This is a genomic window from Sphingopyxis sp. P8 (genome assembly GCF_020622175.1).
Lineage (GTDB): Bacteria > Pseudomonadota > Alphaproteobacteria > Sphingomonadales > Sphingomonadaceae > Sphingopyxis > Sphingopyxis jiangsuensis.
Map to the genome: position 1 here is coordinate 1,071,907 of NZ_JACNMK010000002.1, position 335,475 is coordinate 1,407,381.

Here is a 335,475-nt window from a genome sequence, read left to right on the forward strand (position 1 = left end):
TCAGCCGCTGGCTCAAGAAAATCTCCCCGCCACCTAATGCCGCCGCACATCATTATGCGCCACCTCTTCGCGTCGTTGGCTTGGGGCGAGGTCTGATGCTCCGCGCGCTCCGCACTTCCTCCCGAAAATCCGCTTTCCTACATTATCCCGCCGTGCCACCCTCGGTCCATGGCTCCCCATCCGCTCTCCCGTCTGCGGCGGCTGCAATCGCGGCTGCGGCGTGCTCTGCTCGCACGGCCGACGCCGCAGGTCCGCAAACGGCAAAATAATATAATCGCGAGTGAAGTTGCGCAGTTTTCCGCCATTTCACGCCTCGCGCCTTGCGCCGCGCGACGGCGGGTCGTGGCTCCGCCTCTGGCAACCGAAAAAAACGCGATTGCGAGTAAAGTTACGCAGTTTTCCGCGCCTTTTCGCATCTTGTCCGCGGGCTGCTGCGCGCTGCTGCTGACAGCGCCGCAAACCCCTGCTAACGGCGCCCGATGACGACTCCCCTTTCGCACATCCGCAATTTTTCGATCATCGCGCATATCGACCATGGCAAGTCGACGCTCGCCGACCGGCTGATCCAGTTCACCGGCGGGCTGACCGAGCGCGAAATGTCGGCGCAGGTGCTCGACAATATGGATATCGAGAAGGAGCGCGGCATCACCATCAAGGCGCAGACGGTGCGCCTCAACTATACCGCGAAGGACGGCGAAACCTATCAGCTCAACCTGATGGACACGCCGGGGCACGTCGACTTCGCCTATGAAGTGTCGCGGTCGCTGGCGGCGTGCGAGGGCGCGCTGCTCGTCGTCGACGCGGCGCAGGGGGTCGAGGCGCAGACGCTCGCCAACGTCTATCAGTCGATCGAGCATGACCATGAAATCGTGCCGGTGATCAACAAGATCGACCTGCCCGCCGCCGACGTCGACAAGGTGAAGGCAGAGATAGAGGATATCATCGGTCTTCCCGCCGACGACGCGGTGCTCGCGAGCGCCAAGTCGGGAATCGGGATCGAGGAGGCCTTGGAAGCCATCGTCGCGCGCATCCCGCCGCCCAAGGGCGACGCCGCCGCGCCGCTCGTCGCGATGCTCGTCGACAGCTGGTACGACCCTTATCTGGGCGTCGTCATCCTGATCCGCGTGATCGACGGCACCTTGAAAAAGGGCCAGCAGATCAAGTTCATGCAGGCGGGCACCACCCACCTCATCGACCGCGTCGGCTGTTTCACCCCCAAGCGCACCGACCTCGTCGAAATCGGACCGGGCGAGATCGGCTTCATCACCGCGCAGATCAAGGACGTCGCGCAGGCGCGCGTCGGCGACACCGTCACCGACGCCAAAAAGCCTGCCGCGGCGCCGCTCGCGGGGTTCAAGGAAGTCCAGCCCGTCGTCTTCTGCGGCCTGTTTCCGACCGACGCGAACGACTTCGAGAAACTGCGCGAGAGCATCCAGAAGCTGCGGCTCAATGACGCGAGCTTCTCGTTCGAGATGGAGAGCTCGGCGGCGCTCGGTTTCGGCTTCCGCTGCGGCTTTTTGGGGCTGTTGCATCTCGAGATCATCCAGGAGCGGCTGACCCGCGAATATGACCTCGACCTCATCACCACCGCGCCGTCGGTCGTGTACAAGCTCAAGCTGGGTCACACCAAGAACGAGGCGGCGAAGGAGATCGAGCTCCACAACCCCGCCGACATGCCCGACCCCAACCGCATCGACGAGATCGAGGAGCCGTGGATCGAGGCGGTGATCTATGTCCCCGACGATTATCTCGGCCCGATTCTGAAGCTCTGCCAGGACCGGCGCGGGGTGCAAAAGAACCTCACTTACGTGGGCGGCCGCGCGCAGATCACCTATGAACTGCCGCTCAACGAGGTGGTGTTCGACTTCTACGACCGGCTCAAGAGCATTTCGCGTGGCTATGCGTCGTTCGACTATCACCAGATCGGCCACCGTCCGGGCGACCTTGTGAAGATGAGCATCCTCGTCAACAACGAGCCGGTCGATGCGCTGTCGATGATCGTCCACCGCGGCTCGGCCGAATCACGCGGGCGCGGCATGTGCGAGCGGCTGAAGGACCTGATCCCGCGCCACATGTTCAAGATCCCGATCCAGGCGGCGATCGGCGGCAAGGTCATCGCGCGCGAAACCATCGCCGCGCTGCGCAAGGACGTCACCGCCAAATGCTACGGCGGCGACGCGACGCGCAAGAAAAAGCTTCTGGAAAAGCAGAAGGAAGGCAAGAAACGAATGCGCGAATACGGCAACGTCAACATCCCGCAAGAGGCCTTTATTGCCGCGCTGCGGATGGGCGACGACGCCTGATTGCTGGATTAACAATCACCGCAATTGTCGTTCAGCTTCGGTTCGGAAGAGAAAGCAGAAGAGCGCGTCGTCACCAATAAACATACCAGGGACGACCAATGATAAGAAAAGCTCTCTTCCTTTCATCCTTCGCGCTGCTCGCAGGCTGCGCGTCCATCAAACCCGCCGAGATGCGCTTGCCCGCGGGGCTTGCGGCCGACGCGGCGCCGATGACGATCAACGGCATCGGCGGCGGCCGCCACGGGCGCTTCACCGTCGGCGACTATCGCGGCGGCTTCGAACGCTCCGAGGAACGGCTCGCGATTTTCGACGCCTTTGTGAAGAATTACGGCCATGTCGCCTACACGATCGAAGGGCCCGAGATCAGCGACTATATCGACGCGCGCTGCCGGATGCGCGAGCGCGAGATCGACCTAGGGATCATCGAGTTCAAGCCGAAGAAAATGGCCTTCCGCTGCGAATTCCTTGCCGCCGGCCATCCCTTCCCGGCGCGCTTCGAACTGCAGGAGGTCAATCGCGGCCTCGGCGGGGCGCTGAGCCGCGAAGAGCGGCGCGGCGAGATCGCGCTCGGCGGCGAGATCGTTCAGATGCGCTCGGTCCACAAGATCGAGGGGTCGGGCCTCGCGGTCGCGAGCCCCATCGGTTATGTCTTCGAGCAGGACGGCCGCGCGGTCGGCGCGGTCGAACTCAACGGCAAGGCGCGCCTCTTCATCCCGCAAGGCACCGATCCGGGCCTTGCCCGCACGCTGACGATCGCCGGCGTTACGCTCGCGGTCTTCTGGGACCCCGCGAACAGCGCGCTCGACGACTGATCCGGCGCTCCGGATTGTCATTGGGCGGGCGGCGCGTTAGCGTTGCGTCGGCCGCCCATCGACCGACGGGGATGATATGACCGGCACCACGGCAACGCGGATGTGCGATATCAGGATCGACAGCGCGCTCAACGACGGCACGCGCGTCCAGCTACGCTGCATCACGCCCGCCGACGAACCGCGCATCCGCGCCGCGATCGCCGAACTTTCGGCGCAGTCGCGCTACCTTCGTTTCTTCACCCCGACCCCCGAATTGCCGAGTGCGGTCACCCGGCGTCTCGCGGCGGTCGACGGGCACGATCATATCGGCTGGGGCGCAATCTGCGTCGATTGCGACGATTGGCCGGCGATCGGCGCAGTCCATGCGGTGCGCCACGCCGATGGTGCGTGCGACGGCGAATTTTCGGTTGCGGTCGTCGATGCGTTTCACGGCAAGGGCGTCGCCCGGATGCTGACGGCTGCGCTATTGATCCAATGTCTTGCCGAGGACCTTGTTTCGCTCGACGTCCACATGCTTTCGGAAAATGATGCGGCGCGGCGCCTCGTCAAATCGCTCGGCGCGACATGGAAAAGCGAATCGGCAGGCGTCGCCGAATATCGGCTCGATGTCGCGAGCGGGCTGGCGTCGCTTCGCAGCGATCCTGGCGCGGGCGGGGTAGAGGATGTCTTTGCGGCACTCGCGGCCTTGTGACGATCGATAGCGATTGGTCCCTCCCGCCGCCGTGGGTCGCTGACGGCGGCGGGAAGGTGAGTCCAAAGGTTCGTTTCCGAATGCTCCCTGTCCTCGCCATCCTGAATAACGGTGACGTCATGACCGCACTGTGATCGCTGTCACAGACCGACATTTCGTTCATTGCGCCCACGACAAAGGGCGCCGCGACAATGTCCCGGCGCCCTTCACCCTGCCCTTTAGGGAAGGCAGCCCTATTGTGTGTCGCCAACGCCGCTTTCGGACGGGGCGATTTCGCCATTGTCGTCCATGGCATTGGCCTTTTCTTCGCCCATTTCCTCGACGCGATCGGCTTTCTCTTCCATCGCTTCCTTGGCCGGGCCTTCGGGCATTGCATCGGCCTGATCGTCGATGGCTTCGGCCTGGGCCTCCGCCTGATCTTCGACACGGTCGGCTTCGGGGCTTTGGCACGCACCGAGCGCGAGCGCCGATGCGGCCGTGAGAGTGATAGCAAACTTGCGCATTATGAGTGTCTCCCTTGCTTACTCCGGACCTAAACGCCGGGGGAGGCGGCTGGTTGCAAGAAAAGTGGTATGTCGCTTGGAACGCGCGTGTTTTTAATTGTGCATGTCCAAGATTCAAAAAAAGAGGGCGCCGAAGCGCCCTCTCTCGAACCCATTGTTCGCGAACTCAGTCAGAAGCGCTGCTGGCGCTCGTAAAGGTCGCGATAATGCTGAATTCGCGTCACGCGCAGGCCGGGCATGCCGCTGCGATCGATCGACCTCTGCCAACCTGCGAACTCCTCGAGGGTGAGGCCATAGCGTTCGCACGCCTCGTCGACCGTCAACAGCCCGCCATTCACGGCAGCGACGACTTCGGCCTTGCGGCGCACAACCCATCGCGTCGTGTTCGGCGGCGGCAGCGAATCCAGCGTGAGCGGTTCGCCGAGCGGACCAATGACCTGGGCGGGCCGGATCTTTTGATTCTCAATCATGTTCATTCCATCGTTTCGACGTCGGGGGGATCGGTGTGACCGACGTCGTTGTCGGTAATCCAAAGGGGCTCAACATCGCCTGAAACCCTCTGGTAAACAGGCCGTTCATAGTTTCGGGAATGCGCTTTTCTTCGTCCGGCAGTTCGAGAAAGCGGACGAGCCGAGCAAGGTCCTTCGCGCCGCGTCCGGTAGCTGCGCAATCGGTGCGCCGACAGAATATGTGGGTTAGTGCGCGGGTTCGTTCTCGACGTGCCGTATGCATCGCCTGCACCTTCAGCAATTGCACCGTCGGCAAAGACGCCTGCCGCGCGTTCGACACGGCTAGCAGAATGTCGAAGCCCGGCTCCGGCACGCTGATGCCATCTTCGAGGCGGGGAAATTTCGAGGGACTCGCGTTCATTCCGTCGGTCTAGGGCAAAGCGCCTAAGGTCCCGTAAATGCCCGTTTCATGCGTTGTTAGCGTTGCTTAACCGCCGTCAACATTTTGACACCAGTCGCGGAAAAGCTGGCATTTCGATGCGCCAATCCCTAGATGCCGCGGGCCATGGCGACATTGCTTTCCCCTGCCGGCCTTGCCGGCGCCGACTTTCAACTGGCTGAACCCTTGAAGGATCGGCGAGTCGTCGTTGCAATGTCGGGCGGCGTCGATTCGAGCGTCGTGGCGGCGCTCGCCGCGCGATCGGGCGCGGAAGTGATCGGCGTGACGCTGCAGTTATACGACCACGGCGCCAAAGCGAAGCGCGTCGGGGCCTGCTGCGCCGGGCAGGATATCCGCGATGCGCGTGCGGTCGCCGACCGATTGGGCTTCGTCCATCATGTATACGATCACGAAAGCCGGTTTCGCGACACGGTGATCGACCAGTTCGCCGACGAATATCTCGCCGGACGCACGCCGATCCCTTGCGTGCGTTGCAACATGGGCGTGAAATTCACCGATCTGTTCCAGCTGGCCCGCGAGCTTGGCGCCGATTGCCTCGCGACCGGTCATTATGTCCGGCGCGTGATGGGGCCAGAGGGTGCCGAACTCCACCGTGCCATCGATCCGGCGCGCGACCAGAGCTATTTCCTGTTCGCGACCACGCAGGAACAACTCGATTTCCTGCGCTTTCCCTTGGGCGGCCTCGAAAAATCGGTGGTTCGCGAAATTGCCCGCGACCTGGGTTTAGGCGTCGCGGCCAAGCCCGACAGTCAGGACATCTGCTTCGTTCCCGATGGCGACTATGCTTCGCTCGTCCGCAAGCTCCGCCCCGATGCCGACGATCAGGGCGAAATCGTCCACGTCGACGGAACGCCGCTGGGCACGCACAAGGGGCTGATCCACTATACGGTTGGCCAGCGCCGCGGCATCGAGGTCGGCGGGCAGGCCGAGCCGCTCTATGTGGTACGGCTCGACGCCGCGACCAAGCAGGTCGTCGTCGGCCCGCGGCGCGCGCTTGCGGTTTCGGGCGCGCGAATCGTCGAGGCCAACTGGCTTGCGCGTGTCGAGGGGCGGCCGCTGCTTGCCAAGGTACGGAGCATGGCCAAGCCCGTTCCCGCACGCGTCGAAGGCGACCGGCTGCTCTTTGCGGCGCCCGAATATGGCGTGGCTCCGGGACAGGCGGCCGTATTCTATGCCGCCGACAATGAAACGCGTGTGCTCGGCGGCGGTTGGATCGACGCGACCTTCTCTGCAGAATAGATTGTTTTTTTCCCGGCGTTGGCGCAGCCTTTCCGCCGAGGGAGAAATGCCATGGTTCATTGGGTTTTGCGCGGCGCCGTTCTGCTATGGGCGCTGTTCTTTGCCATTGTCGGCGTGCAGGGGGTGCTAAGCCCCGCGTCCTACACCGATACCTTTTCGATCATTGTCGACGGGTTTGCAGCGAATACGATCCGTGCCGACCTGTCGGCCTTTTTTCTGGTTTCGGCGGGGAGTGCAGCGATCGGCGCATTGATCCCGGGATGGACGCGGGCGCTGCTTGTTCCCGCAGCGCTTTACGGAACGGCGTTGATCGGGCGCTTGCTGGGGGCAGGGATGGGGGACGCGATCAACAGCGGCATCGTGCAGGCGATGATTGTCGAGGCGCTGTCGGTGGCCTTGATGACCGCGAGTTGGTGGCTGCTCTCGCGGCCGGACGCGCCCGACGCGGTCGGAACCGAAGGCGCCGGAGCAGCGTGACAAGCCTTGTTATCCGTGAAGTAAGCAGGCTTGTTTTATTCCGGATTATATGAGCTAATACAAAAAAGAGGTCGCTTCGTTTCCTGTATTCATGGAGGAAGCTTATGGCAGCCGACGACAAGCGGAACAATAAGGACCGCCGCACCGAGGAAAGGCGTGTAACCGACGATCCCGACCAAAGCGACGCTGAACGTCGTAAGGCCGATCGGCGGTCGGGGAAGGATCGACGCTCGCCCTGATGCGCACGGCGTCGCGGCGGCCTTCAGAAGAGAGGATGAAGCGTGGCCGATGCACGCAATCCGCGCCTTTCGATCGATATTGTCTCCGATGTCATGTGCCCTTGGTGCATCATCGGCTGGCTGAAATTCGAACAGGTGATGGCGCATTTTTCGGGCCGGATCGATTTCCGGGTCCAGTGGCATCCGTTCGAACTCAATCCCGATATGCCGCCCGAAGGCGAGGATGCCGGGGAGCATGTGGTTCGGAAATATGGGATTAGTGCGGAACAAAGCCGGGCAAACAGCGCCCGTTTGGCTGCGATTGCCGCCGAACTGGGTTTCGTCTTTAACCGCAGTCCGGGCTTTCGCATGCGTAACAGCTTTGACGCCCACCGCCTGCTGACCTGGGCGGGCGCGCTCGAGGAGGCGGAGCAGGTGGAGGCGACGGGCGTCCAGACCGCGCTGAAACTGGCGCTGTTCCGCGCGCATTTCACCGACAATCGCGATGTCAGCGACCATGCGGTGCTCGCCGATGTCGCGGCGTCGGTCGGACTTGACCGCACACGCGCCGCCGCGATCCTGACCAGCGACGATTATGCCGAGATGGTCCGCGTCGAGGAAGCTTATTGGGCCGACCGGAATGTCACCGGCGTCCCGGCCTTCATCCTGGACGGACGGATGATGGTCCCGGGCGCGCAGGACCCCGAGGTCTTTATCCGCGTTATCGAGAATAGGGTGCTCGCGGCCGCCCGCTGAGGAACTGCCGCCAATCGCCATGCGTTCCATCGCCATTGTCCCGCTCGCAAATGGCGAGCCGCATGACGACGGAGCGATGGATGAGCAAGCAACCCGAAAATCAAAGGCCTTTGGCCCCCGAGGCCGTCAACCGCGAGCAGCAGGACGCCGACAGCCAGGCGCAAACGGTCGCCGATGAGGCACGCCGCGCGCGCCCGCTCGGCGACAGCGACAGGACGCCGGTTGACAAGCCCACCGACGATGCACAGGATCTGGTCGATCATATGCGGCAAATGACGCATTCGGGCCGCATCGACACCGATGCCTATCGCGGCGAGCGGAGCGACGGCGACGAGGAGGGCGAATTGGGGCCCGGCGGCGTTGACTGATGCCGTTGCGCGCCGCGCCGCTCCCTGACGCGCTGCGGTTCCCGGCGCGCATGTGCCACATTTCGTCGGCTTCCATGGACCCCAGAGCGACCTTCGCGCGTAGTCCCGGTGCGTCCCCGACCGCCGGGACGAATAGGAGGCACAAGATGACCGAGCACGACCATAGCGCGATCAAGGAACATATGACCGTCATCGGCGCCGACGGCGTCCATGTCGGCACCGTCGATCACCTCGACGGCGAACGCATCAAGCTGACCAAGGCCGACAGCGGCGACGGCAAGCATCATTATCTGCCCGCCGGTCTCGTCGCGGCGGTCGAAGGCGACACGGTGCGGCTGTCGGCGAATGCGGCGAACGCCGTCGACCTGTTCGAAGAGGCCGAATAACCGGCCCCTGACCCCCGGATAAACAGAGGGCCGCGCGGCGCAATCCGGCGCCCCGGCACTGAAACTGGCCCGTCCCCGACGCTCCCGGACGGGCCATTTTCTTTTGCGGTGCCCCCGGCGATGCAGTCGAGACGTTCGGCCTTTTTCAACGCGACGCCGTTAAGCAGGCGCGATGACCAGGGCGACGAACAGAAAAGGCGCGATGCTGGCGCGCACAATGGTGGCGCTGCTGCTGTTCGCGGCCGGATATGGAATCGCGAATCGCCATCAGCTGACGCACGACGTTGCCTATCGGCTCGCGGTCGGTGATTGGCGGAGCGCCGCGGCTGCCTTTTTCTTTCTGGCAGTGCAGGCGGCCGCGCTGTTCGCCGCGCTGTGGCTGATGCCGCGGCGATGGGCGGCGGCGGTACTGACGCTGGCGGGCGCGTCCATCCTGGTCAACATCGGTTATAGCGACCTGGTGCCCGAGCCCGTCGACGGAGCTATCCTGGCGTGGATGTTCGCCGAGGCGCGGCAGGCAGGCGCCGCGCTCGGCGCCTTTGGCGCACAGATCGCGGGGTCGGCGATGCAGGCGGCACTCGCCGTCGCGCTGTTCGCGGGAGCGAGGATCGCGATGCGGCGGACGAGCGCGCCGCGCTGGACGAGGCGGAACGCCCTTGCCGCCGCCGCGCTGCTCGTGGCGCCCAGCCTGATTTACCGCACGGCGCCGCTATGGCCCGAGGGGGCCGAGCGGAACATCTATGGCCTGGCATGGGATCTTGCGACCGCGCCGCCGCCGCCCGCGCGCGCCGCGCCGGATATTGCGCTCGATGCGGCACAGCCGCGGCCCGACCATATTATCTGGCTGGTCGACGAAAGCGTCGCGGCCGAACCATTCGCACGCCTGATTTCGCCGCAGCTTAAGGACGTTCGCCACATCGATTTCGGTGTTGCTGCAGCGATGGGGCATTGCAGCGCACCCGCGCAGGTCGCGCTGCGGTCGGGCGTCGATGTTCGCCGCGTCGATGCCGACACCGACCTGCGGCGCACGCCGTCGATCTGGGGCTATGCGCGCGGTGCGGGCTATCGCACCGCGTTGATCGACGGGCAGACGAGCGGCGCGCCGCAGAATCTGCTGCTCGCGCCCGAGCTGGCGCTGATCGAAGATAATCGCGCGATGGCGGCGGGGATCGACACCGATCGCGCGATTGCCGACGCGTTGAACCATCGGATGCGCGGGGAAGGGCGGAGCTTTACGCTCGCAGTGCTGCGCGGCGTACATTTCCAGTATCGCGATCATTATCCGGCGGGTGCGCTGCCCGCCGATGCGCCGCTGACCGAACAATATGCGACGGCGCTGCGCTGGTCGAAACGCGACTTCTTCGCGCGGCTGCTGGATGGCGTCGACCGGGAACGCGTGGCGATTGTCTATACGTCCGATCACGGGCAGAATCTGCGCGAGGGCGCGTTGCCGCATTGCAGCCGCGCGCCGGTTGCCGACGAGTTTCGCGTGCCGCTGATCGCCTTTTTGCCCGACGCGCTTGCCGCGCGCTACGCGGTCGCAGACCCGCGCGGCGGGCGGTCGGCGAGCCAGATCTTTCCCGCGACGCTCGGCTGGATGGGATATGACGCGAATGCAGCGGCGGCGCGCTATGACAATGACCTGACCATGCCGACGGCGCGCTATGTCCGGTTCGGCCGTTCGGTGATCCCCCAGGGCGACAGCGCAACGATCCGCGTCATCGCGAGCGATGCCTTTCCCGGAAGCGATACCGCCGCGCCATAGAAACGGAGCCGGGGATCGCTCCCCGGCTCCGTCCTTTGACCGTCATTTGCGACCCACAAATGAACGGCGTCGCATTGGCCGGGTCAACGGGGCTCGACCTCGGCGTCGGCCTCGGCGCTGGCGCTCGCGCCCACCGCTACGGGCGGAACCTTCGATACCAGCGCGCCGGCGCGGTCCGAGGCATTGCGATAGAGTTCCGACAGCGGAACATTATAGAGCTTGCCGCCATCGACGATCACCGCGGTGTCGCCCTGCACGCTCTGCAACGTGCCGATGCTGTTGCCGTTCATGTCGGTGATGGTCGCGCCGGCGCGCACATCTTCGCGCGCGGCAACGGTCAGCTTCGTCGCATCGATCGTGCCGTTCAGCGTCGTGTCGGCGCGGTCGACGACGTCGCCGACGGGCTTCGTCACCTCGCCCACTGTGTTGCCGATGTTGCCGGTGGTTGCGCCCACGGTCGCGTCGGCGGCGCCGCCGACGTTGAGCTGGGCCAAGGCCGGGGCAGCGAACAGCGCCGCGCCCGCGGCGAGCATGGTCATGCTGGGTTTCATAATTATCTCCTGTCGGTTGGCCCGCCAGGGGCCTTGCCGGTCGGAAACCGACAGGAGACGCTGTTGTTGCACTGCACGCGGCGAAATGTCGCTGCGTTGCGACGGGGCGTGCCCGCCGCGCCGGTCAGTGCGGTTTTGGCTTGGCAATCAAGCGGTTGAGCGTCGCAATACGGCGGCGCGCCGCGGTCCAGTCGCGCTCGGGATGCGCCTGGATCCGGTCGAGGAGGACGCGAACCTCCTTGCGGCGGTCGCCTTCGGTAACGGCCTGCATGGTCTGTCTCCTTTCGCGGTCACCATAGCATGAGAGCCCGCGCGGGCCAAAATGACGCCGCGACGAACCGCGCGGAAGCGGCGCCGATCCGCTGCGCGTCATCCCTGCGCGGTCAGCCCTTGCGTTCCTCCGCCGCGCGATGCTCCTGCTCGCGCCGGATGCGCGTCGCCTCTTCGGTCAGTTCCTTTTCGGCGCGCGAGCGGCGGTTGTGCAGCATCGCCCAGGCGATCACCGCGGCGAGCAAGATCGGCCCGACGATAGTGAGAATGCCCCATTCCATGATCTGTCCTTTCATTGCTTGTCACCCGATCAACGGGCGGCGCGGCGAAAAGCTGCACGGGTGGCGCCGCGCGCCGCGGCTGCTAAAGGGGGGCGATGAAGCATCGGGACCGTCCCATCATGGTGATCGCGCGGCTGAAGGCGAAGCCGCTGATCGTCTGGCAACTCGCGTGCGCGGGCGCGCTCGCGGCGCTGATCGCGCGGCAGGCGGAGGGGTATAGCGCGCTGTCGATCGTCGGGAACATATTGTTCGGAAACCTGGTCGTCACCGCCGCCATCGTCGCGGCGGCGTGGGGCCTCAACCATTTCCACCGCATGTGGCGCCAGCGCGGCAGCTATGTCTTTCACGACGGCGCGCGGCTCTATCGCGGCAGCGACGCGTCGTGGCCGCTCGCGTCGATCCGCGACGCGGTGGTCGAGCGGAGCGACATCGGCATCGCCTCGCTGCGCCTCGTCATCGACGACGACAGCGAGGTGACGCGCGCGCTGGTCCCGCTCTACCTGCTCGACGACGCGCCCGAGGCGGTGCGCGGCGCGGTGCTGTTCGCGGCGTCGGGGGTGCGGGGATTCCCGACGGGATCGGTGATGAACTGAGGCGTCGGGCAACCGCGGGCTCCGGCACCCCGTGATAGGCGGCGGGATCATGCCCGTGTGCGTCGCGCGCGTTGGCGGTTTCGGGGGCGGGCGAAGGGGCCGCGTTTCCCGTGAGGACGATGATAAATTCCGGGCTGGTGCAACGGTGTCTCACACAAAGACACAAAGAGGGCGGCGCTCTCCTCCTTCGTCATGCCGGACTTGATCCGGCATCTATGGTGGCGTCGTCGAGGCAGGATCGGGGGTCAAGTAAACTGTCACCGTGATCCCAAGGACACGAAGGCACGAAGGGCGGCAGACTCCCCCTCGTTCGTCACCCCGGACCCTTCGGCAGGCTCAGGACAGGCTTGATCCGGGGCCCATGCGGCGCCGGTGGAATGGATGCCGGATCAAGTCCGGCATGACGAATTGGGGGAAGCGGCGGGACGACGAAGTGGGGCAAGGGCGTCACCCATCCAGCGGCGGCAACCCCGGTTCCTCGGCCAGGTCGCGCCAGTCGGGGTGCGACGCCGCGATCAGCTCGACCTTCCACTTGCGCTGCCGGTTCTTGAGCTGCTTTTCGCGCGCGGTGGCATGCTCCATCGTCCCGGCGAGTTCGAACCAGACGAGCATCTTGACGCCATATCGTTTGGTGAAGCCGTCGAATGTTCCTTCGCGATGCTGGACGATCCGCTGGATCAGGTGCGAGGTGACGCCGGTGTAAAGCGTCCCGTTCCGCGCGCTCGCCATGATATAGGTGCATGGCTGGAAGTCGCGGTGCATGGGGTGGAGGCCTGGGCGGCGATGGACCCCGGATCAAGGCAAACGAGCCACGGGCCTCGTTCGCGGGTGACGAGTCCAAGCCAAACCGGATGCTTCCCCGCGCTTTGTCATGCCGGATTGGATCCGGTATCCATGCAGCGTGGCGGGGCAGTAGAATTCCGCGTATCTAAGGTGTCACTGCAGGTCCCGTGGCCTTATCAAAGAGCTGATAGGAAATATGCCTTAAATTTTTCAAATATCGTATTACTAAAAATTCCGATCGCAATCGTCGATAAAACACCCGCGGCAGCAAGAGCCGTCTTTACGAACATCGATTTTCGTACAGATGATCTATTGTTGTGACGATCCTTGTCTCCGGTAGTCACAAGAAGAAACGTCAAAGGCTTAAGATTTGCTGCATTTCTAAAAAATAGAACAATTAGGTTAAAAGACATGGCCTCAATTAGCCTACCAAAGGCCAAGGAAAAAATCCCGATTGCTATGGCGACAGGTAAATTTTCTACTCTTGATGCTGCTATCGCGCCTATGCTGATTGTAAGAAAAGATAGCGATATAGGTATAAAACTTTGAATTACCGACTCGTTCTTTTGCAAAAATTTGTAGAATGAATTCGGTTTTCTTGTCGGGAGTGAATCGATCCAACCGTCAATGGTAGATTGAATGCTGTGAGATACCGAAAAATCAGAGTATTCTATGCTAACATTAACATTTTTTCCAAAAAAAATGCCTCTCATAAAGGCGGGATAGTCTAAATTTGGATCCTCAGGAAAATCTTGATCAAATCGTATGTTTACTTTGAATCTCTGGGCTACTTCTTTTGCCTCTTCTACTTCGGCCGGAAGAATTATCAGAAAATCAAGTTCATAGTTAATTCTCGCCGTGCAGCTTCTAGTTGAACCGTCAAACAGGCAAAATTTTTCAAATGAACTATGATCTACCGAAGTATCATCTTTTAGTTCATGTGTTATTTGGCAACGAGAAGATTTGACGTTAAATTGCCTCAAAATTTGAGAAAGTCGTTCGTGGAGATTTTTAATATCTCCGAAATTTATATCATATGCGTCAGTATATACCTTCTGCCTAATCTCGACTTTTCGGGTCATTTTGTGGTAAATGGCTTGATAGGCGCCAAAAGGAATGTCGTCGCCACTGATGACAAGTTGTGAGCCAGGCTGACTCAGCGCCGGTCTGCTATCTCGGATTTCCATCTACAACCGCCCCTAAATTCGCGGGAACGTTATTTTCCCGTCGTTGCTCTGTATCAGCTCTTATTCTAATCGCGCTGAAATTGTCTGAGTTTGGATCACATCAAACCGAAAACCCGCCCGCGTTCCGCCGGTTCGAGTTCGCCGCCAGCACCTTCTTGCCCTGCGGGGTCAGTGTCCATTTGGCGCCCTGCTGCGCCACCAGTCCCAGCGTGACGAGTTCGTCGCGGATGGGGTCGGTGGGGAGTTGGGGGCGGCGGTTGGCGAGGCCCTCCAGCGTCGCGCGTTGCGGCTGGCTGAGGTGAAGGAGCTTCAGTTTTTTCTTTTCGGTCATTTTGGTCTTTGGTTTTCTTTTTGTTGGTCGCTGTGGGGCGTGAGCCCCCACCCCGCTTCGCTAAGCCAGCAAGCTGGCAAGCTTCGCTGCCCAGTTTCAGGTAAACAGTCCCCCGGACTGTTTAGGTCATGCCGGGGGCATGACCGACCTGAAACTCCTGAAGGGGAGGGGTTTTGAGGTGTTTTACTCCGCGGCGATGCCCGCCTGTTTGAACATGTCGTCGCCGTCGTCGCCTTCGGGGGCGGCTTCGTCGTTGGCTTTCGCTTTCTTGCGGCTGTCGAAGCTGGTCCACACGGTGTTCCAGTCGCCGCGCGTCGCGGCCTTGCTGTATTCGGTCGCGCGGGTTTCGAAGAAGTTGGCGTGCTCGACGCCGTTGAGCAGCGGGGCGAGCCATGGCAGCGGGTGTTCGTCGATCATGTAGATCGGCTGGAAGCCGAGCTGGCCGAGGCGCCAGTCGGCGATGTAGCGGATGTAGCGCTTGATCTCCTTGGGCGTCATGCCGGGGACGGGGCCCTGTTCGAACGCGAGGTCGATGAACGCATCCTCGAGCCGCACCGTTTTCTGGCAGCAGTCGATGATGTCTTCCTTCACCGCCTTGGTCAGGCAGTCGCGTTCCTTGACGAAAGCGTGGAACAGGCGCGTGATGCCCTCGCAGTGCAGGCTTTCGTCGCGCACCGACCAGCTGACGATCTGGCCCATGCCCTTCATCTTGTTGAAGCGCGGGAAGTTCATCAGCATCGCGAAGCTCGCGAAAAGCTGGAGGCCCTCGGTAAAGCCGCCGAACATCGCGAGCGTGCGCGCGATATCCTCGTCGCTGTCGACGCCGAAGGTGCCGAGATAGTCGTGCTTCGCGCGCATCTCGTCATATTCGAGGAACATGCCATATTCGCTTTCGGGCATGCCGATGGTGTCGAGCAAATGGCTGTAGGCGGCGATGTGGACCGTTTCCATGTTGCTGAACGCGGTCAGCATCATCTTGATCTCGGTCGGCTTGAACACGCGGCCATATTTGTCGTGATAGCAATCCTGCACCTCGACATCGGCCTGGGTGAAGAAGCGGAAGATCTGCGTGAGCAGATTGCGTTCATGGTCGCTGATCTTCTGCGCCCAGTCGCGGCAATCCTCGCCCAGCGGCACTTCCTCGGGCATCCAGTGGATCTGCTGCTGGCGCTTCCAGAAATCATAGGCCCAAGGATATTCGAAGGGCTTGTAGGTTTTGCGGGCTTCTAGAAGGGGCATCTCATCGGTCTCCGGACTGGCGTATCTTTACTCCTCTCCCACCGGGAGAGGAAGGGGCCCAAGGCGTTAGCCTTGGGAAGGTGAGGGTGTTCGTCGGTTGGCTGCGGACGGCGATGGGTCGCCGTCACCCTTCCGCGACTGCGTCGCTCCTTCCCTCTCCCGGAGGGAAAGGGAGATTTGTTCCATGACGCCCCGTGTGTTCTTTAGGACGTCGTCGTTCCAGAAGCGGAGGACGGTGAGGCCTTGCTGCCGGAGAAATATGGTGCGGCGGGCGTCGTAGGATGCCGCCTCCGCATGCTGGCCGCCATCGATCTCGATCACCAGCTTGGCGGCGAAGCTGAAAAAGTCGGCGAAATAGGGGCCGATCGGAACCTGCCGCCGCCATTTAAGAGCAGGGAAGGTTTCGCGCAGCGCGCGCCACATCCGCTTTTCGGCGTCGGTGGCGTCTTTGCGCAGAGTGCGGGCGCGCGCGACGGTGCCGGAGGGTTGATTGCGATAGGTTCGCATGGGGGTCGTCACCCTCACCCTTCCGGCGCTGCGCGCCTCCCTCCCTCTCCCGGTGGGAGAGGGATTCATCACTGGCAATATGGGACGGTCGCTGCGTAAACACACTGCCGAAGGCATTGATTTTTCTTCATTTTCTTCGAAATTTCAACAGCGATTTGAGACAAATCGTAAACTTTTATCATGTCACCCCCCGTACCAACGTCCGTTCGGACTGCTACCTTTGCATTGTCGTTTATGCTATCCGAAATGACGTGGCGTTGCTATGCGGAAACGATCAGCTGAGCAAAAAAATCGTCTCCCTCTGCACTAGATGTTGCGGATTCCGGCGATTGCACATGCCATATATCGGTTTTCGGCGAACTGACGTTGAAGTCTCGAGAGTTGAGGTGGAGATGGCGGTAACTGCCGAAACTGCGCCCGAAAAATTTATTGGGCGTATCGGCGAGTTGCAAAGCGCTACTGCACTTTGCAACTCGCCGATGCGCAACGCCGTAGGCGCTTGAAGCCGTGCACAGATCGAGCCAAGGTAGGCGTAAGCTAGCTCGCTGTGACGGTTGGCCCTAGATAAGCTCGAAGCGCTGCAGGACGTGGGGCGTAGCGACCCGCGCATCGTTTCGCCGCAGCAACCTTGTTCTTTGATTTTCGTCCGGCTTTATTGCTGTCTGCATTGCGCCTGGAGTCAGACGTTACGCTCCAGATCAAGTCCAGCTGAAAGCCGCCGTAGAGATGCCGGTAACCGGCCGGCGATCTAGCGAATGCTTCCGATCGCTTTGGCCGGGATATCCGCGGGCTTTAAGCCTGCATCCGCGCCAGGTAGGCCACCTTCCGCACGAACTGAGCTTGGAATCCCAAGGCGCAGCAGAGCTTCCGCAATTCTCTTGAGGGTTGTGTACGGAGCGCAGCTCCCGCCGTAAGCTAGCTTAAAGCACTCCCAGTTCTCAATCAGCGCTTGCATTAGTGCGTCTTCACGGCCGGGAGGTATGGTCTGCAACGCAATCACGCAATCCGACAGGACAGCCTCGCCATCGGGGAAAAGAACTATCTTTTCCCGAGAGGGACGCCCGACCCGAGGTACTAATACCGCCGGCCCTTGAACTTTCCGTCGAACTGGTGATGCCTTCCGACTAAGCTTTCCCAGCTTGCCATTTCGCATATCGGTGGTGTGAATATAGCTGGGCCCCGATTTTGTAGCGACGTAATCGTGCACCGACAGGCACCCGCGGGACATCTCTACCGAATAGGAACGCAGATCCATGCGTGCGCTCGCAGCGGAGTCTCCAGGTGGCCGCGAAGATTCTCCCGTCATCGCTCTTGACCCTGTAGTAGCTACAGAGTGTAGATAGCCTTCCGACTCGAACATTATCGAGAGGGATCCAATGTCCGATGGCCGTCCAGCAACGCAGCCAAAAGCAGACGCCACTGGCGCAGGCGTTGGCGTGCGAAAGGCGATTGCGACGGAACTGGCACTTTATCGTCGCGCCCGGGAGGCTTGCGACATCGGTGCCGCCTGGCACCATCTGGAACGCGCCCATATCCTTTCCCAGCCACTGATGTGGTTTCACCTGTCGTCGCATGTCGAGATGCTGAAATTCGCTATCTCTCGTGGAGATATTCGTGAGACCTTCGGGCAGTTGTTCCGGATCGGCCTCGTCCCTTTCGGCGCGCTCATGGGTCGCCTGCCCATAGGAAATACGGGCCGTGCGCGTGTGAGTGCCTTCGCTCCCATGCCTGTTCCAGAGGATCTGCAGCGATATATGCAGGCGGATGCGCCATGATCTCCAGCTTGCCTGTGTCTCGCCCGGCTGCTAACCGGCGGGTGATGCGAAATGGCCTCATCCAGTTTATGTTGCTCATTGCGGCGCTGTTGGCGGGCGTAGATATGCCTGCCATGGCCTTCGACAATGTGCCGGCGACGCTGGTGGAGGCGCACCATCAGACGTGTGTCGAGGTCTCGAATGACGGCGCGCCGGACGATAATTCCCCGACCGGCAGCGGCAGCGAGCTGCTCCATCATCATCACTGCCCGGCCGGCCTGATCGTGGAAGACTCCGCGCTGGCCGCCTCGGCTGTGCTCGCGCGCGACAGCCATTTGTCACGCGCCTCTGCGGCGCTCGCGTCGCGCGTGATCGCGCCACCAACACAGCCTCCAGCCGCCTGATCACTGCTTCGCGCAGGCTTTTGCCTGCGTCGTTTTGCGTTGATCAGGAGTATTTATGTCCAAATCATTTGGCACCCTGCTGTTCGCAGGGATGCTGGCCATGGCAGGTCAACCGGCATTCGCCGAGCCTGTCTCCCTGTCCGATGCGCTCGCGCGCGGGCAGGACGTCTCCCCTCGAATTGCCAAAGCCAAAGCCGAGCTGAAGGCCGCCGAAGGCCGCGCGCTGCAAGCAGGCGTGCGCCCCAACCCCACCGTGTCCGCCGAAGTCGAGAATTTCAGCGGAACCGGCCCCTATCGGACCTTCCGCCAGACCGAGACAACCGTCGCGGTGTCGCAACCGTTCGAACTCGGCGGCAAAAGAAGGGCCCGAAAGGAAGTTGCGGCCGCCGAACGCGAGTTTGCGCAGATCGCCCTGCGGAGGGCCGAAGCGGACCTCGCCTACGACATCATCGTGTCGCATGCCGAGCTCCGCGCCGCTGAAGACCGCGCCGTTTTGGCGCGCAACGTCCTGACACGAGCGGTCGAACTGGCGCGAATCGCCGAGACGCTGGTGGACGTGGGCCGCGATCCGCCGCTGACCAAGCTGCGCGCTGACGCCTTGCTCGCCGAGGCGAGAGCGGAAAGCCTACGGGCCGATGCTCAATTGCTCTCGGCGCGGCAGGAGCTTGCGCTGCTGATCGGGAGCGACGATCCCGACTTGTCGGCGGTCGCGCAGAACCTTCCGGTACCGCCGGCGCTTCCGGCTGACGTACAGAGCCTCGACGAACGGCTTGCGTCGGCGGAGCGCGATGCGGCTTCGGCGCGCGTGCGCCTGGCTCAGGCGGAGGGCGTTCCCGACATCACGGCGTCGGGGGGTGTGCGGAATTTCCGCGAAAGCAAGGACACCGCCTTCATCGTCGGCGTCTCGATCCCGCTGCCAGTGTTCAACCGCAATCGTGGCAACATCTACGCAGCGCGCGCCAATGGCGAAGCGGCCGAAGCACAGCTCGCGCAGACGCGCCTTGATACGCGTCTCTCGCGACGCGATGCGGAGTTGATGCTCTCTGCCGCCACCGAACGGGTGTTGGCCTTGTCGGGAGCAGGCCTGTTCCAGGCGAACGAGGCCGCGCGCGTCGCCGAGATTGGCTACCAGCAAGGCAAGTTCACGCTCATCGAATTGATCGACGCCCAGGAGGCGCTGACCAGCGCCAACCTCAAACTCATCGAAGCCGAGCTCGATCGCGCCCGCGCCGTTGCGGCGCTGGGCCGCGCGAACGCGCAATAGGGGACTGAACATCATGCAATTTTTCGAGAACAAGAATCGCCTCATGGCCGCCGTCGCGGTCGGGGCGCTCGTGCTGGGCGGCGGCGGGATATTGATCGGACGATCGATGTCCGCGCCCGAGGCGGCCGCACCTCCAGCGGCACCCGCCGAAGAAGAAGAAGGTCATGTCGAGGGCCAGATCCTGATGGACGAGGCGCGCGCCAAGGGCGCGGGCATCGTCACCGAGACGATCCAGGCTGGTGGGCTCGGATCTGAGATATTGGCGCAGGGCGTCGTGGCATCGACGCCCGAGGGCGAGGCCGTGCTGACGGCGCGCGCCGATGGCGCGATCACCCGCATCAACAGGCGGCTTGGTGATTATGTTCAAGTGGGTGACACTGTGGCGGTGATGGAAAGCCGCGACGCAGCAGCGATCGCGTCGGAACGCAGTTCGGCAACGGCTCGGCTGGCGCTCGCGCGCTCGACATACGCGCGCGAGAAGAAGCTATTCGATGCGCGTATCACGGCAAAACAGGATCTCGAGGCCGCCGCGGCGGCGCTCGCCGAGGCCGAGGCAGAAGCGCGGCGGTCGCAATCGGCTGCGTCGGCTGCAAAAGTCTCCGGCGATGGCCGCACTCTGGCGGTGACCAGCCTGATCTCGGGGCGGATTACCAAATCGGATGCCAAGCTCGGTTCCTATGTGCTCGCCGGCACCGAATTGTTCCGCGTCTCCGACCCCCGTCGTATCCAAATTAACGCCTCGGTGCTCGCCGCCGATGCACGCCGGATCAATCCCGGAGATACGGCGGTGATCGAATTGCTCGGAGGAGAAACCGCGAATGCGACCGTTCGTTCGGCAACCCCGAGCCTCGATCCCGAGAGCAAGACCGCGACAATCGTTCTGATACCCGAAGGCATCGGTGGCCTGACGCCCGGTCAAGGTCTGCGGGCGCGGATCAAACCGCGCGGTGCAGCCGGTTCGACGCTGATCGCCTTGCCCGAAGAGGCGGTGCAAACCGTCGAGGGACGCGAAGTGGTGTTCGTCAAGACCGCAAAGGGCTTCCAAGCGACCACCGTAGTTACAGGCAAGCGTGGCGGCGGCCGTATCGAGATCGTCGATGGCGTGAAACCGGGCGCGGTGATCGCGACCAAGGGCGCTTTCCTGCTCAAGGCCGAAATCGGCAAGGGCGAGGCGGAGCATTGAGATGATCGAAAAACTCCTCGATGCGTCGATACGCTTTCGCTGGGGCGTGGTTCTCCTCACCCTCATCATTTCCGCTTACGGCCTGACGCAGCTCCTCAAGCTGCCGATCGACGCCGTTCCCGACATCACCAACAAGCAAGTCCAGATCAATACCGTCGAGCCCAATCTCGGTCCGCTCGATATGGAACGATTGGTCACTTTCCCCGTCGAAACCGCGATGGCGGGGATCCCGGGCCTCGAAAGCTCGCGCTCGATTTCGCGCAACGGGTTCAGCCAGGTCACGGTAATCTTCGAAGATCACACCGACCTCTATTTCGCGCGCCAACAAGTCGCCGAACGCCTAAACCAGGCAAAGGGAACCTTGCCCGACGGGGCCGAGCCGCAAATGGGCCCGGTGTCGACGGGACTTGGCGAAGTGCTGATGTACACTGTCGATTTCGATCGCAGCGCGAAGGCCAAGCCGGCGGTCCCCGGAAAGCCCGGGCTTCAGCCCGATGGCTCCTATATAACGCCAACCGGCGAGATTTTGACCGACGACGTGGCCAAGCTCGGCTATCTGCGGACCGTGCAGGACTGGGTGATCCGCCCGCAACTGCGATCGGTATCCGGCGTGGCCGGCATCGATTCGATTGGCGGCTATGAAAAGCAATTCGTCGTCCAGCCCGACGCGACCAAATTGGCAAGCTACGGCATCAGCTTCTCGGAACTCGCCGAAGCGCTCGAACGAGCGAATATCTCCGTCGGGGCGAATTTTGTCGAACGCGGCGGCGAGGCGTTTCTCGTGCGCGCCGACGGCCGCATCCGCACGCTCGACGAGATCGGTCGCGCGACCGTGGCGAGCCGCGGCGGCGTTCCGGTCATGGTGCGTGACGTCGCGACTGTTCAGATCGGCGGGGAACTGCGCACCGGGTCCGCCTCGGAAAATGGCAAGGAACTTGTCGTCGGCACCGTCTTGATGCTCGCGAACGGCAATAGCCGGATCGTTGCCTCGGCCGCAGCCGAACGTCTCAAGGAGGTTGCCAAATCAATGCCCGCGGGCATCGTCGTCAAGCCGGTGCTCGACCGTTCACAGCTTGTCGACGCCACCATCGGCACAGTGGAGAAGAATCTCGCCGAAGGCGCGTTGCTCGTGGCAGCCGTCCTGTTCTGGTTGCTCGGAAACTTCCGTGCCGCGATCATCGCGACACTGGTCATCCCCATCTCGTTCCTCATCATGGGAACAGGGATGAACATCACCGGCACGTCGGGGAATCTGATGAGCCTAGGTGCGCTCGATTTCGGGCTTATCGTCGACGGCTCGATCATCATCATCGAAAACTGCCTGAGGCGCCTTGCCGAAAGACAGCATCACGAAGGCAGGCTGCTCTCGCTGAGTGAAAGGTTGCACGAGGTGTTCGAAGCCTCGCGCGAAATGGTGAAGCCGACGATCTACGGGCAGGCAATCATCTTCCTCGTGTTCGTGCCGTTGCTCACCTTCACGGGTGTTGAGGGCAAGACCTTCTCGCCTATGGCAATCACGGTTCTGCTGGCACTGGCCGGTGCTTTCATTGCATCGCTGACCTTCGTCCCCGCGATGGTGGCATTGCTTCTTCGCGGCAAGGTGGCCGAGAAGGAAGTGCGCGCGATCGCGTGGGTGAAGACCCGCTACGAGCCCGTGCTCAAGCGCGTGATCGCGCGGCCTTGGCCTTGGATCGGTGCCGGTGGTGGTACCTTCGCCGCTGCTATCCTGGTGTTCGGCATGCTCGGCAGCGAGTTCATCCCGGTGCTGGGCGAGGGCAATCTCGCGATGCAGGCGCTCCGAATCCCGTCGACATCGTTGAACAAATCTCAGGCGATGCAATTGCAGGTGGAAAGAGCCGTGTCCTCGCTTCCCGAGGTGGCCTTCATCTATTCGAAAACCGGTACGGCGGAGGTCGCCAGCGATCCGATGCCGCCAAACGCATCGGATACCTTCATCATCCTGAAGCCGCGCGATGCTTGGCCCGAAGGGGTGAAGACCAAGGATGATGTGATCGAACGCGTCGAGAAGAAGCTCGAACCGCTCGTGGGCAACGCCTTTGAAATAAGCCAGCCGATCCAGCTTCGCTTCAACGAGCTGATCGCCGGCGTGCGCGGCGACATCGCGATCAAGCTCTATGGGGACGATCTCGATGAAATGGGCCGCGCGGCGCAGCAGGTGGCAGCGATCCTGAACACAGTCCCGGGCGCCGCCGACGTCAAGGTTGAACAGACGGCAGGTTTCCCCGTGCTTGACGTCCAGTTCGATCGCGATGCCATCGCCCGTTACGGTCTGACGTTGCAGGATGTCAGCGATACGGTCGCTGCGGCGCTCGGTGGGCGCGAGGCCGGGATCGTATTCGAAGGCGACCGGCGATACGACATCGTCGTCCGTCTCGACCGCGCGACGCGCGACGATCTCGACGCGGTAGGAGCGCTTCCTGTGCTTCTTCCCGGTGAGGGCGGCGCGCGGGCATCGGTGCCACTCAGCGAACTGGCCAAGTTCGGCTTCTCCGAAGGCTTGAACCAGGTCAGCCGTGAAAACGGCAAGCGACGTGTCGTGGTGCAAGCCAATGTCCGCGGCAACGATCTCGGATCCTTCGTCGCCGAAGCACAGGAGAAGGTGAATGCGCAGGTCAAACTTCCCACTGGAAGCTTCATTGAGTGGGGCGGGCAGTTTGAAAATCTGCAAGCCGCCTCGGCAAGGCTGTCGATCGTCATCCCGATCATCTTTGCTGCCATCTTCGGCATCCTGTTCATGGCATTAGGCGGCGTGCGGCAGGCGATTGCGGTTTATTCCGCAATCCCTCTCGCGCTGGCCGGCGGTGTCTTTTCGCTGTTGCTGACCGGGCTGCCCTTCTCGGTATCGGCGGCGGTCGGCTTCATCGTGCTCTCGGGTGTGACGGTGCTCAATGGGCTCGTCGTGATGTCGAGCATCAACCAGCGCATCGACGAAGGAAAACCGGTCGATGTCGCGATCGGGGAAGGCGTCATGGAACGCGTCCGCGCAGTGCTGATGACGGGCATTGTGCCCGCGATCGGCTTCGTTCCGATGGCGCTCGCCACCGGCACCGGCGCCGAAGTCCAGAAGCCGCTCGCCATCGTGGTGATCGGCGGGTTGATCACCTCGACGCTGCTGACCTTGTTCGTCCTCCCTGCGATCAGCCATCTGCTGCTTCGCGGACGGCATAACAAGCATGTCGCGGGCGACTATACCGACGTGACGGCTCTTGGCGAACGGGTGTTCCTGCCCGGCGACGACACGGGCGGCAAACCGGCATGAGCGAGCATAAGGCTCCTCATGTCACGCTGGACGAAACCGATGGCGGCTCGCCGCCGCCATCGGATTGTTCGGGAGGAAGAGTGATGAAGACCTCCATATTGCTGGTCGGGCTTTTGCTTGCGGCCTGCTCATCCGGGAAGCCGAGCGCCAACGCGGACAGCGCCGTACACGGCGATATGCAGCATGCGGCTGCAGCCTCGTCGACGCCGGCGGCCAAGGCATTCGAGACGGCCGCGGACAAGATGCACAGGGATATGGCGGTCGTTCTCACAGGCGATGCCGATACCGACTTCATGCGTTCGATGATCCCGCATCATGAGGGCGCCGTGGCAATGGCCAAGGTCGCGCTCGAACATGGCAAGGATCCCGAAGTCCGCGAGATTGCCAGATCCGTGGTCGCAGCGCAGGAGAAGGAAATCACCATCATGCGAGATTGGCTGGCTCGGCGCGAGAAGGTGGTGCCGCAAAGCCCGCCCAAGACGAACTGACATGGCCGGGGCTACCCATCGTGCCGCCGCCGGGGGCGGTGCCGATGACCCGGAAGAACGCCGGACGCTATGGATCGTTCTCCTGCTTAATGCAGCGATCGCCGGTGGATTCTTTGTCAGCGGCTTTTTCGCAGACTCCAGCGCGCTGGTAGCGAACGGGGTCGATAATAGCGCCGATGTCGCTGTTTACGCGATCAGCCTCGCGGCGCTCGGTCGCGGCGACCAGTGGAAGACGCGGGCGGCAAAGGCGTCGGGCGCGATGCTCCTGCTGTTTGCCGTCGCAATCCTTGTTGACGTCGCCCGCCGCTATCTCCAGGGGAGCGAACCCATCGGCGCGACGATGATGATCATGTCCGCCATTGCCGCGGTCGTGAATTATATCTGCCTGCGCTTGCTGCAACGGTTGGAGAAACCCGACGTAAACCTCCGCGCAGCGACGACGTTCAGTTTCAACGACTTCGTGTCGAACGGCGGCATTCTTGTCGCAGGTGCACTCGTCTTGTGGCTCGGCAGCAACTGGCCCGATCTGCTCGTTGGCCTCGCGACCGCAGGGATCGCGATCAAGGGCGGCATCGAAATCCTGCGCGACGCGCGCAGCGAGGAAAAAACCGCAACAGGCGGGCCGACCTAGATGGAAAGTTCGGCGATATCGGCAGTAACGCAGCAAAGGCGATGGGATCGATTGTGTCTGCATTCCCGGTTCCTTTCCGCTCTGGCACCGATGCATCTGCCGAAAAGCGTCACGATATCCGGAGTTGACCGGCACGTTGCCCGTTTTCACCGCGGCGCAGGTCCACGGCCTGCGTCGCGGACCATCTTGCCGGGGCGAGGAGCTCGCCGATGTTCTCGGTAGGAACCTCGCTCCGTATGGAGATTCCGATCGGGCGAGTCTGGCGCTTGCTCGTCGATATCGAGCGCTACGCCGACTGGCACCCGACGCTGCGCTTCACCGATCGCCCGGGGGACGAGGAGCGAGTGAACTATATCTATTCGCCGCGCGGCACACGCGGGCCCGAGCTGGCTGCCGAGGGAAGGATTACTGGGCTCGACTGGCTCAAAAGCTTCTCCTGGCAAACGGGGATCCCCGGTATCCTCGTCATCGAGGAAAGTCACCGCCTCGAGAAATTGGGACAAGGCGTCGAAGTGACGCATCGGCTCGTCTGCCGTGGCTTCTTCTCCTGGCTCGGATACCCTTTTTTGCTGCGCGCTTGCCGCGTCTTCCTGACTCGCTCGAACAACGCGCTGGAACAGCATTTCCGTCGCTCGACGGTACGATCCCGATACGCCCGGCCAAGCGGACGGCGCGCATGAAGGATGATCAGATCTTGGCCGCCAAGGGTCCCTGGCTTCTTGCCCCCGCCACCCGGGTCGAGGGCTACTGGCGGTCAAGGAGGTGCGGGAGCGGGTCGCGCGCCAAGGCTCCCGCACCTCATCCTGTCGAGAGGGCCGTGTGTCGCGCCGAATCTCTCGACCTTGGCAAAAGAAAAGGACGGCATCATGAGTGACCAGTTGCGGCTCGATATTCCGCTTCTCCTCCCCGAAGTCGCCGATACCGCTGACCGCTGCGTCGCGCGTCTCATGAGCGAACTCGAAGGACGCGACGGCGTCGACAAGGTTCATGTCGTCCGCTCCAGCGATGGCTCGCCGCCGCAGCTGTGCATTCATTATCGGCCGGATATTCTGCCGCTCGAACGGGTGCGGCAGCTGGCGCGCAGCGCCGGCGCCGAGCTCACCGGCCAGTATCAACATCTCTTCTGGGACGATCTCGAAGGCGTCGGCCACGCCAGGCGTGCCCGCACGATCGGCCTGCGACTTCGCGGAATACCGGGCGTGATCGAAGCCGAAGTCGGTGTAGCGGGAACGCTGCGCGCCGAGTTCCAGCGTTCCGAAACCTCCATCGAAACGATCAGAAAGATACTCTCGGATATTGGTGTCACCCAGAAATCGGTCGCCGTCGCGTCGAATGTTCCGGCAGAAGCCGCGCATGAACACGGCGAGGACGGGCACGATCATGGGCCGGGGCACGCGCATGGGCCTGACCACAAACATGGTCACAAAGGCGAGGATGGCCACGACCATGGTCATGATCATGGCGGCATCTTCGGCGAACGGACCGAGTTGATCTTCGCGCTGCTTTGCGGTCTCGTCCTCGGCATCGGCTTCGCGATTGAAAAGCTTGCCGCGGTGCCGGAATGGGTGCCGATCGCATTCTATATCGCAGCCTATGGTTTCGGCGGCTGGTTTACCGTCCGCGAGGCGATCGAAAATCTGAAGCTCAAGCGCTTTGAGATCGACACGCTGATGCTCGTCGCCGCAGCGGGCGCGGCGGCGCTCGGCGCGTGGGCAGAGGGCGCGTTGCTCCTCTTCCTTTTCAGCCTCGGTCACGCGCTCGAACATTATGCCATGGGCCGTGCCAAGCGCGCGATCGAGGCGCTCGCCGAACTGGCGCCGCAGACAGCAGTCGTGAAAGCCGCGGACGGCAGCAGCCGCGAGGTCTCGGTCGAGCTTTTGCAGATCGGCGACACGGTCGTGGTCAAGCCCAATGAGCGGCTGCCCGCCGACGGTTTCGTCGTCGTCGGGCGCTCGGCGGTCAATCAGGCCCCGGTGACTGGCGAGAGCGTCCCGGTCGACAAGGAGCCCGTGCCCGATCGCGCGGCCGCCGCCGCGAAGCCTGATGCGCTCGACGCGAAATATCGCGTCTTCGCGGGCACGATCAACGGCCAGGGTGCGATCGAGATCGCGGTAACCCGCCTTGCGGCCGACACCACGCTCGCCAAGGTCGTTAAAATGGTGAGCGGGGCGGAAACCCAGAAGTCGCCGACCCAGCGCTTCACCGATCGCTTCGAACGGATCTTTGTGCCGAGCGTCCTCGCGCTGGTCTTCGTCCTGCTCTTCGCCTGGGTGGTCGTCGATGAGCCCTTCCGCGATAGCTTCTACCGCGCCATGGCCGTGCTCGTCGCGGCGAGCCCCTGCGCGCTCGCAATCGCGACGCCGAGCGCCGTGCTTTCGGGCGTCGCGCGCGCTGCGCGCGGAGGAGTGCTCGTGAAGGGCGGCGGTCCATTGGAGAATCTGGGATCGCTGACTGCGCTCGCGTTCGACAAGACCGGCACACTGACCGAGGGCAAGCCGCGTATCACCGACGTCATTCCAGCCACAGGCGTTCCCAAGGAGGAATTGTTGCGGATCGCTGTGGCGGTTGAGCGGCTCAGCGACCATCCGCTCGCTGCGGCCATCGCCCGCGATGGCGAGGAGATGCTGACCTCGACGCCCGTTCCGACCGCCGACGATCTCAACAGCCTGACCGGGCGCGGGGTCACCGCGAAGGTCGAAGGCGAGACTGTCCTGATCGGAAAGGCGGAAATGTTCGGCACCGACGGGGTTGCCCCAATCGGCGCGGAGGTCGCCGCGGCGATCTCCGGGCTTCGCGACCAGGGACGAACGACCATGGTGGTCCGTATGGGCGATCGCGACCTCGGGGCAATCGGCCTGATGGACACGCCGCGCGAGTCTGCGCGAACTGCGATTGCGAAACTTCGCGATCTTGGCATCCGCCGGATGATCATGATCTCGGGCGATCACCAGAAGGTAGCCGAATCGATCGCAGCCGAAGTGGGGATCGGCGAGGCCTGGGGCGATCTGATGCCTGACCAGAAGGTCGACGCCATTCGCGACCTCAAGGCCCAGCAGCCCGTCGCGATGGTCGGTGACGGCGTCAATGACGCGCCGGCCATGGCGACCGCTACCGTAGGCATTGCGATGGGAGCGGCGGGTTCCGATGTGGCGCTCGAGACTGCCGACGTCGCGCTCATGGCCGATGATCTTGCCCATCTGCCGTTCGCGATCGGCCTCAGCCGCCAGACGCGGCGGATCATTCGCCAGAATCTGGTCGTCAGCCTCGGTGTGGTCGTGGTCCTCGTGCCGGCGACGATTTTCGGGCTGGGGATCGGCCCTGCGGTCGCCGCGCACGAAGGCTCAACCCTTGTCGTCGTCGCCAACGCGCTTCGTTTGCTGGCTTACCGTGACCGTGGCGCCGTTTGAGCGAGTCCAAGCGTGCCGCCCGGTCTTACGTAAAGGAGAAAGGCTGTGATCGAGTTCGAGAGCGACCATTTTCTGCCCTATACGCCAGCTCAGATCTGGGCGATCCTCGGCGATTTCGACACTCACGGAATATGGAATCCCTATGTCCGGATCGAGCGATTGGCCGGGGACCCTATCGCGATCCGCTATTCGATACGCATGGATCCGAGCAGGCCCAAGTTTCTTGAAGTTCCCGCAACAATTATCTCCGCGCGCGACGGAGAAGAGCTGATACTCGACGTGCGGCCGAGCTTCGTCCTTCATTTCGAGGAGAGTTATGTCCTGACGCCGACGCCGGAAGGGACGAAGTTTGCCCACCGCTATCGGTCCCGTGGGCCATTTGCCTGGCTTCGACTTCCCGGCATCCGCACGAGCTTTGAAAGAATGCTCTCTTCGATCGACGGAATTCTTCTCAGCTATCTAAAGTCCAAATATGGCAAGCAGCAATCGCCACCGGGACGGCCGAAGCCCAAGTTTCGAACGGGTCGGCGATGACAAGCTTTCCCCGTCTTTCCGCCCAGAAATGGCGCCCGCTTGGCGCGGCTTGGGCGATCGCACTCGTATCGAGCCTCGCCGTCCTCTTCATTGGCGAGGTCATGGGCCAGGCGCCCTGTGATCTCTGCTGGTTTCAGCGCGCCTTCATGTTCCCGCTCGCGATCATTCTCGGGATTGCAGCGTTCAAGTCGGACCGCGCCGTGGTTCCTTATGGGCTGGCGCTCGGAGCGGGCGGTGGTCTCGTCGCCCTCTATCATAGCCTTCTCTACGTCGGTGTCATTCCGGCCCCGATCGTCCCATGTACCGGTGGCCCCTCATGCTCGGGAGAGAGCATGGCAATCGGAGGCGTGCCGCTGCCCCTCCTGTCGCTGGCCGCATTCGCGCTCATCCTTACCCTCTTGCTCAACTTCCAAAGGAGACTGAAATCATGAACCGACGTATCGGAGTGGTGGCCACGCTTGTCCTATCGGCGCTCGCCTTTACCGGTGGCGCGATGCTCTACAGCGGGAGCGCCGAGGGAGAACCCACGAAGAAGGTCGTGGCGGGACCCGTCGACAGCCTCATTCGCCCGCACTCGCCGATCATTGGGCCGAAAAATGCCCCGGTCACGATCGTCGAATTCTTCGACCCGTCGTGCGAGGCCTGCCGCGCCTTCTATCCGACGGTGAAGGGCATCGTCGCTAAATATCCCAAGGATGTGCGTCTCGTGATGCGCTACCTCCCACTGCACCCCGGCTCGGCCGAAGCGATCGTGATCCTCGAAGCCGCGCGGGTGCAGGGCAAGCTCGAGCCTGTAACGGCGGCGCTGCTCGAGGCGCAGCCCGACTGGCACGACGGCAAGATGGACGGCGCCTGGGCCGCCGCCGAGAAGGCCGGCCTCAATGTCGCGAAGGCGCGCGCGATGCCGACCGCCGATGCGATGGCGTGGATGGAGCAGGACATCGCCGACGCGAGGGCGGTCGGCGTCAAGGGCACCCCGACCTTCTTCGTTAATGGCGAGATGCTCATCCAGCCGAGTCCCGAACAGGTCGAGGCCAAGGTCCAGGCCGCGGTCGCGGCAAAGGGCAAATGAGGGTCGGACCCGTCCCCTTCGTCCACGCGGGGCGGGTGCTCATCCTGCAGCACGATCCGGCTCCGCCCTTGATCGGCCTGTCGCATGGAGACGCCGGGCCACCGTCCGATCGGCGGCATCGGGGCCAATATTCACTGCGCATTCAAGCATGAAGGAGGATTTTGAACGCCACGAAAAGGAGAGACTGACATGCGAAAACTGATGACGATCGCGGCCGCTATGCTCGCCTTCGCGGTCCCCGGCACGGCCCTTGCCCAGCACCATGGCGATCGCGGGGGATATAGCCGAGGACATGACGCGCCACGTGGTCATGACCGCGACTATCGTTCCTCGCGCCACGGCGTGCCCAACTATGGCTATGACCGCGGCTATCGTGGCTACGATCCCTACTACCGCGGCTATGATCGCCGGTATGAACGGCGAGACCGCTACGAGCGGCGTTATCAGAAGCGCCGGATGCACCACCACCACCGCGGGCGTCACTGGCGCGGCTAGCCGGGGCCGCGCGGGCCGGGCGAGAAACTACCGCTTCGCCCCATAGATTGAAATCGAGCCGGTCGGCGTCGGGATGACTTTCATCTCTTCGACCGCCTCGAAGCCCGCGGCTGTAAGGATCTCCGGGACGCAGCCCTTCGCGTTGGGTTCGGTATATTCGAACCCGTCGAGCAGCTGGATCTGTCGAAAAAGCATGCGCATCAGCAGCGAGCGCTGCTCGCCATAGTCGGCTATGAAGAGAGTCCCGCCCGGCCTCAGGAGCCTGAACATCTGCGCGGCAATCGCTTCCTTCACGGCCATCGGGCACTGGTGAAGGACGAGGCTCGATACGATCTTGTCGCATTGCCGGAGTGCGGCGATGCCGTCCAGCTCGTCGCCCATGGCCTCAAACCATCGAATCTCGGCATCGGCAACCTCAGCCTTGGCGCGCGCGATTTCCAGCACGGCAGGGTCGGGATCGACCGCCAGAACGATGCTCTCCGGCGCCGCCTGCTTGAGGGCGATTGCAAATGTTCCCGTGCCGCACCCGATATCGACGATCCGCTCGCCCGGCCGCGGTTCGGCGAAGCGCAGCAAGTCGCTTCGCCATCTTTTCTCTCTGGTCATGAGGGCTATGGCGGCATCGTAGCGGTCGAGCGATCCGCTCTTGCCGAGTGCCGGGACGAAGTCTCTGTGTGCGTCTGACATGATGCCCCTCTACTAGGCGCCATCACGCACCGGCTTGAACGGAGAGGCTATGATTCGATGAAAAGGTCGCTTGCCCGAATACCGAACATCGCCTTGATCGTGCGGGCGAAATGCGCGCTGTCGCTGAAGCCGGCCATATGTGCGGCCTCGGTGGCGCTGCGGCGCATTCCCAATTCGTCGAAGGCAATAATCAACCGTCGCCAGAGCACAAAGCGCTGGAAGGGCATGCCGATCTCGGCGGCAAAGAGATGCCGGAAGCGGCCGAGCGAAAGGCGGCTCTCTTCCGCCACATCCGCGAGACGGACAGAGCCCATGGGGATCAGGCGGTCAATCGAGGCGGCGGCGCGGGTGATGCGCGGATCGAGCGGGGGGCGGGTGCCTCGCATGAGCCAGTTTTTCCAGAAGGACCGCTGTCCCGGCGTCTCGACATGAATCGGATCGGAGCAGATCAGCCGGTTTTTCAGTTCTACCGGCGGACCGAAGCCCACTGTCGGCTCGACGAACCATAATTCCGCTGCGGGAGCGGGGAGCAGCCGGTGCACGGTATCGGGTTCGATGAGCAAGCAACGCCCCGACAGGCGCGCGCCATCAGCATCGACCACCGTAAGCGGCTCGGCACAAAACACCGCCTGCGCCGCAAAATGGCGGTGCGCGGCGGCATCGCCAACCGAACCCGACCAGAGAGCATGATAGTCGCCGAGGCTAAGTCGGCCGTTCCAGTTGGACGTGTCGGGCATCGGGTCTCGATAGCAGGCCTAACTCATGTGCGTAACGGGCGCCGGGTAAGCTCTCTGGCTCGGAGGCTCCTTTCGGAAGCCCCAGCACAGCCTTGGGAGGAGCGCGCGGACCCCCTTGATGATTACCCTCATCGACCGGGCGCTGTCTCGATCCGGCGATGTTGCCGACTGTTGTAGCGATAGCCGATCCAGAGAATTGCAAGCGCGAGAAGCTGGAGCAACAAAGGTTCGAGCGAAGGAAATATCCCCATCGCCGGGAAGCGGGGAAAATGAGCGAGCGGTGTGATGCCAAGGAGGCCGGCTTCCTGTAGCGCGCCCGCGCCCTTGCCAGCCAGGACAACCGCAAGGATGGCGATCAGCGCGGAGCTGTAGGCGAAAAATTTTCCGATCGGCAGGACCCGGCTGTAACGAAGCATGACCCATGCGATTGCTGCAAGGATCACCACTGCAGTTCCGGCTCCGACGGCGATCGCGCTGCGGCTTCCTTGCGCGGCGAGGGCTGCGAAAAACAGGATGGTCTCGAAGACTTCCCGATAGACCACGAGGAAAGCGAGCCCGAACAGGAACCAGGCCGAGCGACGCGAAAGCGCCTTGCCCATCGCTTCGCGGATATAGCGCTGCCAGCTCTCCGCGTGCGACTTTCCGTGCATCCAGATGCCGACCCAGACGAGCACGACTGCGGCGAAAAGCGAGCCAAAGCCCTCTGTCAACTCGCGGCTCGCTCCGCTGATCGAGATTGCATACGTCGCGACTGCCCACGTTGCGCCGCCGGCAGCCAAGGCGGCGATCCAGCCGCCATGGACATAGGGTAGGACTTCAGGCCGTTCGGCCTTTCGCAAGAAGGCGATCATCGCCACGATGATCAGAAGGGCTTCGAGACCCTCGCGCAGCAAGATGGTCAGCGCCCCGACAAAGGTCGATGCGTCGCTCGCTGCATCGGGAGAAAGTGCAGCTTCGGCATCGGCGAACAGGGCTTCGACGGCGGCGGCTTTACCCGCGACCGCATCGACCGGCGCACCTCGCGCGATGGAAACGCGGTAATCGGACATCGCGGATTCGATTTGCGCCATAAGGGCGGAATCGCGCGTCGTCAGAATCGGCTCAATCGGTTCGAAACCGTCGAGATAGGCGGACAGCGCCAGGCGCTCTGCCTCGCTCCGATTGCCCTTGCGGTACGCGGCAAGGCTTTGCGCCAATTTGTCACGCGCAACCGCAAGCGTCGCGGGCGAAGCGGTTGTCAATGCCTGGGGATCGGAACGCAAATAGGCGGTGAGCGCGTCGGCCTGCTCCGATCCCAGCCCACGGCCAAGCGCTTCGGGGCTGAGACTTGTAAAGGCTTGCAGGTCGGGGACCAGATCGCGCGCCGTAGGGGTCTGGTTCCAGATACGCCGGCCGGATGCGACGTCGCGAAAGGCAAATCCACCGGCATAGGCTGCTACCGCCCAGCGGTCGTCGGACGGCAAATGGGCAAAACTGGGCATGGACGTGCCTTCGAGCCCCTGTCCTATGACCTGGTAGAGTGCGAACAGACTGCGCTTGCGAGCGCGTCCGGCGTCGGTGAAATCAATAGGCGCCGGGTCGAGCCCCTTGGCCTGAGGCCCATTGCCATCGCCGCGCACGCCGTGACAGCTGGCGCAATTTTCCAGATAGACTTGGGCTCCGCGCCGGGGATCTGGAGCGTTGCGCGGCGCGAGGGGCACAGGGTAAGCGGCGAGCAGGTCCGCCGCGAGTCCGCGCGCCTGGCCAGCCACCTTGCCGGGGTCCGCCTTCGACGCGATTGCCGCTTGGAGTTGTCCCGCTTCGCCAACAAGGCGAGCGCGCGCCGGGGATACCGGAAGCGCTTCGATCCCCTTGCGAACGGTGGCAGAAAACTCGGTCATCTCGGCATATTCGACCGTGCTCGTCACCGCTCCATTCGCGACGGCACCACCATAGTCGACCGCAACATAGTCCAGCAGACGCCAGATGGTCTGGACCTCGTCGGCATCAGTGCGGGCCTGTGCCGTCGGCACGACGAGGCAGCCGATAGCGGCAAGCGCGATCAGCAGAGAGAGAAAGCGGAGGGCGGAGGGCATTGGCCCTATTGTCCGGCCACAGTCGACAGTTCGCGCAATTCGCTCCGCGCGCTGCGAAGAATCTCATAGGCCGAATGCAGGAAGAGCGCGGCGATGATGGCGGCGACCGCCAAGTCGGGCCAGGCCTGGCCAGTCCATGCCACGAGGCCGGCGGCGATGATCACCGCCACATTGGCGATCGCGTCGTTGCGGCTGAACAGCCACACCGCGCGGACATTGGCGTCGCCGTCGCGGAAGCGCGAGAGGACGGCGGCCGAGGTGAGGTTGACGAGGAGGGCGGCGACGCCAATACCGCCCATCAGCTCGGCTTCGGGCGGCACCGCGGTCAGCGCGCGCCACAGCGCGACACCGATGACGCCAATGCCCAGCGACAGCAGGAACAGGCCTTGGGCTAAGGCGATACGCGTGCGGGCGAGCGCGGTCCAGCCGATCGCGACGAGGCCGGCCAGCGTGATCGTGCCGTCGCCGATGAAGTCCAGCGAGTCGGCTTTCAGCGCCTGGCTGTTGGCGATGAACCCGCCGACGATCTCGATCGCGCCGAAGCCAAGGTTGAGGAGCACGACGATCCAGAGCGCGCGGCGGTAGGCCGGGTCCTTTTCCGCGCGCACCGGGTCTCCCGTGCAGCCACAGCCATCGCCGCTTTCCGAACTTGCCGTCATCGCCTCATCGTCCCTTTGCCGCCTTCAACTCCGGACAAGGCCAGCCTATACATCCTCCAGTCACTGGAGGATCAAGCGCAATATGACGAAGCGGCTCGCGATCGGCGACCTTGCCCGAGAGACCGGCACCAAGGTCAACACCATCCGCTTCTATGAAGAGATCGGACTGTTGCCCGAGGCGCTGCGCACCGCTTCCGGACGGCGAAGCTATGATCCGGCCGACCTCCGGCGGCTCGCCTTCATCCGCCATGGCCGCCAGCTCGGTTTTTCGATCCCCGAGATCCGCTCGCTGCTGGCGCTTTCGGACCAGCCCGATCGCGATTGCGGCGAGGCTGCGGCGATCGCGCGGGCGCATCTCGCCGATATCGGCATACGCATCGCGCGGCTCGAAACCTTGCAGAGGGCGCTAACCGAGGTCGCGACCTCCTGCGAGGGCGGGCGGGCCGCCGAATGCCGGGTGATAGAGGCGATCGCGGGTACCGACCTCGCGCTCTAGGCACGGGATGGGGTTCGAAACAGCGCACCGGTCGCGATCGGGCGCGGGCGCGATGCGCGTAAAGCAGACGCCGGGAATCCGGCGCCTGCTCCTTTTCACGCCTTAATGGGCGGCATGGTCCTTATGCTCGCCCTGGGTTCCATCGGCCGCCTTCTTCTTGTCGCAGCAGCAACAGTCTTTGGCGTCGCCTTCCATTTTTGCGCAGCATTCGCATTTCGGCTTTTCCGCGGTTGCGGGAGCCTCGGCAGCGAAGGCAGGCACGGCAAGAGCGAGCGCGAGCGCGCTCACGAAGGCACGATTCAACATGATGTTTTCCTTGAATAAAAGTGATTGATGAAGCGGTTTACGCCAAGCGCGGCGGCGGCGTGGCGGGCGGTGCATCGATCCCGGTGAAGTGGGAGAGGGGTGCCGCGTGCCACACCGCGAGCATCATCGGTTGATCGGAAAGGCGCGGGAGGGGCGCCGCGAACGCTGGCCCATGGCACTTGCGTGCGCAATCATCGGTCCCGTCGGAACCAGGAAGCTTTTGGCCGGGATGTTGTTGTTGCGACGAGGCAACAGGGTCTTGGTCTGCCATCGTCATGTCCGCGCATGGAATGGCCGCGGTCGCCAATTCCGCGGCCGCCGCATTGGCGCAGGTGCCAATCCCGGTTGCCCCAAGCGCCACGATGACAAGAAGCAGGAGGAACTGGCGTGCAACGGAATGCATGTTGCGAGACATAGCGTCATCGAATGGCGCGACAAGCGGGGAATTGCGCAGTCACTTTGGGGCGACCCATCCTCGCCGTCCGTGCTGTAACGTAGGTCCTGAATGTCGAAAGCGTCGAACAATTGTCGGGCTGGCGCGATTGAGCCATCCGGCAATCGGGATATAAATCGGCAATGACCCGGGCCAATCAGAGCGCGATTCCCTTTCGCATCGTCATCGAGCAACCGGTGGTGGGCGTGCTCCATAGCCTGCAGGATAAGCGCAATCATCCGCTCGACCCCAAGTCTTCGGCGGCCGGGGAGCCGCTGACGTTCGATTTCATCATCCGCGTCGGTCCGGGACCAAAATTCTTCGGTGATCTCGTTCGGCGCGAAGGTCCGGAGCGCCGGTTCGTCTATATTTGCGTCGGTCAGATGGCGGGCGACCCGAGTTCGCCTTGGAGCCGGCGGATGAAGATCGACATCCACGACATCGAGCAGCGATTGCTCGATGAGGCGCCAGTCGGCTCGGGCCGAATTGAAATCTCGATCATCGGCACGGGGAAAGACGGCACGCCGGCATGCGCTACCGTGCAGCCCATGAGGCGGCGGATGGCGTAGCGATTTTCATTTTCGCGTAGGCGTTCGGGGCGGTACTTGCCATCATTGTGGCAAGCTTTCTGTTCACCGCCTCAGATGAATCCTCTGCTATTGTGTCCACAGCGCCGAAAAGCTGAATGGCAGCAAGCGCCAAAGGCTCGGTCTGCAATGGGTCCACGGCTCGGCCAAAACTCGATTTTTCTCATCTCTCGGTTAATCGAACAAGCGTTAGATCGTCAAAAATGTGGGGGTGAGTGTGGGGGTGGTGCCTCAAATCGACAATAAAAATATAATAAAAACAATAATATAATATCCATGTTCGATACAAGCCCTGCCACCAGGGGGTGTTCCCCACACGATCAGAGGCATCCAGAGAAAGCCACGGTGTGGTTCTCGATTGGGCTTTTTCAAAAGGATATCGCGAGACCGAGATTTCCATGAAGTCCGTCACGCGCGGCCTTCCGCGGCAACCGAAGAACAGCCAGCACTATGCCGCGATGCCCTATTCGGATGTTGCTGCTTTCCTGATGATGCTCCGCGAGAAGGAGACGATGGGCCGGCTCGCTCTCGAATTCCCGATCGCGACGGCCGTTCGATCGGGAGAGGCGAGGGGCGCGGTCTGGGATGAGATCGACCTTGAGAACCGCCTATGGACCGGCCTTGGCGCATGCAGTGAAGGATAAAACAGAGGCGGCTTATCGGCGCGGCGCACTGCTGGAGAAGCGGCGCCATCTCATGTCGGCGTGGAGCCACTACTGCACAAAAGGTACGAAATAGCGGAACTGCGGTGCTGGTTAGCAGAAGGTGAGTTCGCCGCTGCTACTTAATGTTGGATACTGCGACCGCTTCGCGCCCGAGATCGGCCGTTCAGCACGGCGATCGCTGTTATTGAAAGCCGACGTTCGATTACGTCGGGTCTCGGGTTACACTGGCGGAACTGGGAATGAAGTTTCAGGGCGGTAGATCGGCGGAAAAGGCACTTCTTGCCGACAAATAGTAAGCGGTGCCTGAGCCACTTGAGACGGCGGGCCGAAACGAGCAGATGCTGCCGGTTATGCCGAGCGTAGCGAAGCGAGTAATCTTGGCCGCGATCCCGAAATTGACCGACAGTCGCTAAAGGATCTTGCCAAATGCGTTGAGGATCTATTCAAGGGTCGCCGGGCATCGGACCGGGAGACGGTATGGCGAAAAAAGCAAAGGCTGTAAGAGCAATCGACCTCTACTCGGGAGTCGGCGGCTGGTCCCTCGGTCTACGACTGGCCGGCGTCGAAGTCGTCGCTTCCTATGAGCTGTGGGGGCCCGCGAACGAGACCAATTTCAAGAACAATTCCCATCAAGCCCAGACCGTCGATATCCGCCGATTGGCGGTCGAAGATCTTCCGAGCGACATCGACATCGTCGTCGGCAGCCCTCCCTGTACGCAATTCTCTTACAGCAATCGGGGCGGTGGCGGCGATCTCGCGGATGGGTTAAAGGACATCATCCGCTTCCTGACGATCGTCGATCATCTGAAGCCGCGGATGTGGGCGATGGAGAACGTCCCTCGGGTCGCTAAGATTATCCAGAAGGAACTTGAGCCAGGCGGCGTCTTGGCCGATTTCGCACATCTCGGTTGCGCCACGCATGTCGTGGACATGGCCGAATATGGTATTCCGCAGCGCCGGCACCGGTGTATCGCGGGAAACTTCGACGTCGAATTGCTGAAATCGTTCAAGTCCACAGCGCATGCTCCGACACTTGGCGCGGTGGTCACCGCGCTAGCCGAAAGTCCTGTCGTCGATCCGCTCTACGGCCTATCGATTCCGCGGTCGGACTTGATCGATCACGTCGAAGAGGATTTGCTGAGCGCGGAAGAGGTCCGGATCAACCGGGCGAACAAAATGACGCATACTGTCTACAATTCAATGCCGTTCCCTGATCCTATGGATCGCACCGTTCGGACGATCACTGCCACATGCACGCGGGTATCACGCGAGAGTATCGTCATCGCCGTCCCAGGGCGAAGCGAAGCCTACAGGCGGCTCACGCTGCGCGAGCGAGCGTGCTTGCAGGGATTCCCGGTCACCTTCCAATTCTATGGCGCCAACTATGGCCAAAAGTTGCGGATGATCGGCAATGCGGTCCCTCCTGCCTTCTCATATCTGATGGGCTATGTGCTCCAAGGGCGACAAGTCAAAGATGCACCTTCGCTTTATCGTGCGGCTAGAAATCTCAAGCGCCCGAAGCCGATCCCGCGTGAGACGCCGCCGGATCGAGCTGGCGCACGCTATCCCGCGAACAGGACATTCAAATTCGCCGTGCCCAGTCTGCAGTTGAAGAGCGGTGTCCGGTTCGAACTCGCCAATGACTGCACCAGCGACATCGTCACTTGGAAGATGGCTTTCTATTTCGGAACCTCCAAGGCGATTCATTCCATCCCGTTGAGCGAGGAGACAGCGGGCTATCTCGACCTAGCTGCCTCGCCGGCGATTAAATCCGCCGTCGCCCCCTCTCTCGAGCGGATCAGGCGGTTCGTCGAGAATGCCGACATCGCTAACATGCAGGCCGTCTGGACGCACCGGAGACCGGGAGGGACGCGCGCGTTCATGCTGCTAGATAAGCTGGACGAGATCGGTTCTGCGACGGCGCATGCGATCGCGCCCCATTCCGGGGAGGCATGGCGGTTGATCGAGGCAATCATCCAACATCATCATGGCGCATCGGCGGCGGCGTTGCCGGGCCTAGCCAAGCTCGCCAGGAATTCAGCGAGGATATTGGCGGGCCTACTTATCGGCTCGACTGTCAATCCGTTGCTTTTCGCCCGCACGCATAGCGGGCACGCCCGGAAACGCCGGACCTCGCTATGAACGAGCTTTCTACACTCTCCATCCCCATATCGAGTAGACGGTTGATCGTCTTACGCCTCGACAGCGCAGCGCGGTTACCCGTTGGGAATGCGGGCTGAACGACAAAGCTGATCTGATCGACGAGTTGGTCGATTTCCTTGGTCCAATGAGAGAAAACGTCTGATAGGTATCCATTGCTCCCGCACACCTCGTCGGGAGGGGGTGCGGATGATGACTTTGCTTGAAGACCCGAACGACGAGACAGCTCGCTACCGTGCGGCCGAGCGCTTCGTGGCGTGGCTCGAACGGCGCGTGAAGATCGAAGCGCGTGGCGACGAAGAGGAAGTATCGCAAGTCGATCCTTCCGGCCGGTTCTGGCTCGGTCGCCTGGGGCCAAAGGATTTCGTCACTCGGCCGGACGAACGTCAGGACCGATTGGAGCCCTGTGCCATCGGTCTCCGGATCAGGCCCGCGACAGCGTTCCCACTCTCCTTCGAGGTGCGGATTCGCTGTCGTCTGTGGAAGCGGCGGCGGTCAGACGATGGGGCAGGCCTTCGCTGGGCTTGGGACAAGGTGGAGGCCGTGGGCGTCAGCCTGCCTATCGTAGTCGAGGACCGGCAAGGCGATCAGATTTTCGGCGCTGACGTGATCACCGACGCGCTTTCCACGATCGGGACATCGGGCCTCAGCGGGGATGTGCGCGTCCGCATAACCGGGCGCACACCTTCATCCCGGGCACTCGAGGTCACGTTCGTGAACACGAGCCAAGAGGTCGCCGATTACGCGGAGGGCCGCTTCTTCGAGGCCAAGCTCGAGGTGGTAGGACTTCAACGCCTGCCCTTCGAACTGGAGACCCTGCCGGACTCATTCCGCTACGATCGGATGGTCCAGGCGTATGGGATCAATTGCGGTTTCACGATCGAGAACGACGGCACGATCCGGACCAGCGACGGCCCTGCGCACACCCGGGAGCGTCCGACGTTCTGGCCCTCACCCGAGCAGAAGCCTGATCTGACCTTCGCTGGTTTGGCGGAAGACCCGGTCAAGAGCTCCCGGGCCCTGCTTCGATCCTTCGAGACCTGGTCCTCTGAAGTCTGGTCTGACGAGGCGCTCGCCCAACGTGCGCGCTCCGAAAGCTGGTCCGAGGGCATGCGTCAGGAGGCCAGCGAGGCCCAAGAGGATTTCCAGTCGGAACTGGATCGCATCAGATCAGGAGTCCATTCGCTGGAGACCGACGAGATTCTGCGGTCGTCATTCCAGCTCATGAATCGGGCGATGCGCATATCGGCTGCGGGAAAATATGATGAGTGGCGGCCCTTCCAGATCGCGTTCCTGCTCGCGAACCTTCAATGCCTGGTCAATCCGCGCCCAGAGGCCGAGATCGTGGACATCGTCTGGTTCGCGACAGGTGGCGGGAAGACCGAGACCTATCTCGGACTCCTTCTGACCGCCGCGTTCTTGGACAGGAAACGCGGCAAAATCTCTGGCATCACCGCTTGGTCGCGGTTTCCGTTGCGGTTGTTGTCCCTTCAGCAGACCCAACGTTTCGCCAACGCGCTCGCCGCCGCCGAGATTGTGCGCCGCGATATCGGTCTCAAGGGCGATCCCTTCTCGCTCGGATTTCTCGTCGGTGGGGCCGCGACGCCCAACCGGATTCTGAAGGAAGCTTCGCCTCGCGGTGTCGACGCTGATACGGTCGAGGAGAAACAGGACCCATATCTGCTGCTCGATCGCTGTCCGTTCTGCCGCCAGCGGACGGTGGGCACTGAGTTTGACCGCCTGTTGTGGCGCCTCGATCACATCTGCTCGAACGCTTCGTGTCCGACGGCGGGACAGCCGTTGCCGATCCATGTGATCGATGACGAGATTTGGCGTTTCCTTCCGACGATCGTCATCGGGACCTTGGACAAGGCTGCCAACATCTCCCGCCAGACCGGGATGCGAGGATTGGTCGCTAGCCCTCACGGGCGGTGCAGGATCGAGGGCCACGGTTATACCTACGCAACACGGAGCACCTTCCCGAACGGCTGCTTCGTCCCCGATTGTCCGGGCGGAGCGCCTGGTCCGCTCCCAATGGCGGCCACCCTCTATCCGGTGAGTTTCCGCCTCCAGGACGAATTGCATTTGTTGCGCGACAGCCTCGGGGCGGTCGACGCGCATTACGAATGCGCGCTCGACGGCATCCAGGAGCAGCTCACCGGGCAAAAACCGAAGATACTCGCTTCGTCTGCCACGCTCTCCGGTTACACCAAACAGGTGGACGTGCTCTATCGACGCAAGGCGAGGGTGTTCCCGCAGCCGCCGCCGATTGACGGGCAAGGATTTTGGGCCGCAGACTCCGGCCAGGTGATGCGGCGCTACGTCGCCTTCGCGCCCCGTCGCTTGACGGTGGAATTCGTGGTGGATCGTCTGATCGTCACGCTCCAGCGCTCCATCCGTCGGCTTTTCACTGATCCTGAACAGCTGTGCGAAGAGCTTTCGATCAATGTCGGCTTCGCGCCATTCCTCGTCGATCTCTACGGCACCAACGTCATCTACGGGAATACACTGCAAGATATCGATGCCGTTCTCCGGTCATCCGAGACACAATACGCCGAACTCGAGCCGCCGCCGAACGTCGCGACGTTGACCGGAAGGGTCGGTTTCGACGAGGTCAAACGGACACTTGATCGCCTGGAGACCGCCGAGCCGCGCTACGAAGATCGGCTGCATCTGATCGCAGCGTCATCGATGATGTCGCATGGCGTCGATATCGATCGCCTCAATGTGATGATCATGCTGGCCTTCCCGCTCGGCGTAGCGGAATTCATCCAAGCTACTGCCCGTGTGGGTCGTAAATGGCCGGCGCTCGTTGTGGTCGTTCCGAAGATGACGCGGGAGCGCGATGCGAGCGTCTATCGGGCTTTTCCCGAATTCGTGTCGCATGGTGATCGTTTCGTCGAGCCGATCCCGATCACTCGTAAGAGTCGGAGGGTGCTGGAAAGGACAGTCTCCGGTCTCGAGATGGCGCGGATCAATCTTATCCACGAACCCGCCTCCAAGGCCCGCATCACTATGATCAGGGATCTGAACCGGTATTCCCAGGCCAACCCCGACATGCTCGCCGACGACGAGCGGTCGATCGCCGCGGACATCGGGATCGATGAACATGACGAGTTCATGCGCGCGCAATTACATGACTGGTTTGATGGCTTCGCGCGCAATCTGCGCGAACCCCCAGCTGATGCCCGGTTCCCTTCGGACGCGTCACCGACCGGTGCACCGATGACCTCGCTGCGCGACGTGGAGGAACAGGCACCCTTGAAAGGGAACAGCACCCTATGAAGGAGTATAGGAGCGGATCGCAGATACTGTTCGGTCACCTTCCCGAGCAGACGGTCGACGCCGGCGGCGGCGTCTGGAAAGTCAAGCGATGGAACGATCCGAAGACGGTGAATGCAATCGACACGGGCGCGCTTCGCGAGGAGCTGATCCGCGCAGCCTATCCATGGAAGGAAGCGAGTCCAAGTCAGGATGGTGGCTTCGTCGATGATCTGTTGGCTCATCGGCCCGTCCGCGTACACGCGCTGAACCGCGAAGAAGGCGTTTACTGCGAACCTTTTCCCCGGCTCTTCATGTGCCAGCGCTGTAAACGCCTGCACGATGACGCGATGGGCAGATGCAAGTGCGGCGCGACCGCGCGCCGTGGTCAGTTGCCTTTTGTGGGTTACCACGAGGCCTGCGGAGCGATCAAAACGCCTTACGTCGCCAAGTGTCCGCAGCACAAGCAACGGGCGGTCCGTTTCCCTGGCACAGCATCAGCCGCCGAACTTGTGTTCTATTGTCCGGAATGCCCGCCAGGGACATTCATCAACCGAGGGTTTGGAGCATCTTGCGACTGTGCGCTCGGCGGGGCTCTATCGTTCACGGTCCATCGTTCCGGCAACGTGTTCAAGCCGCGCGGGATCAGCATGATCAATCCTCCTCGCCGGGAAATCCTCATCCGCATCGAGCAAGCAGGCGGGGGAGAGCGCGCGCTTGAATGGATGCTTGAAGGCATGGTTGGAAGGAGGCTGACGGAGTCGGCTGCCGCACAGAACCCTGCTTCGATCCGAAAGCTGCTTGAGGATCGCGGGTTCGACGACGCGACGATATCCGCGATGATATCCGCGATGCCCGACACATCCGAGTCCGGGAAGAGCACGCTGGCACTCGACCCCGAGTTGCGCGCAGATGCAGAACGCCAAGCTAAACAGGTAGCGCTGGCTACGTTCGAGAGTCGGATCACGATCGCAGACCTTCTCGCACGGTCGACCTCCGAGATGCTCCGCGACCAATACCGGGCTGAATATCCACGCGCCTTACGACGCGCTGGGATCGAGCGGATCGAACTGATCGACAAGTTTCCGGTACTCACCGCTCAGTTCGGTTACACCCGTGGCAAACCGAACCCTGGCGACAGCAGGCTGCGCACCTATAGGGAGAAGACAGGTGAGTACATCGTCTATGGGGATTTAGCGCAGACGGAAGCGCTGTTGGTAAAACTAGACCCGGTCATGGTCCTGAGTTGGTTGCTCCGAAAGGGTTTCGCGCTACCAAACGCCTCCGGAAACCGGGAAGCGGCGGAGACGATCCTGGCGGCCATGGGCCCTGCAGACAGGCCTAACGACCTAACGGAAGCTGTGATCGAACTCGTGCATTCAATCTCGCATGCGTTCATCAAGAGAGCGGCGGTCTACGCCGGGATCGAGCGGAGCGCCCTCTCAGAAGTCGTATTACCGACGGCGTTTTCGTTCTTCGTCTATGCCGCCGCACGTGGCGACTTCGTGCTCGGGGGACTCCAAGCGCTTTTCGAGTCCGATCTTCATCTCCTGCTGGACGGGATGGTCGATGATGAACATCGATGCGCCCTCGACCCGGGTTGTGAGGACACCGGCGGGGCCTGTGCTGTCTGCCTGCATCTCGGCGAACCGTCCTGCCGCATGTTCAATACCCGGCTCTCCCGCAAGGCTCTAGCCGGCGGCCTCGGTTATTTCGACGTCACGACGTCTGCCAGCTGAGCTCGGACATGTCCGCTGTGTCGCCGACAACGACAAGTACACTACGGGCGCGGCTTATCCCGACATATGCGGAGACGTGTCCGTCCGCCGCGAACGGGCCATCCAGGGCGAGGATGATCGCCTGGGACTCAAGGCCTTTGAACCGGGCAATGGTCTCCACCGGTAGTCCGCGGCTCCCCCAGAGTCCGAAAGAGAATGGCCCGATCGAGCGCTCCCGTAGCCTCTCAGCCATCCGGGAAGAGCCGCATAGGACGACCAAATTAGTCGGGCCAAACCCTTCGTCCAGAAGGTCTTCGACCGCGCTGACGATATCCCGCTCCTTGGCCGGGCCTTCGGATGTCCGCCAGATCGGATCGGGGCCCGGGATACCACGCCCCTGTGCGTCACCACCTACGATCGCGGCGACACGCTTCGCGATCGGCAGGGTGTTACGCATGTTACGTGTGAGTTCCCAGACAAACGGATATGCCGCGTCAAGATCCCAACCGCGCCTCCACAGGTCCTGGCGGGGGTCTGCGAACACGAAGAACGGCGCTGCCTCAACGCCCCGGGTCACGCAACGGAGCGCGTCGAGCCAAATCGGAGAGAAGTCCTGACCCTCATCGACCACGATCGCATCGTAGATCGTCTCATTGCAAGAGCACGCGTCGATCAGGACTGACGGTGCCTCATCTTCCCACCACGCCTGATCGCGCTTGTTTGAGACAGGGATGCCGGCCCGATGAGCTTCCCGGAGGCATATCGAATGGAACGTGCCAGCGGTGAGATCCGGTCCATTTCCGACGCGTTCGGCTAGCTCGGCCCCGAGCAGCTCGTTGAAGCAGACGAGCAGCGTCCTGAACCCGTCTTTAGCCAGCTGTTGCGCGCGCGCTATTGCGAGAACGGTCTTTCCTGTCCCGGCTCCTCCGAGGATCAATCCACCGCGATGGGCCCGCAATCGGGAAAACGCTTCGATCTGCTCCGCTGTGAAAACGATCAGGTTAGCCTCAGCGTCACCACTTGCGCTGGCCAAAGTAGGTGACACGGACACGGTTGGCGCAAGCAAGGAAATCACCTTCTCTACGTCTTTCGGAGGAAGGTTCGCTTCGAGCGACCAGTGAGCCAAGCAGCGCGCTATGGCGCCGCCGATGTCCAAAAGGTCCGTCTTGGAGATGGTGATTTGTGAGGGTGCAACCGGACCGACCGATGGAACAGCGTCCATGTGTGGGAAGACCACCGCATGGCCGACGCGCACGCGTGCACCCAGACCATGGTCGCGGAGCCATCCGACCAGCGCATGCTTCGAAGCTGTCGCCTGTTCATAAGGATTCTTGATGTCATGGCGTTTCCCGAAGCGATCTGTGGTGATCCAACGGCCGCGATCGACGTCGATGCCACCTCCCTTCACTTCAAGAACGATCACGCCTTTGCGGGGGTGGAGGACGATGAAATCCGCCTCGCCGTCGCCTTGGCGGCCGCCGCGCTTCGATTGCCAGCTGACGTGATGCAATACGACCCACCCGTCGGGGAGCCGGCGCAAAGCCTCCGCGACCCTGCGTTCGGAATCCTCGATGGGTTCGTCAGAGCCGAGGCCGATATACCGCGCCATTCAGCTGTCCAAGAACCCGCGGAGGCGCGTGCTCCGAACGAAATGGCGTAGTTTGCCAAGCGCTTTCGCTTCGATCTGACGAATCCGTTCCCGTGTGACGCTATACTCTTGTCCGACGCTCTCAAGGGTATGGTCTCGGTCCAAGCCTATGCCGAAGCGCATCCGCAACACCCGCTCCTCGCGGGGGGTCAGCGTCGTCAGGATGTCACTGAAGCGTTCTTGCAGTTCCCGATAGGAGACAATGTCGAAAGCCGATTCTGCGGGGTCGGCCGCGAGAGCGAGCAGGGTTGTGTCTTCGCCGATCGGTGCGTCCCCTTCGATGCAGTCCGTCGCCTGCACTCGCCAAAGCAGCTTCATCAAGCGTTCGGAGTCTATCCCTATCGCTGTCGCAAGCTCATCTGATGTCGGAGATTTTCCGTTGGCCAGAGTCAATCTGGCCTCGGCGCGCCTGATCCTGGTCATCTTCTCCTGAAGATGAACGGGAAGCCGCACCAATCGGTCACCATCCGCTATCGCCCGGCGGATTCGCTGCTCGATCCACCACGTCGCATAAGTCTTGAAACGGAACCCGCGTTCTGGATCATACAAGTCTGTTGCTCGCATCAGACCGATGACGCCCTCTTGGACGAGATCCTCGAGCGAAAGGTGCTTCTTTTGGCCCCGACGGCGCGCGAGCATTTCGACATACCGAAGGTTCCCAGCGACGAACGTCGCTCTCGCCTTATCAGCATCCGCGCGCACGCGCGTAACATAGGCCGCGTCAAGGCCGGCCGTATCTTCTGGCAGTTGAAGCGACAGTTGTATCCGACGACCGAGCTCCCGCTCTTCGACCTCATTCAGATAGCGATACTTCCGCCGGCCTTTTTCGGGACCTTCGCTTCCCTGATCTAATGCTTCCTCTTCCTCTTCGACGATGGGATAGCCAGCCGAGGCCAAAAGGGTCTCGATCTCGACACACTCGGCGATCGACAGCTTCCGGCGTAGGTAGGTGCGGTTCACATCGCTACGCGCAAGCGATCCTCCCCCTCTCTGCGCGTCGGCAGAAAGGGCCTTGAACGCCTTCGCGACGAAATCCGGTCGAACGATCTTCGCGAAGTCGTCCGAATCTACCTCATCTCCTTCGGAGAGAAGCTCGATCAGGTCGTCGTCGTCTTCTTCCGCGACGCGGTCGACGTCTAACCCGTCTCCTGCGCCCAATTCCGCATTTTCCACGTGCCCCCCTTTGGCCCGGCGAGCAGGCCGCGCGACACAATCGCCTACCGCGTAGGCGGCGACAGCATCACAGAGGGGAGACGGTATCACAACAAAAGATAAAGGTCCGGTCGGATTAACGCCCCAAAGGAATCTGAACAAAGGTCGGATTTCACTGGTAATACCCAAAAGCTGCCAGTCCGACATCGGCCAAGGCTGGGGTGCACTAGGACTGCAAAAACCCACTGGCTGGCATCCGACATTCTGTACCAGTTCCTGATTGCTCCGTTTCGGAAGCGTTTTTTTGAGGGCTGAAAGGCGCTGCGCGCGACATCGCCTTTATCAATCGCCAGTCTGACCCTATATGTCGATTGCCGCGCAGCGAAGATTGTGGGCACATAAGGGGGAGGGGCATGACCGACAGCAGTGAGGGCGCGCGGCCCAGGATTTCATCTCTTGCCGATCAACCGGCCGAGGCGGACGCCTTCGGATCGCATTCGCGTGTCGCTGGCGCTGTTTCGCGCGTGATCCGCGAGGCCGACAACATCAATGTGGTTGGCCTGCTTGGAGGATGGGGTACGGGGAAGAGTACCGTCGTCCACGCCATTCGGGAAGAGCTCGAGCCGTCGGCCGGCGAAGGCCCCATCCATGTCTTTACCTATGATGCCTGGCTTCACCAGAACGATCCGCCGCGCCGTGCCTTCCTCGAAGAGCTGATTGCCGATCTCGAGACAATCCCCGGAGTGATCGATCGCGACCATTGGAATGTCCGGTTGGCGGAGCTCGCCGGGCGTTCGGAGGAGACGGTGACCGACACGACGCGGCACCTCTCTCCGACCGGGAAATGGCTGTTTTCGTCGCTCGCCTTGGTGCCCGTCGGCCTTGCGCTGCTCGATTTCGACCTCGTGGACAAGGTCTTTGGCACAAAACCCGAAGCCATGGCTTGGAAGGTGCTGCTGCTCGCAATATTGTGCGTCGCGGCTCCCATGTTCGTGGCGATTGCCTTCTATATCTGCTGGCGCCCCTGGCGCCATAGCTTGAAGGTTCGCGACGGGCGCCGGTTCATCCGGCACAAGCTTTTCTGGACCCGCCATCGAAGCCCGCATCGGAAAGAATCGATACTATCGCTCTTCACCAATCATTCGGTGGAAAATGCCGTTAATGTGACCAAGATCAGCCCGGACCCGACCGCGATCGAGTTCCGCGAGGCATTCAACGAATTGCTGGCAGCCTGCAAGTCGGCGGAACGTCGCCTCGTCGTCGTGATCGACAATCTCGATCGTCTCGGCGAGGATGATGCGATTTTGCTCTGGGGGACCATCCGAAGCCTCTTCCTCGGCAACAATGCGGCATTCAAGGCCGACGGGCTGCGCGCGCCGACGGTCGTCGTTCCGATCGACAGTGCTGCGATCGAGCGCATGATCGCCAAGTCGCACGAGAAAGAGGCCGGCGAGCTTGCGGATGCGTTTATCGACAAGACGTTCGATATCACCTTCCAGGTGAGCGAGCCGGTTCGGTCGGACTGGCGCGAGTTTCTGGCCGCAAGGATGCGCGAGGCGCTCGATACGCTCGCCAGTGATCCGAATATCTACTGGACCACCAAGATCCTCGAGCGGGCGAATGCAGCTAAGCCAGACGGAGATGACGTCGCCGCGCGTGGATGGGCATGGCGCCGTATGACGCCGCGCAAGCTCGTGAAATATGTGAATATGGTCGCCGCGATCGCGGTACAGTGGCCGGGCGGCGAAATTCATCTTCTGTCGATGAGTCTGTTCGCGGCGCATCGCGACGACATTGCGCACGATCCAGTCGCCTTCATCAAGCTGGAGTTTCCCGATCTTGATGCGCACGGTGTCGACTGGCAACGCCAATTGCTCGCGATCCACTATGGCGTCGAGCCAGGCAAGGCGTTTCAGGCGGCGCTCGGCGAACCGCTGGTGGCCGCAATCCATGCGCTCGACCAGGAAGAATTCGACAGGCTCGTGACGAGCCCCGGCGCCCCCGCTGTCGCCGAGGAACTAATGCTTGCTCCGCCGCGCGATGTCGGCGGCGAGGCGCTCGACGGTGCCTATATTGCCAATGCGGCGCTGCTTTTGTCGCGCAGCCCGGTCGCTGACCAATATTGGGCGGCGGATACGCTCGGGCAGTTGCAAATGATGTGGCCGGAGGCGCGGCCTGTTGCACAGTGGCGCCCGGATTTTCCGGATGTCTTTGCGGCTCTCACACCGCAGGCGGCAAGCGGCAACGCTTTTCTGGCTAGCGCTGCGGCGCAGCTCTACGATGCGATAGGCGCGAGCCCGGTCCATTCCGAACGCGCGCGCGAATTCTCGGAAGCCATGCAGGCGCTGGCCAGGGCGGCGGAGGCACAAGGCCGCCCGATGCCCGAGGTGGCACTGCCCACCGAGGGCAATGAGTTCTTCCAGTTGATCATGGCCCTCCCGGCCGCGCTACGGCCGCATATCCGAAGCGATTTCGGTGCGGCGTCCATCGCGGAATGGATCACCAAAGCGCTGCAATCCGAACATCTGGCCGACGATGTCCCTCTTGTCGTAAAGGCGCTCTCTGCGCCCGAGACGATCCGGATGAACGCCAATGGCAAGATCGACTGGGACGGCGTCGCGGACTTCGCCTGCGGGATCGTCGAGCAAAACTCGCTCGAGCATTTTTCCTCTATGGCGGCCATTGAAATCCTAGGCTCGCTCTTTGCCGTGGCGCCGGGAGGGGCCGGCTTCATCCAGCGCGCTTTCGATGGCGGAAACCTAGCGCGCCTGCTGGCCGAAGCGAAGGCGCAAGCGGCTGTCCCGGCTATGGGCCAGCTCCTAGCGCTCATGTTGCTGCGCGAGCAGGACTTCGGTGCCCCCGACGGCGAAGCCTGGGACGATATTATCGCGCGTCATCCGGGCCTTCCCCAAGAACTCGGCGAGCCGCTTGCACGCTATCTTCCCGCGTCACCGCTCGGATGGCTGCTCGATGCTCGCGAAAGCTTTCCCTCGCTCGAGAGGCTGGTCGATGCCGCCGTGCGCTTCGATATCGAACAGAGAGCCAGCCAGGGTTTCGATACCGACTGGCTTCTGCTCCGCGCCGACGCGCTGGAGGCGCTGGTCGGTACGGAGATGCTCGCCCGCAGCATTGGCGATGCCGCAGGACGACCGGGATTCTGGCAGGAATTCGGCAAGCTCGATCTCGGCTCCACCTATCTGCTTGTGGCGTCGATCCTGGCGCGCTCCGATGCGGTCGACCGTGTCCGGCTGAAGGCGGCGTTGGAAGCGCAGCTGATGGCTGTCGATGCGCATGGTTGGACAGCCGCAGTGCGCGATCGGGGGCCCGCCGCTCGCCTCGCCGTCCTCTTCCGATCGAGCTTCGGCGAAGCGATCGAGATCGGCGAGCCGCTGCACGAAGCTCTGGCCGAGCCGGTCGTCGCGCTCGCAGGGATCGACGCCGAATGGTTTGCGCTCGGCGAATTCCTGACCCCGGCGCAGCGCAGCATGTTGCTCCGCCGCCTTCGCGATCGGTTGCTTTCGGTCGATGAAGCCGATGGGTTGCTCGGCATTCTCAGTGCGGGTGGTCAGGCCATGCTCGACCTTGGAGCATTTGGCGAGGAAGCGGACCGGCTTGTGCGATATGTCGTCATGCGCCTTCTTCCATCAGCCGAGGGTCGGGCTTGGCTTGTCACACGTTCGGCCTTCCTCGCCCCGGCCATCGCGAAGGCGCCGGCGCCGACACGCGCGGCTCTGGCCGAGCAGCTCGACGCCGACGCAAAGGTCGACGGCATGTCGAAGGAGATCGATGCACTGCGAACGCAGCTCGGCGTTGCCAAAACGCAGCGGCCGCGCGGTTGATTGGAACATACACCTCGAAATGCACGAAATCATATGGTTCGATTTGGGGTGATGCCGCGAACCTGCCCGCGTCTCCAAGGAGCAAAAGGCCGCTCTTGCTGTTCGACGTCGTGAAGCCGTCAGTCCGCAACTGATGTCGTGGACGGCTCTCCATCCCCCTGCGGTATGCTCCGTGGGTTGAGCTGGAAGGAGAGTCACGATGGAGAAGATTGCGACGATCGGGCTGGATATCGCGAAGTCGGTGTTTCAGGTCCACGGTATTGATGCCGCAGGCGAGGTCGTCGTGCGCAAGCGCCTGAGCCGAGCGCGGGTGGTTCCATTCTTCGCCAAGCTGCCGCGTTGCCTGGTCGGTATCGAGGCTTGCAACACCTCGCATCACTGGGCTCGCGAGCTGATCGCGCTGGGGCACGACGTCCGTTTGATGCCGGCGCAATATGTGAAGCCCTATGTAAAGCGCGGAAAGAACGACGCTGCCGACGCCGAGGCGATCTGTGAGGCGGTGACGCGGCCGACAATGCGGTTCGTCGCGGTGAAGACGCCGGAGCAGCAGAGCGTGATGATGCTTCACCGGGTTCGGCTGATGCTCAACCGTCAGCGCACTCAGCTGTCGAACGCGATGCGGGCGCATATGTCGGAGTTCGGGATCGTGGCGCCGGTCGGGCGCATGGGCCTTGAACGACTGCTAGCGATCATCGCCGATAGAGATGACGAGAGCATCCCCGGCGATGCTCGGCTGTGCCTGGAGATGCTCGGCGCGCAGTTGGCGGTCGTGAAGGAGCAGGTGCTCGAGAACGACCGGCGCATCCGCGCGAGCGCCCGCGAGACGGAAGTCGGGCGCCGCCTGATGGAGATCCCCGGCGTAGGCCCACTGCTTGCGAGCGCGTTCGTTGCCAGCGTCGCTGATCCGCGCATGTTCAAGACGGGCCGCGACCTCGCCGCGTGGATCGGCTTGGTCCCGCGACAGAACTCCAGTGGCGGCAAGGAGCGGCTCGGCGGCATATCGCGCGCGGGGAACCGATATCTGCGTCAGATGCTCGTGGTCGGCGCGATGGCCGTCATACGCCATGCCGAACGACACGGCAGCAAACGAGCCTGGCTCATCGAGCTGATGAAGAGGCGTGCGAAGAAGGTTGCCGCTGTGGCTTTGGCGAACAAGACCGCGCGCATGGTCTGGGCCATGATGACGAGCGGCGAGCACTACCGCGAACCGCAGGTCGCGCACGCATAGGAGATCAGGCGCCGGGCAAGGCGTCGCCGAGGTTGGGAAGGGCGGACAGGAGCTGATGCACAAAGCCGGTTGAAACCGCCGGATCAGGAAAACCCATTTTGGCCGGTGCACCTCGAGTGCGAGCAATTGGTCGGGACCCGATCCGCGCGAAAGGCATCATGGCCAGCGGCGCATGACAAGGCCGCATCACAGGCCGGACACATGGCTGCACCAACCAGCAAAACGCATCGTTCCAGAAACCGCTTGCCAACGGAGGGCCGTCCACACACGGCCAGAATGAGACTCCCGTGGTTCGGTTGACTGGGCGCCTCGGCGCGGGGCATGGGCGGCTATGACCGACGCCCATGCTTCCGTGCCGCTCAAGCTGTTCAACAGCCTGACGCGCAGCCTCGAAACATTCGAGCCCGTCCACCCCGGCGAGGCGCGGGTCTATAGCTGCGGCCCGACGGTCTACAACTATCCGCATATCGGCAATATGCGCGCCTATGTCTTTGCCGACACGCTCGGGCGGACGTTGTCGTACAAGGGCTACAAGCTCACCCACGTCATCAACATCACCGACGTCGGCCATTTGACCGACGACGCCGATGCGGGCGAGGACAAGCTGGAAAAGGCCGCGGCCGAACGCGCCCAATCGATCTGGGACATCGCGCGCCATTATACCGAGGCCTATTGGGCCGACGTGAAGGCGCTCAACATCCGCCAGCCCGCGCACTGGTCGATCGCCACCGACTACGTCCCGGCGATGATCGACTTTGCGAAGGCGATCGCCGACAAGCATTGCTACGAGCTCGACGGCGGCCTCTATTTCGACACCACCAGCGTCACCGACTACGGCCGCCTCGCGCGCCATGGCACCGACGAGGGCGAGAGCCGCATCGACCCCGTCGACGGCAAGCGTCACCCCGCCGACTTCGCGATCTGGCGCAAGACGCCCGCGGGCGAGACGCGGCAGATGGAATGGGATTCGCCCTGGGGCCGCGGCGCGCCGGGCTGGCATCTCGAATGCTCGGTGATGTCCGAAGCGCTGCTCGGCTTCCCGTTCGATATCCACACCGGCGGCATCGATCATCGCGAGATCCACCATCCGAACGAGATCGCGCAGAACCAGGCGCACAGCTGCAGCGACGCCAGCGGCGCGCGCATCTGGATGCACAATAATTTCCTCGTCGACCGCAGCGGCAAGATGTCGAAATCGAGCGGCGAGTTCCTCCGCGTGCAGCTGCTGGTCGACAAGGGCTACCACCCTCTCGCCTATCGCTTGATGTGCCTGCAGGCGCATTATCGCAGCGAGCTGGAATTCAGCTGGGACGGCCTTGGTGCGGCGCTAACGCGCCTCAAACGGCTGGTGATGGCCGCCGCGCCGGTAAACGACGCGACACCGTCCGAAGCGACCGACCGGCGCCTTATAGACCTGTTGGCGAAGTTCGACGCAGCGATGTCCGACGACCTCAACACGCCCGTCGCGCTCACGCTGCTCGAAGAAGCAGCGGCGATGAAGAAGATCGACGCGGGCCAGAAGCGGGCAGCGCTCGCCGCAATGGATGTCGTGCTCGGCCTCGACCTGTTGACGATCAACCGTTCCGACCTACGCGTACGTCCGAAGGCGGCAACCATCGACGAGGACGAAATCGAGGCAACGCTCGCGCGCCGCAAAGACGCGCGAGCTGCCAAGGATTTCGCAGCTTCCGATACGCTGCGCGACGAACTCATCGCCGCGGGCGTCGACGTGATGGACGGCGACCCGCTCGGCTGGGATTGGCGCTCATACGTCGATTAGAAACGACCAGAATGTAGGCTCAAGTCCCTGTCGCCCACATGTCGCTTTCGCCAAAAGCTCGTTGAACATTTTCTGGCAACTATCGAACGACGCGATAAAAAAGACGCCCGCCCGATTGCTACCGAGCGGGCGTCAGATGAAGATCTCGGGTTTCCTGAAAGGAAGAGCTCTCCTGGGTCGCAAGGCGCGGATAGCTTCGCGAACAGATCGATGATTGTACGGCAGCGCCAAAAGATTCTTAGTCGGATGGAGTAGCGCGTTACCTTCTGCGGATCATCGAAGGCTGCGAAACGTGATCGACCAGCGTGGGGTGGGCATTGCCGCAATGCTGTGTTCCCACTCGTCGCGAATCTCGCCCTGCATATGATAGATCGAGCGTGGCGCGAGTTCGGCCGTGCGGCGCTCGAACCGGTCGGCGCATCGACGACGATAGCGCATGTTAGCCGTCGATCCGAGTGAGACGCCAATCACATGCTCGAATACCGGGCGATCTTTGTGCCAGCCGATCCCGGCACCGATCCCGTATTGGATGAGGAGTGCTTGTTCGAGAGCGGTGTTTGGGAGACCGGCGAAGTCTGCGGCGCGTTCGCGGAGCGGCTCGAGCCACGCGGGAATGAGGTCGCCCGGCGCAAAGAGGCCCGTCTGGAAATCGTAGGTCCAGCCGAACGAGCGGGTAAGCCGCTTTCCTTCCCATTGTTGGAACTGGAACGGGGCAAGATTTGCCGCTTCGACAAGAGTGATCAGACTTTGCTCCTCACCGGGAGCGACGAAATCATTGCAGTAGCTAAGACCGGCAGGAAGCGACGTGCCGAACAGATCGGATTGGCGCCCGAGCATAGTGCGATCCAAGCTTTGCGTTGTCACAATGGCAGATCGGCTTGCGCGAGAAGAGGCTCGACGAAAAACGTGTGGCGCGGCGGCTCTTCGAACAGCACCTCGTTGGGCAGCGTACCGTCGAGCCAGTGCATGACGTTGCGCCGCTCGACGATAACGCCATGCCGTGTCTGGTAGGGGATCACGTCAGCCCCGGCCGGGATGGTGAGTATCCGATAGGACAGCGGCCAGTCGGCGAGCGGGGGATCCCAGACGGCGGCGAGATAGAAGAAATTACCGCTGTCGAGCGTGACCCTGTACCGCTGGTCGCCGGTGCCCATGCGGAACTCGGACGCGGGGATCAGACAGCGGCGCTTCGGAAAGGCGCGGCCTTCGGAGCGGACGAAACGGAAATTGACGCCGTCCGAGAAACGCGGATCGCTTCCCCAGACCGCCTCGACCATTTCGACCTCGTTTTCATCCTCGGGATTGCGCCTTATGAGCGCACGGCGTCCGCCGTCCGGGGCATCGGGATCGAAAGGGGTTGGCGCCATTCCCATATGTGGAACATAATGGGAACGAAGATGAGTCGCAAGGGGCAGGGAACGACCGCGAATGTGCAACGATTACAGGCTGGAAGTCGACATCGCCTCGATCGCCGAGGATTTCGACGACCTCCAGATCAAGATCAAGATGCCCGAGGGCGCGCCGAACGTCCCGGCGCGCGAGGATGTCCGAATCACCGACATGGCCCCGATCGTGAAGGCGAGCGACGGCGATGCGGTCGGCGAGCTCGTTAATCGGCGCTGGAGCTGGCCGGGGCAGGGGAACAAGCCCGTCTACAATATCCGCTCCGAAGGGCGCGATCTTGGCGCGCAGCGCTGCCTCGTCCTGTGCGACGGCTTCTATGAATTCACCGACCCGACCGACAAATCGCAAAAGCGCCTCGATAAGTGGCTCTTCACGATAAAGGATCATCGCTGGTTCTGCATGGCGGGGATCTGGCGCGATGCCTTTGTCGGTGAGGCCTTCAGCCTGCTCACGATGGACGCCGGTCCCGATATCGCACCCTATCATCATCGTCAGATCATTCCGCTGCCGCGCGATCGGTGGGCGGCCTGGCTCGATCCGCGCGTGCCCGCCGCCGATATTCTGCAATGGCTTCCCGAAGGCAGCCTCGAGGTTCGCCAGGTCTATGGCAAACCGCCGGCGCAGGGAGCGCTTGCCTTGTGAGCGATTATGACGCGCTCCAGCGCTTCGCCGAGGCGCAGGCGGAGTTTTACCCGCGCGCCCTTGGCGAGATCGGGCGCGGCAAGAAGCGCTCGCACTGGATGTGGTTCATCTTCCCGCAGCTCGCCGGGCTCGGGCGGAGCGCCATGGCGCAGCGTTATGCGATCGCCGATCTCGGCGAGGCGCGCGCCTATCTCGCGCACCCGCTGCTCGGTGGCCGCTACTGGGAAAGCGTTGAGGCGCTCCAGGATCTCACGCTCAGCGATCCCGTCGCCGTGTTCGGCGAGGTCGACGCGATGAAACTGCGCTCCTCGCTCACCCTGTTCGAGGCGGCGAGCGATCGCCCCTTGTTCGCAGCGGCGCTCGATCGCTGGTTCGGTGGGGTCCGCGACGAGCGGACGCTGGCGCGATTGAAGCGCGCCGCCGCTCGCTAGGCCGCCGGGTCCGAAGCCTTGGGGGTCAGGATCAATGTCCGGCCTTCGACGCGCCAGGACCGCAGCTGTGAGAGGAAGTTCATGCCGAGGACGTCGGTGTCGGCGAGCCCCGGCGAGATCACGATCTTCAGCTTATGCGCTTCGATGCCGCCGATCTCGAGCCGGTCGACGGTGCCGGCATCCGCCCGCACGGTGCCGTTCGCGGTTTTCATGAGCAGCGGCACGAGCGTGGCATCGGCCTTCACGCCCGCGGCCGTAGCGGTCGCCTCGGACAGCGCGGTGATCGTGGCCCCGCTGTCGACCAGCATGCGCCGCTTTGTTCCGTTCAGTTCGACCTCGGCCCAGAAATGCCCGTCGCGGCTCATCGGAATGCGGACTTCGTCGCCGACGATCTCTTGGCTGTCGAGACCGAGGTTCGCGGTGATTCGCGAGAGATTGGGGTCGAAGGGCGCCTGCTGAAGCACGAGGAAAATGCCGAAAGCGAGCAGCGCGAAGGAGAAAAGCGCGCGAAGGACGCGCCCGACATAGGGAATCTTGAACAGGATGACGAGAATCAGCGCGGCGCCGACGGCGTAGATCGCGAGCTCATTCCAGGGAAGATCGGTGGTGATCGGCATGAATTTATCCGCCCGATTACAGCGGCGAAGGTGTCGCGTCACTGAATGATCCACAGCTGCCCGCCGCAGGTCGCTTGACGTCGGTTCCGGCAGAGTGGAACATATAGGGAACATTTGAGTCGGACCAGATATGACCGCACCGCCTTTCACGCAGCCCCGGCCAAGCGCCGAGGAGCTTCAATCGCTTCGCGATGCGGTGGCACGCGCCCAGTCGGTGCGCGGGCCGGTGCTGCCGTTCGACGTCGGCCCGCTCGACCATCTTCTCGGCGGCGGCGGGCTCGATGGCGCTGGACTCCATGAGGTTGCGGCCGCCTCGGCGAGCTGGGGCGACGATGCGGCGGCGACCTTGTTCGCCGCCGGGATCGCCGCGCGTTTCGCGGCGCCTGGCCTGTCGGCGCTCTGGGCGCTGACCCGCTTCGATCTTTATGCCCCGGGGCTCGAACAGGCCGGGCTCGGGCCTGAGCGGGTGCTTTATGCGCAGGGGAAGACCGACAAGGAACTGCTTGCGATGTGCGAGGATGCGCTTCGCGATGGCGCGCTCGCGTGCGTGGTGGCCGAAGTGAAGGCGGCCGACCAGACCGCGACGCGCCGGCTGCAGCTCGCGGCCTCCGAAGGCAAGACACCGATGCTGCTTTATCGCCGCTACCGGCGTTACGGCCAATGCCCGCTCACCGATCTCTCGCTGGCCTGCACGCGCTGGCGGATCGGAAGCCTTGCTTCGTCGCCGCTGTCGATGCCCGGCGTCGGGCGCGGGCGCTGGTCGGTCGAGCTTGTCCGCCAGCGCGGCGGGCCGCCTTTTTCCCTCGAACTGGAGGCGTGCGATGACCAGGGTCGCCTCGCTCTTCCTGCCGCAACTCGCGATCGAGCGATTGCGGCGGGCGGCGCCGATCTCGCGCTCGGGCACGCCGCCTGAGTTCGCGCGGGTCGCACCGCGCCTACCCGAGCCCATCGACGATAACCCCGGAGCCTGTTCGGTGCCGCGCGGCGGCGGTTGGCGACCGGGCGCGCGCTGGGCGCAGGAAACGTCGGCGCATGCACGGCCCGACCGGGCCGCGATCGACGCGATGCCAGCGCACCAGCGGCCGCCGATGCGCGAGCTTGGACGGCGGAGCGAGGCCGCGGCGCCGATCTTTCGCATGTCGCGCAGCGACGATGGAAATCCGGCGATAGGTGCCGCGCTTACAATGCCTGTTCAGTGGGGCGCGCGCCCGACGATCCTCGTCGCGCGCACCGGCCAGCGCGATATCGTCACCGCAGCTTGCCCGCTCGCGCTCGACCTCGGCCTTTCGCCCGGCATGGCGGCAGCGCATGCACGAGCGCTCGTGACCGATCTCGAGGTGCTCGATGCGGCTCCCGAGGCCGATGCGGCGTGGCTGGACCGCCTGGCTCTCCATGCGGTGCGGCACTGGACGCCGACCGCGGCGGTGTCGGGATGCGACGGGCTCTGGCTCGACCTTACCGGCACGACGCATCTCTTCGGCGGCGAGGCGCGCTTCGCCTCGCGGCTTGTGTCGTTCCTGCGCCGACTCGGTTTCACCGCGCGTGTCGCGATCGCCGGAACCCCCGGCGCCGCGCACGCGCTCGCGCGCTTTGGCGACGCGGCGGCACTGGTTCTGCCGGAAAGGGAGGAAGCGGAGGCGCTTGCGCCGTTGCCGCTTCGTGCGCTCCGGCTCGCGCCGGAGGCGCTGGCCGCGGCGGCGCGCTTCGGGATTGAGCGCATCGCAGACCTTTATCCCATGCCGCGCGGACCGCTCGCGCGCCGGCTCGGGCGCGGCACCGTCGAGCGGCTCGACCAGGCTCGAGGCCATGTGCCCGAGCCGATCGTCCCCGTCGTGCCGTTCGAGATGCCTCTTGTCTCGCGGCGGCTCGTCGAGCCGATCGCGACCGCCGAAGCGATCGAGCAGGTGATCGCCGATCTCGTCGGCGATCTTGTCGCCGATCTGCACGAACGCGGTCTTGGCGTGCGCACGCTGGTGCTCAGCTGCGAGCGGGTCGATGCGCGCGAGCAGCGCGTCGCGGTCGGGACGGCGCGGGCGACGCGCAACGCCAAGCATTTGCTACGCCTCTTCAAGCTCCGCATCGACCGGATCGAGCCCGGGCTCGGGATCGAGAGGATGGAGCTTGCCGCGCCGCAGGTCGATGCACTGGCGCCCGAGGCGATCGGCGCGGGGCTTACGGACGAGTCGCGCGCGCCCGATATTGCGCCGCTCGTCGACCAGCTAGCGGGCCGCGCTGGCGAGGCGGCGCTGTTTCGGCTCTCGGGACACGAAAGCGATGTGCCCGAGCGCGCGATCGGCCGCGTCGGCCCGCTGGCCAAGCCTGTCGGCTGGCCCGGCTGGCCGCGCCCGATCCGGATGCTGGGCCGGCCCGAGGCGCTCTCGGGGGTCGTCGCGCTGCTCCCCGACCATCCGCCGCGGCGCTTCGCGTGGCGCGGACGGAGTTACCGCGTCGTCGCCGGCGACGGGCCCGAGCGCATCCATGGCGAATGGTGGCGGCGCGCCGGCGAGATGTGGGCGGTCCGCGACTATTTCCGGGTCGAGGCCGAAAGCGGCGAGCGCTTCTGGCTGTTCCGCCGCGGTGACGCGATCACTGACAATACCGGCGATTTGAGCTGGTACATGCACGGCGTCTTCGGATGACAGCGCAGCTCACCACCTATGTCGAACTGCAGACGACGAGCCATTTCTCCTTTCTGCGGGGAGCCTCTTCGCCCGAAGAATTGTTCGCGAGCGCGGCGCTGCTCGGCCATTCGGCGCTCGGGCTTTGCGATCGCGGCAGTGTCGCCGGCATGGTCCGCGGCCTCTCGGGGCAGGAAGCGACGGGTGTGCGGCTGATTCCCGGCTCGCGTGTCGATCTTCGCGATGGCCGTTCGCTCCTCCTCTATCCGAAAGACCGCGCCGCTTGGTCGCGGCTCACGCGCCTCCTGTCGCTCGGTAAGGCGCGCGGCGGCAAAGGTAATTGCTGGCTCGACTGGGCTGATGTCGCTTCATGGTCCGATGGCCTCGTCGCGGTCCTCGTCCCCGACATGGCCGATGAGCGGACGCGGCTCGACCTAGACGAACTCCGCGAGACGTTCGGCCACGACGCCTATCTGGCGCTGTCGCTCCGGCGCCGGCCCGGGGATTTCGCGCGGCTGCGCGCGCTCGACGCATTGGGACGCGACGCGGGCGTGCGCCGCGTGGCTTGTGGCGACATCCTCTACCATGCGCCCGAACGCCGCCCGCTGCAGGATGTGCTGACAGCGATCCGCGAGAAGACCACCGTCGATGCCCTGGGGTTCAAGCGCGAGCGCTTCATGGACCGCGCCTTGAAGTCTCCCGCCGAGATGGAGCGGCGTTTCATGCTCTTTCCTGACGCGATCCAGGCGAGCGCCGATATCGCGGCGGCATGCCGCTTCGACCTTGCCGAGATCCGCTACCAATATCCCTATGAGGAAGTGATGGCGGGGCGCAGCGCGCAGGAAGCGCTCGCAGCGCTCACCGAGGAGGGCGCCGCGCGCATGTTTCCGGGCGGCGTGCCGTCGGCCTATCGGAAACAGATCGATCATGAGCTGCGGCTGATCGGCGAGCTGGGCTACGCGCCCTATTTCCTGACGGTCAATTCGATCGTCGCGGAGAGCCGACGGCGCGGGATCCTGTGCCAGGGTCGGGGGAGCGCGGCGAACAGCTGCGTCTGTTTCCTCCTCGGTGTCACCTCGATCGATCCGATCAAGCATGAGCTGCTCTTCGAGCGCTTCGTGTCGGGCGAACGCAAGGAGCCGCCCGATATCGACGTCGACTTCGAGCATGAGCGGCGCGAGGAAATCATCCAGTGGATCTACGAGACCTACGGCCGTCATCGCTCCGCGCTGACCGCCGTTGTCACGCGCTACCGGACGCGCGGCGCCGTGGCCGAGGTGGGGAAGGCGCTCGGACTGCCGCGCGACCTCACCAAGATGCTCACCGGCCTCGTATGGGGCTGGTCGGTAGACGGCATTCCCGACAAACAGATTGCGAGCCTCAATTTGAATGCCGACGATCATCGGCTCAGACTAACTCTCGATCTCGCACGCCAACTGATTGGAACACCGCGCCAATTGTCGCAGCATCCGGGCGGTTTCGTGCTAACCGAAGAGCGGCTCGACGATCTCGTTCCGATCGAGCCCGCGCGCATGGAAGACCGGCAGATCATCGAATGGGACAAGGACGATATCGACGTCCTCAAGTTCATGAAGGTCGACGTGCTGGGGCTCGGCATGCTCGGCTGCATGAACCGTGCTTTCAACCTGCTGCGCGAGCATAAGGGCGTCGATGTCGGCATGGCCGACCTGCAGGATGACGATCCTGCCGTTTATGCAATGATCCAGAAGGCCGATACGCTGGGCGTCTTCCAGATCGAGAGCCGGGCGCAAATGTCGATGCTCCCGCGCATCAAACCCAAATGCTTCTACGACCTGGTGATCGAGGTCGCGATTGTCCGCCCCGGCCCGATCCAGGGCGATATGGTCCATCCCTATCTTCGCCGCCGCGAGGGCAAGGAGAAGCCCGAATATCCGAAGCCCGAGCTTCGCGCGGTGCTCGAGAAGACGCTCGGCGTCCCGCTCTTCCAGGAACAGGCGATGAAGGTCGCGATCGTCGGCGCGGGCTTCACCCCGGCCGAGGCCGATCAATTGCGGCGGGCGATGGCGACCTTCAAACTGACCGGCGGCGTATCGCATTTCTACGACAAGCTCGTCGGCGGCATGGTCGAACGCGGCTACCCCAAGGATTTTGCCGAGCGCACCTTCAAGCAGATCGAGGGCTTCGGCTCCTACGGCTTTCCAGAGAGCCATGCCGCGTCCTTCGCCAAGATCGCCTATGCGTCCTGCTGGATGAAGCATCATCATCCCGACGTCTTCTGTGCCGCCCTGCTCAATGCGCAGCCGATGGGCTTCTATGCGCCCGCGCAGATTGTGCGCGATGCCCGCAATCATGGTGTCGAGGTGCGCCCGGTCTCGATCAACGACAGCCATTGGGATTGCACGCTGGAGGAGATCGGCGGGCGCTATCTCGCGGTGCGCCTCGGCTTTCGCCAAGTGCGCTCGCTCGCCAATATCCATGGCGCTGCGATCGTCGGGGCGAGGGGGGATTTGCCCTACGACTGCGTCGAGGATGTCTGGCGACGCGCGGGCGTGCCGCGCGCCGCGATCGAACGGATCGCCGAGGCCGACGGCTTCGCCTGCCTATCCGAGGACAGGCGGCAGGGCTTGTGGAAGGTACGGGGGCTGGACGAAGCGCCGCTGCCGCTCTTCGCGGCGGCGGATGCCCGCGAGGCCTGCTTCTCGCCCGAGGGGCTCGAACCCGCGACCGCGCTCCGGCCGATGACCGAGGGGCGCGAGGTGGTGGAGGATTATCGCACGCTGCAGCTATCGCTGCGCGCGCATCCGCTGAGCTTTCTGCGCGACGAGCTTGATGCCATGGGGATCATCCGCTGCGCGGACCTCCCGCATATTCGCGACGGGCGGAATATCGAGGTCGCGGGCGTCATCCTTGTCCGCCAGCGTCCCGGCTCGGCCAAGGGCGTGCTCTTCGTGACGATCGAGGACGAAACGGGCATCGCGAACGGCATCCTCTGGCCCGATCGTTTCGATATCTATCGCCGCGCGGTGATGTCGGCCTCGATGATCGCGATGCGCGGACGGCTGCAGAAGGAAGGCGAGGTCATTCACATCATCTGCGACCGGATCATCGACCATGACGCGATGCTGCGCGCGATCGCGCAGGGCGATGTATCGATAGCGCCGGGACGCGGCGATGGCGCGCGGAACGGGGGAAGGCCGGACTCGCGAGACGTGCCGCTTCGCATCCGAAGCCATGATTTCCATTGAACGATCGAAAAATGTGCCTCGACCAACCCCACTTCACCTGATTGAGATCGGCCACGGGATCGGCCATTCTTGAACAGGTTCGGCAGTTTTCATACGCAAATCACGGAGTTTATCGCCAAGGGAAACCGGCCAAAGTGGGCAATATTCGCTTAAACTCGAGCGTTGACGTCGATCTGCGAATGCCACATTCTAGTCGCAGGAGACCGGGAAATGCCGTCCGCGAAAGATCGCCGCGATGAGATCGTTAGCCTTGCTGCAGGTGTTCTCGGCAGTGAGAACGCAGCCAAGGATTGGATGCGTCAACCCGCAATTGGACTTAATGGACAAATCCCCGCGAAGCTTGTCCGAACGATTGCAGGCACTCGCCTAGTCGAAGAATATTTGATGCAGATGGAACATGGCGTTTACGTGTGAATGCATGCGCTGGGTCGCTCGGGACGGGGCGTGCCGATCATAACAGAGTCGGCCTTTGCACTAGGTAATACCGAAGAGAATATGTTAAGCAGCAAGAACTAAGGAGAGGCAGATGGCACTAAATGAGGATGTCCCTGGCGGTTAAGCTGGGAATTCGAAGCCACTTCACCATCGGCCATAAATCTGGCCCAAAAGGTAGCTGACGACCTTGCGAAGGTCGTCGAAATCGCCGTTGGTCATTTTCGTCAAAGCACTGCTACCTTGGAACAACGCATTCGCGTTCGGAGCGCGCAGCCAGTCGCTGGTTCGCTCCTCGGGAAAGAGCGTTACGAGCGAAGCGTAGATCGACAGTACGCAACCGATCCGTTCTATTACGTCCATTGGGATCGCCACGGCATCGTGGGCTTGCGCGCGAACTCTCCAGTCATTGAAGACAGCGAGATCTTGGATGCCGAGCAGAGCCATCTGCTCCTCCAAGTCCAACGTCCAAAGCTCGGCGATGTTGAGGAAGGTACGCAGGCCCGCCGGTCCATGTCGACCAGGGTCGATCTTCGTCGTGGGATACATCGAGTTCCACCCCAAGATGAAATCCTAGATTGCGGGAGGCGGCAGTAAGTCGGCGCCCAAGCTAGTTTGGCACTGGAGAGCCAAGCGCCCCATCACGGTTTTTCAGTCGGACCGAGTTCACCGAACGGCGGGTATTCCTGGCGACGCACGTTGAAAGGCAGTCCCAACCGCTGGGTTATTCGGCGCAATGAGGAGAATGCCGTCTTTCGCTTACGGGGCGGAATTTTCATCGCTCATCCCTTTAATGACAGTGGCTCAATCGCCGGTGCGGCTCTTTCGCCCAAGTCGCCTCTTACGATTGCTTGGAAGGTATTCCGATTAGTCATCGCTGTCAGCGCGATCTCGTTCGCGAGCGGACCTCGGCTGAGATTTTGTCGGTTTAGGGCTCGCCAAACGACTTTCGAAATGAACCGCAGTAGTCGGGACATCGGAGCCTCTCCATCGGAGTTCATAAGGCTCGCCGCATAGTGTTGGATGCACAACCACAACCATGCCCGATATGGTGTCGTACCCGTCGTCGGCCACGAGGCGAGCGAAGGACAGCAGTTCCGCTTCGAGCTCCGCTATCGGAATGGGTTTGTAGAATAAATATCGAAGCATGCCGGTCCTCCATGTTTGGGGCGGACCGGCAAAGCCGGGTGTTGGAAACCTGCTGTGACACAGGCGCATACGCCTTTACCGTCGCCGGCTGGACATGCGCGCATGCCACCCGGCCGATAAACATCGGCCAGGTGTCACAGAAGGGGTTTCCACGCCCCACCGCCGGGACAGACCAGCGGTGGCACAGTGGTCGCAGAACCGGGAAGCGAGCGCAAGACACTCTCGAAAATTTCCCAAGAATGGCTGATTTTATTCTTCAGGTAGCCATTTTGTCCCATTTGATCGGACGCGATCGGTTTTTCTACAACTTGTTGTTATAAATGATATTATTTGAGATTTTCAAATGCGAACGGGGCATCTCGGGGCCGAATTAGGCCGAATTGATCTACGGATGCGCCGCTATCGTGATCTAATTCGGGGATCGTTTCGAACGGGCGATTTGGGACCCAAATATGGTCCAGCGGAGATAGGACGATAATGACCGTTATCGTTCTACCGCTTGCGCCTCCTAGATGTCCGAAGATGCAATACAGGCGACATGCATGACGCGCTGTAAGCGGTCCCCGGAGCTAAAGCTTTGGATTGGTTCCTTCAGTAGGGTATCTTTTTCTCCGCGGGAGCACGCGGATCGACGAGGGGGGCATCTAACTGCGAGAGCTTCAAACGATGTCGTTCAGCATTGAATTGCCAACGCTGAAATTGTTCGAGCAGCTCGTTATTGAGCGCCTTGCTCGCTCGGAGTTCTTCGCGCGTCTCGTCAAGTTTTCGCCGTAGTGCGCCCACGGCCGAGCTTCCGTAGCGCTTTTCGCCAGCGTCTTTCGTATCATCCGCCAGACGCGCTCGCGCAATATTCCACGCGTCTTTGATGCGCGGCTGTTTGAGCATGGCGACCTTGCTGTAGACATGGCCGTGCGGCAGTTCCATCGCCAGGATAACAAGATAGGCCCGCCACGTTAGCTTGCCGGTCCAGCCACTAAGAAGCTCGATCGCCTTGTCGATGTCGCTGTCGGTCAATCGCGGTGCGCTAGACATTACAGCTCTGCCTCGTCGGACCATAGCTGATCAAAGGTCGCTAGGAGCTCGTCGCTGGAGCCGTCGACCTCGTCCGGTCGAAATTCGGCCTCGCGCACGGCGGCTGCCAAACCGGACCGAGTCTGAGGGTTGAGGACGGCCGGCAAGGTGATCAAAGTGCCATCGTCGATCTGCGGGTCGGTCAGATGTTGGAGCGCCAGCCGCCAGCGATTGGCTTTTTCCTCGTGGAGGGTCACCCAGCGCTGCGCGCCAAATCGGCCGGCATCCAGCGCGGCCCGGGCTTGCTCTGCAGCTTTCGTCGAGATCGAGAGCTGAAGCTGCGCTTCTTCGACATGCTTCGAACTGCCCTTGATGAACGTATTTTCTCCGCAGCGGATACAGTCTTTGTCCTTGGGGCAGGGCATGAGCGAATAATCGTGACGACAAAGGCCGAAGCGGGTCGTGATCGTGGAGCCGACTTCGAGTTTCAATGCCGTTTCGCGCGTTATCGACTCCTTGCGGACGCGATCGTCGATCTTGTCTGCGAGCGGACCCACGACTTTCAGGTTGGTCGGTGCAGCCTCATCGAGAAACACGAAGGCCTCGATATAGGTCTCCTGCGGTACATGATTATAGGAGGCATTCTGACTGACGCTCTTGCGCCCCGACCAAAAGGCGATGAGTTCCTGCGACAGATGCTTGGATTGGGCCAGCGTGTTCAGGAGATGGCGCGGCTGATGGGTGTTGAGGCGCCAAGGCTCGCCGGTTTCCGGATTGAAGAGATTGTTGCGCGAAAAGATCGTTTTCCCTGTCGGCTTCGACCCCAGCTCGTGCTTGATCTGTGCATAGGTAAGATAGCGCGGAATATAGTGCTGGGGCTCGGCCGCGCCCCGCATAATCTCATCCGGCATGCAGAAAAGGGCCCGGCTCCCCGGCAGTGCATTGCGAGGATCAATGTAAGGGAAGGTCGGCGGAAGCGCGCCGATCACATAGCGCTCCAGCGACTCGAAGGTGATGAGGACAGAATATTGACCGGCCTGGCGGTCGGGGCGTCCGCGCGAAACGTCCCGCGTCGTACCGCATCGCTCGAGCGCTTTATCGATGGCTTGCCCCTGCGTGATCGGCTTCGTTCGCCCGATAATCTGTGCGGCCTCCCATTGGGTGATCGGTTCGCCGCGCAGATGTTCGAAGCCGGGCGGGAGGTAGAGCTGTCCGGCGTTTTCTTCGTACCATTTGTGCGCGATGCGAGATTTCTCGCCAATAGCCAGCAGTTTGCGGATGGCGAGTTTCGCGATTTCGGCGTTGTCGTCGCTGGCCGCGAATTTCGTCATCGCGTCGCCGCCTTTGAGCGGTCGCCAACTCAGCCCATAGCGGCCGTCCATCTCCGTTTCGCAGTCAATGGGTAGACCCAAAATCTCGGTCACGCGCGACGGGGCAAACATCGCTAGCGCGAACCAGCTACTGGCGATCACGTCTGGGACATAGCTGCTGTTATGGAATACGCCCGCCAACTCGAAGATCGCGTGGATATTGGGCAACTTTGCCGAATTGCCGCGGGCGCCTTCCTGATTGACCCGGTCGTTGCGTGCCGGCGCCCGGTACTGAATGGAAGTGCGCCAGACAATCTGGATTTCCGCGATCCGCGCTTGGTTGACATAATCGAGTGCGATCCGCTCAAGCAGGCGCCCATATTTCCAGCCGTCTTGGTAGGTCTCGACAATGATCTCCTGGGCTCTGTCCAGTATGGACGCCGTGAGATGGCGGATGTCAGGATGCCTGCCGAGGTCGCGAAATGCCTTTTCGATCGTGCGAAGCGTCGCGACTACTCCGCTTGCACTATTCTCACCGGACGTGCGCAGAAAGTCGGTCGTGAGGGCCTTCGCAGCACTCAGGAAGGGCTCTTCGAGGTCAATGGCCTCCTTCGAGCGAGGCCCTCTTCGCGTCGTTTCCAGATTGGTGAAATGCGCGGCGAGGCCAGCAGACGTCGACGATGCCTTGATGAAAAAAGGGCGCAGGTCCCAGCTGTTGTCGTCCCAATCTACAGCATGAGCTCCGTGGAAGAAGCGATAGCTACGCGCATGTTCGATATAGGCCGCTAAATTCTGGCACGCATTGATTTCCGCGCGGCCGATGTAGGGGACGATCATTGCTGTCACAGCGCCATCCTTGCGGACATGGCGTCGCGCTCGGTTACGATGCTGTCGATGGCGTCGATCTGCTCTTGCGTGATGTTCTTGATTCGCTCGGCGGTCTCGCTGTCTCGATCTGCGATCAAAACGGCGCGCAATTCCTCCCATGGCGCTTCACGGAATGGTTCGAATCGGTCGCAGGTGAGGCAACTCCTCGGCGCGTCTTGATAACATTTGGCGTGCGTTCCGCAGGCTCCGAGATCTGCGCCATTGAGATGTTCATAGGCAGTTATCAGCGCGCTGTCGTCGTTCTTGCGCGTCGCGTCGCGAAGACTGTCGATCAACCGGCCTTTGAAGGCTTGGGCGAATACGCGCATTTCATCACCGATCAATTCCCGGATCGGGTCTTGGAGCGACGGCATGGCTGCGCGGTAGTAGCGGACACAATGGAGAGACGTATGCGTGAGAAGACGCGCTACTTCTTCGTCTCTAGCACCCAGAGCGATCGCGCGCGTTCCCATCGTATAACGGAAACGGTAAGGGAAAAGCGGAATTGGACCGCCCAGTCGATCGGAATATGTTTCCAGCGCATTGAAGATTGCGGTCAAGCGCTGTGACACCACTTGCGAGCTGTTGAAGAATAGGGGAGTAAGTGGCGAGGCGCCCTTCATCTTTGGTGTTTGCAGATATTTCTGTAGCACCTCGGCTAGCTGGGTCTGGCATTTTCGTCGCCACCGCGTTTCCTTTTTTGCTTCGCGGGTTTTCGCAATGGTAATCAGCAACGTGAGTTCCTTGCCTTCGGGGCCTGTCGTTTCAATAATGTCCCCTCTGGTCGCGCGAGCAATTTGTACGGGCCGGACGCCTGTGCCCAGCAGGAAGGATGCGAGAGCCCAATCCTTCGTACTGATTTGCCCTTGGGCATAGGCTTTGTTCAGAGCGCCATAAACGTTACGCAATTCCTGTTCGGTGAGCGATCCACGCTTGGGGTCATTGGCCACAAGCGCAAAATATTGGCCATTCCCCTTCTCTTCCCATTTTTCCGGCTGCTGCAGAAAGTTTCCAATTTTGGGTTCTAGTCCCGGCAGACCTCGATCCACCCACTGGCCGAGGATTGCTTGGACGAAGGGCCAGCCCGATATAGGTTGATGTTCGGGAAAGTCTTCGAGGTCTTGCAGCGTCAAGATGGCCGGCGGGGCCAGCAAATTGAGTCTCTCAGCCAAAACGCCGAAAAAGTGAGCGCAATTATGCGCATAGACAGGGGAATGCGTCGAAAGTAGCCCCACCAGAATTTCAACTGCCGAATTGTGCCAAATGACGCCGACGCGCCGCCACGAAAAATCGAGGCAGCATGATCGTATGTCGCTGCTGATTTTGGTCTGGCCGTAAAGATCCGCAGTAACCCAGCGTCCATCTAAGAGTCGGATTTCACGAAAGCGATCAGATTCTAGATCGAGGCGACTGGCCATTTACCTACCTTGTTGAAGAGTTTGCGCGCGGACCCAGCGTGATGATTTCTTGCAATGGGGTTTCATTCGAAATGCGCAATCCTATTGCTAAGACGTTGCCGCGAGTGTGATGCCTTGCTCGGTTTACTGATCATTTCGGCTTTCCTCCGAAAGGACGCCGTTTGGATTAATTTCGTCCATCATTTCTTGGGCGATCCGGTCGGCGCTCTCGCGAATATGGCGGCGGTTATATCGGGCAGGTTGGCGGGAGTTCTCGGACCACCCCATAAGGCGTATGCGCATCTGCGCCTCCTTTTCAGCGGAAAAACGCTGATCCTTGGGTAGGCGATCAAGCTTAAGGCTCAAAATGTGATTCCAGGCACGGCGCATCGTATGTGGAGTTAGCTGCCATGGCTGTGAGCCGAGCATCGGGCGAACTGTCAGGAAGATGCGGTTCAGAAACTTGCCGCTTGTGAGCGGGCTCCCTGCCTTGTCGGTGAAAAGGGCTCCCGTACGATGCGCTTCGCAGCCGCTCGGCATGTTCAGCCAGTAGGTCATGAAGAAATGATCGAACACATCCGCCGTCTTTTTGATGATCGGGACGGTGCGCGCGATGGTCTTCGACTCGCGGATCTGAAAACGATTCTTCGCTCCAATCACGCTATCTGTGGCGGCTGTCGTAACTTCGCTCCGACGCGCTCCCGTATCGAACAGCAAGCGCCAAGCGAGATAGTTTCGCCACTGGACGAATTCCGATCGAAACGGATTCGTGCTAGAACCCGGGGTGAGAATTTCGTCAATGTGCTGCAGGACATCCGGATCGGGTGCCTCGAGCAGTTCGTCATCATGCCAGCGCGAATGGTTGCCGGGCGCCTTGCCTTTTAAATTGCTCACCAAGTTGTGTGCGGACGCGTTAAGTTGGGTTTCGGCTTCGGCTAGGTCTCGGCCGTCGAAGCGGCGGCCGCGATGCCACTCAATATAGTTCGCTACCCAACGGATGCGATTGCCGACTTCGGCTGTGGGGACCGCGCCATAGGGAGTGTCGCTCTGATCCTCTTTGTTCCGTCTCGCCGCGAACGACACGACTTTAGATTCGGGCTTGGCTGATTCACGCTCGACATGCTGGTCTGCGGCATTGAGGCTCAGAAATCGCACTAGGTCGAGCGCATCGGATCCGTCCAAGAACGAACCGGCCGTCAGGTCTTGGTCGAGGTCGCGTCCGCGCATCTCGGCCCATGATTTGGCCATGCCGATCGCTCTTAGCACTTTTTCAATGGTGTGGGCCGATCTCCCGACCTGGCGGTATTCGGAAACCGCATAGAGATTCGGATGATAATGCGGCGCAGGGGACCCATGAAGGTCGGTGAGGACGATCACGTCCTCACCCTTACGGCCTCTCGATTGACCCTTGAAGCGGCGCACCCGAAACGACAACATGTTTACGCTTTTCCCGCCGTCCAAATAACAACGGGTGCGCTAAATAGGGTGATTTACGTCGCTTGCAACGAATATATTTCACCAAGCCTATGATTTCCCTATCTTTTCATGTCTCTCGATAAGAGTATGTTTACGCTTCTGTGTAGCGTCCTGCTACTGGCAGGCCAGGCATTCGTCGTAATCGGTCGTCTGCAGCTCGTATTTCGGCGCCTCCGACGTGTTGTCGGCTTCGACCCCGCCCGCAAAGCCGGCGCGCTGGACCGACTTGCTGCGCAGGTAATAGAGCGATTTGATGCCGAGTTCCCACGCGCGATAATGGAGCATGAGCAGGTCCCATTTCTCGACGTCCGCGGGGATGAACAGGTTCAGCGATGCGGCCTGATCGATGTACGGCGTGCGGTCGGCGGCGAGTTCGAGCAGCCAGCGCTGATCGATCTCGAAGCTGGTCTTGAAGCAATCCTTCTCGTCCTGCGTCAGGAAGTCGAGGTGCTGGACGCTGCCGCCGCGTTCGAGGATCGAGTTCCACACCGCGTCGCTGTTCTTCGCCTTGTCGACGAGCAGGGCTTCCAAGTGCGGGTTGCGGATCGAGAAGCTGCCCGAGAGCGTCTTGTGCGTATAGATATTCGCCGGGATCGGCTCGATGCACGCGCTGGTGCCGCCGCAGATGATCGAAATCGACGCGGTCGGCGCGATCGCCATCTTGCAGCTGAAACGCTCCATCACCCCCTGATCGGCGGCGTCGGGGCAGGGGCCGCGCTCCTTGGCGAGCAGCATCGACGCCTGATCGACCTGCGCGCGGATATGCTTGAAGACGCGCAGGTTCGACGATTTCGCCATCGCCCCCTCGAACGGCAGGCCGCGCGCCTGCAGGAAGCTGTGGAAGCCCATGACGCCGAGGCCGACGCTGCGCTCGCGGCTCGCGCTGTACTTGGCGCGCGCCATTTCGGGCGGGGCGCGGTCGATATAATCCTGCAGGACATTGTCGAGCATGCGCATGACGTCTTCGATGAAGCGCTTGTCGCCGTTCCACTCGTCCCAGGTTTCGAGATTGAGGCTCGAGAGGCAGCAGACCGCGGTGCGGTCATTGCCCAGATGGTCGCGACCGGTGGGCAGCGTGATTTCGGAGCAGAGGTTCGAGGTCGTGACCTTGAGCCCGAGATCGCGATGATGCTTGGGCATCATGCGGTTCACCTGGTCGATGAAGATGATGTAGGGCTCGCCGGTCGCGAGGCGCGTTTCGACGAGCTTCTGGAACAGGCTGCGCGCGTCGACCGTGCTGCGGACGCTGCCGTCCTTTGGCGATTTGAGGTTGAATTCGGTGCCGTCGCGCACCGCTTCCATGAACTCGTCGGTGATGAGCACGCCGTGGTGGAGGTTGAGCGCCTTGCGGTTGAAATCGCCCGACGGCTTGCGCACCTCGAGAAACTCCTCGATCTCCGGGTGCGAGATGTCGAGGTAGCAGGCGGCCGAACCGCGGCGCAGGCTGCCCTGGCTGATCGCGAGGGTCAGGCTGTCCATCACGCGGACGAAGGGGATGATGCCGCTCGTCTTGCCGTTGAGGCCGACGGGTTCGCCGATGCCGCGCACCGCACCCCAATAGGTGCCGATGCCGCCGCCGCGGCTGGCGAGCCAGACATTCTCGTTCCACGTGCCGACGATGCCCTCGAGGCTGTCGTCGACCGAGTTCAGATAGCAGCTGATCGGCAGGCCGCGGCCGGTGCCGCCGTTCGACAGCACGGGCGTCGCGGGCATGAACCACAGCTTCGAGATATAATCATAGAGGCGCTGTGCGTGATCCTGGTCGTCGGCATAGGCCGCGGCGACGCGCGCAAAGAGATCCTGGTACGATTCGCCGGGCAGGAGGTAGCGGTCCTGCAGCGTTTCCTTGCCGAATTCGGTGAGCAGCGCGTCGCGGCTCGCGTCGGTCACGACGTCGAATCGGCGCGCGTGAACCTTGGCCTCGCCGCTGTCGTTGAGCTTCGCTGGCGCAGGCGAATCGCTTCGGGCCGCATCCGCCGATTCGGTTGCCGCCGGAGCGTCATTCTTCGTCAATTCCACCGTCGCCACGTCGTTTGTCTCCACCCGGTCCGTCTCGCGAAAATCCATCTAACTCGCCCCCGTTTTCACACGCGCCGTACGGCGCTTTGTTCCCGTCCTGTTCGACTCGGGGCGAAGCCCCAGTCTTAGCATCATCAGCCGCTCGGCGGGGATATTATTTTGGACGCAAAGGGGTTTTCCCGTGCCCATATGCGATGGGCGACGGAAATCCGCCACTTGCAGCCAAATACTAATTATTGGGGTCCCCCGTCGGTCCGCCCACCATCTATAGTGCCACGTCGGCGCAGCGATGCAAGAGCGTAAATGACAAAATAGCGACTCGACTCGTCGCCATTTTGATTCGACTCGTCGCGCAGCGCGAGGGGGGCGGCAGCTCAGGCCGCGCCTTTCTGCGGGATTGGGGACGATCTGTGCCAGCGGCGCGCGGGATCAAAAAAAACTTGGGTCGCCCGGATAGGCGCTCACAGACCAGAGGGTTGCAATCGAGGCGCCCGGCAAAGCCATCGAACCACGCCTGGCGCGTCACAGCGGTTCCGGCTCGGCCCAAAAAGAAAGGGCCCCGGCAATGCCGAGGCCCGATCTAAAACTCGAGTTCAGGTTAGGCCGAACCGCCACCGTTGCCGGTGCCGCCGCCACCAAGGAATTTCCAGAACCAACCCATATCAAATCTCCTGTTGGCACTGCTCACGCGGAACAGTTAACAGGCTGTATACCTTAATTAGTAAGGTAAATCGAGTCTTAACTATAAGCATTGAAACCAGAATGGAAGTTATGCCGAGCGGGTATGAGAGGCGTCGGAAAGCGTGTCGATCAACTCGGAAAATAGCTGTGGCTTTCCAAGGTGATAGCCTTGTCCCACATCGCACCCCAAATCCTCGAGAAGGGTTAAAGTTGCAGCATCTTCAATGCCTTCTGCGACGGCCACAGCGCCAAGACGGTGCGCGAGGTCGATGGTCGATTTGACCACTTCGAAGTTTCGTTGCGAATCGCGCATCGTCATCACGAATCGTTTGTCGATCTTGATCTCGTCGGCTTCGATCTCGGTCAGATATTCGAGGTTGGACTGGCCAGTGCCATAATCGTCGATCGACAGACGGATGCCCGCACGACGGATTTGCGCGAGCGTCTGGCGCGCCTGCCGGCTATTTTCGATCTGCGCGGTTTCGGTGATTTCGATCGTCAGATATTCGGCTGGCAGGTGATGTGCGGTCAACATGACGCGGATCGTTCCGACGAGATCATTGTGATCGAGTAGGGTGGCGGACAGGTTGACCGACATGTTGGTGCGGATGCCGCGGCTGTAGAGCTGCGCTGCCGAGCGGATCGCATGATCCATCACGAACAGCGTGAGGCGATATATGTCCTGGCTTTTTTCGGCTTGAACGATGAACTCGTCGGGGGGGATCGGGCCGCGCGTCGGATGGGTCCAGCGCACCAGCGCCTCGACGCCGACGAGCTCGCCCGACGATATTTCGAACTGAGGCTGGAACGCGACCCAGATATCGCCGCCGGCGAGGGCATCCTCCAGTTGCGAGTGAAAGCTGAGTTGCCAGCCTGCGTCTTCTTTTTGGCGCGAGGTATATTTGGTCCAGAGCGACCGCGTCCGGATCGCGCGTTCGGCCGCGACAAGTGCAGCAGCCAGGCGCTGCGCGTTCGATCCCTCGAACTCATCATTCACGCCGAAGGCGATTGCGACGTCCACGCGCAGATCACCTATTGTCAGCGGCGCATTGAACAATGCCGCGAGACCGGCAAGCTGTCCCTCGATCTGGCTGTGCTGATAATAGGGAACGAGCCATGCGAACGTGCCATCGAGATCGTGGTGCAGCGATGTGCCCTGCGACGCGAGTTGGAGGCGGCGCGTGACCTGTTCGACGAGCTTGCCAATCCCGTCCCCCGGAATGAAGGCAGCCAGATCTTCGAAATTGACGACCTTTGCGGCGACCACCGTCGCGCTGCCAAACGGAGCTTGCGACCGCAGGGCTTCGAAGTTCGGCAGACCCGAGATCGGATTTTCGCGCTGTGCCGATTGTCGGCGGCTTTTGCGTGACACATTGGCGGCAATCGCCGCGATCAGAAATATCGCAGCGCCAACGGTGCTGCTGACCAACATCGTCATCAATATAAGCTTGGCGATGATCAACACGCCGATCGTGGTCAAGGCGACCGCTGCAAACCGTCGCCCGCGTCGAAAATAGGCGCCTGCCAGCAATGTGAGGGCGGCGAACGTCACGCCCGGTAACCAACCGATATCGACGGGTATGCCGCGCTTGAGCGTTTCGGCGCCGATAAGGTGAATGAAGGCACCCGGAACGCGATTGTTGCCGGGCAGATAATGGGTATCCTGAAACGTCACCGACGTCGGCGCAAAAATGACGTCTTTTCCCTTCAGTTCCCGGGCGCCGACTTCGCCGGACAGGACGTCGGACACGCTATATGTTTGGATCGAGTCAATGTCGTATGAGTAATCGAGCGCATAGACGCCCGGCTTGTCGCTAAAGCGGTTAGCGAGGAGCGACGAAAAGCTGGGTATCAGCCTACCGCCCACGTCGAGGGTGATCGGGACACGCCAGACCTGCCACAGCTCATATTCCCATCCGATGCATGCGAGCAATGCATCGGTTCCGAATGCCGGCCCCGGCAGGCGCGTGAGTTCGGCCTTGCCGCCCTGTGTCTCCTTGGCCGCGGCGGCAAGGACGACCCGATCCTTCATGCGCTTTACCGCGCTGGTCAACCTGGGCAACTGACTGTCATTCTGTCGCCGTTCATAGGTGAAGTCGATAAAAAGGCGCTTGGCCCCAGCTTCGTTGATCGCATCGACGACGCGGCCGTGCTGCGTCATCGAAAAGTCGCCGCGCGCTGTTTCCTCAATCGTCCGGTCATCGAGGGCGACCACCACGATGTCGCCGGAAACGGGTCGCCACGCCAGACGGCCCACCGCCGCTTCGATGATGCGGTCGATCGGTTCGGCGACGGAAGCCAGCCCGACAATCGCGCTGAGGAGCAGCGAGAGGCCGATGGACCGCCAACCAATAATCAGGCTCTTGACCTTTTGGGGCACGCACGTCTCCGGAAGATTGCCGGATGTGCCTAGTCTCTGTTGGTTAGCATCGCGTTAATCATCATCCCAATTCCGCCGCCGAACCTGCGGATTTCCGGGGCGCTCAGCTGGCCGAAGCGATGGGCGGCAGAGCCGCGTCGCCTGCGAGGATCGATGCCGCCAGTCCGCGCGCCGCGGGGACGATCTGTTGCAGGTAAAAGCGCGTCGAGGCGATCTTCGCCTCGAGGAAGGCGTCGTGGCCGTCCCCCGTATCGAGCGCCGCGCGTGCGCCCTGATGCTGCAGGGCCATCAGCCAGCCGCACGTCGCGGTCGCGAGCATCGTCAGATAGGGGTAGCTGCCCGCCAGCCGGTCGGGCATGTCGGCCTGTTCGAGCCAGTCGGTGACGGCGGCGCACGCCTCGGCCAGATCGGCGAGTTCGGGGAAGTCGCCCGCGCCGTGTGCGATGTCCGCGATCAGGCTGCGCACGCCTTCGCCGCCCGCCATGCCGAGCTTGCGGCCGACGAGATCGGCGGCCTGGATGCCGTTGGTGCCTTCGTAAATCGGCGCGATGCGCGCGTCGCGATAATGCTGTGCGGCGCCCGTTTCCTCGATAAAGCCCATGCCGCCGTGTACCTGGATGCCGACGCTCGCGACCTCGCAGCCGATGTCGGTCGCATGCGCCTTGGCGAGCGGAATGAGGATTTCCGCACGCAGCGCTGCGGCTTCATCGCCGAGTTTGCCGAAATCGGTCTGCGCCGCGGCGTAGTAGATCAGCGCACGCGCTGCTTCGGTCTGCGCGCGCATCCGCCACAGCATGCGCTTGACGTCGGGGTGGCGGTCGATGGTGACGGGGGTGCGGTCGGCGCTGCCCGCGAGCGCCGACTGGACGCGCTCGGCGGCGAAGGTCTGTGCCTGTTGCGTCGCGCGTTCGGCGATCTGGACGCCCTGGCAACCGACCATCAGCCGCGCATTGTTCATCATCACGAACATCGCACGCATCCCGCCCATTTCCTCGCCGACAATCTCGCCGAGGCAGTCTTCGTCCTCGCCATAGATCATGACCGCGGTCGGCGATCCGTGTATGCCGAGCTTATGCTCGATCGAGGCGCAGCGCACGCCGTTCGAAATCGTCGGCTTGCCGTTGGCGTCGAGGCGATATTTGGGGACAAGGAAGAGCGAGATGCCGCGCGTTCCCTCGGGCGCGCCGGGGGTGCGCGCGAGGACGAGATGGACGATATTGTCGGTGAGGTCGTGCTCGCCGAAGGTGATGAAAATCTTTTGCCCTTTAATGCGATAGAGGCCGGAATTGGGACCGTCCGTAACCTTCTCGGCGGTCGAACGGAGCGCGCCGACGTCGCTGCCCGCCGCGGGCTCGGTCAGGTTCATCGTGCCGTTCCATTCGCCGGTGACGAGTTTGGGCAGCCAGCGCTGCCGCTGCTCCTCGGTGCCATAGGCCATCAGCGCGTGGATCGCGCCGGGGGTGAGGATGTTGCAGAGGGTGAAGCCCATGTCGGCGCTGCCGAGCGCCTCGATCACCACCGTCGCGAGCGTGAAGGGCAGGCCCTGGCCGCCATATTCGACCGGGCCGTCGATGGTTCCCCAGCCGGCGTCGACGAACTGCTTATACGCTTCCCTGAAGCCCGGCGGCATGGTGACGCGGCCGTCCTCCCATTTCGGATTGTCGGTATCGCCGATGCGGTTGAGCGGCGCATACACCTCCGACGCAAAATCGCCGATGCCGGTGACAATCGCCTCGACCATGTCGGGGGTTGCGGCGGCAAAGCGCTCATACTGTGCCATCGCGTCGATGCGCGCGATATGGTTGAGTACGAAAAGCTGTTCGGTGGTCGGCGCGATATAGGTCATGGGGCATCCCGACTTTACTGGTGATTCCTTGGGCAGCGGCGCTATAGCGCGGCATGGCCGAGGGTCCAAATGAGCGCATGATCACCGAAATCTGCCCCTACGGCGAGCGGGCGATCGCGCGTGCCGCGTCGCTGGTCGCGGCCGGACAGCCCGTCGCGGTGCCGACCGAGACGGTGTACGGGCTTGCCGCCGACGCGCGCGATTCGCAGGCGGTGGCGCGCATCTATGCCGCGAAGGGGCGCCCCGATTTCAACCCGCTGATCGTCCATGCGCCGGACCTGCGCGCCGCCGAGGCGCTCGGCCTGTTCGGTGCGGCGGAACGCGCGCTGGCGGAGCGTTTCTGGCCGGGGCCGCTGACGCTTGTCGTGCCGCGGCGCGAGGACTGCGCCGTCGCGAGCATCGCGACCGCGGGGCTGAGCACGATCGCGCTCCGCGTTCCGGGGCATCGCGCGATGCAGGCACTTCTCGCCGCGACCGGCGCGCCGCTCGCGGCGCCTAGCGCCAATGCCAGCGGGCGGGTGAGCCCGACGCGGGCCGAGCATGTGCGCGCGAGCCTCGACGGGCGGGTCGCGCTCGTGATCGACGATGGGGCGACGAGCGCGGGGGTGGAATCGACGATTGCGCGCGTGGCGGACGACAGGATCGAGATATTGCGGCCAGGACCCGTGACGGCCGAAATGCTGTCAGAATCGATTGGTTTGCGGGTTACTTCTCATGTGAGTTCAGAGGTCGTGGCGCCGGGAATGCTCGCGAGCCATTATGCGCCGGGCAAGCCTGTGCGCCTCGGCGCGACGGGTTTTGCGGTGAGCGAATTCGGCATCGGCTTCGGCGATCTGGCGGGCGACTATAACCTGAGCGCGGGCGGCGACCTTGTCGAAGCGGCGGCCAATTTGTTCGACGCGCTGCACGCCGCGGCGGCGAGCGTGAAGGCCGAAATTGCGGTCGCGGCGATCCCGGACGAGGGACTGGGCGCGGCGATCAACGACCGGCTTGCTCGGGCGGCGGTATAACCGTCTGTTGACTTCCTTTCGTGTCGAGCGAAGTCGAGCCACTCGTGGCATCCGCTCCTGCTCCTGGCATTTCGACTTCGATCGATGCGAACGGAATTCAGGAACTTAGGCCGCCGCCGGTTCGATCGGGTCGAGCTGCGGCGTCTTGCGCGCGACGATCAGGCAGGCGGCGACGATCAGCAGTGCGCCGGCGATGGTCGGCAAGGTCACCGGCTCGGCGTAGAAGACCCAGCCGAACAGCATCGCCCACAGGAAGCCGGTATATTCGGTCGTCGCGAGGATCTGCGCCTCGGCGCGGGCATAGGCCCAGCTCAGCAACAGCAGCGACAGTGTCGCGAGCAGCGCGGCGCCGACGATGGGCGGCGCGCTCGCGGTGCCGGGCAGGTGAAGGAACCACGGTGCGCCGAGTGCGAGGATCAGCGTCACGAACAGATTCTGGTAGAAGGCGATCTCCATCGGCTCGGCCATCTTCGCCTGCCGCCGTGCGAGGATGAGATTATAGGCATAGAGCAAGGCCGAGACGAAGACCGCGCCGACCGCCCACAGCGCCTCCGCCGAATAATCGCCGCGCCCGATCTTGCCCGCGACGATCACGAGTACACCGACGAGCCCGAGCATCGACGCGGCGATCGAGCGCGGCCCGATTTTCTCGCCGAGGAACACCGCCGCCAGATAGAGCGTCATCAGCGGCGCGACAAAGGCGATGGCGATCGCTTCCGCCATCGGCAGCCGCGCGAGGGCCCAGAAGAAGCTGAGCGCCATCCCCGCGACGAACAGCGACCGCCACGCATGGATCCGCAGCGTAGCGTGCGCCGGCCGCACGGGGCGGCTGGCGAAATAGGCGAGCCCCATGAGCAGCGTTCCCGCGCCGGTGCGCCAAAGCACGGCATTATAAGCGCCAAGCTCGATCGACAGCCCCTTCATCAGCACGTCCATCGCCGAAAAGGTCGCGATCCCCGCGCAGGCGATCAGGAAGGGGACGACTGGCGAGGGCGAATCGGGACGCATCGGCTGGCTCTAGCCGAGGGTTCCGGATTTGCACACCGATGCAATCGCGTGCAGGATGGCAGGGGGTTTCCGGAGGGAGTGGGGCCATGACGAAACCGAGCAAATTCGCGCATGTCGTCTATATGACGCGGCGCTACGACGAGATGATCGCCTGGTACAAAAAGGTCTTTCAGGCCGATGTCGTGCATCAGGACCCGGCGCTCGCCTTTCTGACCTATGACGACGAGCATCATCGCTTTGCCTTCGCCAATCTCGACCTGTTGAAACCCGGCGGCGACGGCGGGCGGGGCGATATCGGGGTCAATCATGTCGCCTATACCTTCGCGAGCGCCGCCGATTTGCTCGCGACCTACAAGCGGCTGAAGGCGGAAGGAATCACGCCCTATTGGCCGATCCATCACGGCATCGCACTGTCGATGTATTACCGGGACCCCGACGGCAACCGGATGGAGTTTCAGGTCGACCATGGCAGTGCGGAGGATGCCATTGCCTATATGAAGAGCGACAAGTTCGGCCGGAATGCAGTCGGCGTCGATTATGATCCCGACGAATTGCTCGCCCGCTATGAAGCCGGGGCCAGCGAGGCCGAACTGATGGCCATGCCCGAAGGGCCGCCCGCGGATATCCCGATCGAGCACGGGATAAGCTGAGCCTAGCGGAAGCTGGCCAATCCAGCGCCGTCGATATTGAGCTTCTGTCCCGAGCAATATGGGTTCGCGTCCGAGACGAACCAGAGCACCGCCGCGGCGACATCGCCGGGGGTGGGCACGCGGCCGAAGGGGAATTTGGCGTCGAGGTGGTGGATGTCCTCCTCGCCCGTCACTGCGCGCGCAAGGCGCTCGCCCATATCGCTGACGGTGAGCGACGGGGCGACGATGTTGACGCGGACGCCGTTCTTCATCTCTTCCTTCGCCAAGGTAAGTGCGAGTGCCTCTCCGGCAGCTTTTGCCATATTATAGGGGGCGCCGTTCGACGCATTGTGGAGCGTCGCGATGCTCGAAATGACGACAATGTCGCTCCGCGCGTGGCGGCGCAACTGGGGGAGAGCGAGGCGCGACAGCCGATGGGCGCCGACGGCATGGACGGCGAGCAGCTTTTCGACCTCGGCCGCTTCGGTATCGGCGACAGCTTTTCCGCGGCTGGCGATGCCCGCGTTGTTGATCAGGATCGATATCGGCCCGAAATCGCGCTCGATCGCGGCCATCATCGCCGCCGATGCCTCCTCGTCGGCGACCGAAGCCTGATAGACCTGTGCCTTGCGGCCTTTTGCAGCGATGGCCGCGACGGTTTCGACGGCGGCGTCCGTGTCGCGCGTGTAATTGACCGCGATGTCTGCGCCTGCGTCGGCGAGCGCCAGCGCGATGCCGCGCCCGATGCCGCGCGAGGCGCCGGTGACGAGCGCCGTCCGCCCTTCTAATTTCCGGTCAGTCATTGGCCGTTCCCCATTTCTCGAAATAGTCGAAGATGTCGTCCTCGCTGCGGCTGGCGGCGTTTCGCCAGCCGGGCGCGTCGGTCAGGTTAAGCGGCGTTCCCTTTGCGTCGGTGATGACGACGGTGGGTGTGCCGACGATCGGAGCGACGCCGAAACGTGCCGCCAAGTCGGCGTTCAATGTGCGGTCGGCGCCGACATCGATCCAGACGATTTCATAGCGCGGTTCGAGCATCGCGGCGAAGCGCGGCGTTTCGAACCAGCCCGCGAGCCCGCGGCTGTCGTGGCAGGCGTCGAGCCCGAACATGAGGATGACGCGCTTGTTCGCCGCCGCCGCGCGCGCGAGCGCCGCGTCGACCGATGCCGCAGCGGACGGAGCTGCCGCAAAGGGGCGGGCTTGGGGATGCGGCGGTGTCGTCGCCGAAGTGCAGGCGGACAAGGACAAGAGCAGCACGGCTGGGACAAGGTGACGGATCATCGCACCACGATAGGTTTTGCATGACGTTTCCGTCAACGTCAGTTAGCCTCGCCGCCATGAGCTGGAAAAAGGAAGTCGACGAACTCGCCGCGCGGCGGGCGATGGCCGAGAAGATGGGCGGCGCCGAAAAGGTCGCGCGCCAGCACGGCCGCGGCAAGATGGACGCGCGCGCGCGGCTGGCGGCGCTGGTCGATCCGGGCAGCTTTCGCGAGATCGGCAAGATTGCGGGGCGTGGCAGCTATGGACCCGATGGCGAACTGGAAGATCTGGCGGCGTCGAACTTCATCTTCGGCCGCGCCAATATCGACAGGCGGCCGGTCGTCGCGAGCGCCGACGATTTCACCGTGCGCGGCGGCGCGGCCGATGCGGCGTTGCACCGCAAGTTCGTCCAGTGCGAGGCGATGGCGCATGAATATCGGCTGCCGCTGATCCGGATGATCGACGGCACCGGCGGCGGCGGGTCGGTCAAGACGCTCGAGGATATGGGCTATACCTATATCCCCCATGTTCCGGGCTGGGACCAGATCATTGCGAACCTCGACACGGTGCCGGTGGTCGCGCTTGCGCTCGGGCCGACTGCCGGTCTTGGCGCGGCGCGCGTCGTGGCGAGCCACTACAGCATCATGGTGCGCGGGCTGTCGCAGCTTTTTGCGGCGGGGCCGGCAGTCGCGGCGGCGATCGGCGACACGCTCGACCGCGAGGAGCTGGGCGGCAGCGATGTCCATACGCGCAACGGGGTGGTCGATGACGAGGTCGCGAGCGAGGCCGAAGCCTTTGCGGCGGCGCGGCGCTTCCTCTCTTATCTGCCGTCCTCGATCCACGAACGCGCTGCGCGCACGCCGTGCAGCGATCCGGCGGATCGCCGCGACGAGGCGCTGCTTTCCACCGTCCCGCGCGAGGCGAAGCAAGTCTATTCGATGCGGCGCATCGCCGACGCGGTGTTCGATGCAGGGAGTTTTTTCGAGATGGGCGCACGCTGGGGGCGGGCGGTCATTACCGCCTTTGCGCGGCTTGACGGCTGGCCGGTCGCGGTGCTCGCGAGCGATCCATCCTACCTCGGCGGATCGTGGGACGCGAAGACGAGCGAAAAGGCCGAGCGCTTCGTGAAGCTCGCCGACCAGTTCCGCTTGCCGATCGTCCACCTCGTCGACAATCCTGGCTTCATGATCGGCGGTGAGGCCGAGCGGACGGGGACGATCCGATATGGCGTGCAGGCGATGAACGCCATTTATCGCGCGACGGTGCCGCTCGCGTCGGTGGTCGTGCGGCGCGCCTATGGCATTGCGGGAAGCGCGATGTCGAATGCCGAGCGCTTTCAATATCGTTTCGCATGGCCATCGGGCGACTGGGGCAGCCTGCCGATCGAGGGCGGGGTCGAGGTCGCCTATAAAAGCGAGTTGGAGGCGGCGGAGGACCCGGCGGCGCATCTGGAAGCGATCCGCGAGCGGCTCAACCGCGTGCGCTCGCCCTTCCGCACCGCCGAGAAATTCGGGGTCGAGGACATCATCGACCCGCGCGATACGCGGCCGCTGCTGTGCGAATTCGCCGAGCTGGCCTGGCGGGTGGTGACGTAACGCGCTGCTTTTCGTCATCCCGGACTTGATCCGGGATCCATTCGCGCGATGGTGCCTGGATCCCGGATCAAGTCCGGGATGACAAGGGAGGGGATGAGTTTGCGCATGACCACGCGCCACCTTGGCATGGATTGGCTGCGGATCGGGGCGTTCGGGCTGCTGATCCTCTATCATATCGGCATGTATTTCGTGCCGTGGGGCTGGCACGTCAAAATCGACCCGGTGATCGACTGGGTCGCGATCCCGATGCGGGCGACGAACAGTTGGCGGCTGCCGCTGCTGTTCCTCGTGTCGGGCTATGCAAGCGCGGCGCTGTTCGCGAAGCTTGGAGGCGGCGGCGCGTTCGTGCGGTCGCGTAGCGCGCGATTGCTGATCCCGCTCGCCTTCGGCATCGTCGTCGTGATCCCTCCGCAGCCGTGGATCGAATTGATGGTTCAGCACGGCTATCGCGGCGGTTTCGTGCATTTTTGGACGCAAGATTATTTCCGCTTTGGCGCGCTCGACGGTATTATACTGCCGACGTGGCAGCATCTGTGGTTCGTCGTCTATCTCTGGGTCTATACGCTGCTCGCGGCGGGGGTGATGGTATGGTTCCCCGAAACGCTGCGCGCGCGGCTCGCCGACGGCGCGGCGCGTCTGCTCAAGGGATGGCGCATGTTGACGGTGCCGCTTGCGGGGTGGCTGCTGATCTATGCGCTCTTCCCCGAACATGACGAAACGCACGCGCTGGTCGACGACGGGCCGTCGCATCTTCATTATCTGATACCGTTCGCCATCGGTTGGCTGCTCCGCGTCCGGCCGGAGCTGTTTGCCGCGGTCGCGCGCTGCTGGCGGGCGGGGCTGGCAATCGCGATCGCGGCCTTTGCCTTTGTGAGCTGGGTCGAATGGAACTGGCCCGGCAAAATTCCCGCACCCGACTGGGTCGGCATCCCCTTCGACGTCGCGCGGCTGGTGCAGGGCTGGGCAATGATCGTCGCGCTCGTCGGCATCGCCGATCGCTTCTGGAACCGCGAGCATCGCTGGCGCACCACGCTGGCCGAGGCGGTCTTTCCCTTTTACATCGTCCACCAGACGATCATCGTCGTGGCAGGCTGGCTATTGCTGCGGGCGGAGGTGACGGCGCTGCCCTCCTTCCTGACCCTCGTTTCGGTCACCGTTGCGGGATGCTGGCTTTTTTACGCGATCGGGCGCAGCATCGGATGGCTGCGCCCGCTGATCGGGCTGCAACGCAGATAGGGGGAGGGAGATGATGGGCGTGGTCAAAGGGTTGATGGCGGTCGTCGGGATTGCCGCGATCATGATGGGAGCGCTGTGGATATTGCAGGGGCTCGATATCGTGCGCTGGCCGTCGAGCAGCTTCATGCTGGGCGATCTGACATGGACGCGCAACGGAACGGTGCTGGCCCTGATCGGCGTTGCGCTCGTCTGGTTCGCGCGCAAGCGGTGAGCAGTATCGACTACAATCGTAGTTGACGTGTATTGGTGAAATGATACACCTCCTGGCGAACCGGGGTTTGTTTGGAGGATTTCATGATTCGTACCGCGCTTCTCGCGTCCGGCCTTTTCGTCGGTGCCGGACTTGCCACGCTTCCCATAGTCGCGCCGCCCGCGGCGTTGGCGGCCGAAACCGTTTCCCCGGATCAGATCGCCGAAAATTACGCGAAGCTGCTCGAGGACGATTATGTCTATGCCGATATCGGCAAACGCTATGCCGACGCGTTGCGCGCAGGGATTGCGTCAGGACGTTTTGCGAAGCTGACCGGCGAAGAACTTGCCCGGGCGCTTGAAACGACGGTGCAGTCGGTTTCGCCCGACGGGCATATCCGCGTGCGCGCGGGGGTCACTGCGCCGCCGCCGGGCGCGGGCAGCGCGCCGCCGATGCCTGCACCGATCGAGCAGGCTGGCTGGATCGCGCCGGGCATCGCCTATATCCGCTTCAATGGCTTCCCTCACGACGACGCGACGACCGCGGCTGCGGCAAAGTTCATGGCCGACCATGCCGATGCGAAGGCGATCATTTACGATATCCGGACCCACAATGGCGGCGGCATGGCGCAGATGGACGCGATGTTTCCGTGGCTGTTCGACAAGCCGACGCGGCTCGTCACGATGGCGGTGCGCGCCTCGGTCGATGCCAAGGGCTTCATGCTCGGCGACGGCCCGACGTTGCGCCGCGTCAAGGGCGATCCGGCGATGGTGACGCGCGAACATTGGGTGATGCCGAATGAAGACAAAAGGCTGCGCGATGCCGAGGTCTATCTGCTCACCTCGGGCGCATCGCGGTCGGCGGCGGAGCATTTCGCCCTGTCGATGAAACATACGGGACGCGCCAAACTGATCGGCGCTGCGACGGGCGGCGCAAACCATTTCGGCGGCGGGCAGGAACTCGGCGGAGATTTCGGCGCCTTCATCCCGGTCGGGCGCACCTATGATCCGGTGACGGGCAAGGATTGGGAAGGCGACGGCGTCCAGCCCGACGTCGACGTCGCGCCCGAACGCGCGCTCGAAGTCGCGCTCACCGACCTCGGCATCGCGGCGGACGAAGCAAAACGCCTGTCCGACGCCCATATGCCGACGCGGTCGATGGAGCGACGCAAGCCGAAGGTCGCGACCACAGCCAAATGAAATGACCTCCCCCGGTCCGCGATTGCGGGCCGGGGAGCGTCGTCCTATTTGTCCAGCGAGAAGCTCGTCGAGGACAGGAATTTCCAGTTGCTGCCGCTGCGCACCAGCGTTTCGACGATTGCTTCCTTGGACCAGTCGGGCTTTTCGGTGCCACGCTGCGTCACGATCGTCAGCGCATAGGTGACGACCGCTGTGTTGCCGCTGAGCGAAATCGACTGCGGGCTCAGCTCATATTGCAGCGTCTTGCCCTGGCCGTTCTGGAACTTGGTCCAGCGGATCGCCGAATCCTTGCCGCGCGGCCCGGCATATTCGGACGACCAGACGACCATTTGCGGGTCGGCGTAGTCGGCGGGCCATTTGCCATTCTGTGCGACATCGTCGACCCAGCTTTGTTCGATGACTTTCCATGCTGCGGCCTGTTCGGCCGACCATGTCGGCATCTGGGCGTGTGCGACCTGCGCCGCGCCCATAAGGAAAAGCGCCGCCGAAGCGGTCAAAAACTTGGTCTGCATTATGTGTCCCCGTCAATGCCGGTCCCCGTGTCGGGTGACCGGACCGCTCGCGTTGGGCGAGCATCCATGCGGCCCCGGGCGCATCAGACCATGTTTTCGACGTGGCGGCAAATATCGCGTCTTGGCGATTGGAATGCCGCTATTTTTCCGACAGGTCACCCAGCCGGGACGGCGAACCGCGCCAGCGCGTCGCCATCGACTCGCATTACCGTCCATTCGTCCATCATCCGCGCGCCGAGGCTTTTGTAGAAACCGATCGCCGGTTCGTTCCAGTCGAGCACCGACCATTCGAGCCGCGCGCAGTCGCGTTCGATGCACAATCTTGCCAGATGGGCGAGGAGTGCCTTGCCAAGCCCCGACCCGCGCGCTTCGGGACGGACGAACAGGTCTTCGAGGTAGATGCCGGGACGCCCCTCGAAGGTCGAGAAATTGTGGAAGAAGAGCGCGAAGCCCTGCGGCGACCCGTCGATCTCTCCGATGATCACTTCGGCATAGGGGCGTGGGCCGAAGAGGTTTTCGCCGAGCTTTGCCTCGTCGAAACGGACTTCGTGCGACAGCTTTTCATAATCGGCGAGGTCGCGGATGAACCCAGCGATCAGCGGCAGGTCGGCGGCGGTGGCGAGGCGGATGGTCAGGGTCATCAGTTCGGATCTTGGCGTTCGTGAATTCGAGTAGCGTCAATCATTCGTTCAAGCAGGCCTATCATCACTTCCATAAGCTCATCTTCCGCCTTGAAAGCCTTTTCCTGATGTTCTTGAGCCTTCTTTTCGTTACCTCTCCTGTACAGGTCTTGTGATCGATTCAGATGTACGCGTTGCCGAAACGAGCTTTCCAAGGCAACACCGATCGAATCCGATACTGATTTTGGAAAAATGAGCTGTGCTTGCTGGAAAGCGAGAATAAGTTCCTGCCATTCCTCGTCTTCGATGCGTGCGTCGCGTGACCAAGCGGATGAAACTCTTCTTATTATTGCTATGCATTCAAGGCGACGATCAAGAAGTTCATTTCTGAACGCCTGTTCCCTTAGTCCAAAATCTCGAGATGTTTGGGCCTCGTGGAATCGCTGATTTTGTTCCTGAATCTTTAGCTGTCGATGACCTATGCTCCAAGCAGCGATAACGGCAGCCAAACCAGTCAGGAGGGTGGCAAAAGCCTCCCATGAAAATGCTGACCAGTATATTGTCACGCCGCCTTGCCGTGCGCGACGTCCATGCTCACCGAATGGCCCGCGTCGATCTCGGCCGCCTTGGCCTCGACCAGCTTGACGATATGGCCGATCATGTCGGCGTCGGCGACATGGTGGTCGGTGACGCCCGAGAGATAGACCATATGCTTGCCGTTGCCGCCTCCGGTGATGCCGATGTCGGTTTCGCGCGCTTCGCCGGGGCCGTTGACGACGCAGCCCAATACCGAGAGGCTCATCGGGGTCTTGATGTGGCCGAGCGCGTCTTCGAGCGCTTGCACGGTGCGGATCACGTCGAAGCCCTGCCGCGCGCAGCTGGGGCAGGAGACGACGCGGACGCCGCGGGTGCGCAGGCCGAGGCTTTTGAGGATTTCATAGCCGACGCGCACTTCCTCTTCGGGCTCGGCCGACAGGCTGACGCGGATCGTGTCGCCGATGCCGGCCCAGAGGAGGTTGCCGATGCCGAGTGCGCTTTTGACGGTGCCGCCGATCAGGCCGCCCGCTTCGGTAATGCCAAGGTGGAGCGGGCAATCGACCGCGTCGGCGAGCTGCATATAGGCGGCAACCGCGAGGAAGACGTCGCTTGCCTTCACCGCGACCTTATAATCGTGGAAGTCGTGATCCTGGAGCAGCTTGATATGGTCGAGCGCGCTTTCGACGAGCGCCTCGGGGCACGGCTCGCCATATTTTTCGAGCAGATCCTTTTCGAGGCTGCCCGCATTGACGCCGATGCGGATTGCGCAGCCGTTCGCCTTGGCAGCGCGGACGACTTCGCCGACGCGCTCGCTGCTGCCGATATTGCCGGGGTTGATGCGCAGGCAGGCGGCGCCGGCGTCGGCGGCTTCGAGCGCGCGCTTATAATGGAAATGGATGTCGGCGATAATCGGGATGCGCGCCGCACGCACGATCTGGCCGAGCGCCGCCGTGCTGTCGGTGTCGGGGCAGGAGACGCGGATCAGGTCGGCACCCGCCTCCTCGCAGCGGCGGATCTGGTCGATCGTCGCGACCGCATCGCTCGTCAGCGTGTTGGTCATCGTCTGCACCGTGATCGGCGCGCCGCCGCCGACGGGGACGTTGCCGACCATGATCTGGCGGCAGTCGCGCCGCGCAATGTCGCGCCAGGGGCGCAGGCCGGGATTGTGATCGCTCATAGGGCTGCTCGAAACATGGGGTTGCGCTGCTCTTTAGCCTTGCGCGCCACGAATGGCAAAGCCGCAACGCGCCGAGGCGCCTTGTGGCGTGGAAGCCACAATCGCGCGTTCTTCTTTGCCTGTTGTGAAATTTTAATTGTACGCGGCGAGCAAATGAGCAATTTTCCGCGCGTCCGGGTCACAAGCCCCACGAGAGAGGCGAGGGCACGGACCGCAGGATTGGACATCCGGATCATCAATAAGGGGGTAAACCCAATGAAATTTGTTACCAAGACCTGCTTCGGGATTCTTCTTGCCGCGTCTGCCATGTCGACGCCGGCGCTTGCCCAGGATGCGCCGTCCGGGCCCCTCTCGCTTTCGGGCGGGATTGATGTCGTGTCGGATTATCGCTTTCGCGGAATTTCGCTGTCGAACGAAAAGGTTGCCGTCCAGCCCAGTCTGACGCTGAGCCACGAGAGCGGTTTATATGTCAGCACCTGGGGATCGTCGCTTCCCGACAGCCCGCTCTACGGCAAGTTCGAGCTCGACCTGATCGCCGGATTCTCGACCGAACTCGCACCCGGAACGTCGGTCGACCTCAATGCCACTTATTACACCTATCCGGGCAATCGCGACTGGGCGGGGCCGAGCGACTATGTCGAGTTCATCGGTTCGCTTTCGCACGACATCGGGCCGGTGTCGGCATCGGGCACCGTGGCCTATGCGCCCAAGCAGAGCTCGCTTGGAGACAACGACAATATCTACCTCAACTTCGGCCTTTCGTCGGGCATTCCCGACACGCCGGTCACGCTGTCGGCGAACCTCGGTTATACCGACGGCTCACTCGGCGGCGTTTCGGCCGACGGCAATTATCTCGATTGGTCGCTCGGCGCATCCTTCGCCGCCGACATTTTCACCTTCTCGGTGAATTATATCGACACCGACGTGAAGAAGACGGGGGTGAAGGCCGTCGACACGCTGTACGATCCGACCGTCGTATTCACCCTGGGCGTCGCTTTCTGACGAGGCGCGACCCGGTCGCCGAATGATCCCGGACCGCTCGCGGCCCATTTGGACGCGAGCGGCCGCATTTCGGTGACGCAATTTTGTTTCGACAGAAACCATTATCGCGTAATTCTTTGTTGCAGAAATGTCACATTGAGATTTTTAACGCCTGATATTTGGCTTTCGGGGTTGTGCGCTGCAGCATAATTCTCGACACAGGGGGCACGCGAGGTTGACCGGCCCGATAGAGGCTGACTGCTCGCAGCAGGTAGGGACGATCCTTTCGACCTTTTAAGGGGATCAACCCATGAAGACTCTCTCCCGCGCATGCCTCGGCATGCTTCTCGCCGCTTCGGCGCTTCCCGCAACGGCTTATGCCCAAGAGGAATCGAGCGACGGCATTTCCGTTTCGGGCAATGCGACCGTCGTCAGCGATTACCGCTTCCGCGGCTTCAGCCAATCGAACGAAGAGGCTGCCATTCAGGGCGGCTTCGACATCGCGCACGACAGCGGCCTCTATGTCGGTACCTGGGGGTCGAGCATCGGCTTTGCCAACGGCACCGAAATCGACGTCTATGGCGGTTTCGCCACCGAAGTGACACCGGGGCTGACCGCCGATATCGGTGCGACGCTCTATCTCTATCCCGGCGGCGGCGGCGATACGTCGATCATCGAACCTTATTTCTCGCTGTCGGGCGACGTCGGCCCGGCATCGCTCAAGACGGGTATCGCCTGGGCGCCCGGCGGGCAGGATTCGCTCGGCGATGCCAGCGCCGTCTATGTCTATGGCGACGTCGGCGTCGGGATTCCCGACACCCCGTTCACGCTGACGGGCCACCTCGGCTATGCCAAGAGCGACAGCTTCCTCGGCGGCCTCGACGGCGAAGTCGTCGATTATTCGATCGGCATCGAGGCGAGCTGGAAAATCCTGACGCTGGGTGTTGCCTATGTGAACACCGACGAAACCAAGGCCGGTGGCTGGAAGGAAGGCATCGGCGCTGACGGAGCCGTAGTCTTTTCGCTCGGCGCGTCTTTCTGACGCCCGGCGATGGGGCGGCCTCTGGGGGGAGGCCGCCCCTTTCCCTATCGCCAGCGAAGATTGTGGGGGCCGAGATCCGCGAGGGTCTTGGCCCCCATCAATTTCATGCCCCTTTCGATCTCGGCGCGCAGCAGCGCCAGCGCCCGCGCGACACCGGCCTCGCCCGCCGCGGCGAGCGCATAGAGGTAGAGGCGCCCGCCCGAACAGGCTTTGGCGCCCACCGACAGCGCTTTCAGCACATGCGTGCCGCGCGTGATGCCGCCGTCGCAGATCACCTCGACCCTGTCGCCGACCGCATCGACGATTTCGGCGAGCGCGTCGAAGGGCGCGATGCTGCCGTCGAGCTGGCGTCCGCCATGGTTCGACACCATGATCGCCGTCGCGCCGATGTCGGCCGCGCGGCGCGCATCTTCGACCGCGACGATGCCCTTCAGGCAAAAGGGGCCGTCCCACGCCTTGCGGATCGCCTCGGCGCGCTTCCAGTCGAGGCTCTGGTCGAGCATCGAGGTGAAATAATCGGCGACCGATTTGGGGACGCTCGATCCTTCGGACACATGGGTGGCGAGGTTCGGTAGGCTGAATTTTTCGCGGAGCAGATAGTTGAGCCCCCATCCGGGCTTGGCGGCATAGCTCAGCATGTTGCGCGGCGTGAAGCGCGGCGGCGAGGTGAAGCCCGAGCGCAGGCAGCGCTCGCGATTGCCGCCGACGATCGTATCGACGGTGAGCGCGACGGCGTCGAACTTCGCGTCGCGTGCTGCCTCCAGCATCGCATGGTTCAGCCCCTCATCCTTGTGGACATAGAGCTGGAACATCTTCGGCCCGGCGGTCAGCGCACCCGCTTCGGCAAGACCGACGGTCGCAAGGCTCGATATGCCCGCCATCGTCCCCGCATCGGCCGCGGCGCGCAGCACCGCGCGCTCGCCCTGCCAGTGAAAAAGGCGCTGGAGCGCGGTGGGGGACAGGAACAGCGGCATCGCCATCTCGCGCCCGAACAAGGTCGTGCGCATGTCGACGCTCGCGACCCCAGCGAGCACGCGCGGGACGAGGTCGCAACTGTCAAACGCGTCGCGATTGCGCCGCCGCGTCACTTCGTCGTCGGCGGCGCCGTCGATATAGTCGAACACCGGCCACGGCAGACGCCGCTTCGCGAGCGTGCGGAAATCGTCGATATTGTGGCAGTCGGTGAGTTTCATTCTGGCCCCGATTTTTTTCTCGTCATTGCGAGCGTAGCGAAGCAATCTCCAGCCCTCAATGTTGAGCGGGGCCGAGGGCTGGAGATTGCGTCGTCGCTTCGCTCCTCGCAATGACGCGAGTCTCAGAAAACCGTCCGCCCAGCCACGGTGCCCTTGCTCGCAAAGCTGAAGCGCGGCTCGATCGCGAGGTCCTTGTCCAATATATGCGCCGCGACGCGCTTGCCGACCGCGGGGCCGTTCTTGAACCCGTGCCCCGATCCGCCGCCGACGAGCCACACGCGTTCCTGCCCCGGAAAGCGGTCGATCAGATAGTCGCCGTTCGAGCTATTTTCATATTGGCAGACGCGCCCGCCGATCAGCGGTGCGTCGGCGAGGCCGGGGAAGCGGCGCGCGACATAGGCGCGTGCTGCCGCGATGCCCGCCGGTGTCAGGCTGCGGTCCATCGTATCGGGGTCGACGACGGGACCATGCGTATCGAACGCGATCTTGAAGCCGGCGCCTTCGATATCGGGGATGCCGTACACGATGCGGCCGTTGTTGAAATCGGCCCAGACGGGGAGCTCGGGCGGCGCGAAGCGCGTGTCGCCCTGCGGCGCGCCGAAATGGTAGACCTCCTGCCGCGTCGCGACGATCCGTCCCATCAATTGCTGCGGGAAAAGTTCGGCGATCCAGGGGCCGCAGGCATAGACGAGATGGTCGGCGGTGCCGCCGTCGGGCAGCGTGTGGCGCTTGATGCGTTTCGAAAAGAGCGGAGCGGGCATCACCACACGCTCGACCTCGATCCGCGCATCGGCGATCACCTCCTGCACGCCGCGCCCGGCGATCAGCGCGCCGCTCTCGGTTTCGAGCAGCCCGGTTTCGCCCTGATAAAATTGGATCTGGCGGTATTTTTCCTGGAGCCAGCGAACGTCGCCGACCTGATGCGGAACATCGTTCGCGTGAAGCCATGCGCGCGATTGCGCGGTATAGCGGTCGCCTTCGGGCGCGAACCACAGCACGCCGGTCTTGTGAAAGATCGGGGCGCTCGCGCTGTCGGAGAGGTCTTTCCAATATTCGAGCGAGTCGCGCGCCATCTGTGAATAGATGGCGTCGGCGCCATAGCCCATGCGGATGACGCGGCTCTCGCCCCCCGACGAGGCGCGCCAGTGGCCTGCGCCATAGGCGTCGAACAGCCGCACCGACTTGCCCGCGCGGACAAGGTGCCATGCCGTCCACGCGCCGAACACGCCCGCGCCGATGACCGCAACATCGACATGCTGCACCTTCGGCCGCGCGGGCTTGCGCCTCTTTGAGCGGCGCTCGCTGCGCTCGGCCGCCGCAGCACTCGCCGCCACCGGCAGCGCGGCGAGGCCGGTCAAAAGCGCGCGGCGCGTAGGGACGTTATCGGCCACCAGTCCCCGCTTCGTTCTTCTTGTAATAGCGATAACCCCCGATCCAGGTTTCGAGCGGCGCCATGCGGCGGATTTCGTCGGGGCTCGCGAGCATCGGGTCGCTGTCGAGGATCAGGAAATCGGCGCGCATACCGGGCATCAGCGTCCCGATGCGGTCCTCGGCATAGCCCGCGAAGGCGGCGGTGCGCGTAAAGCCGTCGAGCGCGGTCTCGCGGCTTACCGTCTCCTCGGGCCGCCAGCCGCCGAAGGGCTGGCCCGCCGCGTCGGTGCGCGAAATGGCGACCGCGAGCCCCGCGAAGGGGTTGGCGCTTTCGACCGGCACGTCGGACCCGAAGGCGAGCCGTGCGCCCGCTTTCTCGAGGCTGCGCCACGCATAGGCGCCGGTCAGCCGCGCGGGGCCGAGCCGCGCTTCGGCCATCGTCCGGTCGCTCGTCTGGTGGACCGGCTGCATCGAGGCGACGACCTTGAGGCTTGCGAAGCGCGCGATGTCGGCGGGGTCGATCACCTGCGCATGTTCGATCCGCCAGCGGCGCTCGCCGGGGAGGTCGGTCGTGAGGTCGGCGATCGCGTCGAGCGCCTCGGCATTGGCGGCGTCGCCGATGGCATGGATCGCGACCTGGAACTTGTCCATCGACGCGCGCACCATCTTGTTGCGCAGCTGCGCGGGGGTGAGGAGCGGCAGGCCTTTCTGCCCCGGCGCATCGGCATAGGGCGCCTTCAACCACGCGCCGCGCGAACCGAGCGCACCGTCGAGATAGAGTTTCACCCCAACCATACGGAGCCGGTCGTCATAGAGCCACGGCGTCGGTTCGGGACCGGCGATCATCGCCATATTGTCGATGTCGCCGCCATAGGAGAGGATGCGAACCGCAAGCTGCTTCTTGTCGCCCGCACGGCGATAGGCCTGCCAATCCTCGATCGTCGTCCCCATGTCGGCAATCGCGGTGACGCCCTGTTCGATGAGCTTCGCCTGCGCGAGGAGCAGCGCGCGGTCGAGATCGCGCGCGAGCGGTTTGGGCTTGGCACCGTCGATCAGGCTCATCGCCGCGTCGACGAAGACGCCGCTCGGCTTGCCGCCCTCCATCTCGATGCGCCCGCCCTCGGGCGACTTGCTTGCGGTGCTGATCTTTGCAGCCGCCATCGCGGCGCTGTTCGCCCAGCCGGCGTGGCCGTCGATCCGTTCGAGCCAGACAGGGCGGTTCGGCACTGCGGCGTCGAGGTCGGCGGCGGTCGGGAAGCGGCCGAGCCCCCATTTCTCCTGGTTCCAGCCCCGCCCGATGATCCACGGCATTTCAGGATTTTCGGCGGCATATTGGCGGATCGCCGCCTGCGCCTCGGCAAGGCTGCGCGTCTCCGAAAGGTCGAGCAGCATGAGCTGAAACCCCAGTCCCATGACATGACCGTGCGCATCGATCAGTCCGGGGATGAGCGTGCGGCCCTTGCCATCCTCCTTGAAGTCGGGGCGTTCGGGGCGCTTGTCCTTGCGGTCGAGCAGTTCCTTGACCTTGCCGTCCTCGTCGATGACGAGGCCGGTGAAACGCACGAGCCTGCCATTCTGGTCGAGCGTGATGCCGTTGACATTGTCGACGAGCGTGTCGGCCTGCGCGGGGGCGGTGAGGGCGAAGGCGAGCGCGGCGATAGCCATGATCCCCGCCTTCCCCTTCAGGGGAGGGCAGCGAGACTTGCGAACTTGTTCGCTAGTCGCAGCGGGTGGGGGGCATCGATCTTGCGCAAGGCCGATGGACCCCACCCCAACCCCTCCCCTGAAGGGGAGGGGCTTTAGGTTCTTCAACCCCCTCACTTCGGCAACCGCGTCACGAGCGAGCTCGTGTCCTTGCGGCCGCCGCCCGCCTTTTGCACATCGGCGTAGAATTGATCGACGAGCGCCGCGACGGGGATCGTCGCGCCGTTCGAGCGTGCCTCTTCGAGCGCGAGGCCCAGATCCTTGCGCATCCAGTCGACCGCAAAGCCGAAGTCGAACTCGTCCTTCGCCATCGTCCCCCAGCGATTGAGCATCTGCCAGCTCGCCGCGGCCCCCCCCGAGACGGCCTCGAACACCTTGTCGGTATCGAGCTTTGACGCCTGCGCGAAACGCAGTGCTTCGGACAGGCCCTGGATGACGCCGGCAATCGCGATCTGGTTGACCATCTTTGTCGTCTGCCCCGCGCCCGGGCCGCCGATATGGACGATGCGCCCTGCATAGGCGCGCATCACCGGCTCGGCCGCCGCGAAAGCGGCTTCGGTGCCGCCGCACATGATCGACAGCGTGCCCGCTTGCGCGCCCGATTCGCCGCCCGAGACGGGGGCGTCGACGCAGCGAATGCCGTGGCTCTGCCCTTCGACCGACAGCTGGCGCGCGAGACGCGCCGATACCGTCGTATGGTCGACGAACAGCGCGCCCTTGGCCATCGCGGCAAAGGCGCCGTCGCGGCCGAGCGTCACCTGCGCGAGATCGTCGTCGTTGCCGACGCAGCTTAGCACCACATCGGCGTCCTGCGCGGCCTCGGCGGGTGTGGCAACCGCGGTTCCGCCGTGGCGTTCGGCCCAGGCGTCGGCCTTTGCGCGGGTGCGATTATAGACGGTGACGGTATGGCCCGCCTTGACGAGATGGCCCGCCATCGGTCCGCCCATGACGCCGGTGCCGATGAAGCCTATGCGCAATTTTCGTTCGCTCATGGGGTGGTCCATAGCATTGTTTGCTTCGTGCGCCAGATGGGCTAGGGCCAGCCGCGCTATGACCGATCAGCTCGCCCCGACCGCCGCCGCCGATTTTCCGGCGATCGCCCTCGACGATGTGCGCGCGGCGGCGGCGCGAATTAATGGCGCGGTCGTGCGCACCCCGACGCTGAAGTCGCAGACGCTGTCCGAACTTGTCGGTGCCGAAGTCTGGCTGAAGTTCGAGAATCTGCAGTTCACGGCGGCGTATAAGGAGCGCGGTGCGCTGAACGCGCTGCTGCTGCTCGACGACGAAGCAAGGGCGCGCGGCGCAATCGCGGCATCGGCGGGCAATCACGCGCAGGGCCTTGCCTATCACGGTAAAAGGCTCGGCGTCCCGGTGACGATCGTGATGCCAAAGACGACGCCGCAGGTGAAGGTGTCGCAGACCGCGAGCCATGGCGCGACGATCGTGCTTCACGGCGAAACTTTCGACGATGCCTATGCCCATGCGCGCCAGCTCGAGGTCGAGCGCGGGCTGACCTTCGTTCACCCCTTCGACCATCCGCACGTCGCGGCGGGGCAGGGGACGGTCGCGCTCGAAATGCTCGAGGATGTGCCCGAACTCGATACGCTGATCGTTCCGATCGGCGGCGGCGGGCTGCTTGCGGGCATGGGCACCGCGGCGCGCGGGATCAAGAATGACATGCGGCTGGTCGGCGTGCAGGCGGAGCTTTATCCGTCGATGTATGCCGAGCTCAACGGCGTCGACATGGCGTGCGAGGGCGACACGCTCGCCGAAGGCATCGCGGTCAAGGCGCCGGGTTCGTACACCCGCAAGCTTGTCGCCGAACTCAACGACGACATCGTGCTCGTCGCCGAACGCCATCTCGAGCGCGCGGTCAGCCTGCTCCTCCAGATCGAAAAGACGGTGGTCGAGGGCGCAGGCGCGGCGGGGCTCGCGGCGATGCTCGCGCACCCCGAGGAATTTGCCGGGCGCAAGGTCGGACTTGTCCTGACCGGCGGCAACATCGACACGCGCCTGCTCGCGAACGTCCTGCTGCGCGACCTTGCGCGCTCGGGCCGCATCGCGCGGCTGCGCATCCGGTTGCAGGATCGGCCCGGCGCGCTGTTCAAGGTGATGAAGCTGTTCGACGAGAAGCAGGTCAATATCATCGAAATCTATCACCAGCGCATCTTCACGACGCTCCCCGCCAAGGGGCTGATCACCGACATCGAATGCGAAGCGCGCGACCGCGAGCATCTCGACAGCCTGGTCGAGGCGCTGCGCGCTGCGGGCTATATGGTAACGACGGTCGAGTTGGCTTAGCCCGCTATCGTCATTGCGAGGAGCGAAGCGACACGGCAATCTACAGCTATCGGGCTAGCGTGATCGCGATGGCTGGAGATTGCTTCGCTCCGCTCGCAATGACGTCTTCTCTGGTCATCCGGTTTGTGCGCTAGGAACGACGCATGAAAGATTTCTCTCTCCCCCTCACCGCCACCCCCGACAGCATCGACGAACTCGGCCATGTCAACAATGCCGTGTGGGTCCAGTGGATCCAGCAGGTCGCGACCGGCCATTGGGCGGCCGCGGCGCCGCAAGCGCACAAGGATGCCTATATCTGGGTGATCGTGCGGCACGAGATCGATTACCTCCGCCCGCTCGGCCCCGGTGAGACAGTGACCGGGCGGACGTGGGTCGCCGACAAGCCGCACGGGGCGAAATTCGATCGCTTCGTCGAGTTTACCGGCGAGGACGGCAAGGTGCATGTCCGCGCCCGCACGGTATGGGCGATGCTCGACAAGGCGAGCGGACGGCCCGTGCGGATCACCGACGAAATTGCCGCGCCTTTTCTGGGTTAGGTCGGTTCCCAACGCGTCGCGCGGCGGAAACATCGACGTCGGTCGTCAGGCATATGCGACCCAGCCTCGCCAGGTAAAAGCCGCATAAAATTGTTCGATACCCGTGAAGCCTGCCGCGCGCAGCACCGCTTCATCTTCTTCGGGGCTCAGCATTGCGACATGCGTGGCGACCGCCTGCCGTCCCTTGGCCACCTGTTCCGGGTCGCCGCCCGAGGCGATGGCGTAGGATGCGTAACGGTCGAGCCAGCGGTCGCGTTCGCCGATGCCTTGCGGAAAGCTGCCATGCGCTGCAACAAAAGGCGCTCCGGGTTTGAGGCGGCGGCGGATTTCGGCGCCGGTGCGGATGCGCTCCGATCGATCGAGGAAGTGCAGAGTGAGCAGGCACACGGCTCCATCGAACGGCCCGGCGGGTGCATCGTTGATGATGCCTTCGATCAGCTCGGCGCGCGGCGCATCCGCGCCCATGACCCGCGCCGCAAGGTCGAGCATCGGCCCTGCGGGATCGACGCCGACAAACCGCCAGCCGGGATAGGCTTCGGCCATCGCCTTCATTTCGCTGCCGCCGCCTGCACCAAGCACAAGGATGTGCGCGTCTTTGGGTACGCGCTCGGCGAGCAGGAGTCCGGTCATGCGGTGGAGCCCGTCGAGGCCGGGGACGAAGCGCCGGGGCCCCTCGGTATAGCGCGCGACCGCGGCAGGGTCTTTGAAGCTGTCGAGGAAATGCTGGGCGCCTTCAGCCATGATGTTGCTCCGGTGCTTTGGGGGATCGCGCGGCCATGCGTTCATGAAAATCAGCAGCGAGCTGCGCGAGGGTAACCTCGGTGAAACGGGCAAGCAGCAGCGCTTCGGCATCGTGAAAGCTCGCGTCGAGCGCCGCGTTGACCGCCTGTTCGACCATACAGCCGGGCGCTTCGGTGCGGTTGCTCATCGCCATCAGGGTGGGCTGCCCGATCGCGTCATAGACGTCGCGCATCGTGATGTCGGCGAGATCACCCGCGATCATCCAGCCGCCGCCATGGCCCTTTTCGCTATGCACGAATCCCGCGTCGCGCAGTCCGCCAAGGATACGGCGGATCACGACTGGGTGCGTCTGCATCGCCTTCGCCAGCTGCTCCGACGTCATCGGCGCGCCTTGCTCGGCCATATGGAGGAGGACGTGGAGCACGCCTGAGAGTCGACTGTCGCGCTTCATGTAACTTTAAATAGTGCGTGAAATCATTCCGTCAATCCATAGATGGCGAGATATGCAGATTCGTTCCGCCACGCCCGCCGATGCCGCCGCGATCTGGGCGATCATCGGCCCGACGATCCGCGCGGGCGAAACCTATACGCTCGACCGTGACATGAGCGAGGCGGAAGCGCTCGCCTATTGGTTCGGGGCGGGCAAGGCGGTGTTTGTCGCCGAAGCCGATGGCGCGATCCTGGGCACTTATTATCTGCGCGCCAATCAGGCGGGCGGCGGCGCGCATGTCGCGAACGCCGGCTATGTCACCGGCGCGCAGGCAAGTGGGCGCGGGGTGGCGCGCGCGATGTGTCTGCATTCGCTGGAACAGGCGAAGATGCGCGGATTTCAGGCCATGCAGTTCAACTTCGTCGTGAGCAGCAATGTCCGCGCCGTGGGCCTGTGGGAGTCGATGGGCTTTGAAATCGTCGGCCGGCTTCCCGCGGCTTTCGAACACCCGGTCGAGGGCCGGGTCGATGCGCTCGTGATGTACCGGACGCTCTAGCCGACTAGCGTGCGACCACTGCGATGCGGTGGCGGTGGACCCATCCCGATGCGCAGGTCGATGCGAGGCGTCGGTCGAGGCCGCCCGTCGTGCCGCGGCACGAATGGCGCCCGTCGGCATAATGGACCTGGAACCATTCGGCATTGCCGGCACAGACGAACACCGGCGATCCTGCCTTGATCTTTGCCGTCTTGCGCGCGCCCATCGACGGCGAGCGATAGACCCAGACGCTGCGGTCGCGGCGCGATCCGGCGACGACCGCATAGTTGCACAGCGCGGGCGCGCTCGCAGCTTGCAGCGTCATCGCCAGCGCGGTCATCGTCGTCAGCATCGGCCCTTGTCCTTCGCCATCAGGGTGAACGTGCCGTTTAACAGCCTATTCTATGTCTTCGGTTAACGCCTTGACGATCGCGGCGACCGAGGTGGGGGCATAGGCGAAGCCCATATGGCCGCAGTCAACCTCGACCTGCCGGTCGCTTTCGTGCGGCGTGCCGCGCGCGCTGTTCACTGCGACCACGCCGTCATATTTGGACCAGAGCGCAAAGGTCGGCATTTCGGGGCGCGGTGCGGGGTGAAAGTCGATCGGCGGATTGTCGACCGGATGCCGCGCAATCAAGTGATAAAGCCGCCACGCCCGGTTGGCGCGGCGGCTGCCCGAAAAGGGCGAGCCGAGCGTGACGACGCGCGCGACCTTGCCCGGATGGTGCTTGGCATATTCGCGTGCATAAATGCCGCCGAGGCTCCACCCGACGAGTGCCGGGACGTGACCGGTGCGGTCGATGATCCATTGCACGCGGGTGTCGATACGCTCGATGATGTCGGGGGTCGCGCCGCGGTTAAAGCCTAGCCCCCAAGCATAGCAGCGAAAGCCCGCGCGGCGCAGGTCGGCGCGCAGCGCCTTGGTCGCCCAGTCTCCCGACAGAAAGCCGGGGAGCACCATCACCGGCGGATGCTCGCTGTCGGGGTTCGGCTCCGCCGGCATAGGGCGCACACGTCCACCGATGGCGCGCATCAGCGATCCGATCTCGCGCCACAGCAGCTTGAGCGGCGGCGGTGCGTCGGGATCGGGGATGCGCGCGGGCCATTCGGCGCGGCGGGAGAGAAACGAACGGATCATTGCGTCGGCGCTATTCAACCTTTGGGCACGAGTTGCACCAGCTTGCCCTCGTCACCGTCGGTAAGCAGCCAGATCGTGCCGTCCTCGCGCACTTCGACCTCGCGCACGCGCGTCCCCAAATCCCAACGGTCGCTCTTGTGAAGCGTATCACCTTCGATTGCGAGGCGGATCAGCCCCTGACCCGACAGCGCCCCCGTCAGCAGGCTGTTCTTCCAGCCCGGATAGCGATCGCCGCCGTACCAGACGAGTCCCGCGGGCGAGATCGACGGGTTCCACCAGAGCTTGGGGGCAGCAAATTCGGGGCGCGTCGGATGGTCGGGAATGTCGCCGCCATTATAATGATCGCCGTTCGAAACGACCGGATAACCGTAATTGGCGCCGCGTTCGACAAGATTGACCTCGTCGCCGCCGCGCGGGCCCATCTCATGATTCCACAGCCGTCCTTCGCCGTCGAACACGATGCCAAGGACATTGCGGTGGCCGAGCGACCAGATTTGCGCCGCCACACCGCCTTGCGAAGCAAAGGGGTTGTCGGCGGGCACGCTGCCGTCGGGGTTCAGGCGGACGATCTTGCCGAGGTTGGCGTTCATATCCTGCGCCGGATCGAACTTTTGCCGTTCGCCCGACCCGATGAAGAGATATTGGCCATCGGGGGAGAAGGCGAGGCGGTGCGAATAATGGCCGCGCCCCGTGACCTTCGGGCTCTGCTTCCAGATAATCTCCAGCCCCTCGAGCCGGGGCGCCTCGCCCTGCACCAGCTTGGCGCGTCCGACGACCGCGCCATAAGTGCCGCCGTCGCCCGCCTCCGCCCAGCTGAGGTAAACCATGCCGCTGGACGCGAAATCGGGGGCCAGCACGACGTCGCCGAAGCCCCCTTGTCCGCCATAGGCGACGGTGGGAACACCCGCGACGTCGAGCGTTGCGCCGCCCTCTTGCCAGAGTTTCAGTTTCCCGGCTTTTTCGGTGACCAGCGCGAGGCGCGTTCCGGGCAGGAAGGTCATCGCCCAGGGTTCGTCGAAGCTCGCGACCTCACGCAGCGTGAACGGGGCTTCGGCGACCGGTGCTGCGGGGTGCGCGCCGGACGCGTCGCGCGCGCTCGAATCGCCGGAAGCGGCGCTCGTCGCGGGGCCTGCCGAGCACGCGGCCACGATCAATGCGGTGGAAAGAGCAAGGGTGGGTCGTCGGGTCATTCTCGATCTCGCTTTCGCTTCGCTGGGGATGCTCCAGACTGGCGTGTCGGAGCCGCAAAGTCGAGTGGATCTCAGCGGTTTCCGGAGCCGCGGCGCGTGGCGATTTCGTCGACGCTGTCCATGATCGCGTCGATCGCTTCGCTCGCTGGGGGGGCTTCGGCGCGTTTCTGGGAAAATTGCCCGCGCCGCATAATTTCCTCGAGCGCGGTTCGCGCCCGCGACACGCGGCTCTTCATCGTGCCGAGCGCGCAGTCGCAGATGTTGGCCGCTTCCTCATAGGACATGCCACCCGCACCGACGAGGATCAGCGCCTCGCGCTGATCCTGCGGCAATTCCATCAACGCGCGCTGCAGGTCGGCCATCTCGCCCGAATCTTCCTGTGCAGCAGGAGTGGCCAGCGTGCGCTCGACGGCATTTTCGTCATAATCGCCGCGAAACTTGTTGCGCCGCATCTGCGACAGGAAAGTGTTGCGCAGGATCACGAAGGTCCATGCCTTGATCGAGGTTCCGCGCTCGAAACGGTCTCGCGACGCCCACGCCTTGACCATCGTGTCCTGGGTCAGATCGTCGGCGAGGTCGGGGTTGCCCGACAGGCTGCGGCCATAGGCGCGCAAGTGCGGGATGACCCCGGCGAGCAACGCCTTGAACTCGCTGTCCGACAGGCCCTTGTCGTCCTGCGATCGTGAATGGTGCCGAAACCGGGCAGCGCGGGACGGAAGCATTATCGCTTCGAACTCTTCAGGTCGATCTGCGACAACAGGTCGAGCATGGAATCGGGCAGTTTTTCCGCGACAATATTTCCATAGATCATGCGCAGCTTGGCGCTGACCGGTTCGGGCGATTGCCGGCCCGTCAGCGCGCGATGCCACTGATCGCTCCCGGTGCCGGGGAAGCTGCCGGTGGACTGACGCGGCTCTTCGTCGCGCATCGGTTCGCGCGGTCGATCGCCATTCATCCGGTTGTTGCCGTGGGTCGCCATGTCGATTGAACGAGAGAAGTGCGCTGGGGTTCCCCGCAGGTTGTTTTTTGCGACGAATGCGTTGCCAGGGTGCAACACTGTGCCTAGGTTCCGGGTCAGTTGAGGGGGGCGGGGCGCTTGATTTCGGTTATATATGTGAGCGTCGCCGATCCGATGATCGGCGAAGGCGAGATCGCCGATATCGTGAAAACGGCCCAGCGAAACAACGCCCGCGACGATATAACGGGCGCGCTCATCTACAATGGCCAGAACTTCATGCAGCTGCTCGAAGGGCCCGCCTCGAAAGTCGACGCATGTCTTGCCGCGATCCGCGACGACCGGCGGCATAGCGGGATGGTCGAGATACGGCGGCGCGCCATCGATTGCCGTGATTTTGCGCAATGGTCGATGCTGTACGAGCCGCGATTCGATGGCGATCCCGACCGTATTTCCAGGCTGGGCATGAAGGGCCGGATCGACACCGGCGACGAGCGCATCCTCTCCAACTTTCTTGCGCTCGGAAGGCGCCGGTGACGTAGCGGTGTCCTGCCGGCTTTTGCGCATGATTGTCGGTTCCGGTTTGCATCGCCGCCGCGAGGCGCTAAGCCTGTTGCGGGGTTCCACCGGGGGCGCCCCCGAACAAAGGTCATATTATCAGCGAGATAGTTCCTCAACCGCTCGATGACGCCAGTTTCAAGAACGAGCTGGCGGCGATGCTTCCGCATTTGCGCGCCTTTGGACGCAGTCTGTGCGGTAATCCCGACATGGCCGACGATCTGGTGCAGGAAACCATGATGAAGGCGTGGAAGGCGCGCGCAAGCTATATCCCGGGGCCTTCGACGATGAAGAGCTGGGCCTTTGTTATCCTGCGCAATTGCTTTCTGTCGCAGATGCGGCGCAAGAAATTCACCGCCGAATATGACGAACTTGCCGCCGAGCGATTGCTGGTCGCACCGGACGATCAGAACGACAGCCTGCATCTTGCCGATGTCCAGCGCGCGCTGTTGATGTTGCCGGTCGATCAGCGCGAGGCGCTGGTACTGATCGGCGCCGGCCAATTATCCTATGAAGAGGGCGCGGCGATTTGCGGCTGCGCGGTCGGTACGATGAAGAGCCGCGTGTCGCGCGCGCGCACGGCGCTGCAGGCGATCCTCGACGGCAACGATCTGGCGCCGCGTAGCGAGGGGGACACGGTGCCGAGCGAAGCGTTCGCGACGATCATGGCAACAGTCGACGAATTGTCCGCAGGCGGCGGCGCGACGGACTAGCGGCGCGACCCTATGCCGCGAGTTGCGGCGTGAAAAGCAGGCTCTGGCTGATCGCCGCGCGCACCGTATTGTCGCGAAACGGCTTGGAAATCAGGAAGGTCGGTTCGACGCAGTGCCCGGTGAGCAGCCGTTCCGGAAAGGCTGTGACAAAGATTGTCGGCACCGGAGCAATCGCCAATATGTCTTGGACCGCATCGATTCCCGACGAACCGTCGGCGAGTTGGATGTCGGCAAGGACAAGCCCCGCTTCGCTGTTTTCGAACGCGGCGACCGCATCGCTGTGCGTCGTGGCGATGCCCGCGACCTCGTGGCCGAGTTCGCGAACGATCTGCTCAAGTTCCATAGCGATGAGCGGCTCGTCCTCGATGATGAGGACCGATGTGCGCGCTTCGCGGTCGATGTCGGCAATGGCTTCGGTCAAGAGGCTTTCGACGGTGGCATCGTCGGTGCCGGTTATCGTCGCGGTTTCCTCGACCGAAAAGCCTTCGAGCGCGGTCAGCAGCAGCATTTGCCGACCGAGCGGCGTGATGCGCGCAAGGCGCTGGCCGGCCGCGCGAATGATGGGATCTTGCTCATCGTCGCCCTCGCCATCCTCGATGAAGGCGCTTTCCCAGATACGGTGGAAATTGCGGTACAGGTCGACGCGCGTATCGTTGCCGGCGTGAAATTCGTCGGGCGCTGCGACGATCACCTCGAGCGTCGTGTGAACGAAATTGTCGCCATGCTGCTGACTTCCCGTCAGCGCGCGCGCGTAGCGGCGCAGGAACGGAAGATGTCCGCGAATTTCATCGCCAAGACTCATGATGTGACCTCCCACTTGAACGGCTCATACGCACCCCGCGCGATCCGGTTCCAATGCGGGCAACGCGGTCCGTTGATATTTCCTGCAACTTGTATGAAGGCCACGCGTAGAGTCTGCCGGGGCGCGCTGAAAGCCGAGTGCAACTGGATGGAAACGCGCCGCTTTTCGCGGGGGCGCGGAGCACGCTTTTTCGGGACGGAGAATCATGGCAGAGCGGCCTGGGGCCAAATCGACGGCAGGCCCATTTTGGAGCAGGGGGCGGAACTTGGCAGATAGCGAGGGGGGCGACGAGCGGCTGAGCGAGGAACGACGGCTCGACACCCTGCGCGAATATCGATTGCTCGATACCGATCCCGAAGTTGCATTCGACCGTTTGACCAAGCTCGTCGCCGATCTCTTCGACGTCCCGATCGCGCTGATCTCGTTGGTCGACGAATGCCGCCAGTGGTTCAAGTCGGCGCACGGTCTCGACATCGACCAGACCCCGCGCGACATCAGCTTTTGCCGCCATGTCGTTGCCGACGATTCCCCTCTGGTAGTGACCGACACGCGGACTGATACGCGGTTTGCGGAAAATCCGCTTGTCGTCGGCGAACCCTTCATCCGATTTTATGCGGGCGTTCCGCTGCGTGCCTACAATGGCGCGGTTCTTGGAACATTGTGCATCATCGACAGCGAAGTGCGCGCAGCGCCGTCGCCGCGCGAAATGGAGCGGCTCGAAGATTTCGCCGCGATCATCATGGCCGAAGCCGAATTGCGACGCACCGCGGCCGAGCGCGACGAGGTGCGCCGCATGCTCGAGCGCGCGCTCGATTTTTCGACAACGGCGATCTGGCAACTCGACGCGCGCACCGACGCGCTGCGCTGGCAGGGTGCGACGGCCGAGCTGTGGGGCGCCGATTTCGAAACCGCGCTCAATACCGGCGAGGGTTTTTTCAATCGCGTTCATCCCGACGACCGTGACGGCGTGCGTGCGGTGCTCGACGAGGCGATTGCGAGTGGCACGCCCTATGCCAAGGAGTACCGTATCGTTCATCCCGAACGCGGCGTGCGCTGGATTTCGGCGCGCGGCGACTGGGACGTCGAGGTCGACGATGTGAAGCTGACCGGGATCAGCATCGATATTACCGAGCAGAAGAGCCGGCAGGAGAATACAAACCTGCTGATGCGCGAGCTGCATCACCGGATGCGCAACCTGTTCGCGACCGTCAGCGCGATCATTTCGCTCACCCGCCACGCCGCGACCGGCGTCGATGATTATGTCGAGCGGATCACGAGCAGGCTCGACGCGCTCAACCGCGCGCAGAACGTCCTGCTCGGTGCCAATTTCATGACGGGGTCGATGCACGCGCTGATGCGCGAAGTGCAGGCCGCCTTTCCGCGCATCCGCTGGTCGGGACCCGACCTGCTCCTCCCCGAGAACGCGCTGGTCGCCATGGCGCTCGTCTTCAACGAACTTGCGACCAACGCCGTCAAGCATGGCGCGCTCTCGGTTGCCGACGGCCGCGTCGACGTCAACTGGAGCCAGGACCCGGACGACGATGCCGACCGTCGTTTCCATCTCACCTGGTCCGAAAGTGGTGGAACGGGCGAAGTCGTCGCCCCCGATCGCACGAGTTTCGGAACGTTGCTGATGGAACGCAGCGTGCGCAACAATCTGGGTGGCACGATTGATCGGCGATGGGAGGCTGCGGGACTGGTCGTTAAAATCGCGCTGCCTGCGCGGTGGCACGAGGTGTGATGATCGAAAGGGCTTTGTTCTTTTTTCGTTCTTCATGCTAATGTCGGCGCATGACCGGATCGGCCGCCTCAGCAGTTGAGGGATGAGGGTGTTGCCAAAACCTTGGCTCGAACCGCATCCACACGGGCTTTATGTGAAGCCGGCCGACCTGTGGATCGACCCGTCGCGCCCGGTCGAACGCGCTGCGGTGACGCACGGCCACGCCGATCATGCGCGCAGCGGGCACACATCGGTGTTCGCGACCCCCGAAACGCTTGCCATCATGGCGCTGCGCTATGGCGTCGATGTCGCGGCGCGCGAGAACCGCGCCTTTGCCTATGGCGACGGCTTCGAGCGGGGCGGGGTGCGCTTCAGCTTTCATCCGGCGGGACATGTGCTCGGCAGCGCGCAGATTTTGATGGAATATGCGGGCGAGCGGATCGTCGTCACCGGCGATTACAAGCGCCGCGCCGATCCGACCTGCGCGCGGTTCGAGGTCGTCCCGTGCGAGATCTTCATCACCGAGGCGACCTTTGGCCTGCCGGTCTTCCGCCACCCGCCGACGCACGACGAAATCGGCAAGCTGATCGCCGCGGTGCGCGCCGAGCCGGACCGGTCGGTGCTCGTCGGCGCCTATGCGCTCGGCAAGGCGCAGCGCGTCATCGCCGAATTGCGCGGCGCTGGGTGGAACGCGCCGGTCTTCATCCACGGTGCGCTCGAACGCATGTGCGCGCTCTATGCCGACCATGGCGTCGACCTAGGGCCGCTGCGCCTCGTGAGCGAGGCCGAAAAGAACGAAATGGCGGGGCAGATCGTGCTAGCGCCGCCTTCGGCCCTCAACGACCGCTGGTCGCGGCGGCTGCCCAACCCCGTCACCGCAATGGCGTCGGGCTGGATGCGCGTTCGCCAGCGCGCGCGACAGCGTATGGTCGAACTGCCGCTCGTCATTTCTGACCATGCCGACTGGGACGAACTCACCACGACGATCGAAGAGGTGAACCCGAAGGAAAGCTGGATCACCCATGGCAGCGAAGATGGCCTTTTGCGCTGGTGCGAACTCCACCAGCGCAAGGCGCGCGCGCTGCATTTCGTCGGGCGCGATATGGAGGAAGAGGCGTGAAGGCCTTTGCCGCGCTCATCGACCGCCTTATTTATACGCGCTCGCGCAATTCGAAGCTCGCGCTGATCGTCGATTACCTCCGCCACACCCCCGATCCCGATCGCGGCTGGGCGCTCGCCGCGCTCACCGAAGCGCTCGATTTCCCCGCGGTGAAGGCGGGGACGGTACGCGCGCTGCTCGCGACGCGCGTGGACGAGGAATTGTTCCGCCTGTCGCGGCATTTTGTCGGCGATACCGCGGAAACGGCGGCGCTGCTGTGGCCTGAAAAGCCCCTCCCCTTCAGGGGAAGGGTTGGGGTGGGGGCCGCCGGACTTGAGCAAGGGGGCGGACCCCCACCCGCTGCGACTAAGGAGCGGAACTCCCAAGTCTCGCCGCCCTCCCCTGAAGGGAAGGGCGGATTGAGCGTCTCCGGCGCTGTCGCCACCCTCTCCGCCGCCACGCGCAGCGATGCGCCGGCGGTGCTGACCGGATTGCTCGACCGTCTGGACGCCGACGGGCGCTACGCACTGCTCAAGATGGCGCTCGGCGGGATGCGCGTCGGCGTGTCGGCGCGGCTTGCGAAACAGGCATTTGCGCAGGCATTCGACGTCGGGATCGACGATGTGGAGGAGTTGTGGCACGCGATCCCGCCGCCCTATGAAGCGCTCTTCGCCTGGGGTGAGGGGCGCGCCGCGCGGCCCGACCTTGCCGACGTCGCCTTTTTCCGCCCCTTCATGCTTGCGCATCCGCTCGAAGGCGAAAGCATCGACCTTGCCGACTATGCCGCCGAGTGGAAATGGGACGGCATCCGCGTTCAGATCGCGCATGGTGGCGGCGAAACGCGCATCTACAGCCGCGGCGGCGAGGAAATCAGCGCTGCCTTCCCCGAACTCGTCGGGGCGTTCGATCAGGATGCGGTGATCGACGGCGAATTGCTCGTGCGCGGCGAGGTGCAGGGGGGTGAGGCCGCAAGCTTCAACGCGCTGCAGCAGCGCCTCGGGCGCAAGACGGTGACGAAGAAAATGCTCGCCGACTTTCCCGCCTTCGTGCGCGTTTACGATCTGCTTGCGGTCGATGGCGAAGATTTGCGCGGCCTGCCGTGGACGGGGCGGCGGCGGCAGCTTGAGGCCTTTGTTCCGCGCCTTGCCGCGAGCCATTTCGACCTGTCGCCCCTGATCGAGGCCGCCGACTTTGCCGAACTCGCGGCGCTGCGTGCCGGTGCGCGCGACGCGGCGATCGAGGGGGTGATGCTCAAACGCCGCGACGCGCCCTATGTCGCGGGGCGCCGCGCCGGGCTCTGGTACAAATGGAAGCGCGACCCGCTCACCGCCGATTGCGTGATGATGTACGCGCAGCGCGGCAACGGCCGCCGTGCGAGCTTTTATTCGGATTATACTTTCGGCTGCTGGAGCGAGGCGGGCGAGTTGTTGCCCGTTGGCAAGGCCTATTCAGGCTTCACCGACGACGAGCTCAAATGGCTCGACAAATTCGTCCGCACTAACACCGTCGACCGCTTCGGCCCGGTGCGCGAGGTTGAAAAGACGCTGGTGCTCGAAGTCGCCTTCGATTCGATCCACGCGTCGAAGCGGCACAAGTCGGGCCTCGCGATGCGCTTCCCCCGCATTTCGCGCATCCGCCGCGACAAGCCCGCCGAAGAGGCCGACCGGATCGCGACGTTGCAGGCGATGGTGACGTGACGATTAAACCCCTCCCGTTCAGGGGAGGGGCGGGGTGGGGCTGTCGATGTAGCCAAGGCCGCCGACCCCCACCCGCTGCGACTAGCGAACAAGTTCGCAAGTCTCGCTGCCCTCCCCTGAAGGAGAGGGCGTAGATACGAAAATTCCCCGTCATGGGGTTGCAACCGCAGCCCCCGATACCGAGTTAGCCAAGCGACAGCAAAAAAAGGAGACTGCCATGACGATCGCTCACCCCCCGCTCCCCTATGCCCACGACGCGCTCGCGCCGCACATCTCGGCGGAGACGCTGCAGACCCATCATGGCAAGCATCACAAAACCTATGTCGACAAGGTCAACGCCGCGATCGAGGGCACCGATCTTGCCGACAAGAGCCTCGAGGAAATCATCCACCACGCCGAGGGCGCCGGCAACAAGGGGCTGTTCAACAACAGCGCCCAGTCGTGGAACCATGCCTTTTACTGGAACAGCATGGCGCCGGCGAAGACGGCGCCCGAGGGCGATCTCGCCGCCGCGATCGACCGCGACTTCGGTTCGCTCGACGAGCTCAAGAAGAAGCTGAAGGATACGGCGATCAATCATTTTGCGTCGGGCTGGGCCTGGCTGATCGCCAAGGACGGCAAGCTGTCGGTCACCGACACGCACGATGCCGGGACCGAACTGGCGGCGGGTATCAAGCCGCTGCTCGTCGTCGATGTGTGGGAACATGCCTATTATATCGACCGCAAGAATGTCCGCCCCGACTATGTGAATGCGGTGGTTGATGAACTGCTCAACTGGGACTTCGCTGCGGAGAATTTCGCGCGCGACGGGGCGTGGACCTATCCGGCGTAAACCAATGACCCTCCCTGTGCCGTAGGCATGGGGAGGTGGCAGCGCGAAGCGCTGACGGAGGGGCAATGGCGCGATGTTGCCGCCCCTCCACCACCTTTGGCGGTCCCCCTCCCCATCGCTTCGCGACAGGGGGGAATTTTATTGTAATCCGTAACGAAAATTGGCTCGCACCGCCTATCCCGACGATCGTAATCCGCCTATAGGCGCGCCATGACGATCAGCCTGTTCGAACTCTTCAAGATCGGCGTCGGACCCTCAAGCTCGCACACCGTCGGCCCGATGGTCGCGGCGCGGCGTTTTGCGCTCTGGCTCGACGAGCATGGCCTGCTCGGCCGGACGGCGCATGTCGAGGCCGACCTGTACGGCTCGCTCGCGCTGACGGGGAAGGGGCACGCCGCCGACACCGCGGTCGTCGCGGGGCTTGCGGGCGAAATCCCGGCCTCGACCAGCCTTGCCGCGATCAAGGCGCATTGGGACCGCGCCGAAGGCGAGGGGTTCCTCTACCTGCTCGGCCGCCAGCGCGTGCGTTTCCAGCCCTCGCGCGACCTGCATTTCCAGATGCGCCAGCGCCAGCCCTTTCACAGCAACGCCTTGAGCTTCACCGCGCGCGACAATGACGGCGAAGTGCTCGCGAAGCGCATGTATTTCTCGATCGGCGGTGGCTTCGTCGTCGACGAGGAGGAGGCGGGGCGCAACAGCCGCGGCGGCGAGGATGAAGTCGATCTGCCCTATCCCTTCACCTCGGGCGCCGACCTGCTTGAAATGGGCGCGGCGTCGGGCAAGAGCTTCGCCGAGATGATGCTCGAAAACGAGCTTGTCCATCGCAGCATCGAGGAGGTCGAGGCGGGGCTCGATGAAATCGCCGCGGCGATGGACGCATCGATCGACGCGGGCTGCTGCAGCACCGGGACGCTCCCCGGCGGGCTCAAGGTCAAGCGCCGCGCGCCGCAAATCGCCGCCGACATCCGCGAACGGCACGAATCGAACCTTTGCGACCCGATGCAGATGATGGACTGGATCAACCTGTGGGCGATGGCGGTGAATGAAGAAAACGCCGCCGGCGGCAAGGTCGTCACCGCGCCGACCAACGGCGCGGCGGGGATCATCCCCGCGGTGATCCGCTATTACCGCCGCAGCTATCGCGGCGATGCAAAGGGCGTGCGCACCTTCCTGCTCGCCGCGGGCGCGGTCGGTGCGCTCTACAAGCGCAACGCCAGCATCTCGGGCGCCGAGGTCGGCTGCCAGGGCGAGGTCGGCGTCGCCTGCTCGATGGCGGCGGCGGGGCTGACCGCCGCGCTCGGCGGCACCAACGCGCAGGTCGAGAATGCCGCCGAGATCGGCATGGAGCATAATCTCGGCCTCACCTGCGATCCCATCGGCGGGCTGGTGCAGATTCCGTGCATCGAACGCAACGCGATGGGCGCGATCAAAGCGATCGACGCGAGCCGCATCGCGATGATAGGCGACGGCACGCATGTCGTCAGCCTCGACACGGTGATCGCGACGATGCTGCAGACGGGGCGGGATATGCGCGACAAATATAAGGAAACGTCGAAGGGCGGGCTGGCGGTCAGCGTGGTTGAGTGTTGATCGCCCCCGTTTCCTCCATCGTCATTCCGGACTTGATCCGGGGTCTATGACTTCGTCGCCGTAATGGACCCCGGATCAAGTCCGGCGTGACGATATCAGGGGCACCGACCTCAATCCTCCCTGTCGCGGAGCGATGGGGAGGGGGACCGCGCCCGCAGGGCGTGGTGGAGGGGCGGCGACGGTTGCGCCATCGCCGCTCCGTCAGCGCTTCGCGGTGCCACGTCCTCATGGCTGCGCCACAGGGAGGACGATGAGCGTCTTGCATTGCCGCCCCATTTGCCTGATTGGAGCGCCCGAGAAGGAGACCGCCCCATGAAGACCCGCGCCGCCGTCGCATTCGAAGCGAAGAAGCCGCTCGAAATCGTCGAACTCGACCTCGAAGGCCCGAAGGCGGGCGAGGTGCTGGTCGAGATCATGGCGACAGGGATTTGCCACACCGATGCCTATACGCTCGACGGTCTCGACAGCGAGGGCATCTTTCCGAGCGTGCTGGGGCATGAGGGCGCAGGCGTCGTGCGCGAGGTCGGCGCGGGCGTCACCAGCGTCGTTCCCGGCGACCATGTCATCCCGCTCTACACCCCCGAGTGCCGCCAGTGCAAAAGCTGCCTGTCGGGCAAGACCAACCTCTGCACCGCGATCCGCGCGACGCAGGGCAAGGGGCTGATGCCCGACGGCACGACGCGCTTTTCGTACAAGGGCCAGCCGATCTATCATTATATGGGCTGTTCGACCTTTTCGAACTTCACGGTGCTGCCCGAGATTGCGGTCGCGAAAATCCGCGAGGACGCGCCCTTCCAGACGAGCTGCTACATCGGTTGCGGCGTGACAACCGGCGTCGGCGCGGTGATCAACACCGCGAAGGTGCAGGTCGGCGACAATGTTGTCGTCTTCGGGCTGGGCGGCATCGGGCTCAACGTGATTCAGGGTGCGCGACTTGCGGGTGCGAACCAGATCATCGGCGTCGACATCAACCCCGACCGCGAGGAATGGGGCCGCAAGTTCGGCATGACCGACTTCCTGAATTCGAAGGGCATGAGCCGCGAGGATGTAGTCGCGGCGATCGTCACGATGACCGATGGCGGCGCCGATTATACCTTCGACGCGACGGGCAATACCGAAGTGATGCGGATCGCATTGGAAGCCTGTCACCGCGGCTGGGGCACCAGTATCATCATCGGCGTCGCCGAGGCGGGCAAGGAAATCGCGACGCGGCCGTTTCAGCTCGTCACCGGGCGCAACTGGCGCGGCACCGCGTTCGGCGGCGCCAAGGGGCGCACCGATGTGCCGAAGATCGTCGATATGTACATGACCGGCAAGATCGAGATCGACCCGATGATCACCCACGTCATGGGGCTGGAAGACATCAACAAGGGCTTCGACCTGATGCACGCGGGCGAGAGCATCCGCAGCGTTGTCGTTTATTGATTGCGAAAGAGGAAGCTATGTTCAGCCATGTGACGCTCGGGTCGAACGATATCGAGGCGAGCCAGACCTTCTATGACGCGATCCTCGGCGCGCTCGGCATCCCCGCGGGGCGGATCGACGAGCGTGGGCGCCTCATCTACATGCACGCCGGTGGGCGGCTCGTCATCACGCGGCCGGTCGACGGCAGGCTTGCCGCGTGCGGCAACGGTCATACGCTCGGCTTCCTCGCCGCCTCGCCCGAAGCGGTCGACGCCTGGCATGCCGCAGGGGTCGAAAATGGCGGCACCACCGCAGAAGATCCGCCGGGCGTTCGCCACGCGACCGAGGGGCGCACCGTCTATCTCGCCTATCTGCGCGATCCCGACGGCAACAAGCTGTGCGCGTCGCACAAGATTTCGGGCTGACATGGGCGCGGACAGCGGTGCTTCCTATGTGCTGACCTTCAGCTGCGTCGATACCGTCGGGATCGTCGCGGCGGTGACGGGACTGCTCGCGGAGCGCGACGGCTTCATCCTCGACAGCCAGCAATATGCCGACCTCGATTCGGGGCGATTCTTCATGCGCGTCGAGTTTCGAGGCGCCGGACCGCGCTTTCCCGACACGCTTTCGGGAGTCGAAGCGGCGTTCGCGCCGGTCACGCAGCGTTTTCAGATGGACGCGCGGATCAGCGATGCGAGCGCCAAGCCGCGTTTCGTTATCGCGGTGTCGCAGGGCAGCCATTGCCTCAACGACCTGCTCCACCGCTGGTCGACCGGCAACCTCGCCATCGACATTGTCGGCGTCGTATCGAACCACGAGGCGCAGCGGCGGCTGTCCGAATGGCATGGTGTGCCCTTTCACTATCTGCCCGTCAGCGACGCAAACCGCGCCGAGCAGGAGGAGGCGATCCTCGACATCATGGCACGCGGCGGTGCCGACTATCTGGTGCTTGCGCGCTATATGCAGGTTCTGTCGGCAGATCTGTCGGCAAAGCTCGCCGGGCGCTGCATCAACATCCACCACAGTTTTCTGCCCGGCTTCAAGGGCGCGAAACCCTATCACCGCGCGCATGAGCGCGGGGTGAAGCTGATCGGCGCGACCGCGCATTTCGTGACGAGCGACCTCGACGAGGGGCCGATTATCGAGCAGGCGGTCGAGCGCGTCGACCATCGCGACTCGATCGACGATCTGATCCGAACCGGCCGCGATATCGAGGCACAGGTGCTTGCGCGGGCGGTGCGCTGGGTCGCCGAACAGCGCGTGCTGATCGACGGGCGCAAGACAGTTGTCTTCCGCTGAACCGAGGCTCAGGATAAGTCGCTAATCGCAACGAATCAGCAGGAGTGGGAAGGATGTACAGCCACAATATGGTCGGGTCGAACGACCTCGAAGCATCGAAGAAATTCTATGACGCGACCTTCCAGGCGATCGGCGGCAAGCCGGGGATCGTCGATGACAAGGGACGCCTCGTTTACATGCACAACGGCGGCTTGTTCCTGGTGACCGCGCCGATCGACGGCGAGCCTGCCACGGCCGGCAACGGCTGCACCATCGGTTTTGCGATGGACGGTCCCGAGCAGGCCGACGCATGGCACAAGGCGGGCGTCGAAAATGGCGGGACGGCAATCGAGGACCCGCCGGGCGTTCGCGAGGGCGGCTTCGGTCAGCTCTATCTCGCCTATTTGCGCGACCCGTCGGGGAACAAGCTCTGCGCGCTCCACCGCGTCGTTTGAGCGGGGGACTTGATGCGCGGTGAAGCGGGCTTGCTGGCCGACCTTGAAACGCTGGCGATCCCTTTCACCGCGCACGAACATATTGCGGTGTTCACCGTCGCCGAAAGCGATGCGGTGAACGCCGATATCCCCGGCGCGCACACGAAAAACCTGTTCCTCAAGGACGCTGGCGGTGCCTTCTGGCTCGTTACCGTCCCGTCCGAGACGCGCGTCGATTTGAAGGCGCTGCCGGCGGCAATCGGCTGCAAGCGCGTGAGCTTTGGCAAGGCCGAGGATATGCAGCGCCTGCTCGGCATCGCGCCGGGGTCGGTGACCCCGCTCGCTGCGATCAACGCCCCGCCGGGAAGTATCACTGTGGTGCTCGATGCGGCGCTGGCGACCGTCGACCGGGTCAACGTCCATCCCTTGCGCAACACAGCGACGCTCGGGCTGGCGGGGGCAATGATCCTCGACCTGCTTCGTCATTGGGGGCATGCACCAGTAGTGGCAGCGATCCCGGTGCAGGCGGGCTAGCGCTCGCCGAACAGCTCGGGATTCCGGAACGCCTTGGCCAGGTGATCGATCCACGCCCGCACCAGTGGCGGCAAGCCGGTGCGCGTGGTGAAGACGAGATGGACGATCCCGTTCTCGCTCCGCCATTCGGGCAGGACCCGGACGAGCGTGCCCGCGCGCAACTCGACGGCGCAGGCGTGGTCAGGGAGGAGCGCGACACCAAGCCCGGCGAGCGCGGCGGCGCGAACGGCGCTGAAATCGTCGCAGCGCAGGCGGGGGCGGTGCCGGATGCTGTCGATGGTCCCATCGCGGTGCTCGAGCCGCCAGATCACGTCCGCGCCATCGCTTGCCGAGCTTAATGTCGGCATCTGCTTGAGCGCCGCGAGGTCGCTGCCCCCGACCAGGTTGGCGAGCGCCGGGCTAGCGATCAATATGCGGCGGCTGTGCGCGAGCGTCCGCATTGTCAGCGCCGCATCGGTGTCGAGCCGCGTGCGGACGCGCAACGCGACGTCGATCCGCTCGGCGATGACGTCGGCGGGGCGGTCGGCGGCGAGTATCTCGATATTGCCCTTGGGATAGAGCGTCAGAAACTCGGGCAGCATGTCGGAAATCATTGGCACCAGACCGCTCGGGCATGACATGCGCACAGTGCCGCGCGGTTCGGACAGGCTCGCCTCGACCAGCGCCTCGGCGCGATCGGCGGCGGCGACCGCAAGCTGGCATTGCGCGTGAAAGGCAAGACCGATGTCGGTGACACGGAAACGCCGCGACGATCGCTCGATCAACCGCGCGCCAAGCCGATTCTCTAGCGCCGCGATGCGTCGGCTCAGCTTCGATTTGGGAACATGCAGCGCGCGTCCGGCGGGTGCGAAGCCGCCATTGGTCACCACCGCGTCGAAAAAGCGCAGATCGTTGAGGTCCTGCATATGATCGTTCTATCAATGGAACGATAAGTGTCAATATATCCCCCTACAGCAGGTATCGTTGCGGATTTACCTCCTTCTTATCGGACGGCGAACGGTTCGCCGCTCACGAAAAGGAGAATGACAATGACCTATGATCTGACCAACAAAGTCGCCGTCGTCACCGGTGGGAACAGCGGCATCGGCCTCGGAATCGCGCAGGAACTCGCCGAACAGGGCGCGAAGGTTTTCGTGACCGGGCGTCGTCAGGAAGAACTCGATGCCGCCGTCAAGCTGATCGGCCATGGCGCGGTCGGCGTTCAGGGCGACGTCACCAGCTTCGCCGATCTCGATCATCTCTATGATGTTGTCCAGCAGCATGGCGCGCCGATCGACATCCTCGTCGCCAACGCCGGCGGCGGCGCATTCCAGCCGCTCGGTGAAATCACCGAGGAGGAATTCGACCGCACCTTCGGCCTGAACGTCAAAGCGACATTGTTTACCGTGCAAAAGGCGCTGCCGCTGCTTCGCGATGGTGCGTCGATCATCCTGACCGGCTCGACGACTTCGACGCGTTCGGAACCGGCGTTCAGTGTTTACGGCGCGACCAAGGCTGCGATCCGCAATTTCGCCCGCAGCTGGATTCTCGACCTCCGCGATCGCAAGCTCCGCGTTAACGTGATCGCGCCGGGTGCGACGACCACCCCTGGGCTCAAGGGTCTCGCCTCGACCGATGAGCAATGGAATGCGCTCGAAGGCGAGTTTGCCGCCCGGGTTCCGCTCGGCCGGCTCGCCGACCCGCGCGAAATCGGCAAGGTCGCGGCTTTCCTCGCCTCCGACGCGGCAAGCTATGTCAACGGCGTCGAACTCTTCGTCGACGGCGGTTTCGCCCAGATCTGATCGTCACCGAATTTCGCCCGACCCCGTTGTCCGCAAGGACGGCGGGGTTGCGCGTGCGGGGCGTGCGCGGCACAAGGCGCCATGACCCTCGAAACCCTCTCCACCGTTCGCAGCCACGGCGGCACGCAAGGCGTGTACAAGCATGCGAGCACGACGACGGGCACCGACATGACCTTCGCGGTCTTTGTCCCCGACCACGAGCCCGGCGCAAAGCTGCCCGTACTCTGGTATCTGTCAGGGCTGACCTGCACCCATGCCAATGTGATGGAAAAGGGCGAATATCGCGCCGCGTGCGCCGAGTATGGCGTGATCTTTGTCGCGCCTGACACCAGCCCGCGCGGCGAGGGCGTGCCTGACGATCCCGAGGGCGCGTGGGATTTCGGGCTGGGAGCGGGCTTTTATGTCGATGCAACCGAGGAGCCGTGGGCCAAGCATTACCGGATGCGCTCCTATGTCGAGGATGAACTGCCCTCGCTGATCCTGCGCAATTTCGCGAGCGCCGACCTGACGCGGCAGGCGATCAGCGGCCATTCGATGGGCGGGCATGGCGCGCTGACGATCGGGCTACGCAACCAGGATCGTTTCCGTTCGGTGTCGGCCTTTTCGCCGATCGTCTCGCCACTCCACTGCCCGTGGGGCGAAAAGGCGCTCGGCCATCATCTGGGCGACGACCGCGAGGAATGGCGCGCCTATGACGCTTGCGCGCTGCTCGATGACGGGCTGCGCGTTCCCGACCTGCTCGTCGATCAGGGCGATGCCGACAATTTCCTGACCGAACAGCTGAAGACCGAGCTGCTCGTCGCGGCGTGCGAACGGAACGGCCAGAAAGCCGAAATCCGGATGCAGCCGGGGTACGACCACAGCTATTATTTCATCTCGACCTTCATGGCCGAGCATGTTGCGTGGCATGCCGAGCGGTTGAAGGCTTGAGACAAATGAAAGGCTCCCGTCTCTGCGGGAGCACGCACGAGCTTGTCGGTCAGGGCCGCAACAGCGTCGAACCCGTCGTCCGCCCGGCCGCGAGGTCGGCGTGCGCGCGGGCGGCATCCTGGAGGCCATAGCGCTGCCCGATCGTGACCGTCACCGCACCGCTGCCGATCATCTCGAACACGCGCGCGGCGCCCGCCGCCCGCTCGCCGGGGTCGAGATAATAGTCGAACAGCGTCGGCCGCGTCACGAACTGCGAGCCATGCTGCGCGAGAATGCCCAGGTTGACGCCTGTCACCGGTCCGCCTGCATTGCCATAGCTGACGATCAGCCCGCGCCGGGCGGTAGCTTTCAGCGAGACCTCCCAAGTCGCCATACCGATGCCATCGAAGGTCACGGGCACGCCCTGGCCATCGGTGATCTCGCGGACATGCGCCGCGACATCGTCCTGCTTGTAGCGAATGACATGGTCGGCACCCGCTTCGCGCGCCGCATGTTCCTTGGCTTCGGTGCTGACGGTGCCGATGACCGTCGCGCCGATCGCCTTGAGCCACTGGACGAGGATCAGCCCGACGCCGCCCGCCGCGGCGTGGACGAGGACGGGCCAGCCCGCCTCGACCTTTGCGCAGCGCTCGACGAGCGCCTCGACGGTGCAGGCCTTGAGCAAAGCGGCGGCGGCAATATCGTCGTCGATGGCCGAGGGCAGCTTGAACAGCGACGACGCCTTGACGAGCCGCGCGCTCGCATAGGCGCTGCGTTCGGGGCCGAAGGTCGCGACGCGGTCGCCAGGCTTGAAGCCGTGGACGCCTTCGCCGACGGCAACGACCTCGCCCGCCGCCTCGAGCCCCAGCCCGCCGGGAAGGTCGATCGGATAGGTGCCGTCGCGGTGATAAATGTCGATATAGTTGAGCCCGACCGCAGTCTGACGGACGAGCAGTTGTCCGGGGCCGGGATTGTCGAGCGTCACCTCGCGCCACTCTATGACTTCGGGACCGCCCTGGGTCTCTATGAAGGCTTCGATGGCTTTCATGGCGCGCGCTCCTGCTGTCCGGCCCATCTGGTGGGCCGAACCGGGGAACGCAAGTGTCGTGCGACCGCGCCATGCGTCATTGCGAGGAACCGAAGGCGAGAATTGCTTCGCCACGCTCGCAATGACGAGGTTTCAGATAATGGCCTGCGGTCTATTTCGCCGGGCGCCGCGGGCTGCGCTGGCCATAAGGCTTGGGCTTGTAACGGTCGGTATTGTCGCCGGGGCCACGCGGACCGCGCGGTCCCGCACGGTCGCGGTCGCCGCCGGGCGCGCGACCCAGTGTCGGGCGCTGTGCACGCCCGCGCGGGGCTTTGTCGCGACGCGGCGGATAGGTCGGACCGTCGGGTGCGGGCATGATCGAAACGCCGCTGTCGTCCTCGCCATCGGCATTGGCGCTGCGCTGCACCGCCTCGGCGAAGCGATCGGCGATCGCCCGGGGAATGTTGAACATCGTTTCCTTGGGGCCGATGCGGATCGCGCCGATCTCTCCCTTGGTCACATGGCCGCGGCGGCACAGCAAGGGCAGGATCCAGCGCGGGTCGGCATTCTGGTGGCGTCCGATGTTGAGCTTGAACCAGACGCTGTCCTCGAACCCTTCGCGGCGGTCGGCGCTGCCGCGTTCGGGGCGCTCGAACCGCTCGCCGCGTTCGGGACGGCCGGCGCCGTCGCGGCCGCGCGGACCGGTGTCGATCAGATCCTCGGGCGGGGGCATCAGCGCACGGTGCGCGCGCACGAGGCTCGCGGCGATGTCCTCGGGCGTACGCTCGGCCATCAGCCGCTGCGCGAGTTCGATATCCTCGGGCTCGTGCTCGACGGGGGCCAGCAATTTTTCGATCAACCGCTCCTGATCGCGCTTGCGCACGTCGGCGGCCGTGGGAGCGTCCATCCATTCGGCCTGGATGCGCGCGCCGCGCAGCATGCCGTCGACGCGTCGGCGGCGCGGATAGGGGACGATGATGACCGCCGTGCCCTTCTTGCCTGCGCGCCCGGTGCGGCCCGAACGATGCTGGAGCGCCTCGGCATCGCGCGGAATTTCGACATGGATGACAAGGCTGAGGGTCGGCAGATCGATCCCGCGCGCCGCGACGTCGGTTGCGACGCAGACCTTCGCACGGCGATCGCGCAGCGCCTGCAATGCCGAATTGCGTTCGTTCTGGCTATGCTCGCCCGACAGCGCGACCGCAGCAAAGCCACGTTCGACAAGGCTGGCATGCAGGCGCCGGACATTGTCGCGGGTTGCACAGAACAGCATCGCGGTTTCGGCGTCGTGCAGGCGCAGCAGGTTGATCACCGCGCCTTCGATATCGGCGGGGGCAACGGTGACCGCCTGATAGGCGATGTCGCCGTGGCCGCGATCCTCGCCGACGGTCGAGATGCGCAGCGCGTTCTGCTGGTAACGCTTCGCGAGCTGAACGATCGGCTTCGGAATCGTTGCCGAGAACAAGAGGGTGCGGCGCGTTTCGGGCGTGGCGTCGAGAATTTCCTCAAGATCGTCGCGAAACCCCATGTCGAGCATTTCGTCGGCTTCGTCGAGCACCGCGACGCGCAGTGCCGACAAGTCGAGCGCCCCGCGTTCGAGGTGGTCGCGCAAGCGTCCCGGCGTCCCGACGACGATCTGCACTCCCTGGTTCAGGGCGCGGCGTTCCTTGCTCGCGTCCATGCCGCCGACGCAAGTGGCGATTCGCGCGCCGGCCTTGGCATAGAGCCAGCCGAGTTCGCGGCTGACCTGAAGCGCAAGTTCGCGCGTCGGAGCGACGATCAACGCGAGCGGCGAGGTCGCGAAGGGCAGGCGTTCGCCTTCGACAAGCTGGCCGGCCATCGCAAGGCCGAAGGCAACGGTCTTGCCCGACCCGGTCTGGGCGGAGACCAGCAGGTCGCGGTCCTGTGCTTCGGGTTCGAGCACGGCCGTCTGCACGGGGGTGAACTCGCTATATCCGCGCGCGCTGAGGGCGTCCGCGAGGACGGGGGGAAGATTTTCAAAAGACATTATATTCTCAATAGAAAGGCGGTCACCGGTGCGATGACGAGCCGACGTGAAAGGGGCTCAATGGGCTCAAATCACCTTGCCGGCGGCAACACCGCTGGCCCATGCCCATTGAAAATTATAGCCGCCTAACCACCCTGTGACATCTACGGCCTCGCCGACCGCATAGAGGTTTGCGACGCTTTTGGCCATCATTGTTTGCGACGACAGGCCGGCGGTCGAAATGCCGCCCGCGGTTACCTCGGCTTTCGCAAAGCCTTCGGTGCCGTTGGGGCGAAAGCTCCAACGCCGAAGGCGCGCTTCGGCATCGGCGAGGTTGCGGTCTGTCTGTGCGGCAAGTTCGCCCGGCAGTGCGATCCGGTCGGCCAAAGTCTCGGCCAAACGGTCGGGCAGTATCGCGCCCAAGGCAGCGCGAAGGGTCGCGCGCGGGCGATCGCGTTTGGCTGCGAGCAACCAGCCGGGTGCCGCGTCGGGCTGGAAATCGATCGCAAGCGGCTCGCCGTGGCGCCAATAGCTGCTGATCTGGAGGATCGCTGGGCCCGACAACCCCTTGTGCGTGAAGAGCGCCGCCTCGCGAAACGCTGCCTTGCCTGCTCGCGCCTCGACCGGGGTGGCGACGCCCGACAATTCGCGGAACAGCACATCGTCGCCGCCGAGCGTCAGCGGTACGAGCGCGGGACGCGGCTCAACGACTTTCAGTCCGAACTGACGCGCGAGGTCATAGGCAAATCCGCTCGCGCCCATTTTCGGAATCGACGGGCCGCCGGTCGCGATGACGAGATTGGGTGCGGCAAAGTCGGCGCTGCCAAAGCGCACACGGAATCGTCCGTCGCCATGTTCCACCGCGCCGACGGGCTGTCCGCAGCGGACGTCGACGCCCCCTTTGGCGCATTCGTCGAGCAACATCGCGACGATCTGTTTGGCCGACCCGTCGCAGAAAAGCTGGCCCAGCGTCTTCTCGTGATAGGCGATGCCATATCTTTCGACGAGCGCGATGAAATCGGCGGGGGTGTAACGCGCGAGCGCCGATTTGGCGAAATGCGGGTTGGCCGACAGGAAGCGGTCGGGTGCGGTGTGGATATTGGTAAAGTTGCAGCGCCCGCCGCCCGAGATCAGGATCTTCTTCCCCACCTGGTCGGCATGATCGAGCAGCAGCACGCGCCGCCCGCGCTGCCCGGCGACCGCGGCGCACATCATCCCGGCCGCGCCGGCGCCCAGCACGATGGCGTCAAATTCGGTGGCGGGCATCGCGGATCAGTGCAGCTTGGCGATCGAGAGGCCGTCGGCCTTGGCGCGCGTCTTCACCGATTCTTCGCTGCGCGTCAGCGCCTTGGCGATCGCCTTGAGCGCCATGCCTTTTTTGGCGAGCGTGTGCAGCTTGTCGATCTCCGATGCGGTCCACGGCTGCTTGTGACGTTCGAACCGGTCTTTCATGCCTGCACCTTTGTGTCCGACGTCGCGGCGAGCACCATGATTGCGTCATCAACGCCCTGGAAGGCGACCATCTCCCCGACTTCCGCGCCCATCAGCGCGCGACCGATTGGCGCGGAAAAGGCGATCAGACCGGCGGCCGGATCGGCCTCGTCATGTCCGACGATGGTGATCTTCTTTTCCACGCCATGCAGCCGATAGTGCACGCAGCTGCCGACCCCGACCATGCCGTCGGCCGGCGGCGGCTGTACATCGGCGGTCGATTTTCGCGTGCCGAAATAGCGTAGCTGGCGCTGCAGCTTCTTGCGCGCCGCTTCGTCGGATTCGGCGGCCACCGCAGCCTCGAGCCGCGCGACTTCGTCGCGGAGCAGGCGTAACCCGCGCGGCGTAACGAGGTTCGCTCCGAGCGGGATCGGAAGCTCAAATTCGGGCTCTTTATGTTCGTCGTCGCTCTCGCGGCGAAACGCTACGCTCATCTCTGTCATCCAGATTCCGGAAGAATAAACGCTTTGCTCCGCGAAGGTGGCGACAAGATGGCGCACATCCGGGCGGTGTAACCATTGCCCCCGCAGCCACGAACCGGAAGGCGATGCCATCCCTCGCATCATCCATCATTCAAGGGAGTATTCGCTATGACCAACACACTCAAACTGTCGCTCGCCGCTTCGGCCGTTCTTGCGATGGCCGCAGGCGCTGCCACCGTTCCGGCCGCCGCCGCCGATGGCGCCAAGGAAAAATGCTATGGCGTGTCGCTGAAGGGCAAGAATGACTGCGCCGCGGGTCCGGGCACGAGCTGCGCCGGCACCTCGACCGTCGACTATCAGGGCAACGCCTGGAAATATGTGAAGAAGGGCGAGTGCACGAAGATGGGCGGTACGCTGACCGCGCACAAGGGCAACGCCAAGCCGGTGCCGCAAAAGGCCAAGTAAGGCCGCAACGCTTGTCGTCGTTCCGTTCCCCCGCGCTGCCCCTGCGTTCCGGCATAGGGCTGAAACCCCGGCACTATCCCGATGTGCTGGCCGCGGTCGAGCGGGGCGACGCGCCCGCCTGGGCCGAAATTCACCCCCAAAATTATTTCGGCGCAGGCGGGCCTCCGCATCGCTGGTTGACGGCGATTGCCGCGCATCTGCCGCTGAGTTTTCATTCGGTCGGGCTGTCGTTGGGATCTGCGGCAGGCACCGACCCGGACGAACTCGAAGCGCTCGCGGCGCTGTGCGCGCGATACGCGCCCGCGATGGTGTCCGACCATCTGAGCTGGAGCAACGGACCGGAGGACAAGTTTCCCGACCTGCTCCCCATCCCCTATACCCACGCCGCGCTCGACCATTTCGCGCGCGAGGTCGGCCGAGTGCAGGACCGGCTGGGGCGAACGATGCTGGTCGAAAACCCTTCGCGCTACCTGGCCTATGCCGAAAGCGATTGGAGCGAGGTCGATTTCCTGCACGAGCTGTGCCGCCGCAGCGGTTGCGGCCTTCTCCTCGACATCAACAATATTGAGGTGTCGGCATTCAACCTCGGGCTCGACCCCGTGTCGTGGCTCGATGCCTTCGATCCCGCGTTCGTCGGCGAAATCCATGTCGCGGGTCACGCCGTCAAGGACGACGATATGGGCGGCAGAATCGCGATCGACGATCATGGTTCGGCGGTGCGGCCGAGCTGCTGGGCGTTGCTCGAGCGCTTCATTGCGCGCGCGGGGCCGAAGCCGGTGCTCGTCGAGTGGGATACCGATGTCCCCGAATTTTCCGTGCTGATGGCCGAGGCGCGCGCCGCCGACAGGGTGCTGGCCCGCGAGGCGCTCGATGCTTGACCGCGATCAGGCGGCGATTGCGGCGACGCTGCTGCACGGCCCCGACCATCTGCCGGATGGTTTGTTCGCGGGGGATGAGGCGGCGGTCCTGCGCGGCTTGCGCGTCCATGCGACAACGATCTTTCATGCGCGGCTCGTCGCGCTGGAGGAGAGTTTCCCGCGCACGCGCGAATTGCTGGGCGACGCCGAGTTCAACCGCCTGTCGCGGCTGTTCGTCGAAGACGGCGGCGCGATCGGGCGGTCGCTGACCGACATCGGCGATGGCTTTGCCGAACGACTGACGAACCGCGACGCCGCCGATCTTGCGCGTGCCGAATGGCTGTGGCTGCAGAGCTATCACGCCGCCGAGGCGCCCGCGCTGCAATTGGCCGATCTTGCCGGACTCGACGAAGCGACGCTGCTCGACCGCCCGACGCGGCGCCACCCGGCGGCCCGCTGCCTGGCGTTGGACAGCAATATTGCGCCGCTGCTCGATCCCGCCTTGCCGCCGGAAGCGCGCACCTTGCTGTTCGTCCGGCCGGGCGCCGACGTCCGGATCGTTGCAATCGATGCTTCGGTCGCCGCCGTGCTGGCCGACGCCGAAGAAATTTTGCCGCTCGGTAACCTGATCGCCAGTCTCGACGAAGCGCATCCTGACGGCGGCGCTGCGATTGCGGCGCTTATCGACGCAGGGGCATTTGAAAAGGTTTAGGGCATGAACAGCATCCTGACATTATACGACCGCGGTGTCGCGCTGGCGTCGAGCCGCGTGGTCGAGGGGTTTGCGCTCTTTCTGTTGCGCCTCGCGCTCGCCGGCGTTTTCTGGCGCTCGGGCCAGACCAAGGTCGTCGAAGGCAGTTTCTTCGAAATCAACCCGATCACCTATGACATTTTCGAGAATGAATTTTCGGGCCTGCCGCTCGATCCGGCGATTGCCGTCCCGCTGACGACCTTTGCCGAGCATTTCTTTCCGATCCTGCTGCTTTCCGGCTTTGCAACGCGCATCTCGGCGGGGGCGCTGCTCGTGATGACGCTCGTCATCCAGATATTCGTTTTTCCCGATGCGTGGTGGCCGGTCCATTCGCTGTGGGCGGCGATGGCGGCGATCCTGATCGTGCGCGGCGGCGGGCTGTTCTCGCTCGACGCGCTCGGTGCTAGACTGCGCGCGAAATGAGCATCGACGAACCTTCGCTCGCGCGCCTGATGGCGGCATCGCAGCGGGGGGATCGTGCGGCCTATCGATCGCTGCTTGCCGATTGCCGTCGCTGGCTCGAACGCTATTACGCGCGCCGGATCGCCCCGCATCATGTCGACGATCTGGTGCAGGAAACGCTCGTGTCGATGCACCGCAAGCTTGCGACCTGGGACAGCAGCCGCCCGTTCCTGCCGTGGCTCGCGGCGATCGCACGCTATCGCTGGATCGATATGCTCCGCCGCCAGCGCGACGTAGCCGAACTCGGCGACAATGACGCAGCGGTCGGCGCCGAGGACGAGGCGGTGCACGCCCGCCTCAGCATCGACCGACTGCTCCAGTTCTTGCCGCCGGGGCAGGCGCAGGCCATCACGCTGGTCAAGATCGAAGGCGCCTCGATTGCCGAGGCGTCGCGCATCTGCGGCCAGAGCGAGTCGCTCGTAAAAGTGAATATCCACCGCGGACTCAAGAAGCTCGCGCTCATGATTGAAAGCGAATGACAATGAAGCACGCATCGATCGAAGACCTGATCGACGGCCTTGCCGGTGAACTGGAACCGGTCCGCCCGCGTCGCGTTCTGCGCGGCTCGATCTGGGCGGCATCGGGCTGGGCGGTGGGCGCTGCGGCTTTATTGTGGCTGCTTGGTATGCGGAGCGACATTGCCAGCATGCCGCCGCTGTCGCTCCTTTCCTTTTGGCTGATCGCGTCGGCGGGCATTGCGGCGACATGGAGCGCTGTGCGCATGGGGCTGCCCGGTGTTGGTCGCGATTATAGCGGTTGGCGCTGGGCAGGGCTTGCGGCGCTTTCGCTGCCGCTCGCTGCTGTTCTGGCGGGCCTTGGCGATAGCCACGCTGCGACCGAGGCGATCCATCGGGGAGAAGGGCTCCGCTGCACGATTCAAGGTCTGGTCGCGGGTATCGGCGTTGGTGCCGCGTTGTTTGCTTGGCTGAAAGGCGGCGCGCCGACTTCGCCCACGCGAGCGGGCTGGGTCGTCGGCATCGCGGCGGGCTCCGCAGGGGCGACGATCGTCGCGTTGCATTGTCCGATCGACAATCTGATGCACATCTCTCTGTGGCACGGCCTGGCCGTCGCGGGCGCTGCTGTTGCCGGGCGCATCATCCTGCCGCCGCTGCTGCGCTGGTAACAACTGGACATCGCCTTCCTACGTGTGTTAGCCATGCAATACACGTAGGAGATTGTTGATGCGCAGATTGACCTTGGCCGCCCTGCCGCTGGCACTGGGCCTGATGGTTTCCGGCTGTACCGCGAAGGAATCCGAGCGGGGAAGGACCGGCGAATCGGGCGCGACCGATTCGGGGCCGCAAACGACGCGCGACTATGCACTGTCAGACTTCAGCGCAGTCAGCGTGACCGGACCCGACGATGTTCGGATCACGATGGGTGAGGGCTTTTCGGTCAGCGCCAGCGGGCCGCAGGCTGAAATCGACGAGCTGGAGATCGAGCGCGATGGTGACCGGTTGTCGATCGGGCGCCGCAAGAATGACTCGCTTTTCGGCGGCCGCAATCATGTCGGCGTGAAGATTGCGGTCACCATACCGCGACTCACCGCCGTGCGCCTGACGGGATCGGGCGAGGTCGAGGCCGACGCGATGGAGGGCGATGCCGTCGAGGCGGTCGTCACCGGGTCGGGCGATCTGAAAGTCGCCAGGCTGACCGCGAAAAGCGTGTCGATGGCGATTTCGGGATCGGGCGACATCGACGTCGACAGCGGAACCGTCGACAGCGGCGAATATCGCGTTACCGGATCGGGCAATATCGAGGCCGAGGGGCTCGCCGCCCGGTCGCTCGACATTTCGATCGCCGGATCGGGCGATGTCGACGCGCGCGCGACCGAAACGGCCAGCGTGTCGATCATGGGATCGGGCGACGCGTCGATCGCCGGCGGGGCGAAATGTTCGTCGCGGACGCTGGGCTCGGGCGAGGTGCGCTGCCGCTGAGCGAGTGGTGGCGCGCGCGCCGCAAAGGCGATAGGACCGCAGGATGAACCCTGCGATGCACTGGGCCGCGACTGCGGCTGTCGCCCTTGTCCTGTCCGTCCCCGCGGCGGCCGCCGAAAAGCGCTATGGCCTCACAAGTTTCGAGGCGATCGAAATCAACGCCGACGTCGAGGTCGAGGTTGTCGATCGTGCGCCGGTGAGCGCCGTCGCGACGGGGCCACAAGCGTCGCTCGACCGGTTGGAGCTCGAAACGCGCGACGGACGCCTTATCATCGGCCAGCGCAAATTTGCAGGCGACGAGGAGCGCAGGGCGCCGCACGGCGCAGTGGTCATCCGAATCAACGCCGCAAACCTCCGCTCGGCGACGCTCGCGGGCGCGGGTTCGCTGACGATCGATCGGCTCAAAGGGACGCGCGTGTCGATCGGGCTGCGCGGGCCGGGACGACTGGTCGTTGAGGACATCGCGACCGACCGGCTGCAGGTTGCGATGATCGGCAATGGCAGCATCACGCTGAACGGTAAGGCGAAGCAGGCGCAGATGACGTTATCGGGCGCGGGAATGGTCGATGCCGGTGGCTTGACCATCGACGAACTGGTGAGCGACAGCGAGGGCGCGGGCGATCATGTGATGCGCGCGGTCAAAAGCGCCACAATCACGTCGCGCGGCGTAGGGAAGACGATCGTCTATGGCCGCCCGACCTGCACCGTGCGCGCGCTGGGGAGCGGGACCGTGACTTGCGGGACGACGAAATAGGCCCGGCAGGAGCCGAAGCCCCCCGTCAATCGCAGGCGCGGTGGAGTTTCACCGCCAGCCACGCCGAAATCAGGCACATCACCGCGCTCATCAACAACTGGTCGACGACGCCGACGCCGATCATGCTCAGGCCGAGCGCGAGCAGCGATCCGACGACCATTGCGCCCGAATTGACGATATTGTTCGCCGCAACGGTGCGCGCCGTCTGGTCCTTGGGCACGGTGGTGGTGAGAAAGGCATAGAGCGGGACGACGAACATGCCGCCGCTGATCGCAATGCCGAGCAGCGCGGCGAGCAGCGGAATGACGTCGGCGTGCCCGAGGAAGCCGCCGATACCGTACATTGCGCCTGAGGGGTCATGCTCCCAATTGCGGCAAACCCAATAAAAGGCGACGACAAAGACCCCCATCACGATGACGCTCGCGGGGCTGTAGCGCGCCGACACCTGCCCCTTGAGCAGGCGGTTCACCGCGACCGAGCCGATCGCGATGCCGATCGAGAAAATGGCGAGGAACAGGCTGGCGACGCTCTTGTCGGCGTGGAGGATATTTTTGACGAGCGGCGGGAACTGGATGAACAGCACCGCGCCGATGGTCCAGAAAAAGCTGATCGAGAGGATCGCGAGGAACAGACGAGGGATGTGCAGGGTCGCGCTGACCAGCGTGATCGACGAGCGGATGATGTGCCAATCGATCCCGCGTTCTTCATGCTCGGGCGGGGCAGGGGGCACCTTGCGCCCGGTCCAATATCCAATCGCGGCGACCAGGACGACGCCAAGCGCGGCCCATTCGACGTCGATGATGCCGGCAAGGATCGTTCCCGCCAGGATCGCAATATATGTCCCCGCCTCGACGAGGCCGGTGCCGGCTAGCACCTCGTCCTTTTCAAGGTGCTGCGGCAGGATCGCATATTTGATCGGCCCGAAGAAGGTCGAGTGGACGCCCATCGCAAACAGCGCGAGCATCATCAGCGGAATGGCGATCAGGTGAACCGCAAAGCCCATCCACGCGAGGAAGAGGCCCGCGCCCCCGACGAGCATGATCAATATCTCGCAGAACTTGACGATGCGTATGATGCGCGCCTTGTCGCGCGTGTCGGCAAGCTGCCCGGCCAGCGCAGAGAGCAGGAAGAAGGGCAGGATGAACACGCCCGTCGCCACCGCGCTGAACAATGTTTCGGACGCTTCGTCGTTGAACACGCCGTAAACGACGAACAGCACCATCGCATTCTTGAACAGATTGTCGTTGAACGCGCCGAGAAGCTGGGTGACGAACAGCGGGAGGAACCGGCGTTGCTTCAGCAACGAAAAGGAGCCGGTCATGCAGGGTCCATTCTTTTCAGCATCCTAGTTGTGGCCCGGGGGGCTTATCGGTTAGGGATGAAGGGGTCAAAGCCCATTTTGGGTCTTGCGAGCGCTGTGTCGGAACAGGGGTCATGCTGAGTCTTCCCAATATCCTGACCCTTTCGCGTATCCTTGCGGTTCCGATCCTCTTATTCCTCCTTTGGCCCGGCGTCCGGGTCGGGTCGCACCAGCCGCTGGCGATCGATTATGCGCTCGCCTTTGGGCTTTATTGCCTGATGGGCATTACCGATTATTTTGACGGTTATGTTGCGCGCTCGCGCGGCACCGTGTCGCGGCTCGGCGCCTTCCTCGACCCCATCGCGGACAAGATCATGATTGCGGCGGTCATCCTGCTGCTGGTGTTCACGCGCGATATCGACGGCTATCATGTCATCGCCGCACTGGTCATCCTGCTGCGCGAGATTATCGTGTCGGGGCTGCGCGAATTCCTCGCAACCTTGCAGGTGTCGATGCCGGTGACGCAGCTCGCCAAATGGAAGACGACCTTCCAGCTCGTTGCCTTTGGCGCGCTGATCCTTGCCGGGGCATTGCCCGCGATGGCGTGGATCAAGACGGTCGGGCTCGCATCGCTATGGGGCGCCGCGGTGCTGACTCTCATAACGGGGTGGGATTATCTCCGCGTCGGCCTGAAGCATATGGATTGATTGCATGCGAATTGCTTATTTTGCCTGGGTGCGCGAGCGAATGGGCATCGCCGACGAAAGCGTCGATCTGCCCGCGAATATCGCGAATGTGGCGGCGCTCGTCGGTTGGCTGGCGGCGCGCGATGCGCGGGGCGCGCATGCCTTTGCCGACCCCGCGCGCGTTCGCGCCGCGGTCGATGGCGTGATGGGCGGTCCCGATGCGGCGATCGGCTCGGCTGAGGAGGTTGCGCTCTTCCCGCCGGTGACGGGCGGATGATCCGCGTCGCCGTCCAGTCGGGACCGATCGACGTCCCCGCCGAGCTCGACATCCACGATGGCGGCGGACATGGCGCAAGCGCGAGTTTCGTCGGGCGGGTGCGCGGCGAGGACGATCTTGTCGAACTGTTCCTCGACCATCATCCGGTGCTGACCGAAAAGGGGCTTGCCGAGCTGGCGCATTCGGCGACGGACCGCTGGAAGCTTTCGGCGTTGACGGTGATCCACCGCGTCGGCGCGATGGCGGTGGGCGATACGATCGTGCTCGTCCTCGCGAGCAGCCCGCACCGCGCCGAGGCGCTTGCGGCGACCGAATTTCTGATCGATCGGCTCAAGACCGACGTGATGCTGTGGAAGCGGCAGACATTCGCCGACGGCCGCGTCGAATGGGTCGAGGCGCGCGGCAGCGACCGGAAGCGGTCGGAGCGTTGGGACGAGGGGTTGAGGTAACCTTGTCCGACTGGATGTTTTGCGGCGGGGAACGGCTACTCGCCTTTCCGTCATCCCGGACTTGATCCGGGATCCACGACCGCGCTGAAGTCATGGACCCCCGGGGTCAAGCCCGGGGTGACGACGAACCGTGATTACGACTTGGTCGTTTCGGGACGTTCATTATTACAGGCCCGACGCAGGGCCCAGCCTCGCGCTTCGGCAATGCTCGCTCAACGGCGTCATGGCGTCCGCCTAATTCGCCTGATGCTTGCGGAAAATATCGGCGAGCAGCTTGAATTCGTCGGCGCGCGGGCTGCCCTTGCGCCAGACGAGGGCGATGGTGCGCCAGTCATGGTCGGAATCGAGCGGGCGCGTGTCGATGTCGGTGTGGTCTAGGATGCCGGCGGTGATCGCCATTTGCGGCAGCATCGTGATGCCGAGCCCGTTGTCGACCATCTGCACCAGCGTGTGGAGCGAAGTCCCCATCATGCGCGCGCCGGCGCGCAGTTCGGGGCGGTTGCATGCGGCGAGCGCGTGGTCCTTGAGGCAGTGCCCGTCCTCGAGCATCAGCATCTGCGCGGGGTCGATCTGGTCGGCGCTGACGACGGCGGGGAGTTGTTCGGCCTGCTCGCCCGGAAAGGCGACGAATAGCGCGTCGTCGAACAGCTTCTCGCTCTCGACGTCGCCGCAAGCGTAGGGGAGGGCGAGGAGCACGCAGTCGACGACGCCGTGGTGCAGCGACTCGCACGCCTGCGCGCTCGGCTCCTCGCGCAGGAACAGCTTGAGCGATGGGCGCTCCTTGCGCAGCCGCGGGAGCAGTCCGGGGAGGAGGAAGGGCGCGATGGTCGGAATAACGCTCATGCGGAGTTCGCCGACCAGCGGCGCCGCGGCGGCTGCGGCCATGTCGGCCAGTTCTTCCGCCTCGCGCAGAACGCGGTGCGCCTTTTCGACGATCGCATTGCCGAGCGTGGTGAAGCGCACGACGCGGCGTGTGCGCTCGACCAGCGTCTGGCCGAGCAGCGTTTCGAGCTCGCGAATCCCCGCCGAAAGCGTCGATTGCGTGACGTTGCACGCATCGGCGGCGCGGCCGAAATGACCATGCTCGTGCAGCGCGACGAGATATTGCATCTGCTTGAGCGAGGGCAGGTAGTTGTGCATTAATCGAATATAGCAATCGCTGCGGAAAGTTTAAACAATCCGGACGATTGAAATTTTGCGGCCATTATGGCGGCGTCGGTTGCGGCGCGCCGATCCCGCGATAGATTGCCCGTCCGGGTTGGGCGAGGGCGAGCGATGGCGGTTTCGCGATTTCTGGTCGGTGGCTTGGCGAGCGCCTTGCTGCTGACCGGTGGGGTGTTCCTGTGGAAAGGCCATAGTCAGGGCGGCGATGAGGCGGTCGTGCCTGCGCCGCCACCGGCGCTGCCGGCGATTCCTGTCGCTGGAGCCGATGCGCCTACCCGCGGTCCGGCCCCGCCCGAACTTCCCGCCGCGAAGGAGGCATCGCGCGAGGAGCGGCGCTTCAATCGTTACGATCGCAACCGCGACGAACGAATCAGCCGAGTCGAGATGCTGTCGACGCGCACCGCCGCGTTCCGCAAGCTCGACAAGGACGGAAACAATCTGCTGACCTTCGAGGAGTGGGCGGCGGCGACCAGCGAGCGTTTCGCGGGCGCGGACGCCGACAAGTCGGGCGACCTGACCCGCGCCGAGTTCGCGACGACCGCGCCGAAGCGAGCGGCGAAGCCGAAGTGTCGTTGCTGAAGAAGTAGAGACAGGGCGGACTGTCCGAAAAGGACCAAAAGTCGCAATCGCGGTTCGTCGTCACCCCGGGCTTGACGCGGGGTCCATGACTTCAGCGCGGCCGTGGATCCCGGATCAAGTCCGGGATGACGAAACTAAGTGAGCAAGTCCGCTTTCCACCCCGTTTTCTCCATTCGCTCCCGATCTGGTCGCAATGACGTGAATCGACTAAAAAGTGACATTCACAGTATCGTCACCCCGGACTTGATCCGGGGTCCCGCTTCTATGGCGCCGCTGAGCGGGACCCCGGGTCAAGCCGGGGTGACGAGGGTATTATTGAACGCCCGCTCCCCACCCCAAAACCGCCGTTCTGACGCCCCATCCCAGCCGTGTTCGGTTAAGCCGCCACGCCCTCCGCGAGCTTCATCCATTCCGCCAGCGCCTTGCCTGCCCGCTGCGTGTAACCGAGTTTGCGGTCCTTCTTGCGGACGTCCTCGGCGAGCGGGGGGAAGAGGCCAAAGTTGACGTTCATTGGCTGGTAGCTCGCCGCATCGGCGCCGCCGGTGATGTGGCCGAGAAGTGCGCCCAGTGCGGTCTCGGGCGGCGGCGGCGGTAGCGTGCGGCCCGCGAGTTCGGCGGCAGCGAAGCGCGCGGCGACAAGGCCGATGGCGGCGCTTTCGACATAGCCTTCGCAGCCGGTGATCTGTCCCGCAAAGCGAATATGCGGCGCCGATTTCAGGCGAAGCTGGTCGTCGAGCAGTTCGGGCGAACGAATGAAGCTGTTGCGGTGCAGCCCGCCCAGCCGCGCGAACTCGGCCTTTTCGAGGCCGGGGATGGTGCGGAACAGTTCGACCTGCGCGCCATGCTTGAGCTTGGTCTGGAAACCGACCATGTTCCACAGCGTGCCGAGCGCATTGTCCTGCCGCAGCTGGACGACGGCATAGGGCCAGCGCCCGGTGCGCGGATTGTCGAGGCCGACGCCCTTCATCGGGCCGAAGCGCAAGGTTTCGACGCCGCGTTCGGCCATTACCTCGATCGGCATGCAGCCTTCGAAATAGGGCGTGTCCTTTTCCCACTCCTTGAACTCGGTCTTGTCGCCGTCGATCAGGCCCTGGACGAAGGCGTGATATTGCTCCTTGTCCATCGGGCAGTTGATATAGTCCTTGCCGTCGCCGATCGGCCCGACCTTGTCCCAGCGGCTCGCCATCCACGCGACGTCCATGTCGATGCTGTCGCGATAGACGATCGGCGCGATGGCGTCGAAAAAGGCGAGCGCATCCCTGCCCGTCGCGGCGCCGATGCTCTCCGCCAGGCTCGCGGCGGTGAGCGGTCCCGTCGCGACGATCGTCAGGCCCTCGGCAGGCAGCGTGTCGACGCGTTCGCGGACGATGGTGACGTTCGGATGCTCGGACAGCGCGCGCGTGACGCCGCCCGAAAACAGGTCACGGTCGACCGCAAGCGCCGATCCGGCTGGCACCTTGGTCGCGTCGGCCTCGCGCATGATGATCGAGCCGAGCGCGCGCATTTCGCGGTGGAGGAGGCCGACGGCGTTGCTGTCGCCATCGTCGCTGCGAAAGCTGTTCGAGCAGACCATCTCGGCCAGCGTGTCGCCCTGATGCGCCGGGGTCATGTCGCCGCCACCGCGCATTTCGGAGAGGCGGACGCGGAAACCCGCTTCGGCGAGCTGCCACGCCGCTTCGGAGCCCGCGAGGCCGCCGCCGATGATGTGAATATCGTGACCCATTTACCGTGTCCGTTGACTTGCACTTCGTTCGCCGCGCACTAGGCCGGTTGGGACCAAGATGCAAAGGGGCGGGAATGAGCGGGGAATCGAGCTGGGATCGCGCACGCTGGCTGTGGCTCGCCGCGCTGCTGGGCAGCGCAAGCTATTTCGGCGCGGTGCTGGCCGGTTGGGACGGTCCGGCGGTTCATTTGTGGAAGGCGTCGGGTGTCGGTTTGCTCGCGGTCTGGGCCTGGGCCAACGCGCGCGATGGCGGCGGACGGATGATCGCCGCGGCGCTCGCATTCGGTGCGCTCGGCGACTGGCTGCTCGACGCGGTCGGGATGCTTGAGGGCGCGGCGGCTTTCGCTGTCGGCCATTTGATCGCGATCACGCTCTACCTGCGGAATCGACGCCGCGCGCTCTCACCGTCGCAGCGTCTGCTCGTCTGGGTGCTCGTCCCGATGTCGCTGCTGATTGCCTGGTCGCTGACGCGCGAGGCGCCGTTGCTGCAGATGGGGGCGGCGATCGCCTATACCGGCGGCGTAGCGGTGATGGCGGCAGCCGCCTGGGCGAGCCGTTTCCCGCGCTATCGCACAGGCACCGGCGCGATGATGTTCCTGGCGAGCGACCTGTTCATCTTTGCCGGGGCGAGCGGCAATTTGTCGAAATCGGTGACGGTCTGGCTTGTCTGGCCGCTCTATTTTGCGGGGCAGGCCTTGATCGGATGGGGTGTGGTCGGCACTCTGGCGCGCGAACGGGTCATCGATAACCGCTCACCGAATTCCGACTGACCGGGCGTATCAATGCGGGGTGGACACCGCGCCGAGGCCGTCGATCTTTTTCGACTGTTTGGCGATCAGCCCGGGGAACCAGCGCGACAGGCGCGCGAGGCGTTTGGCGAGTTTGCCGACCGGGACATGGACGCGGTTGCCGTGGACTGCCTCCCACGCCGCTTCGGCAACGCGTTCGACCGGGGAGATTTCGAAACCTCCTTCGGCGAGCCGCGTGCGTGCGGGCTCGTTGCTGTCGGCGCTGACCTGATCGAGCAGGGGCGTGTCGATGAACCCGGGCATCAGCGAGCGCACCTTGACGCCATATTTGGCGAACTCGATTTCCAGCCCCTCGGTCAGGCCGCGTACCGCGAATTTGGTTGCCGAATAGACGGCAAGCCCCGCGACGCCGTAAAATCCCGACGCCGATCCGGTGTTGAGGATCGTCGCCCCCGGCGTCGCGCGGAGCAGCGGCATCGCGGCATAGATGCCGTTGACGACCCCGCCGAAGTTGATTGCGATCAGCCGGTCGGCCTCCTCGGGCGGCATGTCGAGGAACTGGCCGCCCGAACCGATGCCGGCGTTGTTGAACAGCACATCGAGCCGCCCGCCCGACGCGGCGGCGAATTCGTCGAGCGCGGCGCGCCACTGGTCGCGGTCGCGCACGTCCATCACGTGGCGCGACGACGCGCCTTCGGGAAGAAGTGCAGCGGTCTCGTCGATCCCCGTGCGGTTGACGTCGGCGATGCCGACGAACCAGCCTTGCGCGGCAAAGTGGCGCGCGACCGCGCGGCCGATGCCCGATCCGCCACCGGTAATGAAAATCGCCTTGCGCCCCATCCTGTCCCTCCTGACATCGGTGTAAGTCCGAATTGATGCGAGCGCGTGGCAAAGGTCAAGCAGCAATCGCCGCTTGGCATCGTGGGCGCGGGATTGTTAGGAGGGCGGCGATGCTTCGCGGCCTGCGCCTGATCCTGTTGAGCTTGCTTGTCTTTTGTGCGGGCGCATCGCTTCCGGCGCGCGCCGATGTCGTGGTCAGCTTTTACAGCCATGATTTCGGCGACCGCTTTCCCCATGCCTTCATCGTGATGAAGGGTCGCCTCGACGCGTCGGGCGAAGCGGTCGATGCAAGCTATGGCTTCACGGCGACGTCGGTCAGTCCGGCGATCCTTTTCGGATCGGTCAAGGGACATGTCGAATCGTCGAATCCCGACTATATCGCGAAGAGCGACCGCCAGTTCAGCGTAACGGTCGACGATGCGACCCATGCGCGACTGGTCGCCAAGGTTCGCGAATGGAGCGAGCGCAAGCAGCCGAGCCATAATCTGGGCAAACGCAACTGCGTCCATTTCGTGATGGAACTCGCCGAAATCGTCGGGCTGAAGGTCAATCGGAACAGCAAATATTTCAAGAAGCCCAGGAGTTTCCTGGGCGAGGTTCGCGCGTTGAACCCGCAATTGGGATGAGGGTCGCTTTTGTTCCTCATGCGCGTCTTCTTTTCCTCGTCATCCCGGCGAAGGCCGGGATCTCACCCTCTCGGTTTTACGCACCGGCGCGGTCGCGGCCTTCGCCGGGATGACGGAAAGATCAGTGTTCGCGCCTAGGCCCAAATCGAACGACTCGCTCCCCTAGACTGAGCACTGCTTTCACCCTATGTTCAGGCTCTGGCGCGCAAAGCGCGTCGGCTGGACGTAATGAGGGGCCTGTCCTTGCGTTTGTTGTTGACCCTTTTGGCGCTGCTGACCGGTCTGGCGACTGCCGACCGTGCCGTTGCCGCACCCGCCGCACCCGCGGCGATGGGGTCGCTCGTCCTGATTACCGAAGCGGCGAACAAGGCTGAGGCGGACAACGCCAATCGGCGCCCCGCCGCGACGCCCGCGACCCGGCGCAGCTCGGACATGCCGTGCACCCGGCCGCGCAAGTCCGCACCGCCGCACACTCCCGGACTTTTGACGCGCAGCGACCGCGCGCTCGAATAGCAGGAAGCGCGCCGTTGGCGCGCTGACCGTCCCGTCCGCGCGGGACCCATCTCTATTTGCGGCCTCAGCGTCGCTTTCCCAAATTGAAATCCAAGGATAATTTGATGTTTTCTGGCATTGCCAAAAGCCTGTTCGGCTCGTCGAACGACCGTTATGTCGCGTCGATCCGCAAGATCGTCGACAAGATCAACGCCTTCGAACCCACGCTCGAAGCCTATGACGACGATATGCTGAAGGCGCAGACGCAGAAGTTCCGCGACCGGCTCGCTTCCGGTGAAACGCTCGACGATATATTGCCCGAAGCCTTCGCGACCGTCCGCGAGGCGTCGAAGCGCACGCTCGGCATGCGCCACTTTGACGTCCAGATGATCGGTGGCGTCGTCCTCCACCGCGGCGAAATCGCCGAAATGGCGACGGGCGAGGGCAAGACGCTGATGGCGACGCTTCCCTGCTACCTCAACGCGCTTGAAGGCAAGGGTGTACATGTCGTCACCGTCAACGACTATCTCGCCCGCCGCGATGCCGAATGGATGAGCGCGGTCTATGGCTTCCTCGGTCTGACGACCGGCGTCATCGTTCCCAACCTCAATGAAATGCAGCGGCGCGATGCGTATAACAGCGACATCACCTATGCGACGAACAACGAGCTGGGGTTCGATTATCTGCGCGACAATATGAAGTTCGACCGCGCGCAGATGGTCCACCGTGCGTTCAATTTCGGCATCGTCGACGAGGTCGATTCGATCCTGATCGACGAAGCGCGAACGCCGCTGATCATCTCCGGCCCGACCGACGACAAGTCGGAAATGTATGTCCGCGTCAACGAGGTCGTCCACCAGCTTACCGACGATGATTATGAAAAGGACGAAAAGTCCAAGTCGATCAACCTGACCGAAGACGGCACCGAGCATGTCGAGCGATTGCTCGAAGCCGCGGGGCTGCTTCAGGGCAGCAACCTCTATGACATCGAGAACACGCAGGTCGTCCATCACGTCAATCAGGCGCTGAAGGCGATCGTGATGTTCAAGCTGGACACCGACTATATCGTCAAGGACGGCAAGGTCGTCATCATCGACGAATTCACCGGGCGCATGATGGACGGCCGCCGCTGGTCCGACGGCCTGCACCAGGCGGTCGAGGCGAAGGAGGGCGTCAAGATCGAGCCCGAGAACCAGACGCTCGCGTCGATCACCTTCCAGAATTATTTTCGCATGTATCCCAAGCTTTCGGGCATGACCGGCACCGCCGCGACCGAGGCGGCCGAATTCTTCGACATCTACAAGATGAACGTCGTCACGATCCCGACCAACCGTCCGATCGCGCGGATCGACGAGGAAGACGAGTTCTACAAGAATATCACCGACAAGTTCGGCGCCATCGCGCGCACGATCCGCGAGGCGCAGGAGCGCGGCCAGCCGGTTCTCGTCGGCACGGTGTCGATCGAAAAGTCCGAGCTGCTGTCGTCGTTCCTTGAAAAGGAAGGCGTCGCGCACAGCGTTCTCAACGCCCGCTTCCACGAAAGCGAAGCGCACATCGTCGCGCAGGCGGGCCGTTCGGGCGCGGTGACGATCGCTACCAACATGGCGGGCCGCGGGACCGACATCAAACTCGGCGGCAACGAGGAATTCCGCATCGAGGACGAACTGAAGGACATGCCCGCCGGTCCGGAGCGCGATGCCGCCGAGGCGCGCATCCGCGAAGAGGTCGCCGCCGAGCGCGAGGCGGTGAAGGCTGCGGGTGGCCTGTTCGTGCTCGCAACCGAGCGGCACGAAAGCCGCCGTATCGATAACCAGCTACGCGGCCGTTCGGGACGCCAGGGCGACCCCGGCCTGTCGAAATTCTACCTCTGCCTCGACGATGATCTGCTGCGCATCTTCGGTCCCGACACTTTGTTCGCCAAGATGATGAACAAGAATCTGGAGGATGGCGAGGCGATCGGGTCGAAATGGCTGTCGAAGGCGATCGAGACCGCGCAGAAGAAGGTCGAGGCGCGCAATTACGACATCCGCAAGCAGGTCGTCGAATATGACAACGTCATGAACGACCAGCGCAAGGTCATCTATGAACAGCGCGGCGAGATCATCGACAGCGAGACCGTCGACGATGTGATGGTCGATATGCGCGCCGAGACGGTGAACGCCATTGTCGCCGACGCCTGCCCGCCGGGAAGCTATCCCGAACAGTGGGACATTGCCCAAATGAAGGAGCGCGTCGCCAATATCCTCGACCTCCACCCGCCGATCGACGAGTGGATGCAGGAAGATGCGGTCGATCCCGAGGTGTTCGAGGAGCGGCTGCGCGAAATGGCCGATGCGACCGCTGCCGAAAAGGCCGGACAGGTCGAACAGGAAACGTGGCGCGGGATCGAAAAGTCGATCCTGCTCCAGACGCTCGACCATCATTGGAAGGAGCATCTGGCGACGCTCGACGCGCTGCGGCAGGTCGTGTTCCTGCGCGCCTATGCGCAGAAGCAGCCGATCAATGAGTATAAGCAAGAGGCCTTTGCGCTGTTCGAGCGCATGCTGTCGAACATCCGCGAGGATGTGACACGCACCGTTGCGCGGATCGATTTCCAGTTCCAGGAACCCGAACCGATGCCGCTCCCTGAACTGCCCGATTTCCTGACGACGCACATCGACCCCTTCACGGGCGAGGACAACAGCGCCGACCATGATGCCGGATCGCTCGGCGTCATCGCGAATACGCTGCCGCCGATGCAGGTGCCCAAGCACGACATCGCAAGGGGTGAAAATCCCTATGCGGCGCTCGAAATCAGCCGCAATGCGCCGTGTCCGTGCGGGTCAGGCCGCAAATACAAGCATTGCCACGGGGCGATTTGACGCAATCATGCCCTCCCCTTCAGGGGAGGGCAGCGAGACTTGCGAGCTTGCTCGCTTAGTCGCAGCGGGTGGGGACCATCGGCCTTGCGCAAGGCCGATGGTCCCCACCCCAACCCAGTGTCAGGTAAACCGTCCCTCGGACGGTTTAGGTCATGCCGGGGGCATGACCGGCCTGACACTCCTAAAGGGGAGGGGCTTAATGCGAGCAAACCCCTGATCCTGGCATATCAATCGGCGCCATGAGACCGCTTGCCAAAGCGCGGACGCCTGATTAGCATCCCTTTCATAAGCTCGACGGCCACGTAGCCGGAAAGCGCCCTGCAGCTGGAACAATGGGTGCCGCGTGCCGCGCGCCGCGCGGCCTGTCGATGGCATGCTGCGTAGAAAGGGCCGGCGCATTTCCTTCTTCGACGAAATGACGGGCCATGGGGGCGACACGAGGCCGCCTTATCGCGACTTTTGCGACTGGTTCGCGGCCGAGGATGTCGCTCGCATCCAGCGCAAGGCGCAGCAGGCCGAGGCCTTTTTCCGTACCACCGGCATCACCTTCAACGTCTATGGCGCCGACGACGCCGATGAGCGGCTGATCCCCTTTGACGTCGTGCCGCGCATCATCGCCGCGAGCGAGTGGCGGCGCCTGTCGCGCGGAATCGAGCAGCGCGTGCGTGCGCTCAACGCCTTTCTTCATGACATTTATCACCGGCAAGAGATTTTGCGCGCGGGGCGCGTCCCCGTCGAACTGATCGCACGCAATGAGGCTTTCCTGCCGATGATGATGGGAATGGACCCGCCGGGTGGTGTTTACACCCATATCAGCGGCATCGACATCGTCCGCACCGGTGCCAACGAATTTTATGTGCTGGAGGATAATGCGCGCACCCCGTCGGGCGTCTCCTACATGCTCGAAAACCGCGAAACGATGCTCCAGATGTTTCCCGAACTGTTCGCGAAAATCGACATTTGCGAGGTCAGCGATTATCCGCTCAACCTGTTGAAGTCGCTGGCGGCCTGCGCGCCCCCCGCATGCGGTGGCACGCCGACGGTCGCGGTGCTGACCCCCGGCATCCACAACAGCGCTTATTTCGAACATAGTTTTCTGGCCGACCAGATGGGGGCGGAACTGGTCGAGGGGCATGATCTGCGCGTCGTTGCCGGGCGCGTCGCGATGCGCACGACGCGGGGCTATACGCCGATCGACGTCCTCTATCGCCGCGTTGACGACGACTTCCTCGATCCGCTCAATTTCCGGCCCGACTCCATGCTCGGCGTGCCGGGTATATGGGACGTCTACCGCGCCGGGGGCATCACCATCGCCAATGCTCCGGGGACGGGCATCGCCGACGACAAGGCGCTGTACAGTTACATGCCCGACATCATCGAATTTTATACGGGCGAAAAGGCGCTGCTTTCCAATGTGCCGACGTGGCGTTGTTCGGACCCCGAGCATCTGCGCGAGGTACTCGACAAGCTGCCCGAGCTGGTGGTGAAGGAGGTTCACGGGTCGGGCGGATATGGCATGCTCGTCGGCCCGGCGGCGAGCAAGAAGGACATTGCAGCATTCCGCAAGAAGCTGGAGGCGAACCCCGGCAATTATATCGCGCAGCCGACGCTGTCGCTGTCGACCGTTCCTATCTTTACCAAAGCGGGGCTCGCGCCGCGGCACGTCGATTTGCGCCCGTTCGTGCTGATGTCGCCGCAAGGTATCCGCATCACCCCCGGCGGCCTGACGCGTGTCGCGATGACCAAGGGGTCGCTGGTCGTCAATTCGAGTCAGGGCGGCGGGACCAAGGATACGTGGGTGCTGGAGGATTGATGCTGGATTCCATCTTGCCTCTTCGTTTCTCAGCCCCCTCTTCTGAAGGGGAGGGGTTATAAGATGCTGGGCAAGACCGCCGGATCGCTCTTCTGGATGGCGCGCTATCTTGAGCGGAGCGAGAATAATGCGCGGTTGATCGATGCAGGTTTCCGCATCGCGCTGACGCGGTCGAGCACCGCGCAGGCCGAATGGCGGTCGGTGCTCGTCACGGCGGGGCAGGATCAGCTTTTCCGCGACGCGCATGGTGAGGATTACAGCTCGTCGCGGGTCGTCGATTTCATGCTGCGCGACCCTGCGAACCCGTCGAGCATCCTCTCGGTGGTCAAGCACGCACGCGACAATGCACGCACCGCGCGCACCTATTTAACCCGCGAGGTTTGGGAGGCGGTCAATACGAGCTGGATGACGCTGTGCGCCGACCTCAAACGGCAGGTGCGCGAGGATGATCTGCCCGACACGCTCACCGCGATCCGGCAACAGAGCGCGCAAGTGCGCGGTGCATTTGCGGGCACGATGCTGCGCAACGACGGCTACAATTTCGCGCGGCTCGGGACGTTCCTCGAACGCGCCGACAACACCGCGCGCATCCTTGACGTCAAATATTATCTGCTGCTTCCCTCGGTCGCGCATATCGGCACGTCGATCGACAATGTGCAGTGGGAGACGATCCTGCGGTCGGTGTCGGCGCACCGCGCCTATCGCTGGCTGTACGGCGCAGAGATCAGCGCGCTCAAGATCGCCGAATTTCTGATCCTCTATCGCCAGTTACCGCGCAGCCTCGCCTTTTGCTGCGACAAGATGAACAGCAATCTCGGCTGGCTGCACCGCAGCTATGACGAGGAGCCGGAGGCGGCGCGGATGGCATCGTCGATGTGCCGCGACCGGCTTTCGCGGCCGATCCAGGCGATCTTCGACGCGGGACTCCATGAATATATCACCGAGTTCCTCTCCGCCAACGCCGCGCTCGCCCGCCAGATCGAGCGCGATTTCCGGTTCGTCGAATGAGCGAGGCAGTGAAATGCGCCTGAAGGTCGAACATGTCACCCATTATCAATATGATGTGCCGGTCTCCTATGCGCTGCAGCAGGTCAAGCTGACCGCCAAGGATCGCCCCGACCAGCAGGTCGTTCACGATTGGCAGATCGCGATCGAAGGTGGCGAGCACCAGCTTCATTACACCGACCATCATGGCAATGGCGTCGACCTGATCGCGGTCGACGGCGGCTCGCAAGAGCTCGTGATCCGCTGCACCGGCGATGTCGAGTTGTTGACGATCGACGGGGTGATCGGTCCACATCGCGGACCGATGCCGCTGTGGAGCTTTTTACGCTCGACGCCGCGGACGCGCGCGGGGCGCGGCGTGCGGGCGCTGACAGCGCAGCTCGGCCGCGATTTCGCATCGGGCATCGAACGCGCGCACGCACTGTCGGAGATGGTGATCGAGGCGCTGCCCTATCGTATCGGGATCACGACAGCCGAGACGACCGCCGAACAGGCGCTCGCGGGCGAGGGCGGCGTCTGTCAGGACCATGCCCATATCTTCATCGCGGCGATGCGCCACCTCGGCCATCCGGCACGCTATGTTTCGGGCTATCTGATGATGGACGACCGGACGCATCAGGACGCGACGCACGCCTGGGCCGAAGCGCATTTCGACCATATCGGCTGGGTGGGTTTCGACATCAGCAATGGCCACTCGCCCGACCAGCGGTACATCCGCGTCGCGACCGGGTTCGATTATCATGACGCGGCGCCGGTGCGCGGCATGCGCTATGGCGTCGCCGAGGAAAATCTGGTTGTCCAATTGCAGGTCCAGCAATAAGCGGACCGGACGACCGGATTGGCGGGGCTGGGAAACAGGACAAGATGACCTATTGCGTGGGGATGCGGCTGAACAAGGGGTTGGTGTTCATGTCGGACACCCGCACCAACGCCGGCGTCGACGATATTTCGCAGGTCCGCAAGATGCGCAGCTGGCACGTGCCCGGCGAGCGCGTCATCACGTTGATGTCGGCGGGCAACCTCGCGACGACGCAGGCCGTGGTCGCGTTGCTCGACGAGCGCACCAAGGCGCCCGAGGAGCGCCATCCTTCGATCCTCGAAGCGCCGTCGATGTTCCAGGTCGCGACGATCGTCGGCGAAACGCTTCGCCAGATCGTCAAGCGGCATACCGACGAGGGGCCCGAAGCCGAGTCGCTGTTCCGCGCTTCGCTGATCGTCGGCGGGCAGATCAAGGGCGCCGAGCCGCGGCTGTTCCTCGTCTATCCCGAAGGCAATTTCATCGAGGCGGGCGAGGACAATCCCTTTTTCCAGATCGGGGAAACCAAATATGGCCGTCCGATCATCGTCCGCACCTATGACCCCGCCATGTCGTTCGAGGATGCGGTAAAGCTGCTCTGCGTCTCGTTCGATTCGACGATCCGCGCCAATGCGGGGGTCGACTTGCCGATCGACCTCAAGATCCACGAGCGCGACGATTTTGTCGGCGTGCTTGAGCGCCGCTTTGAGCGCGACGACCCCTATTTCCGCCGCGTGTCCGAAGCTTGGGCAGAAGCGCTGGGGATCGCGCTGGCCGAGCTTCCCGACTTTCGTTTTTGATGCGGCGCGCGGTCAGCCGTTGCGGCTGCCGCCGGTGGAGTTCTTGGTCGACCCGCCTTGAACGACATGTGCGAGCTCGTGCGCCGAGGCGCCGTCGCCATTGACATCGCCGGTCGCGACATAGACACCGCCGGTGAAACCGCCGCCCACCGCCGCTTCGAGATCGGTGTCGCTCAACTCGGCGGGCTTCTTTTCGGTCTTCTTGCTCATTCCACATTCCCTTCCATACCGTCGCCTGTTGCGCGCATGATGGCGGAATCGAACCCCTGCCGCTGTGCTCTATAGCACAGAAGCGCAGAATCGGACATTTCAGCGGTTCTTCCGCCCCGCGATCAGCCCGTCGACAAGAGTGGGATCGGCGAGCGTTGAGGTGTCGCCGAGCGACCCGAAGTCATTTTCCGCAATCTTGCGCAGGATGCGGCGCATGATCTTGCCCGAACGCGTCTTGGGAAGCGCGGGGGTGAAGTGGATATGGTCGGGCGTCGCGATCGGCCCGATTTCGGTCCGCACCTGCTGCCTCAGCTCGGCAAGCAGCGCGTCGCTTGGCTCGATCCCGGCGTTGAGCGTCACATAGGCGTAGATGCCTTGCCCCTTGATGTCGTGCGGGAAGCCGACGACCGCGGCTTCGGCGACCTTGTCGTGGAGCACGAGCGCGCTTTCGACCTCGGCGGTTCCCATGCGATGTCCCGACACGTTAATGACGTCGTCGACGCGCCCGGTGATGCGCCAATAGCCGTCGGTATCGCGGCGGCAGCCGTCGCCGGTGAAATATTTGCCGCGATAGGTCGAGAAATAGGTCTGGATGAAGCGATCATGGTCGCCATAGACAGTGCGCGCCTGCCCCGGCCAGCTGTGGGTGATGCAGAGATTGCCCTCCGCCGCGCCGCCCGTCTGCTCGCACACCAATGTCTTGCCCTCGGCATCGACGAGCTCGGGACGGATGCCGAAAAAGGGCTTGCCCGCGCTGCCCGGTTGCATCGGATGCGCGCCCGGAAGCGTCGTAATCATGATCCCGCCGGTCTCGGTCTGCCACCAGGTGTCGATGACGGGGACGCGGCCCTTGCCGACAATCTGGTGATACCAGCGCCACGCCTCGGGATTGATCGGTTCGCCGACGCTGCCGAGCAGGCGAATCGAGGAGAGGTCGTAGCGCGTCACATAATCGTCGCCCTCGCGCATCAGCGCGCGGATCGCGGTCGGCGCGGTGTAGAGGATGTTGACGCGATGCTTGTCAACCACCTGCCAGAAGCGGTCATGGTCGGGGTAGTTGGGAACCCCCTCGAACATCAAGGTCGTCGCGCCATTCTGAAGCGGGCCATAGACGACGTAGCTGTGTCCGGTGACCCAGCCGATGTCGGCGGTGCACCAGAAAATCTCCCCCGGACGATAGTCGAAGCCATAATAGAAGGTGCTGGCGGTCCAGACGCTGTAGCCGCCGACGGTATGGAGCACGCCCTTCGGTTTGCCGGTCGATCCCGATGTGTAGAGGATGAACAGCGGGTCCTCGGCGTTCATCGGCTCGCACGGGCATTCGTCGCCGACATCGGCCGACAGCGCATCATACCAGTGGTCGCGACCCTCCTTCATCATGATGTCGCCGCCCGTGTGCGCGATCACGAGCACGGCTTTGACATCGACGCGCTCGAGCGCCTTGTCGACATTGGCCTTGAGCGGCACGGTCTTGCCGCCGCGCAGCCCTTCGTCGGCGCAGATCACCCAGTCGCTGCCGCAATCCTCGATGCGGCCGTGGATCGCCTCGGGCGAGAAGCCGCCAAACACGACGCTGTGCACCGCACCGATGCGCGCGCAGGCGAGCATCGCGACCGCGCCTTCGGGGATCATCGGCATATAGATGGTGACGCGGTCGCCCTTTTGGACACCCATTTTCTTGAGCGTGTTGGCGAAGCGGATGACGTCGGCGAGCAGCGCGGCGTAGCTGATATGCCGCGTCTCGCCGTTGGGCGCGTCGGGTTCGAAGATGATCGCGATGCGGTCGCCGTGACCCGCGGCGACATGGCGGTCGACGGCGTTGTGGCAGAGGTTGAGGACGCCATCCTCATACCATTTGATTTCGACGGGGTCGAAGGTCCAGCCCGCAATCTTTGTCGGCGTTTTGATCCAGTCGACACGCTTCGACTGTTCGGCCCAGAAGGTGTCAGGATCGGTGACGCTTTGCGCGTAGAGTTTCTCGTACTCGACAGCGGTGCAATGCGTGCGGGCTGCAGCGTCGGCGGGAACGGGAACCAACGGCTCGGAGGGGGGAAGGTCGGTCACGGCAGCTCTCCTGTATTTTCGACCATCCCCTTAGCCGTTCGCAGCGCGCGAAGTCGAGATGCCCTTATGCGTGCGTGCTGAGGCGCAGCCTGACGACACTCGACACGTGCAGGGGGAGGGGGTTAGAGGCAGCGCGCTGTCAAGATGAAAGGATAAGCCATGGTCGGGATCGGAGAAGAAACCGGACAATTGCTCGACGCTTTGGGCGTCGATCGCGTCCTGTGGACCGACGGTCCTATGCTAGCGCTCTCCCCCCTGACAGGCGAGCAGATCGCAAAGGTTCGTGTTGCCGCTCTCGTCGACATCGACGCAGCGTTCGACGCCGCGACTCGCGCCTTTGCCGCATGGCGCCATGTCCCTGCGCCGCGACGCGGCGAACTCGTGCGGCTGTTCGGCGAGGAGTTGCGTGCTGCAAAAGACGATCTCGCGCGGCTCGTGACGATCGAGGCGGGCAAAATCCCGTCCGAGGCCGCGGGCGAGGTGCAGGAGATGATCGACATCTGCGACTTCGCTGTCGGCCTTTCGCGCCAGCTCTATGGCCTGACGATTGCCACCGAGCGGCCGGAGCACCGGATGATGGAGGTGTGGCATCCGCTGGGCGTCGTCGGCGTGATTTCGGCGTTCAACTTCCCGGTCGCGGTATGGGCGTGGAACGCGGCGCTTGCGCTCGTCTGCGGTAACAGCGTGGTTTGGAAACCTTCCGAAAAGACGCCGCTTACCGCCTTGGCAACGCAGGCAATTTTCGAGCGCGCAGTTGCGCGTTTCGGCGATGCACCCGAAGGCTTGTCGCAGTTGCTGATCGGCGGCCGCGAGGCGGGCGAGGCGCTGGTCGACGATGCGCGCGTCGCGCTCGTCTCGGCGACCGGATCGACGCGCATGGGTCGCGCGGTCGCGCCACGCCTGGCGGCGCGGTTCGCGCGCGCGATCCTTGAACTCGGCGGAAACAATGGCGTGATCGTCGCGCCCTCGGCCGACCAGGACCTCGCCCTGCGCGGCGTGGCATTCGGGGCGATGGGAACGGCGGGGCAGCGCTGTACGACGACGCGGCGGCTGTTCGTCCATGATAGCATCTATGACGGCTTCGTCGCGCGGCTGAAGGCCGCCTATGCGAGCGTCGCGGTTGGCAATCCGCTCGAGCGCGACGTGCTCGTCGGCCCGCTGATCGACCGTGCGGCCTATGACGCGATGCAGGCGGCGCTATCGGCGGCGCGCGACGCGGGCGGCAGCGTCCACGGCGGCGAACGGATGGGCGAGGGCGACGCCTATTATGTCCGCCCAGCGCTCGTCGAAATGCCGGGACAAATAGGGCCGGTGTTCGAAGAGACGTTCGCGCCGATCCTCTATGTCATGCGCTACGACGATCTGGACGCGGCGTTGATCCAGCACAATGCCGTCGCGCCGGGGCTGTCGTCGGCGATCTTCACCACCGACATGCGCGAGGCCGAGCGTTTCCTCGCGGCGAGCGACTGCGGCATCGCCAACGTCAATCTTGGGACGAGCGGCGCCGAAATCGGCGGGGCGTTCGGCGGCGAAAAGGAAACCGGCGGCGGGCGCGAGAGCGGGTCGGATTCGTGGCGCCAATATATGCGCCGTGCGACGAACACCGTGAATTATTCGGACACACTGCCGCTGGCGCAAGGGGTGAGTTTCGAGATCTGATCTCAACCCTCGTCATTGCGAGGAGCCGAAGGCGACGCGACAATCTCCAGTGCTCGGCCCTGCGCCGGGTTGTTAGCTGGAGATTGCTTCGCTTCGCTCGCAATGACGACGGCCGTTAAGCCTTCCGCCAACCATAACCATCCCCGATCGCCACGACCCGCCCTTCGCTCCCGACCGGTTCCGCCATTCCATCGGTCAGAAACCCCAGCATCGCTGCATCGCTCACATCGACATGCGCCAATGTCCGCTTTCCCTCGGGCGTGCGCGCGACGATCGCGCCGGCGCGCGGGCTGCCGTCGCGGCGGTAGAAGACGGTGTAGCTCTCGATCGTCGCCACCCCCGCATAATCCTCGACGAGGTCGGGCACCGGGCCACGCTTCGCTTCGGCTTCGGCCTGATAGTCGAAATCCTGCGGAAAGCTTGCAGCGGCGATCGGTGTTTTGCCCAGCACTATGCAATGATTGTCCGTAGCGAACCCCCCGTTGGCGAAGAGGAAGCCATAGCGGCCCTCCTTGCGAAGCCTTTCGACCATCGAGACGATCGCGTGGCTCATATAATTGGCGATCGGCCCGCCGCCGAAGGTGAGGCCGCCGAACACGCTCGCGGGGCGATCCCACGGCCAGCCGAGGATGCGCCGTGCCATTTTGGGGACGCAGGGAAAGCAGCTGTAAAGCTCGACGCAATCGAAATCGTCGGCCGCCATGCCGTTGAGGTCGAGCGTGCGGTCAATCGACACCTCCATGCTGACGCTATGGTCATAGCGGTCGCGGCGGAGGATGCTCGGCGGCTCTTTCGCTGCCGCGCCCATGCCCACGTAAATGAGCCTGTCCTCGGCAATGCCGCGCCGCCGCGCTTCGGCGAGGCTCGCGACGAGGAAGCCGGCGCCCTGGTTCACCGACGAATTGGCGACCATCAGCTTTGAGTAGGGAAAGGCGATCCGGCGGTTGCGTTCGTCGACGCGGAGGATGTCGGCAGGGGTGGCGGTCGTCCTGATCCACGCGCTGTCGTTTGCGGCAGCGACTTCGGAAAAGCGCGACCAGATCTCGGCGCTCTCGAACTGCGCTTCGGCAAGGCTTTGTCCCCAGGCGGCGCGCGTCGCATTTTCATAGAGCGGATAGACATCGACCGGCGCGGCGAGCCCGTGTTTCTGCGCATAGTCGGGTTCGCGCCGCGTCGCGACCTTGCGGATTGCGTTATAGCTTTTGTCCTCGCCGGTCGCGGCCTTGGCGGCGCGGCCCGCTGCGGTGCGCAGCGCTTCGCCGCCAACGATCGCGGCGAGTTTGACCTCGCCTGCGCCGATGCGGTTCGCGGCCTCGTTGAGCAGGCGAACCGGCGTGTCGCCGTGCGGCGCGGCGGACTGATAGTTGATCGCGGGCGCCGCGCCGATCGCAGCGGCTAGCGGTTCGCACAGCTTGCCGAGATGATGGAAGCTGATCTGGTCGACGATCGCAAGGCTGTCGATGGCGGACAGCGGCACGCCTGCGTCGTCAGCCGCCACGTTCAGCGCCGCGACCATCAGGCCGAGCGAGTCGAGCCCTTCGTCGGGGTCGTCGGGGCGGTCGTTGACCTGCCCGACACCGATAATCACCGGGATGCGTTCGGCGTCGGTCATCCAATTTCTCCGTTCGTGTCGAGCGAAGTCGAAACACCCTGAGGGCAGGCGCCAAGTCGATGCGCGTCTCGACTTCGCTCTACGCGAACCGAAATGGCATCAACCGTCATTGTGTCAGCGCGCTTTCCATTCGGGCTTGCGCTTCTCCGCAAAGGCGCGCGGGCCTTCGCGCGCGTCTTCGCTGCGCATCAGCGCGCTCCGTTCGAGCGTGTTATGCTCCCAATAGGGCGCGTCCGCGGCGATGCGGCCGTCCTGGATGCCGAGCGCGACGCGCTTGGTCGCCTGAACCGACAAGGGCGCATTGGCGGCTATTTTTTCGGCAATCGCGAGCGCGGCGGGCATGAGTTCGGCGAGCGGGACGACATGGTTGACGAGGCCATAGTGCGCGGCGCGCTGCGCGCTGATCGGATCGCCGGTGAGCATATGTTCCATCGCCAGTTTGCGTGGGAGTTGCTGGGCAAGGCGAAAGGCGCCGCCCGCCGCGGCAAACAGCCCGACCTTCACCTCGGGCAAGCCGAACTGGGCATGATCGGCGGCGACGATGATGTCGCTCATCAGCGCAATCTCGCACCCGCCGCCAAAGGCGAAACCGTTGACCGCCGCGATGACCGGCTTTGAGATCGGATGCGCGACCATGCCGGCAAAGCCCCACGCCTGCTGCGCGGGATCATCGGGGTAGAGCCTTTCGCCGCGCGACAGCGCAACCAGATCGGCGCCCGCGCAAAAGGCCTTGTCGCCCGCGCCGGTGATGACGACTGCGCGGATTTCGGGGTCGGTCTCGGCCTCTTCGAGCGCGGAACCGATGCCAATATGCACGGCGGCATTGACCGCGTTGCGCGCCTCTGGCCGGTTGATCGTGACGATCAATATGTGGCCGCGGCGCTCGGTAAGGATGGTGGTGTCGGACATCGCGAATCTCTCCCTTTCGGGCGAGTATCGCGGGTGGTTGACGTTTACGTCAACTGGAAAGGTCGGCGTTACCCCTCCAGTTTTCGTCATTCCGGCGAAAGCCGGAATCTCGACGTCGAATATTGATGCACTGGCGAGACCCCGGCTTTCGCCGGGGTGACGACTGGATGATGGAGCGAAAGCCTCAGATCGATTGGCCGGTCTTTGCCCAATCCGCAAGGAAGCCCTCGATGCCCTTTTCGGTCAGGACATGCTTGAACAGCCCCTTGATCACTGCGGGCGGCGCGGTCATCACGTCGGCGCCGATCTTGGCGGCTTCGAGCACATGGATGCCGTGGCGGACGCTCGCGACGAGGATTTCGGTGCCATAATCATAATTGTCGTAAATCAGGCGGATGTCGGCGATCAGCTGCATGCCGTCGAAGCCATTGTCGTCATGGCGACCGACGAAGGGCGAGACGAAAGTCGCGCCGGCCTTGGCCGCGAGCAGCGCCTGGTTCGCCGAAAAACAGAGCGTGACATTGACCATCGTGCCGTCACTCGTCAGCTTCTTGCAGGTCTTGAGCCCGTCGATCGTCAGCGGCACCTTGATGCAGACATTGTCGGCGATTTTGCGGAGGACTTCGGCTTCCTTCATCATCGTTTCATGGTCGAGCGCGACGACTTCTGCCGAGACGGGACCGTCGACGAGCGCGCAGATTTCCTTGGTCACTTCCTTGAAATCGCGCCCCGATTTGGCGATCAGCGACGGGTTGGTGGTGACGCCGTCGAGCAGGCCGGTCGCGGCGAGTTCCTGAATGGCTTCGATTTCGGCGGTGTCGGCAAAGAATTTCATAGGAGTGTCAGGGTTCCTGCTGGGCCACGCGAGGGCGGCGACGAATCGGTTTTGCTGCTATAACGTGAAAGCGGCGTCTTTGGGTGGTAGAATAGGACTTCAACTGTGTCGTTACGCACAGCGGTGCGTTGCGAATCGTGACAGACGGCCTGCGTCACGGAGCCGACCACATTGGCGCTCCAGATACGAAGAGGATGAACGTCATGGGAAAGAAGGAAATTAAATCAGCGCCAACCGCCATAAGCGAAACCGATCTGGACGCGGTTCAGGGCGGTGCGATCCAAAAGGTGCGCGCGGCAGCGTCGACAATAAAATGTGGTGTTACCGACGCCCCCGTCGATGGCGGGATGGCAGCGATGGGCGATGGCTCGGTCAGATCCATTTCGTCGAACATTTCGACCAACGGCGGCTGACAGCCACAATCGGCCGCCCATTGCGGTAAAGAGGCTAGCGTTCCGCCTTTGTTCCCGTTAAGCGGGGGCATGGCCAAAGCGAAACGCCAATATGTCTGCCAAAATTGCGGGTCGGCGACCTATCGCTGGCAGGGGCAATGCGCCGATTGCGGTGAGTGGAACACGCTGGTCGAGGAGGCCGCGGAAACGGCCTTTTCGGCGAAGCATGACCTGAGCAAGGGCGGACGGACGATCGCGCTCGAAACGCTCGATGCCGCGAGCCCGATGCCCGAACGGATGCTGTGCGGGATCGCCGAATTCGACCGCGCGCTGGGCGGCGGCTTTGTTGCGGGATCGGCAACCTTGATCGGCGGCGATCCGGGAATCGGCAAATCGACGTTGCTGCTGCAGGCCGCGGGACGGCTCGCGAAGGCGGGCAAGTCGGTGGTCTATATCAGCGGCGAGGAGGCGGCGGCGCAGGTGCGACTGCGCGCGCAGCGGCTGGGACTGGGCGATGCGCCGGTCGCGCTCGCGAGCGCGACGTCGGTGCGCGACATCCTCGCGACGCTCGACCGGCAGACCGCCGATTTCGTCGTCATCGATTCGATCCAGACGATGCACAGCGACCTTATCGACAGCGCGCCGGGGACGGTCAGCCAGGTCCGCGCAAGCGCGCAGGAGTTGATCCGCGACGCCAAGGACAGCGGCGCCGCGCTCGTGCTCGTCGGCCATGTGACAAAGGACGGGACGATCGCCGGTCCGCGCGTGCTCGAACATATGGTCGACACGGTGCTCGCCTTCGAGGGCGAGCGCAGCCACCAATATCGCATCCTGCGCGCGGTCAAGAACCGCTTTGGCGGGACCGACGAGATCGGTGTGTTCGCGATGGGCGATGAGGGGCTGGGCGAGGTCGCCAACCCGTCCAGCCTGTTCTTGACCGACCGCAGCGGTGACGTTCCGGGGTCGGTGGTCTTTCCTGCGCTGGAAGGCACACGCCCCGTGCTCGTCGAGGTGCAGGCACTCACCGTTCGCCTAGCGAGCGGCGCAACGCCGCGGCGCGCGGTCGTCGGCTGGGACAGCGGGCGGCTCGCGATGGTTCTCGCGGTGCTCGAGGCGCGCTGCGGGCTGCAGATGGGCGGCGCCGAAGTCTATCTGAATATTGCGGGTGGCTATCGGCTCACCGATCCGGCGGCGGACCTCGCGGTCGCTGCGGCGCTTATCTCGGCGTTCAGCGAGCGGCCGGTGCCATCGGACGCGATCGTCTTTGGCGAATTGTCGCTGTCGGGCGAAGTGCGCCCCGTCGCGCACGATGCTCTGCGCCTGCGCGAGGCAGCAAAGCTCGGCTTTTCAAGAGGATGGGGGCCAAAGGGAATGAAGGGTGTGAACGGGATCGGCGTCACCGGCTTCGGTCGGCTCGGCGAACTCGTTGACCTGATGCTCGGGCGCGACTAGCCCCCCGAACATGGGTAGTCTGACCGCTCTCGATATCATCGTGCTCATGCTCGTCGGCGGTAGCGCCATCCTCGGTTTTTCGCGCGGACTGGTGCAGGAGGTGACGAGCCTTCTCGCCTGGGTGCTCGCGATTGCTGCGGTGCGCTTCTTGCATCCGCCCGTCACCGGCTGGCTTGTCGATTGGGTGGGAACCGATGGCGGCGCGGCGGTGCTCGCCTTCGTGCTTTTGTTCGGCGGGGTGTTCGCGATAGCCAAATGGGGTTCGCGCGCGATGGGCCAGCGCAGTCGCGCGTCGCTTGTCGGCGGGTTCGACCGTGGGCTGGGTGCGGGTTTCGGTGCGGTCAAGGGGCTGATGATCGCGACGATCGGCTTCATGCTCGTCTCGCTCCTCTATGACATCGGCTATGGCAATGCGCAGCGCCCGGCGTGGCTGACCGAAAGCCGCAGCTTTCCGGCGCTCAACGCCACAAGCGCGGCGCTCAGCCGCGTCATCGCCGAGCGCCGTGCCGAAGCGCGCGAGGCGGCCGAGGAGCAGGCCGCTCCCGTCGGGGACGACGCATGAGCGCGCTCTATAACCGCGACATTTTGTCGCTGGCGGTCGCGACCGCCGAATATCCCCCGATACCGGCGGCGCGCCACCATGCGAGCGCCCGCGCACCACTGTGCGGCAGTGCAATCATCGTCGACATCGACAGCGACGCCGATGGACGCGTCGCGCGCGTCGGGCTGCATGTCGAAGCGTGCGCGCTGGGGCAGGCGTCGGCGGCTTTGCTCGCGCGCCACGCGCCGGGCCGCGCAATCGTCGATCTGCGCGCCGCGCGCGACGGCATCGCCGCCTGGTTTGCGGGTGAGGGCGACTGCCCCGACTGGCCGGGATTCGATCTGCTGGCGCCTGCGCGCGATTATCCTGCCCGCCACGGTGCCATCCTGCTGCCCTTCGATGCAGCGCTCGTCGCGCTCGAAGGCGTCGGGGCAGCGGCGTGACGCCGCTGGTTCTCGCAACCGCGACCGCCGCCGCCGGATCGGCGACCGACACGATGCTGTTCGAAGGGGCGATCCTGCTGGGCGTCGCGACCTTGTTCGTGCTCATATTTCGTCGGCTCGGCCTTGGTGCCGTGCTCGGCTATCTGATAGCCGGAGCGCTGGTGGGGCCGCATGGGTTCGGTCTCGTCGGCGGTGCCGAATCGAAACTTGCGATTGCCGAAATCGGGATCGCCTTCCTGCTTTTCCTTGTCGGACTCGAATTGCATCCGCGCCGTTTGTGGCAGCTGCGCCGCGCAATTTTCGGCCTTGGCATGGCGCAGGTCGCGATCACCGGCCTGATCCTGACCGGGCTGATTTTCCTGACGCAGGGGTTCAGCCTTGCCGCCGCGATCGCGCTCGGGCTTCCGCTTGCGCTGTCGTCGACCGCGCAGGTTCTGCCAGGGCTCAAAAGTTCGGGGCGCATTAACTCGCCCTTCGGCGAAAAGGCCTTTTCGATCCTGTTGTTTCAGGATCTCGCCATCGTTCCGTTGATCACCATCGTCGCGGCGCTGTCGCGCGCGCCTGCCGATCCGTCGGCGCCTCCGGGCGGGACGCTTGCTCTCTATACGGTTGGTGCGATTATCGGACTCGTCCTCGCCGGGCGTTTCATTCTGAACCCCCTGCTCAAGCTCATCGGACGCTATGGCGAGCGCGAGCTGTTCGTGGTGGTCGGGCTGCTCGCGGTGCTGGCGAGTGCGGCGTTGATGCACAGCCTGCACCTGTCGACCGCGCTCGGGGCCTTTGTTGCAGGCGTCATGCTCGCCGACTCGCCCTATCGGCACGAGATAGAGGCCGATGTCGAACCTTTCCGCCTGATCCTCCTCGGCCTCTTTTTCCTCGCGGTCGGGATGGTGCTCGACATCAATGTCGTGCTCGCCGATCCGTTGCGCGTCGTCGGGCTCGCAGCGGCTCTCGTCGTCGTGAAACTCACCGTGCTGACCTTGCTCGTTCGCATTTACGGCAAGTCGTGGAAGACCGCGCTCGGGCTCGGGCTGTTGCTCAGCCAGGGCGGCGAGTTCGGTTTCCTGCTCTTCACGCAGGCGCAGCAGGCCTTGCTCATCGCGCCCGAGGCCGCGAGCCTGTTCAGCGCCGTCGTCACCCTGTCGATGATTTCGACCCCCTTCCTGATGCTGTTCGCCCGCAACCTCGAATTTGCACCCGACCGCGACGGGCCGGCGATGGACGGACCGGAGGAGGCTCCGCGCGGCTCGGCGCTCGTCATCGGCTACGGCCGTTTCGGCCAGACGGTCGCGCAGATGCTCCACGCGGTCGATTGTTCGGTAACGCTAATCGACAAAAAGCCAAGCCAGATCGAGCGGTCGGGACGGTTCGATACCAAAGTCTATTATGGCGACGGCTTGCGGCTCGACCTGCTGCGGCGTGCGGGCGCCGACGAGGCGAAGCTCATCATCTATTGCATCGACGACGCCGCTTTCGACGCCGCGACGCTGAAGCCGGTGGTCGAGGCTTTTCCGCACGCAAAGGTGCTCGCGCGCGTGTTCGACCGCCGTCAGCTGATTGCGATCGACGGCGCGGGGACGAGCGGCGCCGTGCGCGAGGTATTCGAAAGCTCGGTGGCGCTCGGCCTGATGGCGCTCGAGCAGCTCGACATCGATCCGCGCGAAATCGCCGATGTCGAAACCGCGCTGCGCCAGCTCGACGCAACGCGGCTCGCGGCGCAGATGGACGAGGGCAATTTGTCGGCGGGAATGGACCACCGCTTCAAGCCCGGCGGCGGGCGCGAGTCGGCGAGTGTGCTCGAAAAGCTGCGCCAGCGGCGACAGGCCGCAAAGACTGCGCATCATGGCGAAGAGGCGGAGCAGGCCGCCGACCCCGCACCGTCAGCCGGCTGAGCGTTCCGCGTCAAGAAAATCGGCGACGATATCGAGGCCATAATCTTCGGTAACGAACGAGCGACCGATGCCGCGCGTCAGGATGAGCGGCAGTTTACCCCCGCGCACCTTCTTGTCGTGCGCCATATGCGCGGCGAGCGTCTTGCCATCGGCCTTGATCCCCGCGCTCGCGAGGCCGTGCGGCAGGCCGACATCAGCGAGGTGCGCGGCAACACGGTCGGCATCGGCGGCTGGGCACAAGCCCTGCGCCGCCGAAAAGCGATGCGCGAGCGCCATGCCGGCAGCAACCGCTTCGCCGTGGAGCAGCTTGTCCGAATAACCCGTCTCCGCCTCGAGGGCGTGGCCGAAGCTGTGGCCGAGGTTGAGGAGTGCGCGCACATCGAGCGTTTCGCGTTCGTCCGCCGCAACGATGCGCGCCTTGGCCGCCACGCTGTGCGCGATCGCGCGCGTTCGGGCTTCGCTGTCGCCCGCTAGCAGCGCCGCACCATTTGCCTCGCACCAGCCGAAAAAGTCGGCCTCGTCGATGAGGCCATATTTGACGACCTCTGCATAGCCCGCGGCGAGTTCACGACGCGGCAAGGTGGCAAGCGTTTCGGGATCGATGACAACCAGCGAGGGCTGATGGAAGGCTCCCACCAGATTCTTGCCCGCGGCAACGTTTATCGCGGTCTTGCCGCCGACGCTGCTGTCGACTTGTGCGAGCAGCGTCGTCGGAACCTGGATGAAATTGCACCCGCGCTTGACGATCGAGCAGGCGAAGCCGACCAGATCGCCGATCACGCCGCCGCCGAGCGCGATGACATGGTCGCCGCGCTCCACCCCTTCGGCAATCAGCCACTCGGTGACGCGGGAGAGTCCCGCCCAGCTCTTGCTCGCTTCGCCCGGATCGACCACGAGCGAGGAAAAGGAAATGCTCTCGGCCGCCAGCCCGAGCCCGAGCGCGGCGAGATAGTGGTCGGCGACGTGGCTGTCGGTGACGATCATCGTTCGCGGGCGCCTCAGCAACGGCGCGACGTGCTCGCCGATCGACCGGATCAGGCCGTCGCCGATCAGGATGGGGTAGCTGCGCGAGCCGAGTTCGACGGTCAGGCTTTCCATGTTCCAAGTGCCTCCATGATATCGCGGACCGTATATTCGTGCGGGCTCGACGCCGAACTGACGCGCAGATGCGCCTCGGCATAGACGGGGTTGCGCACCGCGGCGAGCTCGCGCAGCACTTCGCCCGCATCGCGTCCTTTGAGGAGCGGACGGTGGCTGCGCCGCGCCACGCGTTCGACGAGCGTCGCAATGTCGGCGTCGAGCCAGATCGACAGCGCGTTGCGCTGGATCAGGCCGCGCGTTTCGTCGTTCATGAAAGCGCCGCCGCCGGTCGCGAGCACGAGCGGCTTGCCCGACAACAGGCGCGCGATCACCCGCCGCTCGCCGTCACGGAAATGCGCCTCGCCGAACCGGGCGAAAATATCGGCGATGGTCATGCCCGCCGCGCGCTCGATCTCGTCATCGGCATCGGCGAACGGCATGCCAAGCCGCTGCGCGAGCCGCCGACCGATCGTCGACTTGCCCGATCCCATCAGTCCGACAAGCACGATCGGCCGCGCACGGATCGACGCGGGGATCGCCTTTGCGCTCAGCGGCGTGGGGCTTTTCGGGTTTCGCGACATGGTGGGCGCGGCTATACCGCCCGAGCCGCGCGGGACAATGGTTTTCGCGGGTTTGAAAATCGGACGAACTGCAGGCACGGGATATTGCGCGACGGGGGCAGATCGGGAAAGAGCCGGTGGATCACACGGGGCATCGTGTTGATTCTGACGCTGCTGGCCCTTTGGCTCTTTCTGCTTTTCATGGGGCGGCCGATCGAATCCCGGACGATAGAGGTGGACGTGACCGACGTTTTGGCCGAAAGCGCGGCGCAATGACGAAGAAATTGCTGACGCTGACATTGGGCCTCTCCGGCTCGGCGATTGCCGCGGCGCTCGTGCTTCCGGCGATTGCGCAGGAATCGCTGCTTCCCGAGGGTTTTGGCAGCCCGCCCGAAACCCCCGCGCCGCGTCCCGCACCGGCACCGACCGCGACGCCGACGCCTTCGCAGGGCACGCCGCCCGCCTCCGGAAGCGTCGCGCCGCCCGCCGTCACTCCCACCGTTCAGGCCGGCGACAGCGATGACGGCGAAGACGAGGAAGAGGTCGAATCCGGGACGCTCAAATACGACCTTCCGCCGGGCACGCGCCGCAAGCTGACGCGCGTTGGTCCGCTGACGCCCGACACGGGCGGACTAGTGCCCGATGCCCTCGGCGTGCGCGGACAATATGCCGCAGCGATCATGCGCCACACCAACGGGAATCTGGCGTCGCGCTGGGGTCAGATATTGTTGCGCCGCGCGCTCGCGTCGGCGCTCGACACGCCGTCGACGATCAACGGCGCCGATCTTGCCGCCGATCGCGCCGCGCTGTTGCTGCGCATGGGGGAATCGATCGCCGCGCGGATGGTCGTCCAGTCGGTCGATTATGACCGCGCGTCGCCGCGGCTCGTGCAGGTCGCGCAGCAAAGCTATCTCGCGACCGCCGATCCGGCGGGAATGTGTCCCTATGTCCCCGCCGGCCTGGCGCATGGCGACGAACATACTTGGCGGCTCGCCTCCGGTATCTGTGCAGGGTTGTCGGGGGAGGCGGGACCTGCCGGCTGGGCGATTTCACGCGTCCGGTCGAGCGGGCGGATCAAGAATTTCGACGTCCTCATCGCCGAACGCGTCCTCGGCGCAACGGGAGCCGGGCGTCGCTCGACGACCATCGAATGGACGAACATCGACCGCCTGACGAGTTGGCGATTCGGCATGGCGACCGCGACCGCGGTCGAGGTGCCCGCCGAGCTTCGCGCCGCGGCTCCCGATTATATGCGCAGCTGGACCGTCCTCGCGCCGATGAGCGAGATGGCCGACCGCGTCGCCGCCGCGCCGACCGCCGCTGCGCGGGGCGTGCTGTCGAGCGATGCCTATGTGTCGTTGCTCAGCGCTGCATCGGAGGTGGCCGAGCCGTCGGCCGAACTCGCCGACCAAGTCGCGTTGCTGCGCACCGCCCATGCGGGCGAAACGGGTGCCGACCGCTATGCCGCGATGGAAAGCCTGTGGAGCGGTGCAACCGGGGCCGCGCAAAGCTATGCCGCGCTCGTCGCGACAGCGCGGGCAGCGGCGGGTGTGCCGACATCGGCCGACGTTGACGACGATCCGTGGCAACTTTTGGGCTCGATGCTCGCGGGCGGCTATGATCGCAACGCCGCAGCCTGGGCGCCGAAACTCGCGGCAGGATCGCGCGCGTGGGGCGTCCTGGCCGTTGGCGCGCCGCGTCCGCTTGGCGGCACCGATGCGGGTGCAATCGGAAATTTCGCGGGCGATGACGACAGCGCCGATTCGCTGCGCTCGAAGTTCCTGCTTGCTGGCCTGTCGGGGCTCGGGCGGATCGATGCGGGAGAGGCCGCGTCGGCGGCGCGCAGCCTGAACGCCGACCTCGGCAAGCAGACGCGCTGGACGCGTGCGATCATGGCAGCGGCCGAGCGCCGCGAACCCGCTATGGTCGCGCTGATCGCTGCGGCGGGGATGCAGGGCGAATGGGCCAAGGTGCCGCCTTATCATCTCTATTACATCGTACGTGCGCTGCGCGAGGTTGGGCTGGAAGCCGAAGCCCGCATGATTGCGGCCGAGGCGCTCGTCCGTGTTTGAGCGGCGCGCGGCGCTGAGGAACAATGGCTGACGGGTCGCTGATCGACCGTTTTCTCGAGATGATGGCCGCCGAGCGCGGGGCATCGCGCAACACGCTCGTCGCCTATCGCCGCGACCTTGAACAAGCCGCCGAGTTGGTGCGCGGGACGCTGGGCAACGCCGACCAGGCGGCGCTGCGCGCTTTGATGGCGGCCTATTCGTCGCTTGCGGCGAGCAGCGCGGCGCGCAAATTGTCCGCGCTGCGCCAATTCTATGCCTTCCTGCTCGACGAAGGCGACCGCAGCGACAACCCTGCGCTCGACATCGCGCGGCCCGCGACGCGGCGTCCGCTGCCGCGCATCCTGTCGCACGCCGACGTCGAGCGGCTGTTCGCCGTGGCGAGCGAGGAAGCGGCAGGAGATGCCCCGCTTCCCGCGGCTGTTCGCCTGCTCCTCCTCCTTGAATTGCTCTATGGTTCGGGGCTGCGCGCGAGCGAACTCGTCAGCCTGCCACGCCGCGCGGTGGGCGGGGCGCGCGAATTTCTGATCGTACGCGGAAAAGGCGACAAGGAGCGGTTGGTTCCACTGTCGGCGCGGGCGCAGACGGCACTCGACCGCTGGCTGCCGCTGGTGGGCGACGCTTCGCCGTGGCTGTTTCCGTCAGGCAAGGCGCATCTGTCGCGCGTGCGCCTGTTCCAGTTGCTGCGCGATCTCGCGGCACGCGCCGGGATCGAACCGGCGTCGGTCAGCCCGCATGTGCTGCGCCACGCTTTTGCCACCCACCTGCTCGAGGGCGGGGCAGACCTGCGCGCGTTGCAGACGCTGCTCGGTCATGCCGACATTGCGACGACCGAAATTTACACGCATGTCGACAGCCGCCGCCTTGTCGAACTGGTCAACCGGCGTCACCCGCTGGCGGGGATGGACGGCGTTGACCTGAAGCCGCCTTCGGCCTAGCGCTCTGCGCCATGACAGGCTTTCTCGATTTCGAAAAACAGGTCGCGGCGCTCGACCGGCAGATTGCGGAACTGCGCGAAATGGGCGGCGATCCGACGCTCAACATCGACAATGATATCGCAAGACTGGAGGATAAGTCCTCGAAATTACTTCGCGAAATCTATGCCAAGTTGACACCTTGGCAAAAGACGCAGGTCGCGCGCCATCCCGATCGCCCGCATTTCAAACATTATGTCGCGGGACTCTTCGACGACTGGATGCCGCTCGCGGGCGACCGCAATTTCGGCGACGATCAGGCGATCCTCGGCGGGCTTGCGCGCTTCCGCGGACGCCGCGTGATGGTGATCGGTCACGAAAAGGGCGACGATATTCCCTCGCGCATGAAGCATAATTTCGGGATGGCAAAGCCGGAGGGCTATCGGAAGGCGATCCGTCTGATGCAGCTTGCCGACCGTTTCGGGTTGCCGGTGGTGACGCTGGTCGACACGTCGGGCGCTTTCCCGGGAATTCAGGCCGAGGAACGCGGGCAGGCCGAAGCGATCGCGCGTTCGACCGAACAATGCCTCGCGCTTGGTGTGCCGATGGTTGCGGCGATCGTCGGCGAAGGCGGATCGGGCGGCGCGATCGCGCTCGCTGCGGCGAACCGGGTGCTGATGTTCGAACATGCGGTCTATTCGGTGATCTCGCCCGAAGGCTGCGCGTCGATCCTGTGGCGCACGTCGGACAAGGCAGCCGATGCGGCGGCGGCGATGAAGATGTCGGCGCAGGATTTGCTGGCGCTCAAGATCATCGATGCGATCGTTCCCGAGCCGGTGGGCGGCGCACACAGAGCGCCGGAAGTTGCGATCAAGTCGCTCGGCGACGCGATTGCGCGCGAACTCGACAAGCTGTCGGGGCTGCCGCGCGATGCGCTCCTCGCCGCTCGCGAAGAAAAATTCCTGGCGATGGGCCGCGCCTGAGAGCAGCGAGCCGCGCGCCGGAACCTGAACGGCGTTCGTCGCGTTCCCTATTTCATGACCGCCAAGCGACGGCCTGCTCGCCCCGCTTGCGCCCCATGCAATCAGGGATAAACAGACATGACGATCGCGAAACTGGGAGGTTCACGGATGGCTCGCTCGATGACGGCGCTCGCAATGGTCGCCGCGCTTGCCGGATGCGCAATGGCGGGGGGCAGCGCGACCGCCCCCGCCGATGCTCGCACCACCGGCGAAATAAAGACGGCGACGACCATTTCGGCCGCCGAGCGCAAACAGGGCGCCGATGCACACCCGCAGTTGCTCCAGGAATTCGGCGGCGCCTATAGCGGGTCGCAGACGGCCTATGTGGGCCGGGTGGGCCAGAATATCGCGGTGCAGTCGGGGCTCTCGAACGCGCGCAGCGATTTTACCGTCACCTTGCTCAACTCGCCGGTGAACAACGCCTTCGCCATCCCGGGCGGATATATCTATGTCACGCGCCAGCTGATGGCGCTGATGAATGACGAGGCCGAGCTGGCAGGCGTGCTGGGGCACGAGGTCGGCCATGTCGCGGCGCAGCACAGCAAGAAGCGGCAGAGCGCGGCAACACGCAACACCATCCTCGGTGTGCTGGGCGCCGTGCTGGGCGGCGCGATCGGCGACCAGGGTGGCCTGCTCGGCGGGCTCGGCGGCCTTCTCCAGAACAATGCGATGCAGGTCGCACAGCTGGCGACCCTTGGATTCTCGCGCGGACAGGAACTGGAAGCCGATCAGCTGGGCGTCCAGTATCTGCGTAGCGCCGGCTATGACACGCTCGCGCTGTCGACGATGCTGGCGAGCCTTGCGAACCAGACGAGCCTCGAGGCGCGCCTGTCGGGCGGCGATGCGCGCTCGCTCCCGGAATGGGCGAGTACGCACCCCGATCCGGCATCGCGCGTCCGCAACGCGCAGACGCTCGCGCAGCGCTTCGGCGGCAGCGGCGGTATGCGCAATGCCGACACCTTCCTCGCGTCGGTCGACGGTGTGCTCTATGGCGACGACCCGGCGCAGGGCGTGGTCGAGGGCCGCGAGTTCATCCATCCCGACCTGCGGCTGCGCTTCACCGTCCCGAACGGCTATGGGATGCAGAATGGCACCACCGCCGTGACCGTCAGCGGCAACGGCGGGCAGGCGCAATTCACGACCGGCGCCTATAATGGCGACATGAACGCTTATATCGCGTCGGCCTTTCGCGCGGTTGCGGGCAACACGACGCTGTCGCCGGGGACGATCCAGCGCACGACAGTGGGCGGCATTCCCGCCTATTATTCGGTCGCGCGCGCCAATACCCAGTCGGGACAGGTCGACGTCACCGTCTTTGCCTATGAATTTTCGGGCAGCAGCGCCTTTCATTTCGTGGCGCTGACGAAAGCGGGCGGTGCGGGGACGTTCAATTCGATGTTCAACAGCGTCCGGCGGCTGAGCGCGAGCGAGGCGTCGGCGGTACGTCCGCGGCGGATCGATGTGGTAACGGTGCAAGGCGGCGATACGGTGGCGAGCCTGTCGCGGCGCATGGCCTACACCAACTATCAGTCCGAACGCTTCCAGGTGCTCAACCGGTTGAATTCGGGGAGCCGTCTGACGCCGGGGCAAAAGGTCAAGATTGTCGTTTACGCCAACCGTTGAGGCCAAGCGCCCGACATGTGAAAAATCGAAAAGGGCGGTGGATTGCTCCACCGCCCTTTCCTTTATCGTTCGTGCGCCGCGATTGAGTGCGGCGACGCGAATGGCTTACTTATCGAGGCCATCCTTGACTTCTTTGAACGTACCGCTGACGCTTTCGCCGACCGCGGTCATCGCGGTGATGCCGGCAACGGCGATGAGAGCGGCGATCAGGCCATATTCGATGGCGGTCGCGGCCTTGGTGTCGCGAACGAACTTTTTGATGAACTTCATGTCTGGTCTCCTGACAAGTCACTTACCCTGTTGACAGTCTGGTCGTGGTCAACACTGGCCGGTTTAAGTGGAATTGGTTTTGAAAAACTTAATGCCAACACGGGCAAATCGCTGGTTGAAGTCCCGAATTCGGACATTTCAGCGGCCTATGGCGTCGGCTGTCGTGTCGGACACATTGGTCCACATGGCGATCGCCGATTCACCGACCGCAGTCATGGCGCCCAGCGCCGCCATAAAGATGAGCGCCAGAATCAGCCCATATTCGACGGCTGTGGCGGCCCTGGTCGACCGCATCAGCCTGATAATGTTGCGCATTGTTCCACCCCTAACTGAAGTGATAGTTCCCGAGGCTGCCGACAATCGCACAGGAAGGTTAACAATTTGTCCGTAGAAAATGGCGGAAATCCGCCGAATAATTGTCTCATTGTGGTCGCGGCGGCGCTCGTCGATCGCGACGGTCGGCTGCTCGTTCAGCAGCGTCCCGAGGGCAAGCCGATGGCGGGGCTGTGGGAGTTTCCGGGCGGCAAGATCGAGCCTGGCGAAACGCCCGAAGCGGCTCTGATCCGCGAATTGCACGAGGAACTGGCGATCGATGTCGAGGCGGCGTGCCTTGCGCCAGCCTGCTTTGCAAGTGACACCCTCGGCGATCGGCACCTGTTGCTGCTCGTCTATGTTTGCCGCAAATGGCGAGGGACGCCCGTGGCCCAGCACGCGAGCGCGCTGCGCTGGGTCCGCCCCGTCGAATTGCACAGCCTGCCGATGCCGCCTGCCGACAAGCCGCTCATCGGGCTTCTGGAAGCGCTGGTTTAATCCTTCGGTTTCAGCGCGTCGGCCAGCGACGCCGTGCCGCTGCCGCGGCGTGCGGGCTTCGGCTGGTCGGGATGCGGTGCCCAACCGCTGAAATGGACAATTCGAAACTGTTCGGCAGTCCGGCCGTCGGGATCGGCTTGCGCAGCAAAGGCGGCAGCGACCAGCGCGGTCTCCTCGCGCGTCAAGGGCGGCGGCGCCGCGGCCATCTGGTTCGACAGGCCGGCCGCGCGCAGGTCGCGGACAAGCGCAAAAAGATCGCCATAACGCACCGTCAGGGCGTCGACATCGACGACGGGGAGCGCAAAACCGGTCCGCTGGAGCAGATTGCCCATCGCCGATAGGTCGATTTGGGGATGCAGGCGCGCGACCGAACGAACGCCCTCGCTGACCAGCGCGCGCCGTAGTCGCGCAAGGCTGCCGTCGCCGACGAAAGCGCCCAGAAGCAGCCCGTCGGGTGCGAGCAGCGCGCGCATGCGAACGAGAGCGCCCGGCACGTCGTTGACGCTTTCGAGGCCGCCCGGCCAGACAATCAGGTCGAAGCTTTCGAACGGCAGATCGATCGCATCGGCCTCGCCAACCAAGGCACCGCGTGCGGCGGCGAGGCGCGGCCCCGCTTCGAATAGCGTTAGCGTGGTTGCCGCAGCACGCAACTGGTCAGCGAGAGCGGCATCGTGTGCGCCGATGAGCAGGACGCGCGGCAACGGGCGCGTCACCATCGCAAGCCGGTCGAGCAAGGTTTCGGCGATGATCGGCGCAAGGAAGTTCGCCTCGGCGGGCTGGAAGCCCATCCGGTCGCGCTGCGCGCGGAGGCGTGCGATCGAAAAAAGCGGGGCAGGGGGATGCGCCATGCGCGCGCTTGTGCCGTCGCACGCGATGCTTCACAAGCCCCTGATGGACACGGCAGCGGGGGACGCCGAAATCGCCGGGGTGACACGGGCGCCTGACCTGTGGCGTGCGCTGCGCGCTGCGGCGTCCGCGCTCGTCGATTACGCGCTGCCGCCGCGTTGCCCGGGGTGCGGCGTGATCGTCGGCGCCGACCGGCAATTTTGCCTTGAGTGCTGGTCCTCGCTCGATTTCCTCGACGGTCCGGCGTGCATGCAATGTTCGATTCCGTTGCCCACTGCGCTGGCAGCGGCGCCGCTGTCGTGCGGCGCATGCCTTGCCGACCCGCCGCCGTTCGACGGTGCCCCCGCAGCGGTCGCCTATGGGAAGATCGCGCGGACCGTGGCGCTACGTCTCAAATATGGACGACGCACCGGGCACGCGCAGTTGATGGCGCAGTTCATGGCGCGGCGGCTTGCGGCGCTGGGGCCGGTCGACGCGATGCTCCTTGTGCCGGTGCCGCTGCATCGCTGGCGGCTCTGGTCGCGGGGGTTCAACCAGGCGGCACTCGTCGTCGATGCGCTCGCGCGGCTGACGGGCGCCGAGTGCGACCACCGGCTGCTCCTGCGCACCAAATCGACCGCATCGCTCCGCGGCAAGCGGCGGCGCGAGCGTGAGCGCATCGTTGCGGGCGCCTTCGCATTGGCGCCGCATGCCAAGGCGCGCGCGGCCGGACGCCATGTCGTGCTGATCGACGATGTCCATGCCAGCGGGGCGACTTTGCGCGCCGCGGCGCGCGTTCTGCGCCGCAGCGGCGCCGCGCGCGTGTCGGCACTGACATGGGCGCGCGTCGTTCCCGAATCCCTGATGACTGGCAACATATTTGACTTTGCCTCGTTGGATTCCGATATCAATGACGAAAGGATGACAGGTAAGCCAAATGGCGAAGATTGAAGTTTATACGAAATTCCTCTGCCCCTTCTGCACGCGCGCCAAGTCGCTGCTCGACAAGAAGGGAGCCGAATATCGGGAAATCGACGTGACCATGGACCGCGCCGGCTTTGATGCGATGGTCGAGCGCGCGGGCGGACGGCGAACGGTTCCGCAGGTGTTCATCGACGGACGCCACATCGGCGGCAGCGACGACCTCGCGGCGCTCGACGCGGGCGGGGCTCTCGATACATTGCTGGGATCGGCCTGACCCGTGATTGTCTTCGATCTTTGCTGTGCGGCCGGCGATCACCGGTTCGAGGCTTGGTTCGCGAGCAGCGAGAGTTTTGCCGAACAACAGCAACGCGGGCTGATCGCTTGCCCCGTGTGCGGCGACGGCGATATCAAAAAGGCAGTGATGGCGCCGCGCGTCGGTGCCAAGTCGAACAGCCGTGCTGTATCAGCACCCGCCACACCCACCACGTCGGGCGATACGCCGCTCTCGCCCGAACTTGTCCGCCGCGTGGTTGCCGAGATCGCGGCGAAGCAGGCCGAGCTTCTGCCCCAGTCGCGCTGGGTCGGCCGCGAATTCGCGGACGCCGCGCGTGCCATGCATGAAGGACGTGCGCCCGAAGATCTGATCCACGGCCAGGCGTCGCCCGACGAGGTGCAGGCGCTTCACGACGACGGGATTGCGGCGCTGCCACTGCTCGTCCCGATCGCGCCGCCCGACGCGGTGAATTGAGCGGCCTGATTGACGCTGCCCGCTCCGCGCCGCTAAACGAACCGCGGCGCGCCCGTAGCTCAGCAGGATAGAGCATCAGATTCCTAATCTGGGGGCCGTGGGTTCGAATCCCGCCGGGCGCACCATTTTTCAATGACTTACATTAATCTGGTCCCAAGACTTCTTTAACTGAGGTCTTGCAGACTTGGGCATTCGAAAGATCCCTCAGTTCTGGAGAGTTTTTGACCGAAGCGAACGTAGGCTACTTGCACCAGCAATCTCATAGCAATCACAGATTTGCGGCAGCGTCGTTCCTGCGTCAGCTTCGCGCCTCGTGTCGGTCCTTTAAGTCACCATTGTACAATGCCTGAAAGAGGTCATTCTTTCGTCGCTTGCACCGAGACGCGCTTGCGCGACTAATTCCGTTAGAACGGGCAAGCTCTCGTAGTTTGAGCGCAGATCGCGCTTCACGATAGACGCTGGAAACTCGGCGGTGCCGACAATGCTCGGAGCCTTGGGGGCGCGCGCCCTATATTTCCCCCACAGGTGGTGAGCCGGACTCGGCGATTTCGCAGGCCCCAACTTGATCGGATCCCACCAAGTGGCCCGGGCAGAATGTTAGTGCATTGACGCCTCCATCGCTGGCGTTGGCCGTAAGTGGAGCGAAGCGGAACCGGACGGCAACACTGGCGATGGAGCGGTCTCCGGCGCCGGTGGCGGTATCCCAGCGAGTTGTGCGGCTGAACAGTGTTGTAATGTCGCCGCAGGCCTCGATCAGGATGCGGGCCGCATGCCCGGCTTCGCGCAGGGCGGATCGCGCGTAGGCGGTTCGGGCAAAGATCGCAGGCCGCCGCTTTGCTGGACGCTGCGATCAGCACGACAGCGCTTGACGAAGTGAACGTTATCATTTAGGTGAACGTTCACAATTAGCGCGGCAACCGTGCGCAAACGCATAGTCCTGGGGAGGAATTCGCCAATGAATGATTCGCGGAAGCTCAATTTCGGTCGCTTGGCGATGAGCGCCTCGCTGCTCGCGATAGGTGTAGCGGCGCAGCCGGCATTTGCGCAGGATACGTCGGCCTCGGGAGACAATGAAGAAGATGTGATCATTGTCACCGGTATCCGTGCGAGCCTTGAGCAGGCACAGGATATCAAGCGCAATGCGCAGGGCATTGTCGATGCTATTTCCGCCGAAGATATTGGCAAGTTCCCAGATACCAATCTTGCAGAGTCGCTCCAGCGCATCACCGGCGTGTCGATCGACCGGGCGAGTGGCGAGGGCTCGACGGTTACGGTTCGCGGCTTCGGTCCCGAGTTCAATCTTGTCGTGGTGAACGGCAGGCAGATGCCTACGTCAACTCTAGGTGACGGTTTCTCGGCGCCCTCGACGCGCAGCTTCGATTTCGGCAACCTCGCCGCCGAGGGTGTCGCCGGGGTCGAAGTCTACAAGTCGGGTCGCGCGTCGTTGCCCACGGGCGGCATAGGTTCGGTGATCAACATAAAGCTGCCGCGTCCGCTGGATCGTCCCGGACTTAAAGGCAGCATCGGCGTCAAGGGCGTTTACGATACGTCTCAGCTATACGGAACCGATATAACGCCTGAAATTTCGGGCATCGTCAGCAAGACCTTTGCGAACGACACGATCGGCATTCTGCTCGCAGGCTCTTATCAAAAGCGCAATGGCGGCCAAGCGCAATTCACTGTTGGCAATTGGCGGCCGGGCTATACGGGCGCGGAAAACAACTGGGGTACGCTGGCGCAACCGGGTGACCCGCGTTTTGCGAACATCGAGAACCGGCCTGGTCCCACCGACATTTACCAGGTTCCGCAGAACGCGGCCTATGATTTCTATGATTTCCAGCGCGAGCGGATCAACGGCCAGGCGGTCTTGCAGTTCAAGCCGACCGATACGCTCGATGTGTCGTTCGATTACATCTTTGCGCAAAATACCTTCGAAAGCCGCCAGAGCAGCATCGGGGTATGGTTCAATCACAATGACACGTCCAGCAGCTGGACCGACGGTCCGGCGGCGGGCGCCAACTTCTATGCCGAGAATTTCTTGGCAGCCGAAGGCAAGGATCTGGCGATAACCGGCGCCGTCGGATCGAACCGCAATATCAACCATTCGCTCGGCGGTAATATCAAGTGGGAAGGCCCCTGGGGGCTGCGCCTCGAACTCGATGCTCACCATTCCACCGCGGAATCGAAGCCGACTTCGCCCTATGGCAGCGGGATTGCCGTCGGTACGGCGATCTTCGGCGTGGCGAGCCAGCGCGTCGACTTCACCACCGATATGCCCGTCATTTCGGTCGCAATGCACCCCGGATCAGAGGTCGAGGCAGAGAATATTCGGCCGGCAGGCAATGCTTTCCGCAACGCCTATATGAAAGATACCATCGATCAGGTCAGCCTGCGCGGCGGGTTCGATTTTGATGCCTCCTTCATCGAGAGCCTCGACTTCGGTGTCAGCTATATCGAAAACGATGTGCGCACCGCATTCGGTATCATCCAGAATGACACATGGGGCGGGACGCTCTCGGCGGCCGACACGCCCGATTCGCTGTTCACTCCGCGTGCACTTTCGCCGGACCTGGCCGGCATGAACGGGTCGAACAGCCAGGGGATCATCCCGACCTATTTCTTGATCGATACCGAGGGGCTTATCTCGCTTCTCGACGACAGGCTTGGAATCTGCGACGCTGCGCCGGGCGACACCTGCCTTGCGCCCTATTCAACCGACCGCCGCATCCTCGAAAAGTCGATCACGCCGTGGGTGCAAAGCTTCCACAGCTTCGATCTGGGTGAAGCTAGGGCCAATCTGCGCCTTGGGCTGCGCTACGAAAAGACAAAGGTCACGTCGCGCGCGCTCGCCGAGATTCCGACCGGCACGATCTGGGTCGCGCAGAACGAAATCAGTCTTGTCAAAACCCCTGGCACCGATTTCACCACGCTTAAGGGCGAGTATGAAAATTGGCTTCCCGCGATCGATTTCGACCTGTCGCCATTTGAAAATGTGAAGCTGCGCGCATCGTATAGTCACACGATTACCCGTCCTGACTATGCCAGCATGCAGGGCGGAATCACGCTCGCACAGCCGCTCCGCGTCGGCGCTGGCGGCAGCCAGGCAAGCGCAGGCAATCCGGCATTGCTCCCCTACAAATCCAAGAACGTCGATTTGTCTGCGGAATGGTATTATGACCGCGGCAGCTACGTGTCGGTGGGCTTCTTCAACAAGAAGGTCAGCAACTTCATTGCAAACGACACGACCCAGACTCCCTTGTTCGACCTGCCCGACCCTTCGCAAGGCGCTGCTGCCACCGCGGCACGCCAGGCGATCGGGCCGAATGCGACCTTCGACCAGATCGTCGCCTGGGTGCAGGCCAATCGCCCGGCGGACTATGTGGCCGGCGTTGGCACCGCGGGCGGCATTGCGGGTCGCTCGGGCGATCCCGACGTCATATTCACCTTTACCCAGCCGTCGAACAGCGACCAGCAGGCGCGGTTGTGGGGTTGGGAGTTCGCAATCCAGCACAATTTTTGGGACACGGGCTTCGGTGCAATCCTCAATTACACGATCGTCAACAGCGATACGGCGTTTGACAACACACTGCCGTGGACCACGACGCAGTTCGCGGTGCCAGGCGCAAGCGACAGCGCGAATGCCGTGCTCTATTATGACAAGGGCGGCCTGCAGGCTCGCATAGCCTACAACTGGCGCGACCGGTTCCTGTCAGGGAAGGATCAGGACCCCTATTATATCAAGTCCTATGGCCAGTTTGACGCCAGCCTGAGCTATGAATTCCGCGAGGGTCTCACGGCATTTGTCGAAGGCATCAACATAACCAACGCCGACCGAACCGGGGTTCGGCGCAACGATCGCGCCATATTTTTCGCGGCGCCAGGCTATGCGCGCTATTCGGCAGGCGTCCGCTTCACCTTCTGATGAAGCCGGCGTGACCCACAGACTGTAGTGATGACGATGGGCCGCATTGCTTCTGCAGTGCGGCCCCATTGTTTTGTTTCCTCGTCAATGTCGGATATCTGAAAGCGCAATGGAGCGTTCGATTCAAAATGTGGTGATCGTGGGAGGAGGGACGGCCGGCTGGCTGACGGCTTGCGTCCTTGCCGCGCGCAGGCCCGATCTGTCGATCACCTTGATCGAGGCGCCCGACATCGCATCGATCGGCGTGGGCGAGGGTACATGGCCGACAATGCGCGAGACATTGGCGACGGTCGGCATCGCGGAAGCCGAATTCTTGCGCGCGTGCGACGCCTCGTTCAAACAGGGGTCCCTATTCTGCGGCTGGGTCGATGGTGCACCCAGCGACCGCTATCTCCACCCGTTTTCGCCGCCGCCGCACGGCGACATGCGTGACCTGTTGGCGGGCTGGCGGACCAGCGAGCCCGTCATGCCCTTTGCTGCGGCAATGACGCCGCAGGCTGCGATCTGCGAACGCGACCTTGCCCCGCGTCACCCGGCAATGCCCGATTATGCCGGAACCGTGAATTATGCTTATCACCTCGACGCGGGGAAGTTTGCGCAGCTGCTCGCACGCCACGCGACAAGCCGCCTCGGTGTGACGCATATTGCCGCCGAAGTTACCGGAACCGTCGCCGGGAGCGGCGGCGATATCATGTCGCTTACGCTGCGCGATGGCGCGTCGGTCGAGGGCGACCTCTTTGTCGACTGCAGCGGACAGGCCGCCCTTCTCATCGGCGGGCATTTTGGCGTCGAATGGATCGATCGCTCGGATGTTTCGTTCAATGACCGCGCGCTTGTGGTGCAGGTGCCCACCGAAGCTGACAATATCATCGCTTCGCAAACAGTCGGCACCGCGCATGAGGCCGGCTGGATCTGGGACATCGCGCTGCCGACGCGACGCGGGGTCGGCTGCGTCTATGCGGCACGCTTCATGAATGATGCCGAGGCCGATGCGGTGCTGCGCAATTATATCGCGGCGCACATGCCCAAAGTCGATGCAGCCAGGCTGACGCCGCGCGGCTTGTCCTTTCGTACGGGGTACCGGGCGCGGTTCTGGCAGAACAATTGCATCGCCATCGGACTTTCTGCAGGGTTTATCGAGCCGCTGGAGGCTTCGGCGATCGTCATGATCGAACTTTCGTTGCGGGCGCTTGCCGACAATTTCCCGGCCAGTCGCGCCTCAATGGACATTCATGCGCGGCGCTTCGATGCGCTTTTTCGCTATCGCTGGGAACGCATTGTCGACTTCCTCAAGCTCCACTATGTGCTGAGCCGGCGCAAGGAACCCTATTGGCAGGCACAGCGCGATCCCACGACGATCCCCCCCCGGCTCGCCGAGCAGCTTGCCCTTTGGCAAGACCAGCCTCCATCGACTTGGGATTTTCCGCAGATCGACGAAGTCTTTTCAGCCGCAAGCCAACAATATGTGCTCTATGGCATGCGTCCAGGCGAAACGGCGTCGGCGCCTCGCGGTCGGTCGGACGCATCCGCCCGCCTGGCTGACATATCCGAGCGTGCTCGCACACTGGTTGCCGCGCTGCCAGCGAACCGCGCCTATCTCGCAGCGCTTGCGGCGCAGCCCGCATCGAGTTGAAAGCCTTAATGTCGATGAGCAACCACCAAATCCTCAATCCGGCCGACCATGCCGAGTTGCGTGTCCATACGAGGACAGGGTCGGAATTTGGCGACAAAGTCATGGCGTGCCTCGCGGTTCCCAATGAGTTTCGCCGCCTGGCGACCGACTATCCGATATTGTTCCACTACGATCGAGAGCGAAGCAGCTTTTCCGCGCTCGCACTCATGGGGTTTGAAAAGGGCGAAAACCTGTTTCTCGACGGGGATGACTGGCTCGCTCCCGCCAAACCGATGGCGCTGGCGATCCAGCCATTTCTCATCGGGCGTTCGCGCGATGGCGGTGCACAGGCACAGGTACATATCGACCTCGACCATCCGCGCATCGCGAGGGGGGGGGATGGAGTTCGCGTGTTCGACGATGCAGGCCGTCCGACACCCTATCTCGAACAGGTCATGTCCATGCTCGCCGAGCTTGATGAGGGACATCGGGCGAGTGCGGCGTTTTTCGCGGCGCTCGACCGCTATGAACTGCTCGAACCCTTCGCGCTGGACGTCCCCCGCGAGGGCGGCGGCGAGCACCGGCTGGTCGGTTACCAGCTGATTAACGAGGACAGACTGCGTGCGCTTGAACCCGGCGCCATAAGCGAGTTGCATGCGGCAGGGCATCTGCTTCCGCTGTTCATGGCGCTCGCCTCGCTCGGCAACCTTGGTAAACTTGCGCGCCGCCGCGCTTCGCGAAATGATGGCTGAAGGGGAAAGCCTCTTGGACGGTCTCCCTCGGGTCCCCGAACAGCTCGTCACGCCTGGCGCACTCGACGCCAAATTGTCCGAAGCGCAAAAACCCTTCGTCGTGCGCGGTCTTGCGGCGCATTGGCCGTTGGTCGAGGCGGCGAATGCAGGCGATGCTATGGTGCGCAACTATCTGGTTGAACACGCGCGTCCGCGCAGCTTTCCTGTCAATATCGGCGAGCCGGGCGGCGGTGACCGGCTTTTCTACGATGCACAGATGGGAATGAATTTCAGGATGGCGCAGGGTCCGCTCGGCGAAATAATCGACGGAATCCTTGCCAATATCGGCAAACCCGACGCGCCGGTCATCTATCTCTCGTCGATCGACATGGATGGATATTTCGACGGTCTGCGCGAAGAAAACCGGTTGCCGCTCGGGAATCGCGTTCCGATCGAAAGTGTCTGGATCGGCGGACGTACACGCATCGCCGCGCACAATGACGTGCCCCACAATCTCGCGATCTGCGCGACGGGGCGGAGGCGATTCACCCTGTTTCCTCCTGAAGAATTTCCCAATCTCTATCTTGGGCCGCTTGAAAATACCCCAGCTGGTCGTACTGTCAGCATGGTCGATTTTGCGGCGCCTGACTTTTCTCTCCACCCTCGCTTTCGCAATGCCCTTGAGTGCGCCCAGGTCGCGGACCTCGCGCCGGGCGACGCCATTTTCATACCTTCTCTCTGGTGGCATCATGTCGAAGGCCTCGCGCCGTTCAACATACTCGTCAATTATTGGTGGAGCGATGCCCCCAGTTTCCTTGGAAAGCCGGAAGATGCGCTGTTTCACGCGATCCTCGCACTGCGCGATCTGCCGGATGCAGATAAGGCGCGCTGGCGCGCGCTGTTCGATCATTATGTTTTCGCCAATGGAGCCGAAGTGACTCAGCATCTGCCTCCCGATGCGCGCGGGATTCTTGCGCCGCTCACACCGCACAGCGCGGGACAGATCCGCGCGCGGCTGCTACGCAGCCTGTCCCGATGACGCGTATGACCGGTCCTTCCGCCAAGCTCCAGGTGGTCATTGCCGGCGGCGGCACCGCAGGTTGGATGACCGCGGCAGCTTTGTCCGGCACATTGGGCGCGGCCATCGACCTGACGCTGGTCGAATCCGATGCCATCGGCACGATCGGCGTTGGCGAAAGCACAATTCCGCCGATCGTCCTGTTCAACCGACTGATCGGGATAAACGAAGCCGAATTCATGCGCGCGACCCAGGCGACGTTCAAGCTCGGTATCAAGTTCGAGAATTGGAAGGATGTCGGCAGCAGCTATTTCCATTCCTTCGGAACCACGGGCAAAGATCATTGGTCGGCAGGCTTCCAGCATTTCTGGCTTCATGGCCTGACCCGCGGGCACGACCAAGCTTATGATGATTATTGCCTGGAGCTGAAGGCTGCGCTCGCGGGCAAGTTCGCCCATCTGCCCGACGACCGCATGAACTACGCCTACCAACTCGATTCAGCGCTTTATGCCGCCTTTTTGCGCAAGCGCGCCGAGAAGGATGGCACCAAGCGCATCGAAGGGCGGATCGCCGCTGTAGAACTCGATGGTGCAAGCGGCGATATTGCCGCGCTGGCGCTTGATGGCGATCGGCGGGTGGAAGGGGATCTGTTCATCGACTGCACGGGCTTTCGTGCGCTATTGATCGAAGGCGCCCTGCATGCCGGGTTCGACGACTGGACCCATTACCTACCCTGTGATTCCGCGATTGCCGTGCAAACGGCGAGTGTGGCGCCGCCCATCCCCTATACGCGGGCGATCGCACATGATGCCGGTTGGCAATGGCGCATCCCGTTGCAACATCGTCAGGGCAATGGAATCGTCTATTGCAGCCGTTATCTTGGCAAGGGCCAAGCGCTCGATCGGCTCCTCGCTTCCGTCGAGGGTGAGGTGCTGACGGAACCCAACGTCATAGGGTATCGCACCGGGGCACGGCGCAAACAGTGGCATCGAAACTGCGTGGCCGTGGGGCTGTCGGGCGGATTTATGGAGCCGCTTGAGTCGACGTCGATTCACTTGATCCAGCGCGCGGTATTGCGCCTCATCCGGATGCTGCCTTCCGGGCCGGTGAGTGATCGCGACATTGCCGAGTTCAACGACCAGCAGTTTGCCGACATGGAACAGATCCGCGACTTTCTCATCCTTCACTACAAGGTGACCGATCGGCGCGATTCTCCCTTCTGGCGCCAGTGCGCGGCGATGCCGGTCCCGCCGAGCCTCGAACAGAAGATCGAGCTGTTTCGCGAAACCGGCAGGGTGTTCCGCAAGAACGAAGAGCTTTTTGTCGAGAATAGTTGGGTTCAGGTGATGATGGGCCAGGGCATCACTCCGCAGCGCTACCATCCGATCGCCGCCAAACTTCTTCCAGAAGAACTTGAATCATTTCTCGCGATGTTACGCGACGGCGTCACCCGCACGGTGGCGAACCTGCCCGCTCACGACGCGTATATCGCTCAATATTGCGCGGCCGGCGAACCGCAAAACGCATGACATTGGCTTTGGTCATCGCGCTCGCTCTGGAGGCTGGGCAGGCGCCCCCCGCGAAGCCGGAGCAGCATGGCTGGGCACTGGTCTGGTCGGACGAATTCGATGGCAAAACGCTCGACCCTGCGAAGTGGGGTTTTGACGTCGATTGCTGGGGCGGGGGCAATGACGAGCGGCAATGTTACACGGCCAGCGCCCGCAATGCCACGATCGAGAATGGCAGTCTGGTGATCACCGCGCGCCGCGAAGAGGTTAGGGGGCCCGCACTCCCGCAGCGCATGCGAAAACAGTCGCCAAGTCCGGCGGCCGACGTGACGCGTGAATTCAGCTCTGCCCGGCTAACCACGCGCGGCAAGGCCTCGTGGACCTATGGCAGGATCGAGGTGCGTGCCCGTCTTCCGCAAGGACAGGGCACCTGGCCTGCCATCTGGATGCTCCCGGAGGAAGATATTTACGGGGGCTGGGCGGCGTCGGGCGAGATCGACATCCTCGAAGCGGTGAATCTTGGTGTGACCTGTGATGCCTGTCCCGGGGGTCGTGAAACCAGGATATTGGGGACACTCCATTTTGGTGGAGAATGGCCCGGAAACAAGCACAAGGGCGATGAAATGGCGTTCCCCGACGTGCTTGACGGCGATTTTCATACCTATGCACTTTTCTGGTATCCTGATCGCATGGTCTGGCAAGTGGACGGCCGGACATTTGCCGAACGCAGGCTTGGCGAATGGTCGACAACCGCCTCGGATCGCCCGACAGCACCTTTCGACCAGCCGTTCCATCTCATCCTCAACCTCGCGATCGGTGGACGGCTCGCCGAGTCTCGGGGGCTAGGCGGCGTAGGTCTCGGCGGATATCCCAAGCGAATGGAGATCGATTGGGTTCGGGTCTGGCAAATCGGAGGCACAGACGTTAGCCCCGCAACTGGCCAACCGGCTGAAAGGGGCAAATAGTAGATGGCGAGACGCCGCCAAGCGGTGACGATCAAGCATGTGGCAGCCGATGCCGGCGTGTCGCTGCAAACCGTCAGCCGCGTGATCAACGATGAACCCAACGTGCGCTCGGCAATGAAGCGACGCGTCCAGGCGTCGATCGACAAGCTCGGCTATGTGCCATCAATCGCCGCTCGCAGGATGAGCGGATCGCGCTCCTACCTCATACTTGCGATAAACGACCGCGATCGTACCATCGCTGACTGGACGGCAAGGCAGGGTACCGATTGGGTGGACCAGATGCTGCTCGGCGGTATGCTCAAATGTGCCGAATATGGCTACCGGCTTATATTTGAACTCGTCGATACGCATAGTGACCATGTTGAGCGCGAACTTCGTGCGACCATCGCGGCGCTGCAGCCCGACGGCGTGATCCTGACGCCTCCCCATTCCGACAACCCGCTGATCGTGAAGCTTCTTGAGCGACAGCGTATACCATTTGTGCGGATCGGATCGCGGAGCGAAGGGGCCGGATTCGCATTGGTGATGGACGATGAAGGAATGGCACGCCGCGCAACGCGTCACCTCATCGACCTTGGTCATCGACGCATTGCTTTCATTTCGGGTTCGGATGAATATCCGCTAAGCCAGTGGCGTGTCGACGGGTGGGAAAGCGAGATGCAGGCCCAGGGCCTGGAAATAGGCGGACTCATGGCGCGAGGCGATTTTACGTATGAATCGGGTGCTGTTGCAGCGCGGCGGCTTCTGGACCTCCCCGACCCTCCATCCGCCATCATTGCCAGCAATGACCAGATGGCGCTTGCCGCGCTCGAGGCTGCGCGCGCGCAGGGCGTCGACGTTCCGTCGCGGCTTTCGCTTGTGAGCTTCGACAATACCCCGATCGTCCGCTTTACCCGGCCAACGCTTACCGCGGTCGACCAACCTGTCGCAGAAACGGTGTCGCGCGCCGTTGAACTGATCATCAAGGCGCAGCGAGGCGAGGGGCTACCGCTGCAGCCCGTGGTGGTCGAAGGCGGCTTCGTCGCGCGCGAGTCAACGGCGGCGCATGCACAGGGATGATTTCGCGCGCCGGGACCCGGCCCAGCGCAGCCATCAGTCGCTCGTCTTCATGCTGCTCTATGCCTTGGCGGTCGCCGGCGGGACCATGGCCTATGTTCCCTTTCTGACGATCCTGCTTCCCTCGCGCGTTGCAGAGCTTGCGGGTGCCGCCGATGTCGAATGGCTTGGATTTCTGACTTTCGCCGGCGCGATTGCAGCAAGCATAGGCGGCATATTCTTTGGCTGGCTGAGCGACGTGACCCGGAATCGGCGAGGGTGGATATTGACGGGTCTTGTCCTGACGGTGGCCCTACTGCTCGCGATGCCGTTGGCAAAGGATATCGTCTCGCTCCTCGCCATCATTATTTGCTGGCAGTTTTCGCTGAACATGATGCTTGGACCGCTCGCGGCCTGGGGTGGAGATCTCGTCCCTGATGACCAGAAAGGCCTGCTTGGTGGGCTGCTTGCGTTTGCTCCGGCGCTAGGGGCATGGTCGGGAGCGCTCGTCACCCTGTCGGTTCTTGTCACCTTCGAGACGAGACTTCTCACATTAGCGTTGCTGATCAGCTGCGCGGTGCTGCCCGCGACGGTATTCGCTCGTCCACGCCGTTTCGAAGACCTCACGCGTCCTCCGTCGATCGGTCCCGACGGGCGCATCGACGTCCTGCCGAAAGGACCTGCGGTTCGCATGTGGCTCGCACGTTTTCTCGTGCAGATTTCCGAGGCCGCGCTGTTCGCCTATCTCTATTTCTGGTTCAGATCGATCGACCCTGACATGGGCGACAACGAAAAGGCACAACTGTTCGGAATCGCGGTTTCCGTTGCTATTCCGATTGCCCTTTACCTGGGGCGCTGGTCCGATCGTAACCGTCGTCCCTTTCTGCCTTTGATGGTCAGCAGTGCGATTTCAGCAGCAGGCATGCTTGCCATGGCACTGGCCAACTCGGCCGACTTCGCCAAGCTCGCCTACCTCCTCTTCGGGATCGCAACGACTGTATTCCTTGCATTGCATGCCGGCCAGACGCTCCGTATCCTCCCCCGTTCAGACCGCCGTGGACGTGATCTCGGCATCTTCAATCTGACCAACACGCTTCCTTCTCTCATCATGCCGCTTCTGACGCTGTCGGTCGTCCCCGGTTTTGGGTTTGAGGTCCTATTCCTGCTGCTTGCCGGATTGACCGTGGTCGCGACGCTGATTTTAGCGACGATTTCGCGTCGCAATCCCGATCGCACCTAGCCCCCTTGATTTTGGACGGCGTTTCTGACAGTCAGTTATGAGAACGTTCACAATAATCAAAAGGGAGAGACGATGCGGCTGAAATCAACAGGAGCGGCCCTTGCATTCCTGCTTGCCGCGACCGCGGGCGCAGCTGTCGCGACGGAAGACAAGGCGATGCGGGTCCATCCGGAAATCTGGCCCGCTGCACGCAGCCCCCACGCGATCAGCGATGCCTCGACCGAGCGCCGGATCGACGCACTTCTCGAGCGTATGACAATCGAACAGAAGGTCGGGCAGCTGATCCAGGCCGACATTAGCGCGATCACTCCTGAAGATCTTGAAACCTATCCGCTTGGTTCAATCCTCGCCGGCGGCAATAGCGGTCCATATGGCAACGAGCGTTCAACCGCCGCCGACTGGGCTCGTCTCGTCGGCGAATTTCGTGCGGCCTCGCTACGGCCGCGCGCAAACGGCGTCGCGGTGCCGATTATCTTTGGGGTCGATGCCGTCCATGGTCATAACAATATTCCGGGTGCGACGGTCTTTCCGCACAATATCGGGCTCGGTGCGGCGCGTGATCCCGGTCTAATTCGCCGCATCGGCGAAATCACGGCTTCCGAGATTGCGGCAAGTGGTATCGAATGGACCTTTGCGCCGACACTTGCCGTGCCGCGCGACCTGCGCTGGGGCCGTTCCTATGAAGGCTATGCGGCCGATCCGCATCTCGTCGCTCGATACGCAGAAGCCATGACCCTGGGACTGCAGGGATCGCTCGTGCCGGAACAGACGATCGCGAAGGACCGCGTCGCTGCCACGGCAAAGCATTTTCTGGCCGACGGTGGAACCGAGCTTGGCAAGGATCAGGGCGATGCGAAAATCGGCGAGGCCGAACTCGTGGCCGTGCATGCGCAGGGCTATCCGGCAGCGATCGACGCTGGAGCGCTAACGGTCATGGCAAGCTTTTCAAGCTGGCACGGCACCAAACACCACGGCAACGAAGACCTCCTCACCACCATCCTCAAGAAGCGGATGGGCTTTGAAGGATTTGTCGTTGGCGACTGGAACGGCCACGGGCAGGTTCCCGGTTGCAGCGTTACCGATTGTCCGAAATCGATCCTTGCGGGACTGGATATGTTCATGGCCCCCGACAGCTGGAAGGGACTTTACGCGTCGACGCTCGAACAGGCGAAGGCGGGGACCATTCCGGCGGCGCGGCTCGACGATGCAGTCCGCCGGATTCTGCGGGTGAAGTTCAAGCTGGGACTTTTCGACGATGGTCGGGCTGTCCAGGCGGATCCCTCGAAGATCGGTGCGCCGGACCATCTGGCCGTTGCACGCGAGGCGGTCGCCAAATCGCTCGTCCTCCTTAAGAATAACGGCAACTTGCTTCCCATTCGGCCAGGCGCGCGTGTGCTCGTGGCCGGCGCGGCGGCCGATAATATGGCGATGCAATCGGGTGGTTGGACGATCAGCTGGCAAGGTACCGACGTAACCCGCGACGATTTTCCCAACGGCCAGACCATTTGGGAGGGAGTGGCGAAGGCGGTCCGCGAGGCTGGAGGCAAGGCGACACTTTCGATTGACGGAAGCTTTGCAACCAAACCTGACGTAGCGATCTACGTATTCGGCGAGGAGCCTTACGCCGAGTTTCAGGGCGATGTGCCGACACTTGACTACCAACCGGTCGATCCTGTCGATCTTGCCCGGCTCAAAAGTCTGAAGGAGGCAGGGATTCCCGTCGTTGCGGTCTTCATATCGGGGCGTCCGCTCTTCACAAATCCCGAGATCAATGCCGCCGACGCTTTTGTTGCGGCATGGCTGCCGGGCTCGCAGGGGGCGGGTGTGGCCGACGTGCTGGTCGCCCGCCGTGACGGCAAGCCGGCACGTGATTTCAGCGGCACATTGCCCTTCGCCTGGCCGGCGACGGCGGTTTCTCCCGTTTCAGATGCGCTGTTTCCGATCGGATACGGACTTCGCTATGATGCCCCTGCCATGGTCGGAATATTGTCCGAAGACCCCGGCATCGACGTCGCAGCAGCGCTCAATCTTGAGAATTTCTTTGCCGGCGGACGTGCGCGTACCCCCTGGACGATGACCATCGGAGACGATGGCGGTGTGAGGCCCGTCGAATCCGCCTTGGCAGTCAGTCCGAATGCGATGATTTCCGTCAGGTCGGTAGACGTTATGGCGCAGGAAGACGGCAAGCAGTTCCGATGGTCGGGACCGGGAACCGTCCAGATTGCGGGGCCGAACGCCGATCTTACGCGTCATCTCGACCAGGACATGGCGTTGCGCCTCGATATTCGCGTCGATGCCATAGGTGAGGATCGCGTGAGCGTCTCACTCGGAAATGCCGCTGTCGATGTGACCGATTGGATCGGCGCCGCTCGCGCGGGCAATGTATCGTCGCTGCGGATACCTCTGCGCTGTTTTGCCGATCGCGGCGCCGATCTCCAGCGGGTAGGAAATCCGCTCACCCTTGCGGGGCATGATCGTCTGGTGCTGACACTGCTTGCGGCACGAGTTGAGGCCGGAACGGCATCACCCTGTCCTTCCGAAGCGGAATAAAATTCCGCCACTTTGCAACCAAACCAGAAGGAGAGAGACGATGGCTCTGGCGCCCGACATTTCATCCAGCACCGATCCCGTCGCCATCGAAGGCGAGGGGACGCATGTCGACGCGCCCGAATTGCGCCTGTTCGTCATGGGGCTGTTCTTCATTTTCGGGGGCATCACCAGCCTCAACGATGTCCTTATCCCGAAACTCAAGGAGCTGTTCACGCTCAACTACACCCAGGCGATGCTGATCCAGTTCTGCTTTTTCACCGCCTATCTGGTAATCGGAATTCCGGGCGCAAAGCTGGTCAAGAAGATCGGTTACATGCGCGGTGCAGTGGCCGGACTTCTGACGATGCTGGTCGGCTGCCTGCTGTTTATCCCGGCGTCACAACAGGCGGTTTACGGACTCTTCCTCCTCGCGCTGTTCGTGCTCGCGAGCGGGGTGGTTATCGTGCAGGTCGTCGCCAATCCGCTGATCTCGCTGCTCGGCAAGCCGGAAACGGCGCACAGCCGTCTGACCTTTGCGCAGGCGTTCAATTCGCTCGGCACGACGGTCTTTCCTTTCTTTGGCGCGACATTGATCCTCGGCAGTCTCGCGACGGTCAGCGCCGACGAGCTGTCGGGCGCGGCCCTTGACGCCTATCGCACCGCGGAAAGCCAGGCGATCGTCAACGGCTATCTGGGCATAGCGGCGGCGCTCGCGGTGGTCGCAGCGGCGGTGTGGATGTTCCGCAACCGGCTGAAGGGAGAAAAGCACGAGGAAAGCGCGGGTCTTGCCGGGCTCGACCTGATCAAGCGCCCGCGCTTCGGCTTCGGCGCGCTGTGCATTTTTCTCTATGTCGGCGCCGAAGTGTCGATCGGCTCGCTGATCATCAATTATCTGGCGCTCGAGCGTGTGCTTGGCGAGCCCGAGGCGGTCGTCGGCTGGATGATCATCTTCTACTGGGGCGGAGCGATGGCTGGCCGATTCATCGGGTCGCTGGCGATGCTGCTGGTCAGCCCCGGAAAACTGCTCGCCAGCGTCGCGGCAGGCGCGATCACACTGATCCTCGTCTCGTCGAGCAGCAGCGGCGAAATGGCGGCGTATACGCTGCTTGCGATCGGGCTCATGAACTCGATCATGTTCCCCACCATATTCAGCCTCGCGTGCGAAAAGCTCGGGCGCCGCGCGGCCGACGGGTCGGGGATCATCAATGTCGCGATCTTTGGCGGCGCGGTCGTTCCGCTCGCGACCGGCGCGCTTGCCGATCTGACCGGAAACCTCGCCACGGCATTGCTGCTACCCGCGCTCTGCTATGCCGTCATCGCCTGCTTTGGCATTTATGCAAGGCGACCAGCCGCCGCTTGAACGAAAAATCGGGCGGCGACCATCCGGTTGGTCGCCGCCCGCTGGTCCGCCCATTTGCGGCAAAACAGTCATGCAACTCTATGCGAATGCGCCCGCCATCCTTGGCCTGGTACAGCGCGTCATCTGCCGCCATGCGCGCGCGGAGCGCCTCAGGCGACCTTTCTCGTCGGCGCGACGGGTGAAATACGCCGACCCACCGTTCAAAGGCCGGCCTTATCGAATATATGCCCTTGAGGGTCGAGATCGCGCAGGTCGGTTCCGCGGGTTTCGCGGCCATAACGGGCGACGAGAATGATTGCGACGGCCAGCACCGGCATAATTGCCAATATGCTCGCCCTCAGCGACGGGACGATTGCGAATATTGCGAGACCCGTCGCAAAAACGCCTCCCAATTTGCTCGATGCCGCGACCCAGCCGGTGTTCCGGGCGCGGACCTTCAACGGAAAATTCTCGGCGCTGTAGGGAAGCAACATAGCGATGATGGCATTGCTGCCGATGATGAGAAGTACTGCCGGCAGCAACGGTGATGCCGCGTCGACAAGCGCAAACCAGAGCATCCCGCCAAGCCCTGCAAGCGTCGCAAGCGACGCAGCAAGGAGCGACAATTTCGTACTCCATGCGTGATAGAGCCAGGCAACGAAAAGCACCGTGGGAAGCGCGACAAGCGCGGAATCGGCCAGCAGTCGGCTCGACGATGAAACGCTGTATCCCCGCGCCACGAGTTCGGCAGGAAGCCATAGCAGCAAGCCGAAATTGACGAGACTCCATGCAATCGCCGTGAGGTTCAATGCCGCCATGCCGCCCGCAATTCCGGATCGTCGAGTTGCCGGTTGCGGGCGCGGCGGCGCTTGCTCGGCGGTTCGCACACCTGATCCAAAACGCGCCATGACTCGCCGCGCTTCTGCGTGCCGTCCGCGCGCCATGAGGAACTTGGCCGACTCCGGGATAAGCGCCCCAAGCGCAACGAGGGCAAGGCCGCTCGGCAGATTAACCAGCCATAAAATTCTCCAACTCAGCAGCGGTTCGAGCCACGCGGCAACGAGACTCGCGGCGGCGTAACCACCGGCTGCGCCAAGGCCGCCCACGAGTACAAGACTCCAGCCCCGGTGACGACTGGGCATCATTTCGGCGAGCAGCGCATAGCTCACGGGCAGCATGCCGCCCGCCGCCGCGCCCATCATGAAACACATGGCAATGTTCCAGGCCAGGGAGGGCATGGTTCCACAAACCGACGTGCCAACGAACATGACGGCAGAAAGAAGGATCGTCGCCTTGCGACCGTAAACGTCCGCAATGGCGCCCCAGACGATCGACCCGGTTACCGTTCCGACAAGGGCCGCAAACGGGACGAGCGAAACGGCTTCGCGTGACAGCCCATATTCGTCCATCATTCCGGGAATGACAAATCCAAGACTTGCCGGTTTCATGATATCGATGACAAGCGCGAGGGCCAGCGCTGTCATCAGTCGCCAATGGGCGGGTGACAGCGGGGCATCCTCTGGCGCCGAAACAGACAGGCGATTGGCCTCAGCAACCTGCCGGGCAATATTGGGGGGAAGCAGTCCCCATGCTGCTATTCCGACACCCGCCGCGACAAGCACCATCCCCGCGATCATAAGACCGTCCATCGGCATTCCGCTCATGCGGAATCCCATGTCTCGGCCCATCCAGAACATCGGCGCATGGGCGATCACTCCGATCGTTACCGCTGCTACGCCTGCAAGGAAGAGCCAAGGGCTCCGACCATTTTCTACCATATTGACCTTGGCAATCTGATGGCGCGTGATGGGCGGAACCATAGCGTGATAGCGGACCGGCACCGGTTCACCCTTGGACCTACAGTATTTCTTCTTGGCATCAAGCGTGCATGCGTGAGGCTCGTTGAAAGTGATGGGAGGCATCGGGAGTTACCCGCGCATCCAAGCATCAACGATCCAACCTTCGTCCAACTTGTGGATCGCATCCGAACCGCATTGATACCAGAATCGGCCAATTATGGTCATTTACGACGCGTCAGCCAATTCAACCTGGCCGAGGTTCGCGAGCGTCGAGAACTATTGCAGCTACGTGCCGACCCCACGTGTTCAAGGCTTCGCGCTGTTCGTCCTCATACTCGTAACGCTGGTACGTGTCCGCGACGCCCGCCCGCGGCCCTCCCATTTGCTAATCTGGGAGCCGTGGGTTCGAATCCCGCCGGGCGCACCACGCACATGCAAGAAAATGATATGGTTCACTAAATTGCCACTGCGGTCAGCGGATCGGCGCCCTTTTTGCGCGTCTCTTGCAGGCGGATGCGATGCCGTGGCCGGAGACGCAGGTTTCGGAGCGAGGATTGAGCGCACTATCCGCGCGCGTCTCTGCAAGCTATTTTTGCGGCCACCGAATCATGGATAGCGCCAGATAAATCCCAGGAGCCGGCGCTGGTCGGGCCAACCGAGGGGCCCGCCGTCAGCTTGAGCAGGCGGCTGCTGGCAAGCGTCGCGGGCTGGGTGTCATCGAGAATGACGCTGGCGTTGGCGAGTGCGAGGTAGGCGAGGCGCGCGAATCGCCCGACATGGCGGTTGCCACATTCATGGGCGCATGTCCGCCGGCACTTCATCGGCAAATACGGATTTCGCGACCGCCCCCAAGACCAAATGCTGGCGACAAGCCATTGGGCAAAGGCTGTTTCGACCGCGGCAGGCCAAATTGGTATGACAATATTGGCGGCACAATCCTTAAAATTGATTGACAAAAATGGACTGGCCATTATGCCTGACAAAAATAGTCAACGAGGGAGAGGTAAATGTCGATGTCTGTCGGCGGCACCGTTTCGGCCGCGCCCAATTTTCGCCCGCTCGCAAAATTTCTCGTCGGAACGGCGTTGGGGGCGATGCTGGTACCGGGGATTGCTTTCGCGCAGGGGCAGCCCGCCGAAGCGAGCGATGACGATGCGATCGTCGTTACCGGAATCCGCAGTTCGTTGCAGAGCGCCCTTTCGGAAAAGCGCAATGCCGACAGTCTGATCGAGGTCATTCAGGCCGAGGATATCGGCAAGCTGCCCGACCAGAACCTTGCCGAGGTTCTTGAGAATATCACCGGCGTTCAGATCACACGCGAGGCAGGCGTCGGCACCGGCGTTCAGATCCGCGGTACCAATGACAACCGCGTCGAGATTAACGGCGTATCGACCGTCGGGTCGGGTTCGGGCCGCGGCGGCATCAGCTTCGAGGACGTCAGCGCCTCGATCATCGCCTCGGTCGAAGTGACCAAGGCCCCCGAAGCCAAAACGATCGAAGGGTCGGTCGGCGGCACGATCAACCTGCGTACGATTCGCCCGCTCGACTTGCGCGAACCGCTCATCGCCGCACGGGCGCAGGGCGAATATAGCGAGCTGTCGAAGAGCGTGACGCCCCGCCTGTCGGCGACCTTCGGCAATAAATGGTCGACCGGCATCGGCGAAATCGGGATTGTGCTCAGCGGCAGCTATGCCCAGCAGGAAGCAACATCGTTCCGCCCGCGCGTCGACCTTGACGGCGGACTTGTCGAAAATGTCAACGCGACGGTCATCCGGAACGGCGTGACGGAAAATCAGGCCACACAGCGCCCCGCGGCGCAATCCTTCGATTTCGTCGGTATCCAGTTCCTCAATCAGGAGCTCGAGAATTTCGAATATGATACCAAGAATTTCGCCGGCACGATCGAATGGGCGCCGAGCGACAATCTGAAATTCTATTTCGACACCGTTTATAACGACCAGGAACGGCGGCAGGACAGCTCGCGCGTCCAGGGTTCGGGCGTGAGCGTGCTGGTGAACCACAGCGTGCCCACCTCGTTCCGGACGGTCGATTTCGGGACGCTCGACGGCGTGAAACTCGGGAGCATTCAGGTCGCCGAGACGGGCGTGCTCGAACCCGATCTGGTGGTCGACCGCGACGACCCGAACCTGCGCTTTTCGAGCGACGTCGGCGCCCGCCTGACCAAGAGCGAGATTTATCGCCTTGGTACAGAGTTCAGCTCTGGTCGTTTCTCGGGCCGCGCCGAGGCATCGCGGTCGGTTTCGAACACGTCCAACCCCGACCTCAGCACTACGTTGAATTTCATCAACCCCAATGCGCCCGTCTTCACCGGCAACGACAATGCGGTGCCGTTCAAATATGACCTGTCGGGCGGGTCGCTACGGTTCGGGATCAATTTCGATTCGCCGCTCGCGCCGACGGTCGCCCAGTTGCTCGATCCGAACAATGTCGTGCTGCAACAGGTCGTCATCGGCAACGACAGCACGCGCAACAAGGAAGACGCCTTCCGCCTCGATATGGCGCTCGACACAGAGGATTTGACGCCTTTCTTCAAATCCTTCGACATCGGTTATCGCTATAACAAGTCGACCAGCACGTTCAACGACGTCGGCACGACGCTGACGCTCAGCGCGCTCAACGACAGCCCGCGCGGAACCTTGTTCGCCGACCTGCTGGTGCCCGGCCCGAATAATTTCGGCGATGGCGACGGGCGCGATCTGTTCTTCAAGGATTTCATCCTGATCGATCCGGACCGTGCGTTCAGTGACCGCGAGGGGACGATCGACATCCTGCGTCAGGCGCTTCTCGCCGCCCCCGGCGGTCGCGTATTGAACGACGCGTCGGCCAATTCGGCTGGCTTTTTCACGATCAACGAAACGACGCACGCGGTTTATGGTCAGGCCAATTTCGAAGCCGGTCCGGTGCGCGGCAATCTCGGCTTGCGCTGGCTCGACACGCGTCTCGATTCGATCGGCAATTCGGTTACCGGCAATACGGTGACGCAGGTCGTGACCCGCGGCGGTTACAGCAAGCTGCTGCCGCGACTGAATGTCGTAGCCGACCTCAGCGACGACTTTCTCCTTCGCGCCAGCTGGGGCAAGGACATCAACCGCCCTGATTTCGACCTTTTGTCGACTTCGGTCTCGTTCGTGACGAGCGAAAATGCTGCGGTGTCGATCGGGAACCCCAATCTGCGGCCGGAGACCGTCACCTCCTATGACGCGTCGGTCGACTGGTACTTCGCGCCGGCGTCGGTGCTCAGCATCGGCGTGTTCCACAAGAAGCGCACCGATCTGTTCGTAACGCAGCTGGAAGATGCGCCGCTCGACGCCAATGGCTTCCGCGACATTACGGCGCCGTGCGAAGGCGGCGGCATCTATAACCCCATCGCATTCCGCAACCAGCTGTCGCCGATCGGCGGTTCGGGTATGTGCGTGCCGATACTGACGACGATCAACGACACCGGCAACACGACGCAGACGGGCATCGAGGTCGCCGTCCAATATGACCTGTCGCAGTTCGAGGATGCGCTCGGCTTTGCATCGGGCTTCGGCATCGTCGCAAACTATACGTATCAGAAGTTCGGCGGCGGCGACGCAGTCAATGAATCGGCCGTGCGTGGGACCGACATCTTCAACGCCATCAACGGCATCTATAACGACGCCAATTTCGTGCCGGTCGTCGCCAAGCAAGGCCTGCTCGATTTTTCGAAGCATGCGTACAACCTGACGCTTTACTACGAGAAATACGGGCTGTCGGCGCGCGCGCGCTACACTTGGCGCAGCGCGTTCCGCACGCTGGATACGGTGGGCGGCGCGACGCTGGCGAGCACCTTCGGTTTCCCCGTTGTGACCTCGGCGCGCGGGCAGCTCAATGCCAGCGTCAATTATGACGTGACCGATTTCCTCAACATCGGGGTCGAGGGCGTGAATCTGACCAAGTCGAAGATCTCGCAATATTGTGTGAACGACGGCGCGCTGCTGTGCGGCGAGGGGCTGCCCGACCGCCGCATAACCTTTGGGGCATCGCTGCGCTTCTAACGCGGAGCATGCGGGCCATCCGGCAGCCGGTCACCGTCCAGACCGCGCTGCCGGAACCGCGGAAACGTGCGCGAGTGGATAGACCAATCTGGCAGTTTGACAGTAAGATTTTGTTGCCATTGTCCTACCTCTTGTATAGACCAATTTTAGATAGACAATGTTGGGAGAGTCAGTGATACTTCGTTCGGCTTTGATGGCTGCGCTCATGGTCTCGGCATCCGGGACCGCATTCGCCCGTGACGTGCTGGTCCGCGATCCGGCGCAGTTCAAGGCTGCGGTCAAAGCCGCCCAGCCCGGCGACACCATCCTGCTTGCCGATGGCGAGTGGCGCGATTTCCAAGCGGTGTTCACCGGCGCCGGAGTTGCGGACAAGCCGATCACCCTTGCTGCACAGACCAAAGGCAAGGTGGTGCTGACCGGCCAATCGAATCTGCGGCTCGGTGGCCGGCACCTCGTCGTTTCCGGCCTTGTCTTTCGCGACGGTTTCAGTCCGACCGGCGAGGTCATATCTTTTCGCCGTGACTCAAAACAGGTCGCCACCGATTCCCGCCTGACCGAGGTCGTCATCGACGGGTTCAGCAAGCCCGATCGTCGTGCCGAGGATATTTGGGTGGCGCTTTACGGGACGGGCAACCGTGTCGACCATTCGCATTTCGAGGGCAAGACCAACGCCGGTGTCACGCTCGCGGTCATCCGTCCGAAGGGGCAGCCGGGCGCGAACAGCCACCGCATAGACCACAATTATTTCGGACCGCGTCCGCCGCTCGGGTCGAACGGCGGCGAAACGATCCGTATCGGCACCAGCGAGGAATCGCTGACCGACAGCAAGACGATCGTCGAGCGCAACATTTTCGACCGTTGCAGCGGCGAGGTCGAGATCGTCTCGGTCAAGGCGGGCGGCAATATATTGCGCGACAATCTCATCCTTCGGTCGCAAGGCGCCTTTGTCTTGCGCCATGGCAATGGCAATCTGGTCGAGCGCAATGTCTTTCTTGGACACGGGATAGCCGATACGGGCGGCGTGCGCGTCATCAATCGCGACCAGATCGTCCGCGACAATTATTTCGAGGGACTTGCCGGCTCGTCGTTCAAGAGCGCGATCACCGTGATGAACGGCGTGCCGAACTCGGTCATCAACCGCTACCATCAGGTCGCCAATGCGCGCATCGAGGGCAACAGCATTGTCGACAGCGCGCGCATCACGCTCGCGGCGGGCGCCGATGCCGAACGCTCGGCGGCGCCGGTGGGCAGCCGGTTCGAGCGTAACCTGATCGTCGGTGCGAAGGGCCGCGACCCGTTCCGCGCCGAGGGCGATGCGAGCGGAATCGCGATGGCGGGCAATGTTGCTGCCAGCGTCGATAAGCCATTGTTTTCCAGCGGGATCGTCTATCGCGAGATCGAGCTGGAGCGCGCCGCGAACGGCTTGCTCTATCCGGTCGATCCGGCGCTCGCCTCGGTCGGCGCGCCGCGCGACCTTGTGCCAGTGAAGCGTGAGGAGGTCGGCGTTCGCTGGTATGGCGCAACAGGGTCAGGGGCCGCGTTCGGCAGCGGGCGCACCATATCTGTAGCCCCCGGCGCGCTCGCCGATGCAGTTGCAGGCGCGAGCGCGGGGGACACGCTGTCGCTCGCAACCGGGACCCACGACGTTGCGACGCCTCTCGCTGTACAGAGCCGGCTGACCATCGCGGGCGCCCCCGGTGCCAAGCCGATGCTGCGTCTCGGCGGAACGGGGCTCGCGCGGATCGCCGCAGGCGGCGGTCTGCGCCTCGAAAATCTGGACATCGATGCCCGCGGCGTGCGCGGCGACGCGGTGCTGATCGCGGTGGAGGCAGGCGTCGCGCCCAATTACGAGCTGGCGTTCCACGGCGTGACAGTTACGGGTCCGGGCAAGGATGCGGGGCTTGCGGGGGTCCGCGTCGCGCCGTCGACCTTCGCCGACGCGATCACGATCAGCCAAAGCCGCTTTGCCGATATGGACATCGTCGTCGACGGCACCGGCGAGCAGGAGCCGAAGGGTTGGTATCCCGCCGAACGACTGACGATCGAGAAGAGCGAATTCGTGCGCGTCGCGATGGTCGCCGATCTGCTGCGCAAGGGTACCGACGAAAGCACCTTCGGACCGTGGTTCGCGATGCGCGATTCGCGCGTTGCCGAAAGCGGCGGAGATGCACCGTCGCTCCGCGTCACCGGCGCGCAGCACGTCAAGATCGCGCAAAACCACTTCACCCAATCGAGCGGCGTCGAGGTGATCCACACGGTCGGCGCGCCCGATACGAAGATCGTCCGCAACCGCTTTACCGCCACCCCTGCGCCCCGGATCGGCGAGACGATGTGGAAAGGTGCGCCGCGTGGCACTGTCGCCGACAATCAGGTGGAGGGGCAGCCGTGACCCGCCTCCTCGCCCTTTGTCTCGCGGGAACCGCGCTGACGGCAAGTGCTGCGGCAGCATTTGCAGCGCCGCCCGAAGCGGTCACAGCCGACCATGCCCCGATGTTCGCCGCCGAAATCGAGCGCGCGGCGCGAGAGGTCGATGCGTCGATCCGCGCAGGCATCAACGTGCCGGTGCCGAAGGACCCCGGCGGCGGCTTCACCCACGAACAGCATAAGCGCAACTATCGCACGATCTTCGCGGCGGGCCAGCTTTACCGCTTGACCGGCGAAGCGCGCTACCGCGACCATGTGCGCGACCTGCTGCTCGCCTATGCCGATCTCTATCCCGGCCTTGGCCCGCATCCCGCGCAGGCGAACCAGACGGCGGGGCGGCTCTTTTGGCAAAGTCTGAATGACAGCGTTTTCCTCGTCAATGCGGTGCAGGGCTATGCGCCCGTTCGCGCGGCGCTGAGCGCCGCCGATCGCCAGCGCATCGACGATCGTGTGATCCGCCCGATGGCGCAGTTCCTCTCCGACGGGTCGCCGGAGGTCATCGGGCGGATCCACAACCATGCGACCTGGGCATGCGCGGGCGTCGGGCTCGCGGGCTATCTGCTCGGTGATCGCGAACTGGTCGACAAGGCGCTGCTCGGGCTCGACAAGAGTGGCAAGTCGGGCTTCCTGCGCCAACTCGACCTGCTTTTTTCGCCCGACGGCTATTATGCCGAAGGCCCCTACTACCAGCGCTATGCCATCCAGCCGTTCGCGGTCTTTGGGGCCGCCATTGCGGCGAACGATCCCGACCGCCGCATCTTCGACTATCGCGACGGGATACTGAAAAAGGCGATCCGTACGACGGTCGACGTTACGCACAATGGCCATTTCCTGCCCATAAACGATGCGATGCCCGACAAGACGCTGCGGACCGAGGAGCTCTATCACGCGGTCGCGATCGGCTATGCCGCGACGAAAGACCCGGCTTTCTTGTCGATCGCCAAATGGCAGGGGCGCACCGTATTGACGCCAGAAGGACAGGCGCTCGCCGCCGACCTTGCGGCGGGCAAGGCCGCCCCGTGGAACTTCGGCTCACGGCTGCTCGGAGACGGGCCGGAGGGCAAGGACGGCGCGCTCGTGTTGCTCCGCGCGCGACCGGCGATCGACGGGCCGCTGCTCGTCGCCAAGAACGGCGTGCAGGGAATGGGGCATGGACATCTCGACCGGCTCAACTGGCTCTATTCCGACGATAATGGACCGGTGATCACCGATTATGGCGCGGCACGCTTCCTCAATGTCGAGGCCAAGCAAGGCGGGCGCTATCTTCCCGAAAACGACAGTTGGGCGAGCGCGACAGTCGCGCACAATACGCTCGTCGTTGACGGCAAAAGCCAGTTCGACGGCAAGTGGCGCGTCGGCGAAAACCATCCCGCGCGGCAGCTGTCGACCGGCCTCGACGGCCCGACGCGCTGGTCGATCGGCGCGATCGATCAAGCTTACAAGGGCGTCGCGATCCGCCGCGCGCTGGTGATGCTTGACGTCGACGGCCTCGCCGAACCCCTGATCCTCGACCTCCTCCAAGCCTCGAGCAGCGGCAGGCATGTCTATGACCTGCCGCTGCATTTTTCGGGGCATATCATCGACAGCGACATCGAATTCGCGCGGAACCTTGCCGAGCGGCCCGTGCTGGGGCGCGCGCACGGCTATCAGCATCTGTGGGTCGATGGCGAAGGGAGCAAGGCGGGCAAGGCGCGGCTGACCTGGATGAAGGCGAGCCGTTTCTACTCCTATCATGCGCTGCCTCCTGCGGGCGCGCGCTATCTGATCGTCGAAAGCGGTGCGAACGATCCTGCGTTCAACCTGCGGCGCGAGCCGGCCCTGATCCAGCGCGTCGAGGGCGCGACCGACGCGAGCTTCGTCGGACTGCTCGAACCGCATGGCAGCTATGACGCATCGGCCGAAACCGTCGTCGCGAGCAGTGCGCGCGTCGCCGCGCTCGATCATCGCCGCGTGCCGGACGCCGACCTCGTCATCATCACGCTCGCCGACGGGCGCCGCATTGCCGTGGCGGTCGCGTCTGACGTCGCGGCGGGCACCGCGCATCGCATCACGCTGGACGGGCGCCAGCTTGGCTGGACGGGTCCGGTCGGACGCTTCGACCTCGCTCCGGCGGGCGCAAAAAAATGATTCCGAAGGGAAAGATATAATGCACGGACGTTTGCGCTGGTGCGTCATCGGCCTGATCGGCCTCGCCACCGTCATCAACTATATCGATCGCAACGCGCTCGCCGTGATGTGGCCCGAAGTGTCGAAGGATATCGGCGCGACGAAGGAGGATTATGCTCTCCTCGTCACCATCTTCATGATCTTCTACGCGCTCGGACAGTCGCTGTTCGGACGCATTTTCGACGCCATCGGCACGCGCATGGGCTTCACCCTGTCGATCGTCGTCTGGTCGCTGTCGATTGCCGCGCATGCGTTCGTCCGATCGATGCCGCTTCTCGTCGTGCTGCGCGCTTCGCTGGGGATCAGCGAGGCGGGGAACTGGCCCGGCGCCGCCAAGGCCAATGCGCTGTGGTTTCCGTCGCGCGAACGCGCTTTTGCGCAGGGGATATTCAACGCCGGCGCGTCGCTCGGCGGGATTATATCGGCGCCGCTGATCGCGCTGCTGTTCGTGCAGTTCGGCTGGCAGGGAACCTTCCTGCTGATCGGCGTGCTCGGCTTCATCTGGCTTGTGCCGTGGCTCTGGTTCTACAAGGCCGACCCCGAAGGTCACCCGCATATCAGCGCCGAAGAACGCGACTATATCCTTTCCGGCCGCACCGAAGCGGGGCGGGACGATGCGCGCCGTATCCCGCTCGGCGAACTGCTGCGCCACCGGCAGAGCTGGGGCGTCATCCTCGCGCGCTTTTTCCTCGATCCGGTCTGGTGGCTGTTCGTCTCGTGGCTACCGATCTATCTCGCCGAAACCTTTGGTTTCGACGTCAAGCAGATCGGGCTGTTCGCCTGGGTGCCCTTTGTCGGCGCGATGCTCGGCAGCCTGTTCGGCGGCTGGCTCGCGGGCCGGATCATCGGCGCAGGCGGCGGCGTCCACAAGGCGCGTACCACGGCGATCGCGCTCGGCTGTGCAATCATGCTGCCCGCGCTGCTTTTCACCATCCGCGCCGACGATCCGCTGACCGCGGTGCTGCTGATCGCCTGCATCCTCTTTGGCTTCCAGACCGCGATCGGCAATATCCAGACACTGCCCAGCGACTTTTTCGGCGGCGGCGCGGTCGGCAGCCTTGCCGGGATCAGCGGCACTGCCGCGGTGGCGGGGACGCTGATCACCACCTGGCTGGTCCCCGTGCTCACCAAGACAAGCTACGCGCCGATCTTCGCGCTTTCGGCGGCGATTGTGCCGCTCTCCTTCCTCGCTTTCCGTCTGATTGGCGGCCGGGTCGAACCGGTCGCTGCCCGGGCAGCAAATTCTCCAGAATAAGGAATGAACAGAATGAACTTCGAAGGCAAAACCGCACTGGTAACCGGTGGCGGACGCGACATCGGCCGGTCGGTCTCGATCGCGCTGGCGCGCGGCGGGGCACGCGTCGCGATCAATTACAACAGCGGGCGCGAGGCGGCCGAAGAGACGCTGAAGGCCATCAAGGATGCCGGAGGTGATGCTTTCCTCGTCCAGGCCGACGTCACCGACAGCGGTGCGGTGCGCACGATGCTCGACGAGGTCGGGGTGACGTTCAGCGGACGGCTCGACATCCTCGTCAACCTCGCAGGCGGCATGGTTGCGCGCAAGACGCTCGGCGAAATGGACGAAGCCTTTTTCGACCATGTGATGACGCTCAACATGAAGTCGGTGTTCCTTGTCATGCAGGCGGCGCTGCCGTTCCTTGGCGAAGGGTCGGCGGTCGTGAACGTATCGTCGCAGGCGGGCCGCGACGGCGGCGGTCCGGGCGCGTCGGTCTATGCGACCGCGAAGGGGGCGTTGATGACCTATACGCGCGCGATGGCGAAGGAACTGGGGCCGCAGGGCATCCGCGTCAATGCGGTGACGCCCGGCCTCATCGGCACGAGCTTCCACGACATCTTCTCGAAACCCGAAGGGCGCGCCGCAGTTGCCGGCAACACGCCGCTGCGCCGCGAAGGTCATCCCGACGAGGTTGCCGAGACGATCGCCTTTCTGGCGTCGCCAGCCGCAAGCTTCCTTGCGGGCGTCTGCCTCGACGTCAACGGCGGGCTCTACTTCTCTTAAAACTTGCCGCGGGGGATGGGACTCATGCGACATTGTGCTTGGGTGGCTGCCGCCGTCCTGCTTGCAGGCGGCGCGCAGGCACAGGAATGCGACCGTACCGATGCCGAGCCGATCGCGCCCTACAAGATCGTCCTCGTCGGCGACTCCACCATGGCGCCGCACAGCGGCTGGGGCGGCGCCTTTTGCGCGAAGCATGTGAAATCGTCGGTCGCGTGCGTCAACGCGGGACGCGGCGGGCGGAGCACGCGCAGCTATCGGCAGGAGGGGTCATGGGACATCGCGCTCGCCGAAGCGCGGGTCCCGGGGTATCGTGCGACCTATGTGCTGATCCAGTTCGGGCATAACGACCAGTCGAGCCAGCCCGAACGCTGGACCGACGAGACCATCGAGTTCCCGGCGAACCTGCGCCGCTTCGTCGGCGACGTGCGCGGGGCAGGGGCAATCCCCGTGCTTGTCACCCCGCTGACGCGGCGTGATTTCAAGGACGGCAGGCTCAAGAATACGCTCGCAAGCTGGTCTGACCAGGTCCGCGGTGTCGCAAAGGCGTTGGACGTGCCGCTCGTCGACCTCAACGCGCTCAGCGCCCGGCAGATTCAGGAGATGGGCGCCGAAACGGCGACCAAGCTGGCGCAGGTGCCGCCGAGCGACACCGAACTCGCCGCCGCACGCGCTGGCACGACCTTGCCCGCGCCGCCTACTCCGCCGACGCCTCCGCCAATAGAAGGCAATGGTCCGCGCGGTCAGGTGACGCGTAAGTTCGATTACACGCACCTCGGCGACATTGGCGCCGAAGTAACCGCGCGGCTGGTGACGCAGGCGCTTGCGCATGCCGTACCGGGATTGCGCAGCCAACTCATAAAATGAGGAAATTGGCCTGAAAAATTGGCCAGTCCATATCGGCTTACAAAATGGTTGACATAAACACGATTTTGGCTGACGACATTGGTCAGAACAGAATCGATATGCCTACAGGGAGAGATGAAGTGATTTCGCACAATCGGGCCTCGCTGCGCGCGCTGCGCACCGCCATGCTGACCGGCGCCGCATCGACGATGCTCGCCTCCGTTCCTGCCCTCGCTCAGGACGATGCCGACGACTCCGATGCCATCGTTGTCACGGGTATTCGCGAGACCATCCAGAATTCGATCAACACCAAGCGTGAAGAGACGGCGATCGTCGACGCACTGTCGGCCGACGACATCGGCGATCTTCCCGCGCTGTCGGTTGGTCAGGCGATCCAGACGATCACCGGCGCAACGACGCACCGCGAAAAGGGCGATGCGTCCGAAATTGCGCTGCGCGGCCTCGGCCCCTTCCTCAGCAATTCGACCTTCAACGGACGCGACGCCTCGAATGGCAGCGGCGACCGCTCGGTCAACTTCAACCAGTTCCCCTCGGAGCTCGTGAACAACATCAAAATCTACAAGACGCAGCAGGCAAGTCTGATCGAAGGCGGCGTTGCGGGGACGATCGAGATCGGCACGCTACGTCCGCTCGACTTCGGCAAACAGCGTCTGCAGGGTGAAATCAAGGCGCAGTATAATCCCTATGGCGATCGCATCGTGGGCGAAGGCGGCATCGGCTGGCGCGGGACGCTGAGCTATGTCGATCAGTTTGCGAACGACACCATCGGCATCGCCATCGGCATCCAACGCAACGACACGAACAATCCGGAAGAAACCTTCGCCGCGTCGACGACCTGGACCGCGTGCGAGGCTGCGGTTGTCGTCGCCAACAATAATTGCAACGAATATACGCGCGCCGAATATGCACAGCCGCGCGCATTTTATCTGGCGCCGAACGCCTATACGTTTCGCCAGATCAGCGAAACCGATCGCCGCGATGCCATTTTCGGCGCAATCCAGTGGCGTCCGTCCGACAGGGTCAACGTCAACCTCGACGTCCAATATTCGGACCGCACCTATGTGGAGAACCGCCGCGACCTGAATTTGTCCGAAGGGCGCTATGGCATCACCAATGCCGTGTTCGATGACAATGGCGCGCTTCGCAGCTTCAATGGTCTGTCGTCGATCGAATCGAACACGATCGAACTGTCGCGTTCGGAAGAATATCTGGGCGGCGGCCTGTCTGTCGAATGGATGCCCACCGACCGGCTGACGATCACGCTCGACGGCTCCTATTCGCGCACCATCCGGGTTGAGGATGAACGCAACGCGCGCCTGCGCACCGACGCGTTCGATGTCAACGGGGTGCGGACCGCCATCAACAACCAACGCATTCCTTACACCTATGAACTGAAGCCGGGCAGTTTCATCCCGACGATCACGATCGATCCGCGTTTCGACCTCAACAACCACGACCTCTTCTGGGACGATGCGCGCTTCCGCCGAGACCAGAGCCGCCGGTACAACCGGATTGTCGCGGGCCGTGCCGACGCGCGCTATGAAATGGATGGCTTCCTGAGTTCCATTGCCGCTGGCGGTCGCTGGTCCGAACTTGTCTATCGCGACTATGATGTCCGCAACGGCGACTTTAATTTCAATCCGCCGATTACCGAAGACAACCGGATCAACAATTTGTGCCGCGTTCAGGCCTTTCCGCAGCGTGATTTCCTGTCGGCTGCAGGCGACGCCAACGGCATCAACAGCTGGGCGACCTTTGACCTCGATTGTCTGTTCCGCGAATATATGGGGACCGAGGACCCCGGCGCGCTCGACGACAAACGTTCGGTCGCCAATCGCGATGTCACCGAACGCACGCTCGCGGGCTATATCATGGCCGAATATGACGCCGACCTGGGTTCGATGCCAGTGCGCGGCAATTTCGGGGTGCGCGTCGTCAACACGCGCGTGGTGTCGAACGGGTTGCGCAGCGACCTCGATGTGATCGTGAACCCCGACAGTTCGCTCCAGCTCGTCACGACGGGCGATTTCGAAACGGTAACGATCAAGAGCTCGACCACGCGTATCCTGCCGAGCGTCAATGCGATCTTCGAGATTGCGCCGAATACGCTGTTCCGCCTCGCGGGCTATCGCGCCATGTCGCGTCCGGCGCCGAGCGCGCTCGGCGCGGGGCGCACGATTACGCTGGAAAGCGGCAACAGCTTCACGTCGATCGAGGATGCGATCAACAATATCAACGCGAACGGCAGCCCGCGGCTCAAGCCGCTGATGTCGTGGAACGCCGATGCCGCGATCGAATGGTATCCGAACAAGGATAGCATCCTGTCGGCGACCGCCTATTACAAACAGTTCAACGGCGGTTTCCAGCCGGTGATCATCGATGAAACGTTCAACATCGGCGGGCAGGACGTTGTGGTGCCGGTGGCGCAGACGCGCAACAGCCCCGACAAGTCGCGTATCTACGGCTTCGAACTGACGGCGGCGACGCGGTTCAGCTTCCTTCCGAAGCCGCTCGACGGGCTCGGCGCCAAGGTCAGCTACAATTATGCCGACTCGAACTTCGTGACGCACGACATTCGCCTGGGCGATGCCTATGATCCGGTCACCGACAGCGTCCAGCCGGGGATCATCGCACCGGCGAACCTTTCGGGCTATTCGAAGCATGTCCTGTCAGCTCAGGCCTATTATGAAATCGGCCCGATCTCGCTGCAGGGCATCTATAATTATCGCGCCAGCTATTATCAGGATTTCGTCGGCGGCAACTCGCAGCTGCGTTACGTCGGACCGAGCGAAACAGTCGACCTGCGCGCTTCGCTGGCACTGATGAAGGGCGTTTCGCTTCGCCTCGAGGCGATCAACATCTTCAACGATCCCAAGGAAACCTACATGCCGGTATATGGCAACGCGCGTCAGTATCATTATTATGGCGCGAAATATTTCATCGGCATCCGGGCGCGGATCTGAACCGGCGCGGCGTGAAAAGGGCTATGCTCTCGTGGGTTGCAGCGGCGACTGCGGTGCTCCTGGCACCGCAGTCCGCCATCGCATTCGAGGGCGAAGCGCCAGCACGCGCGGTGCGAGATGTCGTTTATCGCCAGATCGGCGATACCGCGCTGCATCTCGACGCCTATATCCACCCGGCCGCGGCGAAGTCGCCCGTGCCGGTGCTCATCCATTTCCACGGCGGCGGATGGGCGCGGGGCGCGCGGCCCGATGACTGGACGGGGTTCCGGTCCTACCTGGCTTCAGGGTTTTCGGTCGTAACTGTTCAATACCGGCTCGCGGGCGAAGCCAAGGCACCTGCGGCGGTCGAGGATGCGCGCTGCGCGCTCCACTGGGTCGAAGCCAATGCCGCTGCGCTGGGCTTTGACTCCGATCGCATTGTCATATCCGGGACCTCGGCGGGGGCGCATCTGGCGCTGATGGCGGGCTTGCTTCCCGAAACCAACGCCATCGATGCACCCGAATGTCGCAGCCCGCCGCGTGCGGCTGCGATTATCGACCATTATGGACCCACCGATCTTGCTGCGCTGGGGGCGCGCAGCGGCGGACTGCACCCGACAGTTACCAACTGGATAGGCGCACATCCCGATGCGGCCGATCTGGCGCGGCAAATGTCGCCCGTAAATTGGCTGTCGGCGAGCAGTCCGCCCATATTCATTGCGCACGGCGATGCCGATCCGGTCGTCCCCGTCGCCCAATCGCAAATGCTTGCGCGGCGGCTGGGCGAATTGGGGGTGGCACACGACTTGTTCGTTGTTCCGCAGGGAGGGCATGGAAAATTCGACGTCGCCTCGCGGGACGCGATGACGAAGCGGATATTCGCTTTTCTGTGCGCCTTGGAAATCGTGGACAAAGGAGCGTGCGGCGATGAAAATTGATCCGGGCACACGGTTATGCTTCAAAATTGTCATACCGGATTGTATGGACTCTCTCCACCATAAGCGGGGAGACGATTGAGACATGGCTGAACGCCGCCTTTTCGAAGAGATCGCCGACGCCATTCGCGGCATGATCGAGGACGGAACCTATCCGCCCGGAACGCGCCTGCCGGGCGAGCGTGAGCTGTCGGAGCAGTTCGAGGTGAGCCGCGTGACGATCCGAGAGGCCGAGATCGCGCTGCAGGCGACGGGATGGATTCACATTCGCACCGGTGCGGGTGCTTATGTCGAATCCGAACTGCCGAGCGACAGCAAGAGGCTGCCGCAGGTCAGCGCGTTCGAGGTGACCGAGGCGCGTTCTTTGTTCGAAGCCGAGGCCGCGGCGCTCGCCGCACCGACGATCTCGGCCGAAACGCTTGAGAAGCTTGACGAGCTGCTTGCCGCCATGGCCGACGAAAAGGCGAGCGAGGATGAAATCAACGCGATCGACCGCGAATTTCACCGGACGATCGCGGCGGCATCGAACAACAAGGCAATCATCCACGTCATCGAAAATCTGTGGCGGATGCGCACAGAGCTGCCCGAGGTGAAGGAAAGCCACTCGCTCGTCTGCCGCAAGAACAGCAAAGCGCGGCAATCCGAACATGCCGACGTTGTCGATGCACTGCGCAAGCGCGACCCGGCGGGTGCCCGCCTCGCCATGCGGCGGCACTTCAACCGCCTGCTCGAATCGATGCTCGACGAAACCGAGGAGCGCGCGCTCGACGAGTTGCGTCGCCGCGCCGCCGAGAGCCGCGAACGCTATCTACTGAGCGCAAAGCTCGCCTGATGCTGCGTTTGCCGTGCTCATGAGCATTTCTGTGCGTGTCGGCGACGCGGCTGCTGTCTTGTTGGATGCGCGCCGGTCGGGAACAGCGTTGCCGGCGTTCCCACAACCTTTGCCCAAGACGCTGGATGCCGCCTATGCAATCCAGCAGCAGATGATTGCGGCGCTTGGATTGCCGGTTCTTGGCTGGAAGGTCGGGCGGATTCCCGTTCCGCTGATCGTGTCGCTCGGCGCCGAACGGCTTGCCGGTCCGGTATTTCGTTGCGCCGAGATCGCCGACGGCGCGCTTGCCGAAGCGTCCGTGTTCATCGGCGGCGCAGGGGCGATCGAAGCCGAGGTCATGCTGCGCCTCGACCGCGTTCCGGATCATATTCCGTCGCCGGAGGAGGCAAGGAACCTTGTAAGCGAAATTCGCGCGGGTTTCGAGATCGCGAGTTCGCCTGCACCCGATGTCCATGATCACGCACCCTTCGGCATCATTGCTGATATCGGGATCAACAACGGCATCCTGCTGGGGCCGGCACTTGACGCCGCCAGCTTCGACCGGCTGGAGGTCTACACGGCGATCGAAGGCGCGAGCGTCGGAACCGGACGGGCCTGCGATGTGCTCGACGGCCCGTGGGGATCGCTCCGTTTCCTCGTGGATCTGCACCTGCGCGGCGTTATCGCGCTGGCGCCCGGCCAATGGATATCGGCTGGAGCAATCACGGGTGTCCACCCCATTCTTCCCGGCCAATGCGCGACCGCGTCCTTTGGTCCGGCGATCCATATCGGCTGTACCGCCGTCCCCGAAACCGGAATATCCTGATGACCCTTACATCCCGCCGCGTCGCCTGTTTTGGCGAAATCGTCATGCGCGTCTCGGTTCCCGCGGGCGAGTTGCCGCTGCAATCGCCCCGCTTCGACGCCTGGGTGGGCGGCGCCGAAGCCAATGTTGCGGTTGCACTGGCTGCGATGGGTCATGGCAGCCGCATGATCAGCGCCGTGCCGACCGGTCCTATTGGCGACGGCGTCCTCGCCGAACTGCGCCGCCACGGCGTCGACACCGCGCGCGTCGCGCGCGGCGATGGGCGGATGGGCCTTTACTATCATATCCCCGGCGGTCCGATGCGGGCAGCCGAGGTGGTTTATGACCGCGCCGCATCGGTATTTGCCGAGACTGAGGCGCATAGCTGGGATTGGCCGGCGTTGCTGGATGGAGCCGAATGGCTGCATGTCTCGGGCGTGACGGCTGCGCTGGGGCCGCGTTCGGCCGAAGCCGCGCTCGCGGCGGTGCGCGCCGCGCGCGCCGCAGGGATGGGGGTCTCGTTCGACGGCAATTGGCGCGGCCGGCTGTGGGAGCGCTGGCAAGCCGAGCCTGCCGCAATTCTGTGCGCGATCGTCGAGCAGGCGACCGTACTGTTCGGCAACCATCGCGACGCTTCGCTGCTTCTCGGACAGGAGTTCTCGGGCGGGGGTGAGGACCGGCGACGCGCCGCAGCGTTGGCGCTGCTTGAGCGCTTTCCGGCGCTCGATCTCGTCGCGTCGACCGCGCGCCATATTGTCGGCGCCGCCGAGCATCATATCGTTGCGCGCGTCGATACGCGCGACGCTCATTCAACGACCGGCGATGCCGTCATCGCGGCCATCGTCGACCGGGTCGGCACTGGCGATGCTTTCGCAGCGGGGGTACTCGATGCGCTTTGGCAGGGCAGATCGCTCGCGACGATCGCAAATCAAGGTTTGTTGCTATCTGCGCTCAAACACGGACTGCGCGGCGACCTTGCACCCTTTTCGCGTGCGTCGGTCGAACAGGCGTCGATGCAGACCGGCGATGTCGCGCGCTGAGTTTGCCGCGTAACGGCAGGGTCACCCCCCGTTCAGCGGGGTGCGGTCGCTCAACTCTCAGAGAGCCATGGGATGGGGCAGTTGCGGTCGCGCAGCTCCTTGCCAAATGGGGCACGTCAAGTACGGTAACGTATCACTTGTCGAATTCACCCCCAGCGCGGCTGCGAAGGGGGAGCGCACAGTTGAAGACGGAGTAGGCAGGGCTTGTCCAGATTTTTTGCGTCGACGACCGTCACTGCGGCGATCCTGCTGACTGTGGCCGCCGGTTGCAGCGGCGACGACAGCAGGGGTGAGGCCGCGCAGGTGTCAGCCACGCCGCGCAGCTGCCCGGCAATTGCCGACACGCCGGTTCAACTCGCCGGCGGCAGCTTTGCGATGGGTGAAGAGGATGTCTATGCCGAAGAGGGACCGGTGCGCCAGACGACGGTCGCGGGATTCTGGATCGATCCGCACGAAGTGACCAACCGCCAGTTCGCCGAATTCGTCGCGGCGACGGGCTATGTAACGGTTGCCGAAAAGCCGGTCGATCCCAAGCAATTCCAGGTTCCGGCGGATCAAATCCCCGCGCATATGCTGGAACCCGGCTCGGCGGTCTTCACCCCGCCCGACTTTCCCTCGAACAACTACGCCGACTGGTGGGAATATATGCCGGGCGCCAACTGGAAAAAGCCGTACGGTCCCGACGGCGCCGATGCCGTACCGAACGAGCCCGTCGTCCACCTCGCGTGGGACGATATGATCGCCTATGCCAAATGGCGCGGTGGGCGTATTCCGACCGAGGCCGAATGGGAATATGCGGCGAGCGCGGGCAAGCGATCGACGAATGTCCAACCCGAAGAGGCGAACAGCTGGCAAGGCGCTTTCCCCAACCACAATGCCGAAACCGACGGGTTCAAGGGCGTCGCGCCGGTCGGCTGCTACAAGCCCAATGCCAACGGCCTTTACGACATGGTCGGCAATGTGTGGGAGGTGACGTCCGACTATTTTCGTCCGGGGCACGATCCCGAGGACAAGGTGAACCCGAAAGGGCCGAGCGAAAATGCGGCCTATGATCCCTATAACCCCGGCATGGCGTCGCGCACGGTGAAGGGGGGCAGCTATCTCTGCGCGCCCAACTATTGCCAGCGCTATCGGCCGGCCTCGCGCCAGGGGCGCGACCCGGGCCTCGGCACGAGCAATGTCGGATTCCGGCTGGTTTACGACAGCGAACCAAAGGCATGAGCTGATCGACCGAGGGCGTTTCGTTGGCGCTGTCGCAACTGCCGGACGCGCTTCACCTTTCGGTCCCGATCGTTCCGAATGCGAGTTTCACGGGGCTTTTGGAATCGATGACATGCCCGCTCGATCTCAGGCCGCGGCGAGTAGCGCCATGATGACGCCCGCTGCGACGAGCAACAGGCCCAATATTTCCTGCACGCGGACCTTGTCGCGCAGATAATAGCGGGCGAACGCGATGGTGAATATAACCTCGACCTGACCGACGATCCGCACGAGCGCCGCCGGGGCGGCCGCAAAGCCGATGTACCAGCAGGCTGATCCGAGCGCCGAAAGCAGGCCGACCTGACCCGACGTTCGGAACGACCGTTTGACACCGCGCAATGTCTCGCGGTCGCTCAGGCTCGCCCATGCAAGATGCAGGCTGGATTGTATCGCCATAACCACAACCAGCGCGACAAGCGCTGAACCGACCGTATCGACACCGGAGAGTTCGGCGGTCGCGAGTTTGATGGTAATCGCCGCGCATGCGAACATCGACCCGGCGCCGAGACCGCAGAGGGCGGCAGGTTGCCTGAATGCTTTCCACGCCTGTCGCGCGGTCACGCCCTGACCGACAAGGGCGAGAATGAGGACGCCGGTCACGCCGACTATGATGCCGGCCCAGGCGAGCAGCGGAAGTTGCTCGTCCAGGAAAAGGGCGGTCACCAATGCGACCTGAATCGCCTCGGTCTTGGAAAAGGCCGTGCCGGCCACGAAGCCGCGATGGCCGAACGACAGGATTAACAGAACCGTCCCCGCCATCTGGGTGACGGCCCCGGCAGACGAATAGGCCAGAAACGCGGTCGTGAGCGGCGGGACCGGTGCGCCGAGAATGGTGAGCCATGCCGCCGCGAAGAGGTAGGCGAAGGGAAGGCCGAACAGATATCGCACGAGCACGGCGCCGCTGACGCTGAGTTCGGCGCGCAGGCGCTGTTGAAGTGCTGTCCGCCATGCCTGGAACAGTCCGCCGAACAATGCGGCGGGAAGCCAGATAGGATTCATGCGTGCGACATCCAGGTAACAACTCTTGCAAACACTTGTGGAATGTTGAGCCTCCCTCTTGCATGTTTTGGCAAGGCGCGCCTATATAATTAGTATTCTAAGTATTGTCGAGCCGGTTGCGGCTTCATCGGGGCGGGGAGTGGAATGGCAGATGACCGCGCGGGAAATGTAGAGCTGGGAGTGATGACCGGTCCGGTCGACCTGCCTGCTGCGCTAGCGGTAATGATGCGCCGCCTGCTCGGGGATGGCGACCTCACCGACTTGCGGCGACTTTCGGGCGGCGCGAACATGGAGAGCTGGGCTTTCGATTGGGGAGGCGAGGGCTATGTTCTCCGCCGGGCGCCGTCGGCCGAATATATGGCGGACCGGCCGTTCGGCCACGCCGACGAAGCAGCGCTGGTCCGCGCGGCGCACGCTGCGGGCGTCAAGGCGCCCGAGGTGGTCGGCGTGCTTGCTGAAGCCGACGGCATGGGTACGGGCTATCTCATGCGCCGCGTGGACGCCGAGGTGAATCCGGCACGGATTCTTGCCGATCCACCGCCTTCGCTGCTGTCCGACCTTGCGCTCGAGCTTGCGCGCATCCACGCAGTCCCCTTGGCGAGTATCCCCGATGCGATCCCACTGATGGATACCGCTGCGGCGCTTGCCGAGCTCAAGGCGCGCTTTATCGGGTACGACGGCGACCGGCCGATCATCGCGCTCGCAATCCGGTGGTGTGAGGAAAATTTGCCCGCGCCTACCGGGTCGGTGCTCGTCCATGGCGATTATCGCATGGGCAATATCATGGTCGATGCCAATGGGCTCGCCGCAGTGCTTGACTGGGAACTCGCGCATCGCGGCGACGCGCACGAGGATCTCGCCTTCGGGTGCATGGCGGTGTGGCGCTTCGGACGGCTCGACCATCTGGCGTTCGGCGTCGGCGATCTGGAGGAATTTTTCAACCTTTACGAGGCGGCAGGCGGCGTGTCCGTCGACCGGCAGCGCTTCCGCTTTTGGCTCGTTTACAGAACGCTCTGGTGGGCGCTCGGCTGCCTGCAGATGGGAGCGGCTTGGCGCAGCGGCGCCGACCGCAGCGTCGAGCGCGTCGTTGTCGGACGCCGGACGGCCGAGCAGGAGCTCGACCTGCTCGCGCTGCTCGAAAGCGAAGCGCCCGCCGCCGCGCGCGAAGCCGCCCTGCCGGCCGCAAACCGGGCCCCAGCCGAGGCGGCCGGCGAGCCGACCAACGGCGAGATCGTGCAGGCGGTGCGCGACTGGATCGATATGGCGATCAAGCCGCACGCCGAGGGGCATGCAAAGTTCGAAGCGGTGGTCGCGATGAACGCGCTCGGTATTGTCGCGCGCGATCTCGAAGCGGGCGTGCGCGCCGAGGATGCCGATCTGGCGCGCGCGCTGCTCGGCGGCGAGCGCACGCTCGCCGAACCGGGGCTGCTCGCCCGGCTGCGCCGCGCCGCGCTCGACAAATGCGCGGTCGACAGTCCGAAATATCCGCCGCTTGCCCGCGCCCGTGCGGCGTGGGGCATGCAATAGGGGAAGACATATGGATTTCGCCGTTCCGGCTGATTTGCAGGCCTATCTCGCCGAACTCGACGCTTTCATCGAAGCGGAGATCAAGCCGCTCGAACAGGCTGACGACAATATCCGCTTTTTTGACCATCGCCGCGAGCACAGCCGCACCGACTGGGACAATCAGGGGTTGCCGCGCCACGAGTGGGAAGAGCTGCTGAAGGCCGCTACGCGCAAAGCCGATGCGGCGGGCCACTGGCGCTTCTCGGCGCCCACGAAATATGGCGGCAAGGACGGGTCGAACCTGTGGATGGCGGTGATCCGCGAGCATCTCGCCGCCCGGGGCCTCGGCCTCCACAATGATCTGCAGAACGAGCACAGCATCGTCGGCAATTTTCCCTTCGTCGAGATGTTCGAGCAATTCGCGACGAGCGAGGAACAGAAGCAGGAGTTCATCCTCGGCGGGTTCGAGGGCAGGCGCCGCACCGCCTTCGGCCTGACTGAGCCCGATCATGGCTCCGATGCGACACATATGGAGACGCGCGCGGTGCGCGAAACGCGGGACGGCGTCGAGGGCTGGCTGATCAACGGGCGCAAGATGTGGATCACCGGCATGCACGTTGCCACGCATTGCGCAACTTTTTGCCGCACGGACGGCGAAGACGGCGATGCCAAGGGCATCACCTGCCTGCTCGTCCCAACCGGCACGCCCGGCATGACGGTCGACGAATATATGTGGACGTTCAACATGCCGACCGACCATCCGCGCATGACGTTCACCAACGTCTGGGTTCCCGACAGCGCGCGGCTCGGACCCGAAGGCGGCGGGCTGTCGATCGCGCAGAGCTTTGTCCACCAGAATCGTATCCGGCAGGCGGCGTCTTCGTTGGGCGCGGCGGTCTATTGCATCGAGGAAAGCGTCCGATACGCGCGTGAACGCAAGCCCTTCGGCGAGGCTCTCGCGAAGAACCAGGCGGTCCAGTTCCCGCTCGTCGAACTGGCGACGCAGGCCGAGATGCTGCGCCTTTTGATCCGCAAGACCGCATGGGACATGGACAACACGCCGCACAAGGAAATCGAACGCACGCTGTCGGACAAGGTCAGCATGTGCAATTATTGGGCGAACCGCCTCGTGTGCGAGGCCGCCGACCGCGCGATGCAGGTGCATGGCGGCATCGGCTATTCGCGGCACAAGCCATTCGAACATATCTATCGCCACCACCGCCGCTACCGGATCACCGAAGGCGCGGAAGAGATCCAGATGCGCAAGGTGGCGGCCTATCTCTTTGGTTATCTGGGCCCGCGGCGCGAGACGATCGGGCGCATCTGAACCGCTCGCTGCGCTCACACCCAGGGCGCGAGTATGCCGGCGGTGCGACGCTCACCCAGCGTGCGAATTGCCTTGCCCATCTCCTGCCATTGCCGTTATAAGTTAGCTATCTAAGTATTATTGGAGCGGGCAGGCTTTCATGACATTGCGGCGGGCGTGCACCCTTTATGACAAGATCTGGGACGCGCATACGGTCGCGACCGACGAGGGCGAGACGATCCTCTATGTCGACCTGCACCTGCTCCACGAAGTGACCTCGCCGCAGGCCTTTGCGGGTCTTGCTGCCGCAGGCAGGGCGGTTCGGCGCCCCGAGCTGGCACTTGCTCTTTCCGACCACAATGTCCCGACGCACGGACAGTATAGGGGACCGCAAGGGGTGGCTGACCCGGCTGCGCGCGCCCAACTCGAGGCGTTGGCAGAGAACAGCCGGCGGGCAGGGATTGAAAGTTTTGCGATGGGCGATCCTCGCGGGGGGATCGTGCATGTCGTCGCGCCCGAGCAGGGGCGCTCGCAGCCGGGGATGACCATCGTATGCGGAGACAGCCATACCTCGACCCACGGCGCCTTCGGCGCGCTTGCTTTCGGTATCGGCACATCCGAGCTCGAGCATGTTCTTGCGACCCAGACCATCCGGCAACGCAAGTCGCGCAATATGCGGATCAGCGTCGACGGGATGCTCGGTCCTCATGCCGGCGCCAAGGATCTCGCGCTCCACCTGATCGCCGCGCTCGGCGTCGACGGGGCGACGGGGCATGTCATCGAATATGCCGGATCGGCGGTTCGCGCGCTGTCGATGGAAAGCCGCATGACGCTGTGCAACCTCAGCATCGAAATGGGTGCGCGCGCAGGGCTCGTGGCGCCCGACGAAACGACGTTCGAATATTTGCGCGGGCGCCCCGCCGCTCCGACGAGTGCGGCCTGGGCGGCGGCGGTTTCCCGCTGGCGCGGCCTGCCGAGCGATGCCGAAGCGGCGTTCGACCGCGAGTTTCGCCTCGACGCGCACGATGTTGCTCCGATGGTGAGTTGGGGCACCCTCCCCTCGCAGGTGATTGCGGTCGACGGTGCCGTTCCCGATCCTGCATCGATGCCGACGGCCGAGGCGCGTGCTGCCGCGGCGCGGGCGCTCGACTATATGCAGCTCACGCCGGGGACGCCGCTTCGCGACATTGCGATCGACCGCGTTTTCATCGGAAGCTGCACGAACAGCCGCATCGAGGACTTGCGCATCGCCGCCCGGATTGTTCGTGGGCGCCTTGTGGCGCCGCATGTGCGGGCGCTCGTCGTCCCCGGCTCGGGGCTCGTCAAGCGACAGGCGGAGGCCGAAGGAATCGATGCCGTGCTGCGCGCAGCGGGCTTCGACTGGCGCGAACCCGGCTGCTCGATGTGCGTCGGAATGAACGAGGACCGGTTGCAACCTGGTGAACGCTGTGCAGCGACCTCGAACCGCAACTTCGAAAATCGCCAGGGGCGCGGCGGGCGGACACATCTGATGAGTCCAGCACTGGCCGCCGCGAGCGCGATCGTCGGCCGCATTGCCGACCCCGCCGCGCTCGATCAGGCGCGCGCTTCGTAACGTGCGATCGCCTCCGCGTGGCGAAGCGTGCGTGCGATGTCGTCGAGGCCTTCGAGCAACGCGTGGCGGTCGTCGGGATCGATGGAAAAGCCAGTGGACTCGCCATCGGCCAGCGAGATCATTTGCCTGTCGAGGTCGACATCGATCAGCGCCATATCGGCCATGCTCGCCGCGCGTTGCAGCCGCGCACATTCCGCATCGGGCAGGCGAATGAGGAGCAAGCCGTTCTTGCGCGCGTTGTTCGCGAATATGTCGCCGAAACTCGGCGCGACGACGCAGCGGATACCGAAATCGGTGAGCGCCCAGACGGCATGTTCGCGCGACGATCCGCAGCCGAAATTGCGGTCGGCAATCAGGATCTGCGCATCGCGATAGGGCGCGCGGTTGAGCACGAAGGCGTCGCGCTCGACGCCCTGCGCGTCGTAACGCAGCTCTTGGAACAGGTGTCGACCGAGGCCCTGCCGCGTCAGCGCGGTCATAAACCGGGCGGGAATGATCATGTCAGTGTCGACATTGGCGAGCGGCAGGGGGGCCGCGATACCCTTCAGGCGTTCGAACTTCCGCAAGCTGTGCTCCATGCAATTAGTATTCTAAGTAAATGAACGTGTGTCGCCTGTCCACTGGTTTCGAAGCATATTGCCGACCGAATCATAGGGCTCTAAGATTTGGGAAAGGGGAGAATCTTTGGCAAAAGAGAAACAGCGGTTCCGTCACCCGGCGGAATATTACACCGATCCCGAGAACAGCATTGGCTATCTCGCCCGAATCGTTTTCCGGTCCTTCTCGCGATTGCTCGAGCGCAGCACGCTGGAGCATGACGTGTCGGCGGGACAGTGGCGCTTTCTGCGCCAGCTCTGGCGCGAGGACGGGATCACGCAGCGCGAGCTGAGCGAGCGCGTCGGGATGCGCGAGCCGACAACGGTCGTCGCGCTCAAGGGCCTCGAAAAGGCGGGCTTCATCACACGCAAAAAGACCGATGCCGACCGGCGCAAGACCTATATCTATCTGACACCCCATGCGAAAAAGCTCGAGCTGATCCTCGCACCGATGAATGCCGAGGTGCATGAGGTCGCGACGCGCGAGATGAGCGACGAGGAGGTGGCGACGCTGCAGGCACTGATGCGGCGCGTCATCGCCAACCTTGCCGACGAAACCGCCAAGCTCTCTGAACTTTCTGACATCAAGGCCTAGAGCGCCCTCTTGCGAAACGCTCGCCAATGATTAGTATTCTAATCAAATCGGAACAGGGAGGGCGAATTGGCAAAGATTGCGGTCATCGTCGGGAGCGTGCGCGAATGCTCGTATAACCGCGCGCTGGGCAGGCTCGCGATCGGCGCGCTCGAATCGCACGGCGCGAGCGTTACCGACGTCGATCTCGGCGATTATGATTTGCCCCTCTATTCGGCCAAGCTCGAGGCCGAGGCTTTTCCCGAGGAAGCGCGACGGCTGAAGGCGCTGTTCATGGCGCAGGACGGGCTGTTGTTCGTGTCGCCCGAATATAATGGGTCGGTATCACCGCTGCTCAAGAACGCCATCGACTGGGCCTCGCGCCCGAGCGGCGACGAAAGTGCGGTCGCGCTCAGTGCCTATCGCGGCAAGGTGACGGCGCTGATGGCGGCGTCGGTCAGCCCTTTCGGTGGGCTACGCGGGCTGATGCACCTGCGCCAGATCCTGTCGACCGTCCAGACGCTGGTGATCCCCGACCAACTGCTCGTGCCCAATGCGCATATGGCGTTCGACGAGGGGGGCAACCTCAAGGACGCGCTGCCTGCCTCGCTCGTCGATGTGGTGGCGGCGCGGCTCGTGACGGTGGCGCGCTCGCTCGCTTAGGCGGGCTGTTCCATATTGTCGCCCCAGTCGGCTTCGAGCGCCGCGAGCAGTGCGTCGAAGCGATCGTGCCCCAGCCTTTCGGCGAGCTGGTCGCCGAGTCCGTCCATCGCGCGCTGCGCATCCTGCCGCATCCGCGCGCCGGTTTCGGTCAGCGACACGATCATATGGCGCCGATCGGTCGGATCGGGCGCCAGCTGGACGATGCCGAGGCCGACCATCTGATTGATCGTATTGTGCACCGCCTGCCGCGACAGGCCGAGGTTGCGCGCGATATCCGACGGCCGCACGACGCCGGTGACGATATTGGTCATTACCATCGACTGCGGTCGACTGATGTCGGGCCAGCCGCGCGCGCGCAGCCGTGCCTGCAGGCCTTCGTCCAGCCAGCAAAAGCGTTGAAAAAGTGCGATAATCAATTGGTTTGTGCGCATCTGACGGCCACGAATGCCCCATACCGGCGACCGATCGCCCGAGGCGGCCAAGCTAATGGACCGCGGCGGGCGAAGCAAGGCACGGCAGCGTTGCAATGCCATAATACTTAGTATACTATCTTTCTCGACAATGAAGGGAGAGAGGCTCCGCATGGACGGTTTGATGCAGAATGCGCCGCTGACGGTCGACCGGATCATCGATCATGCGGCGGCGTGGCATGGCGCGCGCGAGATTGTGTCGCGCGATGCCGATGGGCATGTCACCCACGCCGATTATGCCGCGGTCCATGCCGACGCGAAGCGCGTGTCGAATGCGCTCGCGGCAGAAGGAATTGCCCGCGGCGACCGGGTGGCCACGATGGCGTGGAACGGTGCGCGGCACCTGGCCGCTTGGTATGGTGCGGCGGGAATGGGCGCGGTGTTGCACACGCTCAACCCACGGCTTTTCCTCGAGCAGATCGCCTATATCGCCAATCATGCCGGCGACCGGCTGCTCCTCGCCGATCCGGCGGTTGCCGATCTGGTCGGCGAACTGCTGCCGGAGGTTCCGTCGATCGAAAAGGTGATCTTCTTCTGCGACGAGGCTTCGCTCCCCGCCACACGCTATGCGGCGGTCGCATTCGACAACTGGATTTCCGGCCATTCGGACGAATATGCGTGGGGTGGGTTCGATGAAAATGCGGCGTGCGGGCTTTGCTATACCAGCGGCACGACGGGCAATCCGAAGGGGGTGCTCTATTCGCACCGTTCCAACTATATCCATGCGCTGATGACCCTGCAGCGCGACGCGCTCGCTCTGTCTGCGCGCGATACCGTGCTGTTGGTCGTGCCCATGTATCACGCCAACGCCTGGGGCGTCGTCTATTCGGCGCCAGCGGTCGGCGCAAAGCTCGTGCTGCCGGGGCAAAGGATGGACGGCGAGTCCATCTATAATCTGATTGAGGCGGAAGGCGTGACCTATTCGGCGGCGGTGCCGACCGTCTGGCAAATGCTGCTCCAATATATGCAGGACAATGGCAAACGCTTCACGACGCTCGAACGCGTGACCATCGGCGGCTCGGCCTGCCCCGAGTCGCTCGTCCGCACCTTCCGCGACGATTATGGCGTCGACGTCATCCAGGGGTGGGGCATGACTGAAACCTCGCCGCTCGGCACGGTGTCGGTACCCAATGCTTCGGTCGCGGCGAAATCCGATGGCGAGCAGATGACGTACAAGCTCAAACAGGGGCGGCTGCTTTGCGGGCTCGAGATGAAGCTGGTCGACGACGCGGGCAATCGCTTGCCGCACGACGGCAAGACGCCCGGGCGGCTGATGGTGAAGGGACCGACGATCGCGCGCAGCTATTATGGTGGGGAGGGCGGCGACGTACTCGACGCCGAGGGATTCTTCGACACCGGCGACGTCAGTACCATCGACAGCGAAGGCTATATGCAGATCACCGACCGCGCGAAGGATGTCGTCAAATCGGGCGGCGAGTGGATCAGCTCGATCGAATTGGAAAATATCGCGACGGGGCATGAGGCGGTGGCGGTGGCCGCCGTGGTTGGCGTAGCCCACCCCAAATGGGACGAGCGGCCGATCCTGCTCTGCCAGCTCAAACCCGGCGCGAGCGCGACCGGCGACGATGTGCGTGCCTATCTCGATGGGCGGATCGCGAAATGGTGGATGCCCGACGACATATTGTTCGTCGATGAAATTCCCCTCGGTCCGACCGGCAAGATCGACAAGAAGGCGATCCGCGCAGGGCTCGAAGCCTATGAACTGCCGTTCGAGGTCAGTCGATAACATGGAACCCGCTCTCGTCATCCCGGACCGGGATGACTACGAGCTGCAACAAGCAGGAGAGGCGATGATGGACCCGAACGGGATCGAAGGGCTGGACGCACAATTCATCGGCCGCGTTTCGCCGACCGCGCCGCGCATCCAGGCGGGCGGCCATCCGTGCCAGGGCATCTATTGGACTGAGGCGGGCAAGCGCCCGAAGGTCGCGATCATCGCCACCCATTATAATGTCGATTTTTCCGAACATTACATCGCCCCATATTTCGCGCGGCAGGGTTTCGGCTTCCTCGGCTGGAACACGCGCTATCGCGGAATGGAGGATCAGTTCCTGCTCGAGCACGCGATCGTCGACATCGGCGTCGGCATGCAATGGCTGAAGGAGGAGGCCGGGGTCGAGGCGATCGTCATCCTCGGCAATTCGGGGGGCGGTTCGCTGATGGGCGCCTATCAGGCCGAAGCCATTGCGCCGACGCTGACCGACCGTCTGCCGGCCGCCGGGCAGGATGCGCTTGCCAGTCTGGTGAAGGGCGACCTTTATATCAGCTTCAACGCGCATCAGGGGCGGCCCGAGGTGCTCACCGACTGGATGGACGCATCGGTGATCGACGAGAATGACCCGGTCGCGACCGACCCCGAACTCGACCCGTTCAACCCCGACAACGGCCCGCCCTATTCGGACGATTTCATCGCCCGATACCGCGCTGCCCAACGGGCGCGCAACCAGCGCATCACCGATTGGGCGAAGGCCGAATTGAAGCGACTCAGCGATGCGGGCATCCCCGACCGCATCTTTCCGATGTTCCGCTGCTGGGGCGACATCCGCTGCGTCGATCCGGCGATCGACCCGTCCGACCGCAAGCCCAACTGGTGCTATCGCGGCGACCCCGCGATCGCCAACCGCACCCCGAGCATCGGGCGGGCGAACACGATCAAGACCTGGCTCAACATGTGGAGCCTCGAAACCTCGCCGTGTCAGGGCCAGCCGCATCTCGCGAAACACGACACCCCCGCGCTGGTCGTCCAGGGCACCGCCGACACCGGCGTCTTCCCGAGCGATGCACGCAAGATCTTCGACTTTCTGGGCACGGAGGACAAACAGCTCGAACTGATCCCCGGGGCGCATTATTTCGAGGATTCGATCGAAGAGCGCCGGAACGCTGCCGACCTGGTCGGGGCATGGGTTCGGGAGAAGCTGTAAGTGGACGCGACTGGCGCGGCCCTGATCGACGACCTGCGCGGCGCCGGCATTGTCGTCGCTGACGATGCGGCGGTCGAACCGTTGACCGGCGGCGTTTCGTGCGACGTGTGGAAGGTCGAAACGGCGTCCGGCCCGCTCGTCGTCAAGCGCCCGCTCGAACAATTGCGCGTCGCCGCCGACTGGCACGCGCCGGTCGAGCGCGGTGCGAGCGAAGTGCGCTGGCTGCAGCGCGCGCAATCGGTCGATCCGCGCATGGCGCCCGAGGTGGTGGCCGAATTGCCCGGCTATGGCTTTGCTATGCGCTTCGTTCCCCACGCTCCCGTGTGGAAGGATGAGCTAGTCGCGGGTCGTGTCGATCCCACCTTCGCTGCCGCGGTCGGCGCGCGCATCGTCGCGGTGCATGCTGCCACGGCGGACAGCCCCGCCGACCGCGATGCATTCGCCACCGACGCGATGTTCCGCGCGCTGCGTATCGACCCTTTTCTGCTCTATGTGGCGCAGCGCGATAAGGCTGTCGCTGAACCGCTTTATACGCTCGCCGACGAACTCGCTTGCTCCAAGCGCGCGCTGGTGCATGGTGATGTCAGCCCGAAGAATATCCTTGTCGCACCCGCCGGCCCGCTGTTTCTCGACGCCGAATGCGCGGTTTATGGCGACCCCGCCTTTGACCTCGCCTTTTGCACCACGCACCTGCTGCTCAAACTCGTCTGGCTCGATGACGGGCGGCTGCGCGACGCTGCTGCCGCGCTCGTCACGGCCTATAGCAACGGCATCGATTGGGAGGACGCAGACGCGCTGATGCTCCGCGCCGGCCAGATCGCCGCAGCGCTGCTGCTTGCGCGGGTCGAGGGCAAGTCGCCCGCGCCCTATCTGACCGACCCCGATCACAAGTGCATCGTCGCCGAACAGGCGCGCGCACTACTGCTGTCGCCCGCGCCGCTGGGCGCGCTCGTCACTGAATGGAAAAGGACAATATCATGAGTTCGCGCATCGCGGCTGTCACCGGCCGTCAGATTTGGGATTCGCGGGGACGCCCGACGGTCGAGGCCGAAGTGACGCTCGAATCGGGCGCGGTCGGGCGCGCGATTGCGCCTGCGGGCGCGTCGCGCGGTGCGCATGAGGCCATCGACCTGCGCGACGGCGGGGCGGCATTCGGCGGCTTCGGGGTGAACAGTGCGGTCGCTGGCATTGGTACCGAGATTGCGCGCGCGTTGGCGGGTCAGGACGCGCGCGACCAGGCGGCGGTCGACAGGCTTCTGTGCGATCTCGACGGCACGCCCAACAAGGCGCGGCTTGGCGCCAATGCCGTGGTGGCGGTGTCGATGGCAGTGCTCCACGCCGCCGCGGCAAACGCGCGCGTACCGCTTTGGCGCTACCTGGCTGACGGACGCAAGATTCGGACTCCGCTGCCCGAGATCCAGATTTTCGGCGGCGGCGCCCATGCCGGGCGGCGGACCGATGTGCAGGATTTCATGGTGATGTGCCCCAGGGCGGGAAACTTTCGCCGCGCGCTCGAAATTACCGAGGAGGTCTATCGCGCCGCGGGCAGGCTGATGGAGGCCAAGGGGCCGCTCTCTGGAGTCGCCGACGAAGGCGGCTGGTGGCCCAATTTTGCGTCGAACGAAGATGCGCTCGACACGTTGACCAAGGCCATCGAGGCGAGCGGGCACCGCGCGGGCGAAGACGTGTTCATCTCGCTCGACATTGCCGCGAACGAGCTTGGCGACGCGGCGGGCTATGACCTCGCGCTCGACGACCGGCGGCTGTCGGGCGAGGAAATGGCGGCCCGCATCATCGAATGGGCGGGACGCTATCCGATCCTGTCGATCGAGGACCCGGCGGGGCAGGACGATTGGACGACGATGGCGGCGGTCACCGCCAGCATCGGCGACCGGGTGCAGATCATCGGCGACGATGTTCTCGTCACCAATGCAGAGCGCGTCGCGCGGGCGGGCGATGCGGCGGTCTGCAATGCCGCGCTCATCAAGGTCAATCAGGTTGGTACGGTGACCGAGGCAAAGGCCGCGATCGAGGCAGCCGTCCAGCGCGGCTGGGGCGCCATCGTTTCGGCGCGGTCGGGCGAGAGCGAGGATGTCACCATCGCGCATCTCGCCTCCGGCTGGGACGCGGGGCAATTGAAGGTCGGCAGCTTCACCCGCTCTGAACGCATGGCGAAATGGAACGAAATGTTGCGGATCGAGGAGGCGTTGGGAAGCGACGCCGAATGGGCGGGGTTCTCGGCCTTTGCCGGATCGATCGGCCAGGTGACGGCATGATCGTCCTTCACGCACGTCCGAGCCCCGGTTTTCGGGAAGCCGTCGATGCTATTTTCGGCCCCGGCGTCGTGACCCATGTCGACGAAGCCGCGCCGCTTGATGATGTGGCGGGCGAGATTAGCGCGCTGCTGCACGTCCTGACCCCGGTAACGGCCGACTTTATCGCCTCGGCGCCCAATCTCAAGCTGATACAGAAGCTCGGCGTCGGCGTGAACACCATCGCGCTTGATGCCGCCCGCGAGCATGACGTTGCCGTATGCAACATGCCGGGCACCAACAGCCAGGCGGTCGCCGAAATGGCGCTGTCGCTGATGATCGCGGTGCTGCGCCGCACCTGCTTCTTTGATGCGCGCACGCGAGCGGGCGAGGGCTGGACCGCCGATCCATCGGAACTCGACTTGGTCGGCGAGATTAAGGGGCGCACCGTCGGTCTCGTCGGTTTCGGCCATTCGGCACAGCGGCTCGCGCCGGTGCTCGAAGCGCTGGGGGCGAGGGTCGTCTATACGGCGCGTAGCGAAAAGCCCGTCACCTATGAGCATTGGCCGCTCGACCGTCTGATCGCGCAAAGCGACATCGTCTCGCTGCATATGCCGCTCACCGACGACACCCGCGCGAGCATCGACCCTTTTGCGATGAAGAAGGGCGCGGTGCTGGTAAATTGCGCGCGCGGCGAGCTGATCGACGAGGGGCGGTTGGGCGAGGCGCTGACAAGCGGCCATTTGCGCGGCGCGGGGCTCGACGTGTTCGCCGAAGAGCCGCTGCCGCGCGGCAATCTGCTGCTCGGCCTGCCCAATGTCGTGCTCGCCCCGCATATCGCCTGGCTCACCCCCGAAACGCTCGTGCGAAGCCTGACGGTGGCGCATGAAAACTGCCGCCGGCTTGCCGCGGGCGAAGCGTTGCTCCACCGCGCCGTTTGATACGGACCAAGCGCCATGACCCTCCCAATTTTTCTCATCACCGGCCAATTGCTCACCGAAGCGGTATGGGCGCCCTTGCGCGAGGCGTGGCCCGACCGGGAGCTTGTTGTCGCCGACAATAAGAGCGACGACAGCATCGAAGCCTTTGCCGCGCGCCTGCTCGAAAATGCGCCGCCGCGTTTCGCGCTGGTCGCCCACGCAATGGGAGGCTTTATCGCGTTCGAGGTGATGCGCCGCGCCCCCGAACGTGTCGAGCGGCTGGCGCTCGTTTCGACGCTCGCCCCGGCCGACGGTCCAGCGCAGACCGTGCGGCGGCAGGGCTATATCGACCTCGTCGAAAGCGGAAAATTCGAACAGGTCGTCGAGGAACGCATCCCCATCCTCTTCCCCGAGGAAAAACGCGCCGATGCCCGCTTGCTCGGCATCGCGCGACAGATGGCGGCCGACACGGGCGCCGAAACCTTCCTCGCGCAGCAGCGTGCGATCATGGCGCGGGTCGACAGTCGCCCGCGGCTCGGGGACATCGCGGTGCCCGTGCTGCTTGTTCGCGGCGATGGCGACGGTATCGTGAGCGCGGCGCACCATGAAGAAATTGCCGAGGCGATCCCCGGCGCCCGCTCGGTGACAATCGAAGGTGCAGGCCATCTGCCGATGGTCGAGGCGCCGGACCGGTTCCGGACGATCCTTGCGGCGTTTCTGGATGAATAGACAAGGGATTGGGCGATGATCGACCTCGATGCAATTCGGACGCTGGCGGACATCCCGGCGGCATGGGCGCGGCGCCGGGGCGATGCGGTGGCGGTCAAGTTCGAGGACCGCGAGACGAGCTTTTCCGAACTCGACGCGCGTGCAAACCGCGTCGCGCACGCCCTGCGCGTGACAGGGTTTCGCCCGGGCGACCGGGTATCGGCACTCACCAAGAACCACGATAGCTGGTATCCGCTCTTTTTCGGAACGGCGCGGGCACGTGCCTGTTTCGCGCCGATCAATTGCCGCCTCGCACCCGCCGAGATCGGCTTCATCCTGGGCGACGCTGCGCCCCGACTGCTGTTCGTCGGCGAGGATTTCTTTGACTGCGCGCTGGCGGCGGTCGCCGACCTGCCGGCCCCGCCGCTGCTGATCGCGCTTTACGGCGAACATCCCGCATTCCTGCCCCTCGAGACGTGGCTCGGTGGTGCGGGGGATGCACCGCTCGCAGACGCGCCCGAGTTAGCTGATGATGTGCTGCAGCTATACACGAGCGGCACGACGGGGCTGCCGAAGGGTGTGGTCCTGACCAATCGCAATTATCGCGCCTTCCTCGAAGCCGCGACGGAGGTCGATGGCTTCGCCTATGGCGAGGATGAAACCGTTATGATCGTCATGCCCCTGTTCCACGTCGCTGGGACGAACGTCAGTTTCTCGGGATTGGCGCAGGGCGGGCGGCTGGTTCTCGTCAAGGATTTCGCTGCTGCCGACGCGCTGCACATGATGCGCCGCGAGCGGGTTGCGCATGCATTCCTGGCGCCTGCGATGATCCAGATGATGCTGCTCGACCCGGGGGCGGTGGAGGGGGGCTTCCCCGAACTCCGCTCGATCGCCTATGGTGCGTCGCCGATTGCCGAGGATGTGCTGCGCCGTGCGCGGCAGGCCTTCGGCTGCGACTTTGTGCAATTTTACGGCATGACCGAATCGGCGGGGGGCGGCTCCTATCTCGCCCCTGCCGCGCACGACTTGCCGGGCAAGCTGACCTCGTGCGGCAAGCCGTGGCCGGGGATCGAAATGGCGATCCTCGACGGCGATGGGCGCGCGCTGGGCGTCGGCGAGATCGGCGAGATCGCCATTCGCGGTGCAATCGTGATGAAGGAATATTGGGACCGCGCGGCGGCGACCGAGGAAACGCTAGCAGGCGGCTGGCTCCACACCGGCGACGTCGGATGCCGCGATGCCGACGGATTCTATTACGTCCACGACCGCATCAAGGACATGATCGTTTCGGGCGGCGAGAATGTCTATCCGGCCGAGGTCGAAAGCGCGATCATGGGCTGCCCCGGTGTCGCCGACGTCGCGGTCATCGGCGTTCCCGACGACAAATGGGGCGAAGCCGTGAAGGCGCTGATCGTCCCGGCGGCCGGGGCGCAGCCCGACCCTGCGGATATCGTCGCCTGGGCACGCGAGCGGATCGCGGCCTACAAGGTTCCGAAAAGCGTCGAGTTCATCGATGCGCTGCCGCGCAATCCGTCGGGCAAGGTGCTTCGCCGCGAGTTGCGTGCGCCCTTCTGGGAAGGCCGCGACCGCGCGGTCGGATAAGCGTCGGAACTTCAAAAAAGGAACCCGGCCAATGGCCGGGTCGAGGAGGAGTTCCAGTGGCTCTGGAAATTCAAGCTGCGGTCGCCGGGGTTCGGCCGGTGATCAGTCCTTCGCGCCGCGTGCCGTCGGCCTGCATCGGATCGTGCGCGACATCGCTGTCGTCGAATTCCTTCGTCCAGGCGGCAAACTCGAGGCAGATGCCGTCGGGATCGAAGAAATAAATCGAGCGGACGAACACGCCGGGGTGCAGTTCTTCTGCGAGGTTGGTGTCCGAATCGTCGTGATTGAGGACGCCCGAAACCTTCACGCCCTTTTCGGCGAGCCGCGTACAATACTCGTCGAATTTGTCGGCCGCGACATTGATCGCAATATGGTTCATCGACCCGTGCGCCGACGTGAAATCGCCTTCGCCCGGAAGTGCCTGCGGTGCCGAAACGCCTGGGACGCCGGGGCGCGCATTGTTGAACCAGAAGAAGGCGATGCTGTCGCCGTTGCCGACATCGAAAAAGAAATGCTGGCCGCGCCCGCCCGGCAACTCGAGCGTCTTGATGAGCGGCATACCGAGTATGTCGCGATAAAATTCGACCGTTTTCGCCATGTCTTTGCACACCAGCGCAAGGTGGTTGATGCCGCGAAAATCGAACTCCGGATTTGTTTCCGCCATTATCCGTCTCCTTTGGTTCAGTTATTGTTCGTGCTGGGGCGGCTCGTCATCCGCTCGTACCAGCGCAGGACATGCGTTGCAGCGGGGTCGATCGGCTGACCGACCGACGCGCCGAAATGGAGAAAGGCGAACAGCATGACGTCGGCGAGCGTCAGCCGGTCGCCCGCGATGAAGTCGCGACCCGCGATCAGCGGATCGAGCCACCGGATACCATCTTGCGTCGTCGCCTTCAGCCCGTCCGCTGCCTCGGGCAGGCAGCGCACCCGCGTTTCGAACAACGGCAGCCCTTCGGCGAAGCGGAAGCCGTTGGTCAGCGGCTCGCAGATTTTCAGGTCGACACGGCGGGCCCACATTCGCGTCTGCGCCCGCTCTTCCGGCGTCGTGCCGATCAGCGACGGATCGGGGTAAAGCTCTTCCAGATATTCGCAGATTGCGGTGATTTCGGTGAGGATTGACCCGTCGTCGAGTTCCAGCGCCGGGGTCTGGCCGGCGGGGTTGACCTCTACATTATAGGGTGCGCGGCGGTTTTCACCCCCGCGCAGGTCGATGACGGCCTCGGGGATCTCGATTCCCTTTTCGGTCATGAACAGCTTCACGACACGCGGGTTGGGACCGACGCTGTTATAGAATTTCATGCTGTCCTCTCTCTTGGCTCTTTACCATTACAGCGGCAAATCGTCAATTAATTTGACAGTTGTGAAGCGCGAGCCCCGGTCGTGGCCAGCGGACGCGATAAAGCGTTCCGGTTGTCGATGCGGTGATATAGGCGTCGCGGCCGTCCGGGCCGCCAAAGGCGATGTTGGTGATGCCGATATCGGGGAGCGGCACGAACTCTGGCGCGCCGCCCGCGGGATCCAAAATGCTGATGCCGCCCTCGACCATCGTCGCGACGCAGACGCGCCCGCTCGCCTCGACTGCGAGACTGTCGAACAGACGAAAGGCGGGCGGCGTCCCGACAAAACGACCGGGCGCCCAGGGCGGGGGCGGCGTGAGTACACCGGGCATCACAATATCAATCGCCCACAGCCGGGCTGTCATCGTTTCGCTGACATAAAGTATGTCGCCACCGGGCGAGAGGCCGATGCCGTTGGGGCCGATCATCGCGGCACGCTGGAGGCTGAGCCGCTGACCGTCCGTGGTCGCATAATAGACCGCGCCATGATCGCGCCCGCTCGCGCGGACATGGCCATGGTCGGTGAACCAGAAACCGCCGCTTGCGTCGAAGACGATATCGTTGGGCCCACTGAGCGGCGCGCCTTTGAAGCTGTCGTACAGCGTCGTCACCGCGCCGGTCCCGAGGTCGACGCGCTGGATCGACCCGCAAGCCGCCTCGTGCGCCGCATGGCCGGGGAACAACAAGCCCTGGGCCTCGGTCCAGATGAACCCGCCATTGTTGCAGACATAGGCTGCGCCGTCGGGTCCGACGGCGAGCCCGTTCGGCCCGCCGCCGAGTTCGGCAACGACCGACAGTGCGCCGTCCGCGCCCACGCGCGTCAGCGTGCCGCGCGCGATTTCGACGAGCAGCACCGACCCGTCGGGCATCGGAACCGGTCCTTCGGGAAAGCGCAGGCCCGAGGCGACGACCTCGGGCGCGCCGAAGTCGTTCATTCGCCCGTGGGGCGCGGGGCGCTCAGGAAGTCGGCGGCGTCGAAGCCTTCCGGCGCCGCGACCTCGACGATCGGGTCCTCGCGGGCATCAAACTCCATGCGCAGTGCGCGGGTGATGACCGCGTGCATGTCATACAGGCAGGTGATGTATGTGAATTCGAAAATCTGCTCGTCGGTCCAGAAGCTTTTGAGCTTGTCGAAAACCTCGAGCGGGACGCGGCCGTCCGCCTGGCTAAGGCAATCGGCATAGGCAAGCACGGAGCGTTCCTGATCGTCATAGCAATCGGCGACCTGCCAATGCGCGATGCTCGCAATCTTGTCCTCGCTGACACCAAGCCCCCGCAGCGACTTGCAATGCTGTGAAAAGACGAACTGGCTTCCCTTGACCCAACCGGCGCGCGTCTGGCCGAGTTCGCGCAAGACCGGGTCGATCGAGCGCGCGGGGTTGCGATAGACGGCAAAGCCGTCGACCGCATGTTTGAAGATGTCGGGCGACAGTGCATAGACGGTCCACCAATCGCCGGGCGTGCCCGTCGCCGTGCCCGGCTCGGCCACCGGGTCGCGATCGCCGAACAGGCGGTTGTAATAGGCGATGACCGTCTCGTCGGTGATTTCGGAACGGGGAACCTGGCGCAATACGGGCATGGTTTTGTCCTCAGGCGTTTGCAAATTTGCGGAATTCGGCGACGTGCGCCGAATCGAAATATTCGTCGAGGCGCGTGATCTTGCCCGCTTCGACGCGGCAGATGATTGCGCAGGGCAGCCGCACGGGCACATCGTCGTGTACGCGGACGCCCTTCAGCTCATGCTGTTGTACGAACCCGCCGGGATAAACCGTCAGCCGCCGCTCGGCATATTTTCGGTCCTTGATCCGCGCGACCATCCCGGTCAGCGTCGTCGCAGTCTGGTCGCGGGTGACGATAGCCTCGTCGGTGTTGTGCCAGATTTCGGCGTCGGGCGTGAAGCAGCTTCGCATCGCATCGATGTCGCCCGCCTCGATCGCGTCGAAAAAGCGGGTCGCCATCGCCCGGATCTGTTCCTCTTCGGCCATGTCGCTCTCCTAAGCCTTGGCGCCGAACATGCGGCCGCCGTTCGCGGCGATCAGCCCGTCGATATCGTCGCCGCAATAGTCGGGATCGGCGGACGCGCCGAACGCCGACAGCATGTCGGCGGTCACCAGTTCGGCCATCGCCTTCCATTCGGGGTGGGTGAAGATCCAGAAGTCGCCAGCCTCTACAGCCGCCACGACGCGCGCGCCGATCCGGTCGGGCGACATGCCGCCCGCGAGTACGCCCTGCATCGCCTGGCTCGTCACCGCAGCTTGACCGACCTCAACCTCGACCGGGCGGAGGTCGCGCGTCGTTTCGACAATGCGTGTTGCCGACATGCCGGGCATCAGCACCGATACCCCAACCCCGCTGTCGGCCAACTCGTTGCGCAATGCCATTGCGATGCCCAGCGTCGCGAATTTCGAGCTGATGTAGGCGACCGAGATCGGCGGCGGCACAATAGCGACCATCGACGATGTGATGACAATGTGGGCGGGCTCGCCGGCAGCCTTCATGCCGCCCAGAAATGTGCGGCACGCATAAAGATGGGCATGCGCGTTGACAGCATAGTTCCAGCGCCAGACGTCGGTGTCATATTGCTCGAACGGACCCGATCCGCCGCCGACCCCCGCGTTGCTGAACAGGATGCGTACCGGGCCGAAGGCGCGTGCGGCTTCTCTCGCCGCCGCCCAGTCTTCCTCGCTGGTGACGTCGAGCCTGATGCCGAGCGCCTCGGCGCCGGCACGGCGCAGCGTCTCGGCCGCGTCCTCGACGCGCGCACCGTCGATGTCGGCGACGATGACTGCTGCGCCCTTGTCTGCCAACGCCCTGGCGGTTGCGAAGCCGATCCCGCTTGCGCCGCCTGTGATGAAGGCCGCTTTTCCGGCAACAGGGGTCATTCGGCAAAATCCTTGTCGAGGTGGCGCGTCATCGCGAACTGGGCAAAGCCCGCCGCGACCGCGAAAGGCATCAGCGCCATCAGCGCCCAGCGCAGGCTCGCATCGCCATGCTCCGGCTTCAGCGCGTCGCTGACCATGCCGGCAAAGAGCGGCCCGAGGCCGAGGCCGACGATGTTGAACATCAGCATCAGCACCGCAGCCGCAGTGGCGCGCGAGCGCGGCGGGGTGAGGTTCTGCACGAGCGCAAGCGCGGGCGCGACATAGGCGGTGCAGGCCGCCATCGGAACGAGCATCAGCGCCAGCGACAGCTGCCAGCTGTCGACGAGCAGCGCCGCGATGAAGGTCGGGACGAGCACCGCGGTCGCGAGCGCCGGGATCGTCCCATAGGCGCGCGGCGAGCGTTCTGCGGCGCGGCTGACAAGCCAGCCGCCGCCGAGAATGCCGACGCCGAAGGTGATCCCGGCTGCGGGCGCGAACCAGCTCGCCATCGCTTCGAGCGGCATCTTTTGTGTGCGCATCAGAAAGGCGGGGATCCAGTTGAGCATGCCATAGCTCACAAAGGCGGCGAGGCCGCTTCCCACCATCACCATGCGGAGCGAGCGGCGGCGCACGAACATCGCAAGGCTCTGGCCGAAGGGGAGGGCGGCGTCGGCCTGTTTCTGCGTATCCATCGCCCCGCGCATCGGCTCGCGTACCAGCCAGATCAAAAGCGGCGCGACGAGGATACCGACGATACCGATTACGACAAAGGCGTTACGCCAACCGATATTGGCCGCCGCCCACGCGCCGAACGCCGCGCCGACGAAAACGCCGAACGGGCCGTTGCAGGTGAACAGGCCAATGGCGAAGGGGCGCTTGGCCGGGGGATAAAGGTCGGCAATCACCGACAGCGACGGTGCGGTTCCGCCCGCCTCGCCCGCGCCGACGCCAAAGCGCATCAGGGCGAGCTGCCAGAAGTTGGAGGCCAGTCCGCACGCCGCTGTGAAGGCGCTCCACACGATGCACGACAGACCGATCAGCTTCACCCGGTTCCAGCGGTCGGCGATCATCGCGACCGGCACCCCCATCGCCGCATAGAAAAGCGCAAAGGCAAGGCCCGTCAGCAACCCGAACTGTGTGTCGCTGAATTGCATGTCGGCGCGGATCGGTTCGACGAGCACCGACAGGAGCTGGCGATCGACGAAATTGATCGTGCCGACGACGAAGAGCATCCCCAGCGCAAAATTTCGCCGCGCGGTTCCCCCATAGATCTGCGCCCCTTTCGTGGCCGCGAAGGCGGTTGCCTCGGTCATGGCTCTCCCCATTGGTCGGCGAGTCCTCTCGCTTCAAAAATACTTAGATATTTAAGGTTATCTGTCAATGTGCTTTACAGTGTGCCGGCCAATGCAGGGAGGATGGCATGGAGATTCGCGGAAAAACAGCGATTGTGACGGGCGCGGCGAGCGGTATTGGTCGCGCGACCGCCGAAATTCTGGCGCGGCGGGGCGCTGCGGAAATTGCGCTCGTCGATGTGAATGATGCCGGGCTGGCAGAGACGGCGGCGCTGGTCGAAGCGCAGGGCACGCGTGCAAGCGTCCACCGGCTCGACCTGTCGGACATCGCTGCGGTCGAAGCCTGGTTCCGCGACCATGGCGACGTCGACATCCTGCACAATAATGCCGGGGTCGTGTCGGGCCTTCCGCAATTTCCAGACGTCGACGCCGCGCGCTTGCGATGGATCATCGACGTCAACGTCACCGCGCTTGTCGTCGCGACGCAGCTCGCGGTGCAGGCGATGCGCCAGCGCGGCGGCGGCGTTATCGTCAATACAGTGTCGACGGTCGCTCTCGGGACGGGCTTTTACGACGCCATGTATGCGACGACGAAGGCGGCGGCGATGATGTTCACGCGCTGCTGCGCCTCGCTGAAAGAAGAACATGGCGTCCGCGTCATGGGCATCCTGCCGGGGCTTGTCGACACGCCCATCCTCGACACCACCGGCGCAGGAGGAAAATCGGAATGGATGGAAACCGTGCTCGCCAACAATGAGGCATGCCTGCCCGAAGATATAGCCGAGGGCGTCGCGATGCTCATCGCCGACGACAGGCTGGCCGGGGGCGACTGGCTGGCCGTGCGCAGGCTCGAGGGCGCGATCGATTATGAGTGGGGGCACGCCGACACGGTCGTCTGACCGTGCGGCCACTCGGCGTTACCGCGTTGGGGCTTCGAGCATATTCTTGCCGAAAAGGTTTGACCATTGCTCCTCGCTCAGCACGGGGCGAGCGCTCGACAGGTTGGCGGCGTTCTTGACGTCGGTCCCTGCGATGACGGCCGGGCGCTCGCCGACGCGAACAAACCAGTCGGCGATTGCGGGATAATCGTCGAGCGTCAGGCCGATGGCGCGTATCGCGCGCGTCCACGGCCAGGTCGCGATGTCGGCGATGCTATATTCCTCGGCCAGATAGTCCGCTTCCGACAGGCGCCCGTTAAGAACGTGGAGCAGCCGGAGCGTTTCGTTGCGATAGCGTTCGACGGGATAGGTCTGGCCTTCGGGTGCATAGCGAATGAAATGATGCGCCTGTCCCTGCATCGGACCAAAGCTTGCCATCTGCCACATCAGCCATTGCTGCGCCTGGCTTCGGCGGCGTGGATCGGCGGGGAGGAGCATGCCCGACTTTTCCGCAAGATAGAGAAGGATGGCACCGCTTTCGAATATTGGGAGCGGCGCGCCGCCGCCGACGGGATCATGGTCGACGATGGCGGGAAGTCGGCCGTTGGGATTGATCCGGCGATAGGCGGCAGTCAGGTGATCGCCCGCGAGCATGTCCATCTTGATCAGCCGGTGGTCGAGCCCGGTTTCCTCGAGCATGATCGATATTTTGTGCCCGTTCGGTGTGGGGGTGAAATAGACGTCGATCATGCTGAAGCCCCTTGTGCGAAACGGGTGCGAGCGAGGGCGAACACGCGGTCAAATGCCGCCCGGCCTGCCGGATAGCCCGCGACCGAAAGCGTCACGCCGACGATGGACCAGCGCTCGCCGCGCTGCAGCCTGAACCGGTAGCGTCCGATGAGGTTGCCCATAAGCTCGTCCTCTCCGTCGCGAATGAAATGGGCGGCGTCGACGATTGCGGCTACCTCGGCCTGTTTGCCCTCGACCGATGCCTGGAGGTTCGAAAGGCGGTGCGCGGTCGCGCCGAACGCTTCGAGCAGACGGCATCGCGCAGTCCACTCGTCGGATGATACGTCGGCCTTGAGTGAGCCGATTGCGCTATAATCGATCGTTACGTTTGCACCGAACAGTGCGCGAAACGCTGTCCATTCGCGCGCGTCGAGCGCCGAGGCATAAGCGATTGCGACGGCCACCGCGGACTGCCGATCAAGCAGGTCTGCGATGGCCGCCGCTCCCCCCGGCATTGTCAGAATTTGACGCCCGCCTCGACCGAAATGCTGCGCGCCGGCTCGAGATAATGGATCGAGCGCGTCACGTCGGTGATGGGGAAGGGCAGGCGGAAGGCGCTGCCTGCGGTTAGCTTGTTTGTCAGGTTGCGCCCGACGAACGCGACGTGCCAGCGGTCCTCGGGCCCGCTCAATTGGACGCGCAGATCGACCTTGGCGTAGCCGCGCTGGAAACCGAAATTCGGGTCCTGATTGTCTGAATTAAAATATCCCGAACGCGCCGACACCACCCCGGTGACGTCGAGATCGAGCGAGGGCGACAGCGGCACCCATGCGTGGGCCGTCAAGCTTCCCGACCAGTCGGACACATAGGGCAGCGGCGCCCCGGCAATATTGTTCGCCGCGATGCTCGCCGGATTGGCCGGATCGCACGCGGAGATCGGCTGCGTCGCAAGGCAGGCCGCGCCCGGATAATCGATGTAACGGATATCCTGGTAAGCAGCCGATGCCTGCACGTCGAAATGGCGCGACGGTCGCAGAATGAAGGTGCTCTCGATCCCCGTCGATGCCGCGCTCGCCGCATTGCCTGTCTGATAGGTCGAGATCGTCGGGTTATAGACCGACACCTGCAGATTCTTGAACCGCGTATCGTAAACCGAGACGTTGGCCGTCAGCACGCCGAGCGTCGCACGAATGCCGCCCTCGATATTGCGCGATCGTTCGGGCTCGTACTGGAAGGTCGCATCGGTCGTGCCATAGGTGTTCGACACGAAGCCACCCGACTTCGACCCGCGGCCATAGGTGGCGTAAACCATGACGTCGGGGTTGATGTCATATTGGAGCGTGATCGACGGATCGACGTTGTTTTCCTTGCGCTTGCCCTGCGCCTGCGTGATCGGACGCAGGTTGAACGGGCCATAGATGCGCTCGCCGTCGAACGTCGCTTCCTTCTTCGTGTGCGTATAACGCAGGCTGCCGATGAAACGCAGCGCGTCGGTCGCATTCCACGTCGCCTGACCAAAGACCGAGTAGGATTCGGTCTTCTGGTCGAAGAAGGTGTGGAGCAGCCCGAAATAGGTCAGCGCGCTATTGTCGATATTGAAGCCGCCGAACTGGTCGAGATGATAGTCCGACTTATCGAAATAGGCGCCGACGATGAATTCAAGCGGGCGACCGGTCGGCGAAAGCAGCCGGATCTCCTGCGAGAATTGGTCGAACTTTTCAGGATAGCTGTTGTACACCGAATTGGTCGTCACCCCGCCGCCTGGCAGCGTCTGGTCGAACCCGTTGATCATCGCCGAATCGAACCAGCTGTATCCGGTGATCGAGGTTAGCGTATAGTCGCCGAGCTGGACGTTGGCGGTGCCCGAAATGTTTAGAGTCTCGCCGCGGATGCCTTCTTCGCCAAGCGCCGAATCTTCGAGGAAGCGCGTCTGGCGCAGATTGGGGACGGCTGTCGCCGAATCGGACACGGTGATCCCGCCCTCGATGTCCTGGTTTCCATATTCGACGCGCGCGGTGAAATCGAAGTCGGGGCTGGGTTCCCACAGCGCGGTGAAGCGAACGAGTTGCTGCTTCGTCTGCGGGTTCTTTTTGTCCGTCGCAAGGTTGCGGATATAGCCGTTGTTGTCGACGACGCGGCCGGCGAGGCGGACGCTCAGCGTCTCTGAAATCGGCCCCGACACATGGCCCGACAGTTCGAAGCCGTCATATTCGAAATCATAGCTTCCGGTGAGCGAACCTTCGAAATCGCGCGTCGGCGTCGCCGAAACGACGCTGATCGCGCCCGCCGCCGTGTTCTTTCCGAACAGCGCACCCTGCGGGCCGCGCAGCACCTCGACGCGCGCAATGTCAAAGAAGGGCGCCTGCGTCTGGCGACTGCGCCCGGCGTAGATACCGTCGACGTACAGGCTGACCGCTTGGTCGAACGAGAAATTCGACGGCGGCGAGCCGAAGCCGCGGATATAGATGACGTCGTTGCCTGCGGTCGTTTGGACGGCGACGTTGGGAACATAGGACGACATCGCCTGGAAATCGTTGACGCCGAGGTCCTGTAGCCTCTGGCCGCTCACAACCTCCATCGAAATCGGGACGTCCTGAATGCCCTGTTCGCGCTTTTGCGCAGTAACAATGATCTCATTGTCCAAACGGGCCTCGGCGGGCGCGGTTTGCGCCATCGCCGGTACTGCCCCGAAAATAATTGCTGCCCCGGCAACGCCCGAAAGCAGGACCTGATCCAATGCGCGCATCGACACCCTCCCTTGTGTAAATTTGCTGACGGTATGGGTGCGGCACGCCGCCTCCCATCCGTCAATTTGATTGACCCTTAGTATACTAATTGTTTTATACTTGTCCATAGCTGGACAGGAGGATTTGTAAGATGGACACTCTCGACGACGCCAACGCGCTCGCGCCGCTTCGCACGCGCCATTTGTGTACCGTGGAGTTCGAGGTCGAAGGCGGCATCATTGACATCGGGGCATCGCCATTCGGTGTGCAGCGGATGGGCTATGTCACGGGCGGCCGATTTTTCGGACCGCGTATCAACGGCTTGGTGCTACCTGGTGGCGGTAACTGGTCGCGCAGCGGACAGCTAGCCGGGGACGAGGCGGTCGGGACTTTCGACGCGCGATCCGTGTGGCAGGCCGACAATGGCGACCGCATCTTCGTGAGCTATTCGGGACGCAGCGTCGTTCCTCCCGATGTGCGCGCGGCCTTCGCAGACCCCGACGCAGCGCCGGTCGATTCGTCGCGATATTATCTGCGAATCGCGCCCGTGTTCGAAACGGCGAGCACCGAGTTCGGTTGGCTCAACGCGATTCTCGCCGTCGGCGTCGGCGAGAGAACCGATTTTGGCGCCCGCCATGTGATCCACGAGGTGCTGTGATGATCGACCTTCATTATTCGGCGACCCCCAACGGGCAAAAGATTGCCATCATGCTCGAAGAGATAGGCGCGCCATATCGCGTTATCGCCTATGATATTTTCCGGGGCGACCAGCTGACGAGCGTGTTCGGGCGTATCAACCCCAATCACAAGCTTCCCGCGATCGTCGATCGGGCGCCTGCCGAAGGTGGCGAGCCCGTGACCGTCTTTGAATCGGGCGCGATCCTGCAATATCTGGCCGAGAAGAATGGCCGTTTCCTGCCGCCGAGCGGCGCGGCGCGTGCTGCGACATTGTCGTGGCTGACCTGGCAGGTCGCGGGGCTCGGTCCGATGGGCGGGCAGGCGAGTCATTTCCTCCGCTACGCTCCGCCGGGGCAGGACTATGCGGTCGAACGATACACGCGCGAACTCGACCGGCTTCTAACGGTGCTCGAACGCCGCCTCGAAAAATCGACCTATGTCGCGGGCGAGGACTATACGATCGCCGACATGGCGATCTGGCCCGGCCGGGCGTCGGCGTTCGTCATGGGCATGGAGCTCGACACATGGCCGGCAATGAAGGCGTGGTTCGACCGGATCGCCGAGCGCCCCGCTGTGAAGCGTGCAATGGAACGTGCCGATCTGGCCGCGCCCGCGAAATATGTCGGGCGCTACCAGAAGCTCGATGACGAGGAATGGTCGAACATGTTCGGCCCGGCAAATCACGCCGCTGTTACGCGCGACTAGGGCATAGTCCTGGGGGGTAGCGCGAGCAGCCTCAGCGCGGGGCGTGTTGGCGGTCGCCCCACAGGATCGCGCGATGCTCGTCGGTGAAGCCTGTCAGTCCGCCTTCGATCGTTTCGGCGCGCGCGACGCCGACCGTCATGCCTTCGGCGACCGCGGGGCGCTCGAACATCGCGGCGCCCCAGCGCGCAACATTGGGAAAACGCGCGCCATTATCAATCAACTGGCGGCGCAGATAGGGCAGGGTCGCCATATCGGCGATGCTATATTCGTCGCCGGCAAGCCACTCGGTCTCACCGAGCCTTTTGTCGAGAACCATCATCAGCCGGTCGACCTCGCGTGTATAGCGATCGATCGCATAATCGTGGCGGTCTTTTGCATAATGGGTGAAATGTGCAGCCTGTCCGAACATCGGGCCGATACCCGACAGCTGGAACATCAGCCATTGCCAGCATAGCGCGCGCTTCACCGGATCGGCGGGGAGGAAGCGCCCCGTCTTTTCGGCGAGGTAAAGCAGGATTGCGCCGGTTTCCCACAAGACGAAACCCGGACCTGCCGGACCGTCGTCGTCGACAATGACCGGGGTCTTGTTGTTCGGATTGAGCGCGAGGAACGCGGGGGTCAGTTGATCGCCCGCGAGGATGTCGACCGGTTCAAGCTGCCATTCGAGATCCATTTCGAGCAGGGCAATCGCGATTTTGCGCGCATTGGGCGTCGGCCCGCCATAAAGGGTGATCATTGCGCTATTCCTCCCGGCCCAGCCATCGCCTCAGAATCTCGCCCGTATCCTGCCCGACCGCGAGCGGCGCGGGGCGGCGCACACTACCGGGTGTAGCCGACAGCTTCGGGAACACGCCTTGCATCGTCACCGCTCCCAGTTCGGGGTCGTCGACCGTGACAAGCGCTCCGCGCGCCGCGAAATGCGGATCGTTCAGCATATCTTCCGCGTCATAGACCCGCCCCGCCGGGACACTTGCGTCAAGCAGGCGTGCCTCGAGTTCGGCGATGGTCAGCGTGCGGGTCCAGTCGGCGATGAGCGCGTCGAGTTCCTCCTGATGCGCGCCGCGCGCGCGGTGCGTCGCATAACGGGGGTCGTGCGCCAGTCCGGGCCGCCCCATCGCTTCGGCGAGCCGCGCGAACACGCCGTCCTGGTTCGCGCCGATCAGATAGTCGCCGTCGCGGCAGGGATAGACGTTCGAGGGCGCAATGCCCGGCAGCGTCGAACCGGTCCGCTTGCGCTTGGCGCCGCTGACTGAATAGTCGGAGACTGTCGATTCCATCACTTGCAACACGGCCTCGTAAAGCGCCGAATCGATAATCTGGCCTTCGCCTGTCTGGGTACGGTGGTGGAGTGCGGCAAGCGCGCCGAGGCATCCATAGGTCGCTGCAAGCGTATCGCCAATCGACACCCCCATCCGTGCGGGGGGCAGGTCGGGATAGCCGACTATCCCGCGCCAGCCGCCCATCGCTTCGCCGATGCCGCCGAAGCCCGCGCGCGCCGAATAAGGGCCGGTCTGGCCATAGCCCGAAACGCGCACGACGATCAGGCCAGAGTTCGCCCGGCGGAGTTCGGCCGGGTCGAGATTCCATTTTTCGAGCGTCCCCGGCCGGAAATTTTCGATCAATATGTCGGCTTCGGCAATCAGGTCGCGGGCGAGCGCCTGACCCTCTGGCGAACGCAGGTCGACCGCCACCGAATATTTGTTCCGGGCAATGACGCGCCACCAGCTCGGCTTCTCGCCTTGGCCCCAGTGGCGCATCTGGTCGCCCGTTTCGGGAGGTTCGATCTTGACGACTTCGGCGCCCATGTCGCCAAGGAGCTGGCCGCAAAAGGGTCCTGCGATAAGCTGGCCCATTTCGACGACCTTGATTCCTTCCAGCGCTCCCCCGCCGCTGTTCGCGTCTGTCATTTCATTCCTTTCGGGACCGGACTGGCCAGAGGCGGTCGCCTCGCACCCCATTGGCTCTTTATACTTAGAATGCTATGTAATTTTCAACCTGCTAATTGGTCGGACCCGCCAGGAAGGAAAAAATGTCGATAAATCAGAGTGTGGAGATGGTCGAGGTCGGACCGCGCGACGGCCTGCAGAACGAATCGCGGGTGATCTCGACGGCCGACAAGGCCGAACTGGTCCGCCGCGCAATCGACTATGGCACACGCCGCATCGAGGTGACGAGCTTCGTCAATCCGAAGAGGGTGCCGCAACTTTCCGACGCCGAGCAGCTGGTGACGCTGCTGCCCGATCGCGCCGACGTGACATATATCGGCCTCGTTCTCAATCGCCGCGGGGCCGAAAGGGCGCTTGCCACGGGGCGCATCGACGAGCTGGGGGCCGTGTGCGTGACGACCGACAGCTTCGGTATCCGCAATCAGGGACAGAACGCCGCCGAATCGCTCGCCGCCGCCATCGAAATCGTCGCGCTGGCAAAGGCGTATGGCCGCAGCGCGCAAATTACCATTGCGACCGCCTTCGGCTGTCCGTTCGAGGGCCGCGTGGCGTTGCAGCAGGTTGTCGAGATGGCGAAACGCGCCGCCGACGCGGCGCCGCGCGAGGTCGCGCTTGCCGACACGATCGGCGTCGGGGCGCCGGGGCAGGTGGCCGAGACGGTCGGGCGCGTGCGCGAGGCGATCGCTGGATTGCCGCTCCGCGTCCATTTCCACAATACGCGCAACACCGGACTGGCCAATGTCTGGGCGGCGGTTTGCGAGGGCGTGGCGACGGTCGACGCATCGCTCGGTGGGCTTGGCGGCTGTCCCTTCGCTCCCGGCGCTGCGGGCAATGTTCCGACCGAGGATGTCGCTTATCTTTTGGAGCAAAGCGGCGTTGTCACGGGCCTTGACCTGGCCAAGGCGGTCGATGCGGCCCGATGGCTGACCGGCGTAATGGAGCGATCGCTCCCTGCGCTCGTCAGCAAGGCTCCGGCCTTTCCCAATGTTTGAACTGTACCGGGAGACGCTGCAATGAACTGGTCCGAAGACCTGAGCGCGGCGAAGATTGCGGCGCGCGTCGAACGTTTCGTGCGTGAAGAGGTTGTGCCCTATGAGCGCGACGATCGCTGCGGCCCGCACGGCCCGTCGGACGATCTCGTCCGCGAGCTGCGCACCAAGGCACGCGATGCGGGTGTCCTGACGCCGCACATCCTCGACGATGGCGCGCACCTCAGCCAGCGCGCGACGGCGATGGTGCTGAAGCCGTCGGGTCTCTCGCCGCTCGGGCCGGTCGCGGTCAACGTCATGGCCCCCGACGAGGGCAATATGTACCTGATCGGCAAGGTCGGGACGGACGAACAGAAGGAGCGTTTCCTGCGTCCGCTCGTGCGCGGCGAGGTGCGTTCGGCCTTTTTCATGACCGAACCCGCGGCCGAGGGCGGTGCGGGTTCCGACCCGTCGATGATGCAGACGCGCTGCTACCGCGACGGCGACGACTGGATCGTCAACGGCCGCAAGGCGTTCATCACGGGCGCGCAGGGCGCCAGCGTGGGCATCGTGATGGCCAAGGCCGACGAGGGGGCGTGCATGTTCCTCGTCGATTTGCCCGACCCTGCGGTGCGGATCGAGCGGCTGCTCGACACCATCGACAGCTCGATGCCCGGCGGCCACAGCATCGTGCGGATCGACAATCTGCGCGTCCCCGGCGCGCAGATGCTCGGCGCGCCGGGCGAGGGGTTCAAATATGCGCAGATCCGCCTGGCGCCCGCGCGCCTGTCGCACTGCATGCGCTGGTGGGGCGCGTGCCAGCGCGCGCACGAGATTGCGACCGCCTATGCCTGCACGCGCATGGCGTTCGGCAAGCCGCTCGTCGACCATGAAGGGGTCGGCTTCATGCTCGCCGAAAATCGCATCGACCTGAAGCAGGCCGAACTGATGATCGACTGGTGCGCCGACATACTCGACAGCGGTTCGCTCGGTACCGCCGAAAGTTCGATGGCGAAGGTCGCGGTGTCGGAGGCGCTGATGCGGATCGCCGACCGCTGCGTGCAGGTGATGGGCGGAACGGGCGTCAGCGGCGACACGATCGTCGAACAGGTTTTCCGCGAGGTGCGGGCCTTCCGGATTTACGACGGCCCGACCGAGGTCCACAAATGGTCGCTCGCCAAGGCGGTGAAGCGCGAATGGATGCAGGGCAACGCAAGGAACAGCGAAGGGACAGCATAATGACGACGGTCGCGGGACGGACAATCATCGTGACCGGCGCATCGGCGGGGCTCGGTGCGCATTTTGCGCGCCTTTATGCTGCGGCGGGTGCGCGCGTCGTCCTTGCCGCGCGCCGCGTCGACCGCGTCGAGGCGCTGGCGGCGTCGATCGAGGGTGAGGGCGGCGAAGCGCTGCCCGTCGCGATGGACGTCGGCGATGCGGACTCGGTCGCTGCCGCCTTCGACGCCGCAGAGGCGCGCTTCGGGCTGGTCGATACCATCGTTGCCAACGCTGGCGTTTCGATGGTGGGGCGGTCGACCGACCTGTCGGCGGACGCGATCCGCCAGGTGCTCGACACCAATATCGCCGGCGTTTACCTGACCGTGCGCGAGGGCGCGCGGCGCCTGATCGCATCGGGAAGCCGCGAAAGCGGCGCGGGACGCGTCATCATCATCGGATCGATCACTTCGCACATGACCGCCGTTGGCGACGCGGCCTATGCCGCGTCAAAGGCCGCGGTGGCGCACCTCGGCCGCAATTTTGCGCGCGAATGGGTGCGCCAGGGCATCAACGTCAATGTCATCCAGCCGGGCTATATCCAAAGCGAGCTGGCGGGCGACCTCTATCAGACCGAAGCGGGCGCACAGAAAATTGCCGCATTCCACCGGCGCCGCCTGCAGCCAGTCACCTCGCTCGACCCCTTCATGCTGCTGTTCGCGTCGGACGCGTCGGCCTGCGTGACGGGCGCCGTCATCGACATCGACGACGGGCAGTCGCTGTAACGGCGGCGGTCTTTGCTGAAGCCGATTATCCAAATTTGTTGCGATGTCCGCGCCGGATCAACGCGACCATTTCCGGCGTCAGCTTTCGCATCGCCTCGACTTTCTTTTCATAACCATAGGCGTTGGGGACCTCGGCCAGCCCACTCGTTGTTCCGCGGCCGGCGCGATACATTGAGGCAGCCTGCACAGCACCGTCGAGCTCGCCGCGCATCGACAGCTCGGTCAGGATCTCGATGGCCTTTGCCGTGTTGCGCGGAAGCAGATAGTCGCCGGACAGCGCTTGCCAGCGGGACGATTGCGATTGGCTGATCCCGACTCCCGCCCTCCAGGGATATTGCACGCCGGTCAGATACTCTGCCGCCAGCAGGTGCGCGGCCGCGTCCCTCGGGCGCAGTCGGGCGGGCGTGGCATATCTGATGGCCTTGGTCAGCGCTTCGGTCTTTTCGGTGCGATAATTACAGGTGGAGAAAAATCAGGGGGCATGTCACTTTCTTCAATTCTCTCGCAATAATGGGCTCTCTCGAGAATTGGACCGGTTTTTCCAAGTCAGACCATGAAACGACCGACAACCACGGTAATACCAGAAAATCTGCCAAAAATCGAGAAAAACCCTCAGTTTTCTGGGGGTTATGTGGTGCCGGCTGTCAGACTCGAACTGACGACCTACCGCTTACAAGGCGGTTGCTCTACCAACTGAGCTAAGCCGGCGCACCTTGAGCGCCCCCTAGAACATTTTTTGTCGCGAAGGAAACTCTGTTGTTGGAGTGAATGGCGGCGGCGGTGTGCTCCCGATTGCGATGGTGGGGCCACTTGTGACGAGCTGACGCCAGAGCTTGCGTCAAACGGCTTTCGCGTCGGAGATCAAAGGATACCGAACGTCCAACCCTCGGTGTGCGCGATCGCCGCGTCGAGCGGGACAGGTGACCAGATGTCGCGCCGGTGCGCGATGGCGCGGAGCCATGCGGCGGTGAGCAGGGCGTCGCTGGCGTGGTCGCTCAGCGGGCCGCGCATGCCGGTCACGGGCGAACCCAGTGCGGCGAGCGCGCAATCGAGCACTGCGCCGTCGCGGATCTTGCTGCGGCCCGGCGCCATGCCCGCGGCGCGTGCGGCGAGGCTGGTGTAGATTTCGACGAGCAGCGGGCCGCGCGCCGGAACCGGGTCGAGCGGCCACAGCGGGATGCGCCCGCGCAGCCGGTGGAGCAAACGCATGCCGCTCAGGCTCGCCTTGCCGACCTGCGCGGCGCCGACGAGGTTGAAATTGCTGACGCTGGCAGCCTGGCGGGTCGCGCGCTGGTGCCGTTCGACAAGGCGCAACCGCCCCGCGCCGAGTTCGAAACGGTCGCCGGTGTCGCCCTTGGCGTGGCGAAAATGCCGCCGCGCTTCTGGATGGGCGAGGAAGCTGTGCGCTTCGTAATGTGGATCGGTCGCGCAAATCCGCTCGACGAGCGCCCACAAGCCGGGGAGGTCGCCGGGGCTTTCGCTCCATTCGGGGAAATAGGCGCCATGATCGGCAAAGGCGAAGGCAGCTGAAAAATCGAAGCCGATCAGCATGTCGATGCCTTCGTCGGCGCGTGCCTCGAGCCAGGCCAATATTTCGGCCCGCGACCATTTGTGGCCGGGGCGCACCAATGCCGGGGCCTCGTTTTCGCATGCGACCGCAAGCGCGATTCCGGTCTGCCGCAGACCGCGCGCGCCCGACCAGTCGAGCGCGGCAAATTGGGTGAAATGGCGCATCCGTGCCCCTTTAGCGCCGCGATGCGGCTTGCACAAAGCCGCACCGCGCCCCACATGCTGCCCATGCTTATCGAAACCGAATCGACGCCGAACCCAGCGACGCTCAAATTCCTGCCCGGCAGGGTGGTAATGGAAGCCGGTACTCGCGACTTTGCGAGCCCGGAGGAGGCCGCTGCGTCGCCGCTGGCGACCGCATTGTTCACGCTCGGCGATGTCACCGGCGTGTTCTTTGGCCGCGACTTTATTTCGGTCACCATCGCCCCGGGGGCCGAATGGAGCGACGCGAAGCCCGATGTTCTCGGCATCGTGATGGACCATTTCCTGGCCGAAATGCCGCTGTTCCATCCCGCCAGTGCCGCCGGGATCAGCGTTCCGGGCGAGAATGAAGAGGATTTCTCCGACGATCCCGCCGATGCCGACATCGTCGCGCAGATCAAGGAACTCATCGAAACGCGTGTGCGACCGGCGGTTGCGAACGACGGCGGCGACATCGTTTATCGCGGGTTCGACAAGGGCAATGTCTATCTGAAGATGCAGGGCGCGTGCGCGGGCTGTCCTTCCTCGACGGCGACGCTGAAAAATGGCATCGAATCGCTGCTCAAGCATTATGTTCCCGAAGTGACGGCCGTCCACGCCGTCTGACCGGCCCCAATCAGGAGTTTGCCGAATGAGCGAGCCGCTTTCCGATAGCGCCCTCGACCAGCTGTTCCGTACCGCGCGCACCTATAACGGCTACCTCGACAAGCCGGTGAGCGAGACGCAGTTGCACGCAATCTGGGACCTGATGAAGTACGGCCCGACGAGTGCGAACAGCCTGCCGGCGCGGATCGTCTGGTGCGTCTCGGATGCGGCGAAGCAGAAGCTCGCGCCGCTGACCATGCCCGCGAATGGCGAAAAGATTTTGAAGGCGCCGGTCACCGCGATCATCGCGATGGACAATGAATTTTACGAACATCTTCCCGACTTGTTCCCGCACACCGATGCGCGCAGCTGGTTCGCGGGCGATGCAAAGCATGCGGAGACCACCGCCTTTCGCAACTCGAGCTTGCAGGGCGCCTATTTCATCATGGCGGCGCGCGCGCTCGGGCTCGATACGGGGCCGATGTCCGGGTTCGACAATGCGGCGGTCGATGCCGCCTTTTTCGTCGATGAGCCCAATGTGAAGAGCAATTTCATCTCGACGCTGGGCTATGGCGACCCCGCGAGCATTTTTGATCGCAGTCCGCGCCCCGATTTTGCGCGCTTCAACCGTATCGCCTGACCGGGCCCGCCAGATCCCATGCGCCAACTTGTCATCGATTCGGCGAGCGAGGCTTGCACGGTGGCACTGTTCGACGCCGGGACGCTGGTCGATTTCCGGCACGAGGTAATCGGGCGCGGGCATGCTGAACGGCTCGTTCCGCTGATCGCCGAACTGGACGGCGGTGGGCGCGCCGATGAAATATTGGTCGGCTGTGGCCCCGGAAGCTTTGCGGGCGTGCGCATCGGCATCGCGGCAGCGCGCGCGCTCGCGCTCGGTTGGCAGATCCCGACGCGCGGCTTCTCGACACTCGCGCTGGTCGCGGCGAGCGCCGCCGACGATATTGCCGCCGCGGGCGGATCAGTGGTCGTGATGGAAGGTGGGCACGGCCAGTATTTCGTCCAGCCCTTTGCCGCCGACCTGTCGCCGCGCGGCGACGCACAATCGCTCCTTCCCGACGACGCGGTTGGGCATCGCGACGAACTGGCTGTGGGCAATCGGGCGGAAGCCTTTGTCGAACGCCGCGGATCGGGCAGGGCGCGCACGACCTTGCCCGATGCGCGCGCCTTTATCCGCCTGCCCGAACAGGCCTTGTTCGATAATCCCGGCCCTACCTATGGCCGCGCGCCCGATGCCAAGCCGATGCACGCTCCATGACCTGTCCGGTGTCCCTGTCTGCGGCAACCCCCGCCGACCTCGCCGCCGTCATGTCCGTAATGGAGGCGGCGTTCGATCCCGCCTATGGCGAAGCATGGAGTTCGGCGCAGCTCCTCACGCTGTTCGCGCTGCCTTCGGCCCGGATTGCGCTTGCCCGCGATGACGAGTCGCCGTGCGGTTTCTACGCGGCGCGGATTGCCGGCCCCGAAAGCGAATTGCTGTTGCTCGCGGTCGACCCCGCGTGGCGCGGGCGCGGCATCGGCCGTGCGCTGCTGCGTGACTGGCAGGCGTGGGCGTCCGCCAAGGGCGCCGACGATCACTTCCTTGAAATGCGCGCCGATAACGACGCGGTTCATCTGTACAGCCAGACCGGGTTTGTGGAGTGCGGGCGTCGCCGCGACTATTATCGTGGTGGCGACGGCAAGCTTCGCGACGCGATTACAATGCGGCATCGGAAATAGAATTGCGGGAAATTTCTATGGGGCATTGCGAAATTACCGCCAAAATGGCATAAATATAACTGGGCGGGGGGACGATGTAATATTCGCCGTCCATATCTCTGGGTTGCTAAAGACAAGGGAAATCATCGATGGCGGATCAAGCCGATACAAATGAAATGCTCGTCACACTGACCGCGGATATAGTGGCCGCCCACGTCAGCAATAATAGCGTCGCAATTTCCGATCTCGCTCTTTTGATCAATAACGTCCATTCGGCGCTTTCGACGCTGGGGAGCGAGCCCGTCGCGGAAGAAAAACCGGTTCCCGCGGTGTCGATACGCGCATCGGTAAAACCCGATCACATCGTCTGCCTCGAAGACGGCAAGAAGCTGAAGATGCTGCGCCGTCACCTGATGACGCATTATGGAATGACGCCGGACGAGTATCGCGCGAAGTGGGGGCTTCCCGCCGATTATCCGATGGTTGCCCCCAACTATGCCGAAAAGCGCCGCGAACTCGCAAAGCAGATCGGTTTGGGCACCAAGGGGCGCGGCGGCGGGCGCAAGCGCAAAAAAGCCTGACCGTTCCGGTCGGTACTGCCGCAAAGCGGTCGGGGGCGGGGCCTGCGGGCGCCGCCCTTGTTCTATCCGCACCGCGAAACTATAGAGTCGCATAGATAAAGTCACGGCTGCCCAAGGCAGGAAAGGCGCGCATGTCCGGTAAAATCGATCTTGAAGCATTGTGCCACGAAAAGGGGCTGCGCATCACCGAACAGCGCCGGATCATCGCGCGCGTGATTTCGGATTCTGAGGATCATCCCGACGTCGAGACGCTCTATGAGCGTGCCTCGGCAATCGATAGCGGGATATCGATCGCGACCGTCTATCGTACCGTCCGCCTGTTCGAAGAAGCGGGCATCCTCGACCGGCATGATTTCGGCGACGGCCGCTCGCGCTACGAAGCGGCGCCGGAGGCGCATCACGACCATCTGATCGATGTCGAAACCGGCAAGGTCATCGAATTCGTCGATCCCGAGCTTGAGGCGTTGCAAAAGGTCATCGCCGAACGGCTGGGCTATCGCCTCGTCGACCATCGCATGGAGCTTTATGGTGTCGCCATCGGTCGCGACAAGGGCTGAACCTGCACGCGTCACCTGGCGCGTCGTTGCGCGCCTGTTGCTGATGGTGCTGACGCTGCTGTTCCTGATCGTTCCGCATCTTCTCTATCGCGCAGTGGGTCGGCCGTCGCCGATGGTGATGGCTTTTCTGAACGCGGTCGGATGGATCGCGGGTCTTCGTATCCGCACCACGGGCACCCGCCTTCGTCGCGATGTGCTGTTCGTTTCGAACCATGTCAGCTGGCTCGACATATTGGCGCTTGGCGGCGCGGCGCGGTCGTCGTTCGTGTCGAAGGCAGAGGTCGGGACCACCCCGCTTGTCGGATGGCTCGCCGATCAGAACCATACCATCTATGTGCAGCGCGAAGCGAAGCGCGAAATCCAGAGCCAGGCGGAAAATTTGCGCAGCGCGCTTGCCCACGGCCGTCCGGTGACGCTGTTTCCGGAGGGAACCACGGGGCCGGGGGATGGCCTGTTGCCCTTTCGCCCGGCGCTGCTGCAGGCGGTGATCCCGACCCCGCCGCGACTTCAGGTTCAACCGGTATTCCTTGATTATGGCGACGAAGGCCCTGAAATTGCTTGGCTCGATCCCGAATCCGGGCTCGATAATTTCAAGCGGCTTTTGGGGCGCAAGCATCCCGTGCCGCTGATCATTCATTATCTCGATCCACTGCCTGATGCGGTGGAACGCGACCGGAAAACCCTCAGCGAGGCAGCGCGCGCCGCAATCGCCGCGCGGATGGCGCAGCCCGCGCACTCTTCCGCCCGCGCACCGCATCGCCTATAGCGCGCCGATGAAATCCGACTCTCCCCCAAATTCTCATAAGACCTTTCACGTCAAATCCTTCGGCTGCCAGATGAACGTCTATGACGGCGAACGCATGGCAGAGATGCTGGGCGCCGAGGGCTATGTGCCCGCCGCCGACGGCAGCGATGCCGACCTGGTCGTGCTCAACACCTGCCACATCCGTGAAAAGGCGGCCGAGAAAGTCTACTCGGACATCGGTCGGTTGAAACGCGCCGACGGCAGCACGCCGACGATCGCCGTCGCCGGCTGCGTCGCGCAAGCCGAAGGCGCCGAGATTGCGCGCCGCGCGCCGAGTGTTGATGTCGTCGTCGGTCCGCAGGCGTACCACCGCCTTCCAGACCTGATCGCGCGCGCCGAACGCGGCGAGAAGGCGGTCGACCTCGACATGCCGATCGAGAGCAAGTTCGGCGCGCTGCCCAAACGCAGCGGAAACCAGCGCCCGACCGCCTTCCTGACCGTGCAGGAAGGCTGCGACAAATTCTGCACCTATTGCGTCGTCCCCTATACGCGCGGGGCGGAGATCAGCCGGCCTTTCGCCGACCTGATCGCCGAGGCGCGCGCGCTGGTTGAGGGCGGGGTGCGCGAGATCACCTTGCTTGGCCAGAATGTGAACGCGTGGGACGGCGAAGACGACAAGGGCAGGACGATCGGCCTCGACGGATTGATCCGCGCCCTCGCGAAAGAGGACGGTCTCGAACGCATCCGCTACACGACGAGCCATCCCAACGACATGACCGACGGGCTGATCGCCGCGCATGGCGAGGTCGAAAAGCTGATGCCTTTCCTCCACCTGCCGGTGCAGGCGGGCAGCGACCGTATCCTCGCGGCGATGAACCGCAGCCACAGCGTCGACAGCTATCTGAAAATCATCGAGCGCGTCCGCGCCGCGCGCCCCGACATTGCGATTTCGGGCGACTTCATCGTCGGTTTCCCCGGCGAGAGCGATGCCGATTTCGAGGCGACGCTCGATATCGTGCGCGCGACCAATTATGCGATGGCTTACAGCTTCAAATATTCGCGCCGCCCCGGCACGCCCGCCGCGACGATGGACGATCAGGTCGACGAAGCGGTGATGAACGATCGGCTCCAGCGGCTTCAGGCGCTGCTCAACGTGCAGCAACAGGCGTTCAACGAGGCGACCGTGGGGCGGACGACGCGCCTGTTGCTCGAACGCAAGGGCAAGCTCGACGGCCAGCTTATCGGCAAATCGCCCTGGCTCCAGTCGGTGCACGTCATCGCGCCGGGTCTCGCGATCGGCGACATGGTCGATGTCCGCATCACCTCGGCGGGTCCGAACAGCCTTGGCGCCGAGGCGCTGGTGGAAGCGGCGGTTTAGTGGCCATCGCACGCCGCGTGTTCCCTTGCAGGCGGAAACTCGGAGTATCGCAGGCCGATCATCCCATGCTGGACTCCCGCCTTCGCGGGAGTACACAGTTTATGCCTCTAGCCCAAGGAGTCCTGCCCACGTGTCCAAACGCCCGATGACCGCCGCTGCCCCCGCCGAACCCGGCGACCGCGTTCGACTGACGGCCGAATTTGAACGGACACAGTTGCTGGGAATCCTTTTCGGCGAATTCGACCGCAATCTGGTGGCCATCGAGAACCGCCTCGGCGTCTATATTTCGGCGCGCGGCAACCGCGTTCAGATCGAGGGCGAGGCCGAGGCCGCTGCGCGCGCGCGCGATGTGCTCACCGACCTCTATGACCGCATCGAAAAGGGGCAGGAGGTCGATGCCGGGATGGTCGACGGGGTGATCGCGATGTCGGCGCAGCCGACGCTCGACGGCATCATCCGCCACGACAAGGACGAAGCGCCGACGGTGATGATCCGCACGCGCAAGAAGACGATCGTTCCGCGCGCGCCGTCGCAGGTTCCCTATATGCAGGCGCTCGCGCGCGAGGACGTGATTTTCGCGCTCGGCCCCGCGGGGACGGGCAAGACCTATCTCGCGGTGGCGCAGGCGGTGGCGCAGCTCATCACCGGCAGCGTCCAGCGCCTGATCCTCTCACGCCCCGCGGTCGAGGCGGGCGAAAAGCTCGGCTTCCTGCCCGGCGACATGAAGGAAAAGGTCGACCCCTATTTGCGGCCGCTCTACGACGCGCTGCACGATTGCCTTCCTGCCGAGCAGGTCGAGCGCCGCATTGCGAGCGGAGAGATCGAGATTGCGCCGCTGGCTTTCATGCGCGGGCGGACGCTTGCCGATGCGTTCATCATCCTCGACGAAGCGCAGAATACGACGATCCCGCAGATGAAGATGTTCCTGACACGTTTCGGGATGAACAGCCGGATGGTCATTTGCGGCGACCCCAAACAGGTCGACCTGCCGATGCCCGCAACCTCCGGTCTCGCCGACGCTGTGGCGCGGCTCGAAGGGCTCGAGGGCATCAACGTCAGCCGCTTCACCGCCGCCGACGTCGTGCGTCACCCGATCGTCGGCCGCATCGTCGAAGCCTATGAAGGGCCCGGCAGCTGAACGCCAACGCGGATACGGACCGCGACGAGCTCGCCGAGGAACGCACGGCCTGGGCCGAGGACCGCACCCTGATGGCCAACGAGCGGACCTTCGCCGGCTGGATGCGCACCGGAATGGCGGCGATCGGCATCGGCCTCGGTTTCAATGCCCTGTTCGGAAAGCTCGAGCCCGCGTGGGTGCCGCGCGCGATCGCCACGATCTTCATCCTGATGGGCGTGTTCATTTTCTGGGCGGCGCAGCGCAGTGGCTGCGCGGTCAACGATCGGCTCAGCGCGCACCAGGCCGAGCCGCTCAAGGGAATGAAACTGCGGCTCGTCGCGGCCATGTTCTCGCTTGGGGGGCTCGCGCTGGCCGCCGCAATCTGGCTACTCGACATTCGGCTCGACTAGAATTTTCCTGGCCGCGGTCGCGCAACGCTCGCCGTGTCGCGGCGTTGGACTGGCATGTTCTACGACAATCTTTTCGGGCTGCTTCGCGTGGTCGTGATCTCGGCCGCCGCCTACGCAATCCTGATCCTCATCCTCCGTGCCGCCGGGAAACGTGCACTCGCAAAGCTCAACGCTTTCGATCTTGTTGTAACTGTCGCCCTCGGCTCGACGCTTTCGACCGTCCTGCTTTCGAGCGACATCGCACTCGTCGAAGGGGCTTTGGCGTTCGTCATGCTCGCCCTGCTCCAATGGATCGTCGCAAAGCTGTCGATCCATTCGGCGCTGGTACGTCGCGCGACGCGTGCCCGGCCAGCGCTGCTGCTTCGCGACGGGGCCATTTTGCACGAGACATTGCGCGACGAACGGGTAACCACCAGCGAAGTCTATTCGGCCGTTCGCGGGCAGGGCGTTGCAAAACTCGCCGACGTTGCAGCGGTTGTGCTCGAAACCGACGGGTCGCTTAGCGTGATCGCGCGCCCGACAAGCGGATCTGTCGATACGCTCGATTTTCTGCCCGACTGAATGAGCGAAAGCCTTGGGCATCGCTTCACGCAATTAATGCGAACGACTCCTATTAGCAAAAACCTTGACCCCTAAAATTTGATTGCCTATTCCGCAGCTATTGCGAATCACTCGCAATCAAATTTGGGGGATCAAGATTGTCCGTACAACGACGAATATATTCCGCACGCCTCGCGTGCGGCGTGGCCGTGCCTGTTCTTGCGTCGCTCGCCGCTCCCGCCGCCGCGCAAGACAATGACGGTGCCTATTGGCTGGCACGCAAGAATCAAATCGTAGTCACCGCCACGCGCGTCGCGACCCGGGCCGAAGATTTGCCGGTCACCGTCACCGTCAAGACCGACGAACAGATTGCCGACGAACTCGTCACCGACATTCGCGACCTCGTCCGCTTCGAGCCTGGCGTCAGCGTCCAGCGTCAGCCCGCGCGCTTCGGTGCGGCGCTCGGTGCGACCGGCCGCGCCGGCAATGAAAGCTTCAACATCCGCGGGATCGGCGGCAATCGCGTCCTGATCCAGATCGACGGCGTGCGCGTTCCCGACGGTTTCAGTTTCGGCGCACAGGCGTCGGGGCGCGGCGATTATGTCGACCTCGGCCTTATCAAGTCTGTTGAAATATTGCGCGGCCCCTCTTCGGCGCTTTATGGCAGCGACGGTCTTGCGGGCGCGGTCAGCTTCATCACCGCCGACCCGGCCGATTTCATCGCGGGCAGCAATGCGGTCGGCGGCCTCGCGCGCGCCGCCTATGGCAGCGCCGACAAGGAGTTCAGCGAGACCGTCATTCTTGCCGGGCGTAGCGGCGCCTGGTCGGCGATGGCCGCCTATACGCGCCGCGACTGGCAGGAACTCGATAACAAGGGCGCCGTCGGAGGCACCGGGTCGACGCGCACCTTGCCTAACCCGCAGGATGGCTATTCGAATGTCGCGCTCGCGCGCATCGTCTATGATCCGACGAACGGGCACAAGCTGCGCCTGACCGGTGAATATCTCGATACGCAGCTTTATACCAATGGCCTGACGGGAGTCGGTCCCGGCAGCTTTGGCGCCTCGGTTGACCGGCTCGAGGGCTGGGACAGCGGCGACCGCAAGCGCGTCTCGCTCGACTGGAGTTGGGAAGGCGAGGGGGCGATCGATTTCGCGCGCGTCGCGCTTTACTGGCAGGACGGCGAGGATCGCCAATATACCGAAGAGGATCGCACGCCGTCTGCCGACCGCACGCGCCTCAACACGTTCGAAAATCGTGTAATCGGCGCATCCGCCGACGCGCGCGCCGACTTCGCGACCGGCGCCGTCACGCATCGTCTGGTATTCGGCGGCGATGTCAGCATGACGCGCCAGCGCGGTCTTCGCGACGGCACCGTCCCGCCCTTTGGCGAAACCTTTCCCACCCGGGCATTTCCCGAAACCGACTTCACGCGGGGCGGATTGTTCGCGGGTGACGAGATCGGGATCGCCGACGGACGCCTGATCCTCTATCCCGCGCTGCGCTTCGATTTTTACGACCTGTCGCCGCAGGACGACCCGCTTCTTCCCGCCTTTTCGGGGGCAGGACAGGACGGATCGCGCCTGTCGCCGAAATTCGGTGCGGTGTGGAAGCTCAGCGATGCGGTGCGTCTGTTCGCCAATTATGCGACGGGCTTCAAGGCGCCCGAGCCGGGGCAGGTAAACCAGTTCTTCGAAAATCTGGCGTTCGGCTATACCTCGGCGCCCAATCCCGACCTCGATCCCGAGCGCAGCGAAAGCATCGAAGGTGGGCTCCGCTTCTCGGCAGACAATATCAGTCTCGACGTCACCGCCTTTTCGGCGCGTTACAAGGATTTCATCAGTCAAGAAGTCGTGGGCGGCAGTTTCACGCCTGCCGACCCCGCCGTCTATCAGTTCGTCAATCTCGATCGCGCCCGCGTCCAGGGAGCCGAAGCGCGGTTCGAGGGGCGGGCGTCGTCCGGCCTGTATGCGACGCTCGCCCTATCCTATGCGAAGGGTAACGAGATTTTGCCTGATGGATCGCGCGTGCCCTTGTCGACGATCGATCCGCTCAAGCTCGTCGTCGGCGTCGGCTATCGCGAACCGCAGAGCGGGCGTTTCGGCGGCCAGCTCATCATGACGCACAGCGCGCGCAAGGAGGCATCGCGGACCGAAGGGCTCTGCACGCCCTCCTGCTACCGTCCCGACGGCTTCACGATCCTCGACGCAACGGCCTTCGTCCGCATCGTCGAAGGGCTGACGCTGCGCGCCGGCGTCTTCAATATTCTCGACAGGAAATACAGCTGGTGGAGCGACGTGCGCGGGCTCGCGTCCACCTCGACCGTTGCCGACGCCTACACCCAGCCGGGCCGCAATGCGAGCGCGTCGCTGAGCTTCCGTTTCTGACAAGATGAAGAGGATTGGACCGATGAAAACCATTCGTACAACCGCCGCCGCGCTGCTGATTTCGGTCGCGCTGCCGCTCCCTGCCACGGCGCATCCACCGATCGCCGCCGAGGATGCCGCCGCCAATTTCGAGAAGGACCGCGCCGACATCCTTGCGATGGCGGGCAATTACCGCGTCAGCTTCAATATGCAGGAATCGACGCGCTGGGACCCGGATTACGAAGTGCTCGATCCCAAGCGTTCGGGCGGTAACGAGGTCGTGCGCGTGATCGAGGATACGGGGCGCAAGATCGTGCTCCAGCACCTGCTGGTCATCACCGACGAGAATGACAAGTCGCACATCATCAAGCATTGGCGTCAGGACTGGGAATATGAGCCCGAAAAACTGCTCGTCTATTCGGACAAGGGCGGCTGGACTTGGGAAGATGTTCCCGAACGCATGCGGACGGGCCGCTGGTCGCAGACCGTGTGGCAGGTCGACGATTCCCCCCGCTACGGCGGCTGGGGTCAATTCGAGACGCAGGCGGGAATTCGTCGCTGGCGTTCGAACTGGACGTGGCGCCCGCTCGCGCGCCGCGATGCGGTTCGCAACCCCGTCTATGACCGCTATTATTCGATCAATCGCCATCAGCCGACGCCCGACGGCTGGATTCACTGGCAGGACAATACCAAGATGGGGACCAGGGACGGCAAGCTTGTTCCCATCGTCCAGGAATATGTTCTCAACACCTATATCAAATATGACAATTACGACGTGAAGGCCGCCGATGACTATTGGGCCGCGACCAAGGACTATTGGGCTGCGGTGCGCGCCGAATGGGACCGGATCGCCGCGACCAAGGGCGGGATCGCCATCGAGGAAAAGACCGATACCGGCACCGTCATCAGCGGCCGCTTGCTGACGATCGCCGACGAAATCCACGAAAACAGGCTCACGATTGCAAAGGCTGTCGCGGAAGCGAAGAAGCTGATCGAAGCGAACACGCGCAAGCTGTGACCATCTTCACCATGTGAAGCCCGCAACTGGGGGCGGTCTCGTCGCCGGGACCGCCCCGATTTCAGGTGGCGATTGTCGCCTTCTGCCAAATCAGCGTTCCTCGGCGAAAGCCGGGGAGCACCAATTTTCCTGCACCATGCTGTGGTCGCGAATCTGCCTCAACCGGCCTTCGCGCGCGATCCGTCGACGCTCCAGATTCCGGCGCCGCGCGTCGCGACGAACAGGAAGATGAAGCAGTAAAGCGCAATCGTCTCGCCGCCGTTCTGGATGGGGAAGGGGCTTTGGGTGCCATGCGCCATCCAGTAACCGACAGCCGACATGCCGCTGGCCAGGAAGGCGGCGGGGCGCGTGAACAGGCCGATGACAATCAAACCGCCCGCGACCAGTTCGATCGCGCCGGCCGCCATCAGTACGGGGTCCAGCGGATAGGGAAAGGCGTCGGGGAAATTGAAGAATTTGTGCACACCGTGCGCGAGGAACATCAGACCCGCCGTGATACGCAGCAGCGCATAGGCCTGTTCGCCATATCCATCGAGAAACTTCATGAGCAAACCCCCTCCTTGTCATTGATGACGCGCGGGAATTTACCTTAATTCGGTCGCAAAGCGAAATTAATTCGTGCGCCATGTCACAGGGCGGCGGCCTTGCTCGTCATGTCTGTACCACCCCATGAAGGAGGACGTGACATGACCAAGGTAACAGACCCCTTTGCCGCCGCGCCGCAGCTGATGAAGCAGTGGATGGCCGTCAGCATCGCCGCGCAGAACAGCCTCGAGCCGAGCCTGATCGAGCTCGTCAAAATTCGTTCGTCGATCCTCAATGGCTGCGCCAATTGCATCAACATGCACACAGTCGAGGCGCGCGCGAAAGGCGAAAGCGAACAGCGCCTCTACCTCATCGCCGCCTGGCGCGAAGCACCCGTCTACAGCCCGCGCGAACGCGCTGCCCTCGCATGGACCGACGCCTTGACCCGCCTGCCCGAAGGGCACACACAGCACGAAGCCAAAGAGGCGCTCGAAGCGCATTTTACGCCGGAGGAGCAGGTGAACCTGACGCTGATGATCAATGTCATCAATGGCTGGAACCGCATCGCGGTGGGCTTTGACCTCTGGTACGAAAATGGGGCGCCGGTGGCCAAGGCGGCATGACCGCGGTGGGCGGCGCCACCGACGGTGGGGATGCGGCGGCGAGTTTCGACCCGCTGCGTCCGATGCTGACGCGCGTCGCCTATCGTATGCTCGGGTCGGTCGCCGATGCCGAGGATGTCGTGCAGGACGCCTTCCTCCGCTGGCTCGGCGCCGACCGCGCGGCGGTGCGCGAGCCGGCGGCTTTCCTCCGCCGCACCGTGACGCGGCTTTGCCTCGATCAGCTGAAATCGGCGCGGGCGCAGCGCGAAACCTATGTCGGGCCCTGGCTTCCCGATCCGCTCGTCGATGATGGGGAGGGCGAAGCGGACGATGTCACCTTGCCGTTGATGCTGGCGCTCGAAAGGCTCTCCCCCCTGGAGCGCGCAGCCTTCCTCCTCCACGATGTCTTCGGCGTCGGCTTCGACGAGGTCGCAGCGACGATCGAGCGCGATCCCGCTGCAACACGCCAGCTCGCCGCGCGGGCCCGCGCGCATGTTCGCGACGCGCGGCCGCGTTACAAGCTGGAGAAGGAGCGCGGGCTGGAAATAGCCCACGCCTTTTTCGAAGCGTCGCGAAGCGGCGATATGCAAGCGCTCGGCGCCATGCTCGCCGCCGACGTCGGAATGTGGGCGGACGGCGGCGGCAAACGCCCCGCGGCCGCGATCCCGATCCTCGGCAAGACCTTGGTGATGAAGGTCCACCGCAGCGTCGCGGTATTGCTGCGCAAATATGGCTCGACGCTGGTTCATACGGGCATGATCAACGGCCTGCCGGGTTTCGTGACGCGCGAGGCCGATGGCGAGTTCCAGACCACCGCGCTCGATATCGAGGATGGCCGGATTGCCGCCATTTATGTGATGCGCAACCCCGACAAGCTCAAACATATGCACTGAGGGGAGGGGCCGCCCCGGTCCAGACGTCCAACGCGTGCCGAACGCGTTTGCAAGCTCTGTGTTGCCAGTGTAATACGGCATCAGGCATGAATGCGTTTTATCATCCGCTGTTCCGTGCGCCGCCTCCGCCGGCCGAGGAGGAGCCGTTCGATCCGTCGACTGGAGGGCTGCCGCCGCCCGAGCCGCGCTGGCGCAAGCGGCTGCGCTGGGTCGGCCGCGGCTTTGCGGCGCTCGTATTGCTGTTCGTGCTGCTAGTCGGCTGGCTTGCGTTCACTGCGCCCTTGTCGAAATCGCTCGAACCGATCGCGCCGCCGCAGATCACGCTGCTGGCCGCCGATGGCACTCCCATCGCGCGCACCGGTGCGATCGTCGAGCGCCCGGTCGAGGCGGCAAAGCTTCCCGCTCACGTCAAACAGGCCTTTCTCGCGATCGAGGACCGGCGTTTCTATACCCATTGGGGGATCGACCCGCGCAGCATCGCGCGCGCGGTGTGGAGCAATGTCACCGGCGGGCCGACGCAGGGCGGCAGCACGATCACGCAGCAGCTCGCCAAATTCACCTTCCTCACGCCAAAGCGCACGCTCGGGCGCAAGGCGCGCGAGGCGCTGATCGCCTTCTGGCTCGAGGCATGGCTGACCAAGGATCAGATCCTCGAACGCTATCTGTCGAACGCCTATTTCGGCGACAACACCTATGGGTTGCGCGCCGCGTCGCTGCACTATTTCTATCGCCAGCCCGAAAATCTGACGCGCGCGCAGGCGGCGATGCTTGCAGGACTGGTGCAGGCGCCCTCGCGCCTCGCGCCGACGAAAAACCCCGCGCTCGCCGAAAAACGGATGAAGCTGGTGCTGAATGCGATGGTCGCGACCGGCTATATGACCGAGCGCGAGGCGCGCGCGACCCGTACGCCGCGCATCGACGTGCGCACGCGCAACGACCTGCCAACGGGCACCTATTTTGCCGACTGGGCGCTACCCGAAGCGCGCAAGGCGAGCGACGTCGGATATTCGCGCGAAACGCTCGTTACCACGCTCGACTCGCGGCTCCAGAATATCGCCCGGCGCGTGACCAGTCGGGCAGGCCTGGGGTCAGCGCAGGTCGCGCTCGTCGCGATGCGCCCGAATGGCGAGGTGGTCGCGATGATCGGGGGGCGCGATTATGCGAAGTCGCCGTTCAACCGAGCGACGCAAGCGAAACGCCAGCCGGGATCGACCTTCAAACTGTTCGTCTATCTCGCCGCGCTGCGCGCTGGGTGGAAGCCCGGCGACACGATCGGCAACATGCCGATCGAAAGCGGCGCCTATCGTCCCAAAAATTCGGGCGGCTCCTATTCGGAGGCGATCTCGCTCGAGGATGCCTTTGCGACGTCGAGCAATGTCGCGGCAGTGCGCCTGTTCGGCGCAGTCGGCGATGACAAGGTGATTGCGATGGCGCGCGACCTTGGCGTGACATCGCCGCTCGCAAGGGGCGACCCCAGCCTCGCGCTCGGCACTTCGACGATGACCTTGCTCGAACTCACCGCTGCCTATGCCGCGGTGGCTGCCGACAGCTATCCGGTGACGCCGCGCGCGTTCAAGGCCGAGGGCACGAGCTGGTTCGAGCGGCTGGTCTGGGGGCCGAGCCATTTCAGCTCACGCGAGCATGACGGGATCGAAAGGATGCTGCGCGCGGCGGTCAATCGCGGCACCGGGCGCGCGGCGCGGCTCGCTGTTGCCAATTACGGCAAGACGGGGACGAGCCAGGACAATCGCGATGCGCTGTTCGTCGGCTATGCGAACGGACTGGTCGTCGGGATATGGATCGGTAACGACGACAATTCGCCGCTCGCCGGTATTTCGGGCGGCGGCTTGCCCGCGCGCATGTGGCGCGATTTCATGAACGAGGCGGCGGGGACCAATATCCGCCCGCCCGCGCCGCAGCCGGCCGTCGATCCCGAAGGGCCGGTACAGCCGCTCGACGTTCCCGACATTGGCGACATCCCTGTCGGCGATGGCACGCGCATCGGCGTGCGCGATGGCGACGCGGTGATCAGCACCGACATCGGCGGCACGCGGATCGACCTTCGCGTTCCGGTCAATGGCGAGGGTGAAACGCGCATCGAGGCGGCACCGGCGCCGCCATAGGATGCGCGCTCATTTTTGGCTGTCCTATATCGCCGGGGCGCGATAGCGTGGCGGCGATGAACCGTCCTATTTTATCCGTCACCAACGCGAAGCGTTCGCGAATTGCGTGTGAAGTTACACCGTTTTCTGCGCCATTTCGCGCCGTGGCCCGCCGATGCTGATCGTCGAGACGCAAGAGGCCTCGCCATGGCCGGCGGCGCTCGATTGGGAGAAGCGTGCGAACGAATCCGTCGCCGCCGCGCTCGGGCTGACGCCCTTCGCCGCGCTCGCCCACGCGGCGCCACTCGTCGAGGTCGCGGTGCGGCTGACCGACGATGCCGAGGTGCAGCGGCTCAACCGTGATTTTCGCGGCAAGGACAAGCCTACCAACGTCCTGTCCTTTCCGCAGGTACAGGTCGATCTGCTCGAAAGCCTCGACAACAGCGACGACGGCGAAATCCTGCTCGGCGACATCGTCCTGGCGCGCCAAACCTGCGCCCGCGAGGCCGAAGAAAAGGGCGTGTCGCTCGCCGACCATGCGACGCATCTGATCGTCCACGGAACACTGCATCTCGTCGGCTATGACCATATGGACGAGGTCGGTGCGACGGCGATGGAGGCGTTGGAAGTGAAAGCACTTGCATCGCTGGGCGTCGGCAATCCATATGCGGATCAGGATTAACAGGGAAACGCCCACAACATGCCCGACGACCAGGGGTCTTCGAACCGATCGGAAGAGGACAGTAGATCCGGTCTGTGGACCGGCCTCAAGAACATGCTCTTCGGCGGCAACAGTGAGCCGTCGCTCCGCGAGCAGATCGAGGATTTTATCGACGAGGCCGAAGAGGAGGGCGAGGAGCGCCGCGGGAGCAGCGTCGTCGGCGACCTTTCGCCCATCGAGCGCAAGATGCTGCGCAACCTCCTCCATTTCGGCGAACAGACGGTTGACGATGTCGCGGTGCCGCGCGGCGAGATCATCGCCATCCCCGAAAGCGCGAGCTTTTCAGAGCTGGTCGCGAACTTCGCCGACGCGGGCCACAGCCGCCTGCCGGTCTATCGCGAGACGCTCGACGAGGTGATCGGGATGATCCACGTCAAGGACGTGTTCGCCGTGCTCGCCGAAGGGCGCGCGCCGCCGCCGCTGATCGACCTGATCCGCCAGCCGCTCTATGTGCCGCAGTCGATGGACGTGCTCGACCTGCTCGCCGAAATGCGCGCGCAGCGCACGCACCTCGCCATCGTGATCGACGAATATTCGGGAACCGAAGGCCTTGTGACGATCGAGGATCTGGTCGAGGAAATCGTCGGCGAGATCGAAGACGAGCATGACGATGAGCCGACCGCGCTGTTCGCACGCGCCGACGATGGCTGCTGGGACGCCGATGCGCGCGCCGAACTCGACGATATCGGTGAGGAAATCGACCCGCGGCTTGCCGAGGTCGACGAAGATGTCGACACTGTCGGCGGCCTTGCGGCGGTGCTTGCGGGACATGTTCCAGAGGTTGGCGAAGTGCTGCTCCACCCGAGCGGCTGGCGCATCGAAGTGACCGAAGCCGACGAGAAGCGCGTCCACCGCTTGCGCCTCCACCCCCCGGTCGAGGTCGAGTTGGAGGCGCCGTCGGATACCGGCGACTAGGCTGAACGTCGCGCCGCGCTCGATTGCCTTTGCGCGGCGATGCGACTAGCGCTGGCGCAATGGAAGTTTCCGATTTGCGCATTGCCCTGTTCAGCGGCAATTACAATATGACGGTCGATGGGGCGAACAAGGCGCTCAACCGCCTTGTCGGCTATCTGTTGGGGCAGGGTGCCGCCGTGCGCGTCTATTCGCCGACCGTCGACGACCCCGATTTCGAACCGACGGGCGACCTCGTCAGCGTGCCGTCGATGGCGATCCCCAACCGTCCCGAATATCGCATTCCGCTGCATTTTTCGGCGCGCGTCCGCGAGGATATAGCGATGTTCGCGCCGAACGTGCTCCATATTTCGAGCCCTGACCGCGTGTCGCGACAGGCGGCAGCCTGGGCGCGGCGGCGGCATATTCCGGTGGCCTGTTCGGTGCACACCCGCTTCGAAACCTATTTCCGCTATTATAATCTGTCGTTTCTCGAGCCGCTCGTGGTTGCGTGGCTGCGCCGCCTCTATCGCCGCTGCGACGCGCTGATCGCGCCGTCCGAAAGCTTTGCGCAGGTTCTGCGCGACCAGCGTATGAACTATGACATCGGCATCTGGACGCGTGGAGTCGAGCGCGACATTTTCCGCCCCGACCGTCGCGACATGAGCTGGCGGAAAAGCTGGGGCATCGCCGACGATCGCCCCGTCATCGCCTTTCTCGGGCGCCTGGTGATGGAAAAAGGGCTCGACGTCTTCGCCGATACCATCGATGTCTTGCAACGTCGCGGCGTCCCGCACGAGGTCGTCGTAATTGGCGAGGGACCCGCCGGAGAGTGGTTCGAATCGCGTTTGCCCAATGCGAAGTTCGTCGGCTTTCAGGGCGGCGAGAATCTGGCGCGCTCGCTTGCGTCGTGCGACATGCTCTTTAACCCGTCGGTGACCGAAACCTTCGGCAATGTGACGCTCGAGGCGATGGCGTGCGGCTTGCCAGTCGTGGCCGCGCGCGCGACGGGCAGCGCGAGCATCGTCAAGCATGGCGTCACCGGCTACCTCGTCACTCCGGGCTCGATCGGCAACTTCGCCGACGATCTCGAACTTTATTGCCGCGACGAGAATTTGCGCCGCCAGCACGGCGCCGCCGCGCTCGCCGAAAGCGGCGCCTATCAGTGGGACGCGATCAATCAGGCGGTTGCCGACACCTATTTGCGGCTGATCCGGCAGAAACAGCGGCAGCGCTAACGATGGCGGGCGATCTGTTCGCGCACGACGAGCCGCTGCCAGCGACGGATAATGCTGCCCAGGTTCCGCTCGCCGAGCAGCTTCGTCCGCGCAAATTGGCCGACGTCGTGGGCCAGGAACATCTGACCGGATCCGATGGCGCAATCGGCCGCATGGTGACTGCCGGAACGCTCGCCTCAATCATCCTGTGGGGACCGCCCGGAACGGGCAAGACGACGATCGCGCGCCTGCTTGCCGAAGCGGTTGGAATGCGCTTTGCGCCGCTGTCGGCTGTCTTTTCGGGGGTCGCCGATCTCAAAAAGGTCTTTGCCGACGCCGACAAGATGGCCGCCGCAGGGAAGCGAACCCTGTTGTTCGTCGACGAGATTCACCGCTTCAACCGCGCGCAGCAGGATGGCTTCCTGCCCTATGTCGAGCGCGGTACCGTCGTGCTCGTCGGCGCAACGACCGAGAATCCCAGTTTCGCGCTCAACGCGGCTTTGCTCAGCCGCGCCCAAGTCCTTGTCCTGCACCGCCTCGACGAATCCGCGCTTGCGACGCTTGTCGATCGCGCCGAAGCTTCGGCAGGTCGCGATCTTCCGGTGACTGCCGAGGCGCGCTCTGCGCTAATCGCGAGTGCCGATGGCGACGGGCGCTTCCTGCTCAATCAGGTCGAAACATTGTTTGCGACCGATATTGCCGCTCCGCTCGATGCGGCGGAATTGGCCCAATTCCTGCACCGTCGCATGCCTGTCTATGACAAGGATCGCGACGGGCATTACAATCTGATCTCGGCGCTCCACAAGTCGCTGCGCGGGTCGGACCCGCAGGCCGCGCTTTATTGGCTCGCCCGCATGTTGGTGGCAGGCGAAGAGCCGCTCTATGTGCTGCGCCGCCTCGTTCGCTTCGCAAGCGAGGATATCGGGCTCGCCGACCCGCAGGCGTTGACCCAGTGCCTTGCCGCCAAGGACGCCTTTCAGTTTCTCGGATCGCCTGAAGGCGAGCTCGCCATCGTGCAGGCATGCCTCTACTGCGCGACTGCGCCCAAATCGAACGCTGCTTATGCCGCGCAAAAGGCGGCGTGGACGGCCGCACGCGACACGGGCTCGCTTGCTCCTCCGTCCAACGTCCTCAACGCTCCGACAAAGCTGATGAAGGACTTGGGCTATGGCGCGGGCTACAGCTATGATCATGATGCGCCCGACGGCTTTTCGGGCGACAATTATTGGCCCGACGATATGGAGCCCGCCACCTTCTATCGCCCGGTCGATCGCGGTTTCGAAAAACGGATCGCCGAGCGGCTGGCGTGGTGGGACGAGCGCCGACGCGCGCGCGATTGACGGCGCTCAGCCTGGATAGCGGTCAAAAGCAGGCATCTTGTCTAGATTCTCCATCCAGCCGATGCGTTCGGCGGTCTGGATCTGCACCTGCGCCGGAATCAGATCGGGATCGTCGAGCGTTGCCGTCTGAACGTCAATCTGTCCCGGAAATATCTCTTCGTTCGTATAGAAGAGCCCTGAACCGCAATTGCCGCAGAAATGGCGACGTGCATGCTCCGACGATGCATAGATTTTCGGCGTTCCCTCGACCGACAGGTCGCTCTGACTGACGAGCGCCCAACCGACCAGCGGCGCTCCCGCATGGCGGCGGCAATCGCTGCAATGGCAAAGCGCATGATGCGCTACCGTGGTGGGCATCGAATAGCGGATCGCCCCGCAATGGCATTGGCCCGTGGCGCGCGCGTTCGAATCGGACATGCTTATTCTCCTCCATCGTATGATGAGAACATAACATAAACATTTTTGCCGAGGCAATGACCTGCCAGGTCACGGTCTGCTATCGTCAATCGCCCAGATCGACCTGATGCTTCTCGGCCCAGGCGCGATACTGGCCGCGCGGGTCGGCCGACGGCTGCGCAAGCATCGCGGGTATCGCGGCCCGCAGCGCACCAAGGTCGAGCGAGCGGATCATCGCCTTGACTGGTCCGACGCCGGCTGGTGTGATCGAAAGCCGCTCGATGCCGATGCCGAGCAGCGCCATCGCCTCGAGCGGACGTCCGCCCATTTCGCCACACACGCCAAGCTGGACCTTGCTGCCCGCGACTATTTTGACGACGCGGGCGAGGTAGCGTATCACGGTCGGCGACAGCCAGTCATAGCGCTCGGCAAGCCGCGGGTGCGCGCGGTCGGCCGCGAACAGGAACTGCGTAAGGTCGTTCGTCCCGATCGACAGGAAGTCGAGGTGCGGCAGCATCAGGTCGAGCGTTTCGACCAGACCCGGTACCTCCAGCATCGCGCCATAGCGGATCGCGGCGGGCAGCTTCTTGTTATGCTTGGCAAGCCATGCACGCTGCCCGACGAAAAGGGCGCGCGCCGCTTCATATTCCCAGGGTTCGGAGACCATCGGGAACATGACGTTCAGCGTTCGACCGGCGGCCGCCTCCATCAAGGCACGCGCCTGTACTTTCAACAGGCCCTCGCGTTCGAGCGCGAGGCGCAGCGCGCGCCAGCCCATCGCCGGATTTTCCTCGAGCGCCGTGTCGACGTTCATATAGGGCAGCGCCTTGTCGCCGCCGATATCGACCGTGCGAAAGATGACCGGGCGGTCGCCCGCCGCGTCGAGCACGTCGCGATAAAGGCGCTGCTGGCGCTCGCGCTGGGGCAGGGTGGCCGACACGAGGAACTGGAACTCGGTGCGGAACAGCCCGATCCCGCGCGCGCCCGTCAGGTCGAGCGCCGCGACATCCTCGCGCAGCCCGGCGTTGATCATGAGTTCGATCGTAACGCCGTCCTTGGTAACGGCAGGGAGGTCGCGCAGCGCCGCGAGATTGGCGCGGCGTTTTTGCGAAATTTCGAGCTTGGCATCGAATGCGTCCTGCACCGCCGAAGTCGGGCGGACGTGCACATTGCCCGATGTGGCATCGAGCAACAGCATGTCACCCTCGCGGATCGAGGTGCGCACGTCGTTGACGCGGCCAATGACCGGAACTCCCATCGCGCGCGCAACGATGATGACGTGCGCGGTGAGCGAGCCTTCCTCGAGGACGACGCCCTTCAACCGGCGCCGGTCATATTCGAGCAGTTCGGCGGGCCCAAGGTTGCGCGCAATCAAAATCGAATCGTGCCGCAGACCCATTTGCGCTGCGGTGCCCATCTGTCCCGACACGATGCGGATCAGCCGGTTCGACAGATCCTCGAGGTCGTGCATGCGTTCGCGCAGCAATGGGTCGTCGATCTGGCGCATCCGCATGCGTGTGCGTTGCTGGACGCGCTCGATCGCCGCCTCGGCGGTCAGGCCGCTGTCGATCGCCTCGTTGATCCGGCGCGACCAACCCTCGTCATAAGCGAACATCTTGTAGGTTTCGAGCACCTCTTCATGTTCGCCGCCGACGCCGAATTCCGCCTGGCTCGCCATGCGGTCGATCTGTTCGCGCATCTTGTCGAACGCGGCATAGACGCGATGCCGCTCGGCCTCGATGTCGTCGGCCATCGTGTGCTCGATGGTTACGCGCGGCTGGTGATAGACGGCAACGCCGGCGCCCATGCCATCGACCAGCTTTTGCCCCGTCAGGCGCTGCGCCGACTGGTCGGCGGCGGCGGCGTCGATACGCGCCGTGGTATCGACCAGATCGGCATTGGCAATCAGTTCGGACAAGACCATCGCGACCGTTTGCAGCGTCTCGATCTCGATATCGTCATACCGCCGCGGATCGGCATGTTGGACGCAGAGCACTCCGACCGCGCGTTCGCGGCGGATGATCGGCACCCCGGCAAAGCTGTGGAACAACTCCTCACCTGTTTCGGGGCGGTAGGAAAAGTCGGGGTGGGCTGCGGCTTCGTCGAGGTTCAATGTCTCGATCTGATCGGCGATCGTGCCGACAAGGCCCTCGCCGAGCGCGAGCCGCGTCACATGGACCGCTTCCTGCTTCAGCCCCTGCGTCGCATAAAGTTCGAGCGCGCCTTCGCGCAGCAGATAGATTGAGCACACCTCGCTATCGAGGCACTCGCCGATGATTCCGACGACTTGGTTGAGTTTGCTCTGCGCATTGGTGCGCGCCGCCATCACCTCGTGCAATCGCGTCAAAATATTGCGGGCGGACTGAGCAGCCGACGAAGGAGGGGGTGGAGCATTGGTCATCGCTCCACCCTGCTATCAGAAGCTTGTCGACGTTGCCATCGCCCGCCGGTGAAATCGTCCGCTGTTTACAGCGAATTCCGGATGCCCAGAGAACCAGGCGTCAATTGCTGGCCGGAGCTGATCCCGGGGGCGACGCCGCGGCGCTGTCGGTCGTCGCCGCAGGCGTTGTCGTATCGAAGATCGAGGCGTTGGCGGGAATGGCATATTTTGCGTCCCACGCCACCACGTCGCGCTGATATTGCGCATAGGCTTCGTAGAAGTCGACAAAGGGCTGGTCGAGCTGCGCGAGGTGCGCGGGCGCTTGCTCGACAATCTGCGCGCTGGGCGTAGTCGAGACAAGCTGGGCAATCTCGTTCGCGCGCGGGCAGAACTGGCGCTGCGCCGGCGGCTGGGCGAAATAGTTGAAGAGCTGCGTCGCCAGGCGGTCGCGTGCTGCCGTGCCGTTGGTGCCCGACTCCTTGCCTAGCTGGCTGATGACGGTCTTTTCGGTCGAGCGGATCACCTTGCCATGCGCCTTGATGATATTGTTGTAGGCCGAAACCAGCGTCGCTTCCTCGGCACCGCGGCAGCCGATCGCTGCTACGTTGAGCGCGATCTTGAGCTGCCAGAAAGCGCGGTCGCCGGTGACATTGCTGTTCGCGGTCACAAAGCGGCCGTCGAGCCCCCGCTGCGGAAGGATCTGCGTAAGCGAAGCATTGCCGGGCGGAAGCGGACGCGGCGGGATGACCACGGCCACCGGCGGTGGCGGCGGTGGCGGCGGGGGCGGAACCGGCGCGGGAGCGCAGGCAGCGACGCTCGCGAGCAGCCCGGCCAGGATAATCTTGCGCGACACATTCATGATATTCTCCCCTGCCGCCATATGCTGCGACGTCATCCGCGCGCGTGCAACGCGGCTTCGGCCTGTTGCACCAAAGATGCGACGATATCGGCGACACTCTCTTCGCTGGTTACCATACCGACAGATTGCCCTGCCATTAACGAGCCGTTCTCGACATCGCCGTCGATGACGGCGCGCCGCAGCGCGCCAGCCCAATAATGTTCGATTTCTAGCTGCGCCGCTGCCATGTCGACGGTGCCGCTGTCGAGCAGGTTGGCAACTTCGCGCTGCTTGGCGGTGAAGGCTTCGGTCCCGTTGTTCTTGAGCGCGCGCACCGGAATCACCGGCAGCCGCGGATCGAGCTGGACGCTCGCGACGGCATCGCGCGCCGATGCGCGCATGAAGGCCTTTTTGAAATTGGGATGCGCGATGCTCTCCGTCGCGCAGACAAAGCGTGTCCCGAGCTGGACGCCCGACGCGCCCATTTCGAGATAACCGGAAATCGCTTCGCCGCGACCGATCCCGCCCGCGACGAAAATCGGCACCTCGGCCGAAAGGGCCGGCAGGATTTCCTGTGCGAGCACGCTCGTCGATACGGGACCGATATGCCCACCGGCCTCCATCCCTTCGATGACCAGCGCATCGACGCCTGAACGCACGAGCTTTTTCGCGAGCGCGAGCGTCGGCGCAAAGCAGATGACTTTGGCGCCCGACGCCTTGATCGCCTCGAGGCTTCCCTTGGGCGGCAGGCCGCCCGCAAGAACAACATGGCCGACCTTATGCTTTGCGCACACGTCGATCAGATCGAACAATTGCGGGTGCATGGTGATCAGGTTCACGCCGAAGTTGCGCTTCGCGAGCGCCTTCGTCGCCGCAATCTCGATATCGAGCAGGTCGGGGGTCATCGCGCCGCACGCAATCACGCCAAATCCGCCTGCATTGCTGATTGCGCTGACCAGATTGCGCTCCGAGACCCAGCTCATCGCGCCGCACAATATGGCGTAATCGCTGCCGAGAAGGTCGGTCCCGCGCGCCATCAATTCGTTTAATTTGCCCATTGCTGCCGCCTTTGCCAGCACTGTCGCCCCGGCGCAATGACTAGCTGAAAATGCGTGACTCAGCCGGTCGTGCAGTTGATTCGGTTCGTCGCGCGCGGCGAACTTTGCGGCGCCCAGCGTCCCTATTAATCGGCCCGGTCGATGACTATGTGCTGCTTATTCGTTTAGGTTGAAGCGCGAGCGCAGCCTATCCTTCGCCGGTCAGAGTAACGCAGTCGGACACCGATTCGGCGCCGGCCATCGCCGTGCGTCCGCCAGAAGGGGTAAAACGCCGCGTCATCCACCGGTCACCGAACCGCGTCACCACATCAGACCAAACCACAGAGGAGAGTCAGCATGAACGTCGAAAGCAAATGCCCCATGACAGGGACCCAGGTCCGATCGTTCCTGGGACGCCAGAACCGTGACTGGTGGCCCGACGCGCTCGACCTCTCGATCCTGCAAGGTGGCGCGCGCGCGGTCGACCCGATGGGCGGTGCGTTCGACTATGCGAAAGCCTTTAAGTCGCTCGATTATCAGGCACTCAAGAAGGATCTGACCGACCTGATGACCGACAGCCAGGATTGGTGGCCGGCCGATTATGGCCATTATGGCCCCTTCTTCATCCGTATGGCTTGGCACGCGGCGGGCACCTATCGCACCGGCGACGGCCGCGGCGGGTCGTCGAGTGGGCAGCAGCGGTTTGCGCCGCTCAACTCGTGGCCCGACAACGGCAATCTCGACAAGGCGCGCCGCCTTCTCTGGCCGATCAAGCAGAAATACGGGAACAAGATCAGCTGGGCCGATCTGTTCATCCTGACCGGCAATGTCGCGATCGAATCGATGGGCGGGCCGGTGTTCGGCTTCGGCGGCGGCCGGGTCGACGTTTATGAACCCGAAACCGTCTATTGGGGCACCGAGGAGCTTTGGGTCGACCAGGGGGCCGAGACGCGCATCATTCCCGATGAAGGCAAGGCACTCGAAAATCCGCTCGCCGCGATCCAGATGGGGTTGATCTACGTCAATCCCGAAGGACCCGGCGGCAATCCCGATCCCCTGCTGTCGGCGCGCGACATAAAGGAAACCTTCGCGCGCATGGCGATGAATGACGAGGAAACAGTGGCGCTGACGGCTGGCGGCCACGCCTTCGGCAAGGCGCACGGCGCGCAGCCCGCCGAAAATTTTGGATCGGGTCCCGAAGCATCGGCGCTCGAATTGATGGGCTTTGGCTGGCTCACCGACAAGGACGAGATCGGAAAGGGGCATATCACCACTTCGGGCATCGAGGGTGCGTGGACGCCGAACCCGACGCAATGGGGCGGCGACTATTTCCGGCTGCTGTTCAAATATGACTATGAACTGGTGACGAGCCCCGCCGGCGCGCAGCAGTGGCAGCCGATCAACCCGGACCCCGAGGACATGGCGCCCGATGCGCGCGATCCGTCGAAAAAAGTCCCGACGATGATGACCACCGCCGACATGGCGCTGAAGATGGACCCCGACTATCGCAAGATTTCGGAACGCTTCCGCGACGATCAGGCTGCACTCGACGACGCCTTTGCGCGCGCGTGGTTCAAGCTGTGCCATCGCGACATGGGGCCCAAGGTCCGATATCTCGGCCCCGAAGTGCCGGACGAGGATCTCATCTGGCAGGACCCGGTTCCTGCCGGAACCAAGCCGTCGGATGCGGCGGTCGCCGATTTCAAGGGGAAGGTGCTGGCAAGCGGGTTGACCGTCTCCGAACTCGTCAAGGCGGCGTGGGCATCGGCCTCAAGCTATCGTAACTCGGACCATCGCGGCGGCGCGAACGGCGCACGGGTCCGGCTCGCGCCGCAGAAGGACTGGGCGGTCAACGATCCGGCAGAGCTTGCAAAGGTGCTCGGCAAGCTCGACGAACTGCGCGGCGATTTGTCGATGGCTGATGCCATCGTGCTCGCTGGTGCGGCGGCGATCGAAAAAGCCGCGAAGGACGGCGGGTTTGACGTCGCGGTCGCAGTATCGACCGGCCGCGGCGATGCCGGGGACGAGCATACCGACGCCGAAAGCTTTGAGCCACTCGAACCCTTTGCCGATGGTTTCCGCAACTATCTGAAGACCAAGGCGCAGGTGAAGACGGAGGAAATGCTGATCGACCGCGCCGATCTGCTCGGCCTGTCGGTGCCCGAAATGACTGCGCTGGTTGGCGGGATGCGCGTCCTCGGGGCTGTGACCGGCGACACCGGCGACGGCGTATTCACCGACCGCGTCGGAACACTGTCGAACGATTTCTTCGTCAACCTCCTCGACATGGGCATCGAATGGCGCGTCGTCGACGAAAGCGGCGATGAAGAGTTCGTAGGTAAGTGCCGCAAGACGGGAGCTGACAAATGGCACGGCACGCGCACCGACCTTGTCTTCGGATCGAATTCGCAGCTCCGTGCGATCTCGGAGGTCTTCGCCGAAAGCAGCGGCGCCCCGCTGTTCGTCGACACCTTCGTCAAGGCATGGACCAAGGTGATGGACGCCGACCGCTTCGACATCGTTTGACCATTCGCACGGTTCCCCGATGACCCTTGACCGCTTCGGCGCGCCATTGCGCCGGAGCGGTCTTTATTTTGGCGTGCGACGGCGATAGCAGCTGCGACGGTTCATCCTAAAAACAGGAGTCGTGGTCTTGACGGTGGAAAGTGTGAGGCGGCTGATTGCTGCGGGCGGGCGACCACCCATCGGCGAGACTCTGGGATTTCAGCTTGTCGATTGCGGCGACGGCTGGGCGGTATTTGAAGGCAACCCCGGCCCCGAAACCTATAACCCGATGAACATCGTTCATGGCGGATATGCGGCGACCTTGCTCGATTCGGCATGCGGAATTGCGACGGTCACCAAGCTTGCTGACGATCAGTCGATGACCACCCTCGAGCTCAAGACGAGCTATTTGCGCGCGATGACTGCCAATACCGGAAAGGTGCGGGCCGAGGGCAAGGTCATTTCGATCGGGCGCCGCGTGGCGTTCAGCGAAGCGCGGCTTACCGACGAAGACGGGCGGCTGCTCGCAACCGCAACCTCAACACTGCTGATAATGTCGAACTGAACCCGATATTATTCGGCGTCGAGCCCGTAAGCCGTGTGCAGAACGCGCACCGCAAGCTCGGTCTCGTCCTCGTCAATCAACACGCTGACCTTGATCTCGCTCGTCGAGATGGCCTGGATGTTGATGCCGCGGTCGGCGAGCGCGCGGAACATTGTGCTCGCAACGCCTGCGTGGCTTTTCATGCCGACGCCGACGACGCTGATCTTGGCGACCTTGTCGTCGCTCAGGATACGGTTGAAGCCGATCTTGTCCTTCGCGCCTTCGAGCAGGTCGATCGAGCGGAGGAGATCGGCACCCGGCACGGTGAAGGTCACGTCGGTCTCGCCCTTGTCGCGCCCGACGTTCTGGATGATCATGTCGACGTTGATCCCGGCGGCGGCGAGGGGGCCGAAGATGCTGGCGACCGCGCCCGGCTTGTCGGGGACGCGCGTGACGATGATTTTGGCTTCATTCTTGTCGTGGGCGATGCCGGTGATCAGCTGCCGTTCCATCTGATGTTCCTCTATTTCCTCGTCGCTGACGATCATCGTGCCTTTGGCGGGCGCCTCGTCGCCTTCGACGAAGCTCGAAAGCACCTGCACCCGCACGCCTTCCTTCATTGCAAGGCCGACCGAACGCGTCTGGAGAACCTTCGCGCCGACGCTCGCGAGTTCGAGCATTTCCTCATAGGTGACATAGTCGAGTTTGCGCGCCCGCGCGACGATGCGCGGGTCGGTGGTGTAAACACCGTCGACGTCGGTGTAGATGTCGCAGCGGTCGGCCTTGACCGCCGCCGCGACCGCGACCGCGCTGGTGTCCGACCCGCCGCGGCCGAGCGTCGATATGCGGCCGTCGTCCATCATGCCCTGGAAACCCGGGATTACTGCGACCTCGCCCTTGGCCATCGCCGCGCTCAGTGCGCCCGTGTCGATGTCGGAGATGCGCGCGCGCGCATGCGCCTCTTCGGTACGGATCGGGAGCTGCCAGCCGAGCCAGCTGCGTGCGGGGACGCCCATCGCCTGCAGCGTGAGCGCCAGTAGCCCCGACGTCACCTGCTCGCCGCTCGCGACCACGACATCATATTCGGCGGGGTCGTAACGCGGGTTCGCCTCGCGGCAGAAATTGACGAGCCGGTCGGTTTCGCCAGCCATCGCTGAAACGACGACCGCGACCTCATTGCCCTGTGCGACCTCGCGCGCGACGAGTTTCGCGACGGTGCGAATCCGCTCGGTGCCCGCCATCGACGTGCCCCCGAATTTCATCACGATCCGCGCCATTTCGCCCTGCCTCCCAAACTGGTTGCTGCCGCAACTTTTCCAAGTTTTCTGCGGCGTCCGGCTGTTAGGGAAGGGGGAGGGCGATGGCAAGGGCGCCATCGTATGCGGCGCAAATTTCTTGCGCCATCGTGGGCGCGGTGCCACTGATTGTTCCATGAACGCCGCGACAATCAAAGCCGATGAAGCCGCCCATTTCGGCAGGCTTGCCGCCGACTGGTGGGACGCCAAGGGCTCCTCGGCGATGCTGCACAAGCTCAACCCTGTGCGGCTGCGCTATATCCGCGAACAGGCCGATCTTCACTGGCAGCTCGACGCGCGCGACCGTCATCCGCTTGTCGGACGGACGGCACTCGATGTCGGCTGCGGCGCAGGACTGCTCACCGAACCGCTCGCACGGCTCGGCGCCAAGGTGACCGGCGTCGACGCCGCGCCCGAAAATATCGCCGTCGCCCGCGATCATGCCACAGGGCATGGACTCGCGATCGACTATTTTGCGGGCGAGCTTGCTAGCCTTCCTCGGGCAAGATTCGACCTCGTGACCTCGATGGAGGTCGTCGAGCACGTCGCCGACCCGGCAGCGTTTGTCACCGAATTGGCGACGCGGCTTGCACCGGGCGGACTGATGATCCTGTCGACACCCAACCGCACGATCGCGTCGAAACTATTGCTCGTCGAAGCCGCCGAGCGCCTCGGCGCCGTGCCGCGCGGGACGCACGACTGGGGCCAGTTTCTGAAGCCCGAGGAACTTGGCGATTTGCTGAAGGCCGCGGGGCTGGCGGTCATCGACCGCACCGGCCTCTCACCTTCCGCCGCGACCGGGTTCAAGCTCGGCGGCAGCGAGGCGCTCAACTATCTCGTTGCGGCGCGGCACGCCGAATGACTCGCGACCCGCGCGTCGACGCCTATATCGCGGCGCGCCAGCCCTTCGCACGGCCAATCCTGACGCATTTGCGCGAGCTGGTTCATGCTCACGCGCCGGGGACTGAAGAGACATTGAAGTGGGGCATGCCCTATTTCGTGCTCAACGGACAGAATCTTGCGGGGATGGCGGCATTCAAGGCGCATGCGACCTTTGGTTTCTGGCGCGACGAAGAAGTGACCGGATCGCCGCGGAACGCCGATGCAATGGGCAGCATGGGCCGATTGGTGGGGCTGTCCGATCTGCCTTCGGACGAGGCGCTCGGAGCCTGGATTGCCGAGGCCGCCGCCTTGTGCGGAGAGGACAAGCCCAAGCGCGCGGCGCCCAAATCCAAGCCCACGCTCGATCTTCCCGACGATTTGCGCGCGGCATTGAAAGCCAACGCCGCCGCGCAAGGCCATTGGGATGCGTTCTCGCCCGGAAAACGGCGCGATTATATCGAGTGGGTGATCGATGCGAAGCGCGAAGAGACGCGCGCCAAGCGCATCGCGACCACCGCCGATCAGGTCGCCGAAGGGAAGGACCGCAACTGGAAATATAAGGGCTGTTGACGTTAGCTTGGACGATCCGCGGCGAAGGCCGGGACCCTGTCGCGCAATGCCGTGCCGGCTGGACCCTGGCTTTCGCCGAGGATCACACGCTCCGCGTTCCGTGGCGCGTCAGAAGTCCACATCCTCATAATATTTCGGCGGCGTCACGATCTCCATCCGCTCGGCAAGGAGCGGTCGGAAGCTGGGGCGCGACTTGAGGCCCGAATACCAGCCCTTCGTCTGTTCGTGTCCGGTCCAGTCGATGCCACCGAGATAGTCGGCGACCGAGATATGCGCGGCGGCCGTCAAATCGGCGAGGCTCATCGTCGCGCCGGCGAGCCAGGTGCGGTGATCGATCAGATAGTCGACATAGTCGAGATGCTGGTTCGCGGCTTTCATGGCCTCGCGTAGTGCACCGCCGTCGGGCGGCTGGCGGTGGACGATGCGTTTCTGCATCCGCTCGAACAGCAGCGGACCGGTGACTTCGAAATAGAAATCCTGATCGAACCAGGCGACAAGGCGGCGGATTTCGGCGCGGTTGGCGGCGGTGCCGTTGATCATCGCCTTGCCCTCGACTGTCTCCTCGAAATATTCGGCGATGGCATTGCTGTCGATCAGCACCTGTCCACGTTCCTGATCGACCATCACCGGCGTGCGGCCGGCAGGGTTCAGGTCGACGAACTCGTCGCGCCGTTCCCACGGCGATTCGCGCACCAATTCGTAACCGACGCCTTTCTCGCCCAGCAGGAGCCGGATCTTGCGCGAAAAGGGACACAGGGGAAATTGGTAAAGCTGCCACATGATTTTCGCATAGCGGCAGCGGGGGCTGCCGCGCAACGGCTATGGCAAGCAGCGGGAGGGGTGATGATCAGCGCCGCGTCGCGTCGCGCTCATACTTCCATTGAGCGAGGAGGTCGCGGGCCATGTCTTTCAGGACCGGAGCATAAACAGCCATCGTCGATGCGGCACTGCTCGCCATGCGGGCGCTCGCGCGGACGTCGTCGCCCAGACGTTCGCCATATTCAGGGTCGCGTCCAGCGACGTCGCCCACCGTTGCATCGGGCGGAATATAGGCTGCGTCGGAGTCGGGGTCGATGCGAGCGACAGCCTCGGCAAGCGGGCCAATAGGCATCTCCAGCATGGCGCCGACGATGGACGCCACGGTGTCGGCCATCCGATCCTGCACGATGGGGTCGCTCAATGTCGCGGCGGCATCGGCAAGCTCGCGCTCGGCGGCCTGAGCGGGCAATGGATTGGTGATGACGAGAAGCGGCAGTGCCGCGAGTGTCCAGCGATGCATTGTGTTCGTCCTTCAACAAGGCGCGATAAGATGGCGCGCGTTGTAACAGACACACGCTTGCGCCTTGCTGAACGTGCGGCGCCCTTCGACGGAACGTGCCGGAAAGGCGCCGCGCCGCGTCCGGCTATTCGGCGGCAACCATCTCCACCTCGGCATCGCTCAGCGGATGGGCGAGGCGGCTCAGCATCTCCTTCGGGCAGACCTGCCAGAAGCGACCGCGCCAAAGGTGCCAGTCGGCCAGAACTTCACCGGACCATTTGCTACCCGTCGCCTTGGCATGCTCCTCGACCAACGCGCGCAGCTCGGCTTCCCAATGGGCGCTGTCGAGCCTTTGCCACATGATTGATTCGCCATTGGCGTGACGCTCGAAGCTCTCATCGGTATCGAGAATGAACGCCATGCCCCCGGTCATGCCGGCGCCGAAGTTCGAGCCGACCGGGCCCAGCACGACTGCCGTCCCGCCCGTCATATATTCGCAGCCGTTCGCTCCGCAGCCTTCGATTACGACATTGGCACCCGAATTGCGCACCGCGAAACGCTCGCCCGCCTGGCCCGCCGCGAGCAGTGTGCCCGCGGTCGCGCCGTAAAGAACGGTGTTCCCGACGATGCTGTTGTTCTGGCTGACCAGCGGGCTCGATACAGTCGGGCGCACGATGATGCGACCGCCCGACAGGCCTTTACCGACATAGTCATTGGCGTCGCCGAACACCTCGAGCGTGATGCCCTGGCACAGGAAGGCGCCGAGCGACTGGCCCGCGGTGCCCCGCAGGCGGACCTGCACATGATTGTCCGCCAGTCCCGTCATCCCGAAGCGCTTGGTCACTTCGGCCGACAGGCGCGTGCCGACGGCGCGGTGCGTGTTGCGGACATTATAGGTAAGCTGCATCCGCTCGCCGCGTTCGAAGAGCGGCTGTGCGTCGTTCAATATCTGCGCGTCGAGGCTGTCGGGAACGGGGTTGCGGAAATGCGGCCCCTGCGAGCGGCGCTGCTCGTCGGGCGCATCGACCTTTGCGAGGATGGGGTTGAGGTCGAGGTCGTCGAGATGTTCGGCGCCGCGGCTGACCTGGCGCAGAAGCTCGGTTCGGCCGATCACCTCGTCGAGGCTCCGGTAGCCGAGCTTGGCCAGGATTTCGCGGACCTCCTCCGCGATGAAGGTCATCAGATTGATGACCTTCTCGGGCGTCCCGGTGAACTTCTGCCGCAGCTTCTCGTCCTGCGTGCAGACACCGACGGGGCAGGTGTTGCTGTGGCACTGGCGCACCATGATGCAGCCCATTGCGACGAGGCTCAGCGTCCCGATGCCATATTCCTCGGCGCCGAGAATTGCGGCGATCACGATGTCACGCCCCGTCTTGAGACCGCCGTCGGTGCGCAGCCGGATGCGGTGACGCAGACCGTTCAGGGTGAGCACCTGATTGACTTCGGAAAGCCCCATTTCCCATGGAGTGCCGGCGTATTTGACGCTCGTCTGCGGCGACGCGCCGGTGCCGCCGGTGTTGCCCGCGACAAGGATGACATCCGCGTGCGCCTTGGCGACACCCGCCGCAACGGTGCCGATGCCCGCCGAGCTGACCAGCTTCACGCATACGCGCGCCTTCGGGTTGATCTGCTTCAGGTCATAGATGAGCTGCGCCAGATCCTCGATCGAATAGATGTCGTGGTGCGGCGGGGGCGAAATGAGCATCACGCCCGGCGTCGAGTGACGCAGGCGGGCGATGAATTCAGTCACCTTGAAGCCGGGAAGCTGACCGCCTTCGCCGGGCTTAGCGCCCTGCGCGACCTTGATCTCGATTTCGTCGCATGCGCCCAGATATTCGGCGGTGACGCCGAAGCGGCCGCTGGCGATCTGCTTGATGTTGCTGTTGGCGTTGTCGCCGTTGGCATAGGGACGATAACGTTCCTTGGCTTCGCCGCCTTCGCCCGACACGGCTTTCGCGCCGATGCGGTTCATCGCGATTGCCAGCGTCTCGTGCGCCTCGGGTGACAGCGCGCCGAGCGACATGCCGGGAGTGACGAAGCGCTTGCGGATCTCGGTGATCGCCTCGACGCTTTCGAGCGGCACGCCCTGCGACGGATAGTTGAACGCCATCAGGTCGCGCAGATAGACCGGCGGGAGGTCCGCCACGCCGCGCGAGAATTGCAGATAGGTCGAATAGCTGTCGGTCGCGACGGCGGTCTGGAGCAGGTGCATGAGCTGCGCCGAATAGGCGTGCGTCTCGCCGCCTGCGCGCTGGCGATAAAAGCCGCCGATAGGCAGCGTCGCGACGCGCTTGTCGAACGCCGCCTCATGCTTCTCGGTCGCGTTGATGAACAGCGACTGATAGCCTTCGCCCGAGATTTTGGCGGGCATGCCGGGGAACAGGTCGTTGACGAGCGCGCGGCTCAAGCCGACCGCCTCGAAATTATATCCACCGCGATAGCTGGAGATCACCGCGATCCCCATCTTGGCCATGATCTTGAGCAGCCCGTCGTCGATCGCCTTGCGGAAGCGCTGGCGGCAATCGTCGAGCGTCAGCTCGCTGCCGAACAGCCCGCGGGCATGGCGGTCGGCAATCGCGGCTTCGGCGAGATAGGCGTGAACGGTCGTCGCGCCGACGCCGATGAGCACCGCAAAGGCGTGGGTGTCGAGCACCTCGGCCGAGCGGACGTTGATCGAGGCATAGCTGCGCAGCCCCTTGCGGACGAGATGGGTGTGGACGGCAGCGGCGGCGAGCACCATCGCCATGCCGACACGGTCGGACCCGATCCGTTCGTCGGTCAAGAACAGCTCGCTCCGTCCCGCGCGCACCGCGTCCTCCGCCTCGCGCCGCACGCGCGCGATCGCCTCGCGCAGCGTCGAAGCGTCGCCGCCGGTGGGAAAGGTGCAGTCGATATCGGCGACGGCATCGCCGAAATAGGCGCGCAGCCGGTCCCAATCGTCGCCGACGAGAACCGGCGAGTCCATCACGAGAACGTGCGCGCTCTGCCCCTTTTCGTCGAGGATATTGGCGAGGTTCGAAAAGCGCGTCTTCAGGCTCATCACATGCCGTTCGCGCAAGCTGTCGATCGGCGGGTTGGTGACCTGGCTGAAGTTCTGGCGGAAGAACTGTGCGACATGGCGCGGCTTGTCCGAAATGACCGCGAGCGGCGTGTCGTCGCCCATCGAGCCGACAGCCTCCTTTGCGTCCTCGACCATCGGTGAGAGGATGAGTTCCATATCCTCCATGGTCAGGCCGGCGGCGACCTGGCGGCGCAGCAATTCGCTGCGGTCCCAGCCGGCGAGGCTGGACTTGCCGCCCTTTGGCAGGTCGTCCATCGAGCGGAAACCCTTGACGCGAGAGCCATAGTCGTGCGCGCTGGCGATCTTGTCCTTGATCGCACGGTCTTCGTAGAGTGTCCCCTTGTCGAGATCGACCGCGATCATCTGTCCGGGGCCGAGGCGGCCCTTCTTGCGGATGCTCGCTTCGGGAAGCAGAACCATCCCGCTTTCCGATCCAACCACAAGCAGATTGTCGGCGGTCAGCGAATAGCGCAACGGGCGCAGCGCGTTGCGGTCCATCCCCGCAACCGCCCAGCGGCCGTCGGTCATCGCGAGCGCTGCGGGGCCGTCCCACGGCTCCATCACGCTCGCGAGATATTTGTACATGGCGGTGTGCGGCTCGGGCATGTCGGTTTCGTTCGCCCAGGCTTCGGGGACGAGGATCAGCTTCGCCGTTGGAGCGTCGCGGCCGGCGCGGCACAGCGCCTCGAACACCGCGTCGAGCGCGGCGGTGTCGCTCGCGCCCGCGGGGATCACGGGCTTGATGTCCTCCGAATGCTCGCCAAAGGCGAGGCTCGCCATCTTGATTTCGTGGCTCTTCATCCAGTTCTTGTTGCCGCGGATCGTGTTGATCTCGCCATTATGGGCGAGCGTGCGGAACGGCTGTGCGAGCCACCATTGCGGGAAAGTGTTCGTCGAATAGCGCTGGTGGAAAATCGCGACGCGGCTTTCGAACAGCTTGTTCGTCAGGTCGGGATAGAAATCGGCGAGGCTCTCGGCGAGGAACAATCCCTTGTAGATGATCGAGCGCGCCGACAGGCTGCAGATATAGAAATCGTGGATCTGCGCCGCGACGACCTTTTTCTCGATGCGGCGGCGGACGAGATAGAGCTGCTTTTCGAACTCGTCGATCGACTGTTCGTCCGGCAGCGGGCCGGCGATCATGATCTGCTCGATCTCGGGCCGCGTGCGCTGAGCCTTGTCGCCGATCACCGACACGTCGACGGGCACCTGCCGCCAGCCATAGATGGTAAAGCCCGCGTCGATGATCTCGGATTCTACGATCGTGCGGCATTCTTCCTGCGCATTGAGGTCAGTGCGCGGCAGAAAGATCATCCCTACCGCGAGCCGGTTCGGCAGCACATTATGCCCCGATGCCGCAATCGCATCGTCAAAGAAGCGCACGGGCAGGTCGACATGGATTCCCGCCCCGTCCCCCGTCATGCCGTCGGCATCGACGGCGCCTCGGTGCCATACGGCGCGCAGCGCTTCGATCGCCGCCTCGACGACGCGGCGCGACGGCTTGCCGTCGGTTGCCGCGACCATGCCGACACCGCAAGCGTCGGATTCCATGTCGGGGCGATACATGCCCGTCGCGGCGAGCCGCGCATGTTCGGGGGTGGGGTAGTGGGTCATCATTTCGTTCCTGAAATTTGCGCCGCCCTAGTAGGACGGATCGGCAATCTTGAGCCGCTTGCGGGCGTTGGCGACGGCTTCCATTTCTGCGTCGAACGCGGTCCCGGACGCTTCGTCGGCCGCGGCTTCGAGCGTCTCGACGCGCTCGCGGTCGGCGGCGGTCCAGTTGCTGCGGTCAAGGGCGGGGTCGGCGACATCATAGGAATCGGCGTCACTCGCCGACTCCCAGTCGGCTTCGCCGCCAGACTCGCCGGCGTCGTTCGCCTCGCCGCTGCCCATCCACATATCGCGATGCTCCTTGAGCGTTGCGACATCGACCTTCATCAACTTGGCGAGCGACGACAGTTCGGTTTCGCTGAGGTCGGCCAGCCCGCGCTCCTTGGGCAACGCCTTGAACTTGCCTTCCAGCTCGGGCGCGCGGTCGATGAATTTTTCGATCAGCGGCGGGACAGCCTTGATCATCGCAATCATGACTTCGGGGTCTGCCTGAAGCGCCATCCATTCGCCCGCGAAGGCGCTTCCCGCCGGCGTCGCGAAGAAGCTGTTCATATCGCCAAGATGCGCCGCGGTGAATTTGCGCGAATAGGCGTGCGCCATGCCGTCGCGCATCGGCGCCTCCAGATCGCGCAGCACTTCGCTGATCAGCGGCTTCACGACCTCCATCACCTGTTCTTCGCGCGCCTTGCGATTGGGGTCGAGTATTTCGACGGCCTTCGACTTGGTGTCGGCGTCGAGCCCGGCGAGCGTCTCGTCATCGACGCCGGTCTTGATCGAGAGCATCAGGTCCGACATGCCGCCGGCCTGTTCCATCACCGCCTTGAATATCTTGCCGTACATATTGTCGAGCATCTTCTCGAGGCTGCCCGCCGGGATCAGCGCTGCCGTCGTCTGCCGCGCCAGCGCAAGCCGCGCGGGGTCGACCGGCGGCAGCTTGTCGACCTCGAAAATCTTCTCGACGAGTGCAATCGCCTCGTCGATTTCCTTCTGCATCTTGGCCTTGGCTTCGGCGAGCGCGGCATCGTTCATTGCGCCATCTGGCGCCTCTGCCGCCTCGACCTGAGTTGGCGTCGGCGCGGCACCGGCGTGCACCGGAACGATTACCGCGGCGCCCGCGAGCGCCAGAGATTTCCACGTCGACATACACATGATCCTTCCCCTGTTGGTCATGCTGCCTTCTTTTCGCCTTTTGCCTTCGCCTTCAACCACTTTGCCATCTGCTCGCTCACGTCGCGACCATCGCGGATTCCCCAGACGACGAGGCTCGCGCCGCGGACGATATCGCCGGCCGCAAACACGCCGGGCAGGCTGGTCATCATCGTCTGGTGATCGACGCGCAGCGTGCCCCAGCGCGTGACGCTGAGGTCGGGCGAGCCGAACAGCTGCGGCAGTTCTTCGGGGTCGAAACCAAGTGCCTTGATGACCATGTCGGCAGGGATGTCGAACGAGCGGCCGGGGTCGGGTTCGGGGCTGCGGCGCCCGCTCGCGTCGGGCGAGCCGAGGCGCATGCCCGCCACAGATACCTGCTTGACCCGCTTGTCCGCGGTGAAGCTTGCGGGGGCGGACAGCCAGACGAACTCGACCCCTTCTTCCTCGGCGTTGGCGACCTCGCGCTGCGATCCCGGCATATTCTCGCGGTCGCGGCGATAGAGGCACTTCACCGATTTCGCTCCTTGGCGAACCGCGGTGCGGACGCAGTCCATCGCCGTGTCGCCGCCGCCGATCACGACGACATGCTTGCCCTTGGCATCGAGGCTGCCGTCGTCGAAGGCGGGAACGGCGTCGCCGAACCCTTTGCGGTTCGAAGCGACCAGATAGTCGAGCGCGGCGATCACTCCCTCCGCCTCGTTGCCCGGCACGGCAATCTCGCGCGCCTTGTATACGCCGGTCGCGACCAGGAGCGCGTCGTGTTTCTGCCGCAGTTCGTCGAGCGTCGCGTCGGCACCCACTTCGAAGCCCAAGTGAAAATGGATGCCGCCTTCCTCAAGGCGCGCGATGCGGCGCATCACCACATCCTTCTCCAGCTTGAAACCGGGGATGCCATAGGTCAGCAATCCGCCTGCGCGGTCGTGGCGGTCATAGACATGGACTTCATGTCCCTGGACGCGCAGATATTCGGCAGCGGTCAGCCCTGCGGGTCCGGCGCCGATTACGCCGACCGACTGGCCCGTTGCCGGCCCGGCCTGCAACGGCTCGACCCAGCCCTCGGCCCAGGCGGTATCGGTGATATATTTTTCGACGCTGCCGATCGTCACCGCGCCGTGGCCGGTGAATTCGATCACGCAATTGCCTTCGCAAAGGCGATCTTGCGGACAGATGCGCCCGCAGATCTCGGGCATCGTCGAGGTCGCGTTGCTCAGTTCGTATGCCTCGCGCAGCCGTCCTTCGGCAGTCAGGCGCAGCCAATCGGGGATATGGTTGTGGAGCGGGCAATGCACTGAGCAATAGGGCACGCCGCACTGCGAACAGCGCGCCGCCTGTGCGTCGGCGTCGGGCGCGGCGTAGCGTTCCGCGATCTCGCGAAAGTCGCGTGCGCGCTCCTCCGCAGTGCGCTTGTCGGGATAGGATTGTTCACGCTCCACAAACCGGAGCATGCGTTCGGAAGCCATGCAAATTCCCCTTCGTTGAAGAGGTGGTTGCATCGGCTTGACCGTGCTGTCACTCGCAAAATCTCAGATAAGACAGCAATATTTACCTAAAATTGCTTCGATCCGAGCGCCACGCTTCCCGTGCGCAACAATCTTTCATTATTTAGTCTCGTATCGGACCTATCTCGACCCAAGCCATATCAGTGCCGCGACGCCGACGATAATCCGGTACCAGGCAAAGGGCGCAAAGCCATAGCGCGTCACGATTGCAAGGAAGGCCTTGATCACGATCCAGGCGACGACAAAGGAGACGATCGACCCGACGGCAATCAGCCCCAGGTCCCCTGTCGTGACCGCATCGCGATGCTTGAACAATTGCAGCGCGGTCGCGCCGGTTAGCGTAGGGAGCGCGAGGAAGAAGCTGAACTCGGCGGCTGTCTTGCGGTCGACCCCCATTGCCATCGCCCCCATGATCGTCGCGCCCGACCGGCTGACGCCGGGGATCATCGCAAGGCACTGGACGATGCCGACTATTGTCGACTGGCGCAGCGAGAGGTTGGCGACCCCGCCGCTTTCCTGCGTTCGGGCAAGCCGTTCGACGATCAGGATCGCAAAGCCTCCGATGACAAGCGCCCATGCGACGACGACGGCATTTTCGAGCAGCAGCTCGATCTGGTCACCAAAGGCAAGGCCCAGCACCACGGCCGGAATGAAGGCGACGATAAGGTTGCGGACAAAGGCGATCGCCACCGGATCGCGCCGGAAAAAACCGACTCCCATGTCCCAGAACAAATGGCGATAGAGCACGACGATGGCGAGGATCGCGCCCGGCTGGATCGCGATGTTGAAGATCGCCCAGCGCGACGCGTCATAACCGAGCAACTCGGTCGCGAGGATTAGATGCCCGGTCGAGGAAACCGGCAAAAATTCGGTGAGCCCCTCGACGATGCCGAGGATGATGGCGGTCAGCCAGATCGACATGCCGCTCAGCGCGCGTATTCGGAAAATCGACCGTGGCGGCGATACTGGACGAGCCAGCCGTCGGCGACCGCAGCAAGCGCCGTCGGCGTGATGCCGAGCTGTTTCAGCCCCGCGGCGCGCGGCGCAACGACGTTGTCGCGCTGGAGCATCAGCCACTGGTCCTTGGTGATCGGCGCGCCCGGCAGCCAGCCGACCGTCGATGCGAGCGCCGAGGCGACGGCATCGGGCACCTCTACGAAGAGCCGCTGGCGCCCCGTCGCGTCGGCAATCCAGCGCAAGAGTTCTATCATCGACATCTGTTGCGGCCCGCCGAGCTCGAAAATCTTGCCCGCAGCGCCAGCGCCGAGCGCCGCGACCACGGCGTCGGCGACGTCACCGACATAGACCGGCTGGAATTTCGTGTTCGGCGCGATCACGGGGACGACCGGGGCAAAGCGGATCATGGTCGCGAAGCGGTTGATGAACTGATCCTCGCGGCCGAAGATGATCGACGGACGCAGGATCGCGGCAGCGCGAAATTCGTTCCGTACCGCCTTTTCGCCTTCGCCCTTGCTGCGGCCATAGGCAGAAGCGCTGTCGGGATCGGCGCCGATTGCCGAGACATGGACGAGTGCGCGGACGCCAGCGGCCTTGGCTGCCGCGGCGACATGCCCCGCGCCGCTGGCCTGCACCGCCTGCATGTCGTCGAACGCGCCGACGAGGTTTATCACCGCGTCGCAGCCCGCGACCGCGCGCGCAATGCTCGCCGCATCGCGCACGTCGGCGGCGACGAACTGCGTCTGGCCGAGCCCGCCGAGCGGCTTCAGGAAGGTCGCGCGGCGCGGTTCGCGTTCGGCAATGCGGACGCGCGCGCCACGCGCGAGCAGCCGCTGCACGACATAGCGGCCCAGAAAGCCGCTCCCGCCCAGCACCGTGATCAATTGCCCATCCAGATTGTGCATCGCTTCAGCCTGTCGTTGATTCTCGCGCCCGCGGGCGCCACGCTCGCGCCCCCCATGCCGCGAAGCGGCGGTCCGGGCAAGGGGGAGCGGGCGGTGGCCAACGCAAATCCGCGCGCTCCCAATTAATTTCGCCGCATCGGCGCGGTCGCGGTTGACAAGCGCCGCGCCCCGCCGCTAAGCGCCCGCTCCTACCCCGTGCCCAGATGGCGGAATTGGTAGACGCACCAGCTTCAGGTGCTGGCGATCGCAAGGTCGTGGAGGTTCGAGTCCTCTTCTGGGCACCATTTTCCCATCTTATAGGATTGCTCGCGCACGCCGGGCGTGGCGCGCTCGGTCGTCGCACGATCCGCATGTGGTCGGACTGTTCGCGGCTGTCATATAGGGGAAATGGTGCCGCTTACAGGACTCGAACCTGTGGCCCCATCATTACGAATGATGTGCTCTACCAACTGAGCTAAAGCGGCAACGAGGGGCGCCACTAGCAGCGCGGTGGCGCGATGACAAGCGCCCATGCGCATTTGGTGATGGGGCAACGCGAGGCAGCCTCTCGCCCGTCAATTGCGCCTTTCAACCAGCCCGCGCGCGATAACCTGCGCCTGGATTTCGGCGGCCCCCTCGAAGATGTTCAGGATGCGCGCGTCGCAGAGGATGCGGCTGACCTCATACTCGAGCGCATAGCCGTTGCCGCCGTGAATTTGCAGCGCGGCGTCGGCGTTCGCCCAGGCAGCGCGCGCGGCGAATAGCTTTGCCATCCCCGCTTCGATATCGCAGCGCTTGCCGCCGTCCTTGGCGCGCGCCGCCGCATAGCTGAGTTCGCGCGCCATGACGAAATCGACGAGGCTCATCGCGATCTTGTCCGACACGCGCGGGAAAGCCATTATCGATCGGCCGAACTGTCTGCGGCCCAATGCATAATCCAGCCCCAGTTCGATCGCGCGCCGCGCGACGCCGACTGCGCGCGCTGCGGTCTGGATGCGCGCGCCCTCGAAAGTGCGCATCAACTGTTTGAAGCCTTGCCCTTCCACGCCGCCGAGGAGCGCGTCGGCGGGGGCCGCCATTGCGTCGAATTGGAGCGCATATTCGCGCATCCCGCGATAGCCGAGGACCTCGATCTCGCTTCCGCTCATGCCCGCGGCGGGAAAGGGGGCGGCTTCGGTCCCGCGCGGCTTGGGGACGAGCAGCATCGACAGGCCCGCATAGCCCTTTGCATCGGGCAATGTCCGCGCAAGCAAGGTCATCAGGTCCGATCGCGCGGCGTGGGTGATCCATGTCTTGGCGCCATCGATGATCCAGCCGTCGTCCGTGCGCCGCGCGCGCGTCTGCAGCGCGCCGAGGTCGGACCCGACATCGGGCTCGGTGAACACGGCGGTCGGCAGGATGTCGCCGCTTGCGATCTTTGGCAGCCACGCGGCCTTTTGTGCGTCGGTGCCGCCCATCGCGATCAGCTCGCCTGCGATCTCGGAGCGCGTGCCGAGCGACCCCGCGCCTATCCAACCGCGCGACAATTCCTCGGTGACGATGCACATGACGAGCTTGCCGAGGCCGAGCCCGCCATATTCGTCGGGAATGCACACGCCAAAGGTGCCGAGTTCGGCCATCGCTTCGACCGTCGCGTCGGGAATCAGGGCGTTGGCGAGATGCCAGCGATGCGCGTGCGGGATGATCTCGGCTTCGGTGAAGCGGCGGAACTGTCCACGGATTGCGTCGAGGTCGCTGGCATGAAGCGTCTCGCTCGGCCACTGGCCTTCGGCGAGTGCGGCGGCAATCTCGGCGCGCGTCGTGGTGTGATCGGCGACGAGCAGGTCTGCGCAGGCATCGCCGAGCGCGCGCGCGGCTGTACTGATCCCCAGATCGGCGGGGCGGACGATTTCGTTCTGCCCCATCGGCAGGCCGCCGACGAGCTGTGCGACGCTTTCGGCAAAGGCGAGCGAGGCGAGCTTGGTGTCGAGCGGATTCGTGTCATTGCCAGCGTCGAGCCAGTCGAGCACCGCTTCGAGCGCCGCCACCGTCGTTGCAATCCACGCGAATCCGTGCGCGGCGCGCTGGTCTTCATCGATGGGGCGATGCGCGAGACGTTCGACGAGCGCGGCCTTGGCCGCGTCGCTATAGGTCGTCGCGGCGGCGAGGGCGTGGCGCAGCGCCATTGTCACACGGCGCGCTCGAAGATCGCGGCGATGCCCTGTCCGCCGCCGATGCACATGGTTTCGAGGCCAAAGCGCCCCTCGCGCCGCACCAGCTCGCGCGTCAGATTGGCAAGGATGCGCCCGCCGGTCGCGCCGATCGGATGGCCGAGCGAGATGCCCGATCCGTTGACATTGAGCATGTCGAGGCGGCTGTCGTCGTCGGACCAGCCCCATCCCTTGAGCACCGCGAGTACCTGCGGCGCAAAGGCTTCGTTGAGTTCGACGAGGTCGATGTCGTCCCAACCGAGGCCATTCTTTGCGAACAGCCGTTCGACAGCGGGCACCGGGCCGATACCCATGCGCGCGGGATCGCAGCCCGCCGCCGCGGCGCTGTGATACCAGGCGATGGGTTCGAGGCCGAGTTCGTCGAGCTTGTCCTCGGCAACGACGAGGCACGCGGCAGCGGCGTCATTCTGCTGGCTCGCATTGCCGGCGGTGACGACGCCGCCCTCCAGCGGCTTGAGCCTGCCGAGCGATTCCAAGCTCGCGTCGGCGCGATAGCCTTCGTCATGGTCGAAGATAATGGGGTCGCCCTTGCGCTGCGGGACGCTGACGGGCACCAGTTCGTCGTCGAACAGCCCCTTCTTCCACGCCGCCGCGGCGCGCTGGTGGCTGCGTACCGCATAGGCATCGGCCGCCTCGCGCGTGATGCCATAATCCTTTGCCAGATTCTCGGCGGTTTCGATCATCCCCGAAATGACCCCGAAGCGTTCGATCGGCTGCGACATCAACCGCCCGCGCGTCAGCCGGTCGTGAAGCGTCAGATTGCCTGCGCGCACGCCCCCCCGAATATCGGTGCTGTAATGTTCGACGTTCGACATCGATTCGACCCCGCCCGCGACGACGACGTCGGACATGCCCGTCTGCACCATCATCGCGGCGTTGACGACCGCCTGCAGCCCCGATCCGCAGCGGCGGTCGAGCTGGTATCCGGGCACTTCGAGCGGCAGCCCGGCGGCGAGCCACGACCAATGGCCGATCGCCGGCGCCTCGCCATTGCCATAGCCCTGGCTGAACACCACGTCGTCGACGCGCGCAGGGTCGATCTTCGTCCGCTCGACGAGCGCCTTCAGGATCACCGCGCCAAGCTCGCCCGCGGTCAGCGGCGACAAGGTGCCGCCGAATTTGCCGACGGCGGTGCGGATCGGGGCGACAATGGCGGCGCGGCGCAGGGACATGGGAATACTCCGGTCGGGAAAAGGGGACGTCAGCCCTGCGCGTGAAACTCGCGCAGCATATGTTTGGCGATCTGGAGCTGCAGAATCTGCGTCGTGCCTTCGTAGATGCGATAGATGCGCGCATCGCGGAAGAAGCGTTCGGCGTCATATTCGGCGAGGTAGCCGGCGCCGCCATAGACCTGCACGCAGGCATCGACGACGCGGCCGCACATCTCGGAGGCGAAAACCTTGAATGCAGCAGCCTTGCGCAGGACATTCTCGCCTGCATCGGCGCGGCGGGTGACATCCTCCATCATGCACTCGGCGGCATAGATGTCGATCTCGCTCTGCGCGAGCATCTGCTGGATGAGCTGAAAATTGGCGATCGGTTCGCCGAACGCCTTGCGCTCGGTCGCATAACGCGTCGCCGAATCGAGCGCGCGGCGGGCATAGGCGGTCGCCGCGGCGCCGACCGACATGCGGCCATTGTCGAGGCTCATCATCGCATAAGCGAAACCCTTGCCGAGTTCGCCGCCGAGCAGCGCCTCGCCGCCGACGCGAACATCCTCCATGATGATATCGGAGATATGCGCGCCCGACTGGCCCATCTTCTTGTCCGATTTTCCCGTCGAAACGCCGGGAGCGTCCATCGGCACGATGAACGCCGACACATGGGCGTTCTTGGGCAGATTCTCCTTGCTCGTCCGCGCCATGATCAGCGCAACCTTCGCCTGCGGCGCATTGGTGATGTAGCGTTTGGTACCATTGAGCACCCAGCCGTTGTCGGTCTGGACCGCGCTCGTCTGGAGCCCCGCCGAATCCGATCCCGACCCCGGCTCGGTCAGCCCGAAGCAGGCGATTTCGCCCGCCGCGACGCGCGGTAGCCATTCGGCCTTTTGCGCGTCGGTGCCGCCGTTTTTAAGCGCCGAGGCGAACATGCCGATGTTGATCGAGATGATCGAGCGGAAGGCTGGCATGGCATAAGAGAGCGTGTGGATCGTCCGGATATATTGGCTGACGTTCATCCCTGCGCCGCCGAACTCTTCGGGGATGGTCAGTCCGAACAAACCCATGTCGCGCAGTTCCGACAATATGTCGTCGGGAATCCGGTCGTTTTCGATGATATCCTTTTCGGCAGGAAGAAGGCGCTCGCGGACATAGCGCTCCAGCTGCTCGATGAACTGGTCGAATATGTCCGCGTCCATCCCTGCCATGTCATCTCTCCCAACCCTGTCGTTGAATAGCGCGATAGCGCCACGCCTGCATCATTTCAACATTAGGAATTGTTTTTCACATATATGAAATTATGATGTTCGCATGGGTGTCGTTCGCTCTGTCACGCAATCATTCGCGGTGATGCGCCTGTTGGCAGGTTCGTCGCCGCTGTCGTTGTCGGCGATCGGCAGGGCGCTGGGCCTCAGTCCGTCGAGCGCGTTCAACCTTTTGAAAACCTTGGAGCGCGAGGGGGCGGTCGAGCGCGACGGTGCAACCAAGGCCTATCGGATTGCCCCGGCATGGGCGGCTATCGAGGCGCTCGGCGAGCCGCGCGCGCAGGCGGTGATTGCCGCCGCACGCCCGCGCGTCGCACGCCTCGCGCAAGAGGCTGACGCTGCCGTTGCCTTGTGGAGGATCATCCCGCGCGACCGCCTCCAGCTTGTCGTGCGCGCCGAAAGCGATGCCGGGATGCGGATCGGCATCGCCGATGGCCAGCGACAACCGCTCGGCGGTGGCGCTGCCGGGCGGGCAATGGCGGCTGCGCAAAGGATCGACCGGGCCGAACTGGCGCGGCGCTATTCGGCCGTCCATTGGCAGATCGACCTGAGCTTCGACGCCTATGCGCAGCAGGTCGAGCTGGCTGCGCGCAAGGGCTTTGCCGTTGACGACGGCTTCGCGCATCGCGGCATTTGTTCGGTCGGCGTGGCTATCGCCGACATCGGCCCGGGATTTTGTTTGTCGGCGTCGGTCTTTGCGGGGTCGCGAACGGCGGAGGAGATCGATGCGCTCGGAGCAAAACTCGTCGCGTTGCGCACGGCCCTGACCGGATAGCGCTGCGCGAACGTTTCAGAACCCAAGGCGGCGTGATTGCTCGTCGGTGAGGGGGCTCGGCGAACCGCGCACAATCTCGATGGCGCCGTGACGCGTGATGGCGCCGTTGATCGTCGCGCCGACGCCCGCGGCCTGAATGGCAGCGTTCACGGCGCTGGCGTGCGGCACCGATGCGGGCGGGTCGACCGCTATGACTTCGCCCGCCATGAACAGCGCGTCGATCGCATTGAGCAGGTCGGCGCTTCCCAATCCCTGCACGACCGAAAGCGGTTGCGGCCCGTCCGCCAGCGTGGCGAGGATTGCATGGGCGGCCGCATTGTCGAAGCCTATGGTCCCCGCTGCCGTGCGCGCCTCGAAGCGGGCCTCGCCTGCAGGCTTCGTCGCTGCCCACCATCCCGACATTCGTGCCTCATCGCGGGCCTTGGCAGTCAATCGCCGCACCGCGCCCTTCACATAGAGGTCGGTGCGGAACCAGTTGCCGGTGAACAGGTCGGTCGCCGTTTCGCGCGCCGCCGCGCTCTCGATCGCGTCCAATGACCGGCGCCATGCCGCTTTGAGCGCCAGGTCGGGGCGCAGCCGGTACGGGCGCGCTTGACCGGCGCAGGCAAGCGCGCGCGCCGCGGCTGCGGTTACGACATCGCCCGCCCACAACGGACACCAATTTTCGTTGAGATATTCATGCGCGAAATAATCGGCGGGGAAACGCGCGCGGAGTCCGTCGATCCACTCCCAATGCTCACGTCCGAACACATCCGCCGCGCGAAGCGCCGCGAGCGCGCCCTCGAACCGTTCGACCGGCGTTCCCCTTCGATCGGCGGCCAACGCCCGCACCATCTGCTGGAAGGCCATTATCGGCGTCCAGCCGGGCAGGCAATTATAGCCGATGGCGAGAACGCCGCCCGGCTTCAGCAAGTGACCGGCAAGGTCGAGGACATGGCCGCGGTTGGTCTCGCTGACCCACGCCAGCACGCCCTGGCACTGCACATAGTCGGCGGTCGCAGCGTGCAATGCCCCGCGCGCCGCGTCGAAATAGGCATGCTCGAACCTGATGTTCGGCAGGCCGCCGGCTGCGGCAATCGATGCGCCCAATTCTATATGCGCCGGATTGCCGTCGATCCCGATGAAATGGCCCTCGGGATGCGCTGCCGCGTTAAGGATCAGGCCGATTCCGTCGCCGCACCCGATGTCGACCATCGTGAACGGCCCGCGCGGCGCGGCTCCACGCGGCGATGCGATGCCGCCATGCGTCAGAATCGCATCGATGTTGGGCGGAGCAAAGGCTGCGTGAAAACTGCTGGGATAGAGCGAATCCGCGACATAGCCGTCGAGCGCATCGCGGTAGCCCGGGCCAGCCGTCGTCGTGCCGCCCCGGGCCTTGGCCATCGCCATATGCCGGCGAGCCGGTCAGGGTTTGAGCTTGTATGCGTCGGTCTGAAGATTGGGGTCGATCGTCCCCAGCTTGATGGCGCTGTCCTCGATCTTGAGGCTCGTCGAGCCGATCTTATAGGCCTGGTTGAGCCCGATCAGAATGCCGCCCGAAGCCTGATCGAGCGCGTCTTCGTTGAGTTCCACCGCGCCCGCTTTGGTGACGTCCGATTTCTTCTTGGTCATCGCAATTCTCCGTTCCTTGCCGCGAATAGCGGCCGATCGACAATTTGCGGCCCGACTCGGAAGTTCGCGCTTCCTCGTTACGGCAGTCATAGCAGAACGAGGGCGCTTTGCAGTGTGCCGCGTCACAGGGTGCGGCGCGCTTGCCATGATAGTGAAAATCGGGTCATGATGTGCTCGGAACCATAAGGGCGCGCGCATACCAACTGGGGGGTGGCCCACGGATGAGCGAAACCATCTATCGTCAGTCTGCGCTGGATCGCATGGCCAGCCCGGAGCGCCTCGACGCCCCGTTGACGCTCGTTTCGCGCCCGTCGTGGATATTGCTCGGCGCTTTTGCGGTAGCGCTCGTGGCGGCGCTGGTCTGGGCCAGCGTCACGCGCGCGCCGGTGACGGTCGGCGCGAGCGGCATTTTGATCAACCGGGCGGGTCTCGCCGAAATTGCAGCCGCGCAGGACGGCCGGATACAGTCGCTGCTGGTTATTCCCGGCGATACCGTGCGTGTCGGACAGCCGGTGGCGACGATTGCCCGCACCGAACTCGCCCGCGAACTCGCCGACGCGCGCAGCAATTTGCGCGATGCCGAGGCGCGGCTGCAACGGCTGCGCCTGTTTTTTAGCGAGCAGGGCGCGCGCGAGAGCGGTGCCGACGGCGCGCGACTGCGCACGATCGCCCAAACGCGGCGCGCGCTCGAAAGCCGTGCTGCCTATCTTGAAAAGCGCGCGGGCCGCATGGAGGCCCTGATCGAGCGCGGCTTCATCACGCAGGACCAGCTCGTCGACGTCCAGATCGAATTGGCGGCGGTGCGCGAGCAACTGTCGAACCTCGGCGAGGCTGCGCTGCGCGTGCGCATCGACGCCAATGCCCGGTCGGGGACGAGCGGTCTTGCCCTGCTCGACGAGCAGCGTGAGGTCGACTCCCAGCTTCGCCTGATCCGCCGGCTCGAGGCGCGCCTCGGCGACGAAGAGGTCGTGCGCGCGACGGTCGCGGGGCGCGTGACCGAGGTAAAGGTCGGGACAGGCGATGTCATCGCGCCTGGCACCGCGCTGGCGACGGTCGCACCCGATCAGGGCGGGCTCGTCGCGCTGCTTTACGTTCCGGCGGGGGAGGGCAAGCGGATTACAGTAGGGATGGCAGCAGAGATTACGCCGACCGCCGTCGAGCGCGCGATTTATGGCCACATCCCCGGCCGCGTCACGTCGGTCGCGCCGCTTCCGGCGACGCCCGAAGGTATGCGGCGGGTGCTGCGCAACGATCAACTGGTCGCACAGCTCACGGCGGCGGGCGCGCCCATAGAGGTGCGCGTCGCGCTCGAAGGCAACGCCGCCAACCCGAGCGGCTTTGCCTGGTCGGCCTCGAAGGGGCCGCCGGGCCAGATCGGAGCGGGGTCGATCGTCGGCGGCCGCGTCATTGTCGCCGATCGCCGCATAATCGGCTTGCTGGTGCCGGGCGCAGGCGAATAATCCCGTGGCGCGGCGCCGACCGACCCCGACCGTTCTCCAACTCGAAGCCGCCGAATGCGGCGCCGCGTCGCTCGCAATGATATTGGCAACCTATGGGCGTCACATGGGGCTCGACGAGCTGCGCGCCTTATGCGGTGTATCGCGCGACGGGACCAAGGCGTCGAGCCTGTTGCGCGCGGCGCGCGCGCTGGGGCTCGAAGCCAAAGGGCTGAAGGCCGAGCCCGAACATATCGCCGACTTGCCGCTCCCGCTGATCGCTTTCGTCAACTTCAATCATTTTCTCGTCGTCGAACGCATCGACGCGCATCATGTGTGGCTGAACGATCCCGCATCGGGTCGGCGGCGCGAGCCGATCGAGACATTCTCCGAAGGGTTCACGGGCGTCGTGCTCACCTTCACGCCGGGCGCCGATTTTCGGCCGGGCGACAGTCGGCCAAGCCTCGCCCAATCGCTCCGGCACCGCTTCGACGGAGTGAAAACAGCGCTGTGGTTCGTGGTATTGACCGCGCTGGCCCTGGTCATTCCAGGAATCATCCTCCCGGTCTTCAGCCGGATATTCGTCGACTATGTGCTCGTGCGCGGGCTCGACGACTGGCTGGTGCCGCTGCTCGTGGGCATGGCCCTGACCGCTGCTGTCCGCTTCGTGCTGCTCGAATTGCAGGAACGCGCGTTGCTGCGCGCCCGCACCGCGATGAGCCTCGGCACCGGCAACGCGCTGATGCGCAAGCTCCTGACGCTGCCGGTTGCCTTTTTCGACCTGCGTTTCGCGGGCGAGATTGCCGACCGGGTGCGGTTGAACGAAAGCCTTGCGACGCTGCTCACCGGGCAACTCGCGCAGGCCGCCGTCAACCTCGTCAGCGCGCTCTTTTTCCTGATCGTCCTGCTTTTCTATCATTGGGCGCTGACGCTCGCGGTGGCGGCTCTCGCGCTGCTCAATGCGGCGGTGCTGCTGCTATCGAACCGCCTGCTTTCCGACCGGTATCGCAAGATTTCGATCGATCGCGGCAAGCTGGCAGGTGCGCGGGTCGCGGGGATCAAGGATATGGAGACGTTCAAGGCGTCGGGCGGCGAGGATATCGTCTTTGCGCGTTGGACCGGGCTGGCAGTTGCGGTGCAGAATGGCGAACAGCAGGTCGCCCGGATTGCCGCATTGGTGCGGCCGATGCCGACGCTGATCAGCGCGCTGATCGCGGCGACTATCCTCGTATGGGGCGGCTTTGCGGTCATGGGCGGCGCGATGACGCTCGGTGAACTAGTCGGCTATCAAACGCTCGCGGCGAGCTTTATCGCGCCGGTCGCCGCACTCGCGGGCTTTGGGGCGGAGCTGCACCAGATCCGGTCCTACACCGGACGGCTCGACGATGTGCTCGCGCAGCGGGGCGATCCGCGCTTCGACCGCGACGAGCCGGCGCTGGGCGATCGATTGCCGCAAGGCGGCTTGCAGGTCCGCGACCTCAGCTTCGGTTACGCCCCGCTCGATCCGCCGCTGATCGACGGGCTGAGCTTTGAGATCAGGCCCGGCGAACGCATCGCGCTTGTCGGCCCGTCGGGGTCGGGAAAATCGACGGTCGGAAAGCTGGTCGCGGGACTCGAACAGCCGCGCAGCGGCGCCTTGCTGCTCGACGGGCGGGCGCTGCTCGACTGGCCGCGCGCGGTCCTTGCCAACCGGCTCGCCTATGTGCGGCAGGATGTCGTGCTGTTCGAAGGGACGGTGCGCGACAATCTGACATTGTGGAACGATGCGCTCCCCGAACCCGATATGCTGCGCGCGGCGCGCGACGCGATGATCCATGACGTGATCGCATCGCGGCCAGGTGGCTATGACGCGCGCGTTGCGCAGTGCGGCGGCAATTTCTCGGGTGGCGAACGCCAACGCATCGAGATTGCGCGCGCGCTGGCGAGCGACCCCAGCCTGATCATCCTCGACGAAGCGACGAGCGCGCTCGATCCGGTTACCGAGCACGCGGTGATGGAGGCGATCCGGCGGCGCGGCATCGGCTGCATCATCATCGCACACCGGCTGTCGGCTATCCGCGATTGCGACCGCATCTTTGTGCTCGAAGAGGGACGTGTCGTAGAGGCGGGTGACCACGCGAGCTTGATGGCCGGGCGCGGCACCTATGCACAGTTGGTCGAGGCGTGACCGGTTCGATCGTCTTGTCCGCGGGCGAGGCGCAGCGCCTGCCGCACGGCGGGACCGGATGGCGCGTCGCCACGGGACGGCTCGAACTTTATCTGGTTAGCGACGACCGGCGGCGCTTTGTCGAGCTGCTCGATGTCGATGGCAGTATCGCGCCATTGCCCGAAGGCGCGCGTCATTTCCTCGTCGTCGCGCTTGAAGAATGCGATCTCGCCGCGCTTCCCGCCGGGACGTTCGACGATAGCGATCATGGCGCGGCGCTCGATGCGGCTTTTGCCGTCGAAGCCGCGGAGCGCGACGCCTCGCTTGTCGAACGGATTACGCGCACTCGATCGAGCGGCGTGGCGGCGGGGGATGCCTGGGCGGTTTGGCAGGCGCTCGGCGCGGCGCTCGGTATTTCGGTCGACACGCAGCGCCTACGCGGCGCAGCAACCGATTTCATGCAGACGCCCGTACTCGCGCGGCTGGCGGGTCTACGCGCGGCACGGACAATTCTGGCCCCCGGCTGGTGGCGCGACGATGCCGGCCCGATGCTGCTCCGGCGCGGCGACGACAGTGTCTGCGCGGCGATATGGATACGCGGCGCCTATCGGGACGAAGAGGACAATGCTGTCGAACCGGCCGACATCCACTCGCTTTGTTGGCGCATCTATGCGCCGATCACGCGCGATATCTCGACGTTCGGCAACATGGCCCGCAACGTTGCCGGCGGGATCTGGCGCGAATTTCCCCTGATTGCCGGTGCAGGACTTGGTGCGGCGTTGTTGGGACTGCTCGTGCCGGTCGCAAGCGCGTGGATATTCGACGAGATCGTGCCCAGCGGTGCCGGCGGCTTGCTCATCGGCGTCGGCATGGCGTTGGCCATCGCGGCACTTGTCGGAGCCGCCTTTTCGGTCACGCGCATATTGGCGACCGCCCGTGTAGCAGCGCGCGGTCAGGTGGCGATGGCGGCGGGCGTGTCCGACCGCGTGCTGCGATTGCCCGCGCGCTTCTTTCGCACCTTGTCGCCGGGGGACTTCAACCAGCGGATCGAGGCGCTCGAATCGATTCGTGCGCTTGTCACCTCGGTGCTGCTCAACGCCGGATTGACTGCCTTTTTCGCGCTATTCTATCTGGGCCTGCTCTTCGTTTACGAACCACGCATGGCGCTCGCCGCGCTGGCCGTGACGTTCGTCTATGTCGTCGCGGTGGTCGTCAGCCGCGTGGCGCAGGCCGCGCCGCTGCGCGAAGCGGCGGAACGCGACGGAAAGCTGGCCGGGCTGACCTTCGAGATATTGGAGGGGCTGCCCAAATTGCGCTCGGCTGCGGCCGAGGAGCGCGTGCTACACCGTTGGCAGGACGCCTATCGATTGGAGCGCGAGGCCGATGCACGCGGCCGCCGGATCGGCATCCATTTCGGGGCCTTCGCCGATGCGTGGGGGGTAATAAGTTTGCTCGCGCTGTTCGCCACGGCGGCCTTGCTCGCTACGCGCGACGTTCCGCCGGGGCAGTTCATCGGCTTCCTGGCGGCGTTCGCGGTCTTTCAGGGGAGTTTCACCGGCCTCTGCGAATCGCTGCTTGCCCTCTACATGGCGCGGCCATTGGCCGAGCGCGCACGGCCGATCCTGACGGCCGAGGTCGAGGCGACCGAAGCGCGCGCCGACCCCGGCACGCTGACTGGCGATATTCAGGTGAGCGGGCTGAGCTTTGGCTACGACAATATGATGGCGCCGCTGCTTCATAATCTGTCGCTGGCTGTCGCGCCGGGCGAGCATGTGGCAATCGTGGGCGGATCGGGCTCGGGCAAATCGACGCTCTTGCGGCTGCTTTTAGGGTTCGAGGCGCCGACGACGGGATCGATCGCTTATGACGGGCAGGAACTTGCGAGCCTCGATCCCGCGCGGCTGCGCAGCCAGATCGGCGTCGTCCTGCAATCGAGCCAGCTTTTCGCGGGAACGATCATGGAGAATATCCGCGGCGCGAGCGATGCGGGCATCGAACAATGCCAGCTGGCCGCTGAGGCGGCGGGGCTTCGCAGCGACCTCGCGCTGATGCCGATGGGGATGCACACGATGGTGACCGAGGGTGCGGGGACGCTGTCGGGCGGGCAGCGGCAGCGGATTCTGATCGCCCGCGCGCTCGCCGGACGCCCGCGCATCCTCTTTTTCGACGAGGCGACGAGCGCGCTCGACAATGCGACCCAGGCGATCGTGGCGCGAACGCTCGACGGCATCGACGCGAGCCGCATCACCATCGCGCACCGGCTGTCGACGGTGCGCAACGCCGATCGCATCTGCGTGCTCGAACGCGGGCGCTTTGTCGAAAGCGGAACGTTCGCCGACCTTATGGCGCGGGATGGCGCCTTTGCGGCGCTCGCTCGCCGTCAATTGCTGGAGGACTGACATGCGCAAGGCGCTCTATATACTGGGTGATCTCGACGATGCCGACATCCTCTGGCTCGCCCGCCACGGCAACGTCCGCAGCCTGACCCCCGGGAGTCAGCTGATTCGGGCGGGACAACCGATCGGGGAGCTGTTTTTCGTGACTGACGGCATCTTCGACGTCACCAATGCCGCCGGAACCGCGATTGCCGAGCTGTCGCTAGGGGATGTCGTCGGCGAAATGTCCTTCGTCGAAAAGGCGCTGCCCTCGGCGACCGTGACCGCGCGTGGCGCTGCGCGCGTTCTCGCCGTGCCGCGCGCAGCGATTCTCGCCGCGTTTGCCGAGGACAGCGGGTTTGCAGCGCGCTTTTATCGGGCGCTCGCGGTTTTTCTCTCCGATCGCCTTCGTACCCTGTCGGCGCCAGCAGGGAGCCAGGCCGAACTGGACGAGGGGTTGCTCGACACGATCAGCGAAGCGGGCGACCGCTTCGTCCGGCTGATTGCGATCCTCGAAGGTCGCATCAGCTAGGGCAACGCCTCCTGCCGTCAGCGAAACAGGAGCACGGGTATCGTGCAGGAGCGCACCATTTCTGTCGTCGTGCTTCCGACAAGCATGGTGCGGAGCGGGCTGTGGCCGTAGGCGCCCATGACGAGCATGTTCGCGCCATTGCGCGTGACGTCGAGCATGATGACTTCGTCGGCCTTGCCGTCGATCAGGCTGACGCGGGCATCGCGGTGCATCGTCAATATTTCGCGTGCCCAATTGAGGTGCGCCTGGTTCGTCGTATCTTCGCGACCGGCCATGACGATGTGGAGTGACGCGTCCGAGAATAGAGGCGAGGTCGCAGCATAGACCAGCGCCTTGCGCGAACTGGGGCCGCCGTCGAAAGCGATCGTCACGATATCGGGTTTGGTGAAGGCGCGCGCCGCGACGAGCACGGGCTTTTCGCTCTGGCGCACGACGCGTTCGACCTTGCTGCCGAGATGGCCTTTGGCAAAGTCGGCCGACGCACCGCGCTTGCCGATCACGACGATGTCGGCATCGGTTTCGCGCTCGACGATCGTTTCGACGATGCCCCCGTGGCGGTGGGTCAGCGTGATCCGTTCGTGACCCAGTTCGGCCAGATGCGACCGCGCGGCCGCCAGCAAGGTGCGGCCCTGCTCCTGCGCCAGCTTGCCTTCGCTTTCGTCGATGCGGACGAGTTCCTCGAGCAACGCCGATTTGGCGCCCAGCCCGACCGCGCCTGACAGGTCGCGCCGCGCCGCGACAGCGTCTTTGCGCTGGATCACGTGGAGGATTTCAATCTCGGCATCGAGCAGGCCAGCCGCCCACGCCGCATGGTCGATCACGCTCGTCGCATAGAGCGAGGCGTCAATACAGGCGAGAATTCGGGTCATGACTTTCTTTCCCTCAATGCGCAGCCAACCGCGCGTCGGCGTCGGGCTTGTCCGAGATTCCGAAGCGGTCGATCATCGTGGCGCTCGCTTCGTTAAGGCCGAGCACGTCGACCTCGGTGCCTTCGCGGCGCAGCTTGATAACCGCCTTGTCGAGCGCTGCTACTGCCGAAATATCCCAGAAATGAGCGTTGCGGACGTCGATGACGACCCGTTCGATAACTTCACGGAAATCGAACGCAGCAAGAAAGCGTTCGACCGAGGCGAAAAACACCTGTCCGGTAAAGCGATAGGTGCGCGTGCTGCCGTCCGCCGAAAGCGCGGTTTCGACCGCGAACAGATTGCGCACCTTGCTGGCGAAGAAGACGCCCGATAGCAGCACCCCCACCAGCACGCCCTTCGCAAGATCGTGCGTCCACACGACGGTAACGACCGTCGCGACCATCACTACCGAGCTGTGCCACGGGTGGCTGCGCAAATCCTTGACCGACTGCCAGCTGAAGGTGCCGATCGACACCATGATCATTACGGCAACCAGCGCGGGCATCGGGATCTGCGCGACAAGCGGGCCGAGCACGACGATCAGGAATAGCAATACGCTGCCCGCAACGAAGGCCGACAAACGCCCGTCGCCGCCCGATTTCACGTTGATGACCGACTGGCCGATCATCGCGCAGCCACCCATCCCGCCGAAAAATCCGGTGACGAAATTGGCGATTCCCTGGCCGTGCACCTCGCGCTTCTTGTCGCTCGGCGTGTCGGTCAGGTCGTCGACGATCTGTGCCGTAAGCAGGCTTTCGAGCAGCCCGACCGCCGCCATGGCGACCGAATAGGGGAGTATGATCGCCAACGTATCAATTGTGAGCGGAACCTGTGGCAGCGCGAAAAAGGGAAGGGTGGAGGGCAAATCGCCCATGTCTCCCACGCGGTTGACGTCGAGATCGGCGTAAATGGCGAGGGCGGTGAGTACCACAATTGCCACGAGCGGCGACGGGATCACCTTGGTCAAGCGCGGCAGCAGGTAAATGATCGCGAGCGCCGCGGCGACAATTGGATAGGTCATCCAGCCGACACCGATGAGCTGCGGCAACTGGGCCATGAATATCAGGATTGCCAGCGCGTTCACAAATCCGGTGATGACCGACTTCGACACGAACTGCATTAATAGGTCGAGCCGCAGAAATCCGCCGACAAATTGTAGAATGCCCATCAGGATCGTTGCAGCGAACAGATACTCCACACCATGATCGCGGACGAGCGGGACGATCAGGACGGCAATCGCCGCCGTCGCGGCAGAGATCATTCCGGGGCGCCCGCCGACAAGCGCGATGATGACCGCGATCGAGAAGGAGGCGTACAGGCCGACTTTGGGATCGACCCCGGCGATGATCGAAAATCCGATGGCTTCGGGGATCAGCGCGAGGGCGACGACGATCCCGGCCAATATGTCGCCGCGCGGATTTGAAAGCCATTCGCGACGGATCGAGGCGAGTTGGGTCATATGTCTTTTGTCTTGCAGCGGCATCGCCGGCGGGGCCGGCACATCAGCATGTCGTTGCCCCGCAATAGGAGCGGCGTTGCCATGGGTTGTCCCGGGGATAGGCGCCGGGCCGAGCCACCCGGCGGGCCGGGTCCAGTGAATGCGGGAAAGCCGTTAGCGGCGCAGCTTCGCCACGGCAACTCATTTTGAAACAAATTTGGTGTCGGTCCGTACAATGCTCGTTCGGCCTTGAACTGAACGTCGCGCTCGCTGAAAGGGGGGCATTACCGCTTGCGCCGACGGGGGAACGATCTGTGGAGCAATATGAGTCCGTTCGCGAGGAGGTCGCCAAGCTGTGCGCAGATTTCCCCGGACCCTATTGGCAGGCGAAGGATAAGGCGCGCGCCTATCCGTCCGAATTTGTCGCGGCGCTTGGCGAAGCGGGCTATCTCGCGGCCTTGATCCCCGAAACCTATGGCGGAGCCGGTTTGCCCTTGTCGGGGGCGGCGGCGATCCTCGAGGAAATCCAGCGGCAGGGGTGCAATGGCGGCGCGGTGCATGCGCAAATGTATGTAATGGGGACGCTGCTGCGCCACGGCTCCGACGAGCAGAAAGCGCGTTACCTCCCCAGAATAGCCACTGGTGAGTTGCGTCTCCAGGCGTTCGGCGTCACCGAGCCGACGAGCGGCACCGACACGCTGAGCCTCAAGACCACCGCGCGCCGCGATGGCGACGATTATGTCGTCAGCGGCCAAAAGCTCTGGACGAGCCGCGCCGAGCATAGCGACCTGATGATCCTGCTCGCGCGCACGACCCCGCGCGAAGAGGCCGCGAGCCGCACCGAAGGCCTGTCGGTCTTCCTCGTCGACATGAAGGAAGCGCTTGCTGCGGGAACGCTGTCGATCCGGCCGATCGACACGATGATGAACCATGCGACGACAGAGATTTTCTATGACGAGATGCGCGTTCCCGCCGCGAACCTGATCGGCGACGAGGGCAAGGGGTTCCGCTATATATTGTCGGGGATGAATGCCGAGCGGCTGCTGATCGCCGCCGAGTGCATCGGCGATGCGAAATGGTTCATCGACAAAGCCTCAAGCTACGCGAAGGAGCGCGTCCTGTTCGGACGCCCGATCGGCCAGAACCAGGGCGTGCAATTCCCGATTGCCCGCGCCTATGCGCAGATGCGCGCGGCCGAACTGCTTGTGCGCGATGGCATCGCAAAGTATGAGGCGGGGGAAAATGCGGGTGCCGAGGCAAACATGGCGAAGATGCTCGCGGCCGAGGCAAGTTGGGCAGCCGGCGAGGCGTGCATCCAGACGTTCGGCGGGTTCGGCTTCGCCGCCGAATATGACATCGAGCGCAAGTTCCGCGAAACACGGCTGTACCAAGTCGCGCCGATCAGCACGAACATGATCCTGTCCTATATCGCCGAACATGTGTTGGGGATGCCCCGCAGCTATTGAGCACCCTCGCGCTGTCGCTCAGGCCGTCCGCCGCGCCGATGCTGCCATAATTTGGCGCCCGTCCCTTGCGAAGGCGCCGAGTTCCATCCCTTCCGAGGTCTCGCGCAGGACGAGGTGCAGGTCTTCACCGACGATGGCGGGCGATGTGCCGCGAAAGTCGAAATGCGAAAGGGCGTTGTCGCCAAACTCCGCCTGCGCGAGGCCGAGCAGCAGGGTCGCCGCAAGCGGGCCGTGAACGACGAGGCCGCGATAGCCTTCTTCCTCGGTCGCGTAAGAACGATCGTAATGGATACGGTGGCTGTTGAAGGTCAGCGCCGAATAGCGAAAGAGCAACGCTTCGGTGGGCACGACCCTGCGGTGCGCGTGCCACGCTGCCGGGTCGAACCGTCCTTCGCCGGGCGGCGGCGGTGCTGGCGGCGCGTCCTTCGAGGCCACGTCGCGAAAGACGATCGATTGCGTCTCGCGGATCGCAAGCTCGCCATCGGCATGCGTTGCATGGTCGACTTCGACAAACACGAGCGCTCCCGAGCCGCCCTGTTTCGCCTTGATCGACGCGACGCGCGAATTGCGGACTATTGACTGGCCAGAACGCAGCGGTTGCACAAAGCTTACCCGACTTGCCGCCCACATTCGGCGGGGAAGGGGGATCGGCGGCAGGAAACTCTGGGCGCTTTCTTCGCGGAGCGGGTGACCGTCGATGCCCAAGGCCGCGGTCGGCGCATCGGGCAGGCAGAGGCACCAATGATAGCCTTGCGGCACCGTGCCGTCGCTCGCCGCGCTCCGGTCAAAGGTCGCCAGCCACCGCGCCGCGGCGCCTTCGTCGACATAGTCGCTGCGCGTTTCCTTGCGGCCGATCCAATCCTCCCACGCGCTCATGTCGTCGGCACCTTGTCGGCGACGCCGACGATGCCGGCGTCGATCAACCGGGCGATCTCACCCGAAGAGAGCGCAAGGCGAGCCGCGAGAATCTCTTCGCTATGTTCGCCGTTGCGCGGGGCCGGGCGCGGCGCCCCGCGCGCGGCACCGGCTATGGTCGCGAATGCCCCGGCGGCGGGATAATCGAAACCGCTGGGGTTCGGCGCGGTGCCAAAGATCGGATTGTCGGCGACGAGGCTGCGGTCATGCACCGCGTCGAGCATCGTGCGATAGGGCGAGTGAACGATGCCGCCCGCATCGAAGGCTGCCGCAAGGTCGGCGTGGTCACGATCCGCGATCGCTCGTTCGAACAAGGGGTATAATGCGTCGCGATGTTCGAAGCGGAGGCCGTCGTCCTTCGCGAACGAGACGCCGCGGGCCTGCTCGACCGCTGCGACCGCCTCGTCGAGGCCCAGCGCCGCCACCAGATTTGCCCACTGGCGCGGGGTCACCACGACGATCATCGTCCGCTGCCCGTCCCGCGTGACGAAATCGCGCCCGAACAGGCCATAGACGGCGTTGCCGAGCCGCGGGCGGTTCTCGCCCGAATAAAGGACTTCGGCAATTCCGCCGAGGTTGGCGACCGTCCCGATGGCGACGTCCGACAAGGGAATACGGACTTCGCCACCTTCGCCGGTCGCGCCCCGTCGCTGAACCGCGGCGAGCAGCGCGAAGGCGGCATAGGCGCCGGTGAGGAGATCCCACGCGGGCAGGACGTGGTTCACCGGCTCGGGCCCCGTGCCTGTCAGCATCGGATAGCCGACGCTGTTGTTGACCGTATAATCGAGCGCCGGCGATCCGTCGGCCCAGCCCATCACGCGCACCGTAATCAGCTTCGAACAGCCTTCGGCCAATTTGGCATGCGACAGGAAGCCGTCGGCAGGGAAATTGGTGACGAATTGCCCTGTCGCCCGCACCAGTTCCTGCAAAAGCTCGCGGCCTTCGGGCCGAGCCAAATCAAGCGCGACCGACCTTTTTGCCCGGTTCAGATTTTCCCAGTAGAGCGAATCATTATCCGCCGTGACCGGCCAGCGCCGATAATCGGGTCCCCCGCCGATCTGGTCGATGCGAACGACGTCGGCGCCGAATTGCGCAAGATAGAGTCCCGCCGTCGGCGAGGCGACGAACGACGATGCCTCGATAATCGAGAGACCGGCGAGAAGATTATACAATGGGCGACTCCAGCTAAGACAGTTCTACCTCGATAAGCTTTGACCAGGATGAATCCAGTCTTCGCACCAACGCCAGAAGCCGCCTTGCCCTGTCGCAGTGGCCAATGGTTGCTCGCGTGCGCCGCAATCAATGATGCCGGCGTGCCATCGGCGACGCGTACGACGCAGCCTCCCGGGAGCGGCTGAGGCCGTCACGTTCGATAGGCTTTCGGATCGATGCCGTGGCGGTTCAATTTGTCGTATAGCGTTTTTCGCGGAATTTTGAGGCGAACGACCGTCGCAGCGATATCTCCGTGCGTCTCGCACAGCGTGTCGCGAATGATTGCGGCCTCGAAATTCCGGATGCGCTCGCCGAGTGGCGCGGTGTCGGACATACCCGCCAGCGGCGCGTCGGTTGGAAGATCCAGCACCACGCTATACGCAAAATTCTTGAGCTCGCGGACGTTGCCCGGCCAATCATGCTCGACGAGATGGCGGCGCACCGCGTCGCCGATCTGAAACCCTGTGCGCCCCATTTTTTCCGCTGCTTCGCCGAGGAAATAGGCGAAGGTCTGCGGAATGTCGCCGCGGCGTTCGCGCAGCGCGGGAATCCGCAACTTGACGACGTGCAGCCGGTAATAAAGGTCTTCGCGGAACGCGCCTGCACGCACCGCATCCATCAGGTCGATCTTGGTCGCCGCGACGATGCGCAGATCGACCGGTTCGGGTTCGCTGGCCCCGATCGGCTGGACTTCGCGTTCTTCGATGACTCGCAGCAGCTTGGCCTGAACCCCAGCATGCATGGTGTCGATTTCGTCGAGAAACAGGGTTCCGCGATGCGCGCTGCGGATACGGCCCGCCTGTCCGCGCTTGCCGGTCGCGCGATCGACGAGATCGCTTCCGAACAATTCTGCCTCTGCCAGATCGTGCGGAAGCGCGGCGCAGTTGACCGCGACCAGCGATGCGGCGCTTCGCCGGCTCTGGCGGTGAAGCATGTGCGCGACCAGTTCCTTGCCGGTTCCCGTCTCGCCTTCGATCAGCACGTCGATGTCGGCCTGCGCCAGTTGCGCGATTGTCTCGCGCAGCCGCTGCATCGCCGGACTCTCACCGATCAGCGGGCTATCGATCGCGGCCACCGTGGCGGTCAGGCGGCGATTATCGAGGATCAACCCCCGATGCGCGAGCGCGCGGCGCACAGCGCCGAGCAGATGGTCCGAAGCAAAGGGCTTGGCGAGGAAATCGAAGGCCCCGTCGTGAAGCGCGCGGACGGCCATCGCGACATCGGCATGGCCGGTTATCAGGATGACGGGAATGTCGGGATCGATCGCATGGATAGCGGCGCGTAACTCGAGGCCGTCCATGCCGGGCATACGGATGTCGGTGACGACGACGCCCGAAAAGTCGGTCGCGATGCGCGGCAACATCGCCGAAGCGTCGGCAAAAGCCTCGACCGTCAGGCCGCCGAGTTCGAGCGTCTGGACATTGGCCGCGCGGAGCGCCGCGTCGTCATCGACGAAAAATACGGTCTGTTCGGTCGAATAAAGGCTCATGCAGTCCTCAACGTCAGTCGAAACCCGGCGCCGCCGAGCGGTGATGCGATGAGCGTCAGCGAACCGCCGAACTCGGTCATGATGTCGCTGGCGATGGCAAGTCCCAGCCCGAGCCCGTCGGGGCGTCCGGTGACGAACGGGGTGAAGAGCTGCGGCAATAGGTCGGCCGGTACGCCCGGGCCGTTGTCGCAGATATCGATGATCTGGGGATCGGTGCCCTGCGCGCGCAACTCGACCCGGGGCTCCGGCGTCGCGTGCAACGCATCGGCGGCATTTTGCAGCAGATTCACGAGCACCTGTTCGAGCCGGACTCGATCCGCATATACGCACGCCGCAGGGTTGTTGATCTGAATGTCGAGCGCGATGCCCTGCGCGCGCAGCCTGTCGCCGACCAGCAGCAAGGTCCCGTCGATCGCCGATTGCAGCGGAACCGGGCCGAGCGATGCCGGCGCGCGGCGGGCGAAGTTGCGCAGTTCGCCGGTAATTGCGCCGATACGCTCGGTCAGTTCGACGATTGCCGCCAGATTGTCGCCGGCCTTTGCCGTCTGATCGCGCTCCAGATAGCGGAGGCTGTTTTCCGCAAAGCTGCGGATTGCGGCGATCGGCTGGTTGATCTCGTGCGCGACCCCGGCGGTGATCTGTCCGATCGAACCGAGTCTGCTTGCCTGCGCGAGTTCTTCGCGCGCGGCGCGATAGCGGCGGTCGGCTTCGGCCTGACGTTCGGCGGCCTGCTTGAGCTCGGAATTGGCGTCGCGCAGGTCGCGCGTGCGCGCTGCCACTTCGCCTTCCAGCGCTGCGTGCGCCGCCTGCCGCAGCGCCTGTCGTTCAACGAGCCGCAGCAGCGTCACGATGGCGGCGCCAACGAGGATGAGCAGGACCAGGAAGATCACGCGCGCGGTGGCGTTCGCACTGTCGCGCGCGGGCTGGGCGGGCTGCAAAAGCCGCAGCTGGCTGCCGGGTAGCGACACAGGTTCGGCAAATGCGCGGTAGATGGTGGCGCCGTCCCGCTGCTCGATCCGCAGATCGCCGCCCGAACGCCGTATCGCGAGCGGATCAAGCGCCGCCTCGCCATAGCTGCGGGTTGCCTTCAACCGCGCGCGCGTCGCGGGCGGCAGCGCATCATAGGATCGAAACCGCCACGCAGGCGCGCTTGTCATGATGACGATTCCCGCCGCATCGGTGACGAGCGTGGTCGCGCCTGAATCAGCCCATTTGGCCTCCAGCTTGTCGAACTCGACCTTGACCACGATCACGCCGAGCGGGCGATCGCCGTCGTCGACACGCCGTGCGAGGAACAGGCCGGGACGTCCGCTCACCGTTCCCAGCGCAAACAGCTCGGCCTCGCCCTTTGCCATCGCGCCGCGGAAATAGGGACGGAAGCGATAATTCTGACCGATGAAGCTCGTCGCCTTGTCCCAGTTGCTCGCCGCAATCGTCGTTCCGTCGGTGTCGATCACATAGATGACCGCCGCGTCGGTCCGCTCGGCCAGTTGCGCAAGTTCGCGGTCGAGCCGCTCGACGGCCGGATTGCCGCGCCGCGACAGGGCGAGCCGTACATCGGGAAATTCGGAAAGCACGCGGGGGAGCAGCCGGAACTTCTGCAACTCGCTTTCGAGCAGACTGGCGTGCGCGCGCGCATTCTGCCGCGCCTCGACATCGGCCTGCGCCCGGCCATGCTGCGTGGCCCATTGGGCGAGCCCGAGTGCGGCGATGAGCAAGATCGCTGCGCCGACAATCGTCGCGACGAGTAGTCGGCGCCGATGCCTTGATGGCGGAGAGATGGGCGAATCGCCTGTTGCTAACATGTGCGAATATTCGCACAAATAGATAAAAGTCTATGCGAAAAATCACACATAGCGATGGGTGCAGGTGCATGTTGGAAAGGAAAAAATACGTGAAATCAATAAGGTGTAATTCTTCCTCGCTCGTTTGACGCGCGAGGCCATGGCTCCCTATTTTTGCGCAGCAGGCCGGTCAACGGCCAGGTGATGCGCGCCGGAACAGGTGCAAGAGGGGAGAGGCCGGTGGCCGTAGCGCTCGATTTGACTGCTCCATGCGAGGCCGCGCCGCGTCGGCGTTGGTATGCCCAGCTTTATGTGCAGGTGCTGGCGGCAATCGCGGCGGGGGTGCTGATCGGCCATTTTGCGCCCGCAACCGGCGAGGCGCTTCGTCCGCTCGGCGACGGTTTCATCAAGCTTGTGAAAATGATTATCGCCCCGGTGATTTTCCTCACCGTGGTCACAGGCATCGCATCGGTGGGCGAGGCGAAAACGCTCGGGCGCGTCGCAGCCAAGACCTTTGCCTATTTCCTCTTCTTCTCGACGCTCGCGCTGATCGTTGGGCTGGTCGTCGCCAATGTGGTGCAGCCGGGGGCAGGGATGAACATCGACCCTGCAACGCTCGATGCGGGCGCAATTGCCGACTATCAGGCCAAGGCGCATGACGCGACGCTGACCGCCTTTCTGTTGGAGATCATCCCGACGACCTTTGTGTCGGCGCTCACTTCCGGGTCGATCCTTCAGGCACTTTTCGTTGCGATCCTCTTCGGGCTGGCGCTGATGCACGCGGGCGAACCCGGGGCGCAGATACTTGGCATGTTCGAGAAGCTGTCGGTGGTCTTTTTCCGCCTCGTCGGCATGCTGATGCGCTTTGCGCCGATCGGCGCATTCGGCGCGATGGCCTTCACCATCGGCAAATATGGTGTCGGAAGCCTTGCCAACCTCGGTACGCTGATCGCGACCTTTTATCTCACGTCGATTTTCTTCGTAGTCGTCATTCTCGGCGCGGTCGCGCGACTGTGCGGCTTCTCCATTTTTCGCCTGATTGCCTATCTGAAGGCCGAGTTGCTGCTCGTCCTAGGCACTTCCTCGTCGGAAGCGGCGCTGCCGAGTCTCATCGAAAAACTCGAGCGCGCGGGCTGCGCGAAGCCCGTCGTCGGCATGGTCGTGCCGACCGGCTACAGCTTCAACCTCGACGGCACGAACATCTACATGACGCTTGCGGCGCTGTTCATCGCGCAGGCGACTGGCGTCGACCTGTCGCTCGGTGATCAGCTCGCGCTGCTGCTTGTCGCGATGGTGAGTTCGAAGGGCGCGGCGGGCGTGACCGGCGCGGGCTTCATTACGCTCGCCGCGACGCTCTCCATCGTCCCGTCGGTGCCCGTCGCAGGGCTCGCGCTGATCCTCGGCATCGACCGTTTCATGAGCGAGTGTCGCGCGCTCACCAATTTCATCGGCAATGCGCTGGCGGCGATCGTCGTCGCGGGGTGGGAAGGGGCGCTCAATCGCGAAGCGCTCCACCTCGCGTTGCGCACCCACCAGCCACCGCTGGCCGAAAGCCTGCCGCTGCGGGGCGACCTCGCCGCCGATGCACCGTCCGATTGAATCAAAGCCTGAAACAAGAACCGCTATGGGGGAAGATATGACACAGACACCGAAAGCTCGCTGGGTGCGCCAAAGCAGCCGCATCGCCTTGATTCTCGCCGCCGGCGGTTGGGCCGCCGCAGCCCAGGCGCAGAATGCCCCCGACGACGTCGCCGACGAAACGGCGGCGAGCGATCAGGAAATCGTCGTTACCGGATCGAACATCAAGGGCGCATCGGACAGCGGCGCAATCGCAGTGACGACGCTCAGCAAGGAAGAGATCGACAGCTTCGGCGCGAGCTCGACCGGCGAGATCATGGAATATATCGCGCAGGCAGGGTCGGCCGAGATCAACGGCGCTGCCGACGGACCGAATGACGCGCGCGGCGACGTCGCGACGGTGAACCTGCGCGGGCTCGGTACCGGCAATACGCTGATCCTGCTCAACGGCCGCCGCATCGCGGCGCACGCTGCGAACCAGGACATCGGCTCGACCCCGCGCCAGATCGTCAACGTCAACGCCTTTCCCGCGACGGGAATCGACCGCGTCGAGGTGCTGCGCGACGGCGCATCGGCGCTCTACGGATCGGACGCGACGGCCGGCGTCGTCAACACGATCCTCGATGCCAATTTCCGCCGCAACATCCTCAACTTCGAATACAGCACGCTCGAAGGAACCAAGTCGGACGAGATAACCGTCGACGGCGGTTTTGGGCTCGAGTTCAATCAGGGGCGCACGCGCGTCATGTTCTCGGGCAGCTATTATGACCGCAACGGTCTGTTTTCGAGCGAGCTTGGCGGCCAGTTCAACACCGTCGACAAGCGCGCTTTCCTGGGCGATTCGCCCTTCGCGACCGAAACGACCGATTTCCGCAACACATCGACCTCCTCGCCCTTCGGCCAGTTCCAGGTCGGGTCGGTCAATTCGGAAGGCGTCTTCGTCGGCCAGCGCGTCCGTCAGGGCACGACGGCGCTCACCAGCACGACCGGGGTGTTCCACATCCAGCCATGCGATTTCGCGGGCACCCGCGCGGTGCTGGGGACGGGGAGCGAGGGTTGCATGGGCCTCGACGACGGCTCGCTCGACGCGGTGCTTCGCTATGACTTTGGCGCCAACCAGCCAAACAATTCGCTGAACGAAGGCGTCAATGTCACCAATGACCCGATAACGGCGAAGGGGCGGCAGCTTATCTCCTCGGCGAAGCGCTACAATGCCTATGCCAATCTGGAGCATGAGTTCGGCAGCGGGGTCGAACTATTCTCCGAGGCGCTCTATTATCGTGCGACGACCAGTTCGAACCGCGCCGCGCAGCCGGTTGACAGCGGACTCGCTTTCCTGATCGTTCCGGCGAGCAACTACTGGAATCCATTTGGCGCGGTCGGCAGTCCCAACCGCCTTCCGGGGCTGAACGCCACCGACGTTCCCGCAGAAGGGCGCGACGTGCTTCTCGTCAACTGGCGCCCCACCGACCTCGGCCCGCGCTTCATCGATACCAAGACCGAAACCTATCGCCTCCTCGCCGGGCTGCGCGGCCAGTTCGGCCAGTGGGACTGGGAAGGCGCGATCGCGACAAGCGGCAACCGCACCGCCGACACCGAAAGCAATCGCCTGTCGAAGACGCTGCTCGCCGCCGAGCTGGCCAAATCGACGCCCGACGCGATCAACCCGTTCGGTGGCCCCAATGCGAACACGCAAGAGCAATGGGGTCGCGTTCGCATCTCCAATACCAATGTCGGCAAGACGACGCTGACGACGGCTGATTTCCGCATTTCGAACAGCGCTGCCTTCGACCTTATCGACGGTCCGGTCGGCCTCGCCTTCGGGGCAGAATGGCGGCACGACTATTATGAAGAGGATCGCGATCCCCGTCTCGACGGGACGATCATCTTCTCGGACGAGAATGTGTCGGGAATTTCCGATGTCGTCGGTGTCAGCCCGACGCGCGATTCGAGCGCGGGACGCGATGTCTTTTCCGCCTTCGGCGAAGCGCTTGTTCCGCTCCACCGCGGCGAAGGGACGTTCATCAACGATCTGACGCTCCAACTCGCGGTGCGCGGCGAATATTTCAACGACATCAACGACGGCGCGGTGAAGCCAAAGGTCGCGCTGTCCTGGTTCCCGGTCGAAGCATTCAACCTGCGCGCGGCTTATTCGCAGGGCTTCCGCGTCCCGAACCTTGTCCAGCTCAACCGCGGCGACGTATCGCGCCTCAACCTCGGCAACGAGGATTACTACCGGCGCGACGTCACCGGCGACCCGGTTTCGACCGGGGACGCCTATCTTGCCTCGGTGCGCCAGTCGAACCCGAACCTCGAAAATGAGGATACCGAGACGATCGTCGTTGGCGCGACGCTCGACCTCAAAAAAGCCTTTTCGAGCTCGGCGATCCGGCGCTTTGCCATCAATGTCGACTATTGGCGCTTCGAGCAGAAGGGCGTGATCGGGGCATTCGGCGACCAGGAGGCGCTCGCGCTCGACTTCCTGCTGCGCCAGCAGGGATCGAGCAACCCCAACGTCGTCCGCGCGCCGGTGACGGCGGCGGACCAGGCGGCGTTCGATGCCTATAATGCCGCGAACCCCGACTCGCCGCGCCAGGCGGCGGGGCAGGTGCTCTATGTGATCGACCCCTATATCAACCTCGATCGGCAGATCGCCGACGGCTTCGACTTCGGTCTTGCGACGAGCTTCGATGCCGGATCGGCGGGCATTTTCCGTTTCGGGATCGAGGCGACCTATCTCAACAGGCTCGACGTCGTACGAAACGAACTGCTTGCCGCGCTGGCGGACAACCCGGCCTTTGCCGGCGACTTCGCCGCGCTGCAGGTCGACCGGATCAAGCTCGACGGCAATCCGCGCTGGCGCGGTACCGCGACCTTTGGATGGCGGCTCAAGGATTTCAGCATGGGCGGCTCGGTCCGTTATGTCTCCGACATGCTCGACACCAGCGCCGACATCACCGTCGATGGCGAAACCGTCTATTGGAAGGTCAAGGAGGATTGGCGCGTCAACCTCTATGGCGAGTATCGTTTTCGCCTTGGCGACCGCCGCGACATTCGCCTGCGGCTGGGGGTGAACAATGTCTTCGACGGCAAACCGCCGCTCGTCGACGAAAGCTATGGCTATTACCCCGAATATCACTCGGTGAAGCCGCGTGAATTTTACGTCCAGCTTCGGGGCAGCTTTTGATGGCCGCCCCGACGGCTCCGGCTTCGCGCGCTTGGTCCACTGGGCGCGTGAAGGCCATGGCGGGCGCGGTGCTGTTGGCGCTGGCAGGATGCGCGTCCGGCCCGGCGTCGGCGGTTGCCGCCCCGCCTGGCGAAACCGCGCTGCAGAAATCCCTGTTCGCCGCCGGAGTCCAACGGTTCACCTTTGACGGCTGGGCGGGCCCCGCCTTTCCAGTCTGGATTTTCCGCCCGGCGGGCGCTGGCGCCGACGCACCGGTCCTGTTCGTTTTCCATGGAGTTCAGCGCGACGCCGACAATTATATGAACCAGTGGATCGACCTGGCACGCCGGAACAACATCGTCCTGATCGTTCCCGAATATAGCCGAAGTGCCTTTCCGGGGGTTGAGTCCTACAGCCATGGCTGGTTCGCGGAAAAAGACGGCGCGCCGAGGCCGCGTGCCCAATGGTCCTTTGCGACCGTCGAGCCGATTTTCGTTGCGATCAAGCGCCGCGAAGGACTGAGCGCCGAAACCTATTCGGTTTATGGTCATTCGGGCGGCGCGCAGTTCGTGCATCGTTATGTGCTATCGGGCGGCGGGCCGCATCTGGCGCGCGCGGTGTCGGCGAACGCCGGTTCCTATGCCGCGATCGATCCGGCGGTCCGCTGGCCTTTCGGGCTTGCGGGGCTGCCCGCCGGCATGTGGGATCCCCAAAAGGCGTTCGCAGTTCCGATGCTGGTGCTGCTCGGCACCGAAGACAATGATCCCGATCATAAAAGTCTGCCGCGTCAGCCCGAGGCGATGGCACAAGGTGCCCACCGCCTTGCGCGCGGGAAAAATTTCTATTCCCGCGCCAGCGCTTATGCCGCCGCTGGCTCACATGCCTTCGGCTGGAGCTGCGGTCTGGTCCCTGGCGTCGCACACGACAATGCCGGAATGGCGGGCGACGCCATCGCCTTTTTGTTCGGCGATGCCCGCATCGAGCCAGGGCGAGCCTGCCAGCGCGTGCGATAATAGTTCGCCGCGGCGCGCGGTCAGTTGTCCGCAACTCAGCCGGGGATTCGACGATCGTTTCTGTCGGATGCGGCGTCCGGTCGGCTGTCGTCCATTCTTCAACACCCGATGCGGTTTCGTTTTGCTGCCCTTCGTCGAAATCGTGAATTCCGACGGTGGCAAGGTCGGGCGGCCACACTCCCAACCGCTCCATCTTTCGGCGCTGCATTGCCTATGCCACCCCATCCCAGCGGTTCGAGAGGGCGGTCGAGGCGCAAGGTCGAAGCTCCTTGGCGTTGGCGGTCAGATGTCTCCAGTTCGTGGATCGGATTCGAGCTGCATTCATACAAGAATCTCCACAGATCAGGCGCTGCTTGAAATTTATCGAATGATTTCAGAGGGGATTGCATGCGGCTGGACGGCCGGAATGAGACAGTGTGTGCAACTTCGCGTTTCTTGGCCGTCGGGCGGACCGCCAGCGACGCCAAAAAAATATCGCGACGAAGTATTGTTGTCGGACTTTCCATCTCAGATCCGCCTGTCGCGCCGAAATGATAATATATGTGCTCAGATTATAAATCTGATTGCTCCAAATTTAAATTTTTAAAAATATAAAATACAGAAATCCTACTATTCTGGCAATACGAGCCAAGGGTTCCGTCACGCATTTGTCCCAAACACCTACTGCATGGTGTTCCGTACATTGAAAGCGTCGGGTCTGATCGTCTTCACGGCGCTATGACAATTCTTACGCCCTCATCCTCGATCATCTTGGCGTGTTTGTCGACCAGTCGGTCGTCGGTCACCACCATGTCAATCTCTGCAAGCGGGCACACGATATGACCCGACGGAGCGTCGAATTTGGAGGCGTCTGCCAGCAGGATGATCTCGTCCGCGCGTTCGATGAGTTGCCGCTCGGCTGCGACCAGGACCGGATCGACCTGCATCATCCCGCCGCCTCCGATCGCTGCGGCACCAATAAAGAGCTTTGGCGCGTGGAATTGCGGCATGCCGGCATCTTCGAAGACCGAGAGAATAATCGATTGTTCCGGAAAGACGGCGCCCGATGGCACCAGAACACGCGTTCCAGACTGATTTATAAGTGCGGACACGATATGGAGCGAATTTGTGAGAACGGAAAGATTGAGCCCTTGCAAATGGGGACACATTTGCAGCGTTGTTGACCCGCCGTCGATCATCACGGCTTCGCCTGGCCGACAAAGGCGTGCCGCTGCCGCGCCGATCGCCTCCTTTTGCTTGCGATTGAGTGCGATATTCTCGTGAAAGGGCACGCCTTGAAGATGGAACTCCTTCTCTCGAGGCGCGCCGTCGTCTTCGGTTTCGGGTGGAAGTCGGGCGCCGCCGCGAACCCTGACCAGTCGGCCGTTGCTGGCCAATCGTTCAAGGTCGCGACGGATCGTTGCGGCCGACCCGTCGACCTTTTCTTCAAGTTCTCGAAATGAAACAAATCCTCTGGTCTCGAGGAGGGAGAGGATAAATTGTTCGCGTTCGGTGGCGTGCATCGCATGACAATGCGCCACGATTCGCCTGTTTTCAATCAGTTTCGATCAAACGATTCCCGCCCCAAGCCCGACACGCTGGCGTTCCTGCGCCTTGCGCTGTCGCCATCCGCTGTCGCGGTAGGTTGCAATCATATCGATAGCGCCTCCGGCCTCGGCGCGGGCTTTTGCGACGATGGGCGTCACATCGATATTATAGGCGCGGCGAAGTGCTTGAAAGGCCGCCATCGCGTCGTTGCGCTCCTGGGCGTCGTGCAACGCCGCCCGATCGACGAGCAGAGCCTTGGCGTAGGAGGCGGCGATGCAATCTGCCGACATCATCATGCTTTCGATCGGATCGGTGACATTGTGCGACTGGTCGATCATATAGCTCGGCCTGAACGAGCTCCCCGAATTTCGTTCGGCTTCGACCAGTTCATTGAATATCAGGAAAAGCTGGTGCGGATTGATCGATCCTGAATCGAGATCGTCGTCCCCATATTTGCTGTCGTTGAAATGGAAACCTCCGAGTTTGCCAAATCGGTTCAGCCTCGCAACGATCTGTTCGATATTCACATTGGGGGCATGATGCCCAAGATCAACGAGACATTGGGCCTTCGGTCCGAGTTCCTGCGCGGCAAGGATCGACGATCCCCAATCAGAGATGACCGAAGAATAGAATGCGGGCTCGAACATCTTATGCTCGATCAAGAGACGCCAGTCGCCAGGAAGAGCGGCATAAATCAAACCCACGGCTTCAAGATATCGATCGAATGAGCGAGTGAGATCCTGTTGACCCGGGAAGTTGCTGCCGTCTCCGACCCAAACGGTCAGATCGGAAGCTCCAAGCTGACGCCCGATATCGATGCATTCGATGTTGTGCTCGACCGCTTGCTGGCGCACCGCGTCGCTGGTCGACGAGAGCGAACCGGACGCATAGCTTTGAGATTGCCCCGGTTGATCCTGGAATGTGTTCGAATTGATCGCGTCGAACCCTAGGCCAACCGCTGCGGCCTCTTCGCGCAGCGCTTGGTAATCGGCGACCTTGTCCCACGGAAAATGGGGTGAAACGCGGGGCGTCATTCGGCACAGCTGATTGATGACGCCGCAATCTTCCAGCTTTTCGTGGATCGTCGTCGGTTCTCCCGGAATCGGGAATTTCGCGAAGCGCGTCCCACCGCGTCCCGCGCCCCAGGTCGGCACGGCGACCGAAAAGGACGAAATGCTCTGTGTGATCGAATCAATTGCGATGTCCGCTCGATCGAGCTGCTTGCCGAGTGCGGCATAATCTTCATCGAGCGCGGCGCGCGCGCGCGCGTTTCTTTCGGCAATCAACTCGTCGGAAATAAGACCGTGTGTCATTGTAATTCTCTCTGCTCGCTCAGCGCGTGAACGCTTGCGCGTTGCCGGCATCGACGTTGATCATGTTGCCGGTCGATTTTGCAGACATTTCGGATGCGAGGAAATAGACAGCCTCCGCAATGTCTTCCGGTAGCACGTCCCGCCTGAGCATCGATCGTTCGCGGTAATGCTGCTCGAGCGCTTCGCCCGCGTCAATTCCATGGGCGCCCGCGCGTTCCTTGCGCCACTCGCCGCTCCAGATGCGTGACCCTTTGATGACGGCATCGGGATTTACGACATTGACCCGAATTCCGTCTGCCGCGCCCTCGAGAGCCAGGCACCGCGCGAGATGATTTGCGGCGGCCTTCGCCGAAGCATAGGCGCTCGCATTTGTTGCGGCCACCAGCGCATTTTTCGATCCGATGAAAACGATCGAACTGCCGCCCTGGCCGCGCATCGTCCTTAGCAGGGGGAAAGCAGCGCGTGCGGTGAGGAAATAGCCATCCGCGAGCACCGCATAATTTTTGCGCCAAAGCTCGATACTCGTGCCCTCGATCGGCGCGGAGGAGGCGATCCCTGCATTGGCCACAAGTATGTCGAGGCCGCCAAATTCGCGCGCGCACATGTCGACTGCTGCCTTGATCGCTTCGGGGTCGGTCACGTCGCAGATTGCCTTGCGTATCGGGTCGTGGCCGAAACGGCGGCCAAAGGAGTCGCAAACCTCTGCAAGGGCATCGGCGTCACGATCGGCGAGTAGTACACAGGCGCCGTCCGCGAGGAGGCGGGCTGCGGTAGCGGCGCCAATCCCTCCGGCGCCTCCCGTAACCAGGGCGATCTTTCCGACGAGGGGTTTGGGAGCCGGCATGCGCTGCAATTTGGCTTCCTCGAGAAGCCAATATTCGATGTCGAACGCCTCTTGTTCGTCGAGTGCGACATATTCGCCGATCGCTTCCGCGCCGCGCATGACATTGATCGCGTTGCCGTAAAATTCGCCCGCCAGGCGTGCCGTCACCTTGTCGGCGGCAAATGTGATGCGTCCAATGCCGGGAACCAGGATGACGACCGGATTCGCGTCGCGCATGGCGGGCGAATTGTGTCTTTTGCAGCGCGCATAATAGGACGCATATCGCTCGCGATACGCCTCGATGCTGGCGGCGAGATATTGGGTGTCGGCGAGGCGTGCCGGGTCGAGCGTCAATGGAGCGATCTTGGTGCGCAGGAAATGATCGGGGCAGGATGTGCCGAGCGCTGCGAGCCGTTCGAAATCGACCGATCCGACAAATTCCAAGGTTTCGGTGTCGTCGGAAAAATGGCCGACCTTGGTACGGGCTCCGATCAGCAGACCGCGAAGTCGCGGCATCAATTCCGATGCTATGGCCGCACGATCTGGGTCGGGCGCGTGCTCGACGCCGCCGAATGCGGGGCGGCCGGCAATCCGGTGGTTTAGATATTGCGCGGCATCGGAAATCAGGGCGATCGTGTGTTCATAGCATTGCTTCGCGCTGTCCGCCCAGCAGATGATCCCGTGACCGGCGAGCATCACGCCCTCGATCCCCGGGTTGGCGCTCACGTAATCGCGCAATTCGACGGCAAGAGTGTAGCCAGGGCGCTTCCATGGAAGCCAGCCGATCCGGCCGCCCCAGATTTCGCGCGTCGCCGTTTCGCCGGTCGACGAGGCCGCGAGCGCTATGATCGCGTCGGGGTGGACATGGTCGACATGCGCAAAGGGCAGCAACGCATGCAGCGGCGTGTCGATCGAGGCCGCACGGTTGTTGAGATTGAAAGTGCAGTGCGGCAGATAGCCGACCATCTTGTCGTCATCGTCCGGACCTGCGTAAAATTTTTCAAGGCCCAAGAGCCTTTCAAGATAAAGTGTCGCGAAACCGTCCAGCGCCATCGACCCAAGGTCGCCGCCCGAACCCTTGACCCACAGGACGTCGACCTTGTCGCCCGTGAGCGGGTCGACGTCAGTGAGCTTCGCCGAGGTGTTCCCGCCGCCGAAATTGGTGACCGTCAGGTCGGACCCCAAGAGGTTGGAGCGATAGAGAAGAAGCTCCTCGGCGCTCATGGTTGCCGCAGCCGATTCGTCCCAACGGGACGAGGGTACGGCAAATGCCGTTCCAGGGGCGTTTTCGGTAAGGAACTCGTTCATGGCCTGCCTTTTCCTGTTTGGCGCTTTCGCGCGCGAATTTTGCATCAGTCGAAACGGCTGCTAGCATTTTTAGTGGAAATGAGCAATAATGATTGATAATGAGCATTTCAGATCAGGAATATGGGAGAAGATGATTGGGTGAAGGGCGCTACATCGTCGTCGATTTGGGCAAGACCCTCAGCAAGGTCAGCCTGTGGACGGGTGATGGCCGCATACTGAACCGGCAGGTGCGTCCTAACGCGGCGGTGGAGGAGGGCGGCCTGCGGCGACTCGACGTGCATGCAATCGGCCACTGGTTGATCGGTGCCCTTGCGGAATATGCAGACCATCCGGTCGAGGCGATCATTCCGGTCGGCCATGGCGCAGCGGTCGTCGCCCTCGTCGACGATCATATGGCGTTCCTGCCGCTCGACTATGAGCAAGATCTGTCGGCGCATCATCTTGCCGAATACCGAGCCGAGCGCGACGCATTTGCTCTCACAGGATCTCCCGCTCTTCCCGGCGGGCTCAACCTCGGTGCGCAACTATATCTTCTCGAGCAGGTCTATCCTGCCGCGATGGCGCGCGCCACGCTTGTACCCTGGGCGCAATATTGGGCGTGGTTTCTGTGCGGTGAAGCGCGCAGCGAGATCACGACATTGGGCTGTCATTCCGACCTTTGGCATCCGGAGGCCAAATCCTTCTCCCCGCTCGCCGACCGCAAGGGCTGGGGAGAAAGATTTGCCCCGTTTGCGCACGCGGGCGAGCAAATCGGTTTTCTACGGCGCGCGATCGCCGATCAAAGCGGCCTTTCCGCGCGCGTTGCCGTTCATGCAGGCATGCACGACAGTAACGCAGCGCTGCTTGCTGCGCGAAGCTGCCGCGAACTGTCGTCTGGCGATGCTACGATCTTGTCGACGGGCACCTGGTTCGTCGCAATGCGCTCGCCAGAGCAGGGGGAGGCGACTCCCTCTCTGCCCGAGGGGCGCGACTGCCTCGTCAACGTCGATGTCGATGGCCGGCCGGTGCCGTCGGCGCGCTTCATGGGCGGGCGCGAAATAGAAACGGTTGCCGGACCGGAAGCCGTGCGCGTCGATCATGGCCCCGACCAGTCGCGCCTGCTCGCGGCGGCGGAAAATTTCGCCGGTCTCGGGACGATGATATTGCCGACGTTCGCGCCGGGCAATGGCCCGTTCGCCCATGCAAAGGGCGAGTGGCTCGGCGCTCAGCCGAGCAGGCTCGAGCGCAGCGCAGGCGCTTGTATCTATGCTGCGCTCGTCGCCGATGCATCGCTCGACTTGATCGGCGCGACGGAGCGCATCCTCGTCGAAGGGCGGTTCGCGGCCGCCGCGGTGTTCGTAAGGAGCCTCGCGCGGCTACGGCCCGACCTCGCCGTTTGTACCAGTCCGGTGCACATTGACGCTTCTTTCGGGGCATTGTGTGCAATCGACCGGCGCATCGCGCCCGGCGCGCCATTGCACGCCGTCGCCCCCCTCGACGTCGATCTCGAAACCTATCGAACGAAATGGCGGGCCGCGATTGCAGATCGGATCGGGAGCGGCGTGGCACGATGATGGCGAGCATCGCGGATATGCAGGTGAGGGCGCGGCGCCGTCTGCCGCGCTTCCTGTACGAATATATCGTCGGCGGGTCCTTCGCCGAGGCAACGCTGAACCGCAATGTCGATGACTTGCAACGCGTGGCGCTTCGCCAGCGTGTCCTCCGCGACGTGTCGTCCGTCGACCTCTCGGCATCGCTGTTTGGCGAGACGTTCAAACTTCCGCTCGCGCTAGCACCAATCGGCCTCGCTGGCCTTAACGCAAGGCGGGGCGAGTGCCAGGCGGTTCGTGCTGCGCGCAAGGCAGGGGTTCCGTTCACCCTCTCGACGGTGTCGGCCTGTCCGATCGGCGAGGTCGCGGCTGCAGGCGGGGGAACATTCTGGTTCCAGCTCTACATGATCCGCGACCGCGGCTTCATGCGCGACCTACTGGCGCAGGCGCGCGAGGCAGGGTGCCCGGCACTGGTCTTTACCGTGGATATGCCTGTGCCGGGCACCCGTTATCGCGACTATCGGACGGGGCTTGCCGGCGCGCCAGGATGGCGTGGAGCTGCGCGACGGGCCATGCAGGCCGCGATGCGCCCCGGCTGGGCAATTGATGTCGGACTGCGCGGAAAACCTCATCATCTCGGCAATGTTGCGCCGGTGCTCGATGGCCGGACGGGGATCGAGGATTTCTTTGCCTGGATGCGGAACAATTTTGATCCATCGACGACCTGGCGCGATCTCGATTTCATCCGGGCCGAATGGGGCGACCTGCTCATCGTCAAGGGCGTGCTCGATGTCGATGATGCGCGCGAGGCCGCGCGTCTCGGCGCCGACGGTGTCGTCGTGTCAAACCATGGCGGCAGGCAGCTCGACGGCGTTCCTTCGACAGCGAGCGTATTGCCGGCGATTGCCGATGCGGTCGGCAGCGAGCTGACGGTTCTTGCTGACGGCGGCGTCCGGTCGGGACTCGATGTCGTTCGCTTACTCGCGCTCGGAGCACGCGGCGTGATGCTCGGTCGTGCCTGGGCCTGGGCTTTGGCGGCAGGGGGCGAGGCGGGCGTCACTCGGATGCTTGAAATCATTGAGGCCGAAATGCGCGTGGCGATGGCCCTGACCGGTGTGACGAGAATCGACGAAATCGACGCTTCGGTTTTAGTGCAGGATCATAATGTGGAAGGGACGATGCGATGAACGGCAACCCCGTGCTGGGCGTATTTTTTCATTGGCTTGGCGGGTTCGCATCGGCGAGCTTTTACGTGCCGTACAAGCGCATTCGCTTGTGGTCATGGGAAATCTTCTGGCTGACCGGTGGCATTTTTTCATGGGCGATCGCTCCATGGCTGTTCGCGGCGTTGCAAACCGAAAGTCTGTTGCAGGTCCTCGCCGGAACGCCCGCGGCGACGTTGTTCTGGTGCTGGTTCTGGGGGGCGATGTGGGGCTTCGGGGGACTGACGTTCGGACTGACGCTTCGTTATCTTGGTCTTTCGCTCGGGATGGCCGTGGCACTTGGGCTGACGACAGTCATCGGGACATTGGGGCCGCCCATCTTCCACGGAACGCTCTGGGCAATCGCCGCGACGCGGAGCGGCGCGCTGACGCTCGCTGGTATCGTGGTGACGCTCGTCGGGATTGTCGTCGTCGCGCGCGCCGGTCACGCCAAGGACGTCGAGCTCGGCGATGCAGCGTCGGTCGGCGTCGCCGAATTCAATCTTCGAAAGGGGCTGCTGATCGCAATCTTTTCTGGCGTCATGTCGGGATGCTTTGCATGGGGACTCGATGCGGGCGCGCCGATCCGCGAACTCAGCCTCGCGGCTGGAACGCCAACCTTGAGCCAGGGCCTTCCGGTGCTTTGCATCGTGCTTCTGGGCGGCCTGACGACGAACAGCATCTGGTGTGGCTATCTGATCTGGAAGAACCGCAGCGCGGGGGAGTGGATCGGGAACCAAAAGGGCGAAGCCGTCGGGCGTGTGCCGCTTTTGGCCAACTATCTGTTGGCCGCTCTCGGCGGGACGCTCTGGTACGGCCAGTTCTTCTTTTACACGATGGGCGAAAGCCAGATGGGGGAATATGGATTCTCGTCCTGGACGCTTCACATGGCGAGCATCATTCTGTTCTCTACGCTCTGGGGATTTGCGCTGAAGGAATGGATGGGAGCGAGCAGAAGGACGCGCACGATGGTATGGAGCGGCATCGCGCTGCTGGTCGGGTCGACCGTCATCATTGGAGCGGGAAATATGCTTGGCGCGCCGGCGGCGCATTGACCCTAAGCTAATTGCTCCTGGCCAAAAGCGCCGTGAGATGCGCAGCGAACGCTTTGACGCGTGCCGACATATCGCGGCGTGTAGGATAAACGAGGTAAAGATTGGCTGACGGCGGTTCCCACCCGGCCTCTATCCTTTCCAGCAACCCCGTTTCCAGGCCGCGGGCGGCAATCGGGGAAGGGAGGCACGCAATTCCCATGCCTTCGGTCGCAAGCGCGGCGAGCTGCGCGTAGCTGTCCGAAATGATGCGCGCCTCGCCTCCTCCGGGAACTGCGAGCCGTGCCGTTGCGCCGCGACTTGGTCCAGGATCAAAGTGCAGCATATCGTGGCCGGAAAGATCACCGATGCTGCGAGGGCGAATGCGGCCGTCGAGATATGCGGGGCTTGCGAAAAGGCCGAAGTCGATCCTCCCGACCTTGCGCACGACCATGTCGCGGCCCGCAGGCTCGCCGCCGCGAAGCGCAAGGTCGATATTATGCGCGACCATATCGACCGGATCGTTCGTCAAACGAATGTCAAATCGGATATGCGGATGGTCGCGGCAAAAATCGCAAATGGCCGAGTTGAGGAGCTCAACGGGGAAGTCGAGAGGGGCCGTGAAACGAATGACGCCCGACAGAACGCCCCGATCACCCACGATCGCGGCTTCGGCGTTGCTGAGCATATCGACCGCAGCGGCAACCGCGTGGAAATACGCTTCTCCCTCGAACGTGAGGACAACATTGCGTGTGGTCCGCTTCAGCAACTGGGCGCCCAACCGCTCCTCAAGCGCCTTTACGCGCGCACTGACGGTGGATTTGGGGATGCGCAGGCGGTGAGCTGCCGCGGTAAAAGTGCCTGCGCGTACAACCTCGACAAAGATTTTGGCGTGATCGAGATTCAAGGATAGGCTTCCTGTTCATTGTCCAGAATCATGGACAGTTTGTTCTGAATGTCCGGTATAATCGCTAAAGTCGCATTCGGCTATGTTGACGACATGCAGATAGATCATCCTTTGGCCGCCACGGTGCGGCGTATCGCCCATGGGTCGTTGGCGGCCCTCGTTTCCGCTTCCATGGTTGCGGCAGCGCCGCTCGCATGGGCCTACGAAAGCGCGTCGCCGGGTGGGGAGGCGAGTGTACAGTCGGCGTCGGCACGCCAATTGCGGCTAAGCTGGATCGGCGGACCGACCCTCAGACTAAGCTTTGGTCCGATCTCGATCATCACCGATCCGGTGGCAGGGGCGTCGTTTCGGATGTTTGATCCAAATAGCGGCCAGGATGAAGTCGTGCATCAAAGGCTTGGAACCGCAATCGACCCTGCTACGATCGATGCCGATTACGTGCTGCTCAGCCATGATCACCCCGACCACCTCGATGAGGAGGCGATCGGCCGATTGCGCGACGCGGCCCATTTCCTCGTGCCGGCCGGTCAAGCAGACGCTCTCAGGGGGCGCGGCGTTGCGAACATCGATGCGCTGGCTTGGGACGCGACGCATGTGATTGAGCGCGAGGGGTATCAGGTGCGAATTACGGCTGTGCCCGCACAACACAGCGAGAGTTCCGAGGTGGCCGCGGCGCTCGGTCGCGTTAACGGTTATTGGATCGAGTTCATGGCCGAAGGTTATGAGCGTTCGCTCTACTGGACTGGCGACAGCTTTTATGTGGAAGGGCTGTCGCGATGGCCCCGTTCGCCGGACATATTTGTACCGCATCTCGGAGCAGTCGGCGGCGGCGGTCCCTTCGGCCAAGTCAGCATGAACGCACAACAGGCCGTCAAATTTGCGGAAAAGGTCGCCCCCAAAATGGTGCTCCCGATCCATCACTCGACGTTCAGCCTGTATCGCGAGCCGATATCGAACTTCGTCGAAGCTGCATTGGAACATCCATGGCAACTGTACCTGCTACGCGAAGGGGAGGTGGCGGCCATCGAGTGATTCGCCCTGGCCGCCGACGCGCCGCAAAGAAGAGCTTATTGCGCGCAGAAAGCATAATATTTTTGACACTGTTATAGATATATAGACATTTGATGGTGAAAATGATCGAAAATGATTGACTTTTGCACTCAAAAGTGCGTAAACGCTCCCCACAGACGCAAAGCCTTGCGAATCTGCTTTGGGAGGTAGGGATGATCGACTGGAAGACGAGGCTGTTTCTTGGTGGTGCCATGGCCGCACTGAGCCCGGTTGCGGCATATGCAGAAGAGGCGGACGAGTCCGGCAACGGCGGTATCGCCGAAATTGTCGTGACCGCCGAAAAGCGTGCGAGCACGGTTCAAAAAACGGCTGCCTCAATCACGGCATTCGACGCTGACGCGCTCGAGGCGCGCAACCTGAATGGCGCCGCAGATCTCGGCGGTATTGTTCCCAACGTGCAGATCGGTTCGCTGACGCGCGAAATGACGGTGAGTGTCCGCGGCATCAGTTCGGCGAATGTCCCGCCGGCGCAGGATTCTTCGGTGGGGATCCATTATGACGGCGTTTATCTGCCGCGGCCTTCGGGCGCAAATGGCGCTTTCTTTGACCTTGAGCGCGTCGAGGTTCTGCGCGGCCCGCAGGGCACGCTCTACGGCCGCAACACCACGGGCGGCGCAATCAACCTCATCTCCAAAAAGCCGGTTTATGAGGATGAGGGCGCGGCCGAAATATCCTTTGGTTCCTACAAGGCGCTGAGTACGCGCGGCATGGCCAATGTCGTGCTCGCCGACGGGGTCGCCGCGGTTCGCGCGGCCTTCGCGACCAATCGCCATGACGGTTATCAAAAGAACAGCATCGACGGCCCTGATCTTGCCGACCAGGAAGAGGTCGCTGGCCGGATCCATTTGCTCATTGAGCCAAGCGACCGTCTGCGGATGCTTTTTTCGGCCAACTATTATCACCGTGGTGGTGCAGGCGGCAGCCACGTCAACATCGGCCAAGCCGGATTTGATCCCTATCGGACGACGAGCGACGCACCCTACCGGCTCGACAATACAAGCTATGGTTTCGTTGCTGACTTGACTTATTCGTTCGACGATTTCGACATCGTTTCGCTGACGTCGTACCGGCGCGATACGGTCGACGTTACATTCGCACGGATCGCGGGCGTGCCGGGAAGCGGTAGCGTCCGGTTGTGGAATCCCAATCGCAACGTCAGTCAAGAGCTCAGGGTCGCAACCACCTGGGACAAGCCGCTCAACTTGGTGCTCGGCGGCTATTTCCAGCACGAGCGCAACGGCGACCATGTCGATTTTTATATCAGTAATGCGCGGACCGCTGGCTTCAATCAGCGACGCCCGAATGTCGCCGCGCGTTCGCTTGCGGCGTTCGGTCAGGCGGATCTGCGCCTGACCGACACGCTGAAGGTGACGGGCGGTATTCGCTATTCGAGCGACAAGAAGCACGACCTCGATGGCATCTTCACACCGATCGGCGTTCCAGGCTTCGCAACGCCAAACCTTCGCGGAAAATGGGACGAGGTGACGTGGAAAGCGGGTGTTGACTGGCAAGTCACGCCGAACAACCTTCTCTATGCCAACGTCGGTACGGGGTTCAAGGCGGGCGGTGTCGGGCCGATCGCCAATTTCGATCCTGAAACGGTGACGGCTTATGAGGTTGGGTCAAAGAACCGCTTCGCCGGTGGCAGAGTCATCCTCAACCTGGCAGGCTTCTACTATAAATATGACGACCTGCAGGTCACGTCGGTCATCCTCAACAACAATATTGCGACCGGTGTGACAACCAACGCGGCCGAGGCCGAGATTTACGGAGCAGAGATCGAGGGATCGTTCCAATTGACGCCGGCGTTTCGCGTCGACAGTTCGCTGTCCTATCTTCACAGCGAGTTCACGAGTTACCCGCAGGCGTTCGACCCGATCACCGGTACAACCGTCGATCTGACCGGAAACCGTTTGCCCCGCGCTCCCCGATGGCAGTTTAATCTTGGCGCGCAATATGAAGCGCCGGTCGGTGCGGGCATTCTCACCGCGCGTGTCGACTTCCGCTACTCGTCGAGCGTGTACTTCTCGCAGTTCAATGACACGGTCTTTCCGGTCAACGGCGTTCCCAGTGCTCCTTATGCATTGGCTTACGAGGGCGGGTACACGCGAACCAATGCGAGCCTGCGCTACGAACCGGACGACGGCCCGTGGTACGCCGAAGTGTTTGTGCAGAATATCGAGGACAAGGCGGTCATTGAATATGCCAACGCAACAGCGACGTCGACCGTCGCCGGGTTCAGTGCGCCGCGTACCTTCGGAGCGAAACTTGGAATCAGGTTCTGACACATGACATCCGGCCAACCGCGGCATCGGTGGTCGAAAGCAGTGGGTCGTGGCAGGCTGGCAGCCATATTTTTCGCTTGCCTGCCACTCGGGTCCGGTTCGGCATGGTCCGCCGAAACCGGACCCGTTCCTTCGATCAATGCGCTCGAGGAAGAATTTAAGACTCCGCCGCCCGACGCACGCCCCCGCGTCTGGTGGCACTGGATGGGGGGTAATGTTACCGAGTCCGGCATTAGCCGCGATCTCGAATGGATGAGCCGCATCGGGCTGGGCGGCGCCCAGATATTCAATGTCGAGCTTCAGACCCCCCAGATTGTCCCCCCAACGCGCTTCGGCGAAGCGCGTTGGGGGGACATGATACGCCACGCGGTCGCGACCGCTCAAGAATATGGGCTCGAACTCGCGGTTGCTGCATCGCCAGGCTGGAGCGAAACCGGTGGTCCCTGGGTCACACCGGCGCAGGCGATGAAAAAGCTGGTATGGAGCGAGGTGGAAGTCGAGGGGGGACGGACGCTTTCGATCGAGCTGCCGAGCCTCCCTGACGTAGCTGGCCCTTTTCAGAACATGGACGCAGAGCGCGGTGCATTCGTCCATCGCGATGCGGCGCCAGCGCCACGATACGCCCGAGACGTGCGGGTGATCGCATTTCCCGCGCCGCCTGACGCCGCCATTATCGCGCCTTCTTGCGTGCGGACGAGCGAAGGAATTGTTAGTGCGCCGCTCCTGTGGGACGGCGATCATTCGGCTGCGATGATTGTCGATACGCAGGCCGACCGGTCAGCATCGCTTGTCTATTGCTTCGACGCGCCGGTCACGGCTCGTTCCGCGACCCTGTCAATCCGATTGCCGGCCGACTATCCCGGTGCTCCGCCGCCGCCATCGCCCGAGCTGCAGGTCAGCGATGATGGCAAGGATTATCGTTCGATCGGACGTTTCGACCTCGTCGCGCCGCAGAACAGCATCACGTTCGATCAGGCGTCGGGTCGATATTTTCGCCTGCAATGGCCGGATCTGCGTGGCGTCGTCGACGCGCGCGGCCGGCCGATGGCTACGCGCATCCCCGTTGTCGAATTTTCGCTCTCTGCTTCGCCGCGCATCCACCGCTTCGAAGAAAAGGCCGGATTCGCGGTCGGGGTCGATCTCGTCGACGCTCCGACACCCGCCGTTGCGATGCGCGACGTTGTTGCGCTGTCCTCCGTCGTCGACATCAGCGACAAGTTGACGGCTGGGGGGCGGATCGAATGGCACGCCCCGCCCGGACGCTGGATCATCCAGCGGTTCGGCTGGTCGCTGACCGGCTCGATGAATGGGCCGGCCCCGGCCGCGGCGACGGGCTTGGAAGTTGACAAACTCGATCCCCGCCATGTGCGATCTTACCTGGATCAATACGCCGGCCATTTTCCGGTTCCGATGGGCGGGAAAGGTATCGGCGCTTTGATGCTCGACAGCTACGAGGCGGGCGCGCAGAACTGGACTGACAATATGTTGGCCGAATTTGTTCGGCGAAACGGATATCCGCTCGAAAACTGGCTGCCCGCCCTTACTGGACGGATCGTAGCCAGCGCATCGCAAAGCGACCGCGTCCTTTGGGATTTTCGCCGGACGCTCGGCGCCCTGATGTCGGAGGCCCATTATGGCGCGATCGCGGCATACGCGCGCGAAAACGGCATCAAACTCTACAGCGAGGCGCATGAATCGCACCGGGCGTTCATTGGTGACGGAATCGATGCCAAACGCCACGCCGACGTGCCGATGAGCGCGATATGGGTCGAGCGTCCCGCGGCGCCATTCAAAGCGGATATCCGGGAATCGGCATCGGTCGCGCACGTCTATGGACAGGCACTTGTGGCCGCCGAAAGTTTTACGGCGGCCGGAAACGCCTATGGATTTGATCCTGCCTCGCTCAAGGCGACGGCGGATATCGCGCTGGCAAGCGGGCTGAACCAGTTCGTCATTCACACGTCGGTCCACCAGCCCGCCGAAGAGAAGCCGGGGCTTGGGTTGGGGCCATTTGGCCAATGGTTTACCCGGCATGAGACTTGGGCGGACAACGCCAAGCCCTGGATCGACTATCTCGCGCGCAGCTCGCATCTCCTCCAGCAGGGTGTGTTCCAAGCCGACATCGCCTATTTCTATGGCGAAGACAGCAATGTAACGACGAAATTCGGCAAGCGCCTCCCGGATATTCCTGCCGGATACGCATATGATTTCGTCAATGCGCACGGCCTGAACAACGCTCTTCGCATGGCAGACGGGAAGCTTGTTTCCGATGGCGGCACCGCTTACCGGCTGCTCGTTATCGACCCCGATGTCCAATGGATGTCGCTCGAAACGCTGCGCAGGATTGCGACACTGGTCGAGCAAGGTCTTGTGCTCGTGGGTGACCGGCCGAACGGCACGCCGTCGGCGGCCGATGATTCTGAAGAGTTTCAGCGCCTCGCCGACCGCCTCTGGCCGGCCGATCGCCGCGCGTCGCACGCATCGACGCGGAACATATTCTGTGGGCGCTGCCTCGAACAGGCACTCGGCGAATTGGCGCTCGGACCCGATGTCCTAGCCGTGTCGGGAGAGGTGGACTTTGTCCACCGCAAGCTTCGTGACGGGGACATTTATTTCGTGCGCGAGACGCGCGGCGAAGATGCGGGACATGCAATCAGCTTCAGGCGGTCTGGCATGGTTCCGGAGGTATGGGACGCCGTTTCCGGGCGCATCTACCGCGCAGAGTTCCGCGATGATGGCAAGATAACCACCGTCTCGCTTCCGCTGGGCCCGTCAGAATCAGCGTTCGTCCTTTTTCGTCCGTTTCCGGGAGATCGACAACGTCCCCGCCTGCCGAGCGGCGAACTCAGAAACGTCGTCTCGATCGACGGCGAATGGACGCTTCGATGGGGTGACCGGGAGATACGTCTCGATCAGGGCCTGTTCGACTGGACCGCGTCCGAGGATATCGACTTGCGCCACTATTCGGGTAAGGCAACGTACAATATCTCGTTCACCTTGCCCGACGACTGGCCGGGCAAAGGCGGTCGCGCAGTGATCGATCTTGGGAAATTGGGCAATCTTGCGAGGGTCCGCCTGAATGGCGAGGATCTCGGCGGGGCATGGAATCCGCCATACCGGATCGATACGTCGGGAGCGCTTCGCAAGGGCGAGAACGTCCTCGAGGTCGACATCACAAACCTGTGGCGCAACCGGATGATAGCCGACGCCGGCGTCGATTCCGATCGGCGCCGGACATGGGCGAGCCATGCGCCCTTTGCCGCCGACATGCCCCTGCAATCATCGGGCCTCTTGGGCCCCGTTCGGCTCGGCCTCGAAGAGTAGCGCGCCTGTCAGACCGCAGGTTGCAGGTAGGGCGGCGCTTCGGGCCTCTTGATATGCGAGAGAAATTCGAGCCGTTTTAGCCCCTTGCCGAGCGCCGAGGCGAGATGCGCATCGAGAGCCGCTGCGGCGGGCTGCGGCGTACCTTGCGCGAGAAGCTCGAGTACGAGCCGGTGCTCGACCAGGAACGGCTCGTCCTCCGGTATGCCGAGGTAGAGCTGAAAGAGATAGGCGGTCGCCACAAGCGGTACCTGGCTCTGTTGGAGCGCCGACAGAATGCGCTTGTTGCGGCAGCTTCCAACGACCTTGACGTGAAGATCGTCCTCAAAGGCGGCGAGTTCTTCCAGATCGACATCGGGATAGCGTGCTTCGGCGTCGCGCAGGCGATCGACCATGGCAGCGACTGAATCGCGATCCACAACCTCAGCTGCATCGAGGAGCGCTGCAGGCTCGAGCAAGCGGCGCATCTGATAAAGATCCTTCATCAGCCGCGCGTCGAGGCGCGGAACGGCCCAGTGGCTCCGCTGCGACTTTTCGAGCAGGCCAGCCGTTTCCAGTCGGCTGAGTACGTCGCGGGTGACAGTGCGGCTGACGCCATAATATTCGGCGAGCGCCAACTCGTTGATGTTATGGCGACCAAAAGCCATCATCCCGACGATGTCACGCTCGACATGTGGATAGATTTTTTCCCACCCGGCGCGCGCGAGGAGGGCGCTGCGCGCCTCCGCGGGAATGGGAATGTCTGCCCACGGCTTGGCTGAATCGGCTCGGTCGCCAGCGCTGCCGACAAAATAGCCCTTGCCGTCAACCTTTTCGACGATCTTGTCGCGCTCGAGCCGTTTCAACGCTTGCTGAACCGGAGCCCTGCTTAGGTCGAAAAAATCGGCGAGGCGCGCCTCGGCCAAAAGGGCGCCTTGAGGAATGCTGTGATCGGCGATCGCCGCCCGCAATATCTGTTCGACAACTTCGTTCAGGCGGGCGTCGCCGTAATTGAAGTCCTCACTCACAATACTCATGCAGATTGGTCCTGTGTCGGGCGATAAAGTCCCAGTCATATTCGACGCCGAGACCGTCTCCGGTCGGCACCGGGAAGCAGCCGTCCTCGCCGACCCCTTCGAGATTGTCGGTGTAACCACAAACATAAACGGGCGGAAGGGGGTTCGCCATCTTGGGGCCGACCAGTGCGACCTCATAGAAATTGGTATTGCGAATGGCCGACATGCAATGACGATGCGCGGGTCCCGACCCGTGTATTTCTACGTCCAGGCCCATGGCCTCTGCCGCGTGCGCAATCTTCATCATCCCGGTTATTCCCAGGTCATATTCGGGGTCGGCACGCAGAAAATCGGTGGCATTGGCGACCGCGAAATCCAGCTTGGGTTCGATGCCCCGGACATGTTCGGTGATCAGCAGCGGGGTACGGATGAGTTCCCTGAGCTTGCGATGCGCGATCGCCGATACGCCTGTGTCGCGGAACGGATCCTCGTACCAGAAGAAGCCGGCATCGTCACAGGCCCGCCCTACCGCGAGCGCGTCGGCAAAGGTCCGAAGATGACAGGCCGGATCGAGCATCAGCTCCATGCGCCCGCCCATATGCCGGCCCAGCGCCCGCACCGTTTCGGCCTCTTCCGCGACATTGCCTTCATACCATCCGTGCATTTTGAAGCCGCGGTAACCCAGCGAATAGCAATGTTCGGCGAAGTTCACATAGTCCGATGGCGAACTCAGCCCCCCCGCACGGTCGCCGTGCGCCGTACTCGCATAGGCTTTGAGGCGGCTTCGCCAGCCGCCAAGCAGCGTCGAGACCGACGCGCCGAGCATTTTCCCGGCAAGATCCCACAGTGCAATATCGATTATCCCGTGGCCCATATGATCATATTGACGAAGCGCACGTTTGAACTCGTCGAAGATCAATTCGCGCTGCATCGGATCGCGGCCCGGCAGTCGCGAGGCGAGAAGCAGGGTCTGCCCCAGTGCCATGCCGGTCGCGCCCCACAGGCCGACGTATTCGCCGCGGGCTCCGCACCGCGTTTCGATCACAACAGCATATTTGGATACGGGCTGCCTGCCCCCGGGAGCATAGACAAAATCGAACCCGCCGGCATCAAAGCCAACGTCCGCGGCCTCATATGTGAATTCATGCACTTCGACTCGCGCGATCGTGGCCACCCTTGCCTCCAGAGATTGTTGCACTCAAAAAACTCATATATCGCGGGAACGGCCGACGCAATAACAAAGTAATCCGGACATAGATAATGCATATTGACGTCAAAAGACGCAAATGGCATGGTTGATGTAACGATGGGAGGATGAGGTGACACTGCAGGATTCCAAAAAGGCAAGGAGGCGCATTTTCGCGTTACCTATCCGGCGCTTGGCGGCCGGCTGGGTCGCTTTGGCTGCGCTCGGCGCATGTTCGAATGGCGCAGATCACGAAAATGGACGCTCCGCATCGACGGTCGGCGACGTCACTCTCGTCATTTACGGGAGTGTCGGTAATCCGTTCTGGTCAAAGGTGGTTGCTGGGGCCAAGGAGGCTGGTGACCGGCTGGGCGTCGGCGTCAACGTCCAGTTTGCCGAGAATGACCCCCTCCAGCAGAATGCAATTCTGGAAACGGCGCTGGTCAATCGGACGGCTGGTCTGGGCATCGTGATCGACCAGGATGGCGCCTATGATGCAAATATAGCGCGCGCGCGATCGCGGAATATTCCCGTTATTGCCTTCAACATCGACTCTCCTCGCGGCGAGGCGAGTGGGCGCCAGGCGTTTGTCGGGCAGGATTTCGGGGTCGCCGGTTTCGCGCTCGGAAAGCGTATGGCCTCGGTCGCGAAACTCGGGCAGGGCGATGTCGCTGCCTGCCCGGTGGAGCATCCCGAGGCCAGCTATGCAGCGCAGCGTCTTGCGGGCGTCAACAGGGCGCTGGCAGAGGTCGGCGCACGATGCGAGGTTGTCAACACGGGCAGCATCGGCCCCGAAGACACGCTGACCAAGCTCACCCAATATCTGATCGGCCACCCACGAACGGCTGCGGTTATCAGTCTCGGCAGCCTTCCCACGGAAGTCGCACCCCAGGCGCTCGACGAAGCCGGTGTCGATATTCCCAATGGGGGGTTCGATCTCAGCAAGGCGATCGTCAATAATGTAATGTCGGGGCGGACGGCCGCTGTGGTCGACCAGCAGCCTTTCTATCAGGGATTTATGACCGTGGCGCAGCTCTATTACGCCCGGCGCTACGGTCTCGCGCCGATGTCGGTCAACACCGGCGCAGCGATCATTGACCGGAAGAACGCAGGAAGCGCCCTTGCCCATTCGGACAGGGTGCGATGATGACTGAAGTTCAGGAAGTATCAACGAGCATGTCCAGTGTTGCCCGCTCTTTCGCGCGTTTTCGTCGCAACCCGGCGCTGAGCGCCCTTATCGTTTTCATCGCGCTCCAACTGTCGTGCATCGTCGCCGGGCTCTTGTACCCGGATGATTTCCGGTACCTGTCGGAAGACAATGTTGCGGTCATCCTGCGGTCGATTCCGGTGCTGGGCATCGTTTCGCTGGGCGTCGGGATCCTCATGATCTCCGGGGAATATGACCTTTCGGTCGGGGCGACCTTCACCCTTACGTCGCTGCTTCTTGCCGAGACCTATTTGGCCGGCATGCCGCTCGGCCTGTCGATCGTCCTGGCGCTTACAGGAGGGGTGGCCGTGGGGTTGGTCAACGCCCTCATAGTCCTTCGCTTTCGCATCACGTCATTTATCGCGACCTTGGGGACGATGATGATGATCCGGGGGCTCATCCTCTTTGCGTCGGGCGCGGAATCAAAGCCTTTCGATCCTCCGGCAGCGGTCCAGGCCGTTCTGAGCGGAGAAATCGGGGTGCTGCAGCTTCAATTCCTATGGCTCCTCCTGCTCGCCGCCGTCGCATACGCAATTTTGGAGCGGCACAAGCTTGGCAACCATATCTACGCGACGGGCGGGAGCGCCGAGGCCGCGAACGCGATCGGTGTCAATGTCGGCAAAGTCAAGCTGATCGCCTTCTGCCTGTCGTCGCTGGCGGCCTCGATCGCGGGCATATTGGCGACAACGCGCGTCAACTCGGTTTCGCCGGTTCAGGGACAGGGACTGGAACTGCAGGCAATCGCGGCCTGCGTCATCGGCGGCGTCGCGCTCTCGGGCGGGCGAGGGTCCATCTTGGGGATTTTCCTTGGCGCGGCGATGATTTTCACAGTTCAGGACATCCTCCTCCTGACCTCCGTCCCCGGCTATTATCTGCAAGCCTTCGTCGGCCTGTTTATCGTTTGCGCTGCGGTGCTCAACCGCCTTGTCTATCGCGAGGATTGAAGATGACCGCTGTTTCAAAATCCGAGCCGTCCCGTCTTCCGATCCTTGAGATGCGCGGCATCACCAAGACCTACGGTAGCCACCGGGCCCTCGACGATGTTGCCTTTCATGTCATGTCGGGAGAGGTGGTTGGCCTGCTCGGCGACAATGGCGCGGGAAAATCGACGTTGGTCAAGACGCTGTCGGGCGTTGTGCGCCCCGACGACGGCGAAGTGTATCAGGATGGCGTGAGGGTGCGCCTTGCAAATCACGCCGACGCCGAGGCGCTCGGGATCGAGACCATTTATCAGGACTGTGCGCTCGTCGGCGCGATGTCCATCTATAGAAACATGTTCCTCGGCCGCGAGGAGACGAATCGCTTCGGTTTCCTTGACCGCGATGCGATGCGGCGGAAGGCTCAGACCATTTTGGAGTCGGCTGTCGAAATTTCCGGACTCGACGATCCGGAAAAAGTGGTGGCGGCGCTTTCTGGTGGTCAAAAGCAGGCGGTCGCCATTGCGCGGGCGGTGCATTTCCGCAAGCGGATGGTCGTGTTTGACGAGCCGACGAGCGCGCTTTCGGTGCGCGAAACCGAAAATGTGCTGGCCTCGATCGTCAGGCTTCGCGGCGAGGGGATTTCCTCGGTTTTCGTCACCCACAACCTGTATCATGCGAAGCAGGTTTGCGATCGTTTCGTTGTCATGGCGCGCGGCCGAAAGATCCTCGATACTCCCAGCGACGAGGTCTCGCTCGACGAGCTGACGCGGATCATCGTCAGCCGGTGAACCGAGGGGGAGAAGCCATGATCATCGACGCCCACCATCACCTTTGGAAAGCCGATCGCGGAGATTATCACTGGATGTCGCCCGACCTGCCGGTGCTGGCGCGGGATTATCTGGTCGACGACATCGCACCGCTGCTTCGAAAGGCCGGTGTCGACCGGACGATATTGGTGCAGGCAGCGCAAACCGAAGCAGAAACCGACTTTCTTCTCCAAATCGCAGAGGAGACCGATTTCATCGCCGGGGTAACGGGCTGGCTTGATCTGTCGGCGGATGATTTCGAGGCGCGTTTCGCCCACTATCGTCGACATCCCAAGTTCGTTGCGATACGACCGATGCTGCAGGATATCGACGACGACGCGTGGATCCTCCAGCCGTGCGTCGTCCGCAACCTCGAACATGTTGCAGAGAGCGGCTTTCCCTTCGAGTTCCTGACCTATCCGCGTCACCTTCCGCATGTCGTGGCGGTGATGCGCCGGGTGCCTGCCCTCCACGCGGTTATCGACCATCTGTCCAAACCGCCGATCGCGTCGGGGGTGATCGATCCGTGGGCGGCCGCAATGGCAGAGGTTGCCGCATTTCCTAATTTGTATTGTAAACTGTCGGGGATGGTCACCGAAGACGATCACGGCCAGTGGTCGCCCGCGAGACTTCGACCCTGGATTGCGGAAACCGTTCGGCTGTTCGGTCCGAGCCGGATCATGTTCGGCAGCGACTGGCCCGTCTGTCGGCTCGCGGCCGAATATGGCGAAGTCATCCACGCCTTGCGCTGCAATCTCGAGACGCTCCTTGAACCGGCGGACATGGAACGGGCATTCGGCAGCAACGCGATCGAATTTTATCGGCTGAACCTGTCATGACGGGCGTTGCTTTCATCGGCGCCGGAACCGTCGCCAGCCTTTATGGCCAAGCCTTTGAGGCTGGCGTCAACGCCCGTTTCTGTGGAGCTTTCGATCGCGATCCAGGCGCGGCTGCCCTGATGGCCGAGCACCTAGGCGGGCGAGCTTATGCCGGCGTGGAGGAACTGCTCGCGGATCCGGCGGTCGACGCCGTGATCGTGATGACCCCGATCGAAACGCATTATGCAATTGCAATGCAGGCATTGTCCGCGGGCAAGCATGTCCTTCTCGAAAAGCCTGTTGCAACGACCGTTTCCGAAATCGACGCGCTCGACCAGGCGGCGCGGTCGCGCGGGCTGGTCTGCATGCCTGCGCATAATTACATCTACAATTCCACGCTCCAGCGCGCTCACCGACTGGCCCGCGACGGGAAGCTCGGCAATATCGCAAGCTTCTGGATGCTCTACAATATCGCGCATTCTCCCGATGTCGCGCGCCGCTATGGCGGCGTGCTCCGCGCTGTGGGAATTCACCCCATCTACACGATGCTTTATCTGGTTGGTCGCCCGGTGCGCGTCAAAGCCGCGGCCTCGCGGCTCGCCTCGCGCGGGTTGCCGTTCGAGGATCAGGCGATGATCACCTGCGAGTTGCCGGGCGGAGCGCTCGCCAACCTGTGGGTCAGCTTTGCCGCCTCCGATGTGGCGCGCGATCCCTGGACAATGACGTGCAAGTTGATCGGCGACGGCGGCGCGGCCAGTTTCAGTTGGAATGATACGCTTTGTTCCGACGAGGGCGGACCGGCATGGGGAATTCCCGAATATGTCGAGAGCTTTGCGGCAGAGCTCGAGCATTTTGTCGGCGTCTGCATCGCGCGCGGGGCGCCGCCGCTCTCGACGCTCGCCGACGCGCGAACCGCCCAGCGCATAATCGAGGCAGCCGAAAGGTCGATCGCAAACGATGGACGCTTCGAGTTCGTCGACGCCGACGGCGACGACCCAAGCTAATATCAGGAGACAGAAATTGGGCATTGGTATTTCGGCCCCCTATCTGACGGGGGTGTTCCCGGTCGCGCCGACGATTTTCAGCGAGAGCGGCGAACTCGACATCGAAGGTCAAAAGCGCGTCCTCGATTGCATGATCGATCAGGGCGCCGACGGCATTTGCATCCTCGCCAATTATTCCGAGCAGTTCGTTCTGTCGGACGGCGAACGCACGCGCCTTGTCGATCTCTGTCTTGACCATGTGGCCGGGCGCGTGCCGGTGATTGTGACCTGCAGTCATTATTGCACGGCGATCGCCGCCGAGCGCGCTGGCATGGCAGCTGCAGGCGGAGCGGCCATGGTGATGTTGATGCCTCCCTATCATGGCACCGGCCTCAAGGTTGCTTCTTCTGAAATCGTCGAGCATTTCGCTGCAGTGGCGAAGGCGGCGCAGATTCCGCTGATGATACAGGACGCCCCCCTCAGCGGCGTTGAACTCGACGTGTCCCTGTTGGTGCGACTTGCTTCCGAGATTCCGCAGGTGCGCTATTTCAAGATCGAAGTGCCCTTCGCTGCCGCGAAGTTGCGCAGCCTGATCGCCCAGGGCGGCGACATCATCGGCGGGCCGTTTGATGGCGAGGAGTCGATCACCCTCATGGCCGATCTCGACGCGGGCGCGACCGGCACGATGTGCAGCGCATTGCTCCCCGACCTGATCCGCCCTGTCGTCATTGCCCATCGCGAGGGCAGACGGTCCGAGGCGGCGGCACTCTATGCGCGCATCTTGCCACTGATCAATTACGAGAACCGGCAGTGCGGACTCCGCGCGGCGAAGGCCGTGCTGAAGGAAGGGGGCGTTATCCGGACCGACAAGGTGCGCCACCCGCAGGTGCCGCTCCATCCGGGCACGCGCGGCGGACTCCTTGAATTGGCTCGGGAAGCCGACGTCCTCGCGCTTCGCTGGGCGAACTGACACTTATTGGAAGGATTGAGCGTGTCGCAATACAGAAACTATATCGCCGGCGAGTGGAGTTCGAGCGACCGGCAGACGGTCAATGTGAATCCGTCGGACACCAACGACATTATCGGCGAATATGCACGCGCCTCGCGCGACGACGCCGAGCGCGCGATCGCGGCCGCCCATGCAGCCTTTCCCCGCTGGTCGCGACAAAGCCCGCAGGTTCGCAGCGCCGCGCTGAAACATGTCGGCGACCAAATTCTCGCGCGAAAGGAAGAGATTGGCGATCTGTTGGCGCGCGAGGAAGGAAAGACGCTGCGCGAGGCAGTGGGCGAAACGGTGCGCGCGGCGCAGATATTCCATTTCTTTGCGGGCGAGGCGGTGCGGCTCGTCGGCGATCATCAGCCGTCGATCCGTGCCGACATCGATGTCGAGGTGCGCCGCGAGCCACTTGGCGTTGTCGGGCTGATTACGCCATGGAATTTCCCGATAGCGATTCCCGCGTGGAAAATTGCCCCTGCGCTGGCATTCGGTAACTGCGTCGTCTTCAAGCCGGCCGAACTCGTCCCCGGCTGTGCCCATATGCTCGCGGAAATCATCGCCCAGACCGGGATCGATCCGGGCGTCTTCAATCTGGTCATGGGAAGCGGCGCCGAGGTGGGCGCGGCCTTTGCAGAAAGTCCGCTGGTTCGTGGCCTTTCCTTTACCGGTTCGGTCGGGGTTGGACGCGTGATCGCGGCCAATTGCGTCACCGGCGAGCCGATGAAAAGGTTCCAGCTCGAAATGGGCGGAAAGAACGCCTTGATCGTCACCGACGACGCCATGCTCGACACGGCCGTCGACTGCGCCATTGACGGCGCCTTCTATTCGACCGGTCAGCGTTGCACCGCCTCCTCTCGGATCATCGTGACGCGCAAGATCCACGCGGCCTTTGTCGATGCGATGAAGGCGCGCATGGAACGGCTTGCCGTTGACGATGCGCGCAAGGAGGGCACCGATATCGGGCCCGTCGTCGACGAACGGCAGCTCGGACAGAATCGCTCCTACATCGATATCGGCGTCAACGAAGGCGCGACGCTGCTCGGCGGCGGCGAGTTGCTCGAACGCGGTGCGCCTGGCCACTATATGGCACCCGCGCTCTTTGTTGGCGTCGACCCAAAAATGCGTATCGCGCGCGAAGAAATATTCGGTCCGGTCGCATCGGTCATCGAGGTTGCCGATTATGACGAGGCACTTTCGGTCGCCAACGATAGCGAATTTGGCCTTTCGGCCGGCATTTGCACGACGAGCCTGTCGACTGCGCGTCATTTCCTGCGCAATATCGAGGCGGGAATGGCGATGGTGAACCTTGCAACCGCGGGAGTCGATTATCACGTCCCCTTCGGCGGCACGAAGGCCTCCTCGTTCGGCGCGCGCGAGCAGGGGCGATACGCCGCCGAATTCTACACGACGGTCAAGACGGCTTACGTTGCTGGGTGACGAGGCGCGGCCCGGAGGCATGTGTCTCCGGGCCGTTCAACCTCTTTCACGGCTCGGTCAGAAGGTGCGCGGCGGCACGTGCGAGAGTATCCAATAGCGAAACTCGTTAATCTCGCCCTTTGCCGAGCCACGATATTTCACTTTGATACGCAGCCGGTTCTTGCCTTTCGTGAGCGCGGCGGGAATCTCGAACTCGGTGTCGACCCACGCTTGATCAGCCGTTGCAGCCGCGCTTTGAACGACGTGCCACGGGCGTTCGACTTGTACGCCATCGACATGGACCTCGGCGGTCTGTACGCCGTTTCCAAGGCGGGAGATCAGCCGGCGCAGCTTGACGCCGACATTGGCTGGATGAACGGCGACGGTGAACTCGCTTGCGCCATTGAAGGCGCGACCTTCGTCGAGGAACGTGTTCGCCGCGACATTTTTCTCATAGCCGTCATAGCTGCTGCGAACTTGCCCGGTCCATGTTTGCCCTTCGATGCGGTAATCATGCGCGCGTTCGGACGCTTCGAGCCCGACATCGACCATGTCGGTCTGCTGGATCCCGCGCGGCGACAGGCCGGCCTTGTAATAATAGAATACCGTCTCAACGGCGCCGTTCGAACTGCGAAACAGCTTCGAATACTCATAGTTCGTGCGAATTTCGTCCTCGAACACATAAGGGTCGCTGATATGGAGCCGGTAGGCGCCTTGATACCCGTTGACGACGCCGCCCCAAAGCGGCTGCCGATAGGCGGCTCCGGCCCAGCCCTGATTATGATCGTCTTCGGTCCCGTCGCCGTGAATCTGCGGGCTGCGATTGCCGTCGATATAGGTGAACTCGTCGCCATCCATCGCATAGCCTTCGGAATAGAGCGTGCGCCCTACCACATGGCCCAACCCCTGCTCGCGAAAGGCTCTGGCATAGAGGCCGTCGCCCTCGTCACGATCGCGCGTCAGCCGGGCGGAAAAATAGCCTGCTTCGCCTTCGACATATTTTACCTGATTGCTTTCGTAGATCGATCCGCTCGCCGTGATGACGATTGGCTGACCGCTGTCATTGACGATCTCGATCTTGGCAGAACGCCAGAAGGGCATGGGCCAATAACTGTAAAAAGTTCCGTTTTCGCCGTCGAAGCCGAAGAGCAGATTCCGCATCGTTCGCGACGGGACCGACGCGCCGGTCGCAAAATCGGCTCCGCCCCCCCCAAAGAATGATGCCAGCGGCATATCGACGGCTGGACGGTTGCCATCCCAGCTCATCCGGATCCGCGTTTTGAAGAATGTATCGCGATCATAGGGAGCGAGCTTCAGTTTCAGCGACGCTATCGCGGCAGCACCTGAATGTTCGAAAATGGTGGTCGCCTTGCCAGGCTCGATTGCGACCTCGCGTTCGGCGATTGCGCTGTTCTTCGGGGCCTTCGGCTCTTCTCCCAATTGCAACCATTGGCGCTCGATCCGGCCGGTCACACCGCGTTCGGGCGACCAGCTCGCGACTGTCGTACCAACCGGATAGAGCAGATAGGTGAACTGGTACCAGCTGCTGGAATCGATCCCGAGATTGGCGCGATATTCGTCGCTGGGGATGAAGGTTATCTTCAGCCGCCTGGCAAAAGGCAGCGACCGATACTGGACGCCGAAGAGCGGGCCGTCATCCGGGGTCGGGATCGGTAGTCCGATATCGGCGTCGGCCCAGTTTCCGGTGAATGACAGCGGGCCGCCAAAACGGCCGGACTTGCCCTGGAACATCTCGGCCACCGACACATCGATGCGCGGGTTTTCCTCGTCGTCGAAATAGTAGCGCAGGCGCGACGAAGCCGCGCCCGGCTTGAGGACGAAGGCATGTCCGGCGAATGCCGACCAGATATTGAACTGCTGGCGCTGAAGCGCGCCGGGGCCGTAGGCGTCGAAAATTACGTCCTCGCCATTCTCATCGACATATTTGACGAAGGACTTGCGATACTCGCCATCGCGGTTCCCCCCTGTTGGATCATAGGATGAAAATTGGAGGCTTTGCGTGCCTGCGGGATAGAAATAGGGAAGCAACTCGATCTCGGCGAGCCGCTGATCTCCTGTCGAGGGGACAAGCTGGTTCTCGGTCCCGGATTTCGCCGGCGAGGGAATAGGCGCGGCAAGCGACGGTACCAAAAGCCAGGCTGCCAGTCCGCGACGAATTGCAGGATTCATTGATCGACACCTTTACGAATGCGCCCGATCTGGCGAGGCGGGTGCAATGAGACGGCGGAGTTGCATCCGACTCCAGCGCCAAAGTCCAACAAATTTGGCTTTTCATCGTCTTTTGAACGCAAAAAACCACTTGGCCCTATTCGATGCTCATGTTTTATAGCCGAAAACGGACGGCTCATGCAATGCATCTTTGAATGTTGGGTGCAAAAAGCTATCTGGGTTCATGGCCGGCTTAGGTCTGAGGTGACAGAGCGCCAAAGCCGTCCGATACTCGTTTCCAGCTGGCGGCAAAACGGGGGGCAAGTTAGCCGTGGCCTGCCGCATCAGATATTGTGCAAGCGCCTTCACCGCGTCGGCGGACCCACTGTTGCGTACTTCAAAAAACTGCGCGCCGGATGTCCGCGTAAGCCGATGGCGCGGGAGAAGGAAACGTCCTCCACTACTCACTACCGAACTGTTCCCACTAGGGTCAGGACCCATTGATTTGCGGTGACGGCTGTGATTCAGGCTTGGGGTGAGGAGCCTGAATGATGAGTGATTTGTATTGGCTGACGGACGAGCAGATGGCGCGTCTTCAGCCGTATTTCCCGAAACGCCATGGCCGCGAGCGGGTCGATAGTCGACGGGTTTTGAGCGGGATCATCTTCGTCAACCGCAATGGGCTCAGGTGGCGCGATGCGCCGAGGGAGTATGGCCCGGCGAAGACGCTTTATAATCGCTGGAAGCGGTGGAGCGACAAAGGCATC

302 protein-coding genes, 4 tRNA genes, 1 pseudogene and 1 other annotated feature are annotated in these 335,475 nt (G+C 63.5%); of the genes and pseudogenes, 186 read left to right on the plus strand and 121 right to left on the minus strand.

Annotation, left to right across the window (positions count from 1 at the left end; genetic code table 11):
- Positions 1–479: 479 nt before the first annotated feature.
- The 3 genes from lepA (at position 480) to H7692_RS13555 (ending at position 3,806) form a co-directional block, all read left to right on the plus strand.
- On the plus strand, positions 480–2,303 hold the full coding sequence (gene lepA / locus H7692_RS13545; RefSeq protein WP_222137150.1) for a translation elongation factor 4: 1,824 nt from the start codon (positions 480–482) through the stop codon (positions 2,301–2,303).
- 98 nt (positions 2,304–2,401) lie between these two features.
- A complete protein-coding gene (locus H7692_RS13550; RefSeq protein WP_227340345.1) occupies positions 2,402–3,115 on the plus strand; it encodes a hypothetical protein in 714 nt (237 codons plus the stop codon).
- A 76-nt stretch (positions 3,116–3,191) separates the two neighbouring features.
- Entirely contained in the window at positions 3,192–3,806 is a 615-nt protein-coding gene (locus H7692_RS13555; RefSeq protein ID WP_201927740.1) for a GNAT family N-acetyltransferase, read from the plus strand.
- Positions 3,807–4,039: 233 nt separating this feature from the next.
- Here H7692_RS13555 and H7692_RS13560 read toward each other — a convergent pair whose 3' ends face one another.
- The 3 genes from H7692_RS13560 to H7692_RS13570 all read right to left on the minus strand — a co-directional run bounded on the left by H7692_RS13560 (position 4,040) and on the right by H7692_RS13570 (position 5,179).
- Positions 4,040–4,309, minus strand: a complete 270-nt coding sequence (locus tag H7692_RS13560) for a hypothetical protein (RefSeq protein ID WP_222137152.1) — start codon at positions 4,307–4,309, stop codon at positions 4,040–4,042.
- A 170-nt stretch (positions 4,310–4,479) separates the two neighbouring features.
- Positions 4,480–4,779 carry a DUF1153 domain-containing protein gene (locus tag H7692_RS13565; protein WP_095387481.1) on the minus strand — a complete coding sequence of 100 codons (300 nt, stop codon included), beginning with the start codon at positions 4,777–4,779 and terminating at the stop codon, positions 4,480–4,482.
- The gene (locus H7692_RS13570) at positions 4,772–5,179 is read right to left on the minus strand and encodes a hypothetical protein (RefSeq protein WP_222137153.1); all 408 of its coding nucleotides are present in this window, start codon (positions 5,177–5,179) and stop codon (positions 4,772–4,774) included. Before H7692_RS13570 ends, H7692_RS13565 begins: the two co-directional genes overlap by 8 nt.
- A gap of 144 nt (positions 5,180–5,323) precedes the next feature.
- Here H7692_RS13570 and mnmA point away from each other — a divergent pair, with 144 nt between their 5' ends.
- The 6 genes from mnmA (at position 5,324) to H7692_RS13600 (ending at position 10,427) form a co-directional block, all read left to right on the plus strand.
- Complete coding sequence (gene mnmA, locus H7692_RS13575; RefSeq protein ID WP_222137154.1) at positions 5,324–6,457, plus strand: tRNA 2-thiouridine(34) synthase MnmA; 1,134 nt, start codon at positions 5,324–5,326, stop codon at positions 6,455–6,457.
- 51 nt (positions 6,458–6,508) lie between these two features.
- A complete protein-coding gene (locus tag H7692_RS13580) occupies positions 6,509–6,934 on the plus strand; it encodes a hypothetical protein (RefSeq protein WP_222137155.1) in 426 nt (141 codons plus the stop codon).
- A gap of 281 nt (positions 6,935–7,215) precedes the next feature.
- The gene (locus tag H7692_RS13585) at positions 7,216–7,908 is read left to right on the plus strand and encodes a DsbA family oxidoreductase (RefSeq protein ID WP_222137156.1); all 693 of its coding nucleotides are present in this window, start codon (positions 7,216–7,218) and stop codon (positions 7,906–7,908) included.
- 80 nt (positions 7,909–7,988) lie between these two features.
- Positions 7,989–8,276, plus strand: coding sequence for a hypothetical protein (locus H7692_RS13590; RefSeq protein ID WP_222137157.1), 288 nt, complete (start codon positions 7,989–7,991; stop codon positions 8,274–8,276).
- Between the two features lie 146 nt (positions 8,277–8,422).
- Positions 8,423–8,662: a DUF2171 domain-containing protein gene (locus H7692_RS13595; protein WP_201927731.1), complete on the plus strand. Its 240-nt coding sequence runs from the start codon at positions 8,423–8,425 to the stop codon at positions 8,660–8,662.
- Between the two features lie 172 nt (positions 8,663–8,834).
- A complete protein-coding gene (locus tag H7692_RS13600; protein ID WP_222137158.1) occupies positions 8,835–10,427 on the plus strand; it encodes a sulfatase-like hydrolase/transferase in 1,593 nt (530 codons plus the stop codon).
- Positions 10,428–10,510: 83 nt separating this feature from the next.
- On the opposite strand, the gene H7692_RS13605 is transcribed toward H7692_RS13600, so the two are convergent.
- From H7692_RS13605 to H7692_RS13615, 3 genes are all read right to left on the minus strand, one after another.
- Positions 10,511–10,978 carry a hypothetical protein gene (locus H7692_RS13605; protein WP_222137159.1) on the minus strand — a complete coding sequence of 156 codons (468 nt, stop codon included), beginning with the start codon at positions 10,976–10,978 and terminating at the stop codon, positions 10,511–10,513.
- A 124-nt stretch (positions 10,979–11,102) separates the two neighbouring features.
- Positions 11,103–11,249 carry a hypothetical protein gene (locus H7692_RS13610; protein ID WP_201927724.1) on the minus strand — a complete coding sequence of 49 codons (147 nt, stop codon included), beginning with the start codon at positions 11,247–11,249 and terminating at the stop codon, positions 11,103–11,105.
- 112 nt (positions 11,250–11,361) lie between these two features.
- A complete protein-coding gene (locus H7692_RS13615; protein WP_227340346.1) occupies positions 11,362–11,544 on the minus strand; it encodes a hypothetical protein in 183 nt (60 codons plus the stop codon).
- Between the two features lie 80 nt (positions 11,545–11,624).
- Here H7692_RS13615 and H7692_RS13620 point away from each other — a divergent pair, with 80 nt between their 5' ends.
- Complete coding sequence (locus H7692_RS13620; RefSeq protein WP_227340347.1) at positions 11,625–12,122, plus strand: hypothetical protein; 498 nt, start codon at positions 11,625–11,627, stop codon at positions 12,120–12,122.
- 447 nt (positions 12,123–12,569) lie between these two features.
- Here H7692_RS13620 and H7692_RS13625 read toward each other — a convergent pair whose 3' ends face one another.
- The 5 genes from H7692_RS13625 to H7692_RS13645 form a co-directional block, all read right to left on the minus strand.
- Complete coding sequence (locus tag H7692_RS13625) at positions 12,570–12,884, minus strand: GIY-YIG nuclease family protein (RefSeq protein WP_227340348.1); 315 nt, start codon at positions 12,882–12,884, stop codon at positions 12,570–12,572.
- Between the two features lie 197 nt (positions 12,885–13,081).
- Positions 13,082–14,092, minus strand: coding sequence for a hypothetical protein (locus H7692_RS13630; protein WP_227340349.1), 1,011 nt, complete (start codon positions 14,090–14,092; stop codon positions 13,082–13,084).
- Positions 14,093–14,192: 100 nt separating this feature from the next.
- Positions 14,193–14,423, minus strand: a complete 231-nt coding sequence (locus H7692_RS13635; RefSeq protein ID WP_227340350.1) for a hypothetical protein — start codon at positions 14,421–14,423, stop codon at positions 14,193–14,195.
- Between the two features lie 183 nt (positions 14,424–14,606).
- Positions 14,607–15,662, minus strand: a complete 1,056-nt coding sequence (locus tag H7692_RS13640) for a ribonucleotide-diphosphate reductase subunit beta (RefSeq protein WP_201927716.1) — start codon at positions 15,660–15,662, stop codon at positions 14,607–14,609.
- Positions 15,663–15,728: 66 nt separating this feature from the next.
- The gene (locus tag H7692_RS13645) at positions 15,729–16,169 is read right to left on the minus strand and encodes an endonuclease domain-containing protein (RefSeq protein ID WP_227340351.1); all 441 of its coding nucleotides are present in this window, start codon (positions 16,167–16,169) and stop codon (positions 15,729–15,731) included.
- A gap of 1,376 nt (positions 16,170–17,545) precedes the next feature.
- Between H7692_RS13645 and H7692_RS13650 the strand changes: the two genes are divergently transcribed.
- The 13 genes from H7692_RS13650 (at position 17,546) to H7692_RS13710 (ending at position 30,681) form a co-directional block, all read left to right on the plus strand.
- Complete coding sequence (locus tag H7692_RS13650; protein ID WP_054586725.1) at positions 17,546–17,944, plus strand: DUF3703 domain-containing protein; 399 nt, start codon at positions 17,546–17,548, stop codon at positions 17,942–17,944.
- 44 nt (positions 17,945–17,988) lie between these two features.
- Entirely contained in the window at positions 17,989–18,327 is a 339-nt protein-coding gene (locus H7692_RS13655) for a hypothetical protein (protein WP_227340352.1), read from the plus strand.
- Positions 18,328–18,382: 55 nt separating this feature from the next.
- Positions 18,383–19,591, plus strand: coding sequence for a TolC family protein (locus H7692_RS13660; protein WP_084758124.1), 1,209 nt, complete (start codon positions 18,383–18,385; stop codon positions 19,589–19,591).
- A gap of 13 nt (positions 19,592–19,604) precedes the next feature.
- Positions 19,605–20,774, plus strand: a complete 1,170-nt coding sequence (locus tag H7692_RS13665) for an efflux RND transporter periplasmic adaptor subunit (protein ID WP_149037573.1) — start codon at positions 19,605–19,607, stop codon at positions 20,772–20,774.
- Between the two features lies 1 nt (position 20,775).
- Positions 20,776–24,054 carry an efflux RND transporter permease subunit gene (locus H7692_RS13670; RefSeq protein ID WP_054586728.1) on the plus strand — a complete coding sequence of 1,093 codons (3,279 nt, stop codon included), beginning with the start codon at positions 20,776–20,778 and terminating at the stop codon, positions 24,052–24,054.
- Positions 24,051–24,542, plus strand: coding sequence for a DUF305 domain-containing protein (locus H7692_RS13675; protein WP_227340353.1), 492 nt, complete (start codon positions 24,051–24,053; stop codon positions 24,540–24,542). The genes H7692_RS13670 and H7692_RS13675 overlap by 4 nt, the downstream gene beginning before the upstream one ends.
- A gap of 1 nt (position 24,543) precedes the next feature.
- Positions 24,544–25,173, plus strand: a complete 630-nt coding sequence (locus tag H7692_RS13680; RefSeq protein ID WP_054586730.1) for a cation transporter — start codon at positions 24,544–24,546, stop codon at positions 25,171–25,173.
- Positions 25,174–25,382: 209 nt separating this feature from the next.
- The gene (locus tag H7692_RS13685; RefSeq protein ID WP_227340354.1) at positions 25,383–25,853 is read left to right on the plus strand and encodes an SRPBCC family protein; all 471 of its coding nucleotides are present in this window, start codon (positions 25,383–25,385) and stop codon (positions 25,851–25,853) included.
- Positions 25,854–26,039: 186 nt separating this feature from the next.
- Positions 26,040–28,580, plus strand: a complete 2,541-nt coding sequence (locus H7692_RS13690) for a heavy metal translocating P-type ATPase (RefSeq protein WP_054590050.1) — start codon at positions 26,040–26,042, stop codon at positions 28,578–28,580.
- A gap of 45 nt (positions 28,581–28,625) precedes the next feature.
- A complete protein-coding gene (locus H7692_RS13695) occupies positions 28,626–29,114 on the plus strand; it encodes an SRPBCC family protein (protein ID WP_054586732.1) in 489 nt (162 codons plus the stop codon).
- Complete coding sequence (locus tag H7692_RS13700; protein WP_054586733.1) at positions 29,111–29,545, plus strand: disulfide bond formation protein B; 435 nt, start codon at positions 29,111–29,113, stop codon at positions 29,543–29,545. The genes H7692_RS13695 and H7692_RS13700 overlap by 4 nt, the downstream gene beginning before the upstream one ends.
- A complete protein-coding gene (locus tag H7692_RS13705; RefSeq protein WP_054586734.1) occupies positions 29,542–30,186 on the plus strand; it encodes a DsbA family protein in 645 nt (214 codons plus the stop codon). The genes H7692_RS13700 and H7692_RS13705 overlap by 4 nt, the downstream gene beginning before the upstream one ends.
- Positions 30,187–30,375: 189 nt before the next feature.
- Positions 30,376–30,681: a hypothetical protein gene (locus tag H7692_RS13710; RefSeq protein WP_149037574.1), complete on the plus strand. Its 306-nt coding sequence runs from the start codon at positions 30,376–30,378 to the stop codon at positions 30,679–30,681.
- Positions 30,682–30,708: 27 nt separating this feature from the next.
- Here the strand turns inward: H7692_RS13710 and H7692_RS13715 are convergent, their stop codons facing one another.
- The 4 genes from H7692_RS13715 to H7692_RS13730 all read right to left on the minus strand — a co-directional run bounded on the left by H7692_RS13715 (position 30,709) and on the right by H7692_RS13730 (position 34,839).
- Positions 30,709–31,368 carry a class I SAM-dependent methyltransferase gene (locus tag H7692_RS13715; protein WP_054586736.1) on the minus strand — a complete coding sequence of 220 codons (660 nt, stop codon included), beginning with the start codon at positions 31,366–31,368 and terminating at the stop codon, positions 30,709–30,711.
- A gap of 47 nt (positions 31,369–31,415) precedes the next feature.
- A complete protein-coding gene (locus tag H7692_RS15190; protein ID WP_227340355.1) occupies positions 31,416–31,970 on the minus strand; it encodes a helix-turn-helix domain-containing protein in 555 nt (184 codons plus the stop codon).
- A gap of 263 nt (positions 31,971–32,233) precedes the next feature.
- Entirely contained in the window at positions 32,234–34,180 is a 1,947-nt protein-coding gene (locus H7692_RS13725; RefSeq protein WP_227340356.1) for a cytochrome c/FTR1 family iron permease, read from the minus strand.
- Between the two features lie 5 nt (positions 34,181–34,185).
- On the minus strand, positions 34,186–34,839 hold the full coding sequence (locus H7692_RS13730; protein WP_054586739.1) for a cation transporter: 654 nt from the start codon (positions 34,837–34,839) through the stop codon (positions 34,186–34,188).
- Positions 34,840–34,921: 82 nt separating this feature from the next.
- Between H7692_RS13730 and H7692_RS13735 the strand changes: the two genes are divergently transcribed.
- Entirely contained in the window at positions 34,922–35,335 is a 414-nt protein-coding gene (locus tag H7692_RS13735) for a MerR family transcriptional regulator (RefSeq protein WP_054586740.1), read from the plus strand.
- 102 nt (positions 35,336–35,437) lie between these two features.
- Here H7692_RS13735 and H7692_RS13740 read toward each other — a convergent pair whose 3' ends face one another.
- Positions 35,438–35,641 carry a hypothetical protein gene (locus tag H7692_RS13740; protein WP_054586741.1) on the minus strand — a complete coding sequence of 68 codons (204 nt, stop codon included), beginning with the start codon at positions 35,639–35,641 and terminating at the stop codon, positions 35,438–35,440.
- Positions 35,642–36,217: 576 nt separating this feature from the next.
- On the opposite strand from H7692_RS13740, the gene H7692_RS13745 reads away from it, so the two are divergent.
- The 5 genes from H7692_RS13745 (at position 36,218) to H7692_RS13765 (ending at position 44,486) form a co-directional block, all read left to right on the plus strand.
- Complete coding sequence (locus H7692_RS13745) at positions 36,218–36,643, plus strand: DUF5990 family protein (RefSeq protein WP_054586743.1); 426 nt, start codon at positions 36,218–36,220, stop codon at positions 36,641–36,643.
- Between the two features lie 416 nt (positions 36,644–37,059).
- The gene (locus tag H7692_RS13750; protein ID WP_054586744.1) at positions 37,060–37,305 is read left to right on the plus strand and encodes a hypothetical protein; all 246 of its coding nucleotides are present in this window, start codon (positions 37,060–37,062) and stop codon (positions 37,303–37,305) included.
- Positions 37,306–37,803: 498 nt separating this feature from the next.
- Positions 37,804–39,468, plus strand: coding sequence for a DNA cytosine methyltransferase (locus H7692_RS13755; protein ID WP_227340357.1), 1,665 nt, complete (start codon positions 37,804–37,806; stop codon positions 39,466–39,468).
- A gap of 207 nt (positions 39,469–39,675) precedes the next feature.
- Positions 39,676–42,771, plus strand: coding sequence for a helicase C-terminal domain-containing protein (locus H7692_RS13760; protein ID WP_227340358.1), 3,096 nt, complete (start codon positions 39,676–39,678; stop codon positions 42,769–42,771).
- Complete coding sequence (locus H7692_RS13765) at positions 42,768–44,486, plus strand: hypothetical protein (RefSeq protein ID WP_200934944.1); 1,719 nt, start codon at positions 42,768–42,770, stop codon at positions 44,484–44,486. Before H7692_RS13760 ends, H7692_RS13765 begins: the two co-directional genes overlap by 4 nt.
- Here H7692_RS13765 and H7692_RS13770 read toward each other — a convergent pair.
- Together H7692_RS13770 and H7692_RS13775 are read right to left on the minus strand one after the other, a co-directional pair.
- Entirely contained in the window at positions 44,467–46,074 is a 1,608-nt protein-coding gene (locus H7692_RS13770) for an NERD domain-containing protein/DEAD/DEAH box helicase (RefSeq protein WP_227340359.1), read from the minus strand. The two genes, H7692_RS13765 and H7692_RS13770, sit on opposite strands and share 20 nt — an antisense overlap.
- Positions 46,075–47,286, minus strand: coding sequence for an RNA polymerase sigma factor RpoD/SigA (locus H7692_RS13775; RefSeq protein WP_227340360.1), 1,212 nt, complete (start codon positions 47,284–47,286; stop codon positions 46,075–46,077).
- A gap of 392 nt (positions 47,287–47,678) precedes the next feature.
- Between H7692_RS13775 and H7692_RS13780 the strand changes: the two genes are divergently transcribed.
- The 3 genes from H7692_RS13780 (at position 47,679) to cysS (ending at position 54,112) form a co-directional block, all read left to right on the plus strand.
- The gene (locus H7692_RS13780) at positions 47,679–51,104 is read left to right on the plus strand and encodes a P-loop NTPase fold protein (RefSeq protein ID WP_227340361.1); all 3,426 of its coding nucleotides are present in this window, start codon (positions 47,679–47,681) and stop codon (positions 51,102–51,104) included.
- 199 nt (positions 51,105–51,303) lie between these two features.
- Complete coding sequence (locus H7692_RS13785; protein WP_227340362.1) at positions 51,304–52,332, plus strand: IS110 family transposase; 1,029 nt, start codon at positions 51,304–51,306, stop codon at positions 52,330–52,332.
- A gap of 331 nt (positions 52,333–52,663) precedes the next feature.
- Positions 52,664–54,112 (plus strand): cysteine--tRNA ligase, encoded by a 1,449-nt coding sequence (gene cysS, locus H7692_RS13790; protein ID WP_227340363.1) that lies wholly within the window; start codon positions 52,664–52,666, stop codon positions 54,110–54,112.
- Positions 54,113–54,385: 273 nt separating this feature from the next.
- Here the strand turns inward: cysS and H7692_RS13795 are convergent, their stop codons facing one another.
- Both H7692_RS13795 and H7692_RS13800 read right to left on the minus strand, forming a co-directional pair.
- A complete protein-coding gene (locus H7692_RS13795) occupies positions 54,386–54,949 on the minus strand; it encodes an alpha-ketoglutarate-dependent dioxygenase AlkB (RefSeq protein ID WP_227340364.1) in 564 nt (187 codons plus the stop codon).
- Positions 54,950–54,972: 23 nt separating this feature from the next.
- On the minus strand, positions 54,973–55,485 hold the full coding sequence (locus H7692_RS13800) for an SOS response-associated peptidase family protein (protein WP_227340365.1): 513 nt from the start codon (positions 55,483–55,485) through the stop codon (positions 54,973–54,975).
- Positions 55,486–55,540: 55 nt separating this feature from the next.
- Between H7692_RS13800 and H7692_RS13805 the strand changes: the two genes are divergently transcribed.
- Together H7692_RS13805 and H7692_RS13810 are read left to right on the plus strand one after the other, a co-directional pair.
- Positions 55,541–56,158, plus strand: coding sequence for an SOS response-associated peptidase (locus tag H7692_RS13805; protein ID WP_227340366.1), 618 nt, complete (start codon positions 55,541–55,543; stop codon positions 56,156–56,158).
- Positions 56,155–56,589 (plus strand): DUF1810 domain-containing protein, encoded by a 435-nt coding sequence (locus tag H7692_RS13810; RefSeq protein ID WP_227340367.1) that lies wholly within the window; start codon positions 56,155–56,157, stop codon positions 56,587–56,589. The genes H7692_RS13805 and H7692_RS13810 overlap by 4 nt, the downstream gene beginning before the upstream one ends.
- Here H7692_RS13810 and H7692_RS13815 read toward each other — a convergent pair.
- A complete protein-coding gene (locus H7692_RS13815; RefSeq protein ID WP_227340368.1) occupies positions 56,586–57,206 on the minus strand; it encodes a TIGR02281 family clan AA aspartic protease in 621 nt (206 codons plus the stop codon). The genes H7692_RS13810 and H7692_RS13815 overlap by 4 nt on opposite strands.
- A gap of 130 nt (positions 57,207–57,336) precedes the next feature.
- On the opposite strand from H7692_RS13815, the gene H7692_RS13820 reads away from it, so the two are divergent.
- The 4 genes from H7692_RS13820 (at position 57,337) to H7692_RS13835 (ending at position 63,465) form a co-directional block, all read left to right on the plus strand.
- Positions 57,337–58,119 carry an ImuA family protein gene (locus tag H7692_RS13820; protein ID WP_227340369.1) on the plus strand — a complete coding sequence of 261 codons (783 nt, stop codon included), beginning with the start codon at positions 57,337–57,339 and terminating at the stop codon, positions 58,117–58,119.
- Entirely contained in the window at positions 58,028–59,845 is a 1,818-nt protein-coding gene (locus tag H7692_RS13825; protein WP_319796430.1) for a DUF6504 family protein, read from the plus strand. The genes H7692_RS13820 and H7692_RS13825 overlap by 92 nt, the downstream gene beginning before the upstream one ends.
- The gene (locus H7692_RS13830; RefSeq protein WP_227340370.1) at positions 59,842–63,051 is read left to right on the plus strand and encodes an error-prone DNA polymerase; all 3,210 of its coding nucleotides are present in this window, start codon (positions 59,842–59,844) and stop codon (positions 63,049–63,051) included. Before H7692_RS13825 ends, H7692_RS13830 begins: the two co-directional genes overlap by 4 nt.
- A gap of 210 nt (positions 63,052–63,261) precedes the next feature.
- The gene (locus H7692_RS13835; protein WP_227340371.1) at positions 63,262–63,465 is read left to right on the plus strand and encodes an MbcA/ParS/Xre antitoxin family protein; all 204 of its coding nucleotides are present in this window, start codon (positions 63,262–63,264) and stop codon (positions 63,463–63,465) included.
- A 165-nt stretch (positions 63,466–63,630) separates the two neighbouring features.
- Here H7692_RS13835 and H7692_RS13840 read toward each other — a convergent pair whose 3' ends face one another.
- The 8 genes from H7692_RS13840 to H7692_RS13875 form a co-directional block, all read right to left on the minus strand.
- A complete protein-coding gene (locus H7692_RS13840) occupies positions 63,631–64,032 on the minus strand; it encodes an antitoxin Xre/MbcA/ParS toxin-binding domain-containing protein (protein WP_227340372.1) in 402 nt (133 codons plus the stop codon).
- A 1,191-nt stretch (positions 64,033–65,223) separates the two neighbouring features.
- Positions 65,224–65,646: a hypothetical protein gene (locus tag H7692_RS13845; protein ID WP_227340373.1), complete on the minus strand. Its 423-nt coding sequence runs from the start codon at positions 65,644–65,646 to the stop codon at positions 65,224–65,226.
- 17 nt (positions 65,647–65,663) lie between these two features.
- Positions 65,664–67,799 carry a hypothetical protein gene (locus H7692_RS13850; RefSeq protein WP_227340374.1) on the minus strand — a complete coding sequence of 712 codons (2,136 nt, stop codon included), beginning with the start codon at positions 67,797–67,799 and terminating at the stop codon, positions 65,664–65,666.
- Positions 67,796–69,238 (minus strand): tyrosine-type recombinase/integrase, encoded by a 1,443-nt coding sequence (locus tag H7692_RS13855; RefSeq protein ID WP_227340375.1) that lies wholly within the window; start codon positions 69,236–69,238, stop codon positions 67,796–67,798. The genes H7692_RS13850 and H7692_RS13855 overlap by 4 nt, the downstream gene beginning before the upstream one ends.
- 123 nt (positions 69,239–69,361) lie before the next feature.
- On the minus strand, positions 69,362–70,594 hold the full coding sequence (locus H7692_RS13860; protein WP_227340376.1) for a site-specific integrase: 1,233 nt from the start codon (positions 70,592–70,594) through the stop codon (positions 69,362–69,364).
- 213 nt (positions 70,595–70,807) lie between these two features.
- The gene (locus H7692_RS13865) at positions 70,808–72,760 is read right to left on the minus strand and encodes a ribonucleoside-diphosphate reductase subunit alpha (protein ID WP_227340377.1); all 1,953 of its coding nucleotides are present in this window, start codon (positions 72,758–72,760) and stop codon (positions 70,808–70,810) included.
- 721 nt (positions 72,761–73,481) lie between these two features.
- Positions 73,482–75,773 carry an EAL domain-containing protein gene (locus tag H7692_RS13870; protein WP_227340378.1) on the minus strand — a complete coding sequence of 764 codons (2,292 nt, stop codon included), beginning with the start codon at positions 75,771–75,773 and terminating at the stop codon, positions 73,482–73,484.
- Positions 75,774–75,876: 103 nt separating this feature from the next.
- Positions 75,877–77,619 carry an acyl-CoA dehydrogenase gene (locus H7692_RS13875; RefSeq protein WP_227340379.1) on the minus strand — a complete coding sequence of 581 codons (1,743 nt, stop codon included), beginning with the start codon at positions 77,617–77,619 and terminating at the stop codon, positions 75,877–75,879.
- Positions 77,620–77,672: 53 nt separating this feature from the next.
- Between H7692_RS13875 and H7692_RS13880 the strand changes: the two genes are divergently transcribed.
- Positions 77,673–78,629, plus strand: coding sequence for an L-threonylcarbamoyladenylate synthase (locus H7692_RS13880; protein WP_227340380.1), 957 nt, complete (start codon positions 77,673–77,675; stop codon positions 78,627–78,629).
- A gap of 105 nt (positions 78,630–78,734) precedes the next feature.
- Here the strand turns inward: H7692_RS13880 and H7692_RS13885 are convergent, their stop codons facing one another.
- Positions 78,735–79,637: a DMT family transporter gene (locus tag H7692_RS13885; RefSeq protein WP_227340381.1), complete on the minus strand. Its 903-nt coding sequence runs from the start codon at positions 79,635–79,637 to the stop codon at positions 78,735–78,737.
- A gap of 86 nt (positions 79,638–79,723) precedes the next feature.
- On the opposite strand from H7692_RS13885, the gene H7692_RS13890 reads away from it, so the two are divergent.
- Positions 79,724–80,287 carry a VOC family protein gene (locus H7692_RS13890; protein ID WP_222137168.1) on the plus strand — a complete coding sequence of 188 codons (564 nt, stop codon included), beginning with the start codon at positions 79,724–79,726 and terminating at the stop codon, positions 80,285–80,287.
- Positions 80,288–80,289: 2 nt separating this feature from the next.
- Here the strand turns inward: H7692_RS13890 and H7692_RS13895 are convergent, their stop codons facing one another.
- The gene (locus H7692_RS13895) at positions 80,290–81,069 is read right to left on the minus strand and encodes an SDR family NAD(P)-dependent oxidoreductase (RefSeq protein WP_227340382.1); all 780 of its coding nucleotides are present in this window, start codon (positions 81,067–81,069) and stop codon (positions 80,290–80,292) included.
- Positions 81,062–81,544 (minus strand): thioredoxin family protein, encoded by a 483-nt coding sequence (locus tag H7692_RS13900; RefSeq protein ID WP_222137170.1) that lies wholly within the window; start codon positions 81,542–81,544, stop codon positions 81,062–81,064. Before H7692_RS13900 ends, H7692_RS13895 begins: the two co-directional genes overlap by 8 nt.
- A gap of 56 nt (positions 81,545–81,600) precedes the next feature.
- Between H7692_RS13900 and H7692_RS13905 the strand changes: the two genes are divergently transcribed.
- From H7692_RS13905 to H7692_RS13920, 4 genes are all read left to right on the plus strand, one after another.
- Complete coding sequence (locus H7692_RS13905; RefSeq protein ID WP_227340383.1) at positions 81,601–83,118, plus strand: acyl-CoA carboxylase subunit beta; 1,518 nt, start codon at positions 81,601–81,603, stop codon at positions 83,116–83,118.
- Between the two features lie 105 nt (positions 83,119–83,223).
- Positions 83,224–84,354: an acyltransferase family protein gene (locus H7692_RS13910; protein ID WP_222137172.1), complete on the plus strand. Its 1,131-nt coding sequence runs from the start codon at positions 83,224–83,226 to the stop codon at positions 84,352–84,354.
- 10 nt (positions 84,355–84,364) lie between these two features.
- Positions 84,365–84,565 carry a hypothetical protein gene (locus H7692_RS13915; RefSeq protein ID WP_227340384.1) on the plus strand — a complete coding sequence of 67 codons (201 nt, stop codon included), beginning with the start codon at positions 84,365–84,367 and terminating at the stop codon, positions 84,563–84,565.
- Between the two features lie 83 nt (positions 84,566–84,648).
- A complete protein-coding gene (locus tag H7692_RS13920; protein WP_222137173.1) occupies positions 84,649–85,743 on the plus strand; it encodes a S41 family peptidase in 1,095 nt (364 codons plus the stop codon).
- A 44-nt stretch (positions 85,744–85,787) separates the two neighbouring features.
- Here H7692_RS13920 and H7692_RS13925 read toward each other — a convergent pair whose 3' ends face one another.
- From H7692_RS13925 to ispG, 4 genes are all read right to left on the minus strand, one after another.
- Positions 85,788–86,255, minus strand: coding sequence for a hypothetical protein (locus H7692_RS13925; protein ID WP_201927699.1), 468 nt, complete (start codon positions 86,253–86,255; stop codon positions 85,788–85,790).
- 155 nt (positions 86,256–86,410) lie between these two features.
- Complete coding sequence (locus tag H7692_RS13930) at positions 86,411–86,896, minus strand: GNAT family N-acetyltransferase (RefSeq protein WP_201927698.1); 486 nt, start codon at positions 86,894–86,896, stop codon at positions 86,411–86,413.
- Positions 86,896–87,384, minus strand: coding sequence for a hypothetical protein (locus tag H7692_RS13935; protein WP_222137174.1), 489 nt, complete (start codon positions 87,382–87,384; stop codon positions 86,896–86,898). The genes H7692_RS13930 and H7692_RS13935 overlap by 1 nt, the downstream gene beginning before the upstream one ends.
- A gap of 53 nt (positions 87,385–87,437) precedes the next feature.
- Positions 87,438–88,589 (minus strand): flavodoxin-dependent (E)-4-hydroxy-3-methylbut-2-enyl-diphosphate synthase, encoded by a 1,152-nt coding sequence (gene ispG / locus H7692_RS13940; RefSeq protein WP_222137175.1) that lies wholly within the window; start codon positions 88,587–88,589, stop codon positions 87,438–87,440.
- A gap of 255 nt (positions 88,590–88,844) precedes the next feature.
- Here ispG and H7692_RS13945 point away from each other — a divergent pair, with 255 nt between their 5' ends.
- Positions 88,845–89,591 (plus strand): TorF family putative porin, encoded by a 747-nt coding sequence (locus H7692_RS13945; RefSeq protein WP_222137176.1) that lies wholly within the window; start codon positions 88,845–88,847, stop codon positions 89,589–89,591.
- A gap of 289 nt (positions 89,592–89,880) precedes the next feature.
- Complete coding sequence (locus tag H7692_RS13950; RefSeq protein ID WP_222137177.1) at positions 89,881–90,612, plus strand: TorF family putative porin; 732 nt, start codon at positions 89,881–89,883, stop codon at positions 90,610–90,612.
- Between the two features lie 44 nt (positions 90,613–90,656).
- Here H7692_RS13950 and H7692_RS13955 read toward each other — a convergent pair whose 3' ends face one another.
- The 4 genes from H7692_RS13955 to H7692_RS13970 all read right to left on the minus strand — a co-directional run bounded on the left by H7692_RS13955 (position 90,657) and on the right by H7692_RS13970 (position 95,872).
- On the minus strand, positions 90,657–91,805 hold the full coding sequence (locus tag H7692_RS13955; protein WP_222137178.1) for an alpha-hydroxy acid oxidase: 1,149 nt from the start codon (positions 91,803–91,805) through the stop codon (positions 90,657–90,659).
- 122 nt (positions 91,806–91,927) lie between these two features.
- Positions 91,928–93,196 (minus strand): FAD-dependent oxidoreductase, encoded by a 1,269-nt coding sequence (locus tag H7692_RS13960; protein ID WP_227340385.1) that lies wholly within the window; start codon positions 93,194–93,196, stop codon positions 91,928–91,930.
- Positions 93,186–94,841: an amidohydrolase gene (locus H7692_RS13965; protein ID WP_227340386.1), complete on the minus strand. Its 1,656-nt coding sequence runs from the start codon at positions 94,839–94,841 to the stop codon at positions 93,186–93,188. The genes H7692_RS13960 and H7692_RS13965 overlap by 11 nt, the downstream gene beginning before the upstream one ends.
- A 152-nt stretch (positions 94,842–94,993) precedes the next feature.
- Positions 94,994–95,872 (minus strand): NAD(P)-dependent oxidoreductase, encoded by an 879-nt coding sequence (locus H7692_RS13970; protein WP_227340387.1) that lies wholly within the window; start codon positions 95,870–95,872, stop codon positions 94,994–94,996.
- A 58-nt stretch (positions 95,873–95,930) separates the two neighbouring features.
- Between H7692_RS13970 and H7692_RS13975 the strand changes: the two genes are divergently transcribed.
- The gene (locus H7692_RS13975; protein ID WP_222137182.1) at positions 95,931–97,181 is read left to right on the plus strand and encodes a threonine ammonia-lyase; all 1,251 of its coding nucleotides are present in this window, start codon (positions 95,931–95,933) and stop codon (positions 97,179–97,181) included.
- 143 nt (positions 97,182–97,324) lie between these two features.
- Entirely contained in the window at positions 97,325–97,717 is a 393-nt protein-coding gene (locus H7692_RS13980; protein WP_227340388.1) for an acyl-CoA thioesterase, read from the plus strand.
- A gap of 45 nt (positions 97,718–97,762) precedes the next feature.
- On the opposite strand, the gene H7692_RS13985 is transcribed toward H7692_RS13980, so the two are convergent.
- Positions 97,763–98,458 carry a class I SAM-dependent methyltransferase gene (locus H7692_RS13985; protein WP_201927678.1) on the minus strand — a complete coding sequence of 232 codons (696 nt, stop codon included), beginning with the start codon at positions 98,456–98,458 and terminating at the stop codon, positions 97,763–97,765.
- The gene (locus H7692_RS13990) at positions 98,451–98,909 is read right to left on the minus strand and encodes an RrF2 family transcriptional regulator (RefSeq protein WP_222137183.1); all 459 of its coding nucleotides are present in this window, start codon (positions 98,907–98,909) and stop codon (positions 98,451–98,453) included. The genes H7692_RS13985 and H7692_RS13990 overlap by 8 nt, the downstream gene beginning before the upstream one ends.
- A gap of 52 nt (positions 98,910–98,961) precedes the next feature.
- Between H7692_RS13990 and H7692_RS13995 the strand changes: the two genes are divergently transcribed.
- Positions 98,962–99,444 carry a GNAT family N-acetyltransferase gene (locus tag H7692_RS13995; protein ID WP_222137184.1) on the plus strand — a complete coding sequence of 161 codons (483 nt, stop codon included), beginning with the start codon at positions 98,962–98,964 and terminating at the stop codon, positions 99,442–99,444.
- Between the two features lie 4 nt (positions 99,445–99,448).
- On the opposite strand, the gene H7692_RS14000 is transcribed toward H7692_RS13995, so the two are convergent.
- The 5 genes from H7692_RS14000 to H7692_RS14020 all read right to left on the minus strand — a co-directional run bounded on the left by H7692_RS14000 (position 99,449) and on the right by H7692_RS14020 (position 102,730).
- Positions 99,449–99,775, minus strand: a complete 327-nt coding sequence (locus H7692_RS14000) for a hypothetical protein (RefSeq protein WP_222137185.1) — start codon at positions 99,773–99,775, stop codon at positions 99,449–99,451.
- A gap of 45 nt (positions 99,776–99,820) precedes the next feature.
- Positions 99,821–100,561, minus strand: a complete 741-nt coding sequence (locus H7692_RS14005) for an esterase/lipase family protein (RefSeq protein WP_201927671.1) — start codon at positions 100,559–100,561, stop codon at positions 99,821–99,823.
- 14 nt (positions 100,562–100,575) lie between these two features.
- The gene (locus H7692_RS14010; protein ID WP_227340389.1) at positions 100,576–101,751 is read right to left on the minus strand and encodes a PQQ-dependent sugar dehydrogenase; all 1,176 of its coding nucleotides are present in this window, start codon (positions 101,749–101,751) and stop codon (positions 100,576–100,578) included.
- 71 nt (positions 101,752–101,822) lie between these two features.
- The gene (locus H7692_RS14015; RefSeq protein WP_222137187.1) at positions 101,823–102,473 is read right to left on the minus strand and encodes a sigma-70 family RNA polymerase sigma factor; all 651 of its coding nucleotides are present in this window, start codon (positions 102,471–102,473) and stop codon (positions 101,823–101,825) included.
- Positions 102,473–102,730, minus strand: a complete 258-nt coding sequence (locus tag H7692_RS14020; protein ID WP_222137188.1) for a hypothetical protein — start codon at positions 102,728–102,730, stop codon at positions 102,473–102,475. The genes H7692_RS14015 and H7692_RS14020 overlap by 1 nt, the downstream gene beginning before the upstream one ends.
- Positions 102,731–102,883: 153 nt before the next feature.
- Here H7692_RS14020 and H7692_RS14025 point away from each other — a divergent pair, with 153 nt between their 5' ends.
- Both H7692_RS14025 and H7692_RS14030 read left to right on the plus strand, forming a co-directional pair.
- A complete protein-coding gene (locus H7692_RS14025) occupies positions 102,884–103,243 on the plus strand; it encodes a BLUF domain-containing protein (RefSeq protein WP_261312322.1) in 360 nt (119 codons plus the stop codon).
- A 179-nt stretch (positions 103,244–103,422) separates the two neighbouring features.
- On the plus strand, positions 103,423–103,977 hold the full coding sequence (locus tag H7692_RS14030; protein ID WP_201927666.1) for a sigma-70 family RNA polymerase sigma factor: 555 nt from the start codon (positions 103,423–103,425) through the stop codon (positions 103,975–103,977).
- Positions 103,978–103,987: 10 nt separating this feature from the next.
- On the opposite strand, the gene H7692_RS14035 is transcribed toward H7692_RS14030, so the two are convergent.
- A complete protein-coding gene (locus tag H7692_RS14035; RefSeq protein WP_222137190.1) occupies positions 103,988–104,779 on the minus strand; it encodes a response regulator in 792 nt (263 codons plus the stop codon).
- A 265-nt stretch (positions 104,780–105,044) separates the two neighbouring features.
- Between H7692_RS14035 and H7692_RS15195 the strand changes: the two genes are divergently transcribed.
- From H7692_RS15195 to H7692_RS14090, 10 genes are all read left to right on the plus strand, one after another.
- The gene (locus H7692_RS15195; protein ID WP_314817414.1) at positions 105,045–106,520 is read left to right on the plus strand and encodes a GAF domain-containing protein; all 1,476 of its coding nucleotides are present in this window, start codon (positions 105,045–105,047) and stop codon (positions 106,518–106,520) included.
- An 82-nt stretch (positions 106,521–106,602) separates the two neighbouring features.
- Complete coding sequence (locus H7692_RS14050) at positions 106,603–107,619, plus strand: ligase-associated DNA damage response exonuclease (protein ID WP_222137192.1); 1,017 nt, start codon at positions 106,603–106,605, stop codon at positions 107,617–107,619.
- Positions 107,616–109,295 (plus strand): cisplatin damage response ATP-dependent DNA ligase, encoded by a 1,680-nt coding sequence (locus H7692_RS14055; RefSeq protein WP_222137193.1) that lies wholly within the window; start codon positions 107,616–107,618, stop codon positions 109,293–109,295. The genes H7692_RS14050 and H7692_RS14055 overlap by 4 nt, the downstream gene beginning before the upstream one ends.
- A gap of 217 nt (positions 109,296–109,512) precedes the next feature.
- On the plus strand, positions 109,513–110,127 hold the full coding sequence (locus H7692_RS14060) for a superoxide dismutase (RefSeq protein ID WP_201927660.1): 615 nt from the start codon (positions 109,513–109,515) through the stop codon (positions 110,125–110,127).
- 210 nt (positions 110,128–110,337) lie between these two features.
- Positions 110,338–111,717, plus strand: a complete 1,380-nt coding sequence (locus tag H7692_RS14065) for an L-serine ammonia-lyase (protein ID WP_222137194.1) — start codon at positions 110,338–110,340, stop codon at positions 111,715–111,717.
- 312 nt (positions 111,718–112,029) lie between these two features.
- Positions 112,030–113,142 carry an S-(hydroxymethyl)glutathione dehydrogenase/class III alcohol dehydrogenase gene (locus tag H7692_RS14070; RefSeq protein WP_227340391.1) on the plus strand — a complete coding sequence of 371 codons (1,113 nt, stop codon included), beginning with the start codon at positions 112,030–112,032 and terminating at the stop codon, positions 113,140–113,142.
- A 17-nt stretch (positions 113,143–113,159) separates the two neighbouring features.
- Entirely contained in the window at positions 113,160–113,546 is a 387-nt protein-coding gene (locus tag H7692_RS14075; protein WP_201927656.1) for a VOC family protein, read from the plus strand.
- A gap of 1 nt (position 113,547) precedes the next feature.
- A complete protein-coding gene (gene purU, locus H7692_RS14080; RefSeq protein WP_227340392.1) occupies positions 113,548–114,420 on the plus strand; it encodes a formyltetrahydrofolate deformylase in 873 nt (290 codons plus the stop codon).
- Positions 114,421–114,473: 53 nt separating this feature from the next.
- Positions 114,474–114,854: a VOC family protein gene (locus H7692_RS14085; protein ID WP_227340393.1), complete on the plus strand. Its 381-nt coding sequence runs from the start codon at positions 114,474–114,476 to the stop codon at positions 114,852–114,854.
- 12 nt (positions 114,855–114,866) lie between these two features.
- Positions 114,867–115,367: a prolyl-tRNA synthetase associated domain-containing protein gene (locus H7692_RS14090; protein ID WP_227340394.1), complete on the plus strand. Its 501-nt coding sequence runs from the start codon at positions 114,867–114,869 to the stop codon at positions 115,365–115,367.
- Here the strand turns inward: H7692_RS14090 and H7692_RS14095 are convergent.
- Positions 115,364–116,272, minus strand: a complete 909-nt coding sequence (locus H7692_RS14095) for a LysR family transcriptional regulator (protein ID WP_227340395.1) — start codon at positions 116,270–116,272, stop codon at positions 115,364–115,366. The genes H7692_RS14090 and H7692_RS14095 overlap by 4 nt on opposite strands.
- Before the next feature lie 123 nt (positions 116,273–116,395).
- Between H7692_RS14095 and H7692_RS14100 the strand changes: the two genes are divergently transcribed.
- Together H7692_RS14100 and fghA are read left to right on the plus strand one after the other, a co-directional pair.
- A complete protein-coding gene (locus H7692_RS14100) occupies positions 116,396–117,148 on the plus strand; it encodes an SDR family NAD(P)-dependent oxidoreductase (RefSeq protein ID WP_222137197.1) in 753 nt (250 codons plus the stop codon).
- Between the two features lie 81 nt (positions 117,149–117,229).
- Positions 117,230–118,078, plus strand: a complete 849-nt coding sequence (fghA, locus tag H7692_RS14105) for an S-formylglutathione hydrolase (protein WP_227340396.1) — start codon at positions 117,230–117,232, stop codon at positions 118,076–118,078.
- 49 nt (positions 118,079–118,127) lie between these two features.
- On the opposite strand, the gene H7692_RS14110 is transcribed toward fghA, so the two are convergent.
- The 5 genes from H7692_RS14110 to H7692_RS14130 form a co-directional block, all read right to left on the minus strand.
- Positions 118,128–119,105 (minus strand): quinone oxidoreductase family protein, encoded by a 978-nt coding sequence (locus tag H7692_RS14110; protein WP_227340397.1) that lies wholly within the window; start codon positions 119,103–119,105, stop codon positions 118,128–118,130.
- A 151-nt stretch (positions 119,106–119,256) separates the two neighbouring features.
- Entirely contained in the window at positions 119,257–121,092 is a 1,836-nt protein-coding gene (locus H7692_RS14115) for a DEAD/DEAH box helicase (protein ID WP_222137200.1), read from the minus strand.
- 66 nt (positions 121,093–121,158) lie between these two features.
- Positions 121,159–122,337 (minus strand): NAD(P)/FAD-dependent oxidoreductase, encoded by a 1,179-nt coding sequence (locus H7692_RS14120; RefSeq protein WP_201927641.1) that lies wholly within the window; start codon positions 122,335–122,337, stop codon positions 121,159–121,161.
- Between the two features lie 6 nt (positions 122,338–122,343).
- Positions 122,344–122,523: a hypothetical protein gene (locus tag H7692_RS14125; RefSeq protein ID WP_222137201.1), complete on the minus strand. Its 180-nt coding sequence runs from the start codon at positions 122,521–122,523 to the stop codon at positions 122,344–122,346.
- Complete coding sequence (locus H7692_RS14130) at positions 122,520–122,996, minus strand: GreA/GreB family elongation factor (protein WP_227340481.1); 477 nt, start codon at positions 122,994–122,996, stop codon at positions 122,520–122,522. The genes H7692_RS14125 and H7692_RS14130 overlap by 4 nt, the downstream gene beginning before the upstream one ends.
- 156 nt (positions 122,997–123,152) lie before the next feature.
- Between H7692_RS14130 and H7692_RS14135 the strand changes: the two genes are divergently transcribed.
- Genes H7692_RS14135 through H7692_RS14170 form a run of 8 tightly spaced genes read left to right on the plus strand, consistent with a single transcriptional unit; the run spans position 123,153 to position 128,210 of the window.
- Entirely contained in the window at positions 123,153–123,449 is a 297-nt protein-coding gene (locus H7692_RS14135) for a DUF2282 domain-containing protein (protein ID WP_201927639.1), read from the plus strand.
- A gap of 11 nt (positions 123,450–123,460) precedes the next feature.
- Positions 123,461–124,327, plus strand: coding sequence for a DUF692 domain-containing protein (locus H7692_RS14140; RefSeq protein WP_227340398.1), 867 nt, complete (start codon positions 123,461–123,463; stop codon positions 124,325–124,327).
- Positions 124,320–125,018 carry a putative DNA-binding domain-containing protein gene (locus H7692_RS14145; protein WP_227340399.1) on the plus strand — a complete coding sequence of 233 codons (699 nt, stop codon included), beginning with the start codon at positions 124,320–124,322 and terminating at the stop codon, positions 125,016–125,018. Before H7692_RS14140 ends, H7692_RS14145 begins: the two co-directional genes overlap by 8 nt.
- A 3-nt stretch (positions 125,019–125,021) precedes the next feature.
- Positions 125,022–125,480, plus strand: a complete 459-nt coding sequence (locus H7692_RS14150; RefSeq protein ID WP_227340400.1) for a DoxX family protein — start codon at positions 125,022–125,024, stop codon at positions 125,478–125,480.
- Positions 125,477–125,998 (plus strand): sigma-70 family RNA polymerase sigma factor, encoded by a 522-nt coding sequence (locus tag H7692_RS14155; RefSeq protein WP_201927634.1) that lies wholly within the window; start codon positions 125,477–125,479, stop codon positions 125,996–125,998. The genes H7692_RS14150 and H7692_RS14155 overlap by 4 nt, the downstream gene beginning before the upstream one ends.
- A gap of 2 nt (positions 125,999–126,000) precedes the next feature.
- A complete protein-coding gene (locus H7692_RS14160; protein ID WP_227340401.1) occupies positions 126,001–126,642 on the plus strand; it encodes an NrsF family protein in 642 nt (213 codons plus the stop codon).
- Positions 126,643–126,700: 58 nt separating this feature from the next.
- On the plus strand, positions 126,701–127,456 hold the full coding sequence (locus H7692_RS14165) for a head GIN domain-containing protein (RefSeq protein ID WP_227340402.1): 756 nt from the start codon (positions 126,701–126,703) through the stop codon (positions 127,454–127,456).
- Positions 127,457–127,499: 43 nt separating this feature from the next.
- Positions 127,500–128,210 carry a head GIN domain-containing protein gene (locus H7692_RS14170; RefSeq protein ID WP_201927630.1) on the plus strand — a complete coding sequence of 237 codons (711 nt, stop codon included), beginning with the start codon at positions 127,500–127,502 and terminating at the stop codon, positions 128,208–128,210.
- Positions 128,211–128,235: 25 nt separating this feature from the next.
- Here H7692_RS14170 and H7692_RS14175 read toward each other — a convergent pair whose 3' ends face one another.
- Positions 128,236–129,531, minus strand: coding sequence for an MFS transporter (locus H7692_RS14175; protein ID WP_222137205.1), 1,296 nt, complete (start codon positions 129,529–129,531; stop codon positions 128,236–128,238).
- Between the two features lie 113 nt (positions 129,532–129,644).
- Between H7692_RS14175 and pgsA the strand changes: the two genes are divergently transcribed.
- The 3 genes from pgsA to H7692_RS14190 are packed head-to-tail and all read left to right on the plus strand — an operon-like array spanning position 129,645 to position 130,922.
- Positions 129,645–130,217, plus strand: a complete 573-nt coding sequence (gene pgsA, locus H7692_RS14180; protein ID WP_222137206.1) for a CDP-diacylglycerol--glycerol-3-phosphate 3-phosphatidyltransferase — start codon at positions 129,645–129,647, stop codon at positions 130,215–130,217.
- A 4-nt stretch (positions 130,218–130,221) separates the two neighbouring features.
- Complete coding sequence (locus H7692_RS14185) at positions 130,222–130,473, plus strand: MoaD/ThiS family protein (protein WP_201927627.1); 252 nt, start codon at positions 130,222–130,224, stop codon at positions 130,471–130,473.
- On the plus strand, positions 130,470–130,922 hold the full coding sequence (locus tag H7692_RS14190) for a molybdenum cofactor biosynthesis protein MoaE (RefSeq protein ID WP_201927626.1): 453 nt from the start codon (positions 130,470–130,472) through the stop codon (positions 130,920–130,922). Before H7692_RS14185 ends, H7692_RS14190 begins: the two co-directional genes overlap by 4 nt.
- 234 nt (positions 130,923–131,156) lie before the next feature.
- On the opposite strand, the gene H7692_RS14195 is transcribed toward H7692_RS14190, so the two are convergent.
- The gene (locus tag H7692_RS14195) at positions 131,157–132,062 is read right to left on the minus strand and encodes a hydrogen peroxide-inducible genes activator (protein ID WP_222137207.1); all 906 of its coding nucleotides are present in this window, start codon (positions 132,060–132,062) and stop codon (positions 131,157–131,159) included.
- A 135-nt stretch (positions 132,063–132,197) separates the two neighbouring features.
- Between H7692_RS14195 and H7692_RS14200 the strand changes: the two genes are divergently transcribed.
- On the plus strand, positions 132,198–132,665 hold the full coding sequence (locus tag H7692_RS14200) for an EF-hand domain-containing protein (protein ID WP_201927623.1): 468 nt from the start codon (positions 132,198–132,200) through the stop codon (positions 132,663–132,665).
- A gap of 376 nt (positions 132,666–133,041) precedes the next feature.
- On the opposite strand, the gene trmFO is transcribed toward H7692_RS14200, so the two are convergent.
- Positions 133,042–134,388, minus strand: coding sequence for a methylenetetrahydrofolate--tRNA-(uracil(54)-C(5))-methyltransferase (FADH(2)-oxidizing) TrmFO (gene trmFO, locus H7692_RS14205; protein WP_222137208.1), 1,347 nt, complete (start codon positions 134,386–134,388; stop codon positions 133,042–133,044).
- 74 nt (positions 134,389–134,462) lie between these two features.
- Between trmFO and H7692_RS14210 the strand changes: the two genes are divergently transcribed.
- Entirely contained in the window at positions 134,463–135,158 is a 696-nt protein-coding gene (locus H7692_RS14210; protein ID WP_227340403.1) for a lysoplasmalogenase family protein, read from the plus strand.
- A 9-nt stretch (positions 135,159–135,167) separates the two neighbouring features.
- Here H7692_RS14210 and H7692_RS14215 read toward each other — a convergent pair whose 3' ends face one another.
- Complete coding sequence (locus H7692_RS14215) at positions 135,168–135,977, minus strand: SDR family oxidoreductase (protein ID WP_201927620.1); 810 nt, start codon at positions 135,975–135,977, stop codon at positions 135,168–135,170.
- 110 nt (positions 135,978–136,087) lie between these two features.
- Between H7692_RS14215 and H7692_RS14220 the strand changes: the two genes are divergently transcribed.
- From H7692_RS14220 to H7692_RS14250, 7 genes are all read left to right on the plus strand, one after another.
- The gene (locus H7692_RS14220; protein ID WP_227340404.1) at positions 136,088–136,603 is read left to right on the plus strand and encodes a hypothetical protein; all 516 of its coding nucleotides are present in this window, start codon (positions 136,088–136,090) and stop codon (positions 136,601–136,603) included.
- A 255-nt stretch (positions 136,604–136,858) separates the two neighbouring features.
- Positions 136,859–137,116 (plus strand): hypothetical protein, encoded by a 258-nt coding sequence (locus H7692_RS14225; protein ID WP_227340405.1) that lies wholly within the window; start codon positions 136,859–136,861, stop codon positions 137,114–137,116.
- Positions 137,117–137,220: 104 nt separating this feature from the next.
- On the plus strand, positions 137,221–139,956 hold the full coding sequence (gene secA / locus H7692_RS14230) for a preprotein translocase subunit SecA (RefSeq protein ID WP_222137212.1): 2,736 nt from the start codon (positions 137,221–137,223) through the stop codon (positions 139,954–139,956).
- A 415-nt stretch (positions 139,957–140,371) separates the two neighbouring features.
- Positions 140,372–141,769, plus strand: coding sequence for a circularly permuted type 2 ATP-grasp protein (locus H7692_RS14235; RefSeq protein WP_227340406.1), 1,398 nt, complete (start codon positions 140,372–140,374; stop codon positions 141,767–141,769).
- Positions 141,770–141,832: 63 nt separating this feature from the next.
- Complete coding sequence (locus tag H7692_RS14240) at positions 141,833–142,777, plus strand: alpha-E domain-containing protein (RefSeq protein ID WP_222137214.1); 945 nt, start codon at positions 141,833–141,835, stop codon at positions 142,775–142,777.
- Between the two features lie 13 nt (positions 142,778–142,790).
- Positions 142,791–143,594 carry a transglutaminase family protein gene (locus tag H7692_RS14245; RefSeq protein WP_201927605.1) on the plus strand — a complete coding sequence of 268 codons (804 nt, stop codon included), beginning with the start codon at positions 142,791–142,793 and terminating at the stop codon, positions 143,592–143,594.
- 44 nt (positions 143,595–143,638) lie between these two features.
- Entirely contained in the window at positions 143,639–144,370 is a 732-nt protein-coding gene (locus H7692_RS14250; protein ID WP_222137215.1) for a peptidase, read from the plus strand.
- A gap of 12 nt (positions 144,371–144,382) precedes the next feature.
- On the opposite strand, the gene H7692_RS14255 is transcribed toward H7692_RS14250, so the two are convergent.
- Positions 144,383–144,580: a hypothetical protein gene (locus tag H7692_RS14255; RefSeq protein WP_201927601.1), complete on the minus strand. Its 198-nt coding sequence runs from the start codon at positions 144,578–144,580 to the stop codon at positions 144,383–144,385.
- Between the two features lie 99 nt (positions 144,581–144,679).
- On the minus strand, positions 144,680–146,644 hold the full coding sequence (gene acs / locus H7692_RS14260) for an acetate--CoA ligase (RefSeq protein WP_201927598.1): 1,965 nt from the start codon (positions 146,642–146,644) through the stop codon (positions 144,680–144,682).
- Positions 146,645–146,803: 159 nt separating this feature from the next.
- Between acs and H7692_RS14265 the strand changes: the two genes are divergently transcribed.
- Complete coding sequence (locus tag H7692_RS14265; RefSeq protein ID WP_201927596.1) at positions 146,804–148,303, plus strand: aldehyde dehydrogenase family protein; 1,500 nt, start codon at positions 146,804–146,806, stop codon at positions 148,301–148,303.
- A 115-nt stretch (positions 148,304–148,418) separates the two neighbouring features.
- Here the strand turns inward: H7692_RS14265 and H7692_RS14270 are convergent, their stop codons facing one another.
- From H7692_RS14270 to fsa, 3 genes are all read right to left on the minus strand, one after another.
- Positions 148,419–149,915, minus strand: coding sequence for an acetyl-CoA acetyltransferase (locus tag H7692_RS14270; protein ID WP_201927594.1), 1,497 nt, complete (start codon positions 149,913–149,915; stop codon positions 148,419–148,421).
- A 114-nt stretch (positions 149,916–150,029) separates the two neighbouring features.
- Entirely contained in the window at positions 150,030–150,824 is a 795-nt protein-coding gene (locus H7692_RS14275; RefSeq protein ID WP_222137216.1) for a crotonase/enoyl-CoA hydratase family protein, read from the minus strand.
- A 184-nt stretch (positions 150,825–151,008) separates the two neighbouring features.
- Positions 151,009–151,659, minus strand: coding sequence for a fructose-6-phosphate aldolase (fsa, locus tag H7692_RS14280; protein ID WP_222137217.1), 651 nt, complete (start codon positions 151,657–151,659; stop codon positions 151,009–151,011).
- A 203-nt stretch (positions 151,660–151,862) separates the two neighbouring features.
- On the opposite strand from fsa, the gene H7692_RS14285 reads away from it, so the two are divergent.
- The 5 genes from H7692_RS14285 (at position 151,863) to H7692_RS14305 (ending at position 156,379) form a co-directional block, all read left to right on the plus strand.
- A complete protein-coding gene (locus H7692_RS14285; RefSeq protein ID WP_227340407.1) occupies positions 151,863–152,072 on the plus strand; it encodes an H-X9-DG-CTERM domain-containing protein in 210 nt (69 codons plus the stop codon).
- A gap of 69 nt (positions 152,073–152,141) precedes the next feature.
- Positions 152,142–153,503, plus strand: coding sequence for a DNA repair protein RadA (radA, locus tag H7692_RS14290; protein ID WP_227340408.1), 1,362 nt, complete (start codon positions 152,142–152,144; stop codon positions 153,501–153,503).
- A 10-nt stretch (positions 153,504–153,513) separates the two neighbouring features.
- Entirely contained in the window at positions 153,514–154,065 is a 552-nt protein-coding gene (locus H7692_RS14295; RefSeq protein WP_227340409.1) for a CvpA family protein, read from the plus strand.
- Positions 154,062–154,487 carry an iron-sulfur cluster assembly scaffold protein gene (locus H7692_RS14300; RefSeq protein ID WP_222137221.1) on the plus strand — a complete coding sequence of 142 codons (426 nt, stop codon included), beginning with the start codon at positions 154,062–154,064 and terminating at the stop codon, positions 154,485–154,487. The genes H7692_RS14295 and H7692_RS14300 overlap by 4 nt, the downstream gene beginning before the upstream one ends.
- A gap of 53 nt (positions 154,488–154,540) precedes the next feature.
- The gene (locus H7692_RS14305) at positions 154,541–156,379 is read left to right on the plus strand and encodes a cation:proton antiporter (protein ID WP_227340483.1); all 1,839 of its coding nucleotides are present in this window, start codon (positions 154,541–154,543) and stop codon (positions 156,377–156,379) included.
- Here the strand turns inward: H7692_RS14305 and aroB are convergent.
- On the minus strand, positions 156,368–157,477 hold the full coding sequence (aroB, locus tag H7692_RS14310; RefSeq protein WP_227340410.1) for a 3-dehydroquinate synthase: 1,110 nt from the start codon (positions 157,475–157,477) through the stop codon (positions 156,368–156,370). The genes H7692_RS14305 and aroB overlap by 12 nt on opposite strands.
- Positions 157,465–158,040, minus strand: a complete 576-nt coding sequence (locus H7692_RS14315) for a shikimate kinase (RefSeq protein ID WP_227340411.1) — start codon at positions 158,038–158,040, stop codon at positions 157,465–157,467. The genes aroB and H7692_RS14315 overlap by 13 nt, the downstream gene beginning before the upstream one ends.
- 251 nt (positions 158,041–158,291) lie before the next feature.
- On the opposite strand from H7692_RS14315, the gene H7692_RS14320 reads away from it, so the two are divergent.
- The 4 genes from H7692_RS14320 to H7692_RS14335 all read left to right on the plus strand — a co-directional run bounded on the left by H7692_RS14320 (position 158,292) and on the right by H7692_RS14335 (position 163,647).
- A complete protein-coding gene (locus H7692_RS14320) occupies positions 158,292–160,091 on the plus strand; it encodes a hypothetical protein (RefSeq protein WP_227340412.1) in 1,800 nt (599 codons plus the stop codon).
- Between the two features lie 23 nt (positions 160,092–160,114).
- Complete coding sequence (locus H7692_RS14325) at positions 160,115–161,026, plus strand: tyrosine recombinase (protein ID WP_222137222.1); 912 nt, start codon at positions 160,115–160,117, stop codon at positions 161,024–161,026.
- 11 nt (positions 161,027–161,037) lie between these two features.
- Entirely contained in the window at positions 161,038–161,985 is a 948-nt protein-coding gene (locus H7692_RS14330) for an acetyl-CoA carboxylase carboxyltransferase subunit alpha (RefSeq protein ID WP_222137223.1), read from the plus strand.
- 159 nt (positions 161,986–162,144) lie between these two features.
- The gene (locus tag H7692_RS14335; RefSeq protein WP_222137224.1) at positions 162,145–163,647 is read left to right on the plus strand and encodes a M48 family metalloprotease; all 1,503 of its coding nucleotides are present in this window, start codon (positions 162,145–162,147) and stop codon (positions 163,645–163,647) included.
- Between the two features lie 105 nt (positions 163,648–163,752).
- Here the strand turns inward: H7692_RS14335 and H7692_RS14340 are convergent, their stop codons facing one another.
- Together H7692_RS14340 and H7692_RS14345 are read right to left on the minus strand one after the other, a co-directional pair.
- On the minus strand, positions 163,753–163,917 hold the full coding sequence (locus tag H7692_RS14340) for a Flp family type IVb pilin (RefSeq protein ID WP_201927574.1): 165 nt from the start codon (positions 163,915–163,917) through the stop codon (positions 163,753–163,755).
- A gap of 138 nt (positions 163,918–164,055) precedes the next feature.
- Positions 164,056–164,232 carry a Flp family type IVb pilin gene (locus tag H7692_RS14345; protein ID WP_222137225.1) on the minus strand — a complete coding sequence of 59 codons (177 nt, stop codon included), beginning with the start codon at positions 164,230–164,232 and terminating at the stop codon, positions 164,056–164,058.
- 66 nt (positions 164,233–164,298) lie between these two features.
- Here H7692_RS14345 and H7692_RS14350 point away from each other — a divergent pair, with 66 nt between their 5' ends.
- Positions 164,299–164,727, plus strand: a complete 429-nt coding sequence (locus tag H7692_RS14350; RefSeq protein ID WP_227340413.1) for a (deoxy)nucleoside triphosphate pyrophosphohydrolase — start codon at positions 164,299–164,301, stop codon at positions 164,725–164,727.
- Here H7692_RS14350 and H7692_RS14355 read toward each other — a convergent pair.
- Positions 164,724–165,575, minus strand: a complete 852-nt coding sequence (locus H7692_RS14355; RefSeq protein ID WP_222137226.1) for a methyltransferase domain-containing protein — start codon at positions 165,573–165,575, stop codon at positions 164,724–164,726. The two genes, H7692_RS14350 and H7692_RS14355, sit on opposite strands and share 4 nt — an antisense overlap.
- On the opposite strand from H7692_RS14355, the gene H7692_RS14360 reads away from it, so the two are divergent.
- The 4 genes from H7692_RS14360 (at position 165,574) to H7692_RS14375 (ending at position 167,349) form a co-directional block, all read left to right on the plus strand.
- Positions 165,574–166,503 carry a ComF family protein gene (locus H7692_RS14360; RefSeq protein ID WP_222137227.1) on the plus strand — a complete coding sequence of 310 codons (930 nt, stop codon included), beginning with the start codon at positions 165,574–165,576 and terminating at the stop codon, positions 166,501–166,503. The two genes, H7692_RS14355 and H7692_RS14360, sit on opposite strands and share 2 nt — an antisense overlap.
- A complete protein-coding gene (grxC, locus tag H7692_RS14365; RefSeq protein ID WP_201927569.1) occupies positions 166,490–166,750 on the plus strand; it encodes a glutaredoxin 3 in 261 nt (86 codons plus the stop codon). The genes H7692_RS14360 and grxC overlap by 14 nt, the downstream gene beginning before the upstream one ends.
- 3 nt (positions 166,751–166,753) lie before the next feature.
- A complete protein-coding gene (locus H7692_RS14370; protein ID WP_201927568.1) occupies positions 166,754–167,224 on the plus strand; it encodes a DUF1178 family protein in 471 nt (156 codons plus the stop codon).
- Positions 167,225–167,272: 48 nt separating this feature from the next.
- A tRNA-Arg gene (locus tag H7692_RS14375) sits at positions 167,273–167,349 on the plus strand.
- Positions 167,350–167,821: 472 nt separating this feature from the next.
- Here the strand turns inward: H7692_RS14375 and H7692_RS14380 are convergent.
- Positions 167,822–167,990: pseudogene (locus H7692_RS14380) on the minus strand (integrase core domain-containing protein); the annotation flags it as partial.
- 189 nt (positions 167,991–168,179) lie between these two features.
- Here H7692_RS14380 and H7692_RS14385 point away from each other — a divergent pair.
- The 10 genes from H7692_RS14385 (at position 168,180) to H7692_RS14430 (ending at position 183,144) form a co-directional block, all read left to right on the plus strand.
- Positions 168,180–171,146, plus strand: coding sequence for a TonB-dependent receptor (locus H7692_RS14385; RefSeq protein ID WP_227340414.1), 2,967 nt, complete (start codon positions 168,180–168,182; stop codon positions 171,144–171,146).
- Positions 171,147–171,255: 109 nt separating this feature from the next.
- On the plus strand, positions 171,256–172,779 hold the full coding sequence (locus tag H7692_RS14390; protein WP_201927565.1) for a tryptophan halogenase family protein: 1,524 nt from the start codon (positions 171,256–171,258) through the stop codon (positions 172,777–172,779).
- Between the two features lie 14 nt (positions 172,780–172,793).
- Positions 172,794–173,510 carry a SapC family protein gene (locus tag H7692_RS14395; protein ID WP_222137228.1) on the plus strand — a complete coding sequence of 239 codons (717 nt, stop codon included), beginning with the start codon at positions 172,794–172,796 and terminating at the stop codon, positions 173,508–173,510.
- Positions 173,503–174,528 carry a cupin-like domain-containing protein gene (locus H7692_RS14400; RefSeq protein WP_222137229.1) on the plus strand — a complete coding sequence of 342 codons (1,026 nt, stop codon included), beginning with the start codon at positions 173,503–173,505 and terminating at the stop codon, positions 174,526–174,528. The genes H7692_RS14395 and H7692_RS14400 overlap by 8 nt, the downstream gene beginning before the upstream one ends.
- A 5-nt stretch (positions 174,529–174,533) precedes the next feature.
- The gene (locus H7692_RS14405) at positions 174,534–176,036 is read left to right on the plus strand and encodes a tryptophan halogenase family protein (protein ID WP_201928707.1); all 1,503 of its coding nucleotides are present in this window, start codon (positions 174,534–174,536) and stop codon (positions 176,034–176,036) included.
- Complete coding sequence (locus H7692_RS14410; RefSeq protein WP_201927561.1) at positions 176,033–176,980, plus strand: family 16 glycosylhydrolase; 948 nt, start codon at positions 176,033–176,035, stop codon at positions 176,978–176,980. Before H7692_RS14405 ends, H7692_RS14410 begins: the two co-directional genes overlap by 4 nt.
- A 3-nt stretch (positions 176,981–176,983) precedes the next feature.
- Positions 176,984–178,039 carry a LacI family DNA-binding transcriptional regulator gene (locus tag H7692_RS14415; RefSeq protein WP_201927560.1) on the plus strand — a complete coding sequence of 352 codons (1,056 nt, stop codon included), beginning with the start codon at positions 176,984–176,986 and terminating at the stop codon, positions 178,037–178,039.
- Positions 178,026–179,255, plus strand: a complete 1,230-nt coding sequence (locus H7692_RS14420; RefSeq protein WP_222137230.1) for an MFS transporter — start codon at positions 178,026–178,028, stop codon at positions 179,253–179,255. The genes H7692_RS14415 and H7692_RS14420 overlap by 14 nt, the downstream gene beginning before the upstream one ends.
- Before the next feature lie 72 nt (positions 179,256–179,327).
- Positions 179,328–181,805: a glycoside hydrolase family 3 protein gene (locus H7692_RS14425; RefSeq protein WP_222137231.1), complete on the plus strand. Its 2,478-nt coding sequence runs from the start codon at positions 179,328–179,330 to the stop codon at positions 181,803–181,805.
- Between the two features lie 40 nt (positions 181,806–181,845).
- Positions 181,846–183,144 (plus strand): sugar MFS transporter, encoded by a 1,299-nt coding sequence (locus tag H7692_RS14430; RefSeq protein WP_222137232.1) that lies wholly within the window; start codon positions 181,846–181,848, stop codon positions 183,142–183,144.
- A 200-nt stretch (positions 183,145–183,344) separates the two neighbouring features.
- Here the strand turns inward: H7692_RS14430 and H7692_RS14435 are convergent, their stop codons facing one another.
- Positions 183,345–184,799: an MFS transporter gene (locus H7692_RS14435; protein ID WP_227340415.1), complete on the minus strand. Its 1,455-nt coding sequence runs from the start codon at positions 184,797–184,799 to the stop codon at positions 183,345–183,347.
- Between the two features lie 686 nt (positions 184,800–185,485).
- Entirely contained in the window at positions 185,486–185,893 is a 408-nt protein-coding gene (locus tag H7692_RS14440; RefSeq protein ID WP_222137233.1) for a hypothetical protein, read from the minus strand.
- A gap of 36 nt (positions 185,894–185,929) precedes the next feature.
- Between H7692_RS14440 and H7692_RS14445 the strand changes: the two genes are divergently transcribed.
- From H7692_RS14445 to H7692_RS14500, 12 genes are all read left to right on the plus strand, one after another.
- Positions 185,930–188,962, plus strand: a complete 3,033-nt coding sequence (locus tag H7692_RS14445) for a TonB-dependent receptor (protein WP_222137234.1) — start codon at positions 185,930–185,932, stop codon at positions 188,960–188,962.
- A gap of 205 nt (positions 188,963–189,167) precedes the next feature.
- Positions 189,168–191,351, plus strand: a complete 2,184-nt coding sequence (locus tag H7692_RS14450) for a polysaccharide lyase 6 family protein (RefSeq protein WP_222137235.1) — start codon at positions 189,168–189,170, stop codon at positions 191,349–191,351.
- Positions 191,348–193,513: a heparinase II/III family protein gene (locus tag H7692_RS14455; RefSeq protein WP_227340416.1), complete on the plus strand. Its 2,166-nt coding sequence runs from the start codon at positions 191,348–191,350 to the stop codon at positions 193,511–193,513. The genes H7692_RS14450 and H7692_RS14455 overlap by 4 nt, the downstream gene beginning before the upstream one ends.
- 19 nt (positions 193,514–193,532) lie before the next feature.
- Entirely contained in the window at positions 193,533–194,807 is a 1,275-nt protein-coding gene (locus H7692_RS14460) for an MFS transporter (protein ID WP_227340417.1), read from the plus strand.
- 12 nt (positions 194,808–194,819) lie between these two features.
- Entirely contained in the window at positions 194,820–195,572 is a 753-nt protein-coding gene (locus tag H7692_RS14465; protein WP_227340418.1) for an SDR family NAD(P)-dependent oxidoreductase, read from the plus strand.
- A gap of 42 nt (positions 195,573–195,614) precedes the next feature.
- The gene (locus H7692_RS14470; protein ID WP_227340419.1) at positions 195,615–196,436 is read left to right on the plus strand and encodes a rhamnogalacturonan acetylesterase; all 822 of its coding nucleotides are present in this window, start codon (positions 195,615–195,617) and stop codon (positions 196,434–196,436) included.
- Between the two features lie 119 nt (positions 196,437–196,555).
- On the plus strand, positions 196,556–199,399 hold the full coding sequence (locus H7692_RS14475) for a TonB-dependent receptor (RefSeq protein WP_227340420.1): 2,844 nt from the start codon (positions 196,556–196,558) through the stop codon (positions 199,397–199,399).
- Positions 199,400–199,452: 53 nt separating this feature from the next.
- A complete protein-coding gene (locus tag H7692_RS14480) occupies positions 199,453–200,316 on the plus strand; it encodes an alpha/beta hydrolase fold domain-containing protein (RefSeq protein ID WP_227340421.1) in 864 nt (287 codons plus the stop codon).
- Positions 200,317–200,398: 82 nt separating this feature from the next.
- Complete coding sequence (locus H7692_RS14485) at positions 200,399–201,145, plus strand: FadR/GntR family transcriptional regulator (RefSeq protein WP_222137240.1); 747 nt, start codon at positions 200,399–200,401, stop codon at positions 201,143–201,145.
- A gap of 109 nt (positions 201,146–201,254) precedes the next feature.
- Positions 201,255–201,950: a 2-keto-4-pentenoate hydratase gene (locus tag H7692_RS14490; protein WP_222137241.1), complete on the plus strand. Its 696-nt coding sequence runs from the start codon at positions 201,255–201,257 to the stop codon at positions 201,948–201,950.
- On the plus strand, positions 201,950–202,969 hold the full coding sequence (locus H7692_RS14495) for a sugar kinase (protein WP_222137242.1): 1,020 nt from the start codon (positions 201,950–201,952) through the stop codon (positions 202,967–202,969). The genes H7692_RS14490 and H7692_RS14495 overlap by 1 nt, the downstream gene beginning before the upstream one ends.
- A gap of 204 nt (positions 202,970–203,173) precedes the next feature.
- Positions 203,174–204,190, plus strand: coding sequence for a formylglycine-generating enzyme family protein (locus tag H7692_RS14500; RefSeq protein ID WP_222137243.1), 1,017 nt, complete (start codon positions 203,174–203,176; stop codon positions 204,188–204,190).
- Between the two features lie 126 nt (positions 204,191–204,316).
- On the opposite strand, the gene H7692_RS14505 is transcribed toward H7692_RS14500, so the two are convergent.
- On the minus strand, positions 204,317–205,228 hold the full coding sequence (locus H7692_RS14505) for a DMT family transporter (RefSeq protein WP_227340422.1): 912 nt from the start codon (positions 205,226–205,228) through the stop codon (positions 204,317–204,319).
- 144 nt (positions 205,229–205,372) lie between these two features.
- Here H7692_RS14505 and H7692_RS14510 point away from each other — a divergent pair, with 144 nt between their 5' ends.
- From H7692_RS14510 to leuC, 3 genes are all read left to right on the plus strand, one after another.
- Positions 205,373–206,755: a phosphotransferase gene (locus tag H7692_RS14510; protein ID WP_227340424.1), complete on the plus strand. Its 1,383-nt coding sequence runs from the start codon at positions 205,373–205,375 to the stop codon at positions 206,753–206,755.
- A gap of 10 nt (positions 206,756–206,765) precedes the next feature.
- Positions 206,766–208,061, plus strand: a complete 1,296-nt coding sequence (locus H7692_RS14515) for an acyl-CoA dehydrogenase family protein (RefSeq protein WP_227340425.1) — start codon at positions 206,766–206,768, stop codon at positions 208,059–208,061.
- 139 nt (positions 208,062–208,200) lie between these two features.
- Positions 208,201–209,634, plus strand: coding sequence for a 3-isopropylmalate dehydratase large subunit (leuC, locus tag H7692_RS14520; RefSeq protein WP_201927533.1), 1,434 nt, complete (start codon positions 208,201–208,203; stop codon positions 209,632–209,634).
- Here the strand turns inward: leuC and leuD are convergent.
- On the minus strand, positions 209,616–210,200 hold the full coding sequence (gene leuD / locus H7692_RS14525; protein WP_227340426.1) for a 3-isopropylmalate dehydratase small subunit: 585 nt from the start codon (positions 210,198–210,200) through the stop codon (positions 209,616–209,618). The two genes, leuC and leuD, sit on opposite strands and share 19 nt — an antisense overlap.
- A 118-nt stretch (positions 210,201–210,318) precedes the next feature.
- On the opposite strand from leuD, the gene H7692_RS14530 reads away from it, so the two are divergent.
- Together H7692_RS14530 and H7692_RS14535 are read left to right on the plus strand one after the other, a co-directional pair.
- The gene (locus tag H7692_RS14530) at positions 210,319–210,825 is read left to right on the plus strand and encodes a MarR family winged helix-turn-helix transcriptional regulator (RefSeq protein ID WP_227340427.1); all 507 of its coding nucleotides are present in this window, start codon (positions 210,319–210,321) and stop codon (positions 210,823–210,825) included.
- Between the two features lie 66 nt (positions 210,826–210,891).
- Positions 210,892–211,464, plus strand: a complete 573-nt coding sequence (locus H7692_RS14535; RefSeq protein ID WP_227340428.1) for an NADPH-dependent FMN reductase — start codon at positions 210,892–210,894, stop codon at positions 211,462–211,464.
- On the opposite strand, the gene H7692_RS14540 is transcribed toward H7692_RS14535, so the two are convergent.
- Positions 211,461–211,880, minus strand: a complete 420-nt coding sequence (locus H7692_RS14540; protein WP_227340429.1) for a MarR family winged helix-turn-helix transcriptional regulator — start codon at positions 211,878–211,880, stop codon at positions 211,461–211,463. The genes H7692_RS14535 and H7692_RS14540 overlap by 4 nt on opposite strands.
- Before the next feature lie 166 nt (positions 211,881–212,046).
- On the opposite strand from H7692_RS14540, the gene H7692_RS14545 reads away from it, so the two are divergent.
- The 7 genes from H7692_RS14545 (at position 212,047) to H7692_RS14575 (ending at position 220,358) form a co-directional block, all read left to right on the plus strand.
- Positions 212,047–213,681 (plus strand): long-chain-fatty-acid--CoA ligase, encoded by a 1,635-nt coding sequence (locus tag H7692_RS14545; protein WP_201927526.1) that lies wholly within the window; start codon positions 212,047–212,049, stop codon positions 213,679–213,681.
- A gap of 64 nt (positions 213,682–213,745) precedes the next feature.
- Positions 213,746–214,876: an alpha/beta hydrolase gene (locus H7692_RS14550; RefSeq protein WP_227340430.1), complete on the plus strand. Its 1,131-nt coding sequence runs from the start codon at positions 213,746–213,748 to the stop codon at positions 214,874–214,876.
- Positions 214,877–215,857, plus strand: a complete 981-nt coding sequence (locus tag H7692_RS14555) for a phosphotransferase family protein (protein ID WP_201927524.1) — start codon at positions 214,877–214,879, stop codon at positions 215,855–215,857.
- Positions 215,854–217,152, plus strand: coding sequence for a phosphopyruvate hydratase (gene eno, locus H7692_RS14560; RefSeq protein WP_201927522.1), 1,299 nt, complete (start codon positions 215,854–215,856; stop codon positions 217,150–217,152). The genes H7692_RS14555 and eno overlap by 4 nt, the downstream gene beginning before the upstream one ends.
- Positions 217,149–218,069: an NAD(P)-dependent oxidoreductase gene (locus H7692_RS14565; protein ID WP_222137252.1), complete on the plus strand. Its 921-nt coding sequence runs from the start codon at positions 217,149–217,151 to the stop codon at positions 218,067–218,069. The genes eno and H7692_RS14565 overlap by 4 nt, the downstream gene beginning before the upstream one ends.
- 15 nt (positions 218,070–218,084) lie before the next feature.
- Positions 218,085–218,777: an alpha/beta fold hydrolase gene (locus H7692_RS14570; protein WP_201927518.1), complete on the plus strand. Its 693-nt coding sequence runs from the start codon at positions 218,085–218,087 to the stop codon at positions 218,775–218,777.
- A 15-nt stretch (positions 218,778–218,792) separates the two neighbouring features.
- Positions 218,793–220,358 (plus strand): long-chain-fatty-acid--CoA ligase, encoded by a 1,566-nt coding sequence (locus tag H7692_RS14575; RefSeq protein WP_201927516.1) that lies wholly within the window; start codon positions 218,793–218,795, stop codon positions 220,356–220,358.
- Positions 220,359–220,428: 70 nt separating this feature from the next.
- Here the strand turns inward: H7692_RS14575 and H7692_RS14580 are convergent, their stop codons facing one another.
- Genes H7692_RS14580 through H7692_RS14610 form a run of 7 tightly spaced genes read right to left on the minus strand, consistent with a single transcriptional unit; the run spans position 220,429 to position 225,869 of the window.
- Positions 220,429–221,022, minus strand: a complete 594-nt coding sequence (locus H7692_RS14580; RefSeq protein ID WP_227340431.1) for a VOC family protein — start codon at positions 221,020–221,022, stop codon at positions 220,429–220,431.
- Positions 221,023–221,039: 17 nt separating this feature from the next.
- Positions 221,040–221,657, minus strand: a complete 618-nt coding sequence (locus H7692_RS14585) for a glutathione S-transferase family protein (RefSeq protein WP_201927515.1) — start codon at positions 221,655–221,657, stop codon at positions 221,040–221,042.
- Positions 221,658–221,700: 43 nt separating this feature from the next.
- Positions 221,701–222,630, minus strand: coding sequence for an SMP-30/gluconolactonase/LRE family protein (locus tag H7692_RS14590; RefSeq protein ID WP_222137253.1), 930 nt, complete (start codon positions 222,628–222,630; stop codon positions 221,701–221,703).
- Positions 222,627–223,274 (minus strand): carboxymuconolactone decarboxylase family protein, encoded by a 648-nt coding sequence (locus tag H7692_RS14595; RefSeq protein WP_222137254.1) that lies wholly within the window; start codon positions 223,272–223,274, stop codon positions 222,627–222,629. The genes H7692_RS14590 and H7692_RS14595 overlap by 4 nt, the downstream gene beginning before the upstream one ends.
- A gap of 10 nt (positions 223,275–223,284) precedes the next feature.
- Positions 223,285–223,680 (minus strand): nuclear transport factor 2 family protein, encoded by a 396-nt coding sequence (locus H7692_RS14600; protein ID WP_201927507.1) that lies wholly within the window; start codon positions 223,678–223,680, stop codon positions 223,285–223,287.
- A 9-nt stretch (positions 223,681–223,689) separates the two neighbouring features.
- Positions 223,690–224,577, minus strand: coding sequence for an SDR family NAD(P)-dependent oxidoreductase (locus H7692_RS14605; protein WP_222137255.1), 888 nt, complete (start codon positions 224,575–224,577; stop codon positions 223,690–223,692).
- The gene (locus H7692_RS14610) at positions 224,574–225,869 is read right to left on the minus strand and encodes a spinster family MFS transporter (RefSeq protein WP_227340432.1); all 1,296 of its coding nucleotides are present in this window, start codon (positions 225,867–225,869) and stop codon (positions 224,574–224,576) included. The genes H7692_RS14605 and H7692_RS14610 overlap by 4 nt, the downstream gene beginning before the upstream one ends.
- A 107-nt stretch (positions 225,870–225,976) precedes the next feature.
- Between H7692_RS14610 and H7692_RS14615 the strand changes: the two genes are divergently transcribed.
- The gene (locus H7692_RS14615) at positions 225,977–226,747 is read left to right on the plus strand and encodes an SDR family NAD(P)-dependent oxidoreductase (protein ID WP_201927499.1); all 771 of its coding nucleotides are present in this window, start codon (positions 225,977–225,979) and stop codon (positions 226,745–226,747) included.
- An 18-nt stretch (positions 226,748–226,765) separates the two neighbouring features.
- On the opposite strand, the gene H7692_RS14620 is transcribed toward H7692_RS14615, so the two are convergent.
- From H7692_RS14620 to H7692_RS14630, 3 genes are read right to left on the minus strand one after another with little or no spacing between them, the layout of a single operon-like run.
- Positions 226,766–227,476, minus strand: a complete 711-nt coding sequence (locus H7692_RS14620; RefSeq protein WP_201927496.1) for a glutathione binding-like protein — start codon at positions 227,474–227,476, stop codon at positions 226,766–226,768.
- Positions 227,473–227,970, minus strand: coding sequence for a nuclear transport factor 2 family protein (locus H7692_RS14625; RefSeq protein ID WP_227340433.1), 498 nt, complete (start codon positions 227,968–227,970; stop codon positions 227,473–227,475). The genes H7692_RS14620 and H7692_RS14625 overlap by 4 nt, the downstream gene beginning before the upstream one ends.
- Before the next feature lie 2 nt (positions 227,971–227,972).
- Entirely contained in the window at positions 227,973–230,201 is a 2,229-nt protein-coding gene (locus tag H7692_RS14630) for a TonB-dependent receptor (RefSeq protein ID WP_201927493.1), read from the minus strand.
- A gap of 131 nt (positions 230,202–230,332) precedes the next feature.
- On the opposite strand from H7692_RS14630, the gene H7692_RS14635 reads away from it, so the two are divergent.
- The gene (locus H7692_RS14635) at positions 230,333–230,839 is read left to right on the plus strand and encodes a DUF3237 domain-containing protein (RefSeq protein WP_222137258.1); all 507 of its coding nucleotides are present in this window, start codon (positions 230,333–230,335) and stop codon (positions 230,837–230,839) included.
- Positions 230,839–231,564 carry a glutathione binding-like protein gene (locus H7692_RS14640; protein ID WP_222137259.1) on the plus strand — a complete coding sequence of 242 codons (726 nt, stop codon included), beginning with the start codon at positions 230,839–230,841 and terminating at the stop codon, positions 231,562–231,564. The genes H7692_RS14635 and H7692_RS14640 overlap by 1 nt, the downstream gene beginning before the upstream one ends.
- Positions 231,565–231,595: 31 nt before the next feature.
- Here H7692_RS14640 and H7692_RS14645 read toward each other — a convergent pair whose 3' ends face one another.
- Positions 231,596–232,300 (minus strand): glutathione S-transferase family protein, encoded by a 705-nt coding sequence (locus H7692_RS14645; protein WP_201927490.1) that lies wholly within the window; start codon positions 232,298–232,300, stop codon positions 231,596–231,598.
- Between the two features lie 4 nt (positions 232,301–232,304).
- Positions 232,305–233,471, minus strand: a complete 1,167-nt coding sequence (locus tag H7692_RS14650; RefSeq protein WP_201927489.1) for a CaiB/BaiF CoA transferase family protein — start codon at positions 233,469–233,471, stop codon at positions 232,305–232,307.
- Positions 233,472–233,593: 122 nt separating this feature from the next.
- Here H7692_RS14650 and H7692_RS14655 point away from each other — a divergent pair, with 122 nt between their 5' ends.
- From H7692_RS14655 to H7692_RS14665, 3 genes are read left to right on the plus strand one after another with little or no spacing between them, the layout of a single operon-like run.
- Positions 233,594–234,502 carry a hydroxymethylglutaryl-CoA lyase gene (locus H7692_RS14655; protein WP_222137260.1) on the plus strand — a complete coding sequence of 303 codons (909 nt, stop codon included), beginning with the start codon at positions 233,594–233,596 and terminating at the stop codon, positions 234,500–234,502.
- A gap of 21 nt (positions 234,503–234,523) precedes the next feature.
- The gene (locus H7692_RS14660) at positions 234,524–235,717 is read left to right on the plus strand and encodes an acyl-CoA dehydrogenase family protein (RefSeq protein WP_222137261.1); all 1,194 of its coding nucleotides are present in this window, start codon (positions 234,524–234,526) and stop codon (positions 235,715–235,717) included.
- On the plus strand, positions 235,717–236,478 hold the full coding sequence (locus H7692_RS14665) for an SDR family NAD(P)-dependent oxidoreductase (RefSeq protein ID WP_222137262.1): 762 nt from the start codon (positions 235,717–235,719) through the stop codon (positions 236,476–236,478). Before H7692_RS14660 ends, H7692_RS14665 begins: the two co-directional genes overlap by 1 nt.
- Before the next feature lie 25 nt (positions 236,479–236,503).
- Here the strand turns inward: H7692_RS14665 and H7692_RS14670 are convergent, their stop codons facing one another.
- From H7692_RS14670 to H7692_RS14680, 3 genes are all read right to left on the minus strand, one after another.
- Positions 236,504–236,818 carry a hypothetical protein gene (locus tag H7692_RS14670; protein WP_222137263.1) on the minus strand — a complete coding sequence of 105 codons (315 nt, stop codon included), beginning with the start codon at positions 236,816–236,818 and terminating at the stop codon, positions 236,504–236,506.
- 292 nt (positions 236,819–237,110) lie between these two features.
- A tRNA-Thr gene (locus H7692_RS14675) sits at positions 237,111–237,186 on the minus strand.
- 153 nt (positions 237,187–237,339) lie between these two features.
- Positions 237,340–238,212 (minus strand): hypothetical protein, encoded by an 873-nt coding sequence (locus tag H7692_RS14680; RefSeq protein ID WP_222137264.1) that lies wholly within the window; start codon positions 238,210–238,212, stop codon positions 237,340–237,342.
- A 63-nt stretch (positions 238,213–238,275) separates the two neighbouring features.
- On the opposite strand from H7692_RS14680, the gene H7692_RS14685 reads away from it, so the two are divergent.
- From H7692_RS14685 to H7692_RS14745, 13 genes are all read left to right on the plus strand, one after another.
- A complete protein-coding gene (locus tag H7692_RS14685) occupies positions 238,276–238,854 on the plus strand; it encodes a NifU family protein (RefSeq protein ID WP_201927482.1) in 579 nt (192 codons plus the stop codon).
- Positions 238,855–238,879: 25 nt separating this feature from the next.
- On the plus strand, positions 238,880–239,473 hold the full coding sequence (locus H7692_RS14690) for a malonic semialdehyde reductase (protein WP_201927481.1): 594 nt from the start codon (positions 238,880–238,882) through the stop codon (positions 239,471–239,473).
- A gap of 18 nt (positions 239,474–239,491) precedes the next feature.
- Positions 239,492–240,109 carry a tRNA (adenosine(37)-N6)-threonylcarbamoyltransferase complex dimerization subunit type 1 TsaB gene (tsaB, locus tag H7692_RS14695; protein WP_201927480.1) on the plus strand — a complete coding sequence of 206 codons (618 nt, stop codon included), beginning with the start codon at positions 239,492–239,494 and terminating at the stop codon, positions 240,107–240,109.
- 8 nt (positions 240,110–240,117) lie between these two features.
- Entirely contained in the window at positions 240,118–240,570 is a 453-nt protein-coding gene (locus H7692_RS14700; RefSeq protein ID WP_319796433.1) for a GNAT family N-acetyltransferase, read from the plus strand.
- A 128-nt stretch (positions 240,571–240,698) separates the two neighbouring features.
- Complete coding sequence (locus tag H7692_RS14705) at positions 240,699–241,130, plus strand: MucR family transcriptional regulator (RefSeq protein WP_201927478.1); 432 nt, start codon at positions 240,699–240,701, stop codon at positions 241,128–241,130.
- 131 nt (positions 241,131–241,261) lie between these two features.
- Positions 241,262–241,687: a Fur family transcriptional regulator gene (locus H7692_RS14710; RefSeq protein ID WP_201927476.1), complete on the plus strand. Its 426-nt coding sequence runs from the start codon at positions 241,262–241,264 to the stop codon at positions 241,685–241,687.
- Positions 241,656–242,453 carry a lysophospholipid acyltransferase family protein gene (locus H7692_RS14715; RefSeq protein ID WP_227340435.1) on the plus strand — a complete coding sequence of 266 codons (798 nt, stop codon included), beginning with the start codon at positions 241,656–241,658 and terminating at the stop codon, positions 242,451–242,453. Before H7692_RS14710 ends, H7692_RS14715 begins: the two co-directional genes overlap by 32 nt.
- A 7-nt stretch (positions 242,454–242,460) precedes the next feature.
- The gene (gene miaB, locus H7692_RS14720) at positions 242,461–243,810 is read left to right on the plus strand and encodes a tRNA (N6-isopentenyl adenosine(37)-C2)-methylthiotransferase MiaB (RefSeq protein WP_222137265.1); all 1,350 of its coding nucleotides are present in this window, start codon (positions 242,461–242,463) and stop codon (positions 243,808–243,810) included.
- Positions 243,811–243,955: 145 nt separating this feature from the next.
- Positions 243,956–244,948: a PhoH family protein gene (locus H7692_RS14725; protein WP_227340484.1), complete on the plus strand. Its 993-nt coding sequence runs from the start codon at positions 243,956–243,958 to the stop codon at positions 244,946–244,948.
- A 71-nt stretch (positions 244,949–245,019) separates the two neighbouring features.
- On the plus strand, positions 245,020–245,337 hold the full coding sequence (locus H7692_RS14730; protein WP_222137267.1) for a YidH family protein: 318 nt from the start codon (positions 245,020–245,022) through the stop codon (positions 245,335–245,337).
- A 54-nt stretch (positions 245,338–245,391) separates the two neighbouring features.
- Complete coding sequence (locus H7692_RS14735) at positions 245,392–245,898, plus strand: DUF421 domain-containing protein (protein ID WP_222137268.1); 507 nt, start codon at positions 245,392–245,394, stop codon at positions 245,896–245,898.
- 182 nt (positions 245,899–246,080) lie between these two features.
- Positions 246,081–248,264 (plus strand): TonB-dependent hemoglobin/transferrin/lactoferrin family receptor, encoded by a 2,184-nt coding sequence (locus H7692_RS14740; protein WP_227340436.1) that lies wholly within the window; start codon positions 246,081–246,083, stop codon positions 248,262–248,264.
- Between the two features lie 22 nt (positions 248,265–248,286).
- Entirely contained in the window at positions 248,287–249,261 is a 975-nt protein-coding gene (locus H7692_RS14745; RefSeq protein WP_201927461.1) for a DUF6607 family protein, read from the plus strand.
- 158 nt (positions 249,262–249,419) lie between these two features.
- Here the strand turns inward: H7692_RS14745 and H7692_RS14750 are convergent, their stop codons facing one another.
- Entirely contained in the window at positions 249,420–249,806 is a 387-nt protein-coding gene (locus H7692_RS14750) for a DoxX family protein (RefSeq protein ID WP_201927459.1), read from the minus strand.
- 141 nt (positions 249,807–249,947) lie between these two features.
- Here H7692_RS14750 and H7692_RS14755 point away from each other — a divergent pair, with 141 nt between their 5' ends.
- From H7692_RS14755 to H7692_RS14785, 7 genes are all read left to right on the plus strand, one after another.
- Positions 249,948–250,409, plus strand: coding sequence for a carboxymuconolactone decarboxylase family protein (locus H7692_RS14755; protein ID WP_222137269.1), 462 nt, complete (start codon positions 249,948–249,950; stop codon positions 250,407–250,409).
- Positions 250,406–251,281 carry a sigma-70 family RNA polymerase sigma factor gene (locus tag H7692_RS14760; protein WP_201927455.1) on the plus strand — a complete coding sequence of 292 codons (876 nt, stop codon included), beginning with the start codon at positions 250,406–250,408 and terminating at the stop codon, positions 251,279–251,281. The genes H7692_RS14755 and H7692_RS14760 overlap by 4 nt, the downstream gene beginning before the upstream one ends.
- A gap of 86 nt (positions 251,282–251,367) precedes the next feature.
- Positions 251,368–253,404 (plus strand): transglycosylase domain-containing protein, encoded by a 2,037-nt coding sequence (locus H7692_RS14765; RefSeq protein ID WP_227340437.1) that lies wholly within the window; start codon positions 251,368–251,370, stop codon positions 253,402–253,404.
- 154 nt (positions 253,405–253,558) lie between these two features.
- Positions 253,559–254,065, plus strand: a complete 507-nt coding sequence (gene ybeY / locus H7692_RS14770; RefSeq protein ID WP_222137272.1) for an rRNA maturation RNase YbeY — start codon at positions 253,559–253,561, stop codon at positions 254,063–254,065.
- A gap of 18 nt (positions 254,066–254,083) precedes the next feature.
- Entirely contained in the window at positions 254,084–255,019 is a 936-nt protein-coding gene (locus H7692_RS14775; protein WP_222137273.1) for a hemolysin family protein, read from the plus strand.
- A gap of 59 nt (positions 255,020–255,078) precedes the next feature.
- The gene (locus H7692_RS14780) at positions 255,079–256,233 is read left to right on the plus strand and encodes a glycosyltransferase family 4 protein (protein WP_222137274.1); all 1,155 of its coding nucleotides are present in this window, start codon (positions 255,079–255,081) and stop codon (positions 256,231–256,233) included.
- Positions 256,234–256,235: 2 nt separating this feature from the next.
- On the plus strand, positions 256,236–257,552 hold the full coding sequence (locus tag H7692_RS14785) for a replication-associated recombination protein A (protein ID WP_222137275.1): 1,317 nt from the start codon (positions 256,236–256,238) through the stop codon (positions 257,550–257,552).
- Between the two features lie 6 nt (positions 257,553–257,558).
- Here the strand turns inward: H7692_RS14785 and H7692_RS14790 are convergent, their stop codons facing one another.
- The 4 genes from H7692_RS14790 to H7692_RS14805 form a co-directional block, all read right to left on the minus strand.
- Entirely contained in the window at positions 257,559–257,969 is a 411-nt protein-coding gene (locus H7692_RS14790) for a GFA family protein (protein WP_222137276.1), read from the minus strand.
- Between the two features lie 85 nt (positions 257,970–258,054).
- Entirely contained in the window at positions 258,055–260,349 is a 2,295-nt protein-coding gene (ptsP, locus tag H7692_RS14795; protein WP_222137277.1) for a phosphoenolpyruvate--protein phosphotransferase, read from the minus strand.
- Positions 260,350–260,449: 100 nt separating this feature from the next.
- The gene (locus tag H7692_RS14800) at positions 260,450–261,223 is read right to left on the minus strand and encodes a hypothetical protein (RefSeq protein WP_227340438.1); all 774 of its coding nucleotides are present in this window, start codon (positions 261,221–261,223) and stop codon (positions 260,450–260,452) included.
- Complete coding sequence (locus H7692_RS14805; protein WP_227340439.1) at positions 261,220–262,224, minus strand: NAD(P)H-dependent flavin oxidoreductase; 1,005 nt, start codon at positions 262,222–262,224, stop codon at positions 261,220–261,222. The genes H7692_RS14800 and H7692_RS14805 overlap by 4 nt, the downstream gene beginning before the upstream one ends.
- Positions 262,225–262,560: 336 nt before the next feature.
- Between H7692_RS14805 and katG the strand changes: the two genes are divergently transcribed.
- Together katG and H7692_RS14815 are read left to right on the plus strand one after the other, a co-directional pair.
- On the plus strand, positions 262,561–264,729 hold the full coding sequence (katG, locus tag H7692_RS14810; RefSeq protein WP_222137279.1) for a catalase/peroxidase HPI: 2,169 nt from the start codon (positions 262,561–262,563) through the stop codon (positions 264,727–264,729).
- A gap of 133 nt (positions 264,730–264,862) precedes the next feature.
- A complete protein-coding gene (locus H7692_RS14815) occupies positions 264,863–265,273 on the plus strand; it encodes a PaaI family thioesterase (RefSeq protein WP_227340486.1) in 411 nt (136 codons plus the stop codon).
- A gap of 8 nt (positions 265,274–265,281) precedes the next feature.
- Here the strand turns inward: H7692_RS14815 and H7692_RS14820 are convergent, their stop codons facing one another.
- Positions 265,282–266,529 carry an aspartate kinase gene (locus tag H7692_RS14820; RefSeq protein WP_222137280.1) on the minus strand — a complete coding sequence of 416 codons (1,248 nt, stop codon included), beginning with the start codon at positions 266,527–266,529 and terminating at the stop codon, positions 265,282–265,284.
- Positions 266,530–266,683: 154 nt separating this feature from the next.
- Here H7692_RS14820 and ubiG point away from each other — a divergent pair, with 154 nt between their 5' ends.
- Both ubiG and H7692_RS14830 read left to right on the plus strand, forming a co-directional pair.
- Positions 266,684–267,409, plus strand: a complete 726-nt coding sequence (ubiG, locus tag H7692_RS14825; RefSeq protein ID WP_222137281.1) for a bifunctional 2-polyprenyl-6-hydroxyphenol methylase/3-demethylubiquinol 3-O-methyltransferase UbiG — start codon at positions 266,684–266,686, stop codon at positions 267,407–267,409.
- Entirely contained in the window at positions 267,406–267,999 is a 594-nt protein-coding gene (locus H7692_RS14830; protein ID WP_222137282.1) for a YdeI/OmpD-associated family protein, read from the plus strand. Before ubiG ends, H7692_RS14830 begins: the two co-directional genes overlap by 4 nt.
- Positions 268,000–268,107: 108 nt before the next feature.
- On the opposite strand, the gene H7692_RS14835 is transcribed toward H7692_RS14830, so the two are convergent.
- The 7 genes from H7692_RS14835 to H7692_RS14865 form a co-directional block, all read right to left on the minus strand.
- Positions 268,108–268,779, minus strand: coding sequence for a glutathione S-transferase family protein (locus tag H7692_RS14835; RefSeq protein WP_201928701.1), 672 nt, complete (start codon positions 268,777–268,779; stop codon positions 268,108–268,110).
- 67 nt (positions 268,780–268,846) lie between these two features.
- Positions 268,847–269,278: a hypothetical protein gene (locus H7692_RS14840; RefSeq protein ID WP_201927432.1), complete on the minus strand. Its 432-nt coding sequence runs from the start codon at positions 269,276–269,278 to the stop codon at positions 268,847–268,849.
- Between the two features lie 124 nt (positions 269,279–269,402).
- Positions 269,403–273,935 (minus strand): glutamate synthase large subunit, encoded by a 4,533-nt coding sequence (gltB, locus tag H7692_RS14845; protein WP_201927429.1) that lies wholly within the window; start codon positions 273,933–273,935, stop codon positions 269,403–269,405.
- A gap of 24 nt (positions 273,936–273,959) precedes the next feature.
- Positions 273,960–275,078, minus strand: coding sequence for a DUF2059 domain-containing protein (locus H7692_RS14850; protein WP_222137283.1), 1,119 nt, complete (start codon positions 275,076–275,078; stop codon positions 273,960–273,962).
- Between the two features lie 17 nt (positions 275,079–275,095).
- Complete coding sequence (locus H7692_RS14855) at positions 275,096–276,538, minus strand: NAD(P)-dependent oxidoreductase (RefSeq protein ID WP_201927426.1); 1,443 nt, start codon at positions 276,536–276,538, stop codon at positions 275,096–275,098.
- A gap of 159 nt (positions 276,539–276,697) precedes the next feature.
- Positions 276,698–277,498, minus strand: coding sequence for an undecaprenyl-diphosphate phosphatase (locus H7692_RS14860; protein ID WP_201927425.1), 801 nt, complete (start codon positions 277,496–277,498; stop codon positions 276,698–276,700).
- 5 nt (positions 277,499–277,503) lie between these two features.
- Positions 277,504–278,439, minus strand: a complete 936-nt coding sequence (locus H7692_RS14865; RefSeq protein WP_222137284.1) for a complex I NDUFA9 subunit family protein — start codon at positions 278,437–278,439, stop codon at positions 277,504–277,506.
- Positions 278,440–278,636: 197 nt separating this feature from the next.
- Here H7692_RS14865 and H7692_RS14870 point away from each other — a divergent pair.
- Positions 278,637–278,723: transfer RNA gene (locus H7692_RS14870), tRNA-Leu, on the plus strand.
- 104 nt (positions 278,724–278,827) lie between these two features.
- Here H7692_RS14870 and H7692_RS14875 read toward each other — a convergent pair.
- From H7692_RS14875 to H7692_RS14890, 4 genes are all read right to left on the minus strand, one after another.
- Positions 278,828–278,903 (minus strand) — tRNA-Thr (locus tag H7692_RS14875).
- A 90-nt stretch (positions 278,904–278,993) separates the two neighbouring features.
- Entirely contained in the window at positions 278,994–280,583 is a 1,590-nt protein-coding gene (locus H7692_RS14880; protein ID WP_222137303.1) for an acyl-CoA dehydrogenase family protein, read from the minus strand.
- A gap of 2 nt (positions 280,584–280,585) precedes the next feature.
- On the minus strand, positions 280,586–281,800 hold the full coding sequence (locus H7692_RS14885) for an acetyl-CoA C-acetyltransferase (RefSeq protein ID WP_201927419.1): 1,215 nt from the start codon (positions 281,798–281,800) through the stop codon (positions 280,586–280,588).
- Positions 281,801–281,829: 29 nt separating this feature from the next.
- Complete coding sequence (locus tag H7692_RS14890) at positions 281,830–282,984, minus strand: acyl-CoA dehydrogenase family protein (protein ID WP_413541448.1); 1,155 nt, start codon at positions 282,982–282,984, stop codon at positions 281,830–281,832.
- Positions 282,985–283,096: 112 nt separating this feature from the next.
- On the opposite strand from H7692_RS14890, the gene H7692_RS14895 reads away from it, so the two are divergent.
- Positions 283,097–283,825 (plus strand): helix-turn-helix domain-containing protein, encoded by a 729-nt coding sequence (locus tag H7692_RS14895; protein WP_227340441.1) that lies wholly within the window; start codon positions 283,097–283,099, stop codon positions 283,823–283,825.
- Between the two features lie 15 nt (positions 283,826–283,840).
- Here H7692_RS14895 and H7692_RS14900 read toward each other — a convergent pair whose 3' ends face one another.
- Both H7692_RS14900 and H7692_RS14905 read right to left on the minus strand, forming a co-directional pair.
- Positions 283,841–285,208: a class I SAM-dependent methyltransferase gene (locus H7692_RS14900; RefSeq protein WP_227340442.1), complete on the minus strand. Its 1,368-nt coding sequence runs from the start codon at positions 285,206–285,208 to the stop codon at positions 283,841–283,843.
- 21 nt (positions 285,209–285,229) lie between these two features.
- Positions 285,230–285,436 (minus strand): hypothetical protein, encoded by a 207-nt coding sequence (locus tag H7692_RS14905; protein WP_201927411.1) that lies wholly within the window; start codon positions 285,434–285,436, stop codon positions 285,230–285,232.
- A gap of 221 nt (positions 285,437–285,657) precedes the next feature.
- On the opposite strand from H7692_RS14905, the gene H7692_RS14910 reads away from it, so the two are divergent.
- Genes H7692_RS14910 through H7692_RS14925 form a run of 4 tightly spaced genes read left to right on the plus strand, consistent with a single transcriptional unit; the run spans position 285,658 to position 291,925 of the window.
- Complete coding sequence (locus H7692_RS14910; RefSeq protein ID WP_201927409.1) at positions 285,658–286,896, plus strand: NHLP bacteriocin system secretion protein; 1,239 nt, start codon at positions 285,658–285,660, stop codon at positions 286,894–286,896.
- Between the two features lie 4 nt (positions 286,897–286,900).
- Positions 286,901–289,039 carry an NHLP family bacteriocin export ABC transporter peptidase/permease/ATPase subunit gene (locus H7692_RS14915; RefSeq protein ID WP_222137306.1) on the plus strand — a complete coding sequence of 713 codons (2,139 nt, stop codon included), beginning with the start codon at positions 286,901–286,903 and terminating at the stop codon, positions 289,037–289,039.
- The gene (locus H7692_RS14920) at positions 289,036–291,417 is read left to right on the plus strand and encodes an ATP-binding cassette domain-containing protein (protein ID WP_222137307.1); all 2,382 of its coding nucleotides are present in this window, start codon (positions 289,036–289,038) and stop codon (positions 291,415–291,417) included. Before H7692_RS14915 ends, H7692_RS14920 begins: the two co-directional genes overlap by 4 nt.
- Position 291,418: 1 nt before the next feature.
- Positions 291,419–291,925 carry a cyclic nucleotide-binding domain-containing protein gene (locus H7692_RS14925; protein ID WP_201927402.1) on the plus strand — a complete coding sequence of 169 codons (507 nt, stop codon included), beginning with the start codon at positions 291,419–291,421 and terminating at the stop codon, positions 291,923–291,925.
- A 17-nt stretch (positions 291,926–291,942) separates the two neighbouring features.
- Here the strand turns inward: H7692_RS14925 and H7692_RS14930 are convergent, their stop codons facing one another.
- On the minus strand, positions 291,943–292,794 hold the full coding sequence (locus H7692_RS14930) for a universal stress protein (protein WP_201927400.1): 852 nt from the start codon (positions 292,792–292,794) through the stop codon (positions 291,943–291,945).
- 13 nt (positions 292,795–292,807) lie between these two features.
- A complete protein-coding gene (locus H7692_RS14935; protein WP_201927398.1) occupies positions 292,808–294,292 on the minus strand; it encodes a SulP family inorganic anion transporter in 1,485 nt (494 codons plus the stop codon).
- 84 nt (positions 294,293–294,376) lie between these two features.
- Positions 294,377–294,429: a sequence feature (sul1 is cis-regulatory element that is thought to sense ions involved in sulfur or methionine metabolism; They are found in Alphaproteobacteria), on the minus strand.
- 156 nt (positions 294,430–294,585) lie between these two features.
- Between H7692_RS14935 and H7692_RS14940 the strand changes: the two genes are divergently transcribed.
- The gene (locus tag H7692_RS14940; protein WP_201927396.1) at positions 294,586–295,737 is read left to right on the plus strand and encodes an acyl-CoA dehydrogenase family protein; all 1,152 of its coding nucleotides are present in this window, start codon (positions 294,586–294,588) and stop codon (positions 295,735–295,737) included.
- 18 nt (positions 295,738–295,755) lie between these two features.
- Here the strand turns inward: H7692_RS14940 and H7692_RS14945 are convergent, their stop codons facing one another.
- From H7692_RS14945 to H7692_RS14960, 4 genes are all read right to left on the minus strand, one after another.
- Positions 295,756–296,613, minus strand: coding sequence for a MaoC family dehydratase N-terminal domain-containing protein (locus H7692_RS14945; protein WP_222137308.1), 858 nt, complete (start codon positions 296,611–296,613; stop codon positions 295,756–295,758).
- The gene (locus H7692_RS14950) at positions 296,610–297,824 is read right to left on the minus strand and encodes a CoA transferase (RefSeq protein ID WP_222137309.1); all 1,215 of its coding nucleotides are present in this window, start codon (positions 297,822–297,824) and stop codon (positions 296,610–296,612) included. The genes H7692_RS14945 and H7692_RS14950 overlap by 4 nt, the downstream gene beginning before the upstream one ends.
- 191 nt (positions 297,825–298,015) lie before the next feature.
- Positions 298,016–299,353 (minus strand): sigma-54-dependent transcriptional regulator, encoded by a 1,338-nt coding sequence (locus tag H7692_RS14955; protein ID WP_222137310.1) that lies wholly within the window; start codon positions 299,351–299,353, stop codon positions 298,016–298,018.
- Positions 299,350–301,071, minus strand: a complete 1,722-nt coding sequence (locus H7692_RS14960; RefSeq protein ID WP_222137311.1) for a sensor histidine kinase — start codon at positions 301,069–301,071, stop codon at positions 299,350–299,352. Before H7692_RS14960 ends, H7692_RS14955 begins: the two co-directional genes overlap by 4 nt.
- A 306-nt stretch (positions 301,072–301,377) precedes the next feature.
- Between H7692_RS14960 and H7692_RS14965 the strand changes: the two genes are divergently transcribed.
- The 3 genes from H7692_RS14965 to H7692_RS14975 are packed head-to-tail and all read left to right on the plus strand — an operon-like array spanning position 301,378 to position 306,894.
- Positions 301,378–302,736, plus strand: a complete 1,359-nt coding sequence (locus tag H7692_RS14965) for a dicarboxylate/amino acid:cation symporter (protein WP_314817490.1) — start codon at positions 301,378–301,380, stop codon at positions 302,734–302,736.
- Positions 302,737–302,773: 37 nt separating this feature from the next.
- Positions 302,774–305,902 (plus strand): TonB-dependent receptor domain-containing protein, encoded by a 3,129-nt coding sequence (locus H7692_RS14970; protein WP_227340444.1) that lies wholly within the window; start codon positions 302,774–302,776, stop codon positions 305,900–305,902.
- Positions 305,903–305,958: 56 nt separating this feature from the next.
- On the plus strand, positions 305,959–306,894 hold the full coding sequence (locus H7692_RS14975) for a hypothetical protein (RefSeq protein WP_227340445.1): 936 nt from the start codon (positions 305,959–305,961) through the stop codon (positions 306,892–306,894).
- Positions 306,895–307,601: 707 nt separating this feature from the next.
- Here H7692_RS14975 and H7692_RS14980 read toward each other — a convergent pair.
- From H7692_RS14980 to H7692_RS14990, 3 genes are read right to left on the minus strand one after another with little or no spacing between them, the layout of a single operon-like run.
- Positions 307,602–308,396, minus strand: coding sequence for a DeoR/GlpR family DNA-binding transcription regulator (locus H7692_RS14980; protein ID WP_201927382.1), 795 nt, complete (start codon positions 308,394–308,396; stop codon positions 307,602–307,604).
- Positions 308,397–308,441: 45 nt separating this feature from the next.
- Positions 308,442–309,785, minus strand: coding sequence for a TIM barrel protein (locus H7692_RS14985; RefSeq protein WP_227340447.1), 1,344 nt, complete (start codon positions 309,783–309,785; stop codon positions 308,442–308,444).
- On the minus strand, positions 309,754–311,865 hold the full coding sequence (locus H7692_RS14990; protein WP_201927380.1) for a bifunctional rhamnulose-1-phosphate aldolase/short-chain dehydrogenase: 2,112 nt from the start codon (positions 311,863–311,865) through the stop codon (positions 309,754–309,756). Before H7692_RS14990 ends, H7692_RS14985 begins: the two co-directional genes overlap by 32 nt.
- 134 nt (positions 311,866–311,999) lie before the next feature.
- Between H7692_RS14990 and H7692_RS14995 the strand changes: the two genes are divergently transcribed.
- Genes H7692_RS14995 through rhaT form a run of 3 tightly spaced genes read left to right on the plus strand, consistent with a single transcriptional unit; the run spans position 312,000 to position 315,651 of the window.
- Positions 312,000–313,418, plus strand: a complete 1,419-nt coding sequence (locus H7692_RS14995; protein ID WP_227340448.1) for an FGGY-family carbohydrate kinase — start codon at positions 312,000–312,002, stop codon at positions 313,416–313,418.
- The gene (locus tag H7692_RS15000) at positions 313,418–314,581 is read left to right on the plus strand and encodes an L-lactate dehydrogenase (protein ID WP_390881121.1); all 1,164 of its coding nucleotides are present in this window, start codon (positions 313,418–313,420) and stop codon (positions 314,579–314,581) included. The genes H7692_RS14995 and H7692_RS15000 overlap by 1 nt, the downstream gene beginning before the upstream one ends.
- Positions 314,578–315,651 carry an L-rhamnose/proton symporter RhaT gene (gene rhaT / locus H7692_RS15005; protein WP_227340449.1) on the plus strand — a complete coding sequence of 358 codons (1,074 nt, stop codon included), beginning with the start codon at positions 314,578–314,580 and terminating at the stop codon, positions 315,649–315,651. The genes H7692_RS15000 and rhaT overlap by 4 nt, the downstream gene beginning before the upstream one ends.
- 7 nt (positions 315,652–315,658) lie before the next feature.
- On the opposite strand, the gene H7692_RS15010 is transcribed toward rhaT, so the two are convergent.
- Complete coding sequence (locus tag H7692_RS15010; RefSeq protein WP_222137316.1) at positions 315,659–316,534, minus strand: LysR family transcriptional regulator; 876 nt, start codon at positions 316,532–316,534, stop codon at positions 315,659–315,661.
- 48 nt (positions 316,535–316,582) lie between these two features.
- On the opposite strand from H7692_RS15010, the gene H7692_RS15015 reads away from it, so the two are divergent.
- The 3 genes from H7692_RS15015 to H7692_RS15025 all read left to right on the plus strand — a co-directional run bounded on the left by H7692_RS15015 (position 316,583) and on the right by H7692_RS15025 (position 323,214).
- Complete coding sequence (locus H7692_RS15015; RefSeq protein ID WP_222137317.1) at positions 316,583–317,566, plus strand: MBL fold metallo-hydrolase; 984 nt, start codon at positions 316,583–316,585, stop codon at positions 317,564–317,566.
- Between the two features lie 191 nt (positions 317,567–317,757).
- Positions 317,758–319,890 (plus strand): TonB-dependent receptor, encoded by a 2,133-nt coding sequence (locus tag H7692_RS15020; protein WP_222137318.1) that lies wholly within the window; start codon positions 317,758–317,760, stop codon positions 319,888–319,890.
- 3 nt (positions 319,891–319,893) lie between these two features.
- Complete coding sequence (locus H7692_RS15025; RefSeq protein ID WP_227340450.1) at positions 319,894–323,214, plus strand: glycosyl hydrolase; 3,321 nt, start codon at positions 319,894–319,896, stop codon at positions 323,212–323,214.
- Positions 323,215–323,222: 8 nt separating this feature from the next.
- Here the strand turns inward: H7692_RS15025 and H7692_RS15030 are convergent, their stop codons facing one another.
- Both H7692_RS15030 and H7692_RS15035 read right to left on the minus strand, forming a co-directional pair.
- Positions 323,223–324,227: a GntR family transcriptional regulator gene (locus tag H7692_RS15030; protein ID WP_201927370.1), complete on the minus strand. Its 1,005-nt coding sequence runs from the start codon at positions 324,225–324,227 to the stop codon at positions 323,223–323,225.
- A complete protein-coding gene (locus H7692_RS15035; protein ID WP_222137320.1) occupies positions 324,211–325,191 on the minus strand; it encodes an enolase C-terminal domain-like protein in 981 nt (326 codons plus the stop codon). The genes H7692_RS15030 and H7692_RS15035 overlap by 17 nt, the downstream gene beginning before the upstream one ends.
- A 394-nt stretch (positions 325,192–325,585) precedes the next feature.
- On the opposite strand from H7692_RS15035, the gene H7692_RS15040 reads away from it, so the two are divergent.
- From H7692_RS15040 to H7692_RS15070, 7 genes are read left to right on the plus strand one after another with little or no spacing between them, the layout of a single operon-like run.
- On the plus strand, positions 325,586–326,539 hold the full coding sequence (locus H7692_RS15040; RefSeq protein WP_201927366.1) for a substrate-binding domain-containing protein: 954 nt from the start codon (positions 325,586–325,588) through the stop codon (positions 326,537–326,539).
- A 29-nt stretch (positions 326,540–326,568) separates the two neighbouring features.
- Entirely contained in the window at positions 326,569–327,543 is a 975-nt protein-coding gene (locus H7692_RS15045; RefSeq protein WP_201927365.1) for an ABC transporter permease, read from the plus strand.
- 2 nt (positions 327,544–327,545) lie between these two features.
- A complete protein-coding gene (locus H7692_RS15050) occupies positions 327,546–328,307 on the plus strand; it encodes an ATP-binding cassette domain-containing protein (RefSeq protein ID WP_201927364.1) in 762 nt (253 codons plus the stop codon).
- Between the two features lie 17 nt (positions 328,308–328,324).
- Positions 328,325–329,164: an amidohydrolase family protein gene (locus H7692_RS15055; RefSeq protein WP_222137322.1), complete on the plus strand. Its 840-nt coding sequence runs from the start codon at positions 328,325–328,327 to the stop codon at positions 329,162–329,164.
- Complete coding sequence (locus tag H7692_RS15060) at positions 329,161–330,147, plus strand: Gfo/Idh/MocA family protein (RefSeq protein WP_227340451.1); 987 nt, start codon at positions 329,161–329,163, stop codon at positions 330,145–330,147. The genes H7692_RS15055 and H7692_RS15060 overlap by 4 nt, the downstream gene beginning before the upstream one ends.
- Positions 330,148–330,163: 16 nt before the next feature.
- On the plus strand, positions 330,164–331,096 hold the full coding sequence (locus tag H7692_RS15065) for a dihydrodipicolinate synthase family protein (protein ID WP_201927361.1): 933 nt from the start codon (positions 330,164–330,166) through the stop codon (positions 331,094–331,096).
- A gap of 21 nt (positions 331,097–331,117) precedes the next feature.
- On the plus strand, positions 331,118–332,560 hold the full coding sequence (locus H7692_RS15070; RefSeq protein ID WP_222137323.1) for an aldehyde dehydrogenase family protein: 1,443 nt from the start codon (positions 331,118–331,120) through the stop codon (positions 332,558–332,560).
- 57 nt (positions 332,561–332,617) lie between these two features.
- On the opposite strand, the gene H7692_RS15075 is transcribed toward H7692_RS15070, so the two are convergent.
- A complete protein-coding gene (locus H7692_RS15075) occupies positions 332,618–334,729 on the minus strand; it encodes a DUF2961 domain-containing protein (protein WP_222137324.1) in 2,112 nt (703 codons plus the stop codon).
- 530 nt (positions 334,730–335,259) lie between these two features.
- On the opposite strand from H7692_RS15075, the gene H7692_RS15080 reads away from it, so the two are divergent.
- The coding region (locus H7692_RS15080) for a transposase (RefSeq protein WP_227340488.1) at positions 335,260–335,475 on the plus strand (216 nt) is incomplete at its 3' end.

What these genes read in the sequence shown, in the direction of transcription:
- lepA (WP_222137150.1), top strand. Translation starts at nt 480, where the DNA reads ATGACGACTCCCCTTTCGCACATCCGCAATTTTTCGATCATCGCGCAT.
- H7692_RS13550 (WP_227340345.1), top strand. Translation starts at nt 2,402, where the DNA reads ATGATAAGAAAAGCTCTCTTCCTTTCATCCTTCGCGCTGCTCGCAGGC.
- H7692_RS13555 (WP_201927740.1), top strand. Translation starts at nt 3,192, where the DNA reads ATGACCGGCACCACGGCAACGCGGATGTGCGATATCAGGATCGACAGC.
- H7692_RS13560 (WP_222137152.1), bottom strand. Translation starts at nt 4,309, where the DNA reads ATGCGCAAGTTTGCTATCACTCTCACGGCCGCATCGGCGCTCGCGCTC.
- H7692_RS13565 (WP_095387481.1), bottom strand. Translation starts at nt 4,779, where the DNA reads ATGATTGAGAATCAAAAGATCCGGCCCGCCCAGGTCATTGGTCCGCTC.
- H7692_RS13570 (WP_222137153.1), bottom strand. Translation starts at nt 5,179, where the DNA reads ATGAACGCGAGTCCCTCGAAATTTCCCCGCCTCGAAGATGGCATCAGC.
- mnmA (WP_222137154.1), top strand. Translation starts at nt 5,324, where the DNA reads ATGGCGACATTGCTTTCCCCTGCCGGCCTTGCCGGCGCCGACTTTCAA.
- H7692_RS13580 (WP_222137155.1), top strand. Translation starts at nt 6,509, where the DNA reads ATGGTTCATTGGGTTTTGCGCGGCGCCGTTCTGCTATGGGCGCTGTTC.
- H7692_RS13590 (WP_222137157.1), top strand. Translation starts at nt 7,989, where the DNA reads ATGAGCAAGCAACCCGAAAATCAAAGGCCTTTGGCCCCCGAGGCCGTC.
- H7692_RS13595 (WP_201927731.1), top strand. Translation starts at nt 8,423, where the DNA reads ATGACCGAGCACGACCATAGCGCGATCAAGGAACATATGACCGTCATC.
- H7692_RS13600 (WP_222137158.1), top strand. Translation starts at nt 8,835, where the DNA reads ATGACCAGGGCGACGAACAGAAAAGGCGCGATGCTGGCGCGCACAATG.
- H7692_RS13605 (WP_222137159.1), bottom strand. Translation starts at nt 10,978, where the DNA reads ATGAAACCCAGCATGACCATGCTCGCCGCGGGCGCGGCGCTGTTCGCT.
- H7692_RS13610 (WP_201927724.1), bottom strand. Translation starts at nt 11,249, where the DNA reads ATGCAGGCCGTTACCGAAGGCGACCGCCGCAAGGAGGTTCGCGTCCTC.
- H7692_RS13615 (WP_227340346.1), bottom strand. Translation starts at nt 11,544, where the DNA reads ATGAAAGGACAGATCATGGAATGGGGCATTCTCACTATCGTCGGGCCG.
- H7692_RS13620 (WP_227340347.1), top strand. Translation starts at nt 11,625, where the DNA reads ATGAAGCATCGGGACCGTCCCATCATGGTGATCGCGCGGCTGAAGGCG.
- H7692_RS13625 (WP_227340348.1), bottom strand. Translation starts at nt 12,884, where the DNA reads ATGCACCGCGACTTCCAGCCATGCACCTATATCATGGCGAGCGCGCGG.
- H7692_RS13630 (WP_227340349.1), bottom strand. Translation starts at nt 14,092, where the DNA reads ATGGAAATCCGAGATAGCAGACCGGCGCTGAGTCAGCCTGGCTCACAA.
- H7692_RS13635 (WP_227340350.1), bottom strand. Translation starts at nt 14,423, where the DNA reads ATGACCGAAAAGAAAAAACTGAAGCTCCTTCACCTCAGCCAGCCGCAA.
- H7692_RS13640 (WP_201927716.1), bottom strand. Translation starts at nt 15,662, where the DNA reads ATGCCCCTTCTAGAAGCCCGCAAAACCTACAAGCCCTTCGAATATCCT.
- H7692_RS13645 (WP_227340351.1), bottom strand. Translation starts at nt 16,169, where the DNA reads ATGCGAACCTATCGCAATCAACCCTCCGGCACCGTCGCGCGCGCCCGC.
- H7692_RS13650 (WP_054586725.1), top strand. Translation starts at nt 17,546, where the DNA reads ATGTCCGATGGCCGTCCAGCAACGCAGCCAAAAGCAGACGCCACTGGC.
- H7692_RS13655 (WP_227340352.1), top strand. Translation starts at nt 17,989, where the DNA reads ATGCGAAATGGCCTCATCCAGTTTATGTTGCTCATTGCGGCGCTGTTG.
- H7692_RS13660 (WP_084758124.1), top strand. Translation starts at nt 18,383, where the DNA reads ATGTCCAAATCATTTGGCACCCTGCTGTTCGCAGGGATGCTGGCCATG.
- H7692_RS13665 (WP_149037573.1), top strand. Translation starts at nt 19,605, where the DNA reads ATGCAATTTTTCGAGAACAAGAATCGCCTCATGGCCGCCGTCGCGGTC.
- H7692_RS13670 (WP_054586728.1), top strand. Translation starts at nt 20,776, where the DNA reads ATGATCGAAAAACTCCTCGATGCGTCGATACGCTTTCGCTGGGGCGTG.
- H7692_RS13675 (WP_227340353.1), top strand. Translation starts at nt 24,051, where the DNA reads ATGAGCGAGCATAAGGCTCCTCATGTCACGCTGGACGAAACCGATGGC.
- H7692_RS13680 (WP_054586730.1), top strand. Translation starts at nt 24,544, where the DNA reads ATGGCCGGGGCTACCCATCGTGCCGCCGCCGGGGGCGGTGCCGATGAC.
- H7692_RS13685 (WP_227340354.1), top strand. Translation starts at nt 25,383, where the DNA reads ATGTTCTCGGTAGGAACCTCGCTCCGTATGGAGATTCCGATCGGGCGA.
- H7692_RS13690 (WP_054590050.1), top strand. Translation starts at nt 26,040, where the DNA reads ATGAGTGACCAGTTGCGGCTCGATATTCCGCTTCTCCTCCCCGAAGTC.
- H7692_RS13700 (WP_054586733.1), top strand. Translation starts at nt 29,111, where the DNA reads ATGACAAGCTTTCCCCGTCTTTCCGCCCAGAAATGGCGCCCGCTTGGC.
- H7692_RS13705 (WP_054586734.1), top strand. Translation starts at nt 29,542, where the DNA reads ATGAACCGACGTATCGGAGTGGTGGCCACGCTTGTCCTATCGGCGCTC.
- H7692_RS13710 (WP_149037574.1), top strand. Translation starts at nt 30,376, where the DNA reads ATGCGAAAACTGATGACGATCGCGGCCGCTATGCTCGCCTTCGCGGTC.
- H7692_RS13715 (WP_054586736.1), bottom strand. Translation starts at nt 31,368, where the DNA reads ATGTCAGACGCACACAGAGACTTCGTCCCGGCACTCGGCAAGAGCGGA.
- H7692_RS13725 (WP_227340356.1), bottom strand. Translation starts at nt 34,180, where the DNA reads ATGCCCTCCGCCCTCCGCTTTCTCTCTCTGCTGATCGCGCTTGCCGCT.
- H7692_RS13730 (WP_054586739.1), bottom strand. Translation starts at nt 34,839, where the DNA reads ATGACGGCAAGTTCGGAAAGCGGCGATGGCTGTGGCTGCACGGGAGAC.
- H7692_RS13735 (WP_054586740.1), top strand. Translation starts at nt 34,922, where the DNA reads ATGACGAAGCGGCTCGCGATCGGCGACCTTGCCCGAGAGACCGGCACC.
- H7692_RS13740 (WP_054586741.1), bottom strand. Translation starts at nt 35,641, where the DNA reads ATGTTGAATCGTGCCTTCGTGAGCGCGCTCGCGCTCGCTCTTGCCGTG.
- H7692_RS13745 (WP_054586743.1), top strand. Translation starts at nt 36,218, where the DNA reads ATGACCCGGGCCAATCAGAGCGCGATTCCCTTTCGCATCGTCATCGAG.
- H7692_RS13750 (WP_054586744.1), top strand. Translation starts at nt 37,060, where the DNA reads ATGAAGTCCGTCACGCGCGGCCTTCCGCGGCAACCGAAGAACAGCCAG.
- H7692_RS13755 (WP_227340357.1), top strand. Translation starts at nt 37,804, where the DNA reads ATGGCGAAAAAAGCAAAGGCTGTAAGAGCAATCGACCTCTACTCGGGA.
- H7692_RS13760 (WP_227340358.1), top strand. Translation starts at nt 39,676, where the DNA reads ATGATGACTTTGCTTGAAGACCCGAACGACGAGACAGCTCGCTACCGT.
- H7692_RS13765 (WP_200934944.1), top strand. Translation starts at nt 42,768, where the DNA reads ATGAAGGAGTATAGGAGCGGATCGCAGATACTGTTCGGTCACCTTCCC.
- H7692_RS13770 (WP_227340359.1), bottom strand. Translation starts at nt 46,074, where the DNA reads ATGGCGCGGTATATCGGCCTCGGCTCTGACGAACCCATCGAGGATTCC.
- H7692_RS13780 (WP_227340361.1), top strand. Translation starts at nt 47,679, where the DNA reads ATGACCGACAGCAGTGAGGGCGCGCGGCCCAGGATTTCATCTCTTGCC.
- H7692_RS13785 (WP_227340362.1), top strand. Translation starts at nt 51,304, where the DNA reads ATGGAGAAGATTGCGACGATCGGGCTGGATATCGCGAAGTCGGTGTTT.
- cysS (WP_227340363.1), top strand. Translation starts at nt 52,664, where the DNA reads ATGACCGACGCCCATGCTTCCGTGCCGCTCAAGCTGTTCAACAGCCTG.
- H7692_RS13795 (WP_227340364.1), bottom strand. Translation starts at nt 54,949, where the DNA reads ATGCTCGGGCGCCAATCCGATCTGTTCGGCACGTCGCTTCCTGCCGGT.
- H7692_RS13800 (WP_227340365.1), bottom strand. Translation starts at nt 55,485, where the DNA reads ATGGGAATGGCGCCAACCCCTTTCGATCCCGATGCCCCGGACGGCGGA.
- H7692_RS13805 (WP_227340366.1), top strand. Translation starts at nt 55,541, where the DNA reads ATGTGCAACGATTACAGGCTGGAAGTCGACATCGCCTCGATCGCCGAG.
- H7692_RS13815 (WP_227340368.1), bottom strand. Translation starts at nt 57,206, where the DNA reads ATGCCGATCACCACCGATCTTCCCTGGAATGAGCTCGCGATCTACGCC.
- H7692_RS13820 (WP_227340369.1), top strand. Translation starts at nt 57,337, where the DNA reads ATGACCGCACCGCCTTTCACGCAGCCCCGGCCAAGCGCCGAGGAGCTT.
- H7692_RS13825 (WP_319796430.1), top strand. Translation starts at nt 58,028, where the DNA reads ATGACCAGGGTCGCCTCGCTCTTCCTGCCGCAACTCGCGATCGAGCGA.
- H7692_RS13830 (WP_227340370.1), top strand. Translation starts at nt 59,842, where the DNA reads ATGACAGCGCAGCTCACCACCTATGTCGAACTGCAGACGACGAGCCAT.
- H7692_RS13835 (WP_227340371.1), top strand. Translation starts at nt 63,262, where the DNA reads ATGCCGTCCGCGAAAGATCGCCGCGATGAGATCGTTAGCCTTGCTGCA.
- H7692_RS13840 (WP_227340372.1), bottom strand. Translation starts at nt 64,032, where the DNA reads ATGTATCCCACGACGAAGATCGACCCTGGTCGACATGGACCGGCGGGC.
- H7692_RS13855 (WP_227340375.1), bottom strand. Translation starts at nt 69,238, where the DNA reads ATGGCCAGTCGCCTCGATCTAGAATCTGATCGCTTTCGTGAAATCCGA.
- H7692_RS13865 (WP_227340377.1), bottom strand. Translation starts at nt 72,760, where the DNA reads ATGGATTTTCGCGAGACGGACCGGGTGGAGACAAACGACGTGGCGACG.
- H7692_RS13875 (WP_227340379.1), bottom strand. Translation starts at nt 77,619, where the DNA reads ATGACCTATATCGCGCCGACCACCGAACAGCTTTTCGTACTCAACCAT.
- H7692_RS13880 (WP_227340380.1), top strand. Translation starts at nt 77,673, where the DNA reads ATGGCCGAGGGTCCAAATGAGCGCATGATCACCGAAATCTGCCCCTAC.
- H7692_RS13885 (WP_227340381.1), bottom strand. Translation starts at nt 79,637, where the DNA reads ATGCGTCCCGATTCGCCCTCGCCAGTCGTCCCCTTCCTGATCGCCTGC.
- H7692_RS13890 (WP_222137168.1), top strand. Translation starts at nt 79,724, where the DNA reads ATGACGAAACCGAGCAAATTCGCGCATGTCGTCTATATGACGCGGCGC.
- H7692_RS13895 (WP_227340382.1), bottom strand. Translation starts at nt 81,069, where the DNA reads ATGACTGACCGGAAATTAGAAGGGCGGACGGCGCTCGTCACCGGCGCC.
- H7692_RS13900 (WP_222137170.1), bottom strand. Translation starts at nt 81,544, where the DNA reads ATGATCCGTCACCTTGTCCCAGCCGTGCTGCTCTTGTCCTTGTCCGCC.
- H7692_RS13905 (WP_227340383.1), top strand. Translation starts at nt 81,601, where the DNA reads ATGAGCTGGAAAAAGGAAGTCGACGAACTCGCCGCGCGGCGGGCGATG.
- H7692_RS13910 (WP_222137172.1), top strand. Translation starts at nt 83,224, where the DNA reads ATGACCACGCGCCACCTTGGCATGGATTGGCTGCGGATCGGGGCGTTC.
- H7692_RS13915 (WP_227340384.1), top strand. Translation starts at nt 84,365, where the DNA reads ATGATGGGCGTGGTCAAAGGGTTGATGGCGGTCGTCGGGATTGCCGCG.
- H7692_RS13920 (WP_222137173.1), top strand. Translation starts at nt 84,649, where the DNA reads ATGATTCGTACCGCGCTTCTCGCGTCCGGCCTTTTCGTCGGTGCCGGA.
- H7692_RS13925 (WP_201927699.1), bottom strand. Translation starts at nt 86,255, where the DNA reads ATGCAGACCAAGTTTTTGACCGCTTCGGCGGCGCTTTTCCTTATGGGC.
- H7692_RS13930 (WP_201927698.1), bottom strand. Translation starts at nt 86,896, where the DNA reads ATGACCCTGACCATCCGCCTCGCCACCGCCGCCGACCTGCCGCTGATC.
- ispG (WP_222137175.1), bottom strand. Translation starts at nt 88,589, where the DNA reads ATGAGCGATCACAATCCCGGCCTGCGCCCCTGGCGCGACATTGCGCGG.
- H7692_RS13945 (WP_222137176.1), top strand. Translation starts at nt 88,845, where the DNA reads ATGAAATTTGTTACCAAGACCTGCTTCGGGATTCTTCTTGCCGCGTCT.
- H7692_RS13950 (WP_222137177.1), top strand. Translation starts at nt 89,881, where the DNA reads ATGAAGACTCTCTCCCGCGCATGCCTCGGCATGCTTCTCGCCGCTTCG.
- H7692_RS13955 (WP_222137178.1), bottom strand. Translation starts at nt 91,805, where the DNA reads ATGAAACTCACCGACTGCCACAATATCGACGATTTCCGCACGCTCGCG.
- H7692_RS13965 (WP_227340386.1), bottom strand. Translation starts at nt 94,841, where the DNA reads ATGGCTATCGCCGCGCTCGCCTTCGCCCTCACCGCCCCCGCGCAGGCC.
- H7692_RS13970 (WP_227340387.1), bottom strand. Translation starts at nt 95,872, where the DNA reads ATGAGCGAACGAAAATTGCGCATAGGCTTCATCGGCACCGGCGTCATG.
- H7692_RS13975 (WP_222137182.1), top strand. Translation starts at nt 95,931, where the DNA reads ATGACCGATCAGCTCGCCCCGACCGCCGCCGCCGATTTTCCGGCGATC.
- H7692_RS13980 (WP_227340388.1), top strand. Translation starts at nt 97,325, where the DNA reads ATGAAAGATTTCTCTCTCCCCCTCACCGCCACCCCCGACAGCATCGAC.
- H7692_RS13985 (WP_201927678.1), bottom strand. Translation starts at nt 98,458, where the DNA reads ATGGCTGAAGGCGCCCAGCATTTCCTCGACAGCTTCAAAGACCCTGCC.
- H7692_RS13990 (WP_222137183.1), bottom strand. Translation starts at nt 98,909, where the DNA reads ATGAAGCGCGACAGTCGACTCTCAGGCGTGCTCCACGTCCTCCTCCAT.
- H7692_RS13995 (WP_222137184.1), top strand. Translation starts at nt 98,962, where the DNA reads ATGCAGATTCGTTCCGCCACGCCCGCCGATGCCGCCGCGATCTGGGCG.
- H7692_RS14000 (WP_222137185.1), bottom strand. Translation starts at nt 99,775, where the DNA reads ATGCTGACGACGATGACCGCGCTGGCGATGACGCTGCAAGCTGCGAGC.
- H7692_RS14005 (WP_201927671.1), bottom strand. Translation starts at nt 100,561, where the DNA reads ATGATCCGTTCGTTTCTCTCCCGCCGCGCCGAATGGCCCGCGCGCATC.
- H7692_RS14010 (WP_227340389.1), bottom strand. Translation starts at nt 101,751, where the DNA reads ATGACCCGACGACCCACCCTTGCTCTTTCCACCGCATTGATCGTGGCC.
- H7692_RS14015 (WP_222137187.1), bottom strand. Translation starts at nt 102,473, where the DNA reads ATGCTTCCGTCCCGCGCTGCCCGGTTTCGGCACCATTCACGATCGCAG.
- H7692_RS14020 (WP_222137188.1), bottom strand. Translation starts at nt 102,730, where the DNA reads ATGGCGACCCACGGCAACAACCGGATGAATGGCGATCGACCGCGCGAA.
- H7692_RS14025 (WP_261312322.1), top strand. Translation starts at nt 102,884, where the DNA reads ATGATCGGCGAAGGCGAGATCGCCGATATCGTGAAAACGGCCCAGCGA.
- H7692_RS14030 (WP_201927666.1), top strand. Translation starts at nt 103,423, where the DNA reads ATGCTTCCGCATTTGCGCGCCTTTGGACGCAGTCTGTGCGGTAATCCC.
- H7692_RS14035 (WP_222137190.1), bottom strand. Translation starts at nt 104,779, where the DNA reads ATGAGTCTTGGCGATGAAATTCGCGGACATCTTCCGTTCCTGCGCCGC.
- H7692_RS14050 (WP_222137192.1), top strand. Translation starts at nt 106,603, where the DNA reads ATGAGGGTGTTGCCAAAACCTTGGCTCGAACCGCATCCACACGGGCTT.
- H7692_RS14060 (WP_201927660.1), top strand. Translation starts at nt 109,513, where the DNA reads ATGACGATCGCTCACCCCCCGCTCCCCTATGCCCACGACGCGCTCGCG.
- H7692_RS14065 (WP_222137194.1), top strand. Translation starts at nt 110,338, where the DNA reads ATGACGATCAGCCTGTTCGAACTCTTCAAGATCGGCGTCGGACCCTCA.
- H7692_RS14070 (WP_227340391.1), top strand. Translation starts at nt 112,030, where the DNA reads ATGAAGACCCGCGCCGCCGTCGCATTCGAAGCGAAGAAGCCGCTCGAA.
- H7692_RS14075 (WP_201927656.1), top strand. Translation starts at nt 113,160, where the DNA reads ATGTTCAGCCATGTGACGCTCGGGTCGAACGATATCGAGGCGAGCCAG.
- purU (WP_227340392.1), top strand. Translation starts at nt 113,548, where the DNA reads ATGGGCGCGGACAGCGGTGCTTCCTATGTGCTGACCTTCAGCTGCGTC.
- H7692_RS14085 (WP_227340393.1), top strand. Translation starts at nt 114,474, where the DNA reads ATGTACAGCCACAATATGGTCGGGTCGAACGACCTCGAAGCATCGAAG.
- H7692_RS14090 (WP_227340394.1), top strand. Translation starts at nt 114,867, where the DNA reads ATGCGCGGTGAAGCGGGCTTGCTGGCCGACCTTGAAACGCTGGCGATC.
- H7692_RS14095 (WP_227340395.1), bottom strand. Translation starts at nt 116,272, where the DNA reads ATGCAGGACCTCAACGATCTGCGCTTTTTCGACGCGGTGGTGACCAAT.
- H7692_RS14100 (WP_222137197.1), top strand. Translation starts at nt 116,396, where the DNA reads ATGACCTATGATCTGACCAACAAAGTCGCCGTCGTCACCGGTGGGAAC.
- fghA (WP_227340396.1), top strand. Translation starts at nt 117,230, where the DNA reads ATGACCCTCGAAACCCTCTCCACCGTTCGCAGCCACGGCGGCACGCAA.
- H7692_RS14110 (WP_227340397.1), bottom strand. Translation starts at nt 119,105, where the DNA reads ATGAAAGCCATCGAAGCCTTCATAGAGACCCAGGGCGGTCCCGAAGTC.
- H7692_RS14115 (WP_222137200.1), bottom strand. Translation starts at nt 121,092, where the DNA reads ATGTCTTTTGAAAATCTTCCCCCCGTCCTCGCGGACGCCCTCAGCGCG.
- H7692_RS14120 (WP_201927641.1), bottom strand. Translation starts at nt 122,337, where the DNA reads ATGCCCGCCACCGAATTTGACGCCATCGTGCTGGGCGCCGGCGCGGCC.
- H7692_RS14125 (WP_222137201.1), bottom strand. Translation starts at nt 122,523, where the DNA reads ATGAAAGACCGGTTCGAACGTCACAAGCAGCCGTGGACCGCATCGGAG.
- H7692_RS14130 (WP_227340481.1), bottom strand. Translation starts at nt 122,996, where the DNA reads ATGAGCGTAGCGTTTCGCCGCGAGAGCGACGACGAACATAAAGAGCCC.
- H7692_RS14135 (WP_201927639.1), top strand. Translation starts at nt 123,153, where the DNA reads ATGACCAACACACTCAAACTGTCGCTCGCCGCTTCGGCCGTTCTTGCG.
- H7692_RS14145 (WP_227340399.1), top strand. Translation starts at nt 124,320, where the DNA reads ATGCTTGACCGCGATCAGGCGGCGATTGCGGCGACGCTGCTGCACGGC.
- H7692_RS14150 (WP_227340400.1), top strand. Translation starts at nt 125,022, where the DNA reads ATGAACAGCATCCTGACATTATACGACCGCGGTGTCGCGCTGGCGTCG.
- H7692_RS14155 (WP_201927634.1), top strand. Translation starts at nt 125,477, where the DNA reads ATGAGCATCGACGAACCTTCGCTCGCGCGCCTGATGGCGGCATCGCAG.
- H7692_RS14160 (WP_227340401.1), top strand. Translation starts at nt 126,001, where the DNA reads ATGAAGCACGCATCGATCGAAGACCTGATCGACGGCCTTGCCGGTGAA.
- H7692_RS14165 (WP_227340402.1), top strand. Translation starts at nt 126,701, where the DNA reads ATGCGCAGATTGACCTTGGCCGCCCTGCCGCTGGCACTGGGCCTGATG.
- H7692_RS14170 (WP_201927630.1), top strand. Translation starts at nt 127,500, where the DNA reads ATGAACCCTGCGATGCACTGGGCCGCGACTGCGGCTGTCGCCCTTGTC.
- H7692_RS14175 (WP_222137205.1), bottom strand. Translation starts at nt 129,531, where the DNA reads ATGACCGGCTCCTTTTCGTTGCTGAAGCAACGCCGGTTCCTCCCGCTG.
- pgsA (WP_222137206.1), top strand. Translation starts at nt 129,645, where the DNA reads ATGCTGAGTCTTCCCAATATCCTGACCCTTTCGCGTATCCTTGCGGTT.
- H7692_RS14185 (WP_201927627.1), top strand. Translation starts at nt 130,222, where the DNA reads ATGCGAATTGCTTATTTTGCCTGGGTGCGCGAGCGAATGGGCATCGCC.
- H7692_RS14190 (WP_201927626.1), top strand. Translation starts at nt 130,470, where the DNA reads ATGATCCGCGTCGCCGTCCAGTCGGGACCGATCGACGTCCCCGCCGAG.
- H7692_RS14195 (WP_222137207.1), bottom strand. Translation starts at nt 132,062, where the DNA reads ATGCACAACTACCTGCCCTCGCTCAAGCAGATGCAATATCTCGTCGCG.
- H7692_RS14200 (WP_201927623.1), top strand. Translation starts at nt 132,198, where the DNA reads ATGGCGGTTTCGCGATTTCTGGTCGGTGGCTTGGCGAGCGCCTTGCTG.
- trmFO (WP_222137208.1), bottom strand. Translation starts at nt 134,388, where the DNA reads ATGGGTCACGATATTCACATCATCGGCGGCGGCCTCGCGGGCTCCGAA.
- H7692_RS14210 (WP_227340403.1), top strand. Translation starts at nt 134,463, where the DNA reads ATGAGCGGGGAATCGAGCTGGGATCGCGCACGCTGGCTGTGGCTCGCC.
- H7692_RS14215 (WP_201927620.1), bottom strand. Translation starts at nt 135,977, where the DNA reads ATGGGGCGCAAGGCGATTTTCATTACCGGTGGCGGATCGGGCATCGGC.
- H7692_RS14220 (WP_227340404.1), top strand. Translation starts at nt 136,088, where the DNA reads ATGCTTCGCGGCCTGCGCCTGATCCTGTTGAGCTTGCTTGTCTTTTGT.
- secA (WP_222137212.1), top strand. Translation starts at nt 137,221, where the DNA reads ATGTTTTCTGGCATTGCCAAAAGCCTGTTCGGCTCGTCGAACGACCGT.
- H7692_RS14235 (WP_227340406.1), top strand. Translation starts at nt 140,372, where the DNA reads ATGACGGGCCATGGGGGCGACACGAGGCCGCCTTATCGCGACTTTTGC.
- H7692_RS14240 (WP_222137214.1), top strand. Translation starts at nt 141,833, where the DNA reads ATGCTGGGCAAGACCGCCGGATCGCTCTTCTGGATGGCGCGCTATCTT.
- H7692_RS14245 (WP_201927605.1), top strand. Translation starts at nt 142,791, where the DNA reads ATGCGCCTGAAGGTCGAACATGTCACCCATTATCAATATGATGTGCCG.
- H7692_RS14250 (WP_222137215.1), top strand. Translation starts at nt 143,639, where the DNA reads ATGACCTATTGCGTGGGGATGCGGCTGAACAAGGGGTTGGTGTTCATG.
- H7692_RS14255 (WP_201927601.1), bottom strand. Translation starts at nt 144,580, where the DNA reads ATGAGCAAGAAGACCGAAAAGAAGCCCGCCGAGTTGAGCGACACCGAT.
- H7692_RS14265 (WP_201927596.1), top strand. Translation starts at nt 146,804, where the DNA reads ATGGTCGGGATCGGAGAAGAAACCGGACAATTGCTCGACGCTTTGGGC.
- H7692_RS14270 (WP_201927594.1), bottom strand. Translation starts at nt 149,915, where the DNA reads ATGACCGACGCCGAACGCATCCCGGTGATTATCGGTGTCGGGCAGGTC.
- H7692_RS14275 (WP_222137216.1), bottom strand. Translation starts at nt 150,824, where the DNA reads ATGTCCGACACCACCATCCTTACCGAGCGCCGCGGCCACATATTGATC.
- fsa (WP_222137217.1), bottom strand. Translation starts at nt 151,659, where the DNA reads ATGAAATTCTTTGCCGACACCGCCGAAATCGAAGCCATTCAGGAACTC.
- H7692_RS14285 (WP_227340407.1), top strand. Translation starts at nt 151,863, where the DNA reads ATGGGAAAGAAGGAAATTAAATCAGCGCCAACCGCCATAAGCGAAACC.
- radA (WP_227340408.1), top strand. Translation starts at nt 152,142, where the DNA reads ATGGCCAAAGCGAAACGCCAATATGTCTGCCAAAATTGCGGGTCGGCG.
- H7692_RS14295 (WP_227340409.1), top strand. Translation starts at nt 153,514, where the DNA reads ATGGGTAGTCTGACCGCTCTCGATATCATCGTGCTCATGCTCGTCGGC.
- H7692_RS14300 (WP_222137221.1), top strand. Translation starts at nt 154,062, where the DNA reads ATGAGCGCGCTCTATAACCGCGACATTTTGTCGCTGGCGGTCGCGACC.
- H7692_RS14305 (WP_227340483.1), top strand. Translation starts at nt 154,541, where the DNA reads ATGCTGTTCGAAGGGGCGATCCTGCTGGGCGTCGCGACCTTGTTCGTG.
- aroB (WP_227340410.1), bottom strand. Translation starts at nt 157,477, where the DNA reads ATGGAAAGCCTGACCGTCGAACTCGGCTCGCGCAGCTACCCCATCCTG.
- H7692_RS14315 (WP_227340411.1), bottom strand. Translation starts at nt 158,040, where the DNA reads ATGTCGCGAAACCCGAAAAGCCCCACGCCGCTGAGCGCAAAGGCGATC.
- H7692_RS14320 (WP_227340412.1), top strand. Translation starts at nt 158,292, where the DNA reads ATGACGAAGAAATTGCTGACGCTGACATTGGGCCTCTCCGGCTCGGCG.
- H7692_RS14325 (WP_222137222.1), top strand. Translation starts at nt 160,115, where the DNA reads ATGGCTGACGGGTCGCTGATCGACCGTTTTCTCGAGATGATGGCCGCC.
- H7692_RS14330 (WP_222137223.1), top strand. Translation starts at nt 161,038, where the DNA reads ATGACAGGCTTTCTCGATTTCGAAAAACAGGTCGCGGCGCTCGACCGG.
- H7692_RS14335 (WP_222137224.1), top strand. Translation starts at nt 162,145, where the DNA reads ATGACGGCGCTCGCAATGGTCGCCGCGCTTGCCGGATGCGCAATGGCG.
- H7692_RS14340 (WP_201927574.1), bottom strand. Translation starts at nt 163,917, where the DNA reads ATGAAGTTCATCAAAAAGTTCGTTCGCGACACCAAGGCCGCGACCGCC.
- H7692_RS14345 (WP_222137225.1), bottom strand. Translation starts at nt 164,232, where the DNA reads ATGCGCAACATTATCAGGCTGATGCGGTCGACCAGGGCCGCCACAGCC.
- H7692_RS14360 (WP_222137227.1), top strand. Translation starts at nt 165,574, where the DNA reads ATGCGCGCGCTTGTGCCGTCGCACGCGATGCTTCACAAGCCCCTGATG.
- H7692_RS14355 (WP_222137226.1), bottom strand. Translation starts at nt 165,575, where the DNA reads ATGGCGCATCCCCCTGCCCCGCTTTTTTCGATCGCACGCCTCCGCGCG.
- grxC (WP_201927569.1), top strand. Translation starts at nt 166,490, where the DNA reads ATGGCGAAGATTGAAGTTTATACGAAATTCCTCTGCCCCTTCTGCACG.
- H7692_RS14385 (WP_227340414.1), top strand. Translation starts at nt 168,180, where the DNA reads ATGAATGATTCGCGGAAGCTCAATTTCGGTCGCTTGGCGATGAGCGCC.
- H7692_RS14390 (WP_201927565.1), top strand. Translation starts at nt 171,256, where the DNA reads ATGGAGCGTTCGATTCAAAATGTGGTGATCGTGGGAGGAGGGACGGCC.
- H7692_RS14395 (WP_222137228.1), top strand. Translation starts at nt 172,794, where the DNA reads ATGAGCAACCACCAAATCCTCAATCCGGCCGACCATGCCGAGTTGCGT.
- H7692_RS14400 (WP_222137229.1), top strand. Translation starts at nt 173,503, where the DNA reads ATGGCTGAAGGGGAAAGCCTCTTGGACGGTCTCCCTCGGGTCCCCGAA.
- H7692_RS14405 (WP_201928707.1), top strand. Translation starts at nt 174,534, where the DNA reads ATGACCGGTCCTTCCGCCAAGCTCCAGGTGGTCATTGCCGGCGGCGGC.
- H7692_RS14410 (WP_201927561.1), top strand. Translation starts at nt 176,033, where the DNA reads ATGACATTGGCTTTGGTCATCGCGCTCGCTCTGGAGGCTGGGCAGGCG.
- H7692_RS14415 (WP_201927560.1), top strand. Translation starts at nt 176,984, where the DNA reads ATGGCGAGACGCCGCCAAGCGGTGACGATCAAGCATGTGGCAGCCGAT.
- H7692_RS14420 (WP_222137230.1), top strand. Translation starts at nt 178,026, where the DNA reads ATGCACAGGGATGATTTCGCGCGCCGGGACCCGGCCCAGCGCAGCCAT.
- H7692_RS14425 (WP_222137231.1), top strand. Translation starts at nt 179,328, where the DNA reads ATGCGGCTGAAATCAACAGGAGCGGCCCTTGCATTCCTGCTTGCCGCG.
- H7692_RS14430 (WP_222137232.1), top strand. Translation starts at nt 181,846, where the DNA reads ATGGCTCTGGCGCCCGACATTTCATCCAGCACCGATCCCGTCGCCATC.
- H7692_RS14435 (WP_227340415.1), bottom strand. Translation starts at nt 184,799, where the DNA reads ATGGGATTCCGCATGAGCGGAATGCCGATGGACGGTCTTATGATCGCG.
- H7692_RS14440 (WP_222137233.1), bottom strand. Translation starts at nt 185,893, where the DNA reads ATGGCCAGTCCATTTTTGTCAATCAATTTTAAGGATTGTGCCGCCAAT.
- H7692_RS14445 (WP_222137234.1), top strand. Translation starts at nt 185,930, where the DNA reads ATGTCGATGTCTGTCGGCGGCACCGTTTCGGCCGCGCCCAATTTTCGC.
- H7692_RS14450 (WP_222137235.1), top strand. Translation starts at nt 189,168, where the DNA reads ATGGTCTCGGCATCCGGGACCGCATTCGCCCGTGACGTGCTGGTCCGC.
- H7692_RS14460 (WP_227340417.1), top strand. Translation starts at nt 193,533, where the DNA reads ATGCACGGACGTTTGCGCTGGTGCGTCATCGGCCTGATCGGCCTCGCC.
- H7692_RS14465 (WP_227340418.1), top strand. Translation starts at nt 194,820, where the DNA reads ATGAACTTCGAAGGCAAAACCGCACTGGTAACCGGTGGCGGACGCGAC.
- H7692_RS14485 (WP_222137240.1), top strand. Translation starts at nt 200,399, where the DNA reads ATGGCTGAACGCCGCCTTTTCGAAGAGATCGCCGACGCCATTCGCGGC.
- H7692_RS14495 (WP_222137242.1), top strand. Translation starts at nt 201,950, where the DNA reads ATGACCCTTACATCCCGCCGCGTCGCCTGTTTTGGCGAAATCGTCATG.
- H7692_RS14505 (WP_227340422.1), bottom strand. Translation starts at nt 205,228, where the DNA reads ATGAATCCTATCTGGCTTCCCGCCGCATTGTTCGGCGGACTGTTCCAG.
- H7692_RS14510 (WP_227340424.1), top strand. Translation starts at nt 205,373, where the DNA reads ATGGCAGATGACCGCGCGGGAAATGTAGAGCTGGGAGTGATGACCGGT.
- H7692_RS14515 (WP_227340425.1), top strand. Translation starts at nt 206,766, where the DNA reads ATGGATTTCGCCGTTCCGGCTGATTTGCAGGCCTATCTCGCCGAACTC.
- leuC (WP_201927533.1), top strand. Translation starts at nt 208,201, where the DNA reads ATGACATTGCGGCGGGCGTGCACCCTTTATGACAAGATCTGGGACGCG.
- H7692_RS14545 (WP_201927526.1), top strand. Translation starts at nt 212,047, where the DNA reads ATGGACGGTTTGATGCAGAATGCGCCGCTGACGGTCGACCGGATCATC.
- H7692_RS14550 (WP_227340430.1), top strand. Translation starts at nt 213,746, where the DNA reads ATGATGGACCCGAACGGGATCGAAGGGCTGGACGCACAATTCATCGGC.
- eno (WP_201927522.1), top strand. Translation starts at nt 215,854, where the DNA reads ATGAGTTCGCGCATCGCGGCTGTCACCGGCCGTCAGATTTGGGATTCG.
- H7692_RS14565 (WP_222137252.1), top strand. Translation starts at nt 217,149, where the DNA reads ATGATCGTCCTTCACGCACGTCCGAGCCCCGGTTTTCGGGAAGCCGTC.
- H7692_RS14570 (WP_201927518.1), top strand. Translation starts at nt 218,085, where the DNA reads ATGACCCTCCCAATTTTTCTCATCACCGGCCAATTGCTCACCGAAGCG.
- H7692_RS14575 (WP_201927516.1), top strand. Translation starts at nt 218,793, where the DNA reads ATGATCGACCTCGATGCAATTCGGACGCTGGCGGACATCCCGGCGGCA.
- H7692_RS14580 (WP_227340431.1), bottom strand. Translation starts at nt 221,022, where the DNA reads ATGGCGGAAACAAATCCGGAGTTCGATTTTCGCGGCATCAACCACCTT.
- H7692_RS14585 (WP_201927515.1), bottom strand. Translation starts at nt 221,657, where the DNA reads ATGAAATTCTATAACAGCGTCGGTCCCAACCCGCGTGTCGTGAAGCTG.
- H7692_RS14590 (WP_222137253.1), bottom strand. Translation starts at nt 222,630, where the DNA reads ATGAACGACTTCGGCGCGCCCGAGGTCGTCGCCTCGGGCCTGCGCTTT.
- H7692_RS14595 (WP_222137254.1), bottom strand. Translation starts at nt 223,274, where the DNA reads ATGCCCGTATTGCGCCAGGTTCCCCGTTCCGAAATCACCGACGAGACG.
- H7692_RS14600 (WP_201927507.1), bottom strand. Translation starts at nt 223,680, where the DNA reads ATGGCCGAAGAGGAACAGATCCGGGCGATGGCGACCCGCTTTTTCGAC.
- H7692_RS14605 (WP_222137255.1), bottom strand. Translation starts at nt 224,577, where the DNA reads ATGACCCCTGTTGCCGGAAAAGCGGCCTTCATCACAGGCGGCGCAAGC.
- H7692_RS14610 (WP_227340432.1), bottom strand. Translation starts at nt 225,869, where the DNA reads ATGACCGAGGCAACCGCCTTCGCGGCCACGAAAGGGGCGCAGATCTAT.
- H7692_RS14615 (WP_201927499.1), top strand. Translation starts at nt 225,977, where the DNA reads ATGGAGATTCGCGGAAAAACAGCGATTGTGACGGGCGCGGCGAGCGGT.
- H7692_RS14620 (WP_201927496.1), bottom strand. Translation starts at nt 227,476, where the DNA reads ATGATCGACGTCTATTTCACCCCCACACCGAACGGGCACAAAATATCG.
- H7692_RS14625 (WP_227340433.1), bottom strand. Translation starts at nt 227,970, where the DNA reads ATGCCGGGGGGAGCGGCGGCCATCGCAGACCTGCTTGATCGGCAGTCC.
- H7692_RS14630 (WP_201927493.1), bottom strand. Translation starts at nt 230,201, where the DNA reads ATGCGCGCATTGGATCAGGTCCTGCTTTCGGGCGTTGCCGGGGCAGCA.
- H7692_RS14635 (WP_222137258.1), top strand. Translation starts at nt 230,333, where the DNA reads ATGGACACTCTCGACGACGCCAACGCGCTCGCGCCGCTTCGCACGCGC.
- H7692_RS14640 (WP_222137259.1), top strand. Translation starts at nt 230,839, where the DNA reads ATGATCGACCTTCATTATTCGGCGACCCCCAACGGGCAAAAGATTGCC.
- H7692_RS14645 (WP_201927490.1), bottom strand. Translation starts at nt 232,300, where the DNA reads ATGATCACCCTTTATGGCGGGCCGACGCCCAATGCGCGCAAAATCGCG.
- H7692_RS14650 (WP_201927489.1), bottom strand. Translation starts at nt 233,471, where the DNA reads ATGACAGACGCGAACAGCGGCGGGGGAGCGCTGGAAGGAATCAAGGTC.
- H7692_RS14655 (WP_222137260.1), top strand. Translation starts at nt 233,594, where the DNA reads ATGTCGATAAATCAGAGTGTGGAGATGGTCGAGGTCGGACCGCGCGAC.
- H7692_RS14660 (WP_222137261.1), top strand. Translation starts at nt 234,524, where the DNA reads ATGAACTGGTCCGAAGACCTGAGCGCGGCGAAGATTGCGGCGCGCGTC.
- H7692_RS14665 (WP_222137262.1), top strand. Translation starts at nt 235,717, where the DNA reads ATGACGACGGTCGCGGGACGGACAATCATCGTGACCGGCGCATCGGCG.
- H7692_RS14680 (WP_222137264.1), bottom strand. Translation starts at nt 238,212, where the DNA reads ATGCGCCATTTCACCCAATTTGCCGCGCTCGACTGGTCGGGCGCGCGC.
- H7692_RS14685 (WP_201927482.1), top strand. Translation starts at nt 238,276, where the DNA reads ATGCTTATCGAAACCGAATCGACGCCGAACCCAGCGACGCTCAAATTC.
- H7692_RS14690 (WP_201927481.1), top strand. Translation starts at nt 238,880, where the DNA reads ATGAGCGAGCCGCTTTCCGATAGCGCCCTCGACCAGCTGTTCCGTACC.
- tsaB (WP_201927480.1), top strand. Translation starts at nt 239,492, where the DNA reads ATGCGCCAACTTGTCATCGATTCGGCGAGCGAGGCTTGCACGGTGGCA.
- H7692_RS14705 (WP_201927478.1), top strand. Translation starts at nt 240,699, where the DNA reads ATGGCGGATCAAGCCGATACAAATGAAATGCTCGTCACACTGACCGCG.
- H7692_RS14710 (WP_201927476.1), top strand. Translation starts at nt 241,262, where the DNA reads ATGTCCGGTAAAATCGATCTTGAAGCATTGTGCCACGAAAAGGGGCTG.
- H7692_RS14715 (WP_227340435.1), top strand. Translation starts at nt 241,656, where the DNA reads ATGGTGTCGCCATCGGTCGCGACAAGGGCTGAACCTGCACGCGTCACC.
- miaB (WP_222137265.1), top strand. Translation starts at nt 242,461, where the DNA reads ATGAAATCCGACTCTCCCCCAAATTCTCATAAGACCTTTCACGTCAAA.
- H7692_RS14725 (WP_227340484.1), top strand. Translation starts at nt 243,956, where the DNA reads ATGACCGCCGCTGCCCCCGCCGAACCCGGCGACCGCGTTCGACTGACG.
- H7692_RS14730 (WP_222137267.1), top strand. Translation starts at nt 245,020, where the DNA reads ATGGCCAACGAGCGGACCTTCGCCGGCTGGATGCGCACCGGAATGGCG.
- H7692_RS14735 (WP_222137268.1), top strand. Translation starts at nt 245,392, where the DNA reads ATGTTCTACGACAATCTTTTCGGGCTGCTTCGCGTGGTCGTGATCTCG.
- H7692_RS14745 (WP_201927461.1), top strand. Translation starts at nt 248,287, where the DNA reads ATGAAAACCATTCGTACAACCGCCGCCGCGCTGCTGATTTCGGTCGCG.
- H7692_RS14750 (WP_201927459.1), bottom strand. Translation starts at nt 249,806, where the DNA reads ATGAAGTTTCTCGATGGATATGGCGAACAGGCCTATGCGCTGCTGCGT.
- H7692_RS14755 (WP_222137269.1), top strand. Translation starts at nt 249,948, where the DNA reads ATGACCAAGGTAACAGACCCCTTTGCCGCCGCGCCGCAGCTGATGAAG.
- H7692_RS14760 (WP_201927455.1), top strand. Translation starts at nt 250,406, where the DNA reads ATGACCGCGGTGGGCGGCGCCACCGACGGTGGGGATGCGGCGGCGAGT.
- H7692_RS14765 (WP_227340437.1), top strand. Translation starts at nt 251,368, where the DNA reads ATGAATGCGTTTTATCATCCGCTGTTCCGTGCGCCGCCTCCGCCGGCC.
- ybeY (WP_222137272.1), top strand. Translation starts at nt 253,559, where the DNA reads ATGCTGATCGTCGAGACGCAAGAGGCCTCGCCATGGCCGGCGGCGCTC.
- H7692_RS14775 (WP_222137273.1), top strand. Translation starts at nt 254,084, where the DNA reads ATGCCCGACGACCAGGGGTCTTCGAACCGATCGGAAGAGGACAGTAGA.
- H7692_RS14780 (WP_222137274.1), top strand. Translation starts at nt 255,079, where the DNA reads ATGGAAGTTTCCGATTTGCGCATTGCCCTGTTCAGCGGCAATTACAAT.
- H7692_RS14785 (WP_222137275.1), top strand. Translation starts at nt 256,236, where the DNA reads ATGGCGGGCGATCTGTTCGCGCACGACGAGCCGCTGCCAGCGACGGAT.
- H7692_RS14790 (WP_222137276.1), bottom strand. Translation starts at nt 257,969, where the DNA reads ATGTCCGATTCGAACGCGCGCGCCACGGGCCAATGCCATTGCGGGGCG.
- ptsP (WP_222137277.1), bottom strand. Translation starts at nt 260,349, where the DNA reads ATGACCAATGCTCCACCCCCTCCTTCGTCGGCTGCTCAGTCCGCCCGC.
- H7692_RS14800 (WP_227340438.1), bottom strand. Translation starts at nt 261,223, where the DNA reads ATGACGTCGCAGCATATGGCGGCAGGGGAGAATATCATGAATGTGTCG.
- H7692_RS14805 (WP_227340439.1), bottom strand. Translation starts at nt 262,224, where the DNA reads ATGGGCAAATTAAACGAATTGATGGCGCGCGGGACCGACCTTCTCGGC.
- katG (WP_222137279.1), top strand. Translation starts at nt 262,561, where the DNA reads ATGAACGTCGAAAGCAAATGCCCCATGACAGGGACCCAGGTCCGATCG.
- H7692_RS14820 (WP_222137280.1), bottom strand. Translation starts at nt 266,529, where the DNA reads ATGGCGCGGATCGTGATGAAATTCGGGGGCACGTCGATGGCGGGCACC.
- ubiG (WP_222137281.1), top strand. Translation starts at nt 266,684, where the DNA reads ATGAACGCCGCGACAATCAAAGCCGATGAAGCCGCCCATTTCGGCAGG.
- H7692_RS14830 (WP_222137282.1), top strand. Translation starts at nt 267,406, where the DNA reads ATGACTCGCGACCCGCGCGTCGACGCCTATATCGCGGCGCGCCAGCCC.
- H7692_RS14835 (WP_201928701.1), bottom strand. Translation starts at nt 268,779, where the DNA reads ATGTGGCAGCTTTACCAATTTCCCCTGTGTCCCTTTTCGCGCAAGATC.
- H7692_RS14840 (WP_201927432.1), bottom strand. Translation starts at nt 269,278, where the DNA reads ATGCATCGCTGGACACTCGCGGCACTGCCGCTTCTCGTCATCACCAAT.
- gltB (WP_201927429.1), bottom strand. Translation starts at nt 273,935, where the DNA reads ATGATGACCCACTACCCCACCCCCGAACATGCGCGGCTCGCCGCGACG.
- H7692_RS14850 (WP_222137283.1), bottom strand. Translation starts at nt 275,078, where the DNA reads ATGTGTATGTCGACGTGGAAATCTCTGGCGCTCGCGGGCGCCGCGGTA.
- H7692_RS14855 (WP_201927426.1), bottom strand. Translation starts at nt 276,538, where the DNA reads ATGGCTTCCGAACGCATGCTCCGGTTTGTGGAGCGTGAACAATCCTAT.
- H7692_RS14860 (WP_201927425.1), bottom strand. Translation starts at nt 277,498, where the DNA reads ATGTCGATCTGGCTGACCGCCATCATCCTCGGCATCGTCGAGGGGCTC.
- H7692_RS14865 (WP_222137284.1), bottom strand. Translation starts at nt 278,439, where the DNA reads ATGCACAATCTGGATGGGCAATTGATCACGGTGCTGGGCGGGAGCGGC.
- H7692_RS14880 (WP_222137303.1), bottom strand. Translation starts at nt 280,583, where the DNA reads ATGGCGCTGCGCCACGCCCTCGCCGCCGCGACGACCTATAGCGACGCG.
- H7692_RS14885 (WP_201927419.1), bottom strand. Translation starts at nt 281,800, where the DNA reads ATGTCCCTGCGCCGCGCCGCCATTGTCGCCCCGATCCGCACCGCCGTC.
- H7692_RS14890 (WP_413541448.1), bottom strand. Translation starts at nt 282,984, where the DNA reads ATGGACGCGGACATATTCGACCAGTTCATCGAGCAGCTGGAGCGCTAT.
- H7692_RS14895 (WP_227340441.1), top strand. Translation starts at nt 283,097, where the DNA reads ATGGGTGTCGTTCGCTCTGTCACGCAATCATTCGCGGTGATGCGCCTG.
- H7692_RS14900 (WP_227340442.1), bottom strand. Translation starts at nt 285,208, where the DNA reads ATGGCCAAGGCCCGGGGCGGCACGACGACGGCTGGCCCGGGCTACCGC.
- H7692_RS14905 (WP_201927411.1), bottom strand. Translation starts at nt 285,436, where the DNA reads ATGACCAAGAAGAAATCGGACGTCACCAAAGCGGGCGCGGTGGAACTC.
- H7692_RS14910 (WP_201927409.1), top strand. Translation starts at nt 285,658, where the DNA reads ATGAGCGAAACCATCTATCGTCAGTCTGCGCTGGATCGCATGGCCAGC.
- H7692_RS14925 (WP_201927402.1), top strand. Translation starts at nt 291,419, where the DNA reads ATGCGCAAGGCGCTCTATATACTGGGTGATCTCGACGATGCCGACATC.
- H7692_RS14930 (WP_201927400.1), bottom strand. Translation starts at nt 292,794, where the DNA reads ATGACCCGAATTCTCGCCTGTATTGACGCCTCGCTCTATGCGACGAGC.
- H7692_RS14935 (WP_201927398.1), bottom strand. Translation starts at nt 294,292, where the DNA reads ATGACCCAACTCGCCTCGATCCGTCGCGAATGGCTTTCAAATCCGCGC.
- H7692_RS14945 (WP_222137308.1), bottom strand. Translation starts at nt 296,613, where the DNA reads ATGAGCGCGTGGGAGGATTGGATCGGCCGCAAGGAAACGCGCAGCGAC.
- H7692_RS14955 (WP_222137310.1), bottom strand. Translation starts at nt 299,353, where the DNA reads ATGAGCCTTTATTCGACCGAACAGACCGTATTTTTCGTCGATGACGAC.
- H7692_RS14970 (WP_227340444.1), top strand. Translation starts at nt 302,774, where the DNA reads ATGACACAGACACCGAAAGCTCGCTGGGTGCGCCAAAGCAGCCGCATC.
- H7692_RS14975 (WP_227340445.1), top strand. Translation starts at nt 305,959, where the DNA reads ATGGCGGGCGCGGTGCTGTTGGCGCTGGCAGGATGCGCGTCCGGCCCG.
- H7692_RS14980 (WP_201927382.1), bottom strand. Translation starts at nt 308,396, where the DNA reads ATGCACGCCACCGAACGCGAACAATTTATCCTCTCCCTCCTCGAGACC.
- H7692_RS14985 (WP_227340447.1), bottom strand. Translation starts at nt 309,785, where the DNA reads ATGCCGGCAACGCGCAAGCGTTCACGCGCTGAGCGAGCAGAGAGAATT.
- H7692_RS14990 (WP_201927380.1), bottom strand. Translation starts at nt 311,865, where the DNA reads ATGAACGAGTTCCTTACCGAAAACGCCCCTGGAACGGCATTTGCCGTA.
- H7692_RS15000 (WP_390881121.1), top strand. Translation starts at nt 313,418, where the DNA reads ATGGCGAGCATCGCGGATATGCAGGTGAGGGCGCGGCGCCGTCTGCCG.
- rhaT (WP_227340449.1), top strand. Translation starts at nt 314,578, where the DNA reads ATGAACGGCAACCCCGTGCTGGGCGTATTTTTTCATTGGCTTGGCGGG.
- H7692_RS15015 (WP_222137317.1), top strand. Translation starts at nt 316,583, where the DNA reads ATGTCCGGTATAATCGCTAAAGTCGCATTCGGCTATGTTGACGACATG.
- H7692_RS15020 (WP_222137318.1), top strand. Translation starts at nt 317,758, where the DNA reads ATGATCGACTGGAAGACGAGGCTGTTTCTTGGTGGTGCCATGGCCGCA.
- H7692_RS15025 (WP_227340450.1), top strand. Translation starts at nt 319,894, where the DNA reads ATGACATCCGGCCAACCGCGGCATCGGTGGTCGAAAGCAGTGGGTCGT.
- H7692_RS15030 (WP_201927370.1), bottom strand. Translation starts at nt 324,227, where the DNA reads ATGAGTATTGTGAGTGAGGACTTCAATTACGGCGACGCCCGCCTGAAC.
- H7692_RS15035 (WP_222137320.1), bottom strand. Translation starts at nt 325,191, where the DNA reads ATGGCACTGGGGCAGACCCTGCTTCTCGCCTCGCGACTGCCGGGCCGC.
- H7692_RS15045 (WP_201927365.1), top strand. Translation starts at nt 326,569, where the DNA reads ATGTCCAGTGTTGCCCGCTCTTTCGCGCGTTTTCGTCGCAACCCGGCG.
- H7692_RS15050 (WP_201927364.1), top strand. Translation starts at nt 327,546, where the DNA reads ATGACCGCTGTTTCAAAATCCGAGCCGTCCCGTCTTCCGATCCTTGAG.
- H7692_RS15055 (WP_222137322.1), top strand. Translation starts at nt 328,325, where the DNA reads ATGATCATCGACGCCCACCATCACCTTTGGAAAGCCGATCGCGGAGAT.
- H7692_RS15060 (WP_227340451.1), top strand. Translation starts at nt 329,161, where the DNA reads ATGACGGGCGTTGCTTTCATCGGCGCCGGAACCGTCGCCAGCCTTTAT.
- H7692_RS15075 (WP_222137324.1), bottom strand. Translation starts at nt 334,729, where the DNA reads ATGAATCCTGCAATTCGTCGCGGACTGGCAGCCTGGCTTTTGGTACCG.